The following is a 461373-nucleotide window of genomic DNA, read 5'->3' on the forward strand; positions in this document are numbered from 1 at the left end:
AACCCAGACCGCCAGCTAAGGTCCCAAATATCAGTTAAGTGGGAAACGATGTGGGAAGGCCCAGACAGCTAGGAGGTTGGCTTAGAAGCAGCCATCCTTTAAAGAAAGCGTAATAGCTCACTAGTCGAGTCGGCCTGCGCGGAAGATATACCGGGGCTCAAACTGATAACCGAAGCTGCGGATGCTCTTAGGAGCATGGTAGAGGAGCGTTGTGTAAGCCGTTGAAGGTGGATCGGGAGGTCTGCTGGAGGTATCACAAGTGCGAATGCTGACATGAGTAACGATAAGGGAGGTGAAAAACCTCCCCGCCGGAAGACCAAGGGTTCCTGTCCAACGCTAATCGGGACAGGGTTAGTCGACCCCTAAGGCGAGGGCGAAAGCCGTAGTCGATGGGAAACAGGTTAATATTCCTGTACTCGCTATTACTGCGACGGAGTGACGGAGAAGGCTAGGCCGGCATGGCGATTGGTTGTCCATGTTTAAGGTTGTAGGCTGGGGACTTAGGCAAATCCGGGTCCCTAAGGCTGAGAACTGATGACGAAGCCCACTTAGTGGGTGAAGTGGTTGATGCCCTGCTTCCAGGAAAAACTTCTAAGCTTCAGGTAATAGTGAATCGTACTCTAAACCGACACAGGTGGTCAGGTAGAGAATACCAAGGCGCTTGAGAGAACTCTGGTGAAGGAACTAGGCAAAATGGTACCGTAACTTCGGGAGAAGGTACGCCGGTTTTGGTGATGGGACTTGCTCCCTAAGCTGAGGCCGGTCGAAGTGACCAGGTGGCTGCGACTGTTTATTAAAAACATAGCACTCTGCAAACTCGTAAGAGGACGTATAGGGTGTGACGCCTGCCCGGTGCCGGAAGGTTAATTGATGGGGTTAGCTTCGGCGAAGCTCTTGATCGAAGCCCCGGTAAACGGCGGCCGTAACTATAACGGTCCTAAGGTAGCGAAATTCCTTGTCGGGTAAGTTCCGACCTGCACGAATGGCGTAACGATGGCCACGCTGTCTCCACCAGAGACTCAGTGAAATTGAAATCGCTGTTAAGATGCAGTGTACCCGCGGCTAGACGGAAAGACCCCGTGAACCTTTACTACAGCTTTGCACTGAACTTTGAGCCTATTTGTGTAGGATAGGTGGGAGGCTTTGAAGCAGCGACGCTAGTTGTTGTGGAGCCGTCCTTGAAATACCACCCTGGTATGTTTGAGGTTCTAACTCTGGTCCGTTATCCGGATCGAGGACAGTGTATGGTGGGTAGTTTGACTGGGGCGGTCTCCTCCCAAAGAGTAACGGAGGAGTACGAAGGTGCACTCAGCATGGTCGGAAATCATGCAATGAGCATAATGGTATAAGTGCGCTTGACTGCGAGACAGACATGTCGAGCAGGTACGAAAGTAGGTCATAGTGATCCGGTGGTTCTGTATGGAAGGGCCATCGCTCAACGGATAAAAGGTACTCCGGGGATAACAGGCTGATACCGCCCAAGAGTTCACATCGACGGCGGTGTTTGGCACCTCGATGTCGGCTCATCACATCCTGGGGCTGAAGCCGGTCCCAAGGGTATGGCTGTTCGCCATTTAAAGTGGTACGCGAGCTGGGTTTAGAACGTCGTGAGACAGTTCGGTCCCTATCTGCCGTGGGCGTTGGAGATTTGAGAAGAGTTGCTCCTAGTACGAGAGGACCGGAGTGAACGAACCTCTGGTGTTCCGGTTGTCACGCCAGTGGCATTGCCGGGTAGCTATGTTCGGACGGGATAACCGCTGAAAGCATCTAAGCGGGAAGCCTCCTTCAAGATAAGATCTCCCTGAGGCCTTGAGCCTCCTGAAGGGCCGTGGAAGACTACCACGTTGATAGGCTGGGTGTGGAAGCGTTGTGAGGCGTTGAGCTAACCAGTACTAATTGCCCGTGCGGCTTGACCATACAACAGAGATGGTTACTAACGACTAGCTAAGCTAGCGGATTGTGAGTTAGAGACATACGATCGCTTGCGGTGTATTACTACAGATTGTTTTACCGACTTATTTGGGGTTATCGCCGGTCAACAACATGACCGAGGCAAACAGCGATAACGCGGCAGGCCAAGCACTTTGCTTATAAGACCAACGCCAACCCAAGCCAGTTTGCCTGACGACAATAGAGTTGTGGAACCACCTGATCCCTTGCCGAACTCAGAAGTGAAACGCAACATCGCCGATGGTAGTGTGGGGCTTCCCCATGTGAGAGTAGGTCATCGTCAGGCTTCTAATCCGAAAAGGGCCACCCAACAGGGTGGCCCTTTTTTTATGGCTGAAAATATTTAAAAAAACAAAAACAAAAGCTAAAAAAATAAGAGAGAGAAAGCAGAAAATACTTAGTAAAAATTAAATAGAAAAAATAAAAGTAATTCTGAAAAACTTTAATGCTCCACTTTCTCTTAAAAAGTCAGTCAGTAAATAAAAAAGAAAAAGCTAAAATTACCTGAGTACCTTAAACAGACGCTCTCCTAAAAAGCCTATAAAAATAGGTCTTTACCGACCTCCGTAGCAAACGCCTTTGCGTTCACTCAAAAAATAATCCAACAAAAATAACCCTCGTAAATACCAGAAAAGTACCCATACCACTCCCGCCAAAAATTAAAATTAGCCCATAAAAATATCGGTGATTTTTTAGTCTCTGCAGTAATCCCCTGTAACCACGGGGCCTGTAGCCCGTTTATTAAAGTTATGCACAACTCTATCCAGACTTTCTGTTAGTAACGTTCTGATCCTACTTTTAGTGGATAACCTGACACTTTTTCCGTTGGTTTTTTAATCGAATTATTTCATTGCACGAAATTAAAGGCTTCCAGACCTCTATCCAAAAGTTATGCACAGTACTATCCAAGAATTCTGTTAGTAACATCCCTGTAATGAAGAAAACATCTAAAAAGTTCCATTTTTACGATCTATTATCCAGTGTTGCAGTGGATAACCAGGACTGACTTTGCAGTTCTAAAAAGCTCGCTGGGGTATGCTGTTAAGGAAGCATTCTATTAACGACAAATTCCTCCGGGAGGCTTGCTAATGAGAGTTCTACTTTTAATTTCCATGTCATTAGTACTTTTAGCCGCTGGATCGCTAAGGGCGCAGACGTTGGTAGTAGGAAATAAATATGAGGGCACAGTGAGTTTTATTGACCTAGCTTCCGGCCAAGAGGTTAAGAAACCGGAAACTGGAGGTTCGCCCCATGAATTAATAGTGTCGCCGGATAAATCTAAAGTGGTGGTAGTTTCTTACCTTGAAGATGGCTACGTGGGAGAAGAGCTGAATGTATTCGATATCGCGAGCGGTAAGCGCCTGAAAAGAATTGATATCAGTCCGCACAAAGGCCCTCACGGTATCGCTTGGCTGGGCGATAGCAATAATGTGATTGTTACAACAGAAGAAACCAGCGACGTGATAAAGGTGGATGTGACTGAAGGAAAAGTATTGGGTGTTGCCCGTACTGATCAAGTAGGTAGCCATATGCTTGCACTATCCCCTGATCTGAAGACCGCCTACGTTACTAGCCGGGGGTCGGATACGTTTAGTGTAATTGATACAGAGACTATGGAGTTGAAATCTACAATACCGGCAGGGGATGGGCCGGAGGCGGTGTGGGTAAGCCCCGATAATAGCGAGCTATGGATAGGAAATAATCAGTCAGAAAACATCTTTATTTTCGATACTGAAACGTTAAAGCAAAAAGAAACGATAGATGTTGGTTTTCTGCCTATCCGAATCAGGTTTCACCCCGAAGGCGAAGTGGTAGCTGTAGCAGACTTAAATGGTAATCGTATACTCGTGTATGACGCCAAGACCCGTAAACAGTTACATGAGATTGATGTCGGCAGCGCAGGGGCCAGACAGCCAGCATCGCTATTTTTCTCTCCGGACGGAAAGTTTTTGTTTGCCGGTTCTCAGAGAGACGGAAAAGTTGTTGAAATAGATACCGCAACTTGGAAAGTTAAGCGTATATTTAATGCGGGACAAGGGTCAGATGGTATTGAGTGGAGCCCAGTAAATATTCAGCAATAAATATTCCTGAGCTCCACAGTTAAAATAATTAATCAGGTAGGAACTGTGTAGATTTTTAAGTCCTGAAATATTCCATCAATCGAATAATAATTTGGAATAGTTTCACTATGCACTCCACCTACGCGTTCTGCTACAGCTATGCTGGCACTGTTTTCAGATAAGCAGTGAATTTTCAACGCTTGAATATCGTGCAGATCTTTCAAGTAGCTAGATATTTTATTTACGATTCGAGTCACGATTCCATTGCCATGGCAGCTTTTACATAACCAATATCCTATTTCTGCATTTTGTTTTTTAAGGTCAATTTCCTTGATACCAAAGATCCCGACTACCTTTTCTGAATAGTGGATCTTGTACCAGGATGCTCCGAAACTATTGCTGAATATTCTGTCGTTAATGTATTTTTTTGTGGTTGGGAGGTCGATAACGAGCTTTGCCCAATAGAGATATTTCTCTAGCAGTGGTCTGTTATGTTCAATTAGGGCAAAGATGATTTCTGTGTCGCTATCCAAAAGTGGATCGAGTTTGATATCACTGTTTACTACTATAGGCTTTTTAGTCATCCTTTTGCCTCTCCATTTTTAGCGATATTTTTTAGTCATTGGCAGCCTAACCAACGGGTAGAGTTTTCCTGATTAGGTGAAACAACAGAAAGAGCCTGTGGAAGGTCTCTAGGTTTCCAGCATAAAAGTTACCGGGCCGTCATTGACTAGTGAAACCTGCATATCCGCTGCAAATATTCCAGCGGCCACTGGCGTAAATTGGGCTTTGGAACTTTTAACGAAATAGTTGTAGAGCTCCTCCGCGTATTCTGGTGATGCGCCGCGACTAAAGCTTGGGCGTAAACCTCTATCGGTTTCGGCAACTAGTGTGAACTGACTGACAATCAGGAGCCCACCTCCCGCCTTTTGGAGGTTGAGATTCATACGCCCTTTATCATCGGGAAAAATACGGTAATTCAGGACTTTGTGCAGAAGCTTATCTGCACTATCGGTAGTGTCCTGGGCTTCGATACCTAGCAGCAGGAGGATACCTTTATCTATGGCCCCAACGGCCTCTCCCGCTACATTAACCTGGGCATGGCTTACCCTTTGGATCAATCCTTTCATCTCACTTCTCTCTGCTGCTCTGGAACCGATCGTCTAAATCGCCTAGATTAGCGGACTGTTACCAGTAGAGAAACCGAGAATAACGGTATGAAGAGACAGCTAGTGGCACTGGTTGCCGGTGCACTTGCTGCGGTGAGTGTTCACGCAGCTGATAGCTATCCGGATAGTAAGCCGGGTGCTCAAATTGATGAATATTTTGGTCAAAATGTGGCTGACCCCTATCGCTGGATGGAAAAAATGTCCAGTGATGAGGTAAAGAGTTGGGTGGCCAAACAGAATGACCACTCATTACCGCGTTTGAAGGACCTTCCCGGGTGGCAGAAAATCAATGACCGGCTTGCAGAACTATGGCGCTACGAGCGCTACGGTGTTCCGTACAAGAAGGGCGATAGCTATTACTACAGCTACAACACCGGTTATTGGGATCAGAATGTTTTCTATAAGGCCTCTAGCCTGTCCGCTGAGGGCGATACGGTTTTAGATCCACGCACCCTAAGTGAAGATGGCACTATTGCTGCCAAGCGCCTCAAAGTCAGTCCAAAGGGCCGCTATCTGGCTTACGGTATCTCGGATGGTGGCACTGACTGGACCGACTATCGTATTCGCGACCTAAAGGTAGGCAAGGATCTGAAGGAACAGCTGACCGGTATCAAGTTTAGTGATGCCAGTTGGGCGCCGGATGAGTCCGGTTTTTACTATAGCCGGTACCCGTTTAACAGAGATGGCACGGCGGATGATAGCAAACAGGTAGCCGTATATTTTCACCGACTGGGAGATGCCCAGGAAAGTGATCAACTGGTCTATGAAATTACTGATCATCCCACCCGCAATCCAGGCGCGACGGTGAGTGACGATGGCAACTATCTCCTGTTTGGCATCTTCGACGGCTATGACTCGAACGGCTTTTACTATCGCGATTTACGGGATGAAAGCGGCAAGGTAGTTAAGCTTCTGGATGACTGGGATGGCCTATACCAGTATCTCGGAAATAAAGGGAGCACCTTTTACTTTGAGACCAGTGCGGGGGCGCCGCTGGGCCGTGTAATCGCTATTGATCTGAATAAGCCGCAACGCAAACACTGGCGCGATCTGGTGCCGGAGACGACTAGTGCCCTGCAGAGTGCCAGTTATATCGGTGATCGCTTTGTGCTTCACTACCTGGAGGATGCGAAATCGCGAGTGCTGGTGACCGATACTAACGGTAAGAAACAGTACGAGCTGAAGCTGCCAGGGGTGGGCTCAGTGAAGGGGTTTTATGGTGAGCCGAATGAAGTTGAGACCTTCTACGCTTTCTCTAATTTTATTACCCCGCCGAGTATCTACCACCTGAATGTACAGACTGGTGAAACCAAACTGTTCAAGCAGCCAAAATATGCAGCAGACTTTTCCGATCTGACTGTGAGTCAGCATTTCTATAAGAGTAAGGACGGTACCCGGGTGCCTCTATTCCTCGTGCATAAGAAGGGAATGAAGCGAGATGGCTCCAACCCCACGCTGCTTTATGGATATGGTGGTTTTAACTCCGCTCAGTTACCGCGATTCTACAACCGCTTTGTCGGTTGGTTGGATATGGGCGGCACCCTGGCACTGGCCAACTTGCGCGGTGGTAGCGAGTACGGCAATGCTTGGCACCAGGCGGGTACCAAGACGCAAAAGCAAAATGTCTTCGATGATTTTATCGCTGCAGCTGAGTGGCTGATCGAGGAGAAAGTCACTTCTCCTGAAAAGCTTGCTATCAGTGGTCGCTCCAATGGTGGACTATTGGCGGGGGCAACGCTGGTACAACGACCGGATTTGTTTGCGGCGGCATTACCGGTAGTCGGTGTCCTGGATATGCTGCGGTATCATACCGCTTCCGCTAATGCCCGGCAGTGGTCGAGCGATTATGGGCTTAGTGAAAATCGCGATGAGTTCAAAGCGCTGTATGCCTATTCTCCGGTCCACAACACCCGTGAGGGCACCTGCTATCCGGCCACGCTGATCACCACTGCCGATCGCGATGATCGAGTGGTTCCCTGGCACAGCTACAAATTTGCGGCAGCCCTACAAAAAGATCAGGGCTGTGACAAACCAGTCTGGCTTGCCGTAGAGACTCGGGCTGGGCACGGTGCAGGCAAGCCGGTATGGATGCAGGTGGAAGACTTCGCCAATCAGTGGAGCTTCCTTGCCTACCAGCTGGGCATGAAAATCGAGTAGCCTTTCCAACTAACCCAACAAAAGTAATAGCGGGATCAATCAATAAAACTCCCGGTAGGACGATTGCAAAGGGGTTTAGTTTTGCGGCGGTGTCACTAATGAAGTTAGTGTGCCGCCCACTCTGTCGGAGTGGTGGTATCACCAACCGGTCTGCCCTTCCGGAAGGAGGTGGCTTCGATAGAGCTAATCACTGGGTATGAATAACGATAACAACTCATCCGGTGGATTTATGAAACACGCATTTGTAACCGGGGGAACCGGTTTTCTCGGCGCTAATTTGGTAGAGCAATTGGTTGGTGATGGATGGAAAGTTACCGCCATGCATCGGCGCACCTCCAATACCGATATGTTGCGCTCTCTGGGCGTCAATCTGGTTGAGGCCTCTCTGAATGACCCTCAGTCCCTTCAAGCTGCAATTCCAAATAATGTCGATGCGCTTTTCCATATGGCGGCTAATACCAGTATGTGGCGCGGCGGTAATGCCCAGCAGTGGAAAGATAATGTTGAGGGGGCGGCGAATATTGCCAAAGTTGCCAGGGAGAAAAATGTAGGGCGGATGGTGGTGACCAGCTCAATTTCTGCTTATGGCTACCATAAGGAAAGAATTACTGAAGAAAGTGATAAGCTGGCAGATGACCCTCATCATCACTATCTGTACACGAAAAAAAGAGAGGAAATTTCCGTTCGCAAGGAAATTGAGCAGGGCCTGGATGCGGTATTTCTAAACCCTTGCGCTATTGTGGGTAAATACGATACCACCAGCTGGGCGCAGACCTTTTTTCTGATTGATAAAAATCAATTACCAGGTGTTCCACCGGGCTGGGGTTCTTTTTGCCATGCCGGTGCAGTAGCGCGAGCCCACATCGATGCGGTTGAAAAGGGGCGGTGTGGTGAAAATTATATCTTGGCCGGAACGGATGCCAGTTTTTTAGAATTTTTTGGAAAGATCGCTGAGTTATTGCATAAACCTGTACCAAAACGCACCACACCGGCATTTCTAATTCAATCTATCGCCTGGTTTTCCGATCTCTGGTCTCGTGTGAGTGGGCAAGAGCCGGTTATTACTCCTGAAAAGGCCACGTTGGTAACGCGGAGAGTCGTTGCTAGTAGTGCTAAGGCTGAACGTGAACTCGGTTATCAATCGGGGGTGGCTTTGGATACTATGTTATGCGAATGTCGCGATTGGTTAGTACAGAACAATTTGTTGGAGTCGAAGTGAATCGTAATAATATTATTTTTGGGTTAGTTGCCTTGCTTTTGGTTTTACAGCTTATTCAGTATTACTTTTTCTCCGGCGCAAGCTAGTCATAAAAAGGAAGTAATGATGGCGGAAAAGCGCTGTGACTGGTGCCTGTCTACACCACTTTATCAAAATTACCATGATGAGGAGTGGGGTAGGCCGGTTACCGATGACCAGATCCTGTTTGAGTTTTTGTTGCTGGAGGGGGCCCAGGCGGGCTTATCCTGGATTACAGTGCTCAATAAGCGGGAGAATTATCGTAAACTGTTTAATAATTTCGATGCTGAAAAAATTGCTCGGTACACCCCTAAAAAGGTAGAGAAATTACTTCTCAACCCGGGAATTATTCGCAACCGGCTCAAGGTTGAATCGGCCATCAAGAATGCACGGGCAACCCTCGAATTGCGCGATCGCGGTATATCCTTAAGGGATTTTCTCTGGCAGTTCACCGGTGGAAGAGTGATTGTTAATCGCCCCCGCTCCATGAAACAGGTGCCGGCCACTACAGCAGAATCTGATGCGATGAGTAAGGCGTTAAAGAAAGCGGGTTTTAGTTTTGTGGGATCAACCATTATGTACGCGCATATGCAGGCAACTGGAATGGTCAATGATCACTTGGAAACTTGTCCGGCTCATCAGCGTTGTGTCGATGAGGCGCAGAATTTAGGTTTGGCTTGAATTTAAAATAGGGATTTATTTTCGGGGATCGATGAATATTAATAGCTTACTCAATGAGTATTGGCCCCAAGTAACTGCATTATCCCTAAAGTTGGCGGCCGCACTACTGATAGTTTTGGTGACGCTGTTTGTGGCCCATCTTGCCCGCCGAGCGGTTGATCGTCTGCCGGACCGGTTTGATGTTATCTTGCGCCCAGTACTGCGCAGTATTTCGAGCTGGGCGGTTTATATTGTTGGCGCACTGCTGGTATTGGATGTATTTGGTATTAACACTACCAGCTTAATTGCTCTACTCGGCGCTACTGGTGTGGCAGTAGCCTTAGCGTTGAAAGATACCCTGCAAAATATTGCTTCGGGGTTTCTACTACTGGGATTGCGGCCGTTCCGCGTTGGGGATGTGATTCAGTTCGGTAACATAATGGGCACTGTTCGCGAGGTAGGGCTATTTACTACGTAGCTGGATACCACGGATGGGCTGCGTATTATCGCACCCAACAGTGCTATCTGGGGGCAAGTGCTCACCAACTTCAGTCGCAATAAGACTCGCCGTATCGAGATTGTGGCGGGTATCGCCTATGGCGATGACATTGATCGCGGTCTAACAGTATTACGTCGCTTGGTAGAACAGGAACCCCGTATTCTCGCTGAGCCAGAGCCAAGTTTCGCTGTTAAGGCGCTTGCTGACAGCGCGGTAAATTTACAGTTGCGGGCCTGGGCTGCCAATGATCAGTACTGGGATGTTTATTGGTCCCTGATGCAAAAGCTTAAGCCTGCACTGGAGGCAGAAGGCTTGACGGTACCCTTTCCCCAGCGAGAGCTACATATCGTGGACCGGGTCACAAGCCGGCGTTAGTCTATTACCGCAGGGTCACTTGTGGCAATATCCTGCTCCAGGTATTGGGTCCACCTAGTCCAAAATCTCCGATTTGCCTCAACTCAACGCAAACATATGGCGTTCTGGGGGGCATGAATCGACACCTCACCGAATTCGTGTCAAAGTTAGCGGCGTTTTTTTGTACAACTTTTGATCGAGATAGGAAGATGCCGATAAAGCTGAACAACCCACTGATCCCCAGCCTGCTGGCTGTCGCTATCCTTGCGGGCTGTCAGGGTGACAAGAGTACCCAGACTGTAGCTAACGCAGATAAGCCCCAAAATGCGGTTGCCGAGGCCTCAGTAACTGTAGATGCGGTTGCCGAAACCAAGCGCCTGACTGAGTGGCTGGATGAGCGTTATGAGGAACAGCTGCAGTTCAGTCCGATTCAGCTGTCCTACCTGGGCCGCAAAGACCACTACGACCAAATCGACGATATGAGTGAAGCCGCAGAGGCTCGCCGCTTGGTTTGGCAAGAGAAAAGTGTTGAAGAGCTCAAGAAGAATTTCGACTACAGCAAGCTGACCCAGGAAGGGAAAACTTCCTACGATATCTGGATTTATCAGTTTGAACAGGCCAAGGCCGCTGCGCCGTTTATCCGTCACGGCTACATCTTTGAGCAGATGGGAGGTGCACAATCGCAGTTGCCCAACTTCCTGCTGAACTTCCACAAGGTCGACAACATTGAAGATATGCAGGCGTATATCACCCGTATCGGTGGTATCTCCCGCGCGATCAACCAGCTGCTTGACCGCGCCAAGCTGTCGTCCAAAGAAGGTATCCGCCCCCCGCGCTTTGCCTATGAAGGTGCGATTGATCAGTCCAGTAAATTGATTGAAGGCGCGCCGTTTACCGATGGTGAAGATGCACCTCTGTGGGCCGGTGCCAAAGGAAAGATCGCTGAGCTGCTCGAAGCCGGTACTATTGATCAGAAGCAGGCAGACAAGCTGACTGCGGAAGCACGCAAGGCATTAGAGACTGAGTTCTTCCCCGCATATCAAGGGCTGGTTACCTGGCTCAAAGCGGATATGCAGAAGGCCTCAGTAGAGCCTCAAGGTGCTAGTAGCTTGCCCAATGGTATGGCCTACTACAATCAGCGCCTGGCCAATACCACAACTACGGACCTAACTGCCGACCAGATCCACAATATCGGCCTGGAAGAAGTGGCGCGTATCCGTGGTGAGATGGAAACTATCAAGAAGCAGGTTGGTTTCGAAGGTAGCCTGCAGGATTTCTTCAAGTTTATTCGCGAAGATGGTCAATTCTACTATCCGAATACCGATGAAGGACGCCAGGGCTACCTGAATGACTCAACCGCGTTCCTAGACAACATTACCAAGAAATTGCCGGAATACTTTGGCCTTCTGCCGAAAGCTGAGTTGGTAGTAAAGCGGGTTGAGTCTTTCCGCGAACAGGATGGCGGTGCCCAGCATTACTACCCCGGCACTCCCGACGGTTCCCGCCCGGGTATTTACTATGCGCACCTGTCCGATATGAGTGCCTATTCCACGACTGATATGGAAACTGTGGCCTACCACGAGGGCAACCCCGGTCACCATATGCAGATCTCAATTGCTCAGGAATTGGAAGGTATCCCGCAGTTCCGCACTCAAGCTCACTTTACTGTCTATGTAGAGGGCTGGGCGCTGTACTCTGAGAAGCTTGCTAAAGAAATGGGGGCCTTCGAAGATCCCTATAACCTGTTTGGCCACCTGACGGCTGAAATGTGGCGAGCCATTCGCCTCGTTGTTGATACCGGCCTGCACGCCAAAGGCTGGAGTGAAGAGCAAGCGGTGGAGTACTTCCTGCAAAACTCCGCAATCCCCGAGACTGCAGTTCGTTCCGAAGTACGTCGTTACCTGGCGTGGCCGGGCCAGGCGACCGCTTACAAGATCGGTATGCTGAAGATTCAGGAGCTGCGCAAGCAGGCTGAAGATCAGTTGGGTGATAAATTCGATATTCGCGGATTCCACGATACCGTGCTGGGTGGCGGTGCTTTGCCAGTGCCCGTATTGGAGAGCCGCGTAGCCTCTTGGGTAGAGTCAGTTAAACAGTCTTGAGTAGTTCCGTTAATTTTTTTAAATAAGCCGGGCATAGCCCGGCTTATTTTTTTACTTTTTCTTTCTAGGAATAGTGGTGGTCGTGAAAATCTGATCGTCTTCTTTTGGGAGAATGGTAGGCAATAGAATTTATATTACACCTACTTTAAATCATTCAGATGTCTAATTATTTTCTCTAGGCTCCTCTCGTTGCCCTTAATGAGTTTATTGGAGTAACTTTTAAGGTGATGTAATAAATCGTGGTCAAATATCCCGACAAAAGGTTTATTGATATCAACGTTTAGGAAGTCGTATTCAATCCGCCCCGATTCTGAAATGATTTTCGCAACTTCTAGCATGTAAAGTTGATTTTTATCCATTGATCTCTGAATGTTTGCCCAAGCATCACGGGCCCAGTGAATACGTCCCCATTTTCTTAGGGAGTGATACTTCATGTTTGAGCTCAATAGTCTGGGATAACCTGAGCACAAGACCAGAACGTAATATTTTTTATCGGGAAAATCGCGGATAATGTCCCTTAGTATCAAACTAGTTGGATTGTTTAGGGCTATTGCTGCATCAGCAAACACACTACCAGAACTATTTTCTTGTGACGTCGCAAAATTCAAATGGGAAGATTTAAAGTTGGCGTTCATTCCTTCAAAGGCCACAGGGGGAAATGCGGTTTCTGCACTGGCTGCTGCGGTCATTAACTGATACAGGCTATTAGTCGGTAAATTGTATACAGTTTCCCCTCTATTTTTGAATAGACATACCTCACCGCTTTCAATATTGAGAGCGGGGATGATCACATAGTTATCCAAATCAGTAAAATCTAATTCCTTTGTATAGTATTTTTCCATAATCTCATGTAGGCGTTTTCCAAAATAAGAGGGAGAGAAAAGCCCCGCACCTGTAAGTGCTATGTGGTACCACGGAGACTTAAACAGGTAGCCAGTTACGCTCTTATATACATTTATCAGGTAGTCTAAATGAGATATTTTTTCACCAAAATGATTTGGGATGGCGTTACCTGGTATATTAATTCCGGTTACAATAACTGCTCCTGTAGAAACGCCTGCGAAAATATCAAAGACCTCATTAATCGGTTTTTTAGATTGTTTCTCAATATGCTTAAGAACATAGAGGGGGATGAGACCGCGAACACCACCTCCAGTTACAATTAGAATTTTTATCGTATCTTTGTCTTTCAGGTAGTCTAAATTTTTAATTGATTTTCTTGAAACAGGATTCCTGCTGAAGGTTACTGATTGAGGAAATTGGGTGTTGTATATATAGGACATTAGGGCGTAGGCACCAGATACTGCGGCCAGAGTTAAAACCATTTTCTTCGTCAGTTTGGTGGCCAGTTTCAGCATGCTTACTGCCTTGATTACTTATCTGACATATTGTGACTGATGATTTATTCCTACGTCTGAATTGTAATGTGAGATATGAAAACAACTTGCTTTAATTTTTTTCAGGTGAAGGGAAGAGAAAGCTCCTCTAAGAAATTAAAAAACTATAGAGTTGCATTTGCGAGGTTGAGAGAATTATAGTTATTTTCAAAATTATTTAAACTTAGCAGAAATATAAATGAAAAATATAGCTTTGTATCTGTGTCTATTAGTTGTGCAAATAATCACAATGCCGTTTTGCGCTAAAGCTCTCTCTGAGGGGATGCCTACGGATATAACTATCCGCGCCAAGGCCATGGATGCCAAATTTATTGGTTCTTCCATCGGTGGTGCCATGGTTATTATTCGCGATGCAGATTCTGGGGAAATCCTTGCCAAGGGGCTTACCCAAGGGAGTACCGGTGACACCGCCAGAATTATGAAAACGCCTCGAGAGAGGTTTCAATCTATCGCCGATGGCGCCGCACATTTTACCGCTACACTGAATATCAGTGAGCCGGTGTTTCTGACGGTGGAAGTTCTTGCGCCGTATATCAAAAAGCAGGCCCGAGTGGCGGCGCAGACACAGACTTGGCTGGTTCCGGGAAAGCCTATTTCTGGTGATGGGCTGATTGTGGAAATTCCGGGAATGTTGGTAGATTTACTCAGCCCACAGACCCATCTCTATTCAGGTTTGGACCAGAGTCCCTTTGATATTCGCGCTAATGTGGTAATGATGTGCGGATGTTCACTTACCGATGGTGGGCTTTGGGACGGCAGTAAGATAGAAGTTGTGGCATTGGTTAAAAGAGATGGCAAATCATTTGCTCGAGTGCCGCTAGAGATACAGGAGACTATGAATACCTTTAGTGCACCTTTTGCGACGGATTTGCCAGGTGTTTATGAAATTGTGCTATATGCCTATGATCCCAAGACTGGAAATACCGGTGTAGATCGGGGGAGCTTCATTGTGCGCTAGGCAAGTGCGGCAAGCTGTCTGAGATATGGATTTCTATGGATATTCGGCAGGCTACAGAGTATGACCTCGAAGGCATGTGGAGCCTCTTTAGTGTTGTGCGAAACAGAGGGGATCTGCCTTTCTCGCATAAGATCAGTCGAGAAGTGTTTTCTGCTCAATGGCTTAATGACGACTTACAGACTTATGTTGCCGAAGAGTTACCTCACCTGCTGGGGGTGTATAAATTAGGGGTTAATTTCCCTGGTATTCATAGCCATGTCGCGACAGCCAACTTTCTCGTGCACACGGATGTGCGCGATCGCGGTGTAGATCGTGCACTGGTCCAGCATGCAATCGCCAGGGCCCAGGACGCCGGCTATTTGGAAATGCAGTTCAACTACGTTCCCAGCGACAATGAGCCCGCAATAACCCTTTATACCGAGCTGGGCTTCACTATTATCAAAACGCTAGATAGAGCATTTACCGATCCTTTGGGAAGGTTACAAGATGCTTATGTTATGCAGCGGTTTTTACAGTAGTTCGTCGGGTTATGGACCGGCAAAACCCAAAACACCAACAGGAAAGCCGGGAAGCGCTAATTGAGGAGCATCGACCGGAGCGTATTGAGGCGCGCTTGCGAAGTCGTCCACAGTCACAGTGGCTCTCTGATTTTGTTTTGGGAGCGATAGATGGCTGCGTAACTACCTTTGCCATTGTTGCAGGCGCTTTTGGTGCAGGCTTCTCCGAAGCGGTTGTGCTTGTGATGGGCTTTGCCAATCTTATCGCTGATGGTTTCAGCATGGCGGTAAGCAATTATGAAGCTGCCAGTGTGGAGCGTGAGCAACGAGCCGCGGCTATGCGTACAGAGCGTCAGCATATTGCTTTAATTCCCGAGGGAGAGCGGGAAGAGATCAGGCAGATTTTCTATCGAAAGGGATTTCGAGGTGAAGTTCTCGACAATATTGTTGACACTATCACCGCGAATCAAAAGCTGTGGATAGAGACAATGCTGGCGGAAGAGTACGGTATAAGCCGCTTAGAGCATAAGCCTCTGGGGGCGGCACTGATAACCTTCGCCGCTTTTTTGTGTGTAGGTGCTATCCCCCTGTTGCCCTACCTTTTCCACAGCCTTAATCCCGCCGAACAATTTTATGCGAGCGTCGTTCTTTCGGTCTGCGCTTTTTTTGCTATTGGCTTGTGCAAAGGATTGGTGTTTTCCCACCACCTGCTGGTGGCGGGCTTAAAAACTCTGTTTTTTGGCAGTAGCGCAGCGGCCCTGGCACTCGCCGTTGGCTATCTACTGCGTCACTTGGTGACTTAATATTTATGCGGCTACCACTTTGTTGCGCCCGCCATTCTTGGCTCGATACATACGTTTATCTGCTTCGGCCAATAGCTGATTGAGTGGCTTGCCATTGGTGCTGCCTTCGACGACTCCGAGACTGATTGAGATTTTTACCGGGCGTGTATAGCGGCGACTGAGGGTGGATACTCTGCGACGAAGTTTTTCTGCAAGGACACTGCCGCCTTTCAAGTCAGTATTCGGCAATAGCAATAAAAATTCTTCGCCGCCCCAGCGTGCCACAATATCCTCAGACCGGGTGTTACTTTTCAATATCTTGGCAACATCTTGTAATACGCGGTCGCCAAAGGAGTGCCCGTAGGTATCGTTGATCGTCTTGAAGTTATCTAAGTCACCAATAAGGATGACATATTGATCTTTCAGCTCAGCATTCCGGCGCTCTAATTCATGAATGGCGCGAAATGCTTCTCTGCGATTCGCTAATCCGGTCAATGTGTCCGTGGCAGCATAAGTCTCCAATTCACCTGTTAATCGCTGGAGGAGCTGTTGGGTTTGGTGACGGCTACTGTCAAGTAATGCAGTTAGAGCCGTGAGTGCACCAAATACTGCAATAAAACGCGCACGATAGGCCGTATCATATTTGGCCGTGAGCCCTGGGAAATCCGGATAAAACAGGATTGCTGCCGTAGCGAGACCTATGCCGAGCAGTGCAGTGGTGCCGGTTTTATAGCCGTAAAGGTTGATAAATCCGGGGACCAGCATAACTGCCCACATCAATCCGGTATTGTTTACACCACCAGTCATTAGTAAGTAGAAATACAGCGCCAATAAAAGAATTCCCACCAATAATGGCGTTTTCTCGGTAGGACCGATGATATTGACAGTGATATACGCAAATAAAATAACCACCGCGACGATAAAAAGTGTCGATGCCTGCAGGATATTAGTTGCAGTAAGGGCGATGATCGCCATGGCTCCGGTGATAGCCATAGCGAATATCAGCATATAAGAGGAGGCCAATATCCGTCTGCGCAGATCTATGCGCTGCACTTCATCAATAGAGGTGGATATCGCGGGGTTTTGATTGTTATACCCTGAGCTCATAGTCATTCCCGTTGCTATACCGACTGCAACCTTCCGCTTGCTCGGGACCGTCCTGCATCATACAACTATGCTGGTAGCCACTGCCGGAGTGAAGCAATGGTGAGTATAGGGGGAATCTGTCACCGACCAAAGTAGCAAGCTACAGTATCGGTAACTCAAACTTTAGAACTGAGAAATCGTGACACAAATTCAACTGACTTCTGGCGATATCTTGACGATGCGTGGAGATGCTCTGGTGTGTCCGGCACACAAGCATCTTATTCGGGGGCGGGGGCTTTCAGCGCAGATTTATGCCCAGTGCGGGACTCGGTTACCCCCCCAATGTGCCAATCAAAGAGCATGCCCAGTTGGTGAAGCTCGCGTGACTCGAGCCTATGATTTACCGGTCGATTACTTATTGCATACTGTTACGCCCCAGTGGAGCAGTGGCGATCAATGGGGGAGCCAGGCCATAGTTCTGTTGAGGCACTGCTATGAAAGTGTTTTAGAGTTGGCGATAGAGCGCGGCTGCAAAACGATACTGTTTCCGGCATTGGGAGCTGGCACTAACCGCTTCCCTCACGAGATTGCAGCACATCAGGGGTTGGCCGTTTTACGCGCTTATGCCTCAAGGTTCGAGAGACTCACAGTTTGTTTGCACTCACAAACTGCATTGGCGCAGTGGCAGAAAGTTGAGCAGCGCTTTTATGGCCATCATTGATGTGTCACGGGTAATTGAATGGGATACAACTTATTGTGTTAATTATTTAGTTAAGCACTATTGATTCCATGCAGTTAATGGTTCCTTCAATAACCTAATGTGGCGTATATACAGTAGTTCTGCGGTGCAGGCAGATCGAACCACGGCATGCCAGTCTAACAAGCAATAACTTACCAAGTCGTCTTCTGATCTCATGAATTGAGAGTTATTCAGGTGCTATACAGTCTTTTCTAACTCTTCCGTTGATTATTAAGTGCTATGGCTCCATCTAACTATTTAGTTCTAACGTGCTAAATATTGAAATCGTTAGTTGTAATGAGTCATCTATTCGCTAAAGATAGTTGTCAATAATTTAATAAATATGCATTATTTTTATATGTATTTTTTAAGCCTAAAAATTTTAGTAACTATGGACCACTGCAAAGTCTGCATACAAGAACAAAATATCTATGAAGGCATAGGGCATAGATGTGCTTTGTGTCGGGGGTGAGTGCCCCCTAAAATGAAAAGAAATCCTCTTTTTTTACAGTTTCCCATGCCGCCTATGAATAGCCAGCGCGTTATTATTCACTGTAAGTAGGACTGGATTGTCATTCTGCTTACCACTTTCATTAGTGGCTCTTATAGTTACTTCTTATTTTAAATTTTTAGTATCTCAGCGAGAACAGTCTTTATCTGAGAACGCTATCTTGGCAGGCCTTACTACTGAGGGATATATTTTATCAATGCGGTCAGTAATGTTTGTTTCTATAATATTGTTTGCGACCTTCTTTAAGCTGCTTACACACTTAATCCCTAAGCCAAAATAGAACTTGATAAAGAGTTAAGTCTAAGATATTGGGGACTATAGGTTGAGGCAATCAATTCGTAAAAATTTTAGAATCCTATCGTTTTTTTATCTTTGATAGTCTTGGGGATAAATAGTTATTTTGTTGCCAGCTCCAATGGAGTGAAATTTAACTCATTATTTTCCCTTTTTCCTAAAGAGTATAATTGGAGTCAAATTCAGGCGGTTGAAACAGCTACTGGCACTGGTCCGGCACCTAGCCGCTGGGTTCCAAAATACATTTTAAGAATGGATGATAAAAAATTAGTTTAATTGATTACAAGCTGCAGAGATTTATTGCCTCTTACACCAGGCTCAGAATTTATCTTCGAGATCAAAATCAAATTAAGTATGAGCAAAATCTGACAAATGATGGAATTCGTTGGTTGAGAAATAATTTGCCAAAGGATGGCTTTGGTGAAGTGATGCATATCTTACAAGGTGCGCCGTAATAATTATTTTAAGCGCGGACTAAATAATAAATAGAAAGGGCCCGATAAGGGCCCTTCTATTAGAACAAACATTGAGCCACCTTCCCTGAGAAGGCGGCCAAAGTGTATCCAGGTTACTGGCAGGAACTCGCTTCCCAGTACTGGGGAGCGTTAGCCGGGGACCACCAGTTGGGTCCAAAGGTAGACACGTAAACCTGGCCTTCGAAGGTTACTAGGTCGCCAACTTGATAGCCTTCGTCACCAGCATATGGCTGCTGGAATTCGGGGCAGGAAGCGGTCTCACCTGAACCTTGATCGCTGTCGGTGTTGTCATCGGAACCGTTATCGGCGTTGTCGTCAGAACCGCTATCGGAGCCATTGTCGTTGCTATCGCCAGAGCCGCTGTCGGAACCATTGTCGGAGCCTTCGCCCTCAGTTTGACAGGTGGTTTCGGTCCACAGCGATGGCGCGGAACCTGGAGACCACCAGTTTGGCTCGTGGGTGGACTCGTAGGCGACTCCTTCAAAGACAACAACGTCACCGACTGAATAACCTGGGTCGCCGGCATAGGGCTGCTCAAACGCGACGCAGGCGCTGCTTCCGCCATTATTATTGCCACCGCCACTTCCGGTGTCTCCAGTGTCTCCGGTGTCTCCAGTGTCTCCAGTGTCTCCAGTGTCTCCGGTGTCTCCAGTGTCTCCGGTGTCTCCGGTGTCTCCGGTATCGCCAGTGTCTCCGGTATCGCTATCACTGGAGCCACCCTGTCCGAAAACTTCGAGTGCGGCATCGAGTAGTGGATACTGGTATTCATTGTTCTCCAATAGCATTCCACCGCGTAGCTGCCAGATCATCACGCCACCAAGGCCCTGGTCGAGCACATATTGGGCGCGTGCGGCGATAGAAGTCGTATCTTCGAAAGAGATAAAACCGCCATCCTCAAACCAACCATAGTGGGTGACGGCCTCGGGATCGTAAGCGGTCTGGAATGAAGAGTCGCTCTGCATTTTCTCAACGATCTGGTAGTAGCGCGTCTCGGTGTCAGAGCCCCAGTGAGCGACGTCTTGTCCGGAGGCGGCTTCACCGATTGCGGTGGCGCTAGCTACGCTGCGGCCGTAGTGGGACATACCCAGGGTGATCTTCTCAGCAGGAATATTGCCCTCAGTCATCCACATATTGCGGCAGCTGTCTGCGTCGAAGCCTTCGTTGACCTGGCCTTCATAGGGGTACAGCGGCGAGGTATGCTGGGCTACGGTATCCCAGTCGCCACCAAAGTCATAAGTCATCAGGTTGACATAGTCGAGGACTTCGCCCACAGCAGCAAAATCATAACCCTCTTCTGCAATCGAGGGGCCACAGGCCACGGCAGCGGTCAGTTCCAGATTTTTGCCGGTCTCCGCTTCAACCTCATCAAAGCGCGCGCGCAGCTCTTGCAGCAGGGTGGTGAAGTTTTCTTTGTCGATCGAGCGTCCGCCGTTCGGTGCATAGCCGGGGTATTCGAAATCGAGATCGAGACCATCGAAATCCCAGTCAGTAAGCAGTGTCACTGCATTTTCGATAAAGGCTGCACGTGCGGTGTCGCTCTCCATCATCTCAGAGACTTTGTGGGAGAGGGTCCAGCCGCCCATAGACAGGATCGCCTTGGCACCGTCGTCATGTACCGATTTTACAAAACCTGATTCGTGGTCATTCCAGCCCTGGCAGACCGCGGGCTGAATACTGGAATCGTATTGGCTGTAGGGGTGCCAGAATTGCGGCGAGCATTTTACGGGACCATCACCGGCGCCGCCGGAAAATGATTGGGCGCCCAGGCCGTAGAAAACGTAGGGGTCTGTAAAGTAGATGTTGCCGTCTTCGTCATTCCAGGCAAAGGCGTACTGAACGTGAGTGAGCTTGGAGAAATCCACGTTGTCATGGGTGAAGGATGAGTCGGCCCAGTATTCCCAGTCGGCCCAATAGGCAGATACACGTTTTTCAGTTTCTTGCGCGTTAACATTACCGCTTATTGCGATTGCACCAATAAGAGCCGCAAGTGTTTTGAATTTAAATCTAGGCGCAAGCCTGTGCTCACTACAGTTTTTTTTTGAAACCCTTGTTCGGTCCTTAGGTGGCAGGAGAGAAAACATTCGATTGACCTCCCATAGGTCTTATTTATTTATAAAAAATTAATTGTTGTAACTGGAAAGTTGGAATAAAGGAGCCTATAAAAGTTCCGTTTGAAAAATAGAGAGACAGCGCACACAACAATTTTTTCTGGAGATAATTTCCCTGTTGACGCTTTAAAACGTGATGCAGGTGGGGTTTATTAAATTAATTTAAGGGGAATCTTAGCGGAAATGAGCGATTGAACTGTTCTAGGGTAAAGTGGATTCACTGAACTGGCGACAGTGAAATTTGGAAATTAAAGTTCGACTTTTTCTTTATTGTTGAATTTTGTTTTATTTAACTGTCGAATAAAAGGATAAGTTTGTTTCTGGTGGTAGGGGCAAATTTCCAGTTGTGGGCACTGTCAGAGGTTCGGTGAGTTGCATCACTGTATATTTGCCAACTGGGTAAGTTTTCTGATGGTAAACTACAGATTGATACCGGTTTTTTTTAGTGGGTCATAACGATGAGTCTCTGTCATGATATGGCAAAAATAAAAAAGGGCCCAAAGGGCCCTTTTTAAAGTTGAAGAAAATACTAATTATTTCTTCGCGCGCTTGCGCATATTTTCCTGCAAGATTTTCTTGCGCAGGCGGATAAAGTTAGGAGTCACTTCTACCAACTCATCGTCTTCGATAAATTCCAGAGCCTGCTCAAGGGTGTGACGAATGGGTGGTGACAGAGTGAGTGCATCGTCAGTACCTGACGCGCGCACGTTGGTGAGCTGTTTGGCCTTGGTAGGGTTCACCACCAGGTCGTTGCCACGGGAGTGAATACCGACGATTTGGCCTTCGTAGACCTCTTCGCCGTGGCCCAGGAACAGGCGACCACGATCTTGTAGTGCGAACAGACCATAGGCGAGGGTTTTGCCCTTGACCATGGAAACCAGTACACCGTTGATGCGCTTGGCCACCTCACCCTGCTTCACCGGACCGTAGTGGTCGAAGATACTGGTCATAATGCCAGAACCACTGGTGATGGTAAGGAATTGGGAGCGGAAGCCGATCATGCCGCGCGAGGGCACGATAAAGGTTAGGCGCACGCGACCTTTGCCATCGGGCTCCATATTGGTGAGATCGGCCTTGCGCAGGCCCAGCTCTTCCATAATGGGCCCCTGATGAGGTTCCTCAACATCGATAACCACTTCTTCATAAGGCTCGTGGATCTCTCCGTCGACCTCTCTCTGCACCACTTCGGGGCGGGAAACGCCCAGCTCGAAACCTTCTCGGCGCATGGATTCGATCAGGACAGACAAGTGCAATTCGCCTCGGCCGGAAACCTTGAACTTATCAGGAGAGTCGCCTTGCTCTACACGCAGGGCCACGTTGTGAATCAGCTCCTGGTCAAGACGCTCTTTGATGTTGCGCGAGGTAACGAACTTGCCGTCCTGGCCAGCAAAGGGGGAGTCGTTGACCTGGAAGGTCATGCTTACGGTGGGCTCGTCCACGCTCAGGGCGGGCAGGGCTTCTGGAGTATCCAGATCGCACAGGGTATCGGAGATATTTAGCTCACCCACACCGGTGATACACACGATATCGCCAGCACTGGCTTGCTCCACTTCTACACGCTCCAGGCCGAGGTAACCCATAACCTGCAGGACCTTGGCTTTGCGCGAGTTGCCCTCGCGATCGAGAACTACCACTTGCTGGTTCGGCTTCAGGGTACCGCGAGTGATACGGCCAACGCCGATTACGCCTACGTAGCTGGAGTAGTCCAGAGCGGAAACCTGCATCTGGAAGGCGCCGGTGGGGTCAACCTTCGGGGGCTCAACCTTGTCCACAATCATCTGGAACAGCGGCGTCATATCGTCGGCCAGGTCGGTGTCGTCGAGACCGGCGATGCCGTTCAGGGCGGAGGCGTAGACAACCGGGAAGTCCAACTGCTCGTCGGTGGCGCCGAGGCTGTCGAACAGGTCGAATACCTGGTCCATCACCCAGTCGGGGCGAGCGCCGGGGCGGTCGATCTTGTTAATCACCACGATCGGGTTGAGGCCCTGCTCAAACGCCTTCTGGGTTACGAAGCGAGTCTGCGGCATGGGGCCATCTACTGCGTCTACGAGCAGCAGAACTGAATCCACCATGGACAGTACGCGCTCTACCTCGCCGCCGAAGTCGGCGTGCCCTGGGGTGTCGACAATATTGATGCGGTAGTCATTCCAGCGGATAGCGGTGTTTTTCGCCAGGATGGTGATGCCACGCTCACGCTCTTGATCGTTGGAGTCCATGACGCGCTCGGCGCCTTCGTCGCGGCGGTCGAGAGTGCCGGACTGGGACAACAGCTTGTCCACAAGGGTGGTTTTGCCATGGTCTACGTGGGCGATAATCGCAATATTGCGCAGATTCTCTATCACTGGGGGCCTCTGGGCGTTAAATCTTGGTAAGTCGGGGCGGGGGCCTGCGGGGTTTCTACAGCAGCATTCCGGCCAAAGGCGGCGATTATAGGGGGGCCGCATGACAATTGGGAGTGATTTTGAGTAAAAAATCACCGCCCCGGGGCGCTGATCGCTTTAAAACCCGCGCGGGCGGTAATTGCCCGCGCCTTGAGCAGAAGTTACTTCTTAATGGTTTCCGGTCTGTGGGGAATCAGCGGGCGCAGCACGCCCACATTGCGAAAACCTTCGTCCAACAGGTGTGAGGCGTGCAGGCGGCTCATAACGCCTTTGGAGCAATACAGGAGGTACTCACGCTCTTGGTCCAGGTGGGCAAAGCTGTTGTTGAGACGGTAGAAAGGAATAGTCTGCACCTCACAGCCAAGCTCCAGTGGATCCAGCTCCTCCTCATCCGGGTGGCGGATATCGATAACCACAGCGCTGCCCGGCTCTTCGCGGATCTCCACATCCGGTGCTTCGCCATCGACTTCTTCGATCACCTGATCAATATTTTGCATCACCCGATTGCTGATAGCGCGATCGAGGACGGTGAAATCGAAGCGGTTTTCCTCGGACTCCACTTTTTCAATCTTGGCGCGGGTGGTGGGTTTTACCGAGATAACGCCGCAGTATTCCGGCATATTGGCGGCGAACTCTTCAGTGCCGATGGCCCGGGAGGTGCGGATAATATCGGTCTTGTCGGTGGTGATCAGTGGGCGCAATACCAGGGTATTGGTAACACTGTCGATCACCGACAGATTTTTCAGGGTCTGGCTGGAAACCTGGGCGATGGCTTCACCGGTGACTACGGCGTCCACCTCCAGTTCCTTGGCGATCACATCGGCGGCGCGCAGCATCATGCGCTTCAAAATGACGCCCATATGGGAGTCGTCGACCCGCTCGAGAATCTCTGCCACGACTTCGTCAAACGGCACAGTGATAAAGCGCACCCGATGGGAAGCACCGTATTTGTTCCACAGGTAGTAGGCGACTTCTTTCACGCCCAACTCGTGCTGGCGTCCGCCCAGGTTGAAGAACAGGAAGTGGGTGCGGATACCGCGCTTCATGGTCATGTAACTGGCCACGGTAGAATCGAAGCCACCGGATACCAGCGACAAAACCGGGTCTTGCGTGCCCAGGGGGAAGCCGCCCAGGCCGGGATGCTGCTCTTCGATCACGTTGAGCTTATCGTGGCGGATCTCCAGCTTAACGGTGATGTCGGGGTTTTTCAGTTTGACTCCGGATGCCTCGGTGTTCTTGTTGAGGCCGCCGCCCACGTACTGCTCCACATCCAGGGATTGGAAGTCGTGTTTGCCGGTGCGCTTAACCCTGACGCAGAAAGTCTTGTCCTTCAGGGCGTCTCCCCATACCGACAGGGTTTTCTCGTACATGTCATGCAGGTCGCCCAGGGGGAACTGGCGCACGCGGGAGAAGTTGGCGATGCCGGGGGTGTGAGAGAGCACCTCTTCGATACGTCCACCCAGGTGGGACACAGCATCGGGCGCGATCACATCGATCTTTTCCCAATCCTTTCGCACCTGGATACGGTCGTCCAGCTGGCGCAGCAGGCGCTGCAGGTTGTCCTTGAGCTGGCGCGACATGCGCTTGCGCACAGGGTTGCTCTTGATGGTGATCTCTGGAAAAAACTTGACGACAAAGTGCATGGGAATCCGTGGGGTACCGCATGTTGATAGAAGGTGCGGCATTATAAACTAGCCGGAGCCAAGTTGGTTGTGCACTGTTTGCGGGCGAAGCGAGAGCAAGTATGTTCTATTTTGGTGCGTATTTATGTGGCTGCTCGGCCACAATACATCTATCCTGGCTGCGTCAGCACTTTGCTGGGGCTCGCACCGGCGCCAACCGGGACTATGAGGCGATTGCCCTAATTTGGCACACTCCTTGCTTTATTTCACGCCAGGTAGAGAGTGAATGCCGGCAGCGACAGCAAGGCATAGCGACCAATTACTTTTCAAGACCTGGAGGACTGCAATGTCAGCGAAAACGCTCGGTTTGATTAATGAAAGTGAAGCGAAATGGATAGACCTGCGCTTTACCGATACCAAGGGTAAAGAACAACACGTTTCCATCCCTGCGTCGGAAGTTGACGGTGAGTTCTTTGAAGAAGGCAAAATGTTCGATGGTTCTTCCATCGCCGGTTGGAAGGGCATCAACGAATCCGACATGATCCTGATGCCGGACGACGAGACCGCTTTCCTCGACCCCTTCACCGATGAGAGCACCGTTATCATTCGCTGTAACATCGTCGACCCAATTACTGGTCAGGGTTACGAGCGCGATCCTCGCTCCATCGCATTGCGCGCTGAGGAATACCTGAAGTCCACTGGCCTGGGTGACACCGCTCTGTTCGGTCCCGAGCCCGAGTTCTTCGTATTCGACGACATCACCTGGGGTGCCGAAATGGGCGGCGCCTTCTACAAGATCAACTCCGAAGAAGCAGCCTGGTCCTCAGGTCACAACTTTGCAGAAGGCAATATTGGTCACCGTCCCGGCGTTAAAGGCGGTTACTTCCCGGTTCCTCCGGTGGATTCCCTGCACGACGTTCGCGCCGCAATGTGTTCTGCGATGGAACAGATGGGCCTGCGCGTAGAAGTGCATCACCACGAAGTGGGTACTGCTGGCCAGTGTGAGATCGGCGTTGCCGCCAACACCCTGACTAAGAAAGCGGACGAAGTACAGATCCTCAAGTACGCTGTACACAACGTTGCCCACGCCTACGGCAAGACCGCGACCTTTATGCCCAAGCCGCTGGTTGGCGATAACGGTTCCGGTATGCACGTTCACCAGTCCTTTAGCAAGGATGGCGTAAACCAGTTTGCCGGTGACGCCTACGCTGGTCTGTCCGAAGCTGCTCTGTACTACATCGGCGGTATCGTTAAGCATGCTCGCGCCCTGAACGCGCTGTGCAACGCTTCCACCAACTCTTACAAGCGTCTGGTACCTGGCTTCGAAGCGCCGGTAATCCTGGCTTACTCTGCGCGTAACCGCTCTGCGTCTATCCGTATTCCTTTCGTGCCCTCCCCGAAAGGCAAGCGCATCGAGACTCGCTTCCCGGACCCGACCGCCAACCCATACCTGTCTTTCGCCGCACTGCTGATGGCGGGTCTCGACGGTATCAAGAACAAGATCCACCCTGGCGATGCTGCGGACAAGGACCTGTACGATCTGCCGCCGGAAGAGTTGGCTGAGTACCCGACTGTCGCTTCCAGCCTGGAAGGCGCCCTGGATGCTCTGGATCAGGATCGCGAGTTCCTGACAGCCGGTGGTGTATTCACTAACGATGCTATCGATGCCTACATCGAGCTGAAGCGTGAAGAAGTAGAGCGCCTGAACATGACCACTCACCCGGTTGAGTTCGATATGTACTACTCCGTGTAATGGCGACCGGCATCACGATGATGCCGTCGAGCTGTTCTCGAAAAGCCCGCGCCACCCTGGTGCGGGCTTTTTTATTGCGAGTACACTGTCAGTGGAAGTGAATTGAGTGCCGCTATGCGGAGGCTCAGGAATATCCCATTGGCCCGATCTGGGAAGAAAGGAGCGTCCGCCCTGCGGTCGAAAACACTATGGCAAGGTTTTGGCAATTAAAGGCCCTGTTACTCGCAATGCCTCTGGTGGCAGTTGCGGCTTCTCAAGAGAATGAAGAGGCTGGCGCGATCTACAAAGTGGTTGGGCCCGATGGCCAGGTCAGTTTTAGCGATACACCACCGGCAAATGGCAACTCAGAGAAAGTGGATTTAGCCCCAATCAATATTCAGCCAATTGCGCTGCCCCGCCAGCTGCCCACAAGAAAGCTGTCGCCCAAAAGTGATGATGGAGAGTTGGGGCCGGTATCGATTCGAATTGTGAGTCCAATTAATGAGGCGACTATTCCGCCAGGGCAGACACTGATAGCGCTTCAGGTGGATGTGGCCCCCAATTATCCAGAGGGCGCTAGCTTTTATGCGGTTATTGATGGGCAGCGCTGGCAGGGAAGTTCGGCTGGTAACTCCCTGGATATCTCCGCCCTGGTCCGCGGTACCCATACGCTCAAGGCGGTTCTGCTAGGGCCCAAAGGGCAAGTATTGGCCCAGTCGCAAACGATCACAATTCATGTCAAGCGCCCGATAGCTCGGGGGTGAATGTTTGAGGGAGTGCAAAGCTCCCGCTACCCCTTACTTCGCTCTAAAGTCCGCCTGCCTGTTTTTTGACCTATGCACCTTAATGGTGCATTCTCTCTGTGGTCGGCGGCATCCTATTTCTGAGACTGAATACTCGCAATGCCGTTGTTGCTAATCGCGCACTGATTGTGTCCGGTTGAAGCTGCTTCCGCCTACAAATGCCAGCTTATGCGCCATTTTGGTTTGCTTTTTGCACTGACTAGATACAGCGCTAGTTTGCTGGGGGTGACCAAAGGGAGTTTGGTCAGAGCCTCGGAATGAATCGGAAATTTTGTGAATGCTGAATGATCGCCAGTTGCGCCAATTACTCGATAGCCTGACTTCCGCAGTGTTGGTGCTGGATGAAAACTTATCGCTTTGCTATTTGAACAATGCTGCTGAGGACTTGTTTGCCGCCTCCAGTACCCGGGTTAAAGGCTCGAAGTTGGAGGAGGTGGTGCGAGAATCTCCCACTGCCTATGAGGCTATGCGGGAAGCATTGCGCAAAAATGAGAAGTATACAGTGCGCCGGGCCAGTTGGAGGTTGAACAATCTTGAAACCCGGACCGTGGATTACTCAGTCAGCCCGGTCCCCGAGTTTTCTGTGCTACTTGTGGAAGTGCAGCCGATGGATCGCCTGTTGCGAATTGCCAGGGAAGATGCGCTGCTCAGTGCCCAGGAAACGACACGAAACCTGGTTCGCGGTATGGCCCATGAGGTCAAGAACCCCCTCGGTGGTATCCGCGGGGCGGCACAACTATTGCAGCGCGAGTTGCCGGACCGGGAGTTAGACGAATATACACAGATTATCATCGAGGAAGTGGATCGCCTGCGCAATCTGGTTGACCGTTTATTGGGACCACGCCAGCCGGTAGTACTGGAGCCGGTTAATGTGCACGAGGTTCTGGAGCGGGTTGCCCAATTACTGGATGCAGAGTGTATCGGTGAGCTTCAAATTCGCAGGGACTACGATCCGTCTATTCCCGATGTTCCCGCCGATAGCGAACAATTGATTCAGGCGCTGCTTAATATTGCCCGCAACGCCATGCAAGCCATCGATGAAAGTATTGGCCTCAGTAGTGGGGAGATGGTATTGCGTACGCGTATCCAGCGCCAATTCACCATTGGCCGCCGCAACTGCCCATTGGTCTGCCGTATAGAAATTGAAGATAACGGCCCGGGCATACCGGAGGAAATTCGCGAGCGGATATTCTTCCCGATGATCTCCGGCCGCGCCGAGGGTTCAGGTCTTGGACTTTCGATTTCCCAGAACATTATCAATCAGCACAAGGGGTTGATTAAGTGTGACAGCCAACCCGGCCGTAGCATTTTCCAAATTTATCTGCCCCTGACTACCGAATTAGCTAATACAGGAACCTAGAGAATGAGTAATCGCGTTTGGATTATTGACGACGACAGATCAATCCGCTGGGTGCTGGAGAGAGCGCTATCGCGTGAGGGAATTGATACCCAGTGTTACGAGAGTGGCGACCGCGCCCTGGATGATTTCTATAGCGATTCACCGGATGTAGTAATCAGTGATATCCGCATGCCGGGCTCCGATGGCTTTAAATTGTTGCAGCGTTTCCAGGCTGAACGACCGAGTCTGCCGATAATTATTATGACTGCGCACTCGGACCTGGATAGCGCGGTAGCTGCTTACCAAGGGGGAGCCTTTGAATACCTGCCTAAGCCATTTGATATTGATGAGGCCGTAGCGGTAACCCGGCGCGCATTGATGCACGCCAGTGAACAGAGTGCTGAAGAACGGGTTGAGCCGGAAAATGGTCAGGGTAATAAAGAAATTATTGGAGAAGCGCCGGCGATGCAGGAGGTCTTCCGTGCGATTGGCCGTTTGTCTCACTCCAATATCACCGTTTTAATCAACGGTGAATCCGGCACCGGTAAGGAGTTAGTGGCGCAGGCTCTGCACAATCACAGTCCGCGCAGGGATAAGCCATTTATTGCATTGAATATGGCGGCTATACCCAAGGACCTGATGGAGTCTGAATTATTTGGCCATGAAAAAGGGGCCTTTACCGGTGCCAGCTCCCAGCGTGCCGGACGTTTTGAACAGGCCAATGGTGGCACCCTGTTTCTAGATGAAATTGGTGATATGCCCGCAGATACGCAAACCCGGTTATTGCGCGTGTTGGCTGATGGTGAATTTTACCGTGTCGGTGGCCACACCCCGGTCAAAGTGGATGTGCGTATTATTGCGGCGACTCACCAGGATCTGGAAGAGTTGGTATGTCAGCATAAATTTCGCGAGGACCTGTTTCACCGCCTGAATGTTATTCGCATCCATATTCCAAGACTCGCGGATCGCCGTGAGGATATTCCGCGATTGGTGAGGCATTTCTTTAATGCTGCGGCAAAAGATCTGGGGGTGGAGTCAAAGATCCTAACCAAGGAAACTGAGGAGTACCTCTCTGGGCTGGATTGGCCTGGTAATGTACGACAACTGGAAAATACCTGCCGCTGGATTACCGTGATGGCCTCTGGGCGCGAGGTGCATATTGAAGATTTGCCACAGGAGTTGCATCAGCAGGGCGCGACGACAGAAACACCGGCAGACTGGCAAAAAGCACTGCGCTTGTGGGCTGACCAGGCCCTATCCTCTGGGCAGCGCGAAATTTTAAATGAGGCTGTTCCCGCATTTGAAAAAGCGTTAATAGAAATTGCGCTTAAGCATACTGCTGGGCGTAAACGCGATGCAGCTGATCTATTGGGATGGGGTAGAAATACCTTGACACGGAAGCTAAAAGAATTGGAGATCGGTGGGGAATAAAGAGAGTTTGTGCTTGGGGAAAATTTTTCTCCAAGCACATTTTTCAATTAAAATAGATTGCAGCTGGTTTTAGATATCTACTTTTTTAAAGCGGCCAATGAAGCCGTTTTTATAATCTGTCTGGCCTTCTTCTAGTCTTGAAGAGAAGATTTCAAGGTAAGATTCAAGATAGTAGATATCCTCATCGGTATTGATAAGTCGTAATCGCCTTTTTTTCCATAGTATGCAGTCTTCAGATTGTCCCTCGCAGGATGGCAGGTAAGCAGCAGTGGAATTCTCCTCCGTTTCCAGATTTGGATCATAGTAGTGGTTCGAAACTATTGAGCCGTCTGCTGCTATCTCCCACGAGCCTTTGCGTTCATCCGTCATCCAGTCATAGTCAGAAAATGGATTGAATGGATCGAGAGGGTAGGTAAATTCTTGTTGAATAGTTCCATTATCGGAATAAACGACTGCCCAAATATTGGGAGTTGGAAATGAAGTGTGAGTCTCCACTCTTAATGGAGGAGCCTCAAGTAGTGTGTCATCTTCTTCAACCAAAAAACTAGAAAATATATCTGTTGTGCCATCGCTACCTGTGCTAACGGCAATGACCCTGGTCGCATTTCCGAATGTACTCATGGGAATGTAACGTGTTTGTTGGCCACTTTCGTAGTTTATGACTAATTCATTAGTTAGAACTGCTGAAAATGTTTCTTCTTCTTTTAGGTCCGGCCCAAATTTCTCTTTACCAGTATTCTCAGAGTCCATGCTGAACTTTCCAGAGAAGTATTTGCAGTTGCAGTTTTGGTGGAAATTTGGATGGTAAGTTTTAGTTGAAAAGTGACTGGGAATTGATTCCCAGGAGGCGGAATAACTTGTATTTATGGTGTTTAAGTATCTTTTTTCGCTGTATTCATATTGCTCCCCGCTCTGGCTTGTACAAGTGCTATTGAGGTTGATCTCCAGTACCTGGCTATATGGCGTCGAATAAATATGCCTTGTATTAAAGTTGCTGTTTCGAATATCTATACAGTTATGAAGGCTGAACCTGCCCCAGCTTACTCCGTCAGCTATTTGTCCATTAATGTCACCGTCCTCATCCAGTGACAGAGTGAACTCTCCAATTCCAATAAAATTAGCTGTGCCGGAATTTTGTAATTCTTCCTTGAGTTGTATGACCCCGGGTATTAAATTGTCGCTGCCTGAGCTTCCAGTCAAAAAGATTGTTTCTAAGGATTCATTCAGCCTGTAATTCTGTTGGTGAGAGTAATTATTGTCTAGGATTTTCAGTAGAAGCTCATCTGCATACTCTTGATTTGATTGAATTATGTCTTCTATATAGGCTTTTGAGAATGAATAATCTCTGATGAAGTCTGTCGTATTTGAATATCTATCTTCGAGAAAGAAAAAGTTCGTGTTGTCTGAGAACTCTTCATTAATTGCACCTTTTAGGAATATAGCTAAATTAATAGCATCCTCCATAGGCACTTCGAAAATATGTTTTTTTAGGCCTTCAGTGGTTGTGATTTCACTGTTGTTGTTTGATATCTCTGCAAGGTTGGAGATCGACGCTGATAAGCTGTTTAACACTAAACCCGGGTTATTGTTGAGGTAGCTTACTTCATTATTTATTGCTTGGCTCGAGAGTTCACTAAATGACCCAGCATAGGATTTAAAACTGTAACTCCAGTCATCTGAGACCGCACCCTGCGCAATTATGGTTACTAGCTCGTCGCTATGGTCGCCTTCTATTTCAACCGTGAATTCATTGTTGTTTGTTTGCTCGGCAGTAAAATGGCTTTCGCCAATGCTGACTGTTATTTCTGGAAACTCAGAGAAGCTTTCGTCAAAGACTCCATGCAGGGTAATTGATGACTCTTCTGGTGCCGGCTCTGGGCTAGATGAATTGCTTCCTCCTCCGCTACATGCACTAACAAGAATCGATGATGCTGCTAGTATTGTTAGGTGTCTGGTCAGTTCCTTCATAACCTCTCTCTATATTCAATATTAATTATTGGCCGTATAATACCTTTGTGAAGTTAAATTGCACGGCATAATAGTGGTACGCATGCATTAGGTTGCAAAGCTAAGTTTTCCTTTTATTTTTTTATGAACTTATAGGGTCGATTAACTCAGCTATTATTATTTTTATTAAATGCTTAATGTGAGTAATCCACAGGTGTTATATGACTCGAGATGAATTGAAAGTCGTTGATGACGTTCCATTCTTGTTTTGGGTAAAAGATAAAAGTGAGAAATATATTTGGGGTAATCAAAGGATATGCGAATTGGCCGGAGAGGATGTGGTTGGTAAAACTGATGTCCAATTGGCCTGGGCAGAGAATGCCAAAGCGTTACGTGAAGCTGACCAGCGTGTATTTTCCTCAGGGGAACCCGATTACCTTCTCGAGCATGTCGTTCAATCTAGCCTGGGTGAAGTTAATCTAAGTGTGTGTAAGTGGCTGGCGGATTTTGAAGGAGAGCAATGTTGTTTTGGAATTTCTTTTTCTATTAAGAAGTGATTTTGCAATACAAATAGCCCAAAATTTGAGCTATTTGATATTTATAGTAATTGATCTGGATTACCCTTCAGGTTGAAACTTTTTTAATTCCCAATTCACCAAGCGTTCGCGCTATATCCTCTGCGCTGGTTGTCGGTTTAATATCTTTGTCAATTTTTTTAATTCGTCCATCTTTACCGATATAAATGGTAACGCGACGGGCGATATTCATTACGGGAATAAGTACATCGTACGCTTTAGCCGTTTCACCGGTGGGGTCACTGAGTAACGGGAAGTCCGCTTCGCTCTCTTCAGCAAATCGGGTGTTATCGTCAAGATCATCTGTACTGGCCATAAAGTAGGTGACTTCATAATCTTTGATCAAGTGACCGTTTTGGGCGAGCGATTTACACTCTATGGTGCAGCCACGGGTGAATGCCTTGGGAAACCAGGCGATCACAACAGCGCTTTTGCCTTGGAGGTCCGCCAATGTGTGGGTTTGGCCATCAGACCCCTGTAGAGTGAAATTTGGCGCCATTTCACCAACTTCCAGAGCGAGGCTGGGAAGGCTGATAAACGCCGTAATTAAGAGGGTCAGCAGATATTTCACGAATATTTCCCTTGTAGTTTACCGATACGCCTATGCTACTGCCCTAAGGCCTAACTGGCCAATAGCTCTGCTATAACTGCTATGCTTAATGCGCCAAAGTAAGAATATTGGTGCGTCAATGCACCGTTATGGACTTGCCGTTTTGCAGGGGCTTAAATGCGCTTTGACAGCCTTTTCTATACTCTGCCCCTTCCACTGATCTATACCATTTCAGTTGCCGTAGTGCTTTGCGCTTTAGCTGTGGGGATTTATCTGGGGCAGCGGCGGGTAGTGAATGCCAGTATCAAGGAGGATTCTTCCCTGGGCAGTGCGGTAGCTGCCACTTTGGGCCTGGTCGCATTCGTTTTGGCATTTACCTAAGGAACCTCTGAATAACCCCGTAATGCCTCTGCGGGTCTTGAAGGCTGCAGATGTTAGGCGCAGCTCGCCGCGAATGGCTCAGTCCTTTGCAAGAGCTGCAACGCAGCAGCTGTGGCCTTCAAGGCCCGCCCTTCGGGGCTTGCAGAGCGATTCACACTCCGCGTTGCGACTTCTTGCAAGGTCTGGACATTCCTGCGAAGCCGCGCCTTGATTGTGAACCGCTCTGCATGCCAGAGGTATCACGGAGTTATTCAGAGATTCCTTGATATGACAGCCGACCGATTTAATGAACGCAAGGCATTGCTGTTGCAGGAGGTCAATACCATCCAGGCCGCATATTTAAATGCGAGCTTTCTGCAATTGGATAAGCAGGATAAGGCGCGAGACCTAATAGCTGAATATGCAAATCTTAGGGATATTGACCCATCAATCGCCGTCACTCCGGAAGATGTAGCTCGCAGTGAGGAAATTCACCAGGCTCTTTGGCGTATGATCGAGGCGCACATCGCACAGGATTACAACGCCGATTATTTACGCCAGTTTGCCGAGCAGGTTAACGGGATGGTAGATCTGCACCGCGCCAGGGTTGTGGTTGGGCTGCAATACCGTATACCGGGTCCACTCTGGCTCTCCCTGTACTTTATGACCATTTTGGCGATGCTGGCAATTGGATACCAGTTGGGTATAAGTCGCGGGGGATCTGCTCAAGTAGTTATAGCTTTGGCCCTGACTTTCTCAACAGTGATTTTACTGGTGGCGGATTTGGATCGGGCAAATGAGGGAGCACTGTTGGTTGATCAGTCGCCGATGAGCGATCTCAATTTGCAGCTGAAAGAGCTACAGGAGGCTGCCCCCTGAGCTGTTGTGCGAGTTGACTTTGCATATTAATAGGATGGGGCGGAATTAAGGATTTTCCGCCCCGGGGAACAGGTTAAAGATCTTCAGGTTTTTGTGGCATTAAGACATCTTCGGGATGCACAAACTCACGCATAAAAATCTCCCAGAAGGCGAGAAATAGTGCGGCGAGTAAGGGCCCTATCGCAAAGCCACTGATTCCAAACATAAACAGACCGCCGACAGTGGAGAATAGTACTAAATAGTCGGGGAGTTTTGTGTCTCGACCCACCAATATTGGGCGCAACAGGTTATCTACCAGGCTAATCACGGTGAAACCATAGGCGAGTAAAATCGTTGCCTTCATGGGTTCGCCAATAGCATAGAGGTAAATAGAAGCGGGGAACCAGATCAATGCGGCACCGACGGCGGGCAGCAATGACAACAGGGTCATTAAAACACCCCAAAGGACCGGTGCCGGTAGGCCCAGCACCCAGAAAATAATTCCGCCCAAGCCGCCCTGGGTAATAGCGACTACCAGATTTCCTTTGATGGTTGCGCGAGTGACTTCAGCGAACTTTGCCAACAAAAGGTGCTCGCGCTCATCACCCAGTGGCAGGGCGTGGATAATCAGGTTTACCAGTCTTTCACCATCGCGAATCAGAAAGAAGGTGAGGTAGAGCATTAAGCCCAACATAACGAAAAAGTTAACAGTATTCTGTCCGACCTCAATCGCATTTTTTGCGACGAAGCTACCGGCATTCATCACTCCACCCATCAGGCGCTGCTTGGCCTCCTCGACATCCACGCCAATACTCTCGAGCGTGCTGTTAACCCTGGGGAAAGCACTGCGAATCTGCTCAAAGGATTTAGAAACATCAATTTGTCCTTCCTGGATCCGGTGATACAGAGTTACCGCTTCATTAATAAAAGAGGTGGCCACTACCAATACGGGTATCACCAATAGAACGATACACATAAACAGGGTTAGCAGAGCCATTAAATTAGGCGAATTGGGAAAGCGCTGCATCAGCAGACGGTACACGGGGTAGAAAATCAGTGCGGTGGCACAAGCCCAAAAAATAGGGGTAAAGAAGGGTTTTATTAGGAGTAAAAAAGCTACGCTGACCAATAATAAGGTCAATATAAATGAGCGCCTTTCCAGTTTTTCTTGCACTGCGACTTCCTCTGCTTCTCTTTCGGCAGCCCAGTGGTAGGGCGCCTAATTTTTGCTCTATCTAAGCAGATGCGGTGGGGTTTTACCAGCGCCTATATCCGCACGTATCCACGTGAAATCGAATGCCCCGATAGATTCCGAGGCCCATTTGCCACTCGCGGCCGTTGCGCTTGTGGATATCCCTCAGTACGGGTACCAATTGCTCTCGGGAGAACTTCTTTTTCGGAACTATATCCAGCCCGCAGAAATGCAGATGTTTACTTCCCTTGGAACCCCCGGCCTTACGGTTGTAATCCACTGTGCGCCACCCGGAGACCACTGTTACTGGGCCGACGCGGGGCACTATTTCCCGCTCGATTACCCGCAGAGTATTTACGATGCCCCACCAGAGTTCCTTGGGAGGGATGGCGAATGCGGGTTCGTCCAAATCCTGCCAGTCACTGCCCTGACGCAATAGTTCATAGGGTTGCACAACCTGGTCAACCCGGTTGGAGCGCAGGAATTTTTTGAGTTGAGTAAAGCGTGCATGGTTATTGCCTTTGCTCAGGAAGCGGCTGAATGCCCTCTCGGAAGCTGCCGGATAGCCCTGTATATCGTAAACCTCCGGGATCATTAGCAGCGGTAGGATATCGATAGGGGATTTCACCCGGTCATCAGCCTCGCGCGCTCGTTCGTAAGTAAAAACAAATAGACCGGTGAGAATCGCCAGTGCGATTGCCCCAATGATGATGATCCGCCGGCGCAGTTGACGCTGGCCGATTTCTACGCACTCTTTGTTACTTTGCATAACCATCGGGCAGCTCCCTCAATTACCAGGTGCGATAGCCACAGGTATCGACATGAAACAGGACATCGTTAATCAGGCCCATCCCGACATTGCTATCGGGACCGAGGCGTGCGTCCAGTGTGCTTAGCTCTTCAGCGAGTTCGTTTTTACCGATATTGGAATTCGGAATTAAGTCCAGCCCGCAAAAGTCACGGTGGCGGGGCTGGTCTTCGGTCGCAAGTTTTCGGTTGTAGGCATCAGTGCGGTAAGCGGAAACCACAGTGACAGGGCCAATTAGCGGTATTACCTGATCTCGCACCAGGGTGAGGGTTTTCACAATATTGGACCACTGGTCCCTGGGCGGTATGGCGAATGGGGGTTCCCCCAGTTCCAGCCAGTCCCCTCCCTGTCGCAGAAGATCACGAATAGGAAAAACCTCGGCGACACCCCGGTCCCGAAGCAATTGATTGAGTGCTTGTACGCTGGAGCGGTTACTGCCCTCTCGCAGGAATTTGTTAAAGGTCTCCTCGTTGGCGAGGCGATAGCCACGCTGCTCGACATAGGACTTCTCTTGCGAGGAGAGGAATAGATAGAGCCAGAGGGTAAACAGGATGGCACTGAGTATTAAAGCGAGGGCACTGACGACCACCCGATTCACTCTTTGCCCGGGCGGCTTGTGTGGGAACAGAGTTTCGAAGCGAGTAAACGAGTTACCTGCGGACATAGTGCTCGCGATTGCTGCTGAGAGAGTTATTCCACCGACGCTAAAATCGTCGGCGCCTGTTTACTCACTATAGCCGCAAAAATCGACGGGCCGGGGGCTTGGGATCAGCCACAAAAAAAGCCGCTGCTCCTGAGGGAGCAGCGGCTTTTGGGTCACGGACAGCGCACTGTGCCCGACAACCTCTAATTAGGCTTTAGGGCCTGCATTTTTAACGTCTTCGCTGACATTGAACTTCTCAATGTTCTCGGCGAACAGCTTGGCCAGCTTGCCTGCCTGATCGTCGTAAGCAGCTTTGTCAGCCCAGGCTTCACGAGGGTTCAGGTAAGACTTGTCCACGCCGGGCACTTCCATCGGGATATCCAGGTTCAGGGCATCCAGGTGCTCAGTGGCAACGCCTTCCAGGGCGCCGCTCTGGATAGCGGCAACGACAGCGCGGGTTACCGGAATCGGGAAGCGCTTGCCGTTGTCGCCGGAGCCGCCGGTCCAACCGGTGTTTACCAGGTAGACCTTGGAACCGAACTCTTCGATGCGCTTCATCAGCAGGTCTGCGTATTCGCGCGGTGCACGGGGCATAAACGGCGCGCCAAAGCAGGTGGAGAAAGTCGGGTGGATACCGGCCTCTGCGCCCAGCTCGGTGGAGCCTACGCGGGCGGTGTAGCCAGACAGGAAGTGGTAAGCCGCAGCCTCTTTGGAGAGGATGGATACCGGTGGCAGTACGCCGGATACATCGCAAGTCAGGAAGATAACGTTCTTTGGCTCGCCGGCGCGGTTTTCCAGCTGACGCATTTCGACGTGTTCCAGCGGGTAGGAGCAGCGACCGTTTTCAGTCAGGCTGGTGTCGCAGTAGTCAGCAGTGCCGTGATCGTTGGTTACCACGTTTTCAACGATGGCACCGAAACGGATGGCATCCCAGATTACCGGCTCATTTTTCTGGCTCAGGTCGATGGTTTTCGCGTAGCAGCCACCTTCCATATTGAAGACGGCACCCTTGGTCCAGCCGTGCTCATCGTCACCGATCAGGTAGCGCTCGGGATCTGCGGACAGGGTGGTCTTGCCGGTACCGGACAGGCCGAAGAACAGGCAGGTATCGCCATCTTCGCCGACGTTAGCCGCGCAGTGCATGGGCATCACGTCTTTTTCCGGCAGCAGGAAGTTCTGTACGGAGAACATGGCCTTCTTCATTTCGCCGGCGTAGCGCATACCGGCCAACAGTACTTTGCGCTGGCCGAAATTGATAATTACGCAGCCTTCGGAGTTGGTGCCATCGCGCTCGGGCTCACAGACAAAGTGAGGAGCGTGCAGGATTTGCCACTCTTCCTTGGACTTGGGGTTGTACTTTTCGGCGCGGATAAACATGTTGCGGCCGAACAGGTTGTGCCATGCAGTTTGGGTGGTCACTACCACTGGCAGGTAGTGATCTTCATCCTGGCCCACATGCAGGTGCTGAACAAAAGTATCGTGACCGGCAACAAAAGCCTCTACACGATCCCACAGGGCGTCAAACTTATCCTGCGGGAAAGGACGGTTGACGTTGCCCCAGGCGATGCTGTCGGCAGTGGAGGGCTCTTCTACAACAAAGCGGTCAGCCGGGGAGCGACCGGTGCGTGCGCCGGTTTCAGTCACCAGAGCGCCTGTATCTGACAGCTTGCCCTCGCCGCGCGTCAGAGCCTGCTCTACCAATTGTGCCGGTGATAGGTTCTTGAAGACCATCGCGGAGTCGTCGATCTGTGCCATTCGTGGAATACCCGTGAAAGTTGGACAGTAAATAAAATGGGGCTGCCCAAGGTTTAGACAGCCGTAGAAAATTTTGGGGGCGCATTATTGCAAAATTCAAAATATGCGGATACCAACTATGGCTATTTTGTAGTCAATGACAGCGCTGTCATGGAAAATAATGTCGACTTAAATTTAGGCAATTTATGGCCGAGGCCTTGATTATTCTTTTTCTGAATTTAATAGGGGGAGTAGAGGGACAGGTGGCAGGGCTGCGCTGAGGATTCGGCGGTTGCGCAGCCCTGCGCGGATTAGTGAAGAGTGTGGGGGGGAGCGTTGAGCAGCGACTCAATTTGATCCCGGTCAAAGCGGTACTGGGTGTTACAGAATTGGCAGTCCGCGATAATCTCACCCTGCTGCTCTTCCAGCAGGCGGTAGACATCCTCTGCACCCAGGGAAACCAGCGCGCGGGCGCTGCGCTCTCTCGAGCAGCTGCACTTGAAGCGAATAGTGTCGGTACCCAGGGTCGCCGGCTCCAATTGGTGGAATAGGCGGTGAATCAGCTCTGGGTGGGGAACGGTAAATAACTCCTCGTCAGTTACGGTTTCTGCCAAGTGAATCGCTGTTTCCCAGGCGTCCTGATTTTCTTCTTCCGTGGCGGCATTATTGCCCGGCAGAATCTGCAACATAAGACCGGCGACGGTATTGTCACTGCTTTCCAGCCATACGCGGGTAGCCAGCTGTTCCGATTGCTTAAAGTAGTCTTCCAGGCAGCCGGCCAGGTTGTCCTGCTCCATGGGAACCACACCTTGATAGCGCTCACCGCGCTTTGGCTCAAGGGTAATGGCCAGGGCTCCACGGGGGCCGATCATATCGCGCAGGGTGGCGGTTTCGTCGATTTGTGCACCCTCGGCAACCCGGGCGATGCCGCGCAGGTCGCTGTGGTGAGTGCACTCCGCCATAATCATCGGCACATCGCCTTCGCCACGGGCCTGGAGGCTCAGGACACCTTCGAACTTCAGTGTGGTTGAAAGCAGGCTGGCTGCAGTGAGGAACTCCCCCAGCAGGCGGGCTACTGGCGTAGGCAGCGGGTTGTGTTCCAGTACATCGCGGTAGGAATCAGTAAGTGTCACCACCTGTCCGCGAATATCGTGTTTGGAGAAAATAAAGCGTTCCAGCTGATCGGACATAGGTCGGGGGCTCTCGGTATTAAAACCGCAGGATTTTAGAGGTGGATATGCCTAAATGGTAGCTGTCGCTGATCATTGCTGGTGCAGTAGAGGAAGAATGTAAAGCGCTACCCCTTTATCACAATGGGTCAGCGCTTATGGAGGAGGGTAATTAGCCGCAGTAGTATTTAATTTCCCGCTGAAGCTTTTCAGCTATTTGCTGCCTCTCCCGCTCGGTGCGACGAACCTCTTTGCCGTTATTGTCGAGAAACACAACCCGCCCTTGAATGGCTTCAAGGTCATTGCGAGCCTTGTCGCAGGCTTTCTTCATCTTTTGCTGCTTTTCCTGTTTCTCGCGCAATTGGCGCTCGCGGTATTCATCATCAACCTTTTGAGAAACTCTCGATCTCGTTGCGGTTGTTAAAATAGGCCGCCGACTGCCATTGGAGCCAATAGAATTGATCGGGGCCAGATCCCCCGAAACATCCTCGGCTTTGGCGTCAGTCGGGGGGCGATCGCCAAAGTGTACCCGGCCACTTTCATCGACCCAGCGGTACATCTCTGCGCTGCTTGCGGTTGCACTAGCGGCCAGTATAAGGCCGCCTATTACGGAACGTAGACACAGTAATTTCACGGCTACTCCATGCCCTTCTATATTTCTATTCTTCTTTATTGGCCAGCTGGCTGAATAACCCCTGCGAATGACGCTGGGGGATATGGTAGGTCTGCAGTATCAGAGGCTGCTGTTCCTGGGCCTCTGCCGAATCCAAGACCATCCGATATCCGGAGCGGTCGCGCAAATCTACAAAGTCCTGCTTGTTGCCTTCCATCAATTGAGCGAACTCGTCGAAGTCCTTGATGCTGTGGCCATTTACTGAGTCGATAATCCAGTTCTTCCAGTCGTGGTAACCGAGGTTCACATTGGCAGGCAGTACTTTCAGGGCGACGACCAGCTCGCGGCGTTCCTCGTCACTCCATTGATTGCGGGCATAGAGGTAGTCAATAGGCGCCTTGGAGTGCCAGTTTTTGCCCCAGCGTTTGATCAGGTTCATATTCAGGGGCACAAAGACAACACCGCCGTAGATATAGTAGCGGGGCTGGCGGTCAAATTGCTCTCCCAGCACCATAGCGCGTGAAGGAGGTGTTGCGGCCAGCGTGACCTCAGCGGTCTGCTCTTTACCATCGCGGGAGAAGCGCACCGGTAAACGTTCACCGACATGGTGGCGATCCACGGCGTAGTGGTAGTTGGTGCGCTGGTTTTCCCTCCACTCCACAGTCCGGTCAGCCGCTACTTTAAAGCCATCGACTTCAAGCAGGACATCGCCGGGATTAAACACTTCAGCTGCGGGGGAATTGTCGAACACTTTAACGACCATGGCGCCATCCTGGTCTTCCTCGAGACCGGCGGCCTTTTTCATCGATGGGCTTTCCAGACTCTGGGTTACCAGCCCCAGTTCGGGGAACCCTTGGTGCACATTGTCCTTGGCATCTTCTAAGACATGAGCGATCACGCTGGGGGGGACAAAATAACCCAGGTTTTCAGCGCTCTGGTTGGTTTGCATGGCCACGCCAACGATGCGGCCATTGGAGATAACCGGACCGCCGCTGTTGCCCGGGTTGATGGCCGCATCTATCTGGCCCGCCATCAGGTAACTTTCCGCATGGGCATAATACTGGTGCTCCACGCGGGAGAGTACTCCGCGGGTAATTGAAAGGGATTTGCCACCAATTGGGTAGCCGTAGACGGTGACCTCTTCCTGCAGGTCGGGCAATTTGCCCAGGGCCAAAGGGCGGGTATCGTTGAAAAAGCTTTCGTCATCGACGGTCAGCAGGGCGAGGTCGGCATCGTGGGAGACAAATTTCACTCGGGCGCGGAATTTCTTTGCATCGCCGTGGCGCTGTACCTGGATAAAGCTGCCGTTGGCCACCACGTGTGCGTTGGTCAGGATTTGCTGGTTGCGGATAACGGCACCGGAACCGGACAGCTGCTTGGGGTTGAGCAGGGCCCAGGGGTTGAAATAATCCGGGGCGGCGGCGGTGGTGTAAATCTTGATGATTGAGCGCTTGAGCTGCTCGTGTTCTCGGCTGTCTGCTAGGGCGGTTTGGGTACCGAGCAAAATCAGCAGGGAAATGGCGATCAGTCGTTTCATCATGGCTGTTTTCTATCCGGTTGGGTGGGGGCAGTTTAGCAGCTAAAGTGGGAAATGGCGGAAATTTCACCACTTTTGTCTGCCGAGTCTACTCTTGTTCCCGCAGGAAGCGGTGTATCTGGCGGCGTTGCTTTTTATTGGGTCGCTCCTGTTGTATCCCGGCATTGGCTGCCTGTCGCTCGGTTTTCTCTTTTTCCCGGCGGGCGATACTGTCTTCGGTCTCGCGGTATAAGGTGCGCGCAATCTCGGCGCCGCGCCGCTGATCCGATAGAGCGGTTACTTCAACTTCCAGCAGATCCCAGCCCTGGCGGATGCTCAGTTTGACACCGGCAGTGACTTCCTTGCTGGCTTTGACCCGCTGGCCATCGGCGTGGACTTTTCCACCTTCGATCGCCTGCTTGGCAATGCTGCGAGTCTTAAAGAAGCGCGCGGCCCAGAGCCACTTATCGATACGTACTTTTTCCATGGTTTCCTTGTGAAATCAAGCGGACCCGGTGTCCAGTCTGCTGCGGTTAAAAGCCATGATCTCATCAAAATGATGGATCGCCGGGAAGTTGGTGATTTCCCGTTTGGGCCCGCGGCTATCCGGTTGGCGAATACACAATAGGTGGGCGATACCGTAGTCCTGGGCCGCGCTCAGAACAGATTGGTTATCGTCGACAAACAGGGTGTTCTCCGGGTCAAATTCCAGGTTATCTCGCAGAGAGTCCCAGAAATTGGCACTCTCCTTGGCATGTCCATAATCATGGGAGGAGATGATGCCGTCAAACCAGCGGTCGATGCCGGTGATCTCCAGCTTGTGATCCAGCCCTTGACGGTGCGCATTGGTCACGAGGTAGGTGGGCTTTTGCAGTTGTTGCAGGCCGCTCAGAAACGCCTCAGTGTGAGGGCGCAGGGCGATGCGGGTCTCGATCTCGCGCAATATGCTGAGGATATCCAGCTCCAGTTTTTCCGCCCAGAAGTCCAGGCAGTACCACTCCAGCGTACCGCGGCGGGCATTGATCTCAGCCTCGAGCTTCTGCTGGGCTTCCTGCGGGTCAAAGCCGTGGACTTCAGCGTAACGCTTGGGCAGGTGCGTGAGCCAAAAATGATTGTCGTAATGCAAATCCAACAGGGTGCCGTCCATGTCCAGCAATACGGTATCAATACTTCGCCAATCGAGCATGGGAGCTATGTACCTCTTTGAAATGGGGCGGGAAGACAAGTTTAGTTGGCTTGCCACTGCCTTCCCGGATCGTTTGCATTATGCCTGGGCGCGGCGGATTCCGTACAGGATACACAGTTGCGCACTGTAGTAGGTGAGCATGATAGCGGCATCGGCTAGAGGTAGAGGGGTGATGAACTTGTTAATAGCAATCAATGTATCTGAAGTCATAAAGATGACAGCCCCGGCAAATAGCAGGGTGGCGTCACCCTTGTGCATTGCGGCTGCGACCGCCATGGCGAGGATAGCTAACAGGTACGCTAATACCGCCGGGGCTAAATCCCCAGCAGCAGGGAGGATAATTTGAGCCAAAAGCAGTGCGGCAATCACTATAGGCAGTATCCGAATAAGGTTGCGCCGATTGGGGGGCTCCGCAAAACGCAGGAAGCCCAGCGCGTAGATTAGCTGGGCAATAAGAAAAGCACCCAGTCCAAACACAAAGTGTTGGGGGAATTGCATTTCGAGGAGTACATCCCCGATGGCGGAGGAACTGAGGGCTAGAAAAGTGAAAAGCAGGGTTTTGCCCCGCAGCTCCAGTCTGGCAATCATCATTAGGCACAGTATCGGCAGCGCTTTTAGCGCGGGCATCCACAAGTTATCCAGCTTCCAGGTATCCAGAAAGATGAATAAAGTGGCACTGGCCAGGAACATCGGTACCAGGTAATTGCGAAAGTTGTGCTGGGGTGCGGAATTTTCTACGGACATAGGTACTTACCTTATTTTTATTTTGTATACCTCCCCATCAATTTAACGGTTTTCCTCCGCATCATCGATAGCTTGTACTCTCTAATTCCAATTGAGTTTTCTCCAGTGCCGGCCGCGGGACATTTCTGGGGTAATATGGAGCATCGAAAATACATGCCCGGCAGTTGTTTGCCTTGAGCACTAGTCATGGAGAGCCTCACTGATGAAAGCGGCCAATATTCTGGAAACAATCGGCAATACCCCTCACGTAAGAATCAATCACCTCTTTCGCCCCGATATAGAGGTTTGGATGAAGGTTGAACGCTTTAATCCGGGCAGCAGTATTAAGGACCGAATTGCCTTGGCGATGATTGAGGATGCAGAGCGTCGTGGAGCACTGCAGCCCGGTGGGGTAATAATCGAACCGACCTCTGGTAATACGGGTATTGGACTGGCGATGGTTGCTGCGGTGAAGGGTTATCGCCTGATCCTGACCATGCCGGAGTCTATGTCGGTAGAGCGTCGCCAGGTCATGAAGGCAATGGGCGCAGAATTGGTCCTTACACCTAAAGAGCGCGGTATGGGCGGGGCTATTGCTAAGGCGGAAGAGTTATTGGCCTCACATGCGAATAGCTGGATGCCCCAACAATTTAATAACCGCGCCAATGCTCAGGTGCACCGGGATGTTACCTCCAAGGAAATCTTGGCAGACTTTCCTGAAGGGCTGGATTATATGATTACCGGTGTGGGTACTGGCGGGCATATCACAGGCTGTGGCGAAGTCTTAAAAGAGCACTTTCCTAAATTACAGGTCTATGCGGTAGAGCCGGAGAAATCACCGGTGATTAGCGGTGGAGAAAAAGGCCTGCATCGTTTGCAGGGTATCGGCGCCGGCTTTGTACCCCAGGTACTCAATACGGAAGTACTCGACGGTACTGTATTGGTGAGTGAGGAAGACAGTTTTGAAATGGCGCGTCGTTGCGCATTAAAAGAGGGAATTTTTGTGGGTATCTCCTCCGGTGCCAGCCTTGCGGCCCTGAAAAAGCGCGAGGGGGAGATGGATGCGGGCAGCCGGGTACTGGTGTTCAGCTATGACACTGGTGAGCGCTATCTGTCCGTTCAGGACCTTTTCTCCGCCTAAGATTTTATAATGGTGAATTCAAAGAGTATGGAGTTGTAATGGATAAAGCACTTTTGGAGCAGGTGATAGAGATCTGCAAACGCGCGGGAGAGGCGATTCTCGAGGTTTATCACAACAGCGCTGAGTTGGAAGTCGAGACAAAGAAAGATGATTCCCCAGTAACTGCCGCAGATCTGGCCGCTCACAAAGTACTGGAACCGGCGTTAGCACAGCTTATCGAGGGAGTACCGGTTTTATCAGAAGAGCAGGAAATGCCCTCGTTCGAAGAGCGCAGTCAGTGGCAGCGTTACTGGATTGTCGATCCGCTCGATGGCACCAAAGAATTTATCCGACGCAACGGTGAATTTACCGTAAATGTCGCATTAATCGAAAATGGCGAGCCCGTTTTGGGGGTGGTTTACGTACCGGTACTGAATATCACTTATGCCGGCTGCAAGGGCGAAGGAGCCTTTAAGCGCGATGCCAATGGCGAAATTGACATTCGGGTGCGCCCACTGAAGCCGCGCCTGGATAATAGTGAAGTTGTTGAGCTTGTGGCCAGCCGCAGCCATGGAACTGGCACCGTCGACCAGTTGGTACAACGTATCGAGTCTGAACTGGGTGCTGTCGAGTGCAAAAATATGGGCTCGTCGCTGAAATTATGCCTGGTTGCTGAGGGTGCAGCAGATTTGTATCCGCGCCTCGCTCCTACTTGCGAGTGGGATACTGCGGCAGCTCAGGCTGTAGTTGAAGCAGCAGGTGGTATTGTTGTGGACGAAGAGTTTAATTTGTTGCGCTACAACACTAAAGACTCTCTGCTGAATCCCTTTTTCTATGTAATTGGCGATTCTTCTTTTGATTGGCAATCCCTACTGCTGGATAAGTCCGCTGCTTAGGGTGTGACACCAATAAACATATAGAGAGTATATTTGTGCCTCCACCACCACTGGTGGAGGCTTTAAAGGGGATCTGGATATTTCCAAATTCAGGAGGCTCACTGATGTCTGGACCCGATCTGCGCTTTAACCAGGATAAAGGTGAAATTCGCTGTTTGCGTCGGGAACTGGAGGAGGAAATAAACTGGTTGCAGCGGCATTTTGAAGCCCTCTCCAATGCAGTCGATGCAAATGATATTGCGTTGCGGCGCACCTATAACAGCATGCTATTTTCCCGCCGGGCCCTATTAGGTAGAATGCCCCGTTAACTAAATTCCAAATATTTTCTTGTGTGAAAAACTGTAGTGCTGCAGGTTTTAATTTGAATACGGCAGTTCTTCCTACTCAGTGCTGTCACTTATAGTGTTGAATCTGTGCCAGCGCGAAATATTATTTCCCAGCTAATTAGCTAATTTCCTTGCCAAATTCCCCCGTAAAATGTAAAGCAGTCTACGCTTTGGAAAGCTAATACATAAGAGTATTTTTCAATGCGCTACCCGGTTGTGGTGCACAATATTGAATATGCCGGATTTGGTGCCATTGCACCGGATCTGCCGCATTGCCACTGCTATGCCGATACCCTTGAGGGGACCCTGCAAAAAATGGCTGAAACGATTTTTCAGCGGTTGGAAGAGCTCCGTCAGGCTGGACAGCCAATGCCGCAAGCAGGTGATGTAGACAACCTGAAGAAAAACCCGGCTTTTGTAGGAGGCGTCTGGGCCATTATTGATGTAGAAACAACTTGAAATAATTCACTGAGCTTGAACTTGATGACTGGCTTTTTGATGTGAGTGGCGATGATAAAGCTATCCGTCTACCTGCTTTCCTTTTTTATAGCTGCGTCCAGTTATGGATTCGAGGCGAATAATCCTTTTGATGGTGTCGCCACGGGAGAGTACCGGATTATCGGTACCGTTGGTTTTGGGAGTGGCGAGCAGCAGTTAAATAAGCAGCGGGATTCTTTTGGCTATGTCAGCCTTGGAATTACGCCGGCGGTAGGAGTCTGGCAAGTTGAGCTGCGGGCGTCACATTTTGATGATAATCATGTCACAGTAGATCAGGTAGGTTTAAATTTTAAAATTGATTTTACCCTGAATTGTCACGTTCAATGTCTCTATTGGATGGTGGGATATAATTATGCCGATGTGGATTTGAACAATGTTATAAGAAGAGGCTATTGGTATCGAGAATACCCACCATTTTATCCGGATGATCGATATATCTATATTATTGATGCCAGTGGCAGTGATACCTTTTGGAATGCCGGAGTGGGTTACCGAATTATGTGGACTCAGGATTTCGATACTTCATTAGAGTATAACTACAATAATATTGGCAAAATAGAACGTGTTAACCTCGGGCATCTGCGTACCCTGAGTTTGAATTTTTCCTACCGCTTTTAGTTTGCCTCCCACCTTTTACTACTGGGATGGAAGGAAAGAATACACCGCACTCGAGACACGCTGTGAATACATCCCTGTAAGCTCCTAATCGGCATCCATGCCTCATAGGGTCCCAAGCGCGGTGTATTCTTTTCTTCTCCCTTTTTAGTAACTTATTTTTCCCAATAATTTACTCGTAGAAATTTCTCAATTAACTACTGATTTTCTGGGGAGTGAAAAAGGGGGTCGGGGACCCCCAATAGCTTTTAAATTCGATAAATGGCTTTCAGCCAGAAGGTGCGTCCCGGTTCGTTAACCCGGGTCAACTGATCGAAACCAATAATATTGGCTCCAGAGCGACTGATATGTTCAGCGTAAGTCTCATCGAATAGGTTATCGATACCGGTAGTTACCAGTACACTTTTACTGGGTTTCCAGCCGGCATTGATGGAAACGACGTTGGCAGAGTCGGTTGCACCAATATCCTGACCAACAATATTGCCTTTGCCGATATCCACCCGGTCCTGGCTTGCGATAGCGCGCCATAAAACACCTGCTGACCACTGGGCCTGTTCATAGTAGAGTCCCAGGCGGCCCTCCAGAGGCGGCAGTTGTGCCAAGGTAGTGCCATCGGTTTCGTTGGCACCGCGAACAGATGTTACGGTGAATTCAGTGCGCCACTGCTCGTTGAGCTGATATGAGGAGTCAAACTCCAAACCCCAGGAGCGCGCCTGGATGTTTCTGACAATGGAGGTAGTGCGAATATCGGAGGAGTCCATACTATCCATATTCATACTACCCATAGAGTCCATGCTACTCATTACTGCCGCTTTTTCGTAATCCGTCTCAATCATCAGGTAGTCATCAATCTGATTGACGAATCCGGAGACACTGGCAGAGAGTTTTTCACCGCGATAGATATAGCCGATATCCAGCTGGGTGGTCTTTTCTGATTCGATATCCAGTGCGCTGTAGGAGTCTGCTGTCTCGTAGGAGAAAATTTCCCAATAATCGGGGAAGCGCTCAGTGTAGCCGAGCCCGGCAAAGAGTGTGGCAGAACTATTGGGGCCGCTCTCGAGACCATATTCATAGCGCAGGAAGCCGCTGCTCAATAGCTCTGAGCGAGTTTCTCCCGCAGTGGGGTTATCCACTGAGGACATCATGGATAGAGCAACTTCATCGCGAAGGTCTTTTACTTCCCAATCATCCACTCGTGCACCGGCGATCCAGCGTTGATTGGCTGCGACTTGCCAGCTGACCTCAGAAAATAACCCCAGCTGGCTAAATTCGGCATCGGCCTCTCGCTTCATATCCCGGTAGTCCATGGTGGACTGGTTCATGGTCGAACGCCCGGTGTGGCGATTTTCCCGGGCATCAATTCCACTGGTCAATTCCACATCGTCCATAGGCGTAAACACCAGAGCCATCTTGAAACCTGTGGTCTCACTATCGAGATTCATGACCATGGGGGTAGCGGTGCTGGATAGCTCGCGCAGGCTGTAGTTATCCATGATGTGGTCGATATAGTTGTAGTAGGCCTGGAGCTCAATTGAGTCGAGCCAGCTACTGATATTGCTGCGGACATATTTAGCTTTGTGGCTCTCACGGGCAAACTTGGAACCGTCGACTCCCCGATCTGCATAGGCAGCTTCCCCATCGCTAAATGCAGTATCGAACTCGACCCGTGTATCGTCGCTGGGAGTCCAGGCCAAATTGACCTGGCTGCTCCAGCGCTCATAACTGGAATTTACCTCATTGCCATCCCCGTCTTCGTAGTCGTCCGCAGATGCCGAGGTCGAGGAGCTGCGGATAGAAAACTGCGGCGAACTATAGGAGATATCGAATAGACCATCGCGGCGCTCGGCACTGGCGCCGAGCAGGCTCGCATGCATATTCCAGTCGCTTTCAGTGGGGCGCTCCTGCTGCTGGTTAAACACAACTACGCCGGCGGAATTTCCGGGGCCATAGAGGACGCTCTGTGGCCCTTTAATAACTTCAATTTCGTCCATTGCCTCGGGAAAAATATAGGCTGTAGGTGGGTCCATTCGGCTGGGACAACCACCCGCCAATGTTTCTCCATCCACTACCATTCCCAGGCGCGAGCCCCCCATTCCGCGAAGCATCGGATCGCCACTGGTGCCGCCTTTACGCACTACGGAAAATCCCGGAATTGTTTTCAGGTAGTCGGCGCCGTCATTGGCAGGTAATGGCTGACGGGGTTTTTTCGGGTCGGTAACCAGGTTGAGGGGGAGTTCAGTCTTTACCCCAGTAACCACCATTTGTTCCATTTCACTATCTTTTAATGGTTCTGGCTCTTCGGATTCTTCCGCTGCGAGATGTGCTGAAAAGGTACAGCAGGCAGCGAGTGCCAGGCTGAGAGGTTTTTTCAGAAAAATTTTTGCGTTGATGCTCTGATGCATGGTTTTCAATCCTTTTCGCTGGCGTTTCGAACACGCAGCAGTGAGCGCGCAGGCCTGAGTAATATTTGGCGCACGCGACATATCCCCACCTGAAAAAGTGGTCGTATTTTGGCAAGATCCAAAGCGCTGAAAATATTAAGACAGCAATGAGACTTGCGGTCCACAGCGAACTGCGGAGTGATGATGTTGGAATAAAAAAGGAATTAAACCGGGGGGGCGCGAATCAGTGGGCGGCTGTAAGCGTTAGAGATAACGTGGAAAAAAGCCGGATAAGAGGGCGGTTGAGTAAAACCGGTTAGGACTATTTCCAATTCTGTTGTTGGTGCGCTGGCAATACTGGCAGCGGCGGAAAAATTACAATGGTTATCGGCAAATGAGTGAGCGGTAAGCGTATCGTGGTTGTGGCTTGAAGAGTGGTCGCCGTGATGATCGCTGTGGGAATTCGCTTTGAGGGCATTGAGCAATAATGCGCTGCGGCTATCGCCATGGCAGAGCCCATAGGGCGTTCCCGCTGCAAAATCTGCCGGCATAAAACCGGCAGGAACCAGGCCTCGCGCGCTGAGAAATACCAGCAATAGCAATAGCGCCTGCCACTGGGACAGACGGGAACAGTATTGGATGGTGCGCTTACCGCTCATAAATAAGAAGGTCTGTACTTTGCCCGGGCCCATTTTAAATACCCGGAGATGAGTAACAAGAGGTTAACGGGTGATACAGCAAAGTGCCACTGCCCCAAGTTAACTTTTGCGAACTAATACGAGGTAAATTGAGCTTTATCAGGTTTTGTTGGAATTTAATTTCTTTTCTTCAGCGCATTCTAAAAATAAATCTAACTTTGCTGGAAGCTAAAGGTTCCAGGAGGTAGCGCGCTCAATAAGAGATTCCCGGGATTGGGTAGAGTTCCCGGACAGCCCTGGATTATTGCGGGTAGTGGGAAGGTTATAGGGAGGGTTTGCAGAGTGGGGGCTCGGAGAGTCCCCACTCGGTAAATTTGTCGATTCAGATTCTGCCGCTGCGCTTTAGGCGCCAATAGGCCTCTACCAGAGACTGGTGCAAAAGCTCCGGCCTCGAGTCTACCACTATGACATTGTGTGCCTGCAAATGCTGAAGTAATTGCTCCCTGCGGCGTAGGAAGTCCCTCGCTGCGGCGCTGTTTACTGCACTATCAAAGTTCTGAATCGGCTGTTGCAGCAATTTGTCCACAGAAGTCTCCCGCAGACTGGCAATCATCACCAGGTGATTGCGCGACAGCAATTTGACTGCTGCTAGGAGTTCATCACTATCTTCATCGCGCAAGTTGGTAATCAGGATTACCAGGGCACGGCGTTTGTGGTGGGCCATCAGCTGTTGTGCGGCGCTAGTGTAATCTGCGCTACTGGTGCCAGAGTGGAGGTCGTAGACATTATTCAACAGTAGATTGATTGCACTTTCGCCTTTTACTGGCGGCAGCTGTCCACCACTGCTCTCCTGTGCCGCAGCAAATGCCTGCAAGCCGACCGCGTCCCCCTGTTTGATGGCGACATAAGCTGAAAGTAGCAAGCCATTGAGTGCGTGGTCAAAGTGGCTCAACTCGCCGTCTTTAGCGCGCATCCTGCGGCCGCAATCCAGCATGTAAATAATTTCCTGGTCGCGCTCGTCCTGGTATTCACGGCTGATCAGTTTGCGCAGCCGTGAGCTCGCGCGCCAGTCCACCTGTCGCTGGCTGTCTCCCTGGCGGTATTCACGCAGCTGGCGGAAGTCCATTCCCTCACCGCGACGCTGCTGCTGGTGCAACCCCATCAGGCGCAGGCTCTGTTCGGTGGAGAGAGATTGTAGCGAGGAGATACCAAGAAAATTGGGGTAGACCTTGACGGTCTGCTCCTGTCCCAGCCATACCCTTGTCTGCCAGAGTCCCCAGGGAGAGTTGGCCAGCACCTCGATTCGTCCGAAAGAGGCACTGCCTCGGCGACGGGGTACCAGGTCGTACTCGATGGTGATTTCCTGGTCCGGGTTAAGTTGTGCGGAGCGCGGCAGCCCTGTCGATCCCAGTTGCTGTGGGATTGAGTCGGAAATCTGGAGTAATAGTGGGCGTGGGCCGGTATTGTGAAGTTTTAGCCGCGCAGTATTGCGTACGCCCAGGGCCAGGTTGCCTGGCAATCGCCGCAGCCCCTGCAGACCGGTTACACGGTAACCAGTGAGATAGTCCAGCAGGGTGGCGCTGATTAACAGGGCACTCGCTCCCCACCAAAGGTTGCCGATAAATGAGCTGGCTTGCGGAAACCAAATTCGCGCTGCTGTAATTGCCAGAGCTGCCAGGCACCAGTAGCCGAGCAGTTTGACCAGGCGCGGACTCGGGCCGGTGCGACCGCTTTGTGCTGGTGCTACCTGTTGCTCTGTTGCAGCTACAGTCTGTGTCACAGTCGCGGCGCCTCAACACTGTCGATAATCATTGCCAGCGCCGTATCAGCAGTTTCACCGTCAATTTCCATATCTGGAGATAGGCCGATACGGTGGCGCATTACCGGGATGGCCATGGCCTTGATATCATCCGGCAGTACAAATTCCCGTCCCTGTAACAGCGCATTGGCGCGGGCTGCCTGTAGCAGGCCGATACTGGCGCGTGGGCCGGCGGGGCTGCGCAGCTGCGGTGATTGACGGGTGGCGCGCACCAGCCGCACGGCGTAATTCAATACCTGTTCGTCCAAGCCCACCTGGGGCACCAGGGCCTGAAGTTGCTGCAATCCCTCGACAGTAATTTCTCCGGCCAGCTTTTCCTGCAGGCTGCGCTCAATTCGGCCACTGCTGGCGGCGGCGGCCAATTGCAGTTCCGCTTCGAGGCTGGGGTAATCGATGAGGACTTTCAGCAGGAATCGGTCCAGTTCCGCCTCTGGTAGCGGGTAGGTACCTTCCTGCTCGATGGGGTTTTGAGTGGCGAGTACCATAAATGGACTGGGTACTTTCAGTGCCTGGCCGTCGATAGTGACCTGCTTCTCCTGCATCACCTCCAGCAGGGCGGCCTGGGTTTTGGCGGGGGCGCGGTTGATTTCATCCGCCAGCAGCAGGTTGGTAAATACCGGCCCGCGACGCACTTCAAAGCGGCTCTCTCCCATGTTGTACATGGCGTGGCCGGTAACGTCGGCGGGCATCAAATCCGGGGTAAACTGGATGCGACGGAAATTGCCGCCAAAGCAGTTGGCCAGGGTGCGCACCAGAAGGGTTTTGCCGAGTCCGGGTACACCTTCGAGCAGTACGTGGCCAGAAGCCAATAGAGCTACGAGTACCTGGTCAACCACCTGCTCCTGGCCAATCAGCAACCGGTTGATATTGTTGCGCAGTATCTGAAGTTTGGCGGACGCAGCCTGCCAGTCAGGTGACGGGCCCGTGGTTTGTTGTTCTGGTTGAAGGGTGGTCTCGTTCATAGGACTGCCTCAATTCGCTGCAGATTACGCATGTGTTCAGTAAATGTTTCTTCGGTTGTTGGGGGCTTGCCCCACAAGGTTTCAACTATTAGCCGTTCATCCATACCGGTGGAGGCACAGAGCTTGTCGCACAGTTTGCGTTTTTTAGTGGCGTTGATATGGGTGGCGCCAAGGCGACGTAGAAGTTCTTCCCGATGGCCGCGCAGAAGGGTTTCCCCCTGGTCGTCCTGCCAGTAGTAATGGCCGCAGGCGGATATATGTTCTAGCAGAGAACGGCGGGACACTTCTGGCTCCGGCTGCAAGGGGCCGAAGCGGCGCCCGTGTAGTAATAGCCAAGCGAGTAAGGCCAGTGCGCCGGCGAGAAAAAACTCTGCAGCGTATTGACGAGCAACCTTAGAAAGGGTTTCAAAGCGGGGGCGGGTGAGAAAGACAAACTCTCCTTCGCCGGCCAGCAATTGTAAGAAATAGGCGTGATCGAAGTGGCCAATACGCTGGGACTGCCACAGGGTGCTGTCAGTCATCAGGGTAATCACACCATTGCCGCGCTCGAACTGCATAAACGGTACGCCGACATCGCCGCGTCGTACTTTTGCCCAGAAGACAGGTCCATCGGTGATAGTCTCGTCATTAAACGAAGGGTGGTAGAGCAGGTGGCTGGCATCGAGGTATAGCTGTATTTCGCTGCCGCCCTCAACAGGCAGGGTTACCAGATCCTCTTCTGACACATCGGGGTTGCGAGGTTCCTCTTGTTCCTTCGGCTCATCTTCCGTTTCGCCTTCGTCCAGTTTGCGATTGTGCTCCCGCATGGCATCAGCGGGGCTCTGCTCAGGCTCGAGTACGGCATCCTCCCCGAGCAGTTGCTCCAGGGTTTCTTGCAGTTCGAACTTACTGTGTCCCTCTTGGATAGAGACGTCCATGGACTCAAGTAGCCAATCGCGGTTTTCACTGCGCCCGGAGTCGCTGTCGAAGTTGCCGGTATAGGCTACAACGATGGCGTGGCCACCGCGCTCGACCCACTCTAGAAGTTCTTGGGCCTTGGTGGGGTTATAGACCTGGCTGGAGCTGTTGATAAACAGGGTGGCATCGGAGGAAAGGCCTTGGAGTACAGATATATTATCTGCCTGATGCGGCGCCAGTTGGATATCGGTGAGGTATCTTTCTGCTGCCAGGTAGGGATTTCGTCTGGCTTCCATGCTCCAGCCGCTGTCGATCTCCTTGGAGTAGCGCTCGTAGAAAGTGAGGAATAGCCATACAAGTGCCACGCCACTTATGACCAGGGCTGCCAACAGAATTCTCTTAGCGGTCATTGCCAAATTCCTCCTGCCATTGGCTACAAAGTGAGCTTACCTGAGCCTCTTTTGGCGGCCGGTGGGCATAGGCAAGCTGCTGCCAGTTTGCAGTAAGCTCTTGTACAAATTGACTCAGGGCGGGACTTACTGGGCGCTGTACTTCATTCGGCTCCTGTTGCCTTACTTGTACCAGCTGTGCGCATTCACTTTCGGTAAGGTGATCGCCAAAATAAAACTCGAAGTCTTCAATCAGGTGAGAGAGGGTGGCGCGGTACAATAGTCCCAAACTGGCTCGCTTGTCTCCCTCTGTCCACAGGCGCATGACCTCCGCGCAAACGTCATCGGGCAGACTCGATTGGCGTACATCCAGGCCGAATAGGGTTTCGGGGACGGGCTGCTTTTTCTTTGGCTTAGGCTGCCATTTCAAGCTCTGAAGAATTTTATCGTGATGTCTCCAAAGCAGATAGCCCAGGCCGAATACCAAGCCAATCCAAAGCAGCAGCTCCAGGATTTTCGCAATTGTTGGGCCCCATTTAACTTCATCGTCAACTTCAGGCGTATCTTTAGAGTTCTCAAAAAGCCATTCGATAAAGTTAATTAACCACTCGGGGAACTTTTCTTTGACGGCTTCTGTTTCAGATTTGTCTTTTTTGCGCCAACCACTGATCTCTTTCATTTGATGAAATTCATCGCCAGCGAGGATTTCGTCAATATGCTCTTGGGCCTGCTGCGGGGTTTCCAAAGATGCGGCGCTGGCGGGGGGCGCTGGAATTAATGAGCCAAAGGTGAGCCCGCAGATCAGGATTAGCGCAGCAGTGCTTGGTTTTCTTCTGCGGTGGGACTCCTGTTCACGCTGCTGGCGTTCCAGCAGGTCCCGAAACTGGATTTCTATATCCCAGCCTTCCAACTCAATACGACGGCCAATATAAAGGCAAAATCCGCTAACGATATAGAAGGGGGCTACTGCTGCCATAACAAACAGGTAGAGTCCGTTATATATCCATTCCAGCCATTGAGTATCCCCTTGGAGCAGAGGGATCCAATCGATCCCATCGGAATACTGTTCAGGGATAAACAGAAATGCCATCACACTTAATGCGGCAAGTAGAAATATCTCAATATGGTAAAGCGTTAGTGTTAGCCAGGTGGCGGCCCCAGAGTGTTTGCGGTGCAGTACCCCAAGGCGCGAGGTACGGGCCTTACCTGTGGATTGCTCCAGCACGGTGACTGGCATATCGAAAGAGCGTGTGGGGCTCAGCCGACGGAGGGTAAGCCACATAAACCAGTCGCGACGATTCTGGCTAAAGAAATGCTTCAATGCCTCACCAATGGATACCGGTGAGCCAAATAATGCGCGGCTGATCATAAACAGGGGCTGCCGATCAAATACGGGTTTCAGCCACCAAATAAATAAGATGGAGAGCGTTGGTGACTCTGGAAACAGCCAATAACACAAAGCAAATAGCGGTGCTGCAGGCAACAGGTAGACTATAAAAAGTTGCCACCAGTATTTTCGTGCCAGGGCGATACCGAGATCGACAGACTCCCAGGGAGAGCGCAAGCGGGCTCGCACTGCCAGATTCTTAATTTGCATGAGTTGCGCCCTCCCTGCGTCCCGCCAGGATAAAGTACGCAAAGACCAGTACCCAAAACAGGGCGCCTACCCCGAGCTTGATCGCAATCGGTGTGCTGGCACTGGAGGACCAGAAGGCTTCAAGGAAAGCGGCAATCACCAGCATCAGGAAAGTGCCGTACATAATCTTCATTGCTTCGACAGCGGCCAGGCGCAGTGCGACCGTGCGTCGGTGTTGGCCCGGATCCACTAGAGAGCGTCCCAATATCAGGCCCGCTGCTCCCGCCAGTACTATGGCGGTCAACTCAAAGGCGCCGTGGCCAATCACAAATGGGTAGAAGGTGGAGACAAAGCCCACCCGGGTGATATGCCCAAACGCTGCGCCAATATAGATGCCGTTAAACACCAGGAAGAAAATTGAGCCCAGGCCAAACAGTACACCGCCGGCAAAGGTGCGAAAGGCGATGCCAATATTGTTTTTGATATAAAAACCGAACATGAACAGGTCGGTATCAGAGCCGCGCTCGCGGCCCAGTACCCGGTTGCCCGGATCATACATGGATTCAAAACCCATAACCTGTTCCGGTGACATTACTGCGTACACCAGGGCATCGTTGTTGTAAGTGCCGACTCCCAGGATCAGGCCAGGTATTAAAAACAAAGCGGATGCCAGCAGTACTGCGCGGCTATTAGCGCGCACGGCTTGGGGAAAACCTGCCAACAAATAGTGCAACCATCCCTTGCGGCGCAAGGTTTCCTGGCGGTAGACACGGTGATGTGCCGCCATAACCAGCTGGTTGAGGTGGTCTATCAGGCGGTTGGTATATTGCCGCTCCTTTGCCATTGCCAGCTGCTGGCAAAGGTTGCGGTAGGCGACGGGTAGGTCCAGGGCCGCAACTTCGGACTTGTTCCGATCCGCTTTCAGCCAGGCTTCTAATTGCTCCCAGCTGTCGCGGTAGCGATTCTCAAAGTCTCTCTGCTTCATAGGTACCTCTGCCTATCCCCTGCCACCGAGTAGCCAACTGCCCACGGAGCGCAGGTAGCTCAAGGCATCGCTGTCCCTTTTCCGAGTAATCGGTTCGAGCAGATTGGCGAGCTCTTGCTGACGCGCTTCGCTTAAATCCTGGTGGCGCTCCAAAAGGCTAACCAGTGCCTGTTGGTCTTGCTGGCGAAGGTTTTGTGGTGGTGGGAGCGGGGTGGTATCCGGCAGGGCAACAGGTGCCTTTTCCTCTTCGCGATAGACCACCAGGGTGGCTGCTGCCAGGTCGCCAAGGCGCTGGAAGTGACGCCCCAGTGTCATGCTTATTACGCCAGTGGCGTAGGCAAATGGCATAAAATCCGCAAAGCGTAGCAGGTTGCGAACGATGGATGCTCCCCAGGATACCGGCGTAAGGTTGTCGTTGACCACCATTAGGCCAAAGGCCTTTTTGCCCGGTGTCTGGCCGTTCCGCAAAACTTCAAAAAACACCGGGTAAAACCACTCGAGAAGAAAGGCGCAGACGAGCCAGATACCCGCACCGGCAAAGCCGGCAAATAGCAACGCAAAGCCGATCGCAGCCAATATCAATGATCGATAAAACACATCCACTGCATACGCAAGGATACGTGGCACGGGCCCAGCGGCCCGCGCGCGCAAATCAATCCCCTCGGGTGTTTCGACGTTATAGGTGGTATCCAGCAAGCCACCGCTCCTGTTTGGTAGAACCGATTATGTGTTTTGAGTGGGGGCGCCGAAGACCTGACGGTAAGCAACGCCGTAAGTCGCAAAAATCCAGGGAAGGGCGAATATTAATCCTATGAGGAATAGAAGGCTGCCTGCAACGTAAATGACCATCATTACCAGCAAAAGGCCAAAAAAGGCGAACCAGTTTTTGGTGATGGCTTTACGTGAAGCCTCCATAGCCTGCCAGGGACCCAGGTTGTGATCTACGATAAGCGGCAGGGCCATCATATAGGCGACTGAAAGATAGATACCGGGAATAAGTAACAGGTAAAAGCCAATCGAAACGAGGAAATATAATAAAAACATTGCCAGGCCAAGGGGCACGATTTTATCGAAATAGGAGAATACCTCGGTGGCGCTGGTTTTTTCTCCTCTGGCAATCTTTATACTTACCATCATAGAACCTGCCATAAGAGGGGCAACGATCACTATTACGGCGATAGGCGCTAAGATGACTAGGAATAGCATGCCTGATAAACCAGCAGCCGATGATATAGAACCCCACATTAATGCCGCTAGGATGAGCATTATTGCGGATGCGCCCAGTGCGTAAAGAATAAAACTAAGCCATATAGTTCCCATATTGCTTAGTGATAATTGCCACCCTTCACTGAGGGCTTCACCGAGAGAAAACGAATAGTCCCCTGCAATCCCCTTCTCTACAGAGCCGAATTCCTCCATTTCCCGCGTACTTGCCAAATCGGCTTTTGGTGCCGTATAGATGTCACTCATCCTGTTAGCTGTCCTTATTGAGATTTAGATTATTAATGGGGTGCAGAGTCTTGGGAGGGAAATATCTCATAGGCAGGAGTGGCGAACAATGCCACGCCAATACATTGGCAAATTAGGTGATACATCTTTCTCAGCATAAAATCCCCGGGGAGTGACTAAGGAATAGAATTGATGAAAAAAATACTGTGGATGAGCGGCCTGGTTTTGGTGTTGATTACCGCTGGGTATGTCGCCTTGCCGTTTTATTCCATCGAGCAATTGCAGCGTGCGGCGAAAATGGCTAAATCCGATCAGCCGCAGGTTAGAGCTGAGAGTATCGACACGTTAGAGCGCTATGTCGATTTTCCTGTTTTACGTGACAATTTAAAGATCCGCTTACAGCAGCAACTTAGGAATTCTCTAAGTAACTCTATTCCTCAGGAATTTGATGAATTACTCAGTGCTGGTGCAAATTTCTTTATGGATCCACTTTTACAACAGTTTATTACTCCTGAGGGCATTGCCGACCTTCTTCGTGGGGGAGAGGATCTGGAGGCATTTCAGCGGGAAATTTATCGACAGGGTGGTGAAACACCGGATATTTCCGAGAATGAGACTTCTGCAGCGGAAGAGAATGAAGATTCCTGGCAGCGCATGGGCTGGCATTTTACCGACCTCAATCATCTGAGTGTTGAATATGGTGAGCATGGTCGGCCTGAATTGCGCATGTTGATGCAACGCAATGGTCTGCGCTGGCAGCTGGTGGACATTCAGCTAATTGGTGATAGAAGTGGAGAGAGTCAGGAATGGAGATAGAAAATTCAGTCAACGTCTTTGGTGATCCACTGGTGCCTTGTAGCCTGGACTCGAAGACAGGCTTCTTTCGCGATGGCTGCTGTAACACCTGTAAAGAGGATCTCGGTTCTCACACCGTCTGCGTTGCCGTGACTGATAAGTTCCTGGAGTTTTCCCGCAGTCGCGGCAATGATTTGAGCACACCGGTAGAGGAGTTTAATTTTCCCGGTTTAAAGGAAGGGGATCGTTGGTGTCTCTGTGCTGCGCGCTGGCTTGAAGCGGAGAAATTGGATATGGCACCCCGGGTATTTTTACAGAGTACACATGTGAAGGCGCTGGAAATTATTCCTATGCAAACATTGCGTCGCTATGCGCTGGATTTGCTTTAGTTGATTGGGTGGATCAGCTTCTTGCCCACCTATTAACGCCCTTCAAATGGCGGCACGTCCCTGTGTCGCCACGCTACAAACAAGATAGCTATCGGAACTTAAGAAGGCAGGAAGTCGATTGAGTAGTTCTTGGTAGTACTCTCAACGTTGGCAGAACCAAAATTGATCATGCGGATTCTCGCCAGCAACTTGCGTTCAAGTGCCGGGTTATTGAGCTCGCTCTCTACCAGTTTGATCGACGCGATAGCACCATTCGGTGCGATCACCAACTGTACGGTGAGTCTTCCCTGCAGAGTTGGGTCCCTGCGCAGCGCGCGATTATAGATTCCAATAATGGCCTCTTTATTGGCTTCCATAACACTGCGAATGGAATCGTCGGTACGTATGGATTTTTGCCCTCGGGCCTTGGCCACCGCTTCTTTGGCTGAACCCGTTGCCTGGGTACTTTGTACTCGGGTGTTCTCACGTCCGGCCAGTGAGACACCACCGGTATCCCGACTTACTCTACCGGCGGCAACGCCGCCACTGGAAGCTTTTGACTTATCCGCGATCATACTGCGTTCTATTTTAGTGGCAGTAGCATTCCCCGAGCTGAGCTGGCCCCGGCTAATATCCGATGTATTAAAACTCTCGCGCATATCCAGCAGATCATCGGCGAGTGCATTCAGACCGCTATTGGCCGCTTTCTCCCGGGCCTGCTGTACCTTGGCAACCGGGGGATTTTCAACCTTGCGCGGCTTCTCCACAGGCTTGGGCTTGTCGGGTGTTTCCGCTTTCTTTTTGGGTTTCTCTTCGGGCTTTTTCTTTTCCTCGGGCTTCTTTTGCTCTTTGGGTTTCGGCTTTGGCTTGGGTTTTGGCAATTCCTTTTTCTCCAGAATCACTTTGGCCAGCTGTGGTGGCACCCTTTCGGCCTGTTCCCGGGTGAGTTCGGGTACTGGCGCCAGTGCAACGGCAATGCCACTGATGGCCAGGGCTATCAGGCCACCGCGCAGCAATTTGATAAAGCGCTGATCCTCCTCTCTTGAGGCGGACCAGGGAAGCACTGTTTCCTGTAGTTGCCAGGGGGCGTAACTAATGGTTGCTGTACTCATATCAGGATTCCACCCCCGAGGGATCTTCCGGCGCTGTTTGTTCTACGGCGAAAGACATATCGCGGAAGTCTGCGGCTGCGCAGGTGTGCATGATCTGCTTCAGCAACTCATAGGGAACTTGTTCATCACCTAAAATAGTCACTGCTCGGCCCAGAGTTTTCTGGGCTTCGCTCAGCTCTCCCGCTCGTTCAGCACGGTATTTAAGCTCTGTTACCAGGGCTTCAATATTCTCTGCGCTGGGATCGATGTCATCGATGCTGGCGATAAATCGGTCCCCGACAAACAGCTGTTTATTGTTGACCCGCACTACAGTAGTCACCTCGGGTTTCTGTTGTGAGGTGGACTTGGGCAGTTTTATGGTTTTATCAGTCTGCAGAACCTGAACATCACTGGTTGAGTTCACCAGAAGGAAAAATACCAGGATGGTGAAGATATCCATCAGTGATACCAGGTTCAGTTTTGACTGCTGCTTTTTTTGCCTTTGCCTGCGCTCTTGCAGTTTTGCGGCTGCATTTATCTTCATAGTTTGGCCCCGCTATTTTGTCTGCTCCGGTGCATCGCCGAGAGATATCTGGGGGAACAGTTCTGCATCAACAACAGATGCGGCCACTACAGCCCGGTAGCTGCGTGCAGTATCCATGGCGGCGACCAGAGTTTTGTAAGGCGTTCCCTTTTCTGACAGGATCACCAGATCATCTTTGTCGATAGATTTTTCTCGCAACTGCCGTTTTATCTGCTGTAAAACGATAGATATCGTGGCGAAATCCGGTGAGTTTTCTTCGTGTGGGATGCGTTTAACCCGCTGCCCAGCGGGATAATTGATATCGACATACTGCGTACGCAAAACGAGTTCGAGCTGACGATTTTCCTCCACACTGCTGGAACTTCCATCGCTGATACCCGGCAGGTTCAGCTTGAGCACGGAGATATGGGAAAACACCATATTTAGCAGTAGCACAGGAACCAAAATGGTCATCAAACTCATAAACGAGGTGATATCGAGTTCCGCTTCCTCATATCCACGCCGGCGAATATTTATGTTCAGCATGGCGGTATCCCTTAGCTGTTAGCGGTGCGTTGTTCCGCTTTCTGTGGGCGTCCCATGGTCAGCAGATTAAGGAATTTAACCCCGGCCATTTGCAAACTATCGACAATCTCATTGGTTTTATTTTGCAGCATTGAGTTAAACAACAGCAGGGGAATGGCAGAAATCAAACCGAATGCTGTAGTGTTCATCGCTACGGAAATACTGGTGGAGAGCATGGTCGCTTTTTCAGATGGGTCGGCACTGGCTACTGCGGTAAATGCAGCAATCAGACCCATAATAGTACCGAGTAGGCCCAGCAGAGTGGCAATATTAGCGAGAGTGGCCAAGTAACTGGTGCGTTTTTCCAGGCGGGGAACCGCTTCGAGAATCCCTTCCTCAATAGCCAGGGCAATATTTTCCTCGCGCTTGGCAAATTGCAAAGTGTTGATGCCCGCTGCGGCGATACGCCCCATTGCTGCGTCGTTGTCTCGGGCCAGCTGCAAGACACTTTGATAGCTGCGTTTTTGCAACATGGGCAATACTTGTTGATACGCCTTTTTATTGGCATTCCGCGCGCGTGATAAAAATATCCAGCGCTCTGCTACCATTGCCAGCCCGATAACCAGGACCACCGCAATTGGGTACATGAAGGGTCCGCCATTTTGGAAAAAACGCAGCATCGCTTGAGTGAATTCCATGATTTAATTCTCCACAGATAAAGTTATAAATTTGTAGTGCAAAGGGAGAGCGATTGAGTTCCCACCCTTGGTGTATAAAGAGGGCCGCGGGACGTTGAAGCCTGCTGCGGCTGTTCCATGTCTTCGCTGTATAAATTCAGCAGCGCCGCTTCCATGCGCCGCAAAAAAATTATTTTTAATTTTGGTGGGTCGGCCTAATCGGTTTTTTCCTGTTCAGCTTGTAACAGCTTTATTTCCCGCCGAAATTCCGAATATTCCTGATGTTCAAATACAGAGGAGAAAGTTTGCGGCAGAACGCTGTCGAGCCTTTGTAAACTGTTGGCTTGCTTCCAGGGAATGATATATAAAACCTTAGGTTGTTCCTGACTGCCAATTACGGTGGACTCCAGCGTTGTTATTTCCTCTGCTGTTGCGCCGTATGCAAAGATAGACAGGCTCAGTATGAGGCTAGAAAATAATTTCATTGTTAAAGTCTCCGCTCCAGCTCGAGTATCCATGCACTGAGCAATTTATCCTGTTCAGTACCGGAATCTTGCGCTGCCATATAATGCTGAAGGGCACGCTCGGGTTGTTGCAGGTAAAGGTCGTAGAGGATTCCCAGGTTGCGGTGTGCATCGGCATAGTGTGGCCAACGCTCTATGGCGGCGTTGTAGTATTGCTCTGCATCTTCGAACCGCCCCCGGTCACGCATCAGGGCGGCAAGACGATTCCAGGCAAATACATTGTTATCGTTTACAGCAATAGCCTGGCGAAAGCTGCGCTCGGATTCCTCGTATTTCTCGCCGGACTGTTGCACGATTGCCAGGTTAAGCCAGGCTCCAGAGAGCTCCGGCCACTTTTCAGTAATTTGGAGCAGTTGCGATTCAGACGCAGGTAAATCATTTGCCTGAAAATTCTGGCGAGCCAGTTCCATTGCCGCACGGGCCTGTTGCGGTACTCTTTTACCATCCCGCAAGTAGGGGTTCTCTGTCAGTTGTTGCGCGGCGTCACTATCTGCGGGCGATGTCGTCTTTTGCAGGCCGCTACATGCAGAGAGTAGAAAAACCAATAGCGCAGTAGTGAATAACCGTGCGATTGAAGATAATTTATGGGCGCTAAATTCAGTGCAGTGCATCACTCCACTCCAGGGTTTTTTCTTCTTTTTTGTAGCGTGCGGGTAACAGCTCTCCCAGTGAGTGGAAGCTGCGTTTAACCCAGTCGTCGTAAATACCCTCAACCGTGCGCTGGATATTGGCCTCGTGAAGTTCTATGGACTTCTCCTCAAAGGGATAGGCCTGTTCCTCCAGTAGAATTTCGTATTGTTCCAATTCCAGCTCGTTTAGGTTTTTAGGGCGCTGTGAGTCCATCAGGTCACGGCTGAGCTGTCGGTACACTTCTGCGAGGCGATAGTTTGCTTGAGGGGTGAATTCTGCGATGCCAAATTCCAGGACTTTGCGGTAATCTGCCACGGTGGTTTGCATGGCCCGCTTTTTATTAGCGAGACTGGTCTTTAACGGCAAGCGCAGTGCCAGTTCAGCAAATTTCGCATAACTTTGTTCCGCCAGTTCACTTTGAGAATAAGCGGCCAGGTAACGCCCGCGGGGTGACTGCAGCGAGTTCTGTGCAAGTTGTTGTAGCCAGTAATTCCGCTTGGTGGGCTTTTTGGTCTGAGCGTAGATTTCGACCAGCTGAAATTGCGCTTCCAGACGTTGCTCAGCGGGCTCTGGCCACAATTTGCTGTAGTTGCGATAGCTTTCAATAGCCCTGTTGTACTCACCGGCTTTTTGCAGGTTTTCTGCTGCCATAAACAGGGATTGACGGCGAACTTCCCGATCCGGATCTGTAGCGGCTAATTGCAGTAATTCTGAGGCGGCGGCCGCTGGCATTTCCAGAGCTTCAAAGATAACGATGGCTTTGGCAGCCAGTGTCGGCGTCAAGGTGTGCGCGGGATAAAACTGGCGGAAATCAGCGAGTTCTGTGCTGGCGCGCTGCCACTGCCCTAATTGAATAAGAAAATTAATCGCATCGTATTGGGCGGTGGCCGCAACCTCTGTGCGCCCGCTATTGCGGATACGCAGCAGGTGATTGAGGGCTTCCTCACTGGGAGCGGCATCTTCATTCTCGCGCTGGGCCAAAATGATTTCTGCCTGGCGATAGATGGATAACTGCAATTGGCGCAATGCGTCTTTGCGCAGCTTATCGTCTGGCTGGTAGCCGAGCGCGCGGGTATAGGCAGCCTCTGCCTGGGGATATTGTTTCAGGGAAAAATGGCTGTGGGCCAGTATTATTGCAATACTTAGTTGCTGTTGCCTATTGGCTGGCGGTTGCCATTGATCGGCGTGCTCGGCAGCGGCGATGGCTTCGGCAAAACGCGATTGTTGTAACAACTTATCGGCAGCGGCCAGCTGTACTGGCAGAGCTCTCGGGTCTTGGGGCCAGCTCTGTGCAAATTTCAGGCTCGCTTCGATATTGCGATCGAGCCACAGGATTTTCTGTTCCGACTCTTGATCCGGAGTTTGTTCATGCACTCTGGCTGCACTGAGGATGGCTCCGTAGCCGGCTTCGGCAGCATACTTGGGATCTTGGTATTCCCAGGCGACCTGGCTGTAAGCGCGCCAGGCGGCGGGGTGATCTGCAGCCTGCTCAAGACACTCCGCCATCAGGAAAACCATGGATGGCGTGCGTGGATCTTGTGGAAAAGTCTGCGCGTATTCCTGATATAACGCGGCTGCGCTGCGATAGGCACCCAGTGATTGTGCGCTGACAAGGCGACGTTCTTTCACCTTATTCGCGGGTAGTTTTGTGACCTGCTGAGCCAATTCCTGAGCGCGGGCGTGGTCAAACTGGGCCAATTCATACAGCCATGGTTGCAGGGTTTTGGCCAACTCCTGTTGTTGAGTTTCACCTGCTGCTTGCCAGTAATCACTGTTCACACCATAGCGACGCACAAAGTCCCGCTTCGTGGGCAGAACTTCCTTATGTAGTCTCCCCGCTTGCAAGGTTGCAACGGCGAGAAGATGAAGCTGTGGGGCTTGCTGGGTTTGTGGGTAGTGATTGACGAATTGTAAAAAGGTATCGGCACTATTGCGGAACAACTCTTTTTCCCGATACCAGGTACCGAGTGCACTGTATAGCTGGTGCTGATAGGGACGTGGCTCTCCATTGAGGTTAAAAGACTCAATGGCTTCAGCACCTCCCAGGTAGCTGAAGTTTAATGCGAGCCCGCGCAGGCTGTCTTCACGCAGGCGTTGCCGCCCAACAGGGAGTTCCTCCCCCTGTTCCTCACTGTGCAAAATATCCAGCGACTGGAGAAAAATTTCTGTGGATGCGCGGTAATTGCTCGATTTAAATTCTGACCAAGCCAGCATATAGCGAGCATTATCCGTAAATGGACTCGGCCCCTGCTTGAGCAATGCACGGAAATCTCGGGCGGCACTGGGGTAGTCTTTGCGGTTGAATGCCGCCTCGCCACGGCGGAATAAGACTTCGCCGATAAACGGTGAGTCCGGTGCGCTACCGGCAATCTTTTCCAATGCCTGTAAGGCCGCAGGCATTTCCCCGTCCAGTGCCCGGGCGCGGGCTAAGCGATAGAGAATGTAATCATCTTTTGGGCGCTGTGCAGAGAGACTCTGGTAATAATCGACCGCGCTGGAGTAGTCGACAATAGTATCCGGATTGTCGGACTGTTTTTGCTCCAGTCGTTCCATTTCCAAGTCAGCCAGGCGCAGATGGATTTGTTGCCGAACCTTGGGATCGGTGTGGCTCTCCAGTGCCATGCGGTAACTTTGCACCAGGTTTTCCAACGCGATAACGGTTTGCACGGGCGGACTTTGCGGTGCCTCTTCCTGGGGGCTGGGTGGGTTGGCGCGGGGCAGGTCAGCCAGGGTTTGTACCGGTTGATTGCCGCAGGCTGTCAGGGCACAGCAAATACCAATAGCCAGGGAGCGCAGGGTAAACACAGCTGCCGGATGCGGGGCGTTATTCATTGTCTGCGGCCCCGGTATTATCCGTGTCACTGTCAGCCTGAGAGGTTGTGGGGATCGCCTGCATTTCAGCGTCTTGCAGACGTGCGATAGCCAGGCGTGTGTGGGCCATATAATTGTGAATTTGCTGCTGCTCCCTACCCAGCTGGGCGATAACTTCTCGGCGTAGGTCGGCTTCAATCAATTCGCTGGCTCGACCAATCGCCGCTTGCTGAGCTGGAATTTCGTCACCGGCGGTGACCACCCGATAGGCTAGTTGGCGCAGTTGTGGCCCCCGCTGTGCTTCGGTATCTGTTTTCTTGCGTTGTTCCCGCCCCCTGCGTAACTGATCTTCGAGCAGTTGTAGGGATTTTTGCTGCTGCCACAACTTCTCGTGATACTGTTCACTGGCTTGCCAAAGCAAAATCCCCCGGGCTTTCGCCAGGGTTTCTGCTTGTTGTTGGCTGGCTTTGCCGCTGTCCTGGATTTTTTTAAGACGTTCTTGAGCGCCGGTGAGAATTTCCAGTAATTCGAGGGTTTCACTTTGTTCATTTGGAGTGGCGGTGGTCGCCAATAAAGTGAGTGCGTCGCGCTCCTGTTCAATATGCTCGAGAGCTGCCCTCAAATGATCATATTGCTGTGTTGCCATCTGCAACTGCTGGTCAAACTGGGCGCTATTGTAGTTATCAATAATCGTTGTACGGCGCAGGTGACGCTCTTCGATAAGGTCAGCAAATTGGGGTAGTTTATCTTGCCAGGTCTGTAGGACCTGGGTGAGCTGCTGCAGATCGCGCAGTTTGGTGAGCCGCAATTGGAAGTGGTCACTTTGTAGGATTGGCCGCAGAAAGTGTTGGTTATCGCGCAATAGGGGAGAGGCCTGGGCTAGTTGTAACCAGCCATAGCGCCAAGCCTCGCGCTGAACAGGATCATAGGCCAGTGGTTCCGTCGCCAGGTCTTGTTGTAACTGGTGTAACTCAGTAAGTGTTTCCAGGTAATAAGCTTCAGCGCTTTGATATGCTCTGAGGGCTACAGAGCGATTTTCCAGTTTTTCGTAACCATAAGGCAGGGCTACCATCGCTTCCCGTGCGGCGGGACTGTAGCGGTGCTTATCCAGTAAAAACTGCAGTGCGTCTATGCCCGCCTGGTAGTCTTCACCATTGATAGAGGACCAAGCCATTCCCAGGAGTGCGCGAGTTGCCCAGGGCGTGTTGAGGCGAACCCTGGAAAAGGCTTCTTTAGCTGCGCTGTGTTGCTCTGCAAGTGCCAGGGCGTACCCCATACCAATATGGGCTTTATCAATGAGTATGGGAATTTCAGACGAAGGAATATCAATTGTTTCAGCAAAATCAACAGCGACTTGATATTCGTGAATTGCTGCAGGCAATTGGCCGGACCTGGCAAAGGCTGCGCCTAAGTTGATATGTCCCAATAACTTTTCCGCAGGGTATAAATCGCTGGTTTCCAGTAATTTTTGAGCCGTGGTGAGGTCTTTATTGCGCAGCGCTAAGTTGAGAGGTAGAGAGGACTCCTCGGCAACCCCTGACTTTTCCAAGTGTGCTGCAGCGCTGACAAAATCACCGTTCAGGTAATTTAATTCGGCCAGCTTTAACCAGGCAGTGCGGCGATATTTTGGCGCAGCCTCGACATTACTCTGCTCTTCAAATAGTTCAGCTGCTCGTCTATGTAAACCAAACCCTAGGCTGATCCCGCCCTCTATCAATGCGGCGTTATCCCTGTGAATTTGAATTGAATCCCGCTGTTGAGCAACCAGCAGTGTGCTCAGGGCATCAAAGTAATTCCCTTGAAAATACTCGTAAAGCGTAGCGCCATAAGCCAGGTCTTGAGCCCTTTGGTATTTTTGTGGGGCTCGCTGCTCATTGCTGGGACTGTTTGTTTCGGCAACAGTATCAGCTTCCTGAGCGCAAAGGTTACTTGCGGCAAGGGTGAGCGCCAGGGATAGGGTGCGGGTAAAAGATGGGTAGTGCATGGCTAATCAGGGCGTTGGCCACTGCACCAACTCAAACTCCGGCTGTTGTTTTCCGGAGTTGTCTGAGATAACCAGTTCAATAACGGCGGGCTCATCACTTTTATTCAATTCCAACTTGGCTGCCCGCTTGTATTCGCGCCCTTCGGGCCCAAGGCCAGTTATAAAAGCAGAAATAGTGTAATCACCGGATTTTAGGTTGCCTTTGTAAAGCGGTTGAATGCCACCGCGAATCAACGCTTCCCGCTGATGTTCCGTATATAGATGACTTGCACTTAACTTGTTATCGATGTGTAGCTTTACTGCATCCAAAGTAAAATAGTGGCCTACATCCATAGATACATAAAAGGCAATTTGGCTCTGTGCGGGATAGAGCAAATCTTCTTCAAGAATCAATAAATCCCTGTTTAATTTGAGTACATCGCGCTTTAATTCTTCCAATTTCTCCGCAGAGAAATCGCTTTCCTGAGCCTGCACAAGCACAGAGCCTAAAAGGCCGATAAATAAAATAAAGCACTGAAAGGGGCGTCTCATGGCAGACCTTTTGATAGGAATTGGCATTATTCTTTGGTCGGCGCAAATTATGTCAGGGGATCAACGATCTGATGTGATCTTGTTGGCAAATTTTCTATGAAGATAAAACGGATTACTCAAAGATTCTCCAAACCGCGACTGAAAAACAGCTTCCGGTTACTATCGATAACTACTGCTTCAAATTGGGGCAATCGATTAATAAGTGCCAAGCCTTTCTCTTTTCCCAGAACAAACACACTGGTAGAAAGGGGGTCGGTATCAAAGCCGCGGGGGCCAATAATGCTGACACTAATCAACTTATCAGTGTCTTTTGCAGAAGTTTCCGAGGGTTTTCCTGTGGATGGGTTAAAAATATGGTGCACTCTATCCTGCTGCTCATCAATAAAATAACGCTCGTAATCACCTGAGGTAGAGATAGCAATATCACGCAGGGGGATAACCGCAGCATTTTTACTTTTTTCACGGGGGTGGCGAATACCCACTAACCAGGGTTGCCCCTGTTTATCTCCCAGCATGCGTGCATCGCCACCGGCACTGACGCTGGCGCAGCAAATGTCTGCCTGCTTGAGGATCTCAATTGCCCGATCAACCGCATAGCCTTTGGCAATTCCCCCCAAATCTATTTTTGTGCTTTTGTGGCCAAAACGGAGTGTATTGGCCTTTTTATTCAGTTTTAAGTGGCGGTAATTCAACGCTTCTAACAACGAGTCCGTCAGCTGGGCGTCTGCCTGTCTTTGCTGGCGAAAATCATAGTGCTTGCCGAGGGTGGCATAGCTGATATCGAACGCACCATCAGTGAGCTGACTAAACCAAAGGGATTTATCAATCAGGTTGGTGAGTTCTTTGGATATATTGACGTTCCCCCGGCCAGCTGTGCGGTTGACGAGAGATAGTTCACTGTTTTCCTTATAGGGTGAGAGCTGATCGTCAAGGCGATGGAACTCTGTCATGACCTCTTCAATAAGGTGCTCGGCTTCATTGCCGTCCTCGTGCCAAAGTTGCAGGCGAACCTGAGTCCCCATAATTGCACGTTCAGCGTAGTGCCACTCGGCCACAGAAGGAATCGCGCAAAGTGTGGCACCGCACAGTAATAGTGATTTAAAAAAGCGGAACATCACTTATCCAACTTAAATAATGGGGGCGAAGGCAGTCATGCTGTCTTGTAAGTTACTATCGCCGAGGCCATGGTTGGGAAATAAGGTGGAGAAATTACCTTGCTCTCCGTGCAGGGCCATATAATTGAGCACTACAGTTTCCACCAATAAATTGACGTTGTTAGCGGCGGGGGTGGATGTTGTTTCTACGTCACCGGAGCTGCGCATATAGCCGAGTTGCTGGTGGATCGCCTGTTCGTCCGCCGTGCCACCGAGTAATTGTGGTCGGCCCGCCGGGTTGTATACCAGGAAAAATGAGGCGGCTGTCTGTTGATCATCGCCAGTCCAGACGCCTTTGCCACGGCCCTCTACCGAGTCGTCCAGCATTCCGTTGGAGAAAACGGAACCATCACTAAAAACGTAAATCATCAGGGGCTGGTTGCGGCGGGCGGCATACTCCAGGCAAGCGCCAATACAGCGCCCAGCGCGCAAATCGCGAATCTCTCCTGTGGCGCGGTCTCCGGTATGGTAGTCATAGCCACCCATGGTAATAGTGCCTGCACCGGCATATCCATTGACGACCAGCTTCATCACTGAGGCGGTCTTTTGGAACTCTCTGTCTCCACTTAATTCTGAGCTGGTAAATACACCGGATGGCCCGACGATATCAGGATCGGATTCGGGATTTAAATCGGCCGGGTTGCCAAAGCGATCAGCCAGGTCAGCACTTTTCATATAGCCGCAACGCACCAGGTCTTTAATAACTGCATCGGTGCTGACTTTAGTATTCACGTTGCTGAGTTTCGCTTCGGAGATACGGTACATGGACTCCATCACTGCGACAGTATCCTCCTGGCTGAGCAGCCCCACCAGGTCTCCTACATCTACAAGGCCGGTAACGTCGGAAGAGCGATCCACTTTGGTGGGGCGAACTTCGGGGTTGATCATGGCGGAAGGAGCCATGGAGTTGCCACCGGAATCACTGGAGCTGGAACCGATCAGGGCCAGCAGGGAACCGTTGGCTCCCGCCTGGTTAATACCGTACATGGGATTGTGTGGGTTGTTGCCGGTGTCATTTTCTGAGCGAGCGGGAATAACTGCACCGTTGGTCGCCGATGCTGTGCCAGCAGCGATTTTTTCCAGAATGCCTCGCAACATACCGCTGTCACTATGGAAGGCGAGACCCAGGTCAGTATTGATAAATTCATCGCCCAGGGAGGGAACCATATCCCCGGGGAGGCCTTGCTTGTTGTAGCCGGCTGTGCCGAGAAAATCCATTTGTCCGCCCTCTTTACCTACCAGCACATTGGAGCCTGCGATATTTGCACCGCCGGCGAGATCGAAACAAATAAAAGGAATTTTACCGGCACCGAATGCACTGACGTCACAGGGCCCGCCATTGGTTTTTCGCAGTGCTTCCAGGTCTGAGGAAAGGGCTGCATGGGCACTACGGGGATTGGCAAACAAGCTGAAGACAGAGCCGCCCAGCACTGTTCCCATACCCGCTCGGAAGCCTTGAGCGAGAAAGTCGCGGCGTGTTACCGGGCGGTGGTGGTCCGGGTGCCGTAGGGGCTGGTCCAGATCAAAGTGTTTTTTCTTGCTCATAATATTCCCGGATATAGTTTTCGGTGTGCCGGCTCTTTATTGTGGAGGGGCTCTACCGGCGAAAGTTTTGCCGACAAAGCCGCTAGTCTTTTTTATGCGATCAGTGAATCAGGATCATGGCACTGCCCATGGCGGCAGCACATACGGCTTTCACCGTAGTTTCTGTGCGACCTGAATCGCAGCTGCTGCCACAGGCGGTCATGGTGTCGATAAGCGTGTCCAGTTCTGTCTCTACAGAGGCCAGGTCCGGGGCGCTGGCAAGCTGCGAGACGCTGCCGTCATGCCAGTTCATCTCGTGGCCAAGCAAACCTTCCATGAGCGGATCAATTATCTGCGCGCGTTTGCTGGCGCTGTCGAAGGCGGTGTCTGCGGAAGCGCTGAAGTCAAATCCACTGAAGTAGCTGCTGCGCTCACTGGAGTCCACCAGGGTGCTGCAATACTTCACTGCCAGCTGGGTAATACCCATTTGCTGTGCAGCGAGGAATCCTTCAATGTCACTTTCAACCGGAAGCTGGCGTTTCACAGTTTCCCAGGTTTCATAAATATCCGGGTGGGACATGGAGACTCCGGTCGCCTGGGACAGGCTTGCATGGATTTGTTCAAATCGGCGCAGACCTATGCGCGATTGCGCTTCCAGATCAGCGGCATCCGCAGGTTCAGCTGGAGTGGCCTCAACCCGGTTATAGGTTTCGCTGCCGATTTTTTCGAAGGTCAGGAAAAATTCATCATCGAGGGGGCCCTTATCCAGAGTGATAATGGTCCCGAGCCTGGAAAGCTGCTGGCCCTCACCTGCTACGTAGCTATTGTCGACTGCAGTGGATAACTTGGACCAGGCCTGGCCCACCTCCGCTTCGCGGCCATTAATACCGATACGCATTCCCTCAATGGCGATTCCAGATGGATCGACACTGTCGTCGAGGCTGACAAAGGTGGGTTCACTAAACAGATAGGCATAATTATCAAATTGCTGCACAGTAAACATGACATAGCTTTCGGCAATGCCTGTGTGCTCTTCAACTTTGAATAACAGCAGATATTTTTCACCGACGCCGACTTCGTAGTTGGTAGCAATATCCTCTTCCGATAGGGCGCGGGAGTGAATTGCCAAAAGGCGAATGGAGCCTTCCCAACTGTTGCCGTTACTGACTTCGCTGCCTACTGCGAGAGCAAAGGTATCGTCCCAGGTAGAGAGTAAACCGGATTCACTTGGGTCTGGCTCCCCGGTATTTGCACCGTTAACGTAAAGCTTGCGTCCGTTAATTGGATCGTAAGTGGCCACCACATGCTGGAGACTGGCTTGTACAACCTGGTCGGCATCATCGGTTGCCAGGGCAGGCATACCGTCCGCATCGGTGTTGTCATTGCGGTTTTGCACGGTGTAACTGTATTGATCCTGGCCGAGAGTGAAGTTGCGAATATCATCGCCACCGGAATAGGTGACGATACGCGCGGGCCCATCCTGTGAGACGTTGGCGGGTGCCGCCCAGATTTCAATTGAGTATTCACCGGTGGCTGTGAGGGTATCGTAAAGTTTGCTGCTGGTTGCAGTAGCCCCCTGTGCTTTACCCCCCTTCAATTGCAGCCCCCAGGAGTCGATCCACTCCACATCGCCAGATAGGGCGAGATCAATTGCAGGGTTAACTCCGGAGGTATCGTAGGCAGTGGTGCCGCTGCCAGTTTTAAATTCATAGAGAGCAATTGCATTGCTCTCTATACGGCCGCCACTACTCGCAACAATGCCATCTGTGAGGCGCAGTGCCTTACTGATAACCCAGTCGGGGTCTACCTCGGTGACACTGATAGTGTCGGCAAAGGCTTGGATCGCATCAGTCATTTCCGCTTCGTTATCTGAGCAGTCATCCCAGCAGTTGTGAAATTCACTGCCCAGGCGCACAGAGAAACGGGAGTCGGCCGGAGAATCCAGGTTAATTTTACTGACCGCAGATGCGTAGGCGAGATCGACATCAGAGCTGGCAAAGTAGGGGGTTTGTGCCGTTGTCGCATCTTCACTGTGACAGTTGACACAATAGCTGCGCAACAGAGGGTAAACTGTAGTGCTAAAGCTGCCGCTGGATTCGGGGAAACTTTTACTGGCACCCACCTCACGCTCGACAGGTGCGACAAGGGTGATTGTATTGCTTAGGCCGCCGCTAGCCCGAGCCCATTCCTCGATATAGTTGGTAATAATTTCCGCACAGGCATCATCGCTGGAAAGCCAACAATTGTGCCCACCACCAACCTTGGTTACCAAACGGGATTCATCGGGAACTGATAAGTTAATTAACTCACGCCCGGCATCGTAGGCAGCATTGATATCATCGCCGCGGACAAAATGTGGGCTCTGGTTATTTTCAATATGACAGCTGCCGCATCGATTTGTCGCCGCCAGGTTATCCCAGATGTACTGTTTATATTGATTGACATCATCGGTTTCAGGATCCGGTCCGGAATAGGCAGCGGTGCCATCGTTGTCGCTGGTATCCGGTTGGCTTTCGGTGCCCTCTCCACTGCCACCACTACAGGCACTGATTGCCAGGGCAGCACAAAACAGTGAAGCGATACGAAGCGTGCGAGCTGTCAGTGTATTTTCTATCACTGGGAGACTTTTATAGGTTTTCATTTTTTAATCTCCCGCGCAGTAAACCGCAGTATCTGCGTATACCTGCTTAAGTTTGTAGCCGGTATTGCTGAAGTCATCGGTAATAGTTTCGATACGGTTGCGGTCGGTAGAATCTTCCGGCTCGCGCAGACAAACTTGGCGAAACACCTTAGTTACTTGGCATTTGGCAAAAGCTCGGCTGTTAGACAACTCCTCTCCCAGGGATTTGATGCCGTTGCCGTTGCCGGACAAGGTGTCGCTCCAGCCCAGATGCATATTTATGCCCTCGCGCCAGTAGTTAACCCAGCTGTCGTCGGGAATAATAAAACCGTGGGGGAAATTGCCGCTGTTGATCAGGTTTTTGGCCTTAACACGGCTGCCGGTTTCTGGATCTATATCACCGGCTGCGTTGTAATCCAGGGCTCCCTCTTCACCATCGGGATCATTGTCTGCATCGTATACATAGTCGTAGTAAGCGAATGCCTGTGCCATGGGGTCCATGCCGCTGTGGCAACCGATACAGTTATTTTGGAATACCCGACTGTCGCCCCCAGGGCTGCGGCTTACATCCTGGCGAATACGATCCGGTGAGCGGGAAGTATCCTGCACCTGCTCCATGTCGTTACACAGGTGATTGAGCATGGTAAAGCGAAACATGGCGCGATTGGTTCCCGCACTAAAAAAAGCCTTGGCGGCGGCGCGGCTGGTAAGAATGCCGGCGGTGGCATCTGCGGGGAGACCATTGAGAGAGGATTGGGCTTCCTGCACCAGATTGTCCTGCAGGGAATAACCCCCGGCTTCCAGTGTCTCGTAGTGGTCGTTATTTCCCGTGTTGTAGGAGGGCAGGCCAGAAATATCACCGGTGTAGAGAATATTTGCCGAGAGCAGTTGGCGGAAGTCCATATCGTCCCGAACCATGCCGATTACCGTCGCAGTGTAGTCATTTAATGGTTCAAATACGTCCTGCTCCTCATTGGTCCAGGGAGTGGCCAGATTTTTTAGAGTGACATTATAGAAGGCGTCATTCTCCATTGCCGTATACGCCGCAGCGGTGGGATCACCGTTTTCTATATCCTCTGCCATATCCAGCAATACGCTCTCGCTGGGAATGGTTCCGGTGATACGGCTGTGAATTTGGAGAGCCTGGTCCTGCGATGCTGACAGGGCAGAATTACTCCACAAACCTACTCCGAGCAGTGCGGTTACCGTGGTGAGCCGGAGTACACGCGCTCGAGACGAATTATTTTTCATTGGACTATTTTTGTCGGTGAGATCACTGGGATGTGGCAAAGCAGTCTAAAAGCAGATTTCAACAATGTCAGAATGACTTTTAATATTTGCGTCCCAGTTGGCAAACTTTTTGTGCGCAACTTGCGAGAATTAGCCTCAGCGGTCAAAGCCGTATAAAAAAGTTCTTAGGCTAAGAGCACAAAAAAGGCGTGTGCTGCTCGTGCCAAACCCGGGTGGATAACAAAAATGAAATGTTTGCGTGCGCTACCGCTTTTATTATTGGTGGCGGCCTGTAGTGGCGGTGGCAGTTCCAGTGGTGGTGAAGACCAAGCCGAAGATCCCGTGGTGGAAGACTATCCTGTTGCTTTTGTACTTCGTCAATTAAGTAGTGACGATGATGGCAGCCTCCTTCAGGATAATATTTATGAGCCCGCGGAATTTTTTGCCGGAGCCCAACTGATTTTAAAAGACCGTGCAACCGCCAGTGCTGCAGAAACTGTCATTACTGCAAATATATTTGACGGTGATTACGATGTAAAAGACCTGAATACTTCAGCAGATGGCAGCCAGCTTATATTTGCGATGCGGGCACCTGAAATAGAAGACGCTGATGACGATGAGCAGCCTACCTGGAATATTTGGGTATACAACACCGAAACAGAAGAACTCAATCGGGTAATTGAGTCAGATTTAACTGCTGAAGAAGGCCAGGATATCGCTCCCGCTTTTTTACCCGATGGACGCATAATTTTTTCTTCTACCCGCCAGCGGCGCTCCAGAGCTCTTCTACTGGATGACGGTAAACCGCAATTCTCAGCCCTGACTGAAAATCGAGAGGAGCCGGCATTTGTACTCCATGTAATGGAAGCGGACGGGACCGATATCACTCAGATATCGTTTAATCAGAGCCATGATTTAAATCCAGTTGTACTGAGCGATGGACGGATCCTGTTTAATCGCTGGGACAATGCGGCAGGTATCGATAAATTAAGCTTATATACAGTAAATCCAGATGGTTCGGACCTGGCGGTTTATTACGGTTATCACAGTCAAAATACGGGTACAGAAGAGACTGAGGCCGCCTTCAATCGACCGCACGAAATGCCGGATGGCCGCCTTTTGGTAACGTTGCGCGCTCCCTCTGGGCTCACTTATGGTGGCGATCTCGTGACTATCGACGGCATTGTTTATAGCGAAGCCTACAGTGAGCCGGAGCAAAGTGGTGAAATGGTCGGGCAGGCTTCTATCACTGTCGGAGAAGTCACTACCGACGATACTATTTCTCCCCACGGTACTTTTGCTTCCGCATGGCCATTCTACGATGGGACAAGTCGTTTGCTGGTAACCTGGAGTGAATGCCGGGTTATCAATGAAGAAACCGAGCTGCTGGAGACCTGCCCGGATACTCTTGCCGAAGATGAAGAAGTTCAATTGGCGGACCCACTCTACGGCCTGTGGATTTACGATTATATCGCCGGCACCCAGCTTCCTATTGTGGTTGTGGAAGAGGGAGAAATGATATCCGAAGGGGTTACTCTGGAGCCTCGCACTGAACCCACCTATATTCCAGATCCCGTCCCGGGAGTCGATGTCGATGCGGATCTGGTGGAGGAATCTGTCGGAATCCTGGATATTCGCAGTGTTTATGATTTTGATGGTGAAGATATTGCCGGAATCGAAACCTTGGCGGATCCCGCCCAAACCACAGCAGATTTGCGGCCTGCACGATTCCTGAAAATTTCCAAGGCCGTGGGCATTCCCGACGATGATGTTCTGGACTTTGATGGGGCAGCATTTGGCCGCAATGGTAATCAGGGCATGCGTGAAATATTGGGTTATACCCCAATCCAGCCCGACGGCTCCGTAAGGGTAAAAGTTCCCGCAGATATGCCCCTGGCAATTTCCGTTGTCGATGCGGATGGAAAACGCATTTTCGATAGTCATAACAATTGGTTACAGCTACAAGCGGGTGAAGTGCGCAGTTGTAACGGTTGTCATACTAGCGATAGCGAAGCTCCTCATGGCCGCACGGATATGCAGCAGGAATCAGCTTGGGTTGGAGCGCCGACCTCGGCAGCACCATTTGCCAATACTGAGCCCGCGCTACTAGCGGAAATGGGCGAGACTATGGCTCAATTATTGGCCCGGTATATTGGTGAGGCTGAACTTGAAGGAGATCTGCACTTTACCGATTTATGGACTGATCCTGCGGTACGGACTAAGGATGATGAGTTATTGCTTTCATACGGTGATTTGAGTACGGATGCACCGGTGGAATCCACCTGTTTAACAGTGTGGGAAAGTAATTGTCGAATCGTCATTCACTATGAACAACATATTCAGCCGCTCTGGGATTTCCCCCGTGAAGTATTGGATAGTACAGGAGCAGTAATAGCTGATTATACCTGTACAGGCTGTCACTCTCCTGTTGATGCTGCTGGAGCAACTCAAATACCCGATGGGCAATTAGATCTCACAACCTCGGCTTCCTCTGTCAATGATGCTTGGTTTGTTTCCTATTCCGAGCTGGTGGCCGATCGCGCTGAATTGGAGTTATCCAGTGGGGTGCTAACACCGCGGCTTGTACAGGAATTTGATGATAATGGAAATCCTGTTTACGAGGTTGATGAGGATGGTGAATTAGTTCTCGACAGTAACGGTGATCCGATTCCGGTAATGGTTACCGTCAATATTTCCTCTCCCTTGACGAGCTCTGCTCTTGAGAGCTCGTTTTTTTCCATCTTTGAAAATGGTGGCGCACACCAAGGGTACTTAGAAGATGCCGAGTTGCGCTTGATTGCCGAGTGGTTTGATATTGGCGCTCAATACTATAACGATCCTTTTGCGGCGCCGGCAGATTAAAGCATGTTGAAGTTACACCAAAATTCTATTGGCAGTTTCGCGGCACTTGTATTGCTGCTACTTTTTTCTGGGCAGGCTTCTTCTGAACAAACTTTGATGGAATCTGATTCTTCAGATGATACCTCACAAGAAGAATTGGTTGAGACTGAGACTGAGACTGAGACTGAGACTGAGACTGAGACTGAGAAAAAATATAAAGGCCTTGAGGATGCAGAGCCGGTTACAGTCGGTAATGCATTTATTAATATTTACCGAGGCCCGGGGCGCGGTTACCCGATATTCTATGTCGCTGAGTATGGTGAACAAATTTGGCTGCTTAAACGCCGCACCGACTGGGTAAAAGTGCTTACTTCACGCAATAAAAGTGGCTGGGTAAAAGTTGACGACTTACGTGAAATCTACGGAGAAAATGGAGAAATTGTTCGAGTTCCCTTGCCGGATTTTTCTGATGTTGACGACGGTTACTTTTACCTAGGTTTGAATTACGGTGATTTTGCTGGAGCGGACTCCCTGGGAATTAGCCTGGGCTACCAATTTACTGCCAATCTAGCTACTGAAATACGTGCAACCCAGGCGGTAGGTTCCTATTCAGACAGCCAAGTCTATCAGGTGGCAATGGTCCACCAGCCATTTCCACGTTGGAAAATATCCCCTTATTTTGTTTTGGGAGCCGGGATAAATGTTACCTCTCCAAACGCAACTATCGTTGCCACCGAAGATCGGCAAGATACAACGATGTTGGCGGGCGTAGGGTTGCGTACTTACTTATCGCGCCGTTTTGCCATCAGGGCTGAATACACAAATCACTACTTGCTTACTACGCAGGAAAATAATCAGGAGATAGTCGAGTGGAAACTTGGTTTCGACGTATATCTGTAGGCTCTGCGGCGCTTTCCGCACTGGTGGGGACCCAGGTATGCAGTGCTCAGCAGGATGATGAAGTACTTGCGGATATTGTCGCACCTGAATTGGAGCGGCGAGAGATACGTGACGCCCTGATAGATAGTGAAAATATAGAAATTGGTTTGTTTGCTGGTGTTATCAATGTCGAGGATTTTGGCTCAAATTCCCTGTACGGTACTTCAGCGGCCTACCATATCAGCGAAGATTTTTTTATTGAGGCCACCTATGCCCAGACTGAGTTGGGAGAATCCAGCTTTGAAAGATTGAGCGGTGCAGCACCGCTGTTGACTGATGAGCAGCGTGAACTCAGTTATTACAATACCTCTGTGGGCTGGAATATTTTCCAGGGTGAGTACTTTGTATTTGATGACTGGGCTTTTAATGCCAATTTTTATGTTGCGGGAGGTGTGGGAAATACCTCGTTTGCTGACGAGGAGCACTTCACTTACAACTTTGGTGCAGGAGTGAGAATGCTTGCCAACGATTGGCTCGCAGTGCGCCTGGATGTTCGCGACCATGTTTTTGAACATGAATTATTTGGCGAGGCCCAAGTCACCAATAATCTGTCTGCCCAATTGGGACTTACTATCTTTTTTTAATTGATCATCAAAAAATAACAAGGACTCTTCCATGAAATACCTGGCTGCTTTCCTGACGCTGCTTTTATCGATGTCACAGGCTTCCGCCGCAGAGCCCTCTAAGGATTTTACCTTGAGTTCCAACCAGGGCGGAAATTTGAGGCTTGCAGAGCAGCGCGGCGATGTCATTATGCTGAATTTCTGGGCTTCCTGGTGTGGCCCTTGTCGTCAGGAAATGCCGCTGTTGGATCAGTTACATGCTCGCTATGAAGCCGCTGGCTTCCAGGTTTGGGGAGTCAATGTGGATGCACAGCGTAAGGATGCGGACTCGCTATTAGCGAAAATCCCAGTGGATTTTCCGATTCTTTTTGATAGCAAAGGGGAAGTGAGCAAAATGTATGGTGTTGCCGCTATGCCCAGCACTGTATTTATTGATCGTGATGGCAACGTTCGCTATATCCATAAAGGTTATCGTGATGGGGATGAAGCTGCCTATAAAAAAATGATTAAGGAATTGATTCGGGAGTAGTGTCATGCGTGCACTATTGCTAGTTTGCACTTTCTTGATGAGTACAGGTTGCACTGTTAATCCGTGGATTGCACCCTACGAACGGCAATTTCTTGCGGATCCTATTATGGGCTTTGAGCAGGATCCGGTAGCTGCTCGCTATATGAATCACGTGTATGAAGCTCGCGAAGCTGCGCGTGGAGCTGAAGGAGGCAGTGGAGGTGGATGTGGTTGTAACTAAGCTTCTATCTCGCTGGGGCGGGTTGGCATTTTTGGCACCGCTCGCTGCCGTGGCCGCAGTGCTTCCCGAAGAGCGGGCAGACAATATGTATCACGCCTATAGCGGTGGTGGAGTGACCATTGATGGGCCTTCAGTATTGATTCGCCAGAATGTTGGCAACAATGTTTCCCTGTCTGCCAATTACTATGTGGACATGATTTCCGGGGCCTCTATTGATGTGGAGGCCACGGCCAGTGAGTATTCGGAGCAACGGGATGAGTACTCTTTGGGCGCTGACTACCTGGTGGATAAAACTACGATCAGCGTGGGATACACCAACAGTTCTGAGAATGACTACGAGGCACAAACCGTTGCTTTCGGCATCAGTCAGGGTTTCTTTGGCGACCTAAGTACTATCGACCTGCGGGTTAGTTACGGAAGTGATGATGTGTTCCGCAATGGCGACGATAATTTTGCCGAGGAAGCGCAACACCGTCGCTACGCATTTAGTTGGAATCAGATTCTCACGCAAAAGCTGATTGCAGAGGTGAGTGTCGAAACTGTGTCGGATGAAGGGTATCTCAACAACCCTTATCGTAGTGTTAGGTATCTCGATGAAGCATCTGGAACAGGATTTAGCTATCAGGCCGAGGTTTACCCCAGAACTCGTAACAGTGATGCGGTTGCCCTAAGGGCCAAATATAGATTGCCCTATCGCGCAGCGATTAAAGGGGAGTATCGACACTATGCGGATAGTTGGGGAATCGTTGCAGACAATGTAGAGTTTCGCTATACCCATCCTTGGAAAGAGCAAGACGAGTGGGTTTTTGAAGGAAAGATCCGTTACTATCAGCAGAGTAGTGCAGATTTTTACAGCGACCTTTTTCCCTATCTCAACGCTACCAACTTTCGTGCTCGTGATAAGGAGTTGAGCAATTTCACAACCTTGGCCCTTGGCCTGGGAGTGTCCTATGAGTTGCCACGGCGCTGGTCTCTATTAAATCGCAGGAATACAATTAATCTTTACTGGGATCATATTCTATTTGACTACGATGACTTTCTCGATGTCACAGTACACGGTTCAGCTACATCTATCAGTCCCGGTGACGAACCCGCTTATAGTTTCTCTGCCAATGTAATTCGATTATTTTGGTCGGTCCGTTTTTAGGAATGGGGGCCTCTGCGTTCTGTTTTTCAGTAAAAGAACAAGATGCAGAGGCTTTATAGTTTGAGTCAAATTTGACTGTTGACTTATTGCATAGAATAATCCCGAAGAATTTTTCCAATCCTTATACGATAGTTATCAAATAGTTGTTTTTTGCCTAGGTGTTGTGCATCACAATGTGCCTTGTGATTTTTCCAACTCACTACAGATTCTTCATCCCGCCAAATAGAGAGTGACAATATTTTTTCTGGCTGATTGAGGCTTTGAAATCTCTCGACTGAGATAAATCCATCGAAGCTGGTTAGGTGTTCTTTTAGGTCGGCTGCAACGGCCAGATATTTGTCTTTTCCTGAAGGCTTTGGTGTAACTTCAAATATGACGGCGATCATCAGTGACTTTCCTGTGGGAACTTCAGGTAGGTTTCTGGCACAGCATTTAAAAAGCTTCGCTTCTCTTCAAGAATAAACTTCTCCCTCATCGCAAATTGAAAATTTTCACTGCCCTGAGGAGACTGCTTAAGCAGTTTTCTATATTGTTCATAGTGAGCCAAGCTATCGAAATTAATAATACCAAAGGCCTGAAAGTTGGTGCCCTCAGAAGGTAGAAAATATCCTAATAGTCGTCCGCCACAATTGGGAATGATCTTGCCCCAGTTCTCAGCATACTGCCGGAAAGCATCAAGCTTAAACGGATCGATCTTGTATTCAATAAAACAGGTTACAGTCATCTAAGTTGCCTCTATTCATAATTTGCTGGCATTCTAGATGGTTTAATTTTCTATACTTCGGTGTTCAGCGAACTGTTGCGAGGATAACCATGGAACCTGACATTTCGGTAATATCCAGTTTGATTGGGGATCGGGCGCGCTCAAAAATATTGATGGCGCTTATGAGTGGAAAAGCACTGACAGCAACAGAGTTAGCCTGTGAGGCTGATGTGACTGCTCAGACTGCAAGTAACCATCTTTTCAAGCTGGTAGATAGCAAGCTGCTGATAGTTCGCAAGCAGGGTAGGCACAAGTACTTTCAGCTGGCGAGTCATCAAGTTGCCGAAGCGCTAGAGGCACTGCTCAATCTGAGTAGCACCCTGGTACCTCAAAAAGTTACCACTGGGCCCGCAGATCCAGATTTAAGGAAGTCCCGCATCTGCTATGACCATTTAGCAGGAATGACTGGTGTTCTATTGTACGAGGCCCTCTTGGCTAGTGAGTTGCTCTCCGAGCAATCACAGCAAGTTTCCTTGACTAAAGAGGGTGAAATATTTTTTCAGGAGCGAGGGGCAGCCGTAGCTAGTTTTAAGCAGCGTAAGCGCCCTGTTTGCAAGTCATGCCTAGACTGGAGCGAACGAAAAAGCCACCTTGCAGGCAGCTTGGGTCAATGGATACTCGAAGATGCCTTGGCAAAGCAGTGGGCGGTAAGAAGAGCGGATTCCAGGGCGATTACTTTCTCCCAGAAGGGGCTTTTACTGTTCTCGAAGCGTTATCAGATTGATCACTCCAAGTTGCTATAAATTATTTGTCAGCTCGTTATCAGATTAAAGGAAAGCCCCGTTAACCATATCAACTGTGCTCCATAGCTGAGACGTTGGTGCAGACCGGGGTTGGTTTTTTCTTCGTAGGCTTTTTTTAAGGTAACAGTAAAATAGATAGAAGCGAGCAAGCAGGCTGTACTAAATAGCCTGAATTCTATTGAGAAGTAACTACTGAAAGTACTTAGCAATGGCGCAATGAGTAAAGACAACAACATAAGCATCCCCGCCCAAGAGTGTATCTGGCATTCAAGACTAGGGGTTTTTGTATAGGGATCTGCATCCATAGGAAAGTAACCCGCAATCCAGGTTCCAATACCGTGGATGATAATTAAAACTCCAATGATGGTAAGTACAACTGGGGCCTGTTCAATTTGAATTATATGCAGGCCAAATAAGAAGAATAATATGCCAAGTGGGTAGTTGTTAATGAGGGGGGAGAGCTTCTGGGTTGGGCTTCCAACGGCTCCTAGTTCGCTACAGAATTGTCTTGAATGGCTATAGCCAGAGTATTTTGCTCCTGCCAATGTAACACCTACAACCATCCATACCAGCGAGATAAACCCCAAGTAAGCAAACACTGTATATGCCCCGACTGGTTATGTTGGGGTAGAAGATAGCACCAGATAAAAAGTCCTTTCAAGTTAATCCTTGTCTTCGATCGTGCCAGGTTTATTGCTATTTCAACTTTATCTAAAAGCGATTCTTGCCATAAAGATAGGTGTTTTTGTCCTTATTGTTCGTATCGTTTTAATTATTTTTTTATTAGTTTAAGTCTAATAGAGTAATTAATTTTTTATACTAGATCAGGTACTGGAAAAGGAGTTGAGGGGTCGAAAATGGATAATAATGACAGCAATAATTTTTCTAATGCCATAGAAGTACTATCCCTCGCAGCGCGGTATGCTGAGGAATATGTTTCCGATATTCGCGATCGTCGCGTAAGTCCGTCCGCTTTTGATATTGATCAAATGCAATTTTTTAACAGTGACTTGGCCCGGGCTGGGGAACCGGCAGAGGCTGTTGTCGAGAGCCTGCATCGTTATGGTTCTCCGGCAACAGTTGCCAGTACCGGTGGGCGATTTTTCGGATTGGTGGTAGGTGGGGCTACGCCAGCTTCTATGGGCGCGGCGGTAATGAACGCCGTTTGGGACCAAGTGGCGGTTCTGGAGGCGTCGGCGCCTTCTGCAATTTATCTGGAGCGTATTGCGGCAAACTGGATATTGGAATTGTTAACCTTGCCGATGGAAAGTAGTGTGGGTTTCACCACAGGGTCATCTATGGCCAATATGGTGTGCTTGGCTGCTGCGCGAAATACACTTTATCAAAAATTAAATATCGACCTGGCAAAAAGCGGGCTAACCGGTGCGCCGCCACTGCGTATTGTTGTTTCTGAACAGTCCCATGTCACAGTTCACAAAGCGCTCTCTATTCTTGGATTTGGTATGGATCAGGTGATTAAAGCGCCCTGTGATGAACAGGGGAGGGTACGAGCAGATACTTTTCCCGAGGTTGATGAAACCACCATTATTTGCCTTCAGGCGGGCAACGTAAACTCCGGCAGTTTTGATCCGTTTGCAGACATAATTCCCGAAGCTAAATCCAAAGGTGCCTGGGTACATGTCGACGGTGCCTTTGGTTTGTGGGCAGCGGCATCTCCAGCGAAATCAGTGTTGACTACTGGAGTAGAACAAGCAGATTCCTGGGCTGTAGATGCTCATAAATGGCTAAATACGCCTTATGACTGCGGTTTGGCAATTTGTCGAAAGCCGAGGGCTGTACACAATGTGATGACAACCCAGGCGCCATACTTACAAGTGGGATCGCTGGTGCCCCCCAAGGATATGGTGCCAGAATTCTCACGTCGGGCCAGAGGGGTGGAAGTGTGGGCGGCGATTCAGGAGATGGGCCCGAAGGGAGTAGCGGCGATGATTGATCGCTGCTGTATCCATGCCCAGCATCTGTGCGAAGGCTTGGCAGAAATGGGCTATGAGATCCTTAACGATGTAGTGTTAAACCAGGTGGTGGCAACTATTGGCACTGCGGAAGACATTCAAGAGATAGTCAGGACCATACAGGAGGAGGGCGTTTGCTGGTTTGGAACGACTACCTGGAGAGGAAAAGCGGCCCTGCGTATTAGCGTCTCTTCCTGGGCGACTACCGATAATGATATTGCCCTCACCCTGGATGCTATTTGCCGGGCGACGGAGGCTCAGATGTCCAGATAACCCTTTGTGTGACTTGAAGTACTAGGGGCCTTCTAAAGTAAATAGCACTTAATGTTTACGTCTTTTAGGTCAGGCTGGGGTAGTTGGTGAATTATTTGGAGGCCCTCTTGTTTCCACCTTTGGCGGTAGCAGCCAGTTTCAGTTGCGAGCGCCGTCTATCCTTGTTGAATGGGCGCGGATCTGGGCCATTATTTTCAAGCTTTTGCTTGCGGTATTACTATTTCCGCCAACTCAGCCACTTTTTCAGCACATAAAGGTGAGGGGCTCGGGTAGAACGATGACTTTTTGGCTGGTTTTAATTCTTTTTTTAATTCTACTCTGGCTTCTGTGGATGGCGTTTTGTAGTCCCAGTTTAAGTCGCAATGAGCTACTGAAATTCTCTTTTAATCAACTTACGCTAGCCGGTGGTTTATCCGTTAATTATCGCGAGATGGGGCCAGTTGATGGCGTTAATATACTTTGCCTTCACGGTGGTGGTGATTCACTGAGCGCCTGGAATGCCTGGGCGACAAAATTGGCAGAAAAATATCATGTTATTTTGGTGGACTTACCTGGGCATGGATTGACCGACCCGTTACCAGGAGGCACTTATACACCTAAGCATTTTGCCGATTTTATTGCAGAATTTGTCGCAACCCTGAAACTTAGGGACTTTGTGATCGCTGGCCATTCATTTGGTGGAAATGGGGTCTTACGCTATTTAACAGGACATCCGAATATACCCAAGGCCGCTATTCTTGTCTCTCCCGGTGGTTATAAATGTGGCAAGGGACTGGAAATGCCTGCCGGTATTGCTCGATTTGCCACCAGCCATTCGGGGCGAAAAATGGTTGCGCACATTGGTAGTCGTGGATTATTGAGAAAAATGCTGGCTTCCAAATTTTTCTACAATCCGCAGGCTCTGCCGGGGGAAATGTTGGAACGAATCTATTTGCTTTCCCGCTATGAGAAGAATCGCGGTACAGCGATCAATTTGGTTGCTAATGCCACAATCAATTTCCAGCCGTTGCCGGACTTGGAGACTATTAAAATTCCAGTTTTATTTATCTGGGGGGCAGAAGATCAAATTATTCCCTTGTCCGTAGGAAAGTATTTCTCTGACAAGTTGCCTAATGGAGAGTTAATTGTGTATCAGAAGATGGGGCATATGTCCCATGTCGAAAATGCTGAACAAAGTGTCACCGACGCAATGGAGTTTTTGCAGCGTCAGGGGCTGTGACAATACTGTGGAAAATTTAAAAAAGAGGCCGCAGTGCGGCCGAGTTTGGGGGGATGAAAATCAAGAGCGCCTAATTGATGACAACCAGGCCGGCTTTCACTATGTCGTAGTGACTGAGTTCTGGTACCTGCTGATGTAGGTCGCTTTCCAGTCGATCGATGGATTCCAGTTGTGTACACAAGCGGTTTGCAGACTGCTCAATACTCTTACCGCGCTGTTCCAGTAAGCGCTCCGCCTCTTCAGTGGCCTGTTCTTCAATGCTTTCTCCGCCGGTAAAGGCAGCTTTGAAGGCATGCCAGGCAATAGTTCCCGCGGACTCCATAGCGAGGCGTTCGATACGGGGTTCAAACTCTTCAGAGATGGTTTTCTCTATATAGTTACCCATTTCCTCGTTTCCCAGCTGGTAGATCTCGCCCTCTCGATTGAGGCGGTCCTCAGTGCGCTGGATCAGGTCGGCGGAAAACTGTTGGAGTTCGAGGATATCCGGGTGGTCCGGCCCGGCGAGGGTGCTGATGGCAATGGATAGGCCATCCATTGCAATATCGACCGCCTCAAGGGTGAGTACCAGTGTGTCGCGACCGGCGATGTGTAGCTGTTGGCGGTATTCCTGAAGTAGTTGCTCCTGCTGAGAATTGAGGGACAGCAACTCACCATCCACTGATAGCTGGTTGGGTAGCTGAAATGTCACCAGTTTTCCGTCTTCCCCATCGACGGTAAAGAAGTCCGGGCCTACTTCAATAGCGTAATTCGTAGACACTGTGCAGGTGCTGGTATCGACATGAAAAGAATCGTGGGCCATTGCCTGGGTACTGATACCGAGGCCTATCAAGGTTGAAAGTGCGATTGGCTTCCACATATGCCGGTTTCCTATTGTGTGTCTTTTCAATGTGACGCGCCTGAGTAGCCGAACAGATGCAGGCAGCTAGAAATATTCTTCATTTTTTCCTGACGCAGGCCCGGGGAGTGATGGCCAGGCGTGGATGTTCCAGCGGGTATTCTGTATTTTTAGCCCATAACACTTAATAAATTGAGGGTATTCAATGTTCATAAGCAGGCACATTGCCGCACTGTGCTTCTTGATAGTCAGCACAATGGCACAGGCCGGGAGCATCGCGGAGTACACCGCAGGCATGCATAGGCACAGCGGCTTCCACGACTTTTACTGGGACGAGGCTAACGGCCGGGTGTTGTTGGAGATCGATGAGTTTGAGCGCGAGCTGCTCTTGCTCACCGGGCTGGCCCAGGGACTGGGTTCAAACCCGGTGGGCCTGGATCGCAACCAGGTGGGTGAGAGCCGCTTGGTGAAGTTCCAGCAGTCGGGTAACAAGGTATTACTGCATCAGGTGAACCTGAAATACCGTGCCCAATCAGCAAATGCGGCTGAGCGCCGCGCGGTTGAGGAAGCTTTCGCTTCGTCCGTACTCTGGGGCTTCAAGGTGCTTGCCCAGAGCGATAAGGCGGTACTGGTGGACTTTACGCCCTTCCTGTTGAGCGATCAGCACGGCATTGCTACACGTCTCAAGGGCGCAGAGCAGGGCAGTTACAGTGTGGATAAGAGCAAGTCGGCAGTTTATCTGCCCCGCACAAAAAACTTTCCCAAGAATAGTGAGTTTGAGGCCCAGCTAACTTTTGCTGGATCAGCTCCGGGAAACTATCTGCGCGAAGTGGTTCCGACCCCTACATTGGTGTCCCTGCGCCAGCATATCTCCCTGATTGAATTGCCAGATAACGACTATGAGCCCCGCCGTTTTCACAGCCGCAGTGGCTACTTCCCGTTCGCTTATCGAGATTACGCTACGGCGATTGAAGAGCCTCTGGACCAGCGTTATATCTACCGTCATCGACTGGAGAAGAAGTCGGGTAGCGATGAGGTTGTGGAGCCGATTGTTTACTACGTAGATTCCGGAGTGCCTGAGCCGGTGCGCAGCGCCCTGATCGAAGGGGCGAGCTGGTGGGACCAGGCATTCGCTGCAGCAGGATTTAAAAATGCGTTTCGCGTAGAGATTCTGCCGGAGGGCGTCGATCCTTTGGATGTTCGCTATAACGTGATCAATTGGGTACACCGCTCCACTCGCGGTTGGTCCTACGGTTATTCGGTTTACGATCCCCGCACCGGCGAAATTCTAAAAGGCAATGTTACCTTGGGGTCCCTGCGTGTTCGCCAGGACTTTCTGATTGCTCAAGGGCTTGTACAGCCCTACCGCGGCGACACCGTCAGTACTGAGCAGCTAAAGAATATAGCCCTGGCCCGTATCCGTCAGCTATCCGCTCACGAAGTAGGCCACACCCTGGGGCTGGCGCACAACTTTGCTGCCAGTAGCGAAGAGCGGGCTTCCGTTATGGATTACCCGGCTCCGCTGGTCTCTCTGCTGGGAGGTAAGTTGGACCTGACAGATGCCTACGCCACTGGCATCGGCAGTTGGGATAAGTTGGCGGTTCGCTATGGCTATGGCGAGAGCGATGATGAAAAAAGTTATCTCGACAGTGTTATCGCTGAGGCTGAGGAACTAGAGCTGCGTTTTATTTCAGACCCGGACTCCCGCACCATCAATAATGCTCACGCAGTCTCACACCTTTGGGACAACGGCACCGACCCATTGACGGAATTCCAGCGGATGGTCGACTTGAGGCGTCATGCCCTGGATAGCTTCTCTGCGGCGGCAGCGCCCTTATCCGCGCCCCGCTCTGACCTGGAAGAGACCCTGGTGCCTGTGTACTACGGTCATCGCTACCAGGCGGAGGCTGTGGGCAAATTGATTGGTGGCTTGGACTATGACTATGTCTACAACGGTACCGATCAAAATAGCTATACCCTGGTGCCCGCAGAGCGACAACAGCGGGCAATTGATGCACTGCTGGATACACTTTCGCCGCAGTTTCTCACCTTGCCGGAGCAGGTCTTGCAGCTGATTCCGCCCAAGTCCTATGGCTACGAACGTACTATCGAGAGCTTCCCCTCATATACGGGGGTAGCTTTTGATGGGGTGGCTCTGGCGGAAGCGGCTGCTGGGCATACGCTATCAATCCTGATGGACCCGCAGCGCGCGGCGCGAATGAATCAACAGAGTGCCCGCAGCAGTGAGGTACCGGGGTTTGCTAGCCTATTGCAGCGCTTGAGCGCACTGGCTCTGCAGGGTGAGGGTTATACCGGTCTGCAGGCGAGTGTGCACCAGCGGGTTAATCATGCCTATATCGAGCAGTTGATGTTACTGGCCAGTAATGCAAAGGCAGACGAATCAGTGCGGGCCAAAGCGCATTTGGAGCTGGCAAAACTTCTTCAGGAAATTGGTTCTATGCGGCTGTTTGGCGATGATCCTGAGGGCTATAGTGCGCACTATTACTATGAGGCACAGCGCATCGATGCCTTTAAGCAGGGTAAGCTGGAAGTAAAACCTGGTGCGGTTAAAGCATTGCCGCCAGGGTCTCCGATCTGATCTGAAATGGATAAAAGGGGGTGGCTGTAAACGCTCACCCCCTTTGGGCATTAACCGCGAATAAACTGGGATTTCTTTACCCAGTGATTGCCTCGGTATTGTCGAGTGGGTGTTGGGTTTTTCTTCGCCCAGAAAAAGTGGCGGTTAAACTGAAATTCAGCATCGTAACCCTCCGCCAGCGCTGCCAGGGGCATGGCTTGCCAGCTGGTCTGGCGACGTTTGCTGGTTGCCTCCAGCAGGTACTCTTGATCGTTCAAGATGGCCACTACCCAGGCGTGCCCCTGACCTTTATGGGTTCCGAGTGCCACCCGCGCATCAACTCCCAGTTCAATCAGCCAATCTGCCAGCAAAATAGCGTGGTCTTCACAGTCACCACGCTTTTGGTAATAGGCCTGCCGGGATGTTTGCCAAATGTCTGACAAGCCGGCGTATTGCAGGTGATCGTATTGGTACTCTTTATTCATAGCCAGTGTATAAAGAGGCACCCAAAGCTGTTGAGTCTTAAAGGGCTTGAACCCCACCAGGTAGCTATTGGCAAAGTGATGCTGCTGGTCCAGTCCCCGAGCGGAAGCTGTCGCCGCCTCAATTCCCTGCCAGTTCCACACTGAGACATGAGCGCTCTCTTCCAGTGAGCGTTTGTCGACTACTTGCTGGATGGTTTTTTCTTCCAGAGGATAGCGGGTACCCACTACTCGCACTACACCTTGTTGTGAGTCCACAATACTGGCTAACTGACTGCCGCTGCTACCAAAGCTCCATAAATTATCGGAAAGGGGGATTTCCGGTGTGCTTTTAGTTGGCGGCTCCTGTGTATTAGCTCGCCGTACAAGTTCAGGGGTGATCAGTGCGAGGGAAAGTATCAGTGTGATAGCCAGCCACTTGCGCATAGTGCTATCCCTTGAGGCCAAACGAAATAATGATGGCAACAAATATCAATATGGTTGATGCAAATATAGATACGGCGATATTGCCATTTTTTAGCTCGCCTTCGATATCTACAGAGCGAAGCAGTTTCTTATCAATGGTAATCAGTGCGGTGATACCAATAAATAACGCTAGCAGCGTATAAATTAGGTTAATGCCCAGGTTAAACAGGGTTGCCGTTAAAAATTCCAGTTCCATAAATCCTTCAGGCTAATTATGTTTATTAGTGACTGTTAATGGAATAATTTAAGCATAGGGCCTGATTGAGTGCAAAGGATGACCGACCCAGATAAACCGACAGCTTAATTTACAGGTGATTATCAACCTTAATTGGCAATCCGGACTTGTTGATTAGTATTTTATTTGGCTGGGTTGCAATTGGGGAATAGCTCTAGACGAAGAGTTGCTCCGTCGAAGGGCTTTTACGCTTAATTTACCGGGAAAGCCTTTTGAAGAAGTGTATTTATTAGCTCGGTGTTATCCAGGCGGGAACCTGGATAACACACCGAGTTTGATTAGTTATCAATCTCGGTCATTTCATTCAATACAAACTCTTCAACGGCGCCCTCGGTTGCTTTCATATAGTCTTCCAGGTGCTTATTGTTCATGTGGGTTTGCCACAGATCGCGAGTTTCCCAATTTTCATAAAACAGGAAGTGTGCAGGATTGTCATTGTCTTGATGAAGGTTGTAATTAATGCAACCAGCTTCTGCTCGTGTTGTATTAATGAGTTTTAACAATTCAGATTTCACCAGGTCAATTTTGTCGGCCTTGGCTTTAATGTTGGCAACGATAGTGAGCCTGCTCATGTGAACGCCTCTTTGTTTCAATATGTGTTGGATTAAGGTTTGTACTCTTTTCCTTGATCCTTTCAGAGGAGACCTAGTGAACAGCTTAGCTGCCTCCTGGGTAAGGACTGGGATGTCGAGCTGATGAAGTCATTCTAGATCTAGATTGCATCGCTAGAAACACTATAATCTTTGAATCTTTATCAAAAATATATTGAAAATATGCAGCTTGAAGACTTGAGGGTCATTCTTAAAGTGGCTGAGTTTCGCAGTATCACTGCGGCCGCCGCCAGTCTCGACTTACGCACTGCAACTGCCAGCGCAGCGATCAAGCGTGTGGAGAGCGCGCTGGGAGCGGACTTGTTTATTCGCACAACGCGGCAATTGCGGCTATCCAGTGCTGGGGAAAGGTTTATTCCCAAATGTGAGGAGGCCCTCCTGACTTTGGACCTCGCCCGGCAAAATCTCAAGGAAGACAGCGGTCAGATAGATGGCGAGCTTCGCATAGGTGCATCCTCGGACCTGGGAAGGAACCTCGTAACTCCTTGGTTAGATCAATTGTTGCAGGAGCACCCGGGGCTGAGTCTAAGAGTGAATATCAGTGATAGCCAAGTGGACTTTTACCGGGATCCTGTGGATATCGCGTTGCGCTACGGCCCCCCAGCGGATGCCAACCTGTATGGTTTTAAGATTTGTGACGTGCCCCGTTTATTGTGTGCAACCCCGGCCTACTTACAGGAAAAGGGTTCCCCGAAAACACCGGAGGATCTCTCCGCACATAATGGCCTTTTTTATCAGCTTCACGAGATTGTGCACAATAATTGGGAATTTTTTCGGGGCGAAGAGATATACAAGATACGTATGTCTGGGAACAGGTCGTCAAATGACGGTGACCTGGTGCGACGTTGGTGTACCTCTGGCTATGGACTTGCCATTAAGTCATGTCTGGATATGTCTGCGGATTTACTTTCCGGTCAGGTAGTGGCCACTATGCGAGACTATAAACCCAAGGCGACGGAGCTATGGTTGGTATCTCCGGGGAGGCAGTCAATAACACCGACGGTACGATTAGTGCGCGACACTTTGAGAGAACGGTGTTCGGGCGTTTTAAAGCAGCTGCTCGCTGAGGGATTACTCTCTGAGAGCGATTTCAGTACGGGGGTGGATATATCTTGAGTCCCAAATAGTTTCTTAACCCTGTGGCTATCTATAAAAACTCTCAACAGGTTTTTCTCGGTTCTGGCAAAGGAAAGGGGAGCTTTGCTCCCCTTTCTTGTTTAAGCCCTAGTTAATCCGAATGGGATCAGGAGCCGGAGCAGCCGTAGGTATCCAGGTAGTCATAGGCTGCTTTTGCCTGGACGAGGCCGTAGCCGTAAGCATTATCTCTTCCCGCATCACCGAGATCTTCCGCTGTGGCTGTAAGGGCGTTGCGGATCTCTGTATTGCTACAGTTGGGGAAGTGGCTCCATACCAATGCGGCAACACCGGCAACGTGTGGGGTAGCCATGGAAGTGCCATTGAAATATTCGTAGCTTGTAGCCTCATTTTCCAAATCTACGCTGGCACTCAGCTGCGTGAGTAGAGTTGCACCATCATTGTCAGAAATACCAACCGAGGGAATAGTGGTTACAGTATCGCTCAGGGTTGCGCTGGAGAGTAATCCCTCTTCATTGTTGTAAATAATCGCTCCGATACCACCACCGGACTCACAATTTAAAACTTTCTCCGCAAAGCTGATATTGCCTCGCGCAATCAGGCAAATCTTACCTGCCGCACTGGTGCAAGCGGATTCAGCCGTACCACAGTCTTCCATTGAACCGGTGATTGCACCAGCTGGGGTGCCTGATATTGGGGCTGATTCGATGTCAACACTGCCGACGGTTAAGCTAGAGATTCTGCCAGTATCAGTGGGAACAGAAGATAGAACCTGTACTCCGGGGGCGGAAAGTTCTACCTGGTCAGTCTGCTGAGAGGAGGACCAGATAGCTTTATCGCTATCGATAGCACCGACGGATACAACAGAGGAGTATGAGGCTGGGTAGGAGTGCGCAGTGTTACCGTCGTTTCCGGCTGCCGCGATGGACAGGATTCCCTGACGATTTAGGTTGTTAAAGGTTCGTCTTTCGAGGAAGTTGGCACTTTCACCGCCCAGACTCATATTGATGATGTTGGCACCATTGTCGGCACAAACCTCTGCGGCTGCCATCAGGGAGGAGGAGTAGGCCCAGCCGTCGCCATCAAACACTTTTACAATATGCAGGTTAATATTACTGCTGGGCATCACGCCAACGACACCAGTACCATTATTCATCGCAGCGATAGTGCCGGCCACATGGGTACCGTGACCGCTTTGATCTTCATACCAGTTACCTGCGCCGCTTGGGTCACTGGTACCAGTGACGGCGTTTCCGGATAAATCTTCGTGAACCAGGTCGTAGCCGGAATCAATAATACAGACTGTGCGGTTGCCGGCCTGAGTATCACCTAGTTGATCTGCCTGCACCATGGTGATCCCGTAGGGGGTTTCCTGGGACATCGGATACCGCTTAACGTCTTCTTCAATAAAAGCAACATCCGGGTTCGAGCGCATTTCTTTTAGGGTTGTTGCAGACATATGTGCTGCCATCGCATTCTGGCGGCGTATTTCAAGAGCCTGTCTTCCGCCTCTCTTCTTCATAAAAGACTTAACGGATTCGCCTTTTCCCTGCTTGAAAGTCACGATATAACGCTTGTCCTCAGCAGTGGCGTTGCCGGTCACGGCGAGCGCTAAAATGCTGGCTGCAAATACAGACAAGGATTTATTCATTGGATGCTCCTGAAGATTTCTATGTTTATTGTTGCTTTTGTCGACGTTCTAATTTCAAGTTTTTTAGTTGTTGATATTTACTTGAGCGTCGAAGAGGGGAATTTATCAGGCTTTTCTTGTCGTATGAATAATTATTTTTGACTGCTGTTGTTTTTGTTTTCTTATTGAATTTATATTTTGTTTTATTTTTATCTTTTTAAGGATGTTTTTAATTTTTTTTAAGTGTGGTCGTAGCTTTTATTTTTTGTTTGCTAGATTTTTAGGTTGTTTCTATTTCTGTGGGGAGTTATTGGGGTTTTAAAGTTGAAGCTCCGAGAGTCATCTTGATACCTAATAATGGAAATTGTGAGTTGGAGCAAAGAATTCTAGTTTGAATGCAGCATGTCAATTATTGTTGACTAGATGAGTAGCATTAAGGTGTGTTTCTATTTTTCATCGGTATTCATCCGTTTGGAACGATATAAGGCGGCCAGTCATACATGAGAGTACAGGCTGGCCGCTATCGCTAGCTTTTATCCCTCTTCAGTCGAAGTTGCGCCAGATAAATCCTTATCTACTTTGAGCTCGGTAACTGACCCCATACCAAGTTTACCAATTTTATCTTTTATCTTGGTTTTGTCTCCAACGATAATCCAGGTAAATTGATCAACCTTTAAAGTGTCTCGAGCAAGTGAATGGATCGAAGGTAGATCGACATTGCGAACTTCATTTGCATAACCTTCCATATAATTCAAAGGTCGATCGTAGGTAACCATTCCAGAAATAGCTCCTGATACAGCTCGAACTGTTTCAAAACGGCCGGGCAATTCATTGATTCGCTTGTCTTTAATTTTCTGCAGCTCGTCTTCTTTTGCTGGAGAATCGCCGACATAGGCTTGGAGTTCTTTATAAAGCTCTTTTAAAGATTCACTGGTCTTGTCCGTTTGAACTGGTGCATAGACTAAGAGCGGTTGCTGTCCTTTGGCCCCAGTCATAAATGAATAGGCTCCATAAGCCCAGTGCTTATCCTCCCGCAAATTCATATTAATTCGCGCGGTAAAAGTGCCTCCAAAGATATCATTCATCATATGTAAGGCTTCTCGCTGTGGCATCGTTTCCGACGGAGCCAGGAGGCCGCCAATAATTATGCTCTGTTCAGCTCCCGGTTTATCAATTAGATAAATTCTGGTTCTTTCTGGGTGCGCAACCTGTTGTAGATTCTTTGTAGGTAACGGCTCTTCGGGTGCTTTCCAATCTGCAAAGTGCTGCTCTAATTTTTTTGTCAGATCACCCATGCTGATATCTCCGACTGCAACCAGAGTGGCATTATCGGGGCGCATCCAGGTTTTGTGGTAATTTACCAGATCTTCACGGTTCAGGGAGCTGATAGAGCTTTCTGTTCCCGAACCGGTGAGAGGAACTGCATAAGCATGTCCTTCACCATATAAAAGAGGTGGCAAATTCCGCAACGCCATGTTTACCGGCTGGGTTTTTTCCTGCTGGATTCCTGCTATCCACCGAGCACGTTTCCGCTCAATCTCTTCATCGGAATAGGCTGGATGCATTACGATATCGGCAAACAAGGATATGGAGCTATCGAGATTGTTTTTTAATGCGTTGAGCCGTACAGAAGAAGTATCAATGTTCGAACCAGCCGAGATTCTGGCCCCTAACATTTCTGCTTTGGCATCAATCTCTAAGGCGCTTAATTTTTTAGTCCCTTCCTTTAGCATGGACATGGCATAGCTAGAGGTTCCCAATTTAGCACCCTGGTCTGCAGCGTAACCGGCATTAAACATAAGGCGAATATCGACTACTGGCGCAGAGTCGCGTTGGGCAAGTATCACTTTTAGACCGTTAGAGAGTTCCGTGGTCTGTAATTCTGGAAATGGGATGCTGGGGAATTCACCGGTATCGGGTAATTTAGACCTATCTGCACCAGTCTCGGAAGTAGTGTATTTGGGGAAAGGGTGTACTTCCAGATTATAATCACCACTGGAAAGCCATTTTACTGCGGCTTCTTTTACCTTTTGAGGGCTGGTGTTTTGCATTTTGGTTAACGCTTCCAGGTAAGCGTTGGGATTGTCGAGGTAGAGTTCACCCCGAGCCAAAATTACGCCCTTACCGCCCCAGCCACCTACCTGCTCGAGGTTGCGTGCTTGGGATGCATAGTGGCTCATATTAACCCTTGCAAGTTCCTCTTTGCTTGGCCCTTCCTTGAGAAAACGTTGTAGTTCTTCCTCAATGGCGGCCTCTACTGTTGCGAGTTCAACCCCGGGCTTTACATCGGCAACAATAGGGAAGATGGAAGACAATTCAAATTCATGCAGCCCAATATTAACTTTGGTAGCGATTTGATCTTCGTATACGAGGCGCTGGTAGAGCCGGGAGTTTTTTCCATCCCCCAAAACTGCTGCTGCCAGAGCAATAGCTCCAGCATCGTCGTGAGCTAGATTAGGGGTATTCCAGACTTTATAAAGACGCGATTGAGCAACTTGATCAAACATCTGCTCACGGCTGGACTGATCTCGCTTGGCAATCCACGCTTTTTTCTTGATAAGAGGAGGGCCGGAGGGAATGTCGCCAAAAAAATGGGCTGCTTTTTCTTTTGCTGTTTCTACATCAATATCACCGGCAAGTACTAGTACGGTATTAGCTGCGCCGTAATACTGTTTAAACCACTCGTGAACATCTTCAAGAGAAGCTGCATTCAGGTCTTCCATTGAGCCGATGGTGGTCCAGGAGTAGGGATGCCCAGCTGGATAAATTGCTTTCTGCATCCGCTCCCATACTTTCCCATAGGGCTGGTTCTGGCCCTGGCGCTTCTCATTCTGCACAACGCCACGTTGCTCATCGAGTTTTTCCTGAGTAATTGCGCCCAATAGATGACCCATTCGGTCAGACTCCATCCATAGAGCCATGTCTAAGGCATTGGAGGGTACTGTCTCGAAGTAATTTGTGCGATCCAGCCAGGTGGTGCCATTCATGCCCGTTGCACCAGCCAGTTCAAACGGTTTAAAAAACTCGTCATCGTAGTTTTCTGAACCATTGAACATCAGGTGCTCAAACAAGTGCGCAAACCCTGTTCTCCCAGGCTTTTCATCTTTTGAACCAACGTGATACCAGACACCCACGGAAACAATAGGAGCCTTGCGATCCTCGTGGACGATTACACGCAGGCCATTGGGCAGAGTAAATTTCTCATAATCTATTTTCAGGGACTCAAACTTATTTTCTAACTTCTCGGAGATAAACGGGTCTTTTTTGATCTCGGGATTTTTATTATTTTGGGGAGCGTCACTGCAAGCTGAGAGCGCAATAGCGAGCACTAATGGAGTACTGTACTTCCGTACCGTTTTCATAATGGTTTCCTTGTCCATTTTTCCTATAGGAGAGAGTTATCGTTCCATGGCTTTTTTTATAGTTCTAAACTGGCATTAGGTGATTTTCTTTGTGCTTCCATTAAATTAGATTTGGAGCACCAAACCAGCATTGGAAAACCCTGCATTGGTATAAGCAGAGAAAGCTGCCAGAAAGCCTGATAATAAATGGCTGGTTTGGGGCTTAGCAAATTTAAGTTGTAATTTTTTGGGCGTACGACTCAGTAGGCTTGGCGTATGATTTCAATACCCGGAAGGATCGCTCGATTCCAAGCAGCGTCAACTTCTGGTGAGTATTCCTCGTCGTGCTGTCTAATGGTGGCGAGCAGGGCGTCGAGCCAGAGGCGATACCATTCTGGGCGAATATTATAGCCATTGCGATCGTGACTTTTACCCAGAGCGCGCAGCTTGGTGTCTGGCATGCCGCGTGAATAAAGCACTAGCTGCATAATGCCGTTACGCAAAAGATGGCGCTGGGCTTTCATATCTGTATTGGCAAAGAGCTGGCGAATATCTGTAGAACTTCCCATAAAGCGATCATAAAAATCCACAAAAAACTGTTCTTTATTGCAACAGCGTCCATAGCTTTGAAAAACGATATCACTATCCGTTGGTTGCATCGTTTTGGTTACCTCTTATGTTGGCCACCCTCAGTTTTACTTTTAAGTGGCCTGTGTGACTAATATGCATTTGGAAGGGGGGCGGCGATTCTATCGATCGAACTTGGGTGCGGGAAGAGTAATTTGACTGTAAATGCGTGTTATCTGGCGTAATTAAAAAGTAGTTCTCAACCGGTGAATTACTAAATCGCCATTGTCACTTTGGGCTCCAATCAGCTTTCTCCTCATCGCTAGATGCCGATCGTGAGCCCCACAGCATATGTATGGACTCTTATAGCTACTTAAATAGCGGAGCGATTGCGGCAGTATCGTGAGAAAATCTAAAGTTGCTATAAGGCTGTTTGAAAATTGGCTCCAGGTGCCATCTTGAATGGAGGTGATTGCTCGCTTACAGCGCAAGTCAAGGGCGATAAGCATCGACTACAACTGATTATATGACCCAGAAGACAGTAACAACTGCGCTAATAATGCGTAGATTGGCTGTTATAACAACGTATTCCCCTGTTTTTAATATCGGCATCAATAGGTTCCAGTTGATATAATCGCCGCCCACATTTTTCAGTTAATCGAAGTAGAAGAGGATTGGCTAATGGCGGTCAAACTGATGGCAGATCTCGATCTCGCTGGTAAGCGCTTACTTATCCGTGAGGACCTGAATGTACCGGTTAAGGACGGTCGTGTAACTTCCGATGCACGTATTCGCGCGGCACTACCGACGATAAAAGCCGCCATCGAAGCCGGGGCTAAAGTGCTGTTGATGTCCCATCTGGGGCGCCCCACAGAGGGGGAGTACGCGGAAGAATTCTCCCTGGCCCCTGTTGCTGCACACCTGGGTGAGCTGTTGGGTCGTGATGTGGCGCTGGTCAAAGAGTGGCGCGATGGCGTTGAACTGGCCGATGGGGAAGTTGCCCTGCTGGAAAATGTACGTTTCAACAGCGGTGAAAAAAAGGACGATGAGTCTCTGGCAAAGGCCTATGCCCAGTTGTGCGATATCTTCGTGATGGATGCCTTTGGTACTGCCCACCGGGCCCAGGCTTCCACCCATGGTGTGGCTAAATTTGCACCGGTTGCTTGCGCCGGCCCTCTGTTGGCTGCTGAGCTGGACGCATTGGAGAAAGCCCTGGCTGAACCGGCGCGCCCGCTGGTTGCTATTGTTGGTGGTTCCAAAGTTTCTACAAAATTGACGGTACTCGAAAGCCTGGCTGACAAAGTCGATCAACTGATTGTTGGTGGTGGTATTGCCAATACCTTCCTGGCAGCCAGCGGCAAGCCAGTGGGCAAGTCCCTTTGCGAGCACGATCTGGTAGATACCGCCAAGGCCCTGATGCAGAAGTGTGATATCCCTGTGCCAACTGATGTAGTCACAGGTAAAGAATTCAGTGAATCCGCCGCAGCGGAAACCAAAAGTGCCGATGCTGTGGTTGAAGACGATATGATTTTTGATATCGGTCCGAAATCCTCCGAGCAACTGGAAGAAATTCTCAGCAGTGCGAAAACCATTATCTGGAATGGTCCTGTAGGTGTGTTTGAATTTGACCAGTTTGGCAACGGTACCGAGCACCTCTCTAAAGCCATTGCCGAGAGCGCAGCGTTTTCTATAGCTGGTGGCGGCGACACCCTGGCAGCTGTGGATAAGTATGGCATTGCCGACAAGGTTTCCTATATCTCCACGGGTGGCGGTGCCTTCCTTGAATATGTTGAAGGTAAGAAGCTTCCAGCGGTCGCTATACTGGAAAGCCGCGCACAAGACTAAATAACGAAAAGTAAGGCCTGTCGCAATTTGCAGGCAGGTCATAAAAGCAAAAATACAAATACTACGAGTAGACGAGAAAGGAATTAATTATGGCTCTTATCAGCCTGCGCCAAATGTTGGACCATGCCGCAGAGCATGGCTACGGTGTACCTGCATTTAATGTAAACAATCTAGAGCAGATGCGTGCGATTATGGAAGCGGCCAAAGAGACCGATTCTCCAGTAATCGTTCAAGCCTCTGCGGGCGCCCGCAAGTATGCCGGCGCTCCCTTCCTGCGCCACCTTATTCTTGCGGCTATTGAGGAGTTCCCTGAGATCCCGGTAGTTATGCACCAGGATCACGGCACCAGCCCCGCCGTTTGCCAGCGCTCTATCCAACTGGGCTTTAGCTCAGTGATGATGGATGGTTCCCTTGAGGAGGACGGCAAGACCCCGGCTTCTTACGAGTACAACGTAGATGTCACTAAGCGCGCGGTGGATATGGCCCACGCCTGTGGTGTTTCTGTTGAAGGTGAGTTGGGCTGCCTGGGTTCCCTGGAAACAGGTATGGCGGGAGAGGAAGATGGTGTTGGCGCTGAGGGCAAGTTGTCCCACGATCAGCTGCTGACCGATCCGGAAGAGGCTGCTGACTTTGTACAGAAAACCAAGGTGGATGCCCTGGCAATTGCCTGTGGTACCAGCCACGGTGCTTACAAGTTTACTCGTCCGCCCACAGGGGACATCCTGGCCATCGACCGTATCAAAGAGATTCACGCTCGTATTCCAGGCACCCACCTGGTAATGCACGGTTCCTCTTCTGTACCCCAGGAGTGGCTGGCTGTAATCAATGAGTTTGGTGGTGAGATCCCGGAAACCTACGGCGTACCTGTTGAGCAGATCTGTGAAGGTATCAAGTACGGTGTGCGCAAGGTCAATATCGATACCGACCTGCGCTTGGCCTCGACTGGTGCCACACGTCGCTTCCTGGCTCAGAACCCATCCGAGTTTGACCCGCGCAAGTTCTACAAAGCCGCTATGCAGGCGATGAAGGAAATCTGTATCGCTCGTTATGAGGCGTTTGGCACTGCTGGTAATGCCAGCAAGATTCGCCCTGTTAGCCTCGATGTTATGAGCGAACGCTACGCTGCCGGTGAGCTGGAGCCGCAAATCAAGTAACAGTCTTCCACTGTTGCGAAGAGGTGGGCTCTATGCCCACCTTTTTTCTTTTCAGGTTGTCTTTCCCGCTACGATATCACTACCCCTACCGCCAAAATGCAGTACCATTGCACTAATGGATACTTTGCAAGACCTCAGCACCTACGATAATAGCCCGGTAATAAAGCGACCGGACTACTCTGCATTGCGTCAGAAGTTGCCTGAACTGGATTTTGGCGCTGACGAAACCCCTCTGTGCAAAGAACTGCGGGATTATCGTAATTTTTACGATTTGCATTTTCCCCGAGCCCATAAGACCGGAGTTGGCACTTTTAAAGTTGCCGGATTTGAACTGGTTTCACAGTATTGGATGGTCGAGAATCCCAAGGGCACCTTGTTTATTTGCCATGGCTATTTTGATCATACGGGTATTTATGGTCCGGCAATCCGCTTTGGCCTGGAGCGGGACCTCAATGTAGTGATTTTTGATTTCCCCGGACATGGTTTATCCAGTGGTGAGCGTGTAGCTATCCATACTTTCCTGCAATACCGCCAGGCGTTTGATGGACTGTTGGAAGTTGCGCGAAATAAGTTGCCCGGGCCTTGGCATGCAATGGGCCAGAGCACCGGTGGCGCTGCACTACTGGCCCATCTGCAATACAGCCGCTGGCAGCCACTGGATAAGGTCTTTTTGTTGGCTCCCTTGGTAAGGCCGTCAAACTGGGCCTGGCTAAATCGCTGGAAATATTATGTGGGCCGCCTGTTTATCCGCGAACCCGGCCGGGCCTTTACGATTAATACCCACGATGTGGAGTTTTCTCGACGTCAGGCACTCAGGGACCCCCTTCAATCTCAATCAATCTCTATGAGCTGGCTCAGGGCGATGGTGGATTGGTTGCAGACATTTCCCCGCACGGCACGCAACCCGCGCCCGATCCTTTTGGTTCAGGGAACGGATGATAAAACCGTTGATTGGCGTTATGGTCTTCATGCTGTTCGGAATCGTTTTCCCAATTGCCACCGGGTATTGATACGCGGTGCCCGGCACCAGATGATTAACGAAACCCAACCTTATCGCCATCAAATATTAGCGGCGATGGATGAGTGGTTAACCAAATAGGCTGTGAGCGATAACTTGTATCGCTCAACTCGCAGAGTTTTGACCTGCACTTTTCACTCGGAAAGCCTTAGCGAATCTACTTAGTTAGAAGAAATGAACGCTCTGTAAATTTCCCCGATAAGGTCGAAGACGCCATCCATGCCTTATGCGGCGGTGCCCAAGTACAATATGTCCTTTCCTTCTCCTTTGGTCAAAAACTCTATTAATACTCCTCATGAGGCCAGCGCCAAGCCAGCCAAATAATAGCTAATTTGAGAATAATCTCGATAAATCCCAGATAGAAGTAGAAATACCAGGTGGACATTAAAAATGTTACAAATAAGAAAATAATGAAAGCTGAGGATGTAATAATATTTATCCAGCGAGAGATAGATGGTTTAAGTAATAAAGTAAGGGCAACCATAATACAGGGGAGTGACACAATGATTGATACAGTAAGTAGTGACTCTTGTGTGACCGCTCCAAATGGCCCGAACCCCTCAATTATTCTATCTATTTTTCCTGTCCTAAATAGCCCAAAGAAATCCCCATAGATGTAAAGTAGTACTACTGAAGCCCATAGCCCGGCTATTTTAATCTTAACATCTAAATGACTGTCAGTGAGCTTGGTCGATGTGCTCTTTAAGTTGTCTTTATCGTTCATGACATTCCCTCGATCTTACTGGTAGATAACTTTTGATTTGATTCGGTAATAGTTGGTGGAGTTCTAATGCCCATAATTAGTAACCATAGACAGGTTCCGATCTCCCCTAGAGAGGCGGGTACTCTAATAAAAGCGGGGATTTGATATTCAGGGAAAAGTAAATTTGCGCAGAACCTTACTAAATAGCTAAGGCATCCTGCCATTAACAGTATGCCCAGTATTTTTGGTAGTAAGTTTGATTTGTAGACCAGGTATCCGAAAGGAAGTAACCATAATCCCCAGAGAACATGGATTATTTGGATTCCGTTACTATACGATTTTAATAACAATAATACCTGGGTATAAATTTGTTCTTTTTCAAAAGTTAGGAGATATTCTGCTCCGCTAAGAAGTGTGAGAGCATCAACTTTGTTAACTATATTGAGTAGAGTAAATGGAATACTGGTGAGAGCAAAAATAACCATTAACAACGCACATCCTCTATTTACAGGTGCAAGTGTGCGATATAAAGCTAGTGGCAGTATTGAAAATAGTATATAGAGAAGTATCCCGCCTAAAATTCCTAATCTATATAGAAATTCATATTCCAGGATGTTTTGCGCTGTTAATGATGCATTTTCCCACGCTGTGGGAATTTTAGAAGGCACATATACTAAAGAAAATATTCCCAACAATATAGTAAGTAAATAAATAAGCCCAGAAAGTCTGGCATATTCTTTTTGAGTCATTTTATATCCTTGTAAAATCAAATTGACAGATAGAGAGCCAATAGTCGGTTAGGTCCTAGTCGCTGTAGCTATATAAAGGGTGCTACGGTGAAATTCCAACCACGGTAATCAGCTGGAATTTCATAAGAAGAATATGGTCAGCAAAGACGTACTTATGGTGTTGCTCCGTTGTGAATAGAGGTAAAGATTCTGTATCGCTAACGGTACTGAGACTATTGGGTGTGGGGTACTAGCTATTGACGCCATGGTGGTCTCTTTAGAGTCACTGTATGCAAAGAAACCTATTGGAATATTGAGTTGTGTGCTACCCAGCTAGGCATAGGCTGCGGAAAGCGTGGTTTGAAGTGCGGAATAGTGAGATAAGTGATTTGGAATGGTATGGCCATCCAGAAGCTTTGTGAGCCACCAACCGTATGCGGCTCACACTGTTTAGCCTGCTGTTAATCGGTTTGTTGACTGGCTTTCTTGGATTCGGAGGGACTCGGTGTGGAGGCTGGCTTCTTGCGGGGTTTATCACTTTTCTCCGAAGTCTGTTTTGCACTTGTGGGAACTCTGTTAGTAGGGTATTCAACCTTACAGGTACCCTGTCCATTGTCCGATAGCACAACTTCATCCAGGTCATCCATTACCCGAATTGGGCCCGAATAGAATTTACGCATTCCCTTAATAAAGCCGATCTTGTCAGCTTCAGTAACGGGGGGTGGTATTAGGTGTGTTAAGGCAACCGATTTTACTCCCGCTTTGGTTGCCATCTTGGCAATGTCCAGAGTATTGGAATGGTAGTGGATAATTTGATTTGCCTTCTCATATCGCAAACGAGCGCGGCGGTTATCCCCGGTTTGCTTCAGCTTGCTGATGTATTGGGCATAGCTGAGAGCCTCAGAAATCAGTAGATCGGCATCCCGTTCAATTGGCTCTAGCGCATCGAAAACATGGGTATCACCAGTAATGATGACTTTACAGGGGCCAAAACGTATCTCGTAACCAAATGCGGGAAAAACCGGTTCGTGATGTACGGCAAACACAGAGACATAGGTATCCCTGTGGTGCCACACATCTTGTACGACCTCGCTTTGATCCCCGGCAATATTCACTAGGTGGGGAGTGGCGACCGCTAGGACTGGATCGAGAATTCCCTGCCTATTTGCCGATCGAAAAAGGATGTCCGGCCCAAAACTCTTGTTAATTCCATCCAAAATGCGATGGATGCCGTAGGGTCCGTAGACATTAATAGGTGAGTCGGCACCAACAAACCAGGACTCGTTGATCACCATGGCCAAACCACCAAAGTGATCCGAGTGCCAGTGGGTAATAAAAATGGGGTCCAGCTGGGCGAGATTAAGGCCGAGCTGGCCAATTCTTGCTGTAGCTCCTTCGCCGGCATCCACGAGGAATAGTTTCCCACTGCTGCGAATAGCAACACAGGCGGGATGGCGCAAGTATTGATAGCCCGGATCTGGCGTGCCAGTTCCACAAAAGTAGATGTGCATTTTGCCATCATCTTCCACATAAGGTGGGTAACGCTTCAGAGATTCAGGCTGCTCGGCCAGGCTTGAAATCGCGAAAAACACCCCGAGGGCAAGAGTGGCAAATATATCAACGATCAGTCGCATGGTTTTATAGATTCCAGTCGGTGCGGAAAATACATACCAAGGATATGCAGACATTTTTAAACGTACAAAAAAATGATGAACAATTTTGGTCAAGTCTGTAGATGACGTGGACTCATGCCTTGTAAAGGATCAGGATTTAGGCTGCTATTAACTTAGTTTGTCATCAGGATTTTTATAGATGGTGGTTGGCTGTCCTTCCAGGCCGGAGTAAAAGAGAATAATAGTTACCGGAGTATCATCATCATTGCGCCCATAATGCCATTTGTCGGTAACTTCGATAAATGCCTTACCTGCCCCCAGAGTAAGCGTTTCCTTCTGTCCTGGGAGTACAATGGTTAAAGTGCCCTCTGCTACATAGACACCATTGAGCACTGGATGCTTGTGTACGGGCATCTGTTCGCCCACCGGGATAGTAACGCTAACAATCGTTAATTCCGGTTGCCCCGGTTTCATTTTTGGTAGGGAATGTCCTTCCCAGTCCTTTGTAGAGGAAACTAGAGTTTCAAACTTTACGTCTTTGGTTTTGTCCTGGCCAAATATATTTTCCGAGATAAATGCAAGTGTCAGAATGGCAAGGAAAAGCAGGTGGCGGCTCATTGAACTTTCCGGCAATCTTATGGAGATTTATGTAATTCTCATTCAAGAATTAATGCTGTCCAATAAATTCGGGATAATCTCTACGGACCTACGCCGGAGAAAAAATTGGCTTTTAAATGCCCCCTGCTAAAAAACTGATTACATTTGGCGGAATAGATGCAGGTAACGCCGGCTTACCGGGAGTATTTCTTCCCTATTTAGCAGGGTAATTTGAGCGGTATCTCCGTCCCTTATTACATGGCGAACGGCCTTTAAATTGACGACAACAGAGCGATGAACCTGGGCAAAGAGTTCGGGGTCAAGTTGGTGGGTTAGATCCTTTAATGGCGTGCGAATACAGGCCTCCAGATTGTTATTGCCGGATTCGCTCCAGGCTACCAGGGTATACTTCTCATCTGAACGCAAATAGTGCACATCTTCTACCGGTATCATCCGCAATTGCTGGCCTATGGAAGCGCGAATCCAGCGCAGGTATGGTTTGTCTCCCTTGGATTGAAGCTGTCTCGCTAATTGCTCGAGTAACTCCTGTTGATGATTGACGGGTTTGCAACTGCTGAGCCTTTCCCTAAGCCGCTCGGCGGTATCGGCGAGCCGCTCAATCTCTACCGGTTTTACCAGGTAGTCCAGTGCACCCTGGCTAAAAGCTTCCACGGCGTAGTTGTCGTATGCGGTAACGAAAACTAAATGGGCCCGACGCCCGATACTCTGGGCTGCCTCAATACCGGACTTGCCCGGCATATGGATATCCAGAAAACAGATATCGGGCTGCTTTTCTTCAAATAGTTCTACGGCTTCACGACCATTGCGGGCCTCAGCAACAACCTTCAGCTCCGGCCAAACACTTTTGAGTTTGCGGACCAAAGACTGGCGCAGCAGTGGTTCGTCGTCAGCTACTAAGGCGGTGGTGGGCGTGGCACTCATATTTGCTCCTCGGCGGGGAATAGCAATTCGGCACAAAGACCTGTGGGCTGTTGGTCGATCAAACGCAAGCCTGCACTATCGCCATAGGTGAGTTGCAGTCGCTCTCTCAAAGTTGCCAACCCTGTCCCGAGACTGTTGGAATTGTCCTGGATGCCGATACCGCTATCGGTGACGGTGGCAATACAGAGGCCCTGTTCCAGCTTTATTTCAATATCAATACGTCCCCCTTCCTCACTGGGGTCTATGCCATGGCGGACGGCATTTTCAACCAGTGACATCAGAGACATGGGCAGGCAAGACTGACTTCGCACCTCGTCATCAGCGTTGATAGAAAATTCCAGGCGATCCGGCATACGCATTTGCATCAGGCCCAGGTAAGCCTGCACCAGAGTTAGCTCTTGCTCGAGGGTACTTTGCTCCGACTCAAGTTTCGGTACTGCGGCGCGCAGGTAGGCAATCAGGTTGTTCAGTAGTGCGGGTGCCTGAGGGGATGAAGACTCTACCAGCTCTTGTACATTGGCGAGTGTATTAAATAAGAAGTGTGGGGCCACCTGGGATTGCAATAAACGCAGCCGCGCATTGAGCGCCTGGTGCTCCAGGGCACCCCGCTGCCGTTCAAAAAGTTGCGCCTGCTCTCGTACAGCAATATCCCGCTGGCGCAACAGCGCAGACATAGCGAGCCAGGGCCCGAATAACATGCCGGTCACCGCTATCAGGAGAAAACTCCAGTGTCGGCTGTGGTCCTGCCAAAGTGGAAGTGCCCCCGGTTCTGTCAAGGCAGGAGACAGGATTAGCAGCGATAGTGGAATAGAGATTGCCACACCCACCACCTGTATTACCCAGCGAGGTAATCGTTGAGGCAAGTTGCGCGGCCATTGCTCGAACAGGCAAAAAGTAACCAATGCTGATATGGCAGCTGTACTGGTTTGCAGTAGGAGCTCTGTATAAGTACCTTTCCAGCCGAAGCTGAGTAGCAGGGTCCAAAGCAGAGTAGCGAGCAAAACAGTCAGCGACCGCTGCCTGCTGGGTAGCAGTCGCACTTGAGGTGGGTTGGCTGTCGGCGAGTAATTCATGATGGCCGCCTTCGGTTAATTTAGGCGGCCATTCTTACACAGGTTTTACCGTTAAAGCGCTGCCTTACCTTGTAGATGCAGCTTTCTCCGCTGTGCCAACGCATCGACAGAGTAGAGCGCTAGACCCAGCCAAACAAACATAAAGGTGGTGAGTTTTTCTTCGCTGAAAGACTCACCCAATACCTGGGTGGCTACCACCAGCATCAGTGTGGGGCCGATGTATTGCAGGAAGCCCAATGTGGATAAGTTGAGCCTGCGTGCGGCGATCGTGAACAGCAGCAGGGGAACCAGGGTAATGGGGCCGGCAAAGAGCAGTAAGCTGTTTAACTCCAGGTTGTTGTTCAGCAAGTTGCTGGTGGGGCTGTCGCTCCAAAACAGGTAGATTACGGCCACTGGCAATATAAAGAGAGTTTCTACCGCGAGGCCGGTAAGGCTTTCCACAGGGGCCTGCTTGCGGGCCAAACCGTATAGCGCAAAGGAGCAGGCCAGGAACAGGGCAATCATCGGTATGCGACCAAACTGCCAAAGCTCATAGGCAATGCCGGTAGCGGCCAGCGCTACAGCGATCCATTGCAGTCGCCGCAGTTTCTCACCCAGGAACAGGACCCCCAGCAAAATATTGATCAGAGGATTGATGTAGTAACCCAGGCTGCCCTCGAGCAAATGGCCGTTATTGATCGCCCAGATAAACACCAGCCAGTTACCGCCGATCAATACCGTGGTCAGGGCCAGCATCCGCATCTTCTTGCCGTCGCGTAGGGTCGCCAGAAAATCCGGCATCTTGCGTACAATCAGCAGAATACCAATAGCGAGTACCAGCGACCAGATACTGCGGTGGGCAAGGATTTCCGCAGCGGGAATATCCTGTAATTTATTGAAGTACAGTGGCGCCAGCCCCCAAATGAGGAAGGCGGAAATCCCGGCGAGAAGGCCGGTTGAGGCGGAATCATTACTACGCAAGGGAGCACCTGCTGTGGATAACTCTGGCTTTGGTTCAGGGGTGGCACGTGGATGTGGTCACCTGGGCCTGAAGCAAAAGAATAGGTCTGGCCATTGTAGAAGCGGTGGCCGGGGGGGATCAATCTTTTTTACCGCGAGGAAGGCTCCGATTGGCGTGTCATTGGCGGGTATTTGTGGGTACCCGCCAACGACCAAAAGGCTTAGAAAAGCACGCGGCAGCGCAGGGTGCCGGGGATACTCTTCAATTTTTCCAGTGCCAGATCAGAATACTCTGCGTCCACATCGATCACTACATAGCCCACTGTTTCATTGGTTTGCAGGAACTGTGCGGAGATATTGATGGCATTTTCTGAGAACACCTGGTTGATAGCGCTCAGTACACCGGGCACATTCTTGTGAATATGCAGCAGGCGGTGGGTATCCAGGTGACCGGGCAGTGCCACTTCCGGGAAGTTCACAGAGCTGGTGGTGGTGCCGTTATCGGAGTAGTGAGCGAGTTTCTCCGATACTTCTGTACCGATATTCTCCTGGGCCTCCACAGTGGAGCCACCTACGTGAGGGGTCAGCAGCGCCTTATCGATTCCGCGTAGGGGAGAAACGAATTCGTCGCTGTTGCCACGGGGCTCAACCGGGAAGACATCGATCGCCGCACCGGCCAGGTGATTGCTCTTTAGTGCTTCTGCCAGGGCATCAATATCTACCACAGTGCCGCGAGAGGCGTTGAGGAGAATACTGCCGGGCTTCATCTGCGCGATCTGCTCGGGGCCCATCATCATTTTGGTGGAAGGCAACTCTGGTACATGCAGGGAGACCACATCGGATTCCGCCAACAATTCCGGAAGTGAGTTTACTTGGGTGGCATTGCCCAGCGGCAACTTGGTAATCACATCGTAGAATCTGACTCGCATCCCGATAGCTTCGGCCATAACAGAAACCTGGGAGCCGATAGCACCGTAGCCGATAATGCCCAGGGTTTTGCCACGGGCCTCGTATGAGCCCACCGCTGACTTCTGCCAGCCGCCGCGATGACACACAGCATTTTTCTCTGGAATACCGCGCAGCATAAAAATAGTTTCGGCAATAATCAGCTCGGCAACGCTGCGAGTGTTGGAGTAGGGCGCATTAAATACCGCGATACCCAGTTCCGTCGCCGCCTGTAAATCCACCTGATTGGTGCCGATGCAAAAACAGCCTACGGCTACCAGTTTGGACGCATGTTCCAACACTTTGCGGGTTAACTGGGTACGCGAGCGAATACCGATAAAGTGCGCATCGGCAATTTTCTCGATCAATTGATCTTCAGGCAGGGAGGTCTTGAGGTACTCCACATTGGTGTAGCCTCGGGAGCTGAGTAAGTCGACGGCGGACTGGTGTACGCCTTCCAGCAACAGGATGCGGATTTTATCTTTTTGCAGGGACTTCTTTTGATCGGAACTGTGCGGAGCCATAAACTATCTCTTCACTGAGTGCGAATAACAGGTGCAAAGTGCTTAGATCACTTCTTCGGGGGTGCCGCAATTTTGGCGAAGGCGCGATCATAGCACATGCAGCCTCCAAGGCTTTATTCGAAATTTCTATCCTAACTATCTTATTTATCTATGTACCAACATCAATTTACCTGTGGCAGTGAAGTACCGTTTGGTTTGGGGAAGGTTGTCTGTGTGGGGCGCAATTACGCAGACCACGCGGCGGAGTTAAATAATCCGGTGCCAGAAGAACCCCTGCTATTTATCAAGCCGGCAACAGCAGCGGTACCTATGGCAGACACCATCCATTTACCAGCGGGGCGCGGCAGTTGTCACTTTGAAGGGGAGCTTGCCCTGTTGATTGGTAAGCGCTTGAGTAATGCCAACGTGGCAGAAGTCCCTGGGGCCATTGCTGGCTTGGGCCTCTCCCTGGATTTAACTTTGCGCGACCTCCAAACGAAGCTGAAAAAAGCGGGCCATCCTTGGGAAAAGGCCAAGGGGTTTGATAAGTCATGCCCTCTTTCTCCCTTTGTGAAACTCGATTGGTTGCCGGACTGGGACAAGCTCAGCTATTCCCTATGGCTGAACGGTGAACTGCGCCAGCAGGGTAAAACCGAAAATATGCTGACACCAATTCTCGATCTGGTGGCTTATGTCAGCAGTTACTTTACGCTCGAACCCGGCGATGTGGTTTTGACGGGCACACCGGCGGGAGTGGGCGAATTACACCACGGCGATAATCTGGCGATGCAGTTGGAAGATGATTGGCTGCGTGTGGAAACGCAGGTAGCTTAGTTTAGAATGACTTCAGCCCTTTGATTTGTGATCACATTTTCGATATAACCGGGAAAACTATCTCCAAGTTAAATGAGGTGTGTCATGTCAGCGAAAAATAATATCCCCCAAAACCTGCAGGAATGGCAGGCTCTGGCGGCCTCACTGAAGATCGAGGGTCGTGCCTTTATCAATGGCAGCTATGTCGATGCCCTTTCCGGTGAAACTCGCACCACTTTTAATCCCGCAAATGGTGAAGAGCTGGCGCAAGTTGCCAGCTGCGGTCCAAGTGACGCGGATTTGGTGGTAAAGGTGGCTCGGGAAACCTTCGAGTCTGGTGTTTGGTCGAAAATGCCGCCAATGCAGCGCAAAAAAATTATGGTGCGCTTTGCAGAGCTGATTGAAGAGAATCTGGTGGAAATTGCCCTGCTCGAGAGCCTCGATGCGGGTAAGCCGATTGGCGATACCATGGCCGTGGATGTCCCTGGAGCGGCCACTACGATTCGCTGGAGCGGTGAAGCAATCGACAAGATTTACGATGAAGTGGCCCCGACCGGCCCCGGTGAGCTGGGCTTGGTTACCCGTATGCCTCTGGGGGTGGTGGCCGCCATTGTGCCCTGGAACTTCCCTTTATCCACCACCGCCTGGAAACTGGGGCCGGCCCTGGCCACCGGCAACAGCGTTATCCTGAAGCCCGCGTCTAACACACCGCTGACAGCGATTAAGCTGGCGGGCCTGGCTAAGGAAGCGGGCCTGCCGGATGGCGTATTAAATGTGCTACCGGGACCGGGAAGTAGCTTGGGTAAAGCCTTGGGCCTGCATATGGATATCGATTGCCTGACCTTTACAGGTTCCACCGAAGTAGGCAAAACCCTGACCGAGTACTCAGGTCAGTCCAACCTCAAGCGTACTTTCCTTGAGCTCGGCGGTAAAAGCCCGAATATTGTATTTGCCGATGCAGATCTGGATAAGGCGGCAGAAGCAGCGGCCCTGGCCATTTTCTACAACCAGGGGGAGACCTGCACCGCCGGATCGCGTCTGCTGGTTGAAAAATCTATTGCCGATGAATTTATTCAAAAGGTGGCTAAAGCGGCAGAGTGCTTTAAGCCCGGGCATCCTCAAAACCCAAATACCCGTATGGGTGCCCTGATCGACCGCAGCCAGTTTGATACGGTTGAATTTTACGTGGCCAAGGGCCTGGAGCAGGGTGCCCAATTGGTTTGCGGCGGCAAACCGGTAGATGAAGTAGCAGGCGGTTACTACTATGAGCCAACGGTATTTCGCGGTGTCACCGGTGACATGACGATCGCCCGTGAAGAAATCTTTGGCCCGGTACTGTCTGTTATCGAGTTCGAGACAGAGGAAGAAGCACTCGCCATTGCCAATGACTCAATCTACGGCCTGGCGGCGGGTATCTGGACCAATAACTTAGGTCGCGCCCACCGCATGGCCCGGGATATATACGCCGGCTCTGTTTGGGTAAATAACTATTTTGGCGGTGATATCACCGTACCATTTGGCGGTTTTAAGCAGTCTGGAAATGGCCGCGATAAGTCGCTACACGCGCTGGATAAGTACTGTGAACTCAAGTCCACCTGGATTGATTTGAGTTAGCTTCTCAGATTTGAGGGCCGGATTCCCGGTCCTCATGCATTTTTCCCACTCACCCCGGAATTGCCACTAGACATACAGGGCTCCGGTGTAGTCAGTGTTTATCTCCCTCTATCTTCATACCAGCTGCCGGATCGACGCGCAGTGGATTTTCTGGCGTGAATTATCTAGTCAGCTATACCTAACTTATTGCCCTGAGAAAAGTTTGGGGCGACATTTTCAGGATATGAGTATTCCAGTTCACGAGTTTTATAGCGTGTAGGGGTGCTGATTTGAACAAAACTACCGTTCTATTCGTGGCTTTAAGTGCCATTGGTGCGACCTATGCCCATGCTGAAAAAGCGCCAATTTTTGGTGAAATAGCAGGGCTTGTTAGCGCAGAAAAAATTTATACGAGTATGTCTCACAATAACAATCTCAAGCAGAGGCAAAGAGAGTGGATCAGGCTATTTGTCAATCGTGGTGATCAAGTCAGAAAAGGGCAGAAAATTGCTGAGCATCGCAATAGAAAAGGAAAAGTTGTCCTTGAATATATTGCCAATCGCTCAGGCAGAATTCTATTGAACAGCCGTTCAGCAGTTGACTCCGTAGAGTCTATTCTGGAGATCATTACGGTTGGAGAAGAGAAATACTGTGAATATGAAAATTGTGGTTTGATCGGTGTACGCTGAGAATTTTCAGGAATTGCCTGCTTGGCAGAAGCAGGGTTTGTTTGCAGATTAATAGCTGTGTAATCTGGGGATTCCTGATATTTGTGCGGCCCAATTATGAAACTTATTTATACCCATGAAAACCGTTTGTTGGTTGAGTTGGCAAAGAGTCGACTTGAAGTTGCGGGAATAAAAACACAATTAAAAAATGAATATGCCCAGGGGGCTACTGGTGAATTAGCCCCCAACCAGGTTTGGCCAGAATTATGGTTAGAGCGTGACCGCGATTTGGAGCGAGCCCGACAGGTCCTGGCTGAGGCTGAGGTGGATTCGAATAGCTGGTTCTGCCAGGCATGTGGGGAAGATAACGGTGCAGCTTTTGATTACTGCTGGCAATGTGGAGAACCCAAGCCAGCAGGAGCTGACTAAAGCGGAGTTTTGTGGGTCGCATATCACAATGCAAGTACTTCTCAACATTGATGTCGATGACTTAAACCGGGCGATCAATTTTTATCGAGATGCATTTGGCCTCTACGAAGGTCGCCGCCTGGGAACGGATATGATTGAGATGCTCGGTGGCACTGTGCCTATATTTCTACAGCAAAGGGATTCGGGGATCTGGCCGATAAACAGTAAAAAAAATATAGGTAGCTATGATCGGCACTGGACGCCGGTAAATATGGATATTGTTGTAGAGGATTTTCTTCTGGTAATAGAGCAGGTGGTCGATGCTGGTGGACAGATACAGGGTGAAATCCAGCAAAAAGAATGGGGAGTTAAGTCTTCATTAACTGACCCCTTTGGAAATGAGTTCTGTCTGGTACAGTTTGATGGCAGTGGTTCTGATACTATCAGCTTGTAAGAGAGTAGCTATTCAAATACTTAAACCTATCACCTTTCAATTAATATGATCTTTTTATCTTAACTCATGAATTCATGGCTTTTTCGATGATTTAAGTATGGATTATGTAGTGATAATTGGTAAAAGATTTACAGGTGTCTTATGACTGTTACGTCCCATGGTGTGTCTATCGGTTTGGAACAGAAATCCGATTATATTTTCCTTACTGTGAAGGCCCGTGGTAAGTTGACCCATGATGATTACGAAACCATGGTACCAATGTTGACCGCAGCAATAGAAAAAGTTGAGCACCCAAAGATAAACGTATTTATGGATGCTCGAGAATTGGAGGGGTGGGAGCCTCGGGCGGCTTGGGATGATTTTAAGTTGGGTATTGAATACGGCCGGGAGTTTAACCGGGTTGCCGTACTTTCAGATAAACGCTGGCTAAAAGTCGCCGGAAAAGTAGGTAGCTGGTTTATTGGTGGTGAATATCGAACATTTGAATCAGAAACTGAGGCGAAAGCTTGGCTGGAGGAAGCTACCTAGATTTTGAAGTGATAAAGCCAGAATAGGAAAATAAAGTATTTGTCCATTAAAGGCTTATTAAATAATAAATTATATAAGGATTAGACCGTATGTTTGAGTGGATAGCCAACCCTGAGGCCTGGATAGCATTGGCCACGTTGGCGGCGCTGGAGATAGTGCTGGGCATCGATAATATTATCTTTATCTCCATTTTGGTTGGACGGTTGCCTCCAAAACAGAGAGAGCCCGCGCGCTTTATTGGTCTTACCCTGGCAATGGTGACCCGGTTGGCTCTGCTTTTCTCTATTGTATGGATTATGGGCTTAGTCGAGCCACTATTTAGCATCTATGGCATGGAAATTTCAGGGCGCGATATTATTTTGGTTGGCGGAGGACTGTTCCTAATCGCTAAAGCTACCCATGAAATCCACAATAGTCTCGAGGGTGAAGAGGAGAGTGCATCCTCGCTCGGCAGTGCGGGATTTTGGATGGTGCTACTACAAATTGCACTATTGGATATTGTCTTTTCCTTGGATTCTGTAATTACCGCTGTCGGATTGGTCGACGAGATCTCAATCATGGCAATAGCGATTATTCTGGCGGTAATCGTCATGTTGGTAGCGGCTAAACCGATAGGGGATTTTGTTGATCGGCATCCTACCGTGAAAATGCTGGCACTATCCTTCTTAATTATGGTGGGCTTAACTCTGGTGGTTGAAGGGTTTGATGTCCATGTGCCTAAGGGATATATCTACTTTGCCATGGCGTTTTCAATGGCTGTGGAGTTCCTCAATTTGCGTATGCGCAGCAAGAAAGTCCGTAAGACCCCACCGGTAAGGTTACATCACGCTCTACGTGAGGATAGTTAAAATAGTGAGAGGGTGAAGGTGTTCCTCCACCCTGGATTACTGTCTGGTTTGCAATAGTACCCTTAGTTACTATTTTTAAGCTTCAATATTAAGTAAGTAAGGCCCAGCGCGAGAGTGGCAGTAGATAATCCCAAAAGTTCGCCAGCATTGACCTTATCCAGATCTAAAATAATAAATTTTCTGGATAAAGCCAAAATAGCAATAAGTACGACAACTTTGGTTTGAATAATACTCTGTTGACGTGTAACTACATATTGAAGTGTATGGCTAAATTCCAGTGCAATCAGTAAAGTAATAATCTCGCCAAATATTGTTTGAAATACCTTGTGGTCCAGAGGGTCCTGCATGCCCACCAGTAACATATTGTATACAGAGTATCCCAATCGGCTGATCGCGACTATTACGATTACAACAATAATAAAAGTCAAAATTAAGGCAATCAGGCTTTCAAATTTTCGATAGTAGTTGTGAATTGCCTTATCTGTAATCGAAGTTTTTTCTTCTGGGCTGTCCATGCCTTACTTCTCGTTAAACTCATAAAATTAAAGCTAGTTTCTGTCAGTGAGCTTCTTAATCCAATCCTGATTTAATTTCCTGTTTTAGTAATGAAATTACCTTGCTACTTAGCGGCATCATTCGATGTAGTATCACTGGAACTTCGTAGGATGTTCCCAAGCCCAGGATAGCACTACTATGGGGCATAATGGTTATGTCATAGGGTGTCCAGATTGAAGCCGGTTCGGTAACCTCCAATTTTTGAATGCCTAAGTTCAACGCGCGTAAAAAATCACTGCCGATCCGCAATTGTTTCCCACCTTTGTAAGGAAGAAAGTTTGCCCAGTAACTACCATGGTGGGGAGAGGAAATTGATATAAATTTATGCACCCGCTCCAAACCATTAAGGGCTTGTAAATAATACCGAGCGATTATCCCTCCCATGCTGAATCCCACCAGGGTACAGGTAGTTTCTTTATCTACGATGTGCTCCAATTTTGCGAGAAGCTGGGACGAAAGGTGTTCCATACCATGCCAGCCGGAGTTATAGCGTAGGTGGATATAGTGTACGTCATAATTTTCGGCAGCTAATTCGTGCTGCATTCTAAGTAAGGAGGTTCCTCGATCAAAAATTCCAGGTATTAAAAGAACAGTTCGGCTTTTACGTTTCATTCTTGTCGCAGGAGAAGTGATGCGTTAGGAAAAGCTTCAATCGCAATAGTTATTTGTCTGCCAAAAACTATTAGGAGCTTGATAGAGAAGTGTAGTTGCAGAACTATTGTTGGATGCCACAAAGTAGCAAAGTAGTCTTAAGGGATAAGTTGGAATGCCGGCAACTATGTCTTTTATTTATATAGACGCCGGCATCTGAAATAAAAAAGTAATTCAAGCGTCTGTTTGAGGGTTTCCAAATAGAAATATTAATATTTCATCGAGTCTAGAATTCCATGATTTCTCATCATGGGCATGACCCTCAAATACTTGGGTTTGCCAACTTGAAGAGGAATACCCTTTCTGGCGCATGATTTTATCCACAGTCCGTTGCAGAGGTGGGTAATAAGCATCCAGGGTTTCTGTACCATGGTCAAAATAAAATCGGTGACTTCCAGGCTTAGGTAAATTTGCCTCTAGATAGTCGCGAATAGCCTCAGCTATCGGTAGTTTGTCGTCGGGGTTAATCCCTGGCCAATGGGTGGATATAGCTGCAGCCGTAGAGAACACTTCGGGGTACTCTGTGACCGCATAGAGTGATATTAATCCCCCCATACTCGCGCCGGCAATAAAGGTGTCGATGGGATCACCACTCACAGCGTAATGACTATCAATATAGGGTTTCACCTTGGTCACCAAAAATTGTAAGTAAAGATCTCCACGCAATTCGACTTGGTTAAATGGATGTTGGACCTGTGAAGCTTCTTTAGGTAAAAAACTCCGAGCTTTCTGGGGGAAGTAGTCACCGTGGCGAAGTGTCTCAATGTTATCGATAGCGACAACTATGAAGGGACGTACCTTCTTTTCTGCTATTAACCGAGAGGCGACTTCATCCATGCCCCACTCCTGACCATTCCAGGTGGTTTTACTGTCGAACAGCATCTGTCCATCGTGCATATAAAGGACGGCATAGGGTTTCTGTGTAGGATATTGATCAGGCAGCCATACATGAATTGGGCGCTCAGCAAGTCCTTCCAGTGTCAGGGAGGGCAGTGTTTCAAGCTTTCCTGCCGATACCTGTACTTCTTTAGGGGATTCTTCAGCTGTACACGGTGGTATTAGACTGAAAAGAATACCGAATAATAAGGTCTTATAGATATCCATAGCGCCCTGCCTTTGGGGTGTAGATAAAGTTCTACTCTATCTATAAAACCAGTGGCAGGGCTCCTCCCCCTAAGGGGCTGACTTTGGTGTTGAGCCTTCTTTAGAAATAACTGCGGACATCCCAGGTTTTACGTTTATCATCCAATTCGAGCATCGGTCTCATTATAGAGCTATGCCCCTGTCCACCTAGAACGAAAACTTTGGTACCCGGTTGGGCGACGGCTTGGATATTGGCATACATACGGAAGTTTCTGGACCACCATTTGGAGGATAGATCGGCCCCTATAAAGTTATCACCTTGGCCAACGTCATTGAGCATTATATAGGAGCCTACGTTCATTTTATCCTCAGCGGGGTCATTGTGCTTGTCCAAAATTTCCTCCAATGACAGTGAGGCATGCATCTCATTAAATCGAATGCCCCAAGCCTTCAAAAATTCATCAGTTATTTTTTTTCGCTCGGGCGAATTACTTTCTAGATAGGATAAAAGTTCGCCATAGGGGAGATCTTGGCTAGTATCATAGCAGATGACTTTAGGCAGGCCGGCCTTCTTGGCTACCCTGAATCCCAGCTGTTCGCTTTCTCCTCTATTTAGCTTGTGTTCACCCTTAACATATTTGGCAAAGCGCTGATTCATTTTACTTTCGTCATTGGTGTGACATTCCAGAAGAACATGTGTTGGCGAGTCGGCGGCAATCCGTGAGGATAGGTCCTCCAAATACCTTTGACTTTCTTCGGTATAAACATCAATAACTTGTGTTTTCACCACATCTTTACTGGGTTTGCTGAAGTGGCTAAAGTGAAAGCTACCAAAAAGCATAACCTGTGCGGGTTCTGTACTTTCTACTGGCTCTGCATAGACACTTAGACCAACAAGTCCCAAAGAAAGCATAATTGAGCCAGTGATTTGTCTTGTTAGGTTTTTCATTTAATATCCTTATTTTATTATTTAGCTTCTATAGTTTGGCTAAGTACTACACGAAATGAATAAGTTTGAATTTGACAGCGATAAAACAGCTTAAAATTTAATGCTTTAAATTGGTAATGCCTGCTTATAACAAGATAAATAAAGTGATTTTTCTGATCTGAAAAATTTTTTATTAATTTATTGCGGTGGGACTTGAGAACTCAGGGCTATTTTAGTAATAGCCCCAAGTTGGTACGGTATCATTGTTAATGTATGTTTACTTAAGTACCACTTCTTAATCTGGTCACTTCAACATCTGCATTACGCATTTTAGCTGAATGGGCTACTTCCTTACTGACAATAGTCTTTCCTATCGGAGAGAGTGAAATTGCCGCAAGCTTAAGGTGCTGCAAACCAAAAGGTATACCAATAATGGTAATAAAACAGGCAATAGCATGCAGAAGGTGGCCAATAGCAAGCCAGATACCAGCCAATAGGAACCAGATAATATTTCCGACTAGACCAAAGCCACTTGTCCCAATATCACCGCGCAGGGTGAGTTCTTCTCGGGAAATTGCCTCCTTACCGAAAGGGAAAAAGGAAAATTTGCCGATTACAAAGCAGGCTCTTCCCCAGGGAATACCAATAATACTGATAAAGGCAATCAGCGAGCAAAACCACCAGCAGAGTCCCATAATGACACCGCCAAGGATAAACCAGAGGAAATTTCCAAGTGTTCGCATAACTACCCCTACCAATTCGGTAAAATATATTAGTGAAAACGGTAATCTATTGATGTTACCGCAAATCCTAATCGCTATATCATTTATTTAAATTACAGTAGTTAGACGCAAGTCCTCACGTTTTAGATTCAGTTATGGATACTTTCCTCAGTCTGAGCGTGACCAGTTGGTCAGTCTGGGCGTTGGCTTGGATTTTGCCCTTTGGGTATGAAGGTTACGGTATCAGCTCATTTGCCGGAGCATTACTATTTAGTAAACGATGACATTGACTACTTCCTGTTACCGGTAGACCTGACTGCAATATACCCAATTGATCCAAGACAGTCGCTTGGTCCCAGTAAATATGCTCAGAGCTGATTTTTCTATTGGAGAAGCTAATAATTCCCACATGGGGGACTGATAGCTTCTTCCCTGTTGCTTCGATACCAGGTGCGAACCAATCCATACGAATAGAATGGGTAAAGTGAAGAATAAACTCATCCACTAAGCTGTCTTTGCCCACGGTGCGGGAAAGAAGCTGTAAATTTATATCCGCTGGCATTTGAGGAATAAATATATCCCTATAAAATTTTCGTAAGGGTTCTTTTCCCGTTGCGCCGGTATTAACCGGTACATGAATTAATACGGGATTTTCTGTCATGGTAGCAATTGCGGCGTCGGCATCTTTTAGATCGAATTCGGCCTCGGTATGGGTTTCCCAAAGTTGAGTTAAGTACTTTTCATCGTCATTGTATTCCATCTCATTCACCTTCCCATCTGAGGCGCAATATTACTGATCGTTGAGTTAATCTATCTTGTGCCAAAGACAGTATCGCAATGTTTATAAATATCAATAAGGTCGAGAGCGTCAACAGTGAATATGACGATCTTGCAGCTACCTATAGTGATGGCTAATTTTTAGTACAGAATCAGAGTGTTTGTAGTACTAAAAGACCATAAATTATTGAGGAGGAGATGAAGGGAAGTTGTTTGAATGTTTGCAGATCTAGAATGCGTTACCCGTTCTACAAAGATAACGCATTCTTAACCCTTTAGCCGCGCCAGTAATTATTGGCTGCTGCAACGGTTTGGAAGTTAATGGCAACAACCTGAGAGGAGGCGATCAGGCTGTCTGCATTTTCCTCATAGGCGGACCTCAGCTTACCCCGTACTTCATCTGAAGGCTGGGTGTATTTTACTCCCATTCTGGATAGTTTCATTGCAAGTTCAAAGCCTTGTTGTGCATTTTCAGTAATTAGGCTTTCTAACCAGATTTGCGACATGGACATCCCTCTCTACTATCGGGTTGATTAATAAAGTTGTGGGGGCTGCTGAGCCCCAGTTATTTTGTATATTTACTAAGGGTTGATATCAGTCCAATATGTATTGGCTAATATATTTGTTGAACTGAATAAGATCGAAAGAACCTCTTATTTCGAACCTTACCTTACCGATCTCGCTTAAATAAACTTCTATTTCACAGTCCAGATCAAAAGTGCCAGCGGTCTCAACAGAGAATGCCTGGATCTTGCTGAAAGGCAAAGAGGTGTAGTCTACTTTTGAGCCCGTGATACCCTGAACATTGGCGGCAATAATGCGTTTGTTGGTGAAAACTACCTGATCGCGAATAGTTTTAAAACCTGCAAAAATAAACTCCCCCTCGATCAGGAACTTATTAAAGTCATCCCTGGATTCAGAGATATCTATAGGCTTGAGTTTAAATACTGGTGAGTTTTTAAAATCTATCACGGGTTATCCCTGTAATTCTATTGGAGGAGGAGATTACCACTGTGGCGCATTAAGTTACAGATGATTTGCTTTTTGGTTGTGTTTTTATGTTTAAATTTATTTAATTATTATGACAATTTCCACAATAGAGGATCGATCATAAGTAATAGGTAATTTTTGAAATGCTTATCTCTCTATTTATTGGATTCTTGACTCGATTATTTCAGTATCACTAGGGATAAATAGCAGTGACTATATCTGTCTATTGATTTGCAAGGCTCCCAAAAAAAGCTGCACAGCGGGATGAGTTGCTGCACTTTTCTTGAAGGTGACAGCATTTTGTATTTGGTAGTGAAACTTCTCCGGCAGCAGCGGGAGCAGGGTTCCTTCCCCGACATATCTGCGGGCCAGGTATTCCGGTAGGAAACCCACAAAGCACCCAGAAAGTATCATCGCCAACCTGGCCGCCATATGGTTGGCTGTGGATCGCTTGGGAAACAATCGATACAGGTGCGCCGCGCCAGAGAGAACAGTGTGGCTGGGCGCAGCTAACTCCTGCTGGGTGAGTAGCTCCTCATCAATAGCTGACACCTGGGCACAGGGGTGGCTGTTACTGCAATAGAGAATCGATTGGTGATAAAACAGGGGTTGGTACTCCAGCCCCGGTCGGCGTGAGTGCAGGGGGTTGATACCGATATCGGCGCGGCCTGCGAGGATTTCCAACTCGAGTTCCTGAGGGGCGGCCAGTTGTACTTCCAGGTGGAGTTGCGGGGCCTTCTCACGCAGTTGGGTGATAGTTCCGGGCAAGTTCAGTTGCGGTATTTCCAATACATCGTCGGGCATTACCAGGCGCAGGGTACCGGTGAGTTGGGATTGGATCGCATTGACCTGGCTTTTGAAGGTATCCAGGTGTCCATCGAGCTCCAAAATAGCCCGATACAAGGCCTCCCCCTCCGGGGTCAGTTTGAAGTCGGCCCTGCCTCGGGAGCGCAAGCACAATTGCATACCCAGCCGTGTCTCCAGGTCGGAGATATGCACACTGATCGTGGAGCGGCTGATATTCAGGGTGACTTCGGCAGGGGTGATGCCTCCGGCGTGCACAACCTCGCGGAAGACGCGCAGCAGGCGCAAATCCATATCGCTGAGGCGGCCTCCCAGGGCGTTTTTGGTTTTGCTCATAGCTGCACTTCCAGGTTGTTTCCGGCGCTGCGGGCTGCGGATTTGATTAAAGTTTGATAAATATAAACTTTAGTTGGAAAAATACTACTATTCTCCTCAGTCAGCTGCGGCCAGAATCGCCGCATACTACTAATAACATCTATTTACTAGGAATTTCCCTGTGAAACTTGCAAATTCGGACCTGTTGAAATTTCAGAACTATATAGCGGGCGAATGGCGTGACGCTGCCGCCACTGTAGATGTATGTGACCCGGCAAATGGCGAGTTGCTGGGCCGTGTGGCCGACGGTACCGCAGAGGATGCCGAGGCGGCAGTGGCGGCTGCCAGTGAAGCCTTCCCGGCATGGAGCCGCCGTACAGCTGGTGAGAGAGCTGCGGTGCTCAAGCGCTGGTACCAGCTGATCGTGGATAACAGCGATGACCTGGCAATGATCCTTAGCCTGGAGCAGGGCAAGCCGGTAGCGGAAGCGAAAGGTGAGATTATCTACGGGGCTTCCTTTATTGAGTGGTTCGCGGAAGAGTGCCGCCGGGCCTACGGCCAGACAATCCCGACCCACAACCCGGCCATGCGCCTGAATACCATCCGCCAGCCGGTGGGTGTTGTGTCCTGTATTACCCCCTGGAACTTCCCCAATGCCATGATCACCCGGAAGGCGGGTCCGGCACTGGCGGCGGGCTGTACTGTGGTGATCAAACCGGCCCTGGAGACGCCACTATCTGCGCTGGCGCTGTGCCAATTGGCGGAAGAAGCGGGCCTGCCAAAGGGGACTATCAATGTAGTTACCGGCAGTGATTCTCCGGGAATTGGCAAGGTTTTGACCCAAGATCCCCGTGTGGCCAAATTCACCTTCACCGGCTCCACTGCTGTGGGCAAGCTGTTGATGTCCCAGTGCGCCAGCACCGTGAAAAAAATGTCCATGGAACTCGGCGGCAACGCGCCGTTTATCGTATTTGACGATGCGGATATGGATACCGCAGTCAGCGCCTGTATGGCGACCAAATTCCGCAATGCGGGCCAGGTGTGCGTGGCCACCAACCGTATTTACGTGCACGAATCCGTGCACGATGAGTTTGTGGAAAAGCTGCGCGAGCAGGTTGCCGTCCTGAAGATCGGCCACGCTACCGATGAAGGGGTCAATATGGGCCCGATGATCTTCCGCAGGGCTGTGGACCGGGTTCAGGGGCTGGTACAGGACGCGGTTGCGGCCGGCGCAAAAATTGAAATTGGCGGTGAGCAGCTGGCCAATGGCGATAACTTTTTTGCGCCAACCATCCTCACTGGAGTTACCGATACCATGCGTATCGCCCAGGAGGAAATTTTTGGCCCTCTGGCGGCGGTACAGAAGTTCTCCGATGAGGAAGATGTGGTTCGCCGTGCCAATGAAACGCCCTACGGCTTGGCGGCGTACGTGATGAGTGAAAACATTCGCCGTGCCAATCGTGTGGTAGAGGCGCTCGACTACGGCATGATTGCCTGTAACACCGGAGTGTTCTCCACCACTGTGGCACCTTTCGGTGGTGTTAAAGAGTCCGGCATTGGCCGCGAGGGCGGCGTCGAGGGTATGGCCGAATTTTACGAGACCAAATATTGCTGTTTCGGGGCCTGAGCCCCGGTCTGAACACAACTGGCCTGCGCTTGTCCTAGGTGACAAGCGCCCGAACAGATTTTCGGGAGCCTTTGGCTCCCCTACTTAAGAGTTTGAAACTTCAGGGAACTTGCGGAGATTAATACTATGTCTGAGATGCAAACCGATGCTTTCTGGATGCCGTTTACCCCCAACCGCACCTTTAAGTCTGCACCGAGAATTGTAGAGCACGCCGAGGGGATTTATCTCACGGAGAAAGGCGGTCGCCAGGTTATTGATGCGACTGCGGGTTTGTGGTGCAGCAATGCGGGTCACTGCCGTTCTGAAATTGCAGAGGCAATTTACCAACAGGCAAAAACACTCGACTACAGCTCTATTTTTAATTTTGGTCACGAGTTGGGTTTTGAGTATTCCGAGCGTCTGGTAAAGCATACTCCCGATGGCCTGGACCATGTGTTCTTCGGTAATTCCGGTTCCGAGGCAGTTGAGAGCGCCCTGAAAATTGCCCTGCAATACCAGCGTGTACGCGGCAAGGGCACTCGCACTATGTTTATCGGCCGTGAGAAGGGTTATCACGGAGTAAACTTCGGCGGTATTTCTGTGGGCGGTATTCCTCCCAACTACCAGGGGTTTGGCCAGCCGGTGAAAGCCAACCATATGCGTCACACCCTGGATATCGAACGCAATGCATTCAGCCGTGGCCTGCCGGAACACGGTATTGAGTTGGCTGAAGACCTGGAGAGACTGGTAGCTTTCCACGGTGCCGACCAGATTGCCGCTGTGATTGTTGAGCCGTTTGCCGGTGCCGGCGGTGTGGTACTGCCTCCCAAAGGCTACCTGCAACGCCTGCGGGAAATTTGTGATAAGCACGACCTGCTGCTGATTTTTGATGAAGTCATCTCCGGCTGGGGTCGTACCGGTTCTGCATTTGCCTCCACGGAGTTCGGCGTAACCCCGGATATGATCACCTCCGCGAAGGGGATTACCAATGCCACAGTGCCCCTGAGTGCGGTATTTGTCAGCGACGAAATTTATAAAACCGTGATGAATGCGGCTCCCGATGGTGCGGTGGAATTCTTCCACGGTTATACCTACTCAGCACATCCGGTTGCCTGTGCTGCGGGTATGGCGACTCTGGATATTTACGAGCGCGAAGGCCTGTTGACCCGCGCTGCCGGTGAAATTGGCCAGCACTGGGAAAATGCCCTGCACAGCCTGGCTGACCTGGACAATGTGATCGATGTGCGCAATTACGGTTTGGTCGGCGCTATTGAGTTGCGCGCGCCGCAGGATCTGAAAGGGAAATACGGAGCTAAAGTCTCTGGTATGGCCTGGGAAGCTGGAGTGATGGCCCGTGGTATTGGCGATGCCCTGTGTATGTCCCCACCGTTGATTATCGAGAAGCACGAGATCGATGCTGTTGTGGATAAACTGCGTGGCGTGATCGGCGCTCTGGCCTGATTATGCTATTGCGGCAGCCCGTTTGGGCTGCCGTTCTCTCCAAATTACTCTTGTGCCAGAAGGAAAGAATACACTTCTCTCGAGACGCGCTGTGTATTCTCTCCTTCCTGCCTTATTAGTTTTCTCCCTTCCTCTCCTTTCATGACCCGCAGGGCAGTTTGCATAACTTCCCTATTGTCGTTTAGAGCTACACTGAAAATAGTGGCCTGCGGCGCGGTCACAGTCTTTGCAGAGTCGACTGCCTGGCCGCGCTCGTAGGCTGCCTTTAAAAACCGCCGGGGAAAAATTCAATTCCCTGATGGTAAGGGACTCTTCAATATGGAAAGTTACTCAACCTGGGGACTTTTCTATGCCCGCTGACACTCCTCCCCTGGCGACCGGACCTATTTTGCAGGTGTTGTCTGCAAACTGGTGGCTACTCCTGCTGCGCGGTATTGTCGCGGTGATTTTTGGCGTGCTGACTTTTGTCTGGCCGGGATTGTCCCTGTTGACCCTGGTGCTGCTTTTTGGGGTTTACGCTTTCCTGGATGGTATTTTTTCCCTGGTTGCAGCGGTGATGGGGCGGCATAAATCCACTCCACTGTGGTGGTTGATTGTCTCGGGGCTGATCAGTTTGGCCGCGGGAATTGTGACTTTTATTTTCCCGCAGGTTACCGCTTTAGTGTTGGTGATTTTTATCGGTGCCTGGGCCCTGGTGCGGGGTATCTTTGAAATTGTCGGTGCTGTTCGCCTGCGCAAGGAAATTGATAACGAGTGGCTGCTGATCGCCATTGGTGTTCTCTCGGTGATTTTCGGAATTGCAATTTTAGTCAGCCCCGGGGCCGGTGCTCTGGCGTTGCTCTGGGTAATCGGTGCCTATGCGATTATTTTGGGGCTGCCATTGATCTGGTTATCTTTCCGACTGCGCAAGCATAATAAATCCGCTTCTTCATAACCGTTTAACTCAAATACGCTCAGTAATAAAAAAGGCCGGTATTACTTAGTAATACCGGCCTTTTCGAATTGCTATTTAAATAACAACTTCTGTTTTTTATTGCTTAGCGGCGAGATTGACTGCCTTCGGCAATGCCCCCATTAACGCTTTGCCTTTTTTCTCCAGTGCCATACACAGCTGGATTCGCTCCTCGGCTTGCGCGAGGCTGCGCTGGTACCCGGGGGCTAAATCACCTTGCTGGGCAAAGAGTTGTTGCAGTTCGCCCAGGTGCTGTTTATCGCAGAAGGCAGCGGCAAGTGATGGGGTGCGGCGGCGGATCTGGGCCGGAATCTTATCTACCACCTTGTCAAAGTTCTGTTGCAGCCACTCCCAGTGCTGTTCCTGAACCCTGGGTTGGGCCAGGGCGTAATGGATCAGGCCAAATGATTCTCTCGGCCCCATTTCGTTGCTGAGCGCTAATGCTTGAATGGTTTCCACTTGCTTGGGATTGTTGCTGGTGCCGATGGCATTGGCACTGGCATTTTCAAAGCGGGGATCATCCAGCTCGGCGCGGACTTTGATCAGGTGTGCGAGGAAATCTTCCCCTGCATCCTGTACTGCCACACTCAGGGCTGCCTGGTATAGGTCAGAGCTTAACGCCTTCGCATCCCGTTCCTGTTTAAAGCCGGTAAAGGCGGTTGCCATTTCCTGTAACTGCTTGCGCGAGTCAGGATCTTCTGCAACTTGCGCCATAAAGGTTAGCAGGTCGCTGTGCAGCATCTGCTGGTCGCTATCACTGCTATTGGCGCTGCGATTTAGTATCGGCAGGTACAGGTTCTGGGCAAAATTCAGGAATGCAGAGCGCTGGGATTCAACCAGGTAGTTATCCCGGTACTTCTGCAGGTAGCGCAGTGGCATGGTGATCACCTGGCGCTTGTCCGCCACTGCGGATTTGCGCACTACTTCCAGCAGTGGTGCCGCAGTGAGATTGCCGGCCTCGAAAGCTGAGAAGGCGCTGTCGATAATGGACAGCTGCTCAGTGGCAGAGAACTGGGCAAATTGTTTAATCAGTGCCTGCCACTGCGCCTTGGGAAGGTTCCAGCGGTAGTAGCCGCTGCCCTGCGCATTGGGCATTACCCAATTTGGGCAGGCACCGCCGGTAATCTCCAGGGTTTCCCTTGGCTCAGTCAGGATCTGGCACTGCTGCACGCCGCTATCGGTGCTGAAGCAGAAGGGGATGCTCCATTTATCGCTGGCGTCGGCGATAGGGGAGCCGAGTGGCTTGTAACGGCTCTGCTGAACCACTAGCGAGGCCATGCCGTCGCTATTGCAGTCCATGGAGATATCCAGTTGTGGAACCCCTTTTTGCTCGACAAAACTGCGGAAAGTCTCGGTCAGTTCCGGGGTGTTGGTTTCCTGGCCGATCACTTTGTAGAAGGGTGGTGAGTCGGCCACGCTGTCGGAGAAGGTTTCCAGGTAACGTCCCAGTGCCGGGCGGAAGTTTTCCGCTCCGAAATAGGTGTCCACCATGTGGATAACGCCCAGGCTCTTCGAGTAGGTGATCGAATCGTAGGCGTTGCGAATATTGTTGTTGTCCGCGATGGGCTCACGAATGGCGCGGGTGCTGGCCAGGGAGTCCAGCTGCATGGCGCCGATCGCATAAGTCGCTGCGTTGAGGTCGTGCCCCTCTTCAGGTTCCATAATGGTGAGGGCCAGCGCCTCCCCCCAGGTAGCAAAACCTTCCTTCAGCCACAGGTCGTCCCACCAGGGAGGGGTGACCTGATTGCCAAACCACATATGGGCAATTTCGTGCGCATGAACTTCTACGAGAGCCAGGCGGGTGCCGGGAGCCGGGTTGTCGCCCACCAGGATACGCTGTTCGCGATAGGTAATTGCCGCGGACAATTCAGTAGCGCCACTGGGCCACTGGGGGGCGGCAATAATGTCCAGCTTCTTGAATGGGTAGGGGCGTTGCAGCTGGGTCTCGAAGGTCTCCACCATTTTGGGGGTGATATCGAGGATGTAGTTCATATCCTCACCGCGACCTTTACGGGCGAAGCCGCGCAGGGGAATGGGGTCTTTGCGGTATTTACTCGGCGGAATGGCTGGGCGCTCAACCTGGTCAAAGGGGCCCACTGACAGGGACAGCAAATAGGTGGACATCGGTGGTGTGGTGGCGAAAGTGACTTTCTCCATGCCGTCACCTGCCGCTTCGCGCTTCAGCTCGGGCCCATTGCTAATCGCTGCGTAGCCTTCGGGTATTGTCAGGCTGACGGTAAAGGGCGCTTTCAGGCCTGGCTCGTCGAAACCGGGTAAATACTTGCGGGCCTGGATCGATTCGGATTTTGCCAGGGCATAGGCATCGCCCTGTTCCTCGACCTTAAAAAGCCCGGCCAGGTTGCGATCAAATGCAGCACTGTAGTCGATATGCAGTTTGAAAGTGCCCGCATCGATCTTCTCCGCAAACTCTACTGCGGCAACACCACTGTCCAGTACTTCCCGGTATTCGGCCGGAATCTGGCGGCCGTCATCGAGCTGTGCGTAGACTTCGCGCACATCCAGGTTTTTGCCATGCAGCCAAATATGTCGGGCACCTTCCGCCAGCTGGATATCGATATCCACCTTGCCGGTGAAGGTGTCTTTGCGCGGGTCCAGCACCAGTTCCAGCTGGTAATCCAAGGGGGTAGTGCCCTCGGGCAGGCGCCCTTCGGGAGCCTTATCAAAATCGAGGCCTTTAGCCTCGACTTCTTGGGCAGTATTGGTTTTTGCTGGTTCCGATGCTTTTTCTGCGGGGTTACAACCTGCTACTGAGAGCAGGGCCGCAGTTAGCAGGGCGAGCGGGATGTTCTTTTTCATGGTAGGGGGAGCACTCAGCCAAAAGGCTGATTGTACCGCTTTGGAGAAAAATTACGCGATGCAAATAGTTGGGCTGAGGGGAAGGTGGGAGGAAACCCGGCAGTGGATGCCGGGTTTCTGTGGGGAGACCTACAGGTGCGGTACGGTCAGGCTAGAGACCTTGCTGCTGCTGTAGGGCACTGTGATGGTGTAATTGGTATTTTCCGGCTTCTGGTAGATATAACCCTGAGTATCGATGGCCAATACTACACGGTGGCCAACCGGGACATCGTAGCTGGTGGTGAAAAAGTCCACTTCGAACTTTTGTTTTTGCCCAGACTTGTCTGAATGCAGGGTAATGGGGGCGTGAGTTATCAGACGCCCCAATCCCAACGGACCCACATCGTAGAGGTGCACGTTGAGTTGCACTTCTTTTTTGCTGGGTTCCACCCACATTTCGAGTTTGGGTTCGCCGCGAATCTTCAGGGTTTCCCACTGAATCGGTGATTTGTACTCGATGGCGTAGTAGCCGTTGATAGCGATCATGGGCGCGTAAACGGGGATACCGAAGCCTTCCAGTGCATCGGAAACCAGCGGGATACCGGTGCCTGCAAAGGTATCTGAGCCGCCGTGGAATTCATTACTCCAGCTCCAACCGTCGTACTTGTCGCTCTCCATTTTTGCATTGTTAAACATGGTAAAGCGTGGCTGCAGGTACCAGGTGGTGCTTTCGTCTGTTACCGGGTAGTCCTCGAATTGCTCCAGCTCATTGCTGATACGCACAGTCATATCGACCTTGGGTTCGGTGTCGATCCCGTTGTCCTCGCCTTTAAGGTGGTGGTCGAACCAGCGGAAACTGGTGGACCAGATATGGCCATTGTTACCGGTAAGAGTCTCGGTAATCGCGTGGGTGCCGGGGTTTAGCATGAGTTTCTTGGGCCCTTCGAGCAGGGAGTAGAAATCGGTCATGCTATTCGGCTTAAACAGGTAGTCGGCGAAATTGTTTGAGAGCAACACCGCTGTGCCGTTTTGATTGATTTCGTCCACGTAACTCATTGCGGAGCGCTCAGCACCGAAATTAATTACCTGTTCCATATTTTCGCCGTCGCGCAGGTTGCTCCATACCTGCTCGAGTTCGGCCTCTTTCTGGAAGGCCGTAGTAACAAGCAGCGTGCCCCATACCAGGTTGACGGTTTCATTGGGGTACAAAGCTTCTACTACATCTGCCCAACCGGATAGCGCAGCTACTGCATCGACGCGAGGGTGCTTGGCAGCACTCAGTAGTGAAATTCCACCGCCGTAGGAAATTCCGGCCATACCCAGCTTGCCCACCGGGTAATTGGTTTCCAGCCAGTCGATCAGGACTCCCACATCGTTAAGGCTGTTATCCCCTGCGACGTCAACAAGTCCTCCCGAGTGCCCAAATCCCCGGGTGGAGTAGCTGAGCACCAGGTAGCCGTTTTCTGCCAGCTCTTTGGCCTGGAAGTGGTACTGGTGCTTCTCCAGCCCCCAGCTGTTGGTAAAAATAACGGTGGGGTAACCGTCTGCTGGTGCGGGCGTTTCCGGGATAAATAAGTTCGCATCCAGGACCGTACCGTCAAAAGAAGTAATATCCACGTCGGCGATATATTCCGGTGCCGACCAGGCATGAGCAGACATTAGGGCGCCGCCAAGCAGCGCCAGTAGTGGCTTGGTATTCATTAGTTTTCTCTCATCTGATGAAATCATTATTATTTTTTTGACCAGGATTCCCTCCTTGGTCGACCCCGTACTATAGGAGTTCATCCTAGTTTTGTACGTAAACAGGGCTAAATTTGAGACGTTTGTCTCGCTTCATGTCGCAATCTGCTGCAGAAAACTGTTTGTGAACAGCTATCTATTTTGTGTCTTTCCAGTCACACAAAAACAGGCGAAAAGCTGTTTTGTGATCAAATTGATCTTTTTTTGATCAGTAAAAACCGGTACTGTGTCGTCTTCGCTAATCAGCTAGGGAGGGCTTCAGCAACAATGACTCGGTGGCCCGAACTATGGTTTCTCGTTCAGTTGTTCTATTAGTACTTTGTTTCGGATTTATCGCTTCAGCCTACGCCGCGCCGCGCAGCTTGGGGGAGGTGACCTGGTATGAAGTCGACAGTGATAATTTTCGCGTGATTACCGACGGTGATCCCAACGCAGTCAAAAGTCTGGTAGCAGACCTGGAGCGCTATCGCGCAGTGGCCTTGGAGTTACTCGATGCAGATCCAAAAAGCGAGCGATTAACTATTTATGCGGCCGCAGACCGGGACACCTATGCAAACCTGGTGGGTGTTGAGCTGGCGGATATGACCAACGGTTTGTTCGATACCTCTGCGGAGGGTAACTATGCCCTGGTAAACCTGGATGGTCGCAGCGTTGAGAGGCAGCTCAAAGCGCGCGAATTCCTGTTCCACGAATACACCCATTTTCTGAGCTATAACGGCAACACCACCCACTACCCCTATTGGTATAGCGAGGGGTTTGCTGAATTTATGGCAACCATGTCATTCCCGGAAAAAGGCACCTACGAAATTGGCTCCATTCCCAGCGAACGGGCCATGACCCTGATGTATACCGGGCTTATGCCGCTGGAAGACCTGTTGCGCGCGACGGTGTACAACACCGATGCGGACGAAAAGGCGGATGTCTATGCCGGAGGTTGGATTCTGTCTCACTGGTTGATGATGAAAAGCGGCAAGCAGGATAATTTCGATAATTTCGTCAAAGCCTATAACGATGGTGCCGACCCAGTACTCGCCCTGGAAGAGGCGCTGGGGATGTCGGTGAAAGAAATCGAAAAGGCCTATGTCGCCACTTATAAGGCGGATAGCTTTGAACATTTTAGTGGCGCTATCCCCGCGGACTTTAAAGAGGCCAGCCCTAGGGTTAAACGTCTCAGCAAAAGAGAGTCGGTGAGCATCCTGGCTGGATTTATCGCCCAGTCCGGTTACAACCTGCTGGCTTTGGATGAGTTGATTGAATATGCCTACAGCATGGGTATTTACAGTACTGAGCTGGCTGCGATTAAAGCGAGTGCCGATCTGCGATTGGGTAATTTCCCCCAGGCCAGCCACCTTTTGGCCAGTGTCCCCACTAAGGACCGAGGCCAGCTCTGGTACTTGAGTGCCCATGCTTGGTTAACGGTTAATCAGCAGGCGGTGGCGCCCGGTAGTAAGCGGGATCTTCGCAGCTTGAAAATGGCGCGGGAGGAGTTCGACTTCCTGGTGAAGGAAGAACCGAAAAATGCATCTCACTGGTTTGGCCTGGCGATGGCTATGGAGATGCTGGATTACCCCCGAGAGGAATATCTGGAAAAGCTGGAGCAGGCTTACAAGCGTGCCCCCCGTGAGCTGCATATTGCCCAGTGGCTGGCAGAAGAGCTCTACCAAAAGAAAGATGCGGAGTATTTTGCCCGAGTGGCGAAGCCGCTGATGTTCGAGCTCCCAGACGAGGAGCAGAACAAAGAAATAAAAATGAGGTTGGCAGAGCTGAAGGGCAAACCCAAGTCATCATAGCAACCATAAGAGCGCTCACTGAATAAAAAAGGCTTGTCACTCTGTGTAAGAGACATCCGACATTCGCCAACGTATATTTGCCCGGCAATTGACTTTGCCGGGCTTTTTTTTAGGGGATAATTTCCCAGCAAACTGGTACGATTTCTGTAACAGCGGCAATTCCATATTGTGAAGCATAGCGTGCGCGTTAAGGGTAATGCTTCTCATAGAATAAGAAAGGGTGCACTGTGAGCAGAAAACGGTTTTTCGTTATATTTCCGCTATTTGTCTTAATATTGCTGCTTGCCGCATGCGAAAGTAATAGAGATCCTGTTGTAGAAAACTCAAAGGTTTTAACGGAATCTCCCCAACAACCGATACCAACGCCGCAGAATAAACAGCCCGCAAAGCCGCAGTTTGAAAATTATGTAGAGCAAGGAGATTTGCCAGCCCTGTTAGAGCGAGGTGTATTGCGCCTGTTGGCCCCAAGGGGCCCCCAGGAGAGCGCCTTACCACGAGAAGGACTACCTGCAACAGAGTGGCGAAAACTTGCGGAAAATTTTGCTCGTAGCCGCGGATTAAAGCCTCAGTGGGTTTACGTAGATAACTTTTCCGATTTAATTCCAGCGGTTGTTGATGGACGTGGGGATGTAATTGCCACCAATTTTTCTCGCACCGAAGAACGCAAATTATCACTGGGTTTTACCCGCCCATTACAATATGTTGATGAGTTGCTAATTACTCATAGAGAGTTCGAGGTGGAAGAGGCTGTGCCCCTGCAAGTCGTGCTGCGGCGGGGCAGTGCATTTGCTGAAACCCTGGAGCAGCGAGCCGATAGGGAAAATTACAGGATCACTTACCTCGATAAGCCGGTTGCAGCCAGCGAGCTTATTGCGACTGTAGCAGCCGGCGAATACCCCGCGACAATTATTGATAGTAATTTGGCCGATGTACTTCTAACTGATTACCCGCAACTCACAGCCACCACAGAGCTCGATTCCCGCAGGCCTATAGCCTGGGCTGTACGCAAAAATGCTATCGCTTTGAGGCGTGAGTTGAATGAGTTCTTTACCGCAGAATTGGTATTGGCCAGTCAGAACCGAGAGCAGCCACTGAGAGATTGGCAGGCAATAAAGGAGAGCGGAACTTTAAGGGTGCTCACTCGCAATCACCCCGCTTCCTACTTTATCTGGCGCGGTGAGTTGATGGGGTTTGATTACGATCTGCTAAGGAAGTTTGCCCGTGACCACAAATTACGCCTGAGCATGGTTGTGCCCGATAAAGATCAGGATTTGGTCGAGGCATTGAATGATGGAATGGGGGACATGATTGCTGCATCCCTTACTGTTACCGAGGCCCGCCGCCAGCAGGGATTGGCATTTTCCAAGCCTTATATGACAGTTACGGAACAGGTAGTAGCCGCAAAATCAAAGGTGCCTGATAAAGAGTTACCCCTTCCAGAGAACCTGCTTTCTGGGCAAACAGTAGTGGTTAATCCCACCACGAGCTATCACGAGAGTCTGGTCAAAATAATGGAAAAGCAGCACGGGCAAGATATGGTGCCGCTACAGATCCATCGTCTAAAAGGCGCTACCAGTGAGTTTCTTATTGATGCAGTAGCCAGGGGTATTTTTCCCTATACCGTAGTTGACTCACACTTGGCCGCCATTGAGAGTACTTACCGGGATGACTTTACTGTAGTGGGGGAGTTGCCAGGGGAGCGAGATATCGCCTGGGCCGTTCGAACTGGCCAACCGGAATTACTGGAACAACTGAATAACTTTCTGAACAAGCACAATCGAGACCTGTTCTTTAACGTTACTTACAATAAATATTTCAAGGAGCAAAAGCGTATCCTCCGACATCAAGGGCAGCGCCTGCGCAGCACTGATGAGCTATCGCCCTTTGATCCCATAGTAAAGAAATATACTGAGGCTACCGATCGGGATTGGCGTATGGTGGTTGCGCAGATGTACCAGGAGAGTCAATTTAACCCCCAAGCGCGCTCCTTTGCCGGTGCTCAGGGCTTGATGCAGGTATTACCGCGGACAGCACGACAGTTGGGAATTAAGAATTTGTATGATCCTGAAAACGGTATCCGCGCAGGTGTATCTTATTTGGGGTGGTTGGATAAACGTTTTCCTGAAAATATACCCCTAGAGCAGAAGATCTATTTTACCCTGGCTGCATATAATGCGGGTCATGGCCATGTCAGGGATGCCAGGGCGTTAGCCCGACGACTGGAGTGGGACCCTAACCAGTGGTTTGGCCATGTTGAAGAGGCCATGTTGCTGCTGTCCCAGCCTGAATACTATCGCGATAGTCGTTTTGGTTACGTGCGCGGCAGGGAGCCAGTTAACTATGTGCGTGAGATACGGGATAGGTATATTGGATATTTAGGAGTTGAGCGCCATCAGAGTTATACAGATATTGATGGCAGCATTGCTCCCAATTAATTAATGTATCCCATCAGTGGGCCTCTGCAAGCCAGAGGCATTGTGGGTTTGCTCAAGGGCACTTTATTGATTGCCCCTTAGCTCCAGTGCAGCTGTATTGCGGAAGCGAGAGTTTCTTGCGGTCCAACTTTAGAGGCTCCACCAATCAAGTAGAGGTTTTCTCCTAGGGCTACTGCTCCGTGACCGTGCCGTGCCTGGGGCAACTGACCCTGATTGTTCCAATCATCTGTGACTGGATCGTAAATCCAAATATTGTTAAATGCTGTACCAGTCTTCCAGTTGCCATTGGGGCCAAATGCCTCACCGCCGGTAACTATTAATTTATTATTTAATGGGGTTACTGTGAGTCCGGCAGCAGCCTGGGGTAGGGGGCGGATCTTTTCCCATTTATCCAGGCTGGGGTCATAAACTTCGGCATAAGTTAGATTCCTGGCCTTGCTACCATTGTCGCTAACCTGGCGGCCACCAACAACATAAACTCTGTTATTTAAAGTTGCCCCACCTGCGGAGTTTCGCTTGATACTGGCTGGCGCTACTTGCTCCCAATGATCCCCTCTTGTAAGCACATAATGAGAATTGGTATCTCTATTTTTAGACTGTTCGTTGGGGGCCTTGCCGCCAATGACATGGATGTTTTCCCCAATGTTGGTGTAAATAGATTCAGCCAAGGGCCGGGGGAGAGGGCTGGTTTCTATCCAATGCTTATATTCGCCGGAAAGTTTATAAACTGTATTTCGGGCTTGCCAAGCGCTATCCGAATCGCCAAAAAACCCACCGATGCCATATAGACTGTTGGAGTTACTGGCCATACCGAGGTGATGCCTTACCTCAGGTAAATTGGGCCCATGCCTCCAGTTTTGTTCCCTTGGAGAAAAGATATGTGTTTGTTTAGTTGGAGAGAGACCGAAGAAAACTGCCGTATCCGATGGGATAAATCCCCCTGCTACATAGATCTCACCAGAAAATACTGCGGGGTAAATCTCCTGTAAAGGCATTTCCAGGCTGGGAAGATTTGATATAGATAGACTGGAATTAGCCTCTTTAGCGGTTAGATTGACTCCACCGAAAGTAAGGGAAGCTAAGCTGGAATATTTAATAAAGGATCTTCTGGATAGCGCCATGGTAACAAACACTCTCATACTGACTGATAAGGGATACCTATTGACTATAATTTTTTACCTAAAAATAGGCTAAAAGGGTCATTTTTATAGTGACTGAAAGGGGCGCAATCGTCAAATCCATAACGGCGATAGAGAGCGATTGCGGGAGCAAAAGCTTCAGCGCGACCTGTCTCCAGCTTTATCTCTTTATATTTACGCTGCTTTGCCTCCTCCAATATTCTTTCTATCAAGGCGCGGGCAACGCCTTTGCGCAGGAATAGAGAATGAGTTTTCATGGATTTTATTTCGCCCAAATCAGGGTTGATCTCTTTTAGGGCACCACAGCCGGCCAAAACTCCATCAATTCTCGCTCCCCAAAAGGTAATCATGGGGTCATTTAACTCATCAGGATTTAGTGCGTGAACGCTTCCAGGTGGGGAATGTCGGTACATTTCCCGTAGATGAGCTTCAAGAAGATTGTTAATGGAGCCATCGGACAGGTCGTCTAATTTTACTGATATATACATCTTTATTTGATTGTCTTTCTTTTTAAAACAATGGTTTAAGTAGGAACGCCCGTTAATTTTTTGGGCTTTGAAATGTCACTGTAACAAGATTTTTAGAGAAGAATAAGTATAAGTTAGCTGGTGCAATAGATATGCTTTATTAGGGGGCATTTAGATAAAATATGCACCATTTTATTACGCGTAATACCCGGCCAAAATCCTGGTAAGGGAAACTAAGGGCTGGATATTGCCCTTAGTTCAACATTAATAGCTAGTTTAAAGAAGATCTAGAGTAATCGCTTCCCGATATTGATACAGCGTTCACCGGAATAGCGATGATTTTTTAGTGCTTTTACCAATATGGGCTTAAGTTGTGGTTTTTCTTTTAGTGACTTAGTAATCTCATTTACATTTTCTCTAGAACACATTAGCGGTAGGGCGTAAGCATAAGCAGTAAGCAATTCCTGAGATTCATCTTCATTGACCTGAGCCAGTGAGTCAAAAATCGGTTGGCCGTGGATGTTAAATAGCTCTATTTGCTCTGGTGCAAAAAGGGACTCTGTAATTTTTCGAATTTCACTTAACTTGAATTTGTCTCGATTAGATATAAGGTTATCTACCCACTTTGATTTGTTTTCGGATTGGGGGCGAATAACTTCAGCAGATAGTGCGTTGAGTTTAGATCTGTCGGAGTTATCTTTTGCCAATTCTCTTGTGATTGCCTGCTCATAATCTGAGAATAGATAACGATTCTGCAACTTGATAAGTTTCCAGCGCATATCAGGATCGAGTTCCAGCCCTTTAATGGCAAACTCTCCCATTAACAGGTCTCTAGCATGACTTAATGCTGGTGTGGAGTGGGCGATATTGGTAAAAACACCAAACCAGACTTTTTGTTGATCACTATCTTCAGCCGCCTCTAGTAGTTGACCCCAGATAAAGCTCTCAACAGTCTGAGTAAGTTCGTTACGGCGCTTTGTACTTAGGGGGATTTGAGTCAGAAAATCGTAAGTGAATTCAATATATCTGGCATTCAAACGAATAATATTGATGTCCTTTTCGTCGGCGCCATTATTCACTATAAAACTAATATACTCATCCAGGGGCAGTTTTGCGTCATAGGTGCTATCAAATAGGCTTTGCCAGAACATTAGTCGTGCAAACGGTTCTTCAATATCATTGATATGCTGAGCCATATTCTTGATGGTAACTTCATCCAGATTTACCTTCACATAGGCCCAATCTTCTTCATTGGGGTATAGCCCCTCTGGGCAGGGTAGCCCCACGGCTTCTTTTACTTCGGTTCTGGCACCACTATAAAGCACTGGAAGGGTTGCAACCCGTTTCATACTTCCAGCTTTCCTTTGGTAAACCCCCAGCTGTGTGCGCTGTTCCCTTAATATCGGGTATTCCTCTGGTGCTGTTTGCTGAATTACCAGATGATTGATTTTGTCATCATCGCACTGGAAGCTGGCTTCAATTGTGTTGAGGCCGGCCTGGTAAAGCCACTGTTGCTGCCAGGAATTAAGATCTTTATCCGCAGCTTTGCCCAGGTGGTTGATAAAGTCATTGAGGGTTGAATTGTCATAAGATAAGGCCTTTAAGTAATTACTGACGCCTTTGCGAAATTCTTCTTTGCCCAAATAGTAGGGCAATTGCTTGAGTACTGAGCCGCCTTTGCCATAAGTAATTCCATCAAAATTGGCAAAGGCTTCGTCAGTATTGTTGACTGGTAGTTGAATAGCGTGGGTAGTGGGGCGTTGATCAGTGTGGTAGGCCCATTGCTTGGCGCCTAAGTAATAGTTCTCCCAAGCGGTAGTGAATTCGCTATTTTCGGCTAGAGCCAGATTGGCCATGTAAGTGGCAAAGCTCTCATTGAGCCAAAGGTCATCCCACCAATTCATGGTGACCAAATTACCAAACCATTGATGGGCCAGCTCATGGGCAATAACATTGGCGAGACGCATCCGCTGGGCCTGGGTCTTCTTTCCTCGGGATATGTAAGAATCGTTAAATGTTACAGCCCCAATATTTTCCATAGCGCCGGCGTTAAAATCAGGTACTAGTATTTGATCATATTTTTTAAATGGATAATCAATTTCAAAGTAGGGCTGAAAGAACTCAAAGGATTGTTTGGTGAAGGTAAACCAGTCTTCTGTTTTTACGTAATTTGCCAGGCTCTGTCTTGCCATTAAGCGAAGGGGAATATCTCCTGCCTTGTCTTCCCAGATGTGGTAAGGACCTGCATGTAAAGAGAATATGTAAGATGAGAATTTCTTGGTTTGAGGGAAAAACCAGTGGTTTGATTTTCTTTTCTCTTCTACTCTCTCCTCTCTTTCCGCGCTAACTACTACCCAGTCTTTTGGAGCCCTTACATCCAGGGTGTAACGCGCTTTCAAATTGGGTTGGTCAAAATGTGGGAATAGGCGATTGGCATCATAAGGTTCAAAGTCCGTATATAAATAGACCTTTTCGTCTTTGGGGTCTTTAAAGCGATGTAATCCTGAGCCATTGTTAGAGTATGGGTGTTGATAATTCACCGTAATCGTGTGGGATTTTTCCGGTAGATTTTGATAATCAATAGAAATAAAGTAGTTGTTGTACTCAAATGGAACAGATCTTCCATCGACCTGGATTGAATCAACCGCACCACCGGAAAAATCGATAGTGAGCGGTTGTTCAAGTATCTTTCTAAAATTAATATCTGCGTGCACAATTCCGGAGAAGTTCTTAGCTTGATTATCCAGATTGATGCTCAGCCGATAGTCCACTTCAGCAATTTGCTGACGGCGAATATCAGCATAAGATTCTGAAAGTCCTGGGGCTGTGGTTCTAATAGGAGATGAAATTTTCTTTGCTGGTGAGCTTATTTCTTGTTTAGTAGCTCTTTGCTCGCAGGAACTTAATAAAATACCACATAGAATCACTATAACCACTTTGTACTTTAGTAATACCTTTGTAAGGCGAATATATTTGTTCATGGCGCTATTTTTAATATAGAGTTATTGAATTACTATTTGCGATTTACTTTGTATCATTAAAGATAGCTAGGCGGCGATATAAATTTTCCGTATCAGTAGGGGGAATCTTTTATATAGAGTGAGAAGGAGTAGGTTCTGGCTACTGGCCGTTTGCGACCTCAGTAATTGATTCCGCTAATGCGTTGATAACTCCGTCAATCTCCTCTATCTGTGCTATAAATGGGACGCCGATTTGCAATGTGTCGCCGCCGTAGCGAATATAAAAGCCTTTTTCCCACATCTTCATAGCAATTAAGTAAGGCCTGAGTAATGGCTCATCTAGAGCTGATTCGATTGTCAGGCCTGCGGCGAGTCCACAATTACGAATATCTTCTATTAACGGTAATCCATTGAGTTGATGGATATGGTCTTCCAGGATATGGGCAAGCTCCGCAGATCTCTCAAATAAATTTTCTTTCTTTAAAATATCCAGTGTCGCCAATGCCGCTGCGCAGGCTAGTGGGTGCCCAGAGTAGGTATAGCCGTGGGGAAGCTCCAGTTGGTATTGAGGTCCTCCATTTTCCATGAATATCTCGTAGATATCTTGACGCACAGCCACAGCGCCCATGGGAACAGCGCCATTTGTAAGCTGTTTGGCTGTATTGAGCATATCCGGGGTCACTCCAAAAAACTCTGCTCCGGTGGCTTTCCCCATGCGTCCGAAAGCGGTAATGACTTCATCAAATATCAACAATATGTCGTATTGAGTACATATTTCCCTAAGGCGATGGAGATAGCCTTTTGGTGGGGGCAATACTCCCGCAGACCCCGCTACGGGCTCGACAATAACAGCTGCAATGTTTTCAGAACCGTGCAGTTTGATAAGTTCCAGCAGTTCGTCTGCCAGGAAACTTCCCTGTTCAGGTTGTCCTTTAGCAAAACGGTTCTGGGGTAAAAGGGTATGGCGAAGGTGATCGGAATCTAAAGATGAACCAAAGATTGCTCGATTAGTGCTAATACCCCCCACACTAAGACCGCCAAAATTAACTCCGTGATAGCCTTTCACGCGTCCGATGAATTTTGTTTTCCCTGGAGCGCCGATCTTCTGCCAGTAGGCTCTAGCTATTTTTAGAGAGGTTTCTGCGGATTCAGAGCCGGAGTTTGTAAAGAAAATACGATTGAGCCCCATGGGCATCATCTGGCTGACACGCTCCGCTAGTTGGAAGGCTCCCGGGTGGCCATATTGGAAAGCGGGGGCATAATCCAGAAGGGCTGCTTGTCGGGTAATGGAGTCAATTATCTCCGGGCGGTTGTGTCCAGCACCACAGGTCCATAAGCCAGAGAGACTATCGAATATGGGGCGGCCATCAGCACTACGGTAATAGCAGCCGTCGGCTGAGGTAATAATACGGGGATCTCTTTTGAATTGACGATTCCCGGTAAAAGGCATCCAGTAAGCATCGAGCTGCGATTTACTAAGTCCCGCTGATTTGTCGTTCATTTTTATTTTCCGACATTTGGCCTTATCGCATTAATTTTGGACCAACTTTTCTACTTTATAAATTGATTCTCACTAACTTTAGTTTCATAAGTGGGGTTTATTAATAGAGTATTGAAGTATTGCCTATGGCAGGAGTTGAGTGCCGGGGGAGGGTTTGCCGGAATGGCCTAAGGGAGAGAGGGAGATGAGAGGAGAAGAGAACCGGGGGCATTAGCCCCCGGTAATATTGCTGATTAAACAGCAGTGGCGATTCTGTCCACATAGGGGGCGAGTTCTGGTTTGTTCTCCAGAATCTCCTGCCGGGATAGACCGTCGATCTCGTGGGGGAATACCAACCACTCTTCGGTCTTGTGGATAAAGTAATCCGGCTCGCGCTTGGCCTTGTTGTTCTTCGGCTTGTAGTAAGGGGTCGCGATACGAATCTCCGGCGTGTTCTTCTTACAGGCAGCGCGCAGGTCTTCGATAGTTTGCTCAATACTCAGGCCAGAGTCGTGCACATCGTCCACGATCAACAGGGAGTCGTGGGACTCCAGGCGCTTGATCAGGTAGTTCAGGCCATGCACGCGCACTTTCTTATCGCGCTCACCGATACCGAGATAGGAGGAAGTGCGGATAGCGATATGGTCTGCATCCACTCCCATCACGTGCAGCAGCTCTTGTACAGCGATGCCCACAGGAGCGCCACCGCGCCAAACACCGACAATATAGTTTGGGCGAAAGCCGTCCTTATAGATTTGCTCGGCGAGAGCATAAGAGTCTATCAGGAGCTGCTGTGCGCTAATAAAGTGCTTTTTCATCAATGTACCCCTCAGAAAAAGGCAAACTTGGCAACAAAGAGTGCCGCTAACACGTAGACACTGATGCTGACGTCTTTGCTACGTCCGCTCAGCGTTTTAATAACTGCGTAGGAAATAAAGCCCAGGGCGATTCCGTGCGCGATCGAGAACGACAAAGGCATCATCACTGCGGCGATTACTGCCGGTGCGGCCTCGGTAATGTCATCCCAATCAATAGATGACATACCGGAAGTCATCAGGACGCCAACATACAGCAGAGCACCTGCGGTTGCATAGGCCGGAATCATACCGATTAGGGGCGAGAAGAAGGTCGCCAACAGGAATAGCCCGGCGCAAACCACAGCGGTCAGGCCTGTGCGACCACCGGCGGTTATACCTGCAGTACTCTCTACATAACAGGTAGTAGTGGAGGAGCCCAGCACAGAACCAACGACAGATGCGGAGCTGTCGGCCATCAGGGCCTTGCCCATTCCAGGCAACTTGCCATCTTTATCCAGCAGTTTGGCGCGGTCGGAGACACTCAACAGGGTGCCTGCGGTGTCGAACAGGTCGACAAACAGGAAGGCAAAGATCACGCTGATCATGCCTACTTCGAAGGCGCCAGCGATATCCAGCTCCAGGTAAGTCGGTGCCAAGCTGGGAGGCGCGGATATCAGACCGGTGAACTCTACCTTACCAATTGCCAGGGCGATGACGGTTACCGCAAGGATACCGATCATCACTGAGCCCAGCATACGGCGATAGGACAGGGCCACAATAATAAAGAAGCCCAGTGCTGCCAGGATCGCCTCAATTGACTTGAGGTCGCCCAGGGTTACCAGCGTTGCGGGGCTGGCCACAACGATACCGGCACTCTTCAGGGCAATGATCGCCAGGAACAGGCCAATACCCGCTGCTAGGGATTGTCGCAGGGAGAGAGGAATACTATCGATAATCCACTCTCGCAGCTTGAAGATACTGAGCAGCAGGAAGATTACCCCTGATATAAACACCGCACCCAGGGCTACTTGCCAGCTGTAGCCCATTTCACCGACGACAACGTAGGCGAAGAAGGCATTGAGGCCCATACCTGGCGCCAATGCGATGGGGTAGTTGGCGTAGAGCCCCATAATTAGGCAGCCAATAGCGGCTGCAAGGCAGGTCGCCATAAACACAGCGCCCTTATCCATACCCGCTGCAGCCAGGATATTGGGGTTCACAAAGATGATGTAGGCCATCGTCAGGAATGTGGTAACGCCGGCAATCACTTCCCGGCGAACATTCGTCTGGCGCTCTGAGAGCTTGAACAACTTCTCCAGGAATGAGGCATTGCCTCCCACCTGCGGGATGTCGGACCCAGGGGTCGCCGATGTTTGGATATCAGTGGGTTTCATATCAGAAGTGGTACTTTACTAGCAGGTTAACGTTGCGCTCGTTGGAATCGACACCATAAGTGCCATCTTTGATTCCGAACTTGTCGTTCCAGTGTACGTACTCAATACCCGCGTACAGGGTCTTGGGTTCACCCCAGGTGGCGCCGGCATCCCATTTCAGCTGGGAGGTAAAGTTAGTGCTCGGGTGTGAATCTTCAGAAGCACTGGTCCAATCGATAAATCCGTCGTAGACAAAGCTGGCATCACCCAGGGTAAAAGGCATGGCCCAAACCAGGGTCAGCTGCTCGTTGCTGGCCTTGTCATCGTTATCGCGGTGGTAAACATTCGCCTGTACAAAGGAGAAACCGGGAACCGCGAGATCAAAGCCCACACCTGTCAGGTAATTGGTGAAGTGGGGGCCTGTGGCCGTCAGGTGATCCGGGTCATCCATATTGCCTATCTCCACAGTTGTGGCGACAAGCACATCGGTAACCGGTCCGAAAGCCAGCTCACTGCCGCTGAGCTTGCCTAAGCTCAGGCGGGGAGAAATCTCACTATACAGCTCATTGGAGCCATCTTCCGAGTCCAGGTAGTCGGCAAAAATAAAGAGGTCACCCCAGCTGTGGCCACTGGCGTGCTCGAAAGTTACTACGGATCTTTCAGAGTCATCCGTGTTGAGGCTGTAGTTAACCTCGTAATCGTGGCCGTAAAGAAGGCTCAGGCTGTTGTCACTCCAGGTCATCTCAGCTTGGGCAGCTACGCACAACAGGCTAGAGGCCAGCAGTAGCAGGGGCTTGGTTGGTTTCATTCTATTACCTCTGTTACAGCGACAGGCGAATTTCGCACTGGCGGCCGATGAGAAAATCGGCAGTTGGTTAAAAAATAGTCGCGGAATGTACCAGAACTTAACCCCTGTTTTCCAGTGTTTTTTCTCGGCATTTACGCTTTTTTCCGAGCTTTTTAAGTAACTCTGCACCAAAAAATCACGCTTGGGGAAAACGAGATACTCATTTATTGGTTAGCGATGGGGCGGTGTAGCAAAAAAGTATTGTTTAATTGGTTTGATAGTAGGGAATCGCTACATTGCAGGGGCAAATTAGGTAAATAGTCCAGAAAGTCGGCATCTGCTCCCCAGTGGTGCTTGCACAGGCAACATGAATACTTTTGGTGCTTTTAGGGTTCGCGATAGATGTTGTTTAATTTTGATGACACTGGAAGTCATCCGCTTGGTAGCAGAACAAGGGTGATTGAAATGTATCTTATGAGCGCCTTCCTTATATAGACAGGCATCGGCCTGAGGTCGATGGTTATGGTTATAGTTGGGAAAAGTAAATCGATTTTTAACCTGTATAAAAATTATTTGGCTGTTTGGTTTTTTTGCTAGTTCGTAGGAAATTGGCCCAGGAGGGAGTCTGGATGGGATTGCAGTAGCGGGGGGCGACTTTAGGGGGCTCAGGTGATACCTACCGAGCCCCGTATTATCTGGTGGTGATTGGTTACACTTTCCAGCTTTTGAGACCTGGAGCGAGTATTGTTATCGCCCCAATATGTCTTTTCCGGTTCGAGTTTGGAATCAGGCTACCTGCTGTCCTGTACCTGACTGGTGCGCCAGGTATTCCTCGTAAGTGCCTTGAAAATCGATCAGTGCTTGATCTTTGATTTCAATAACTCGGGTTGCCAGAGATGAGACAAACTGACGATCGTGACTCACAAAAATAAGTGTGCCCTCATATTTCTCCAGTGCCTTGTTTAGGGCTTCGATGGCTTCCATGTCCAAGTGGTTGGTTGGCTCATCCATGATGAGCACATTGGTGTCCATCATCATTAGCTTGCCAAACAGCAGGCGATTTTTCTCGCCGCCAGAGCAGACCTTTGCCTTTTTATTGGCATCATCTGCGGTAAATAATAGTCGGCCCAGAATACCCCGCACGGCCAGATCATCGTGCTTGGGGGTGCGCCACTGGGACATCCACTCAAATATCGTCAGGTCACCATCAAAATCTGCACTGCTGTCTTGCGGGCAGTAGCCGATAGCGGCATTTTCTGACCACTTGACGACTCCGCTGTTTGATTGGATCTCATTGACAAGACAGCGCAGGAAGGTTGTTTTACCAACGCCGTTCTCACCGATAATTGCCAGGCGCGCACCGGCTTCCAGCAGCATTTCGCCACCTTGAAATAGCGTTTCACTATTAAAACCATGGGTAAGCCCCTCAAGAGTCAGCGCCTGGCGGTGCAATTTTTTACACTGGTTAAACGTAATATAAGGGCTGACCCGACTGGAGGGTTTGATTTCGTCCAGCTTGATTTTTTCCATCTTCTTCGCGCGGGAGCTGGCTTGCTTGGCTTTGGATGCATTGGCAGAAAAGCGGTTCACAAAGCTCTGCAACTCGTCCAGTTCGGCACTTTTCTTGGCATTCTCTGCGTGAAGTTGTTCTTGTATTAGCGTGGAGGCCGCAACAAAGTCCTCATAATTGCCGGGGAAAACCCGCAATTCACCATAATCTATGTCGGCCATATGGGTGCAGACAGAGTTCAGGAAGTGGCGATCGTGGGAAATGATGACCATGGTGCTTTTGCGTTGATTCAGTACATCTGCCAACCACTTGATGGTGTGGATGTCCAGGTTATTGGTCGGCTCATCCAACAATAAAATATCCGGGTCGGCAAATAGCGCTTGGGCGAGTAATACACGCAATTTCCAGCCGGGAGCTACCTGTTTCATCAGGCCAAAATGCAGGGATTCATCGATGCCAGCTTCAAGCAGGATTTCTCCCGCACGGCTCTCTGCGCTATAGCCATCCAGCTCAGCAAATTGGACTTCAAGCTCGGCTACGCGCATGCCGTCTTCTTCGCTCATTTCCGGTAGCGAGTATATACGGTCACGTTCCTGTTTAATTTCCCACAGGCGGACATCTCCCATGATGACCGCATCGACGACGGTGTACTCTTCAAATGCAAACTGGTCCTGGCTCAAAGTACCCAAGGTGCATCCAGGCTCAATGGATACGTTGCCGGCCGAGGGCGCCAAGGCACCACTCAGGATCTTCATAAAGGTTGACTTTCCACATCCATTGGCCCCGATAAGGCCATATCGGTTGCCATTGCCGAACTTTACAGAAATGTTTTCAAACAGTGGTTGGGCACCAAACTGCATGGTGATATTCGCGGTGGAGATCAAGAGCGTATTCCTGAGGATTACAAATGGGCTCTGGTAAGCCAGTTTCGCCAAAATAGGAGGCGTGATGTGGGGGCCGCACTATAAGGATTTGGCGCTGAAGTGTCGAGGAGTACGTTCAATAACTAAGCAGTTTCTCCGCGGGTTCGATATTAGAGATTGAAATATATATGTTAAAGTATACTCCTAGGCTAGGAGGATATTCCATTTCGGGGTGGGGTGCGATGATATGCATCTGTATACTCCCTGAGTTCGGGCTCTTTAGCTAAAGCTATGGGCCCTAATATTAGGAATATTCCCGGTATAAGTTGCCAGCGCGTAAAGCGGCCACTTTTATTTAAATAATTAACGGGATCACTTGATCTTATTTGTATCCTTTGGGTGGCTCCGACGGCAAAGTAAATGTTAATGCTGTCAGGGGGGGGGAGGGTTGAAGGGCTAATGACTAGCAGATGTCAGTCAATCAATTTTTGATCTCTATGAGGAGCTAGCAAAGGTTGGAGGCTATATGAAATCGAATTGTTTGCACCTTGCGATTCCGGCAGGGGACCTGGAAACCGCCAAGAAATTCTATTGCGATGTCTTAGGCTGCAAGACCGGCAACAGTGAAGAAGGTCGCTGGGTAGATATCGACTTTTGGGGTAACGAACTCACCCTGCACCAGAGTGAGGAGAAGCTCCCCAATGTTCGCCACAAGGTGGATATGGGAGAAGTGGCTGTTCCTCATTTTGGCATTCACCTGCCGGAAGATGAGTTTCAGGCACTGAAAGGCCGTATCGAAGCTGCTGGGCTGGAATACCTGGACAAACCCTACCGTCGCTTTGTCGGCAATGAATATGAACAGGAAACTTTCTTTATCGAAGATCCAAATGGCAACGTTCTGGAAATGAAAACGATGGTTAATCCTGAACTGATGTTCAAGTAATCGTCTGGGCCCTGCAGATAATTGAATCTGTGGGGCTGGGTTTCTCCCGCTATTCCCTGTCCTCGTTTATCCTTGCTAAGAATGAGATGCCTTAATCTGGGGTTGAGTTCTGATTGCCTGAATAATACCTCCGATAACTATCAGTAAGCTGCCGGCATAAGTATTCCAGGTTGGTAGTGTGCTATAAACAAACCAATCCAATATGCCGGAGAAAATCAGGCTTGTATATAAATAGGGAGATAAGCTGGCAGGTCTGTTTACCCGACGATAGGCTTTAGTGCGTAAGGATTGATTGCTGATTGTCGCCAGGCTAAAAGCAATAATCACAATCACAAAACTTACCGAGTCCGATAGAGATACCGCGACTTTCGCAAGCTCCCCAAGATTTCCTTCAATCAATAAAATGGCAAGCATATAGAGGCTGGATAGGCCGAACATCTTGGTGGTTGAAGATATTGTATTTTGCTTCTTTGAAGAGTGGTGCATTACAAACTGTGAACAAGCTCCAAAGAAGCCCGATAGCAGGCCCACTATCATATAGCTATCAAAGCCAGCAGTTGGCTTCAATATAAAAGCAACGCCGATAAAGCTGATTAAACAGGCCGCTAATGTCTTCTTTTTTATCGGATCCTTTTTGGCAAACCGGGTAATAAAAGGGAGAAATAAACCTGACGTTGAAAATAGAAGGGCGGCGACAAGTAAAGAGCCTTTGGACAAATAATAAAACAGGCAATACTGAGCGAGACAAGTGAATAACGCCCTTGCACCATCAATCCTGTCTATTCGATGAGTTACAGGGTTTTCATCGAAAACAACGAGGCAAATCCAGGTTAGGAGTAAAAATGGGGCAAAGAAACGAATAAAGACCACCAGGGATAAGGAGCTAAAAGTAGTTAGTTCTTTACCAAATAGCCCGGTTAGCGACATACAGCTGGCCGCCAGAATTGCGGTAATGACACTTAGGGCAAATTCTCTATTGGAAATGCGGGTATTCATGATTTACTAGCACCTTCACTAGCAATAATCTCACCGACAGTTTTTACACTGCCTATCTTTGTGAGGAAGTTCAGGCTATTCTGTTTATTGTTTTCCGTGTCAGATTCACAGGCATCTGAGGCAATGAATACTGAAAAGTCTCTATCGTGAGCTTCCCTGGCCGTCAGTTCGACTGTATTTTGTGTTGATACCCCACAGAGAATAATCCTTTCTATATTGTGGCTAGTAATAAGTACTGGGAGTTCGGTCCCATAGAAGCCACTGACACGCCTCTTATAAATAGATATATCGCTATCAGTAATATTGAGTTCATCAACAAAAGCAGTGCCCCAGCTTTTCTGACGGAGGGCGCCTATATCTTTGATATAGCTGAAGAGAGGAGAGTTAGAGGAAGCTTCCCTGTAGTCGGTGGAAAAAGCGACCCTGATATGGCAAATAAGATGACGTCGTGCTCTTCCCCACGTAAGGAGTTTATTGGTGTTCTCAATAACTCTATTCTTATAGACTCTTGGGGCCGCTGCTGATATTTTTCCCTTTGGGTGACAAATATCGTTGATAAAATCGAGGGTAATGATTGCAGTCTTCATGACCAGAGTCTATTGAGGCGAGTATTGGCTTAGTTTAGTAATGATTAAGGAAGCCTTCGATAAAGGATTTTATGATCTATATAGAGATTACGATTTCTTTGTCATAAATTGCTTTGCCCTTTTTTTTATTGCTGTCACTTCACTCTTCTCAAGCTTATCCAAAAGGCTGAACATCATTGTCATTCTATGATTGCCCTCTAGCATTTTTCTTTTTTCAATTAAGAAATTCCAGTAGAGGCTGTTAAATGGGCAGGCCTTCTCTCCAGTTCGTTGTTTGACGTCATAAATACAGTCGCTGCAATAGTTGCTCATTTTGTTGATATAGGAGCCACTACTAATATAGGGCTTTGTTGCAACCAATCCACCATCGGCGAACTGGCTCATTCCCCGGGTGTTAGGCATTTCAACCCACTGAATAGCATCTATGTAAATACCGAGATACCAACTTTCCACCTGGTCAGGGTCAGTTTGTGTTAATAGCGCAAAATTACCGGTAATCATAAGCCTTTGGATATGGTGAGCATAGGCATTTTCCAAGCTATTCCTGATGGTGTTGTGAAGGCAGTTCATGGACGTTTTGGCATCCCAGAAAAAATCTGGCAAATTATTTTTATTCTTCAACTTATTCTGATGCTCATAACTGGGCATAGACATCCAGTAGACACCGCGCATATATTCTCGCCAGCCCAATATTTGGCGTACAAAACCTTCAATCTGGTTTAGTCCTATTGGAATTTTTCCATCTTCCCAAGATTTTATCGCTGTATCGATAACCTCTTTTGGAGATATGAGTTTACTATTTAGGGAGAAGCTAATTCGGCTGTGATAAAGAAAGGCTTCATCTGGATCCATTGCGTCCTGAAAATCGCCAAAATGAGCAAGTAGATATTTACAAAAATGACGAAGTAGTTTTATAGATTCCTCCCTGCTGGTTGGCCATATAAAATTCTCTGGATCAATCTCTCCAATACTATTAACTCCAGAATTTTTTATACGGGATAAAGTTGAAGTGACATTACTTGTTATTTTTCCCTGCTTGGGTTTGCCCAGCTTTCCATTCCATTTCTTTCTATTGCTTTGGTCGAAATTCCACTTTCCCCCTTCAGGTTTTCCATTGTTCATCAGAATGTCATGCTTCTTCCGCATATAGTGGTAGAAGCTTTCCATAAGTAGCGATTTTTTCCCCTGGAAGAAGTCTGCCAGCTCTTTTCGGGTGGTTAAAAAGTGCTCAGTATCGTAGGCTTGAAATTCTATCGATAGTCTCTTTTCTAGTTGTAGCAGCTGCTGATCTAGTCGGTACTCATCGGGAAGTTGGTACTCAAATTTTTCAATTTTGTGTTTTCTAATAATATCTTCGATATTTTTTGTAAGGTTTTGTTTGTTGTTTTTATCATCTATTCGATAGTAGATGACATTGCAGCCCCTATTTTTAAGCCACTCTGAGAAAATCTGCATAGCTTCAAAAAAGGCAACGATTTTTTGGATGTGGTGAACAACGTAATCAGTCTCTTGGCGCATTTCAGCCATAAAGTAGATCTTATCCTCCTGGTTACCTCTAAACCAGGAGTGTTTTTGGTTCAATTGATCTCCTAATAGCAAGCGCAGCGTTTTCACATCTCACTTCCTTTATTTACGTCTTAATATGCCTATAGATAGACCCTTCTATTCACTCCCACATTTTCTACAAAAGTAGAGTCATGGGAGATCAATAAAAATGTTCCGGGATATTCTATCAGCGCAGCTTCCAGCGCTATACGCGACTCCAGATCCAAGTGATTGTCCGGTTCGTCCAGTAGTAGCAGGTCTGGTGCCTCAGTGCCACGAGTAGCGGCAAGTAAAGCAACCTTTAGTCGCTCCCCTCCACTTAAAGTATTGGTAGAGCGAAGTGCAGAATCACCTCGAATATTCATTGTGGCCAGGGCTGTGCGCCAGAAGTTGGTATCTTTATCAGGGTGCAGGCGGGATAAAGTTTCCAAGGCAGATAGATTTCCATTTAGTTGACTTAGGTTCTGATCCAGATAAAAACAGCTGCCAAAAGTTTTACACAAACCGCTGCGAGGTTTAACTCGACCAGCAATGATCTTTAGTAGCGTTGTCTTTCCGCTACCATTGGCGCCACAAATATGCCAGCGATCGCCACTGTGCATGGTAAGTGATATGGGATCACTCTGAATACCGTAGGGCAGTTTGAGATCCTCAACATGCAGACGAATACCACCCGTTAGCCCTGTTTTGCTAAGTTGCATATTTGGGAGCTTATGACTCTTATAGTCCTTTTGGCAACTTTCTAAATCTAGCTTTAACTTATGGTGCTGACGATCCAGGTTTCTAGTCAGCTTGCCTAAACTTTGCCCTGCACGATCTTTTTTCGCATCTAGTAGCGATTTACATTGGGAACCTTTTAATTTCTTACCCTGGTTTTTTCTGGTTGTAGTTTTTTCAGCAGAACTATGCTTAAGTTTGTTTAGGCTTTTTATATTCTTTTTGGTACTTTCAATTTTCTTTTCTACAGACTGTCTCTGTATCTCTTTTTCTTTCTTGTAGTGTGAATAGTTACCACCATATGTGCGTAGTTTTCCTGAATCTAGTTCCACTATCGTGTCAGCTTGTTGGAGTAAGCTTCGATCATGACTGACCATTAGAATTCCGGCAGAATGGTTTCTAATTTTCTGCTGTAACCATTTTCTACCGTCTGAATCTAGGTGGTTACTAGGCTCATCTAGTAGTAGGTAGTGCTTTTTATGAGAGAAGGCATTGATTAAAGCCAGTCGGACTCTTTCACCACCGCTAAGATTGCCGATAGGAGTGTCTAACGTGAGATTTATTCCGGTGCTGTATAAATGCTGTTGCCAAATTATAGGTAGCTCCCATGAATCTGAGACACGCATCAGATCTTCCTCACTATGATTGCCAGATTCAATACGTGAAAAACAGTCATAGAGGCCCGTAGGGTCGAATATATCTACAATTCTCTTGTTGGAATTGCTGCTCACTTGATCCACTTTAAGGTAGTCCGTATACCAAGTAATACTTCCCTGTTCAGGCTTTAGTTTCCCAATTAAAGCCTCTAAAAAAGTCGATTTCCCACTGCCATTATTTCCCACTAAGCCAGTAAATCCCGGAGGGAAGTCAAGATGGATCCCCTTAAATAGAGATTTCTCAGGGACGTTTAAGTAAAGATTTTTTATAGAACAAATGCTCTGCATGTCACCCTCCGGTAGTCGGAATAGGTGGCGCAATACCATGATCTTGAGAGAAAGTTGTAGAGAATGGAGTACGCCACTTGCACGGGAATTGATGGCCTCTTAAGAAACCGGTTTATCTCCAGTGTGTGCAAGGCTTAATTCATTGGCGTAGATAGCTCCAAAAAGAAAAGTTGTTAAGTGTTAGCTTAATAAAGATTCAAAAATACTTCAAGCCCCAACCTAAAAGCGCTCACTTGGTACTCTCAAATCTTAAAATAGAGTGGTATAAGAGTATTATTGATATTACATTGAGATGATGAATTTTTACGATTTGATTTAGAGTAATAAGTGATTATAAGCGGGGGTTACTATGGTATCTGAAGGTTTTATAGCAATTTGTCTATTGATCGTAAGTACTATGCTTTTTTTCTTTTACCGAAAATCACAACGGGAACGATTTTTAAGAGACTATCAATTCCATCCGTCTCTCAAACAAAGAGTGAAGAACAAATACCCTCATCTCAGCAACAAGCAGCTGGGTATGGTACTCGATGGGTTAAGGGAATATTTTATTATCTGCCAAACGGCTGGTAGACAAATGGTCGCTATGCCATCTCAAGTGATTGATGTCGCTTGGCATGAATTTATATTAAGCACACAGATGTATCGCAATTTTTGTAATAAATCTTTTGGACACTTTCTGCACCACACACCCAATGAAGTTATGCCAGATAAGGATACAGCTAGTGAGGGGATTAAGAGAGTGTGGCGAATTGCTTGTGTTCGTAGTGGTATAAGTCCTTCCAAGCCAAAATGGTTACCTCTGATTTTCTCAATTGATAAAAAGTTGGGGATTAAAGATGGATTTCATTATTCGCTAAACTGTCGTTCGAGAAATAGTCCCGCTGCGGATCACTGTGCCAGTCATATTGGTTGTGCCGCGAGCTGTCAAGGCGGAACTTCCGGCAGTGCCTTCTCTGGAATTTGGGGTGGCGGCTCCTCTTCAGATTCTGGAAGCAGTTGTGGTGGGGGCTGTGGCGGGGGTGGCAGCTAGAGGCAGCTATCACTGCTCTAGCAACCCTGTTCAAGGTGATTAATGAGTGACACCCTGAACTTCGCAAAGCTCTTCAATTTCTTCAGCGCTAAAGCCGAGCTCACCCAGCACAGCGTGATTGTGCTCTCCCAGAGCTGCCCCTCGGTTAAATAAGTGGGGCTTTTGGCCGTTAAATCTAAAGGGTGTGTTGATCTGTTTAATGTCTCCATTCACAGAACAGATCATCTCTCTGGATTGGATAAGATCGCTATCAGCAGCTTCTGTAAAATTAAGTACGGGTTCAATACACGCATCAATATCCTGAAATATATCAATCCATTCTTTCTGGCTTTTTGTGGCAATAATTTCTGCAATATCTTTCTTAAGTGTTTCTTGTTGCCCGTCTTGGACAATGCGAGTCAACCACTCCTTTCGACCTATCTTTGTAAAAAATTGCTCAGCAAATTGTGGCTCTAAACTTCCCACAGAAAGATAGCGGTTATCTGCCGTGCGATAGTAATCATAATAACTTCCACCGTTTAGCAGCTCGGATTCCAGCTTGGGATCGGTATTTAAAGCCAGTGCATTGGCCCCACTAATTGCGTTTAACGCGAAACTACAGTCCGTCATACTGATATCGATATAACTGCCTTCCCCGGTTCTCTGGCGATGATATACCGCAGCCAGTATCGACATAACCGCATGGTGTGAACCGCCGGCGATGTCTGCTATCTGTGTGCCACTCAGGCAGGGACCATGGTCACGGTTGCCGGAATAGCTGGCCAGACCAGATAGTGCGAGATAATTGATATCGTGCCCAGCACGTTGCTTTAATGGTCCAGTCTGGCCATATCCGGTAATCGAACAGTAAATAATGTCTGCGCGCTGTTGGCTTAAGCTTTGGTGGCCAAGGCCCAGCCTATCCATCACTCCGGGGCGGAATTGCTCGATAACAATATCGTATTGCTGAAGCAATCGTTGAATCACCACTTTTGCCTTTGGATTTTTTAGATCGATCGCCAGGGAGCGTTTGTTGCGGTTAATGGTTGCGTGGGCGGCGGATAGGGAAGCCGTGTCATCGACTAAAGGCGGAAAGCCCCGTAGTAAATCTGGGCGTGTGGGAGACTCGATTCTTAGTACTTCGGCGCCCAAGTCCGCCAATAGCATAGTGGCATAGGGACCGGGAAGTAGGGTAGAAAAGTCGAGTACTTTAAGCCCCTCAAGAGGGGCGCAATGATTCTTCGTTTGCTGTTTCACTTTTTATTTCATTATTTTAATTGAGAACAGGAATTTCAATCTAGCACTTTAATTTAGTCATCGCGCAGGAGGTCCCGGGAAATAATTAATTTCATAATTTCATTGGTTCCGGCATAAATACGTGCTACACGAGCATCGGCCCAAGACCGGGCGATGGGGTATTCCCACATATAGCCATAGCCGCCATGTAACTGAACACATTCATCCAAAAGTTTGCATTGGAAATCTGTACTCAATAACTTGGCTTTCGCTGCAGTTGCAACGTCGAGTTCCTTTTTATAGTGAAGCTCCAAGCAGCGATCGATAAATACCCGAAGAGCGGTTAACTCACTGTCCAGTTCAGCCAGTTTGAATTGCGTATTTTGAAAGGCAGCAATAGGTTTACCGAAAGCCTTGCGGTCCCGCACATAATCAATAGTCCATTGCAGGGCTGCTTCTGCATTAGCTATTGCATAAATTGCTACACTCAATCGTTCCTGGGGCAATTCCTGCATTAAATAAATAAATCCTTGCCCCTCTCCTCCGAGAAGGTTATCCACAGGAACTCTGACATCATCAAAAAATAGCTCTGAAGTATCCTGTGCCTTCATGCCTATTTTTTCCAGATTACTACCTTTCTTGAATCCTGGGCTAGCTGCCTCTACAAGGAATAAACTGACTCCAGAGGCCCCTTCGTGAGGGTCAGTTTTGGCTACTACGATAACCAGATCTGCTTGTTGCCCATTGGTAATAAAAATCTTGGAACCATTTAACAGGTAATGATCTCCCTTGCGTACGGCTGTAGTTCTCACCCCCTGGAGATCCGACCCGGCACCGGGTTCCGACATAGCAATCGCGGTAATCATTTCCCCGCTAATGCATTTAGGTAGGTATTTTTTCTTCTGTTCTTCTGTACCGTAATTAATAATGTAGGGCACGGCGATATTGGAGTGCAGGCCCCAGCCAATACCGGAAAGTCCCGCTCGGGCCACCTCCTCATCAATAATGGAGTTGTAGCCATAGTCCAGCCCCAAGCCACCATACTTTTCGTCAACTTGCGGACACAGAAAGCCCATTTCTCCAGCTTTATTCCACAGTTTACGATCTATCTGACCATCTTTTTCCCACTGATGGTGGTAGGGTACAGCTTCATTTTCTAAAAATTTACGTAAAGTTTCTCGAAACTGTTCGTGATCTTCGTTGTAAACAGTTCTTGGTACCATCCTTACACCACCGCATTTTATTACTGAAAAATTGAACCAGTGTTTTGATTGGCGATGTAAACAGCAAGACTTTAAAAGCCTGTTTACATCGCTCAAACCCCTGGGTTAAGGGTTGTCCGCCAGAGCTTTTCCTGACTCTGCCAGATCCAGCAAAATTGCTGGCGGGGCAAATCGATCTCCATAGGCATCAGCCAGTTGCTGGGCGCGTTGGGTAAACGCTTTCAGGCCAAACTGGCTGATGTATTGCAATGCACCACCGGTCCAGGGTGGGAAGCCGATACCGAAGATAGAGCCAATATTGGCATCGCGTACGCTGCGTAGCACATCCTCTTGATAACAGCGAAGTGTCTCCAGAGCCATAATAAACAGCAGCCGTTCCTTCACATCTTCTATCGGCAGTGCCTCTTTGGCGGGGAACTCCTTCTCAAGGCCACTCCATAAGTGCTTTTTCCCGCCCTCAGGGTAAGTATAGAAGCCGCCACCTGCGGCCTTACCAGCGCGACCAACTTCAAGCATTCGGTCGATCACTCCGTCGGCGGGATGCGTGGGGGCGGGTTTACCCTCTTTTTGCAGGTCATTGATGGTCTGCTGGCGTATCCGGCTCATCAGCGTTAGGGAGACCTCGTCACTAACAGCTAGAGGGCCGACTGGGAAGCCAGCTAGGGCTGCGGCATTTTCAATGGTGGCGGGATTAACCCCTTCGCTGAGCATGCCGATACCTTCATTGGTAAAGCAGCCGAATACCCTTGAGGTGAAGAAGCCACGGCTGTCGTTAACAACGATAGGAGTCTTGCCAATCTGCAATACAAAGGCGAAGGCTTGGGCGAGAGTCTCATCACTGGTTTGCTCCCCACAGATAATTTCCACCAGTGGCATCTTGTCGGCAGGGGAGAAGAAATGTAGACCGATAAATTGCTGGGGACGGTCGGAAGCTTGAGCGAGCCCAGTGATCGGCAGTGTCGAAGTGTTGGAGGCAAATACTGCATTTTTCGGCAGCTGTGCTTCGGCTTCCTGGGTAACTTTACGCTTGAGTTCCCGGTCTTCGAAAACTGCTTCTATCACCAACTCACAATCAGCCAGGTCGGTATTGCTGTCTGTGGGCGTGATACGGGAGAGGATCTGATTGACCTTGTCCTCGGTAATGCGACCCCGCTGTAAGCGTTTTTGCAGGGATTTCTCTGCATATTGTTTGCCGGCTAAGGCACCTTCCATGGATACATCTTTTAATACGACATCAACACCTTTACTGGCACAGGCGTAGGCAATGGCTGAGCCCATCATGCCGGCGCCGAGTATGCCAATTTTTTGCATGGGCGACGTTTTATGATCGCGGGCGGCGGCGGGCAGTGATGCTCCGGCTTTGACCTCATTGAGTGCAAACCAGAAAGTACCGATCATGTTTTTGGCAACCTGCCCGCAAGCGAGGCCTACAAAATGTCGGGATTCAATTCGCGTAGCAGTTTCGAAGTCGACCCGGGACCCTTCGACAACGGTTGCCATTATCGACTCTGGCGCCGGCAGACATCCCTTGGTTTTTTTCTCCAGCATTGCTGGGGCGATCATCAGTAACTGCGCATTTTTAGGGTTCTTTGCGTCCCCTCCCGGCATCCGGTAATCCGGTTGATCCCAAGGCTGAGCAACAGGTTGCTCACTATTCTCTCGAATATAAGTGACAGCCTTCTCTAGTAATTCATTTTCACTGGTAACGAGCTGATGTACCAGACCGGCTTTGAGAGCCTGTTGCGGCCTCACCTGTTTTCCTTCCAGTAAGTAGGGTAGAGACTCCTGGATGCCTAAAAGGCGGGGCATACGTACACAGCCGCCACCACCAGGTAGTAAGCCTAATGTGACTTCAGGCAATCCCAGTTTTATTGCGGTGCTATCGATAACAATACGCTGATGGCAGCTGAGGGCAATTTCCCAGCCACCGCCCAAAGCTGTGCCATTAATCGCAGCAACGACGGGTTTACCCTGGGTTTCCAACCAGCGCAGGTTGGCTTTCATTGATTCGCAAGATTCGAAGAAAGGTTTAGCTTCTTCAATTTTTGCCGCAAATAAAGATTTGAGGTCGCCGCCGGCAAAAAAGGTATTTTTTGTGGAGCGAACAATAATTCCAGAAAATTCTTGCTGCTTGAGTTGTTCAACCGCTGCGCTCAGTGACTCGGTAAAATCCCGGTCCATCACATTGGCTGAGGCATTGGGGTTGTCCATGATCAGGTGGACAATATTGTGATCGTCTTTTTCCAGGCGAATGGATTTCATAGTCTGCCCCCTAAACTCTTTCGATAATGGTTGCTACACCCATACCGCCGCCCACACATAGTGTGACCAGGCCGTAGCGAAGTTGCCGTTGTTCCAGCTCATCCAGTACTGTGCCGATCAGCATTGCACCGGTCGCGCCGAGGGGGTGGCCCATAGCGATTGAGCCGCCGTTAACGTTGAGTTTTTGTGGGTCCACGTCTAACTCGTGTTGGAAACGCATCACCACTGCCGCGAAGGCTTCATTCACCTCAAAGAGGTCAATATCCTGCACCGTCAGGCCTGCGGCCTTCAGGGCTTTGCGAGTGGCGGGCGCGGGGCCTGTGAGCATGATAGTAGGCTCAGTGCCCACTACCGCAGCGGAGACAATACGGGCGCGGGGGCTGAGCCCCAGATCCCGCCCGGCCTGTTCACTGCCGATCAGCAGGGCGGCTGCGCCATCGACGATGCCTGAGGAATTTCCCGCAGTGTGAACATGGTTGATTGATTCGACCTGTGGGTAACGGGATATGGCAATGCTGTCGAAGCACAGGTCACCCATCCCGGCAAAGGACGGCTTGAGTTGTGCCAGGGCCTCTATGGACGCATCTGGGCGCACCAGCTGGTCGTGATCGAGAATGGTCAGGCCATTTTGGTCGCGTACGGGAATCACAGATTTTTCGAAAGCACCGCGCTTCCAGGCGGCTGCCGCTTTGTGCTGAGAGTCCAGCGCAAAGTTATCCACATCCTCGCGGGAAAATCCGCCGAGTGTAGCGATCAAGTCCGCGCCAATGCCCTGGGGTGCAAATCCAGTATCTATTGCTGTACGTGGGTCCATCGCCCAGGCGCCGCCGTCGCTGCCCATGGGCACCCGCGACATGGACTCTACGCCTCCGGCCACTACCAGATGCTCCCACCCGGAGCGAACTTTGGTAGCGGCGAGATTGACCGCTTCGGCACCGGAGGCACAGAAGCGATTTAGAGTTACGCCACCGATATCCCAGTCCCAATCGGCAGCTAAAGCTGCAACTTTTGCGATATCGGCACCCTGATCTCCGATCGGTGTAACACAGCCCATAACGATATCGTCCACTTTGGCAGTGTCGAATCTATTGCGGGTCTGTAATTCTTTCAGGAGATCTGAAAGCAGGGTGATAGGTTTGACTTCGTGAAGGGCACCGCTGGATTTGCCTCTGCCCCGCGGGGTGCGGATAGCATCGTAGATGTAGGCTTCGGTTGGCACGGTTTTAGCCTCTTTTTATTTTATGGTTTCGCTTATTACCATAGTGCGGTGCAGCTTGGGTTCAATGATAAAAATTGCCACGGAAGATGACTCAGCTTCCAGGTACTACCGAAAAATTCCTAGTCAAATATCTTTCTATTTATTCCAAATTAACCTAACCATGTGGAGGTACTGCCGTACACTCAAGTAAGGCGCCTAAATCTATTGAAATTTTGGCACGGTAAATTGGCACTTAAATTATCTTTGCGACTGGAGGAATTCCATGTCAGGCAGGGTTATGGGTGATTCAGGGCAGCTGAGAAAAATTTGAATGGGTAACACACGGGTGACCCCGGACAAATAAATGTACTTTGACGGTCCCTGAGGTGGTGAGCGAGGTTTGGCTATGGCGGATAATGTTTTGGATATGGCTACCGGCCAATTGGGCTCCGGGGGTATTGATGCGCTGACAAAGGCTTTGAATTTGCCGGCAGGGCAAGGTGAAGCTGCACTCTGTTCAGGCGTTGCTTACATACTGGCTGGTATGTTGAACAGGGCCAGTAGTAAAACAGGAATGGGTTATTTATTTAATTTAATTTCTGAAAGTGAAGCGCTGGATTTGTCTAAATTCGCCACCGCTATCTCCTCACCAGAAAAGTTGAAGTCAATTACAGATATCGGTGAGAAAATGCTGGAAAAAATTTTCAGCAGTCGTAAAAAAGAGGTCCTGGAAGTTGCAGCGAATAATCTGGGTAAAGAGGGCGGAGATCTATTGAGTGTATCCGCACCGATAGTTACTTCGTTGATGCAAAGCCAGGCCAAAGCTCAAAAAATGGATGTTTCCGACTTGGCTTCATTCCTGATTGGGCAGCGGGAGCATTTACAGGGGTATATACCGGATAACCTTCTTCAAGCAATCGACGTTCCAGATTTTGGAAAGTTGGGAGACGCTCTGGTTACCCATGGCCACGCCAAACCCCAGGAGCCTCGGGCTACAGCAATTCAAGGGCCCGAAGAAAAACGTAAACCGGTTAGTTTCAGTAGCTGGTTTTTTCCTTTGCTGTTGGTACTTGTGGTTCTCTACGCATTGAATATGTGTATGTTGAAAGGGAAAAAGGAAAATTCAGTAAGCAATCCTTCCATGACCTCCCAGGAAGCGAGCTTTATGGAGTCCGCTTCACAGCCGGTAGGGGATTCCCCCCTTGAAAAAGCGGAAGAGGAAGCGCAGCTGGGTCCCGATAACTTTTCCAGTAATTTGCGTGATTATCTCAAGAGCTTTTCAGACAATCCCGACCGGGAATTCCCCATGCGGGTGAACTTTGAAAAGGGAACCGCAAAAATCACTAACCCTGCAGCTGAGGATATCGATGCTCTGGCAAAAATCATGCAAGACAACCCCAACTTAACCATTGCGATTGAAGGGCATGTTAAAGGTGAGGGCAATGAAATTGCAGAGCAGGAAATTTCCCAAGAACGCGCGGATGTAGTGAAAGAACTTCTATTGAAGAAGGGGATAGCGGCAAATCGTATCACTGCAACAGGAATGGGCTCGGCTAAGCTTGTCCCGGAAGACATGTCAGAGAAGAGGGACCAAAAAGCCCTTAATGTTGAGCGAGTTAGTATCCGGGTAGTGACAAACTCTCAGGAGTAGCCGGGATACGGGAATCCCTTTGAAGGATATTTTCCAAGGTAGATTTCATTTATAAAAAATCCCGGTCTTTTGACCGGGATTTTTAGTGTCGCCTTAACTACGGAATTTATCCCTGTAAGCTCCGGGGGCTAGCCCCGTCCACTTTTTAAATGCGCGATTAAAAGCGCTGGGTTCGGAAAAGCCCAGGCGCTCGGCAATTTCAGCTACAGCAGTTTCCTGCTGCTTCAACTGGTAAACCGCCATATCCCGCCGAACAGAGTCTTTAATATCCTGCCAGCTGTTGCCCTCCTCTTTGAGGCGGCGGCGCAGCGTCTGTGGAGATGTGTATAAACGTGCGGCGACATCATCCAGTGACAGATTTTCGATACTGTTTTGCTGTTGCAGCATACGGCGAATACGACCGGTGAAACTGTGGTCGGATTTGTATTGGGTCAACAGGCACTCGGGGGCGCGGGACAGAAAGTCTGCCAGCTGTTGCTCATCGCGTACCAGGGGCATTTGCAAATAGCGAGTGTTAAATACCAGGCAGGTTTCACCTTGGTTAAAGTAGTGCCTGCAAGGGAACATATCGCTGTAGTCTTCGTTGTAGTCGGGCGGGGGAAACGCCAGAAGAACGCGCTCTAATAAAATGGTACGGTCGATCAGCCAGCTAAAAAAGCGCAACCAGATTACCGCGATAGATTCGACGAAAATTTGGTTGGGCAATTTTTTTTCATTGGTGTGGTGAATGATCAGTCGAGCTTCTTCACCGTCCTCGACCAGCTTGATGTGCAAGTCGTCACTCACCATGCTGATAAAGCGGCTAGAGCGAAGCAGAGCTCGGCGCAGGTTGGGACAGGTGATACAAGCGTGCCCCATCATGGCAAAAGTGCCCGGCAGCCAAGGGCGCGCCAGGAATCCTCCTGACTCATCGTTCAGAAAATCCCACTCAAGGCGTAACAAGTTGGCCATCTGCTCCCGGCCAACGCGGCTATCGGGATCATCTAGCTGGGCGGGGGCGATTCCGCTATCGATGAGTAGTTGTTGGCAATCCAGTCCGGTCGCTTGTGCACCAACCAGATGGGCCTTTACCGCAGCGGCGGGAATACCTAGCCCCGCTTCGCGGAGTTTGGGGTTTTCATTGTCCACTCTTTCAGCCTCACAATTATTTTCTGTCTGCTGCTGTATTACGGTATGGATTATGCGCAAACAGAGAGAGAAAGTCAGGCTTCTGCTTAATTTATATGCAACTGCCTGTGCTTTTATTAGTGGTGACAGTTTCGAACTTGATGGGCTTATGGAATAAAAGTTGTCTATTTCTGTCTTTTAATGTGTATTTTTTGCGTTAACGACTGAAAATCCCAGTTTTGCTCTCAACAATTTTCTATGCTTGTTCCTCTGTGGACTGACAGTTCTTTTAAAGTTTGATAGCGATAGTGAATCACTATTTCCTCGACCTGTAAGTCATATTCGTCAACAATAGGAAAAATTCCGTTAGTGAAGGACTGGTCAAATGTCACCGACGTCTGTTGCAAGTCTGTTAAACCCGACCATCTGCCGGCGAATGTTGATTGCTTACCTGATCGAGCATATTCCGCGTCCCAATAATCCTACTTTGGAGGAGGCAACTGGATGGCCTCGCCGTACGGTGCAGGACATTATTGCGAAAGGATTGCCGGGGCATGGCACAGTTGTAGAGTTCATTCAGGAGGGCGTGCGCCACAATGACGGCTACTACCTGCTGCGTGATTGGGGGTCTTTTGACAAGAATTGGGTGAAAACCAATTTGCCGATTATTTGCCAGGTGTTAGATGTAAAGCTGGATTTGAGTGACGCAATGAGCTGATCAGAGCGCCACTCACAAAGTTGGATTACTGCTGTGGCGCATGGCTTTGCTGAAGAATTTTGTTCACTTTCTCCAGTAGGGCGGGATTCGATTTAATGCTGTTGGCAATTTCCTGGTATTTGGTTTTGGAAAGGCCGGCTTTTTCAATTGCGGCGATCATTTTTCCCTGTGCTTCTTTGTTGATCGCTTCCGCTTCCTTGATATCGGCAGCCGCTTTCAGTTTGGGAGCGTATTCTCGACTCAGCATCACGATAGAGCGATAGGCGTTGGCAAATTGCTTGAGCTGCGGTTCGCTAAACGAAGCTTTGGGGGCGGTTGTTTGGCTGGTAGCAGGTTGTGCGAAGGTCATCGGCACGCTGAGTGATATTGCCAATACAGCCAGGTATTTCAAAAAGAGCTTCATCGGGCACTCCAAAAAGTATAAGGACGCTTTTGCTTCTCAGAGGGAGCACCCAGCGTCACGTTGGGGCTGTAAATTTATGCTTGTGGCGGAGCTTTAGTGACCTGTACCAAGTCTAAAGCGGGTAGCTATTAGTCTTCAGCGTAGTCAGTTTCTGGCGCCTTGTAGCGCCTTTTTCCGCCAGCAAGGAGAATTTTTCCTGGAGTGGTTGTGAGGTCATAAAATTTAGCGAGCGGCTGTCGCCGCTCATAATGCAGGAAAACTGCACCGGATTTAAACCGAGGTGGGCCTTGCGACTAACGGTCGTTGTGATCAGCTAGAAAATCCAGAGAAATTTCTTGCGTTTTTTCAGCGACTGTTCGCAGCTATTGAGTTGTTGCTGATATTTTTGCGCCCTGGCAGATACCTTGTGGGATACATTCTTTAGCCAGGCTTTATTCTGGAAAGTGCGCCGATTAAAACCACCGTGCCCCTCGTGGTAGGCGAGGTAAAGGCTGTAGGTGTCATTGGCGCGTATCTGGCACTGGCGTGCACTGGTGTTGTTATACCAGCCGATAAAATCGATGGCGTCGCCAAAATCATCCCGATCGGCACCGTAGTTAAAGGAAGACCTTTGGTAGTGGCGCCAAGTGGTCCCCAGAGCCTGGGGATAACCGTAGGCATCGGAAGGCCTCGGGCCGGGGATAAAGCCCAGGATCTTGGTGCGCGGGGGCTTGGCATCATGCACAAAACGGGATTCCTGGTGCATGATTGCCATCATCACTGCAATTGGAGAGCCCCATTTTTCCTCCGCGTCTTTTGCTTCGCCGTACCACTTCTTTTTTTCCTGGAAAATAGAGCAGACGTTGTCGAGGTTACTTGGAGGTGCGGTTGCACAGCCGCTGCTCAGTGCAACAGCACTGAGCAAAACCAGCAGTCCGCATTTTTTATTTTTTTTGTGCATAACTATTTACGACATGTTTAAACGGTAATGGTCTTCACTCCGGCACTGGTGCCAAGCAGTAAAATATCGGCGGAGCGCTTGGCAAAGATACCGTTGGTCACCACACCGGTAATGTTATTGATGGTTTCTTCAAGGACAGTGGGGTGTTCGATACGCAGATTGTATACATCGAGAATGGCATTGCCATTATCTGTGATCACACCTTGACGATAAACCGGATCACCGCCCAGTTTAACCAGCTCCCGGGCAACCAGCGAGCGTGCCATGGGGATAACTTCAACCGGTAGGGGAAACTCTCCCAGGACTTTTACCCACTTGCTCTCATCGGCAATGCAGATAAATTCTTCAGAGCAGGCCGCCACGATTTTTTCTCTAGTCAATGCAGCACCACCACCTTTGATCATTTCAAGGGCCGGATTCACTTCATCGGCACCATCCACATAGAACTGGATGCTGTCGACGGCATTAAGCTCATAAACGGGAATGCCGTGGGATTTGAGTCGCTGTGCGGAGGCTTCAGAACTGGCCACAGTACCGTCAAAGGTACCTTTGATCTCCGCCAGGTAATCGATAAAGAAGTTAGCTGTGGAACCGGTACCTACGCCGACAATGGAATTGTCCTCCAGGCGCGGGGCGATATAGTCGATAGCAGCGCGAGCTGTCGCCTGTTTCAATTCATCCTGGGTCATACTCTGGATAGTTTCCTTTGCAATTATTTCGCCTTAATTTGTATCTGACGATAAAAAAAAGCGCGTCTGGTTGTTTTTTGTGGCAAATGTGCCTCTCAAGGCTTAGACTGTCATGCCGGTGCTGCGCTTCACACAGGGCCTTTGTAACCCTGCTATTAGTCTACGCTGAGTCGCGCACAGTAATTAACCGCTACGGCCGTCAAACACGTCATGCCCAAGTCCTATATCAAGCGCATTTTAGACGCACGTATTTACGATGTCGCTACCGAGACGCCATTGGAGCAAATGCGCCAACTCTCCCATCGGTTTAACAACCGGATTCTGTTGAAGCGCGAAGATCTGCAGCCGGTGTTTTCCTTCAAGATTCGAGGGGCATACAACAAGCTCCTGCAGTTGCCCGCCGAGGAGCGGGCCCGGGGAGTGATTGCTGCATCGGCGGGTAACCATGCCCAGGGGCTTGCCCTGAGCGCTGCCCAAATGGGAGTGCGCGCCACTATAGTGATGCCCAAAACCACCCCGCAAATTAAGGTGAGTGCTGTGCGCATGCGCGGTGCCGAAGTCGTGCTACATGGGGATACTTTTGATGAAGCGGCGGCGAGGGCTCGCGAGCTGGTTGAAGAGCGGGGGCTGGTATTTATCCACCCCTACGATGACCCCGATGTAATCGCCGGCCAGGGCACCGTGGCTATGGAGATGCTGCGACAGCACTCGGGTAACCTGGACGCGGTGTTTATTCCGGTCGGAGGGGGTGGTTTAGCTGCGGGTATGGCCGCCTATATCAAATATGTACGTCCGGAAACCAAAGTCTACGGTGTAGAGCCGCAGGATGCTGCCTGTCTGGAGGCCGCGCTGAAAGCCGGCGAGCGCGCTCGGCTAGCGGAGGTGGGCTTGTTTGCCGATGGTGTTGCCGTTGCACAAATCGGTGAGGAGACCTTCCGGGTTCTGCGCGAAACCGTGGATGGGGTTATCACTGTTAGTACCGATGAAATCTGTGCGGCCATTAAGGATATATTCGAGGATACACGCTCTATCGCTGAGCCGGCCGGGGCCGTCGGTTTGGCGGGGCTGAAGAAATATCTGGAGCAAAACGACAATCGCAATGGCACCTTCGCCACAGTGTGCAGTGGAGCCAATATTAATTTTGATCGCCTGCGCTACATTAGTGAGCGCACTGAGATCGGTGAAAAGCGCGAGGCGGTCCTCGCAGTAAAAATTGCTGAGCAACCGGGAAGTTACCTGCAGTTCTGCCGGGATTTAGGGGACCGCTCAATTACTGAGTTTAACTATCGTTTTGCCAGTGATAACGAAGCGCATATCTTTGTGGGTTTGCAGGTGGTATCTGAGGAAGACCGCAGCCAATTGGTCAGTCAGCTTGAGTCCAAAGATTATCAGGTTACCGATCTTACCGATAACGAAATGGCGAAACTGCATATTCGCCATTTAGTGGGAGGTAGAGTGCCGGGCTTGCCCGACGAAGTTATTTACCGCTTTGAATTTCCCGAGCGCCCGGGGGCCTTGCGCAAGTTCCTCGAGCATCTCGCCGGGCGTTGGAATATAACGCTGTTTCACTATCGCAATCACGGGGCAGCTTATGGGCGTGTTCTTGTGGGATTGCAGGTGGAGCCGGCAGCGAGGGACGAACTACAGACACTATTACACCAGCTTCAATTTCGTTTTTGGGATGAAACACAGAATCCGGCTTATCGGTTATTTTTGGGCGCTTAAACCATCGCTTCCCGATACCTGAGAAAGACGTCTCATTTATCGAAACGTGTATAGACTGCAAATCCTGTTTTGTCGAACTTGCTTGTCTAATTTTGAGACAAAAAACTCATAAAATATCCAATAAACGGTTACTATTACGCCGCTTCTTGAGTATTGTCTATTCGCGTGGAACTTTTGCTGTGGCTCTGGTCATAAGCGGGGCGAAACGCATATAAAAACAAAATTATCGTACAGGATGGTCCCAATGAAAGCCGATGCGCTGACAATCGCTGTGGTTGTCTTTGTCGCGGGCGTTCTGTTGAGTACCAGTGGTTTATCTGAGGTATTTTCTTCCGAAGCTGAACCGCCGGCTGCTCTGCAACAGGGAGTGGTTACCCGTTAGGCTGATGCCGGGGGGGCGCTCTGCCCACGAGCAAACACAAAAAAAGCCGGACACTGAGGTGTCCGGCTTTTTTTGTGCTCCACTACCCACTTTTTAGCGGCAGCGGTAAATCCTTTGCTCTGTAACCACCATATCCAGTGGAATATCCCAATTGTCTGTGGGCAGGTTATCCACACATTGTAGATGGTGCGCCGCGCCGATAAGTTGTGGTCCAGTGCCTGGTAATAACTGTTTGCGCTCAAAAGTCCGATCGTAGAAACCGGCCCCCATACCCAAGCGCGCTCCGCTGGGGTCGAAGGCGACCAGAGGAACCAAAACAAGATCCAGGAGCTTGGGAGCGCGGTAAGTTGTGCGCACAGGCTCCGGAATGCGATAGCGATTGCGAAAAGCCAAGGGTTCGCCTTGCCAACGCCTGAACCGGAGGTGGGGGTGTGGTTCTGCCGGCAGCTGTGGCAAATAAAAATGTTTTTGTGGAAAACGTTGCAGCAGATAGCGGACATCGAGCTCGCCATCAGTCGGCCAATAGATACCGACATGCACTGCTCGATTCATTTGTGGGATACGGCTCAGGAGAGTGATGGCTGCACGGCCATGCAAACGCTGTTGATAGGCGCTGAGTTCCCGTCGCCCCGCGCGCATACGGCGGCGCAGTTGCGTTTTGGTTTCAGTCATTGTGGGAAGAGAAGAGCGTGAAGAAATAGGGTACCCCGAGTGTGCGGCTGTAGACGGAGCCTTGAACCGTAAGGTTCAAGGTGGTGGGATCCGGAGTACATAAGGCTTTCCGCTACAAGGCGGACTTGCTCACCAGCACCCGCTGGAAACCACCGGGGTAAGATTATCGGCTCAAGGACATAGTCTGCTGGCCAACACCCCAGGGTATGAACCAATTATAACTTGTAGAGCGGGGGGCTGTTAACCAGAAATTTAAATGAAGTGACCGGTAGCAGAAAGTGGCTTCTTGTCACCTTACTCCTGAAGTTTTTCTTCCGAGTCTATTTCGCCCAATGCACTTTGCACCTTATCAGTAAGTCGCTCCAACATTTCCTCTTGCAGGGGGATGGAGCTGAGCTCAGCTTTCGCCTGGATAAGCTCGTGGGCAATATTAAGCGCTGCCATTACGGCGATACGCTCTAAGCCGATGACAGTACCTGTTGCGCGGATGCGGGACATGCGTTCGTGTAGCAGGTGTGCCGAAGCCTGTAGTCCGGCACGCTCGCTTTCCGCGCAGGCGACACGGTACTCTTTATCGAGAATAGAAACAGTTACAGTTTCGGAGGGTGATGCGGTTTCAGACATCAGGTATCTTGCGTTAGCCCCTTAAGACGGTTAATCATAGCTTCTACCCGCGAGCGGGCGGCCTCGTTATTTTTTATCAGGCGCTGGCGTTCACGCAGCCAGTCGGCTTCCTGCCGGCGTAATTCACGATTGTCATCCGCCAATTGTTGACAGCGGGCAATGAGTGAATCCACGGTGCTTTCTAGCGCTTGCAGCTTATCCATATTTCCTGCATTTGAGGTCGACGTCTGAGTTCGCAACACGACAGACTGCGAGGGATTCCGCTACTATATTGCCGGCGTATTGGTGGGTCAATCGCTGCACCTGCGCGGACAATCACAAAATTGTCTCTTAATGCCTCAAATTCCCGGTTTGGCACCAGTGTGACGGCCGGATTGAAAAGCCTAATTTACAAAAAGCTGTACGGTAACCATGACTTCTGAAGCTAGCCGATTTGAACTCCTCGCCAACGCCATTCTCTCAGCTGGGGGGCAGGCAGACCCCAGTGAATTGCACGGTTTTATCTGTGGCATTTTGGCGGCGGGCGAGCGACCGGACAAACAGCGTTGGCAGAATGAGCTGGCCGGATTGCTCGATGTGGAGGCGGTGCCGGCAGATCTCAATCGGGATTTTTTCCAGCTGACTGAGGAAAGCCACAAGCAGCTCGACGGCTCTAACTTCGATTTTCAGTTGGTGCTGTGCGATGACGAAGATGTTGTCTCCCGCGCTCTGGCGCTGGGTCATTGGTGCGATGGATTCCTGCACGGCTTTGGTGTCGGCGGGGCCCGGGAAAAATTGATGCCCACCAGTGACGAAGCTTTAAAAGATATTAGTGCCATCGCCCAATTGGATGCCGAACATGTTGAAGAGGGTGAGGAGACTGAGCTGCAACTGGTGGAACTGCAGGAATACGTGCGCGTAGCCGTACTCAATATATTTACTGAGGTAAAGGGTAAGGACTCCAATAGCGAGCCCACCATTCACTGATGTCTAAGACCCCGAAAACCACAGCGGGAATCAGTCGATCTGAGTACGCCCGCCGACGCAACCGCCTGATGGCAGATTTGCCCGCAGGTAGTTTGGCAATCGTGTCATCTGCTGGGGAGCAACTGCGTTCCCGGGATACTTATTTTCCGTTTCGCCAGGACAGTGATTTTTTGTATCTCACTGGGTTTGATGAACCGGAAGCGCTGCTGGTTTTGGTACCGGGACGAACACAGGGAGAAACCCTGCTGTTCTGTCGCGAGCGCGATGCGGAAAAAGAAAAGTGGGATGGCCCGCGCCTGGGGCCGGAGCGCGCGATGCAGCAGTGCGGCTTGAACGATGCATTTCCCATAGGTGATCTCGATGATATTTTGCCGGGGCTGCTAGAAGGGCGCGAGCTGCTCTATTTCCCCATGGGCCGCTACGCCCATTTGGATAAGCGAATCCGCAATTACCTGGAGCGGATTACCGCAGCGCCGGATACCGGGGGTGCACCGGAAATGGTCGACCTCGATTACCAGTTGCGGGAAATGCGACTGATTAAATCGGCCCAGGAAATTCGCTTAATGGAGCAGGCGGCCAAAATCAGTGCCGAGGCACACAGCCGGGCTATGACCCGATGCCAGCCGGGCCTTTACGAATACCAGCTGGAGGCTGCCCTCCTGCATACCTTTGTCGACTCCGGAGCCCGGGAAACAGCCTATCCCACTATCGTTGGGGGTGGTGGCAATGCGTTGGTGATGCACTATTGCAGTAATAATGCCCAGTTGCGCGATGGGGACTTGGTGCTGGTGGATGCGGGCTGTGAGTACCGTGGTTATGTGGCCGATATTACTCGCACCTATCCTGTTAATGGTTCATTTAGCGGACCGCAGCGCGCACTTTATGAGATCGTTTTGGCGGCACAGCAAGCGGCGATTGAACAGGTTTCAGTGGGCAATCACTGGGATCATCCCCACGCTGCCAGTGTTGAGATAATCACTCAGGGGTTGGTCGATTTAGGACTGTTGCGAGGCGACACCCAGGGGTTGATAGAGTCTGGCGCTTATCGGCAGTTTTATATGCACCGAGTTGGCCATTGGCTGGGCATGGATGTGCACGATGTGGGTGATTATCGCATTCATGGAGCCTGGCGCCAGCTGGAAGCCGGAATGGTAATGACGGTCGAACCCGGAATTTATGTCCCGGAGGACGATGAGAGTATTCCCGTAGAATTTCGCGGGATCGGGATTCGAATTGAAGATGATGTCGCACTTACCAATAGAGGGCCTCAGATCCTCTCAGCAGCGGCTCCAAAAGCGATTGAAGATATTGAATACACCATGCTTCACGGGCGGGACTTACTGACCCGTTAGAAGTGATTGTTGGATTGTTCGGCCAATAATATTTCAATGCCGAATAATCAAAGGGGGAATTGGGATGGGTGAGTCGGCGCGTAAAGTAGATGTGGCCATTGTCGGTGGCGGTATGGCGGGAGCCAGCCTGGCATTGATGTTGTCACATTTTTGTCCTCAACTCAGTGTGGCGCTCCTGGAGCAGAAAGCACTGCCGGATGCCGCTGCCAGTATTCAGTTGCCGAGTTTCGACACGCGAGCCACGGCCATTGCCGCAGGCAGCTTGCAGTTGTTTGCGGAGCTTGGACTCTGGCCTGCTCTGCAAGCCTATAGCGCTCCGATTGATCGTATTCATGTGAGTGATCGGGGGCATGCATTTGGCGCCGCCCTCTCGACCCGGGAGGGACAGGGAGTCAACTTTGAGGGCATTCTGGGCGCAGTAATAGAAAATGCAGCGCTGGGCCCGATTCTCCACAGCGCACTGACTAGCACTTCCACCCAATTATTAGCGCCGGCGCAGGTTACTGACATTACCATGACCTCTGCGGGCGCAAACCTGTTGTGGCGATCCGAGGATAATTCCCCCGATCAGGCACTGTCCTGCGGATTGGTGGTCGTTGCCGATGGGGTGAACTCTCCCCTTTGCCGCCAGCTGGGAATAGAAATCAGCTCGGTTAAGTACCCTCAGAGAGCGCTGGTCGCTACGGTCGCTCTGCAACAGCCTCACCAAGGTGTGGCTTACGAGCGCTTCACCCGAATGGGGCCCATGGCACTTTTACCGCTGCCAGATAGAGAAGGGCAGCACCGCGCGGCACTTGTGTGGGCTTGCGAGGAAGCAGAAGCTGAGCGTGTCGGTGTAATGCCTGAGGCTGAACGCCTGAAAAAACTGCAGCAGGTATTTGGCTGGCGTGCCGGACGTTTTATTAAGGTTGGAGCCGTTCAGGGGTATCCACTGAGTTTATCGATCGCCCAGGAACAGTGGCGCCGGAATGTGGTGTTGATGGGCAATTGCGCCCACTTTCTGCACCCAGTAGCAGGGCAGGGTTTTAACCTGACTCTGCGGGACTGTTATGGATTGGCGCAAGCCCTGTCGACAGTGACGTCGGATACATTGCCAGGGCGGCTCGATTTCCTGCAGAAATACGGAGAAATGCGCCAGCTGGACCAGCAATTGACGATTGGATTCAGTGACCGTATTCCCACATTGTTTTCCTCTTCCGGTTGGCTGCAACAGGGAATTCGTCAGTTGGGAATGCTCGGCCTTACAATGGTCCCGCCGCTGCGCCGGGAATTTGTCAGTCAAGCGGCGGGGTTTGGGCTTTAAAAGGTGCAGGGTCGGGGACGGCTGCTGCCACTTCAGCGGAATTGGCTTTTATGAACAGACATCGTTTGGATTTTGCCATTGTGGGTGCGGGCATGGTGGGCATGGCCCAGGCAGCGCTGCTGGCAGTTCGGCACCCGGGCATGCGTCTGGCCTTGCTGGAGGCATCCCCGGAAACAACGCCGCAATTGTCACCGCAGTATGAACCTCGCGTGGTGGCCCTGACACAGGCCTCCCGCGAGCTGCTCGAAGAGGTGGGAGCCTGGGATGATATTGCCAGCCGCCGCGCCTGCCCCTATGTGGAAATGCGGGTTTGGGATGCAGATGGAACCGGCTCAGTAAGCTTTAACAGCCGCGATGTGCAGCTGCCGAATCTCGGTCATATCGTCGAGAATAATGTCATTGTCGCCGCGTTAAGAGCACGGCTGGAAACCCTACCCAACGTGGAGTTAGTCAATGGTTTTCGCCTGGAGAGCTGGTGGCGCGACTGCGGACTCTGGCATTTACAGCCTCGCGGTGAAGATCGCTTAAATGAAGAGGATGGCCTCCGTGAGCAACCAGAGGTAGTGCGCACCCGCCTGTTAATCGGTGCCGATGGCGCCCGCTCTAAAGTGCGAGACTTACTGCATATCCGCTCCCAGGATACCGATTACCATCAAACTGCGTTGGTGTGTGTCGCGCGCAGTGAGAAATCTCACCGTCACACCGCTTGGCAGCGTTTTTTACAAACGGGCCCACTGGCATTTTTACCTCTCGCGGGATTGGGAGATGACAATCACTGCGCTGTGGTTTGGTCTGCGGATGAAGCGCTGGCGCAAGAGCTATTGATGCTGGATGACCAGGCCTTTGCCCTGAACCTGGAAAAAGCCTTTGAGAGCCGTTTGGGCAAAGTGGAATCCGTCAGTGAGCGCTTTTCCTTCCCCTTGCGCGCGCGCCATGCGGAACGCTATCGCGGCCCTGGCGCTGTATTGGTGGGAGACGCCGCCCACAGTATCCACCCCCTCGCGGGCCAGGGTGTAAATCTTGGGCTGCAGGATGTACGGGTGCTGGCAGATGAAATTGACCGCGCTATGGCACGCGGCCTGGAGCCCTCTCACTCTTCAGTGTTGGCCCGCTACGAACGCCGCCGTCGCGGCGACAACGCCGCCACTATGAAAGCGATGAGCGCCTTTAAGTCTTTGTTCGGTGCTGGCGATGTGCACTGGCGCTGGCTGCGTAACACTGGGTTGAGCATGGTAGATGCAAGCCCCATGTTAAAGAAGCGGATTATTATGCGGGCTATGGCGGTTTAAATTTGCTATTCCCGCAAAAATGGATCGGGAGAAAGTGCTCAGTGGGGGTGTCAGAGAAGTTGCTGGTGTTTACCTATCTACTAAGTGGCTTTTCCCTGAGGCAGAGGGGAATTAAAAGCCTTGCTGTCGGTAAAAAAGGTTAATTTCAATTGAGTCACTGGATTACTGTTTACTCATTTCCTATATCAAAGGATCTCAGCGCGCTTTTTCGCTTAATACAGCGTTACCAATTGCCATTGAGAATTGCTGAGGAAGAAAATCAGCAGGCGTTGCTGACGACAGATTCAGGTATAGCTGAATTGCTGAAGCCGCTTTTGCAAGATTGGGAGCGGGGATTAGTTGATCTGGACAGAGTTCAGCTAACAAAGGCGGAACCAGAGGACGGCGGCCATTTACCGGGTGAAGAAGGACTAGCACCAAAGGAGAAAGCACCTGTAAGCCCCTCATTTTTACCGACTTTCCCAATGGATAAAACACCGATTAGTTTACTGCTTATCGGCCTGTGTTTTTTTGGTTGGTTTTTACATTCCAATAATCTGTCTGCCCCGCTTTTAATATATCCAGATACCAGTGGTGGTCCACTTTTCTCACAGTCGTCTTTAATGTGGCACTTGGAGAGAGGGGAGTTTTGGCGATTGTGGACCCCTGCAATCATCAACTTGTCTTTTCAGCATGCCCTGTTCAATGCTCTGGCTATCTGGATACTTGGGCGTCCACTGGAAGCACGCGGAGGGCCATTTATTTATGGCCTTCTGGTGTTGCTCGGCGGGATTGCAGCTAATTTATCCCAATATACCTGGAAGCCCGAGGTGATATTCGCTGGAATGTCGGGTGTTGTATACACGCTGGTCGGATTTGCTGTGGTGATGCAGCGTTGGCAACCGGCATGGAGAGATATACCCCCGGGTATTATTACCCTGGCGATTGTGTGGATGATATTGTGCGTTCTTGGAGTGATTACCTATTTTACTGGGATCGGTATCGCCAATGCTGCGCATTTAGGAGGCTTTTTTGCCGGCTTTTTGATTGCGCTGGTTTACTGCGTTGCTGGTGGTGCGCGAAAATTTAACTCTTATCCCGCTTCAACCTGAATTATATGATTTTACTGATAACCTACGTTTTTATTGCCCTTGGCTTTTCTTTCCTGTGCTCGATAGCAGAGTCAGTTATTCTCAGCGTAACTACCCCATACGTGCGCCTGATGGAGCGGGAGGGGCATAAAGCGGGGTCTTTGCTGCGCAAATTAAAATCCGATATTAATGCCCCCCTGGCCGCAATCCTCACTCTGAATACCGTCGCGCACACAGCGGGTGCTGCAGGTGCCGGTGCCCAGGCAGCAGCGGTTTTTGGCAATGAGTACCTGGGTATCGCCTCAGCGATCCTGACCCTGCTGATCCTGGTTTTTTCTGAAATTATCCCTAAAACCCTGGGAGCCGTGTACTGGCGCCAATTGGCCCCAAGCACCGCTTATGTATTGCGCGGCCTGGTTTGGTTACTCCACCCGTTTGTAAAAATGTCCGAGTGGTTGACCAAAGGCCTGTCCCACGGCCCAACCCTGACGGGCTTTAGCCGCGATGAGTTCGCCATTATGGCGGAAATTGGCGAGGCCGAAGGGCAGCTAGAGCAGCGGGAGTCCAGCATCCTGCGCAACCTATTCTTCACCCTGCGGGACCACTCCGTACGCGAGGTGATGACTCCCCGCACGGTGGTCTTCTCCCTGCCGCAGGACATCACTGTGGAAGAGGCCTACGAGGATGCAGAGAAAGGGCGTTTCTCCCGTATCCCAGTCTATGAAAATCGCGACCCGGATTGTGTGGTGGGTTTTGTATTGCGACAGGAGCTATTGCTGGCCTACGCGAAAGGTGAGCACCAGAAAACTCTGGCGGATTATCGCCGTGAAATGTTGATCCTGCCGGAAACAGCCACTATCTACCAAGCGTTCCAGAAAATGCTGTCCCGCCGCGTGCAGATTAGTGCGGTTATGGATGAATATGGCAGTCTCGAGGGCTTGGTGACCCTGGAGGATCTACTGGAGACCCTGCTAGGGGAAGAAATTGTCGACGAGGCAGATAAAACACCCGACCGCCAGGAGTTGGCTAAGCGTTTGTGGCGCTGGAGATCGAAGAAGTACGGCCTCAAAGTCGACGAATCCGCAAACACAGAAGAGAACGCGGAAGAGGCTGGTCAAGGGCGCGATCGAGGCAGCGACTGATTAAGAATTTATCTGATCAAAAAGTGATCATTTCTGCACTAGCCCAATACAGCGGGTATTGGGTATTGCCCGATTCCCAAACGCGGGCGAATGCAGGATAGAGCGCCAGCGGAATCTTTGACGGCCTCTGTGAACCTGGACAGGTTTTACTACCAATGCCTGCTAGGCTTGCAGAGCATATATATTGCCGCGCCTGCCCCGCTGGAAAGGCCGGTACCCAAGCCGCTAGAATACGCCGCTTCGGAACCTGACGGACTGAGATTTTAAAAATGGGAAATAGAACTCCTCTGTATGACACGCATGTCGCTATGGGCGGCAAAATGGTGGATTTCGGTGGATGGGACATGCCGCTGCACTACGGTTCGCAGCTGGATGAGCACAACAAGGTGCGCACCGATGCGGGGATGTTCGATGTCTCCCATATGACCGTGGTCGACGTAGATGGCGCCCAAGCTCGCGACTACCTGCGCTACCTGCTGGCCAATGATGTGGCCAAGCTGGATGGCAACCCGGGTAAGGCCCTTTACACCGGCATGCTCAATGACAAAGGCGGTGTGATTGACGACCTGATCGTCTACCTGCGCGATCCCGGCTACCGAGTGGTTGTTAACTGTGCAACTCGCGAGAAAGACCTGGCGTGGATGCGCAAGCAGGCAGAGTCCTTCGATGTGACCCTGACAGAGTGCCCGGATGTAGCGATGGTCGCTATCCAGGGCCCCAATGCCATCGAGAAAACCAAAGAGGTTTTGGGCATTGATTGGACTTCCGCGATTGATGCACTAAAAGTTTTCCAAAGCGTTGCCCGGGGTGGCTGGTTCGTAGCGCGCACCGGTTACACCGGTGAAGATGGCCTGGAAATTATGTTGCCGGGTGAAGACGCCAGTGGTTTCTGGCGCGCCCTGGCCGAAGCGGGCGTTTCCCCTTGTGGACTGGGTGCACGCGACACCCTGCGCCTGGAAGCGGGTATGAACCTGTACGGGCATGAGATGGACGATGAGACCTCTCCGCTGGTTGCCAACATGGCCTGGACGGTTGCCTGGGCACCGGAGAGCCGCAACTTTATCGGCCGTGGTGTTCTGGAGCAGGAAAAAGCCGATGGCGTTAAGCACAAGCTTGTAGGCCTGGTGCTTGAAGAGCGCGGTGTATTGCGCGCAGGTCAACCGGTAGTGGTAGACGGTAGTGATGACCGGGGTATCATTACCAGCGGCACTTTCTCCCCCACACTGGGTTACTCTATCGCCTTGGCGCGAGTTCCGGTGAGTGTTGGTGATACCGCACAGGTGGAAATCCGCAAGAAACTGCAGCCAGTCAAGGTGGTTAAGCCCTGCTTCGTACGCAACGGCAAGTCAGTTATTTAAGCGTCGCCCAGAGGTGTACGCGTCACTAAGACAATAAACTTAGATGCTTAATCAAGGGATAACAGCATGAGCGAAATCCGCAATGAATTGAAATACCTCTCCAGCCACGAGTGGGCACGCCTGGAAGAGGACGGCACCGTAACCATCGGCATCAGCGATCACGCTCAAGATGCCCTGGGTGATGTGGTTTACGTTGAGACTCCAGAAGTGGGCACCAACCTGGCTGCTGGTGACGAGGCAGGTGTAGTTGAATCCGTTAAAGCTGCCAGCGATATCTACTCCCCGGTTTCCGGTGAAGTAGTTGCTGTCAATGAAGCTCTGGAAGACGCTCCGGAAACTGTAAACTCCTCTCCTTACGACGATGGCTGGTTCTTCCGCATCAAGCCCTCCGACGTGAGCGAGCTGGACAATATGCTGGATGCAGACACATATCGTTCAGAGTCTGAAGACTAATAGAGCGAATGTGCTGAAAAGCATATTAAAAAAAGGCTGTGGCTAATCCCCACAGCCTTTTTTATTTGTCATGAGCTTTTTAAAGTTTGCTATCTTCTGAACTTGTATACCTAGAGTATGAGATAAATCCCTAATTAAAGGTTTAGAAAAATGCAATGTCAAAATGAATATCTTTTTAATTCCTGTGCATTTATTTCTTCAATTTAAATTAAATTTCCTACTTTCATTATCAAAAACCAATGATGAACGATTTAATTTCAGCCATTCTTTAAGCTCACCGGGCTGTAAATTTTGATCTGTAAGATAATTGAAAAAATCTATATTACTTCTGTAAGGGTTGTCGTATGTGCTTCCATTTTCGTTATTTGCAAGATAATCTAAAACAGGTATAAATCCTGTGATGCCCAATGGGTATGCCAAATACGCGAGTTCTAGTTTATTGACATCAGGTGACTGCCATAGCTTTTCTAATGAGGGGGTTAGAGTCAGCCATTCTAATTTTTCTATTCTTGAATAAAATATATGGCGATTTGCGCCACTATTAAAGAACGATTTCAGTATTAGATCCTCTGTGGCTGGATCATTTATCTGGGAAAATGCTGTCGCGAAGTGATAGTTAACATGACCATTCTTGTTTTCAACAAACTGTATTATTTCTTCTTTGAAATCTTTGCTCCAGCCATTTCTAGTTATGGCTTCGATAAGCCAAGGATATTTAGAAAAGTGTTTTTTCACAAAGTCTTTCATGCCCCTATCGGATATCATGGAAATGTAAGCATCGGATATATAAGAGTTCGGTGAATGCCAGTTAGATTTTGCCATTGGTAAGAAGTCTTCTTCATTACCTTTTAAAGCACGAGAAATCATGCTGACTTGCGGGTCGGTTTCTGTGTAGCTACGCTGGTTGCTTGATAGATAGAGTATTGTTTCAATGAAATCTTGTTTTTGGCAAAGAGAAGCATTCGCGGGTAAGTGTACTTTTTTCAATAAAGTAAAATCTGGTTTTCGATCTTTGACGGAAATTCTCTTGATAAGTTCTTGATCAGACATCCCATAATTTATTTGGAGACAATTCACCTCTTCATTACCAAGAATAATTTCCCGATTCTCTGGGTTCTCCGTGCATCCAAATAAAAGCAGTGATAATGTAGTTAGTTTTATGTTTTTTTTCATTTTTTCACCTCTAGATTTTCACAATAACCAACATGGTTGACGATAAAGAATGAGGTAAGCTGCTAATTGGTTGGTTAGCCTCCAAAGAACAAGCCAGTAATCCCATGGGATCGCATACCAACCAGCTGACCACGAAAGAACGATACCAGATCGAATCCTTCAATGAACAGAAATATTCATCTTGAGTCATTGAGTTACTACTTAATTTTCCCAGCAAAAACAGCTTTGTAGACCTCAATAGATTTATCTTTACTGTATAGAGAATTATCACAGCAAAGCATTACGAAGACAGCATGGGCTTTGTAATTAATCTAAGTTCGAATTCACTATGAAGATATAATGCGACTATTGGCTAAAAACGTAAAACCCGTACCAATTGTGGGTTAAATGAAGCTTGGCAGATGTTAAAAAATAGTAATTTGCGAAAATTTATCGCTGGATAGGTAAGCTCAATAGGAGATTGCGGCTACCAAGGAAGGCAAAGCTGATCGAAACCGTTTAGGCCTTCTTAGTAGAAGGTAATCTAATTCCAGAGAGCAATGAAATTATAGAAGGAACGATGATTTTCGATGAAAACACCAAACTTGGCAACAGGAAGGGAGATACAGTTTGTGGTCAAGGTAGCTATCTTGTTGCATTAGTTGATCGAGTTTCTAAATTATTGCTTACTTGGGGAGTGCTAAATAAGAGTAAGAAGACAGTAAATGGTACGATTTAGTAGTTACTGAAGCCGAATCAGGCAATATGTAAGACAACAACCTTTGGTATTGGAAATTCGAGTTAAACGAAAATGCCAATGTCCGACTGAGGCTTTCCCTAAAGACATGGAAATTGGAAGATACTTAAAAGTCAAATTGATGATGCAGTATTTCGAATTAATAATTGGTAAAAGGAATTTTTAAACTACTTGAGTACACTAGGAATTCTAGTGGATAGGCGTGTGCCAATTGTTTTGGTATTATAGAGTCTGGAGTCGAGTGATAAAATACAATTAACTGTTAATCAGTCAATTTTTTTAATATGGTTACATTTTCAGATTGCACCGTTCACGCGCTTCACCATAACCTATTATTAAATAGGTACATACCACAAGAACTAGAAGTTTGAGTTTTACAAATTTACGTAACAATTAAGTTTGGACCCTATTGCTAATAAAAATACATCTATTGACAAATTCTCAGTGCCGGTTGAACTAGTATCTAAGACGCTATTTACACTTACTTCTGATTTTTAAAAATTAAATACAAGGTCATAAACATTTCCATTAAACTCTCTAAAAGCTATCAATGGGTTAAGCTTAGCATCTTCAATAGTGGCTTCAATACGACCAATCAAGCATTCGGAGAGTTCTGCACGAATAAAAGTTTCTAGTAACACACCCATTGTTAGTCCTTTTCGCTAATTAGGTTCCACCTCTGTATTAAACCAAGCGAATAGGTTAAGCCGAGAATTAAACATATGCCAGAGCTGGTTAGCCAAAAAGTTAGCGAATTATCTGGGAAGGCTGGCATTATGAAATAAAAACCCAGCGCACGAGCCAAAAATATCGTTGAGATTAGTATCAGGCCAAGCCGAATCAGCGGTAACCTCATAATTAAACCCGCACCAGAAAAAGCGTAGCTAGCCCAAAGCAGTAGAACGGCTGAAATTACGCTAGTTACAATAGTTGGGTAGGGGTGGCCACTTTCAGCTAGTTGAGCCATATGCTCACCGGCACCGAGAAATCGATACCAATCACCGCCAAATACTATACACCCGATATGAACTAAAGCAGCTAACACTGTGAGTATCCCTGCTACCTGCAAATAATTAATTCTCTGACTGACCATTTATTCTCCTTGACTGGTCTATTCGTATAATCGAAAGTGGACGAAATCATATCACTTATCAGCATGCCCAGAGAATGGAAAACGACTCAAATCAGGGAAAGACATCCACTAGTATACCAACCAGTATCGATTGAAGAATATTCCAGTGGCATATCACGTGTACAGTATATCCGCCTCGCCTCCTTTGGAAATGGAAAAAATGTTATAAATTAACTAGTTAGGATGCATGCTGCAGTATTTTAAATATCAGAATGTATGATAAGTAGCACCCAGCCAAAATATACGGCTTGAGAAGAGTAATTAATGAGCTTTCAGGGACATTGAACTTTTAAATAGGTACGATCATGCAGGATATCTCTCCAAAATTATTGGCTGAAAATCAGAGTGCGAATGCCAATGGGTAAGTCACATAAAACCCATGGCAATATATCCAATACTTAGAAGATGCTTAGCCTTTTTCTTTTGAAATGAGGAGTACGTTTACTTAGTTATTTTTGATTGTCTTGTGCCTTGAGGTTCTAACGTAAAGGCTATTAAAGATTGCCAATTTTCTATATGCTCCGATATTTTCCAAGGCGATAACTTACAAAAAATAGGCACAAAAATGATCTTATTGAAATTTATTAAGTTTGTTTCAGTGTCAAATCTGCGTAAAATCGATAGATATTTATTGGTATTTTTGTCGTAAATGAGGCACTTTTTGAAGGCCGATGACCAAAGAGATTCAATAGAACAAGATTTCTCTAAAAGAACCACTCTCTCAAAGGAGAACGATAGCGTGACGTAAGAGTAAGTAAAAGGCGCTGACCCAAGGTGCGGGAACACCAGGGGCCAGCTAACCAAATTGATACCTTAACTATCAAAATGGCTATATGGATCATACGCTAGAAACCCGCTCGTCTCCAATAAATTGGAGTACATCCAGCGGCTTGGAGAGATTCTCTAAGCTCTGGGAGCGTTGCGTCCGCCTTTTCTTCTTCCATGCCTACCGTTCTCGCGCTCCCCCTGCATTCTTCAACAGATTAGTTTCTCAGCCGTCCATCAATAAAAGTCTACCCATGGCTTGAATATCAGAGAATAGAAATATGTTGATCTTAAAGCGTAGAACTGGTGAAAACCTAAGGATCGGAGCCAATGTCTCAATCACAGTATTGGAAGTTAAGGGAAATCAGGTAAAGATAGGAATACAAGCTCCCAGATCACTTCCAGTTCACCGTGAAGAAATTTACATACGTGTCCAGAAGGGAAGGGTGCAGGGGAATAGAAACTGTTGAGAACTTGGCCCTAATTATGGAACATCCAAAGCATCGGCATCAAAACCTTAGCAGAGCTTCGGTCTTGGTGCCAGGTACCGTTGCTAGTTACGTCTATTCACCTGATGGTACCACTTGATAAATACCGGCCTCATCTAAAAAAACGCCATTGGACATCATATAAACAAAAACTAACACAGATAAGATAACTACTGCTAAATGAACCTTCGTTGCTGAATTGGCGTACTTAGAAAGATAGTCCAGGCCATTCTTTTGGCCTGAAGTGGATGCAATGGCGAATGGTAATAATACAACTATTGCTAGTCCAGCTAAGAAGAAGTATGAAAGATATTCCTCATAATAATAAGGGAACCATGACTCATAGAAAACTGTAAAAGTAAGGTAATATGCAGCAAGTGCAAGTAGGAGTGTAATGGTAAAAATAAATAGTTTCTTCAAATCAAATACCAAGACTTTCAATAGAGCGTAGGCTCCTGTAGTTAACAAGTTTTACAGTGAAGGGTTCTTCTTCAGAAGAATAATAACAAAAGATGGGTGCTAAAGCTCACCCTATCAATGAGCTTGTTGCAAACTCTCTTCATTATCTATCACAGAGATTGTTCTCTCTATGAATCTTTTGTAAGCCTTTTCAGGTATAAATGTGGTTTTATCGCTCGCGTTGAATTTCTGTAAAATGCTCTTTAATTGTGTATCCGCTATTATTTTCTCTAAATCTGATTCTTTATGATAAAGTTCTCGAACTCTATCTATCCATGCAAAAGTATTCTCTCTAAATTCAATTAGATATGATTTATTGGCAGTAACACCATGCCCGGGTATGATTAAGCTTTGATCATCACCCATGTTTAAAATAGTATCAACTGCGTTGCCGAAGCTTTTAATTCCACCGGCATAAAATGTGGGGTGCCAGCTAGTATCGAAAATATCACCAACAAATATTGCATTACTCCCCTTGTGATAAAATATATTGTCAACCGGTGAATGAGACTTAACTCTAATGTGAGTAAATCCTTCTGGAGGAATGTCACCTTCTAGAAGCTTTCCACCTTTACTCTCAAAATACTTATTGCCTCCAGTGTGATCAGAGTGAGCATGTGTATTTAAGATAAAAATAACAGGCTTGTCGTAGATCGACTGAATCACTTGGTCTAATTCACTCAGATGATTATTTCCCGGCATAGGGTCAATTAATATCAAGCCATTTTCTACAGCTATTAAACCGATATTAGTACCATATTCCTTTCCACTTAAGATATATAGTTGTTCAGATATTTTCATCTTAACTATGCTTGATGAAGCAGTGGAGCTGATGAGTATGAATATTATTGAAAGAAGAATTTTGAAAATATTTAAAGCAAATCCTTTTGCATTTTAGTTAAATTTCATCGATATGTAGTGGTCTAATCCTTCCGGACACTTCGCTAAGATGGTAAAACTACCAAGCGAGGTGAAGTATGACAACAAAAGGTACACGCCGGTATTTCAAGCCGGAATTTAAGAAAGACGCCGTAGCGCTAGTCTCTGAGCAAGGGTATTCAATTTCTAAAGCAGCAGAGGCTGTAGGAACAACAGCCAATAACCTGCGACGCTGGATAAAGGAACTGAAGCAGGAAGAAGACGGTGTAAGGTTGGATGTAGGTGAGCGCGCAGAATTAGAGCGATTACGACGTGAAAATAAGCAGTTGCGGATGGAGAAAGAAATCCTAAAAAAGGCCAGCGCCTTCTTTGCGAAAGAAATGAAATAAAGTACAGCTTTATTGAAAAACAGCAAGGCAGCTTTCCTGTTAGGGTGCTCTGCCGGGTAATGCAGGTAAGTAAGACTGGCTATTACGATTGGTGTTGCCGTGGTAATAGCTCAATAGATGCTCAAACATGGCAACTATGCCATCGTTTGAAGGCCCTATTTGCAGAATCTAGACAGAGCCTCGGAAGTCGTCGGTTAATGAAGCTGTTACGTAAAGAAGGTTTTGAAGTCGGGCGCTATCGAGTCCGCAAGCTCATGAAAAAGCTAGGCTTGGCAGTAAAGCGTAAGAAGCGATTTACAATAACGACAGACAGTAAACATCACCTACCGGTCGCAGAGAACCTTCTGAATAGGGAGTTCTCACCGAGTGCTAAAAATCAAGTTTGGACGACTGATATTACATATATTTGGACTTCGCAGGGCTGGTTGTACTTGGCGGTAGTGATTGATCTCTATTCGCGCCGGATTATTGGTTGGCATCTAGATCGGAAGATGGAAACGGCCCTGGTAACTCGTGCGTTGATGATGGCTGTCAATTTGCGTTCGCCCCCAAAAGGTCTCCTGCATCACTCTGATCGTGGCAGTCAGTATGCCAGCCATACCTACCAAACGTTATTGAGTCAGCATGGGATGGTGTGTTCAATGAGCCGTAAGGGAAATTGTTGGGACAACGCACCGACTGAACGTTTCTTCAGCAGCCTGAAGCGGGAGTGGGTAACAGGAAACCTTTATCCGACAAGGGAGGATGCGGTAGCGGATGTAAGAGCCTATATTGCTTATTACAACTCACGCAGAATACACACAACACTGGGAGACCTAGCCCCTATCGAATTTGAGAAATGTGCTTGAAGAAGTGTCCGGTTGGAGTTGACCACAACAATATGTTAAACACCGTAAGACATGGTAATCAACATGTCGTGAGCTTTGATTCCTAAGTTTTGCTTACCTTACGTAATTTAGATACACCTCTGTGTCAGGGCTAAATCTAACTTTACAGGGTGTCTACTAAACGTGATTAAAAGCCCACTGTGAAGACTGGAAGTTCGTCAGCACCGGAGTTAAGCTCGTGGGGAGTCGTTGACAGTATTGTTATGGTTTTGGTGACTTTGTACGGAAATCACCATGTTAAACACCAGCCTTGATCATAGACTTGATTTTTTCTGCCTTTTCAAAGTGATCAAGTTGGTGTGTTTCTATCCACCATCTCGCAGCCTCCATTAGAATTTCTGGTTGATCATTCTTGTTTTTAAAAAATGCATAGAAAGATACACCTACGTTGCTGCCTTTCTTTTCTATCTTTTGATTACAAACATCAATGATCTTTTTTCTAAGCTCTGTCCTCATCAAATTTTTTCCTTATTTTCTCTTACTCCACTCAAAATGGTAGGCGTCTACTCAACGGGGGAAGGTTTCCTTTTTGCGCTGGCGATATTGCCTACCCTTGTTAACTGTTTGGCCATAATAACTTCTCTACTTGATCATATTTCTCAGCTACTTTAAGAAATGGCTCGGCCCAGCCGCTACTTAAGCTAACTTCTTGCAATGGTCCAGTTGGTGCAAATAGAACAGAAGCTTCGACTTTTTCTGGTAAAGCATACGACTTTACCATATTAAGTAGTTTCTGGATTTCTTTAGTTGCCTCTTCAGAGTCATTCCATGAAGACCAACAAAAGTCATTATCTGGAATCTGTACCAGCTCTATCGCAGATTCCAGTACATGAACTAAAGCTTCATAAGGCTCTGTCTCATTGATTGTGCCGTGTATTAATTCTTTTGTACGATCTAATTTCATAGAGACAGTTGACGCCTCGCATCAGGCGCAGCCTTTTGGAGGTCGCTCTGCATGCATGTGTTATAAGGCATTTTTATCCTATCTGCTTCCAAATTACTGCAGATCCAAGACTGACTAGTCCAATTACGAATGCAAGATATTGAAACCCACTTACCCAGCCTATAGAGATTTTATTTACTAGGGGCCAATCGGCTATGGGGGCCTGTTGAACTGAAGAAGGCATTGATTTTCGACTAAGGACCCATGGCACTGCACCAAGTACAATCCCAGCACATACTATTGAAAGCCCAAATGCAGTAATCGCGACTTTAATAAGAAAGCTACCAAGTTTCAATTGCCCCGAATTAAGAAGCGTAATCAGAAAACCAAAAATTGCAGTTTGAACACCAACCATCCAGGCGCTTGACTCGCGAAGTAGTTTTAATGATTCGAGAGTACGTTCGTCCTCTGTCATTAGATGATTCCTCTGAGGTTAATGCCTTATAATGTCGCGTTCACCGGCCCGTCCGGTACAACGCTTTGTTATGCCATTCTTCACTTGACTTTGGATGACGCGCCTTACCCTTTCTCTGCCACTTAACCTCTATATATCTGTGAGTAAGGCTCGATATAAATATCACCAAACCTAAAATCACCAGGACAATCAAACTATTAACAAACCCATTCCCCAATGTTAAATATCTATCTCCATTTAACATTGGGGCTAATTCCACACCTGAGATTTTTTGTAAGATTAATAGTGTAGAAGTAAAGCAAAATAAAATGGCAGCATGAGTCATGTATATAGAGTATGATAGCTTACCTAGTTCTTGGAATGGCTTCCGCTTTAATAGGCTAGAAACAACTCCAGACTCGAAAGAAAAAACTAATATTGCAAAATAGAAAAGTATGGTGGCAACAATGTTCTGATACTTGATTTCATACTGAACAATCACAACAATACATGCCACAACAAAAACCTCAGCTATAGTGCCAAGTGATTTCGTGATTCGAATATTAGCTACTCGCATATAGAAAAGGTATATTAATGCCCCTCCGAAAAAGCACGACAACCCCCTCAGTATTTGGCTAGTTAATAGCTCAGATTCGGATGCTATTAAATAAAGCGCGACAACAGCCGTAGAGCACCAAATTATGCTTTTGAAATTTTTAAAAACAACTATAGATATGAATAGTAATAAATATAGATAGAATTCAATGCTAATACTCCAGGATGGATAATTAAAGCTTAAAGCTTCAAATGTTGGTGACAAGGACTGAATTAACAGTAGATTTGGTATAGTTTCAGAAATAGCTGTCCTCCCGGTGAAGGGGAGAGTATTAAAAGTAAAACCACCATATTTATACGCTGCTAGTTTGCCGACCTCCAGCAATAGGAAGACAAAAAACATAAAAAGGTGGAGCGGGTATAAGCGAAAAAACCTTGATTTCATAAACTCCCCTAAAATCAGATTTTTTCTAGCCCCATAGCCATGAGCTAAAACAAAGCCACTCAATACAAAGAAGAACTCTACAAATATTGAACTTCCTCTAAAAAAATCGAGCTCAGTTATACTTCCTATTAGACGCATGTGGAAAATGACTACACAAAGGGCTGCAATCCCTCGAAAAGCATCTAGAGCTTCAAATCTTTTATTCATATTCTTCCTTAATGAGCACAAAAATAACGACTAAGTAGGTAAATCATCTAAGGTATAACGCTTCGATAATCGGCATGCGAAGCGCAGCGTAGCATGTCCGGTGGAGCCCTGTAAGGACGGAGCGAAATTCATCGACTTGGTACGCCCAGCATGGGCGTGAACTAATGGGGTGAAAGTCCCCTGTAGAAAGATCACCGTTTAATGGACTTCATTAAATGCCAACTACTAGCGAATGGCAACTGCAATACCGTGAGGTCTTGTGGGGAGGAAGCCGCTAGCAAAACTACGAGCTGACGAACAGAAACATCATATAAGGCTTAGCCTGGAGGCGAGGTAGCCAAGGATACCAAAGCCATGTGGTCTAACGGGTAGAGTAAATGATGCAGTTGTGTAGTGAAAGTTCACGTTCTTATCTGGGGAGATCTGTTTAGCTTGCTGCTGTGAAGCTGTCAGCGTGGCCGCTGACTCATAAGTAGGCCCAGCCCGCTAGCCACCATCGTGGGGTAGACAAAAATGGTGGGACACAGCGGCGCCTTGGTCAGTAATGATCGAGGTGATTAAACAGAAGTCAGCCGACGGCATAGTAGCCAAATGCCAAGATTAATACCTTGGACAGGGTGAAGGCCTGAACCCAAAATCCACGAGTTAAAAGACAGGGCTAGCCTACCGATATGTTGCCAGCCGGATATAAAATTGACGTAGCGCACTGCCATGACACTCAACTCAAATGAAAATCTACTCGACGCTATCCTCAGCAAAGAAAACCTCAATGCTGCATGGAAGCACGTTCGAGCCAATAAAGGTGCCGCAGGTATCGATGGGATTTCCGTTGATTATTTTGTGCAGCACTTCAAGGCAGTTGGGGATGAAATTATCGAAGCCATTCGGCAAGGTCATTACCAGCCGCTGCCTGTTAGACGCATCTACATTCGCAAGTCAGACGGTGGTCAGCGAGGTCTAGGGATACCTACGATTTTTGATCGTGTTATTCAGCAAGCAATCGCGCAAATCATCAACCCTATTTTCGATGTGACTTTTTCAGAGTTTAGCTATGGCTTCCGGCCAAAGCGATCACAGCATCACGCGGTGAAAAAGCTACAAAAGTATATCGAGGGTGGCAAGCGAATAGCGGTGGATGTCGATCTATCCAAGTTCTTCGATCGAGTGAATCATGACTTTCTCATGAGCTTACTCGGCCAAAGAATTAACGATAAGCGTTTACTCAAACTGATCGCAAGCTACTTGCGCGTAGGCTGGGTAGAAGATGGATGTTGGCAAGCGTGTTATGAGGGGGTGCCGCAAGGTGGCCCTTTATCGCCGCTGCTGTCCAATATTGTACTCGATCTGCTCGACAAAGAGCTGGAAAAACGCCAACACCTTTTTGTCCGCTATGCGGATGATTTTGTGATTGTTGTTTCCTCTAAGCGTTCCGGCGAACGGGTTATGGCTAGCATCAAACGCTTTGTTGAGCGCAAGCTTAAACTCAAAGTTAACGATGCAAAAAGCCAAGTAGTCCCGGTTAGTCGTTGTAAGTTTCTGGGTTTTTCTTTCCGTGGAGCAAAGCTTGTCTGGCATGATAAGTCACTGCGCCAATTTAAATACTGCGTCCGCCAGATTACAGGGCGATCTCGTGGTATTTCGATGGAAAAGAAACTGAAAGAACTTACCGTATACCTCCGTGGTTGGATCAACTATTTTAGGATAGCGCAAGGCTATCAAAAATGTATCGATCTTGACTGCTGGATACGACGGCGATTAAGAATGAGCTATTGGAAGAATTGGCGCAGAGTGAGAACGAAAGTTCGAAATTTACTGCGTATGGGTGTGAGTGAGTCGCTGGCAGTTACCTGCGGCTCGTCCGGTAAAAGTTACTGGCGAAGCGCAAAAACTGAGGGTATTCATATTGCGCTCAATAATGAGTTCTTCGAAGAGATGGGTTTGATTTCATTACGAGATCGTTGGGTAGAGATTCATTACGGATAGGGAACCGCCCATTGCGGACCCGCACGATGGGTGGTGTGGGGGCCGGTAGCTAGAAACTACCGGCTACCCGATTTAGATTTGTGCTCTTCAATAAGATTAATAAACTTAGTAAATACTTCATCGTCGTAGCTATTTCGACCTTTTTCAAAAACACTAGTATTTTGTGATAGCAATACTTCCTTATTGGCATTTAATACCCAAAAGTGAGGTGCTCCTTTAGACTCTGGTAACTGAGAAAAAAATTCATCATTGTAATTTTTATCTCCCAGATATACCTTCATTAGAACAAAGCTATTTTTCAAGTCATTGTATATTTTTTTATTTGAGCTTAAGTAATCGTCAAGCACATGGCACCAACGACACCAATCTCCACCTGAAATAACCAAAATATATTTATTTTCCTTTTTTGCTTGTATTGCAGACTCATCTATCTGTTGGAAGGGATCTGCTAGTGGATCATACCCAATATCTTTCGCTATGCATGAGCATGAAAATAATAAAAAACAAAAAAACGCTAACTTCTTCATAAATCACTCTAATTAATCTAACGTTTAAAGCACCTGCGACAAAACCAAAGCGAAGCGGCGGTTTTGACGTCGGGTGCCTTTACTTGGTACGCCCAGCATGGGCGTGAACTAATGGGGTGAAAGTCCCCTGTAGGAAGATCACCGTTTAATGGACTTCATTAAATGCTAACTACTAGCGAATGGCAACTGCAATACCGTGAGGTCTTGTGGGGAGGAAGCCGCTAGCAAAGCTACGAGCTGACGAACAGAAACATAATATAAGGCTTAGCCTGGAGGCGAGGTAGCCAAGGATACCAAAGCCATGTGATCTAACGGGTAGAGTAAATGATGCAGTTGTGTAGTGAAAGTTCACGTTCTTATCTGGGGAGATCAGTTTAACTTGCTACTGTGAAGCTGTCAGCGTGGCCGCTGACTCATAAGTAGGCCCAGCCCGCTAGCCACCATCGCGGGGATAGAAAAAAATGGTGGAACACAGCAGCGCTCCGCTCAGTAATGAGTAGGGTGATTAAACAGAAGTCAGCAGACGGCATAGTAGCCAAATGCCAAGATTAATACCTTGGACAGGGTGTGGGCGTGAACTAATGGGGTGAAAGTCCCCTGTAGGGAGATCACCATTTAATGGGTTCCATTAAATGCTAACTACTAGCGAATGGCAACTGCAATACCGTGAGGTCTGGTGGGGAGGAAGCCGCTAGCAAAATTACGAGCTGACGGACAGAAACATCATATAAGGCTTAGCCTGGAGGCGAGGTGGCCAAGGACACCGAAGCCATGTGATCTAACGGGTAGAGTAAATGATGCAGTTGTGTAGTGAAAGTTCACGTTCTTATCTGGGGAGATCTGTTTAACTTGCTACTGTGAAGCTCTCAGCATGGCCGCTGACTCATAAATAGGCCCAGCCCGCTAGCCACCATCGCAGGGATCGACAAAACGGTGGGAAATAGCAGCGCCTCGGTCAGTAATGGCCAAGGTGATTAAACAGAAGTCAGCAGACGGCATAGTAGCCAAATGCCAAGATTATTACCTTGGACAGGGTGAAGGCCTGAACCTAAATCCACGAGTTGAAGGACAGGTCTAGCCTACTGATATGTTTCCAGTCGGTTAAAGTTGATGTAGCGCACTGCCATGACACTCCACTCAAATGAAGATCTGCTCGACACTATCGTTGGGTAGAGATTCATTACGGATAGGAACCGCCCATTGCGGACCCGCATGATGGGTGGTGTGGGGGCCGGTAGCTAAAAACTACCGGCTACCCAGTTTATGCATTTATGGTAACTTTTTCAATGCGAAGTGACTATTGCTTGGATATTTAGAAAATAGAGTTTCAAGCCTGGTGGTTCGTTAAACACATTTTTATGAGAAATGTACACCGATTCTATTTTTTCCTTTATTAGAAATATCTACTCCATTTATGCGAATTTCACAATTACATTTATAAAAAGATTCCAAACACATTTTTATAGCTGAATTATGAACTTCATGAATATATTCTTGTAGTAATTTTCTACCATCCCTGTCAAGGAATTCCAGCTTTTCTATTAACTTATCACGTATTCTATTTGCTAAATATTGATCAGTTTCTAGCTCATGAATCGGGGTGCTATCAAATAGTATAGGTGGGCCTTGTTTTTTTATAATTTCAACTAGCTTTTCGTAATAGTGTTCTTCGGGATTTTTTGGAATAGATTCGAGGTTAATATTATGCTTACGAATATTTTCAAATGTTTCTTCTAGACTGTTGGCCCCCTCATCTAGAATTTTATTGTCAGTATTTTGATCTTCTCCAAAGCTATAGACCAAACTAAACTCCCCTCCAAAATAATTATAAAATTCTGGAGTAAAATCAGCACCTGAGTAATAGTAAGCCAGGATTCCTTTCTCTGCACCAAAGGATGATAAGAACCTTCCTAAATTATTGAGTTCTTCCTCTTCCGTCAGCTCAAAAGTTGCATTAATCGCTATTTTTACAAGATTTCCTTCGTTAACACACATCTCGAATTGACAATATTCAGGGTGGCCTTCTTCAAAAATTGATGGAATTGAAGAGTGTCGTCGTTTTTCAGGAGGTACATTTTTGTATAATTTTGATATGTTTTCGTAATCTACAATGTCACAGAGTTTTTGAGCTCTTTCTTGGCTTTCAAGATGTATTTCCCCATAGAAATAATGACTAGACATAACTCCGTCCTTTCTTTGTTGTGTGTATCTGCATAACATTTATATAGTATTCATTCTGACCACTTTTATCATGATTACTGTTTCGGAATCAATTTTCCTGCTAAAACGGAAATTTAAACTTAAAATCATAGGGTTAGGTGTAATTGTTACTAAAGTGCAAGCTATAAAAATGTTCATTCTGACTACTATCCCGTTTTTTCAACTCAACTTATAACTGGCTGACTTGTAAAGTATTTTTATATATTCTATGCCAGGCTCAAAAATAACGGTCAAAATGATCATAGTTGCCTGAGGTGGCACTTACTAACTTGTCAGAATTATCGGAAATTTAGAAGTGTGATGAGGCCAAGGCTTCAGGATTGAGTGTTGTGAAGGGTTAGATATTTTTTTGGTTTGCGTGCACTAATTGAGTATCACGCGTATTTAATTGTTATTTGTTTTTTTCTTTGGGTTGGGGATATTCTGCTATTCCATTGGCACACTTAAAAATAAAGTGAGCTTGCCATTTCTGAAAAGCAGCTTAAGGGTTAGGAAACATTGGGAAGCTATTTATTGGCTCAGAATAATGTTGAGTGATATAGCTCTTCATTAGTCGCTTGGGTAGATATCTTGCTGTTGCGAGGGACTAACGGTTTGGTTGTTAGATTTTAAATTCAGGATTTATAAAATCGGGTAAATTTAGAATTTTAATGCCTCATTATTTACGGCTGTAAAGAGACCTTCAATCCTGCCTCATTAAGAAATCCCTTCACGGTACTTTCAATTTGCTCGGGGCTATTCATCTGCAAAACCTGTTTCAGGAGCAGCTCAATATCAGCTCGGCTAACGGCGCGTAGCGTAGCTTTTATGCGCGGTAAGTTAGTGGCGTTCATCGATAGCATATCGTAGCCCATGGCTACTAATAACAATGCACCGCTAGGTTCTCCTGCTAGTTCTCCGCAAATCCCCACCTTGGTGCCAACGGCATGGGCTGCCGTTACGATTTCCTGCAAAGCGCGTAGTACCGCAGGGTGCAGGGCGTGGTAAATATTGGCTACGCGGCTGTTATTACGATCCACCGCCAGGAGATATTGGGTGAGGTCATTACTGCCTACTGATATAAAGTCTGCATGTACGGCGAGTTCCCGCACTTGGTAGACGGCGGAGGGTACCTCTACCATTACCCCGAGTGGGGGCATAACAATTTCGTAACCTTCTTCAAGCAGCTCCCGGTAGGCTCTTTCCACCAGTTTGCGCGCTGCTTCGAGCTCGTTCAGGCCGCTGATCATGGGGAGCATAATTCGCAGGTTATTTAGCCCCAGGCTGGCTTTCATCATGGCGCGCACTTGCGCCAGGAATATTTCCGGGTGGTCGAGAGTTACGCGAATGCCGCGCCATCCCAGAAAGGGATTGGTTTCCTCGATCGGGAAATAGGCCAGTGCTTTATCGCCGCCGATATCCAAGGTGCGCATGGTGACGGGCAGGGGGGCAAAGGCTTCCAGTTGCTCCCGGTAAATTTCCCGCTGCTCTTCCTCGGAGGGGAAACGGTCTCGTAATAGGAAAGGTACTTCGGTGCGGAAAAGTCCTACTCCTTCAGCGCCGCGTTCCAGGGAGCGAACAACATCGGCCATCAGCCCAGTATTTACCATCAGGCGAATGCGATGGCCGTCGGAGGTGATTGCCGGGAGTTGAGCCAGGTGGTCCAGGTTGCGCGCCAGTTGCTCCTCCTCTTTGACAATATCGTCGTAGCGGCGTTTGAGTTCTGCACCGGGGTGAATATGTAAATCGCCTCGGTAGCCATCCACCACCATATCGACACCGTCGATGGTCTCGTAGGGTAGGTCCTGGACTCCCATTACAGCGGGCAGTCCCATGGCTCGGGCAATAATAGCCACATGGCTGTTGGAGGAGCCTTTAACTGATACGGCTCCGATCAACTTTTCCCTGGGCACTTCTGCCAATACTGCTGCGGTTAGCTCTTCGCCGATCAGGATGGTGTTATCGGGGAAGTCTCGGTCGCTCTGTTGCTGTTGTCGCAGGTGCATCAGCACTCGAGCGCCCAGGTCACGAACATCGGCGGCCCTATCGCGAAAGTAGGAGTCGGACATGGCTTCAAAGCGCCGCACATGTTCCAACATAACTTCAGCCCAGGCCCGCTGGGCACTGAGCTGTTGTTGGATGCGATCGCACACTTCGACGGCGAGGGAGCTGTCATCCAACATGCTGATGTAAGCATCGAATAGCGCCCGTTCCTCGGGGCTGAGGTCGCTCTTCAGGCGCTCACCGACTTCGCGAATTTCTTCTTGGGCGGCTGTCAGGGCCTGTTGAAACAGGGCCAGTTCAGTGTCCACATCCTCGCATTCGGAGTAGGGCACTGTGCCGAGATTCGCATGCGGGGTGACAATATGTACCCGCCCGATAGCCACACCGGGGGACGCGGCAATGCCAGAGAAGTGAGTTTCCCGTTGTTGCTTGCCAATACAGGCCAGAAGACCGGTAGCCTCGGCGTGGGCGATAACGCCGGCGAGCTGCGCCGAAAGTGTGACCAGGAAAGCTTCCTCCCACTCGTCGAAGCGGCGCTTCTCTTCTTGCTGCACAACCAGGACACCCAGTACGGCGCGGTGGTGAATGATCGGTGTGCCGAGAAAGGCGCTGAAGCGCTCTTCTCCTGTAGAGGGGAAATATTGGAAGGCGGGGTGGGCTTCGGCCCTTTCCAGATTAATCGGCTCTTCGCGGGTAACTACATTGCCCACCAGCCCCTCGCCGGGGGCCAGGTGGACCTGGCCAACCGCTTTGGGGTTGAGGCCATCGGTGGCCATCAGGACATAGTTACCGTGTTGCTTGTCGCGCAGGTATACGGAGCAGACGCGGGTGTGCATGATTTCCCGCACGCGATGCACAATGATTTCCAGCACCGCGGTGAGGTTCCGGGCGGCATTTACTTCCTGAACGATACTGCGCAGAGATCCGAGCAATGGCCTGTCCTCGCCAATCAACGGAGAAATTCGATGGCCCCGGTAAGTAGAATTTCGATGCTGATCGGGGCCATTTTGTGAAGATACGCTGCTAACTACCCTGTGCGGTCAGCTGTCCTGTCCGCGCAGCCAGCGTCTCTCCAGCTGTATTTGTTGTGGGGCCAGCTCGGTCAGTGCGCGCCGATACACTTCACGCTTAAAGGTCACCACTTTACTCAGCGGGTGCCAGTAGCTTACCCAGCGCCAGTGGTCGAATTCGGGTTTGTAACCATTGTCGAAGCTGATAGAGGCCTCATCTGCCTCGAGCCTCAGCAGGTACCACTTTTGTTTTTGCCCGATGCACAGTGGTTGGGAGCGACGTCGAATCAGTCTTTGAGGCAGGCGATAACGCAGCCAGCCGCGGGTACAGGCAATCATACTGACTTGATCGCGAGTAAGGCCTACTTCCTCGTACAGTTCCCTATATAGCGCCTGTTCAGGGATTTCGCCCGGATTAATACCACCCTGGGGAAATTGCCAGGCGTCCTTGCCACCTACCCGCCGCGCCCACAGTGCCTGACCGCGGGCGTTGAGCACGATAATACCGACATTGGGGCGGAACCCCTCGGCATCGATATTGCTGCTGCTCTCGCCACTCGTGCCCCGGTTCTTGTTACCGGCCGGAGCTTTATCATTGCGATTCGAATGCTTGGCGGGCTTACGGCGGTTCTTTCGTCCGGCCTGTGCCGGCTTGCCGTCGCCCAAAATACCATCCTCAATACTGTTGTGTGCGGCCGTGCGCTGCACTTACTTGTTCTGCATTGTTCCACAGCGGGGGGTTTACAGCAATTCAGTGACGCAGTCCGTGTGCTGTCGTGCGGCGCAAGGTAAAATTAGCGGCCGCGCAGGGGACGTTTCCGGCTTCCTGGCGGTCAAATGCTTATGGGGAACCTATAGTTATGGGAGAGTCGACGGTGCACTTGGCAATCTTTGATCTGGATAACACGCTGATAGGGGGTGATAGCGATCATGCCTGGGGCGAATTTCTGGTGGAGCGTGAACATGTCGACGGGACCCGTTACCGCTCGGCTAACGATCGCTTTTATCAAGATTACCAGCGCGGTGAATTGGATATTTTTGCCTACCTGGAATTTGCCTTGGAGCCCCTGGCGCAGCTTTCCCGTGGTCAATTGGATAACTTGCAAAGCGAGTTTATGCAGGAAGTTATCAGTGAATTGTGGCTGCCTCGGGCCCAGGAGCTGATCGGCGAACACCGCCGTAAAGGCCACCACATCATGATTATCACTGCGACCAATCGCTTTGTGGTTGAGCCTATTGCCTCGCGCCTCGGTGTCGATACCCTGCTGGCCACTGAGCCTGAGGAGGATGAGGGGCGGTTCACCGGAAAGGTCGTTGGTGAACCCTGTTACCAGGGGGGAAAAGTTGTCCGGTTGCGCCAATGGCTGGCCCACAACCCGGAATATGCCAACAGTGAAAAGTGGTTCTACAGTGACTCCATCAATGATCTGCCCTTGCTGGGCGAAGTTGAGCACCCAATTGCGGTGGACCCAGATGATCGCCTGCGCGCAGAAGCTGAGGCTCGCGGCTGGCCGGTGATCAGTTTGCGGGAAGAGAGTGAGTAGGTGCTTGCCAGTATTTGTGAAATGCATAAGATGGGGAATTGAGTGAACGGATCTATTATCCAGTACCGGGCCCTGGCTGTTTTAATCGGGGCCCTGGCCGGACTTTCTGCCTGTGAACAAAAAGCGGTAGAAAAACCGCAGCAGGTATCGCAACAAAGTATTGCGCCGCAACCTGTGAATGAAAAGGCTGCGACCGAGTTATCCCTGGCAATTTGGCAGGCGGGTGAGGCCCAGGTTATCCACGCCCATGCCGCTGTTGAAACGTTGCAGCGTGAAGTGGATGGGCTCCTGGCTCAGCCGAATGAAAATAAGCTGGAAAATGCCAGGCTCGCCTGGCTGGATGCCCACAGGGAATTTGCTGCTGCACTGCCTTATATCCAGTTGGCTTTTTCTTCAGGAGAGTTGCGCAGCCAGGGTAGAAAATTACTGTTATCAGTAGATAGTTGGCCGGCCCAGGCGGGCTACCTGGATACAGTGCCGGGTTATTCTGAGAGCGGTATCGTTAACGATACGGCCATTGATCTGACTTTAACGAACCTGCGCAAGCAGCACCGCCTGACGGCACATGAAGAGGCCAGCACCGGTTTTCACGCCCTGGAAATCATGCTCTGGGGGCCCACCAGCGAGCGGGTTGCGGAGCAGTTTTTGGCTAAGTCCGATGGGGAAAAACCCGAGGCCCTGGCCGTCAATCGGCGCCGTGAACTAACCCGCTTGATCGTTAAAGGTGTGGAAGAGGATATGGCAGGCTTGGCCCGCCGTTGGCCGACGGCAGCCAACAGCCTGTCGCGGCCCTATTTATCCCTTGGACCGGTTGCCCGATTGCAGCAAATCCGTGCATCGCACACCCGGGTGATTGATGAGCAGCTGTTGCGCAGGTTGCCGGAGAGTTCCGAGAGCGATGTGGAAAGTAGCCGCGCTGCCGATTCAAAGCAGGCGATATTGGCAATTATGGCAACTCTCCAGTCAAACTGGATTCCCACCGGTGGGGGCGGCTTGGCGGAGCTGTTGCTGGATCGACATCAGGTGACGGCTTTAGAGCAGGCTTTTGTGGATTTCGAGAGCTTGTTGTTGCAAATGGAAGACCCGATTGAACTGGCGGAGCTGACCCAATTGGCGCAGGCACGCAAACTTCTCGAGCGTATCGCCGGGTTGATGGCAGGTACTACCCAAGTGCCAGTATCCGATCAGGATGTGATGCCGGTTAGCTTGCCGGTTGATGGTGAATAAATCTTGCTCTCACAGGCATAACAAAAAACCCGGCGACTGCCGGGTTTTTTGTATCTGTTGGGTGGGGATTACCAGCGACGTACAGGGCCAGTATCCACGTGTACGAAGTTACTCTTCGGGTAGTATCCGACACCGCCCGCTTTCAGGTTGAGTGCTGCCTGGCGCAACTTCGACAGGGACACACCCGGCATACGGATATCCAAGGCCATACCACGTGTGTGGTAACTGCGTTTCGCTACGCCTCGGCCAGCTGCACGCAGCTTGGCATTGGTTTTAGGTGAACGGTATCCAGAGATAATCTCAATGGTGCCGTTGTAATTGAACTTCTCCTTCAGCTTGTAGACGATATCTAGAAGCTTGGGGTCCATTCGGGTCACTTCGTTGGCGCGGTGGTCACGAAGCAATTTGTTGAACTGCTTCAGGCCTCCGCTGCTGTAATCTCCGTTAGTCCAGTAGGCGGCCTCCAGCTTCTCCCCGGTGTGCAGGTTGCGCATTTTCAGGGTGCGGGAGCTACCTACTTTTGCGAAAGTCGGTCCGGCGCTGACGGCCGCCGCAGTTGCGCAGGTCACTGCCAGGAATCGACGTCTGGATGGATTCTTCATAATTCCGCCTCGTCGTTTAATCTCTCGTCGGTTTGCCTTAGTTGGCGCAACCGGGTACGGCGGAAAATGTACAAAAAATAACCAGTTGTTACAAACCTGAAGCTGCTAATTCGGAAATAATTAGATAGCCTGGGTGGTATATTTTTTCTTTTCTGCCACCTGAAATTGGAATTTTTATTGCTGATCAGTCGATAGTGCTGAATAGATTGGAGACAGCGTTGTCATTGCACGCTAATCACTAAAAAATTATTTTTCTGCGACTTATAAGTTTTACCGGGCGGTTTCGTCAGTGTACTTGGGAGCTATCCGATCACCTCTTCGGTCATGAGCTCGATAGCCTTCTTTATTAGTAGCTGGTTTACCCATCTATATACAGAGGACAACCTAGATATATAGAAGATAAGAATTTGTATGTACATGTATATACATGCAGATTGGATTCTGCCAGCGTAGTATTTCTCCGGACATACAGCTGTTTAGGTTATCTGGCAGACTCTGGACCGCCCTATATTTGGGGGGCGTATTGATCTCGATTTCCTGGAGCCCGCCAGTAGCAGCGGGCGATAAAAAGAAACCTGGAAAAATTAGATCCGGCCAGTATTGCTACCACGGTTGTGAATATGGCAAATCTCTAATTTTTTAATGACAAGGATGTAGTTTCCAAATCAAGGCCAGGGTTTAAATAGGAATGTGAGTAGTGCTTTGAAAAATTAAATCAAACTTGCTTAGGTGGTTATTCTGATCGGTGTCTTTCAAGTTCTATTGTTTGGAGAACTTTAGCGTTATAGAGCACTGCCAGCGAAAATGAGAACAGGCAAAGCCCTTTATCGATACTTAGTATTTTTCACTTGCCGATAAGCTCCCTAATTTGGATAAGGCAGCTCTTTGTCTCGATGATAAATATCAGGGCGGAATTGGGGGCGCCCATCCCTATCTATCCAGGCGGTCATATAAACGATGTAAATACGGGGTGATCCCTTCACCTTTACATTCAGAGCATCGTGCCCATTGGCTGCCTGCGCTACCCGAGTTCTGTCCCACCCCTGGTCACGAAGAAGAAAGTACGCTAATTCTTCTGGTGCTTGTAGCCTTACGCATCCGTGACTTAATGCCCGCTGGCGAAGTTTAAACAGGCTTTGAGCTTGGGTGTCATGGAGAAAAATAGCCTGCTTATTGGGGATAACAAATTTCACTTTCCCCAGAGTATTCTCAGGGCCACTCAATTGCCTCAAAGTAGCGTGCCCACCAGCTGCCTTGGCAATAGTCTCCTCTGTAATAGGGGACGATTTACCGCTGCGATATTGCACTACTCGATAACCCCGCTTGTGCATGGCTGTTGGGTTGTGTCGTGCCTTGGGCAAAAGCTCGGTGACAAGAATACTTCGGGGGACTGTCCAGGTTGGGCTGAAAACAATATTGGTTATCCGCGTGCGTAAATTTGGTGTGCGCGTACTGCTTTTTCCCACGACGGTTTTCATATTGAGAGCGACCGAACCATCTTCAATAAGCTGCAATCGATAGTCGGGCACGTTGACGATTACGTAGCGATCATCCTCTGGGAGCTTTAGCTGCTCCCATCGGGATGCATTTAATTCCATTTGCTTAGCGCGTTCCATTGGCGATATAGCCAAGGCTGCAAGTGTGTCTTCATCGGCGATACCGGTAACTTTCAATCCGTGGCGTTCCTGAAAGCGCTCCACTGCAGCTTGGAGCGCACTGTCAAATCTTCGGGGGTCTTTTTGCGGAGCGGAAAGCGGCCCGGGCTGACCGTGATAATCCTTATACATTGCCAGTAAATTACGTAGTTGTAGGACACGAGGGCCTTTGTCTCCGGGCTGTAAAGTTTTTCCCTGGGTAATCGGTCGCCAGTTTTTCGCTAACACTCGGTAGGCCTGAGCGGTATCGCGTAATTGCTGGGTCGAACTGATTGGCTCAATAATGATATCGGTCCGCCCAGTGAATGAAGCATTCAAAGGGCTGGCCGAGGCAATTACGAGGCTTATCAGTGCGGCGATGCCGAGCTGGAATGGGCCATTTGCCATACTGATAACTCAGTAGTCCCTATAGCTCTTTATCCGCTTCACTCCGCTATCTCCTATTACTGATCCCGGTTATAGATATCCGGCCGAAACTGAAGCTGCCCATTTTCATCGATCCAGGCAGTCCAGTAAGCGATATAAACCGGTAGGGGATTTTTAAGGGCAACGCCATGGGTGCGACCACTTCCCAGCGCGCGATTGATACGGGCATCACTCCACTTGTTTTGCTGGGCTAACATCATGCGAGCAAACTGCAATGGTTTTTCCAGGCGAATACAACCGTGGCTAAAGGCTCTTTGGGATTTTTTGAATAAATGCTTGCTATTTGTGTCGTGGAGAAAAATGGCCTGCCGATTGGGGATAACAAATTTCACTCTTCCCAAAGCATTTCCCGGCCCGCCTTTTTGTTGCAGTGAAACTTGTCCTCTACGCACTGCAGCCACATTTCCACGAGTAAAAGGCACCGATCTGCCCCGATGATTCATTAGGCGATAACCCTTAGCTCTCAGTGCGGAGCTGCCCTTGGGTAAAAGTTCACGCAGCGCAATACTGGGCGGGACACGCCATACAGGATTAAATTCCAGTCGCGTCATACGGGTAGCGATTTGCGGTGTTTTGTGTTTTGGTTTTCCCACAACCACACGCATACGGAACTGCTCTTTATCGCCTTCAATTAGGCGCAAATTAAATTCCGGGACATTCACGATGATATAGCGAGGCCCTAAATCCTTGGGAAGTTGTTTCCAGCGTTCAATATTCGCTGCCAGAATTTTGGCAACTTTATCTGGCGGGGTATTGAGTCGACTCCGGGTTCCCTCATCAACCAGTGCCGTTTGCTTTAATCCGTGACGTTTCTGAAACCGTTTAACGGCCTGCTGCAGTTTTTTGTCGTAGACATCTGCTTTAGAAGTATCTGCTCCGTACTCTTCGGGGTGGTGATCACCATAGAGCATTAGCAGGCTTCTCAATTGCGCAACCCGGGGACTGCGACTGCCCGGTGCGATAGGTTGTCCAGCACTGAGCGGTTTCCAGTAATTACCTTGTGCCAGGGTTTGATAGCGTGCTAACGCTTCGCTGAGTAGGGAAAATTGCCTGCCCTGAGGTAAAAAAGGATCGCGACTGCCGATCAAGTCAGGTTCGACGGTATCTTGAGCTTCGGCGAGTATTTGTGGTGAGTGAATGCCTAGCGATATTGCTATGGCAATCGCAGCGGCACTCGCCCTGAGGGAGGTTAGTTGGTTGCGTGGCAAAAAAGCGCAAAGTGAATTGTTGGCAGCACCCATAAGTCACCCCTGCAAGCACTGAGAAATCAGTGAGATTTATCACTGTGCTCACATTGATAACTTGTGACTGATAGTCTTTAAATAATTTTCAGGAATGGCGCTGCGGGAGAAAGGCTAATTAATGGAATAACACGCTCAATAATTCCCTGGTTATAACCGGGGCGACGAATAGCCGCCCCGGTTTCTTTTAAAATTGATTATCGGTCAGTCCGTCTTTGCCATAAATATCCGGGCGGAAGTTCAGGTTGCCCTGACCATCGACCCAGGCGGTCCAGTAGGTGATATAAACCTTCACCAGTTGGGACATATCCACTTCCGTGGTTTCCTCTCCTGTGGTCAACTGATCGATACGCCACTGATCCCAATCCCCTTGGGGACGAAGTAGAGCTTCGGCCAAGTGGCGGGGTTTTTCCAGGCGGATACAGCCATGGCTATAGCCCCGTGTGGTCAGTGAAAAAAGTTTGCGCGCGCGCGTATCGTGCAGGTACACGTCGTGAATATTGGGGATTTCAAATTTGACACGTCCCAATATGTTTTCCTCACCGCCCATTTGGCGCATCAGGTAGGAGCCCGCACCCGCCGCAGATAGATTTTGCGGAGTCAGGGGTAGTTTTTCACCCCTACCGCTAATCACCCGGTATCCCATTTTTTCCATACCCGCAGGGTTTTTACGTGCTTTGGGGAGTATCTCATTCACCAGGATACTGCGCGGTACTGTCCAAGTGGGGTTAAAGACTACCTTGCTGACACGGGTGGTTATTTCAGGCGTTGCGTGTTTTTTCTTACCGACGACCACGTTCATCGCCAGTTTAACCTGGTCGTTTTCCACGTACTTGAGACGGTACGCGGGAATATTGACCTGGATAAAACGGCTGCCCAATTGTTCCGGCAACTCTTCGCGACGCTTGATATTCATTTCCACAATGCGGGCGCGCGCAGTTGGGGATAAGTTCAGGCGCTTGCGAGTTGAGCGACCGACAATGCCATCTGCTCTCAGGCCGTGACGTTTCTGGAAGCGCACTACCGCTTGGTGCAGGCCCCGATCGAAGCGATTGCGATCAGTGCCGCCGTAGCTGTAGTAAGACTGGTAATCACCGTATAGGGAGAGCAGGTTGCGCAGGACGCCCACATGAGGGTGGCGTGCACCCATGGTCATGGCGGGACCCGCCGGGATCGGACGCCAGCGACCGCTGGAAGAAATCTTGCGCAGCCGTTGCAGCTCACCGCGCAGCGCTCTTACATCGTTGCCATAGGGCCGGTTTTCCTCGTAGTAAGGCCCCTCACTGTTTTCAGATCTCACCGGTGGGGCGGCAGTATTTGACCGCCCCTGGTTGTAATAAACGCGACTGCCGGAACCTGAGCCACTATTGTTGTCCCGGTAGGAACGATATCGATTGCGCTCATAGGTGCGAGTGCTACCGGAATAATTGCGTCCAGAGTAGTTGCCGGAAGTATCCGCATTGTATTCCCGCGAGTAATAGCGGCTGCGTACATTGCTGCCGAGATTGGCTGCGCGATCATATCCGCGGAAGTACTTGCGCCCGCTGGGTTCACTGGAAGCCTGCTGTTGAGCGGTACTGGTAGCAACCAAGCGGAAACCTTCGCTATCCCGCAGAACCGGTGTGACACCCCGGCGCGGGCGGGTTTTGGGCTTGAGCCTGTCCAACTGGGTATCTTGCGCGTAGGACACAAAGGCATCGGTCAGTAAGATATCCAATACTGCAGCCATCTGAAGTCGTTGAGGCGTATCGCGCAGGGTGCGATCGAAGTATCCCAGGTGGTAGCGGTAGTCGACCATGCTGCTCGGATTGCCGGAGCTGGCAGCTGTGAGTTGTTTCAGCAGGTCATTGGCACTATCACTTAGGCTGTAGTTATCGAACCAAAGCAAGCGGTAATCCGTGCGCTGGTAGATCTTGCGCACAGCGGCGGGGTTAAAAATGGGGTCCTGGGCTGGCCAGGCATCGGGGTTTTCCTCCAGCCAGTGCACTAAATGAGGGCGAACAGCGTTCTCCGGTAAAACGGGTACGGTCTTCTGGTTTGCTGCGAAAGCGTAATAAAGAATGAAGACACAGAGGCTACCCAGTGTCAGCAGTGGAAGTACAGATTTGCGTCTACGATGCTCGGGGTTGAAATACGACATGGTACCTCAGCGATTCTGCGGGGGCCCGGTGCGATATTTTGGAAAATGCCGGGCGCCAGATCGTTCATACCTTCCCAACCTGTGGCGAGCCCATCCAGATACTCAGGGATATTATCGGTGACTCGCACGTGTCATGCGTCCCGCGCGACTTCCTTTTATTAAGACTGCTGTCGGCGTCCTGCTTGCGCGAAACTCAACCAACTTCAGTCTGTGAAAGTAAGTATGGCAATAAATGCAAAATTTGCTTGGCGCTTCATTCTTTTTAGAGTAGGGATTTGCGAATGATGAGTTTTACGTCAAATTTTTCGCTCCTGGGTGAAAAAGGGGCGTGTTTACTGGGGCTTATTTGAATATGGTGCAGAGGCTTGCACAAAAAGTTATGCACAATTTCTCTGCCATTAACATTGAGCTCGCTTAATTGGGCGACTGGGTAGTGAAGTAGCGCAGGGGTCCATTTTCATTGCCCTGTATAAAAGTCTGCTCCCAAAGTTGGCCACACCCCCTCTGGTCGATGGTGATCACGGTACTCGCGCGGGTGCCGTAACCTCCATTGCGAAGCATTGGTTCTGTCGCCGAGCTATCGGCATCAATTTGAATGAATATAGGAGAGAGCGCCCGCTCAATCTCCAGTGGTAGCCCGGTATGGGGGAGTTGTTGGTCCGGCGCGCGGGTGCGATCTTTGAGCAGTGCCAGTGCTGGCTCCACAAAGCTCTCGATTGTTACCAGTTGGTCGGCCGCAGGTATTATTTCTGCCAGCCCCGCTTTGCCCCTCTCCACCTTTGGCCAGGGTTCGTCCGGTGCGCCGTTGGAGATACCGTGAATACCCGGTTCAAACGTAAATGGCTTGTGCCGGTTTCCGGCACAGTAGAGAGTGTTTTGATTCTCAGCATCAAACAGCAGGGCGTTAAAGCCCCGGTACTGCTGGGATTCCAGGTAGTGGATGAAATGCTCAGGGCTAATTTGTTGGCTTAGGAATTTCTGCGGTATTTCCCCTCGGGAAAACGCTCCTACAGGTTCCGGTGTCCCAGGCTCCCGGATATTGGTTACAGCGGCGACCCGGCCGGGGGATACGCCGGCCCAGGTTCCCTGAGCTTCGAGGTCTCTACCCGCAATTAGCCCGGTCCCTGGCCAGCGCTCCGCTGCTGCGGTTGGCCTTTGATAGAACTCATCCCGATTGGCGATCAACAGTAGCGGGTATTTCGGGTGGCATTGATAGGCGAATAGCAGTAGACACATGGGGATCTTCCCTAGGGGCAAGCTGCCCTTCCACAGCGGGGGGCTTTACGACCATAATACGCCCTTTATTAGCAATCGCGATTCCCCCATGCTGACCTATCCCGAAATTGACCCGGTAGCCTTTGCAATAGGCCCCTTAAAAGTGCACTGGTATGGGCTGATGTACTTGGCTGGCTTTGTCGCGGCCTGGTGGTTGGCATTGCGCCGAAGTGCCAAACCCTGGTCACCGGTTATTAAATCTGAAGTTGAGGACTTGATTCTCTACTGTGCCATTGGTGTCGTTATCGGTGGCCGCTTGGGGTACATGTTCTTTTATAACTTCCCCCAGTTGCTCGAAGACCCGATATCACTGATCCGGCTGTGGGAAGGAGGGATGAGCTTCCACGGCGGGCTGATAGGGGTAATGTTGGCCACGGCACTCTACGCACGCAAAATTGGTACAACCTTCCCGGCTCTAATTGATTTCGTTGCTCCCCTGGTGCCCATAGGTCTTGGGCTTGGGCGGATCGGTAATTTTATTGGCCAGGAGCTTTGGGGGCGTGAAACTGAAGGCCCTTGGGGCATGGTCTTTCCAAAGGACCCGGACCTTCTGGTCCGGCACCCATCCCAGCTGTATCAAGCCTTCCTTGAGGGGCTGGTTCTCTTTGCGCTGCTCTGGTGGTTCTCCAGTAAGCCGCGCCCTCGACTCGCGGTGGGTGGTATGTTCGTGACGCTCTACGGTGTATTCCGCTTCCTGGTGGAATTTGTCCGGGAGCCCGATGGGCATATTGGTTTTGATTTATTTGGATGGATGACACGTGGGCAGCTTTTGAGCCTGCCGATGATTATTGCCGGCATCGCATTGCTGGTGTGGAGTTATAAAACTCAGCCGCTTCCCGAGGGGAGAACTGAGCAGAAAGGTAAGAAAGCAGGGTCTTCCCGAGTTAAAGGCGGAGCATAGCAGTAGATGAAGCAGTATCTCGATCTAATGCGCCATGTGCGCGATAACGGCACCGTTAAAGGTGACCGCACCGGCACTGGTACTCTCAGTGTGTTTGGCTATCAAATGCGCTTTAATTTGGCGGAGGGTTTTCCGCTGATCACCACTAAAAAGTGCCATTTGCGCTCGATTATTCACGAACTTCTGTGGTTTTTGCAGGGGGATACCAATATCCGCTACCTCCAGGACAATAAGGTGCGGATTTGGGATGAGTGGGCGACAGAGGACGGTGATCTGGGCCCTGTATATGGCCATCAATGGCGCTCCTGGCCCACTTCGGATGGCCGCCAGATCGACCAGATTGAGCAGTTGGTACATCAGTTGAAAACCCGCCCGGACTCCCGGCGCCTGATGGTTAGCGCCTGGAACCCTGCGGATCTGCCAGATGAAGGTGTTTCACCTGTTGATAATGCCCGTGAAGGGCGCATGGCCCTGGCTCCCTGCCACGCCCTGTTCCAGTTTTATGTCGCTGACGGCAAGTTGTCCTGTCAGCTGTACCAGCGAAGCGCAGATATTTTCCTGGGGGTGCCTTTTAATATCGCCTCATACAGCCTGTTGACCCTTATGCTGGCACAGGTATGCGGTTTGAAGCCCGGCGATTTTATCCACACCTTTGGTGATGCTCACCTCTACTCCAACCATATGGAGCAGGTCGAACTGCAATTGCAGCGCGACCCTCTGCCTCTGCCACAAATGCACTTGAATCCAGATGTGAAAGATCTGTTTTCTTTCCGTTTCGAGGACTTTGAACTCAAAGGTTACGAGGCCTATCCACATATTCCGGCACCTGTAGCGGTTTAAGGAGCGGTAATGACGGTTTCAATTGCTTTGATTGCGGCGGTTGCCCGCAATGGTGCTATCGGCAAGGACAATGAGCTCCCCTGGCGTATCTCCGGCGATCTGCAGTTTTTTAAGCGGACGACTATGGGAAAGCCAGTAGTAATGGGACGAAAGACCTTTGAGTCTATTGGTCGCCCACTTCCGGGGCGCGTAAATATTGTCATTACGCGTAATGCTGACTGGGTTGCAGATGGCGTTGAGGTGGTCCAGTCTCTGGATAAAGCCTTGAGTCTGGCTCAAGAAAGCGCTAAAGACAGTGGGGCAAGCGAGGTGATGGTCATTGGTGGAGCACAAATTTACCGCCAGGCACTGCCACTGGCTGCCCGCTTATATGTCACCGAAGTTGACGCAAATATCGACGGGGATGCATACTTTCCCGACATGGATGACTCTTGGGTCGAATCGGCACGAGAGTGTTACCCGGCCTCGGACAGGAATGATTACAACTACTCATTAGTCCAATATGACAGATTTAAATAAAAACAATTTGATCAAAAGTTGATCGATCTGTTAAATTCTCCAACAGCCTACACAAGGAAAGTCGCCGCTAATGTGTGCAAGTAACCCGGGAATGTTACCCAAGTGTTACTTTGCTACCCAAGCGGGCCGATGCTGGCAATCGGCATTTGAATAATCAAATCGGCTGTTTACAATGTGCGGCTCTTAGCTGTCTTCTAACCAATGTTTTTAAAACAAAAGGACACCGCGTTGTGGCAGCTATCTCATCGCGACCATGTTGTGAAATATTGAACCCACTGGGGGGTCTAATGAAAACCAAGCGATTCATGGCTGTGGCGCTGACCACTGCGCTGTCTGCTGGCGCGCTCTACGGCAGCGTAGCCACTGCGGATACTCTCGATAACGTACTCGCCGTCGGCCAGCAGAAAACCACTGCGGCCCAGGCATCGCAAAAGCGCATCGACAAGATTGCCGACGAAACTAGCAGCCTGCTGCAGGACTTCAAGGTGGTTAATAAAGAAATCGATGGTCTGCGCGTATACAACCGTCAGCTGGAAAAGCAGCTGGCCAACCAGCTCGAAGTTATCAACGATCTGGACGAGTCTATTGCCAACGTTACTGTTATCGAGCGTCAGATTCAGCCGCTGATCCTGCGTATGCTGGATGGCCTGGAACAGTTTATTGAGCTGGACGCTCCGTTCAAGCTCGAAGAGCGTATCGCGAACCTCAACGGTGTTAAGAGCACCATGGATCGTTCCGATGTCAGTGTTGCGGAAAAATTCCGTCAGGTACTGGAGCTGTACAACTTTGAAGCGGAATATGCTCGTAAGATCGACTCTTACCGCGATACCCTGACTGTTGCCGGCCAGGAGCGTGAAGTGAGCGTTCTGCAAATCGGCCGTATCGCCCTGTTGGCTCAAACTACAGATGCTGAAATTTCCCTCGCTTACGACAAAGCGCAAAAAGCGTGGGTTGAGATCGATGCTGGTGAATACCGCCGCGCTCTCATGAACGGTCTGAAAATTGCCAAAAAGCAGGCCACCATCGACATCATGACCATGCCGATCCCGGCTCCGGAGGCAGCGCAATGAAAACCTCTTTCGCCAAACGCATTTTAGTGGCGGCAGCAGCTGGCCTGATCAGTTTCTCCGCAGTTGCACAGGAGAAGGCCTCTTCTCTGGATGACCTGCTGAAAATGGTTCAGCAATCCAAAGTTGCCGAGTCCAAAGAACACAAGCAGCGTGAAGCTGAGTTCCGCCGCCAGAAGGCCAACCAGAATGCTCTGCTGAATCAAGCTAAAAACACTCGTACCGCTGAAGAAAAGCGCTCTGCTGAACTGGAAAAGAAATACCAGGAGCAGGAAGTGGCTGTAGACCAGAAACGTCAACAGCTGGATGAGCGTATGGGCTCGCTGAAAGAGCTGTTCGGTCATATGTCTTCTACCGCAGCTGACCTGCGCGCCAACATTGGCTCCTCTCTGGTTTCTGCCCAATACCCCGGTCGTACAGAGTTCATCGACGGTCTTCTGGCCAAGATGAATACTGCTACCAAACTGCCGACTATCGAGGAAATCGAGCGTCTGTGGTTTGAAATTCAGCGTGAAACTGTTGAATCCGGCAAAATCGTTAAGTTTAACGCAACCGTGATCAAGCCAAATGGTGAACAGGTTGATCAGGAAGTGGTTCGCGTAGGTAACTTCAACCTGGTTTCCAATGGTAAATACCTGGAAATGAACAATGCCTACAAAATGGCTGAGCTGATCCGTCAGCCGGACGCCAAGTTCCAGGGCATGGCTGAAGCTCTGCAAACCTCTACCGGTGGTTTCAGTGCCTTCGGTGTAGACCCGACTGGTCCTACCGGTGGCTCCTACCTGAAAGCTATGATCAACAGCCCGGACATCGTAGAGCGTTGGCACCAGGGTGACATCGTGGGTTACATCATCACTGCTGTTGGTGTTTTCGCGATGCTGCTGGCTATCTTCCGTCTGATCGTTCTGACTGGCGTCGGTGCTAAAGTAAATGCTCAGCTGCGTTCCTCTACTCCGAACACCAATAACCCACTGGGTCGTGTACTGGCTGTTGCGGAAGAGAACAAAGGTGTAGACGGCGAAACTCTCGAGCTGAAGATGGAAGAAGCAGTACTGAAAGAGCGTCCGGCAATCGAATCCGGCCTCAACCTGCTGAAGATCATCGCGATGGTTGCTCCTCTGCTAGGTCTGCTGGGTACTGTTACCGGTATGATCGTAACCTTCCAGGCGATCACTATCTTTGGTGCGGGCGATCCCAAGGCAATGGCCGGCGGTATTTCCTCAGCCCTGATCACCACCGTTCTCGGCCTGTGTGTTGCTATTCCGACAGTATTGATGCACACCATTGTAAATGCCCGTGCCAAGCGTGTTCTGCATATTCTTGAAGAGCAGAGCGCCGGTATCGTGGCAGAAAACGCCGAGCGCAAATAAGAGGAGGCGGCAACATGCACGCATTAATCGACGCATGGGCCGCCGTCAACGCCTTTATGGCGTCGGGCGGGCCAGTACTGTTCCTGATCGCCGGCCTGACCTTCTTTATGTGGACGCTGATTTTTGAACGTGTTTTCTACTTTAACAAAGGGTTGAAAAGTGACGTTCAAGGTGCGGTAGATCAATGGGAGGGGCGCGGTGAGCGCAAATCCTGGGCTTCGCACCAGATCCGTTATGCAATGATTTCCCGGGTATCCGAGAAAATTCAGGACAATATGGACATGATCCAAGCTTGTGTCGCCCTGGCCCCTTTGTTTGGGCTGTTGGGTACGGTTTGGGGCATGATCAACGTGTTCGATGTTCTCGCGATTACAGGTGGTGGTGACGCCAAGCAGATGGCCAGTGGTGTATCCATGGCAACTATCCCAACAATGGCGGGTATGGTTGCGGCCCTGTCAGGCGTATTTGCCAACACTTATCTAGCCCGTAAAGCTGAGCGTGAAACCCAGCTGCTGGAAGATCATCTGACAATGGATCACTAAGCATACACCAGCGAATAACTTCGTTTATTTGCTGTGAAGGTTTAGCCAAGCCAGATACTTTTGCCGGGGGCTCCCTGAGTCCCCGCTGGAAAAGTTCGCTAAGAGAGTTGCTATGAGCAAAAGACAAAATACGGCAGAAGAAGAAGCCGGCGCAATTGACCTCACGCCTATGCTGGACGTGGTGTTTATCATGCTGATCTTCTTTATCGTCACCGCGACCTTTATTAAGGAGCCAGGTGCTGATGTTGAGAAGCCGGAAGCGACAACCGCTGAACTCAAGGCCGCCTCTATCCTGGTAGCGATCAACGACAGTGACGAGGTTTGGATTGCTAAAGAGAAGGTTGATGAGCGCCAGGTAAGAATTGTCCTGGAGCGTCTCTACTCGGAAAACCCGAAAGGGTGGTTGGTAATTCAGCCCGATAAGGGAGCAAGCATTGAGAAGATTGCCCTGATTGCAGAAGCAGCCAGGAAGATTGGTATCAAGAAAGTTTCCGTCGCTACAGAGAAGAGTTAACAGCTATGAATCCGGTAAGACTTCTTGGGGCAGGTACATTGGCGGTAGCCACGACCTTTGGCCTCATCTTCACCATGCATCAGCTGATTGCAGCAAACATGAAAGCTCCTGAGGAAAAGGAAACTTTCAAAGTTGCCGATGTGGTGATGCCTGATACGAAGATTGAAACACAGTACGACACCGCCAAGCCGGTAAAACCAGACGAGCCAGACACTCCGCCGCCGGAGATGCCGGAGCCTGACTTCGAGGAACCGAATATTGATGGCAACATCAGTATTGCTGCTCCCAAAGCGGGTGGTGATGTTAAGCTGTCTGGCTTCAGTTTTGGCGAGGGTGATTACCTGCCGATCGTTAAAGTACAACCGCAATATCCTCGTCGCGCTCAGCAGCGTGGTATAGAAGGCTATGTAATCGTTGAATACACCGTAACGACTAATGGCTCTGTACGTGATCCGATAGTGATTGAGGCGTTTACGCTGAAGGGTAAACCCACAACTGTTTTCAATCGCGCAGCTTTGAAGTCCGCGTTGAAGTACAAGTACAAGCCGCGGGTAGTCGATGGCAAGCCGACCGAAGTTCCTAATGTTAGAACTAAGATCAGCTTTAACATGGCTAAGGACTAAAAGGGGGAAGCACTATGAAGTTGACGACCATCACTAAAGGTTTGTCCAAGTTCGCTCTGCGCACGTCAGTAGCGCTACCCTTGGTTCTGGCACCGACGGTCAGCGTTACCGTGCTCGACGCGGTAGGAGTGTCTGCTCCTTTCGCTTCTGTACAAGCGCAGGAACAGAAAAAGCCGAGCAAGCAAAAGACTCGTAAAGTTCCGGCAATGCGTGAAGCTGCGTATAAGAAGCTGGAGAAAGCCCAGGAAGCTGCTGATGCGGAGGATTGGCCGGCTGCACTTGTAGCGCTGAAAGAAATGGATGAGGCTAAGAAGCGCTTCAACGGTTATGAAGTTGCCCAGATGTATAACTTCTTCGGTGTTGTTTACTACAGCACTGAGCGTTACAAAGAGGCGATTCCCTATTTTAAAAAGGTGCTAGACCAGGGTGAAAAAAACCTGCCGGTTGCCTTGGAAGTAGGAACTTTATTTACACTGGCTCAGCTCTATTTTGTCACTGAGGATTACAAGCAGGCGATTAACTACCTGAACCAATGGTTTAAGGTCTCCGATCGTATTACTGCTGATTCCTACGCTTTACGTGCCCAGGCTTATAACCAGGTTGGCAACCAGGCTAAGGCTCTCTCGGATATCAATATAGCGGTATCCATGTATGAAAAAGAGGGTAAGACACCTAAAGAAGCATGGTATGGATTGCAGCAATATGTTTATTTCGAGCGAAGCGACTACAAAAATGTAGCCGGTGTCTTGGAAAAACTGGTGCAGTACTATCCAAAGCCTGTGTACTACAAAACACTGGCGGCGATGTATGGCGAGTTGAAGCGTGACAAGGACCAGCTGCATATGATGGAAGCAGCTTACCTTGCCGGTGCTTTGGAAAAGGATAGAGACCTTTTGAATATGGGTTATCTCTTTATGGGGCATGAAATGCCTTATAAAGGGGCCAAGGTGATAGCTAAGGGTATTCAAGAGAAGAAGATCCCACGTACAGCTAAAAACCTGGAAACCCTAGCTCAGGCCTACCAGATGGCACAAGAACTTCAGAAAGCTATCCCGCAGCTGGAAGCAGCAGCCCAGCTTTCTGATAAAGGTGAGATTTACTCGCGCCTGGCTGGTATCTACTTAGATTTGGATCAGAACGAAAAAGCCATCGCTATGGGCAAAAAAGCCATGGCCAAAGGCGGTGTTAAGCGTATTGATCAACTGCAAATTGTTATGGGTATGGCCAATGCCAACCTGAAGCGCTATGACTCAGCTTTGAAGAGCTTCAAGCTTGCACTGAAAAGTGAGAGATCTGAGAAAATGGCTAGGCAGTGGATTACCTTTATCGAAGGTGAACAGAAACGTGAGAAGCAGTTGGCAATTTAAAGCTAATTAACTTTTTAAGTTTCAAAAAAGCCGCGCAGTAATGTGCGGCTTTTTTTATGCTTCTTTCTCTTCTCACGGCAATGCAAAATTTTGAGATAACCTGTATTAACAGACTATTTGCATTTTTTTGTAAATTGACTAATGATTAAGTCAGCTGATCAGCTTTTCCATTTTCGGCACAAGAATGCCGCTTATTGCACCCTAAAAATAATAGGAGAGGTGTTATGGATAGAGCTTGTCAGTCAATTCCCAACCCCGTGTTTTTCCCCCAGCATTTACTTGCAGGCTACGTGAAGGGCCTGGGATATGCTGCCGTGACAACAGTGGGGCTGCTCTTTTTGATGAGTCAGCTGGTGGCAACTGATATTGAAGAGCCAGCAGTTGAGTTGTTGCCACAGATTAAATCGGTACATATGCCGAAAAAGGTGATTGTTACCGAAAATTATGAGGCACCTACACCACCACAAACAGTCATTGAACAGCCGAATATGCGAGTTGAGCAGACTGAGGTCTTGCCGCTTAAGCTGAATATTCAAATAGGCTCTCCAACACCAGTCTCTGAAACTGGGATGAAGGTATCGCAAGATCCTTTGCCTGTGTACAAAGCTGCACCACGATATCCTAGTGCCGCTTTGCGCAGGGGAATTGAAGGATATGTTGTTGTAGAGTTTACAGTGACAAAAACAGGGGCAGTGCGAGATGCCCGTGTTGTTGGTGGTTATGACTCTAATGGTAACCCAACCCGTGTATTCGATCGTTCTGCGATAGCTGCGGCAGAAAGATTTAAGTATCGGCCTCAAATGGAAGCTGGCCAACCAGTGGAACGCTACGGGGTACGCAATCGAATCAGTTACAAAATAGCGGAATAAAAAAACGGCCCTTTGGGGCCGTTTTGTTTAGAACAGTTTTAATCAGTCAATTTCCCTCACCGCCCCGCGATCTGCACTTGTGGCAAGCATGGCATAGGCTTTCAGTGCTTTGCTGACTTTACGAGGGCGCTTTTCGATGGGCTTCCATCCATTGGGGTTTTCTTCCATTTCTTGGCGCCGCTTATCGAGTTCACTTTCCTCAATAGCGATTTCAATTTTCCTCGCTGGAATATTAATACGTATTAGATCGCCATTGCGCACGAGAGCGATGTTACCTCCAGACGCCGCCTCCGGTGAAACATGTCCAATTGAGAGGCCTGAAGTTCCTCCTGAGAAGCGGCCATCGGTAATCAATGCGCAGTGCTCACCGAGTCCTTTGGACTTTAAATAACTGGTGGGGTAAAGCATCTCTTGCATTCCAGGTCCACCTTTAGGACCCTCATAGCGAACGATAACAGCCTCCCCTTTACTGACCTTCCCTTCGAGGATATTGGAAACCGCCTCTTCCTGGCTTTCTACTACATGGGCGGGGCCTTCGAACTTCCACAGCGACTCATCGACGCCGGAAGTCTTCACTACACAGCCATTGGGGGCCAGGTTGCCAAAGAGAACGGCGAGCCCTCCCTCAGAGGAGTAGGCGTACTCAGGAGAACGGATACAGCCACGCTGGCGGTCTGCATCTAAAGTGGACCAGCGGCATTCCTGGCTGAAAGCTGTTTGGGTGGGAATGCCTGCGGGGCCCGCGCGATAGAATTCCAGTACAGATTGGTCGTCCGTGCGGCAAATATCCCAGCGCGCAAGGGCATCGGCGAGCGAACCACCGTAGGCGGTTGGCAGCGAGGAGTCGATAAGACCTGCGGCCTCCAACTCCCCAAGGATAGCCATTACACCACCAGCGCGGTGTACATCTTCTATATGGTATTTCTCGGTATTGGGGGCAACTTTGCACAGCTGTGGAACCTCACGGGAGAGGCTGTCGATATCTTCCAGGGTGAAGTCAATCTCACCTTCCTGAGCGGTTGCCAGCAGGTGCAGGATGGTATTAGTGGAGCCTCCCATGGCGATATCGAGTGCCATGGCATTGCGGAAGGCTGTACGGTTGGCGATGTTGCGCGGCAGGGCAGTTTCGTCATCCTGCTCATAGTAGCGTTTGGTCAGGGTTACGATCTCGCGGCCAGCGCGGAGGAATAGCTCCTTGCGGTCGGCGTGAGTCGCTAGCATGGTGCCGTTACCCGGGAGTGAAAGCCCCAGGGCCTCGGTCAGGCAGTTCATGGAGTTCGCTGTAAACATACCTGAGCAGGAGCCACAGGTCGGGCAGGCAGAGCGCTCATACTCAGCAACTTCCTCGTCGGAGGCCGTATCTGTAGCGGCGATCACCATAGCATCTACTAAGTCGAGCTTGCGGTCAGCCAGTTTGGTTTTGCCGGCCTCCATCGGGCCACCGGAGACAAAGATAACTGGAATGTTCAGGCGCATGGCTGCCATCATCATTCCCGGTGTGATCTTGTCACAGTTGGAGATACAAACCAGGGCGTCGGCACAGTGGGCATTGACCATGTACTCCACTGAGTCAGCGATAATTTCGCGGCTGGGCAGGCTATAGAGCATGCCGTCGTGACCCATTGCGATACCGTCATCCACAGCGATCGTATTGAACTCCTTGGCCACGCCGCCGGCGCGTTCAATCTCCCTTGCGACAAGCTGACCCATATCTTTTAGGTGTACGTGTCCAGGGACAAACTGGGTAAAAGAGTTTGCGATGGCAATGATTGGCTTATGGAAGTCCTCGTCCGTCATACCGGTGGCACGCCACAAGGCGCGGGCTCCGGCCATATTGCGACCGGCGGTAGAGGTGCGGGAGCGGTATTGGGGCATAGTCACAGATTCCAGCTGGCAACAATGAATGCGCCAGCTTAGCAAAAAACGGACTTTCCTGGGATGTTTTTGCGCTCAAACTACCCATTAAAGGAGTATTAAGGATGGATATTTCAAATTTCTATGACTAAGTGGACTGACTTTTCCCCAGGCGTTTACGCAGGATTCTCGAATTGCGCTGAATGTTGTACAGGGACTTTCGCGCGGTAGGCAGCTCACTGATACCGACTTGCTCAAAGCCCTGCTCGATAAACCAGTGCTCTGTCTGGGTGGTGAGGACGTAGAGCTCATCAACCTGGACTGTTTGCGCCTGTCTCTCAAGGTGGCGCATCAGCTTGGCACCACGCCCTCCACCGCGAAATTCCGGGTGGCTTGCAAGGCAGGCAACTTCGGCTGCTGTGGTAGTACCCTTATCATCCTTAATGGGATACAGAGCTGCACAGGCAACTGGAGTACCATCCACTTCCACAAGCGTGAAGTGTTCAATTTCTGCCTCGAGCTTCTCGCGGGAGCGCCGTACCAAAACGCCATCTTTCTCTAACGGGCGGATCAGTCCAAGAATGCCGCCCACATCGGTAATTCGCGCTCTGCGCACAACTTCGTAGCTGTCCCGGTAAATCATGGTACCGGCCCCTTCACGGCGGAACAGCTCCTGAATTAAGGCGCCGTTTTTACAAAAGCTAAGTAGGTGTGTACGGGCGATCCCTGCATTACAGGCTCGAATGGCGCAGCGCAGGGTTGCGCTTTGCACTTTGGGTGAAACCTGCTCTGCCTGCAAAATACTTAACTCGTGTACCGGATTTCCGTCCACTTGAAGTTGCTCAGGTTCGCGGAATAGCACTAGTTTCTCGGCGCGCAAAACTCTGGAAGCCTCAGCGGCCAGATCCAGGTAATTGATATTGAAAAGCTCCCCGGTCAGGGATGTGCCCAGGGGAGAAAGGAGCACCAGGGAACCCTGATCCAGGTTTTGCTCCAGAGTGCTGGTGTCCATGCGCCGTACGGTGCCGGTCCAGCCCAGGTCCACGCCATCGAGCACGCCACTGGGGCGGGCGGTAACAAAATTGCCTGAGACCACCTTGAGGGCCGAACGCGCCATCGGTGAGTCTGGCAGTCCCTGGGAAAAAGCAGCTTCAATATCGAAGCGCAGTTTGCCCACGACGGACTTAACAATTTCCAATGTCTCTCGATTGGTAATACGCTGGTTCTCGTGAAACCGATTTTCTATGCCGCGCTCATCCAGGGCTCGATTAATTTGTTCCCGCGCGCCGTGCACAACAACCAAGCGAACCCCAAGGCTGGCGAGCAGCGCCATATCGTGTACTAGATTGCGGAAATTGGCGTGCTCTAAAGCGTCGCCGGGGATACCAATTACTAAAGTGCGACCGCGGAGGTCGTTGATGTAAGGTGCCGCGTGGCGAAACCAGTTCAGGGAGGCGTTATCGTCGCTCACTAATTCTTACCGTGTGCAAGTCTTGTGGTGTTAAAGCCCCGGAGGCTGTCGCAGGCAGATTAAAGGCAAAAGCGGCCAATCAAGTCGCGCAGAATGTTGACCATAGGGTTGATACGATCCAGGGCGAGAAATTCATCCGGCTGATGAGCTTGGTCAATATCGCCGGGGCCGAGCACGATAGTGTCAATATTCAAACTCTTCAAGTAGGGTGCTTCAGTACCAAAGGCAACACTTTCAGCGGGATGGCCACAAAGTTGTTCTGCAACTTTTACTAACTCTGAATGGGCATCCTGTTCAAAGGGCGCAGTGCCAGGGAATAAAGAGGCCACTTCCACCTGAATTTTATTGTCTTGTGGAATGGTAAGGATACGTTTGTTTAGTTCTTCCCGCAGGTCCGTAAGCTGCATTCCTGGCAACGGGCGAATATCAAACTGGAGTTCTGTGTGGCCGCAGATCCGATTGGGATTGTCACCCCCATGGATACAGCCTAAGTTCATCGTGGGTACTGGAACGGCGAATCCGGGGTTGTTGTATTTTTGCTGCCACTTTTTTCGCAGTGTTAATAGCTCACCGATAACTTTATGCATGGCCTCGAGCGCGTTGGCCCCCAAACTGGGATCTGATGAGTGGCCGGATTGCCCGGTAATACGCACAGCTTCCATCATAACGCCTTTGTGCATACGTATCGGGCGAAGCCCGGTGGGCTCACCAATTACCGCATAGCGCGCTTGGGGTTTGCCAGCCTGCACCAGGGCGCGGGCACCACTCATACTTGTTTCTTCATCGGCTGTTGCCAAAACAATCAGTGGTTTTTGTAGAGGCTTGTCGAGAAAAGTCTGCACAGCCTCAATAACCAGAGGGAAAAAACCCTTCATATCACTGGTGCCGAGACCGTATAAGCGGTTGTCGCGCTCTAAAACCTTAAAGGGGTCCGATTGCCAGCGCCCCGCATCAAAGGGGACTGTATCAGTATGTCCGGATAGAACGAGCCCGCCTTTATCACCACTTTTACCGCCGAGAGTAGCAATCATATTGGCTTTGTTGGGAGAGCCCTTTAAAGGCATTATCTCTACATTGAAACCAAGTCCTTCCAACCATTCACCCAGTAGTTCAACCACCGGGCGGTTACCCATATCCAGGGAAGGATCGGTTGCACTGACACTGGGGCAGGCAATCAGTTGATGTAATTGGGTCTTCAGGTCAGGTACTGCGATACTCGCCATGGTGACTTTCCCTACTCTTGTTGCGCCATTCATTCAAGATAACAGCGGCTCCGATCAGTCCTCCCCCAAGGGCGAGACGGGTTAGATCGGCATCCCGATTCCAGATTAACAGATTTACCAACAAGCCAACGGGAATCAGTGCATTATTCATTGCGGCCAGGGTACCAGTAGAGACCTGCGTAGCACCCTTGTTCCACAAAAAGTATCCCAGACCTGATGCCACCAATCCCAACCAGAGTAGAACACCCCATTGCTGTGAGCCCTGTGGGTACTGCGGTTTCCCAAGCAGGAGCCAGGCAATAACAGTGATCAAGCTGGCGCCGATAAAAAACCACGCGAAGGTTTGTCTCGGGAAGGGGCCTTGCTCTCTGGACATCAGGCGCTTGTATGCCACCTGCCCCACGGCAAAACATAGGTTGGCACCCTGGACAACTGCAAACCCAATCCAAAAGTCGTTACTGGGAGAGCCCCAGCGAATAGTGGCGGCTCCCAATACGGCTACGGCTGCGATAGTGAGGTTCCAGACAGAAAAGTGCCTGTTAAGGACGTCCTCAAGGGCGGTGATATACAGGGGAGTGAAAATAGTAAATAACAATACTTCGGGGACACTGAGCAGTAAAAATGACTGGTAGTAAAACAAGTACATCAGCCCCAATTGTACCGCACCGATCACAATTAAACGTATTGCGGTACGGGGAGGGCAGCCCTTCCATTTCAGCATGGGTAGAAATACCGCTGTGGCAAGGAGCACCCGTGTCATTGCGGAAAAATAGCTATCCACCTGTCCGGCCAGGTAGGCGCCTATCAAACTGAAGGAAAAGGCCCACAGAAGAGTGACAAACAACAGTAATGGCATCTGGATAAATTCGCAGGCAGCAGTAAATTGGTGGGGCAGGCCCAAGTTATGACTCCGAATACTACTGTTGCTTGTAATAAATAGATATGGATTTGGAGTTCCAAATCTATTTTTAGAGTTAGCTTGGTTTTTCAAGCAAGGTGAGGGAATAATTAAACACTGCGGCTTGGGCGGCTATTGTTCCTAGCTACCTGGTTTCCCCATCTAAGCAAATTTACGTTGCAATCATTGCGATCGATAATTACTTCTATCAGGCAAAGTCCATCGTGCTTTAGGGCATCTTTTATTGCTTTATCCAGCTCCCCCTCAGTGGTGACTTTACAACCCCAGGCGCGACCCTCTCCTGCACTGAAAACCTCGACTAACTGCGCGTACTCCCAGTTTTTAATATTGTTGTAGGGCCCATCGTGAATTTCTACTTCAATGGTGTAGCCACCGTTATTTATCAAAAAAATAATTGGATTAACGTTGTAGCGGATCATTGTGGAGATTTCCTGGGCAGTCAGTTGGAAAGACCCATCCCCAATACAGGCGATCATGCGCCCTTTTCCCATACCCAAGCTATAACCGAGAGTTGCTCCTACAGACCAGCCGATACTCCCATATTGCATTTGTATTTCGAAGCGGGCTCCATCTGGTAGCGATAGTTCCATACCGTTAAACCAGGAGTCCCCGGTTTCCACTAGCAGGGCGGTATCGCTTTCAAGCACTTTTTGGATTCGGGCAAACAGTTGTCGAATCGTTAAAGCATCGCCTCGCTTGCCTGGTTGTGGGATATGTTTTGGACTACTGACCCGGCGGTAGGCTTTTACTGCACCGTTATTGGGGTTGAGCTTATTGACCAGGGCTTCCAATAAGTCATTCATATGGACATTGCTGTAACAGGTATCTCCCAGTTGTACAGATGCTGGTAATGCAATAACGGTCTTGCTTTTGTCGAAGCATAGTTGGTGCCCGGTAGTGGTGTAATCGGTAAATATTGGGCCGGCAAAGAGCAGTGCATCGGCGGTATCAACAATTTCACTGCACCCCGGTGTACTGACTGGTCCCCAGTACATACCCATAAAATTGTCGTGAGTCTCTGAAAGCAGTCCCTTGGCATCGGCCATACAGGCTACACCGTAGCTGCTGCTCGCAGCTAGTTCCCGCAGGGATTCCTCAGCAGAGGCTGCACGTACTTTTCCCCCGGCAATCAACACTGGCCGCTCGGCAGTATTGAGGAATGCGGCAATATGATCTACCGCAGCAGCGAGTGAGTCCGGGTCGCTCGTGGCACTCCGAGCAAATCCCCGGGGGATAGGAGCTGACGTAGGAGCGCTGGCAATATTGGCTGCAATTTCGATATAGACCGGCTTACGCCGTAGCATCGCAGTATCAATTGCTCTGTCTATTGCCGCAGGAGCGAGGGATGGGTGGTGGATAATTACAGTCTCGGCTGTGACCCGTGAATAAATTTCGCTCTGATAACTGTAATCGACCTTGCCTAAAGTGTGGTGTAAATATTCCCACTCAGCCTCAGAGTTAGTATTTGGCCCTCCTGAGATAGCGATCAAAGGGAGGTCTTCCGCAAAGGCACCGGCTACCGCATTGATCATGCTCAGGCCGCCTACAGAAAAAGTGACCACAGCCGCTGAGGGCCCACCTGTAGCTCGTGCATAGCCGTCGGCGGCGTAGCCTGCGTTCAGCTCGTTACAACAACTGATCATTTTTAGGTCTGGGTGGAGTAGCAATTGATCCAGTAGCACTAAGTTGTAATCGCCAGGTAAGGCGAAGTAGTGCTTTATACCGGCGTCTTTTAATCTCTGTGCCAGGTAGGTTCCCACTGTCCAGTTGCAAGTAGTCATGTGATTTACACGAATGAAGTGAGGGGAAGGCGAAGTTGGTGTGCGCCAGATATCTGTTCAGCTATTGGCACAGCTTAGTTGAGATTGGTATAAGTGAGAGGAACAAAAAAGGGGGCCTAGGCCCCCTTTTTATTGCTCAATGCTACTGCAGCTTTAGCCGAACAGGCCCTTGAAGAAGTAAAAGAACAGGATCGCAATACCTGCACCCGCTGGGAGGGTGACCACCCAAGATGCGGCGATAGTGGTGATCATACGCAGGTTCAGGGCGCCAATACCCCGCGCCAGGCCAACACCCAATACCGCGCCCACCAGAGTGTGAGTCGTGGAGATTGGCAGGCCGGTACCAGAAGCCAGTACGACGGTGGAGGCCGCACCCAGCTCGGCAGCGAAGCCACGGCTCGGGGTCAGCTCGGTGATTTTCTTACCGATAGTGGCCATTACCTTAAAGCCGTATGTCGCCAGGCCCACCACGATACCGATACCGCCGAGCAGCAATATCCAGGAAGGCATAGTGGATTTAACGGTGATAGCACCGCTCTGGATGGTGTTAACTACGGCAGCCAGAGGACCAACGGCGTTGGCGACATCGTTGGAGCCGTGAGCGAAGGCCATGGCACAGGCGGTGAAGACCATCAGGATTGCAAATACGCGCTCGACGTTGGCGAAACGGTTTTCAGCTTCAGCTGCCGGGTCGCGCTGGACGCGCTTGAGCATGGTGACTCCGATACCGGCGACAGCAAGGCCCACCAGGGCGGCGATACCGGCATCCTGGATAAAGCTGAGCTGGATATTGGCATCTTTAAGAACGTGCTTGAGGCCCTTGGTAAGGGTCACCATGGCAATCATCCAGCCCACTGCAAACATGTAGAAGGGGATGTAGCGCTTAGCATTGTTGAAGGGGTCTTCCGTGTCTAGGATCAGGCGCTGGACACTGCGGAATAACAGGAAAGACAGGGTGCCCGCGAGAACCGGGGAGACCACCCAGCTAGCCACGATGCTGCCCACTTTACCCCAGGCCACTGCATCTGGGGATATACCTACCGCAGAGAAGCCGACAATTGCGCCGACAATAGAGTGGGTGGTGGACACCGGCCAGCCGAGAATACTGGCAACCAGCAGCCAGGTGCCCGCCGCCAGCAGTGCCGAAAGCATACCGTATACCAACAGCTGCGGTTGGGCGGCGAAGACTTCAGAATCGATAATGCCTTTGCGGATAGTTGCGGTAACCTCTCCGCCTGCCAAATAGGCGCCGGCAAACTCAAAGATCATGGCGATAACAATCGCCTGCTTGATAGTCAGTGCACGGGAACCTACGGAGGTACCCATGGCGTTGGCTACGTCGTTGGCACCGACGCCCCAGGCCATAAAGAAGCCTGCTACACAGGCCAAAATCAATAATATATGGCCGTATTGACTAATAATTTCCACGCCAAACCCCCTAACGTGCTAACAACAACTGCAATCGGTTGCCCACGCTGTGGGCGCGATCGGCGAGTTCACCGATCCATTCAATAACCCGGTAGAGGAACATAACGTCCACCGGAGGTAAGTCTTTCTCAATAGCAAACAACGACGCGCGAATTTCGACTTCAAGCTTGTCTGACTTGCGCTCCAGTTCATCCAGCTCTTCGGTCATGCGTTTGGCGATATCCACCTCGCGCCCGGCAAAGCCGCTTTCCAGCAACTCGTCCAGTTCGTTGATCGCGCGCAGTGCCTGTGCAGAGGTGGCGACAGCGCTCTCCACAAAGGTGGTCATCAAGGATTGGAGAGGTGCGGGAATCTGCATCTTCCTGCCTACAGCCAGACCAGCGATATCCTGGGCAGTGTTGGCTACCTCATCCTGGGCATGCAGCAATTCCAGCAAGTCGGTCCTGGACACTGGCATAAACAGGCTGTCCGGCAGATGCAGGCGCAGGTCTCTCTTGATATCGTCAGCGCGGTTCTCCGAGGCGGAGATGCGCAGTTGGATCTGTTCTGCCTCTTTGAGGTCACCTTTGATCAGTGCTTCAAAGAAGGGGATCAGGTCAGCCGATGCCTCGTGGGCCGTAGCCATATGCTTCTCGATTGGCTTAATCGGAGAGCGGCCAAATAAGTTGGCAATATTCGACAGGGCCATGGTTAGCTCCATTGCTCAGAATGCGAAAACGGCGGCATGGTACCCCAATCGGGGCAACTTCGTAACAGTGCGTTAACAGCGCACTTTCACAGCTTGATGATAGGGCTACAATGCGACGTCGCCATATGAGAATAAAGGGGTTACCAATGGCAGAGAGTAGAGTTGCAGACCGCATACTGGAACTGCGCGGATTACTGGAAGATTTGGTGGGGCAGGGCTTTGTTAGCCGAGAGGATGCCAACCGTATTGTCGGGACCCCGCGGACAGCAGAGCAGGCCCAGATGCACCCGCTCAGCTATATCGCCAGTTGTGACCTGGCCAACCGCAAGCAACCGGGTAGTCTGCTCAATAGTGAAATCCTTAGCGCCTGGTTAGCGGAGAGCTCCTCCCACCCCTTGTATCATATTGATCCTCTGAAGGTTAATGTGAGCGCTGTCACCGAGGTGATGAGCTTCCAATTTGCCAAGCGACACCAAATTCTCTGTGTTGAGGCGAGTACCGAAGAACTTCTGGTGGCGACAGCTCAACCGTTTAACCATGGTTGGGAGGAGCAGCTGGAACATACCACTGGCCGCAGAGTACGCCGTGTGGTGGCTGATCCGGCCGATATCAAACGACACTGCGTCGAGTTTTACTCCCTTTCCAATTCAATCTCTGGTGCAAGCGGCCTTCAGGGAACCTCAGCGGCAAATAATTTTGAACAGTTGCTGGAGTTGGGCGCCTTAAAGGACCCTGAAGCTAACGATCAACACATCGTCAATATCGTCGATTGGTTGTTGCAGCACGCCTTTGATCAGCGTGCCAGTGATATCCATATTGAACCGCGCCGGGAAGTGGGACGTATTCGCTTTCGTATTGATGGTGTACTGCATCCAATCCATGAGTTACCAGATCAAGTGAATGCTGCGGTTACCAGTCGCCTGAAAATTCTAGGGCGCATGAATGTGGCGGAGAAGCGCAAACCCCAGGATGGCCGCATCAAGACAAAAAGGCCCGACGGCAGCGAAGTGGAGTTGCGCCTCTCCACTCTTCCCACAGCCTTTGGCGAGAAGCTGGTAATGCGGATCTTCGATCCAGAGGTTCTCGCGCGATCTTATTCCGATCTGGGACTGGGTGGTGATGACTTGGCTCGCTGGCAGGCGATGCTGTCACGACCCAATGGTATCGTACTGGTCACCGGCCCTACCGGTTCGGGTAAAACCACCACTTTGTATACTGGTCTTAAGCAGTTGGCCACCAGTGCAGTGAATGTTTCCACGGTTGAAGATCCTATCGAAATGGTGGAAGAGAGCTTTAACCAAACCCAGGTTCACCACTCGATTGGCTTTGATTTTGCTGCAGGTATCAGAACCCTGATGCGTCAGGACCCCGATATCATCATGGTTGGTGAAATTCGTGACCTGGAAACCGCTCAGATGGCGGTTCAAGCGGCACTGACAGGCCACCTGGTTATCTCAACCCTGCATACTAATGACGCTCCAACAGCGGTTACCCGCTTATTGGATCTGGGCTTGCCGCATTATTTATTGAAGTCCACCATTCTCGGGGTGATGGCCCAGCGCTTGGTACGGACACTATGTCCCAGTTGCAAGCAGGAGGACAAAATTGAAGAGGCCGATTGGCAGTCTCTGGTGAAACCCTGGAGAGCGCCGTTGCCGGAGAAAGTCTACCGGCCGGAAGGTTGCCTGGAATGTCGTAATACGGGCTATCGTGGGCGTCAGGGAATTTATGAAATCCTGCCATTTAGCGAGTCGGTACAAGCTATTGTCACCTCCGATTGTGATCTACAGCAACTGCGGCGCCAGGCGATGCGCGAAGGTATGAATAGCCTGAGGCTTTCCGGCGCGAAAAAAGTAGCGGCGGGTTTGACCACTGTGGCAGAGGTATTGAGGGTGGCCCCACCGCCGGATATCGCTTTCTAGCTTGGGTGGCCTCTCTGAGATAACTGTTTGAAGATGTAGAGGCCAGTGAAGTGACGCGAGGGGCGGGCTTGCTCGGCCACTCATCATTATCCGATACCATCGATAGCTATCGGAATGCCGATAGCTAGGCAGAATTGCCCGCTGATATTCGCACCAAGGATCGACCCTCATGTTTGACAACATTCAGTGCCCAAAACCCATCCGCGCTCAACTTCAGTCACTTTGGCATGACTGGTGTGAACTGGCGGAGGCCGCGCTTGTTGTTGAGGTGGAGAGCTTGCTGGCAGAGCCATTGCTTGCGCAAGGAGTGGCTCGGAGCTTAATTGGTTCAGAATTTTTTTATCAACAGTGCTGTCGCCGCCCAGAGCTTTTACGGGATTTGTTACTTAAACAAGATCTTGGACTCTTCCTCCCGACCATAGAAAGTGATGAGGAGTTAGACCTTCAATTGCGCTTATTGCGCAACCGGGCAACAGCTGAGGTCATATTTCGCGATTTTGCCGGACAGTGGGATATTCCCCAGGCATGTCTGCGCCTTAGTGAATTGGCAGAACTATCCATTCGCACGGCGATGCAATGGCACCATGAAAAGTTAGTGGATCGCTATGGGGAGCCTCGTAGTAGAGCTGGCGATAGTCAGTCGATGGTGGTGTTGGGGATGGGCAAATTGGGAGCCCGGGAACTCAATCTCTCATCGGATATTGACCTGATTTTTGCCTACCCTGAGCCCGGTTATACCGATGGCGAAAAGAGTATAGAAAATCAGCAGTTTTTCCAAAAACTCGGCCAGCGCTTGATTAAATCGTTGGATGGAATCAATGCGGATGGTTTTGTTTTTCGTGTAGATATGCGTTTGCGTCCCTACGGTGACAGTGGTCCCCTGGTAAGCCATTTCGCTGCTCTGGAGGACTATTACCAGACTCAGGGGCGTGAATGGGAGCGCTACGCCATGGTCAAAGCTCGCCCTGTTGCTGGCAGGGAGGAGTTTACTGAAGAGTTGATGGAGCTGTTGCGCCCATTTACTTATCGCCGCTATATCGATTTCAGTGCTATTGATGCCTTGCGCGAAATGAAAGCCCTGATACAGCGGCAAGTACGCGCTCGCGGTTTAACAGACAATATCAAACTTGGGCGGGGTGGCATTCGCGAGTTGGAATTTATTGCCCAGGCATTCCAGTTAATTCGCGGAGGGCGCGAACCCGCGTTGCGCGAGCGCAGTTTGCTCAAATTACTGCCCCTATTGGAAAGTGATGGTCATGTTGAACCGGGTGTTGCCAGTGAACTGACCAGTTGTTACTTGTTGTTGCGGAGAGTTGAACACGCTCTTCAGGCATACCGGGATCAACAGACACAGGCGCTCCCAGCTGAGGAGGAAGAAAGGGAAAAATTGGCATTTGCCCTGGGCCGCGATAATTGGGAGCAATTGGAGAGTGAGCTGGTCGATGTTCGTTCCTTAGTTGAGCGGGAGTTCGATACTGTAATCGCTCCACCAGAGGAAATGGCCGCCCCCAGTGTGGCTGAAGAGTGGCAGGGGCTCTGGGCAAGTTGCGCCGATGAAACTGCCAATGAAGAGAATTTGCAGATTTTGGAAAGTGCCGGGTTTCTTCCGCCACCGCAGGCACTCGAGCACTTAAAGGAGCTGTGCCAGTCAACAATGGTTGCGGCACTACCCGCTTCTTCCCGTGCGCGCCTGGACCAATTTATGCCTACGCTACTGGCCGTAGCAGGGATACAGGCTGATCCCTTGTTAGTACTAACCCGTGTTTTACCTCTAGTGCGTTCAGTACTGCGTCGCAGTGCTTATCTCGTCCTGATCAATGAAAATCCCCCCGTGCTCAATCAGCTGGTGCGCCTCTGTAGTGCCAGTCCGTGGATTGCTGAGCAACTTACGCGCCATCCGATTTTGCTGGATGAGTTGCTGGATTCCCGCAGGTTACTGGCCCCTTCTACCGCCGCAGATATTGCCAATGAGTTGCGTCTCGAATTGTTGCGGATCGATCCAGAGGATTTGGAATTGCAAATGGAGGCGCTTCGTTATTTTAAACAGAGCCAAAGCCTGCGCATTGCAGCACAAGAGGTTAATGGCGCTCTACCACTGATGAGGGTTAGTGACTCTCTCACTTGGTTGGCAGAGGCGATATTGCAGCAGTCATTGCAACTTGCCTGGGCGCAGATGGCGGATAAATACGGTATGCCTGCGGGGGCCTCGGCAGAGGATATGCACTTTGCCATTATCGCCTACGGAAAGCTGGGGGGATTGGAGCTTGGCCACGGTTCTGACTTGGATATTGTTTTTGTGCATGACGCGGATGCGATGCAGGCTACAGACGGTAAAACCAGTATTGATAACTTGAGTTTTTTTACCCGATTGGCACAGCGACTTATCCACATATTGCAAACCCGCACATTGAGCGGGCCTCTTTACGAGGTAGACACAAGACTGCGCCCCTCGGGCAATTCAGGGCTCTTGGTGACGTCACTGGCTGCCTTTGAAAAATACCAGAGGGAGAGTGCCTGGACTTGGGAGCACCAGGCGCTGGTGAGGGCTCGATCTGTCGCCGGTAGTGTCCGCCTGAGTGAGTCGTTTCAACAGTTGCGTACGAAATTGCTTTGCCAGTCGCGAAAGAGCGATAAATTGCGTGATGAGGTGGTGGAAATGCGCAATAAAATGCGTGCGAACCTCGATAAGAGCAACGATAAAAAGTTTGATCTCAAGCATGGCGAGGGCGGTATTGTCGATATTGAATTTATGGTTCAATATGCTGCTCTGGCCTGGGCAAAAACTTCGCCCTCGATCGTGCGGTATACCGATAATATTCGCATTCTCGAAAGTCTAATTGACGCAGGCCTGATGCCGGCCCAACAAGCCGGACATCTGATCGACGCCTACAAAGCCTACCGATCTGAAGGTCATCGCCTGGCACTACAACAACTGCCAGGGATTGTGAGCGATGACCAATTCACAGCGGAAAGAAAGACCGTTCAAACAAACTGGCAGCAATTACTCGGTTAATACCGGGTTTCTTCCTGTTGCCCGATTAAACTGTTTTTCAGGATTTGTAGGAGTTACCCATGTCTTTTGCCGACCGCGACGGCGTTATCTGGTTTGATGGTGAATTGGTTCCCTGGCGCGATGCCCGGGTGCATGTTCTCACTCATACCCTGCACTATGGAATGGGGGTGTTTGAAGGCGTACGGGCTTATGAAACCGGTAACGGCACCAGTATCTTTCGTTTGCAAGAGCACACCCGTCGGTTGTTTCGCTCTGCAAAAATAATGAATATCCCAATGCCCTATAGCACTGATGAGCTGAATGAAGCTCAGCGGCTTGTGGTGCGCGAAAATAACTTGCGCCAAGCTTACTTGAGACCAATGGTATTTTACGGGTCAGAGGGAATGGGGTTGCGCGCAGAAAATCTTTCAACCCATGTGATTGTCGCTTCCTGGGAGTGGCCCAGCTACATGAGCCCCGAGGCACTGGAACAGGGGATTAAGGTGAATACCTCCTCATATACCCGACACCATGTGAATATCAGCATGTGTAAGGCGAAAGCCAATGGTAACTATATAAACTCGATGCTGGCGTTACAGGAGGCAGTGCGCAATGGTTGCGAGGAGGCGCTATTACTGGACCCCGAGGGTTATGTTGCTGAGGGTAGTGGAGAAAATGTCTTCATTGTTCGCGATGGGACTATTTATACCCCGGAGCTGACGTCGTGCCTGGATGGAATTACCCGAGATACAGTTATTGAACTGGCACGGGAGTGCGGCTATAGGGTGCTAGAGAAGCGTATCACTCGGGATGAAGTCTATATCGCTGACGAAGCGTTTTTTACTGGCACAGCGGCGGAAGTATTGCCCATTAGTGAATTGGATGGGCGTTCTATCGGCAGTGGTCGTCGCGGCCCTATCACAGGGCGTTTGCAAAACCTTTATTTTGATGTGGTACATGGGCGTAGTGCCGCGCATCGGGGCTGGCTCAGTGATGTGGCGGGCCAGGCGGAAGTAAAAATGCGAATAGCATGACGGAAAATAAAAACCCGGCAGATGCCGGGTTTTTATTTTAAGTAAGGTTTACTTAGTAAGAGCTGGTGGTGTCCGGGCGCCCTACGCAGTAATAATCAAAGCCTGCCTCGCGCATTTCCTCTGGTTCGTACTGGTTGCGTCCGTCAAACACAACCGGGGCACTGAGAGCGCTGCTTACTTCATCGATATCAAGAGATTTGAACTGTTGCCATTCGGTCGCGACAATCAGGGCGTCGGCACCCTGTAAAGCCTCTGTCTTGGAGTCGCAAAGGGTCAGGTCTTCGCGATCGCCAAAAATTCGCTGACACTCCTCCATGGCCTCAGGGTCAAATGCCCGCACCTTCGCACCCTGCTCCCACAATCGAGCTAACAGCACACGGCTTGGGGCTTCGCGCATATCATCTGTATTCGGTTTGAATGACAGGCCCCAGAGCGCAAAAGTTTTGCCCTGAATATCTCCGTTAAAATGACGTTGTATTTTTTCGGCGAGATAGTGTTTCTGGCGCTCGTTGCGGGATTCCACTGCGGCGAGAATATCTGCAGCAATGCCCAGCTGTTGTGCCGAGGAAATCAGGGCTTTCACATCTTTAGGAAAACAGGAGCCACCGTAGCCGATACCTGCGTAGATAAACTGGTAACCAACTCGCGGATCTGAACCTATGCCTGCCCGAACTGCCTCAATATCAGCGCCCACTTTATCGGCAATATTTGCCATTTCATTCATAAAGCTGATCTTGGTTGCCAGCATACAGTTGGCGGCATACTTGGTGAGTTCCGCACTTTTAACGTCCATCACGAGGATCTTTTCGTGATTGCGGTTGAATGGCGCATAGAGGTGGCGAAGCTTCTGTTCTGATTCTGCTTCGGAGGTGCCGATAATAATTCGGTCTGGCCGCATACAGTCATTCAGTGCCGAACCTTCCTTGAGGAATTCAGGGTTGGAAATAACATCGAATGGCATGTCGGACTTATCCCGCTCGGTCAATTCTTCCTCAACAGCAGCTCGTACTTTGTCGGCCGTACCCACAGGTACTGTGGATTTGTTGATGATGTATTTCTTGCACTCCATGTGCTTGGCAATGGTTCTTGCAACAGTCAACACATGTCGAAGGTCTGCTGAGCCGTCCTCATCTGGAGGAGTGCCCACGGCGATAAAAATCAGCTCACCGTGTTCTACACCAAAGGCCGCATCAGTTGAAAAAGATAGATTGCCAGTGGTGATACTGTTCTTCACCATAGGCTCCAGGCCTGGCTCATAAATAGGGATAATACCCTGCTTGAGGCGGTTGATCTTGTCCGCGTCTATATCGATACAAACTACTTTATTGCCAGCTTCAGCTAAGACTGCTGCTTGCACCAGGCCCACATAGCCGGTGCCAAATACGGTTACATTCATCAGTGTGACTCTATCTCTCAGCGGTTACTGTTTTTGAGGGTTACTTTCCCGGATAGTTTTATATTGACTCAAACCCCGGTCTTCAATGCTGCTTCGCGCCAGCAGGATAGCCAGGGGGATCCAGTAAAAGAACCAAATATAATTGGGCTTAGCCAAAGGTTGCTGGGCGTATATCAGCATTGCCAGTACACCGAACAGGAACCAAGTGAAATACAAACCAGGAATCCAACTCAAAAGTCTTTCTTTGGATCTCACGGTCCACAGAGTTGCAAGCCCTTGCCAGACACAGGCTGCCAGCCCCAATAGCCCGCTAAAACGCGCGATATCCAGAAGAAAATTGTGTGGATGGGGCACCATCCTGTTTAGTGCAATAAATTTCTTATGCACTAATCCCTGGCCAAATAGTGGGGCTTGCAGGAACTCCTCAAAGGCTTTTTGCCAGAGTGTCAGACGTATAGAGTAAGCGCTACCCCGGTGTAGGAGGGGCAAGTCACCATACAAGGCAAAATAGGTCAATGGCAAAACACAGACGATAGCCACAACAACTAAAATTTTCAGCAGGCGCGAAAGGTTGCCGAATACAACCAAGAAAATTGAAAAGCCCGCCATAACAATTGGGACTTTGGTTTGTGACAAAACTATGTAGATACAGGAGGTGAGTAAGCCTGCTCCTGATAACCAGCGCCAAATACGGGGCTTTTGGTAGAGACCATAGCAACAAAAAAGAGCGTGGAAACCAAATAGCATTCCTGTTTTATCAATATTGCCCTCAAGAGATATACCGCCAATCCGGCGGAGATCCTGGAGACCGCCATCAAGGGAATAAGCAATTAGCGAGGCAATACCGGATAGCAGTCCAATCACAATAAGCGAGAGTAATAGCTTATGGAGGATGTTGTCGCCGTACTGCTCCAACAGGAAGAAAACAGCGCAGTAAAATAGAGCTAGGTATAATACCAATTTCCAGTAGTAATCAGATTGCCTATAAACATCTGCGGTATCCGGAGAGGCCCACAGTGTTGAAAGCGCTAGAATGATAGGCAGGCTGCAAAAGGTTAGGAACTGCCAGGAAATCAGGAAGTGATAGCTCTTTCGCCACGCCAGCAGTAGAAGGGCTGTGGGCACTAAAGTTAGGTAGAAGCTGGTTTGTACTCCCGATACTTTGGGGGAAACATAGTAGCCACATACCAGTATATATAACCCAAGAAAGGCCCATTTGAGCAGACCTGAAATCCACAGTGAGCTTTGCTGGCGATAAACGGGCTGGGAAAGCTTGTTTAGAGTACTTCCAAGTTCAGGCATAGGTGCAACTGTCGGCCATTCAGAAAATTTTGTATTTAGATGCGCGGAAATAGGCTGTATAGGTGAGTACTATATAAAAGTCTGTTGTCCATGAACGCTCTAATTTTGCTTTTTAGTGATAATTGTGGGGCTTTACACAAAGTAGTAGCGGATGCCTGTTTGGCTGAGCGCTTTAACGGGGTCTCCTGAGAGGCATGGATTCACCGGGGGCACCCTTTGGAGCTCCCTGGAAGGAGTATACTGGATGTTTTGGGGCTCCCATAGCCTTGTTACAGTAGCTCCACTGGAATGCGCTAGGTACACTGCCTTGTATTCCGGTGTTTCAGTAGTTTAGGGTCCTATCTTGCAACTTATTATTTGGCGTTTTTTAGATGGCAACCGGGCTCATGAAAAGCAGAGTGTAGCTCTGATTGAAGGGGTGCGCAGGAGTTATATCGGGGAGGTGCAGGTTTTTGATATATCACCAGAATATACAGCCAGCCGTATTCTCCTGAAAACGGGAGAGGAGCTGGAAGAGTTGCCAGCCCCCGACTTTTTGATCGGCACAGGTCGCCGCAGCCGACTTCCCATGCTGTCTGCCCGTTGCCGGTTTGGTGGTCGCGCGGTGGCAATTAACCGCCCTTTGTTACCCTACAGCTGGTTTGATTTTGCGGTCGTACCCGAACACGACCGTCCGCCCCCTCTACCTAATGTGATTGTGAGCCAGGGCGCATTGACTGAACCGCTTGAGAGCGATGTACTGCAGCCTGGAAGGGGGCTTATTTTATTGGGTGGACCCAGCAAGCATTACAGTTGGGATACCCTCTCAATCCGGGAGCAAGTTGAGAAATTATTGGCCCAACCCTTGAGTTGGTGTATCTCTGACAGTCGGAGAACACCGGCGGGTACCATGGAGCAGCTGGAGAAAAGCAGTGTTGAGTTGGTTGACTGGCGCTCTTGTCCGGCGGGCTGGCTTCAGAAGCAGTTGTCGGAAGCGGAGACAATCTGGGTCACTGAGGACAGTATCTCTATGCTATTCGAGTCGTTACAAAGTCGGGCCCAGGTCGGTGTAATTCGGGTTCCGAGTCGCAGCAAGTCTAATAAGGTGCGTTCAGCGGTATTACGACTTTTGGATCAAGGTTTGGTTAGTGAAAAGCTTGAGGTGAAGGCAGGAGGCCAGCGTGACCCCCTGGATCAATACCTATTGTGTGCTCAAGCATTGTTGCGTCGATCAGGGTTGCCAAGCCGTTAGCGCTTGAGTCCCTCAGCTTCATATTTTCGCCAGGGGGTTTCCTTATCGGAAATTTCCCACTCGACTCTCAGCCACATGCGCTCGATACGGCGATGGATATAGCGTTTCGCAAAGTAGCTAGAAATTTTTGGCAGAGGCAGGAAAGAGGAACAACCCAGCCCATCAATCAGGTAAGTTTGTAGTTTCCCCTGCTCTTTTCGCAGGACCAGATTGTGGGCAATCAGATTTTTGGTGAGTACTTCATACTCAAGCAGCCACTCAGAAAAGTGCTGTAAAGATTCGCGCACCTCGGTATTGAGTCCATATTTGTTTAGGTATTGGCGAAGAGTAGGTGCCGGATTGCCATCAGCGTCAAGAATCATATCAGTGACGGCAGCGGGGCCTAAGCTGGTCTCCTGTATCCCAAACCATCGAGGCAGATGTTGCCAAAGCCCATCTCGATTAGTTGCAATGGCCCGCTGGCTATAACCTTCCTGTTCGCGAAGATTGTCATCAAAATATGATTCCCCTCGCCAGGTTTTGTACCAGGGAGCTCGCCCCAATAGCTCCGCTGTTCGGCCGGGTCGCATCACCTTGACACAGAGTTCAGACCGCTCCGGGTGTCGGTAGCAAAAGCGATTGCCTCCGCTGGCAAACGGCTCGCTCTGGCTCAAATTAATCACGCGGGTTCGCTCCGGTACGCTCTGTGAGTAGGCTCTTGTAGATTTCAATAGTGTGTTCGGCCTGCCTTCCCAATGTGAAATCGGTAGATAAATGAGGCTTTTGCCCAGGGCTGTCGAGCAATTCCTGAGTACGCGTGAATAAGGCTTCTGGATCATTGATATCAACTAGCCCTTGAGGAAAACAGGCATTAAGCGACTCTGCCGGTCCCCCAATGTTATAACCAATAATAGGTGTGCCAATCGCAGCGGACTCTATAACGGTTCTGCCAAATGGCTCGGGTCGACGTGATAGGTTATACACCAAACTGGACGCACTATACCAGTGGCGTATATCACTACGATGACCAACTAGAGTAAGGTGGTTCTCAAGCTTCATTGAGCAAATTTTTTGTTCCAATTCATCGGCGTAGTGCTGCTTGTTCTTCTCCGCTCCGCCGAGAATGATGCCGTGAACATCAGAACGGTTTTCGACTAGTTGATGGATTAGATCGATAAAGTCTTCTTGTCCCTTCCAGCGGGTCAGCCGGCCGGGTAAGAGGAGCCAGCGCTTGCCGGCAAGCTGGGGGAAATCCTGGTGTACTTTTTGGTACCAGGACTCCGATGGCTGGACATCGAGATTGAACTCATCTGTATCTACACCCCGGTAAACGATTTGTGGGGGACGCTTTAGATCGTTTGCATAATTCTCCAGTAAGTAGCTATTCACACACTCTGATATTGCGATTACCTGTTCGGTTTTCGCCATAATCGCACTATATCGATTTATGGAGTAAAGGCCATGAGCAGTGCTTACAAGGCGGGGGCGCTCAGTTGGGTCAAGATTTCGCCAGGCAAGATAGGCTAGCCAAGCCGGAACCCTGGAACGCACATGGATGATGTCAGGTTTCTCACGAGAGATAACCTTTCGAAGTGGTCTGACCTGTAACAGGCTAAAGAGAGACTTCTTATGGATTGGAAGTTCAATATGGGCAGAGCCTTCAGCTTTTAGTTGCTCGACCATGCTCCCCCCACTGGAAACAACGATTGACTGATGACCACCTGCTACCAGGTAGCGGGCAAGATCAACGGTCCCCCTCTCAACCCCCCCAGAGTTCAGGGCGGGCAAAAGCTGCATAATTTTCATGGGGAGATATACCAGGGCTTATAAGAATAGTTTTTTGAATTAACTTGACTAATGGGTTGCGTTTTAGCAAGGAAGGTCGGGCACAAGCATATAATATGGAGCATAGATGCCCTGATAAAGCGTTTGGCAAAAGTGGTATTATAGACAGGTCATTCTTAAGGGTATAGGCTGATTCTTTTTTAACCCAGCTCAGATAGCTTATATCCGATTTGTCCTTGGCCGTAATCTGGAGTTTACATTGCACCCCTTGTTAGTGATCTGTATTTGTACTTATCAGCGACCGGAGCGGCTTCGCAGTTCTCTGCAAAGCCTGGCCAAGCTACAGCTACCCACGGGCTTAAATGTGGCTGCACTGGTCGTCGATAACGATTCGGACACTCAGGCTGGTAGGGAAGTTGTGGGGGAGTTGTCGGGAAGTTTTCCCTTTCCTCTCAACTGTGCTGTTGAAGAGCGGCGGGGAATCCCTTGTGCACGTAATCGCTGTATCGATGAACTGGATAATATGGGAGCTGACTACCTAGTTTTCATTGATGATGATGAGTGGGTAGAGCCCGATTGGTTAATCCAGCTATATGATTACTCACAAAAGCTGGGGGGCAGTAGCGTGGTTTGTGGCAGTGTTGTTCGGCGTTGGCCGGATTCTGTGCCTGCCTATTACTCACGTATTTTTTATCGGCAGAAACGAAAGACTGGAGAACAGCTCAACTACTGTGCGACCAGCAATGTATTAATACCGATGAGCAGTATCCGCTCGCTAGGCCTGAGGTTTAATGAGCAGGACCCTCTAGGTGCCGGTACAGATGTGATTTTTTTCACAGAGTTTAAGGCCAAGGGCGGAAAGATTGTTTACTGCCTGGAGGCGAGGGTTTACGAGGCTGTACCAGAGAGTCGCGCCAATATGCGTTGGTTGTCGCGTAGAAAATTCTCCGCTGGTATCACTCTGGCAAAGCATAAACTTGCCAAAGGTCGCGGTCATACCAGCATCTTTGTATCAGCTCTGGGACAGCTGTTGATCTCCAGCATAGGCTGTATTTTAGGGTTGATTTTCGGTGGAAAGCGCTTGGGTTCTGGGCCTTGGCTCCGCGCTTGCCGTTCAGCCGGCATGGCTTGTGGTGTTTTTGGGGTGCGCTCTGAGTTTTACCGGGTGGTCGATCACTAATGGCCTGAGGCCTTCCTTACGGGGGTGTTTTACCTGGAAGAGATAACCGTCATTATTGCACTTTCTTTGGTGGCAATATTGATCTTTAGGTGATCCCTGCTTCATGCAAATATTTTATTCCTGGCTCTTCCGCCTGTTTTTACCTGTTGTCCTTTTGCGTCTCTGGTGGAGAGGGCGTAGCCAGCCGGCCTATCGGTTGCGTTTAAGAGAGCGTCTGGGTCAGGTTCCAAAAAGGCACAGCCGGGCACCGTTAATCTGGGTCCATTCTGTATCTGTTGGGGAGACCCTAGCCGCCGTGCCAGTTATCTCTAAATTGGCTGCGCGACATACAGACTGGCAGTGGCTGGTAACGACTACAACTCCAACCGGGTCTGAGCGGGTGAAGGAAGCCCTGCAGCCAATTCTTGGTGGCCGCTTACTTCACTATTACCTTCCCTATGATCTCCCTGAATGCCTGGTGCCATTTCTCAATGCGCTTAGCCCGTGTGCATTGGTGATTATAGAGACTGAGCTTTGGCCCAACCTACTCAAGCTCTGCTCGAGTAGGAAGATCCCAATTTTATTGGCCAATGCACGGCTCAGTGAAAAATCTGCGCGAGGTTACGGGCGTTTTCCCTCTTTGAGTCGAACGATGTTGAGCAACCTGGATCGTGTTGTTGCGCAATACCCTGCGGATATGCAGCGGTTTATCGATCTGGGATTACCAGCGGAGAGAGCAGTAGCCAACGGCAATATCAAGTTTGACCTCAGTATTGATATGGGACTGGCTAGTGAAGCCCAGGCGCTGGCGCACCAGTGGCGGGGGGAGTCTTCCAGGCCTATATGGCTGGCGGCTAGTACCCATGTGGGTGAGGACGAGGTGATCTTGGATGCCTTCTCTATTTTAAAGAAAGAATATAGAGATCTATTACTCGTGCTGGTGCCCAGGCACCCACAGCGTTTTGATAGTGTTGCTCGCTTGTGTCGGGAGCGTGGCTTTGCCTTGGCCCGAAGGAGTGAAGGCGCAGCCGTTAAAGCTAGTGATGAGGTTATTCTGGGAGACACGATGGGGGAGTTGCTGCGCTTCTATGGGGCCAGTGATATTGCTTTTGTGGGAGGTAGCCTGGTTTCTGTTGGTGGTCACAATATGATTGAACCCGCTGCCTGGGGGGTACCAGTTATTTCTGGCCCCCACCTGCATAACTTCGCCACTGTATCCAGTTTGTTGCAGGAGGCTGGAGCCATGGTTGTAGTCGAAGACAGTGAATCGATGGCTTCACAAGTTCAGGCTTGGCTGGAAGATGTGGGGCAAAGAAAAGCCGCCGGTCAGAGAGGGAAAAAAGTAGCTTCAGAAAATAGTGGTGCTTTGCAGCGCTTACTGAGCGAGGTGGAGCGGTTGGCTACACAAAATGAAGACCAGAGAGAGAATAAAAATCCTGCTCTCTGGTAGATGCGTATACGCAGTTACTTCGAAGGTGCTGGAAGGCTGGTGCCTCCAGTTTCCTCTACGCGAGAGACATTATTTGCAGGATTCAGCATCATATCCAGATCCTGAAGATCTTTAGGGGATAAGAGTCCTGCAGCTTGCTTCAAGCTCAGTGAATTTAGAATGTAGTCGTACAGTGAGTTGGCGTAGTCAGTTTGTGAATCGAACAGGGTCCGCTGAGCCAGGAGCACATCTACAATATTTCGGGTGCCTACTTCGTATCCCGCCTGAGTCGCATCCAATGCACTCTTGGCAGAAACGACGGCTTGCTCACGTGCTGCTACTCTCGATACATCGGTGACAACAGCGCGGTGCAGGGTGCGCGTGGTTTGTATAGTATCTCTCTCTGCAAGAACACTAAGGTCCTGGGCCTGGAAGGCTTGGTTTCTAGCCTGGCGACGGTTGGCACTGAGAAGGCCACCAGTAAAAATGGGCACGTTTACAGTTACCCCTGCACTTGTTCCCCATTGGTCAATATCTTGCGGGTAACGTACAAATTGGCTGCCCGTTATGTCGCTGAATCTATTTTTCTCGTTACCATCTTGAGTGAGTTTATTATAAGAAAGCGAGCCAGTGACGGTGGGTAGGTGTTCACTGGCTTCCGCTCGCGCGTTATAGCGGGCGGCATCGGCGCCAAGTCGTGCAGCTTTAAGGACAAAATTGTTGGCGAGGGCAAACTCAACCCAATCGGCGCGATCTGAAGGCACTGGCGGAGCTACCTGGAAATCATCTACCAGAGGAGCTACTTGATCATGGTAGCCTCCGGTCAATACTGATAGGGCATCAAAGTTACTGAGGAGGTTGTCTTGAGCTGTTAAACGCCGGGCAACGGAACTGTCATAGGCAGCCTGGGAGTCGTAGACATCAGTAATTGCTGTTAGACCGACTTCAAAGCGTTGTTGCGTCTGTTCCAGCTGTTTAGCTAGGGCTTGTTCTTCGGCAGCAGCTGCCTCTAGCACGTCGTAAGCACGTAATACGTCAAAGTAGGCGGTGGCGACACGAATCATCATTTCTTGCTGGTTAGCACTGAATTCTGCTGTCGCCTGCTCTGTTAATCTCTTGCCCTGTTGATAATCGAACCAGGCTGGTGCGTCAAAAATAGCCTGGGTCAGGTTGGCACTATAGGTTCTTTCCTGTAAGGAATTGCTAGTTTGGCTTCTAAAGTCCACTAGTTCGACATCACTGTCGTCGTCATTATCAGTCAAATCCAGTAACTGAGCAGAATTTTGGCTCCTATCAGAGTGAGTCCTAGCGGCTTCGAAGGTAGCATTTACCTGAGGAAGCAGGAATGCACGAAACTGGTACTTAGCCTCGATATCCGCGTGGTAAGCAGCGCGATCAGCTGCTAATTGAGGATCATTCTCCAGGGCCTGTGTATAGATATCCCACAGGGTGTCGGCTTGCGCCTGCATGGCGCCCAGGCCCAGCAGCGTAGCGGCGATTAGTTTTTTCAGCGGACGCAACTTGCGGCCTTGCGGCTCTGTGCGGTTACTTCTTTTCATCTGTTTCGACTTCCTGTGGAGGGTACGGTCTTCAAGCTTTTGCAAGTTATTTGGAGCTGGTGTCATGTAGTGGGGATATGGAGGGCTCCAGCTTGCGATTATTACTAATATTGCCAGTCTCCCCAATAGCAGTCGCGAGAGTTTACCCGGGGTCAAACCGACCGTCGAGACGGCTTTCGGCTTTTTGCTATATCTTCGTTAAACCGACACCTATGTGCGTTTATTGGTAACTTTTTGGCAATAACACTGGCCCATTGAATAAGGTTGAGGGCCTATATTTCAATAGACGCGCCTCATAAGCATTTGGATGCGGCAAAAATTGTGCAGAATAAGGCAAGGACTGACTGTCCATGAATGAGGAGCGCAGCGCGGCGCTGGCCGATTGGCAGAGGGTCTGTCACGAATGCGATCTACTTTTAACCGGCGGCTTGGCGCCTCCGGGACAAAAGTTAATTTGCCCACGATGTCGCTGTACTTTGCATCGCAATGGCAATCATAGTATTTACTACACACTGGCTCTAAGTCTAACCGGCCTATTACTGTTTATTCCCTCTGTCAGCTTGCCATTGCTCGACTTTTCCCTGTTCTCATTTGGTGCAGAAAGTACCTTGCTTAATGGCGTTTACTCTCTTTTCAAGGCGGGGTTTATTTGGCTCTCGGCGCTGGTGCTTTTCTGTAGCGTTCTGGCTCCGGTAGGTAAATTTGCCCTGTTGTTATTTATTTGTTGGGGCAGTGCTTGGGCCTGGCTTGACCGGCCGGTATCCAATGCTGTTCGTTTTTACCAGCACTTAAAAGAGTGGGGCATGCTCGATGTTTATATGCTCGGAATTTTGGTGGCCCTGATTAAATTACGGGATTTGGGCAAGATGGAGGTAGAACCGGGGCTGTACTGTTTTGGTGCCATGATGCTACTGGCAAATCTCTCTTCCCTGAGTTTTGACCAAACAGCAATTTGGCACCGCTTAGCACAGCGTCGTGCGCTTAAGGGACAAGCTTGTGAATAGCGTACCAAATAAAGGTTTAAAAAAAGGCTTAACCAGCTGCCTGTGCTGTCATCAATTAATTATTCTTCCCCAAAATGGTCGTTGCCGATGTCCGCGCTGTGGAGCGAGAGTACACAGCAGAATCGAAGGAAGCTTGATGTTAACTTGGGCTCTGACGATTACTGGCACTTTATTGCTTTTACCTGCCAATGTGTTACCGATAATGACAGTAGTTTATTTAGGTGCCGGTGATCCCAGCACTATCATTAGCGGGGTCATGCAACTCTATAACTCGGGAATGTGGGGAATAGCTTTAATTGTCTTTGTTGCCAGTATTGCAGTTCCTGTGATGAAGCTACTGGGATTGGGATTGCTCCTGATCCAAATTCAGTTGCGTCTGTCCTTCGACCCCATTCAGTCCATGAAAATATATCGAGTAGTTTCCGGCATCGGGCGCTGGTCACTCTTAGACTTATTTATGATTTCAATTTTGGTGTCGCTAGTGGATATGGGATTTATTTCCCAGGTAACTGCTGGAGCTGGTGCGACAGCTTTTGCCTCTGTGGTAGTGGTAACCATGTTGGCGGCACGAACTTTCGATTCCCGTTTAATTTGGGATGCCTATGACGGAGATTTATATGAGTCTGCAGTAGAGCCAGAAACGGCTCATAGGAGCGCCGCAGAAAATGGCTGATGAGCTGCCCCCGCAGGATACGAGTGATGCGTCTCGCTTGGATGGAGGCGCTCAGCGGGGAGTAGTGCGCGCAAGCAGGGGGTTACCCCTAGTGTGGATTTTACCTTTGATCGCGGGGCTGATTGCTCTCTGGTTGCTCTATCAGGATTTGTCAGAGGGAGACGTTAAAGCCACTATTTTATTTCATTCTGGCGACGGCCTGGTAAAAGGAAAAACGGTGGTCAAATATTCTGGGGTCGATATTGGTATGGTCCAGGATGTACGCCTTGTACCTAATGCGAAAGAGCTGAATGGAGCCGATGGCGTTCTGGCCGAAGTTAGTTTAAATCGCAGTGCAGAATATTTATTGGTAGAGGGCACTGAGTTTTGGGTAGTAAAACCCGAGTTATCTATTACCGGTATTAGCGGTTTGGAAACTCTACTTTCAGGCAATTACATTGCCGTTGAATCAGGTAGTGGAAAGCGCAAGCGCAACTTTGTTGCCCTGGATCAGCCTCCTGCATTTATCCGTGGGGATGGTTTGCGTGTTGTTTTGCAGTCCCGTCGTTTGGGCTCTTTAAGTCGAGGATCGCCAGTATATTATCGTCAGTTGCGAGTCGGTCAGGTAGCGGATTACCGTTTGGATCGAAACGGAACTGAAGTCAGTATCGAATTATTTATTCGTCGGGAATATGCCTATCTGGTTCATCGGGGCAGCCGCTTTTGGAATAGTTCAGGGATCTCTATCGAAGGCGGTATTAGCGGTATCAGTGTCAATTTAGAATCCCTGGCAGCACTTTTTGCCGGAGGCGTAAGTTTTTATACCCCGGAAAATCAACGTCAGTCTCCGCTCGCTGTAAATGGTAGTGAGTTTGAGTTATATAAAAATTTTGCCGCAGCAGATGCGGGAATTCCAGTGATATTAAATTTCGATCAGGGGGTGAATGTTACTCCGGATTCTACAAAGGTTTACTACCAGGGCATCCAGGTAGGGGAAGTCAGTGGGACCAAGGCAAACCGCCGTTTGAATGGTATGGAAGTCAAAGTTCTGATGGATCCGACAACGGATGAATTGCTCACCGAAAATACCCGTTTTTGGCTAGCCCCTCCGAGCTTCGATTTTACTGGCGGACTAAACGATTTAATCCAAGGTAATCGCATAGAAGTAGATTTGCGCAAAGGACAGCGCTCCCAGCGCAATTTCACTGCGCGAACCTCTGCGCCACCGATGGATCCCCGTGTGCCGGGGCTGCATTTACGCCTCACTTCACGCAATCCCGGGTCTTTGCAGCGGGGCGCGCCGGTTTACTTTCGCCGTATAGAGGTAGGAAAAGTGCAGGGAATGGAATTGCGTAGGGATGGCGAGGGGGTAGAAGTTTATGTGGTGATAGAGCCCCGCTATGCCCACTTTGTGCAGGAAGGCGTTCGGTTCTGGAATGTGAGCGGATTGCGGGCTACAGCAAGCTTGACCGAGGGGGTGGAAGTGGAGGCTGATTCGCTGATGTCACTTCTGCGCGGCGGTATCGCCTTTGGTATACGCCGGGAAGACCTTGGAAAAGGCGGGCAGGCAAAAAATGGAGACCAGTTCCCTCTTTTCAGCAGTCGGGAAGCGGCTATGGAGGGAGGGATACAAATTCAAGTCAGCCTTGTTAGTGCCGAGGGGCTGAGAGTTGGAGCACCGTTGCGCTACCGCGGGGTACAAGTTGGAGAGATTACTCGCCTGAGACTCGATCGCTCTTTGGGCGAGGTGTGGGCCAGGGCTAAGCTTTATCACCGCGGAGAGCAGTTTGCTCGGGAGGGCACACGTATATGGGTGGTTTCCCCGCAAATTAGCATCGATAAGATTGCCCATCTGGATACCCTAATTACAGGGCGCTACCTGGCGCTCGAGCCTGGCTTAGGAGATCCACAGACAAAGTTTTACGCTTTGGAACAGGCACCGGAAGAGGATCTTGCAGAAACTTTTACCCGCCCTGGACTGGGAATTATCCTGGATGCTGCGAGGCGAGGATCTCTGGTAGCAGGGAGTCCGGTTTATTATCGCCAGGTAAAAGTGGGAGAGGTTACAGGTTTTTCCTTGGGGGAGTATGCTGATCGAGTGTATATCTACGTTCATATCGAACCCCAATACCAGCCCCTGGTGCGAGAGCACACGGTGTTTTGGAATGCCAGTGGCGTCGATGTGAATTTCGGTCTGAAAAGTGGGCTTAATATCAACACGGAATCGGCTCAGGCCCTGTTGCAGGGGGGAATCGCATTTGCCACGCCAGAAGCCCCTTTTATGGGATATGAAGTGGAGTCGGGCAGCCATTTCCCTCTTTACCCGAAAGCTGAACCCAAGTGGTATACCTGGAGTCCTAAGATAGAACTTTACGGCACGGTCGAACCAGTAAAATAAGTACGGAAATGTAGGAGTTTTTATGCGCTATTTATTAACAGGCTTGCTGAGTATCTTGGTATTGGCGGGTTGCCAGGAGATACAGGTTGAAAAAGCCGCTACCGGGGAGCCACCGGTTGCCTTTGCCACGTATAAATGGGGGGTAGCGCCGTTGAGTGGCTCAGAAGATGCCTCTGCCCAGCTGGTGGAGTTGGATGAAGAAATGCGCGATACCGTTGCCGCAGAGTTACAGCAACGAGGATATCGCCAAGTTTCCCAGGACCAGGATGCGGATATGGTGGTGGATTACCAGGTTGCGGTAGTCGATGAGTTTTTCTCCGGTGATACCCGGGATCCCAGCTGGGACAAACAGTTTGATAGCAATGCTCCACAGGATGTGGTGGAACTACCGCCCCTGACAGATGCTCCCTTGGTGATTATGAGTGTGGGTATTGGGCGCCCGGGCGGGGCTGTGATTTGGGGGGGGAGAGCCAGCGAATTGTTAACACGCCCCGATAGTATTGAGCAGCGTCAACGACTGATCGCCAATGGGGTTAGCGCTCTTTTGCGGGATTTGCCCCCAGCCTATCAATAAGTACGATTTGGCACGAAACGAAAAATACGATTTAGCAGCCACCGGGTATTCGGTGGCTGCCATTCACCGCTAGCGCCCTTTCTTCATCAGGTTTTCGTATAGATCGATATAGGAGTCGACGATAACCTGTTTCGCATAAGTCGTTGCGTACTCCTCGGCCGCATTTTCGATCAGGCTTTGGCGTAACTCCGGCGACTCGATAACGGACTTCATGGCTTTGGCCAGTTCATCGGCATTATCGATAGGGGTAATCAGACCGGTTTTGCCATCGGTAATTACTTCTCCAGGGCCCTGAGAGTCCGTCGCCACTATAGGGCAGCGATGGGCCCAGGACTCCATCACAATAGAGCCCAGGCCCTCATGTCGAGAAGGGCACACGAACATATCCGCAGTGCGCATTAACGTGGTGACATCGTTGCGCCAACCCAGGAAGCGCACTCTCTCCTCCAGGCCAAGCTGGTGACACAGAGATTTCAATTTACTCTCTTCGGGACCGCTACCGGCGAGCCACAAAGTGGCATTGGGAATCTGGGTGAGTGAATGCAGGAGGGTGTCGAACCCTTTATTGATATGCAGGCGGCCTGCAGCCAGGATCAGGGGCCGGTCTTCCGGAGTATTGAAGCTGTTTCTAGGCAGCGGATTAACTGGTGTCTCATCGGCAAAATTGGGGATATGGAAAATTTTATCCTTGGGGATGCCTCCGTCCCTTAAATGCTGGCAGATACCTTTGCTGATGCCGATCCAATAATCTGCGTGACGGTAATACTTCAGGTTGTAATAGTGCCCTAGGCGGCTTACCAACCGGTATTTTTCAGAGTTGGGGGTGATTGAAGTGGCACGCCCCATCCAAGTCATCACGATATCCGGTTGCCATTGGTTCAGGGCATCGCGGTATTTTTTTCGGCCGAGAAAATCCAGCTTGCCACCAAATTTAAAACCTTCGGTTTCAACATTGTTGCTACGCAGTGCCTGTACCCGGTGATCGTGGTTTCGAATAAACGCTTTTTCTGTAATTTCGCTGCGGGGATTTAATCCACTGACGAGACGCACAAAGAAATTCTCAGCACCACCGTGCTCAGCACCGGCGAGTATTTGTGCGACTCGAATTGGGTTATTACTCATAATCTATTGCATCTGATCGAATAGGGTGGGTGCAACACTACCTGAGAGTGCCATCCAGATTGATATCTTGAGCCCAAGCATAGTCGTGGCTAAAAGGCTGTAGGCTTGTGGCTTCGACAATGTACTGAGCGTAGAGCTTCGAGTTCATTTCATTGTGGAAAAACTCTCTGGCCCGTGCGGCCCAGGCGCGTCGCTTGGCATCGTCACCGTTAAATTCGCGGATTTTTTCCAGTAGGTCCTGCTCATCGGAGAAATAAACGACGCTCTCAGCAGGCAACAAGTCATCAAAATGTAATTTATCACTGGTGAACTGCAAAATACCGTTGCCTGCCAACTGCGCCATACGTGCTGAGGAATACCAGTAGTGGGTATCCTGGCGATTGAAATTCAATCCCATTTTGGTTTGAGATAGGGCGTGGTCGTAGTCGCGGCCCCAAACGGGAGCCTCGCCGAAGCTGCCATAGGTTTTAAAGTTCAGCGAATCCCCCAAGGCATCTTTCAGGTTTTTAACCATTTGCAGACGCTTGGTGAAATTATTGCTGTTACTGCAGAAAAGCAGGTCGATGGCTAAATCCGTGCGTTCAGCGTTATTGAGGTTTTCAATCGAGGGTTCAACCGGGTTCGGCATGTGATAAACACGAGCACCAAAGCCCTCAAATATTTTCAGTTCTCTTCGCCCGGTGGATACAAAAACTGCATCGGCGACTTCCGCGCGGTATTTGATTCGCTCGACATTGCTGGGAACAAAGAGGGGATCATTATTGCAGTGAGCGATAAAGCAATTGGGCAGGCGTTGCTTAATGGCCTTCAGAGTGTCGTTAGTGATCATATCGCAGTGGCCTGCGATGATCAGGTCTGGCTCAAAGGCCTCGACAGTTTCCATCAAGCGTCGGTTCGCCTTTTTTACACCCAGGTCGCGAATACCAAAGGGTGCCTCAAATGCGGCGATATCGCGGTCGCTGAACACTTGGGTGTAGTGGTCATTTTTAATCAGGCCGAAGGTGAGCTTTTGTGCCCAGCTAACCCTTGTCTTGCCATAGCGCCGTAGCTGCTGATAGGCGATATTCAGCACTCTCATGTTGTGTACTCTCGAAATTCAACACGGAAACCCGGATAGCCTCTGCAGTCAGCGGCTGGTACGGTGGGCGCAGAGTATAACAGCTGGTACCCCGGTCTTGTCGCGGAAGCAGCGCAGCAAAACCGAAACCTAGGGAAAGACGAACCATGCCACAAGATAACAGTCGAACTGATTTAAACCCGGAGTTCACCGCTGATTCGGTAGACATAATTTCCAGGGAAACCGTGTTTAAGGGATTTTTCACTATGGTGCGCCTGCGATTGCGCCACCGCTTGTTTCGCGGGGGTTGGAGCAATGAAATAGAGCGGGAACTGTTTCAGCGCGGAGAGGCCGTTGGAGTCTTACTTTACGATCCTGTCAGGGACCTGTTGGCACTTACCGAGCAATTCCGCACTGGTGCCCTAGGGCGCCCAGCAGGGCCTTGGTGTCTTGAAGTGGTAGCCGGTATGGTGGAGAAAGGGGAGAGTCTGGAGGATGTAGCGCACAGAGAGGTATTGGAAGAGTCTGGATGTACTGTGGACGACCTGCATTTTATCCACAGTTATATCCCCAGCCCCGGGGGCAGCTCGGAGCGGATACATCTGTATTGTGCCCTGGTAGATTTGGAGCAGGCCGAGGGCGTATTCGGCCTGGCTGAGGAAAATGAGGATATCCGTTTGCGGGTATTCCCGAGGCAGAACGTCGTAGATGCGATGCGGAGGGATTACGCCCCGGGAGAAAACCCGATAGACAATGCCACAACACTGATTTCGGTGCAGTGGCTAGAGTTAAATCGGAAACAGTTTACTCATATGACGTCACCCGCCTGAGCGGTCACAGCCTTTTGCGCTACTTTACCCGGACAAAAGGCAAACTGAGATGTAAATCACGGCGGCAATTGAATTGGAGTGTTGATAATGGCTCTAGTGCGTGAGGTAGGTGCGCGTCAGCGCAGGCAGACGAAAATGTCGCCAAATGGCAACGGTAAAGCAGTATATCGCGTCGATTTACCGTCTTATCATGCCGACTGCGACGCTAACTACCTACGTCTACTGAGGCTGTTACCTGAGCTTTCAGAGAGAGAGCAATGGTGCTATCAAATCCCTGGTGGCAGCTTAAAGCTGAGAGTGGTAGCGCGATCCAGGTACACCACAGAAGTGTCACTGGACGCAGAGGTAAATCTCAGTGAAAGCCACTGGCTAGTATCTCCCAACCTGACCGCTCGTCTCTATCACGATGCGCGGATGGCAGAGGTGATAGCAGTTAATGGCTGTGGGCCGGTAGGTGGTAAAGGAGTGGATATCGCTTACCCAAATCCCCGTATGCAGCGCGCAGATGAGAGGCCTCAGGCCAACCGTTTTCTCGGTGAGTGGCTTGAGTACTGTCTTGCAAATGGTCGCGCAGAATTTCAATTAGTGCTGGATGGCCGAAAAATTTAATTCTGCGGTAGAACACATGGATGTGATTACAAGGTGAGCAAGTGATTCGCGAGCACAATAAGCCTAGCAGGTCCGATAAGACCAATTCATATCGTCTGATCCAAATAACAGACCCACACATTGGCAGCCGGCCGGATTATCAATTACTGGGTTTGGATACCGGTCATACTTTGGATGAGGTACTGTCCGCAATCGTTTCCAGACAGCAGGCAGCGCAACTGCTGGTGGCGACAGGAGATATTAGCGCGAATGGGGCCGAGGCCTCTTACCGCCGGTTTCTTCAGAAAATGCGCAGGGTGCAGAAACCTTGGTACTGGCTACCGGGGAATCACGACTTAAGCTCTCGTATGAAACAGCTGGCCCCACAACGCTGTACAGAAGTGGTTGCCCTAGGAAATTGGCGCCTCTTGCTTCTTGATACCAGTGTTGAAAACCAGATATGTGGCGGTCTTAGCGAAGCTCAGCTTGAGCGTTTGCAGCTGCTGCTTTGGGAAACCCGGGAACACCCGGTAATGATCATGATGCACCACCAACCGGTACAGGTGGGTAGTAAGTGGATTGATGGCCATATGTTGCGAGATGGACGTGAGCAACTCTTGCAAATGGTATCCAAAGCGCCCCAAGTCAAAGCGCTCGTGTGGGGCCATGTACATCAGCAGTTTGATAATCATGAGGGTCGGGTCGGCTTACATGCGACACCTTCTACGTCTGTACAATTTACTCCGGGTAGTGGGCCTTTTGCTGTAGACGACGAGATGCCGGGATATCGTTGGTTCGATTTATATGATGACGGTAGCTATAAATCCGGGGTCGAAAGGGTTGAGGTTTCAAAATACTCTGTCGATTTTGCGTCTTCCGGCTACTGAGTCACCTCTCCTTGAAATGTGCCTACTTTTTTGAAGTCCCACTTTGTGGGATTTCTATCGTTTTATTTGAGAGTTTCTAGCTCGTCTTTATTTGTAAAGCCTCCCTTTACGAACTTACCATTATCTTTTTTGTCTTCTGACCGTACAATGAAATTTCCCCAGACTTATGATCATTGATGATATTTGTTTAATGGGGCATACCAGAATCAATAGTAGTATTTGACAGTTGATAAAATACGCTAATAGGTACTGGGGTTTTATTTGCGCTACTGCCCCTCATTTCATGCGTATTTTGCAGCTACTCCGTCCGCTAAGTGGATAACATCGGGAAGTGAGGAATAATAATGAACAGAATATTTGTTTTACCGCTCATTGGCTTGGCGTTATTAGTCGGTGCCTGTGCTCATGATCCCAGTAAGGTGGGGGACTCAAAGTTGGCAGTGCAGGAGGATAGCCAAGGTTTGGTTCCCAGATCCAGCTCGCTGGATGAAGTTGCCGCGGCTTTTGCTTTTGATATGAGCGGCTCCAAAGTGTTTATTGCCCCTGTGCAAATTGATTACACCAAGCGCTTTTCTTCGGTGCCGCGCACCCGCTACAGAGAGAAAGATTACGAGCTGGATGATAGGGACCTACAGCAGATGAATGCACTGTTGGTCAAAACGTTTGCCGAGAAGTTTCTCGAACCCCGTAACAGCGTGATAGCAGAGGAGCAGGAAGAGGCAGATTATACATTGTCCTTATCCCTGGAGAAATTTTCGGTAGCTGCGCCACTGGACCCCTCTCCCTGGACCTGGCGCGTCTACACCGAGCAGAGTGCCTATGGTGTACTGGTTGGAACTCTTTATGATCGAGAGGGCAATGCAGTGATGCGCTTCCGGGATCGCCGCGATATCGGTGAGAACTTTGGTGCCTATGGCCCGGGTGGACGCTTGGAGCGCTTTACCAGTGTTACTTTCTGGTCTGATATGCGTGTAGATATGGGGCGGGCCTTTGCCAGTTTGAATCGCACATTGCTGTGATTCCCACACGGTTTGAGGCTTCTGGTTACATAGCGCCCCCGATTGACGATATGGGCGCTATAATCACCGCCTATGCAAACTAATGATCTTCAGGGAAGGCCGGTGCTGATATATCTGCACGGCTTCCTTTCATCACCACAGTCCTTCAAATGCCAGTTGATGCGGGAACGGCTCCAGGCCCAATACCCGCATGTTACCTTCTGTGCACCGCAGATTCCTCCCTATACAGAGGAGGCGCAGAAATCTTTGGTGGCTCTTGTGGAGGATCTCCTTCGGCAGTCTGATAGGGGGCCCATTGGACTGGTAGGGAGTTCTATGGGGGGCTTTTGGTGCACTTACCTTGGTGAGCGCTTCCGATTGCCCGCTGTACTGATAAATCCTGCAGTGCGCCCCGCGCGCTTTATTCCAGCCTATGTGGGGAAGGTTTTAAAACCCTATAGCGGTGAAGAAGAGGAATTCCGTCTTACCCAGGTTGATGTAGATGCCATGCAGCGGGTACAGGCTGAATTGGAGAAGCCATTACAGAGTCGCTACTGGTTACTCGCCCAGCGCGGGGATGAAGTTCTGGATTATCGCGATGCGCAGGATTTCTACCAAGGGCAACGCCAGACCATTGAAGACGGTGGCGATCATAGTTTCCAGGAGTTCGCACGCTATTGCGACCCTATCACCGAATTTCTATTTAACGAGCAGTAATCAATAAGAATTATGGCTAATTATTCCGCCGAAGATATTGAGGTACTCACGGGACTAGATCCGGTGCGTAAGCGCCCCGGGATGTATACCGATACCGCACGCCCAAATCACCTGGCTCAGGAGGTAATCGACAACAGTGTCGACGAAGCCCTGGCCGGACATGCCAAGAAAATTGAAGTGGTGTTACACAAGGACCACTCGCTTTCTGTCAGCGACAACGGCCGCGGTATGCCTGTCGATATCCACCCTGAGCAGGGACGGCCTGGTGTAGAGGTTATCCTCTCCACTCTGCACGCCGGCGGTAAGTTTTCCAATGATAATTACCAATTCTCCGGCGGCCTTCACGGCGTCGGTGTTTCGGTGGTTAATGCCCTCTCAAAAGTGCTGGAGGTTACTATCCAGCGAGATGGCAAGGTTCATCGCATTGGCTTTAAGGATGGTGAAAAGGCCTCCGACCTGGAAGTAGTAGGTGAGTGCGGCAAGCGCACAACAGGCACCAGTGTTCGCTTCTTGCCAGATCCCCAATATTTTGATTCCGCTAAATTTTCAGTGGTGCGCCTACGACACCTTCTGCGTGCCAAGGCGGTTCTCTGCCCGGGTCTCACGGTTACGTTTATCAATGAGCAGGATGGCGAGTCCGATGAGTGGTATTACGAAGATGGCCTCAAGGACTATTTGGCCGCTGCAAATCAGGGCTGGGAAGTACTGCCAGCAGAACCATTTGTAGGCAGTTTTGCAGCTACTACTGAGGCGGCAGACTGGGCGGTCCAATGGTTACCAGAGGGCGGAGAGGTCACCGCTGAATCCTACGTAAACTTGATTCCTACCGCTCAGGGCGGTACCCATGTCAACGGTTTGCGGGCTGGTCTGCTGGAAGCAATGCGCGAATACTGTGAAATCCGCAATCTGCTACCGCGCGGAATTAAATTGGGACCAGAAGATATTTGGAGCCAATGTTCTTACGTTCTCTCTGCCAAACTGGCTGATCCCCAATTCTCGGGCCAGACAAAAGAAAGACTTTCCTCCCGTGAAGCGACTGCATTTATTTCCGGTGTCGCCAAAGATGCATTCAGCTTGTGGCTGAATCAGCATACGGAAGAGGGCGATAAACTGGCGGAACTGTGTATTGGCAATGCACAGAAGCGCATGCGCTCCGCGAAAAAAGTTGCACGTAAAAAAGTTACTCAGGGACCGGCCTTACCTGGCAAACTGGCAGACTGCTCCAGTGGCGATACCACGCGCTCCGAACTCTTTCTGGTGGAGGGGGATTCAGCTGGTGGCTCCGCCAAGCAGGCGCGAGACCGGGAGTTCCAGGCTATCATGCCTCTGCGCGGTAAAATCCTGAATACCTGGGAAGTTGACTCAGGGGAAATTCTCGCTAGCCAGGAGGTACATGATATTGCTGTAGCCCTCGGTGTGGACCCGGGCAGCGATAACCTGGAAGGCTTGCGTTACAACAAAATCTGTATCCTCGCCGATGCCGACTCGGACGGCCTACATATTGCTACGCTGTTATGCGCGCTTTTCTTACGTCATTTCCGTCCGTTGGTTACTAACGGTCATGTCTATGTGGCCATGCCCCCACTGTTCCGAATTGATATCGGTAAAGACGTTTATTATGCGTTGGATGAATCTGAGAAACAGGGCATCCTTGATCGTATCAGTGCAGAAAAGAAAAAGGGCAAGATTCAGGTAACCCGATTTAAGGGATTGGGAGAAATGAATCCTATGCAATTGCGTGAAACTACGATGGATCCCAATACCCGACGTCTCGTACAGCTTTACATAGATTCAGGAGATGACAGTAATCAACTACTAGATATGCTCCTGGCTAAAAAGCGTGCTGGAGACCGCAAGCAGTGGCTGGAAAGTAAAGGGAATCTGGCTGAAGTGGGTTAAACTCTTAGCTTTCTAACATAGATATTGGTGTTGCCTTAGTGTACTAAGGCAACAGATCAATGCATATGATTAATATGGAGCGCTCTTCCTTTTGAGGGGCTCTATCTCTCTTTCAGAAGTTGTATCAGTTATTCAGCTTAATGGATGCCATTTCAGCTGGATATTATTTAATTCCTTTAGTTTAAATTTCTTGTTTTAGAATTATACTTATTTAAAATAGGCAACTTCATTGATGCGAAAATATATAGCCTTAGCATCTATGTGATATTTTCGATAAAAAAGAAGTGCACAAATCAATCCATTCTATTGGTTTTACTATTTTGTCATTTTCTAATTACCTATAGTCTAAATTATTTTAAAAGATGAAATAAGTACCATGTGACAAGTGCCTATATAATATCTTGACAGTGAGACTAGTAGTTTCGGGTATTTTCAAAGTCTAAAGTGATAGTGTCAAAAATTATATAATTTACGCCTTGCTTGACGAGATTGAATTTTGAGTATGCTATGGGATACATTAAGTGCCGTTGGTGAGCTTGTGGTGCCTTTGCGGTTGTCGCATCTTTAGTCTATCTTGCCGCTTTAATAAGAGTTCAGAATAAAGAATCAAAGATTGCTTCTATGCATGAGATATCCATTGCTCATCGAGAAGCTGTGGCAGCAATTTGTGACGGACCAATGGCAGACATCTTTGCCAAAGCAATGAAGGATTTTGATTCTTTGTCGAGTGCCGATACTTTAAGGATCATTGGTTTTGTATATCGTTTTTTTAAAATCTGGGAAGAGGCCTATTTCCAATATAAGGCAAACAGGTTGGATTTTACTATTTGGGATTCAATGACTCGTCAATATACTGCATATTTATCAATGAGCCCTTTTAAAAGGATATGGGAGTTGCGTTCTGAATATGTGGCTCCTGAATTCCGTGATTATGTTAATTCAAGAAAACCAGTAGATTTGGTTTTACCAAATTCAATTAGTAATAGGAGTGATTCCAAAGGTTAATATTAAATCATGCCTTAATAGGGCGGTAATTTATCTAGCTGTTGTAATAGGAGTAGTCATATTAAATTTGGCTGCTGGTAGCATTACACTCAACAAGATCAATAATGATCAAGTTGTGAAAGAGGTGTTTTCTCTCTCCAAGTGCCAACAGGAGCTTGTATAACCGATAGTCAACCCAAAATATATAATGAATGAATATTGTGAGGCCATGGGAGTTATTCAGAGATTCCTTAGTAAATCCAGGATGAGGCTGTGGATTCGAAAATTACGTGCAGAGCGAGCTGGAAGAGTAGTTGAGTATCTAATAGCTTGAGCTCCAAATAAATATTGGAATACTCACAGATTTTTTTTACAAGAAATGACTACCACACGTTTTTAAACTGCTTTCATATATAAAAAGTATGAGATACGATAATAATATTACTCTATTATCTAAATGGGTGGAAGCTCACATCTCTTAATTTTGATGTCCGAAAATTGTTAAGCTGTCATCTCATCATCGATTTATTTTGTGTAATTGTATGGGGTATCTGGCTTAAAATTTCTAAAAGCTATTCGTATTTTTGTTTGCTAAGAAATTTTTAGTCACATTTCTTTATGAAAACGTACCCTCAAGTTCGGACAGATGTCTAGCCATTAAAGACTTTTAGTTGGGCCTGTTGTTCTAATTTGGAGGGTAAAAATATATTTATTAAAAAAAGTTCACTCTGTCAGTTGAATCTTGTAGGCTGCTTAAAAGTATCAGAATGTTTAGGTGGCAGTTTCATTATGAGTGCCTTGTAAAGTCTCGGCTGTAATGTGAAGGGTGATAGTTTATAGGTTAAATTAATAGGTTATGTTTATAGGCATTGCTATTGATTTTGTATTGGTCGGCCGCTCCATTTGGTGTGCAGGATAATTAGCGCAAATCCAATAATAAAAGATAAATAGTATAGGCGTTGAAGAGAGTTTTACACTTTGTTGAGTGGTTATTACTGTCGGCTGCCGAACAAATAAAATATATATAATAATTTCTGCTCGTCTGAGTATTTGCTTTATATGTTTTTTATGCTGGTTATTTCGGCCTTAAAATTCATATTAGCTATTGTGAGTTCAAGAAGTGAATTTCTAAGTCTTAATTGGAAAATTAATAGAGCAGTCTGAGCCCTTAATCCTGTCAAGGCTCTAAAAGAGAATCAAACCTAAGTCTATAAAAGGGAGTTGTTTATTTGCGAATATATTCGAAGTTTATTCTAATTTTACTTCTCGCAGTGGTTCTTGTTGGAGATATTTTAGTGTTAAGGCGATGCGAGAATAGTCTGTATTTTCGTGTTGACAATAAAAATTATATCTAATTAAGAACTAAGGATAAGAGAGTTTTGAAAAATAATACGATGACCTATAAGGAAAGCATATAGTGAAATTTAATATTAACCTAGCAATCTTGATGTTCAGTGTATATCTTTCAGGTTGTAATGGATCTTCGAGCGGGGGAGATGATCCAGACACAGGTGGAGAGCTTACAGCTGCTACCATGGAGCTCCACTATGAGAAACCTAAAACGCTAACCTTTCGCTGGAGTGATGTTTCTGGGGCAACTTATTATCAGTTATTTGAAAATGCTGATGGGCACTCTGGGTTTGAACCCGTTGGAGATCCAATTGCGCCAAAAACAGAATACACTGAATTAGTGGTACCTTTATATAAGAGGCTTAATGCCCGATACCTATTACAAACTTGTGATGATGAGAGATGTGTTGATTCTGAAGCAGTAGTGATTGATCAGCAAGTGATAGGTAGTGTCGGCTATTTTAAACCCAGTAATACGGATGCTGACGATCAATTTGGTTGGAATCTAGCAATTAGCGATGATGGCAACCTGCTTGCAGTAGGTGCTCCTCGCGAAGATAGCGGTGGTGACCAAGAGGATAACCTGACACCTGATTCAGGTGCAGTTTATATTTTTAGTCGGGAAGATGGCGAATGGACACAGCAAGCCTATCTTAAGTCTCCAGATCCTCAAGAATCTGCAGAGTTTGGAACTGCATTGAGCCTTAGCGATGATGGTTATACGCTTGCAGTAGGGGCATTCAAGGAGAATGGGGAAAATGATAATTTTTCTGCGGGCGCTGTTCATATTTTTTCCCGAAGTAATGAAGGTTGGGTCCATAGCGCCCGACTTCAAGCGGACAATCAAGGAAATAATGACCTATTTGGTTATGCCCTTAGCCTTAGTGGGAATGGTTCTACTTTAGCAGTAACCGCACCCAGTGAAGATGGTGGTCTTGATGGCGATTCTATTGAAGATTCTGGAGCGGTATATGTGTTCCTTAATGAGGAGGGAAGTTGGTCACAGTATGCCTATATTAAGGCTGCTGATAGTTCTGAGGGGTTAGGTTTTGGTTCTTCGATAAGCCTTGATGATGCCGGGGCTTCATTCGCAGTTGGGGCTTATGCTGACAATACAGAGGCAGGTTCCGTTTATCTATACCAGTTGGATGGTGAATCCTGGGTAGAAGATAGCAAGATATCGGCTAGTAATCCTGTCGCTGGTGATTGGTTTGGATTTGCGCTCAATTTAAGTGGTAATGGGCAAACTCTAGCAGTTGGCGCCCCATTACAAAGTGGATCTAACAGTGGTGCTGTCTACATTTTTTCTCGAAAAGAAAACGCTTGGGAGCAAACTGCCTATTTGAAAGCTTCCAATCCTCATGTATCGGCTTACTTTGGAGAGGCGGTAAACCTGAGTGATGATGGCAGTTTTATAGCCGTGGGAGCATGGGGAGAGAAAAGCTATAGCCAAGGATTGTTCGGAGATAGTACAGACGAATCTTCAAATAAAGCAGGAGCAGTTTATACCTATATATTTAATGGCGTAGACTGGTCTAGTGAAGCTTATATTAAAGCGAGCAACACAGACTCGAGAGACCATTTTGGTGGCTCTGTTGCGCTAAGTGGAGATGGAGCTAGTTTAGCAGTAGGGGCGAACACTGAAGATGGAGCGGATAGCGGTTTGTTCGCAAACCCTGAGAGCAATGAAGCTGAAAATTCAGGGGCGGTCTATATTTATTAATTGGGCTGTATAATTTGTATTTACGTATAAATTTAGTTGCTTGAGTTTAAATGGTATTTTTATCGTCAATCTAAATCGAGCGGAATACGTACAATGTAAATTTGAGAGATCTTTATTCTAAGCATAGATTTTAGGCTGCTCAGGTAAATCAAAAGATTTTCCTAGAGCAGCAATATATCTAGAGTTCTAGCTAAAGCTTAGCTGGATAGTGAAAGAAAATACGATTTTTTAAATTTATAGCTCTCTTGAAGTCTGAGCTTGTAACCAAGTTCTGGTAGTAGGGTATCTACAAGAGAGCTACTCTGCTCAATAGTTTTGCGAGTTTTTAAAAGTTTCCATAGAAGCTTATTTTTGGTTTGATGCCAGATAAACCGAAAAGCAAGGAAAGTAAAAATACACTTGCTCGCTGTAATATATATGCCATAAGTTTGATGGGGTACATTAAGTTAAATGTTGGAGTTCGGATGTGAGGAATATTCTATGAATATTCCCGCGAAAATGTTTAAATTTGTTTCTAGAGTGTTTAAAGGTCCGGTTTCTATGTAAAGTGAAAATTCTGAATTTAACAATCTGGAACTCAAGAATGCACTGTATATTTATCGGCGACCCATTTTGAAAGGGTATGGGAGCTTCGATCTGAATATATGGCTCCAGTGTTTTATGGTTATGTAAATCCAAATGAACTTGTTAGTTCAGCTGGTCAAGCTCGTCTAGTGAAGTGTAAATTCGGCCCTGAATATCAACCTCATATCTTTATTTAATACAATTCCTTAATGCAGAGTCATTTGTCCTCTTTTTCGTGAGAATGGCGCGAAGTTCCTTTTTGCTAACCTGAGACAATCCTTTTATCGATACTGGGGAGGCAGTCAAATGTGTGGGCTGCTAGGGGTATTCTCTAACGCTGTTAAGTATAACCGGGAACAGATCTCTCGTGCACTACAGACCCTTTCCCATCGAGGACCAGACGGTGAGGGATTCTGGTCATCAGGAGATGGCCGAGCCTGGCTGGCGCATAAAAGGCTCAGTATTATTGACTTAGAGGGTGGTCAGCAGCCTCTGTTGAGCAGTGACGGGGAAATAATTTGTATTGTTAATGGTGAGTTTTATGATTATGTGAAAATAAAAAATGATCTTATTCGACGAGGATATAGTTTTCTCACGCAGTCGGATAGTGAAATTCTGATTGCTCTATATCAAGAGTATGGTGTTTATTGCCTGGACTATCTTCGAGGAGAGTTTTCTTTCGTACTTTACGATAGAGGGAAGAAACTAATATTTTCTGCTCGAGACAGGTTTGGAATAAAACCTCTTTTTTATTACTGGGCAGATGGATGTTTGAGTTTTTCATCAGAGGTTAAGGCCTTAAAAGCCCTTGGCTTGCCGGTAGAGTGGAACCCGCATACTTACTGGCAGGAAATTAGTTTCTTGCATGCTCCTGCATCTAGCTCATTTAGTAATATTTTTGAATTGCCTCCTGGTCATTACGGTATTGCCTATTTGGATGACTTAAAATTTTCGACCCATCTTTATTGGGATCTCTATTTCCCTACTATTGTTGAGCAAAGAAAGACTCAGTTTAGAGAAGAAGAAGTTATAAGCGAAGTGCGACAAAGGTTTACTGAGGCGATTAGGTTAAGACTCAAAGCTGATGTACCAGTTGCTTGCTACTTGAGTGGAGGATTAGATGCATCCTCTGTTTTAGGAATTGCTCAGAGCATGCTTGACAAGCCGATAGATGCATTCACCTTGTCTTTTGACCACCCGACTTATGATGAATCATCCGATGCCAGGTCCATGACCGAATATGCGGGGAGTAATTATCATCCAGTTGAAATTAATGGCGATATATTGGTTTCCTGTTTTGAAGAAACGGCCTACATCGGTGAAAAAATGTTCTTCAATGGGAACGCTATTACTAAATATGTGCTTAGTCGGGCTGTCCGAGATCGAGGGTATAAAGTCGTAATAACTGGGGATGGGGCTGATGAGGTTTTTGCTGGTTACGGTTGGTTTAGGCAAGACTTTATCGAGAATTACTTAGAAGATCTTCCCCAGGAAGAAAAAGAATTAATTCTAAAAGCTTTGGAGAGTGGCGACCCTGTTTCTGATGGAGTTTTTATGTCCTCTGCGAGACTACATCAGTCAAGGGTAGTGAAGTCTGCCCTTGGTTTCTTTCCAAATTGGATGCAGAGTTTTATGGATATGGGTATAAAAATATTTCCATTATTTTGTAAAGATTATGCTGATTATATAAAGAACAATCAGATTGCAGATACTCTCATGGAAAATTTAGGTGGCATGTCTGTATTAAAAAATAGACCTGTTTTATCTAAAAGCTTGTATACCTTTACCAAGTCTATGTTTCCTCATTTTGTCTTAACAATGATGGGTGATAGAACAGAAATGGCTCACTCGATTGAAGGTCGCCAACCATTTCTTGACCACCACTTAGTAGACTATCTATCAGTATTGCCAGAAAAATATAAAATTCGAGGATTAACTGAGAAATATGTATTGCGAGAGGCTATGAAGTCGGTGTTAACAGACAGGGCCTACAAGAAGCAAAAACAACCGCTATGGACTCCGCCTCTTACAGATAAGAAAAACAAGAAACTTCATGAGTATATGAAGGATATTGTCCATAGCCGTGAGACTCTAGATATGCCATTTCTAGATCAAAAAAAGCTCATTAGATTTTTTGAAAAAGATGAGGGGCACTCGCAGGCAGACCAGAATGTCGTTGATGCTATTAAATTTCTTACCGTTAGTAGTATATTAATACATAAACGATTGGTGATGTGCTAGAAGTTAATTGTCTACTCTAGGCGGTTTTGATGGTTTACTCTGGATATTAAAATAAAATTTCTTTAGCAGGAGTTGCAGTGCAGGAATTTCTCGAAATTGAGCCCGAATAAAATACTTCTATCCGGGCTTTTTGGTATTCTAGTTTCTCCCAGCAATTACCCCGCCATCAGCGTCCCAAATGACTCCAGTTACCCAACTTGCTTTGTCGCTTAAAAGAAAGTCTACGACATCAGCGATGTCCTTGGGGGTACCAACTCTGCCAATAGGGTGAAAGCTATCGAAGGAGGCAAGTACTTGGTCTATTTCCCCTGGATCGATAAAGGATTCATAAATAGGCGTCTTAACCACCGCAGGGGATACTGCATTAACCCGAATATTGTGATCGGCCAGCTCCATCGCCATATGTTGGGTGAGCGAATGTAAACCGGCTTTGGCCATTGAATAGGCAGAGGAGGGTGTCGCCTTTACGGATTGCTTGGCCCACATGGAGCCAATATTCACTACACTCCCTCCGCCGTTGTCTACCATGTTTCTTGTTACGGCCTGGCTAATAAAGAAGGTGGCACGGTTGAGGTCGAGATAAGTGTCGTAGTCTTCCCGAGTATGTTCAAGAAATGCAGTAGGATTAAAATATCCAGCGGCGTTTACCAGGTATTTAAAATGATGATTGCTGGATTTTATATATTCGATAATATTGCTGATATCAGCCTGTTGATAGAGGTCTGCCTGAAGTGCTTCTGCAGAGCCCATCTGAGTTAATTCGTTGTGGGCTCTTTCAAGTTTGTTGAGATTATTGCCAATAATAACTGTGTGAATTCCCTGTTTCACCAGCAGGTTTGCAATGGCGAGCCCCATACCACTGGAACCACCAACGATTAAGGCAACTTCTTTTTGTTCAGCAGAATCTGGTCTTTTAGTGGAGTCACTCATATTATTTCCTCACTGAGATATGCTCATTACGTGAGTGGAGTTTAGAAAAGAACCGGACAGGTTGAAAAGTAAGCACAAAATGGTGTACTAGTTACTTTTTGGTAAGTATTGATGAAATCAGAGAAAAATATGCTCACGCGAAAGCGCCCGCCCAAGAGAAGTTCCAGAATGGTTGAGACTATCTATGGCTGTAAATGGTCCCTTACTGTCTATCAGCTTCTGGCTAGAGGGGTAAATCGACCGGGGGAGATGGTTCGCAGCGTTGAGGGTTTGACTACCAAGGTCCTGAATGAATGTTTACGAAGAAATATGGAGTTCGGGATACTGGAGCGGATTAGCTATGCAGAGATTCCTCCTCGGGTGGAATATAACGTTACAGAATTTGGACAGAAATTCCTGAGAATTCTGGACGACTTGGAAAAGCTACAAGAGGAAATTGACAGCTCAGAATTACCTGAAAGTAAATAACTTTATCCCACCAATACCTTCGAGTTACACTAAGTGTCTAAATGATATTTGTCTATCCTTATGAATGAAAAAGACTACATAGCTCGCTATGAGAAGCGTAATTTTGACGCTCCTTTAGTTACTGTGGATGCAGTTCTATTTACCTATCACGAAGGGCTACTCAAGGTGCTCTTGGTGCAGCGCTCTGCTCACCCAGAGAAAGGGAAGTGGGCTTTGCCTGGAGGATTTGTCTCTGAAACCGAAGATAATAGTCTGGAGGCGACAGCTAACCGAAAGCTAAAAGAAAAGACATCAGTTATACCGCCCTATTTAGAGCAGCTTTATACTTTTGGAGGGCCCAGCAGGGATAAACGGGGGTGGTCGGTAACGGTTGCCTATACTGCCTTGATTGCCCACCAATGCTGTGCAAGTGCAATCGATACTGTGTCGAGTGTGGGCTGGTTGCCTTACTCTCAGATATCTCAATTATCTCTGGCTTTTGATCATCAGGAAATTATTAGTCGTGCCCATGAGCGTTTGGTTCAAAAAGCGCTATATACTATTGTGCCTGCATTTGCATTACCGGAAACTTTTACCTTGCCAGAGTTGCAGCAAGTACATGAGGCAATAATTGGGAAACCAATACAGAAAAAATCATTTCGCAGGCGAATTGAGCAGGCAAATCTGTTAGTGGATACTGGTGAAAAACGTTCTGAAAAAGGTCGGCCTGCAGCGCTCTATCGTTTGAGTGAAAGCTCCGCTGATCATAAATTTATAAGAAATTTAGAGCTTTAACTGAAAAATATTTTAGCTTCTTAAGATAAAAAATTATTAACTAATTTTTTATCTAGCTCAATCAAGTATTGGTATCCATAAGTACTATTTTCCAGGCCAGAGAGTAAACTGAAAGGAAGTTCCGAATCGTACTCTCTGGTAAGTGCTGCAAGCCCGCAGGCAATTGCGGCGACACTATCAGTATCACCACCAAAATCTATACAGGTCTTCAATAGTCCAAGGAAGTCACGATTACTTTGTAGTGCTGTATTTACCGCAGCCAAGGTTTCTAAGGCATCACAGTTGACCTTGTCAGACCAGCTTCCTATTAATTTTAGGTTGAGCTTTTTCTCAATAAGCTTGGGCAACTCAATTAGAGCTGATTTTTGGTAGATTAATAGATGTGCCATTAGGGCAACTGCTTGAGCAGATAAGATCCCCTCTTCGGTATTGTGCGTAACGCTAGCTTGGCATTTAGCCACTTTTAGTAGTTGATCAATATCGGGAATGAGCCCAAGGGGTACTGAGCGCATTGCAGCACCGTTACGTTTGCTGTGAGGCCTTATCTTGCGAGTTAAATCCTTTCCAGTTTCACAGCTATCGAGAAGGCTTTGAAAGCCTGATGCATATCCAAGGCGAGGATCACGCTTATAAGTGTGGATAAAAGCTTGTGCAAAGTCCGACTCTTGGGGATTCGAATTCTCAAGAAGGAGCTCAGCAATAGCCAAGCTCATCTGAGTATCGTCGCTCTATCAGCAGGATATGGCCAGATTGGACCACTACAGCATCGACAGTCACGTGAGTTGGCGGATAGGGAGCGGTGGCCCAGGAGGATCTGTAGCGCTGGATAAATGCCATTTCTTCGCGCATCTCGCCGTAGGCTGGATTGGTCTCCACAAACTCTCTTAAAGCGCCAACAGTGCCCTCTGGCAATTGCATTTCCTGACTGAGTGAATTCAACAAGCTATCGGCGCTGTCGGTAAATAGTGCCTCCCTAAAGGGGGTTGCACTGATTTCGTTGTGATTCTCCACCCCAAGGGATCCCCACTGGGGGAAGAGGTTGAGGTAAAAACCGCTCTGGTCTTTCTGGTGCCCGATTAATGCAATTTGAGGTGGCTTGTGGGGAATGGTGTGATGAGCGGTCACTATGCCGTTAACGGAGTTTTGTACATTGCGTACCCACAGCTCATCGTTATAGGGCACATCCATTAAAGGTAGGCAGGTCAGGCGCTTGTTGTCACTCTGGCTTAAGCTTTTCCTGATAAATTGTTCCCGCTCGCGATGAGTCCAGGGGTTGCGAGGGTTGCGGGGCTGGTTGGCGGAGCCAATCAGGATAATCAGGTGCTGGGCCTGAGCTAATCCGCACTGGACTACTTTTAGATGTCCGGAATGAAATGGCTGGAATCGACCGATGAAAACGGCAAAATCGTAGTGCTGGGCCATAGCAGCAAGCTCCTTGCTGTGAATAAACCCCGGTCTCTCCAGGGCTTGAATAATAGGTCTTGAAATATTATGTGTCTAATAGACACTAATGGCAAGTGGGCTCAAATTCAATTTTTAGCGATTTATCGAAGAGGTGGGGTTATATTCCAGTGTTCGAGCCGATTTACTTTTTTCGAGTGTGTGAGTAGAACTGATGTGCCGCTGGTTATTGTTCATTTCCTTATTGAGTTTGGAAGCCTTTGCGCAGGAAATAGAACCATTTACTACTGATGGTTGTAGCGCATTTCCCGATGGAACTTTTGATCAACAGGAGTTGTGGCTCGACTGCTGTATTGCCCATGATTATGCCTACTGGAAAGGGGGCACATACGATGAACGCGAGCAGGCGGATAAAGATCTGGAAGTCTGTGTAGCTGGAACCGGGGAAGAAGAAGTTGCACTAATGATGTTACTTGGAGTTCGGGTTGGCGGTACGCCTTTTTTACCCACCCCATTTCGCTGGGGGTATGGCTGGCCCTATTTGCGTGGTTACAAGGCTTTGTCACCGGTGGAATTACAGGCAATTAAAAAATCAGAAGGTGAACTTTGACGGTAATTAGGAAAAGCTAGTCACAGAGACAAATTGTTCGCGTTTATTTGAGGTACTTTATTCAATAGGACTAACAGTTAAAGCCTGTAAATAAATATCTGCAAAACCCTCCTTGAGCCACTGCATCAAATTGCGCACCCGTAATAATTGGTGGCGTAGGGGCGGGCATACCATCGAGAGCTCGGTAGACTCAGACCAGCCGGGCAGAATTTCAACCAGGCGTCCACTGGCAATATCTGCCTGGACATAGATATCTGCCAGCCGGGTAATTCCAAGTCCCTCAATTGCAGCGCGGTGCATTACCCTTCCGCTAATCAATTTAGTGCTGTTTTCAACTTGCACAACCTGTTGGTTCTTACCTCGTGTCAGCAGCCATTGATCCACACTGCCGGAAATTAGCGGTACAGATGCTAAGTCAGCAGGTTTTTCTATAGGCCCATATTCTTGAAGGAACTTTGGGCTGGCTACGTATCGGGTTTTGATAGTGTGAAGTTTACGCACGATTAGAGAGGAGTCCGGCAAGCTGCCCATACGAATAACCAAATCGTACTGGTCTTGAATCAAATCTACTCGGGTGCTGGAAAAGTCTAGATGAACTCTAACTCCTGGATTGGCCTGCTGAAACTTGATCACCAGCGGAGCAATTAAGCTCTCTCCGATAACGCCACCAACAGCGTTGATGCGGATGTTTCCCTCCAGTCCTCCCTTTGATTCACTGGCCCACTCGGCGGCTGAATCCAACTGCTGCATCGCTTGCTTGCAACGCAAATAGTAACCCTCACCAATCTCGGTAAGACGCAGTTGTCTTGTCGTGCGGTAGAGAAGCTGTATATCCAGGGTTGTTTCCAGCTCTGTGACCAGTTGGCTCAAATTGGCCTTGGAAAAGCCGCTGTCCCGCGCTGCAGCGGTGAAGCTTCCGGCATCGGCCACCTGAATAAATGCACGAATAGCGCGCCATGAGATATTGTTCATAAAAACCAAACAATGTTTTCCGATTGGTTGGGCTAATCATATTAGTCGGAATTCCTATACTGGGTCTACTTAAACAAAACTATCCGCCGGGATAACTCATTGAAGGAGAGAGAGCCCATGTCCAAACCACTCGTTGTTATTACAGGAGCCAGTTCAGGTATTGGTGCTGCCATTGCCCAACATATGTCTGCTGGCGGGCATCCTTTATTATTGTTGGCAAGGCGTGTGGACAAACTGGAAGCTTTAAATCTGCCAAATACTCTTTGCAGGAAAGTGGATGTGACTGATATGGCAGCCTTGCGTGGGGCAATTCGTGAGGCTGAGACTCAGTTCGGTCCGGTTGACTGTCTGATTAACAATGCCGGCAAAATGTTACTGGGCAATATTGAAACCCAGAACCCCGATGAGTGGCGGCAAATGTTCGATGTGAATGTATTGGCCTTGCTTAACGGTATGCAGGCAGTTTTGGAAGATATGAAAACTCGCCATTCCGGGACCATTATCAATATCAGTTCTATTGCTGGAGTAAAAACATTTATCAATCATGCTGCGTACTGTGGTACCAAATATGCTGTCTCTGCTATTGGTGAAACCGTGCGCGAGGAAGTGGCGCCTACCGGGGTACGTGTAATGACCATATGCCCCGGCGCGGTGGAAACAGAGCTGCTAAGCCACACTACCTCAGCAGAAATTATTGAGGCCTATCAACAATGGAAAGAATCTATTGGTGGTGCAATTAATGCAGAGGATATTGCTCGCACAGCAATGTTCATGTACTCCCAGCCCCAGCATGTAAATATTCGCGAGGTTCAAATTGCAGCAACAGGGCAGGGACAGTAATTCTGATTTTGTACCGCCCAAGTACTAATCGTTTTTCCAAGTAATATTTCTTTTGCTAATATTTCCAACCTAATCCAGCTAATCGGATCTGGCTTAGGTTGGAATGAATTGTAAAAGATATGGAGATACCAGCGCGAATAACGATTTTATTTGCCCGTCTTATTTTATGTTCCTCTGTGTTTGCACGAAAAAATACTGATAAGTAGGAGTGTAGCGTAGGGAAAGCGGCAGAATCAGTGATGTCTAGTATCGTCAAGTTTGGCAAAAAACCATTATGGATGGTGACAGAGAAGGCGTCCATGATGGGCGTAAATCAGGGTAGAGTACAATTGGTGCTGCTCTCATCAATACTCTGGAAGCTGATGTTATCGTAGTATTCCTTATTAATCAGGGTGGCTATGCAACCAACTTGTTTAGGGGTAAAGGAAACCCTGAAGAACTGACGATTCCCAGTAATGCTGGACGCAAACAAAAGTTCTACTTTGCTATAGAGTGGGATCAAGTGCGTGAAATCCGAATTCTCGGTAAAGTCATGCAACCATAGCTAGTAACTGGCGCTGGAGAGAAGTGGAGTTGCGGCTGGGGTTGTGGATACCCAGCCTGCTACGCAGCTAATCCACTTCTTGAAATAGCTTTTGAATAGATGAGAAGTCCAAATCACTACCTCCGCGCAAATTGAGAATTCCATAGAGATTGCGCGCCATTGAGCCGAGAGGCGTATAGCTCTTACTCTGAGTGGCGGCTTCCTGAGCTAACCCCAGGTCCTTACACATAAGTCTTACCATAAAACCACCGCTATAGTTTTTACTCGCTGGAACTTCGGGCATTACTCCGGGATAGGGATTGTAATTTTGTAGGGACCAGTTGGCTCCTGAACTTTTTAACATAATGTCGGAGAGCACATTGGGGTCGAGTCCATTATCTATTCCCATTTGCAGGGCTTCAGCGGTACCAATCATATGAATAGCCAGCAGCATATTGTTACAAATCTTTGCTGTTTGGCCAGCTCCCGCTGCTCCGGCATAGAAAATATTGCTACCCATTGGCTCTAGAACTTCCCGGGCCCTGTCGACATCACCGGCCTCTCCCCCACACATAAAACTCAAAGTTCCTTTGCTAGCACCCGCTACTCCCCCGGAAACAGGGGCTTCAATGGCTTGCAGGCCTTTGATTCTGGCTTCACGAATAAGGCGCTTAGAACTGTTGGAAGAAATAGTGGAGCAGTCGATAATCAAACAGTCGCGAGAAATACTGTCGAGCAGTTTATCGGTATCAATATACAGGCACTCAACCGCTGCGCTATTAGGCAGCATGCTTACCACAAAATCTGCTTCCTCAACGGACTCTTGGGGAGAGGAACACTTTTTGATACCGCTTTCTACAGCGGTATCCAGTATTTCAGTGACCGGATCAAATCCTTTAACTTCAAAGCCCGCCTTGACCAGGTTGGTGGCCATAGGCAGTCCCATATGGCCCAACCCTAAAAATGCGACTGTTTTAGTCATGCTGCTCTCCGGTTAACATTATTTGAGCTGTATGGTTAAGTTGGTGTGCTCTGCATGCTCTATATCACTGTCAAACCAGCGTGCCGTAACAGTTTTGGTTTCGGTATAAAACCGTACAGCTTGTTTTCCATAAGCGTGTTGGTCACCATAAAATGACGCTCGCCAGCCGGTAAAGCTAAAGAAAGGTAACGGCACTGGAATAGGCATGTTAATACCGACTTGTCCCACTAATATTTCGTGTTGGAACTTACGTGCGGCAGCGCCACTAGCCGTAAATATTGAGGTGCCATTGCCATAGGGGCAGTTATTGATTAATTGGATTGCGTCTTCCAGGGAGTCGGCATTTACCAGGCAAAGTACGGGACCAAAAATCTCGTCGGTATAGATCGACATGTCCGAGGTAACATCGGCAAATAGGGTGGGACCAACCCAGTTCCCATTGGGAAACCCTTCGACAGTAATTTCAGAGCCATCTAACACACAGCGGGCGCCTTCCTTTTTGCCCTGGGCGATATACCCAAGCACCCTCTCACGGGCAGCGGGTGATATTAGTGGACCGAAGCCCGCTTGCGTATCCTTCCAATGACCGGGCTTGATAGCTGACATAGCGTCTTTAATGTCGTCTACCCATTGTTGTGTCTCTCCAACAAGTACAGCGACGGAAATCGCCATGCAGCGTTGCCCGGCAGCTCCGATGGATGATCCAACAATATTATTAATAGCCGCAGCCTTATTGGCATCGGGCATTACGACCATATGATTTTTAGCACCGGCAAAAGCTTGAACACGTTTTAGGTGCTGGGTACCCGTCTGGTAAATATGCCGCCCCACGGGGACTGAACCAACGAATGAAATGGCCTGAATGTCGGGATGTGTTAGAAGAAAATCCACCTGCTCCCTGCCGCCATGTACTACCTGTAAAACACCTGCTGGAGCCCCCGCTTCAGCAAATAATTCGGCCAGTTTGCAAGGCGTGACAGGGTCCTGTTCAGAAGGTTTCAGAATAAAAGTATTCCCACAGGCAATCGCAATTGGAAACATCCACAGTGGAATCATTGCGGGGAAATTAAATGGTGTGATCCCCGCACAAACTCCAATAGGTTGTAGATAGGAGTAACAGTCGATGGTGTTGGCAACATTCTCTACGGTTTCACCCATCATTAGTGAAGCGATATTGGCTGCATGCTCAACAACCTCAATACCGCGCCAGACGTCCCCTTTGGCATCCTCAAAAGTTTTACCTGTTTCCTCACTGAGGATTTCAGCCAGCAGTTCCTGATTTTCTTTCAGAAGCGCCTGGTACCTCAACATAATCCGTGCTCTTGCGGTAACCGGCGTATTTCGCCATTGATCAAATGTTTCTTTGGCGGAAATTACTGCATTCTCCAGCTCAATCTTGGTAGACAATGGCGCCTGTGTAAGAACATCGCCGGTAGCGGGGTTGGTTACATCCAGCCACTCAGTACTTTTGGACTGAATCCACTCACCACCAATCAATATTGGTAACTTGGAAGGAATATTCTTATTCATGTTAATTAAAGCGCCGAGAGGAGGGAATTTTATCCAACAGTTTAGGTGTTTATTCGCGATTAAAGAGGAATATCACGCTGCTTTTATGACTATCCACTTTTATTGAGTAGAAGGTTGATTGACCAAAAAATTAAAATAAATGTATTTGATTATCTTTGTAGAATAGATCGCAAATAATTAATACCCATAAGAAATGAAAAAATAATCTTGCACTGTACGGCTAGTATCTTGTGGCTGGCAATTCGGCTTTGGATTAATGCTCAGCTTAAACGTTGTTGTCGTAATGTAACTACTGAAGAGTAAAAGAGGATTATTCAATGTATTTTATGATAAAAAGAATACTGACTGTAATCGGATTAATGATATCTCCCATATTTGTTGGTGCTACCACTCTAAGTGACTTAAGTGCACATGAGCCTAGCTCTGATGAAACCTGGGCTGAGCAATGGTTCTATAACATTGCAATTCCCGATGTGGGATATTTCAAAGTTAGCTTACAAACCTATATTGCACCTGACTTTGCAGTTGCCAAGCCTAAAGCCTATATCCATTTAGCTTTTTCTTCAGAGACCGGAGCTACCACGAAGTATGATCTCTTTTTTGATGAATTGATCTTGAAGCACCCTGAAGGTATTGATGAGTTCTACTATGAAGTACCGGGAGTAGTTGTGGCCGATGAGCAGGGTGTACAGGTCTTACACCCAGATTTCCTGTTCAATATGGAGTGGGCTGGTGAACACCACCATTACTGGCATGGGTTAAACCCCGGTCAAACCCCTTTTGGATTTATTCCTGAGATACCTGGGGTAGGAGGAAAGTGGTTCCTATATACGGTCGGTACCCCAGTCAATTACAGTTATTTTGATGGTTCTATGTCTCTAGCCGGTGCTGGCTATGCGCAATTGGATAAGGGCTGGTATGACAAAGAATCCAGTGCCGGTATGATCTATTCAATGGGGCTAACAGATGACCTCTACTATATGATTACCGGAGCTAAACTGGGTGACTCAGAGATTGAAATGTGGGCGGGGCGATATGTTTCTGAAGAGTATGATCTGATTTTTTTACCGGCTTTTAATGGTTTCTCTGTTAAGCGGGAAGCAGATGCCTGTTCAGGTTATCTACAAGTTGAACTTAACAAAATTTCATACAAGTTAGTTGTCGAAGCAAAAGCAGACATTGCCAGCTTTTATCCACTGGAGTTTCCCTCTGTAATTATTTTTGGTGGTGAGCAGAGTTATATGAAATCCATGCAGGCAGATGTCAACTTCTATCTGTATCAATTTGGACAGCTGAAGGAGCAAGTTCAAATGCCTCAGGCCTTGCTCGAATTTAGTGGGCCATTGGCGTGTGATGATTTTTTTGACTAAAGAAGAGTGGTATAAAAGAAGAAATTATTGGGTTTGCAGGAGTTATATTAACTCCTGCAAATACTTTATTGTATCTGATGGAGAGTATATTGTATCCATGCAAAGAAAATAGGTTTGTGAAATTTGTGTGAGCAATTGCAAAGCCTTGAGGCATTTTAGTTGTACATAGTTCTTTATGAAAAAGCTTAAATTCAATGTTTTTGGTAGGGAAGTCTTGATCGAAAGGCAGTCGAATAGCTGGGCCACATTCTATCAGGGCAATGAAGGTAAGCGTCGCAGTGCTGGGATATCAATGCCTTCAGAAATTAGTGAGAAAGATTTAGCCCAATACTTGGCAGATATCTGCCAAGAATGGGCAAGTGAGCGGTACCCTGCTGTGGAGCGTATAAATACAAAATAAGTATATAAAAATTTGGCGGGCGGTGGTGATCCAAATTTTCTTGAGGTCGTATTATAAAAGACCAATAACTGTAAGAAATTTGAGGTCGCCAAGGCTGTATTAGGAAAACGATGTACAGTTAAGTAGAAAATAGGTGAAGCAAGTACCAAGGGCACCTGCTTCATATAGATAAATAAATATAAATATGGACTTAAATTCTTAAATTACTCACTTACTCCAAATTTATTCGGGAAACTTCCTCTTTGTGACTAAAGCCATTAGTCTCAAGATTAATTTTCAATTCTAGTGTATAGGTGAGCAGGGTATAGTCTTTGGCATCGGCTTTACAGGTAAAGCCCATGGATTTTGCGAAACTGTCCACTCGTCTATTTTGTGCTGACTCAATCGAATAGATTCGTTCAAGCCCCTGATCCTGAGCGCAGTTGATGAGTCGCTTTAACATTAAGCGTCCCAAACCTAACCCCTGCCAGTCATCGCTCACCACAACGGCACACTCACAAGCGCGTCCGTCAACGTCAAGTGCGTAGTGTGCTATAGCAACGGCTCTCTGTGCTCTGTCGCTACTGCAGAGTGCAATAAAAGCTTCATGTACATGGTGGTCGTTATCTGTGAGTAACTCCAATAGCTTTTGGCTGGCTTTACAGCTTCCGCCAATAAAGCGATCGCGGCGAGTTTCTGGAGACAACTGTTCAATTAGTTCTTTCTCAAGCTGGCCATCACTGCGACAGATGGGGCGTATTGAGACTTTGCGTCCATTGCCGAGGGTGATCAGCTCAACTTGGTGTTCAGTATTCACACTGTTGTTGGGTGACATAACGGTTCCTATCCTGGCTGCTTTGAGCAGCTTTGTTTTACAAGTTCGCAACGGGATGGGGTACCTCAAAGATAGACGCTCGCGCTGCGAACGTGAAACTATGTTACGGTCCTGAAGACGACCTCCCCAACAACTGCTCTGTATAAATCTATAAAGGAAAGGAGTTTGGCTGGGTGAAACTATACAGTCAGCCTTTGTGTGGTATAGTACCGCCGCTGATTTTACTCAGCTGCGTCATTTGTAGGCCGGTGATCCGCCGGTAGCCCCTCCGGAACTTTTCAAAAATTCTTCCAGGAAATTTCTACTGAATGCCGCGCGCCGGTTACGAGGACTGGCGATTAGACGGCTGTACACGCTGGGAGCAATATAGGCTCCCGATGTCGACTCCGATTTCTCTCTTCATTCCCTCAGGGGGAGTGAGTGTGTTTGATTGCGCCTGCGGCGCAGTTCGAGGTTTTTTTATGTTGTTTGAAGATCTGGGCCTTGCCCAGGAGATTGCCCGTGCCGTTGCTGAGCAGGGATACACTGCGCCTACGCCAATCCAGGCACAAGCTATTCCAGCGGTAATGAAGGGCAGCGATATTATGGCCGCAGCCCAAACTGGTACCGGTAAGACGGCTGGCTTCACTTTGCCGCTGTTGCATCGTCTTAGCCAGGGGGAGCGCGCTAGAAAAGGGCAAGTACGCGCACTGGTACTCACTCCAACCCGTGAATTGGCGGCTCAGGTTTTCGATAATGTGCAGGGGTACAGCCAGTACCTGCCTATGCGCCATGCGGTGGTGTTTGGTGGTGTGAAGATCAACCCCCAGATTTCTCGTCTGCGAGGCGGAGCGGATATTTTGGTAGCTACCCCTGGGCGCTTGCTGGATCTGCACAATCAAGGGGCAATTCGCTTCGATCGCTTAGAAGCCCTGGTACTTGATGAAGCAGACCGCATGCTAGATATGGGCTTCATTCACGATATCAAACGAGTATTGAGGATTTTACCGGCTAAGCGCCAGAACCTTCTATTCTCCGCAACTTTTTCACCAGATATTCGTCAGCTGGCGAAAGGCTTGGTAAAAGATCCGCTAGAAATTGATGTCAGTCCACGCAACTCCACTACTAAAACGGTGCGACAGAAACTCCATCCTGTGGATAAAGCTCGAAAAACGAAACTGCTTAGTCATTTGATTAGGGAGAATAACTGGCACCAAGCCTTGGTCTTTAGTCGAACTAAACATGGTGCCAACAGGCTGGTGAAGCAGCTCGAAGGTGACGGCATCCTGGCAGCAGCCATTCATGGTAATAAAAGTCAAAATGCACGAACTCGTGCCCTGGCGGACTTTAAGGCTGGCAAGGTTCAGATTCTTGTGGCGACTGATATCGCGGCCCGAGGCATCGACATTGACCAACTGCCCCAGGTAGTAAATTTTGATTTGCCCAATGTGCCTGAGGACTATGTCCACCGTATTGGCCGTACAGGGCGTGCGGGCGCTCAGGGGCAAGCGGTATCTCTTGTTAGCGCTGATGAGATTAAGCAGCTTCGCGATATTGAGCGCTTGATCGGCAAGCCAATTCCGCGCGAGGAAATCGAAGAGTTTGAACCGGACCACCAGGTGCCCGCATCCGGAAATCCAAAGCGGGGTGGGTTGCAAAAGCCCGGCTCCAGCAAGCGCCCAGCGGGTAACTCTCAGAAGAGTGAAGGGCGGCGTGAAGCGCGCGGCAATAGCGAGGAACGTCGGGGCAACCGCGGCAATGGACGCGGTAAGCCTGAGGGGCGTGGAAATTCTAGCAGCCGCAGCGGTAACGCCTCTGCGGGTAAAGGGGCCCCAGCCAAGCGCGCGGGCGGTAACGGTAAAGGGCGCGGTGCTGAGGCTGGTCGCAGTGATGGACAGAAACCACAACGAGCTCCGAGACGGCGTCCTACTACTAGAGGGCGCTCTGAAAGTGCCTAGTATTTTGCTGGACTCTTAATGCCGATAATAAGGTATTCACCTGCGAAGGTGTTGTAATCTTTAATATCGAGTTATAAGAGTGACAAGCATCTAAAAAAGAGCCTCAAAATGAGGCTCTTTTTACAATTACTGTTTTTTATAGTTCGCCATATAATCCAAAGTTAACAGAGTCAGCGCTTCAGTACCCTTGCGCAAAGCGTCCTCATCCACATAGAAAAGCGGTGAGTGGTTGCTTGGAGCTTGGCTGGCATCCTGATCCCTAGGAGTTACTCCCAGGAAGTAGAAAAAGCCAGGGACCTCATTGGCGTAGTAGGAAAAATCTTCTGCCCCCGTGATTTTGGGTACTTCTACAACATTCTTGTCGCCGACAGCAGATCTCAGAATAGGCAGGGCCATTTCTGTCAGCTCGGCATTATTTATTGTTACCGGATAGCCCTCCAGAATCTCCACAGCTGCGCTTGCCCCGGAGCTTTCAGCAATTAACTCCGCAGTGGTTTTTAAGCGTTTGAAAATTTCTGCACGGTTATCCATATCAAAATTACGGATGGTGCCATTCAGATAGACACTATCGGGAATGATATTGTTGCGGACACCACCGTCAATACGTCCGAAGGAAACGACTGCGGGCTCTTTGGTGATGTCGATCTGGCGGCTGACAATGGCTTGGGTGCCCATTACGACCTGTGCCGCGGCGACAATAGGGTCCACTCCACCCCAGGGGCGTGAGCCATGGGTTTGGCGGCCATTGATGGTAATACGGAATTCATCGGCAGCGGCCATAAGCGGGCCCGAGCGATAGCCGATGACGCCGGTGGGTAGTGATGAAGTGACATGCTGGCCAAAGGCCACATCCGGCTTGTACTTCTTGAAGATCCCTTCTTTGAGCATCAACTCCGCGCCACCTTCTTCATTGTCCGGTGCGCCTTCTTCTGCGGGCTGGAATATAAACAAGACGTTTCCAGCCAGCTCATCGCGAAGGCCTGCCAGGACCTCAGCAGTGCCCATCAGCATGGCCACATGGGTATCGTGGCCACAGGCATGCATAACGCCAACATCTTTACCTTGGTAAGTGGTTCTCGCTTTGGAAGCGAAGGGCACATCGGTTCTCTCGGTGACTGGCAGAGCGTCCATGTCCGCGCGCAAGGCAACAGTTGGTCCCGGTTTTCCGCCCCTCAAAAAGCCCACAAGGCCGGTATGGGCGATACCGGTTTCCACTTCAAGGCCCAGTGCACGTAAGTGTTTTTCAATATATTTGGCTGTTTCAAATTCGCGATTGCCCAGTTCTGGGTTCTGGTGCAGGTGGCGGCGCCACTCAATCACTTTGGACTCAGTATTTTCCAGCAATTGCTGAGGCTTAGGGTCGCTTGCAGAAGCATGGGTAGCTAGCAGCGATGCACCGATTGCGATGGGCAGGAGCAGTTTTTTCACAGCACAATTCCTTCATTCTCATTATCGTCGCCCGATTCTACCCCAGATTTTGCGTAACCGACTCCCTCGAGCTGGCTTGCCTTTATATATTTTCAGTTTCCGCTGTTGACATGATGAACCGAACGGTTCAAGATGTTCTGTATAGATTGTGGAAAGAGCTATAACCACAGAACAATGATGGCTGCAGGAGGTTCTCAAGGTTTTCACGAGACTGGGTGATACAGAAAGTGATACTGGTTGGTCATAGGTTGGGCAAGCTGTTGTACTGCTGTTTTAGTGGGCACAATAGAGTGCCCAGAAGTAGCTACGGTGTCCAAGGCTATTGGTATTGCTGACCAATCACTTTGGGCCTAAATACGTGATTAAAGTAATGGTTGGAAACAATTAGAGATGTTTAACTTGTCGAGCCCCCTAATTATTTCTTAAAGGATAATTAACGAGTTAATTTATAGTGATAATAATAGGCAGGTTACTAATATATCTGTATGTATCAGGCATATATTAATAATTATTATATTTATTGTTAGATTTACGATATTTTAAATTAGGTATTCTCTTAACTCTACGGCTCTCTTGTGGTCGCCCCTGTGTTGGAGAAAGGTAAGCTTTGCCTGATTATTGGCTACCATTAATTACAAAGAAGTGGTTTTAATAACGCCTAAAGCGATAACTCTTTATTGATGTCTCGGCCACATTTACGGTTTGGCTGATGGCATTAGTGTGCCTTTTTATCAAATTTTGTAGCTGATCTTATATTGGCTATTACGAGATTCTGTGGCCGTAAGTAAATACCCATTTGCTTAGGTTGTTGATTAATTATTTCTCTATTAAGTTGTTTGAAGGAGCTGATTTAATGTCATCCCCCCAATTACCTTCGAATTGGGTCAGCCGTTATGCGGATTGGCTTATTCGATATCGATGGCTGGTAGCCATTGGCGCACTACTGTTAGCCTTCTTTGCGGTAAGCGGAGCAAGATTCCTGGGTTTCAACAATGACTACCGGGCATTCTTTAGTGAAGCTAATCCTCAACTACAAGCTTATGAGCAAATCCAGCGCACTTACACCAAGAATGACAATATTCTGTTTGCGGTAGTGCCTAAAGATGGCAATGCCTTTTCCAATGATGCCCTGGCAGCTGTAGAGGAGATGACCGAGAATTCCTGGTTGTTACCCTATGCGCTGCGGGTGGATTCAATCACCAACTTCCAGCACACCATTGCCGAGGAAGATGACCTCCTGGTACAGGACTTGGTGGAAAATGCCAGCAATTTAGATGCAAAAACCCTGGCCTCTATCAAGGCTGTAGCGCTGGCAGATCCCACCTTGAAGGAGCGCCTGGTAAATAGTGATGGTTCCGTTACAGGGATAAATATCACCTTCCAGCTTCCACAAAAATCCATGCATGAAACCCCGGAAGCGGCTGAAGCTGCACAGGCATTGATGGAAGAGATTGAGGCAAAATACGATGTAGAGGTCTATGCGACCGGTATTATTTTACTGAGTAATGCATTTTTTGAAGCCTCTCAGTCAGATATGAGCACCTTAGTTCCGCTCATGTACCTGGTGATTATTGCAGTTGTATTTTTGTTGGTGCGGAGCTTCAGTGCGACTTTTGCAGCGCTGCTGGTTATCGTTTTCTCCATGGCCGCAGGAATGGGTTTGGCCGGTTTTATAGGTGTTAAATTGACACCGCCCTCCGCTTCTGCGCCCACCATTATTATGACTCTCGCAGTGGCGGATTCGATACATATATTGGTGAGCCTGTTTGCTGCAATGCGCCGTGGACTCAGCAAGCACGATGCAATTAAAGAGAGCTTGCAGCTCAACATGGGGCCTGTGTTCTTAACTTCGATCACTACCGCCATTGGCTTCCTGTCGATGAACTTTTCCGATGCGCCTCCTTTCCACGATCTGGGTAATATTACCGCGATGGGTGTGATGGTGGCTTTCTTCTTATCGGTTACCTTACTGCCTGCATTGATGGCGATACTGCCAGCCAAGAGTCGCGCCAGTGAGTCCAAAATTGGACGCTCCATGGATACTCTGGGAGATTTTGTGATTCGCCGTCAGCGCCCGATATTACTCGCGGGAGTCATTGTCTCGTTGGGATTACTGGCAATGATTCCAAACAATGAGATTAATGATGACTTTGTTGGTTACTTTGATGAATCTGTGGAGTTCCGAACCGATTCAGATTATATCAATGACAACCTCTCTGGTATTTACCAGCTGATTTACTCGATCGAATCCGGTGGCAACAATGGTGTTAGCAATCCGGAATTTCTTGTCAATCTGGAGCGTTTCACTGAGTGGATGCAGGCCCAGCCCGGGGTGCGCCATGTCAATACCATTGGCGATACTTTCAAGCGCTTGAACAAAAATCTGCATGCTGACGATCCGGCTTACTACAGGTTGCCAGAAGACCAGGAATTGGCAGCCCAGTATTTATTACTGTACGAGCTGTCTCTCCCCTATGGCTTGGATTTAAATAATCAGCTGAATGTGGCTAAGTCGTCGACGCAGATTATTGTAACTCTCGATAATCTCAAGTCGAAAGAACTCAAAGTGGTAGCTGATGCCGGCAGTAATTGGCTGGAGAAAAACATTGGTGTAACTGCCTATGGTGTAGGTCCGGCGATCATGTTTGCCAATATTGCCGAGCGCAATATGGAGGGCATGTTGGTGGGCACTCTGGTTGCGCTGGTGTTAATTTCTGCACTGATTGGTATTGCCCTGCGCAGTGTTAAACTCGGTTTCTTAAGCTTAATTCCCAATTTGTTGCCGGCCGGCCTGGCATTTGGCCTCTGGGGTGCACTGGTAGCTGAAGTCAATGTGGCTGTCACTATGGTGACCGGTATGGCACTGGGTATTGTGGTAGATGACACAGTGCACTTCCTCAGTAAATACCTGCGCCAGCGCCGTGCAGGCTACAACGTGGAGGACGGACTGCGTTACGCCTTCTCTTCAGTGGGTGTAGCGATAGTTGTGACCTCAATCATTCTAATTGCCGGATTTATGGTGTTGGCCCAGTCCTCCTTCGGTATGAATTCCTCCATGGCACTTCTGACCGCAATTTGCATTTTGATGGCCTTGCTGGCGGATTTCCTACTTCTTCCGATTCTCTTGATGAAGCTCGATGCCAAGGCATACGACCCTGCTATTACCTCTATTGAAAATAAGGAGCAAAACTATGCAACCCAGCCGCTCTAAAAAACAGTTTTTGACACGGGCCCTAGCAGGTGCCCTGGCTCTGGCAGCTTTATCTGTTTCTGCCAGTGAACTGGATCTGTCCGCAGAAAAAGGTCTGGAAATTGCCAAGGAGGCGGACCGCCGCGACTTGGGATTCGGCGATCTCAGCAACAGCCTTACAATGACCCTGCGTAATAAATATGGTGAGGAGAGTGTGCGGGCTATGCGCACCAAAACTCTGGAGCAGGAAAATGACGGAGATAAATCCCTGGTGATTTTTGACAACCCTCGGGATGTAAAGGGCACAGCATTTTTGTCCTTTACTCATAAAGTGGGCTCCGATGACCAGTGGCTCTATTTGCCTGCCTTAAAGCGAGTAAAGCGTATTTCCTCCAGCAACAAGTCTGGACCATTTATGGGTAGTGAATTCTCCTATGAAGATATCGCCTCACAGGAGGTGGAGAAGTACACCTACAAATATTTGCGCAACGAGTCTTTCGATGGCCGCGATCACTTTGTTCTGGAGTTGGATCCGGTTGATCCTAAATCTGGTTATTCCATTCAACACCTTTGGGTTGATACAGAGGAGTACCGCGCATGGAGAACGGATTACTATGACCGAAAAGGGGACCTGATGAAGACCCTCACGATTTCCGACTACAACCAGTACGCCGATCAATACTGGCGAGCCAATAAAATGGAAATGGTTAATCACCAGACTGGTAAATCCACAGAGTTGTTGTACGGCGACTGGGTATTTGGCAATGGTTTTACCGATCGCGACTTCACCAAAAATAGTCTCTCCAGGGCGAAATAGGGATTGCGCCCATGGTTAACCGAAAAATACTCACTTTGTTGCCACTATTGGCGGCGTTGAATCATACGGCTGGAGCAAATGAGTTGAGCGGTTATGCGGGCCTGGAGGCCCGCGCATTCACCGCAGACCCTTTGGATTCAGCACAAAGTGATGCCGGTCTTTCTGCGTCTTTAAATCTCGAGTACTACCGGGATTTTGACGATGGAAACCAGCGTGTTGTGGCCAATGTCTTTGGGCGCTGGGACAGTGAGGATAACGATCGCAATCACGCGGATCTCGGCGAGCTTTACTGGTGGAAAGCTTACGATAATTTCGAGCTTTACGCTGGGGTGCGCAAAGTATTTTGGGGAGTTACTGAAACCGTGCATTTGGTGGATGTGATTAACCAGGATGATGCATTGGAAAATATCGACGGTGAAGACAAGCTGGGCCAACCCATGATAAACCTCCTGATGGAGCGTGACTGGGGAACACTGGAAGTGTACGGTTTACTGGGTTTTCGCGAGCGTCAGTTTGTTGGCCGGGAAGGGCGATTGCGTGCGCCGCTGCCGGTGGATGAGGATGCTGCGGTCTATCAATCTGACCGGGAGGAGAAGCATATAGATTGGGCCTTGCGTTACAGCCATGTACTTGGAGATTGGGACCTGGGCCTCAGCCATTTTTCCGGCACTAATCGGGATCCATTATTATTGCTTACGGAAGATGGCTTGCTTGCGCCTTACTATGCACAGATCGATCAGACGGGTGTGGACATCCAAACTACCCGTGGAGATTGGTTGTGGAAGTTTGAAGCTATTTCATTTAAACCTCGCGGTGAAGGTCGCCAGACAGCGGCTGTCGGCGGTTTCGAATATACATTTTATGGTATTGGCGAAACGGTCTCAGATCTTGGGGTATTAATGGAGTATCAATTTGATGATCGTACCGGACCTTGGTCTACGGCCAGTCAAAATGACATTGCAATAGGTGCGCGATACGCCCTAAATAATACACAGGATACGGAGCTTTTATTTGCCGTAAGTACCGATTTGGATAACGGTAGTCGTTTTTCCAATCTGGAACTGACCCACCGACTAAATGACCGTTGGTTAATGGAAGCGGAAGCGCGTTTTTTCGGTAATGCCGATGAAGAAGATCCTACCTACAATTTGCGCAACGACGACTATTTTCAGTTGGAATTACGTCGCTATTTTTAAAAGTTAATTCTCACAGGAATACCCCTATTCCCACCCCAAAGAGGCAAGAAGTTTTGGGGTGGGCTTTTTTTAGGGAAGTGTATACTGGTCCAGAATTGTGGATAGCTGTTGGTAACTGTTTTTGCCTGCTGTGGTACTGCCCGTGCCTTTATTCAGGGCCACTACGCCTCGGCTTACCGCCATAACCATCGCGGCGAGGGCGGCACAATCGACACCGGCTTGCAATTGGCCATCGTCAATAGCCTTCTGCATACGGGTTTCGATCCGGTTCAGCATATCATTGGTACCCTTTGCTACCAGATCAGCGAGAAATCCTTCACTGGCACCCACCTCCATTGCTGCCATAGTAGCGATACAGCCTTCAGGAGTTTCAGAGTTCTCCATACCAGACTGAAGCATTTCCAGGAAGCCGCCCATGGCTGTGCGAAAGTCCGGGTGGTTCAAGGTATCCATAGCATCGCAGGCGTATTGGGTGTGGAAATGTTCCAGACAGCGGCCATACAGCCCTTCCTTGCTTTGGAAGGTGTTGTAGATACTGGATTTATTCAGTCCCATGGCCGATTCAAGATCCGACAAGGAAGTTGCTTTGTAGCCTTTTTCCCAGAAAACGCGCATGGCCTTGTCTAGTACTTGTGACTCATCGAACTGCTTGCGCCCACTCATTTATCGTTACCAAACCTCAAAAAAATGATAGTGACACATCAATCTGGGGTGGGCAAGACGAGAGGGGGAGAGTCTCGAAATTATAGGGGTAAATAGGTTTTGGCATGAATAATCCAGCGGATTTTCCGCTTCATGAATAGGTGGTCAGCTTATTTTGTACAAAGGCCTGGTGCTGACTAATGGGCCCCTTTTAACTGGGTACTCTTAAGTGACCAGCTCGTCTTAACCTTTGATTGTTGTTGCCCCGAGGTGGAGTCAGGGCTACCTGCTTGCGGTTCCTAAAAATAGATATTTAACCTATGATTTCGGCCGCGAATGAATAGAGAAGGAATAGGAAATTATGGGTATTTTTGATAAAGCCAAGGAACTCGGTGAAAGGGTCAATGAGTCCGTAACCGCTTTTAGCAGTGATGAAGTAATAGCCAATACAGTTATCAAAGCGGTTGAGAAGCAGGAGAAGGTGAATGCCATTCTCAAAGCCAGGGGATGCAATTATCGTGTTGCGGACATCGATCTGGGGATGGGCATTCCACCAACGGTGACTTTTGGGGTGAGGCGAGTTGATGAGCTGGCAGAAAAAAAGGCTGATGAAAATGGTGTTATGACTTCCCCTGCGCCTGAAGAATCCGCCTTATAGTTACCGACTCTCTAAATGATGGTTCCGGAAACTTTATAAAGCGATATTGGAATAAACATTATGAAAATAGTGCGTAGCAGAGATTTTACCGGTAGTAAGCCCTGGGAATCGCAACTTATCGCAAATATGAACGGGATTACCACTAAACTGCATTGGACTAATAAACCTTATATTTGGCATATCAATGATGGCCAGGAAGTCTTCGCTGTTCTCGATGGTCATGTAGAAATGTTTTACAAAGTGGCAGGTAGAACCGAATCGGAACTTCTTGGACCTGGTGATATATTCCACGCTTCTGAGGGCACGGAACATGTAGCTCATCCTGTTGGTGAGGCTCGTATTCTGGTTGTGGAATCTGAGGGAAGTGTCTAAGTGGGTTTTCCTTTCTTAGAAATTAATTAATGTGGTTATCTTATCAAGAGATAGTCATCAATTTGATGGATTGGGTAAGCATTTTGCAATGTTGATTTTGTAACAGTTGAGCATGTCGGAATTTGTCGATTTACTGTCATTTTAATACCACTATTGGAGAGAGTAAGTCGTTAATATAAAAAGCTATTTAATCTTCCATATATAAAGCTTATACAGATTTTATGTAGTCATTTTTTGTTGGGATAACTTCCTTTGTGTAGGGAGGTTGAGCGAGAAATTAAGACTAATAAACTTCAAAAAATTATTTAGCGAACAAGGAGGGAACTGGGATGCTGGAGTTAAGGCCGAACTGTGAGAATTGCGATAAAGATCTACCGCCAAACTCGGAAGAGGCGATGATTTGTACTTACGAATGTACTTTCTGCCAGCCCTGCGTCGAGACATTACTCAGTAACGTCTGCCCTAACTGTGGCGGTAATTTTTGCCCCCGCCCCATTCGACCCCAGGTTGCATGGCGTAGCGGTGTGGGTATTAGCTATCAACCAGCCTCACAGAAGCGAGTCAATACTCGATTTAGTAAAGATGAAATCTGCTCGTTTACCGATAGCGTGAAAAATATCCCCCCCGCTGATCGCTAAAATAAAGTGACTGAAAGTTGCAGTTTGGTTTTCTGTTGCGAGGTTTACCGAGCTTATCTGGGTCATGCATGGGGTTATGCGGTTTCTTTATAGGGTGAGTTGTCCTCTGTAGTAAGCTTTGGGGCTGGCAATATTTTGTCTGACGCCTTAAGTTATATCGCCTTTTTTAGGGGGAAGTTAGAAGGATAACTATGACGAGTATCGTAGCGGATATCGGTGGGACCAACGCCCGATTTGCCATCGCCAAGCCTGTAGCAGAGGGTTACCAGCTGGAAGAACTGAAAGTCGTTGATTGCCAACGCTTCGAGGGATTTGATGCAGCACTACAGCACTGGCTCGATGGGTTAAACCAGCCGCGCCCAGAAAAGGCGTGTATTGCAGCAGCCGGTCCGCTGGAGATGACTCCAACAGGTGGAAAGGTTTATATGACCAATTTGGGCTGGACTATTGACGCCGGGGAGCTGGCGCAAGAGTTTAGCTTTCCCCACCTAGAGCTGATTAATGATTTTGCCGCCTTGGCTCAGTCTCTGCCCCGTCTGGCCGAATCAGATTACCAGGTACTGCGCGATACTCCCCGGCAGGCAGGTGCCCCTATGGCGGTGCTCGGTCCCGGAACTGGGCTCGGTGTTGCTGGACTGGCTGAAGCTGATGGTCGATACCATGTGCTGGCGGGAGAGGGCGGGCATGCCAACCTGACAGTCTCCACTGAGCGTGAATTGCAGTTGCTGCAAATCCTGATGAAAACCCAGTTACCCGTTTTCAATGAATGGGTTTTATCGGGCAATGGGCTGGTTAATCTCTATCGCGCAGTTTGCGAGCTGAACGGAGAGATTGCTGAGGACCTGACGCCCCCCGATATCAGCGCCCGTGGCCTTGAAGGTTCAGATCCGCTGTGCCGTGAAGCTCTGATAGATTTCCTCAATTTCCTAGGCAGTGCGGCCGGGGATGCGGCTTTGTATATGGGCGCGCGTGGCGGGGTATTTTTGGGTGGTGGTATACTGCCCAGGATCGCTGAATTGCTACCTGAGAGTGAGTTTGAGCAGCGTTTCCTGACGAAAGGGCGTGTCGCTCAATGGATGGAGGCCGTTCCGGTATACGCGTTGAATGCGGGTTATCAGGCCTTGATTGGCGCTGCAGTACAGCTTGAGGGGTAATTGCCCGGTACTTTTGTTGGGTTATGGCCTGACAAACGTGTATTAAATTACACCTGTGATTGATCTCACACTTTTTCCCGTCTCCTCCCCCCTCGGGGGAGGATGTTATGGATTAGGGGCCGCCCTAGGATGCAGGGTCTCAACATAACGATAAGTCCAGGGAGAAGATGATGAGTCTATCCAATAAAGGTAAAGGGGCGCTCAGACCCACTTTGCTATCTGCTGCCATTGCGGCCTCCGTGTCCGGGGCCTATGCGCAGGAGCAGGAAACACTGGAAGAAGTAACAGTTACCGGTATTCGCACCAGCGTTTTGGACTCCGTTGAAGCCAAGCGCGCCGCCGATGTTGTGGCCGATGTGGTAGATGCGGGCGCTCTGTCATCTCTTCCCGACCAATCAATCGCCGATGCCTTGGGTCGTCTGCCCGGCGTAACCACCGTGCGATCCAACGGTCAGTCCTCACAGCTAAATATCCGCGGTATGAACGGCGACTTCCTGCAAACCACCCTGAATGGTCGTGAGCAGGCCTCTACCAGTGGTTATACCGAAAGTACTCGCTGGATGTCTTTTGACCAGTACCCTGCTGAGCTGATTAATCAGGCGGCGGTTTACAAGACTCCGAAAGCCTCTCATATTGAAGGTGGTGTAGCGGGCTCTGTAGAGCTGAAAACAGCCAATCCTCTCGACGCCGACAAAGAACACAACTTTAATGCCAATGTGCGTATGTCGTATAACGACGCAGCAGACGACGTCGGTGCCGACGAATTCGGTGAGCGCGTCACGCTGTCGTACATGGGTAAATTTATGGATGACAAGGTGGGCGTAGCCCTGGGTTATTCTCACCTTGAGCAGCCGAACAGCTTTGTAAAGTCCCGCACGGGTGCAGACGGCCAAATCGGTTATGAGCCGGGGAACGATTTCGATGGTGATGGCAGTGAAGATGCTTTACCGCGAGCGTTCCAGTGGCAATCCGGTGATGGTACCGATACTCGCAATGGTTACCTGGCCAGCGTCGTTTTCGAGCCTACCGATAGCTTCAAGGCCCAGTTAGATTATTTTAAGTCTGACTTTGAGCGTGTTGATACTCGCCACGGTATTACGGTTGGTGGCCTGGCCAATACAAACTTTTACACCCTTTCCGATACCGAAGTGAATGGCGGTGTGGTTACCGATGGTACGGTAATTATTACCGACCCTAAGACAACTGATGATTCCAGCCCCTGGTTTGAATCCCGCTCTGAGGATCAATCCACCCAGGCTGACAGCGATAGTATTGGTCTGAACCTGGAGTGGAATTTAGGTGATCGCCACACCCTGGCCGTTGACTACTCCTACAGTAAGGGCACCAAGACGCGCAAGGACCAGATTGTGTCCATGCACGCTTACGACCTGACCTACGATGACGATGGTAACTTAGATACCTGGGAGGAAGCTGCTGGGCAGAGCTTTGCCTATTCCCTTAATGGCGACGGTATTCCCTCAGGCGTTTTCTCCGGTGTAGATTTCACCGATCTGGATACCATGCGTTTGTCGCGCTACGAAGAATACCCCCACGAGTACACTGATAAGGTTGAAGCCTTCAAGTTCGATTACAAGTTCGATTTGGAGTGGCGAGCCATTGCCTCTATTGAGGCAGGATTCCGTGTCTCTGAGCGCACTTTTGACTCTGAGCGTGGAGCCTTCCTTTACGGTAGCCGCGATGGCCAATTCAATGGCTACTGTGCGGATAACCTGTCCGACATCGATTGTGAGCCGCAACTACTGGACGGCTATGTCAGTGTTGAATCCACCAGCGGGATACCACAGTTCGTAGTCAACGATATGGATGCCCTGGCTTCCAGTATTTTTGGAGCCGGTAACTACGAAGGTAAAAAGGTATTTAGCCAGGACTGGACTTTCGTTGAGTCCGGGACGATGAAAGAGGAAGTTTTTGCCTACTACTTGATGGCCAATATCGATACTCAGCTGGGGAGCATTCCAGTAACTGGTAATTTCGGTGTACGGGTTGTTGAAACCGATGTGAAGTCCAGTGGTATCCAAAATGTGGGTGCTGGCAATGGTATCGAAATTACTGATGACGTGGGTGTAACTTCAGATAGCTTCGACTATGTTGAGTACGGCCCCGAATACACAGACACCCTGCCTTCCCTTAACTTGAACTTTGAGCTGACCGAGCAGGACTACATTCGCTTTGCTGCAGCTAAAGTGATGGGTCGTCCACCGGTTGGGCAGCTGAAAGGCGGCGCTGGTTCCTGGAACAGCGTTAATAACGAAACGAACGATACTGAATACAATGTATGGACCAAAGGTTCTCCCTACCTCGATCCTTTCCGTGCAAACCAGTTTGACCTGGCTTATGAGCACTATTTTGAAGATGGCGGTGCGGTAACTGCAGCTATTTTCTGGAAAGATATCGAAAGCCTGGTAGAAAAGCAGTATATCTACCTGGATAGCCAGGCAGATCGAACGGCGCTGTTTGATTCCCTGGGCATTGAAATTCCCGTTGGTCTGGAAGCCGGCGCTTTCGAAACTTACGTGAACAACGACAAGGGTGGTTATATTCGAGGCATTGAGCTTGCGGGTACCAAAACCTTTGATCAGCTGCCGGGTATTTGGGCTGGCTTGGGTATGACCGCCAGCTATTCATATACTGAGAGTGAAACCGAAGTGAGTGGCGGTAACCTCTATGGTGAAAACCTGCCGTTGCCGGGCCTCTCTGAAAATGTCTGGAGTACTACAGTATTTTGGGACATCGGTAATTTCAGCTCCCACGTCAATGTTCGCTATCGGGATGAATTTATCCTGATTATGCCGATACCGGGAGGCTCTACTCCGGCCTTAGCTGAGGCGTACACTACCGTTGATGCTCAGATATCCTATGCATTTGATAATGGTATCGATGTGGTTTTCTCAGCGAACAATCTTACTGATGAGGCTGATGTGAAATCATATGGAGTAGATGGTGTCCTCGGTGAATATACTGAGTTTGGGCGTCAATTCTACCTCGGCTTGAACTATAGCTACTAAGTATCGCTGGTTCTTTCGGTGTAAAACTGAAGGTGTGATAAGAAACCGCCCGCTGAGCTACGCTTGCCGGGCGGTTTTTTTTTAAAATATTAAAGGGGCCGGCAATAAGTGCGGTGCCGAATTTTTGAGAGTCGCCATGAGCAATCAACGCAAAAAAATAATTATTCTTGGCGGGGGTACCGCTGGCTGGATAACCGCCAATCTGATGGCGACCCATTGGCAGAATAAAGGGTTTGAAATCACCCTGGTGGAATCACCGGATATTGGAATTATCGGTGTGGGGGAGGGATCAACTCCGCCGCTAAAAGGTTTTATGGAAACTATAGGGGTTAGCGAATCGGAGTGGATGCCAGCTTGTAACGCTACTTACAAGGTCGGTATTACCTTTAGGGATTGGTCGGTCAAACCGGGCTTTACCGAGTATGTTCATCCCTTTGTTGGCCAGCCTGACCAATTTACTATCCCGGCATTTTTTCATAATAGTTACCTGCGCAGGAAGGGCGTTGACTTGGAGGGGCACCCGGACCACTTCTTTCTGGCCACTGAGATGATTCGGCAAAAATTATCCCCGGTCGCACCAGAAAACTTCCCTTTTGAAATTGCCTATGGCTACCATTTTGATTCTGGTTTATTGGGCCAGTTCCTGCGGGGTGTTGCCGAAAAAAAAGGGGTTCGCTATAAGGTGGCGACAGTGGCTGGTGCTATGCTCGATGCACAGGGGAATATTGATCACCTGAAAACTACTGACGGTGAGGTTCTCAAAGCTGATCTGTATGTGGACAGTTCCGGCTTCCGTGGAAGTCTTATACAACAATCCTTGAAAGTTCCATTTATTAGTAGCGCTGAGAGTCTGTATAACGACTCTGCGGTTGTATTTGCTACGGACCAGGAAAGGGAGTATGCACCGCACACTATTTCTACTGCGATGAAATATGGCTGGGCCTGGAAAATCCCCCTGACTAATCGCAATGGCAACGGCTACGTTTACAGCTCTCGCTTTGTCGATGATGACAAGGCAGAAACGGAATTTCGCGCTCACTTGGGTTTGCTGGACAGTGATGTCGAGGCGCGTAGATTAAAGTTCAAGGTGGGACGGGTTGCCCAACACTGGGCCAAGAACTGCCTGGCGGTGGGGCTCTCCCAAGGCTTTATTGAGCCTTTGGAGGCAACGGCGCTTGATATGGTTCAGGAGACTGTAGTGCGCTTTATAGAGGCCTATAACAATGGTGATCATACTGATAAATATAGGGATGACTTTAATAATCGTATCAGCGCTCGTTTTGATGCGGTGCGGGACTATATCGTCTGTCACTATCGTATTAGTTCGAGAACAGATACGGATTATTGGATTGCCAATGGCACTAATGAAAAGATATCTCCCTCCTTGCGTTCAATCTTGATGTCCTGGATGGCAGGCAAGAATATTACTGATGAACTATTGGATCAAAAACTGGATGTCTATTTCCCGAATGTATCTTGGAATTGCCTGTTGACTGGCAAGGGGATTTACCCGGGACAGGAACAGTTACGTCCAGGTAATGAGTTTGCTCACAAATATAAACTGGAAGAAATCAAGGATTTTAACCGCCGCTGTGCTCTGAACTTTATGCCGCACATGGATCAGTTAAATCAATTAAGGGTGGGGTAGAAGAAAATCTGGAATAGTGCTCGGATTATCTCTGAGCACTATTCCACTTTAATCAGATAGGGAGGTGAATCGTTTTTAATTAATAAATGACTATTCGCTATCCTTTACTTCTATTTTCTCTGATTCTTTTATACGTAGTATGTGCTTTTCTCCACGCTCACCACGAATTTTAACCCGATCTCCAGATTTCATACCTTTGAGCTTGGCCTCATCGGCATCCAGGAAGAAGTAGCGGCCAGTCTGCTCATCTTTCAGGGAAAACTTACGCTCGGATTTTCCCGTTTCAAAATCTTCAGAGATAATTTCCTCCAAGGTGCCAGTTACAATCTCCTCTGCTTGCACAAATAGGGAGAAGCTCAATGCAAACGCTATTAGAATGAACTTTTTCATAGTATTTATCCTGCGGTAACGGATTTATAGCCTAATCACTGTAACTGACTAAGATAGTGGCCGACTGTTTGTCTGCGGCCATAGATTGAAACTCAATGGTTAAGCCAATATTTGAGTCGGTAAAACTATCTCCTGGTTCCTTGAGTTCTGCTACATGGTTAAAGAGTCTATTATCGAGATAATGAATGGATACTGAATTTTCCATATGAGACGATGGGTTCAGTATGTCATGGCCTACATGGTAGTTCACGTAGTAGTAGTCTTCTCCATTCTGACTACCCGCACTCTCAACTTTCAGCTGCTGGGGCAGGTTTCCTGAGAGCTCTCCCGCAGTCAGCTCAATAGCCTCAATCTCCACCTCTTCGGTGCTGCCGGCGGTCTGGGTTACCGTTTGGGTATATTCGGGGAATAAATCATACCAGCCCATATACTCTCGGTGACCACTGCCAAATAAGCGCGAAGTCCAGGCATTCCCCATAAAGCTCCCATCTGTTCCATACTCGCTTTCGCCACTATCGAAGGTATCGCCATCATTGTTGTCATCATTGCCGGCATGGCTGAGTCCAATATTGTGGCCAAGTTCATGGCCCATTATTATCTGGTCTGTATAAGCGGTAACGATGCTCCACTTACCACCAACAGAGGCGACACCAGCCCCAACCAGCCCAGCACTCTTGGCCTTTGGTGGGTAGATGTAAACACGGTGGCGCCAGTCGCTTAGGTTGATAGGGTTGTTATTGTTATCAACTAAATTGGTTTCCGCCCATTCTGTTGCATTGTCACGCCAAGTGTATCCTCCGTCTGTATATTCTCCTCCCTGGCTGGAGCGGGCTGCCGCATCGTCAACACTTAGAGTGCCACCGTCTTGGTTATCCGGAATGTTGTAACTGATACAGTCGATGGAGCTATCTTCATTGCTACCTTCTCCATAGCAGTAATGTTCCAGGGAGCTGTCGCTGATGCGATGGCGCAGGAATTTTAGTTGTCCCAATGAATTCTTTAGGTAGGTATTATCGAGAGAGTCTTCATCGTTAAAGACCATATCTGCAATATCAGAGATATCAGTGGTATCTGTAGGTACAGCATCAGAGAAGTTCATGAAAATGAATACGATACTGCTTTCATCAGGCTCTAAAGTGACGACAGAGAAGGTAATCGATTGAGTAGTGCCATCGCTAAGTTGGAATGAAATGGTATCTTCTGTCGTTTCACCATTTTTTAAACTGTCTGCAGAATCATTCAGGCTGTATTCCCAATCTCCGTTGCTGTATAACTTGAAATCGCCGTAGGATCCGTTAAGAGTTTCCTCGACAAACTCCGGAGTATTGCCATCGACATCCTCCAAAAGGAATGTTCCTGAAGAAAATTCCTTACCTTCAACAATCAAAGTGGCCAGTGGGCTGGCGGGGTTGAACGTGTAGGCATCGTCGTAACCGGTTATGGAAATGGATATAGTGGCTTCTGAATCACTGGAGCCGATACCTAAATTAAATGCGTCGGTCACTAACTCTGAGCCAGCAATTGGATCGGATAGTTCACTGTCCAGAGTATAGGTCCAGCTGCCATCGCTGGATATTTCCAGCTCTCCATAGGTCCCTTGGAAATTTCCGGATTCAAAGGTTTGATTTCTGTTTGAGTTATCGACTAGTTGCCCTGAAACTGTTGTCTCGACATCTTCGCTGACGCTGCCGCTGTCCCCGCTTATGCTGGGGGAATCATCGTTGTCAGAGTCGTCGTCATCCGAATCTGAATTGTCATTATCATCAGAACTGGAGCTGTCATCATCAGAGCCAGTATTGCCATCACCATCATCACCATCATCGCCGTCAGTGTTTGCTCCTGAATCGCTATCGCTACTTACTGGAGTGTCGTCAGGCTCGTTGTCATCGGAGCTTCCGCCCCCACCGCAAGCACTAAGAAATACAGATAAACTGATAGCCGTGAGTAACTTCAGTGAATAGGTCATATCGCCTCGATAGATCCGTTAAATCAAATAGAATTGGCGCGGAGTATAAAGAGCTGTGAATCATATTCTGTGATGGCTGGCTTGCTTTTGAGGCCGGTTTTTTACTTGAATAAGAAATAGTGCTATCGATCGCACCTTGGAATTTTTTGCCAATAAAGATAGGAGAAATAGGCTGGGAAATAGTTGGAGGTTTATTAGGTGGGGAAAAGGATAATTTGGGAGCCTGTTGGCAAAGCAAAGTTGAAAGCGGTCAACTATTCACTGTGAATAGTTAACCGCATAAGGAATCTTACTCTGCAGGGAGTCCACTCAGGAACTGTTTTAAGTGTGAAACATTACAATCTCTTGTGTCGGCGCAGTTTTCCAGGATTTGTTTCAACTGCTGGTCGTCACTTTGTTCTGTAGCCAATTTCAAATAGTAAAGTATCTGATCCAGATTTTTATCTGGAGATTCGCCTTGGCTATAGGCCTCAGCAATTTTTAGTGAAGCTATACCATGCCCTCTCTTTGAGGCTTCCTCGTAAAGTGACATTGCGCGATCTAGATTAACGTCTACACCAAGCCCCTGTTCATACATGCGGGCTTGATTAAAGTATCCACACTTTGAATTTTGATTCGCTGCCTGTTCGAACCAATGAAGAGCCTCGGAATAGTCCTTGATAGAATCACTACTGGAGTCCAAATATATGAGCCCCAGCTTATTCATAGCGCTAGCTAACCCTCTCTCTGCTGCTTGAGAGTAATAATAGATCGCCTGTTTCAGGTCCTTTTCTACTCCGCTGCCTGTTTCATAGAGTCCGGCCAACCTGGCACTGGAGTTGGCTGAACCTTCCGCAGCTGCGAGCCTATAAAGTTGTGCTGCATGGGTCGGATTTTGTTCCACTCCATAACCATTTTCGGCGGAGTAACCCATATTGGTAATACACTCCAGGTGGCCGGCCCGTCCACACAATAAATACCAGGCATAGGCAATATCGGCGTTGGCATCTGCAATAATATTCTTGGAGTGCAGGATCCCCATTTTTAATTGTGCAGGAAGATGATTACGATATGCCGCAGCTTGATAGTCCCTGATAGATTGATTGATATTAACCGGTTGGCCATGGGCGCCTAGTTGTGTGATACGCCCTCTCTCAAAGAGTGCGGCGGGGTTGCCTGCAATAGCGGCCTCATTGAGAAGTGCCATGCCCTCACTGGCTTCTTTTTTCTCCTCCAGCAGGTAGCTCGCATAAAAAAACTGGGCTGGTGAAAAGCCGTTATCGGAAGCTTTTTGAATAAGCTGTTCAAATTGATAGTAATTATTCTGCTCAAGGTAACCAATAGCCTGGGTAAAGTGGGCTATGGGGTAACCTTTATTAGCGCTGGCTTGCAAGAATTGTGCAGCACCGGATTCATTAGTTGAGTTAAATTCCTCTGACGCAAAAAGGGAGTAGAGTTCATACTCCGCCTGGCCTTTCTTCAAATGTTGTTCGGCACTGGAGAGTAGTGAAGTTGCTAACTCTTTGTCCGGATCAATTCCCAGGCCCATAAAGGCTATATAGGCTAGGTAAACCTTCGCCTCTTCGAGGCCCAGATCCGCAGCAGCAACAAATAATTGTGCGCACTCGTTAACTGCGAATTTTTCAGTTTTGCCACTGAGACACAGCCGCCCTAAACTGATATTGGCGGAAATGGATCCCATAATAATAGCGTCCAGATAAGCCTGTTCAGCCTGTGGATACTGCCCCTCCGCATGAAACACAATGCCTTCGGCGTGTCGAGCGGCATAATCTGTAGAGGCTAGTACCTGGATCACATCTGTATAGAGCTGATCTGATGTGCCGGCAAATGGATACCGGATCGCGATCAGTCGATGTAGAAAGCGGGCATTATCGAAGTAGATTTTCGATACCTGATAACCGCCTACTTCCTTTACGTTATATACGCGGTATATAGCATTGCGACTATTTGCAAATTCAAAATAGCTATCAATAATTTCATAGCCGGATATGGTGAGCAGGTCTTCTGCATCTGCCCAGCTCCCGACCTCAAAGGCACTGTAGCTATACTCACCACTGCGTCCGGAGAGGATACCAGTAGCAATAAATTCAAACAGGTTTTTATGGTAGTTGGCGGCTTCTAACTGTCCCACAGACTCATAGCATTCTGCAGCGCTGAGATGGGGCGTCAGTGACAGGATGTTGTTGTTTGTTACGGCCTTCCAGTCCACGGCTTCACAAGACTTATCCCCAGATTCAATCGCGGATAGCTCCGCCTGGTAGCGCTCTCTGGCCGCGATATTATTCAGGGGTTGCTGAGACTCAAGATAGGCAACCCAGAAATCCTCATAAGCAACTTTATCTGGAGCGCTAGCAATTTGTTCGGTTAGCCGCCTTATTTCACTATCGCCGGGTTCGATGGAAGTGTGGGCCGCACAAGAGGCCAGTAAGTAAATAACGGGGGCAAAAAGGAATTTTTTCATTATTTACTTCCTGATCAGTGACTTAACCAGGTTTTTCATTGCCTTGCTGGTCTCCTGGGTATTCGAATTATCGCCCTTGGCCCAGAACTGATATTGAAGTGCTTCATCCAGTTTATCGAGTTGCTCCATATACTCGGCAATATCCGTATTGCGGACATGGTCCGCTTTGGATTTAAAGGCGTAGTTCACCGAGATGTTATTGCCAATATGATTGGAGGTTCTGGAGAAGGTGAACCAGGGATTGTCTATCTGTAGATCCTGGGATTCCTCTCTCCACAAAACCTCTCCAGTAATTTTGGCTACTGCTTTGTGGTTGATATCCACAGGATGTGCCAGCGCTAATGGGCTCTGGCGAATACGCTTCTGGGGGCTGGTGATATAAGAGGCGATACTGGAGCCATACAGTGAGAAAATCTTCCGGGCAGAGTTCAACTCGGCAAAATCACTGATCTCATATAGCTCCGATACCTGAAGTACATTTTCACCCCGATTGTCCTGGTGCTTGATATTGGATGTGATTTCAATACCGGGGTAGTAAGTTGCCATAAAGTTTGCGTAATTACTCTTTATGTATTCAGAGTCTGCTGACTGGAAAAATTGACGCATCTGCTCCGCTTTGAGAGCGCTGTAGGTGGACTCAACAGTTAGCCCTGCGGTATTGGCACCGGCATTGATTTCAAAATTTTCGGTGACATCCAGTTGCAGAGTGCCGTTGGCGGGATAAATCGTGGTTACTTGTTTTAATGCTCGGGTTCCCTTTCGAATGGGGAGTGCCAATTCATAATCAAAGAAGCCTTTGCTCTTGATATTGGAGCCCTGTCCGGAAGCGGTGCCGTCAACCCAATAATCTTGTCCATTGAGCTCAATGACGCTGATTACATGATCAAATGAACTGGGAGAGGGGATATCATTGGCAAGGTCACGACCGCGTCCTGAAGACACTAAAGCGGGGTAAGAGTTAACCCCCAGGTGAGACAACATGGCGGTTATTAATATGGCCTTGTCTTTACAGTCGCCATAGCGCTTATCCAAAGTCTCTCTCGGCGTTCGCGGTTGGTGTGAGTTGATTCCAAACTCGATCCCAAAGTAGCGAATGTCCTCCTGAACGTAGGCAATAGCCTGGCTGACCGCTCCCTCAAGGCCTTCCTCTGCGCGCCATTGATCCAATTGCCGGGTGAGTTCCTGTGGCAGGGAGAGGTCAATATCGTAGAGTGTCATTGCCCAGTCGTTTACTTCAGCCCAGCTGTTATAGCCTGAATATTGGATGTAGTTGAATGGGTCATGCCAGTGAGGATATTCCCCCTCCTGAAGGATCGGAGATACCTGCTTCAGGTCCAGCGTGTACTGGTAAGTGCTGTTATTGCGGGTAACGTTCACCGGTACTTTTTCATTGTTAAAACGGTAGTTGAGCTTGTTGTCACTGGTAATTTTTACATAGCGCCTGTCGATGGCATCCGGCCATGACAAGTAGAAAGTACCAAAATCCCCGCGTTCAAAAATAGGATTGTTTCCCTCGAGTGTATAAGCGTAGGAGATTTTGTCACCGGGTCGGATATCCTCAAGAATGTAAAGCGCATTCCACATTTCAGAGTAGAGTTTGCTGGACAGCTCCTGCTCAGACTGGAATAACTTGAAGTCCTGTTTGTCCAGGCGATCAATCACTTGATCATTGCGGGAGACGGTAATTTCGTGAACGACCAGCTGCTGGAATGCGGGGTAAAAACTAATGTTCAGTTCCGACACCTGTTTAACCCCCTGCTGATTGAGGGGCTCCATCACCAACTGAAAATAGTATTGGTGTTGTTCGTTCGTATGGGATATCTGGGAGTTGCTCAGGTGATACCTAACACTGCCTTCGGGTGCAGTGACACTACTCGAGAGATCGACGGCATCCACCCAAGTGGGTGTTGGGGCTATGTTAATTTCAGGGGTAGCCTGGGCCAGCGATACAGCAAATAAGAGAGTCACAGCCAGAATTTGGCCGAAGGAACGATATTTCAAAATGAGCCTCGATTGTTATCTACAGCCTATACCGGCGGAGACAGAATAGATCTTGGGTGGGGAGTAAGCAGAAGGGGGCACGCAGGGCACCCTACGATTGATTCGCTCCTGTTGAACCCTGGATCTTTCCCTATAGGGCAGTGCCTGTTGCCGTTTGGCAGCGGCGCTCCGTTACCGCTTGGTGTTGGGATCGTTTAGTGAACAGCCGGTAATATACCCCAATGGCTATGGGCTGAGTATCGGATGGCTATGATCGCTGGCGTTTTGAATAAGTTTTTCGGCGGTTCAAATTGATGAAGGTAGGGTTTGTTGTGTCTGGGCGATAAAACGGTTAAAAAATAACCGAATCTTGAAGGTGGGAGGCCACCCAGCTTGTAAGCTGAGTGACCTGAGATCTGCTTATTGGGTTTGCTCCTGAACGGGCATTTCTTCGAGCTTAGCCTTTATCTCTTTCAGCTTTTCCTTAACTCGGGCTGCATTGTCGGGGCCCATGCGGATCATCAGCTTTTGTATTCCAGGGAGTTTTTCCAGTTTTGGGTCGGCAAATTTGTAATACACCGACGGGCGTATCAATTGAATCGGGCCTTCAACATCTGGCGCTGCCAGCACATTGTCGATTGCTCCAATCACCACCTGGTGGAATGACTTGTTGCGAATCCCCAGCTCGCCGTAGGCCTGGGCTAAACGGGGGTACCAGTATTGATACAAGGTGATGATTGCATCAGTGTTAGCCAGTGCGAACAATCGTACTGGTTGGTCGTAACGGCGATAGTTCTCCGGGGACAGCTGGTAGCCCTCAGCGGATGACCCGGTAACGGTGATGGGGCCGCGAATGGTTTTCAGCGGGCGATGCTTGTGAATCAGCTCACCACGGGATGCTGCGTTGGCAGCGGCCACCCATTTACGTATTACTTCGTCGGGTACCAGCCAGCGGGACAGGGCGCCGTCGGGTGCCAAGGACATTAATTCGTCATATGCGGCCTTGTCGCTCTCGTTCAGGGGGGGAGGCGGCTCTCTACCAGGCTCCTCTTCAATGACCGGCTCCTCGGGCGGCTGGGCTGGTTCCTGACTCTCAGGTTGTGCCAGGGCTTCCGGCTCGGGAGCAGTTTGGGGTTCTTCGACAACACCGATGGTGGGAATTTCTTTTTTCTTTTCCTCGCCGGTCCAGAGCCAATAGGCTGCTGCAGCGACAACGACCACCACAATAATGCCGATGATCCACCCTTGCCTAGATTGTTGTTCCGACATTCCCTGCCTCCTTTGACTGCTAACAGAATGTGACGCTTGGACCACGACAAAGCGCTGCGGTTTCTCGCGATCTGCTGGTTTTACATTACTCTGCAAAAGCGCCGCTCGCAAAATAGTTTTACTATGGGGTAATTGCACAACCTTATCGCCGGTCTTGAACCCTGCGCAGTGCCTACGCCCCCGCGCGGGAGGATGTTTGATTTACTGGGCCTATTAGAGTGGCCTGGGGAGCTTCTGAATAATTCTGAGCGGCGAATAAAAGAGAGAACAATGGGAAAATTCACCAGCTTATTGATTGGCCTGATGCTGGGTGGTGTACAAGCTGCCGTGGCTGCAGAGCCGGTAGACCCTTTTTGGCGCAATGCGACAGTCTATTTTATGTTGCCGGACCGTTTTAATAACGGCGATCGCAGCAATGACTTCCCCTACGGCCGCAAAGACGATGCGGCATACCTGCGTGGCTTTGAGGGAGGGGATCTGCGCGGCGTTATCGAGAAAATTGAAGCGGGGTATTTTAATGATCTCGGAGTCGATGCTATCTGGATGGCCCCGGTGATTGAGAACATCCATGGCTACAATGAGTCCGATAAACGCACCTACGCTTTCCATGGCTACTGGCCTAAGGACTGGACTGCCGTAGATGCCAACTTTGGCACTGAAGCAGACCTGGCGGAATTGATTGAGGTAGCTCACAGCCAGGGGATTCGCGTATTGCTGGATGTAATTCTCAATCACACCGGGCCAGTCACTGAACAGGACTCCAGATGGCCCTCGAGTTGGCTGCGCAATAGCCAGCAATGCGATTGGTCCGACTATGCCGGCAATGTTGAGTGTGCAATTCACGCGAACCTGACGGATATCCTCACGGAGAGCGAGAAAGATGTCGAGTTGCCGCCGCAACTGGTGGCAAAGTGGAAAAAAGAAGGCCGCCTGCAGCAAGAGCAGCGTGAACTGGATGCCTTTTTCGAGCGCACTGGCTATCCCCGCGCCCCCAAATATTACCTGATCAAGTGGTTAACCGACTGGGTGCGTGAATACGGTGTCGATGGTTTTCGTGTGGACACCGTCAAACACGTAGAGCCACAAGCCTGGGCAATACTGAAAAACGAAGCGGATATAGCCCTGGCGGAGTGGAAGGCTGAGAACCCGAAGAAGAAATTGGACGATCGCAATTTCTTTATGGTGGGTGAGGTTTACCATTTCGGCGTTAACAACTTTGGTCCCAGTGTTGGTCGCTCTTACGATTATAGCGATCGGAAAGTGGACTATTATCAGTACGGTTTTGACAGCCTGATTAACTTCGATTTTGCCCAGGTTGCGGGCAAGCCAGCGGAGGATATTTTCTCCAGCTATTCCTCCTCCTTGAACAGTGGTGAACTAAAAGGGCTCGGTGTCCTAAATTATCTAGGCTCCCACGATGACCATCACTCATTTGACCGCGAGCGCCAGCACACACTGAGTGCCGCAAGTAAACTGATGTTGGCGCCCGGTGCAGTGCAGATATATTACGGTGATGAACTGGCGCGCCCCATGATTGATGATCGCGCATTCGGCGACGCCTCTATGCGCACCAATATGAACTGGGATGACTTGGAAAAGCCGGAAACCCGTGCATTGCTGGCTCATTGGCAGAAGCTGGGGCAGTTTCGTCGATCGCACCCGGCAGTTGGAGCTGGTGTACACCAGAAGCTGGAGGATAAGCCTTATACATTCTCCCGCACCTTATCTGGTGAGCAGCCGGTAGTTGTGGCGATGGAACTGTCCGCGGGTGAGAAGAGCGTATCAGTTAAAGGTGTGTTTGCCGATGGTATCGAACTGACCGATTACTACTCGGGCAAGCGAGCCAAAGTTGAGGATGGCAGGGTGAATTTCGATACAGAGGGAACTCTGCTACTGCTATCTGCTAAATCGCAGTAAATCCAAAAAAGAAAGCCCCTGCAGATAGCACTGCTGGGGCTTTCAGCATCCTTGAAAATGGGATGACTTAATCGTTGTTCATTGTTGTTGTGGTGAACTGGTTACATACCATCACATCAACGTCCAACTGGCCAATTACACGCTCGGCAGTATTGCCACGCAGGAATGAGCCGGTCTCGCCGTACTGATTCATGGTTCCCATCACGACCAAGTCTGCATCGATCTCACGGGCCACCTCCTCAACAACATCACTGGTATAGCCGCGCTTTACGTGAATGCGATGGGTGGGGACACCGGTTTTATCGGCAAGCTTGGCCAAAGCACCGCGATCTGGGTAGAGCATGGAATCCAGGAAAGCGTTTACGAGGTGTAGCTCTGCTCCGTAATGACCTGCGATATAGGTCGCGCGTTCGCTGATCTGGCGATTGAGCTCGCGCTGCTCGAGGGTTTTTGCCTGGTAGTTAACGGTAGCCAATACAACTTTGCGCTCGTCCTTGGCGCCGGGGCGAATCAATACTACTGGGCAGCGCGCTGTTTTCAGGACTCGCCATTTGGATTCGGCGAAGGTAAAGCGACGGCTGCTCTTCGCGTGTACTGGTAGGTAGATCATTTCTGCGTTGCAACGCTTTGATTCCTGCACGATGGCCGCCTGCCAATCACTGGACCAGCAAACAGTGATCTCACAGGAAAGACCAGCTTCTGAGATGGGTTCACGAATTTGTTCACGGAACCACGACTCATCGCGAAATAGGTGGTCGTTAACTGCACGGGTATCCACCGCTTCACCATCAACTGCGACGAATACAGCCAGTCGCGGCTGAGGATTGCGTCCACGTGAAGTGATCAGGGCTCGCTCCAGAGCTACATGCTTCTCATCGTTAGGGTCCACTACAACGAATACGGTGCTTTGCTGCTCCATTTTTTCTCCTCAACTAAGCGTGTTACTGGCCAGTGCGACCTGCAGTTGACCAAGAGGTCTAATCTACCATGATGGGGTTGTCAGCCCGAGTACCTGACTGTCCCATTTGTCGAATTTGGCGCCTATCTCATCGAATAATTTTGTTGCGCATAATGGCGTAGTTGGGGGTGGGGGTATTGAGGTAGATCAAGATTCTCAGATGTATGTCTGAGCTTGCTGTTATAGAAGTGAAGATGACTGGGTAGCGAGGTATATTCTCGTTACTAGCTTTACCGATGGTACTGAGGCCATGTTACTTTTTAGGAAATATAAACGTTGAGTAGATATTTCAGTTTCTTGTCAGGCCTTGCCTAGACTCTACTTATAAACGATGATACCCAAGATTGGTTTTTTATTTAGCTCAAACCTTTTCTCCACCTAAAGGGCCCCATACATTTTTGAAGCGTTAGAATCTGTATTACATCTTTTGTATACATCGCAGGATTTTGGGATTAACTTGATTTTCTCTGATTCTTTAGTCGGTACCATACTACTCATCTATATAATGGTTCCGTACAGTTATGGCAGTAGTTACTGACGTAAATCTCTCCTATCCGTTGAGGTTATTACAAGAGTGCCCCTGCGCTAACAATAAAATTGTCCCATTCTTTAAATTATTCCAAATTTTTATAAACTTCATTTTACACAAGGTAGATATTGTTACTAATAAAGTAGTAAGGGATAACTTCTTCGTTGGTTTAATAAATAGCTTTTCACAAAGCTACTATAGTTTTACCTTGTGTATTTTGTTGCTGGGTGTATAGCGTCTATAGGCTTATCTACAGTGTCTGAGGGAGTTGGCTCGTCTACTATTCTTACTAGTAATTTTATAAATTAGTTTGTCGGACTTAGTGATGAAATTTAATGGCCACTAAGCACTTCCTCTTATTTAAGCAGTTCTACATTGCTTAATTTTTAGCCTTTCAAACTAAGTCATGCCGAAGATCAATATTTCAAGCACAAATTTCTACTACGCCCCCTACAGGGAGGATGTGCTCTCAAGCACTGATTATTAGCCTTCCAAAAGCCCGAAAGTTGTGATTTTGGGGTTGCAGTAGCACAGGAGGTGCATATTACCGCTGTTGTTCGGTATTTGTTCACATATTACCGGTTTATTGATGCCTTTGGTGGTCTGTGGATATCTCAGGATGAGTGATCAATTGGTCGGGTATAGCAATCCAAAAGTTTAGATACTGTTAGTTTGGTTCCTAAATGTCCGGCTTGAATTGCAAAAAATAATAAATGGTCACCTGTGATGATAAGCCTAAACTTTTCTTCGCCGCTTGCGGTGCTTCTTACAAATTCTTTTCTTGAGCGAATGTCTATTGGTTGTGTCGCCTGAGGAGAATATTTCTAGCTCCTACTGTGGGGCGAATGCAATCCAAGTATTTGCAAGCGCCTGGGAAAAGGCGTGCTTATAGGTTGACCCTACTTATGTAGAAATGGAGAGCCATTAATCATTGGTGGGCAACTGCCCCTGGGGTTCTCCTTATACAAAAAAATAACGGCTACAGATGAGAGAAAAAGGAAAGCTAAAATGAAAAAACAATTTCCGTTAAAAGGACTTCTGGGAGGTGCGAGTATCGTACTCGGAGCCATATCCAGCACCCATGCCAGTGCAGGCACAGCCTTTGTGCATATGTTCGAATGGAGCTGGAATGATATTGCCAATGAGTGTGAGAATTTCCTGGGTCCAAAAGGTTTTGACGCAGTACAGATCTCTCCTCCCCAAGAGCACATTTCTTACCATACCTGGTGGGCGCGCTACCAACCGGTAACCTATACCAACCTCACTAGCCGTAGTGGTACTGAGGGAGAGTTGCAGGATATGATTAATCGCTGTCATGCGGCAGGGGTTAAAGTTTATGCGGATGCAGTGATCAACCATACTGCAGTCTGGGACGGGAGTGGCACAGGTTGGGGAGGAACTGATTGGTCCGAGGCTAACCATCCGGAATTTTCCTCATGGGATTATCATGATAACTGTACAATTGACGGCTATGGTGATGCTAATACTGTTTGGAATTGCAGATTGGAAGGCATGCCAGACCTAAACACAGGCAATGACTATGTCCAGCAAACAATAGCGGATTATCTGAATAAATTGCAGGGTATGGGTGTTGATGGCTTCCGTGTGGATGGTGTTAAACATATGTCCCCCAGCGACATGTACGGAATAATGAGCAAGGCCGGCAATCCGTGGATTTTTTCTGAGGTAATCGGCGCAGCTGGCGAAGCTTCTGAGATCCAGCCGTACAATTACACTTTCCTGGGCCATGTGACTGAATTTAAGTATGGCACTGATGTGGCCAGTAATTTTAATGGACAGATAAAGAATCTCTTCAGTTTCGGTGAAAGTTGGGGGCTGCTTAACTCTGGCGAGGCCGTTACTTTTATTGATAATCATGATCGTGAGCGCGGTCATGGTGGTGGGGGCAACCTTACTTATAAGGACGGGGCGAAATACAATTTGGCTAATGTATTTATGTTGGCACACCCTTACGGCTATCCCAAAGTGATGTCTGGTTACGAATTTACCGATGAAAATGCCGGGCCACCGAGTAATGGTCCTGATAGTTGTGAAAATGATGAGTGGGTCTGCCAACACCGATGGGGCAATATTGCCAATATGGTGGGTTTCCGTAACTATACCGATGGCACCAGTATGGAAAATTGGTGGGATAACGGAGATAACCAGATTGCCTTTGGACGCGGTGATAAAGGCTATGTCGTTATCAATAACGAGGGTAATTCTTTCAGCCAGACACTGTATACAGGCCTTCCTGCAGGGGACTACTGCAATGTCCTGGCGGGAGATGATGAGTGCAGTGGCGATGTTATTTCCGTAGGCAGCAATGGCTATGCCACCTTCAATGTCGCAGCTTATTCCGCTGCTGCCATTCACGGTGGGCAGCTATCTGGTTCCTGTGGTGAAGAATGTTCTGGGACGGGTTTCCCCAGCCTTTATTTCCGTGGCACAGCTAATAATTGGGAAGCAACAGCTTTTGAATTGGTAGCAGATAATACCTGGCAATTGGTGGTTAATTTTGATGGCCAGGCAGACCAACGCTTTAAGTTGGATATCTATGGTGACTGGGCCGAAAATTACGGTGACGATGGTGCTGATGGCACGTTGGATCAAACCGGAGAAGATATTTATACCTCTGTAACCGGTAACTACCTCATTGAAGTAAATGATGAGACTCTGGCCTATTCGATCACCGAGGTCTCTTCCCAGCAGGCACCCACTGCAACTGTGACTCCAGTATCCAGCACAGTAGAAGTCAATCAGAGTGTCACCCTGGATGCCAGCAGCTCTACTGATAGCGACGGTAGTGTGATTTCCTATAGCTGGAGCAGTGGTGGTAGTTCTTCCTCGACGACTTTGAGCTTCGCCAGTGCGGGCACTTATACCGAGACAGTCACTGTTACTGACAATGATGGCCTGACCGATAGTGTTACGGCAACCATTACCGTGACTGATCCCAATACTGGTTATGCTCAAAACTTTACGGCATTAAATTTCCGCGGTACGCCCAATAGCTGGGGCACCCAGGCGATGACCCTGGTTGCAGACAATACCTGGCGTGCCACTGTGGTGTTTGATGGCAGCAGTAACCAGCGCTTTAAGTTTGATGTCAGCAGTGACTGGGCTGAAAACTACGGGGATAACAATGCGGACGGCTCTCTGGAGGAGGGTGGGGATGATATCTACACCGATGTATCAGGTACCTATATTGTTGAGGTAAATGATGAAACCCTGAGCTACAGCCTGACCTGTGCAGACTGCGGTAGTTACGCATCCAACTTTTCCTCACTTTATTTCCGTGGCACACCAAATAGTTGGGGTGCTGAGGCTATGGAATTAGTTGCCGACAATACCTGGGAAATCCAGGTAAATTTTGATGGTCAATCTCAGCAGCGTTTCAAGTTTGATGTTAATGCTGACTGGAGTGAAAACTATGGCAATAACGACTCCGATGGCGACTTGGAGCAGGGTGGATCTGATATCTACACTTCTGTAAGCGGAAGCTACAAGGTGCAGGTGAATGATCAAACTATGATGTACACACTGATCACTTTATAGCTTCTGGAGCCAAGCAGGTTGGAATTGCGACCTGCTTGGCTTGTGGTATTTAAAGTGAGGAGGCTGGTTAATTAAGAAGTAGAATTCTATCGTGTGATATTTATCGAGCCCTCTTCAGTGAGCCAGCCTAACTCATAAATACCATCATTGTTGCTATCGACAAATCTTAAGCTATTTTCGATCATCATAGGGCCTAGTTCCGGCGATGTGGAAATTATTTTTCCGGTCCATGGGTCCATTTCGACAATATGATGCCTCTCGTTATTTTCGATATTCAGAATTATATTTCGGTGTGAAACTCCGTAATTTTGTACGGCAATAGAACGAACTTCATATCCGTCTAGGTAAGTTAGTCTCATAAACTCCAGTTTATTATTGAGTAACATAATCCATGTCTCGGATCTATATGATATTACGGCAAAAATTTCATCGATGAAATCTCCATCTAAATCCCCTGTGCTTATTTTAGTAATACCCGCATATTCACTAAGGGGGGGGGCTTGATTTTCAGGAATGTCAGTAAAAATATTGAACTGTGCAGAAATTGATTGGTAATCATCATTGCTAGTGAGGAGGCTGAGAATTTCCTCATCAGCCACTACAATGTCTAAATACCCATTGTTGCTAGCATCAAATAGCTTTATATCGACACCACCACCAGACTCATGATTCCAGAGTAATTCGTAGTTTTCCATATCGTAAGCGTAGATATGAGCGTCTTTAGTGGTTGCTATCATACTGGTATTTTCATTGCTACCAAGCTTGCCTGCTGTGAGAGCAACTATTTTTTCACTCATGGGGCTGCCGGACCAAATAATAGATTCCGAAAAAATGTCATAAAGCCCGGGGGTTTTCTCATTAACAAAAGCAATTTCTTTAGTGTTGTCCTTTTGAAGGTCTAGCATAATACCTGCTGTTGTTTCATTTTCAATCTCCGGTATTGCAGCGCTAAAAGTGATAACATTTGTTTTGGGGTTTAAAGACATTATGTGAGAGTTTTCCCAAGGGATCATCCCTAAACTTAAAGAAGATATTTCAGAGTTATCTGCGGATGTTGATTGTATATCAACAAGTTCATCTTCGAGGAATCTGGGATTAATTCCAATTTCCCACTCTAGTTCTAAATTATCGTCACCAGATAGATTTGAATAGATTTTTAATTCATGGCGATTGTTAAAAAAATATTCTAGTTCCGGATCATTGTCCAGATTGGCCACTCTCATATTGTCCCCCCAAGCTGAGGGCGATGAAGTCCAGTTAGGGATAAGTTTATTGGAACCCATATCAAAAGAATAGAGTTGCGGTCTACTAGCACTATTCTCCGTTGCAAGAATCCTTGGAGTTGCATCATCTGGAGATAAAAAAGTCGTGAAGTAATAAGAATTGACTTCATTTTCAATTTTAATTGTCTGAGTATTGGCGTCGAAAAGAGTTAAGAAACCTGAGGTTGGGTGGACGCTGATTATTTCACCGATCCCATCCATGTCGATATCTACAATATCAAGATTTGGATTGTCCTTATTAGCATCTGTAAATCCATCTTCATAGCGCCAGCTTAAAGCGTAATTGCCATCGATGTAGTCAAACACATAACCGCCGCCAAGTACAATTTCTAACTCGCTGTCACTATCTAGATTACCAACAGCAAATATTTGGCCTAACTCGAGAATTTCAGATTGCCATTCTACCGAATAGTTATCAGTGTTAAGAATAACCAGTTGCATTTTATCTTTCATTACATTGTACATTCTAATTAGGACAATAACTTCTAGATCCTGATCGTTATCTATATCTGTAACGAATATTTGTTCTACTCCATTACCTGTGAGAGTAGCTACTCTTTTTGGTTTTAAGTTATCATCAAATAGAAATAGCCCTGTCGTATCATGGGCGGTATAATTGTCTCCAATAAGGCCAGCAAAAAGATCATCTTTCCCGTCGTTATTCATGTCTGCAAGGGTTAGGCTAGATATATATAAATTATTATCATCTTCTTCTGAGTTAGTGCTTTCACCATTAATTAAAACATAGGGGTGCTCCCACTTAATGGAATATTCGCTCCCATTATAGCCAAAGGCAAACAATCTACGTTTACTATTAGTAGCTACAATTTCCTTGACTCCATCGCCATCAATGTCTCCAAGTGCCACATGCTGTGGTCTGGCCGTGGTTATAATATAACCATTTGATAAAGGTATTTTTCGTTCTTCATCTACGACTTTTAATGTTCTACTTTCATTGTGAATGTAATCATTTTGTGACAATGAAATTTCCCAATGAACGTCCATTTCTGTATCAAACATCGGCCCAGTAGGCGTCCAATCAACATTACCCTCTTCATCAATTTCCATGCCATTTGGACGAGCTAGAAACTCTAGGTTATAGGGATCGTTATCGAAGTCCTCTACTATCACCTGAAAGGCTGTTGGAATTCCATACTGGACAACGTCCGGCATATTGACAATAGACATTACAGGTAGTGTATCTTGAATCTCTGTACTAGTCGTTGCTTCACTTGTAAGCTCTCCATCCGAAACAATCACTTTTACTGCTACTTCATTATTCTTCAAGAAATGAGTAGAGGGTAAAAGATTAGTTGTGATATCAGAAACTTCCTCATTGTTGACAGTCCAATGATATTCAATATTTAAGGGGTCGTTATCTATATCTGAAATACTGATTATGGCTTCAATATCAGTATTCGTGAAAACAGGTAAGTCTGAAAAACTTAAACTTTCAATTATGGGGGCTCTATTTTGAATAATGATGGAAGTAGTTTGCGAAACAGAATCTTCACCGTCAGTGATATAAGCTTCTATACTAATTGTATCCCCGTGATTAAAATGGGATGCAGCTAGTTTAGATTCTGTTGCTTCACTGATAGTTTGATTGTTATTTTTCCAGGTATATGTAACTTCCAGTTGATCTCCGTCTTCGTCTGAGGCGTCAAGTTGAACAGATAGAACACTATCGTTATAGGCTGGGTTTGGAGTGATAGATAAACTATTTATAACCGGAGGTGCATTACTAGCTCCACCGCCTTGTCCCGATCCTCCACTATTTGAATCACTACTGGATGATCCTCCGCCTCCACATGCGGTAAGTATGGAAGAAATTAGCATGATGCCTACGGTGTTAGTAATAAGTTTATCATGAAAAATACACACATCACTCTCCATATGTAAGTGTCAAGTTTAGTTCTTTGAGCTGATAAAGAATTGGTATTTTAGTTCCGGTCCTGATGGGCTTGGAAGAACACATTATGAACAGATAACAATTTAATTTATATGCGTGTTGATTGGATAATTGTGGGGCTTGTCACACTTTATTAATGAGTTTAACTTTGGGGAATGTTTATTGGTACATTTGCCTTATTAAATTTGCGTAGTGAATAAAACTAATTTGAGCGTAATCTGGATAAATTAAGTGATTGATTTTTGCCTAAGTGTTGCTTTTTAATAATTGTTCTGTGTTTTTTCTAAATCGTTAAACTCATCAGTCTTATTTATTATTAGCTGCCTCATTTAGATGTGTAACTCTATAAGTATTGAAGCTGCCCGGAAGTATATTTGGCGGAATGATATTCTTGAGTTTGTGGCGGCAACACTAAGGATTGATGGATTGAGGTTAGCGGTTAATATCAGCAGAAGTTTAAATCTGAAATGGGTTATGACTGAAATTAAACTATTGTGATAAGGACGCCGACGCTGACTTAAACTAGGGCTTGATATCTGCGCTTTTATAAGTATGAATTGCAAAGTGTAGGTGGATGATTCAACCATCTATTAATTATCTAGCTTGTTCTGAAGTTAAGCAGACCTGAATTATGATCTGCTTGGCTTTTGAAATGTATAGAATTTTATTGGTTCAGCAATTGCATTCTACCGCGTTATAGTTACCGAACCTTCTTCCGTCAACCAGCCTAATTCATATTGTCCATCGTTGTTGCTGTCGATAAAGCGTAAACTATCAGGAACCATTCTGGGGCCTAGCTCAGGTGAGGTCGAAATTATTTTTCCGGTCCATGGATCAATTTCTATAATATAGCGCCGGCCATCATTTTCAGAACTGAATAGTATATTTCGATGTTTGGTGCCGTAATTTTGCACTACAAAAGAGCGAACATCATGCTCTCCTAGATAAATTAGATTCTCGAACTTTAGGCTGCCGTCTAGCACCATAAGCCATGACTTGTAAACTCTTTTTATTAAAACAATAATTTCATCTACAGAATCTCCATCTAAATCAGCTATGTTTATTTGGGAATTCTTTGAGAATTCATAAATGGGTGTTTCTTGACCTTCAGGGATATCGTTGAAAATGTTGAACTTTGTTGAAAATGATTGATAATTATCATCGCTGGTTAGCAGCCTGATGTTTTCATTGTCAGCCGCGACTACATTGAATTGTTCTGTGTTTTTTGTGTCAATTAGTTTTATATCGACACCGCCACCAGTATTATGGCTCCAGAGTAATTCGTAGTTATCAATGTCATAAGCATATATGCCATTATCTTTAGTAGTTGCAATCATGCTGGTTTTTCTATCATTGCCGAGTTGGCCAGCGGTGAGGGAAACTATTTCTTCATTTATAGGGTTGCCAGACCAAATAATAGACTCTGAAAAAATATCGTAAAGGCCTGGGGTTTTTCCGGTTACAAAAGCAACTTCATTAGTGTTATCTTTTTGAAGGTCCAATAAAACAGCAGCTGTTGTCTCATTTGTAATTCCCGGTATTGTGGGGCTGAAAGAAAAGCTATTCGTAACAGGATTAAAGGCCATTAAATGCGAGTTGCCCGAGGAAATTGTTGCTAGACCTAAGGCGTATAAGCTGGAAGTGTTTGTAAGTGTAGATTTCACATCAACAAGTGTGTCTTTCAAATTTGTTGTATGTTGTTTAGGTTGCCACTCTATTTCTAGCTCACCATCATCTGAAGAGTTTGAGTAAATTATAACGTCGTTTCTATTGGTAAAGTAAAATTCCAGTTCTGGATCAGAATCCAGATTGCCCACTCTCATATTCTCACTAAAGACCGAAGGTGATGAAATCCATTTAGGGATAAATTTTTGTGAGTCTATGTCAAATGAGTAGAGCTGTAACTTTATAGGAAGGGTATCTACGAGGATTCTTGGTGTTGCATCCTCAGGAGAAAGAAAAGTTACAAAATTATTATGTTTAACTTCATTCTCAAGTTTAATTTCTTGAGTGTTTGCATTGTAAAAAGTCAAAAATTTGGAGGTTGGATGAGTGCCGATGATTTCACCGATTCCATCCATGTCGATATCTACGATATCAAGACTTGCACTATCATTATTTGGTGTGAAGCCTTCTTCATAATGCCAGCTTAAAGTATAATTACCATTGATATAGTCAAATACGTAACCTCCGCCAAGTACAATCTCAAGTTCACTGTCGCTATCGAGATTTCCGACAGTAAATGTTGTGCCTAATTGAAGAATTTCGGATTGCCACTCTACTGAGTAGTTATCAGCACTTAAGATAACCAGTTGCATTTGATCTTTAAAGTCATCTGGCTCTTCCCCTCGAAAAGAACTATATAAATCAACAAGGGCAATAATTTCTAGAGTCTGATCGTTATCTAGATCTGTCACATAAATTTGTTGAACTTCGTTGCCTGTGAGAGTAGCTACTCTTTTGGGTCTTAAGTTATCATCGAATAAAAATATACCTGTCGTATCATGCGACCATATAGCGTGTCCTTGCAATCCTGCTAAGATCTCTTCCCTTCCATCATCGTTGAGATCTATGAGGGTTAGGCAGGAGTAATATAAATCGTTGTAATCATGATAGGTGGGGCCTTCGCCCTCAACTAATGCATAGGGGTGCTCCCACTTAATAGCATATTCATCACCGTCAGAGCCTAGTGCAAATAATCTACGTCGACCATTGGTAGCCACAATCTCCTTGATTCCGTCTCCATCAATGTCTCCAACAGCTAAATCTGGAGAGTTAAACGTAGTTTCAATATATCCATTTGATAAAGGCACTTTTCGCTCTTCATCCAAGACTTTTATCATCCTACTTTCGCTATGTGAGTAGTCCTCTTGTAACAGTGAAAGCTCCCATTGGACATTCATCTCTTTTTCGAACATTGGTCCAGTCGGTGTCCAACTGATATTATCATCTTCATCAATCTTCATACCATTTGGGCGGGCTAGAAACTCTAGGTGATAGGGATCGTTATCTGGATCTTCTACTACTACCTGGAATCCTACAGGTTCACCATACTGAACAGTGTCTGGCATGTTAATGACAGACATTACTGGTAGTGTATCCTGGATATGAGTGCTAGTCGTTACCTCAACGGTTAAATCTCCATCTGAAACGACTGCTTTTACAGCCACTTCATCTCCTTTCAAAAAATGATTGGAGGGTAAAATATTAGTTATGACATCGGAAACTGACTCTTGATTTACAGTCCAATGATACTCAATTGTTAGGGGGTCATTATCTACGTTTGAAATATCGATAGTGGCTTCGATATCGGCAGTGGTAAATATAGGTAAATTTAGAAAGGTTAGGCTCTCAATAATGGGGGCTCTATTTTGAATTGTAATAGATGTGCTTTGTGATATAGAGTCTTTACCGTCTGTGATGGCTACTTCTACACTGATTGAATCCCCATGATTAAAATAGGATGGGGCTAGATAAGGTTCTGTTACTTCATTGATCACTTGGTCATTGTTTTTCCAGGTATATGTAACTTCTAGCAGATCTCCGTCTTCGTCTGAGACATCCAGTAGAACAGATAGAGTGCTGTCATTATGGGCTTGGTCTGGTGTGATGGATAAATTATTAATAACTGGGAGAGTATTATTGTTAGTGCTTCCTTGACCTGGCTCGCCACTAGAAGGAGTTTCGGTGCTTGAGTCATCGCTGGAGGAACCCCCGCCCCCACAGGCAACTAATATCAAAGAAATTAGTATAATGCAAAGGTTATTCACTATACTCTTATCATAAGAAATAGACACATCACTCTCCATATGTAGGTGCCAATTTTAGATTTTTTCACCTATTAATAGGTGGTAAATGGGTACCAATTCTTTTGGTGTTAATTCTCTCTATTATGGATAGGTAAAAATATAAATCATATGGAAAGCAACTAGGTATTTGCGGGGTTTATCACATTTTTTAATAATTTTTACTTATTTGTAAATGTTGGTACGATCGCTTTGTGAGTATTCTGATAGGGCTGTGTCGTTTAAATCTACGGAGGGATATTGGCCGATAGGATTAATAGTATGGTCTTTAAGTGTATAATTTTTAAAAAGCTACTAACCAGTTGGTTGGGTAGCTTTGTTGGTAAGAGCTCTTTCTAATTCACGTTAATGGTTTGAATTATTTTTCAATAATATTGAATAAGCAAGTTGTAACCTTAGGTTACTTACTCTTCTCTTGTTTAAATTTTACTAAATGAATTTTATGGATAAATTACTTGCTCGCTTTATCCTTAGCTATCAGTGCTTGTTGTAGCGCCTGCAATTTTGCAATCTCTTCTTGATTTAACTTTGGGTTCGATTCACAACGAGGATCGGTTTTTTGCAGCAAGGCCAGTATTTCTTTTGTTAATGGTATGGGTTCACAGCCGTGTCCGGTCTCGCAAATTAAATCCCACTGAGGTTTGGCCTGGACATGACAGGCAAAGCAGTTACCTCCAAAACGGTTAACTACATCAACAAAGCCTCGCTTACGGATTTTGCTGCCTTCCTCAGAAATATCCAGTTCAAAAAACTCCCAATCTTTAGTGGCGGGGTTAAAGCCTTTTTGGTGTTTGATCATCACTTCCCCGGGTACTAACTGGACCACTGATCCAGGAGGATAAACACCTCCACTGCTGGAGTTTGCGACCTCTAGAGTCCCATCCAGATCTCCCAGTAAATTATCCACATAAAACCCCCGCACCTTGGTCATATCTCGGATGCAGTTAAAAGTCTCGTCTGTTACCTGGATAGGTGCTTCGCCCTGTTCAGCCTTGTTAGTTTCAGCCATTGTAGGAAGTGCTACTGATGCTAAAAGTGCAGCCAAAATTAGGTTTAGTGGTGAAAAATAGCGGCTATGTTGTCGGTTCATAATGTCCCCTTGCATATCAATTTCGGCTTTTATTTAAGTTGTGAACAATATAATTGTGAGCAACATACATGGAGTAGTGTTTATGTCAAGCGAGTTACCTGATGAGTATGGTTAGGGATTGTCGGGAATATGTTGTGAGAAAGGGGATAAGGTGGGTATAAATTGCTGTGCTTAAGCGTTCTTGGAGGGGAGTAATCCCCTCCAAGGCTGAGTGGCTATTTCTGGGGAACAGCGGATATTGCAAAGATATGGCTTTCGTAGGGTGCCAACTGGATCTTTGTGGAGGCTTGGTCTTTTTCCAAGATAAGGTTTGCCACCTTATTGGATATCTGGCTTTCAGCCAGGTAGCTGCCCGGTTGTAGTTTCCAGGCCTCTAGAAGTGCTGTAGGCAACTGAAAATCAAACTCCACTGCCCTGTTATCGAAGTTGGCGATTACCAACAATTTTTCATGTTCGCTCCAGCGAGCAAAGGAAAATTGTTTTTCACCATAGCCAGAGTTTTGCTTGCGGTTGTAGCTGTGCAAGTCCAGGTAATCGCCAAGTAAGGCCGGGCTCTGTTTGGAGAAATTAAGCAGGCTCTGGTAGAAGCTGCGCAGCTCTTTTTCTTCTTTTGTCAGCAGTGCAGTGTCAAAAGCGCCCTCATTGTTCCAGCGGCGCACACTGGGTACTGACCAGTAGTCGAAAATGGTGGTGCGGCTGGCTTTGCCGAAGCCGGTATCTTTGTTGGCGGGTTCTCCTAACTCCTGGCCAAAGTAAACCAAGGTAGGGGCTGGAGAGAGCATGGCAGACACCAGCATTGCAGGTTTGCCTGCCTCTGGGTTGCCAGAAAATTGTGCGCTGGCAATACGCTGCTCGTCGTGGTTCTCCATAAAGCGCAACATATGAGAGGAAATATCTACCAGGCTTGCCTGTACCTCTGCGATTTTATCTGCGCTGCCCTTGTTCTCCATGACCGCACGAATAGCGTCGTAAGTACCGACTTTATCGTAGAGATAATCCATTTTGCCCAGATGCAGATAATCCCGATAGCGCTCTGGAGTATAGATTTCGGCAAGTAACAGTGTGTTGGGGTTGCGCATTTTGATGGAGGAATTCAGGTAGCTCCAGAATTCTACCGGCACCATACCGGCCATATCATAGCGGAATCCGTCCACGCCAAAGTCCAGCCAGTAGTGGGCGATATCGCGGAATTTTTTCCAGGTATCCGGGACTTTCTTGTCTGCCCAAAACTGGGCGTGGGCCCGGTAGTCGCGCTCGGCATACTCCTGGGGTAGCTCAGAAAAGTTCTTGCTGTTATCGGGGCGAACGCCAAAATTAATTTTGACGGTTTCATACCAGTCGTGCATGGCAGGTTGTGCACTGCGCGCGCCATTACCGGTCCATTTAGCTGGACTCTCTACAAACTGCCCATCGACAAGATCATTGGCTTCGCCATTGAGTGGCTGATAACTGTCTTCTGCAACGGGCACGCGGAAGTCTTCGCCCACCACATAGTAGAAATTGTTGTTGCGGGCGTAGGTGACCTGGGTGTTGTCGCCAGCTCCAAAATCCTGCACGCCTTGGGGTTTATCGAGAGAATGATAGGCGCGGGCTACATGGTTGGGCACTATATCGATAATTACTTTCAGGCCGGCCGCGTGGCTGCGTTCCACCAGTGCGCGGAATTCCTGTAATCGCTCTGCTGGGTTACTGGCCAGGTCTGGGTTTACGCTGTAGTAATCCTTGATGGCATAGGGAGAGCCGGCGCGGCCTTTGACCACATCTGGATCATCGTTACTGATACCGTATTCCGTATAGTCGCCAACGAGCGCGTGGTGCAGGGCGCCGGTGTACCAGATATGGGTGGCGCCCAGCGCGTGGATTTCATTCAGTGCTTTTGGGGTAAAGTCGGAGAACTTGCCCACACCATTCTCTTCGAGTGTGCCCCAGGGTTTGTTGGTACTGTTAGTGTTGCCAAATAAGCGCGGTAGCACTTGGTAGATAACGGCTTTTTTCTCCGCAACTTTTTCAGCGGGCTGTATTTTTTCCGGGCTGCTCTCCTGGCTGCAGCCGGCAGTGCCGAATAGAGCAGCGCCCAGTAGGGAAGCCGAAAGGAGTTTGGCAATAAACAGGGAATGTAACTTCTTCATTGTTTCCTGATGACTTTAAATTTTTTGTCAGTGAACAGCGGTTTGCTGAATTATTGATTTTTGAGCACTAAATTCAGCGGTTCTTTGTGCCAGTCAAATTTAACCAGCAGTTGCTGCTTGCGCTTGTTGTACCAGGCCCCACGGGGTGCCTGAGCAAAGTCTTTTTCACTGTCGAAAATAGGCAGGGATTCGCCGCTAATGTCGAGCTGCACAGGCACTTGTTGCCAATTGTGGATCTTTAAATTGACCTTGCGGGATTCCGGCATACCGGTATAACCGTCGCCTTTGCGATTAAAGGCGAAGGCTAAACCTTGCTGTTTGTTTTCAGCTGAGAAATGCAACTTCTCGTATTTGCCTTTTTCAAAAGCCTGCGCGGTAACGCCATCATCCTCATAAACATAGCGCTCGGACTTTACTGCTGATGGGTGCGCGTAGTAGTCCAGGGTCAGGTTTTTACTGGAGTAATCACGACTGCTGTGGACATCGTCAATGGTGGGAATAATGGCTCCGGCCCGCACCAGTACAGGAATCGTTTTCAGGTTCACTTTTACCAGGGCCTGATCGCCAGAATATTGTTCATCAGTCCAGTAATCGAACCAGGTGCCGCCGGGCAGTTTTACCGCGACCTCATCCACATCTTCTTCCACGACCGGGGCAACGAGGAAGTCCTGCCCCCAAAGGTAGGCATCCTTGTAGTCCAGGAGAGATAGGTCACTTTCGTTTTCGAAAAACAGCGGGCGCATCAGTGGCATGCCGGTCTGGCTGTTTTCGAAGGCGAGGGTGTAGTTGTAGGGCAGCAGGCGATAGCGCAGTTTTACATATTCGCGCAGGATATCGCGGGTGCGGCGATCGTGGAAAACCGGTTCGGAAGCAATATGCTCCTGGGCGTGCGGGCGGTAAACCGGTTGGAATACGCCGTACTGTAACCAGCGGATATAGAGTTCGCGGTCAAATTTCTCACCGCCGGCAAAGCCACCCAGGTCTGAATGGGTGTAGCCAAAGCCCAGCAAACCCATACTCAGAGCCAATTCCACCTGGGGCTGTAAGCCACCCCATTCCCGAGCGACGTCGCCGGTCCAGGGGATCATGCCGTAGCGCTGGGAGCCGGCAAAACCGGCGCGCATCATTATAAAGGGGCGGCGCTCTGGATATTTTGCCGTTTGGCGTTCGTGCAGTAATTGCGCCCAGGCGTGGCCGAAGGCGTTGTGGATTTCATCGGCCATACCGATTGCGTGAACGGTATCGGAGGGGTGAACTTCCGGCTCACCCAGGTCGCCCCACCAGCCGGCTACGCCCTGCTCCAATAATCCGTCGTAAATATTCCAGAACCAGTCGCCGCCATCTTCAGCGAAGACATCGATCAGGCCGGTATTGCCGAAGTAGAAATCAAAACGCTTGGGTTCTCCGGCCAGGTTTTTGGCCAGGGCATTATTCGCCACAGCTTCCTGCCAGCGTTCGGAGGTGGAGAGGACAAAAGGCTCGGTCACCAGGATGGTATTGATGCCGCGTTCTTTAAGGTCGGCCATCATCTTTTCTGGTTCGGGAAAGGCTTCCTTGTCCCAGGCAAGATTGCCCATATGACCTTTTATATCCGGGCCAAACCAGTAGAGGTCCAACACCAGGGCGTCCAGGGGGAAATCTTCTTCGGCAAACTTATCCACGGTTGCGCGGACTTCAGCTTCGCTGTGATAGCCAAAGCGCGAGGCGAAGTTACCCAGGGCCCAACGGGGTGGCAGGGGCTGTTTGCCGGTGGTGGATACATAATTTTCCAGCAACTGTGGATAAGTATCACCGGCTACCACGATGTAAGCGGTGCGCCCGGCTACAGCTTCAAATTGCAGGATATCTTCTTCGTTTGCGCCCAGATCCAGGGTGCCAGTGGCAGAGTTGTCGAACAGCAGAATGTATTTGTTGCTGGACAGTACTGCTGGCAGGGAAAAATACATCTGGTTGGATTCGGTGGTGTATCCGTAATGGGCACGGTTATACAGAGGGAGGCGTTGACCGCGACGGTCCATCCCCATAACCCGCTCTCCGCCGCCCAGCAGTTTTTCATCTGGCGACAGTGCGAAACGGAATCCGCGCATCGTCTCGGTGGCAAAGAAGCCACTCTCTTCACTCAGGATTTGTTCGCTGCCGCGCAAGTACTCGATTCGGAAGGGAGACTTGTGGATGACTGCAGTAAGCGAGCCAGTGCGGTAAACGAGCTTGTCCCCTTGTTGCTCCAGCGTCGCCTCGGATCGGCCGGCAGAATTGGTGGCCAACGCGAATGAGGGCAACTGCTTCAGGCCTTCGCGGCGATAGTGCACCGATAGCGCTGACGGACCAACCGGGGTGAGGGTGACCTCGCCCTCACTCGTCTGTACAGTTAGTGAGTCTTCGCTCATGGTGTGATCGCGGTAGTTGCGCTGTTCAGCGGCCAGGGATTGAGCGCTCAGGCAGAGTGTAGCTGCGAGACACACCAGGCGCAGGAGTGGGAGTTTTAGGATCATCGCGCGGGACTTCAGTTGCTTGATTAGGATTCACAGTTTCGTGTTGGCCCGGCGTATACGCATGGGCCTGAGTTTATCCTAAAGCGAAGGATCTGGCCCGCATCCTCCCCTATGGGGGAGGATGGATGCTCCGGGAGTGCGTGTGAGAATGGCAGAATAAGCATAACTAGTGATGCGGTGACCTCTATGACCCAATCAGCAAGCAGCGCCGTTGCGCCGCAAGCCCAGCAACCGCGCTTGCCCTTTTGGCAGGTGTGGAATGTCAGTCTCGGTTTTCTCGGGGTGCAATTTGGCTTTTCTCTGCAAAATGCCAATGCCAGTAGAATCTTGTCTGATCTGGGGGCGGACCTTCACTCCCTGTCTCTATTCTGGATAGTGGCGCCGCTCATGGGACTGATCGTACAGCCGATCGTGGGTTCGGCTTCGGACCGGACCTGGAGTCGCTTCGGTCGCCGCAACCCCTTTATCCTTTTTGGTGCCATCGCCGCAGCCCTGGGGATGGCGTTTATGCCCAATGCCGGGATTGTGGTGGCGATAGTGGCCCCCATTATCTTTGGCGGCGTTATGTTGGCCCTGATGGACGCGGCCTTTAACGTGACCATGCAGCCTTTCCGCGCCCTGGTATCCGACATGGTGCCATCAGAGCAGCGCACCCTGGGTTACTCGATACAGTCTTTGCTGATTAACATTGGCGCCATCTTCGGTTCCATGTTGCCATTCATCCTGACTAATGTGATTGGTCTGGAAAATACTGCCCGTGCGGGAGAGGTGGCGCCCTCCGTTATATGGGCTTTCTATATCGGCGCCACAGTGCTGCTGGGTAGTGTGTTGTGGACTGTGCTGCGCACCAAGGAGTATCCGCCGGAGCAGTACAATGCCTATAAAGGTCTCGACTCCGCGCAACTTGAGCGGGAGAGACAGCAAAAAGCCCCACTGGCAAAGCGCTTGATCGGTTTTTTCCAGCTGCTAATTAAAATGCCGCGCACTATGCGCCAGCTGGCCCTGGTGCAATTCTTCTCCTGGTTTGCCCTGTTTATTATGTGGGTTTACACCACGCCTGCGATCACTCAGCATATTTGGGGAGTGGAAGCCAAGTGGTTTGATCCCGCCTATCTGGAAAGCGTCAAAGAAATTCCCGCACATATCGCTGCCGCCAAGGGTGCTGCTGGTGACTGGGTAGGAATTATTTTTGCTGCTTACTCCCTGTTCGCAGCGATCTTCTCTATTGTCCTGGCCCGTTTGTCTCAGGTGCTGGGGCGTAAGCTCACTTATTCCCTATCGCTGGCACTGGGCGGTTTGGGATACATCAGCTTCCTGTTCTTCCAGGGGGGCGATCCCACACAGGTGAATCTGTTGATTACAGAAGTTTCCGTACCCAGTGGCGCCCTGGGATTATTGCTACCGATGGTGGGTGTGGGCATTGCCTGGGCCGCTATTCTGGCGATGCCCTATGCGATCCTCTCCGACTCGCTGCCGGCGGATAAGACTGGTGTTTATATGGGGATTTTTAATTTCACTATCGCAGCCCCGCAGATTGTTTCCGCCCTGGTAGCTGGCTTGATATTGAAAACAGTTTTCGAAAACCAGGCAATTTACATCATTGTTTTGGCGGGGGTGTGTATGTTGCTTGGCGCTATATCGGTGGCGCTTGTGAGGGAGAGTTCAGAACCCGAGCCCGCATTAAAGGTAACTACTACAGCTTGATAAAAAGTTGTAAAAGATCGTTAAAAAAGCCCCTATTTGGGGCTTTTTTATTGCCGGGATTCCAGGTTTTCCTAAATTTTTCGCATTTATGAGGCTGCGGAGTTTTATGGCGGCATTTTGACAGTCTGGTGTGAGCGTACCTAGACTGGGCGAATCTCACCGGAAATGAATTAAATTATGTCTATATTCCCTGCAATTGATCAGGCATTAGAGGCTTTTGCCAGTTTTGTCTGGGGTCCTCCCTTATTAGTGCTACTCGTTGGTGGAGGCCTCGCGCTATTAATCTATTCTCGTGGCCGTCCCTACCGCCATCTTGGGCACAGTATTGGGCTTTTAAGTGGCCGATATGATGACCCCAATGACCCTGGCCAAGTAAATCACAGTCAAGCGCTATCCACAGCGCTGTCGGGAACCCTGGGACTTGGCAATATTTCCGGGGTTGCTATCGCAATTACGATTGGTGGGCCTGGGGCGATTTTCTGGATGTGGGTAACCGCCCTGGTGGGGGTCGCTACCAAGTTCTATACAGCGACGCTGGCGGTGATGTTTCGCGGTCGCGATGCCTCCGGGGAACTGCAAGGTGGCCCCATGTATGTTATTCGCGAGGGGTTGGGCCGACGCTGGATGCCGCTCGCAGTACTGTTTGCCGTGGCGGGACTCTGCGGTATGTTGCCGGTATTTCAGTCCAATCAAACCACGCAGTTACTGCGGGAGTCTTTTGCTGAGCCCTTGGGTTGGATAGCGCCCGGAGGTTCACTCACTTTTGATTTTGTTATTGGTTTATTAATTGCTGTTGCATCGGCTTACGTTATTGCCGGTCGTATCCAGCGTATCGGTAAATTCTCCGCAAGAGTAGTGCCGGGCATGGTGCTGTTTTATCTGGGCATGACCCTTGTGGTGATTGCCAACTTTTGGGAGCAGGTACCGGCAGCATTTGCGCTAATTTTCTCGGATGCTTTCAGCGGTCAAGCTATTGCTGGAGGTACTCTGGGTTCGGTCATCACAGTAGGGGTAAGCCGGGGCGCATTTTCCAATGAGGCGGGTATAGGCACAGAGTCTTTGGCCCATGGTGCAGCGAAAACTCGTGAGCCCGTTCGAGAAGGCGTGGTTGCCATGCTGGGCCCTATTGTAGATACACTGGTTATCTGCACTTGCACTGCCCTGGTGATACTACTGACTGGCGCTTGGCAGCAGGAAGGGGATATTGCCGGCGTTACCCTGACTGCACAGGCATTTTCTCAGGTGTTTGGGCAGTTCGGCCCAATTTTGCTACTGCTAATGGTCCTTCCACTGGCTTTCAGCACTATCGTTACCTGCTGGTATTACGGCATGAAGTGCTATATTTTTCTTTTCGGTGGCCGCTGGCAGGGTCTGTATACCGGACTCTACATGGTGCTGATTATATTGGGTGCGGTGGCCTCTTTAAGTGCGGTAAACAGCATCATCATCGGGATGTATGCGGTAATGGCGATTCCAACAATGGTGTCTACTTTATTGCTGGCAAGGCATGTTAATCGAGCGGCTCAAGATTATTTTACCCGTATGGATTTAACAAAGAGAAAGGAGGCCGAGGCTTCCTAATTAAAAAAGGCGGACTATTTAGTCCGCCTTTTTTATGGTCGGTAAAAATTTACCTGTTACTTCTAACTCAAGGCACCACGGACACCTTGGTACCAACCTTGGCGTGGGCATAAAAAATCTTAGCCATATGCCAGGGGATACGAATACAGCCATGAGAGGCGGGGTATCCCGGGACGTGGCCGGCATGCATGGTAACGGGGCCATTGATACGCATCATGTAATCCATAGATGCCCCGCGGAATCGAGAACCCGCAGGTTTGCGGTGGCGACGCACATCCACATTGCTGCGCATTACATAGCCCCGTGGGCTGATGTAGTGACCGTACAGATTTGAGCGATGGCTGTATTTCTTCTGTGAAATACGGAAGTTACCGGTAGGTGTGCGGTGTCCGGCTTTGCCAGTAGATACTGGGGACATACCGGCCAGACGCCCGCCCTTATAGAAGTATGCCATTTGATCACTGAGGTCGATCACAATACGCGGTGTTCCCTGAATATTGGATTTAAACCACATATGGCGGCTATGCCGTGGATTCGCCGCGTATCTGGAATGTGTTCCGTATCTGGAGTGAGACCGATAATTCCTGTTGTATCGGGAATGCGCCCTGTAATTCCTGTTGTATCGGGAATGCGCCCTGTAATTTCTGTTGTATCGGGGGTGTGCTCTGTAGTCCCGGTTGTGCCTTGAGTGCGATCTGTAATTCCTGCTATGCCGTGAATTTGCTCGGTAGTCCCTGCTATACCTGGAGTGTGCTCCGTAGTTTCCATGTCCATGTTGAGCGCTGTATCTCGAGTTATAGCGGGAATTGGAATAATCCACGGCATAGGTCAGTGGGGCAAGAATTGCAGATCCCACAATCACTACGGCAGCGGCGAATGATGATTTTTTGCGTAGAGATCCCTTCTGTTTCGTGGAAATGGATTGATGATTTTGCAGCGAAGATCGGCTATGCATTACACACCTCTCTACTACCAGTGGGCCGTGTAAACAACCGTGGATTTTGAATCCAGCTACAGTTTGTCTTAGGGCAAGTATTTCTGCCCTTCTACAGGGACAAGTCCATAGCTGGTGATTTCCCCAAAGCAGATAACCGTATACTCGGCCTCGGCTGCGGGTTGGTACTGCGGCGGTATGAACCACTACAAGTCCAAGGGATGGTAAGGTGGGTCTTAAGGGCTGGTGACAACAAAAAGGAATATACTGAGGTTCTCTTAGAGGATGCTCTTCTAGTTGTTAGTGATTTTGAGGAATTTTGTCTTAGTTGCTAAGGTTTTATGAGTTATCTACCGTAACTTGCAAGTCAATTTCCAGCGTTCTTGAATCACACCAGAATAATAGAAATAGCTTTCAAAAAGTTATTGTTATTTATTTCATCTTAGTAAGTGTCGCAACTAAACCGTTATCCACATTTATCCCATTTCTCATATTTGTTGTGAAGGCCTTTGCGCATTAGAAAATTTAATAAGGAAATTTTCTTTTCGGGATCGCTCAAAATATTTCTTTCTGGTGTGAAAACCAAGTAAACGAATCCACCCTTTTTGCGTTATGTGATAGCTGATTATTGGAAGCTCCCCTGAAAATGAAATACCAGGGTAGGGATGATTACTTTTAATATTTATTAAATAGGATTTGGCTATGACTGGAAGATCGACGTTACCCATATTTTTTCTAGTATTTATTGTAATGCTTTACAGCAATCCGGGCGTGAGTGTTGAGGTAGAGCAAGCGAATGAAACTCTGCTTATTTTGGATGACGAAGTAGAATTAACCCTTTCGATGCATCCACTAAATAGTTTAATGGTTAATGCACAAGTATCGACTAGCAGTGAGTCGCGAGTGGCGATCAGGATCAATTCGGCGGTAACCGACCGTCGGCGAACAAATTATACCGATTGGGGCACAGAGCATGATATGACCCTAGTAGGTTTAAGGGCCGATACCACTTACCGTTTTACTGCACTGGCAATGCTGGAAAGTGGAGACGTTGTGCAGAGCTCGACTATTTCTTTCAAGACTGGTTCGATACCTGAAGGCGCCCCCCCAGTTGAGGTAACTACATTTACAGAGCAAAGCGAAGGAGGTGTAACTATTTTTGCACCTTCAGGTGACAGGGATAATACCTTTTGGGGATTCGATGAAGAGGGTGAGGTTGTTTGGTACCTCCACGGAGACATTCCTCTCACCGGAGCACCGGTAGTGCGCAATTTACAGGATGGTAATTTAATGTTGCTGTTGGATCAGGAAGCAAGGATTATCTCCTTTGCTGGTGAAACGCTGCAATCATTTGAGCTGCCAGCCTATCACCACGATGCAATTCTTCTTGAAAATGGAAACTTACTGGTATTAACAAACGACTATGAATCAATTGATGGTCAATTGATAAAAGGAGATGCGATTCTTGAAGTGGATGGGCAGGGCAATACTCTATGGGAATGGTCTGCATTCGATCATCTCGATACTCAGCGTTTCCCCGGTGAGTTAGCCAGTCGAGAAGCGAGCAATGGTGCGCTGGATTGGACTCACTCTAACTCATTACACTATATTTCTGAGGATAATTCGATTCTACTGTCAAGTCGCTCTCAAAGCTGGGTGGTCAATATTGATCATGATAGTGGCGAAGTAAACTGGATTATGGGTAGGGATTTGGATGCTTCCGAGGGATTTCTTGAGAAATTATTTTCATTGCAAGCTGGCACCTGGATGGCTTCTCAGCATGCAGCTATGCTTGCTTCAGACGGAGACATTCTGATTTACGATAATAGGAACGAGTCCGAATACAGTGGTGAAATCTATAATAGCCGCGCTGTGAAATTCTCTTTAAACACAGAGGAAATGGTTGCAGCGCAGACTTGGGAGTACGTTGCACCAAAGTACACCAATTCTTTAGGGGATGTAGATGAACTTTCCGGAGGGAATTTTCTACTTTGCGCGGGCGGCCCATCCAGTGCTAGTACCGGCAACAATAGAGATGCATATATTGTTGAAGTCGCCGACGATCAGACTGCAGAGATGGTTTGGGAGATGATAGTCAATGATACGAGTGTATATCGTGCTGAGCGTTTTACTTGGAATGATATATCAGTGGTAAGTGATTTATCACTTTAGATCCTCTAAATAGTTAGGCGCCAGTAACATACTTTGTTGCTGGCAATTCTTATTAAAGGACTTCTAACCAGATTTGGTAATCAGTGCTCTATAGCATTGATTATGTTTCTAAAGCGGTATTCCCCCAGTAACTGTTGAATATCACTAGATAGGGCTTGAAGTGTTTTAATTAAATATGGCTTTAGCGTGATAATGTTAGGCTTTTTTTGGGAAAGTGTATGATTTGATGGAAACAGTTCTTTACCTCCTTCGAGGAACTCATCATTTATTTTTTTATTTTCCTGTGAATATCGATCTAAAAAATTAGCTCTATCTTCATCGGAGTTCCATAGGTGTGGTGATCTTGGTAGTGTTCTTTTGATTATATTTTGTGTGTTGCTAGATTTTATCCATTTCAATAGTTTTGCATTTTCAGCTTTTGAGTGTATTTGCTGGTTTAGTATCTGCTTTAAAGTGGTCTCTTCATTTGAAAGGCTCTCTCTTATAATTTTGTTCGAGTTTGGTAGACCAGAGATACCTAAGGTGCGAAAAAAATTAACTGGCAGATCGCCATTGCAGAGTTGCTCGTAAATGAGTATTTGTATATTGGGGAAGAATTTTTTGAATGCTGCTATATTTTTATAAAAGTTCAGGTTTCTCCCTTCTATCTTTGATAGGAACTCCTTAAATGACAGTTTCGCTAGTGGAGATACTCCTTTCATAATATGTTCTTTGTAGAGAGACTGGGCAAAATTATCTTGTCTGCGCAAGGTTAAGATGATTTTGGTTTGCTCTGGGGGTATTGTGTTGGAGAGTTGTTCTAAATAATGGTGCCGAGCCTCAATCCAGGAGCAATCTTTTGTTTTGTAAGTATGTCGACAAATAGGCTCTGCACTAATTAATAGATCAAGGTTATTTTTCTGCGACTTTGACTTCCAATCATATGCGAGCAACTTTCCTTTGGATATAGGCGGGCTCTCAGGGTGATCGGAAAATGAGTGTGCAAAAAGATGGTGGCCCTTATCTATGCTAATTAAATTTCGATGAATAATGGGATATAAAATACCTTTACTTCTTAATAGCTTTCTATATTTATAGGCGTAACATTGTATTGCTGTGGTGCCTGTTTTATGTAGCCCTGAATGTAAATATATAGTCATTATATGTTCTTTGTGTTTTATAGATCGTGATCTGGTATCTGCTGCTTTTTAATAGGTGCTCATATCTATTTCGAATGATCTATTTTATATTTTATGTGAGTGTTGTGTTTTTGGGGGCGTCAAAGAGCCAATATTGAAGGTTTAGTAAAAGATATTCTATTTTCTGGTCTCGGGCGCATTTTGATTTCGGTTGGCGCATGTTTTTCTATATTAATCCCAATTGTAGAGTCTATTGATTTTAGTATAGTTGTATTTTTGTAAATTGTTTTTTCATGCCGATTTAATGTTAGGGGAGACTATGGGTAATTTTTTCACTCAACTACCAGGTGATCACTCTAAGGAGCATTTTGAGAATTTACTAGAGGGGAAAAGCTGCAGGATTGAGCGGATTATATCTTACGGGCAGTCCTCGCCTGAAACAGGGTGGTATGATCAAGATGAGCATGAGTGGGTGTTAGTACTTTCCGGTTATGGTGTTATAGAAATGGAAAATGGTGAGAGGCACCACCTGGGGAAGGGGGATAACTTGTTGATTAGGGCAAATCAGAGGCATCGGGTGGTGGAGACAGCTGAAGATGAGGCCACTATATGGTTGGCAGTTTTCTTTCAGTGAAGTAGTTACCTTTTAAGATATAAATCTTATGAGCTCTTATCGAGAGTTCTTTATCTATCAAGGTAAATCGGATCTAAAGTCCACTGACGTGTTGGTATCGTTAGTTTTAAGAGCAGGTACACCGCTGACTAGCAGGTCAGCCTATGCATATCTCCATATACCGTAGAGGTCTGTTAAAATTTTCGGCGCTTTGCTTAAATTGAACAGCTTTAATTTGGTCTGATCGTTTGATACCAAGTCAAATCCTTTTCTACCAGGTAGTGTATGCTGCCTGGTTTTTTCTTATAGTGTTATCTTAAGTAATACTGCCCGAAAATAATTAATCAAATTTTTAGCTTTCTATAACTAGGTCAGCGGCTGGGTAATCTGGTGGTTATACCCTGTGTATGTTTATTCTAGAGGTTTTCTTTTTTGAATGAGACTTCTGGAAAAGTTAGCTTGTAAAAGCTTCACTATTCATAAAGAATCTCTACGCTCTTCTTACTTAGTCCTGGTAAATGTAATTTAAAATATTTTATATGTCGGTGAAGTAAATCCTAGATTTATTATTTTAGATAATATATTTGTAGTAGATTATGTTGTTCATTTTAATGGTGAGTCAATTAAGAATTGACAGTTCCCTGGATGTGATCGCGTTTATGTTGAAATTAGTGATCTGAAGTTAATTTCTTCGTGCCAGGAGAAAACTCTTTCATTAAAAGCCAAATATGATTGTTGGGCATTAGTACTAATTGGAAGAATTTACTTAAATTTGCGCCAATTCCCGCCATAAAACGCGTTACTTCTGACAATCGATATAAATTGCTTGTTCTCGTGTCATTTCTTTGTGAGAAATAAATTAGCATGGTCCTGTGTTGATAAGTAACCATTTTCTTGGGGAAGAAATGAAAGTTCAGTTTTTAAAAGCAACTCTTTGCCTTGCTATTGTCTCATCGCTATACGGTTGTAACGGAGGATCAGGTGGAGGAAAATCTCCTGAAGAGACTGGTGATATTACTGCACCAAGTTTGACCCTTATTCCTGCAGGTGGTAGTACTATCGAAGAAGGTGATAGGGTATTACTGACTTTTGATGAGCCAGTAGAGCTAGGTGATATCTCACTGTCTGGTTCTATGCAGGAACTCGGGGAGCTATACCAAGTTAGTGAAGATTCATTAGAGCTGAGGCCGAACGATATTTGGGGGGAAGGGGAAGAGCTATCCCTAGTAATCAATGCTCAGGACGGCGCTGGTAATCAAATGACGGAGATTGCCGTCAAGTATCAAGTTGAGAGCATTGCCCCTACTGTAAATAGTATACTTCCACAGAATATTCGCCTGGAAAAGAATGATTCTTTCGAAGTGCAATTTTCTGAGACTATGGATATAGATAGTCTTCAGTTAGGTGGGATATTACTTGAAGATGACTATAAGGTTGTTTGGTCTGCTACCGCCGTTGAAAATGATACGCTAACTATTACTCCAAAAGAATACTGGATCGCCGGGCAGAAACGCACAATCAATGTAGATGTAATGGATTTAGTAGGAAATCCCATTCCTACAGTGAACAGCAGTTTTACTGTGCCGATGTATTTCGAGAACTTTGCTCCGGCGTCAGTGGTGATTGGCCAGGATAATTTTTCAGATATAGACGCAGGGCTAAGTGCTAAAAATATTGGAGACTTTCCTATTGGTAGTCCTGCCGTTAGTTCTGATGGAAAACTATTTATAACGGATCGAGAAAACAATCGTGTCTTGGTCTTTAATGAAATACCTTCCTCGAACGGGGCTTCTGCTGATTTTGCTCTAGGTGTCGATAGCCTGGATAGCTCCGATTCATCTAATGATAGAAAGACGCTTCAATGGCCAGTTCAAGCTAGTATTAATGACGGTAAGTTAGTTGTTTCTCAGATAAAGGGGGAAAGACGGATTTCGCTTTATAATCAAATCCCTATGGAGGGGGCGGCAGCCCCTGAAGTGGTTTTAGGACCATGGGGCGAGGGAGACGATGGGTGTAATAGCTTTAACACACCAGTATCTGCCATTTTAGTTGACGGGAAAATTATAGCGGTAGATGAAGTTAACTCTCGCGCGTTGGTTTGGAATAGTATTCCCACAGAGGATAATACAATTGCAAGCTTAGTTATTGGTCAGCCTACAATGGAGAGCTGCTCTGCTAATAACAGTTTGGATGGTAATAGTGGGGGGGCAACAGCTCAAACTCTTGCTTACCCTAGTGCAGTTTGGAGTGATGGAGATAAGCTTGCAATTTTAGACTCTGAAAACAATCGAATTTTGCTCTGGAATGAATTCCCCACAGAAAACTATGTTGCGGCAGATGTTGTACTCGGGCAGGAAAATTTTGGTGCTGAAGAATGGCCGGATGATGCAACGGAGAAAGATTTACGTTATCCATGGTTTGGAATTTGGTCAAATGGAATTCAGCTATTCGTAACTGATACAGATAATAACCGAGTGTTAATTTGGAATCAGTGGCCTGAAGAAAATTATGCTGCTGCGGATTCTGTCTTGGGGCAAAGTGATTTTGTGAAATCTGCTTATAATGATTCTAACCAAAATGGAGTTAATGATACCGATGAACTACCCAGTGCGTCTACTTTAGGTTCTCCAACAGGAATCTTTGGTTATAAAGATAATCTGTTTATTACTGACTCAAGGAACAATAGGGTGTTGGTATTTAAGTCGCAGTAGTGCTTTCTAGATTGACTTGACTAGATTGAAACTATAGCTAAGGGAGATGGTAAATAAATTTATCATCTCCCTTGCTTTTTAGGGTTTTAGTTTATTGCGAATTCTTAAGTTGATGATACTTCGTTTTTATCTCTTCCAGGTTAACAGTGGGGGCAGGAAACTGGGGGTTTAATTTCTTTAATGCTTCAGAAATAATTGAAGCTACGGCCAAGTCCCGGAACCATTTGTGGTTTGCGGGGATAACAAACCAGGGTGCGGATTCGGTGCTACATTGATTTAGCATATCTTCAAAAGCACAGATATACTCATCCCAATATTTTGCCTCAGTATAATCACTTTCGCTGATTTTCCACTGTTTGGCGGGATCGTCAATACGCTGCTTGAATCTCTCTAACTGCTCATCCTGGCTGATATAAAGAAAAAATTTCAGTATTATTGTGTTGCTTTCAGAGAGTAATTTTTCAAAGTTGTTAATTTGTTCATAGCGTTCACTCCAAATGTCCATTGGAACCAGGCTATGCACTCGTTCAATCAGTACGCCCTCATACTGAGAGCGGTTAAAGATTGATATATGCCCTCGCGCAGGGGTTACTTTGTGATATCGCCATAAGAAATCATGCTCGCTCTCTTCTTTTGAAGGTTCCTTAAAGGAAATCGCTCTACACATTTGTGGATTTGTTGCGCCTAATACATGCTTGATGGTGCCATCTTTCCCCGAGGCATCTATTCCCTGCAAGCAGATAAGTAGCGATGTTTTACGCTCAGCGTAAAGCTTGTAAGTGAATGAACGTATCTGCTCATCTATACGCTGGGTATCTGGGAGTGCCTCTTCACGACTTTCGTAACAATGTTTGAAGCCCGGATCTATATCGGAGAGCTTTATCTTGCTGTCAGGCTTTACCCTGAAATCTTCGAAACAATTCATAGTTCGATTGCCTACCTTTTTAGGCTTTTGTAGATGGCTCAGATATCACTTAATCTTCGATAAAGAAGTTTCTTGACCAGGTCCAGGAAAAACATCCAGATAATCATGTATAGCCATACCAGACCGATTATAGTCCAGGGTATTGCTGGCACCAGCCAGCCGAATCCACACATCAGAACGGTAAATGCTTGGGTGCCAACAATTGCGATAAACAAAGGGAAAGCGGGTAGTGGTTTGGAAAAGAAAGCTGTACGAGAGCGCACAACGAATAACAGTAGATGTCCACCCGCTACGATCTGTAAAAATACGATAGTTTGAATTTGCTCTTTATTTAATGCGATCCAGGATTGCCAGTTGGTGTTATTGAGCCATTCCATTCCAATAAAGAGAATACCCATTGTTTGAGCAATAGAAAAAAGGCCGATAATGCTGGAGCCCAGTAATAGGTCTCGCATTTGCCAATGCACAGGTTCCTTAGGAAGCAGAGTGTTATCGTAGGCAATGGTCATAATGGGGATGTCATCAAGAAGAGCCACTAGTACGATCATAACCGGGGTTAGGGGCGAGAAGCCGAACATTATGGTAGCAAAGACAACCACCACCATAATATCTAGAGTCATGGATACCCGGAAAAGTACGTAGTTAATAATGCGTTCAAATATTTTTCGGGCTTCATCGATGGCATCGACGATGGTAGATAGTCCGGGAGAGGTCAGGATAATGGCTGCAGCCGCGCGTGCGGCGTCGGTTGCTCCGCTAACGGCGATACCGCAGTCAGCTTGCTTAAGGGCTGGCGCATCGTTCACACCATCGCCAGTCATGGCAACCTGGTGACCTCTGCCTTGCAATGCTTTCACAATGGCATATTTATGTTCGGGAAAAACCCGCCCAAACCCATCTGCACGTTCAACGGTGTCGACGATAGTAGATGGCAGGTGGTCCATATCCTGGGACTTTGTAAACACACTACTGGCAGCGAAAATATTTGTTCCAATACCGACTTGGGTGGCGATTTCCTTGCCGATAGCCACATCGTCGCCCGTAATCATTTTTACTTGAAGCCCGTGTTCCCGTGCGCGCTGAATAGTGTCTTTGGAGTCATCCCGAGGTGGGTCTTCAAGAGACAGAATACCCAGGAATTGCCACGGTGAGCCGTTTGCCTTTTGCGCAACACCCAGGGAGCGTAGCCCCCTGGAGGCCTGTTGTTGCACACAAGCAGTGGCTTTGTCGGCCTCGGCACCACTCAAGCTACATAAGTAGACAATAGCCTGGGGGGCCCCTTTGCTGAAATATAGGGTTTGCCCATCCTGATTCTGTACCTTGACTTCAGTGCGTTTGCTCACCGGATCAAAGGGAGTGAATTCCTCAACCTTATATTTCTTCAGTTCTTCCTTATTTTTCAGGCCGGCAAAAATTGCTTGATCAATTGGATCACTGGCGCCTGCTTCAGATGCGATAGCGGCGGCAAGAATTAACTGGTCGTTGTTTTCCGCACTGAATAAGGTAGGTTCTTCGAGGCACAATTGGTTCTTGGTGAGGGTTCCAGTTTTATCTGAGCAGAGGATATCAACACCGGCCAATTCTTCGATGGATTCCAGCCGCGAGACGATCGCTTTTTTACGGGATAGTGCCAGGGCACCGAGAGCATTGGTCACTGTGATGACCGAAGGCATGGCAACGGGAATTGATGCGATCAGCAACACCAGTACAGTGCGAAGAATATTGATGATATCTGACCAGTGCCATGTTTCCGCGACCACGATATCGCGGTATAGCTCTGTGCCTACCAGAATAACGGCCAGCACCAAACACAGCACGATGAGGAAGTCACCGATATGGGTGACGGCTTTCTGCGAATGTGAGGCACTTTGCCCTGCGCCGGCAACAAGTTGGGCGGTGCGCCCAAAGAATGTATTGTGCCCGGTACCAATGACAACAGCGGTCATCTCCCCGCGTTTGGCGATACTGCTGGAATAGCCAATATCACCGATGCTCTTACTGACGGGTAGAGATTCCCCGGTAAGGGCGGCCTGATCAATACTGATGGATTTCCCTTCGGTAAAGCGCACATCAGCAGGCACGACTTGCCCTAGCTTGATTCGCACTATATCGCCTGGGACCACCATTGCCGCATCGATAGATTGATACTCCCCATCCCTTAATACATTGGCTTTGGGGGCCATGCTGGCCTTCAGTGCTGCCAGCGCATTGGCAGCTTTGTGTTCCTGCCAAAACTCGGCAATCGCGTTGTACAACAGCAGGGCCATAATGATGGCGAAATCGGGCCAGTGGCCAATTAATGCAGAGAGCAATGCGGCCGCTTCAATCATCCAGGGAATGGGGCCCCAGAAAAATCGCAAAAACTTAGCGAGTGCGCTTTGCTCCTTCTCCTGAATGGCATTGGGACCATATTTTTGCAGGCGGGCGCTGGCTTCATTTTTGGTGAGGCCGGCGGGTGATGTGTTTAGTTCAGTATAAACTGCATCAATATCAGCGTTCTGCAAATCCAGCGATTGCTGGTCGCTGTTGTTTTGATTATTTGGCGATGATTCTTGACCTTGCACTTTGGGTTTCCCAATGACAAAGGTTTACCTGTGGAGTCTTTTCCTGCATTGGATAATTCAATCTAGCAGTTTGCGCCACTCGCTATGTGGATATTGGTGACGGTGGTAAGGGAAATTTGAAGGTGTAGAATTAAAGGTAAAATAGCCGGCATTAAGCTGGCGTGAAAAACCATTATTCCTGCGGGCTATTGAAAGGGATATATCCGTGACAACTGATTAAGCCGCAGGGGCAGCCTATCTTGATAACGTCGCGGTTTTTCTACGGGGTTTCGAATAGCAATCCATGCTGTAGCCCTTGGCCAACAGGCCTCAGGTATAGACTACATGAGGGTGCTTTCCGGATATTCCTTAGTTCTCGTCAGCTTATAGTGGATTTTATAACTATATAGGGTACCTACTAAACGTGGATAGGTCGTGGGTATAACGCCCGCGGTATGGACTAAATTGAAGCGCAACGGACATTTAGTCCTGCGTACCTGCGTTTGTTAAAAAGATCCATCGAGATATGACTGAAACCAGAAATGGGACAACAAGTATAGCTATCATGGTAGATATTTGATTTAGCGCAAGAATCCAAACCTTCACGATAGGTAGATAATAAAAAGTTACTCCGAAGACAATAGCGAGCGAATAAATAAGAGATAGACACCAGTTCCTCATATTCATTTTGCAGTTAAGTGTATATGTCAACAATGAAGCAATTAAAACGCAACTTAAAAAGGCAGTTAAGTCAAGAATCTTGCTCCATTCTGAGAAATTTAAACCCATAGGGAATTGATGATTCATTAAGATCTCTAGGTGCCTGGGAACACGTGGATCATACAACTTTCCATCGATTATTAACGAATTAAATAAGTCGATGTAGGAAGAGAGTCCAAGAAGTAATGAAAGAATCGCTGGGTAAATAAATCCGACCCCTATAGAGAATATAAGTTGGGAATGAAAGTCTTTGAATTTACCGATTTTCATGATTAATAATATTTTTTATGACCTGATCTGCGAAGTAGTGACGGCCCGATGAAACCCTAGTGCTGAGATGAATAGCATTAATTTGCTAAATACCTACCTCTTAAGAGAAACATTAAACCAATGATACCACGCACCAATCTCTGCTGCTTGAGCTACTGGCCGTTAAGTGAGGACTCATAGCGATGACGGTGAACACTTAGATTGTCACGTAGCGCCTAATTTTTCTAGAGTTGTTATCATACCACTTGGTCTATCCGTGAGAATTGATCTAGATAGAGATGTATCAAGGGTCTGATACTATTTTAATAACAGCGCGGCCCTCCATGAGGCCGCCTTTGAATCTGCAAACCGATGATTCAGAAATTGTAGCTAAGAGCTAATGCAGCGAAAGAAGGGGTTTCGTTATCCATCTTATAGATTGTGTGTTCCAGGCTTATTGCCCAACTCTGATAATTCCAACCTGCTGATATCCCATAGTACCAATCGTAACCATCGTTACGCCATTTGCTTGATTCTGAGTATTCAACAGGTCCCCCACTACCTAGAGCACCAATAACAGTTGGGGCCGCAAGGTACTCCAAATACTCCCCTTTGAATTTACATTTAACATCCCAGCGCTGATATCCAAATCGAAGCCCTGTATATAATGCTTTTTTCGTATCAGTAGAAATAGATAAGCCTAGTGTTTTTAACTTAATCTCTGAACTGAGGTTTTCTGTAATGCTAAAGTTAGTATCTGTGCTTGGAAAGTGGTACATTCCACTAGATTCCCCTAAATCGCTAAATCCACCTTCTAAAGCGAGGTATCTATTGATCCGGTAACCGGCTGAAAAGCTCCAGCCTTCTGAATCTGACAGTGAAAAATCATAACTATCTATAACTTTTTGGGCTTCAATATCTGTGTCAACGCTGCCATAAGATATTCTTAAGTAATAATTATCTTCCTGAGCGATGGTATTGCTTGTGACAAATATACTGAATAAAAATAAGATTGTTTTTTTCAAGAGTTCCTCCGTAAGTAACGCTTCGCAAAAAGACAGCCAAATAATCGTAGCGTTTTGACTGCTTTTGAGATCAAAGAGAGCGATTGCTGCGACTTGTATGGTTGTTCTTGATCGATTCTGATTTTGAAAGTCCTTTTCGCTAATGGGTAAATTGAGATCCACCTTCGGCGGCCACCGAAGGCCTTGTTTGTCACAGTTCGTTACTGCGCCGGTTTATAAAGACTGTTAGCAAGTAGGAACGTGACAGACACTCACTGGGCATAACTCGAATAGTCATGTGGGCCTCGAGCCCGGATAGCAAGGCGGAGATAGCTTATCTTATGGAACCTCAAGAGATCAATATTGGTATCGATACCCCTAGCAAACAACTGAATATTTGTGTGAGATCTACTGATTAATTCTTTAGTTTTACCAGCGATAAAAATGGCATTAAGGATACCATTAAACAACTACAAACTCTTCGCCATACAATATGATCCCATACTAAAGCCGATGTATAAGCGATTAGTCGACTCTGGCAAACCTAAAAAGGTGGCTCTGATTTTCTGCATGAGAAAGCAGATTACGACCCTGAATATGATGGTAAAAAATAACACCTATTGGAATGAAAGTATGGCTTAAAAGCTTGATGAGCGACCATAGTCACTTATTATGAGCTACTGTACTCTCGGCTAAAATTTATACCTCCGCGTAATTTGTAATTCAAAGCTTTCCTACTCTGTAAAATTGGTGCTTTACGAACGTACATTTTGAAACCAGTGGCGCTTATTTTAAATTCCCCTTCCTGGCAGTCAAAACGAAAATCGTGCTCATCGAAGCGACCATTCTTTGTTTTTCTCTCATTCACCATATGCAAGTCGGCGACTTCTAGCTCACCTTGCCTGGATTCAATGTCAAGTAAAATATCGTAAGCATTTTCAAATACCATCGTAACGGGAGCAACCCAGAACTTAAAATATGTTTCCCCTTTTCTTGGATGAATCCATTGAAAAATGTAATCGAGATCTATCATAAACTCGAAATTCTCCGTATCAGCCAGGAAACCCCATATTTTGGAATCGTGCCACCCCATTATGGAGAAGTCATTCTCAGACCAAATCTTCTTTTTAAGTTCGTAGGTATGCATTCATAAGCCTCATACTCCCCGCAATATGCAGGGCTTTAAAATGAAGACGAAGCCGAAATGAAAAAGTCGTCGCGTTGCCTGTGATTGTTATGTGGCTGCCTCCCTATCAGCTTGTAACCTTGGTAAGATTTGGAGTTGTCATCACTAACTATTGTCTGAACTTTTCGATTTATCATAAATCAGCCCCAAATAAGCTACCGGCCAAACGAGGGGGCCAACAATGTATCCTTTCAAAATGAGCGAGTAGTTGGTTTTTTTCTTTATCCAATCACCAAATAGGGCAAAGAGCATCGCAATTGCCATAACACTTAAAAAATACATCAGGAAGGCTTTTACTACTGGATGTACCGATTTAATTTGCATCGAAAGCCCTTAGATAGTTAACATTCACCAAATGGCGAAGGTCCAGCAAATATGTGGTACTTGCAATTCTGCCTACGCTTATCATATTTGATTATGATTAGCTTTATTCATGACAAAATGAATAAAGCTACGTGCAAATACTACGATAGCAAAGGCCAAAATTGAAATACCTAAAGTAGCACTATCGCCAACTATACCTACATCATAAATTGGGTTACTTTCACACTCAGTTTGCAAGAAAAAGATAAGCCATAACAAAAACCATACGGCAGTACAATAAATCAGTAGTTTTTGACCCCAAGGCAATACTAATGGGAAAAATACTGTCACCGAAAGAATGCCCAATATGAAAAATGCCATAAAATCCTTTTACACATTACGCCTGTATAAACTGTGCCGAAGCGATAGTGTAGGCATCAATTTGATACATTTGCTCTGTGTTGATCTAGTTTGCAATAATAATTATAAGCTGGACCAGGATTAATTGGATTCCAGCCTTCGTTTATTGCACTCTTAATACATGACCCAATTAACTTTGGCATCACAGAGTTTGGATAGCTAGTTATTGCAACATCTGGACGCAGCCACTTGAATTCAACCGATAACGTAGAACCTTTTTGGCTATCTAATTCAATAGCAGCAAGCATTTTCCCACCTTGAAAAGCTTGTGTGTAAGTCGGCCGGTCTCGTACGATCCAACGGTACGAATTTCCTTCTACTACAATTTTTCTACTTCCCTTTTTAGGTATACTCACGATAACTCCTTTGACACAGAACGTTCCACTTAGCGGGAGTAGACAGCCCGGCTAAAATTGCGAGGCACGTGCAGAGCCGGGCTGGCTGAAATCCGCCTACAGTGCCTTGTTATCTTTCGCCTGCGCTGGGTAAGAAGAACTCAACTTTGCCGCAGGATGCACAAGCAAACATATCGAGCACTTGTTTATCTACAAACAACTCCCCGAGATTTCCAATTGCGCCCCATCGAGTGCCCTCGTGAAACTCTTTGGAACCTAGCTCTAGCATCGCCGAATCACAGCGAAGGCATTTAAGGGCCTGGGTCTTCGATTCAGGTGGCTTTGCTTGCCCTCTCTCACAGCCGCAATTCCAGCAAACTTCAAAGCTGGATTCTTCGATCTCTGTACTACAGTTTTGGCATTTCCAAGCCACAGAACCTCCTAGAAAAATAACGCTCGTTAAGTATTTGGCACATTGTTTAGTCACTATCTCCATCGCCGCTACAATTGTCTGATGAACACTCACCGGACTCTTTGTCTGCATAAGCATCACTTTCGGTACTAAACATTTCAGGAAACGAGAATAGAACGAGTGGTATACCGGCACCAAACCCTAAGAAAATTATAGGTACTCGCCACCTGACTTCTTCTCCTGCTTTGAATTGCTCTGCAACGTCTATTACTCCAAAGATAAAGAGAATAAATGCCAATATGAAAAATATTCCTCTAGTTACAGATTGCATGTTCATCTCCTTTGAACGTTGCCAGCAAGGGCAGCTGAAGCGAAGCGTAGGCTGTCCAGTCCAGCCCTCGGCTGGGCGATCTTGCCTGGCTTGGTTATAAACTGAATTACGCACTTGCTTGGCTACTATTACTAATGTCTCGTTTGAACATCAAGACCACCACATACACAAGTCCGAACACGGGAACAATTGAGAATACAGCGCCGAGAAACGCTGCAAGTATTGGAGTTTTCGTCTTCCTGCGGCCAAGGTAGTAACTGATAATGCCGATAAAAATTGCAAAGATAGTAATAAACTGACCGATCAATGAATTATTAATGTTCATTCAGGTAATTCCCTTTAGGTTTACAATGCCAAGCTCACCTGCGGAGGCGCGATAGCGCCGGAGTCGGGTGCAGCGCCTTGGTACGCCCAGCATGGGCGTGAACTAATGGGGTGAAAGTCCCCTGTAGAAAGATCACCGTTTAATGGACTTCATTAAATGCCAACTACTAGCGAATGGCAACTGCAATACCGTGAGGTCTTGTGGGGAGGAAGCCGCTAGCAAAACTACGAGCTGACGAACAGAAACATCATATAAGGCTTAGCCTGGAGGCGAGGTAGCCAAGGATACCAAAGCCATGTGGTCTAACGGGTAGAGTAAATGATGCAGTTGTGTAGTGAAAGTTCACGTTCTTATCTGGGGAGATCTGTTTAGCTTGCTGCTGTGAAGCTGTCAGCGTGGCCGCTGACTCATAAGTAGGCCCAGCCCGCTAGCCACCATCGTGGGGTAGACAAAAATGGTGGGACACAGCGGCGCCTTGGTCAGTAATGATCGAGGTGATTAAACAGAAGTCAGCCGACGGCATAGTAGCCAAATGCCAAGATTAATACCTTGGACAGGGTGAAGGCCTGAACCCAAAATCCACGAGTTAAAAGACAGGGCTAGCCTACCGATATGTTGCCAGCCGGATATAAAATTGACGTAGCGCACTGCCATGACACTCAACTCAAATGAAAATCTACTCGACGCTATCCTCAGCAAAGAAAACCTCAATGCTGCATGGAAGCACGTTCGAGCCAATAAAGGTGCCGCAGGTATCGATGGGATTTCCGTTGATTATTTTGTGCAGCACTTCAAGGCAGTTGGGGATGAAATTATCGAAGCCATTCGGCAAGGTCATTACCAGCCGCTGCCTGTTAGACGCATCTACATTCGCAAGTCAGACGGTGGTCAGCGAGGTCTAGGGATACCTACGATTTTTGATCGTGTTATTCAGCAAGCAATCGCGCAAATCATCAACCCTATTTTCGATGTGACTTTTTCAGAGTTTAGCTATGGCTTCCGGCCAAAGCGATCACAGCATCACGCGGTGAAAAAGCTACAAAAGTATATCGAGGGTGGCAAGCGAATAGCGGTGGATGTCGATCTATCCAAGTTCTTCGATCGAGTGAATCATGACTTTCTCATGAGCTTACTCGGCCAAAGAATTAACGATAAGCGTTTACTCAAACTGATCGCAAGCTACTTGCGCGTAGGCTGGGTAGAAGATGGATGTTGGCAAGCGTGTTATGAGGGGGTGCCGCAAGGTGGCCCTTTATCGCCGCTGCTGTCCAATATTGTACTCGATCTGCTCGACAAAGAGCTGGAAAAACGCCAACACCTTTTTGTCCGCTATGCGGATGATTTTGTGATTGTTGTTTCCTCTAAGCGTTCCGGCGAACGGGTTATGGCTAGCATCAAACGCTTTGTTGAGCGCAAGCTTAAACTCAAAGTTAACGATGCAAAAAGCCAAGTAGTCCCGGTTAGTCGTTGTAAGTTTCTGGGTTTTTCTTTCCGTGGAGCAAAGCTTGTCTGGCATGATAAGTCACTGCGCCAATTTAAATACTGCGTCCGCCAGATTACAGGGCGATCTCGTGGTATTTCGATGGAAAAGAAACTGAAAGAACTTACCGTATACCTCCGTGGTTGGATCAACTATTTTAGGATAGCGCAAGGCTATCAAAAATGTATCGATCTTGACTGCTGGATACGACGGCGATTAAGAATGAGCTATTGGAAGAATTGGCGCAGAGTGAGAACGAAAGTTCGAAATTTACTGCGTATGGGTGTGAGTGAGTCGCTGGCAGTTACCTGCGGCTCGTCCGGTAAAAGTTACTGGCGAAGCGCAAAAACTGAGGGTATTCATATTGCGCTCAATAATGAGTTCTTCGAAGAGATGGGTTTGATTTCATTACGAGATCGTTGGGTAGAGATTCATTACGGATAGGGAACCGCCCATTGCGGACCCGCACGATGGGTGGTGTGGGGGCCGGTAGCTAGAAACTACCGGCTACCCGATTTAAAACGCGCCCTCCGCAGCCTTACGAAAGAACAGCCAACTTGCGTTAGCAAAATAGCCGACCAAACAGCTCCACAAAAATAAAATTGAAGCAAGACCTAAATACCGGTGATCTCTGAATCCAGATTCTGCAAACATGCGAAATGCTGTAAGGTCATAGCCGAAAATCTGAAATTTTAAGACTAAAAGGATTGGAACAAACGCAAATGTCAGCATTGCCATAAAGAACCAAACTAATCTAGGTACGCGCATTGCCAACCAACGAAGTCTTGCTGTGATATTTCGGCTATAAACCGCCTTAATTTTTTCGATCAAACCTCAGGTTCCTTTTGAGTTTTAACGCCGGCCACACAGGCGAGCGCTTTTCGCGAGTCCAGCCAAATGCGTTTTTCGCATTTGGCGATTGTGCTGGCCCTTGTATGGTTGTTCTTGCCCGATTCTGATGTTGAAAATCCTTTTCGTTAACGGGTAAATTGAGACCCACCTTCGGCGGCCACCGAAGGCCTTGTTTATCACAGTTCGCTGCTTGGCTGGTTCGTAAAAGACCGATAACAAGTATGAACGTGATAAGCACTCACTAGGCATAACTCGGATAGTCATGTGGGCCTCGAGCCCGAATAGCAAGGCGGAGATAGCTTATCTTATGGAACCTCAAGAGATCAATGTCGGTATCGATACCAGCAGTAAACAACTCGATATTTATGTGAGACCTACTGGCCAGTTCTTTAGTGTTGCCAATGATAAAAATGGCATTAAAGATGCCATTAAACAACTACAACCTCTTAAACCTCAAAGAGTATTAATAGAGTCTACGGGAAGGCTCGAGTTAGAGTTTGTTTGCGCCGCCGACAAAGCCGGATTACCTATTGTTGTTTGCAATCCGTCGCAGATAAGGAGCTTCGCTAAATCCGCAGGGCGCCTCGCCAAAACTGACAAGCTAGATGCAATGGATATTGCACATTTTGGTGAGGCCATGAAGCCAGGGCTGTCGGTGCCAAAACCAGAAAAACTTAGGGAGATCAGTGACTTACTGGCGGTAAGAAGTCAGTGTTTAGAGATGAGTACAATGCAAAAGAATCGGCTTCAGAGAATGCCGAAATCAGTACACAAACCTATACAGACCATTCTAAACACCATCAAGAAAGAGCTACAAGGTATCGACAAGCAACTGGATAAACTGGTTAACAGTGTGTCCGAGTGGCGGCAAAGGCGTGACCTATTGTTGAGTGCCAAAGGGGTCGGAAATGTATTGGCCTATACGTTAATGAGTGAACTTCCTGAGCTAGGACAATTGAACCGTAAAGAAATCGCTGCACTTGTCGGTATCGCCCCGATGAACCGTGATAGCGGCAACTTCCAGGGCAAACGATATATTCGAGGTGGAAGGCATCGCGTACGCACGGTTCTTTTTGTTTCCATCATGTCGGCCATACAACATCATCCCAAACTAAAGCCCATGTATAAGCGATTAGTCGACGCTGGCAAACCTAAAAAGGTTGCTCTGGTTGCCTGCATGAGAAAGCAGATTACGATCCTGAATACAATGGTGAAAAACAACACCTACTGGGATGAAAGTATGGCTTAAAAACTTGACGAGTAACCATAGTCACTTGTTATGCCTATTCAGGATTTATAATTTTTTAGTAACTCGTATGCTTTAGGACTTATATTCCTAATGTCTCTAGAGCCGTTAGTGATATCTGTAAAATATTTTCCGCAATACTGTCTTTTAATTTCGGCTGTCATCGGCAAAAACATTGCGGCTATGCTTTTATCCTCGGCAACATCCAACTTTGCGAAGACTTCCGGCAATTCCATACGAGCCTTAGCCATCAATCCCTCAGCAACGGATATAACGTCTATATTCCTATCTCTCCAACCGGATTGCGCAGTAAGAATTTTCGTTTCACCCTCTGGAATAAACTCTATGCACCTTTCAACCATTTTATTCAAATGGCTCGACAGCTGGGAAGTAAGTCCAGCTGCTCCCATTGCTGTATCCGGTTCATTTGAGCTTACCGCACTTGAGTTCAGTATCAAGACACCCAAAATTGCAATTCTTAATTTCATAAACTACTCCTACTTAATTCTTATTAGTGGCATAACGAAAATAGATATGCGGAACCGTTAAGAAAGTTGGCAGTGCCTTTGCGCAAGCAAAGGGAATGACAACTTTTAGGTTTCCGCATAATCGGGTTGTTATTTGTTGCTCGTGGCACTGTGTACAAATTCACTACAAATATCTTTCTTTTGTTTTCTACCACGATTCGGAGAGAGAAACTAGCAGCACTAGGTTCGCGGCCTTGCTTCGAAGCGGCTGCGCCGTCCGCATTAACTTCGTTATGCGAGCGTCGCTGAAGCTTCGAAGCTTACATGAAGGTCGAACCGTTGACTATGGGCTTTCCCGCCAATACTGTTTTTTTATACAGCAAACTAATAATTACCTGCTATCCTTTATTGAACCCCCGCAAAACTGGAGCGAGTGACCAATAACAGTTAATTCAAAAGAAGCGTCTTTATATCACCCTTCTATATATTTCTGCTGCAGTCATCCAATATTACCCAAAAAACATGGCAATATCAGTAGGTTAGAGGCTCTGGCGCAATCCTCAACAGGTAGATATATAGCTGCGGCTATATATCTACCTGCTTTTCTTGCTCGTGACAATAGTGCCCCCCCTTTAAAGTCAATGACTTAGCTCGCTCTATCCAGAAATAGGAGAAGCTTCTCTTGAATTCTGACATTGAAAGTAGAACAAGATATGAAATGCTGTATATCAGACAGCTTGAAGAGCAATGTTATGGAAGATATTCGCGGTTGAGTACCAAGTAAGACTGAATGCTTCACGGGAGTCTCCTGGTAGCATATTTGAAGTTAAGTACGGTTGTATTAGGAAGGAGAGGTAAACTTATACTCACTGGGAGAAGCAATTCATGTATTTTGTTAAGGAAAATAGTCTCATTGATAGGGTGGGGAGGTTGCGAGAGGCCTCTCTCACCTTGTACTTCAAGGAAGGACTGTCCCATTTCGAAATAGCTAAAATACAAGTCCTATTATCGGTTTTATATAAACGTTCTGCATTTTTCAATTTGTTATTTGAAAAATTATCTGGTTTTTTATATTGCAGGCTATAGATGATGAAGTGCTGGAGTTAAGCAGAAAAAAGCCGGCATTGTGCCGGCGGGAAAGCAGACGTCGAAAGGAGGAGACGTTGCAGAGAGACTGTAATTCTTACTCGATGCCCAGACTCGAAAATGAGATGGGCATCTTTTAAATATTGCTAATCAATCAGGCTTTTCTACGCAGTAGCACACAGGCATCTGCGGCAGCTAGCTCTAAGCTATTTCCTTCCGCATTGCCGGAAAATAGTGCCGGGGTAATATTGTCCGCACCGGAGAACTCGGCAGGTAATTCCAGGGTGCCATTGGTTTGCCCAAGGTTGAGAACAACCAGCATTTCTTCGCTGTCACTGCGCCGTACAAAAGCAAATAAATCACTGCCGGTGTCGATCACTTCCTGCTCGGCTGTCGCGAGCGACTGGGGTAGTTCCCGGTGCCATTCGATCAGTGCGCGGAAGCGGTTGAGCATGGAGCGCTGGGCGTCCTGCTGAACCTCTACCGCCCGTTGTTGGTGCTCCCCTGAGATGGGTAGCCAGGGTTTTGCTGTGGAAAAGCCGGCGTTGTCGTCGCTGGTATTGGTCCAGGGCATCGGTGTGCGGCAGCCGTCGCGGCCTTTGAATTCCGGCCACAGATTAATGCCGTAGGGGTCTACCAGGTCTTCATAGGCAATTTCTGCTTCCGGCAGGCCCAGTTCTTCCCCTTGGTAGAGGCAGACACTGCCGCGCAGTGCCAATTGCATCAGCAGGAACAGCGGGGCTCTGGCATCGGCTTGATCGTCGTTAAAGCCTTTGTTCCAGCGGGTTATTGAGCGGGGTACATCGTGATTGCTGATCGACCAGCAGGGCCAGCCCTTGTCGATTACGTCGCGGTTTTTTTCCAGGGTTTCGCGCAGGAAGCCCGCACTGCAATCCTCGGTCAATAGATCGAAGGAATAAGCCATGTGCAGGCGTTTTTCCGTGGTGTACTCAGCCATGATCTTGTGGGTGTTGTCGTCGCCCACTTCACCCATGGTTACAGTGCCGGGATATTGATCCATTAACTGTCGTACCCGCTGGAGAAACACCAGGTTTTCCGGCTGGGATTTATCATTCTGGTGCCACTGGTAATCGTAGTGATTGACTGGTGGCAGGCCTTTCTCATCGAGCTTGAGCGGGCGCGCCGGGTTATTGCCCAGGGCCTGCTGATGGAAAATAAAGTTGACCGCATCCAGTCGGAAACCATCTACACCCCGATCGAGCCAGAACTTCATATCGGCGAGCAGCTGCTCCTGGACTTCCGGGTTGTGCACATTCAGGTCCGGCTGCTCTTTGAGGAAGTTGGCCAAATAGTATTGGCGGCGGCGGGTACACCAGCGCCAGGAGCCTCCTCCGAATACGGAAACCCAATTGTTGGGAGGGGTGCCATCTTCTTGGGGATCAACCCAGACATACCAGTCCGCTTTGGGGTTGTCGCGGTTGGCGCGGCTCTCCTGGAACCAGGGGTGCTGGTCTGAGGTGTGGCTGAGGATTTGGTCGATAATCACTTTCAGGCCGCGTTCATGGGCCGCTTCGATCATCCGGTCGAAATCTTCCAGGTTGCCAAAAATAGGGTCTACATCGCGGTAGTCGGCAACGTCATAGCCAAAATCCACCATCGGCGATTTAAAAAAGGGTGAGATCCAGATGGCGTCTACGCCGAGGGATTTTACATAATCCAGTTTTTGCGTAATTCCGGGAATATCACCGATGCCATCTCCGTTGGCGTCGCAGAAGCTGCGTGGGTAAATCTGATAAATAACGCTATTGCGCCACCACTCATAGCTGTTGCCGCTCATGGATTACTGCCTTGTTTCATTATTTGAAATGTGGAGATAGTCCACCTTTAAAGGATGAGGTGAGTATGGAGCAGTCATTGGCGGGCTTCCTCCTCCCCGGCGAGGGGGGAGAGGGGGGTAAAGGGTGACCGGCCTGGGGTGGCTTGGTATTGGCGGGCGGGGGATGAGGAGCATAGTGGGCACGTCCCTGTGCCGCTGGAGCAGGACTGTTTAAGGCTTGTCCTGGACCGAGCGAAGCATTTGCTCGGCCAGGGCGATGGCCTCCTGGCGATCCTTGACGTCCAGCTTTTGGTAGAGGCTGCGAATATGGGTCTTGATGGTGCTCGGCGCCACCTTAAAGTGACGGGCGATTTTCTCGTTCGACAGCCCCGAATGAATCGCATTGAGTACCTGCCATTCCCTTGGGGTGAGGGGGGAGTGGCGCAGGAAGTCCGGCACGGCATCGCTGGCCAGTATCTCGCGGATAATGGTGTCATCCAGTTCGATGCGAATACCACCGTCCAGCTCTGGCTGCTGTTGTGCTGCTTTGATCAGTTGTTGGGCTTTGCTGGACTCCGCCTCTCCCAGGCCATTTTCCAGGGCGGCTTTCAGGATAACGATTAAAGGTTTGCCGATCTGCAGGAAGCTGGCGCGAAAATCCCGTTCGTGGGAGAGAAGCAGGGCTTCACTAATAGCCTCTACAGACTGGGGGTATTGCTCGCGCAGCCACAGCAGGTGAGATTCCAGCACCCGGTTACGCAGGCGATCTGTTTCCAGGCCGCACTCGTTGGCGACTTGCTTCAGGCGGCTCAACAGGCGATTGGCATCGGACCAGTGGTGCAGCTCAATCATCGCGCGCACATGGTTGCGCCCGTGGCACTGTTCAAAGTGATTGCTGGGCCTGTCGGCGACGGGAGTAGCCTGTTCCAACCAGCTTGCGATGGCCTGCTGATTGCCCAGGGCGCGCCAGGTGCGGATGCGGGTGGCATCGGCGTTGGCGATCCAGTCTCGGTGGTAGCGTCCGTCAGTGAGCAGGCGCTCGATACGCTCCAGCCACTCCAGGGACTCCTCTTTCTCTCCTCGGGCCTGGGCGATTTTTAACAGCAGGGTGTACTCCGGCAGCAGCCAGTGCTCGCCGACCCGGCGGTTGATTTGCATACCTCGGCGAGCGGATTGCTCGGCACCTTCCAGATCGCCGGACTCCCATTGCAGCTGGCCGCGCAGCCGGCACACAAATTCCGAGATGGGCAGTGTGGACAGGTGATTTTTCTGCACCAGGGTCTGCACCTTCTCCTGCAGCGTGGACGCTTTCTTCAGCAGGCCCTGGGCAAAGGCGATCTCTGTCTGTTGGCAGATGGCCCAGGCGGCGCTGGGGATATCCCGTTCGGCGATCGCCAGGGCTTCAACTTCCTGCATATAGCGGTTGGCCTCTTGCAAGGCACCCAGGCAGAAGCTGGTCTCACCGGTGACCAGCAGAGCGGAGATTCTTTCGCCTAGCTGGTCTGCGCGGAGTAGGGCCAAAGCTTCTTCGGCATACTCCTTGGCTTGCAGTGTCTGCCCTCGGGCAATGGCCACCTGGGCGCGCATGGTGGCAAAGGCGCCCTCAAAGTCGCGCCACTGTGCCGGGTCCTCCCGCTGCAGCCAGCTTTCGGAGGCCGCCAGGTTTTTCTCGCACAGGTCGTATTCAAAATTCTCCCGCGCCATTTTGGCGGACAGGAGGGTAAAGCGGGCGCTGTGTTGCAGGGCTTCGTCACCGAGCCAGTCGAGGCAGTCCCGCAGCAGGCGCGATTGCCCCGCGCGCAGAAGCTGTTCCCCCCGATCGTTGAGCAGTTGCTTTAACCGCTCGCGGTCGCCCCCGGCCAGAGCGTGGCGCAGGGCCTCCACTGGCTGGTCTAATTCTTGCCAGGTATCACAGGCAGTGCTGTGCAGTTGCAGCAAGTGTTTGCGGTCATTGATTTGCCGCTGCAGGAAGCGGGCGAAGACTGGGTGGAAGCGGAACCACTGGCGACTTGAATCCTGCGCCTGCAGGAATAACCCGCGGCGCGCGGCTTCTTCCAGCAACTGTTGACCATCTTGCCGACCGGTAAGGCGCTCCGCCAGCTGGGCGTTAACCCGGGTGAGGATGGATGTGCAGGAGAGGAGCTGGCGCAGTTGGGGCTCCAGCCGTTCCAGCACTTCCTCAGCCAGGTAGTCGAGAATATGACTGTGGCCCTGCTCCAGTTCTGCCAGATAGCGATCCACTTCGTTGCTGTCGCGCACAGATAAAGTAAATAGCTGTACGGCGGGGGGCCAGCCCTCACTGAGGTGATGCAGTTGGGCTGCGCGGTCGCCGTCGAGATTAAACGGTAGGCGCTGCTTGAGCAGGGTGGCGATTTCCTCAATGTTGAGGGCCAGCTCATTACTGCCCAATTCCAGTAATCGCCCTTGAACTCGCAGGGTGGCCAGACCCAGGGGCGGTTGGCTGCGACTGGTGAGAACAATACCGACACCGGCGGGGGCGTGGCGCAACAAAAAGCGGGTAGTGTCATGCACCTGCTGGTTGTCGATCTGGTGGTAGTCATCCAGCACGATGCGCAGTTCGCTGGGCAGGCCCCGCAGTTCCGACAGCAGGTGGCTCACCAGGGTTGAGGGGTCCGGGCGCTGGGGCGCGGACAACAACTGGTGAGTCTGGGGGACACCATTGCCGGTCGCCCTGTGCACACTTTCCACCAGGTAGCGGCAAAATTGACTCGGTTCATTATCACTGGCATCCAGCGTATACCAGGCGACCGGGTTGTCCTGCTGTGAGGCCCAGGAGGTAACCAGCGTGGTCTTGCCGTATCCCGCAGGAGCCGTCACCAACAGCAGTTGATCGCTGTGGCATTGGTTCAGAACCGACAGCAGGCGCGGGCGCGATAGGGCGTGCTCGGGGCAATCCGGCAGGCTGTATTTGGAAGTTAAAAGCATCGCTGCGGGAGGGATTGTTATAAATGTTTGATTTTTGTACAGCCACTATTATGCACCAGGACCCGGGTATTGTTACAGCACTGTAATAGGCCAGCTTTCTGGTGATTCCGCCTCTTGGGTGGCAAATTGGAGTGGCGCCGGTTTAGCTTTGGGCAGTATATTACTATTCGGGTTAAATCGGTCATCTCAACCCGTCGCAATGCAGTTTCTGCGGCTCACTAGTGGGTACGTTAGTTCATATTTACTGTGATGTATCCACACCGGCTCGTAAAGGGATGCATGACTGTGCAGCTTCCCCTCGCGCCATTTTCAGTATTTTTTCGATTTTTCTTTGGCAGTGAGAATGCCCCTTGTGCGGGTTTTCATCAATGTTCATTCATTTAAAAAAGCCGAGCGCTGCGAAGGCGCCGATAGAATAATAAGAAGAGGAAGCCATGGCGGATATCGTAATCCTTGCTGCTGCGGGTATGGGGGCTGTGGATAACACGTTTGCAAAGCCACTGTTTTCGGCATTGGAAACCGAGCTTGGGGAGGAGTGGTCGCGTCTCTACTGCGCTGAATTACCCGGCCTGGAGCACTTCCAGAGCAATATCGAACGCACCTTTGAGAGTATGCAGAAGCGCGAGCTGGACTTCCTGCGTGCACGAAAATATTTACTCCTGGGAATGTCGCAGACGGCGGCGCAGTCCGGCAATGTGGATCGCCGGGATAGCAACTACGAAAAGACCCAGCGCGAGATCTATGCGGCGCTGGCCAAGGCCGCTGATCAAGTTGATGAGCGGGCCCCGGTGATATTGATCAGCCATTCGGTGGGTTGTATCAACCTATCTAATTACCTCTGGGATGCCCAACGCCCCAATGTCAGTTGCGGTGTTTGGCGTGATGGTGGTCCGGCAGGGGTACACAAAGGGTCGGCGCGTGAGAGGTTTTTGCGCCTCAAGACCCTGAGCCATTGGTACACCCTGGGGCCGACAATGCCCCTGTGGTGTTCCGATCGACCCCGGGAGCAAATTCAGGCGGTCACCTCCAATACCCGGGGATACAATTTTCGCTGGAAGAATTTTTATCACCCCAATGACCTGTTTGGCTGGCCCCTCAAACCCCTGAGCCCCTCCTATAACCAGGCGGTGTGCCGTGATTATGAGACTTGTTCGCTGAGTGATCACGGCGCTTTGAGTTCAGTGGCTTTTCCCTCGCCCCCTGAGGATTACTGGCGGAACCCGATAGTTGTTGAGCAGCTGATAGAGGATGTGCGCTCCCTGCTCAAGACGGTGAATAAGCCCGCTCATCGGCACCCACAACCCTCTCAGCAGGCTCTCGCGGTATAATCCCCAATTACCTCAACAGTCTCCTGTAAAAGATGAAGGGCCGCTTTCTTATGTCGCTGCAATATCACCTGGTTCCGGTTACTCCTTTCCAGCAAAACTGCTCGCTGCTGTGGTGTGAAGACAGTAAGTGCGCGGCTGTTGTCGACCCCGGTGGCGATCTCGATAAGATTCTGGCGGCGGTGGAGGAGCGCGGTCTCAAGCTGGAGAAAATCTTGCTGACCCACGGCCACCTGGACCATGTAGGCGGCACTGCGGCGTTGTCCAAGCAGCTCCAGCTGCCGATAGAAGGGCCGCATAAAGGCGATGATTTCTGGATTCAGCAGTTGCCCATGCAGGCGCAGATGTTTGGTTTCCCCGCTGTCGAAGTATTTACTCCAGACCGCTGGTTGGAGCAGGGAGATACGGTTACTGTAGGGGATCAGGAACTGGAGGTGCACCACTGCCCGGGCCATACCCCCGGCCATGTGATTTTCTTCCACCGCCCCAGCCAGTTGGCTCTGGTGGGAGATGTTTTGTTTGCCGGTTCGATCGGACGTACGGACTTCCCCCAGGGAGATCACGATACCCTAATTCGCTCTATCAAAGAGCGCCTATGGCCGCTGGGTGATGAGGTTCAATTTGTACCGGGGCATGGCCCCATGTCCACTTTTGGCCAGGAGCGCCAAACCAATCCTTTTGTCGCCGACAAGCGCTTTGGTTAAGTGATACCTGGATTCCAATAACAGGCGGGAAGTACAGCGCCGGGAGTCCCATTTTATGTTTGCAGGAAAAATACGTCTTTTTCTCGTTTTGCTGGTGCTGGGGTTAAGCGGCTGCGCAGTAATTTCCGAAGAGGAGTGCCGCGCGGGGCTCTGGTATGAGCGGGGCCTGCAAGACGGCGCTCGCGGTCGCTCACAGTCGCTGGTGTACGATATTGCCCAAGAGTGTGACAGCTACGACATGCATGTGGATAGCGATGCATGGCTGCAGGGCCATGAAGAGGGTATAGAGACTTACTGCACTGCGGAAAATGGCTATCACCAGGGGCGTAGGGGACGTAATTACCAAGGAGTTTGCACTGGCCCTACTGCTGATTTGTTTTTACAGAATTACGAGCGCGGTCTCGCCGAATACCGCATAGAGCAGCATTACCAGCGCCTTTTGTGGCGCCGGGATAATTTAGAGCGCGAGTTGCTCTCCCTGCATTACGCCTATCGGAACACTGATAGTGAAGCCCAGGCCCAGGCATTGTACTTGCAGCGCAGCCGCCTTCGCTGGGAGCTGCGGATGTTGGATATGGAGTTGTTTCGTTATGGCTTGTTTGGCCCCACTCATTTAACGCCCGGCTATTATCCCCCCGGATTTTTTTCTGCCAGATTATTTTATTGGTAAGTAAAAAATTTATTGGTCCTAGATTGAAGTAAAGAAGTCCGGGTTAATGCCCCGGTATCACACGCACAAGAGATTTATTGTAATGGCAATTTGGCATTTAGATCCTTCACTGGAAGAACTGAACCAGGGAATATCCCAATGCATGCCCGGCTACCTGGGAATGGAAATTACGGAAATTGGCGATGATTACCTGGAAGGGACCTTGCCCGTAGACCATCGCACTCGCCAGCCCTTCGGTATTTTGCATGGTGGTGCCAATGTCGTATTGTCGGAGACGCTGGGTTCCATAGGTGCCAACCTATTAGTGGATACCGATAAATTTTATTGTGTCGGTCAGGAGGTTAACGCCAATCACCTGCGCCCTGTCCCTGAGGGAGAGGTTCGCGGTCGTGCGAAACCCGTGCATATTGGGCGCAGCAGCCAGGTGTGGGAAATTCTGATCTATGCGCCCAATGGTAAACTCAGTTGTATTTCTCGCATTACCATGGCTGTTGTAGCTCATGGTGCCTAGTATTAGCTCCTGGGTTGCGAGTGGAGATCCCGCTTGAAACAGGCCCAGGATTTTATTTTTGAAGATATTCCCTATCGCTTGGTGCGTTCGAACCGGCGCAAGCGTCTGGGACTGGTACTGTCTTCCGGTGGTGTGGAAGTGCGAATCCCACAGCGTTGTGCAGCCCGTTATGGGCATGAATTCCTGCAGGAAAATATCCAGTGGGTGAGAGCGCAGTTACTCGCAGCCGACCGGCGCGCTGCGCAGGTGCCGCAATATCAGTACGCTTTTGGTGAGAGTTTTCCCTGGCTGGGACAGCAGCTTCCCTTACAGCGTGCGACAAGCAGTAAAAGTGCCGGTATTGGCGATGGTGCTATCGGGCTTTATACCCGCTATCTCCAGCCCGATGACACGCAGCTGCAAACTGCTTTACAACGCCTTTACCAGCGGGAAGCATTGGCATTGTTAACGCAAAAATCCCATGTGTTGGCCGAGCAGCTGGGGTTAAGTATTTCATCAGTAAAAGTTCGTCGTACCAAAAGCAAGTGGGGTCACTGTAGTATTCGCGGTGAGCTGCAGTTTAACTGGCTTGTTTGTCTCGCTCCTGAGCCGGTGGTGGATTACCTGGTGGCCCATGAGGTCTGCCATTTGCAACACCATAACCACAGCCGCGCTTTTTGGGATTTAGTCCAAAGTGTGTGCCCCAGATTTAAAGAATTGCGCCGCTGGTTGCGTGATAACGGTCACCGCCTGACCCTGTAACTTTTTTCTATTCTTTAGTTGTACTGAATTCTCCCAATTAATTATGAGTAAGAAGCCCCGTTTTATTACTGGCCGCAAGCCGGTTAAAAAAAACTTGCCGAGCCGCGCTGAAGCGACAATAGAAAAATTTAGTCACGATATGCGCGGTATTGCCCGGGTAGGTGGCAAGACGGTGTTTATTGATAGTGCCTTACCGGGAGAGCAGGTTAAATTCCTCTATACCGCACGGCGCGGCCGCTTTGATGAGGGAATTGTTGAGGACGTCATATCGCCTTCAACGGATCGGTGCGCACCGCAGTGCGCCTATGTGGATTCATGCGGAGGCTGTTCGGTACAGCACCTGGAGCCATCGGCACAAATTATTGAAAAGCAAAAAATTCTTTTGGATCAGTTGTCGCGCTTCGGTGGAATTGAACCCGAAGAAATACTGCCGCCGTTAACCGCTGATCCCTATGGTTATCGGCGCAAGGCCCGTATCGGCATTCGCAAATTAAAAAAGTCCCAGGGTGGTGAGCTGCTTTTTGGTTTTCGAAAAAAGCACAGCAATGATTTGGTAGATATTGATGAGTGCCCGGTACTGCATACAAAAATTGCCGAACATTTAGGGTCGCTTAAAAAACTTGTTGGTGAAAGTGAAGGCCGGGCAAACTTTTCTCATCTGGAAGTGGCGGTTGGAGATGATGTGACAGCTCTGGTGCTCCGCCATTTAAAGCCCCTGTCAGATAAGGACTTGGCGCTCTGGTTAGCATTTGCTAAAAGCACTGGTATACACCTGTATATACAAGGTGGCAGTGATGCTTCACTGGAGAGAATCTGGCCGATAGAAGGGGCCGCTTATCTAAGTTATCAGTTGCCGGAATTTGACCTGACGCTGAGATTTAAACCGCAGGATTTTGTGCAGGTTAATTTTGCGATAAATCGGCAGATGGTGAGTCGAGCCGTTGAGTTGCTCGATCCGCAACCCTCTGAGCGCGTATTGGATTTATTTTGTGGGCTGGGGAATTTTACCCTGCCATTGGCGCGTCGTGCAGCGGAAGTGATCGGAGTCGAAGGTGTCGGTGCTTTAACTCAACGGGGCGAAGATAATGCCGCTTTGAACCAATTACACAATGTGCACTTTTATTCTGCCGACCTAAACGAAAAAATGGCAGGTGCGCCTTGGGCTGAAGCAGGTTTCGATAAAATCCTGTTGGACCCACCGAGGGACGGCGCTCTGGAGGCTGTGCGCGGATTGGCGCGATTTTCTGCCAGCAGGATCGTCTACGTCTCCTGTAACCCGGCCACCCTGGCCCGGGATGCCGGTGAATTGGTGAAGTTGGGGTACCGCTTGAGTAAGGCGGGTGTCATGGATATGTTTCCCCATACCGATCATGTTGAGTCGATGGCAGTATTCGACAGAATTTAGGGCCTATTGAGACCGGGAAAACTAACGTAAACTGCGGTAAAACCGTTTAAGCGAAGTTGTTATGCAAAGCGAAACCCTAACCGATAATTTTGAAGATAATTGCGCGCGCTTTTTGCCTGAAGCTGTAGGCCAGGGCTGCGTCTGGGCCCTGCAGGGTGAGGAGGGCTTTGCACTTTGTGAGTCTGAAAAGCGGGCCGATACCGAGGTTATGCCCTTTTGGTCGCAAAGAGAATTTGCACAAGACCACTGCGAAGGAGACTGGGCTGACTATGAGGCAGTGGCAATTGACCTGGAAGAATTTATGGATGACTGGCTCACCGGCATGCATGAAGATGTCTTATTGGTGGGGATAAACTGGAACGCCGAACTGGAAGGGGTTGAGGTGGAGCCCCTGGACCTACTGGAGCAGTTGGAGCAAGAGCTGCAATAAACTGCGCCATAGTGCCCCACCCAGTGGATAAAAATTACTCAACGGGGTGTCTCAAATGGGGCAGATTCTTGGCTTGCGCAAAACAGTCTACGGAGTTGCCAACATTACCGAGGCTGTGGCTTGGTATACGCAGGTACTCGAACAGAAACCCAGCTATGAAAGCGATAGCTATGCGGCATTTAGTATTGGTGATTGCGAGCTCGGATTAAATGCCGATGCGCGCAGTGCGATCAGCCGGGCCGATGGTGTAGTTGCTTACTGGCAGGTTTTGGATTTGGCCGCGCAGATTGAGCGACTCGGTACTATGGGGGTGCGGCAGCACACGGATATAGAGGAAGTTTCTGGACGTGTGCTGATGGCGAGCTTTCTCGACCCCTATGGCAATGTTTTCGGATTGATTGAGTACCTGCAAACGCCCATTGAGAGATAGGACCATTAAACGGAGCAGTTCCTGTGGATAAGCCGCCCATTTCCAGATTTCGTTCCCCCAATCGAAGTTTTGCTGCGGAAAGCCTTGCGCAAATTGGGCGGGGTTATGTGGTTCCGGATCGAGTGGCTTTAATTACCGGCTGCTCAAGCGGTATTGGGCGGGAGCTGGCTTTGGCGCTACATCGCCGGGGAACCATAGTGATTGCCACGGCGCGCCGCCCGGAAAGTTTACAAGAGCTGGCGGACCTGGGAATTGCCACAGAGGCCTTGGATGTGAATTCCCAGGCGGATATCAATCGAGTGGTTCACGCAGTAAAAGCGGCATACGGGCGGCTCGATATTTTGGTCAATAACGCCGGTTACGGTCAGATGGGGCCGCTGCTGGAACTGGACACGCGAGCACTGGAAAAGCAGTTCCGAACCAATGTATTTGCCCCTCTCGCTTTGATTAGAGCCTGTGTACCTTTAATGCGTTCGGAGCAGGGCGGAATTGTGTGTAATATCGGCTCGGTTTCCGGGGTAATGCCTACACCTTTCTCCGGTGCCTATTGTGCTTCTAAAGCGGCCCTACACTCCATTTCTGATGTTTTGCGACTTGAACTAAAACCCTTTGGCATTCGGGTAATGACGGTGCAACCCGGTGCGATCGCATCGGAATTTGGTCGCCACGCTGAGACATCCCTGCGCGGTCTTTTGCCGCCGGACTCCCTGTATAAACGTCAGGAAGAGGCGGTTAGGGCCCGAGCCCAGGAGTCCCAACAGAATGCTACATTGGCAAGCACGCTGGCTAAAAAATTGGTGCGTGAGCTGCTGCGAAAACGCGCTCGTCCTTTGGTGCGTATTGGCAACCGCAGCAGCCTGTTGCCCTGGATGGCCCGCTGGCTGCCGCGCAGTTTTAGGGACTGGTTTTTAATGCGGAGATTTAAATTAAATCGCCTCGCTCACAAAAGCTGAGAATTGTTATTCTGGTTTTTGCAGTGAGTGGTTGGACTCCTTCAACCACTGTTGTACTTCGTTGTAGTTGCCTCGATACAGAACTTTCTGTTCCGATTTCTTCATAAGATGGTCGTAGCTGCCGTCATAGTATTCCCGCAACAGTGACACCACGATAGGGATGTACACATCACTATTATTCGTTCTCAGTAATTCTTGGTTAGCTGAAGCTAAGGCTTCGTTGAGCTGCTTGTAGCGCAGCCCTCCCAGGCGTTTACTGATTTTATTGAGATTGAGATGTAATTCTTCCCCCAAAGATTCAGCTGCTGATTTTTCTCTGCTTTTAAAGCGCTCTAAGCCCTCGTGAACATAATTTTGCACAATGCGCTGTGCCCGTGTTTCCAATGGCTCCTCGACAAGAACCCGGGGAGCGGCCTTCATGGCGGTTTGCAATACTGGAGGAAGTGCGCATCGTCCAATTAGACGGCTTTCATCTTCAATAGCAATAGCACCTGTCTGCTGGGAAAGCTTCAGCAGGTCGATACTGATCTGATTTTCAAAATCGACTTGTGAAGGTTGGCTACTACTGGTGCGGCCAAAGCTAGAACCTCGATGTTTTGCGATCCCCTCAAGGTCGATATACCGCCGCGCAGCCTGGATTAATTCCGTTTTGCCACTGCCGGTGTGACCAGCAACAACGATAAAAGGCAGTTGGGTACAATGCTTTTCCAGCTCGTTTAACAGGAACTGCCGCATGGCTTTATAGCCACCCTCTACTATCGGGTATTCAATATTATTCGAGCGCAGCAGTTTTTGTGTCATTCGGGAGCGTAAACCGCCTCGGAAACAGTAGAGGTAACCTTGGGGTTGTTTACGTATAAATGCGCTCCATTGTGAAAGACATAAGCTTCGCACTTCATCTGTTGCTAAACGCCAGCCAAGGTCAATTGCTGCTTGCTGGCCTTTGTTCTTGTACTCAGTCCCGATCAGTTCACGTTGGTGATTGTCAAGCAGGGGGTGATTTCTTGCGGAAGGGAAAGCGCCGCGAACAAACTCAACTGGGGCGCGTACGTCCATCAGCGGAATATCATTCAGGAAGATGTCCGTGTAATTTGCAGTATCGGTCCGCAAGGTAGCACTCCTGCTTATTTAGGAAATAGGTGGTATTTGATTGTATCTCCATTTTCTTTCCAGGCCTATGGCAACTGAAGAAGCTACTTGTATATGCAATATATGATGTGCTTAGCGTTAGATGACAGTTTGATATTTACACCGGAAATTAATGCTCAGTATGAGAGAATACATTTTTAATTTATTGCTCGATAGCTCAGTGTTTACATTTACTTTTTGAACCTAATGCGATTCCAGGTCACAGAAGGTAAATCTTAGCTTCCCTGAATTATTGCAGCTGATTTAAAAATCCTGGAAGCATTTGGATTACATAATGGGCGGGTTGCTCCTGCATGTATAGAGGATAAAAACGTGGCTAAAAAATATATCTATATCCCGATAAATAGTGATGAAATGCAGGAATATGCGGAGGGGTTGGCGAAAGCCTGGGGCATACCGGTGAATCAAATCCTGGCCAATAAAGTAACCTCCGGTTTTGGAAAAGCCATGTATCGGTGGGTGAACCAGTGTTTGAGTAAGCTGAACCCTGCCGATACCCTTTACATCGTAACCCATGGCACGGGTGCCGGGGATGGACAATTTATTGGTGCTGAGCGCTCCACGAGTAACAACAAGCAGAAAAAAGTATATGTAAACGGCATGCCTAACTGGCAAGGAGGAGAGTGGAAAACCTACACGCCTCGACAGCTAGCAGATACCTTGGTTAAAGAGGGGCTTCCTGCTAATTTCGTTAATTTACATGTTTGTGCCTGTGGTTCCGGCTACGATGGAGAAAAGTTAAGACCTTGGGCTCAACGCTTGCGCCAGGCGATGGTTGGCACCTATAGAAATATTCAGGTCACTGGATATAGAGGTTGGTTCTCCTGCAGTACTGCCAGAGTTTGTATTAAAGTAGGTACTCAGTTTTATCCATTGGAAGAGCGGGCAGTTACTTTCTCCTGAATTTTGTACCCCTAATGTAGCTGGGGTTATGGCGTAGAAGTGCGCTCCATGTAGTTTCCCGGGTATACCCTGAATAGATAGCTGAACAGAAATCTGAGCAGCTTTTATATTCAGGGATATCTTTCTCCATGACTGTTGACCAGTTACTAATCCTGATTATTTTAAGTGTCACTATAACCCTGTTTATATGGGGGCGGTGGCGCCACGATATGGTTGCTATAGCAGCCTTATTGACTTGTGTCTTTACCGGTCTGATTCCCCCGGAAAATGCTTTTATTGGTTTTGGCCATCCAGCGGTCGTGACTGTAGCTTGTGTGTTAATCCTGAGTCGCGGCTTACAAAATACCGGCGCAATGGATGCACTTGCACAACGAGTTGTCCGCAAAAGCGGGAGTATCTCAGTATCCATATTGTTACTCATTGGGCTCGGCGCGTTTTTATCGAGCTTTATGAATAATGTCGGCGCGTTGGCTTTATTAATGCCCGTGGCTGTGGATATGGCCGAGAAACAGAAAGTGGCACTGGGGAGGGTTTTAATGCCCCTGTCTTTTGCAACGATTCTGGGGGGAATGACCACACTGATAGGTACACCGCCAAACTTGGTCGTTTCCGGTTTTCGGGCGGATTCTGGCGCCGGTAGCTACGGTATGTTTGATTTCACCCCGGTGGGTCTGGCAGTTGCGATAGCCGGAGTTTTGTTTATTGCATTTGTTGGGTGGCGCTTGGTGCCTACACGCAACCGAACGGGGGCCTCCTCCTTTGAAACTGGCACATATTTAACAGAAGCACTTGTTGAGGAAAAAAGTGTAGCTGCCGGTAAGAATCTACGTGAAATTTCCAAGATGCTGGGAACAGAAGATGCCCAAGTTGTGGGTGTCGTACACAATGACGCCAGGGTCTCTCCCGCGACTCCCTGGCATAAAGTAAATAGCGGTGACATTTTGGTCATTGAGGCGGAGCCAGAGAGCCTTGCTACCTGCTTGTCCAATCTCAGTTTGAAAACAGTGGGAGCCCTTGGGGCAGATTCATCGGGTAAGGCTCGACAATCGGGTAGCAATAACACCGAGAGTGATTCTCAGAATAAGACCCCAATAAAAGCACTGGCGGATCGTACCGAAATGCAGCTGCGGGAGTTGGTTGTCATGCCTGATTCCCCCTTAGTGGGACGCCCTATGAGGTTTTCACGCCTCGCAGCGAGATACCAGATTCACTTGCTAGCACTCTCGCGCCAGGGGCGCCGCTCGGTGCGCCGGTTGCGTTCAACACCATTACTGGCCGGTGATGCTCTGTTAATGATGGGGGCCGATGAAAACCTAAACAGCTTTGCTAGGGAAAAGGGCTGTGTGCCTTTGGCCTCAAGGGATATTAGCATCCCCAACAAGGAAAAGGCGGCTATTGCCCTATTGGCTATGGTGCTTGGTGTCGCCGGTGCAGCGTTCGGCCTATTGCCGGCAGCAATCTCGTTCGCCACTTGTGTATTGGCTTTTATGGCGTTGAAGATAGTGCCGTTGCGAAATGTTTATGACTCTATCGACGGGTCCGTAGTCGTGCTATTGGGGACTTTGATTGCTGTTGCTGATGTGATGGAGTCAACAGGAGCTGCAGACTTGGTCGCTCAGGTTTTGTTGGATGTCCTGGCTCAGGGCAGCGCTGTTTTGGCCCTGGGGCTGATCCTGGTGGTTACCATGACGCTGTCTGATTTTATGAATAATGTCGCCACTGCGGCTGTGATGTGTTCAATTGCCATGAGTACTGCAGAACAGCTGGCGGTGAATCCAGATAGCTTCCTGATGGCTGTCGCAATTGGAGCCTCTTGCGCATTTCTAACACCGGTTGGGCACCAAAATAACACCCTAATTCTGGGGCCGGGAGGGTTTGAATTTGGTGATTACTGGAAAATGGGGCTGCCACTAGAATTGTTGGTACTCGTTGTGAGTATCCCCATGTTGCTTTGGGTTTGGCCCCTGTAATCGCAGTGAGTTCAAGCAATAGAATCGTCTACCGGCTGGGCCAACTCCGCCATAAACCTGCTGCAAAAGCGCAAAATATCAGTCACAGTTACAATTCCAACCAGCTCGCCTTCCCGCATAACCAGTACCGAACCAATACTGGTATCTGCCATAGCTAAGAGAATTTTATCTAACGGGTCGTGGATATCTGCAATAAAGGGACGTCTGGCACATAGGTCATGTACATAAAGTTGCTGCTCTTCTAAACGGTGTCCCGGTGCATTGGCTCTTTCGATATCCCCTCGGGAAATGACTGTCTCCAAGTCGCCTGCACGTGTTACCGGCAGGTGGCGTACTTTGTGCTCCTCCATCATTGCCAGAGCATCCTCTACCGTGGCATTGATATCGATATGGTAGGGAAATGGCGTCATCAGAGCGGCCAAAGTCGGTATATGGTGGATATTATTGTGAGTGGACATAGTATGATCTGGGTATCCAATTGTATTTGGCAATATGCTCGATTACCGTTACACAGCGACTAATTTGCAATTGACGACTGCAGCTACAATATAGCTAATTGCGCTCCCTAGGGATATCCTTTTAAGATTGCAGATATGGCCGCCTTTGTTACACTTTTTAGCCCTTATTTTGAATTATTCCTATTATATTCAAAGGTAGGGACACAAATGGTTGATATTTGCCGGTGAAAGATTATTATTCGCGACCTCAGTCGAAAAATATAATCAGTGATTCGGAGTGTTTGCCGAACCGAGCTGAAATCGGCTAGTTTTTAATAATGTATTTGCCGAATATACCTAACACCAGAACTACACGATGTGTAGTGGTATCTACTCATGTATATCAGGCAATTCATAATATGCCGGACTAAACATCACTAAATTGCTTGCCATTGGCCAGCCATGATGTTTGTTGATTTTTTACACGGTATATCCGAAATAACAATCTGTGTCGCCCAGCGCCACAGATATATCTCTGTGTTTTTTAATAACCGTCGTTGAGGTTTATTGAATGTTTCAGGAATACGAACAACTTGAACAACAAATCGCCGAACATCAGGCAAGAATCGAAGAGTTACAAGAGCAAATGGCTCAGGCTGAACGCAAGAAAGATGGCGTAATTGCCTATGATAAAGCACTGGTAAACCTTGCTGCTGAATACCACATGGATGAAGAGGAATTCTTCGTTGCCCGTGGCCAGCAAATCGTTGAGTGGTTGGTAGCACAGCTGGGTGATGAAGATCCTGCAGACTACGTACAAACCCTGAAGGCTCGCGTTGCCCGTCACCTCAAGAAGGAAGGTGACAGCCCCCGTCGCGGTCGTCGTGCAGCACCGGCAGCAAAGGCAGCAGAGCCCAAGCTGGAAACTGGTCACTATCGCAACCCGTATACCGGCGCTACTGTTGAAAAGAAAAAGCGTAATCCTAAGGCCCTGAGCCAGTGGATTGATGAGTACGGCCTGGATACCGTAAAAGAGTGGAAAATCTAATTCTGGATGACCACTAATTTGATGCCGGATATCCGGCATCAAATATTTTTTCAAAAATCGTTCGATTTTAATTCATCGCATTATTTGGCATTTTCGCCGCATCCTCTCTTTACTTACCTTATTATATTCAGCATATGTCTGCCCCGTTATTTACCTGGGAGTTTATACTGTGCTTTCAAGACTTAAGTCGTTTATTTTCTGTACACTTTTTGTTCTGGTTGGGGCTTCAAATTGGGTTTTAGCCGACTCTTCTGAGTCTCAGGTTATTTACTTAATACGCCATGCAGAAAAAGAGAAAGGGCCCGGGGTGGGTCGCGACCCTCATTTGACTGAGGCGGGCCAGCAGCGTGCTCGGCAACTCGCCTATATTCTTGGGGGAGTGGGTATAGATGCTATCTATAGCACTGACTACAACCGCACCCGGGAAACGGTTGAGCCTCTGTCAAAAGAGCTGGGGCTTGAAGTGGAAATTTATAACCCCAGAGATTTAAAAGAATTTGCTAACTCTTTGCAGCAGGCGGGAAATCGGATTTTAGTGGTTGGGCACAGCAATACCACTCCAAAACTGGCGGAATTGCTTGGCGGTGAAAAAGGGCGACCCATTCGAGAGGCCAGTGAGTTTGACCGACTCTATATCCTGGTGCGTGATAATGAGGGGGTAACCACTTTGATACAGCGCTATGGCCCGATGAAATCCTCGCAGACAGAAAATGCAGTTTCAGAGTCACCTTAATTAATAATTTCTTTTATAAAAGTATCGACTACCTGTGACGCCAGTCCGTGGCGGTGTTCCTTGAAGGCATCGCCGACACTACTGCGCTCCAGGTTCAACTCTATGGTGTGAGCTCCAGCCTGATTGGCACATTCGACAAATCCCGCTGCTGGGTAGACGTTTCCAGATGTGCCAATGCTGATAAATAGGTCGCAATCGGACAACGCCTGATAGATAGTTTCCATTTCCAGGGGCATTTCTCCAAACCAGACCACATGGGGGCGAAGGTTTCCCGCCTGCTGACAGCAACTACAGGTATCAGCTATCGAAAGATCCGAATTGAGGGGATATAGTTTCCCGCTCCGGCTGCATCGTGCTTTTAGTAGCTCTCCATGCATATGAATTAGCTGGTCACTGCCCGCGCGCTCATGCAGGTTGTCAATATTTTGAGTAACCAGTAAGTAATCCCCTTGGAATTTCTGTTCCAGTTCGGCCAGGGCGAGATGGGCAGGGTTGGGATGGATATCTGCAGATAGCAGCTGCTGGCGGCGTTCATTGTAAAATCTATGTACCAGTGCCGGATTGCGATCAAATGCCTCTGGCGTTGCGACATCTTCCAGGCGATGGTTTTCCCACAGGCCATCGGCACCGCGAAAAGTACCTATGCCAGATTCAGCTGAAATTCCTGCGCCGGTAAGTACAACGATTTTTTGATACTGTTTTTTCATTTTATATTTTCACACAAGGGCTTTGCCTGGATCTACAGGGGAGCTCGCATCCAGCTCAGAGGTCTTAATTGATGGGCTGGTGTGACTCATAATGTTACCGCCCTGGCACTTCCATGTGCAGGGTTTTATTGGTAGTGCTATTAGTTAGTTTTGCACTAACTGTCTAATATCCCCTTAGCTCCATGGGATCGATACTTTAGTGCATCTTTAGCTTCGGCTTCACAAACCGGTTCGCCTGTCCGATTAGGTAGAGCAGCATAGCTCTCGGCCAGCCGTGGATTGCCGCCAAGTGCATACGGTAGAGTGAGCGATAGGCAAGGCCAGCAAGGCGTCCTTCTACGGTAAGACTGCCTTTAACCAACGCCCCCATCAGGTTGCCAACGGCAGTGTATTGACTGAGGGATACCAGAGAGCCTCGATCGCGATAATAAAAATGGTGCAAAGGTCTATCTTCAAATAGGGCAATAATATTGTCGCCAACCAGGGTAGCCATTTGCTGTGCTGCCTGGGCGCGCGGAGGCACTCGCTGGTGATTGCCGTCAATGCAACTGGCGCAGTCCCCCATGGCAAAAATCTTTGCGTCAGTTTGGGTCTGCAAGGTAGTTTCCACTTCGATTTGATTGAGTCGGTTGGTACTGAGGCCATCCAGTTGAGTGAGAAATTTCGGAGCCTTGACGCCGGCAGCCCACACTCGGATTGCGGCTGGAATTTCCTTGCCACAAGACGTGGTGAGTCCGCTCTCTGTTGCAGCTGAAATATGATGGCCGGTAAGAATATTAACCCCCATCTTGGCCAGCTCGCGTTCAGCATTATTTCCAATTCGTTTTGGTAGTGCGGGGAGTAGGTGCTCACCTCCTTCTATTAGAGTGATTTCCATCGCATTGGGACGAATGCGTCCATAATTGCCAACCAACTTTACGGCATCCACTAGTTCTGCCGAGAGTTCTACACCCGTTGCCCCGCCACCAACGATCGCCACTTGCAATTTATCGTCAACACGGGTTTCTAAACGCAGGAAACGGTTGAGAAGGTTTTGGTGAAATTTTTGTGCTTCATAACTGCTATCCAGGAAAATACAATTTTCCCTGACGCCGGGAATATGAAAGTCGTTACTATGCCCGCCGATACACAGCACCAAATAATCGTATTCCAATTCCCTCGCGGGTACTAACTCGCTACCGTCTTCATCATTAACGGGTCCGAGCTCAACTACCTGTCGTTCACGATCCAGAGATTGCAGGCTACCCAACTGAAATTCATAGCCGTGAATGCGGGCGTGCACCTGATAATTCAGTGCATCCATATTGGCATCCAATGCGCCGGAGGCAACCTGGTGTAGCAGTGGTTTCCAGAGGTGGGTGCGATTTCGATCGACCAGAGTAACTTGTGCAGCGGGGGACTTGCGGCGGCGCTTAAAGAAAGGGGTAAAAGAAAAATATTGACCGAGCCGCGTAGCCAAATGCAGGCCGCTGGCACCGCCGCCAATAATGACGATCTTTTTCATAGGGGTCTTCCTGTCGATTGCTAAAAGCCGACTCCCCAATCTGTGAAGACCTTTTTTGGTATCGGGAAATATGTCACCGATGTTTTTTCTAGTGCCAGTATGTCGCGCTGAAAGACAGATGACAAGTTAATAAAGTCGGTGAAGGCCTCTCTCAATAGAAATCATACAAAGCTCATAACCGACTGTTGTTCCGGTTTCGCAAAATCCTTAAACCTGGCCTGGTACTGTCTCGTTGTCCTGTGAAATTAGCGCTCGCCAGTCTGCAGACTTGCGCAAGTGTACGCTTACTTCTGGATTCTGTGAGTCTGCTACCACACCGATAATTGACGCCTGGGTGTAACCGCGTTCTAGCAGTGCGCCCACGCAGGCTTCGGCTTGGTCAATAGGAACAGCAGCGAGGAGCCCCCCGCAAGTCTGTGGATCGGTAATCAATGACCACTGTGGCAATGGCTGCCACTCCTGGGGGTTTTCGACAAAGGCGTAGGCATTGGCATTTTGCGGTTGCAGGCTGGATAGCCATCCGCGCTCGATACAAGTGGCGGCGCCGGAGATTAGCGGTAGATTCTCAGCGATTAGTGTCGCGCTTAACCCTTCAGGGCCGAGCATTTCCAATAGGTGGCCCAGCAGCCCAAAGCCCGTGACATCCGTCAGCGCATTGGCGTTATGGCGGGCAAATATCTCTGCGGCGTCGGCATTGCTATGCAACATGGTTTCCAGCGCCTGCTGCAACCATAGGCCTTTAGCCTCTCCCGCGCCCTCTGCTGCCAGGATAGTGCCTACTCCCAATGGCTTGCTCAGGATCAAGCAGTCTCCCCCGCGGGCACCTGTTTTTTCCAGGAGTTGCTCCCGCTCGGAAAATCCATTGACGGTTAAGCCCATTAGCATTTCAGAACCTTCGGCGGTATGCCCGCCAGATAGGACACAGTGGTGTCGGTTCAGCTCGTGGATGGCTCCCGCAAGCAACTGCTGTAGGTCTCGCCGGGTAATTTCCTCTGCAGCCGTAGGCAGGGTTGCAAGGATTTGTGCGGTGGCGGGTCGAGCATTCATAGCAAATAGGTCGGATAGGGCGTGCAGGGCCGCCAGGCGACCAAATATCCAGGGATCATCTACAGGTGCGCGCAATTGGTCGGAGCTCTGCACTAATAAATGATTAGCCGGTAGATCCATAACTGCGGCATCATCACCGACGCCCTTTAACAGGTATTCCGAATGCTGATCCGGAAGGGTCGCCAGCGTGCGGCGCAGGATGTCGGCTCCAACTTTTGCGCCACAGCCATTACAGCGCATAGGAGATAGAGAAGAGCCTGAGCGCTGGTCGACGATGTCTTTGGTTTTGGCAGTGTGATCAGCCATGTCCATTGGCAGCTCACTGAAGCGTCGCATAAATGTGCGGTCGATAGAGTCTTTCCATCGCCACATCAGACCGCTTGCAGCGGCGAAGCCATTTCTTACTGCCACAGCCCGCTTGCCACCACAGGAGAGCAGGCTGAGAAAATCTTTTTGTGGCCGGTATTGTTTTAAGCGGCGTTCGGTCAGGGAGGCGCGCAGATTGTGAAATAGAACTGGCCCCTGGCGAACGGCGTAAACTCCGGCCTTGGGTAGAGGCTCTGGGGCGAAACTGGCCACATCACCAGCTGCAAAAACGTCTTCCCGCCCCTGGGCGCGAAGTGTTTGATCCACCACCACAAAGCCTTTGTCATCGAGGGACAGGCCCGAGTTGGCCAGCCAGGGGGGAGCACAGGCATTGGTGGTGAGTATTAGCTGATCGAGGGGCAGGCAGTCACCGCTCTCATTAACGACACCCTGTTCGGTAATTTCATTAACGGTCCAGTTATGGTGTAACTGAACCCCTAGCTCTTGCATCTCCTTTGAGACTAATTTGCGTGCTCTGACTGGATAGCCCTGGGGAATTGCTGCGGCACCATGAATCAGGTGAACCTCTACCTGCTTTTTCTTAACGGCACCTTGTAAAGCGTGAGCCATTGCCATCGACAGCTCGCAACCTCCGGCACCGCCGCCGACAACTCCTAAGCGGAAAGGTGAGGTGTTTTCACCAACCTGTTTTTGCAGCTTTTGCCAGAAACGGTAGAAATGCCCGATAGGTTTTACCGGGATTGCCAATTCGGAGCCCGGTAACTCGCGGGCGGGAGTCGCGCCGACATCCAAAGAGAGCAGGTCGTACTCTATGGGAGGTCTACCCAATAGGGATACGGTGCGATTATCGATGTCAATTTCGTGTGCACAGGCTTGTATAAAGCGGGCACCAGCGGCCCGGCAGAGTCTGGCAAGATCTATATGAGTGTCTTCCAGGGAGTAATGGCCTGCAACCATTCCGGGCAACATACCGGAGTAGGCGGTTTGCACTTGGGGAGAGACCAGGGTCAGACGCGCGCCTGGCAGAGGGTTCATGGCCCACATTTGCAGCACAATAGCATGGCTATGGCCGCCGCCGACCAAAAGGATGTCCTGGTAGTTTGGATGCTCCTGCATGTCTACTCACTGGCTGGGTAACAGAAAAAATGAGAGGCGGTAAACGATACTGGCTTCCCAAACTTCCGCGCCGCGCAAATACACCCCTGGATAAATAGTAGACAGTTCGCATTTGACTGCGAGCGAATGGACGACGCAGCTGCTTATTATCGCGAATAGCAGCGCCAAGGCAAAAAAATCCCCAGGTGCTGGTCTTTACTGTATGGGCCTAATTGCAGTTGTAATCTGCATAAAATTCATTTTCTGGCGCTTAATTCTAATGCCCCCAGAGCCCGCTTCTCAGAGTGCCTTTTTCCGCCGCTTAATCTGGTGGCTGCTAGCTGGGCTATTGCTGGTGGAAGTTCTTCACTGGTGGGCAGCAAACTGGGTGCGGGTAAAAGCTGGCGACTGGATGGAGGAGCGAGGCCTTGAATTCCATGTGGATCATTTGCGCGTATCGCTGCTGGATCTAAGTGTTATAGCGATTGATGTTAAAGCTGAGAATCGCGAAGGGCGGGGATTCTCTGCTCATGAGGTAATGCTCGATTACAGCTGGTGGCAATTGTTATGGGGGCGAGCTCATTTACCCAAGGCATCGGTGAGCGGTGCCTATATGGACCTGCAGTCTTACCCGGGTGAACTGTACCGGGAGTGGGAGGTGGGTGGCTGGAATCTTGGAGGCGGAGCGCGGCAGGATCGCGATTTCAGGCTGCTTATCGGTCGAGCCCAGATACGAGATAGCGAACTTTGCTACCTGCACAAGCCTATTTGGAGCCAAGCTACCTGCGCAGCCATCGGCAAACTCCAAACCGATAAATTCACGCTGGCATTATGGCGCAAAGGTGATGTTCCCCTGAATGTAGATATTGCTATTGGGGATTTACAGGTCGGTGACTTATTGGCCTGGGAGAGAGGTAAATCACGATACAACACTGTGATAGGCAGCTTGGAAGGAACCCAGGTTAATTTTTCCTGGCCGAGTCTCAATACAGATCTTAACAAGTTTGCTGCGCAATACTTTATAGGATGCCCGCCACAGCGTTGGGCCCATGCAATAGCAGGGCTGCAAAGCCTGATTGGACATTGCGCCTCCGCCCGCCGGCTTGCCGCAGAAGGCGATATGAAATTCGGGTTTGGCCGCAAAGCTCGTGCCCAGTGGCGGCAGCTCAATGGTGAGAGTGTTGTACTGAGGCACAGTGATCGCCTTTGGCAGGATTGGCGGGCCGGGGTTATTAGCATCAGTGAGTTTAATTTTGAGCGCCCGAAAAAGCGCTTGAGATGGAGGCGAGGTTTTGCACAGGCATTTGATTGGTGTCCACGACATCTGCGTAACGCCAATTCCCACCTGTGCCTGCGAGCGGCTAATTTAGACCTGCCGGAAAAAACGGTTTTTGACTGGAACGATCGCCTAAAAATAAATACAGGGGCCAGTTCAATTAATCGGGGCTACCTCTTGGATATGGCTCGATCTACCAGCCATCCCATCAGGGCTAATAATGGCGTATTTGGTCCTCTTCAGTTTTATGCCAAAACGCGAATATTATCTTTTGCCCACCTCGCGATTGAAACAGCCAATGGGTGTGTACCGGGTGGTCTGTGGCAGAAGCCCGATCACTGTGTCTCTATGGTTGGTCTTAAAAGTACAGAGGAGTTTGCCTTTCAGTTCGGCTCTGCTGAACACAATATTGATTGGGGGCTTTCCAGCGGTCCTCTGCAATTGGCTCAATTTTCAATAGGTGCCAGAGGTCGTCCCAGAGCTAAACTACAGGACCTACGCTGGCAGGCCATTGATACAATAGGTCGTAACGGCCCGCTATCTGCTCAGGACTTTTTTATCCAGTCACTATCAGGGTGTTTGCCGCAGGACTTTCTCCCCTCGGATTGGCAGCCTTTGTGCGCACGTTTAAACAGCTTCTCAGGGCGGGGACATTTTGCTTGGCAGGGAGGTGAAGATGGCTATGCCATTTTGGGGAAACTGCGCCTTCACCGCTTGCTTCTAAATGATTCAGCTGGTGCAGGAAATGGCTTACTGATACAGCAGTTTGAAAGTGGCGATAGCTTATTTAAAAGAAAGGTTACAAATAATCCCTGGCTGGTGACTAGTCAGTTACCGGGTATTCCTCAAGGAGTTGGTGATGATAATTACGGCACCGAAAAAGGAAGACTGGATCAACAGAATATTGATGCGGATAAAAACCCTGACGACTTAGGGCTGGCCACCATAGAAAACCCAAACCTGGAAATAAAAAACCTTGTTTTGAAGAAACTGGCTGGCTGTCTCACTGAAGGTTGGAAAAGGTTATTTTATCGCGCCAATAAAAACCACGAAAATCTGCCAGTTTGCTTTGATGTCCGCTCATTGGAGCAAGGAGAGCCGCTCTTTATATCTTGGCAGCAGGGGATAGATCTTTCTGTAAAAAAAATCTCCATGGTTAGTGCTGAAGCAAAGACAAAGGGGGGCAGGAAACTATTTGACTTAAAAAAGATAGAGCTACCCCTTGTCAGGCTAAGGCATAGACGTACACCAGACTCTGAATCTTATATCGCTTTGCCCGGTGCAAATGCTGAGCAGTTGAGTGGCTGCTTTCCTGGCGGTAGGCAAGTGAGTTCACTAAATATTCACTGTGTAGATGTTGAGCGCCTTTTACTGGGAGATTACTCCTTCGTTTATTTCAGCCAACGCAATCTGATTGCCAATATGGATGACTCAGCAATTCAATCCGTGCAGTTGAAAAACCTGTCTGGCGAGAATGTTTTTGACCTTGGGGGTGTACTTATACCAAAGCTAGAGTTGCTATGGTCCCGGGAAAAGCCTACTCAGTCAAAAATTGCATTGCAGGATGTTGCAGCTGACAGAGTAACGTTGTGTCTTCCCTGGCTAGCAGAGGCGTATAAATCGATACCGACCTGTGTATTTGGGCAAGATATCCATTCGGTAGGGCAAAGCGGTTGGTCGATCGAAGAAGTGGAATTAAAGGAGGACTTTGAAACTGTACCCATGTTGCAACTGGGGCGAGTATTCACGAAGAGAACGTCTTTTTCCTCCAATACTCTCGATTTTTATGGGCTCAATATCGATGATGTTCTGCTTTGTGGGTTGAGATCTTATTCTTCTGAAAATAATGAAGATATGGGTCTTGCCGATTGCATTGAGACCCCACAAATAAGCTTTGGTGATTCCTGGGTAAAATTGGGTATAGATTCAGGCGCCCCCCGCTTGGATTTAGGGCCGTTAAAGAGTAAGCCTATCGCTTTTTGGCAAAAGGGTAGCGACTATTTAGAAGCTGGTGTGCAGGGCTTGAGTTGGAGTCGATTTATCTGGGATAGCGGTGCAGAGTTCTCAGTGTCGAATCTAAGCTTGCAGAATATCCGGGTGTGTACGCGGGATACGGGGCTTGCAGTAACTGTGGATAAGCTGAGTCGGGCCAGGGCAGGTGACTCCCACCATTGTTTTGGGGTTGACAAATTATCCATGCCGGGATTACAGAAAATCAAATTGTCACACCCCTGGTCACTTCAAGGTTCTGTAGAATTGGTTGGGCTATCAATACCCAGGAAAAATTTGGGGCCACTGAAAATACCAAAATTTGAAATTGATAATATCTCCTTGCAAGGGGAATCTTTGGCGAAAGCCTCTGGTGCGAGGGGATGTATGCCAGGGGGACTATTAAAAGACGAAAAGATAGCGCCCTGTTATGAATTTGGGGCCTTTAGTATTGGCAAGGCAGAAGGTATTACTGGCACTGGCGGAAGGCAGCTTATCCTTTCTGGGATAAAAATAAGTAATGTACAGTTGCATGAGCAAAATTTTCCACAGGAATTGCCACTTAAACTTTTATCGGTATCCGGTATGGGGGCCGGGCAATTAAACATCAGTCGACAGGGAGTTGATTTCAAGGATTTACAGTTTAAGGAAATTGCAGGATGTTTTCCCAGTGGTTACTTGGATCAGGGAGATCATTGCTTCAGCTTCTCGAGTTTAATGCTGGAGGGGAACTACCGCCGTGGTCAGGGGGCAGAACTTGCTGTTGTGAGGGTCAATGGCATCACTTTACTTTCACCCTCTGGGGAAGAGTTAGTGCACGGTGAGAGCATAACCTTGTCGCATTTGCTCTTTACCGATACTGAATGGCGCTTTGCCAGTGGTGAGGCAATTCACTTTCATTTTTTTGAGAGAAACCCGGACAGTTTGGATTTTGATCGCCATAGATGGGTGGCTGATTTTAAGTCCCTGTGGGTTGAAGGTTTGAGCTACTACCGCCCTAAGAAAACACTCACTATTGGTTTTATCGACTTTCTGCGCCCTCGATTTATTCTCTTAAGGGATTTATCGGGGAAGTTTCCGGTGGCCCGAAAAATTAATGAACTGCGAGGCTTTGGTGGTATTGACACATTTGCTTTCAGGGAGAAGGGCAGCCCGCCGCTACTTTATCATCTCGGTGACCTCTACCTAAAACACGGCACTTTTAGTTGGGTAGACTATCAAGATGAATTCAGGGCCCGCTTACCGGTCCGGGATATCAACTTTAATCTCAGTGATTTAAGTAACTTGGCCGAACACCCCCCTGCGGTGATTGTTGTTAATGGAAGGCCTGGCGGATTTGGTGAGGTTCAGATAGGGGGAACTGTAGACTACTTGGGAGATAAAAAATGGAATGCTGATCTTACCGGATATCTCACCAGCGTAAATTTGATACCTGCTACGCCTTATATGGCCAAGTTGTTGGGTTACAAAATTCTCCAGGGGCAGGGGGATGCGGTAGTTAATATTCGGGTATTTGAAAATGAACTCGATGGCTTTGCCGATATACGACTGGAAAAACTAAAAGTTCGCCGGGTGCGGAAAGATGATCAGCTACCGGTGAAGTCCACGCTGATTCCCTTGAATATTGCTCTATGGTTGCTAAAAGACGGGCGGGGGGATATCAAGTTTGGCATGCCTGTTAGCGGCAATATTCGCGATCCCAAGTTCTCCTTTAGTTTTGTATTTAGTGAGTTGCTACAAAAGGCAATTATAGATGCCTTGATAAGCTATTTGACTCCCTATGGCGTTTATTTGTTGGCACGTTATGCCTGGGGGCGTTTCAGGGCGAAATCATTTGCGTCTATTGACTTTGAGCCTGGAAGTGCAAAATTAACTAATTTAGCACTGACACAACTACAGCGTATGGTCTTTGTTTTACTTAAGAACCCTGACGCACGGCCAGGAGTATGCGGCATCTCTAATGCCCGGGACTGGCAAGCCTTGTACCCCTATTCCATGGCAGGTATGAGCAGAAGCGGAAGATCCCAGGTTGCTTTTTACCAAAACCCATCTCTGGAACTTCGTGAAGAACTTGAAAATTTGGCAATGGAGCGAAGCCGAAATGTCGAAAAGTATTTGATTGATGCAGGAATAGAGGCTTCAGAATTAATCCCTTGCGCACCTGACTATATTGGTAAGGATTTTGGTGATCCAAGGGTGGAATTTTCGAATTAGAGTTTATTTAAAATAATTCAAGTATTGTCTGGTTACTGAGTGGGTTCTCTCGGGGAATATAGAAGTTGGCCTGAATCCCAGTAAATAAGCGTTAATGTTGCTTGATAAGGTGCACATATTTAGCTGTCTTGAAAAAAATCATAGGATTTTCATTAACTTTTTAGATGTTAGGATGAGTTTAGTGTGGTGAGATGAATAAGCAGTGATTTATTGTTTATTGGCTGTTTATTGCGGAGTGATTATTTCTTGGGAGGTTTGTGCACTATTTCACATTGCGATATGAAGCTTACAATATTACTGATTTTGATCAATGGCTGATTAGTTTTCTATGGTAGATTCCACTCCCGATTTTGATATTGATTTTCTGAAGTAAGAAATACTTAGGTAAAAAAATGACTCAAGTACACGGAAGTTGCCTCTGTGGTTCAGTGACAATTAGCGCATCTTTGCCCTCTTCAAATCTGGGGGTTTGCCACTGCGGTATGTGCAAAAAATGGGGCGGTGGTCCTCTGTTGGCGGTGGATTGTCAAACCAGTGTTGAGATTACCGGTGAGGAACATGTCAGTGTATTTGATTCATCAATTTGGGCTGAACGGGGTTTTTGTTCAAAGTGCGGTTCGCACCTCTTTTATCGCTTAAAGGAAACTTCCCAGTACTCAGTACCTGCGGGGATCTTTGATCTTCCGGCCGAGACAACAATGACCCATCAAATCTTTATCGATGAAAAGCCGGATTACTACGAATTTGCCAACGATACCCAGAAGATCACGGGGCTGGAGATAGTTACTGAGTACTCATGATAGTGAGTGCTCGCTATCTCTATGGGGATCTTTTAGTCAAGACGGAATATACGCCCGGGATTCACTTTAGGGTTACTATAGCGTCCTAGGGCTGTATCGCCGCTTCCCTCAATGGTGATTTCAGCTTAGATGGGTACCAAAAGGGTCATCTGTATGGGTTTCGCTCACTGCGGCGGCTCTTTTAGCATCTTTGCGTTGGTATCCGGATGTCTCGTTCTGGAAGCACCTAATCTTTTAAGGTGCCGAGAGCATTAAGATGTAATCGGAAGGTAATACGGACTGGCTAAATTCCATGACTGAAACCCAAATTGTAGAAATTTTCCTGGCCAATCAATGGTGGTCCATCCTGGCGTTGGTGGTAATTGTAATTGGCGTAACTTTATGCTGGTTTGGTGGCCTGATGGCTGCGTTGACGGCCTTGGGTAACAAGCGCTGGGTTTGGGGGATTGTAACGATCGTCCTCGGGCCGATTACCGGCATTCCCTATGCATTGCGTTACAAAGAGGCGGAATATGCCCGATCGCTGATGCTGCGGGGAGTATGGGCCTTGCTGGTAGGTCTGATTATCGCCGGGGCTATCTTATTCTTTGGCCGTTAAAGGTTAATAGAGCGCTGGTTCTCAGGTGTCCAGTGCTCTCCTTCCTTCGATCGAATCATCTCTCCACAGACTTTAGACATTTTTAATCAGGCGATCAGTGCGCAGGCGCTCCCGCTTATCAAAGAGCTGCCTTGAGGCCAGGGCAACGGCGAGAAAAGTGCCGAAACCGGTGCCTGATGCAATCGCAAAAAGAATCAGGATTTGATATTTGACGGCAATTGTAGGGGAGGTGCCTGAGAGAATCTGCCCTGTCATCATTCCCGGCAAAAATACTATCCCAGCGGCAGCCATGGAATTAATTGTCGGCATCAATCCTGCACGCATCGCATCCCGCCGAAACTCCAGGCTGGCTTGTTGCCAGGTATGCCCCAGCATCAAGCGATTCTCAATAATATCCCTGGAGCGGTGCATACTTTCTGTTAGACGGTCCAGGCTTAGGGCAACACCAGTCATTGTATTCCCCAGCAACATACCTAAAAGTGGAATGGAATACTGGGGTTGGTACCAGGGAGTAGGGCCAATCAGTACGGCCAAACTCAATATGGTGATACTGAAAGCGGACACCAGCATTGATAAAGTGCCTACGGCAAAACTCCAGCCACCGAGCAAGCGATACTTTTGTCGGGCTGCCACTTGCTGCCCAGCAAATAGCAGCATTGCCAAGGCCAGAAGTCCCACCCAAAGTAGGGTGCCAACTGCAAAAAGGGTTTCCAGTACCAGTCCTACCAGGGTGAGCTGAATAGCCGTGCGTAGAGCGGCAACAATTAACGATCTACTTAGTTTTAGTCGCGCTACATGAGTGCATACGGCTAGAGCCAATACCAACCCTGCTGCCAAAGACAACTGCCACCAGGATAGGTCGATTACACTCATCGACGGATCTCCTGTTCTTTCAGTTGATTATCAACAATGGCCAAGTGGCGGTGAGCTACCTTTCGAATCTGCTCCTGGCTATGAGCTACCCAAATCGTAGGCAGCTTGTGCTCCTCAATGAGCCCTGTCAGCCATTGCTCTACCTCCTGCGCTGATCTGGCGTCTAGGTTGGCCGTAGGCTCATCTAGAAGAAGCGCTTGAGGTTTGTAGGATATTGCGCGAATAAGAGCCAGGCGCTGCTTTTCTCCCGAAGAGAGTCGATTGACTTGCCACTTTACCGCGTCCTCAGGAAAGCCGAGAAGTTTAAGTGCATCATTCATGGGTGTTGCGAAGTGATCGCCGACAGTTTCTTCCCACCAAGCAGTCTGCGCGGGAACCAACATTACTTGGCTTCTCCATTTGTGTGCCGGGTAAGCATTTTGAGATTTACCACCCAGGAATATATCACCTTTGTGAGATTCCAGATCTGCTATGGCTCTAAGCAATCGGCTTTTGCCTGAACCAGATGGTCCAGATATGCAGGTAATTAGGCCGGGTTCCAGGGCAAAACTTGCGCCCTGCAAGGTGCCGATAGAAAGATCTTTGATTTTAAGGTCCGGCATGGATAGCCCTATAGATATTGGATACCAATAATTATCTTCGCATTGGTGGTCTGAGTGAAGTATTTATAGCTCTATTGAATATTTATAATATCTGCGTGGATAAAAAAGATTCATTTGGTTCTATCGTTTAAAAAATATCAATATAATAAATTGTATTTATTGCTTAATAAGAAGCCATGTTGAGAAAATTAATTATTTTTTTGACATTTGCCTATAGGGTTGTGACCAAAATATGATTATTTCTTATAGGCGCTACTTTGAGTTGTTTAATATTGCTGAATCGATAATTTTATGTTCTACGACTATCCATTATGGACCCTATGGGAATCATGTTTATAGTCAGGATAATGTAGGTTTTTCATTTTTTTAATGATGTCTTCCGGGGTATACGAGAGCCTTTCTGTAAATATATTTAACATGAATATTTGTCCCTGCTGTATGCAAATTTATTTAATTAATGAATTTGATAGTAATGCGGGTTGGTGGGAGATTTTTGTTGTTGAATTAAATTAATTGCCGTGTTAGAAAGCGTGCGAATTTTATCCTGTTGTATTTTTTTATTGCGGTGAACGTATGTGGATGGATGTGGCAGGCTAAAGGGATAAATTATAAGAATATAGGAAGGGAATAAATGAAATACTCGTCGAAATCGACAGCTGTTATGGGACTGGCACTAGTTGCTGGGCTGTCGTTGCACTCTCCTGCTAGAGGCGAATCTGGAGTCACAGATGAGTTGTCTGGCAGTGAATTGATAGTTGCATCAAAACTAGATGGAGCTAATGCACTGGAGTTTTCTACTGGAATTGGTACTCAAGTAGAAAGTCAGCTGCTAGTAGATGCTATTCGTAAGCAGCTTTATTATAACGAAGCTGATTCAGTAAGTGCTGAGGGAGAGGATCCGCAAGGTGGGGTTTATTCTCGCGATAATGCAGCATTCCGTTATTTAGATTTAATGTATAGCTTGGATGGTAAATCTGAAGGGGTCATTAATAGCTATCTTAGCAGTGTTTCTCCCAAAGAGTTTTCTGATTTATATGGCGATCCGGAGCGTGCACGTATTTCTATTGCTGAAACTCTGATTTATGAACAGTTAGAGTTATACCCCACGAATTTAGAGCTGCAACAGTCGTTGCTGGATCTTTATTACGATCGAGCGGTCGCAGAAATTGTTCACGCCAATATTGCTCTGAATAAGGCGCTGTCCAGTCGTTTGAATGGAGAGCTGGCTGCTATTGAAATTGAGCATGTTGGGAATGCCTTTACCCTGCTCAATAGTGCTTTCGTTGAGTATGTGGCTCTTGTAGAGAATACGCCCACTTATCTGCAGCAATTGACCAGTTCTCGGGGGCAAGTTAGCCCTCGATATTACGATTCCATAACAAATACCCAAAACGATGTCGCCCCAGCCGGTGTTTTGCCTGGCGAGTACAAAGATATCACCTTGCTGTACCAGTTAATGAGTAATCTCGCGGCTGTAAAAGTACAGCAGGCAGGTTTATTGATAGAGTCAGACCAGCTTAACTCTTCCCTGTCTACTCAAATGATCGATGAGATTTTATCTCTGCAGAATACTATGGTCGCCAAGGAAGCTGAGTTACGCACTCTATTCTCCGGCACTGATTTTACTGAAGTCTCTTCGCATTCCGGCTTACCTCAGGCGGTAGAGCAGTGGCATTTTCAACTTGATCAGCTGGAAAATGCTATGTCCTGGCTTGCCGGTGATACCAACTTCCTCGGTATGTCGAAGTTAGCTGTGCCACACGGCTTTAGCAGCGATACACATTTTGATGCTTTCAATATATTGAGTGAGTTCCTCGATAGGGAAGATACAGGCTTTATCGTGCGGGCAGAAAGCAACCTTGCTGCTGCCAAGTTGGATTATGATAACTACCTCCATAATGCCCAGGCATTAACGGACGCCTATATTGGGCGCCATGAACTGTCGTCTAATAAATTATACAGTTTGTTAGGTGCCAGATTCCCAAGTAGTTGCTATGAAAAAAGCTGTGTAGATATCACCAGTGAGGCTCGAGACAATAGTGAAGTAGCTGCTTGGTCGCGGAATGTAGAAAGTGTTCAAAATTCTATCACCCTAAGTCTTCAGCGGCTTGATAATCGCTTGGCAAAAATCGAGTTGGAAGTGGAGCGCTTAGCGCAAGATGCTGGTATTGCAGATGGCTTAGAGAAGATTGTTGTGGGTTATCATTCGCAGCAGAGCTCACTTGGCCAACAGATTAATCGCATTCGCCAGAAGCAAGAAGTGTTCAACTCCCACTCGGTATTATTCGAATCTCTATCTATAGCAGCTCAAAATTACATGAGTAGTAGCTGGGATGCCGTTGGTGAACTTTCAGATCGTTTGGTTGCGGTTAACAACTCTATTGACACCCTTGATGATTTTACTTTGCCCGAAGCTGCGAACGTGACTCTTGCAGCTGAGCACCGTGCGTCTCTGTATGATAGCAGCGGTAAAATTCTGCAAGCTGGTAGTCAGTACCGCCTGGAAAGCTTATGGCTCGAAGTGAATGCTATTGTTTTGGAACTCGCCCAGAGTGAAGCGACACTGGTGCAGGAAGCAAAACGTCTCTCTGTTATTTTGAATCAGGCCAAAAGCTTGATCGCGGTTGCAACCAGTGACGCCCCAATGGCCGCTCAGCGCTATTTTGCAGACTTGATTTATTCTCGTCGAATTACAGAGACGGCCTTAAAAGCGACTAGTGATTTTGATCGGGCACAACAGTGGCTTTTCTATACTGCTGAGGCCCTGGAGTACAAATGGCAAAAACCTTTCGCTATTCGTGATGTAGATATCAGCAAAGGCTCTGTATTCCATCTGCGCAGTGCTGGGGATATGTGGGATTTTTACGGCAAAATGATGGATTTTGACTCGCCGGGTATAGCTACTTCTCATCAGGAGAGAGATGTCTTTTCCATCAAAGAGGATGTATTCGGATACAGGGATAGTATTGACGGTAGAGAGCAAACCTATTTACACCCAGATCCGAATCAGCAAAACGGTCCCCGCTTAAGCGCCCGAGAGGCCTTCCAAGAACAGCTGAAATTACTGGCGCGCACTTTCGGGTCAGACACCTGGGTTACAATCGAGTTTAGTACGGTTAAAGAACCTGTTAGGAGTGATCTTTTCACTGGACCGATTATCAGTGAAGTGGATGGGGAGAGCTGTATCGCGGTTGCTGGTGCCTATGGGGATAAGATTGAAACAGTAGAGCTTAATATCCCCATTCTCTATAGCACTAGTGGTGAAGTTCAAACCCCGGCTTACCTTACCTATGGTGGTGCCAGTGTTGTGCGGGACTCTCTCCCTGGAAATGAAGTTATCACTGATGAAGGTGCTGCTGGGATTGAGGGAGAGTTCAACACTTACAGTGCGCTATTCTGGGATGCCGCAGGACTTTCTCAGCTGGCTGCTGTTCGCAATAGTTATCGTGTACCTATGAGTGCGGCTCTGGATGTATTTGGATCTGGAGCGGGTTCTATCAATACGGTTACGAATAAATTTAAAGAACGCAGTGTGGCAGCGACAGGTTGGCGTTTATCCTTCTTATTGGAGGATATCTACGGTTCAGTGGTGGATGTTGAAGCAATTAGGGATGTAGAACTGATTTTTGAGCATCGCTTTAAGGCCAGTAACTACTCCTCATGTGCTGGTGGCGACCCCTCTGGCCCTCTGTAAAAAGTAACAATGCTTTTGGTGATACATAACTTCAAAAAGGGATTGCGCAATTGCCGCAATCCCTTTTTTGCTTTAGTCACTGCGTTCCCGGCAGGAAAGGGGAGCCGGCACAAGGCCTTTTATTTACCTATTCCTTCCTAATGCAATAACTGAGTAGTACCATTTTGCATAGAACTAAAGCAGTTCGAGATTGAGGACTATGCCAATCCCCTTTGTCAGATAGTGCTTCATTACCAGCTCCCTTTGAACCTCCCGCCTCAGTCCGCCATAATCCGCCCCTTCCGAACAAAATAACGAGTGCTGTATGACCGACACCTCTGTTTATGAGGCCACAGAGCGCCTGCCGTTAAAGGAGTACACCGAAAAGGCGTACCTGGATTACTCCATGTATGTGATCCTGGACCGCGCCCTGCCGAATATCGGTGACGGCCTTAAGCCTGTACAGCGGCGTATCGTGTACGCCATGAGTGAGCTGGGCCTGAAGAATACTGCCAAGTATAAGAAGTCCGCGCGCACCGTTGGTGATGTGATCGGTAAGTACCACCCGCACGGCGATAGCGCGGTGTACGAGGCGATGGTACTGATGGCGCAACCGTTTAGTTATCGCTACCCCCTGATTGATGGCCAGGGCAACTGGGGCTCGCCGGATGATCCCAAGTCCTTTGCCGCGATGCGTTACACCGAGTCGCGCATGGGTAAATATTCGGAAGTGCTGCTGTCGGAGTTGGGTCAGGGCACTGTGGACTGGCAGCCCAACTTTGACGGCACCATGGATGAGCCCTGCGTACTGCCTGCGCGGGTGCCCAATATTCTATTGAACGGTACCACCGGTATTGCCGTGGGTATGGCTACGGATATTCCCCCGCATAACTTGCGCGAAGTGGTCAACGCGACTGTAGAGCTGCTGGAAAATCCCAAGGCCACAGTAGAAGAGCTGTGTGAGCATATTCTCGGCCCGGATATGCCCACTGAGGCAGAGATTATTACGCCGCGGGATGATATCCGTAAGATTTACACCTCCGGTCGCGGTTCTATCAAGATGCGCGCCCTGTGGAGTAAGGAAGATGGCGATATTGTCATTACTGCGCTGCCTCATCAGGTGAGCGGTGCCAAGGTGTTGGAGCAGATTGCCCAGCAGATGCAGGCGAAGAAGCTGCCCATGGTGAGCGACCTGCGCGATGAGTCGGATCACGAAAACCCGACGCGCTTGGTAATTGTGCCGAAATCCAATCGGGTGGATATGGAATCGGTGATGAATCACCTGTTTGCCACTACCGATCTTGAGCGCAACTACCGCGTCAATATGAATATGATCGGTATCGACGGGCGCCCGCAGGTGAAGTCCCTCGATAAAATCCTGCGGGAGTGGCTGACTTTCCGCGCCACTACCACCCGTCGTCGTCTGCAGTTCCGTTTGGATAAAGTTGAGAAGCGCCTGCACCTGTTGGCAGGTTTGCTGGTTGCCTTCCTCAATATTGATGAAGTGATCGAAATTATCCGTACCTGTGACGAGCCCAAGCAGGAGCTGATGGATCGCTTTGAGCTCACGGATATCCAAGCGGACTACATTCTCGATACCAAGCTGCGCCAGTTGGCACGCCTCGAAGAGATGAAGATTCGCGGCGAGCAGGCGGAGCTGGAAAAAGAGCGCGATACCCTCACCAAGACCCTGAATAGCGAGCGTCGCCTCAAGACCTTGATCAAGAAAGAGCTTCTGGCTGCAGCCAAAGAGTTTGGCGACGATCGCCGTTCCCCGATTGTGGCTCGTGAAGAGGCCAAGGCGTTTAGTGAATCCGAGCTGCTGTCTTCAGATCCCATCACCGTTATCGTTTCTGAAAAAGGTTGGATTCGCGCGGCCAAGGGCCATGAAATTGATGCGGCAGCACTCAGTTATAAGGCGGGGGACAGTCTCGGTTTTGCCGCGCGGGGCAAGAGTAACCAGCCCGCGTTATTACTCGATAGCACCGGTCGCAGTTACTCCATTGCCTCCCACACTTTGCCTTCAGCACGGGGGCAGGGCGAACCCCTCAGTGGGCGTATCAATCCGCCCTCCGGTGCCACCTTTGAGGGCTTGTTGATGGGCCCTGATGAGCAGCGAGTGTTACTGGCTTCCGATGCGGGTTATGGCTTTATCGCCAAGCTCTCTGATTTGCAGTCGCGCAATAAGGCGGGTAAAGCCATGCTGACCCTGCCCAAGGGGGCCCAGGTACTCCCACCTCAATTGCTGGAGAGTCTCGATGACGTCTTGCTGGCAGCGGTGACCACTGAAGGGCGCATGTTGGTATTCCCTGTGACTGAGTTGCCGGAATTGTCCAAAGGTAAGGGCAATAAGATTATCAATATCACTTCGGCCCGAGCTGCGGCCCGCGAAGAGGTGGTCATTGGTGTTGCTGTATTGAAGGGCAGGGACCAGCTGGTCGTTCACGCCGGTAAGCGCCATACCAAGATCAAGATCTCGGAGATGGATCACTATCGCGGCGAGCGTGGCCGGCGTGGCAACAAGCTGCCCCGGGGCTTCCAGAAGGTTGATAAGATCGAGGTTCTGGAGAAATAGGCCCATCCCGGATGCAGGTCGAAAGGGCGGTCCTAGTGACCGCCTTTTTTAATGAGGTTTTGGGATATTGATAACTCGCACATTGATGAAATAATAAGCAGGCTTATAATGAGCGGCCTTAGACAAGGAGAGCAGATATGTCCAGGGAAGATGCCGTTACTGAAATGAGTTTTGAACTACACAGTGCAGCACGGCTGCTGCGGCGAAACTTTGACCGCAGAGCCAAGGACCACGGGCTGAGTGGATCCCGCTGGCAGGTGCTTTGGCATCTACTGCGCGAGGAGGGCCTTAAACAGGCAGAGTTGGCCGAGCGCCTGGACCTAGCGCCGATCAGTCTGGCGCGCCAGCTGGATAACCTCCAGCAGGAGGGGCTGGTGGAGCGGAGGCCCGATCCCGAGGACCGGCGCTGTTTCCGTATTTATCTGACGGAGCAGGCAATGCCGGCCCTCGAGTTACTGGGCGGTGTAGCCCAGCAGACCCGCAGTGAGGCACTGGCGGGCTTTTCCGCCACAGAGATGGATCAATTGCAGTCGCTGCTATTGCGGTTGCGCAAGAATTTGACACGTGAAGAGATTGAATGTGACTGAAAAGCTGTCTATTAAGCTAGACCGCGCCGGACAAAGAGAGTTCGCACTCTCCTTTTTCCTGGTACTGGCCGTCCTGATAGGGGGATGGAACCTGTTGCGCGGTAGCGATATTGTCGAGACAGAGAACGCTTACGTGAAAGCGGACAAGATTTCCCTGGCGCCTGAGGTTAGTGGTGTTGTCACTCAGGTGCTGGTGAGTGCCAACCAGGTAGTGGAGAAAGGGCAATTATTGATTCAGATCGACCGCACGGCCTTCGAACTGGCGGTGACTGAGGCGGAGGCGCGCCTGGCCCAGGTGCGCAACGAATTGCTCGCTCGTCGTTCGGAATATGCTGAAGCAGATGCTGCGTTGCAGCAGGCACGCAAAGATGCGGACTTTTACCGCCGCCAATTGGAGCGCAATGAAAAACTGAGCAAGGTGGCGTTTTCCGAGGCGGAGCTGGACAGCGCCCGCCAGCAGCTGGAGCGCGCTCGTGCCCAGATCACGATTAATGCAGAGAAGCTCTCCAGCTTGCGCGCTGAATTGGGGGGCGACCCGAGCATTGCCCTGGAAGAGCAGGCAGATTTAAAAGTTGCTCAAGCGCAACTGGATACCGCCCGCTACCAATTATCGCGCACGCGCATTATTGCTCCAGTGGATGGCACTATTGCGAATACCGTACCTAAGGTGGGGGAGATGGCCACCTTGGGCATTAACCTGCTGCAAATGATTGGTTCCACTGGCCTTTGGGTGGAGGCCAACCTGAAAGAGACCGAGCTGGGCCGTGTGCGCACGGGCCAACAGGCGGAAGTGACCCTGGATGCCTACCCGGATTTTGAGTGGCAGGCCCAGGTGGACAGTATGAGTCCCGCCAGTGGCAGTGAGTTTGCTTCCACACCGCCGCAGAATGCCAGTGGCAAGTGGGAGAAAGTCGTGCAGCGGGTGCCAGTGCGCCTGCGTCTTTACCCTCTCAAGGATTCTCCGCCTCTGCGCGCAGGTATGAGCGCCAAGGTACGAATTGATACCAGTGAAGACGATAAAGTGGTGTCGGCCCGTGCAACGAGCGGTGAAAGCGGCAGGGTGGTGCTTTAACTGGGCTTGAGAGAGAGGTTTCTGGGCCCGAAAGAATTCGGGCCCGAGAGCTGCACCTAGTTGCTTATTGAACTCGGTGCCAAGTTTGGGTGCGGTAGAGGAAGCCCAGGTAGCCGCGCAGCTTAAGGGTGTTGTCATCCTCCAGCCAGACTTTCAGGTCGTAAACCTTGCCTTTTACCGGGTCGAGAATTTCCCCGTCCTCGTATTTTTTCCCTTTCTTTTCCAGCCCGCTGATGACATCCATGCCGACAATGGGCTTACCTTTCAGGTCGCCTGGGCACTTGTCGCAAACGGTGTCGTTAGGCTTCATCAGAAGATCCACTACCTTGCCGTAATACTTCCCATCCTTTTCATAGATGTTGACGATGGACTTTGTCTCTCCGGTCTCGTCATCGATAGTGCGCCAGTTGCCCAGGATATCTGCAGCACTGGCCTGCAGGGCGAACAGCAGGCCAAAGGTGGCCAGAAGCAGGTTTCTAATCATCACTTATTTTCCTATGTAAAGTAGGGTGACCCGGATATTACATCAAGTCACCTGCGAGGGCAGTGGGCTAGTCGTCATCAGGTAAAATCTAACAGTCAAAAAGTAGCATTTGGCCACATATCCCTGCCTTTTCTCTCTATTTGTCCCAATTTCGGGACCTTTGTGTGTTACCCAAAGGCACCTTTAAGAGGAACAGCTCAAGGGGATACGCTTGCCGGATTCTGGCGGTGCACTGGCCCAGACTTCTCGCTCCGGGTGCTCGGCGAAAGGGGATTGCAGTAACTGGCGCAGAGTCCGCAAAGGATGATAGTCGCCATCTTCAGCAGCCTCGATGACCTTCTGTGCCAAATAGTTGCGCAGAATGTATTTCGGGTTGACTGACAGCATGGCCAAATTGCGCTCTCGGGAGTTATTTGTTTCCCGGGTGAGGCGGCGATCATAGTGCTCAAGCCACTGATCCAGGGCGCTGTGGTGAGTGGGTTTGAGTAACTCGTGCAAAGCGCTGGCCGGACGCTCCCCCCGGTAGTGGGCCAGGGCGCGGAAAAACAGGCTGTAGTCGGCCTGGCCGTGTTGTAGCAGCTTCAGCAGTTCCGAGCAGAGGGCTTGGTCGCCGTCCTCTTCTTTTTCCAGGCCCAGTTTGGCCCGCATACGTTGCGCATAGGCCTCGCTTACCACCGGCTGGAATTGCTCCAGGCATTCGCGCAGGGCGTCTACACCGACAAAGGCCGACAGTGCATGGGCGAGAGCATTCAGGTTCCACAGTACGACACCGGGCTGTTGCTCAAAGGCGTAGCGGCCGGTGTGGTCGGAGTGATTGCAGATAAAAGTGGGGTCGTAGTCGTCCAGGAAGGCGTAGGGCCCGTAGTCAAAGGTGTCGCCAATAATCGACATGTTGTCGGTGTTGAGCACGCCGTGGGCAAAGCCTACGGACTGCCAGGCTGCAACTAGCTCTGCACTGCGGCGGGTGGTAAAGCGCAGCAGTGCTTCAGCTTGCTCTCCCACTGCCATACCCTCTGTACCCGGTATAAAGCGTCGGCAAATAACCCCGATCAACTCCTGTAGGGCCTCCAGTTGCTTGGTGTAAAACAGGTATTCAAAGTGACCGAAACGCACGTGGCTCTCCGCCACTCGGATCAGCATGGCCCCGGTTTCGATTTTCTCTCGGGTGACTGGTTCATCGCTTCCAACAATGCACAGTGCCCGGGTGCTGGGAATACCGAGGCCGTAGAGTGCCTCACTGGCGAGGTACTCCCGTATGGTGGAGCGCAATACTGCGCGGCCATCACCAAAGCGGGAGTAGGGCGTTTTTCCTGCACCCTTTAAATGCAGTTCCCAGCGCCGGCCTTCACTCTCGATTTCACCCAATAGCAGTGCTCGCCCATCCCCCAGGTCCGGGTTGTAGACCCCGAACTGGTGACCGGTGTATTTCATTGCAAATGGGCGGCTTCCCTTAAACAGGCGGGCGCCGCAGCCCAGCTCGGCCCAGGCGGGGTCAGATTTCTCGTTGGGATCTATTCCCAATAGTTGCAGCACAGAAGGGTTGGTATCGATTACCTTGGGGTGGCGGAAAGGAGTGGGTGCTATGGGGGTGCCAAAGGCTTCCCCCATATCCGCATAGTGGTGTTCGAGAGTGACTTCGCTCAGTTTCATAGCTTTTGATTGTAGGGTGAATATTTGCGTAAAACGCCAGTGTTCAGAGTGGCTCACAGGGGCCCCTGGCTCTTATACTGCCGTTATCTGTAGGGGCCGATTTTGTGAGCGCCAGTGTTGCTCTTCTTGCTCCAACAATTCTGCAATTGCCGGGCTATCCTCCAGCCACTGTTGATCGGCTTCCAGGTGATAGGCGTCTCCCTGGTCATATAGCTTTAAGCCGTCCAGGCTGCGTTCGGTGCGGTCCCGGTGAATAATACATCCGAGGCGCAGGCATAACAGAAGGTCTGGGCTGGGGTGGAAGCCATAGTGCTCCCGTGGCGGTTTGATTCTTCCCCGTTGGTTGTGCACCAGATAGGCCAGGTGCTCCTGTTCACTTTTGGCAAATCCGGCCATATCGGCGTGTTTAACCATATAGGCCCCCAGCTTGCGGAAGCTACTGTGGGTTAGGGCCAGGCCGGTTTCGTGCAACTGGATAGCCCAGTGCAGTCGCACCTTGCCTTCTGGTGGGTACTGGGGGCGCAACTGCTGCAGGAGCTTGAGTGAGGTGGAACTGACACGTTTAGCCTGGTTGGTATCTACCTGCCAGCGCTCTACCATGGCGGCAATCGTATCTGCACGTCGATCCCCGCCGTGCAAGCGCCCGGCCAAGTCGTGCACTATGCCCTCGCGGATTGCATAGGGGGAGACTTCCATACGCATAATGTCGAGTTCGCAGAATATTGCATGCAGTATCGCCAGGCCGGCAGCGAAGACTGGGCGACGCTCTTCATCCAGGTAGGGTAAATCCAGGTCCGCGATATGTTTGGCGGAGGAAACCCGGTGCGCAAGCTGATCGATATCCCCGCGCTTGATCGCCTTTACTTCGCCATCATTGCAAATCCTGGCAACCGCTTTGATAGTCCCGGAGCAACCGGTAACTTCCGCGCCTTCGGCAATATGCTGTAGCTCCTGCAATTCGGCCCGCGCCGCTCGCCGCGCGCGCTGGAAGTGGTTTACGGTATTGCGGCTGATCAGGCCATCAGCAAAGAAACGTTTACTGTAGGAAACACAGCCTATATCCAGGCTTTCCAGTTGCTGTGGAGTATCACCACCGCGAACCAGCTCCGTGGAGCCACCGCCAATATCAATAATGCAGCGCAAGCGAGGGGGGCCATTGGCGGCGGCGAGAACCCCGGTGAAGATCAGGCGGGCCTCCTCGATACCGCTGATAATTTCCACCGGCACTCCGAGTATTGATTCCACTTCTTCCAAAAAACCATCGGCATTGGCCGCAGCCATGCGCAGTGTATTTGTACCCACAACACGCACATGGTCGAGAGGCAGTTTATCCATCACAGGTTGAAAGCGCTGCAGAGCGGCCAGGGCCCGTTCGGTTACTGTCGGGTCCAAGTGGTGGTTAATATCCAGCCCCTCGGCCAAGCGCACCATGGCTCTGTCTGTGTGCAGGCGTACCATGCGCTGATCGCGAAATTCTGCCAGGAGCAGATGAAAACTGTTTGAGCCCAAATCTAGGGCGGCATAGCGTTCGTTTGGAGCTTGCATCAATATCCCGTTGAAAGCGCTAATGTATGGAGTCGGACGCTCTATTATTCATTTTGCCACTTTTCAGTCCAATAGTGGGTGCAGTCAATTTACAGCGCACCAAAAAGGCGCCACCTATAAAAGTGTTACAAAATTATTAAATATCTTTTATAAATAAAAGATATTTTTTATTTATTTGTGCCAATTTATGGACTGAAACAGTGTGGCAGAAAACTGTGAAGCCATACTAGATCGTTATATTGCTATAGGCGCTTGCTCACAGCCACATTTCAGTGGCATATTTCTTTACTTAATCTTGACCCTCAGCCCCGTGTTAAGGCTGCTTCCAGAATAATCTGGATTTTTAAACTGCCGTCAGATACTGGGTGCGTTTTATGGTTTTGCAATGTCTAACGATGTGCCTCTATTTCCCAAAGAGTTGAGCTGGCTTTCATTTAACGAGCGTGTTTTACAGGAGGTGGAAGATGAAAGTGTGCCTGTTATTGAGCGCGTACATTTTTTGGGAATCTTCTCTAATAACCTGGATGAGTTTTTCCGTGTGCATGTTGCAGCGGTACGTCGTTTAGCAGCATTTTCCGTTGGCGGAGAAAAGAAGGAATACTACAGTAATCTATTGCAATCGATTAACAATCGAGTGTTGAGGTTACAGTTGCGCTATGCGAAGGCCTATAACAAAGCTTTAAAGGATCTGGCAAAGCATGATATCCATGTGGTTAGGGAGACTTCGCTTAGCGATAACCAGCGCCAGTTTGTAGAAAGTTATTTTCATCGGGAAGTGCTGCCGGAGTTGGAGCCATTCTTTATCGATGGGCGCAAGCCCATGCCTTTGATTAATGAAACCAGTATCTATTTTGCGATAGCACTTGAATTGGATGATGGTACCGAGCGCTATGTGGCAATGGAGATTCCTACGGATACACTTCCCCGCTTTGTGGAGATTCCTCCACGGAAGGGGAAGCGGGAGAAAGTCTACATCGTTCTCGATAATATTATCCGGGGATGCCTTAAAGAAATATTTCGCCATGTGGTGCCTATCGCTAAAGCCAGCGCCTATACCTTTAAGATCAGTCGCGATGCTGAGTTGGAGTTAAGTGAAGAGGTAACCCAGAATATTCTCGACCGAATGGAGCGCTCACTAAAAAAGAGAAAACGCGCAGATCCGGTGCGTATGGCATACGATGGTGATATGCCTGAGGCTTTACTGGAGTTGGTAAAGAAGAAACTGAAAATGGGGCGTTATGATACCTATACCCCCGGTGGGCGTTATCACAATTCTAAAGATCTGATGAAATTTCCGGGAGAATCCGCCCGACTTCGCTATAAGCGCCTCACACCACTGCCAGCCTTACCGAAAAATGAAAGTGTATTTTCACAGCTATGCGCAGGGGATCGGCTTTATTATTATCCCTATTATGACTTCCATGCGATTGTCAATTTCCTGGCATCTGCCGCACTAGATCCTCAGGTAAAAGAAATTCGGATTAATCTCTACCGGGTAGCAAAGAACTCCCGAGTAGTTGCGGCTCTGGTAAATGCGGTTCGCAATAACAAAAAAGTGACTGCGGTGGTGGAGTTGCGGGCGCGCTTTGATGAAAAGGCCAATATCCATTGGTCCCATGAGTTGAGCGATGCCGGGGTGAATGTAGTGTATGGCATGCCCAATCTCAAAGTACATTGCAAGTTAATTTCTGTGCTTCGCCGCGAGGATGGCAAAGACCGTTTCTACAGCCATCTAGGCACCGGTAACTTTAATGAGAATACAGCGAAGGTCTATTGTGATTTTAGCTTATTGACCAATAACCAGGAGCTGGGTAGGGACGTGTACAATGTATTTGAGTTTATGCAGGCACCGCGTAAGCGCCCTTCTTTTAAACGTATTATCACTTCACCTTTTTTCTATCGGGATGCGATTACTGCAGCGATAGATCGTGAAATTGATGCCGCCCAGGCAGGGAAGGAAGCGGCGCTATTTTTCAAGTGTAATAACCTTGTGGATAGTCAGATTATTGAGCAGCTGTATCGTGCCAGTGCCGCAGGTGTAAAAATTCGTATTATCGTTCGTGGGATGTGTGCATTGGTTTGTGAAACTCCGGGCGTATCAGACAACATTCGTATTATCAGTTTGGTAGATAAGTACCTGGAGCATGCCCGGGTCTATATTTTTCACAATGGTGGTGATGAGCTGATGTGGTTGTCTTCGGCGGACCTGATGAAACGAAACCTGGATCAGCGAGTTGAAGTCACTTTCCCGCTTATGAATCCGGAGCACCAGGCTACAGTTCGCAAAATTATGGAATTGCAGTGGAGTGATAATCAGAAGGCGCGGCTGATTGATGCCAAGCAAACAAATTCCAAGTTGGCTAATGAGGGACGAAAAGGTTGTCGATCCCAGGATGCCATCTATCGCTTTTTAAAGCAGCGTGAGGCGGAGTAGTATAGATCGCCAATAATGGGCTGCAGACCTCCCCTAGATTAAAAGGTGACCCTTCAGTTTGTCTGTGGGGTCACAAATACCATTTGCACTGTTAACATCATTATTCTACCCAGTTTAGGCTTCACTCTTGATAGAGTGCATCTTTTCTCTATTTATTGATCCCGCTACCAAGATAGAAACTCTACTGTAGGTTTTAGAGCCGATATCACAAGGAGTTAATCCAAAAATACGCTGTCACCTTGTTCTATTATTTTATAGTTAGCCAGATTTTAAGCTCTGTACTAGTAGGGCGGATTTAGGGAGGCTGGCATCTGGATTTTGGTGATTAATAGTAGATGCGTTGGTGAAGTGCTCTATCTATGCTGAATGATATTCCTCTATTTCCCAGCGAATTAAGCTGGCTATCTTTTAATGAGCGAGTACTACAGGAAGCCGAGGATGAAACAGTCCCAGCTATCGAACGGGTACACTTTCTCGGAATTTTCTCCCAGAATATGGATGAATTTTTCCGCATTAAGGTGGCTGGTGTACGGAGGTTGGCGAGTGTTGATTCTGGTGTGGGGCAGAGGGAGCACTTTTCCCAGCTATTGAAAACTATTAATGATCGTATTTTGACACTTGAAAAGCGCTATGCCGAAGCTTATGTCAAAGTGTTATCGGGGTTGAAAAAACATAGTATTTATCTTGTTCGAGAAGATAGCTTAAATAGCCATCAGTTGGGATTTGTAAAAAATTATTTCCATAGCCTGGTTTTACCGGAGTTAGAGCCTTTTTTTATCGATGGCAGATCAGCAATGCCATTGCTGAGTGACAACAATATCTATTTCGCTATCACTTTGAATTTAAAAGGGGAGCCAAGCAGATATGCAGTTATGGAGATTCCCACTGCTATTCTTCCCCGCTTCCTGGAAATCCCATCGCGCCAAGGCAGGAAAGAGAAAGTTTACATCGTTCTGGATAATATTATTCGAGTGTGCCTGGAAGAAGTCTTCCGCAATGTTCTGCCTATTCTTTCTGCCAAGGCATATATGTTCAAGATAAGTCGGGATGCAGATATTGAACTGGGAGAGTATGTCAACCGGGATATTCTCGAACGTGTTGAACGGTCACTCAAACAGCGTAAGCGTGCAGAGCCGGTACGTCTTGCTTACGACATGGAAATGCCTAATACACTGTTGGAGCTGATTAAGAAAAAGCTGAAGATGGGGTCCAGGGATAGTTATACCCCTGGTGGGCGTTATCACAACTCCAAAGATCTTATGGGCTTTGCCCCGGACTCCAAAAGTTGTCGGTATAGAAGGCCGGCACCGCTCTTGTCTTTATCCACCAGTGAAAATATTTTTGACCAATTGCAAGACGATGATGGATTGTTCTGTTATCCGTACCATGACTTTTGGGCAATAACAAATTTCCTTGCTTCGGCCTCTATTGACCCGCAGGTAAAAGAGATACGTATTACCTTGTATCGAATGGCGAAAAACTCAAGGGTAATCGCGGCGTTAATTAATGCGGCTAGAAATAATAAAAAAGTAATTGCGGTTGTTGAATTGCGGGCGAGTTTTGATGAAAAAGCCAATATTTATTGGTCCCGTAAATTAATAGAAGCGGGAGTGTTGGTTGTTTACGGCGTTCCTGAAATGGAGGTTCATGCGAAGTTAATTTCTGTAGTCCGCCGTGAGCAGGGAAAGAATCGTTTTTATACCCAGTTGGGAACAGGAAATTTTAACGAGAGTACTGCTCGTGTCTACTGTGATTTCAGTGTGTTGACTAATGATCAGGGAGTGGGTCGCGACATCTATAACTTGTTTGAATTTATGCGATTCCCCAATACAAAACAGGTTTTCAAGCATATTATCGTTTCTCCTTTCTCATTGAGAAGTTCCTTTGAGCAAGCCATAGACAGGGAAATAGAGGCGGCCCTCGCTGGGCGTAAAGCTGGCATATTCTTTAAGTGCAACAGCCTGATAGACAGCAAACTGATTGCCCATCTTTATCGGGCGAGCGCTGCGGGAGTAGAGATTCGATTACTCGTTCGTGGTGAGTGCTCTTTGGTGTGCGACACCCCTGGATTATCCGACAATATTAAGGTGATCAGTTTGGTGGATAAGTTTCTTGAGCACGCAAGGATTTATGTGTTTCATAATGGTGGCGATGAACTGATGTGGATGTCCTCTGCAAACCTGAAAAACCGCTGTCTGGATCAGCGGATCGAAGTCACTTATCCGGTAACCAATTCTCGACACCTCCGAACCATTAAGAAGATCATGGAATTACAGTGGCATGATAATCAGAAGGCCCGCTTAATTGATGCCGGTCAAACCAACACCAGGTTGGCAAATGAAGGGAGTAGGGGCTGTCGGGCTCAGGACGCTATCTACCGCTACTTGAAGAAGCATTCCCAGAGGTACTAAAAAGGCAGAAGGGAATTGTACGGTGCCCAAGAGTGTATGGGCATAGATGCTTTACAGGCCTAACCGGGTAACTTCACCGCATGTCTCAAATACTGTCTATCACGCTAGAGGCAACTCTTTTCTTTAGTTGGGGCTAAATCCCACCAGTTGTCCATCACTAAATGAAAAACGATAGCCCTGCCCCACCTTCAGCCGCTGGCCGCAGGGGGATTGAATCGTAATACGGGGATATTGTGGTGTTGAGATCCAGGTCGCAAAGTCGCCTCTGGGTCCACGCCCCAGCAGCTGGTAATAATCTCCATAGTTACAGAAGGCTGCTGGCGTACACCTTTCCGCGCCCCAGACATAGGCAATCACGTCGAACTGTTGGGGGAGGCCGTATGACTCTACGAATGGTTGTCGCGGATTTTCGGTAAAAGTAAACACTTCATCAAAGGACAGGGTTGGAAACCCCCGGGCGGGGGTTGCGCAGCTAACCACGTGGGGTTTTCCTGTGATTCGTGCGTAAGGTGGTGGGCGCTTTGCCGGCGGAAGCTTACCGGGGATGGACATCTCGCTGGGGAAATAGCCGCAACCGCTGGTCGTCAGCAGGGAAACAGTTGCGGCAACTAGAGCCCAGCGAAAAATATGCACGGATTATCCGCTCCCTTGGAAAAGTCCTCCTACCAATATAGTCATAGATTGGTCGTCTACTTTTGTTGTGCACGGTTATGGGAGCGGCGCGGGAAACGCCACTTGCGTCGATAGGGGAAAGCACTCTCCACATGTCCGGCGCGAATACGATCTTGTAAGAGTTTCCAGAAGCGATAGTTGTATAAATCGCCGTGCTGCTTTTCGAATGCAGCGCGCGCGGTGGGATTGCCAGAGAAGAACAGGCGGAATTCTTCCGGGAAAACGTCGGCTTCTGCGACGGTATACCAGGGCTTGTCGGCTAGCTCCTGCTCAGAGGTGTGAGCTTCGGGAATCTTGCGGAAGTTACATTCCGTCAATGGGCAGAGCTCATCGTAATCGTAGAAGACTACCCGCCCGTGACGGGTAACCCCAAAGTTTTTCAGCAACATGTCGCCTGGGAAGATATTTGCGGCCGCCAGCTGTTTGATGGCATTGCCATATTCTTCCATGGCTTCTCTAGTTTGCTCTTCATTGGCGTGTTGCAGGTAGAGGTTAAGCGGTTCCATACGCCGCTCTACATATAGATGTTTGATGATGACCCGCTTCTCATCAATGATCAGTTTTGATGGCGCCACTTCTTGCAGTTCTTTGATCAACTCTTCACTGAAGCGATTGCGGTAGAAAATAAAGTAAGAGTACTCCTGGGTGTCAGCCATACGGCCGACCCGGTCAGAGCGGGATACGAACTTGTACTTTTCTTTTACGATCTTCTCGGTGACAGTTTTCGGCTGGTCGAACTCATCTTTAATGACTTTAAATACCACCGGGTAGGAGGGCAATGTGAATACGCTCATCACCATCCCTTTAATGCCTGGTGCAATAACAAACTTGTCGTTACTGACCTTCATATGGGCGAGGATATGGCGGTAGAACTCGGTCTTACCGTGTTTGTGGAAGCCGATAGAGTTGTAAAGCTCAGACTTCTCCTTGAGCGGCATAATAGTGGACAGGAAGCGCACAAAGCGGGAGGGGATTGGCGCATCCACCATAAAGTAGGAACGGGTAAAACTGAAAATGATACTGGCGGAGTCGTTATTGTAGATAAGGGTGTCCACAAAAATACCGCCGCGCCCGTTGTTTAGGCAGGGCAGGATCATGGGGATAACTTCGCCGTTCAGGATAATGCGCCCCACCAGATAGGCCGCTTTGTTACGGTAGAAAACAGACTCCAGCATATCCACCCGCAAGTGTTTCTCGTTGTCCACATTGGCCAGGGGGGCGCTGCGCAGGGATTCGCAGATATGGGCAATGTCGCGCTCCATATTCTCCCAGGGCGTGGAGAAGCTGAAATCCTTGAGAATATCTTCGATCATACACTCGAGGCCGTGGCGGCCGCTGTAACTGATGTAGATGCTGTAATCCCGTAGCGGCTTGTCTTCCGGTGCTCGGGACGGCTTGACGAAGATATTGCTGTCGTGAATGTTGGTGTGATGAAACTGGCTGCAAAACACCGAGTTAAAAAAGGTCTCGGCGATCTCATAATTGCTGTGATTGGCAATCAGCTGTGCATAAGTGGCGCGGGCATCACGCCACAGCTCCAGCTGGCTGGTGTCCTTGCTGGTTACCGAATGGACCAGGTCCACCACTTGGGTGACCTTGGTTTTGTACAGATCGATCCGGGCTTTATTGGCCTCGTGTGCCGCTTGCCAGGAGGCGGTTTCAAAACGGGCCTTGGCGCCCAAAGTGATGTTCTGATAGTCTGCGAAATAGGCGTCAAAACCATTGAGGATGGTTTTAGCGATGCGTCGGGCGGTCGGTGAGTGATTCGTCATGCACTAGACTTTTTTTCTAAGTTACAAGTTACGCTTGCGCCAGCAGTTACCGTAGATAACGGCGTTGGACCCCCTAAGCACACCTCGCTCCGGTCCTGCCCATACTGCCTGGGGCTCTTTAAGCGGATAGTAGCACGGCACGTCGGAGTCCCAATTGAACGATTGGATCAGTAGCTTTGTCTTTTTCTTTGCTGTGATTGACCCGGTGGGTACTCTGCCAGTGTTTATCGCCGTCACTTCACGACATGCAGAGTGGCAAAAGCGCAGGATAGCCTGGCTGGCAGTACTCGTCGCAACCGGGATCTTGTTGTTCTTTTTGGTCGCAGGGCAATTCTTCCTCGAGGCGATTGGCGTGCCCCTTTCTGCATTTCAGGTAGCTGGAGGCGTCGTCCTGTTCCTGTTTGCCTTAACCATGATATTTGGTGAGAGCAAGCCAGAGCAGGAGATAGAAATCATCCGTGAGGGGCATGAGACAGCGATTTTCCCTCTTGCGGTGCCCTCCATTGCCTCACCCGGAGCCATGCTCGCGGCTGTGGTTCTTACGGATAACCATCGATTTGATCTGATCCATCAGCTGAGTACGGCATCCGCCATGGTAGCGGTGTTAGCGATAGTGATAATACTGTTGTTGACCGCCAATTGGATATATCGATTTATTGGTGATGCCGGGGCCAGTATCGTAAGTCGAGTTATGGGGCTGATCCTGGCCTCAGTGGCAACAACCAATGTACTTGTCGGGATTCAGCAGTTCTTTTCAATTTAGCTCCTGGCATTTGGTTTTATACTGGTTGAGCTAAGGCTGCGTTTCTTCTAGTGAAGAGAGTGTTGGAATTGCGCCCAAGCCTGAATTTCTACTTTATTCACTGTGATTTTGATGACTTCTGAAGCGGTAAAATGATAGAGCTATTGCTGCTGATTTTTGGCGTCTTGATTTGGTATATCAGTACGCTTGCGGCCGGGGGCGGGGCACTGCTGCTTGTTCCAGTGATTAGCTTTATCGTTGGCCCACACCTGGTTGCACCAACGGTAACCATTGCCAAGTGCCTGGCTTCGCCCTACCGGGCACTGGTTTTCTGGTCCTATATTGATTGGCGGGTAGTACGCTGGCTTACTCCGGGAAGCTTAGTCGGGGCATTGCTAGGTGCATATTCCTATACACAGATGTCCCCAGAGTGGATACAAATAGTGGTTGGGCTTTTTTTAATGTCCACGATACTTCAGTATCGCTTTGGCCATAGGGAAAGATCTTTTCCCATGTCACTTCCCTATTTTTTACCTCTGGGATTGGTGACCGCTTTTGCTTCCGGTCTTATTGGGGCAATGGGTCCCCTTAAGAACCCTTTCTTGCTGAATTATGGTCTCGAGAAAGAATCCCTGATAGCCACTAAGGCCTTTAATGGGCTGTTAATGCAGCTTGTAAAGCTGGGAACTTATATTACATTCTCGGCGGTATCCCTAGAGTTGGCATTCTATGGTGTGGCGGCTGGGCTTGGGGGGATTATTGGTGTAACCCTCGCTAAAAGGAGATTGAATCAGGTCAGCTTTAAAAAATTTAGGAAATACACTCTATTGGTAATGTTTTTGTGTGGCTTGGTATTAGTGATAAAAGCGCTTTATGACATGGTTTAGATTTATAGGGATAGTATTTATAATTTATTGCTAGAACTAACCGTTTGGAAAGCAAAGAATTAAAATTCGCTCTCCTAATTACAATACTATCATCATAAGAATTAGGGAGCCTCTGAATAACTCCGTGATACCTCTGGCATGCAGAGCGGTTCTCAATCAAGGCGCGGCTTCGCAGGAATGTCTAGACCTTTGTAGTGGTCTAATCCTTCCGGACACTTCGCTAAGATGGTAAAACTACCAAGCGAGGTGAAGTATGACAACAAAAGGTACACGCCGGTATTTCAAGCCGGAATTTAAGAAAGACGCCGTAGCGCTAGTCTCTGAGCAAGGGTATTCAATTTCTAAAGCAGCAGAGGCTGTAGGAACAACAGCCAATAACCTGCGACGCTGGATAAAGGAACTGAAGCAGGAAGAAGACGGTGTAAGGTTGGATGTAGGTGAGCGCGCAGAATTAGAGCGATTACGACGTGAAAATAAGCAGTTGCGGATGGAGAAAGAAATCCTAAAAAAGGCCAGCGCCTTCTTTGCGAAAGAAATGAAATAAAGTACAGCTTTATTGAAAAACAGCAAGGCAGCTTTCCTGTTAGGGTGCTCTGCCGGGTAATGCAGGTAAGTAAGACTGGCTATTACGATTGGTGTTGCCGTGGTAATAGCTCAATAGATGCTCAAACATGGCAACTATGCCATCGTTTGAAGGCCCTATTTGCAGAATCTAGACAGAGCCTCGGAAGTCGTCGGTTAATGAAGCTGTTACGTAAAGAAGGTTTTGAAGTCGGGCGCTATCGAGTCCGCAAGCTCATGAAAAAGCTAGGCTTGGCAGTAAAGCGTAAGAAGCGATTTACAATAACGACAGACAGTAAACATCACCTACCGGTCGCAGAGAACCTTCTGAATAGGGAGTTCTCACCGAGTGCTAAAAATCAAGTTTGGACGACTGATATTACATATATTTGGACTTCGCAGGGCTGGTTGTACTTGGCGGTAGTGATTGATCTCTATTCGCGCCGGATTATTGGTTGGCATCTAGATCGGAAGATGGAAACGGCCCTGGTAACTCGTGCGTTGATGATGGCTGTCAATTTGCGTTCGCCCCCAAAAGGTCTCCTGCATCACTCTGATCGTGGCAGTCAGTATGCCAGCCATACCTACCAAACGTTATTGAGTCAGCATGGGATGGTGTGTTCAATGAGCCGTAAGGGAAATTGTTGGGACAACGCACCGACTGAACGTTTCTTCAGCAGCCTGAAGCGGGAGTGGGTAACAGGAAACCTTTATCCGACAAGGGAGGATGCGGTAGCGGATGTAAGAGCCTATATTGCTTATTACAACTCACGCAGAATACACACAACACTGGGAGACCTAGCCCCTATCGAATTTGAGAAATGTGCTTGAAGAAGTGTCCGGTTGGAGTTGACCACAACACTTTCAAGAAGTCGCAACGCGGAGTGTGAATCGCTCTGCAAGCCCCGAAGGGCGGGCCTTGAAGGCCACAGCTGCTGCGTTGCCGCTCTTGCAAAGGGCTTACGGCCATTCACGGCGAGTTGCGCCTAACACCTGCAGCCTTCAAGACCCGCAGAGGCATTACGGAGTTATTCAGAGGCTCCTTAGTACAATTTTTATATCCAGTTTATTAATGGCTGCGTTCGAATCCTGCATAGGTGTGATACTGCTGGGGGGTTAGGCCTGCATGGCGTGCCTGAAGATCCTTGGGAAGATCGCCTAAATAGATGACGCGAGTGGGTTCTGCCGTCTTGAGCCAGCGCTCTGAATAATTCTCCCAGGTGTCCACATGTTTATGTGCGGCACTTACATCCTTGAAATGCTCGTATACAATAATTTCTCCGCTATCAGAAATATAGTACTGATAATTCAATGTCCCCGCTTCTTGCTGCGAGACTACCTCTACCATTTCATCAACAATTGACCTAAAGGCCTGCTCCTGTCCGTTCTTTATTTTCGCCTCCACAAGCCAGCCAACATTATTAAACATAAGTATCTCCAATACAGTTCAAGAGGCTTTGACATAAGTGGTAGAGCAACAACTGTCCTGGAATTATGCTGACTGATAAGCAACCTGTCGCTAAATACCAGAGGGGGAGTAACTGCTCTACTCAGGAAGAAGATCAAGTGATGGTCCTAGATATTGTAGACGACATCGTGGCGTCTAGTTTGGTAGGGCTAGCTTTTGATAGCTTTTCAGTTGCACTGAACTTCACCGGGCTCCTTATATCAGTAACCTGCTTCAGGAGTGACTAATGGTTCATTGTTTGGTCTAAGGGAGGGTTCAATGCTTGTGTTGTGAGATAAGCCCAATTGTATTCAGCAGTTCTTTAGAGGCTCCTTAATATCTAAGAGTGGCATATTTTCCGTATGTACTGATTGGTAAACAACGATGAGATCCCCGGATCAGCAACAATTTCTAAATTTAGCGTTCTAGGGACAATATTTAAATTCGATGTGGGTAGTCAAATGTAATCGTTAACAGAAACTTTCTCTTTGGCGTATTTAAGATTTTGTATTCTTTGTCTCTCCTACTTAATACCTGATTTTAAGACTTAGTCCCAAGGTGTAAGACGGCGTAACAGCCTGTTTACCCTTATTTCAAGCTAAAAGGCATAAAACACATTACTTAAGCGCTTGATAAATGAAGAGTGAAACTGCCAAATAGGGGGAGTAGAAAAAAGTTGTACCTGATAATTTAAAGTCCTTATTAGTGTGTTTTTTGTACAGGTGCGGACTTATAGAATTCATACATAGCTATTTTATGTAAGTATGAATTGATGACTTTCTTGTATGGAAGCTATTTCTCTGAAATACAACAAGCATTATCAATTCACTTTGGAAGTCAGTATCCATTATGACTGATTTGGTCTTTATGAAGACGGAAATTGTTGCGTATCTACATAGTAAGAATGAAAAAAACAATTGGTGAATTTGAACTGTGGACTCAAAAGGGTGGCTCTAAATGGCACAACCGTTTGGTTTGTTGTGCAGTGCTGATGTTTGCCATACTTCTTTCTATGCCCAGCTACCCCCATACGGTTGTGGATGTCACCTCGTTGGATGGAGGAAGTAAACCGAGTGGCCTAAATGCAATTTGGCATGACCCAGCGGGGTTTGGAAACATTGTTGAAGCTGAAAAAGCTTACAAAAATAAACTTTTCCTTCCCTTGGGAACTGCCGGATCTACCGGGCTTAAATCCGGAGCCTTCTGGTCTCACTTCATATTAAAAAATTCCAGTAGAGAAACAGTTTATGTCTCAATTGAATATGTGGATAACCAGCTCGATGGGCTGACGGCCTTTTCTAGGATTCAGGGCGGCAGTCAGCCTTACACTGAACTGGCAAGTCTGTCTGCGAACCAGCCTTTTTCCAGTCGAAAAATCAAGCATCATCGTTTTGCGTTCCCACTTAAAATCCCCCCCTTCGCATCAAAGGAAATGATGGTTAAATTTGATGTTGGAGTTTTGGGTGTTGCCTTTCCCAGTATGCGTATTTGGAGACCTGAACAACTTGAAGAGAGGAGTAAGGCTGAGGCCATTTTAACGTCATTTCTTTTTGGTGGTTATTTTTTGATGGCCATTCTTGCGCTGATTGGTGCTATTGCTGCGCGTAAGAATATCCTATATTTATACTCTTTATATTCTGTAACGAAAATTTGGGTGTGGGGGTCTTTACTGGGATATACCCATCAATATTTGCTCCAAGAGCAATTTGATTGGCGCTATCAATCGATTAGTAGTGCTGTGGCGATCCTGACCGGAATTCTTTTTGCCCGATACTTTCTTGAAACGGCAAAGTACACGCCAAGACTGGATTACTTTTTAAAATTAATTTTACTCAACGGTTTATTCCTGGTTATTTGCGTTGTACTGCAGTGGGAGGCTCTGGGGCACATCTCTATGATGCTCGCTCTGTTTTTCTATCCTGGCGTTGTTGTTGTCGCACTGGTACGTTGGCGGCAGGGGGATACTTCTGCGGCCGTTTTTGCTTTAGCCTGGGGCGTTTTGGTGTTGGGGCTTTTGGTGCAGGCGATGAGGGATCTCGGTTATGTGGTGCACAATCCAATTAATTATTATTGGCCCCCGGTTGCCTCTTTTGTTGAGATGTTGGCAATAATGATAGCTATCGGATTACTGGTAAAACGTTTAAGGCAACAAAAAGAGACTGCAGAAAAAAGGTATCTACTACACCTGGAAGCCTCGAGAACCGAGCTGGAGCAACAGGTAAAACTTCGCACACAGGAATTGGAATACGCTAAATCCAAGGCTGAAGAAGAGGCGCGCACAGACCCGCTAACAGGTATTTTTAATCGCCGCTGCTTTTTCGAAGAGGCCAGTAATCTGGTGGCTGTGGCAATTAATAACCAAATGCCATTGTGTGTATTAATGCTGGATATCGACAATTTTAAATCTGTTAATGATATTCATGGCCACTTAATCGGCGATCAGGCACTCTGTGCGACTTCTCGAGTAATTTCTCAACACGTGCGGGATGTGGATATCTTCGGGCGTATTGGTGGGGAGGAATTCGCGCTAGTACTCAGCTCCAATGTCGAAGGAGCTATGAAGGTTGCCAATCGTATACACCGGGATATCGCTAAAATCGTGATTAAAAGTGCAGTTGGGCAAGCCCAGTTTACCGCAAGTATTGGCATCGCCCGCCTTCAGGGGCGAGAAAACATCCTGGAGCTAATGCGACGGGCAGACTCTGCGTTGTATCAGGCCAAACGCGCTGGACGTAATCGTATTGTGGAGTGCGCTGAAGCTACGTAAATTAGCGTACGTAGGTAACGGCATTGAGTACTTTTTGACGTATATTCTCCGGAAGGGGCACCAGGCCCAAGCTTCCGGCCTGGCTTTGGGATGCGTTGCTCAACATAAAGACCAGCATTTGCCGCAATGCTTGTGCTTTTTGATCATCCTGGTCTGCGTAGAGCAACAGCCAGGAAAAGCTGGTAATGGGATAGGCGGTTTCTCCCTTGGGGTCCCAGATCCAGGCAATAAGGTTGGGGGCACCGCTAATCGGTAGTGATGCTTTTGGAAACTCAACCTCTGATAGTGCCTCTGCCCCGCTCTTGGGGCCGGCGGCAATATAATTGCCCGCTCGGTTTTCCAGTAAAGCCACAGGCAGGTTTACCAGTTGGGCAAATCCGTGTTCGACATAGCCGATGGCCCCGACTTTCTTGCGGACCTTAGCGGCTACGCCTTGATTGCCCGGTGCTCTTTTAAATCTGGGCAACTTTGGCCAACTGGGAGTTCTGTCCAAACCAATTTTTTCGCGAAAATCTTGGCTCACGCTACTCATATGTCCAGAAAAGATATATGAGGTACCCGAGCTTTCAGAGCGGGTGACAACGGTAATCTCATCTCTGGGCAACTTGATATCGGGATTTGCAGCTGCGATCTTGGGGTCATCCCAGTGAGTTATTTCTCCGAGGAAAATCCCCACATAAGCTTCCCTGGACAGTTTGAGCTTGTCGATTCCAGGGAGGTTAAATACCAGTACGACTTCCCCAGCAGTAACCGGTAGTACCACGCCACCGCCTTTCAGCTTGCGTAACTCATCGATCTCAATAGCGGCATCTGAGGCGGCAAAGTCAACTGTATGACCGAGAAAGTCCCTGATGCCGTCACCGCTACTGCTCATCTCGTAGAAAATAAATATATTGTTTTCCCGATGGGTGAACTGTCGAAACCACTCGACATAGATTGGGTAGGGGAAACTGGCGCCGCTGCCCCGGAGATTTACAGGATTTTCTGGTACCTGGGCAGTTCCCGGTGTGGCGGCAAGGATAAAACTGGCGGTTGCCAGCACAGCGGTAAGGCGGCGTATAAGGGTTGCACACCTCGATATCATAGGGACCTCGGCTTATAGGCCTCTGACAACCTGCCTATAGGCGGGGGGAGAGGCCAAAAACTGCTTTAGATTAAAATTTTAGCAGGGTCCCCGGTTTGTCATATCAATTGCCTAGCTACCGACTATTTGGTCGTCCTCACGGTAAATGGCCAGTACTGATGGCCGAGGCGGTAACAGGGGATTATTATCTGGCCAGCGGTGCAGGGGTTGGTCATAAGTGGAGTTGCGCGAATCGGCCGGATGTTGCACGGCAATAAACAGGGTTTTTCCATCGGGAGTAAATTCCGGCCCGCATACTTCAGCCCCTTGCGGGCAGCCAAAGAAATGCTTGGGTGCCGCTCGCAAAGGCCCCTCAGTAGCCATTGCCCAAAGTCCATCGTGGAACCCAAAGCGCTCACAGCCATCGGTAGCAATCCACATATTGCCCCTGGGATCGAAAGCGACGTTATCGGGATTGGCAAACCAGCCGTGCTCAGAGATATCGTAAGGGGACTGCTGTCCATAGGCGCCCCTTTCAGCGGGGTTTTCAGCATTGGGATTTCCGCCAAGTAGAAATTGCTGCCACTGAAATTGTGCGCTTGTGTGGTCGCGGTTTCCCTTCTTCCCGGGGGGCGCTATTTCCAATACATGGCCGGCAGTATTGCGGGCGCGGGGGTTGGCGGCATCGGTATCGCTGCGCTTCTTGTTTTTGGTCAGCATTACATAGGTGCAATCATTGTGGGGGTTAGTCTCCACGTCCTCCGGCCGATCCATTGGCGTGGCTCCCAATAGCGCGGCTGCGCGGCGCGCATCAATCATTACATCTGCTTGATTGCGAAAACCATTCTCTGCGGTCAGTGGGCCCTGGCCATATATCAGCGGCAGCCATTCGCCACTGCCATCGTCGGCAAAGCGCGCGGCATAGAGCGTGCCATTAACGAGTAGCTTTCGGTTTGTATCGGGATCTTCGGGCTGATAGTTATCTTGGGATACATAGCGATAGACAAATTGATGTTCATCATCATCGCCGCCGTAAGCAACGATCGGTTGTCCCGGTTTACAGACCAGGGTAAAGCCTTCGTGCTCAAAACGCCCAAAACTGGTCAGTTTGCGCGGTTTTGATTGGGGGTTATAGGGGTCAAACTCCACCATCCAGCCGAATCGGTTGGGCTCATGGGGTTCTACCTGAATATCAAATCGGCGGTCGTGGTCACCCCAGTTGCGATTTTCCGGTTTTATACCAAAAAGTTGATGGTTTTCGATCTCCAGGGAATCTTCGAGCTTTTTTGGGTCTCCCTGAAAAGCGCCACCAAACCCCTCTTCAGCAATTAATACGGTTCCCCATGGGGTTTTTCCTCCTGCACAGTTACCTATGGTACCGAGGACCTGGGTTCCGCTGGGATCTTGGTGGGTCTTCAAACGTTCGTCGCCTGCGGCGGGGCCAGTGATTTCCATTGGCGTCGTAGAAGTTATCCGCCGGTTATAGGGACTGTCAGCCACTACTTTCCAGCCCTGTTTACTTCTTCGAATTTCCACGATGGAGTGTCCGCAGGCGGCCTGTTCAATGGCCACATGCTCGGCACTCACTCCTCTGGTGGCACTGTATTCGTCGTTATAACCGGGGAACATTAGATGGGGCTGGGTGTATTCGTGGTTGACACATAAAAGCCCGCGATCACTATTTTTGCTTTGTATATGCAGGTACCCCTGGGTAGAACTGGTCCCCACTGCCAAGGGCATAAAAGCAATAAAATCGTTGTTGTAACCGAATCGCTGTTCCTGGCCGCTGGCGCTAAGTTCTTCAGGCTGAAAAGATGTTTCCTCTTTATGTAGAGGGTCTCCCCACCTTAGCAGAACCGTGGATTTATAACCCTCTGGTAGATGGTGTTGGTAATCCAGGCCATGGGGAATTTCTTTAAAGGTGAGGGAGTTGTGTGTGGGCTTTTCACTCCCACTACAGCCGGGTAGTAAGCTGCTTACAGCACCGGTGGCGGTTACACCACCCAGGACTTTAAAAAGAGACCGGCGTGCTGGGTTTGTGGGGCTTTCGTTCATGACTGCTCCATATTTGGCTTCAGTATATGACGCTTTTTACTGTTAATTGCCTTGATGGTTCTTTTTAAGGCGATTGATATCTGTGTAAATAGCAGGGCTTACATCTATCGTCGCAGTACTAATTGACTATGTGATGACAAGCTTAAAAAAAATGTCACGTAAAGTTCATAGCGGCCTTCTAGTCTGCGTCCAATTCAATAAGCCACCGGCAAAGTGGGAGTGGGACGCAATGAAATACAGAACTTCAGGCTTGCGGTTACTGGGAATGCCATTGGCGGCTCTGGCGACTGCCATCATTAGCGCGAATACTGTCGCAGAGAATGACCAGGCTATGGAAACTGTGACAGTTACTGCTCAGGCGAGTAATGCGCGCAGCGATTTGGATCGGCAGCGCGATGCCAATAAAGTCGTAGCGGTGCAAACATCTGATGCGATCGGTGAACTCCCCGATGCCAATGTCACGGAAGCGTTACAGAGGATGCCGGGGGTATTTATTGCAAGGGATCAGGGCGAAGGTCGTTTTGTCGGGGTTCGGGGTATAGACCCAAATTTGAATGCGGCGACAATTAACGGAGTGAGCCTGCCGGCACCGGAAACAAACACTCGGGCGGTAGCCCTGGACGTTATTCCATCGGACTTATTGGCGAGTTTGGAGGTGTTTAAAACGCTTACGCCAGATATGAGCGCAGATTCTATTGGCGGTGCCATTGAGATCAAAAGTCTGAATGCCCTGGATTATGACAGCAATCGCTACAAGTTCAGCGTAGAGAATAGTTACAGTGAGCTGCAGGAAGAGTACAGCCCCAAAGTGGCTGCGACAATGACAAATATTTTTGAACTTGCTGGCGAGCGCCGTCTTGGGGTGGCCCTGGCATTAAGTCATCAGGAGCGGGATTTTGGCTCAGATAATATTGAGACTGACGGTAGCTGGGAAGAGCTGACGGCTGAAGATGGCTCTGTCGCTAAGGGCGCGACCGAAATAGAACATCGAGATTACAGCATTACCAGGGAGCGCACAGGCGTTGCTGCCAACTTCGACCTGGACCTGGGCAGTGACTCCAGTATCTATCTCCACAGCTTGTACTCCGATTTTTCTGATCAGGAAATTCGCCAGCGCAATTCCTGGAAACTCGATGATGAGCGCGATGAGCCGGAGACTATTTCAGCCAACTCGGCAGAATGGGAAGAGGCCGCGTTGGAGAAGTCCCTGAAGGACCGCCTGGAAGAACAGGAAATTATTTCTGCGGTATTTGGTGGCGAGCATAATTTTGAGCAATGGGGATTGTCCTATGCCTTGGGATATTCCCATGCAGAGGAATCTGAACCCAATCGACGCGATACCGATTTTGTCTTGGACTCCTTGCGTTTGGGGTATGTTGAAGCTGGTGATACTCCCCGTATGGCGGTGGGAAGTGAGGATGTTGAAGCAGTATTGGACCCGGCCAGTTATCAACTCGATGAGTTGGTCATTGAAGATAACTTTACTGAAGATGAAGAAATTAGCTTCCGTATTGATATCAGTAGAGAAATTGATTGGGCTGGCAATCCTTCAGTAGTTAAATTCGGATTACATGAGCGTCAGCGAGAAAAGGCTGGTGACTTAAATGCGACTGTATATGAAGGGTTTGGTGGGGATTACACTCTGGCGGACTTTTCTCGCAATAGTATCGATTATGGTTTGGATGCATTTGGACCTGGCGTCAATGTTGGAAGCCTGAATAGTTTTATCAATGCTAACCTCAGTGATTTTGACATAGATGAGACGGAGACCGCTTTGGCATCCGCCCGTGACTACGCAATGAATGAAGACATCACGGCCTTGTATGTGATGAATTCTATTGAGTTGGATCGCTCCCAGCTGGTTTTTGGGGTTCGCTATGAGCGCACCGAATTTACTGCTGAAGGAGTGAATGTGGCAGAGTCGGAAGAGCCCCTGCCGGGTGCCGATTTAATTTCAGAAGGGGTTTATGCCACTGAGGTTAACTACGAGCGGGACTACGACAATTTCTTCCCCAGTATTAATTACAAGTTTGATTACAACGATAATGTTGTTCTCCGTGCAGCTTATTCGGAGTCCTTATCGCGTCCATCATTTGGCTATTTGAACCCCTCTCCGGCCAAAATTGAATACGATGATGGGGAACTGGAGGTTGAAGCTGGAAATCCAGAATTAGACCCTTATGAATCCCGCAATATCGACCTATCTGCCGAATACTATGCGGACGACCTGGGTATGTTCTCTGTGGGACTTTTCCATAAGAGTATCGATAACTTTATTGTTATGTCTGAGGTTTCCAGTAATACCGATTTTACCCGTTTTGTAGGGAATTTAGCGGTTGATGATGCTGAAGTATGGCAACCGATTAACGGAGACAACGCCCGTATCAGCGGTGCCGAACTGGCCTGGACCCAAGGTTTTGAAAATGGGTTCTTACTCAGGGCTAATGCAACATTAACCGATTCAGAAGCTGATCTGGGTCTCAATAGCAGTGATCGCAGTGACAAAATATCTATGCCTTCCCAGGCGGATTTTGTCGGCAACTTTATTGTAGGCTATGAACGCGATGCCTTTAGTATGCGCCTGTCAGCAGCTTTCCGCAGTGAACGCCTGCTGGAAGTAGACCTTGAAAATGAGGTCAATGACCGCTACGAAGAAGACCATTTGCAATTGGATTTGTCGGCCCGCTACCGCTTTGATAATGGCCTTCAACTCACTTTTACTGGGGTTAACCTCACGGATGAGCCTTACTATGTTCACACGTCTGGGTTTAATGGTCAGTACGAAGAATACGGTCCGACTTATGCGATTGGGCTGAGCTATAGCACTTTCTAGAATTTACACTGGAATTTTTGGATTAGTGCAATTTTTTACCCTGATAAAGCCCCTGCAATATTGTGGGGGCTTTGTTTTTGTAAAAATAATATTTTCTGTCAGTTACCGGTAAGCCCTAAGCAGGTTTTATTATGCGTTTTTCAATAGTGGGTGTTTTGTCCTGCCTTATATTACTGGGATGCGATCTTGAAAAGGATAGTCAAAGATTATCTTCACAAAAGATCATCTCTTTAAAGGGTGTGATAGCTGAACAGATTCAGCTGGTCAGTTTCCCTGAGCAGCAATACTTGTTGCTATCCAGTAAAGATAAGGGGCTATTGCTTGTAGATGAGTCCGCAGAAATACAAGTTCAAAAGGATGGCAGAGTAGAGGCACTTGCCATTCAGCCAAGGGAAGATGGCAACTACCTGGTGGCCGCTTACGAAGAGCAGGAAGCGCAATTACATCTATATCAATTATTTACTGATCTAAACGATGATTTGCAGCTTCAACTTTTAGGAAAGCTTGAGAGTGCCAAGCCTGTGAGCGCACTCTGTTTTTCACTACAAGCAGGAAGAGATCACCTGTTTGCCATTGGAGAGGACGGACGGGGGTTTGAGTACCTGCTTTCTCCCAGTGATGAGCACTGGGACTTTACCGAGATACGCCCAATATATTTGGGGGAAGAGGTTAATAGTTGTAGCGTGGATAACCGTCGGGGGCGATTACTGGTATCACAGCCGCCTGTAGGGATATTGGCATTGAATGCCGACGCAGAGCGAGATGAGGAGCGTGAGCTTTTAATCTCGGCGAAACAGCTCGGTGATGATTTCGGCAGCTTGCGACTGGGTTATCAGCAGGACCAAATCTGGATTGCTGTGGAACAGGGAGTACAAGTTTTCGACTTGTCAGGAAGTGGTAGGTCCGACCAGTCTTTGACTTTGCTTGCAGAAAGCCCTGCCTCTATAGCAGTTTTTGGTGATAGGTTGGCCGTGTTAAATGATAATCAGAATGAAATAACCTATTTCCCGATAAATACCAAGCTGACTAGCGTTACAGATAGTCCGCTTGAGATTATTCCCACTGTTGCCGCCAGGGGACAAACTGACCCCGTTCACTCTTATGGGGATGCTGCCGATGATCCCGCTATTTGGGTGAACTCTCATTCGCCGGCAAACAGCCTGATTTTTGCTACAGATAAAAAAAAGGGGCTCAATATTTATCATCTATCAGGCGGCTTAAAACAGCACTTTCCGGTAGGCAGGGTTAATAATGTTGATATCCGTAAAATTTCCCACCCTAATATTGATGCGATTGCCGTTGCCTCTAATCGTACTAACCCCGGTTTGGATCTATTTACTATTAGTACAACGGGCGAGGTGGGGTATCTTGGATACCGGGGTATAGGGCTTCGTGATCCCTATGGCTTGTGCCTGCAACAGGACGATAGTGGACTTTATGCCTGGGTTTCTGACAAGGAGGCCAGCTTGCATCAGCTCAAAATCAATGTCTCTGAGTCCTCCAATGAGTTTGAGGTTGAGCAGGGTATCCAGTTTGATGACTATGGACAGGTTGAAGGCTGTGTTGTGGATGACCAGTTCGGAACCCTGTTTTTTGCTGAGGAAGACCGGGGGATTTGGCGGCTGGACCTAAAGTCCTTATCAGAGGCCTCTCCAGAGTTGGTGGCAGAAGTGGATGGTGAAAAGCTGGTGGCAGATATAGAGGGATTGGCACTTTATCAGGATGGCGATAAGGGCTATCTAGTGATATCCAGTCAAGGTAATGATAGCTATGCACTATTCAGCCGTAGTGGAAATGAATTTATTACCCATTTTCGGGTTGGTATGAATCCCCAGCTAGGTGTGGATGGCAGTTCGGAGACCGATGGTTTGGCCGTTACCAGTTCAGCTTTGGGTGCGGAATATCCTCAAGGTTTGTTAGTTGTTCAGGATGGGCGCAACCGAATGCCCAGCGCAGCCCAGAATTTTAAATTGGTTGATTGGAGGGATATCAATCGTCTGTTGTCTCACTAGCGGTATCGGGGTTTTCAGGCTGGCTTAAATTGTTAATGTTGCGGGCTCTCTGAACCAGGTAAACCAGAGAGCTCGCAAGTATCACTCCAACGATATCGGCGGCCAGATCAAGTAAGTCAAAAGTCCTTGAGAAATCTTGGCATAATACTTATTGATACAGTTTTGTTTAATCTTGTGAAGTCTAGATGTTGATTTTATCTATATCTTATGAGAGAGGAAAGAGAGGCCTTAAAAAGCTGTGAGTTAACCAGATTGTGATGGCTCAGTATCATTTATTTTTGACTTGCAGTCTTCACATAGATAGACGATTCCCCTCAGATCTTGCCACCTGCATCCGCTGGTATATTCACAGCGCCGCATCTTGTTATTGCAATTACTGCAGATAGGGGGGTTGTTAATTTTCTTCTGTTCCAGTTGCCAGTTAAGACCGTATAAAGTAAGTATAACCCCAAAGGTAATGGCCATTAAAAGTTCGTCATATCGTTGAGCGTAACCCGAAAGAAAAACTGAAATAATAAGTATTATAGTGAAAAATAATAGTGAAAGTGTTTTAACTAATTTATATTCATCTTTTAATCGATTTTCAAATTCTATTTTTGCCCTATAGTCTTCACTGTATTCTTTTATATCTTTTGCTTGTAGATTTTTTTTCTTATTTTTCATTTTTTATTGTTTGAATCGGTGAGCTGATAGCTGTTTTTCTAGGGATAATTAATGTTGAACCTTCCTTACTTTATCAAAAGTTAATACTCCACCCCATGGTGATAGCTTCACTATCTATTTCATCCAGAAACGTATCGCCCCCAATTTTTGAAAATTGTTCCCACTCTATCCGTAGGCTCCATTTGCCCCTGTAGCTATAGTTAATACCAGCACCATATGCCCAGTGGAATCCATTGCTGCTATCGTTTAATTCACCTCTGACTGGAGTTAATTGTTCTATTAAACTGCCATCTTCAAGCTGGTATAGGATAATAACTTCACCCTTCTGAATCTCATTGGTTTCCGCGTACCAGATGCCGGTGCCAAGTTTCCCGAATAAGCTAAATGATTCTCCTAGGGGAAGATACGCCAGGGAAAATATATTGAAAAGCTGGCTATCAAAATTAGAGAAATAGTTTAAATATTCACCACCCCCCCATATGAAATATGGGTATCCAACTGGTACTTATTGAAATTTTGATAGCTGGCTTCAATTGCCAGGTAAGGTGTCCATCGAATTCCTGCAAATAGTTTCCAGGCGTTATTTTTATCATCACACCGACTGAGATCTACTTGATCTAAGCTGTCGCTAATTTGTTGAGCTCGCTTTTCTGCTTCGCTACACAAGTTATTGGCATGCTGGTTACCGAAAGAAATACCAGCATATTTGTGTGAGTAGAAATCGGCGCAAGCAAGGGCTGGTAAGGAAAGTAGAAAAATAATGAATAGGGGGCTAAAGCGGTTCATAGCTTGACCTTGTTTAGCTTATATGGGAGACCGCTGAAGCTGATTTTAGAGTGAAATTTGATTAAGGCAACCACCAAAATAATAACGTCTTTTAGATTGGTCGAAGTTAGGACCTACTCTATTAACTGGATTTGGCGCCTAAAGGTAGAGTTCCCAGTAATAGTTTGTGGGAACTCTATTTAATTTGTATAAAGTTATAGGTGTCAATTAACAAAATTCAAAAAAGCCGCCCTAAACCCAGTGATAGTGTTTCTGCATTGAAGTCTACTCCAGTGGGCTCCAGTTTCTCCCACTCCAGTCTCCAAATCCAGTGATTCCTATAGACATAATTCATACCGACCCCAACTCCCCAGTGAGGGCCTTTGTGGTTTTGGGACTTGTCTTTATCGAACGTCTGAAGTTGTGCCGTGAATTGTCCATTGGATAATTGCTGGGGGAGATAAAATTGAGCGGATTGTTGCTCTGATAATTTCCCTCTCCAAGCTCCAGCTCCGACTCTGGCAAACATATTTATATTGGAGTTAACAGGATAAAAACCCAATAAAAAGGCGGTCAATAAATGTGTTTCAACCTGGTATGCGGCCTTTGCATACTCTCCATTTTCATTATTGGTATAAAAGCTGCTTTGCGCAGCTGAAGGTTTTAGATAGCTGATTTCAAGGGCGAGGTATCTGTTCCAGCGCAAGCCGCCATAAAACTTAATCGTACTGCCGCTACTATTGCAATGAAAGCGTCCGTCTGTAGATCCGTGAGGAATCTGTGATTTTATCCGGGGGTTTGCAGATGAGCAAAATTGAGGATAAGAGGTTTCACCGAGGGTAGCCCCAATATATTTCCTGTTGGCAAAGTCAGCGCTGGTATTTGTAGCGAAAGTGAATATAAGGCTGGAAAAAAAGCTTATATTTAAGGTGGTCTTAAAATTATTCATGATCTGTCCTGTGCTTTGTTTATTTTTATTTCAAGCACAGTAAAGCTAGATCAGGGCTTTTACTTCACAAGTCATTGGCGTGAGGGCCTTTAGGTATCAGGCCCTGTATTCAAAGTCAGAGTAAGCAGTTGGCTTTTAATTTCTAAATGCCAAGCTTTGCTCGCATCTCCGAGAGTCTTTTCGAATTTTCTTCCTTGGAAAGTGGTGAGCCGGGGTTTTCCTCCAGCTTTAATTGCTCTGGAGCGGTTAGTTTTTCTCCCCCCAGGACTCGTTCACATATTTTTCGATAGTGCTCAGCAAAGACTGGGTAGGCGATAGACTCGGGGTTATTGGCAAGAAAAAACCAGTTGGATTCCCGCCCTGCGTGATAGATTGCTAAGTGGCTCCAGTTGTAATTGGTTTTGGGGCTGGGGGCATTGCAGGCTTCGCGATAGGCGGCGCGTGCTTCCGGTAAACCATTCTCCCCAGCGGCGCACAGCTGCAGCATTTTATGTACGGTGGGCTGGTACTCGCTTTGCAGGATCGCTCGCTTGGCACCCTGCATAATATCCTGGGGAGCGAAAGCAAGCAGGGCCTCCAGCCAGAGGCGCTTAGCGTGGTGAAGGGTTTCAGTGTCTGGAAACGCTGCGCTGAACTGATTGTGATAATTCAGTTTAAACAGCGCAAATACTTCATTGATTGCGCGCTTCTTTTCGTTCAGCAGTTCCTGGCCCTGTTCACTACCAGTTTGTGTCTGTGAGTATGTCGCCGATTGACCGGTCGCGGGTGCGCTGGTTGGTGTTGTTGTGGGAGTCTTGTGGATTGCCATAAGAGTTTCCTATTGCCAGTTTGTTGCGCTCCGCCCACTGGTGGCGCGCGTGACGCACAAATACGGCGTCCCAGCTTTTACGTGCGGCATTTTGACCGCGCCAGTAAATAATAAATTCCGGAACCAGGGATAGAGCGAAGTCGCGATCTATCTCGCATTGGTTCATCAAATGACTCAGGCAGTCACCACTGGGCTGCCAGTTGCGGGAGATAGGTTTAGCCACCGGGTTTTTCTCAATACCCTGGCAGTAATAGGCCCACTCTTCCCGCGCATACTCGATAAACAGTTCACCCCAGCGGGCACTGTGGCCACCGCGCTCGGTCCATTTATAAATGAATTCCGGCAGCAATTCGGCAGCAAAGCGCGGATTGATGGCCAGGCGCTGCAACTGCTCCCAGGTGTGCTCGCTGGGCTGCCAGTCGCGGGACATAGCAGTGGGCTTGCGCTTTTCGATAAATGGCGTGTCCTGCTTTTCCCAGTCTTCCATAATCCAGTCATTGAATTCCAAATCCCAGGAAATGGACTGCTTGCCACTGGAGCGGTGGTAATCGAGAAAGCGCTGTAGGCCGCGACCGACAAAAGTGCTGGGGACTCCCTCGTCCGCCAGCTTGCGCAGGGTCTCATCGCTGGGTTGCCAGCCGTTGGGCAGTGGCTGTTTGCGCTGAGCCGTTGCTCGAAAAGCCTCCCATTTGCTTTTAACCTGGCGCAGGAACAGGGAGCCAAAGGAGTGGCGGGGCTCGGCGCGCTCGCGCCAGTAAGTGACAAACTCCGGCAATTGCTCCCTTACAAAGTGCTCGGGAATACCCAGTTGGGCGATACGGGCCATGGTTTCACTATCCGGCTGCCAACTGGGGGCAATAGTGTTGGCATTGCGGTTGGACGGGGTAGGGGGTGTTGCCACCGGGCGCTTGTACTCACCGGGCAGGGCGAACTTCAGAATCTCGCTACTGCCGAATGGTGCCGCCCCCAGCAGAAGGGCACCCTGGTTGCGCAAGCTGGTGGCTACCCGCTGGATATCCACTGCCTGCCAGAAGGGCAGCAGCAGATATAGCTGCTCGCCCTCGGCGGTATACCAATCCCGGCCTCCGTAGGGCTCCAGGGGAAGGAATGGAGCCAGGTCGCCAAGTGCAGTGAGCAGCACAGCTTCCTCCAGGCCGACAGTGGCAGCCAGAGAAGGAGAGATACTCAGGGGTCTTTCGGGAAGCAGGGGATGTGTCATGGCGCGATAATAACATTCCGTCGCATCGCATGCGCGATCATTGGCGAATCCTCAGCCTTTTCCTGCCCCTGGTGCCAACCACTAAGCTGAAGGATGAGTTGACTGCGAAATTTCGGCAGACGGTGCGCTGCCAACTGTTGCCTTCCCCTAGCGGTAAGGTTGTAACTTTGTCGCTGTAATTGGTGTTGCGGGAGAGCAAGATGACGAAGGAGCAACAGTCTGCGCCAACGGTGTTCCGTTTGAGTGGAGTCAATTGTGCCGGCTGTATTAACAAAATTGAGACTGCGGTTAAGGCCGTAGCCGGGGTGACTGATGCCCGGGTAAACCTGTCCGATAAAATCCTGTCGGTATACGGCCCGGCAGAGGCTGCATCCTGTATCGAAGCCGTCCGAGGCGCGGGCTACGGCGCTGAACTCTTGCGAAGTAGTGAACGAGAGCAGCGCGCGGAACAGCGGGAGCAGACACAGCGGCACTACCGCCAGCAGTTGTGGCGCTCGGCATTTGCTCTGGGCGTGGGCGTGCCAATGATGGCCTGGGGGCTGATCACCGACAAGGTATCGGTGAATACCCCTGCGGAGCAGCTGGCCTGGGGTGTCATGGGGCTGATTACCCTGGCGGTGCTGGTCTTCTGTGGCGGCAACTTCTTCAGTGGTGCCTGGAAGGCACTGCGTCACCACAATGCCACTATGGATACGCTGGTGGCCCTGGGCACGGGAACGGCCTGGCTCTTTTCCATGATCGTGGTATTGGTTCCCCATCTCTTACCGGAAGCGGCACGACATGTGTACTTCGAGGCCAGTGCCATGATTATTGGCCTGATCAGCCTCGGCCAGGCACTGGAAATTCGGGCGCGCGGGCGCACCAGTGCCGCAGTGGAGAAGCTGTTGGAGCTCCAGGATACATCCGCGCGGGTATTGAGAGACGGCCGAGAGGTGGATCTCCCTATCGAGCAGGTGCAGCAGGGAGACCAGCTGCGCGTCCGCCCCGGCGAGAAAATTCCGGTGGATGGCACTGTGCTTGAAGGGCGCAGCCTGGTAGATGAATCCATGCTCACTGGGGAACCAGTGCCGGTGAAAAAGGCGGAGGGTGACAGCCTCGCCGCCGGCACCCTGAATAAAAATGGCAGCCTGTTGTTTCGCGCAGATAAAGTGGGTTCCGACACCCGTCTCGCGCAGATTATCGAGATGGTAAAGAATGCCCAGAGCTCTCGGGTACCTATCGCGCGTTTGGCGGACAAGATTTCCGGCATCTTTGTGCCAGTGGTGATGATTATTGCCCTGGTGGCCGCACTGGTTTGGTTCAACTTGGGACCCGATCCTCGGGTTGCCCATATGCTGGTGGTACTGACTTCGGTGCTGATTATCGCCTGCCCCTGTGCCTTGGGTCTGGCGACTCCCATGTCCGTTATGGTGGGGGTGGGCAAAGGTGCCGAGTACGGTGTACTGGTGCGCAACGGCAAGGCCCTGCAACAATCCTGCACTCTGGATGTCCTGGTTGTGGATAAAACCGGGACTCTCACCGAGGGTTCTCCGCGTCTGACAGATATCGATAGTGATGGCGACAGCGATGAACTGCTGCGTTTAGTGGCGAGCCTGGAGCAGGGCTCAGAGCACCCCTTGGCTGAAGCCATAGTGACGGCCGCTCACGATAAAAACCTTGAATTGCAGTCTCCAGCTAACTTTGAAGCCATCACAGCTCACGGTGTGAGTGGTGATATCGGTGGCAGTCGCGTGCTGTTGGGGAATACCAAGTTAATGCAAAAGGAAGCCATTTCCCTGGATGCCTGGAGTGAGCGGGCAGCCAAATTGGCTGCGGCGGGGCGCACGGTGATGTACGCGGCCGTGGACGGCAAGTTGCGGGGGATTATTGCCGTAGCCGATCCGATTCGCGCAGATGCGCAAGCTGCAATCGAGCGACTGAGCAAACTGGGTTTACGCATTGAAATGCTTACCGGGGACAATCACGGTAGTGCCGAAGTGGTTGCCCGGCAACTGGGCATCGATCGAGTTCACGCAGAACTATTGCCTGAAGATAAAGAGGGGATCGTCGCTGAATTGCAAAAAAAAGGCGAGCGAGTGGGTATGGTGGGTGACGGGATTAACGATGCCCCGGCCCTGGCGCGGGCCGATGTGGGCTTTGCGATAGGTGCCGGTACCGATGTTGCTATTGAGAGCGCCGATGTCACCCTGATGCGTTCCTCCCTGCACGGGGTTGCTAATGCCGTGGAGTTGTCCCGGGCCACTTTGCACAACATCAAGCAAAACCTGTTTGGCGCATTTATTTATAACACTCTGGGTATTCCCATCGCCGCCGGTGCCCTCTACCCGATTACGGGTATGTTACTGAGCCCCATTGTTGCCGGTGGTGCTATGGCGCTTTCCTCCCTGACGGTGGTCAGTAATGCCAACCGCCTGCGCTTCTTTAAACCATCGGAGGCTCGCTAAATGGCTGAAGTTCTCGTAAATATCGTCGGTGTGCTGATGATTCTGGCTGTTATCTGGTGGTTTTGGTTGGGGCCAAAAAGAAGTGCCAGTAAGGCGACGCCGAGCACGGATAATTTACAGATTCTGGTTAAGGATGGAGTTTACGAACCGGATCTTATCCGCCTGCCCGCCGGTCGCACAGCGACTTTGCATTTTCACCGGGAGGACCCCAGTCCCTGCTCCGAGTGGGTATTGTTTCCAGACTTGGAAGTCAGCGCTCAGCTTTCCCTGAACCAGGATACCTTGGTGGAAATACCAAAAGCCGAGCCGGGTGAATACCCGTTCAACTGCCAGATGCAAATGTATCGGGGCACATTGATACTGGAGTAACAGTAAATGTGATTCTCTATGGGGGTGTAATAATTCCCCGGGCCAAGACGACATAGATTTAACCAATACCCCAGAGCCGCCTTTCACCTGTATGGAGACGGGGGCTCTGGTCAGGCTGGTGACTAAGCTCTAATTTGTTAAGAGGTCGTCAACAAATGTCATTTCTTCTTCGAAAACTTCCCTTCGCCCTGGTGGCCATCGCCTTTGCGCTTATTACGGTGGCGCTTTTTTCCGGCCAATGGGGTGGTATCAAGCGCGTATTTGAATTCTACGGTGTCACTAATGAGGAGGTGCTTTCCTCTATACGTTTAATGACCGCCATTATTTTTTCAGTCGCCGCTATTTTGGGGGCACTCGCCCTTCGCTTTGAGAGGGTTGTTAAGCCCCTGGCAATCCTTCTGATTTTAATATCGCTAGTGCCCCTACTGAGTCTTCTTGGCAGCAGCCATTGGATCGACTCCCTGGGCGGCTTTCCGGCAATTGGCTCAGGACAGGGGATAATTAAGTACTTTGCCCTGTTAACCTTGGGTATTACCTGGTTGTATAGGGATTCGTTGAGTCCACTAAAGCTGATATGGCTCAATTATTTCCCTGTCGGCTTGGTATTACTCTGGATTGGTGGGATGAAATTCACAGCGCTTGAGGCTGAGGGGATTGAAGGCCTGGTAAGCACTTCGCCACTGATGTCGTGGTTATACAGTCTATTTAGCGTGCAGGTGGCCTCAAATCTTATCGGTATATATGACTTGATTGCGCTGGCTATCCTCGCCTTGGGTATTTATATCCGGCAGCTGTTTTGGCCGGGACTATTGCTTTGTGCCGCAGTATTTATAACAACCCAGACCTTCCTCTACTCCTATCCAGGCAGTTGGGTAGCTCCCTGGCAACTTAGCTCCAGCGGTATTTTTATTATTAAAGATCAGTGGTTTATCGCAAACCTGATATTAATCTTGGGCTTTAGAAACTCCATGATTAAATCTTAAAACTGATGGGGTCAAAGAGTTGCTCTGAGGCCCCCAAAATGCCAGCTTTGATACATTGGGAATACTATTTGTAAGTTATCGAAAGGTGGCATTTTCTGTGGACTCAGGGATATCTGGCCGGTATGAATTCAGTGAAGTGAAAGCTTTAAAAAACTAATATTTTTAATTTTCATTGGAAAACCCTCTGCCCGATTAGTTATAGAAGAAGTATTGGCCGTTGTTTTCTAGGTTTTTCCTGTTTCTATTTTGTCGTGGGTGCACCGTGTTTTTTTGCCGGTAAGTGATAGGTGGAGTTAGTTAGGGTTTCATATTGAGTTTCGGGAGGGCTTAAGTGTGAAATTCATAGTTCTTCCATATTTTGTTTTTATATTTTTATAAGCGGTATATTTGGATTTATACCTGACTGCCCTTGCTGGAATAAAATACCACTAAATGTCGCTTTTATTGATGTTATGTTGCAGTAATTACCCGAAATTATGGTCTTATTTTTTGTTTTAGGTTGTCATTTTTCTATTTTGTAAGAAATTATTTTGTCATTATTTATGTTTTTATTTTTGTGTTTATATGGAACTTTTAATGGGATGGTATTTATTAAAAATTAGACTTATCTTTCGGTGACACGCTGAAAGTTGTTTGTTTAAATTATAAAAATAATAGGAACCGTGCCAATTAGTGGTGGTCCATAACTCTGTCGCTAGCGTTGCAGGATTTACATCCTCTAAAAGTAAAAATTTGTGTTCAGCTGGGGAAGGAAGTTGAGCGCAAAGTAATAAATGGGCAGAGATATGATTCTACGTAAGAAAAAATTAGCATCCGTATTTAAACAACCGATAGTCAATCGCACATTAATGGCAGTGGTATTAGCCGGTGCCAGTTCTAATGCTTTCAGTCATGGTTATGTTGAGGCCGCTGACGGTGGTGTAGCTTCTGCGCGTGGTACCCTGTGTAAATACGCATTAGATACCGGTGAAATGAACTTGAATTGCGGTGCAGTTCAGTGGGAACCACAGAGTATAGAGGGTCCTGAAGGCTTTCCCGATAGCGGCCCTGCCGATGGGCAAATTGCCAGTGGAGGAAGCAGTGCCTGGTCTGAGCTTAATGAACAGACATCTGATCGCTGGGTAAAAAATTATATTAGCTCCGGTTGGCAAACCTTCAAATGGTACTTCACCGCAAACCATGTAACTCGTGATTGGAAATACTATATTACTAAAGAAGATTGGAATCCGAATTCAGTCTTGACTCGCGATCAGTTTGATCTCGACCCATTCTGTGAGATAGATGGCAATTATGAACAGCCAAATGTAAATACAACTCATGAGTGTCAGGTGCCAGATCGCGAGGGCTATCATGTAATTCTGGCTGTTTGGGATGTGGGTGATACGGTTAACGCTTTCTACAATGTTATCGATGTGGAGTTCGATGGCGATAATGTCACTAATACCGAGTGGAGCGCTGCGGGTACCATCAATCCGACGCAGGACTTGAACGTTGGCGATAAAGTGTATACCCGTGTATTTGATGGCTCAGGTGAAAACTCATCTTACAGCACTGTTTTGGAAATTGCCTCCGAAGAGCAGGGCATCGCTGAAAACTGGTCACACGATTTGGCTGAGTTGATTAATGCAGAGCAGACCGATATCCGCGCCGGTGATTTCGATGGCGATAATAGTTTTGAGCCTCTTTACGGTATCAACCGCATTTATCTAAAAGATGGCAGTGGCCTGGAAAATGTCGAGATCGGTTACGAGTTGAGCGAAGAAGAGCCCAACTATGAAGTAACGGTAAGTGGCCTTGAAAGTGAATACACAATTACAGGCGGTGCTATTTCTCTAGACTTGGCTCTCAGTGCTACGGGAGATGTCAGCGTTGAGGTTACAGTGGTAAATCATGGCGGTGATACTCTAGCAAGCTATAGCAATAACATTGATGATGGTGATACTGCCAGTACTAGCTTGACTCTCTCAGAGACTGTAGCAGGGCACCATATGGTTGTAGTGGTGGTAAAAGACCGTGATGGCAACATGGTTGATCAAAACACTCTGAACTTCTACCTGGTTGAAGACACCTCTGGTGATGATGACTCCTCGAACGGCGACGACGATAGCTCGAACGGCGATGACGACGCTTCTAATGGTGACGACGATAGCTCCAACGGCGATGACGACACCTCTAATGATGACGACGATACTTCAAACGGAGACGATGATAGCTCCAATGACGATGACCAATCCTCGAGTGATCAGGATTATGATTATGTCTTCCCTAGAGGTCATAGAAACTATGCTGCGGGCACCAAAGTCCTGGGTCGTGACGGTAATGTCTACGAGTGTAAGGACTCTGCTTACTCCCACTACTGTAAGGAAGTAAAAAGAGGTGCAATACAGTTCGAGCCAGGTGTTGGTGGGAACTGGGAGATACTTTGGGAAAGACTGTAATTTATTCCCGATAAAATAAAAAAGGCCCCTTTTGGGGCCTTTTTTGTTGGTAAATTAGTAGGTGAAAAATGGCCTCTTAGGGCAGCGATTCAAGCCTGGTAATAACTTAAAAACATCGCAGCGGTGCGCTCGGCCAGCGCCTCTTGCTCAACGGAGCTCGGTGGACCGGAAAGTTGGAGTAACTGAGGCCAGTAGCAACCGCCTTTAATTAAGTTATGAATCTGCCCACTGGCGACCTCTATGTCGAGAGACTTTAGTCGGCCGTCAGCTACGGCAGATTTAATCCAGCGCTGCACCCCGGTTTCATGGGCCTTATATTTTTCCATTTCCTTCTGTAGTGCTTCCGGCTGGTGGAAGAAGTAGTCGAAGGCCATGCGGTTAAGCTCAATATACTGCGGGTTGCAGATCGTTTTTATTTCCTGCTCTAACAGTGTGCGGAGTTGTGATTGCATATCACTATCCGGGTTGTAGTCACAACCGGAGGGCTGGGTGGCCTGCTGCCAGAGTTCACCGATCAAATACATCACCAGGGCTTCTTTACTGGAGAAGTGGTTGTACACGGTGCGTTTTGATACCTGTGCTCGGGCTGCCAGCTCGTCCATACTCGTGCCCTGCACTCCCAGCTCCTGAAAAGCCTGCTTGGCGGCATCAATAATAGCTTGGCGTTTCAGCTCACTTCTGGTTGGTTTCTTTTCAGTCATGGGTATCTCTGTGAAATCTGGGCCGGGGGATTCCATTGCCGGCGAGTTACTTCTTACGCAAATTTTACACTATATAGTTTACTTTCATATAGTTAGTTTATACACTGCACTGTATAGTTTACATGGTAAGTGAAATGAAGAAGCGCTGGTGGATTCTGGCAGGAGTGATTGTTATGTCGGTAGGTCTCTTTGGTAGCTGTACAAATCAACCCGAGAAGTTCCGCAACAGTGATACGGACTACAAAGTCAGTAGTGGCGGTATAGTTGAGATGATCGGCGCCTACATTAAGGCGGATCGTGCAGCCCCCGCACCGGTGAAGCCTATTCCATTGCGACAGATTCCCGCTGCGGAGCTGGCTGCCCCAGTCGCTGAGAGTGCCGTATATCGCCTCGGGCACTCCACAGTACTGATTCGAATGGATGATCAGTATGTTTTGACAGATCCGGTATTTAGCAAGCGGGCATCCCCGGTTCAGTGGATGGGCCCGAAGCGCTTTCATCCATTGCCCATAGAGATTCGAGACTTGCCTTCGATTAAAGCGGTCGTTATCAGCCATGACCACTACGATCATTTGGACAAAAATAGTATTCGCGCACTCAAGGATAAAGTAGAGCAATTTATCGTTCCTACCGGGGTGGGAAGTCGTTTGCGTAACTGGGGAATTCCGGCCGAAAAAATTGAGGAGTTGGCCTGGTGGGAATCGTTTGCCTTGGGCAGTTTGCACTTTACCGCGACCCCGGCTCAACATTTTTCCGGGCGTGGACTAACGGATAAAGACTCAACATTGTGGGCCAGCTGGGTAATTGAAGGGCGCGAGGGCCGTATATTCTTTAGCGGTGACAGTGGCTATTTTAGTGGCTTTCGTGAAATTGGTGAGCGATTTGGTCCGTTCGACCTGACACTGATGGAAACGGGTGCTTATAACAAGCTTTGGAGTTCGGTTCATATGATGCCTGAAGAGAGTGTACAGGCACATCTCGATCTCAGAGGGCGAGCAATGTTACCTATCCACAACAGTACTTTTGATCTTGCCCTACACGATTGGTATGAACCTCTGGAGCGCGCACAGACGGCAGCCAAAGATCAGGGTGTCACTTTGGTGACGCCTATCATTGGAGAGGCTGTTCGCCTGCAATCTCCCACCACAACAAAGGCCTGGTGGAAAGATGAGATGGCTACGGATTTACGCCTGGTGAATGAGTAGAGAGGTTCTGTGAATTTGCTATTAGTAGCTGGGTGCTGCTGGATTTAGATATCGACATGTTTTCTGTGGGCGAGCTGGAAATTAAAGCCGGCTCGCTTTAGTGCATAGCATTTTTTATTCGGTAATAGCAGCTGCCATCCGTCTCTCAGGCTCAACTTCATGTAGAAAGCGGGTAAAAGTGTCTTTTGGCCTTTCCAGGCCTTTCGAAGATAACGTTCGCGATGCCATTCCTCGATGATTGCTGCCATGGGTCAATAAATGCACAAAAATTTCGTAAATTGACAGTTGCCCAGAATCCCCGTCCGTAAATTGAAAATTAATTACTCTCTCAAGATCGGATAAAGTTGCTGTTTGAGAGAAGTTGATTAGCCAGGAAACATTGTTATTCATTCTCTCTCTTAGTTCTGGAATCGTAGGTGTCTCAATTGTGTTATCTGAAGAAAACAGCTCCTGTGTTTCGGTAATGCGGCTGATAAACAGGCTGTCGACCACCGCAGTATGATTGAGTATACGGATAAAGAAGCTCGCATCTTCCTTGGGTAGAAGATGAAGCTGCTTTTCGCCAGCTGATAGTAGCTCTAAGTTGGCCCATTTTTTATATTGAAAAGCACTGGTGAAATCCATATATATTTATCTCCTTTTATTTTTAGTAAATACAATTTTTAACTGTATGCTAATTGAGTTTGAGTTCAGTTAATTGCCGATTTATCGCCGCCGTTTTACTATTATCTTGATTGCGAGAAATTTCTAGTGCTTTCTTCAAAATATCAGAAGCCTCTGAAATTTCGTCATTCTGTTGTAACGCCTGGGCCAAACTTTGGTGGGCATCAATAGAATTTGGTCGATATTCCACCCATCGCCTTGCAACACTGATAGCTTCTTGGATGCGACCATCCTTTAGTAACAAACTGGTGATATAGCTTAATTTGTTAACATTTCTCCAACGTGTAGCCCTGGGTAAAATAGGAAAACCGTATTTCTGTGAGAGTGATTCATAGAAATGATCGATATTTTGCAAGGCGTTACCAGGTTGGGATATCAATTCTCGATAATTTGCGGACCATTCTTCGTGGGGATAATTAAGCTCAATAGCCGTTAGCGCGGCTTTTATAAAGGCACCGTAGTGGTTTTCATTGTTAAGAACTTCTATTTTTAATTTGAGATTCTCTTTTACGTAAGGCGATAGTTTGGTATTAATTTGACTTAAGATTTTGTCATAGCGCTTATCTTTACGCATATCACTGTCGGCCATGGCGAAATAAAAAGCACTGATCTTGTTTGATGAGGTCTGCATACTTGTGGTTATTTCATCAATAAAAGTACTCTCTGAAGTGGGGCCCATACCAAATATATCGGCCGCAGATAAAAAGAAGTAAGACTGAAACAGCCCAGGTTTGCTAGTTAGGGCGTAGAGAGGAAAGATGCTGCTAGTTGAAACACCAATAATCATTCGATTGTTGAGTGCGCGGTAATTACTTTCTAAATATGGGAATAGTTCTTCAGTTAGAAATTTACTATAGGCCTCAGGGTCTCCCTGGGCGCTAAATTTCTCCTCTGTGGTATGTGTCCACATTCTATGTAGGTAGGTTTCCGGTTCATCACCACCATCATTAAGGCTGATTACAATACTTTCCGGCATACGTTCTACGCTACTTAGATGCTTTACTACCCCGGTTAAGGCGTGGAAAAATTCTTTGCCGTGAGTGCCATTAATAAAGATAACCGGGTATCTATGCTGCTTTGATGCTTGATGGAACGTTTGCGGTAAATATATGTTTATTGATATTTCACGACTCAAGATTCTGGATGAGAAAAGAATTTCATTGCCATAACTCAGGTGTTTGGTCGTGCTAACAGAAGAGTGGCTCTGTGGGCTTTCAGGTTCTGCTGATAGTCCCACACACAGTAAAGAAACTGCGATTAACAGTATTCGGGGAAAAATCATATCACCGGCATCCTTGCTGAATTTAAATTTTTTTAAAAAGGCGATTAAGATCTATTAGATGCTATGACAGATTGAGGGGGTGGTAAAGTTGGTTACAGCTGATGCGAAGTGGTACAACTTGTATAGATATAAAAGTTGGATTTTTTCAAAACCAAGCTCTAAACCCCAGTACCCATACGGTTGAGTCCACATCCTCACCTTCTTCACGGGCGAAATCAGCGGCATTGCCCACTTCCCGTTCATAGTGGACGCCAATATAGGGTGAGAACTTCCTGGTGACTTCATACATGAGCCGAAAGCCGACTTCCGCTTCCGATAAGCCGGAGCCACTACCTCGGGCCTCATCGTTCTGCCCAAAAAAGTTCAGCTCGATACGTGGGACCAGGTTCCAGTCTTGTGCCAACTTTATTTCATACTCGCCTTCCAGGCGAAATGCAGTACTGCCATGTTCTCCATAGAAAAATACCGCATCCATTTCAAATTTGTAGGGAGACTCTCCAGTAATACCCACAGCAACCCAATTCCGGCTGGTAGTCTCCAGATTAAAATCGTGGCGAATTCCAATTAGGAAATTCCAGTTTGCTGAAATTGCCCGGCTATAGAGCGCCCAGAGTTCATTTTTTTCAATTTCCCCACTGCTACGCTCATAGTCGACTTCGGCAACAAACTTATTTTGCTCTCCGCCATAACTGAAGTCTCCCTCGATTTCCCCGCCGTTATCACCTCGCAGTTCCACATAGTCGAGGCTGACTTCAGCCATGAGTTCTTCTTCGTTATCCTCGCCAGAGGACTGGTAGCTGTGGTGTTGATGCTGAGGTTCTGCCTGCCCATAGCTGGCCTGGGCAGCAAGTATCCATAGTGTTGCTGCTATCCCTGCAACATTTTTAAACAATGCGCACCTCCCGATACATACCGGGCCTCTGGTAAAGCATTTGACTGTGTAGAGCCCAGCGGCCATTGGTGTCGGCGCTGATTAAGTAACTGATGCTTGATCCGGGTTGCGCGATTACCGTGTGCTTGCGAGGTAAATACTCTCCGTCACCGGTTTCCAGCTCACTCCAAAAACCGTGTAAGTGCATGGGCTGTGGAAGCGTGGTGTCATTGACCAGGGTAATACGCAGGCGCTCCTGGTGCCGAAATAATAATGGGCTGGCATCGCGAAATTTTTCACCATTTATTGACCAGAGATAGCGCTCATAATTGCCGGTCAGGTGTAACTGTAATTCCCGCTGTGGCTCCCGTTGATCCTGGGTGGGTTCACTGCTGCGCAAGTCGCTGTAAGTTAGTACACGGCGGTTATAGCGATGTTTATGGTTTCTGAGTCCTACACCGGGGTCAGAGATGCCGTTTGCTGGCGTCAGCGCGCGGTGATCCACCCTGAATCCGGATTCACTTGGCTGGTGAATAATAGGGCTATTACTACCGAGCCCCGCTGCAGAGAGGTTTCCGTAAAACCATCCCCCCTCAGTTGCATCGGGCAAATCGGAATGTTTTTCGGTGTGAGCAGTCTGGGTTGTTTTAAAGTGTGTGTCTGTCTCTTCGGTTTTTCTCGCCAGTCCCAGATCTTGTAGGGTGAGCACTGGGCGGTGATCCATCGCGGGAACCTCTGCGCTCAGACGTATATCACTTGTCAGTGTGCCTCGCGCATAGCCACTGCGGTCCATGGACTGCGCAAATATACTGTAGGCTTGTTCACTCTCTGGCTCGACAATTACGTCATAGGTTTCGCCGCTGCCAATACGAATTTCATCGACGCTAATGGGCTCGACATTTTGTCCATCGGCCGCCACCACCTTCATTTTCAGGCCGGGGATACGCAGGTCGAATAAGGTCATCGAAGCTGCGTTAATTAATCGCAGGCGAACCTTCTCACCAGGTTTAAATAATGCAGTCCAATTGGTATCGGGTGTATGCCCGTTAATCAGGTAGGTGTAAGTCTCGCCTGTGACCTGGGAGATACTGCGGTCGGAAAGTTGTTTCCAGTTCCATTGATGCCGGTCCCGCCAGGTTCGTGCGACACCTTTTGTGCGCACCTCACGCCATAAATCTGTAGCCGTGCGCTGTTGCCGGTTGTAGTAGTCCGGGTCTCTTTTTAGATGGGTATAAATAGTTTGGGGAGATTCATCGCTCCAATCGGATAGGACAACAACATAATCCCGCTCGTAAGAAAATGGTTCTGGAGATATCGGATCAATGACTATTGCCCCAATTAGCCCCCGCTGTTGTTGAAACCCGGATTGGCTGTGATACCAATAAGTACCACTTTGGCGCACAGGGAATCGGTAGTGAAATGTTTGCCCAGGTTGAATGCCGTTAAAGCTCAACCCCGGTTCGCCGTCCATATCGCTGGGTACCCTAACACCGTGCCAGTGTAAGGAGGATTTGTCGGGTAATTGGTTGTGGACCTTCAGGGTGACAGTTTCCCCTTCCCGCCAGCGCAAAATGGGGCCCGGTAGACTGCCATTAATGGTCAGGGCTTGTCGTTCGCGCCCGGTAAGATTTACCTGGCGGTAACCGATGGATAAATCATAGTGGTTACCGCGCAGGGTTGTTGTCGAAGCTGTTGGCGAGTTTGGGCGCGAACTGTGGGGTAACCCCAGCAGCAGGGCTCCCGCTCCGAGACCTGTGACGAAAGTACGCCTCGATACGGCGTCGGTGCGGAAGCTCTCTGTCATCGATGTCCCTTCTAAAACTGCTCCTGTGCCGTATTGATTTCGGCGTAAGTTTCGCTGCTGCCGTCTTTGTTAAGCAGCATTACCTGATAGGGCGTAAAACGGTCGCCCACTTCCATACCGGGGCTGCCCAGGGGCATACCTGGCACTGCGAGACCAATGGCATCTTGCGGTGGATTCTGCAAGAAACGCTGTATCAGCTTTGCAGGTACATGCCCTTCAAAAACATAGCCCTGTTCTGACACTGTGGTGTGGCAGGATTGGTAGCGCGGAGAGATATGGTGCTGCTTTTTCACGCCGTTAAGGTCTTCGACATCCTTTGCTACGACGTCAAAGCCAGTTTGTTGGGCATGCTCAACCCAAATTTTGCAGCAGCCGCAGGTGGCGGATTTGTAAGTGGTCAGGCTCACAGATTCCTTTTGGGGGTCTGGAGATTCGGCACAGGCACTTAATGCCAGGGTTGTGAGTAGCGCAGCAATAGCGATCAAAATTGAACGGTTCATATGAACTCCGATGATGAGATTAAGGGCGCACACAGGCGCGCGAGTATTTATAAAAAATATTTGGAGTAAAACTGGGGGGGTGCGCGTATGCCTAGGCATACGGGGCCCGTTAAGTGCGGAATATGGGTGGGCGTAGTGCCATTTCCGGATCTGGAGAGGAATTAAATTCCCGGTAGGCAGTTACAAGTAGATTGCGGTTGTATACAAGGATTTTATATTGAGCGTTTACCGCAGAGCTGGTGCCTGGCCCTGCACAGCAGCTGCATTCAGCAGTGCAACTGGAGGGATGGCTGTCGCTGCAGTTCTCAAGGGTTGCCTCGTCGCAGTGGGTTTTTTCTTCTGCGGCGATAGATGCCGCTGGGGATTCGTGTGTTTCCGCACAGGATGACGCAACTGCCTGGCCGCCGAAGGCCAGTAGTAGTGTGAGCAAAAATAGGCGGAGGATCCCGGTGTGCATGGCGGTATTCAGAAAACAAGCCAGCCCGCAGTGTATGGGCTGGCCTCTGCCGGTGCAACTTTCCCGCTTGTGGGATGACGGATTAAGAGCGGCCCAGGGGTAGACGGAAGTCCTGGTGTCGCAACAGGTCCGGCCCACATTCGAGGCGCTCGAGCCAGCCCAGGAAGCGCTCTTTGACATCGCCTGAGGCAAAGTAACCGCCGTGTTGGGGCACAATCATTGCGGGGTTGAGTTCTCGAATCATCTTGGCCCAGAGACGACAGGTCCAGTTCCCGCCCATATAGCGGCGGTGGAACCCTTCCATAGACGGCAGGTGCTCGTCGAAATCTTTGACTTCGCCCTCCTCACCACCGAGGGAGGCACCGATATCACCGGAAAATAATATGCGGCTGACCGGGTCATAAAAACTGAAGTTGCCACAGGAGTGCATAAAGTGCGCTGGCAGCGCCCAGATCTCACTGTCGCTGAAGGGGATAATTTCTCCCTTGTCGTCCAGAGGCATGATGCGTTCCTGCCAGCGTTCAGCACCGGCACGCGAGGCGACAAAGCCGGAAACCAGGTGTGGCAAAAACCGCGACCACAGCTTCGACACTGCCACCTTACAGCGCGAATGCAGCATCCAGCGCGGCAGCGAGGCGATAATATCCGGATCCTGGTGAGAGGCCAGGATCAGGTCCAGTTCGCTCAGGTTCAAATGGCGGCTGAGCTCAATGGTGAGGTGTGTGTAAGTCAGATCGCCGCCGGGATCGATAAGCGCCCCTTTGGTGCCGCGGCGAATAACAAATTGATTGGCCTGTACCCCATCGCTGCCATTCTGCTCTTTAACCAAATCGCCGAACCGCGCAACCAGGTGGTGACCTTTTTCAAATAGGATGTCCACGCCGCGACTCCTCTTATTGGACTTGGCCGAGGTATTGAGTGAGCCTCTCCTTATTCATAGCAATACCGGCATTCATGCCTTCGGCATGCTTCTTGGCTTCTTCCAAGTTGGTTGCCTTACCTACCTGAATTACCCCAACCATACCCAGCGGCAGATGTGGGTCGCACTGGTATACGTAAACACCTTCCTGGTTCAAGGTGACAGTCACCTTTTCTCCCATGCTGCCATTCCAGGTAGCGCCCTCGGCAGGGGACAAAACTGAGTGAGTGTTGTGGGCTGCATCAGTGGGCAGGAAGGTGACAGAATCGCCCGGCGCTACTGCGAGAAATGCTGGTTCAAAAGTCATCATGCCGTCCTTGCCCTGGTTCAGCATCTTAACTTCGTGATCCGCAGCCAGGGCGGAGGTCGAGGCCATGGCGAGCGCCAGAATCGCGCCGCGAAGAGTAATAGACGACATACTTACTTCCTGTTCGATGGTTAGTCAGTGTTGTTCAGCGCCTCCCCATTAGTGGGTAGAGGCAGCGGCGGATGTTATCTCGGAGGGGGCTGGGTGAATTGATCTAGATCAATCGCGTAGATAGACCAATTAGAAGGAGAAGATGCCAATAGAAGGGATCCGTGTAGGAGAGTCATTTTAGACTGCTGAGCACCACCCGCCTCGGCCGGATAAGGGGTAAACTGTGCGCCGATCAATTCTGTGACTTTTCGGGAGAGTGCTTTGGCCACAAAACGTAAAACTGCCTACGTGTGTAATGAATGCGGCGCTGACTACACCAAATGGGCAGGGCAGTGTAGTGCTTGTGGCACTTGGAATAGCCTATCGGAAGTACGCCTGGGACCGGATCACAAGGACAGCCGCGCCGCGAATTTTACCGATGCACAAAGTGGTTACGCCGGTTCCGCTGGTGCTGGCAAAGTACAAAAACTATCGGAAATCGACCTCAGTGAATTGCCGCGTATTCCCACTACGGCCTCGGAACTGGATCGAGTGCTGGGCGGCGGGCTGGTGCCTGGCTCCGTCGTATTGATCGGCGGCCATCCTGGTGCGGGTAAATCCACTGTTTTACTCCAGACCCTGTGCCATCTCGCGACTTCAATGCCGGCGCTTTATATCACCGGCGAGGAATCTCTCCAGCAGGTTGCTATGCGCGCTAAGCGCTTGGGTCTGCCCACGGATTCCCTGCAATTGCTCAGCGAAACCGATGTGGAGCGTATTTGCCTGGCGGCCAAGGAAGTGAATCCTCGGGTAATGGTAGTGGACTCGATCCAGGTGATGCACATGAGCGATGTGCAATCGGCACCCGGCTCTGTGGCACAGGTGCGCGAGAGTGCGGCCTACCTGACCCGCTTTGCCAAACAGACTGGCACGGCGCTGATTCTGGTGGGGCATGTCACCAAAGATGGCAGTCTCGCGGGCCCCAAGGTGCTGGAACATATTATCGACTGCTCCATTCTCCTCGAAGGCACCCACGACTCCCGCTTCCGCACATTGCGGGCGCATAAAAATCGCTTTGGGGCCGTTAATGAACTCGGCGTGTTTGCCATGACAGAGCAGGGCCTGAAAGAGGTATCCAATCCCTCAGCCATTTTCCTGCAAAGGGCCGAGGAGATCGCGGCCGGTTCTGTGGTGACTTCGGTGTGGGAGGGCACCCGGCCGCTGTTAGTAGAGTTGCAGGCCCTGGTGGACGATAGCAGTCTTGGCAACCCCCGCCGGGTAGCGGTGGGCCTCGACCAGAACCGCTTGAACATGCTGCTCGCTGTGTTGCATCGCCACGGTGGGGTCTTGGTGGGGGACCAGGATGTCTTTATCAATGTGGTTGGCGGGGTAAAGGTGATGGAAACCAGCGCCGACCTGACACTCTTATTGGCGGTAGTCTCCAGTTTCCGCAACCGTGTCCTGCCTCGGGATCTGGTGGTATTCGGGGAGGTGGGGCTATCAGGCGAGATTCGCCCAGTGCCTTCGGGCCAGGAGCGTTTGCGCGAGGCGGCCAAACACGGTTTCCGCAAAGCCATTGTGCCTGCAGCCAACCGCCTGAAGAACGATATCGAGGGAATGGAAATGCATTCGGTCAAAACCCTGGCGGAAGCGCTGACGGTAATTGATATGAGCTGACACTCCAGCCGGGAACGGCTGTTTTGACAGGGGAATACCTTGCGGTATTCCTCTGGGGAGGTGAGCTTTCATAGCCTTCTGCGTTAGGGGCGCCTAGTTGCTCCCTTGCGCTGGTTGTTACCGGGGCCCCGACGAAAATCCTCTGACGGAGTGCCCTTGTAACAGCGCGGGATAATGGGCCAGTCCTCTGTTAGAAAATAGGCATAGGTGCCCTTGGGGAATTCCGGGGTGCGAACCATTCTGCCGTTGCACTCATCCAATGTGCCGGAGCCAGCCACATAGTGGTAATCATCCACAAAGGTACCATCGTAGTAGCCACCGGGTTCTTTACTGCCCTTGGGGCGTTTCCCGGATTTCACCTGATAACTTGAAGTCATTGCCGCAATCCCGGATTTCGGTTCCCAACCATCGGCATAGGCGTACAGGGCATAAATGGGGAATCCATCGGCAGCCCAGCCAATCAGTGGCGAATGCCTTTCCTTAGATACCCCCAGGCGCTGTAATAAACCGGTGGGAATTCCGTGATAGTGATAGGCACCATTGGGCTGAACATGGGCGTAGTTATCGTCTACACCCAGCTGAATCGCACCGGATAGGGCTTCGTAGCGCCAGCGTCCCCGATTGCCCAGGTACCATTCCGCAGCACTGGGGTCGAAAGGCACTCCGTTCAGTCCGATACCAAAATTCTGCAACGGAACCGGTGTAGATTGAGCGGCAATTTGGGGAATAGCCGGAACTCGGAAACGGTAGCGCTGCACCTCGATTTCATGGGGATTGCCGCGATTGGGGAAGGTACCAGTCTTATGCTCGGAAATACCATTGGCCTCAATAACGCGCCAGGGTCCCTGGATACTGATACTCACTTCACTAAAGGTAATCGGTGCTTCGGTAGCGGGAACAGTGTGCTGCAGACCATCGGATTGCACCACTGTGTGTTTGCGAGCGGTGTGGCGTCCACCAGTGGCGCCCCCTCCTGTAGAGCGCGCAGTCAGTTTGCGCTCGGGAACACAAGCTAGGCCATGTGATTGGGGGTGGTTGCGGCAGCGACCACTGACTCGGCCATTGGGCAGTTCCATTGAGCAGCTGGCGCCACTGGACAGGTTTCGACAAGCCTCCAGGGCGCTATCGGGTACGTGAGCCAGCGAGAGAGGCGCAATACTGCAAAGCCCCACAAATAACCACTTCTTCATAATGACATCTCAAGATTTACAGTACCGCTGGCCGGTTGCGATTAATTGGGAGTTACTGTTCTTCATCTTCCATGGGGCGAGGGCCGCCTTTGCCCTTGCCGCCGGCAGGTACACAGACCAGCTGCTCAATCTGCGGGGGCATACGGCAGGTGCCCTCCAATGTGCCTCTGGGTGTCTCGACAGTGCAGGCGTCTCCTTCTGCCAAGCCGCTGCAGGCATCAATCGCTTCCTGCGGAGGCTGGCGCGGCTGTGCAGATACATTTGTGGCCAGTAAGAGGGCTGCTACTGGGATAAATATTTTTTTCATCATGTTCTCCTGTCGTAGGCACTTTGAGGGGAGTCCCTGGAGCCTCAACTTTGCTCATTGGGTTTTGACAGAGGTTATTGCTGTCGCCCGAAACTATAGACTCGGGAAATGGCGATTACCGCTCAGCGAAGGGCTGGCTTCTCGAATTGGCCTGGGACTGCCATCGAAAATAGTCGAGGAATGAGTAAGTAATGTGGATCACTTGTAAAGAAGTGTGGGGCTGAAGAGCTCACTTTGCGACTAATGATCCAGAGATCTGACAGGCTCTAATTGATCAGTGGTGGAGGTGGGAATTAGGGGATGAGTAAGTAGGAAAGGCTGGGTATTTAATCAGTCGTGACACAAGCAAAAATCTGGCTTGTGTCACGACTGATTCTGTATTTTTCTGAAGGGGCTTTAACTTTCAGTTTCCAGTGCAGCTGTCGCCGCAGCTTCACTCAACAACCTGCGGCGAACTTTCATTGGAGTGGTACCAAACCAGCGGTCGCAGGCCCGGTTAAATGAGCTCTGCTCCCGATACCCCAGCATATTGGAAATCTGGGCCATAGGTGGCAACTTTCTACTGAGGTAATGTTCTGCGCGTTCGCGGCGAATACGGTCGAGAATATCCTCAAACACCAATTCCCGATCTCGCAACCTGCGCTGCAGAGTGCGCTTGTGCATCCCCAGCTGATTGGCGACTTCCTGCAAACTGCAGCGCTTTAGCGGCATCAGGCAATAGATCAGCTGTTCTACTTGGTGAATCAGGTTTGACTCACCTTGTTCCAGTACTTTGTCGATATAAGACTTTAACAGAGGCCTTAAAACCGGGTTGCACTTCTCGGTCGGTTGGGCCAACTGGCCGCTACTTAGAATCAAGGTGTCGCTATTTTGTGAAAACTGTACATTTGTACCAAAAAAGTTTTCATATTGGTCGTGGAGCGGCTGTTTGGACTTTAAATGAACCGCCTCCAGATTGAACTTTTCACCACATAATATTTGTAGTGCGACAACAGAAACCCCAAGGAGAAATTCCCGGAATAGCTCGAGAGGCAATGGAGAGTCCGAAGGTATATAACTTTCTAAATCATTTAAACAATGAAAAGTTATAAACGTTTGGAGCCCTTTAACTTCCAATTCAACTCGCAGGTTATAAGGAGGGGCGGCAAATTGCTTTACGGCAGCATTGAGGAATTCCCCGAGGGTCAACGACTGCAATACTGCTGCTCCAAGAGAACTGAGGGCGGCAGCCCCCTGGCTTTTTGCCAGTCTCAGTCCGAAATCCGCGCAATTGAGTTGTCGTGCGGCCTTTTCAACAAGGTCAGTCACTTTACTCAACGGGAGATACCCCTCGAGTTTTTCAACTTGCTCGGGGTTAATACCGGCGCTATTAAGCAGTGTTTCCGGGCAGCCATTTAGCTGGGATACTTGGTCATAAAAGCCGGTTAACAGCTTAGCTCTTATTTGTTGGGTCAATTTCTTCCAAATCCTTCCAAGAACCCAGCCTGATTTAATTATTAGGCGTGCCGGGTCGCAACTTCTATTTGAGCGGAAATATTCAACTGATAGGCGCGCCCGATAATTTTAGGAATCTACAAATAAATGCAAATTCCAGGATTACACATTCCTGGGCATTGTCTGACGGATTTGCAAAACCGTCATATTGGCGAATGCCTGTTTTATTTCGAATTCCTGATATGTATTGTGTGCTATGGATAACTGTTACTGCACTAACTACCACAAAGTGCACACGACTCATCCTGAGAAAATAATATATGAGATTAAAACAAGGCAGCCGAAACTGGCGCAATTCGCCAATCAGTCTCCGCTAAGTATTATTTCAAGGCCTATATTACTTGTTTTTTTTTGTGGATTCGAAGGGCTTTTGGCTTTTGCTCATAATCAAAATGTCACCTAATGAAAAAAAATACCAATTAAAGTTAATACATTGAAACTTTATTCCCTTATGACAGTAAAAAAAATTTTTTGTTTTATGGTGACTCCATATCTGGGAATAATAATTTTTTCTTAATTTATCCACTTTTTTACCCCTGCCTAAAGCTATCTTGAATGACTGGTGATTTCAGGAACGCTTTAACACTTTTTGGGTAGTTACCAGCGGATATAAATGACCAGTTCAAATGTACGGTCATTTTGGGGAGACAAAAAAGCCCGCATAAGCGGGCTCTAGGATTACTGATTAATCAGTGGATTAGCCACCATAGTAGGTAGCTGCACCGGGGCCGACGGGCAGTCCCAGGGCAAAAACCCAGATGAAGAACAGGGCTGTCCATCCAATAAAGAAGAAGATGGAATAGGGAATCATGGTGGCGATCAATGTACCCATGCCCAAGTCTTTCTTATAGCGCGCAGCAAAAGTAATGATCAGGCCAAAGTAACTCATCATCGGCGTGATAACGTTGGTCACAGAGTCACCGATACGGTAGGCCGCCTGGATTACTTCGGGGGCGTAGCCCAGCAGCATCAGCATGGGTACAAAGATGGGAGCTGTCACTGCCCACTGAGCAGAGGCACTGCCCAGCATTAAGTTCACAAAGCCACACATCATGATGAAGAACAGGAACAGTAGTGGCCCAGTGAGGCCGATGCTTTGTAGCGCATCAGCACCTAAAACGGCAAAAATGGTGCCCAGGTTGGTGATCTTAAAGAAGGCGACAAATTGTGCAGCAAAGAACACAAGGACAATGTACATCCCCATACTGTTCATGCTCTTGGCCATGGCATCAATGACATCTCGGTCATTCTTCATGGTGCCGACAACCTTACCGTAAACAAATCCCGGGATAGCGAAGAACACCAGGATCAGTGAGACGATACCTTTAAGGAACGGAGAGCCCGCGACCAAGCCTGTCTCGGGATTACGTAAAACACCCCACTCAGGCACCACCGTCAAAGCGAGTACTGCAGATACGCCCAAAACAGCCAAACCTGCGTACTTAAGGCCGCGCTTCTCGGCGTCGGTCAGGGTGCCAACTTTGTCTTGAGTCAGGTCGACAGATGCTTCACTGGGATCATATTTACCCAGCTTGGGTTCTACGATCTTCATGGTCACCCAGCTACCAACTCCGGTGATCAGGAAGGTACTGACAATCATAAAGAACCAGTTTACTTCCGGGCCCACGGAGTAGGTCGGGTCGATCATATGGGCTGCTGATTCTGTGATCCCCGATAGCAGCGGGTCCACCGTTCCCAGCAGCAAGTTAGCACTGTAGCCGCCAGAGACACCGGCAAACGCGGCGGCCAGGCCAGCGATAGGGTGTCGACCGAGGGAGTGGAAAATCATTGCGGCTAATGGGATCAGTACCACGTAGCCCAATTCAGAGGCGGTATTAGAGATGATACCGGCAAAAACCACTATGACAGTGACTGTGCGTTTGGAAGCCTGGAGTACCAGACCGCGAACAGCGGCACTTAACAGGCCGGAGTGCTCGGCAATCGCAACCCCCAGTAGAGCCACCAAAACTGTCCCCAGCGGAGCAAATCCGGTGAAATTCTTAACCAGACTGGTAACGATCATCCTGAGTCCATCACCACTCATAAGGTTAAAGACCTCAATGACACCATCTGGCGCTCGGCCAGCAGCCCCAACCGGGCGGGGGTCGGGGACAGACAGGCCAAAGTAAGAAGCGATACCACTAATGACTATCACGCTAACGGCGAATAGCGCGAACAGTGTTATTGGGTGGGGGAGAAGGTTGCCGAGCCATTCCACAGCATCTAGGAAGCGGATAAAGGCTGTCTTGCGCCCTGGGGGACTGTCCTGCCGATCACTCGGGGAGGTTGTTGTGGTCATTGTTGGTCCTCAGTCGTTACTGCAAGCGACCCTAATTGCCTCTGGGCCGCCTTGTAGCCGAAGGGTTGGCTGAAAAATGTGCTAAAGCCGAGATCATACACAAAACTACTTCAGCTAAGAATGCCCAGAGAGAAATGTTGCTCCTAGGCAGTGGGCCAAAGAGCTATCAGGCGACCCGGATAGGTAAAAGATCTATGATGAAAGATGTGTTGTTATGGCGCTTGTCATATCAGGGTAAATCTTTCTGATAGCGGTCTCTGATGACTGGATATGCCATAATCCCAATACTATGTAGTCAATTCAGCGGTGAAAATAATGAAGATTGGAATTTTAAAAACCGATGATGTGCGCAAAGAGCTTGTCGGCGAATTTGGGGAGTACCCGGAGATGTTTGCCGACTTGTTGCGCGACCAGGACTCCAATTTGGAGTTTAACACCTACGAAGTCCAGCACGGCCAGTATCCCGATCATATAGATGAAGTAGATGCTTATCTGATTACCGGTAGCAAGACAGGCGTTTATGACGACAAACCCTGGATTGCGCCCTTAATGGATTTTGTACGCAAGTTACATGGTGAGAAAAAGCCGACCATTGGTATTTGCTTTGGTCACCAGTTAATTGCCCAGGCACTGGGAGGCCGGGCCCGTAAGTCGGATAAGGGCTGGGGGCTGGGGGTGCACACCTACGAAATGCAGGAGACGCCTAGTTGGATGTCTGAACCCGCGCCCAACTTTAGTCTCTTAGTAACGCATCAGGATCAGGTGGATCAGCTGCCGCTTGGTGGGCGAGTACTGGCTTCCAGTGAGTTCTGCCCAATGGCAATGGTGCAGGTGGATGATCATATGCTTAGCTTCCAGGCGCACCCGGAATTTACTAAGCCCTACTCAAATAGCTTAATGGAGCTTCGGAGGCAGGCTTTTGGTGAAGCTGTGGTTGATAAAGGGCTGGAGTCTCTTAAGAACGATATCCATGAAAATGCAGTTGCCAGATGGATGTTGGAGTTTTTACGGCAGTAAATTTTCCCCATTAAAGAAAATTGAAAACCTCCATATAGCTATTTTCTATTCCTGATTCCAACAGTGTCTGACCTTTTGAAACCCCACTTATAAGTGGGGTTTACTCTCATACATGCATCAAATTGCACCGTTATTCACCTTTGTTCTATATGTCTTAAAGGGCATATAAATTTCTTATAGGTTGTATTTTTTAATTTTATTTGAATATAACGATTTAACTGACAAAATATAATTTTTTCCGGTAACTGGCAGTTATTTTTGCGCTCATGTTTATGTTTGTCACTATCTCTAGATTTATATGTCGATAATATGAACTTTTAAGGTTGTTTTAAAAAGTAGTGGGTGTTTAATATGGGGTTGTTCATTTAAAGGTTCTTGTTTAGGGCGGGTATTCAATTAAATAACATGCTTGTGCCAGTTTCATTTTTCTGGGGGCGTGTATGTATTCTAGTTGATTTAAATGGAGGTCTTGGGTGTTCGCAACTCGCTCAGGGAGGATGGATTAATAATTAACACAGTTTTTTAATCTAAAAAAATCTATAAATATTTCTATAAGCAAAAGGATAGGTTTATGAGTTTATTTAAAAGGGCAGTATTGGCCAGTGCCATTGGCTTGTCAGTAGCTAGCATTAATGTGCTTGCGGCTGGAAATGTAAACGGGGGAATTGATGGAAGGCTTATTGGAGCAGATGGTAGTGAGATTCCTAACGTAACCATTCTTATTGAAAATGAAGAAAATGGCTTCAAAAGGACCATCTCAACTGGTGACGATGGGGATTTCAAGGTCAAGTTACCCAGTGGAGTTTATAAAATAACCGCGCAGAAGTCAGGGTACCAACCGGCAGTAATCGAATCAGTACTAGTGTCTATCGGTAGCACAGGTAAATTAAGTATCCCTTTGAGCCAAGGCGATATGGAAGAGGTTCTGGTTGTAGCTGAGGCCTTACCACAAATACGTACAGGAACAGCTGAGTCTGCTCTCAATATCAGTTTAGAGGATATTGAGATGTTGCCTGTAGGAAGAAATATAGAATCTGTTGCCTTGCTTGCTCCGGGAACTGTATTGGGGGATAACACATTCAGAGAGGATAAAGATCTTATATCATTTGGCGGAGCCTCTGTCGGTGAAAATGCTTACTATATTGATGGCTTGAATGTTACCAATTTTCGCAATGGCTTAGGTGGTTCTTCTGTACCCTTTGAGTTTTATGATCAGTTTCAAATCAAAACTGGTGGATATAGTGCAGAGTTTGGGCGATCTTTAGGTGGCGTTTTAAATGCTGTTACAAAGCGTGGAACCAATGATTTTAAATATGGTGTAGTTACTTACTTTGAGCCTGGATCATTAAGGGAAACAAGCCCGGATACATTATCCACAGATGGAACGCTCTATGACCTCAATTCGGAGAATGAACAGTCTAGATATACTACGGACTACTATATAAGTGGTCCGATTGTACCGGACAAATTATTTTTCTATGCGCTCTATGAACAACAGGAAACTGTTGAAGAGTTTAACACTCTCCAGGCCCCAGATACCTTTAATAATAGGGAAGTGGCTGATGACTTTTGGGGAGTTAACTTAACTTGGAATGTGACCGATGATCACATCTTAAGTTATGTTCATTTTTCCGATGAGCGGACTCGAGAAAATAAACAGTCAAACTATGACTACTACAACATGGACAAGCTTGATTATAAAGGCACGATCAGTGATTATCGAGGAGGAGAGAACTGGTTGTTGCGCTACGATGGTCAACTAACTGATAATTTCAGTATGTCTTTGTTATATGGACAAAACGAATATGAGTTAACAACAATTGGAACCACCGATGTTGAATGCCCTTTTATTATTGATGCTAGTGATGGGGCGCTATCAGGAAATTCGTCTTATTATCCAGGCTGTAATACAAACTCCAGAATTCAAACCGGTGGTGATGAGCGCGAAGCAAGTCGAATAGATTTTGAGTGGGTGCTTGGAGATCATACTGTCCGCTTCGGATATGATCGTGAAGATAATTCTTCCTCTTCTGCTGAGACCTATGCGGGCACCGGATTAAGGGATGGAAAAGGGGTCTATTACCGCTATATATCTGCCCTTCCTGACTCCAAGCTTTCTAATGGAGGTATTGTTCCCGATGTGAATGGCGATGGTAGCACGGTTCACTTGGTGCGGTATCGAGTAAGCGATGTTTCAGGATCCTTTAAAGTTGAGTCTGAGGCTTTTTATATCGAGGATACGTGGGATATCACTGATAACTTAACCGTCAGTGCTGGGCTTAGGAGTGAGATTTTCTCCAATTACAACGGTGAGGGTGATGTATTTATAGAAATTGATGATCAATGGGCTCCTCGTCTCAGTTTTTCTTGGGACCCTAGTGGCGATGGAGAGACGCGCGTTTTTGGTAATTGGGGTAGGTACCATATGCCTGTTGCTGCTAATACTAACGTGCGTTTATCTGGAGGAGAATTGGGCTTGGAGCGTTACTTCATTTTTAATGGAAGCTATGATCCAGTAACTTATGTCCCCACAGATATTGATGCAGAAGGGATACCTACAACTGAAGAAATAGGTCCTGTTCAGATTAACTCTAGCGGAGAAGTTCCCGATAGCCGACAATTATCTGATCGGGATTTGAAGGCTATGTATCAGGATGAATATATTCTGGGCTATGAAAAGGTTCTCAATGAAAGTTGGAGTGTGGGTGTTAAAGCTACCTATCGTGATCTAAAGTCACATATTGACGATATCAGTATTAACCATGCGGTTGACGCATTAGGCTATGCTCATACTGGGGATGCTCATGGTTATGTTCTCGCTAACCCTGGAAGTGATGTAACAATTCCTTATGATAGGTATGGTACCGGTGAGTTGGAGATGACAACTTTCTCTGCTGAATTGCTCGGGTATCCAGAAGCTAAACGAACCTACAAAGAGCTAGAGTTTTCCGTTGATAAAGCCTTTGACGGCGTTTGGGGTCTAACAGCCAGTTACGTGTGGTCTGAAAGTAAAGGTAATACAGAGGGGTACGTTAAATCTGATAATGGTCAGGATGATGCGGGGATTACTCAAGACTTTGATTTCCCTGAAATTATGGACGGTGCCAATGGCTTTCTCCCTAATGATCGCACCCATAAGTTTAAGATATATGGAAGCTATCAGATAATGGAAAACTTACTATTAGGCGCCAATTTCCTTTTGCAATCAGGAAGACCGATAAACTCCTTTGGCAAAGGGCACCCAGATGGCACTCCCTACTATGGCGATACCTACTATTTGACTGATCCAGATGGTAATTTAGTGCGAACTGAGCGCGGTAGTCGTGGCCGGACGAGCTGGGTGAATCAGATTGACTTATCGTTAATTTATAATACTGAAATTGGTTTGGCTGATGTCGAGTTAAGGGCTGATGTCTTTAATTTATTAAATGCAGACGCTGAAACAGAAGTTGACGAATTTGCAGAGATTAGCCCCGGGTTATCTGACCCTGACTGGGGATTGAACCAATACTATCAAACGCCCAGATATTTTAGGCTAGGCGCCAGCGTACGTTTTTGATTTCAACTTTAATGGGCCGCCATTGTGGCGGCCTTAACTTTAATAAATATAACAGTAGAGGTAACTTGAGCTAACGATTCCTATTAAATGGAAGGCTAATTGACCCCATATACTGAATCTTCTTCGATCTGAATAACTCTTACCCGGATAGGGTCTTCAATCTGAAAATATTGTCTTGCGCTTTCGTCAAGTTGAATGGCCAAAGCTTGAAGTTTTTGGTGCGTTCGATCTGGTTTCTTTAAACAGGATACTTCAATATGGCACTCGCCTGGTGTTATTTGGAGGGTGTTAATGATTTCTACATTAGGGTCTTCTTCTGTATCTAACTCCTTAATGATTAGATCTTGGAATAGCTTAGAGGCTGAATCCGGAGCTAGCTTTAGTGAACTCAAAAAAATCTTGCAACTAACCATAAGGAAATTCCTATTGGAAACGTTAATAGCTATATCAATAGTCTTCAGATTACTTTGTAAAGGGGCTGGTGTGTAAGAGGGGTCTTAAATATCCCTTAGGTTGTCATATGTTGAACTGTGCAAAGATAATAGCAGAAGATTGTGTTTTTTTTAAGGTTGTCCTGCGTGATTATAACTTTTTGTAATTAATAGTACCTATTTTCTGAGTTTGAAGGTTTGGGTCAAGCTGATTAACTGTCTTTATGTGTTGGAAGGGAATTGTCCAAGTAGTTGGATCTTTATATTGGATAGACAAAAAGGAAAAATAAAATTGGCGGGTAAATTTTTTGATTCTAATGATTATTTGGCGATGATAGGGGATGTAAATTTTTATCGAGTGAGTTGGCTTCATTGGGGGGGAATATAGTTAAATACGATGTCAAGCTACTAATGTTCTCTTCCGGTGGGAAGCCAACTGATTTATCTAGATATTCACCTTTAGTATCGGAAGCATTATTTTTCTGGAGGTTTAGCTTTGCGGTATAAGTCAATAAAATTTGAATAGTACTTCTTTATAGATGGTTGTAGGGGCGGTAAGTCCACGTGGGTATATTTTACATAATGAAACATTGGTACCAACTAAGGGTGGGTTGGCGAGCACATGTAGTTGAGGCTAGAGGCACAGAAGTTTATAAATAGCCATAATTTGAATGGATTGAATTTCCTGCAGTGAGATTGGCAATATCTCATTAATCCAATGTTGAGAGTGGGCTTGGTTATACTAAGGTCGTGTCAATATTTATTGTTTTAATCTGGCCGAGTTTTTAACTTTTTTTTGCTGAGCTTGTTAATTTTTGATCCTAATATTTTGTCTTTTCGAGGGGGCTGTGGAAGTTAAATCACGTTAGTAAGAACTCTGAATATTCTTAGGGTATTTAGGCTCGGTTTACCCCGGACGAACTGGTACGATAGTTTCGTTAATGGTGTGAAAATTCAGTCTAACTTGATTTTATTAAGGGCTGGCTTAATGAAAATCGCACTAAGAGTTTATGAGTAGCATTAAGTTAGTTGAGGCTTCATCAATTCAGTTAAAAATATCGATAAGTATTTTACAAATGTCGATCGGTGTAGGATGAATATTACATTACAAGAGAACTAGTAGGCTGTAGTTAGGATGGATAGTCCTGAAGTGATGAGCCTACTGGGCTAAGATAGTTTTCGCTCAGTTCAGAGGTTTAATGCATGTATGTGGGTGTTTCTAGCGGTAGACAAAGATTTTTGTTGTGATCACTCACCCATAATTACCAGTCAATATTGGCATGTTGGGGCATAATCGAGTTAAGCTTTAGTTTGCTGGATAGAGGTTTCTATCTGGCAAACTATACGAACTAACTGAAAGGAAGGTGCGCTATGTACACTGAAACTGATATTAAAGCTGGGCCTGAGGCACAAGTAGAGCTGCCATGGGATGAAGATTAAGTAATCTTTTTCTTAACCCCCAAAGTTAGGTTGTTTAGAGTGTTTTTTTGTGCAGATTGATCTCAATAGATTTGAGGATAATTTCAATATTTTTTTGTTGAAAAACTTCAAATAATCTTGTAGGTTTTTGTGCTTGCACTTTAGGCATTGCTTTCCTTGGGGGCAACCCTGACTACCAGTCGATTTTATTCCATTATAGTTGGATAGTTGTTACTCATTCTATTTGTTTGACGCATCTATTTTTGCAAGAGTTCATTGATGAATTTCCATTATTCCTACATGACTCTTATCACGTGGACTTCTTTCTATAGGATAGTTTGGGGTTGCAGGCGCCAGTCGGAAAATGATGTCGATTGGTGCCTCTTTATTTTTGCTATAGAAAAATTTCTATTTGGTAATTTTTTAAATACTAGAATCAATCTAATTGAGCTTGCTCCCCTATACTTTTCAGATTTTGTCTGACAGTGAAAGGTCGTAATAATTTTTTGATGATAAAGCTTATATTTCAATATGATTGTTGATGTTTGACTCATAATTGAAGCCTGCCTTTATCGACTTTGACTTCACTAATAATTTATTGAGAATAAATCTCAATAATAGTTCCTGTTAAAAAATAGGTCGGAGAAGCCAAGTTTCAATTCGATAAAAAAGCTTGCTGCTAGTAGAATCTCCGAAGTATAGGTGCATTACTTAACTCGTAAGTGGTAGTTTTGTTGGAGATTTATTCAATCAGATAACTCCCTTAATCCATTTTAATTGTGTAGTTTAAGGTGGTGGTGATAAGTTTTTGTTGTAGAATAAAAGTTATGAGTGGTTTTTCTTTCGGGTTTTTGATAGTGCCGTCCGTGGATTTACATTGACCCGACTTGCTGCTCTTCTATAGAAATTTCTAGTAAAGATTTTTGCGCCACCTTTTGGGATTGAGCTCTATCATGTGTGTTGTTTTTGACATTTTGGAAGTAATATAAAGTATTAAGTAGGTCTTGAGTGTGTATTTATAGTAAGCTGAATTTACATTGTTAATTTTAACTCTTGTGCTTCATTCTTGGGGTTTTTTATCAAAAAGTTAGTCCATGTTTATATAGTATGGTGACTGCTTAGCTTAAATATGTAAAAAATGTGAAATTCTTATATCCCGACAAATACTTCGCTTTGTATCAAGGTTTTAGTGGCGGGAATAACTATCAATGAGCTAATCACTACGCGTATAGTTAGTTTGCGCTTACTTACAGTGTTGGGTGGATATGAATTAATAAAGTAAAGACGCGCCTCAAGTATAGATTGCTATTTACTTGTCAATGATTTTTGGTCGAAAGACTTCATCTGGACTGCTCTGGTGCTGGGGTTAAAAATCACCATATGAATCATAACCTAAGTTTAGGTGGGAGTTATGAACCACTATGTTAGAGTCAGGTAGGTGTAGATTCTAATTGACTCCATTACCTGAGAAATCTAAATTTGTATGTCCTGTATTTTCAGAAGAGAAATACAAAAAAATCGAATGAATAGAGTTAAATTTTACTCCTGTTCAATGCGATAACCATTTATAGGTTTCTCATATTGTCAACGCCTTTTTTTAACACTACCCGCGCTATTATTTCAGATTCTATCCGTGCCTTGGTTGTAGCTACTACTCTCGGTGTCCTGCTTCTGGCCGTTTGGGCTATATGGTTTTTTACAGTAGAAATTACAACATATAGCGTGAGTGAAGACGCTAGGTTGGAGCAGGAGCACAATACTGTTCATGTAAGTACCCAGCGCGTTGGACGTGTTGTTCAAATTGAGGCAGAGCTTGGTGATAGTTTAGAGCAGGACGATGTACTCATTCGTCTTGATACGTCCGTACTTGATTTGAGCCTACAGGGAGACAGCAAGATATCTGGCAGCTTGCGCGATCAACTTGAATCAGTTCAAAGGGAACGAGAGCTGCTGGATAAAAAATTTGGTGAAGATGAGAAGGCTCTCAGTGATCAATTGAAGCTGTTGGAGCAACAGTACCACCTTCAAGTCAGTAATCAGAAAATTCAAGCGGATGTTGCCGATCGTTATGAACGGCTGTTACAAAAACAGCAGAGTTCAGAGTTGGATTACCTTGCCGCAAAACGGACGTACCAACAAATGGCGATGGCAACCCTGAAAGTGCAGGCGGATATTCGCGCTTTGGAGGATCGTCGAGCACAGCTAATAAGTGAATATCAACTTGAAGTGAGCGCTTTAAAGCAGCGGCATCAAGGTATTGATGGAAAGATTGCAGAAGTTGATACCCGTATTCAGCAAAGCCACCTTGCTGTGAGCGAGCAGAACCTGCGTGCCCCAATTACCGGGGTGTTGGCTTCGCTGGCAAAAATACGGGAAGGCGAAGTGTTGGTTGCCGGGCAGCAAGTTGCAACGATTCAAGCAGAAGGTGTTATTTCTATACAGGCATTTTTCCCACCCGCATTAGCTTTGGGGCATATTCAGCCTGGGCAGAAGGCCCAAGTAAAGCTGGATGGATTTTCCTGGGCCCGTTATGGGCAATTGGAGGCCCGAGTAGAACGGGTCGCTAGTGCCGTCCAGCAAGGCAAAGTTCTTGTACAGCTATCCCTACAAGGTGAAGCACCGCCCCATCTCCCATTACTGCATGATTTACCGGCCAGGGTAGAAATTGCCACAGGCAAGAAAACACCATACCAACTGCTTCTACAAAGGACAGGTGAGATACTCTCGGCCAAAGCTCCCGCAGAGACCGTGGAAGAGGGAGCGTAACAGTGGAAAGCAAAAGACGCTGGTTAGTTCCAGAGGTAGTTCAGACCTCTAATATGGACTGTGGTCCGGCTTCCCTGAAGTGTTTGCTCGAAGGTTTTGGTGTAAATACACACTACGGCCATTTGCGCGATGCCTGCCAGACTGATGTAGATGGAACCTCGATAAATACCCTGGAAAAGATTGCGGTAGAGCTTGGGCTAGAAGCTGCCCAGATGGTGGTTCCCGTGGATCATCTCTTATTGAACTCCACCGGCTACTTGCCAGGATTGGTTGTGGTACGGCTACCAAACGGTAACACTCATTTTGTCGTGGCCTGGAAAAATCATCGCGGTATTGTGCAGGTGATGGATCCCGCCAGTGGTAGGCGTTGGCCTAGCGCACGTCGTTTTTTGGATGAGTTGCATGTCCACATCCTACGGGTGTCTCCTCAGGGCTGGAGAAGCTGGGCAGGTGGTGATGACTTTATTGCCCCGCTTAAAGAGCGTATTGCACACTTAAAGGTTGGCGATACTGTGGCCACCACGCTCTGTGACAAAGGGCTAAAAGATAAGAGTTGGCTGTCGCTGGCATTTCTCGATGCATCCGTTCGAATGCTCACCTCATTAGTTACGTCTGGGGCGATAAAGCGAGGAACTGAAGTCAGTGGTATGTTGCAGCGGCTGTTTGTTGAGTTTTCTACAGATACCAGCCAAGCATTTTCTCTAGTGCCAGAGAGTTACTGGTGCGCTAGGCCGTCCCGTCCCCGTGGAAGTGAGCCGGCAGAGACAATTGAACTGTCGCCAGAGCAGCTGGCATTTAGTGGTGCGGTGATCGTGAGCGTAAAAAGGGTCCGCGATGTCAGTGAAGTTAAACCGAAATCGGAAGCGCTATCCAGGGCTTTGCGAGAGCCACCGGTTCAACCTCTCAGGCAGCTCTGGGGGTTGATGCGCGAAGATGGATTGATTGCGCCACTCACTATATTTATTGCTATGCTCGGAGCGGTATTGGGGCTGATGTTCGAAGCCTTGCTTTTCCGTGGCCTGATTGATATCCACAGCGAGTTAGCCACAGAGATACAGCGAGCAGGCACGATTGCATTGCTGTTGATCTTTATGATCACATTAATGCTATTGCAGTTTCCCGCAGCAAAAGTCCAAATGGTGGTCGGGCGCCGTTTGGAAAATCGTTTCCGCATAAGGTTTTTAGCGGCCCTACCCAAAATACCTGATCATTTCTTTCAGAGCCGTCCCACCTCTGATACAGCCGAACGCTCACACCGCATTGCCGCCTTGAGAGGTTTGCCTGTTCTCGGAACGAGTCTCATTTTTAAAATTTTCTCCCTGTTCGCTACTGCACTCGGAATAATCTGGCTTGCTCCAGCTGCCGCTCCTTTGGTGCTAGTCATGTCGGTATTGCAAGTTGCTGTACCCTTGATGTTCCATCCAGTACTCACTGATTACAGTATGAGAGTACAAACTCATGCGGGAGCCCTGGCTCGCTTCTATATGGATGCGCTGCTGGGAGTTATTCCAATCCGTACGCACGGCGCCGGTGAGTCTGTACGGCGTGAGCATGAAAACCTGCTCACTGAATGGATAAGGGCTGGATACTCATCACTGAGTTTTCAGCTCAATAGCCAGGCGGTACAGCTGTTGATTAATTGTACCCTCAGTAGTGTATTGGTGATTTATTGTGTTAATGCACGAGGGGCAAGTCCCGATCTGCTTTTATTGATTTATTGGGTATTGGCATTGCCGCCGCTGGGTGAAGAAATTGCGGGACTGATGCGAAGTTATCCACGGCAACGGAATTTTTTACTGAGAGCCCTCGAACCGCTGCAAGCAGTCACTGAAACAGACACAGATAAAAATTCCGCTGATAGTGTGGAATTTTCCCCGGCAAAACCGGTGGGTATCAAGTTTGAGAATGTCACCGTTAATACCAGCGGTCGCACTATTCTCGACAGGGTAAATCTGGAAATTAACCCCGGTGAGCAAATTGCTGTGGTCGGAGCATCCGGCGCTGGCAAGTCGAGCCTTGCCGGATTATTGCTGGGGTGGCACAAACCCGCCAGTGGCCGTGTGATGCTCAATGGTAGAGAGTTGAAGGGAGAATTACTGCATCGTTTTCGCCTTCACTGTGCCTGGGTTGATCCCGCAATTCAGCTGTGGAATAGCAGCCTTCTGGAAAACTTGAGTTACGGCAATAAGCCCGGAGCTCCCCTTTACCCCATTTTACAGCAAGCGGATTTGCTCAAGCTGGTAGCAGCGCTACCGGAGGGGCTGCAAAGCCCGCTAGGCGAAAGTGGTGCCCTGGTCAGTGGTGGTGAAGGGCAGCGCGTACGTCTGGGGCGCGCACTTGGCCGCGAGGAAACTGCTTGTGTGATTCTGGATGAACCGTTCAGGGGGCTTGATCGCCAACAGCGGCAGCGCCTGATGAACCGGGTGCGGGAGGTTTGGCAGGGGGTCACCCTGATCTGTATTACCCACGATATCAGTGAAACCCGGGACTTTCCTCGTGTTTTGGTCGTGGACGAGGGTTGCATTATTGAAGATGGTAAGCCCAGTGAGCTTCAAGCCCAGGGCGACACGCGCTATGCGCAGCTACTGGCAGCTGAAAGCAGTCTCTGGCAAGAGTGTTGGCAGAGTAGCAGTTGGCGTCACTTGCGCATGGCCAGCGGTCAATTGACAGAAGTACAAGGAGTTCCTGGGGCGACACCGGCCTCCCGGTTTACGGAGGTTGCCAGTGAGCAGTAAAGAATTAATGCCCTATTGCTGGCCAGTGTCGCAGCTGGAGGCCGCCTTACAAGCGTTGGCAAAATACAGCGGCTTGGAGCCTGAAGTAGCGGAGCACAAATCCCTTGGAAGCACCCTGGAGTTGAATGCCAGGTTGCAGGCAGGTGCTGAAGCTTTGGACTTGCAAGTGGAGCAGGTGAGTTGTAGCTACCCAGAGCTGGAAATCATGCTGTTGGGAGCCGCCCCGGCGCTGTTGCGGGTTCGCTTTCCCGAGGGGGAATATTTTATCGCACTGTGTGGTGGCAGGGGGCATAAGTTACAGCTGCTCACACCGGCACTGCACCTGGAGAAAGTTTGCCTAGAGCTGGTTATTCAGCAGCTGGCTCGCGAGCTTGAAGGGCCCCAGCGCGAGCGTATCGAACAGTTGCTGGATAGTGCACACATTCAAGGGCGTCGGCGCAAGAAAGCCATGACCGCCCTGCTGCGGGAAAACCTTGCCGGCGTACGCCTGGATGATTTCTGGTTGTTGCGTCAATCCTCTCACCGGTCTTTCCGCCTACAACTTCGCCAGCGCGGGTTGTATTGGCGCTCTGCCGCCATGCTTGCCTGTCACAGTGCCCAGATGGCTATTTTTCTGTGTAGCTGGTGGGTGATAGGTAGGGCTGTGCTCGAGGGCCATATTGATACTGGCTGGCTATCTGCCTGGGTATTGTTATTGGTGACTCAGGTTCCCCTATCCCTGCTCACAGCCCGGCTGCGAGGTGTGGTCTCCGTTGAGACCGGTGCACTCCTGAAGCAGCGATTGCTTGCCAGCGCGCTGCGCGTTATTCCCAGTCGTATTCGCCATATGGGGTCGGGTCAGGTATTGGGCAGGGTTTACGATGCGGAGAATATAGAAGCCAGTGCGTTACAGGGTGCCTTTTTATTATTGCTCGGCGTTGTAGAACTGTTAATTGCAGCCTCAATTTTACTGATGGGAGCTGGTGGCCTTATCTACGCAGCAATTTTGCCCCTATTTTTAGCGGTTGCGTTTTTCCTGGGGCGGGCACAGTACTACGGCCGCAAAGAGTGGACGTCACAGCGCCTTTCAATGACCCACCGTTTGATTGAGAAAATGATCGGCCACCGCACCCGCCTCGCGCAGCAGGCACCTGGCGACTGGCACCGGGGCGAAGACAGTGAGTTAAATAACTACCTGGCGATTTCCTCTCACATGGATAACACCATGGCGCGTTTGCAGGCTTTTTTGCCGCGCCTCTGGTTACTTCTTGGGGTAGTGGGGTTGGCTCCAATATTTATCGCTAACAGTATTAGTAGTACCCAGCTCGCGATTGCCTTTGGAGGTATGTTGTTGGGGTATCGCGCGGTCTTGAAGTGTATGAGTGGCTTTACCAGTGCTTTGAATGCAGCAATTTCCTGGGAAAAAGTACGTGAATTATTTTTCTTGGAAGAGTGCATTGTAAAGGGAAGCGTGGGGTCGGCAATGGTTACGCCGTCGGGCCAGCAAAGTTCCTCGCAACCACTGTGTTATTTACGCGATATTGGCTTTACTTACAAAGGAAAAGATCAAGCGGTGTTGGCGGGTTGCAATCTCAGTATTTATCCTGGCGATCGGCTTTTACTACAGGGCGCTTCTGGTTCAGGTAAATCTACTTTAGCGAATATTCTCACCGGTATTCAGCGGCCGGATGAAGGTTTATTACTACTTAATGGCTACGACCGGGCGAGTATTGGTGCTGAGCCTTGGCGCAGGATGGTCGCATCAGCTCCCCAGTTTCATGAAAATCATGTGCTGGGAGATTCATTTCTTTTTAATTTATTAATGGGAGACCAGTGGCCACCTCACCAGGAGAGCCTGCGCAAGGCTTATGCAATTTGTGATGAGCTGGGGCTGACCCCGCTATTGAAAAAAATGCCGGCGGGGATTTTACAAACGGTTGGCGAGATGGGGTGGAGGTTGTCTCATGGCGAGATGAGCCGTTTATTTATCGCCCGTGCGCTTTTACAAAATGCTGAGTTAGTGGTGTTGGATGAGAGTTTTGCGGCACTCGATCCGGAGAACCTGCAGATGGCGGTAGCCTGTGCGCAGAAAAATGCAGATACCCTGATGGTGATTGCCCACCCCTAGAGCGCTAAGTTTATTTTTGGGGATTTTACTTAAGTAACCTATGGAAGGAGAGGTATTATGTACCTCGAATCTAATAAAAAAGCCCGCATAATGCGGGCTTTTTTATTATCAAAATCAAGTCTTTAGCTTCTTATAATGCATGCGATGGGGTGTTGCATCCTCACCTTTGCGCTGCACAAAGTCCTCGTGGTACTCGGTGTAGTTACCCTCGAAGAATACCGCTTCACTCTCACCCTCATAGGCGAGGATATGGGTGGCAACGCGGTCCAGGAACCAGCGATCGTGCGAGATTACCAGGGCACAGCCGGGGAAGTTGAGCAGGGCTTCTTCCAGGGCGCGCAGGGTTTCGATATCCAGATCGTTGGAGGGTTCGTCCAGCAGCAGTACGTTGGCGCCCTGCTTGAGGGTATAGGCCAGGTGCAGGCGCCCGCGTTCACCGCCGGAGAGTTCGCCTACGCGCTTCTGCTGGTCACTGCCCTTGAAGTTAAAGCGGCCAACATAGTTGCGCGAGCCCACTTCGTAGTTGTTGATCTTGAGCATATCGTGGCCGTCTGAGATGGCTTCCCATACGGTCTTGCTGTCATCCAGGTTTTCACGGCCCTGTTCAACGTAGGCGACCTTAACGGTTTCCCCCATCTTGATCTCACCGGAGTCCGGCTGCTCGGTGCCGCTGATCATACGGAACAGGGTGGACTTACCGGCACCGTTACCGCCGACGATACCTACAATTGCGCCCTTGGGCACGCGGAAAGACAGGTTGTCGATCAGCAGGCGCTCGCCGAAGCCTTTGCTCACACCTTTAAACTCAATCACATTGTCGCCGAGACGCTCGCCGGGCGGAATGTAGATTTCGTTGGTCTCGTTGCGGGCCTGGAAGTCCTGGGACTGCATTTCTTCCAGGCGGGACAAACGGGCCTTGTTTTTGGACTGACGGCCCTTGGGGTTTTGACGGGCCCACTCGAGTTCCTTTTGCATGGCTTTGGCGCGAGCCTGTTCGCCGCGCTGCTCTTGCTCCAGGCGTTTTTCTTTCTGTTCCAGCCAAGTGGTGTAGTTACCTTCCCAGGGGATGCCGTGGCCGCGGTCCAGTTCCAGAATCCAGCCGGCAACATTGTCGAGGAAGTAGCGATCGTGGGTGATGGCAACCACAGTGCCAGTGAAATCGTGCAGGAAGCGCTCCAGCCAGAATACGGATTCCGCATCCAGGTGGTTGGTGGGTTCGTCGAGAAGCAGCATATCCGGGCGGGACAGCAGCAGGCGGCAAAGGGCCACACGGCGCTTTTCACCGCCGGACAGATTGTTTACGTCCGCATCCCAGGGGGGCAGGCGCAGTGCGTCTGCGGCAACTTCCAGGCGGTGCTCCAGGTTGTGGGCGTCCCAGGCCTGGATAATGTCTTCGAACTGTTGCTGTTTCTTGGCCAGGGCATCGAAGTCTGCGTCGGGCTCGGCGTAATCGGCGTAGACCTGTTCCAGGCCGGCGAGGGCGTCGATGGCTTCGCGTACACCGTCCTCTACGTTGCCGCGCACGGTCTTGCTGGCATCGAGTTGCGGTTCCTGGGGCAGGTAGCCGACCTTGATGCCGGGCATTGCGCGGGCTTCGCCGTTAAAGTCCTGGTCGACCCCGGCCATGATGCGCAGCAGGGTGGATTTACCTGCGCCGTTTAGACCGAGTACGCCGATCTTGGCGCCGGGGAAGAAGGAGAGGGAGATGTCCTTGAGGATCTCGCGCTTGGGGGGCACTACTTTGCCCACCCGGTTCATGGTGTATACGTATTCGGCCATTTGGGGTTCCGTAATGGGTGTTGGAATCGGTCAGATTTTGCGCGCAACTTATCAGTTTGCGTAAAAAGTGCAACCGGGTATCTCTTAGGTAGCCCGCTGTACTCGCGTGTGGCTGACGTCAAATGTGATCTGTGTTTAACTGCGACACTATCTAGTACAAGAGCTATAAGACGAATAAAAATGGATCAGGATTCCCCGGTGTTGTTTTCCCGGCGCGGCGCCCTGGCGATCGCGACACTAAACCTCCCCAAGGCTCTCAATGCCTTAAATTCACCCATGATCGATCTGTTATCGGCCCAGCTAAACCGCTGGGCTGAAGACACTGAAGTTGCAGCAGTCTGGATCGATGGCAGTGGCGACAAGGCGCTGTGCGCTGGCGGCGATGTGGTGGCGCTGTATCGGGAGTCCGCCGCCTATGGTGAGACACCGGACTACGGCTTCACCACCGACTTCTTCTCCCGCGAATATCGCCTGGACTACCAGATTCACACTTACGCCAAGCCCGTCGTGGTGTGGGGCGGTGGCTTCGTGATGGGAGGCGGTATCGGCATTATGGCGGGAGCCAGCCACCGGATTGTGACCGAAACCACGCGTATGGCAATGCCGGAGATTACGATTGGTTTGTTTCCCGATGTGGGGGGCAGCTGGTTCCTGAATCGTATGCCCGGGCGCCTTGGACTTTTCCTGGGACTGACCGGTGCGCAGTTTAATGGCGCCGATGCCCTGTTTGCCGGTATGGCGGACCGCATAATCGGTCAGGGCCAGCGGGAGTCAGTCTTGTCTGCGTTAGCGGAGCTCAGTTTCGGTGAAAACCTGGAAGCCAATCACCAGTTAATTAGTAATTGCCTTAAATCCCAGGAGCTGCCCCTTCTGGAGCGGCCTGAGTCTGCTCTGCGAGAGCATTATGACCAAATCCAGCAGCTTACCGATTTTGCCACCTTGCCAGAGGTTTGTGCTGCCATCAGTGCATACCAGGGTGTGGATAAGTGGTTGCAGCGGGCAGCTGCCACTTTGGCAGGTGGCTCTCCGCTGACACCCTGGATTGTGTGGGAGCAATTACAGCGGGCTCGACACCTGTCCCTGGCGGATATCTACCGCATGGAGTTGGCACTCGCGGTAAACCTCTGTGCCAGTGGCCACTTTAAGGAAGGGGTGCGCGCGCTGTTGATTGATAAAGACCGCGAACCCCAGTGGCAACCTGACAGCTTGGAACAGATTACACCTGCGCAGGTGGAAAGCTGCTTTGAGGGACCCTGGGCTGGTGAGCACCCACTGGCCGACCTGTAGATATCGTATTTACCGAGCGTCCCGGGCTGTTAATCGCCAGGGATACCAACAACAAAATAGGGAGTGGCTTTTATGGAAAAGATAGCCTTTTTTGGTTTGGGTAATATGGGTGGCCCCATGGCTGCCAACTTGGCGAAGGTCGGCTATACCGTAGCGGCATTTGATTTGAGCCCTGTTGCTCTGGAACAGGCACAGCGAGATGGCTGCCTGCCCTGTGACAGTGCCCAACAGGCTGTTGAGGGCGCGGATATCGTAATTTCCATGTTGCCCAGTGGCGACGCGGTGAAAGAGCTCTACCTGGGAGAGGCTGGGTTGTTGCAGCAACTCCCGGCCGATACCCTGATTATCGACTGTTCGACTATCTCTGCAGAGGATGCCTGCCTGGTCAGCCAGGCTGCCGGGGAGCATGGGTTGAGAGCGATAGATGCTCCGGTATCCGGTGGTACAGCTGCGGCACAGGCGGGGACGCTTTGCTTTATGTGCGGCGGGGATGAAGCGGCATTTGATGCAGCGCGGGCCCCGCTGCAGGTGATGGGCAGTAAGATATTCCTCGCCGGTGCTGCCGGTGCCGGGCAGGTGGCAAAGATCTGCAACAATCTGTTGCTCGCGATCCATATGACCGGTACCGCAGAAGCTTTACAGCTGGGAGTGGATAAGGGGCTGGATGCCAAGGTACTGAGCGATATTATGCGGGAAAGTTCGGGTAATAATTGGTCCCTGGCTAACTACAATCCCTACCCGGGCACTATGGAGAGCGTGCCTTCGGCAAAGGGTTATGCCGGCGGTTTCAGTGTGGCATTGATGCTCAAGGACCTGGGACTGGCTATGGATGCCGCCTCAACCAGTGCATCCTCTACTCCGATGGGAGCCCTGGCGAAAAATCTTTTCCAACTGCATGGCGCTAGTGAGGAAAACCGGCAACTGGATTTCTCCAGTATTCAGAATATGTTCCGGCGCCCAGCGGGCAGCCTTACTTAGCGCTTGTTTAAAGGCCTTGCACCACAGTCTGGCAATGTCGGCAGTGGTGCAGTTTTGGCCTGGTTTGCTTGCCCTCAACTCTGTCATCTAAAGAAAAAATTTGCGGTAGTTCTCAATTTGGCAAGATCGTATCAAATACCATTGAGTGCTCGGTTCCCTCGGACTTTCTGAGCCGCTATCTTCCCCGCCCCTTCCCGGAAACGGGTCTCCCTTAAACAGCGCAATTATCTTGCTGCTGCACATTCCAATGGATTTTTTTCCAGGTAATTCGGCAGCTTGATTTGGATCAAGCAGCCTCAGGCAGTCAGCGAGTAACCTGTCCGCGACTTGTGATTGTGCCTGGAGGGGGGCCCTTCCTGAGTCGGGAAAAATGCCTAATCGCTTTATGGAGAAGTTAATGAATCGTATAACTGCTTGTGCGACAGCCGCTTTGACCGCCGTACTTTCTGCACCCGCACTGGCCTATGAACAAGGCAGTTTAATTCTGCGCGGTGGCATGGCCACTGTAGCACCCGATGCTAATTCCAGCGTACTTTCCTTGAATGGAACCGGCATCAACCAAACCGGTGTTGATGTGGATAACGGCTCCGCACTGGGCCTGACCGGCGTCTACATGTTCCGCGATCACTGGGGTTTGGAACTGGTTGCCGCAACGCCGTTCAGCCACGATATCGAAGTTGTTGGCGAGGGCTTGGGCAGCTTCGACCTGGGGGAAACCAAGCACCTGCCGCCGACTCTGTTGGTTCAATGGTATCCGATGGAGCCACAGTCCAACATTCAGCCGTATGTTGGCCTGGGTGTGAACTACACCGCTTTCTTTGATGAAGAAATCAGCAGCACCGCCGATAGCGCTTTCGAAAGCCTTGGCGCTACCGGTGATGCAGAACTGTCCCTGGACAATTCATTTGGCCTGGCAGCAGAAGCCGGTATCGATTTTACCTTCGGTGCCGATCAACGCTGGCTGTTCAATATGTCTGTGTTCTGGATGGACATTGAGACCGACGCCAAAGTCAAAGTACCTGGCCTGGGTGAAGTGACTGCCAATGTGGATATTGATCCGCTGGTTTACATGGCTGGTCTGGGCTACCGCTTCTAAAAGGTAGCAATAAATAGGTCTGGGGTAGAGCAGTCACTGTGGTTTTCTGGTCGAAGACCCGGTGGCTGCTTTTTTGTTTGTGTCGGATTTCCAAGCAAACTACCGAACGAGGTGTGAATGAATATGAAGCAAGAGATTAAAAGCCCCGTGGGAGGGTTGTCTGAAGAACTCTTATCCCGTTATAGCGGACCCTGCCCGCGCTACACCTCGTATCCTACCGCCGATCGTTTTCACACATTAAATGGAATTGAGCCCTGGGCAGCACTGCAGGATATTCGCAGCTTGTCCCTTTATGTTCATATTCCTTTTTGCCGTTCTCTCTGTTACTTCTGCGCTTGTAATAAAGTAATCACTCACCAGTATGGATTGGCTTCCAGTTATCTGGATCACTTGCTGCAGGAAGCCCAGTGGTACCGGGATAAGGTGGCTGATGTCCCCGTTACCCAATTGCACTTGGGCGGTGGTACGCCGACATTCTTGAGTGATAGTGATATGCGTCGCTTAATGGGAGGGCTGGCTGAAGTTTTTGATTTGCGCCCAGGCGACGGGGTTGAATACAGTATTGAGGCCGATCCACGTACCCTTGAGTTAGAGACCCTGGATACCCTGCGAGAACTGGGTTTTAACCGCTTGAGCCTGGGGGTGCAGGATTTCGATATCGAAGTTCAGCGTTCAATCAATCGTATCTGCAGTGCCGACCAAGTTACGGAGTTGACCGTAGCGGCGCGTGAGCGCGGGTTTGAGTCCATTTCCTACGACCTGATTTACGGACTACCCAAGCAGGGGCTGAGCAGCCTGCACCGCACTTTGGATAAAGTGCTGGAGCTGCAACCGGACCGCATCGCTCTTTATCACTATGCACACCTGCCACACCGATTTAAGGCCCAGCGCCTGATTGATACGGATTTAATCCCTTCTGCCGCAGAAAAAGTGGCGATGCAGCTGGCGGCTGTAGAGCACCTGGGTAAGGCGGGGTATGAATTTTTGGGGATGGATCACTTTGCCCGTCCTGGGGATGAACTGGCTAAGGCAGCCCATGCCGGTATGCTGCAGCGCAATTTCCAGGGTTACACCCTAATGCCGGCAGATGCTTTGGTCGGTCTGGGGGCATCGGCGATCAGCTACAGTCGCGATGGCTACTGGCAAAATTTACATCGCTTAAAAGAATATACTCAGGCGATTGGAGAAGGGAAATCTGCAGCCTGCCGCGGCTGGTTAATGGATGATGAAGATCGTTTGCGCCAGTGGATTATTAGTGAATTAATGTGTCGTTTGCGCCTGGATAAAAACCTTGTTGAACAGCGTATAGGTGCTTCCTTTGAGGAGTATTTCTCTGAGGAATTAGTGCGCTTACAGCCTATGTTTGACGATGGTCTAATTTATCAGGATAACGAAAATATTATTGTTACCGAGGAAGGCCGCTGGTTCGTGAGAAATGTTGCCGCTGCATTTGATATGTATTTGCACAGTCAAGAAACAGATGCGAAATATTCACGTGTTCTATAGCTACCGGTAGGAGACTAACGGCTCGACAGCCGTTACAATTGCGGCAAATTAGTTTACCGACCGGTTTAGTATGATGGATTCCTCTACAGCTGTTAGTTGCGGCAACTGTTCAGTCAGGCGTTTGTGCTTGCCAGCTGGTTTGTGTCAGTCTGATATTGATCGGCTAGAGCAGATCACGCGTCGAAAGAAAATAATTAAAGCGGGGGAGACCCTTTACCGAGCTGGCGATCCGTTTGCCAATCTCTATGCAATTCGCTCAGGCAGTTTTAAAACTGTGGTGATTGCTGCAGATGGTGACACTCAGGTCACCCACTTCGCTTTACCTGGGGAACTGCTCGGTCTGGATGCCTACAGTACTCGGGTACATCCGAGTTATGCGGAAGCATTGGAAGACAGCAGTGTTTGCCTGCTGCCTTTTACTCAACTGGAAATTTTGGCCCAGCAGGTGACAGCCCTGCAGCAGCAGATTTACAGCATTTTTTCTGAAGAGTTGCGCCAGGAAAACGATATTTTAATGTTGTTGGGCAAGCGCTCTGCCGATACTCGTTTGGCGGCTCTTCTGATTAATATTTCCAGCCGTTACGCTCGCCGTGGATACTCTCACAGTGCGTTTGTTTTATCGATGCCGCGCACTGATATCGCCAATTATTTGGGTTTGACAGCGGAAACTGTCAGCCGGCTTTTCTCGCGTTTTCAGCGAGAAAAATTAATTAAGGTGAGTGGTCGATCAGTTGAGATTATTAATTTAATTGAACTCAGTGAGCTAGCGGGTACTCACTGTGGTTATGATGAAGACTGAATTTTTAAATAGTGTCCTGGCTTTATAGTCAGTCAGGACACTACCCAATCCACTAAACTTCAGCAACCGTTTCGACTGCTGATATTGCCTCCGCCCACTTTTCTTTATCTGCCTCTGAAATGTAGCTCGCTTTAAAACTATTCAGGGCCAGTTTTTTCGCCTGCTCTTTAGTCATGCCCAGACTTTCGCTAAGGGCCAGATAATTTTTATTAACGTAACCGCCAAAGTAAGCGGGATCATCTGCATTAACAGTGACACACAGGCCGCGCTCGAGGAGTGACAAAATGGGGTGTTGGTTCATATTGTCGTAGACACAGAGTGCGGTATTGGAGAGCGGGCAAACGGTCAGGGGGATATTTTCCGCTTTCAGGCGCTCAATTAGTGCTTCGTCCTCAACGCAGCGAACCCCATGGTCGATACGGCTCACGTCCAGAAGATCGAGAGCCTCTACGATATAATCGGCAGGCCCCTCTTCACCAGCATGGGCAACTCTCTCAAGCCCTAGCTCTTTGGCCATAGCAAAAACGTTTTCAAATTTGCTGGGTGGATGACCCAGCTCAGAAGAGTCCAGCCCAACACCTTTTATTAAGTTGAGGTATGGTTTTGCCGCTTCCAAGGTGGCAATTGCTTCCTCTTCACTCAGGTGGCGTAAGAAGCACAAAATAAGGTGGCTACTTATTCCCCACTCATTTCTTGCATCATCAAGAGCGCTGTTAATGCCCTTGATAACCACACCGATATCAATGCCCCTCTCTGTATGGGTTTGGGGGTCAAAGAAGATCTCTGTGTGGACAACATTGTCTTCACGACAGCGCTTGAGATAAGCCATGGTCAGATCATAAAAATCCTGCTCATGGATCAGGACCGAAGCGCCTTGATAATAAATATCGAGGAAGGACTGTAAATTATGAAATTTATAGGCTGCTTTAATTTCCTCAATACTGGAAAAGGGAATTTCAATATTGTTGCGCTTGCTCAACTCGAACATTAGCTCCGGTTCCAGTGAACCCTCGATATGGAGATGAAGCTCGGCTTTTGGCAGTGCTTTCAAAAAGTTCAAATCGGCAATGGACATAGAAATACCTTGTTGCGGGACTACCTGTGAACGTGAATGCGCCGGAGGCTATCCAACATTCCGACTCACAGAAACTGTCTGGGCTATAAAAGGGCGCTAATGGTATCAGGTTACACCCTCTGAGAATAAAGCTGGCGGAGCTTATTTTGCGGCTTATTCTGACTCGCCAGCCCTATTGTTTAGCTGCAGCCAGATTCATTGCCAGAAAATACACCGACCGGTTTACTTACTGCTATTCATGTGTATACTGCACTGAGTAGTTTACATCTTGAGATTGATTAACTGATACTGAGGAGAGAGCAATGAGTAAGGTTGCCTTGATTACCGGGACTTCCACAGGGCTGGGGCAGAGTCTGGCGCTGCAAATGGCCAAGCAGGGGTTTAGGGTCTTTGCCACCATGAGAGATCTCTCCAAGGCCGACCAGCTGATAAATGCGGCTCCTCAGGGGGCGGCTCTCGAAGTGATGGAATTGGATGTAACAGATTCTGACAGTATTCAGAACTGCGTAGATACCATTATCCGGGATGCTGGGCGTATCGATTTATTGATCAACAATGCTGGCGCTGGTTTTGTAAAGACCACTGAACACGCCAGCGAAGAAGAGATACGTTGGGTGACGGATGTGAACTACCTCGGTGTAGTTCGCTGCACTAAAGCAGTTTTACCCCATATGCGCGAAGCTCGTAGTGGACACGTTATCAATATTTCGTCAGTGGGTGGGCTAGTTGGGCAGCCGTTCAATGAGCTGTATTGTGCGGCAAAATTTGCTGTTGAGGGTTATACAGAGGCCCTGGCAAGTTATATAACCCCTGCCTTTAATATTAATTTTACCGCTGTCGAGCCCGGTGGTATCCACTCAGAGTTTGCCAATAATGTGCTTTCGCAGTTGGAGCGGAGCCAGGGGTATCCCGAAGATGAATACCAGGGGGTCTTCAATCAGTATATTGGTGGTATGAGGTCGCGAAGCCCAGAGCAGACAGCTGAGATATACCAGACATCTGACCAAGTAGCCGACGTGGTTTTACAAGTGGTACAGGCTGAGGAGCCACCTATTCGGGTCAGAACATCCAAGTGGGCCAATAAACTTTGCAATTTTAAGAGCGGCTTGGATCAGGATGGCAAAAAACAGCAACGAATGGTAATCGAAAGCTTTTTACCTGAGTTTTAATCTTTTAACTTTACGAATTTAGCACATAGGGCAAGTTACTAACTACAATGTGTGTTGCTTAGTATTATGGAGTGTATTTACCAGGACAAGCCGGTTATGAAAGAGTCAAAAAGTTGATTCATGGCCGGCAATAGTATTACTGTCAGTAAAAGAATTTGGTTGCCTAGCTATGACCAAGTCAGCGCAGGCCGTAAGTTGTAGTAACTGTTCAGTCAAGCGTTTGTGCTTGCCTGCAGGGCTGGTGCAGGCGGATATTGACCGGCTTGAACGTGTTACCCGCAAGAAAAAGGTAATTAAAGCGGGTGAAACCTTGTATCGAGCAGGTGACCCTTTCCAAAATCTCTATGCGATTCGCTCTGGAAGTGTCAAAACAGTAGTCATTGGTGCAGATGGGAATATCCAGGTAACACATTTCGCCCTTCCTGGTGAGCTGTTGGGGCTCGATGCTTATAGTAGTCGGGTTCACCCCAGTTATGCGGAGGCACTGGAAGATAGCAGTGTGTGCTTGTTGCCATTTGACCAACTGGAAACCTTAGCTCAGGAAGTTCCAGCACTGCAGCAGCAAATCTATAGCATTTTTTCCGAAGAGTTGCGGCAGGAAAATGAAATCTTAATGTTGCTGGGAAAGCGTGCTGCTGATGCTCGCTTAGCGGCATTGTTGATTAATATTTCCAGTCGCTATGCATGTCGTGGTTACTCCCCCCGTGAATTTGTACTCTCTATGCCGAGAACGGACATCGCCAATTACTTGGGGTTAACAGCGGAGACGGTGAGCCGTTTATTTTCGCGTTTTCAGCGAGATGGACTGGTGAATGTTAGTGGTCGAATGGTTGAAATCCTTGACTTGTTGGCGTTGAGTGAATTGGCTGGAACCCATTGTGGCTACGACTGATAGCCGTACAGGTTTTCACTTTTCCAATTGATTTTCTGGAACCTAACGCTTCTTTTTTATAGCGGCTATTGAGCACGCTGGCGCATAAAGCCTCCTAATTTTAATTTTTATTCCTTGTCTATTTCGGCAGTATCTGGGTCATTTTAGCCAGAATAGCTGCGAATACTGCCGTCTTAAAAGGGTACGATGGTTCTAATTTGGTGTCACCATTTTGGAAGTGTTTTCTTTTCTCCTTTGTTTAAGAGGGTTTGGCTGTATAGCCTGGATATTTGTAGCTCTCTTGCCTGGTATTTTTTGTATTTCACACCTCTAGCAAATATCCAATAAGCCATAGTAGCCTTTGTCACAGAGCGCTAGTCAGTAAGCCTCAAAAAAATAAGAAGTGAGAGGAAGGGAAGTATGCCTGTCAGAGAATTTGATCTAGTTAAGATTTTTGCAGCGGAAGGAACACAAGTGGGAGATGCTCCCAACCTGGTAATTTCTGCTCACGGTGCAACAACCAAGCAAATTTTTTATCCCAAAGGACACGGAGGGGATAACCTCTTTTTCTTTTCTCCCCATGGTTACTCTCTAAATGATCCGGGTATTGGTAGCGTCTTGAGTGGCAATGCCAAATATCATGAGTGGGTTGGTAAGGGAAAGGTTTGTCATAACTATACCCTGAGCAAATTTCAGGGGTATCACGGGTCAACAACCGGTCAGATTCTAGGCCGCGTTACTCGCCATTTTATTAAAGGTGAGAGCTATGCCGATGTGCAAAAGGCTGTAGATAATGCCCATGAGCACAATGAGATGGTGCGAAATCTGGATCCCAATAATCCCATGCATCAACCTTATATTAAGAAAGGGGTTAAGCCGGTAATGTCGGCGGACTTATTGACTATTCGCAATAGAGTAAAAATGGATAACCCCACCTTAGTGGATGTTCTAAACATTCTGCATAGAAATAATCTTCACTATGAAAATATCTATTGTTCTTTTTGTCGAAGCGAAGTGAGTTTTAGCAATATCCTTATTGGAACTCCATCCTGGGACAGCAAAATGCAGCGACCAACCACCTAAACGGTGTCTTTTAACTTCGTATTCAATTCTTAAGTAGAGAAAAGATGGTGTCCGTTAAGCTAGAAATGTGAATGCATTTTTATTATGGGTCACCATCTACCAATTTGTTACGGCTCACTTCTTTGAGCTTGCCGAGCCTAAACTTTTTTCCTCAATTCCTCCTTATTTTTGTCATATTTATTTCATACCTCACTCATTTGACTAATACTTAGTCCAAAAAATTTTCCTCTTCGTGACTAATGTCAAAAATCATGCAATAAAACTTGAGTATGGATGATTGGTCATAGTAGGTTGTTAGTACGGTTGTTTTGTTTGGAGGGGTGACCCTCTTATTTCTGTACTCGACGTTAGATAGGTGTCATATGCCTGTTCGTGAATTGGATTTAGTCAAAATTTTTGCACCGGAAGGTACCAATGTTGGGGATGCGCCGTCCCTGGTGATTTCTGCCCACGGTGCCGCAACCAAGCAGGTTTTTTATAATAAAGGTCACGGTGGCGACAACCTGCTTTTCTTTGCACCTCACGGTTACACGTTGGAAGATCCTGGCCTACAAGATGTTGTAGATGGGAAAGCAAAAGTTCATGAGCATATTGGCAAGGGTAAGATATGCCGTAACTATATGTTAAAAAAATTTCAGGGGTACCACGGCAGTACAGCCGGACAGATTTTTGGTCGCCTATCGCGTCGATTTATTAATGATGGTGAGAGTTACGCTCAGATTCAGAATGTTGTGGATGAAGCCCATAATCACAATGTGAAAGCTATTCGGAATCAGGCAAGACTGCAGCAATATGACTTAAATGATCCCTTTCAAAAGTCTCTGTATGACGCAAAAGTTGGTGCTTCTTTGTACACCACAAAGATGGAAGCTAACTTCTTGACGATTCGAAATAGGCACAATCAAAAGAGTCCAACCCTGGCTGATGTGCTCAATATTCTGCATCGGAACAACTTACACTATGAGAATATTTACTGTTCTTTTTGCCGCAACGAGTTGAGCGTAGGTAATCTTATATTGGGAATGCCTTCCTGGGACAGTAAAAAGAGGAAGGTGAATACTTAGAAATAAGTAACTGAGTAATTTACGGGCAAAAAAAGGGGGGCGTAAACGCCCCCTTAATCCACTACTTATCAGGAGTGTGTGGAGAAAGCTAATTCCTTTTCAGATTCCTTGTGACCAATACCCGTCTTCCTTGTTTCCTGTAGCCAATCCATGGCCTCTTGTTGCTGTTTGAAATAGCGGACTTCACCGCTAACAAACCAGCTCCCGACTTTTGTGGCTATTTGCTGCCACTCCTCATCCCCAAGTACAGCGACATGCGAGAATTCATTGCCGTGCTTTAAGGCCAGCTTGAACTCATCCCAGATCGCGTGCATCCCCCAGCCCTCGAAATCCCGGAGATCAATCAGTAATTGAACCTGAGGTTTTTTTACCCCTACCAGAGCATATTCTAACAGTGGTGTTATATGCTCATAATCCTCATGGGTTAATTCACCAATTGCCTTTATGTAAAGGAAAAATTCATCATTTATGCGTTCCATGCCAATGGATATGCCGTGGCGTTTAAACTCCATTAACATTTCCTCCCTGCTGTTTAGGTGACCTAAGCTAATGCCTGCGCGGGCATTTGATGTTGTGTCAGATCTTCGTGCAGGGACTCGTAAATTTTTCTGGTTGCCCTGTCGAAATATCTGCAGCTTAATTCACTGATCTGTTTCTGAATATAAATCCAGTCGGTAGTCCCCAGGTACTGTTCGATCTGTGGGAAAATAGATTTATTTTCCAAGTCCATATGCTTGCGTTGCAGCTTCAGGTAGGTGTTGCAAGCTCCTTGCAGTACTCTCCGTTCAACGGTCGCATCATTGGCAATAGCGTAAAATAAAGCGCACATGTGTTTTGTCGCTGCGGCTATATTTTCATGCTGCATTTGCGCTTCGTAAATTGATTCCCTGTCATGTACTGGCTTAGTCAACAGCCGGGAAAATATTAAGTCCTCAACTGGGTGGTGATATCTATCCGGGTACGCCGATAAATAATCCAAAGCATCAAGGATCAGTGACAAGGTGTTTGGATCGCGGTCGCCGCAGCCAAAAAGATCCAGGAGTAATTGCTCAAAGGCGTTGAGCAACTCTTGCATATGTTTATGGTCACAGCACAGTTGTCGGTAGATGGCATTCATCCCAGACCTCCGCGATTTGTCGATGGGTCTATTGTTGCCATATGTACCAATCCAAAGTTGATTTGGATCAAGTGAGGGGGACTTAGTGGGACTCAAGGTGGAATTTACCGCTACCTACTCAGGGGAGGGCTGGGGTTATCAATAGGTATGAGGCTGACCATGCCGCTGAATTCCTTGGGTCAACTCTTATCTGTACCTCGTTGTATTTGACCACAAGATAAATTAAACCTATTTTCGAGTAGCCCTTTCTTCAGTTTTTTCCACAAGTACGCTCTTCTGTCGGACCTAGATAAGGGTGTGTCTGATCCTTCATATTTTAATAATTTCTAATGACGTGTTGTTGCACATTTAAGCATGCTGCGATGTTTCCCGTTGTTCAATAAATTTATTGGTGCTGAAGTCGTAGGTTGTCATCGAATTATTCCGCAGCGCTCTATTTATGTGTCACGACAAAGTTAATGAAACAGGATGGGAGTGTTAATGAAAATAGTTAAGGCTGGTATAGGTATGCTGGCACTCGTTGTTTCAGCGGGCGCAATTGCCGAGGGCGCCTACTGGGGGGGCGTGGCCGGAATAACAGATTTTGATTTCAAGGGGGTCGATAATCCACTGAATTTGGGACTGCGAGCAGGTTATGTGCGGGCCTCGGGTTTTGGGGTGGAAGGTGAATATACCAGTTCACTATTAAGTGGTGAGACTGAGGCTTATGGTCGGAATGTGGATGTAGACATACGCACTCTTGCTACTTATGCGACTTACAGAACAGAGGGGGACTGGTACCTGAAAGGACGCCTGGGCCTTCTCTATGAAGACGTTTCTGTTGGCAGCGCAAGTAGTGATGACTTGGGTGTCAGCTTAGGGGCTGGAATTGGTTATAGCCTGAATGAAATTTATCATCTGGAGCTTGAGTACACCGTATTAGAGAAGGATGTCAGTTATTGGTCAGGCGGGTTTAGCCTGAGATTTTAATTGCCCCTTTCCTAAGTTTGACTAATGGTGACACCTCTTTTTAAAAGCTCCCAGGTTACATACTGACCTGTCTAAGTGAACACTTGTGCCAGTTGATTGTGCCCCTATAATCCCTGCCCTTTGATCAGACTTCGAGATTTAAGGGGAAGATGGTGGGCTTTAATCTCAAGGCAATGGCTGCAGTTACCGCTCTGTTGTGTTCCGCTACCGCTTATGGGCAGGGTGCGTATATCGGTGGCGTTTTCGGTGTTTTGGATGTTGATGCCAGGGGGGAGAGTCCTTTAAATGGGGGGATTCGAGCCGGTTATACCTGGGGTTCTGGCTGGGGATTCGAGGCAGAAGTCACCGACTCTGTCATTGATGGTGAGTTCGACTACTACTGGTACGATTACAACTACTCCCTGGCAACACAAGCTGTTTATGCCACCTATCGCAGCCCGGGCAACATTTATCTGAAAGGTCGTATCGGCTACCTCCATGAGGAGTTGGAGATAGATAATTGGGAGAAAGAGTACTCGGATAACGGTGCATCTGCCGGGCTCGGGGCTGGTTTCAAACTGACCGACGAGGCGACCCTGGAACTGGATTACACCATCATTGAGTCAGATGTGAATTACTGGTCTGGCTCTGTGGTGTACAAATTCTGACCGTCTCTTTAAGGTGGACGGGTTGGTCCCGCCACGTCTCTGCATTTGCGCATTCATGCTGCCCTTGGTGTACAATGCGCGCCTTTCTAAAATGCCCAGAATGCATTGAGCAGTAGGGCCATCCCACGCTGGGAGCCTTTGGTCCTACTCATAAGTCTGGGCGCTGTGGTATCGAGTTTTACAAGCCTCTACTCAAGCCCGCTTTACCGAGGGAACACCATGTTTGATTCATCTGTCACTTTAGCTTCTTACGACCCGGAAATTTGGGAAGCCATCCAGGAGGAAGACTCTCGTCAGGAAGACCATATCGAGTTAATCGCCTCTGAGAACTACACCAGCCCAATGGTAATGGAAGCTCAGGGCAGCAGCCTGACTAACAAGTATGCCGAGGGCTATCCAGGCAAGCGTTATTACGGCGGTTGTGAGTACGTGGACAAAGTGGAAACCCTGGCCATTGAGCGGGCCAAGGAGCTGTTTGGTGCTGATTACGCCAATGTGCAACCGCACTCTGGGTCACAGGCTAATGCGGCTGTTTACCAGGCGCTCTGCGCCCCAGGTGACACTGTACTGGGCATGAGTCTGGCCCACGGTGGCCACCTTACCCACGGTGCCCGCGTTAACTTTTCCGGCAAGATCTACAATGCAGTGCAGTACGGTCTGAACCCGGAAACTGGCGAAGTGGATTACGAGGAAGTTGAACGCCTGGCGCTTGAGCACAAGCCGAAGATGATCGTGGCTGGTTTCTCTGCCTATAGCCGAGTGATGGATTGGGCGCGTTTCCGCGAGATCGCTGACAAAGTGGGTGCTTACCTGTTTGTGGATATGGCTCACATTGCAGGCCTGGTTGCCGCTGGTGAGTATCCCTCCCCAATCTCCCACGCCGATGTTGTGACTTCTACTACTCACAAAACCCTGCGTGGCCCCCGCGGCGGTATCATCCTGGCGCGCGCCAACGAAGAGATTGAGAAGAAGCTCAACTCCGCCGTATTCCCCGGTGGTCAGGGTGGCCCGCTGATGCATGTGATCGCGGCGAAAGCGGTTTCTTTCAAAGAGGCCATGACCCCTGAATACAAGGCCTACCAGAAGAAGGTTGTGGAAAATGCCCGCGCAATGGCGGAGACCTTCCTCGATCGCGGTATCAACATTGTATCCGGTGGGACCGATGATCACCTGATGCTGGTTGACCTGATTGGCAAAGAGTACACCGGTAAGGATGCGGATGAAGCCCTGGGTAACGCCAACATCACCGTTAATAAGAACGCGGTACCCAACGACCCGCGCTCTCCTTTCATTACCAGCGGCCTGCGTGTCGGTACCCCGGCAATCACCACTCGCGGCTTTGGTGTAAAGGAAACCCAACAGCTCACTCACTGGATCTGCGACGTGCTGGACGCACTGGAGAAAGGTGATGTTGAAGCCACTATCGCCGATGTGAAGCAGAAGGTTCTGGGTATTTGCGCAGAGTTTCCTGTGTATAAAAAAGGCTGATCAGCACTGCTGACAAAAAAGCGGCTCATAGAGCCGCTTTTTTTATGTGTCCCTGTTGAACTTGCGATGCACTGTGGCTGTGCGTGCCGCGGTCACACAGTGCAACGGCTGTGGTAAACTGCGGCCCATTTTCCATTCCGGGGATAATCCCACATGCACTGTCCGTTCTGCAGCGCAGAAGAAACAAAAGTAGTCGATTCCCGATTGGTGGCTGAGGGCGACCAAGTACGCCGCCGGCGCGAGTGCCTGGAGTGCCACGAGAGGTTTACCACATTTGAAACTGCGGAGCTGCTGCTGCCGCGAGTGATCAAGCAAAACGGCCAGCGCGAGCCGTTTAATGAAGACAAGTTGCGCGCGGGTATTCAGCGCGCTGTGGAAAAGCGCCCGGTGAGTATTGAGCGGGTGGAGTCGGCGGTATCTCAAATAAAACACGCCCTGCAGGCGACCGGAGAACGGGAGTTGCCGGCGCGTGCTATTGGTGAATTGGTGATGGAGCAACTGCGTGAGCTGGACCAGGTGGCC

General features: G+C 48.7%; 375 protein-coding genes, 2 rRNA genes, 1 other RNA gene and 1 pseudogene (2 of these 379 only partly in view). 178 read left to right on the forward strand and 201 right to left on the reverse strand.

Annotated features, from left to right (window positions below; genetic code table 11):
* From ACJJI5_RS02565 to ACJJI5_RS02575, 3 genes are all read left to right on the forward strand, one after another.
* Nucleotides 1-1917: ribosomal RNA gene (locus tag ACJJI5_RS02565) — 23S ribosomal RNA — on the forward strand (it extends 965 nt beyond the left edge of the window).
* A 203-nt stretch (nt 1918-2120) separates the two neighbouring features.
* A 5S ribosomal RNA gene (gene rrf / locus ACJJI5_RS02570) occupies nt 2121-2236 on the forward strand.
* A gap of 802 nt (nt 2237-3038) precedes the next feature.
* Entirely contained in the window at nt 3039-4031 is a 993-nt protein-coding gene (locus ACJJI5_RS02575) for a YncE family protein (protein WP_445355439.1), read from the forward strand.
* Nucleotides 4032-4063: 32 nt separating this feature from the next.
* On the opposite strand, the gene ACJJI5_RS02580 is transcribed toward ACJJI5_RS02575, so the two are convergent.
* The gene (locus ACJJI5_RS02580; RefSeq protein WP_445355440.1) at nt 4064-4594 is read right to left on the reverse strand and encodes a GNAT family N-acetyltransferase; all 531 of its coding nucleotides are present in this window, start codon (nt 4592-4594) and stop codon (nt 4064-4066) included.
* Between the two features lie 108 nt (nt 4595-4702).
* On the reverse strand, nt 4703-5140 hold the full coding sequence (gene dtd, locus ACJJI5_RS02585) for a D-aminoacyl-tRNA deacylase (RefSeq protein ID WP_445355441.1): 438 nt from the start codon (nt 5138-5140) through the stop codon (nt 4703-4705).
* 87 nt (nt 5141-5227) lie between these two features.
* On the opposite strand from dtd, the gene ACJJI5_RS02590 reads away from it, so the two are divergent.
* The 6 genes from ACJJI5_RS02590 to ACJJI5_RS02615 all read left to right on the forward strand — a co-directional run bounded on the left by ACJJI5_RS02590 (nt 5228) and on the right by ACJJI5_RS02615 (nt 12188).
* Nucleotides 5228-7336, forward strand: coding sequence for a prolyl oligopeptidase family serine peptidase (locus ACJJI5_RS02590; RefSeq protein WP_445355442.1), 2109 nt, complete (start codon nt 5228-5230; stop codon nt 7334-7336).
* 229 nt (nt 7337-7565) lie between these two features.
* Nucleotides 7566-8555 (forward strand): SDR family oxidoreductase, encoded by a 990-nt coding sequence (locus ACJJI5_RS02595; protein ID WP_445355443.1) that lies wholly within the window; start codon nt 7566-7568, stop codon nt 8553-8555.
* Between the two features lie 105 nt (nt 8556-8660).
* Nucleotides 8661-9254, forward strand: coding sequence for a DNA-3-methyladenine glycosylase I (locus ACJJI5_RS02600; RefSeq protein WP_413663727.1), 594 nt, complete (start codon nt 8661-8663; stop codon nt 9252-9254).
* Nucleotides 9255-9285: 31 nt separating this feature from the next.
* Nucleotides 9286-9711, forward strand: a complete 426-nt coding sequence (locus tag ACJJI5_RS02605) for a mechanosensitive ion channel family protein (protein ID WP_445355444.1) — start codon at nt 9286-9288, stop codon at nt 9709-9711.
* A gap of 57 nt (nt 9712-9768) precedes the next feature.
* Nucleotides 9769-10107, forward strand: coding sequence for a hypothetical protein (locus tag ACJJI5_RS02610; RefSeq protein ID WP_445355445.1), 339 nt, complete (start codon nt 9769-9771; stop codon nt 10105-10107).
* Between the two features lie 188 nt (nt 10108-10295).
* Nucleotides 10296-12188 (forward strand): DUF885 domain-containing protein, encoded by a 1893-nt coding sequence (locus ACJJI5_RS02615; RefSeq protein ID WP_444926211.1) that lies wholly within the window; start codon nt 10296-10298, stop codon nt 12186-12188.
* A gap of 140 nt (nt 12189-12328) precedes the next feature.
* Here the strand turns inward: ACJJI5_RS02615 and ACJJI5_RS02620 are convergent, their stop codons facing one another.
* Complete coding sequence (locus tag ACJJI5_RS02620; RefSeq protein WP_445355446.1) at nt 12329-13546, reverse strand: patatin-like phospholipase family protein; 1218 nt, start codon at nt 13544-13546, stop codon at nt 12329-12331.
* A gap of 217 nt (nt 13547-13763) precedes the next feature.
* On the opposite strand from ACJJI5_RS02620, the gene ACJJI5_RS02625 reads away from it, so the two are divergent.
* The 3 genes from ACJJI5_RS02625 to ACJJI5_RS02635 are packed head-to-tail and all read left to right on the forward strand — an operon-like array spanning nt 13764 to nt 15843.
* The gene (locus ACJJI5_RS02625; RefSeq protein ID WP_445355447.1) at nt 13764-14543 is read left to right on the forward strand and encodes a hypothetical protein; all 780 of its coding nucleotides are present in this window, start codon (nt 13764-13766) and stop codon (nt 14541-14543) included.
* A 35-nt stretch (nt 14544-14578) separates the two neighbouring features.
* Nucleotides 14579-15061, forward strand: a complete 483-nt coding sequence (locus ACJJI5_RS02630) for a GNAT family N-acetyltransferase (RefSeq protein ID WP_444906936.1) — start codon at nt 14579-14581, stop codon at nt 15059-15061.
* An 11-nt stretch (nt 15062-15072) separates the two neighbouring features.
* Entirely contained in the window at nt 15073-15843 is a 771-nt protein-coding gene (locus tag ACJJI5_RS02635; protein ID WP_445355448.1) for a VIT1/CCC1 transporter family protein, read from the forward strand.
* A 3-nt stretch (nt 15844-15846) separates the two neighbouring features.
* On the opposite strand, the gene ACJJI5_RS02640 is transcribed toward ACJJI5_RS02635, so the two are convergent.
* Nucleotides 15847-16929 (reverse strand): GGDEF domain-containing protein, encoded by a 1083-nt coding sequence (locus ACJJI5_RS02640; protein ID WP_445355449.1) that lies wholly within the window; start codon nt 16927-16929, stop codon nt 15847-15849.
* Between the two features lie 178 nt (nt 16930-17107).
* Between ACJJI5_RS02640 and ACJJI5_RS02645 the strand changes: the two genes are divergently transcribed.
* Nucleotides 17108-17629 (forward strand): macro domain-containing protein, encoded by a 522-nt coding sequence (locus ACJJI5_RS02645; protein WP_445355450.1) that lies wholly within the window; start codon nt 17108-17110, stop codon nt 17627-17629.
* 1391 nt (nt 17630-19020) lie between these two features.
* On the opposite strand, the gene ACJJI5_RS02650 is transcribed toward ACJJI5_RS02645, so the two are convergent.
* The 3 genes from ACJJI5_RS02650 to thiI all read right to left on the reverse strand — a co-directional run bounded on the left by ACJJI5_RS02650 (nt 19021) and on the right by thiI (nt 25060).
* A complete protein-coding gene (locus tag ACJJI5_RS02650; protein ID WP_445355451.1) occupies nt 19021-21009 on the reverse strand; it encodes a glycosyl hydrolase family 18 protein in 1989 nt (662 codons plus the stop codon).
* A 560-nt stretch (nt 21010-21569) separates the two neighbouring features.
* A complete protein-coding gene (gene typA, locus ACJJI5_RS02655; RefSeq protein ID WP_282930811.1) occupies nt 21570-23378 on the reverse strand; it encodes a translational GTPase TypA in 1809 nt (602 codons plus the stop codon).
* A gap of 200 nt (nt 23379-23578) precedes the next feature.
* The gene (gene thiI, locus ACJJI5_RS02660) at nt 23579-25060 is read right to left on the reverse strand and encodes a tRNA uracil 4-sulfurtransferase ThiI (RefSeq protein WP_413663717.1); all 1482 of its coding nucleotides are present in this window, start codon (nt 25058-25060) and stop codon (nt 23579-23581) included.
* 325 nt (nt 25061-25385) lie between these two features.
* Between thiI and glnA the strand changes: the two genes are divergently transcribed.
* The 4 genes from glnA to ntrC all read left to right on the forward strand — a co-directional run bounded on the left by glnA (nt 25386) and on the right by ntrC (nt 30344).
* Nucleotides 25386-26792, forward strand: coding sequence for a glutamate--ammonia ligase (gene glnA, locus ACJJI5_RS02665; protein WP_108734896.1), 1407 nt, complete (start codon nt 25386-25388; stop codon nt 26790-26792).
* Between the two features lie 188 nt (nt 26793-26980).
* On the forward strand, nt 26981-27535 hold the full coding sequence (locus tag ACJJI5_RS02670) for a DUF4124 domain-containing protein (RefSeq protein ID WP_444895769.1): 555 nt from the start codon (nt 26981-26983) through the stop codon (nt 27533-27535).
* 316 nt (nt 27536-27851) lie between these two features.
* On the forward strand, nt 27852-28934 hold the full coding sequence (gene glnL, locus ACJJI5_RS02675; RefSeq protein WP_444906938.1) for a nitrogen regulation protein NR(II): 1083 nt from the start codon (nt 27852-27854) through the stop codon (nt 28932-28934).
* A gap of 3 nt (nt 28935-28937) precedes the next feature.
* Nucleotides 28938-30344, forward strand: a complete 1407-nt coding sequence (gene ntrC, locus ACJJI5_RS02680) for a nitrogen regulation protein NR(I) (RefSeq protein WP_444906939.1) — start codon at nt 28938-28940, stop codon at nt 30342-30344.
* Between the two features lie 69 nt (nt 30345-30413).
* Here the strand turns inward: ntrC and ACJJI5_RS02685 are convergent, their stop codons facing one another.
* Nucleotides 30414-32312: a hypothetical protein gene (locus ACJJI5_RS02685; protein ID WP_445355452.1), complete on the reverse strand. Its 1899-nt coding sequence runs from the start codon at nt 32310-32312 to the stop codon at nt 30414-30416.
* 200 nt (nt 32313-32512) lie between these two features.
* On the opposite strand from ACJJI5_RS02685, the gene ACJJI5_RS02690 reads away from it, so the two are divergent.
* Entirely contained in the window at nt 32513-32848 is a 336-nt protein-coding gene (locus ACJJI5_RS02690; RefSeq protein WP_444906941.1) for a PAS domain-containing protein, read from the forward strand.
* 67 nt (nt 32849-32915) lie between these two features.
* On the opposite strand, the gene ACJJI5_RS02695 is transcribed toward ACJJI5_RS02690, so the two are convergent.
* Nucleotides 32916-33437 (reverse strand): peroxiredoxin family protein, encoded by a 522-nt coding sequence (locus ACJJI5_RS02695; protein WP_445355453.1) that lies wholly within the window; start codon nt 33435-33437, stop codon nt 32916-32918.
* Between the two features lie 156 nt (nt 33438-33593).
* Between ACJJI5_RS02695 and ACJJI5_RS02700 the strand changes: the two genes are divergently transcribed.
* Together ACJJI5_RS02700 and ACJJI5_RS02705 are read left to right on the forward strand one after the other, a co-directional pair.
* On the forward strand, nt 33594-33797 hold the full coding sequence (locus ACJJI5_RS02700) for a hypothetical protein (protein WP_444918516.1): 204 nt from the start codon (nt 33594-33596) through the stop codon (nt 33795-33797).
* Between the two features lie 267 nt (nt 33798-34064).
* Entirely contained in the window at nt 34065-34655 is a 591-nt protein-coding gene (locus tag ACJJI5_RS02705) for a bestrophin-like domain (RefSeq protein WP_445355454.1), read from the forward strand.
* A gap of 73 nt (nt 34656-34728) precedes the next feature.
* Here ACJJI5_RS02705 and ACJJI5_RS02710 read toward each other — a convergent pair whose 3' ends face one another.
* The 10 genes from ACJJI5_RS02710 to ACJJI5_RS02755 form a co-directional block, all read right to left on the reverse strand.
* Nucleotides 34729-35808, reverse strand: a complete 1080-nt coding sequence (locus tag ACJJI5_RS02710; RefSeq protein ID WP_413663709.1) for an AI-2E family transporter — start codon at nt 35806-35808, stop codon at nt 34729-34731.
* 82 nt (nt 35809-35890) lie between these two features.
* Nucleotides 35891-36601 (reverse strand): D-Ala-D-Ala carboxypeptidase family metallohydrolase, encoded by a 711-nt coding sequence (locus ACJJI5_RS02715; protein WP_444934425.1) that lies wholly within the window; start codon nt 36599-36601, stop codon nt 35891-35893.
* 16 nt (nt 36602-36617) lie between these two features.
* Complete coding sequence (locus ACJJI5_RS02720) at nt 36618-37298, reverse strand: hypothetical protein (protein WP_445355455.1); 681 nt, start codon at nt 37296-37298, stop codon at nt 36618-36620.
* Nucleotides 37299-37484: 186 nt separating this feature from the next.
* Nucleotides 37485-39032: a phosphoenolpyruvate carboxykinase gene (locus ACJJI5_RS02725; RefSeq protein WP_282930824.1), complete on the reverse strand. Its 1548-nt coding sequence runs from the start codon at nt 39030-39032 to the stop codon at nt 37485-37487.
* A 290-nt stretch (nt 39033-39322) separates the two neighbouring features.
* Nucleotides 39323-40201, reverse strand: coding sequence for an Hsp33 family molecular chaperone HslO (gene hslO / locus ACJJI5_RS02730; protein ID WP_445355456.1), 879 nt, complete (start codon nt 40199-40201; stop codon nt 39323-39325).
* Between the two features lie 151 nt (nt 40202-40352).
* Nucleotides 40353-40814: a DUF4124 domain-containing protein gene (locus ACJJI5_RS02735; RefSeq protein WP_445355457.1), complete on the reverse strand. Its 462-nt coding sequence runs from the start codon at nt 40812-40814 to the stop codon at nt 40353-40355.
* 25 nt (nt 40815-40839) lie between these two features.
* Nucleotides 40840-42333: a S1C family serine protease gene (locus ACJJI5_RS02740; RefSeq protein WP_445355458.1), complete on the reverse strand. Its 1494-nt coding sequence runs from the start codon at nt 42331-42333 to the stop codon at nt 40840-40842.
* An 85-nt stretch (nt 42334-42418) separates the two neighbouring features.
* Entirely contained in the window at nt 42419-42796 is a 378-nt protein-coding gene (locus ACJJI5_RS02745; RefSeq protein ID WP_445355459.1) for an Hsp15 family ribosome-associated heat shock protein, read from the reverse strand.
* 15 nt (nt 42797-42811) lie between these two features.
* A complete protein-coding gene (yrfG, locus tag ACJJI5_RS02750; RefSeq protein ID WP_444895781.1) occupies nt 42812-43495 on the reverse strand; it encodes a GMP/IMP nucleotidase in 684 nt (227 codons plus the stop codon).
* A gap of 78 nt (nt 43496-43573) precedes the next feature.
* Nucleotides 43574-44239, reverse strand: a complete 666-nt coding sequence (locus ACJJI5_RS02755) for a lysoplasmalogenase (protein ID WP_445355460.1) — start codon at nt 44237-44239, stop codon at nt 43574-43576.
* Between the two features lie 202 nt (nt 44240-44441).
* On the opposite strand from ACJJI5_RS02755, the gene cysK reads away from it, so the two are divergent.
* From cysK to ACJJI5_RS02780, 5 genes are all read left to right on the forward strand, one after another.
* A complete protein-coding gene (cysK, locus tag ACJJI5_RS02760) occupies nt 44442-45359 on the forward strand; it encodes a cysteine synthase A (protein ID WP_413663701.1) in 918 nt (305 codons plus the stop codon).
* A 38-nt stretch (nt 45360-45397) separates the two neighbouring features.
* Complete coding sequence (gene cysQ / locus ACJJI5_RS02765) at nt 45398-46234, forward strand: 3'(2'),5'-bisphosphate nucleotidase CysQ (RefSeq protein WP_413663700.1); 837 nt, start codon at nt 45398-45400, stop codon at nt 46232-46234.
* 104 nt (nt 46235-46338) lie between these two features.
* Nucleotides 46339-46542 carry a hypothetical protein gene (locus ACJJI5_RS02770; RefSeq protein ID WP_108734878.1) on the forward strand — a complete coding sequence of 68 codons (204 nt, stop codon included), beginning with the start codon at nt 46339-46341 and terminating at the stop codon, nt 46540-46542.
* A gap of 219 nt (nt 46543-46761) precedes the next feature.
* Nucleotides 46762-47019 (forward strand): type II toxin-antitoxin system HicB family antitoxin, encoded by a 258-nt coding sequence (locus ACJJI5_RS02775; RefSeq protein ID WP_108734877.1) that lies wholly within the window; start codon nt 46762-46764, stop codon nt 47017-47019.
* A gap of 51 nt (nt 47020-47070) precedes the next feature.
* Nucleotides 47071-47676: an outer membrane beta-barrel protein gene (locus tag ACJJI5_RS02780; protein WP_238152084.1), complete on the forward strand. Its 606-nt coding sequence runs from the start codon at nt 47071-47073 to the stop codon at nt 47674-47676.
* Between the two features lie 245 nt (nt 47677-47921).
* Here the strand turns inward: ACJJI5_RS02780 and ACJJI5_RS02785 are convergent, their stop codons facing one another.
* From ACJJI5_RS02785 to ACJJI5_RS02825, 9 genes are all read right to left on the reverse strand, one after another.
* Entirely contained in the window at nt 47922-50156 is a 2235-nt protein-coding gene (locus ACJJI5_RS02785) for a TonB-dependent copper receptor (protein ID WP_445355461.1), read from the reverse strand.
* Nucleotides 50157-50278: 122 nt separating this feature from the next.
* Nucleotides 50279-50746, reverse strand: coding sequence for a hypothetical protein (locus ACJJI5_RS02790; protein WP_413663697.1), 468 nt, complete (start codon nt 50744-50746; stop codon nt 50279-50281).
* A 328-nt stretch (nt 50747-51074) separates the two neighbouring features.
* Nucleotides 51075-52472 carry a DUF58 domain-containing protein gene (locus ACJJI5_RS02795; RefSeq protein ID WP_413663696.1) on the reverse strand — a complete coding sequence of 466 codons (1398 nt, stop codon included), beginning with the start codon at nt 52470-52472 and terminating at the stop codon, nt 51075-51077.
* On the reverse strand, nt 52469-53473 hold the full coding sequence (locus ACJJI5_RS02800; protein ID WP_413663695.1) for an AAA family ATPase: 1005 nt from the start codon (nt 53471-53473) through the stop codon (nt 52469-52471). Before ACJJI5_RS02800 ends, ACJJI5_RS02795 begins: the two co-directional genes overlap by 4 nt.
* On the reverse strand, nt 53470-54780 hold the full coding sequence (locus ACJJI5_RS02805) for a DUF4350 domain-containing protein (RefSeq protein WP_444915253.1): 1311 nt from the start codon (nt 54778-54780) through the stop codon (nt 53470-53472). The genes ACJJI5_RS02800 and ACJJI5_RS02805 overlap by 4 nt, the downstream gene beginning before the upstream one ends.
* Nucleotides 54770-56356, reverse strand: a complete 1587-nt coding sequence (locus ACJJI5_RS02810) for a DUF4129 domain-containing protein (RefSeq protein WP_445355462.1) — start codon at nt 56354-56356, stop codon at nt 54770-54772. Before ACJJI5_RS02810 ends, ACJJI5_RS02805 begins: the two co-directional genes overlap by 11 nt.
* A complete protein-coding gene (locus ACJJI5_RS02815) occupies nt 56346-57320 on the reverse strand; it encodes a stage II sporulation protein M (protein WP_413663692.1) in 975 nt (324 codons plus the stop codon). Before ACJJI5_RS02815 ends, ACJJI5_RS02810 begins: the two co-directional genes overlap by 11 nt.
* Before the next feature lie 12 nt (nt 57321-57332).
* Nucleotides 57333-58016, reverse strand: a complete 684-nt coding sequence (locus ACJJI5_RS02820; RefSeq protein ID WP_444895790.1) for an RDD family protein — start codon at nt 58014-58016, stop codon at nt 57333-57335.
* Between the two features lie 27 nt (nt 58017-58043).
* Complete coding sequence (locus tag ACJJI5_RS02825) at nt 58044-58790, reverse strand: DUF2189 domain-containing protein (RefSeq protein ID WP_413663690.1); 747 nt, start codon at nt 58788-58790, stop codon at nt 58044-58046.
* 171 nt (nt 58791-58961) lie between these two features.
* Between ACJJI5_RS02825 and ACJJI5_RS02830 the strand changes: the two genes are divergently transcribed.
* Nucleotides 58962-59585 (forward strand): DUF2939 domain-containing protein, encoded by a 624-nt coding sequence (locus ACJJI5_RS02830; protein ID WP_413663689.1) that lies wholly within the window; start codon nt 58962-58964, stop codon nt 59583-59585.
* A complete protein-coding gene (locus ACJJI5_RS02835; protein ID WP_445355463.1) occupies nt 59576-59953 on the forward strand; it encodes a DUF2237 family protein in 378 nt (125 codons plus the stop codon). The genes ACJJI5_RS02830 and ACJJI5_RS02835 overlap by 10 nt, the downstream gene beginning before the upstream one ends.
* A 98-nt stretch (nt 59954-60051) precedes the next feature.
* Here ACJJI5_RS02835 and ACJJI5_RS02840 read toward each other — a convergent pair whose 3' ends face one another.
* The 13 genes from ACJJI5_RS02840 to ACJJI5_RS02900 all read right to left on the reverse strand — a co-directional run bounded on the left by ACJJI5_RS02840 (nt 60052) and on the right by ACJJI5_RS02900 (nt 75777).
* The gene (locus ACJJI5_RS02840) at nt 60052-61044 is read right to left on the reverse strand and encodes an AgmX/PglI C-terminal domain-containing protein (protein WP_413663687.1); all 993 of its coding nucleotides are present in this window, start codon (nt 61042-61044) and stop codon (nt 60052-60054) included.
* Between the two features lies 1 nt (nt 61045).
* The gene (locus tag ACJJI5_RS02845; protein WP_413663686.1) at nt 61046-61567 is read right to left on the reverse strand and encodes an ExbD/TolR family protein; all 522 of its coding nucleotides are present in this window, start codon (nt 61565-61567) and stop codon (nt 61046-61048) included.
* Between the two features lie 12 nt (nt 61568-61579).
* Nucleotides 61580-62092, reverse strand: a complete 513-nt coding sequence (locus ACJJI5_RS02850; RefSeq protein WP_444958889.1) for a biopolymer transporter ExbD — start codon at nt 62090-62092, stop codon at nt 61580-61582.
* Between the two features lie 11 nt (nt 62093-62103).
* Nucleotides 62104-62769 (reverse strand): MotA/TolQ/ExbB proton channel family protein, encoded by a 666-nt coding sequence (locus ACJJI5_RS02855; RefSeq protein ID WP_445355464.1) that lies wholly within the window; start codon nt 62767-62769, stop codon nt 62104-62106.
* 194 nt (nt 62770-62963) lie between these two features.
* Entirely contained in the window at nt 62964-63233 is a 270-nt protein-coding gene (locus tag ACJJI5_RS02860) for a hypothetical protein (protein WP_445355465.1), read from the reverse strand.
* Nucleotides 63234-63235: 2 nt separating this feature from the next.
* Nucleotides 63236-63883, reverse strand: a complete 648-nt coding sequence (locus ACJJI5_RS02865) for a tetratricopeptide repeat protein (RefSeq protein ID WP_413663683.1) — start codon at nt 63881-63883, stop codon at nt 63236-63238.
* Complete coding sequence (locus ACJJI5_RS02870) at nt 63870-66734, reverse strand: tetratricopeptide repeat protein (RefSeq protein WP_445355466.1); 2865 nt, start codon at nt 66732-66734, stop codon at nt 63870-63872. Before ACJJI5_RS02870 ends, ACJJI5_RS02865 begins: the two co-directional genes overlap by 14 nt.
* The gene (locus tag ACJJI5_RS02875; RefSeq protein ID WP_445355467.1) at nt 66727-68697 is read right to left on the reverse strand and encodes a hypothetical protein; all 1971 of its coding nucleotides are present in this window, start codon (nt 68695-68697) and stop codon (nt 66727-66729) included. Before ACJJI5_RS02875 ends, ACJJI5_RS02870 begins: the two co-directional genes overlap by 8 nt.
* A 6-nt stretch (nt 68698-68703) precedes the next feature.
* Nucleotides 68704-69228 carry an AraC family transcriptional regulator gene (locus tag ACJJI5_RS02880; RefSeq protein WP_444918494.1) on the reverse strand — a complete coding sequence of 175 codons (525 nt, stop codon included), beginning with the start codon at nt 69226-69228 and terminating at the stop codon, nt 68704-68706.
* Between the two features lie 116 nt (nt 69229-69344).
* A complete protein-coding gene (locus ACJJI5_RS02885; RefSeq protein ID WP_444895799.1) occupies nt 69345-70343 on the reverse strand; it encodes an FAD:protein FMN transferase in 999 nt (332 codons plus the stop codon).
* 12 nt (nt 70344-70355) lie between these two features.
* Nucleotides 70356-71927 (reverse strand): hypothetical protein, encoded by a 1572-nt coding sequence (locus ACJJI5_RS02890; protein ID WP_413663678.1) that lies wholly within the window; start codon nt 71925-71927, stop codon nt 70356-70358.
* A 100-nt stretch (nt 71928-72027) separates the two neighbouring features.
* Entirely contained in the window at nt 72028-74547 is a 2520-nt protein-coding gene (locus ACJJI5_RS02895) for a LamG domain-containing protein (protein ID WP_445355468.1), read from the reverse strand.
* A gap of 3 nt (nt 74548-74550) precedes the next feature.
* Entirely contained in the window at nt 74551-75777 is a 1227-nt protein-coding gene (locus tag ACJJI5_RS02900) for a hypothetical protein (RefSeq protein ID WP_445355469.1), read from the reverse strand.
* A gap of 225 nt (nt 75778-76002) precedes the next feature.
* Between ACJJI5_RS02900 and ACJJI5_RS02905 the strand changes: the two genes are divergently transcribed.
* The 6 genes from ACJJI5_RS02905 to ACJJI5_RS02930 are packed head-to-tail and all read left to right on the forward strand — an operon-like array spanning nt 76003 to nt 81995.
* Nucleotides 76003-78618, forward strand: coding sequence for an HzsA-related protein (locus tag ACJJI5_RS02905; RefSeq protein WP_445355470.1), 2616 nt, complete (start codon nt 76003-76005; stop codon nt 78616-78618).
* A gap of 3 nt (nt 78619-78621) precedes the next feature.
* Nucleotides 78622-79497 carry an outer membrane beta-barrel protein gene (locus ACJJI5_RS02910; protein ID WP_445355471.1) on the forward strand — a complete coding sequence of 292 codons (876 nt, stop codon included), beginning with the start codon at nt 78622-78624 and terminating at the stop codon, nt 79495-79497.
* Nucleotides 79467-80120 carry an outer membrane beta-barrel domain-containing protein gene (locus tag ACJJI5_RS02915; RefSeq protein ID WP_413663673.1) on the forward strand — a complete coding sequence of 218 codons (654 nt, stop codon included), beginning with the start codon at nt 79467-79469 and terminating at the stop codon, nt 80118-80120. Before ACJJI5_RS02910 ends, ACJJI5_RS02915 begins: the two co-directional genes overlap by 31 nt.
* Before the next feature lie 31 nt (nt 80121-80151).
* Nucleotides 80152-80628, forward strand: coding sequence for a TlpA disulfide reductase family protein (locus ACJJI5_RS02920; protein WP_413663672.1), 477 nt, complete (start codon nt 80152-80154; stop codon nt 80626-80628).
* A 4-nt stretch (nt 80629-80632) separates the two neighbouring features.
* Nucleotides 80633-80848: a DUF4266 domain-containing protein gene (locus ACJJI5_RS02925; protein ID WP_413663671.1), complete on the forward strand. Its 216-nt coding sequence runs from the start codon at nt 80633-80635 to the stop codon at nt 80846-80848.
* Nucleotides 80784-81995 carry a DUF3570 domain-containing protein gene (locus tag ACJJI5_RS02930; protein WP_413663670.1) on the forward strand — a complete coding sequence of 404 codons (1212 nt, stop codon included), beginning with the start codon at nt 80784-80786 and terminating at the stop codon, nt 81993-81995. The genes ACJJI5_RS02925 and ACJJI5_RS02930 overlap by 65 nt, the downstream gene beginning before the upstream one ends.
* Nucleotides 81996-82078: 83 nt before the next feature.
* On the opposite strand, the gene ACJJI5_RS02935 is transcribed toward ACJJI5_RS02930, so the two are convergent.
* A complete protein-coding gene (locus ACJJI5_RS02935; protein WP_445355472.1) occupies nt 82079-82381 on the reverse strand; it encodes an antibiotic biosynthesis monooxygenase family protein in 303 nt (100 codons plus the stop codon).
* Entirely contained in the window at nt 82381-82719 is a 339-nt protein-coding gene (locus ACJJI5_RS02940) for an NIPSNAP family protein (RefSeq protein WP_445355473.1), read from the reverse strand. Before ACJJI5_RS02940 ends, ACJJI5_RS02935 begins: the two co-directional genes overlap by 1 nt.
* An 89-nt stretch (nt 82720-82808) precedes the next feature.
* Here ACJJI5_RS02940 and ACJJI5_RS02945 point away from each other — a divergent pair, with 89 nt between their 5' ends.
* A complete protein-coding gene (locus tag ACJJI5_RS02945; protein WP_445355474.1) occupies nt 82809-83501 on the forward strand; it encodes an ArsR/SmtB family transcription factor in 693 nt (230 codons plus the stop codon).
* A gap of 8 nt (nt 83502-83509) precedes the next feature.
* On the opposite strand, the gene ACJJI5_RS02950 is transcribed toward ACJJI5_RS02945, so the two are convergent.
* Nucleotides 83510-84100, reverse strand: coding sequence for a DUF998 domain-containing protein (locus tag ACJJI5_RS02950; RefSeq protein WP_444895807.1), 591 nt, complete (start codon nt 84098-84100; stop codon nt 83510-83512).
* A 258-nt stretch (nt 84101-84358) separates the two neighbouring features.
* Here ACJJI5_RS02950 and ACJJI5_RS02955 point away from each other — a divergent pair, with 258 nt between their 5' ends.
* Both ACJJI5_RS02955 and ACJJI5_RS02960 read left to right on the forward strand, forming a co-directional pair.
* Nucleotides 84359-85747 carry a pyridoxal phosphate-dependent decarboxylase family protein gene (locus ACJJI5_RS02955; RefSeq protein WP_444895808.1) on the forward strand — a complete coding sequence of 463 codons (1389 nt, stop codon included), beginning with the start codon at nt 84359-84361 and terminating at the stop codon, nt 85745-85747.
* Between the two features lie 331 nt (nt 85748-86078).
* Nucleotides 86079-86966 (forward strand): alpha/beta fold hydrolase, encoded by an 888-nt coding sequence (locus ACJJI5_RS02960; RefSeq protein ID WP_444895809.1) that lies wholly within the window; start codon nt 86079-86081, stop codon nt 86964-86966.
* Between the two features lie 70 nt (nt 86967-87036).
* Here ACJJI5_RS02960 and ACJJI5_RS02965 read toward each other — a convergent pair whose 3' ends face one another.
* Nucleotides 87037-87822, reverse strand: a complete 786-nt coding sequence (locus ACJJI5_RS02965) for a DUF2884 family protein (protein ID WP_413663664.1) — start codon at nt 87820-87822, stop codon at nt 87037-87039.
* 184 nt (nt 87823-88006) lie between these two features.
* On the opposite strand from ACJJI5_RS02965, the gene ACJJI5_RS02970 reads away from it, so the two are divergent.
* Nucleotides 88007-90400: a zinc-dependent metalloprotease gene (locus ACJJI5_RS02970; RefSeq protein WP_445355475.1), complete on the forward strand. Its 2394-nt coding sequence runs from the start codon at nt 88007-88009 to the stop codon at nt 90398-90400.
* Between the two features lie 50 nt (nt 90401-90450).
* Here the strand turns inward: ACJJI5_RS02970 and ACJJI5_RS02975 are convergent, their stop codons facing one another.
* From ACJJI5_RS02975 to ACJJI5_RS02985, 3 genes are all read right to left on the reverse strand, one after another.
* A complete protein-coding gene (locus ACJJI5_RS02975) occupies nt 90451-91287 on the reverse strand; it encodes a transglutaminase domain-containing protein (RefSeq protein ID WP_444911721.1) in 837 nt (278 codons plus the stop codon).
* Nucleotides 91288-91291: 4 nt separating this feature from the next.
* Complete coding sequence (locus ACJJI5_RS02980) at nt 91292-91522, reverse strand: DUF350 domain-containing protein (protein WP_108734840.1); 231 nt, start codon at nt 91520-91522, stop codon at nt 91292-91294.
* Nucleotides 91523-91839: 317 nt separating this feature from the next.
* On the reverse strand, nt 91840-92133 hold the full coding sequence (locus ACJJI5_RS02985; protein ID WP_282930872.1) for a putative quinol monooxygenase: 294 nt from the start codon (nt 92131-92133) through the stop codon (nt 91840-91842).
* 201 nt (nt 92134-92334) lie between these two features.
* Between ACJJI5_RS02985 and ACJJI5_RS02990 the strand changes: the two genes are divergently transcribed.
* Entirely contained in the window at nt 92335-93288 is a 954-nt protein-coding gene (locus tag ACJJI5_RS02990) for a LysR family transcriptional regulator (RefSeq protein WP_413663661.1), read from the forward strand.
* Between the two features lie 127 nt (nt 93289-93415).
* Here ACJJI5_RS02990 and ACJJI5_RS02995 read toward each other — a convergent pair whose 3' ends face one another.
* The 3 genes from ACJJI5_RS02995 to ACJJI5_RS03005 all read right to left on the reverse strand — a co-directional run bounded on the left by ACJJI5_RS02995 (nt 93416) and on the right by ACJJI5_RS03005 (nt 98897).
* Nucleotides 93416-94918, reverse strand: a complete 1503-nt coding sequence (locus tag ACJJI5_RS02995) for a S8 family serine peptidase (RefSeq protein ID WP_445355476.1) — start codon at nt 94916-94918, stop codon at nt 93416-93418.
* Nucleotides 94919-95430: 512 nt separating this feature from the next.
* The gene (locus tag ACJJI5_RS03000; protein ID WP_444895812.1) at nt 95431-98259 is read right to left on the reverse strand and encodes a M16 family metallopeptidase; all 2829 of its coding nucleotides are present in this window, start codon (nt 98257-98259) and stop codon (nt 95431-95433) included.
* A 239-nt stretch (nt 98260-98498) separates the two neighbouring features.
* Nucleotides 98499-98897: a globin gene (locus tag ACJJI5_RS03005; protein WP_413663658.1), complete on the reverse strand. Its 399-nt coding sequence runs from the start codon at nt 98895-98897 to the stop codon at nt 98499-98501.
* A gap of 589 nt (nt 98898-99486) precedes the next feature.
* Between ACJJI5_RS03005 and ACJJI5_RS03010 the strand changes: the two genes are divergently transcribed.
* The 3 genes from ACJJI5_RS03010 (at nt 99487) to ACJJI5_RS03020 (ending at nt 102903) form a co-directional block, all read left to right on the forward strand.
* Nucleotides 99487-100650 (forward strand): phosphoglycerate kinase, encoded by a 1164-nt coding sequence (locus ACJJI5_RS03010; RefSeq protein WP_445355477.1) that lies wholly within the window; start codon nt 99487-99489, stop codon nt 100648-100650.
* Between the two features lie 89 nt (nt 100651-100739).
* The gene (fba, locus tag ACJJI5_RS03015) at nt 100740-101804 is read left to right on the forward strand and encodes a class II fructose-bisphosphate aldolase (protein ID WP_282930878.1); all 1065 of its coding nucleotides are present in this window, start codon (nt 100740-100742) and stop codon (nt 101802-101804) included.
* Between the two features lie 115 nt (nt 101805-101919).
* Nucleotides 101920-102903: an alpha/beta hydrolase gene (locus ACJJI5_RS03020; RefSeq protein ID WP_444918474.1), complete on the forward strand. Its 984-nt coding sequence runs from the start codon at nt 101920-101922 to the stop codon at nt 102901-102903.
* Between the two features lie 202 nt (nt 102904-103105).
* Here ACJJI5_RS03020 and ACJJI5_RS03025 read toward each other — a convergent pair whose 3' ends face one another.
* The 8 genes from ACJJI5_RS03025 to serA form a co-directional block, all read right to left on the reverse strand.
* Nucleotides 103106-103546, reverse strand: coding sequence for a DUF6326 family protein (locus tag ACJJI5_RS03025; protein WP_445355478.1), 441 nt, complete (start codon nt 103544-103546; stop codon nt 103106-103108).
* A complete protein-coding gene (locus ACJJI5_RS03030; protein ID WP_444911719.1) occupies nt 103543-104274 on the reverse strand; it encodes a DUF4386 domain-containing protein in 732 nt (243 codons plus the stop codon). Before ACJJI5_RS03030 ends, ACJJI5_RS03025 begins: the two co-directional genes overlap by 4 nt.
* A 440-nt stretch (nt 104275-104714) precedes the next feature.
* The gene (locus tag ACJJI5_RS03035; protein ID WP_445355479.1) at nt 104715-105887 is read right to left on the reverse strand and encodes an MBL fold metallo-hydrolase; all 1173 of its coding nucleotides are present in this window, start codon (nt 105885-105887) and stop codon (nt 104715-104717) included.
* 147 nt (nt 105888-106034) lie between these two features.
* Complete coding sequence (locus ACJJI5_RS03040; protein WP_445355480.1) at nt 106035-106484, reverse strand: cupin domain-containing protein; 450 nt, start codon at nt 106482-106484, stop codon at nt 106035-106037.
* A gap of 138 nt (nt 106485-106622) precedes the next feature.
* On the reverse strand, nt 106623-107405 hold the full coding sequence (locus tag ACJJI5_RS03045) for a LytR/AlgR family response regulator transcription factor (RefSeq protein ID WP_444926159.1): 783 nt from the start codon (nt 107403-107405) through the stop codon (nt 106623-106625).
* Nucleotides 107402-108478 carry a sensor histidine kinase gene (locus ACJJI5_RS03050; RefSeq protein WP_445355481.1) on the reverse strand — a complete coding sequence of 359 codons (1077 nt, stop codon included), beginning with the start codon at nt 108476-108478 and terminating at the stop codon, nt 107402-107404. Before ACJJI5_RS03050 ends, ACJJI5_RS03045 begins: the two co-directional genes overlap by 4 nt.
* A 51-nt stretch (nt 108479-108529) precedes the next feature.
* Nucleotides 108530-109438 carry an EamA family transporter RarD gene (rarD, locus tag ACJJI5_RS03055; protein WP_444906985.1) on the reverse strand — a complete coding sequence of 303 codons (909 nt, stop codon included), beginning with the start codon at nt 109436-109438 and terminating at the stop codon, nt 108530-108532.
* 200 nt (nt 109439-109638) lie between these two features.
* The gene (serA, locus tag ACJJI5_RS03060; protein ID WP_445355482.1) at nt 109639-110886 is read right to left on the reverse strand and encodes a phosphoglycerate dehydrogenase; all 1248 of its coding nucleotides are present in this window, start codon (nt 110884-110886) and stop codon (nt 109639-109641) included.
* A 150-nt stretch (nt 110887-111036) separates the two neighbouring features.
* On the opposite strand from serA, the gene ACJJI5_RS03065 reads away from it, so the two are divergent.
* From ACJJI5_RS03065 to ACJJI5_RS03095, 7 genes are all read left to right on the forward strand, one after another.
* On the forward strand, nt 111037-111699 hold the full coding sequence (locus ACJJI5_RS03065; RefSeq protein ID WP_282930887.1) for a fumarylacetoacetate hydrolase family protein: 663 nt from the start codon (nt 111037-111039) through the stop codon (nt 111697-111699).
* 84 nt (nt 111700-111783) lie between these two features.
* Entirely contained in the window at nt 111784-113292 is a 1509-nt protein-coding gene (locus tag ACJJI5_RS03070) for an aldehyde dehydrogenase (protein WP_445355483.1), read from the forward strand.
* A 269-nt stretch (nt 113293-113561) separates the two neighbouring features.
* A complete protein-coding gene (locus ACJJI5_RS03075; protein ID WP_413663646.1) occupies nt 113562-113960 on the forward strand; it encodes a hypothetical protein in 399 nt (132 codons plus the stop codon).
* 96 nt (nt 113961-114056) lie between these two features.
* Nucleotides 114057-114368, forward strand: a complete 312-nt coding sequence (locus ACJJI5_RS03080; protein ID WP_282930890.1) for a putative signal transducing protein — start codon at nt 114057-114059, stop codon at nt 114366-114368.
* Nucleotides 114310-114801 carry a VOC family protein gene (locus ACJJI5_RS03085; protein ID WP_445355484.1) on the forward strand — a complete coding sequence of 164 codons (492 nt, stop codon included), beginning with the start codon at nt 114310-114312 and terminating at the stop codon, nt 114799-114801. Before ACJJI5_RS03080 ends, ACJJI5_RS03085 begins: the two co-directional genes overlap by 59 nt.
* Before the next feature lie 141 nt (nt 114802-114942).
* The gene (locus tag ACJJI5_RS03090) at nt 114943-115329 is read left to right on the forward strand and encodes a SpoIIAA family protein (protein WP_444937053.1); all 387 of its coding nucleotides are present in this window, start codon (nt 114943-114945) and stop codon (nt 115327-115329) included.
* 89 nt (nt 115330-115418) lie between these two features.
* The gene (locus ACJJI5_RS03095; RefSeq protein ID WP_282930893.1) at nt 115419-116177 is read left to right on the forward strand and encodes a TerC family protein; all 759 of its coding nucleotides are present in this window, start codon (nt 115419-115421) and stop codon (nt 116175-116177) included.
* 62 nt (nt 116178-116239) lie between these two features.
* On the opposite strand, the gene ACJJI5_RS03100 is transcribed toward ACJJI5_RS03095, so the two are convergent.
* The 9 genes from ACJJI5_RS03100 to ACJJI5_RS03140 form a co-directional block, all read right to left on the reverse strand.
* On the reverse strand, nt 116240-116692 hold the full coding sequence (locus ACJJI5_RS03100; protein WP_282930894.1) for a phosphate-starvation-inducible PsiE family protein: 453 nt from the start codon (nt 116690-116692) through the stop codon (nt 116240-116242).
* A 55-nt stretch (nt 116693-116747) separates the two neighbouring features.
* Nucleotides 116748-117344 (reverse strand): lipase family alpha/beta hydrolase, encoded by a 597-nt coding sequence (locus ACJJI5_RS03105; protein ID WP_444911710.1) that lies wholly within the window; start codon nt 117342-117344, stop codon nt 116748-116750.
* A 213-nt stretch (nt 117345-117557) separates the two neighbouring features.
* Nucleotides 117558-118487: an alpha/beta hydrolase gene (locus ACJJI5_RS03110; RefSeq protein WP_445355485.1), complete on the reverse strand. Its 930-nt coding sequence runs from the start codon at nt 118485-118487 to the stop codon at nt 117558-117560.
* A gap of 100 nt (nt 118488-118587) precedes the next feature.
* Complete coding sequence (locus tag ACJJI5_RS03115) at nt 118588-119415, reverse strand: DUF5694 domain-containing protein (RefSeq protein WP_445355486.1); 828 nt, start codon at nt 119413-119415, stop codon at nt 118588-118590.
* A gap of 260 nt (nt 119416-119675) precedes the next feature.
* Nucleotides 119676-120137 (reverse strand): YccF domain-containing protein, encoded by a 462-nt coding sequence (locus tag ACJJI5_RS03120; protein WP_282930898.1) that lies wholly within the window; start codon nt 120135-120137, stop codon nt 119676-119678.
* 214 nt (nt 120138-120351) lie between these two features.
* The gene (locus ACJJI5_RS03125; protein ID WP_445355487.1) at nt 120352-120876 is read right to left on the reverse strand and encodes a nuclear transport factor 2 family protein; all 525 of its coding nucleotides are present in this window, start codon (nt 120874-120876) and stop codon (nt 120352-120354) included.
* Nucleotides 120877-121168: 292 nt separating this feature from the next.
* Nucleotides 121169-121399, reverse strand: coding sequence for a hexameric tyrosine-coordinated heme protein (locus tag ACJJI5_RS03130; RefSeq protein WP_108734816.1), 231 nt, complete (start codon nt 121397-121399; stop codon nt 121169-121171).
* 88 nt (nt 121400-121487) lie between these two features.
* Nucleotides 121488-121865, reverse strand: a complete 378-nt coding sequence (locus ACJJI5_RS03135) for a PH domain-containing protein (RefSeq protein ID WP_282930901.1) — start codon at nt 121863-121865, stop codon at nt 121488-121490.
* Nucleotides 121866-122096: 231 nt separating this feature from the next.
* Nucleotides 122097-123023, reverse strand: a complete 927-nt coding sequence (locus ACJJI5_RS03140) for a LysR family transcriptional regulator (RefSeq protein WP_413663635.1) — start codon at nt 123021-123023, stop codon at nt 122097-122099.
* A gap of 160 nt (nt 123024-123183) precedes the next feature.
* Between ACJJI5_RS03140 and ACJJI5_RS03145 the strand changes: the two genes are divergently transcribed.
* The 3 genes from ACJJI5_RS03145 (at nt 123184) to ACJJI5_RS03155 (ending at nt 127003) form a co-directional block, all read left to right on the forward strand.
* Complete coding sequence (locus tag ACJJI5_RS03145) at nt 123184-124629, forward strand: NAD-dependent succinate-semialdehyde dehydrogenase (protein WP_445355488.1); 1446 nt, start codon at nt 123184-123186, stop codon at nt 124627-124629.
* A gap of 126 nt (nt 124630-124755) precedes the next feature.
* Nucleotides 124756-126069, forward strand: a complete 1314-nt coding sequence (aptA, locus tag ACJJI5_RS03150; protein WP_282930904.1) for an omega-aminotransferase AptA — start codon at nt 124756-124758, stop codon at nt 126067-126069.
* 349 nt (nt 126070-126418) lie between these two features.
* The gene (locus ACJJI5_RS03155) at nt 126419-127003 is read left to right on the forward strand and encodes an HdeD family acid-resistance protein (protein WP_444915288.1); all 585 of its coding nucleotides are present in this window, start codon (nt 126419-126421) and stop codon (nt 127001-127003) included.
* A 96-nt stretch (nt 127004-127099) separates the two neighbouring features.
* Here ACJJI5_RS03155 and ACJJI5_RS03160 read toward each other — a convergent pair whose 3' ends face one another.
* Together ACJJI5_RS03160 and ACJJI5_RS03165 are read right to left on the reverse strand one after the other, a co-directional pair.
* The gene (locus ACJJI5_RS03160; protein ID WP_445355489.1) at nt 127100-129838 is read right to left on the reverse strand and encodes a M1 family metallopeptidase; all 2739 of its coding nucleotides are present in this window, start codon (nt 129836-129838) and stop codon (nt 127100-127102) included.
* A gap of 129 nt (nt 129839-129967) precedes the next feature.
* Nucleotides 129968-131518 (reverse strand): CocE/NonD family hydrolase, encoded by a 1551-nt coding sequence (locus tag ACJJI5_RS03165; protein ID WP_282930907.1) that lies wholly within the window; start codon nt 131516-131518, stop codon nt 129968-129970.
* A 326-nt stretch (nt 131519-131844) separates the two neighbouring features.
* On the opposite strand from ACJJI5_RS03165, the gene ACJJI5_RS03170 reads away from it, so the two are divergent.
* Entirely contained in the window at nt 131845-133347 is a 1503-nt protein-coding gene (locus tag ACJJI5_RS03170) for a hypothetical protein (protein ID WP_445355490.1), read from the forward strand.
* A 227-nt stretch (nt 133348-133574) separates the two neighbouring features.
* Nucleotides 133575-135782: a transporter substrate-binding domain-containing protein gene (locus tag ACJJI5_RS03175; protein ID WP_445355491.1), complete on the forward strand. Its 2208-nt coding sequence runs from the start codon at nt 133575-133577 to the stop codon at nt 135780-135782.
* 77 nt (nt 135783-135859) lie between these two features.
* On the opposite strand, the gene ACJJI5_RS03180 is transcribed toward ACJJI5_RS03175, so the two are convergent.
* From ACJJI5_RS03180 to ACJJI5_RS03215, 8 genes are all read right to left on the reverse strand, one after another.
* Nucleotides 135860-136903: a Kelch repeat-containing protein gene (locus ACJJI5_RS03180; protein WP_445355492.1), complete on the reverse strand. Its 1044-nt coding sequence runs from the start codon at nt 136901-136903 to the stop codon at nt 135860-135862.
* Between the two features lie 44 nt (nt 136904-136947).
* A complete protein-coding gene (locus ACJJI5_RS03185) occupies nt 136948-137409 on the reverse strand; it encodes a GNAT family N-acetyltransferase (RefSeq protein ID WP_444907001.1) in 462 nt (153 codons plus the stop codon).
* Nucleotides 137410-137675: 266 nt separating this feature from the next.
* A complete protein-coding gene (pepN, locus tag ACJJI5_RS03190; protein WP_445355493.1) occupies nt 137676-140369 on the reverse strand; it encodes an aminopeptidase N in 2694 nt (897 codons plus the stop codon).
* 139 nt (nt 140370-140508) lie between these two features.
* Entirely contained in the window at nt 140509-141849 is a 1341-nt protein-coding gene (aptA, locus tag ACJJI5_RS03195) for an omega-aminotransferase AptA (protein ID WP_445355494.1), read from the reverse strand.
* 233 nt (nt 141850-142082) lie between these two features.
* Nucleotides 142083-142646: a phosphoribosyltransferase gene (locus ACJJI5_RS03200; protein ID WP_413663623.1), complete on the reverse strand. Its 564-nt coding sequence runs from the start codon at nt 142644-142646 to the stop codon at nt 142083-142085.
* Nucleotides 142647-142657: 11 nt separating this feature from the next.
* Nucleotides 142658-144019 carry an NCS2 family permease gene (locus ACJJI5_RS03205; protein ID WP_444895840.1) on the reverse strand — a complete coding sequence of 454 codons (1362 nt, stop codon included), beginning with the start codon at nt 144017-144019 and terminating at the stop codon, nt 142658-142660.
* A gap of 1 nt (nt 144020) precedes the next feature.
* Nucleotides 144021-144806: an outer membrane protein OmpK gene (locus ACJJI5_RS03210; protein ID WP_445355495.1), complete on the reverse strand. Its 786-nt coding sequence runs from the start codon at nt 144804-144806 to the stop codon at nt 144021-144023.
* A 765-nt stretch (nt 144807-145571) separates the two neighbouring features.
* Nucleotides 145572-147179 (reverse strand): ABC-F family ATPase, encoded by a 1608-nt coding sequence (locus tag ACJJI5_RS03215; protein ID WP_445355496.1) that lies wholly within the window; start codon nt 147177-147179, stop codon nt 145572-145574.
* A gap of 505 nt (nt 147180-147684) precedes the next feature.
* Here ACJJI5_RS03215 and ACJJI5_RS03220 point away from each other — a divergent pair.
* The gene (locus ACJJI5_RS03220; protein WP_282930918.1) at nt 147685-148101 is read left to right on the forward strand and encodes a VOC family protein; all 417 of its coding nucleotides are present in this window, start codon (nt 147685-147687) and stop codon (nt 148099-148101) included.
* Between the two features lie 75 nt (nt 148102-148176).
* Here ACJJI5_RS03220 and ACJJI5_RS03225 read toward each other — a convergent pair whose 3' ends face one another.
* From ACJJI5_RS03225 to ACJJI5_RS03240, 4 genes are all read right to left on the reverse strand, one after another.
* The gene (locus ACJJI5_RS03225; RefSeq protein ID WP_445355497.1) at nt 148177-149097 is read right to left on the reverse strand and encodes a DMT family transporter; all 921 of its coding nucleotides are present in this window, start codon (nt 149095-149097) and stop codon (nt 148177-148179) included.
* On the reverse strand, nt 149094-149684 hold the full coding sequence (locus tag ACJJI5_RS03230) for a cysteine hydrolase family protein (protein WP_445355498.1): 591 nt from the start codon (nt 149682-149684) through the stop codon (nt 149094-149096). The genes ACJJI5_RS03225 and ACJJI5_RS03230 overlap by 4 nt, the downstream gene beginning before the upstream one ends.
* Before the next feature lie 87 nt (nt 149685-149771).
* Entirely contained in the window at nt 149772-151298 is a 1527-nt protein-coding gene (locus ACJJI5_RS03235) for a cryptochrome/photolyase family protein (protein WP_445355499.1), read from the reverse strand.
* A 32-nt stretch (nt 151299-151330) separates the two neighbouring features.
* Complete coding sequence (locus ACJJI5_RS03240; RefSeq protein ID WP_445355500.1) at nt 151331-152890, reverse strand: ABC-F family ATP-binding cassette domain-containing protein; 1560 nt, start codon at nt 152888-152890, stop codon at nt 151331-151333.
* 349 nt (nt 152891-153239) lie between these two features.
* On the opposite strand from ACJJI5_RS03240, the gene ACJJI5_RS03245 reads away from it, so the two are divergent.
* The gene (locus ACJJI5_RS03245) at nt 153240-153923 is read left to right on the forward strand and encodes a glycine-rich domain-containing protein (protein WP_445355501.1); all 684 of its coding nucleotides are present in this window, start codon (nt 153240-153242) and stop codon (nt 153921-153923) included.
* Between the two features lie 39 nt (nt 153924-153962).
* On the opposite strand, the gene ACJJI5_RS03250 is transcribed toward ACJJI5_RS03245, so the two are convergent.
* The 4 genes from ACJJI5_RS03250 to ACJJI5_RS03265 all read right to left on the reverse strand — a co-directional run bounded on the left by ACJJI5_RS03250 (nt 153963) and on the right by ACJJI5_RS03265 (nt 159842).
* The gene (locus ACJJI5_RS03250) at nt 153963-155159 is read right to left on the reverse strand and encodes a CaiB/BaiF CoA transferase family protein (protein WP_445355502.1); all 1197 of its coding nucleotides are present in this window, start codon (nt 155157-155159) and stop codon (nt 153963-153965) included.
* 53 nt (nt 155160-155212) lie between these two features.
* On the reverse strand, nt 155213-156361 hold the full coding sequence (locus ACJJI5_RS03255; RefSeq protein WP_445355503.1) for an acyl-CoA dehydrogenase family protein: 1149 nt from the start codon (nt 156359-156361) through the stop codon (nt 155213-155215).
* 105 nt (nt 156362-156466) lie between these two features.
* Complete coding sequence (locus ACJJI5_RS03260) at nt 156467-158623, reverse strand: 3-hydroxyacyl-CoA dehydrogenase NAD-binding domain-containing protein (RefSeq protein WP_444907012.1); 2157 nt, start codon at nt 158621-158623, stop codon at nt 156467-156469.
* 10 nt (nt 158624-158633) lie between these two features.
* Entirely contained in the window at nt 158634-159842 is a 1209-nt protein-coding gene (locus ACJJI5_RS03265) for an acetyl-CoA C-acetyltransferase (protein WP_444915307.1), read from the reverse strand.
* 385 nt (nt 159843-160227) lie between these two features.
* Here ACJJI5_RS03265 and ACJJI5_RS03270 point away from each other — a divergent pair, with 385 nt between their 5' ends.
* On the forward strand, nt 160228-161472 hold the full coding sequence (locus ACJJI5_RS03270; RefSeq protein ID WP_445355504.1) for an OmpA family protein: 1245 nt from the start codon (nt 160228-160230) through the stop codon (nt 161470-161472).
* Between the two features lie 93 nt (nt 161473-161565).
* On the opposite strand, the gene ACJJI5_RS03275 is transcribed toward ACJJI5_RS03270, so the two are convergent.
* Complete coding sequence (locus ACJJI5_RS03275) at nt 161566-162600, reverse strand: AraC family transcriptional regulator (protein WP_282930930.1); 1035 nt, start codon at nt 162598-162600, stop codon at nt 161566-161568.
* A 364-nt stretch (nt 162601-162964) separates the two neighbouring features.
* On the opposite strand from ACJJI5_RS03275, the gene ACJJI5_RS03280 reads away from it, so the two are divergent.
* Nucleotides 162965-163297 carry a helix-turn-helix domain-containing protein gene (locus ACJJI5_RS03280; protein WP_413663608.1) on the forward strand — a complete coding sequence of 111 codons (333 nt, stop codon included), beginning with the start codon at nt 162965-162967 and terminating at the stop codon, nt 163295-163297.
* A gap of 25 nt (nt 163298-163322) precedes the next feature.
* Here the strand turns inward: ACJJI5_RS03280 and ACJJI5_RS03285 are convergent, their stop codons facing one another.
* From ACJJI5_RS03285 to rpiA, 3 genes are all read right to left on the reverse strand, one after another.
* Nucleotides 163323-163700 (reverse strand): DUF4168 domain-containing protein, encoded by a 378-nt coding sequence (locus ACJJI5_RS03285; protein WP_282930932.1) that lies wholly within the window; start codon nt 163698-163700, stop codon nt 163323-163325.
* 313 nt (nt 163701-164013) lie between these two features.
* On the reverse strand, nt 164014-164640 hold the full coding sequence (locus ACJJI5_RS03290; RefSeq protein ID WP_282930933.1) for a transglycosylase SLT domain-containing protein: 627 nt from the start codon (nt 164638-164640) through the stop codon (nt 164014-164016).
* Nucleotides 164641-164657: 17 nt separating this feature from the next.
* A complete protein-coding gene (gene rpiA, locus ACJJI5_RS03295) occupies nt 164658-165329 on the reverse strand; it encodes a ribose-5-phosphate isomerase RpiA (RefSeq protein ID WP_282930934.1) in 672 nt (223 codons plus the stop codon).
* Nucleotides 165330-165536: 207 nt separating this feature from the next.
* Between rpiA and ilvA the strand changes: the two are divergent.
* Nucleotides 165537-167054 (forward strand): annotated as a pseudogene (gene ilvA, locus ACJJI5_RS03300) (threonine ammonia-lyase, biosynthetic); the annotation flags it as partial.
* 244 nt (nt 167055-167298) lie between these two features.
* The gene (locus ACJJI5_RS03305) at nt 167299-167436 is read left to right on the forward strand and encodes a hypothetical protein (RefSeq protein ID WP_192879435.1); all 138 of its coding nucleotides are present in this window, start codon (nt 167299-167301) and stop codon (nt 167434-167436) included.
* 93 nt (nt 167437-167529) lie between these two features.
* On the opposite strand, the gene ACJJI5_RS03310 is transcribed toward ACJJI5_RS03305, so the two are convergent.
* The 4 genes from ACJJI5_RS03310 to ACJJI5_RS03325 all read right to left on the reverse strand — a co-directional run bounded on the left by ACJJI5_RS03310 (nt 167530) and on the right by ACJJI5_RS03325 (nt 168935).
* Nucleotides 167530-168108 (reverse strand): 5-formyltetrahydrofolate cyclo-ligase, encoded by a 579-nt coding sequence (locus ACJJI5_RS03310; protein ID WP_444915310.1) that lies wholly within the window; start codon nt 168106-168108, stop codon nt 167530-167532.
* A 28-nt stretch (nt 168109-168136) separates the two neighbouring features.
* Nucleotides 168137-168317, reverse strand: a non-coding RNA gene (gene ssrS / locus ACJJI5_RS03315) — 6S RNA.
* Between the two features lie 85 nt (nt 168318-168402).
* Nucleotides 168403-168732 carry a cell division protein ZapA gene (locus ACJJI5_RS03320; protein WP_413663605.1) on the reverse strand — a complete coding sequence of 110 codons (330 nt, stop codon included), beginning with the start codon at nt 168730-168732 and terminating at the stop codon, nt 168403-168405.
* Nucleotides 168732-168935, reverse strand: coding sequence for a TIGR02449 family protein (locus tag ACJJI5_RS03325; RefSeq protein ID WP_108734784.1), 204 nt, complete (start codon nt 168933-168935; stop codon nt 168732-168734). Before ACJJI5_RS03325 ends, ACJJI5_RS03320 begins: the two co-directional genes overlap by 1 nt.
* 208 nt (nt 168936-169143) lie before the next feature.
* Between ACJJI5_RS03325 and ACJJI5_RS03330 the strand changes: the two genes are divergently transcribed.
* The 8 genes from ACJJI5_RS03330 (at nt 169144) to gcvH (ending at nt 177665) form a co-directional block, all read left to right on the forward strand.
* Nucleotides 169144-169698 (forward strand): UPF0149 family protein, encoded by a 555-nt coding sequence (locus ACJJI5_RS03330; protein WP_413663604.1) that lies wholly within the window; start codon nt 169144-169146, stop codon nt 169696-169698.
* Nucleotides 169698-171050, forward strand: coding sequence for an aminopeptidase P N-terminal domain-containing protein (locus tag ACJJI5_RS03335; RefSeq protein WP_445355505.1), 1353 nt, complete (start codon nt 169698-169700; stop codon nt 171048-171050). Before ACJJI5_RS03330 ends, ACJJI5_RS03335 begins: the two co-directional genes overlap by 1 nt.
* A 64-nt stretch (nt 171051-171114) precedes the next feature.
* Nucleotides 171115-172353 (forward strand): FAD-dependent monooxygenase, encoded by a 1239-nt coding sequence (locus tag ACJJI5_RS03340; RefSeq protein ID WP_445355506.1) that lies wholly within the window; start codon nt 171115-171117, stop codon nt 172351-172353.
* Nucleotides 172354-172403: 50 nt separating this feature from the next.
* On the forward strand, nt 172404-173642 hold the full coding sequence (locus ACJJI5_RS03345; protein WP_445355507.1) for a UbiH/UbiF/VisC/COQ6 family ubiquinone biosynthesis hydroxylase: 1239 nt from the start codon (nt 172404-172406) through the stop codon (nt 173640-173642).
* Nucleotides 173643-173791: 149 nt separating this feature from the next.
* Nucleotides 173792-174733, forward strand: coding sequence for a rhomboid family intramembrane serine protease (locus ACJJI5_RS03350; protein ID WP_445355508.1), 942 nt, complete (start codon nt 173792-173794; stop codon nt 174731-174733).
* Nucleotides 174734-174738: 5 nt separating this feature from the next.
* Complete coding sequence (locus ACJJI5_RS03355) at nt 174739-175854, forward strand: CNNM domain-containing protein (protein WP_444907019.1); 1116 nt, start codon at nt 174739-174741, stop codon at nt 175852-175854.
* A 269-nt stretch (nt 175855-176123) separates the two neighbouring features.
* On the forward strand, nt 176124-177212 hold the full coding sequence (gene gcvT / locus ACJJI5_RS03360) for a glycine cleavage system aminomethyltransferase GcvT (protein ID WP_445355509.1): 1089 nt from the start codon (nt 176124-176126) through the stop codon (nt 177210-177212).
* 66 nt (nt 177213-177278) lie between these two features.
* Complete coding sequence (gcvH, locus tag ACJJI5_RS03365) at nt 177279-177665, forward strand: glycine cleavage system protein GcvH (RefSeq protein ID WP_444895858.1); 387 nt, start codon at nt 177279-177281, stop codon at nt 177663-177665.
* A gap of 198 nt (nt 177666-177863) precedes the next feature.
* On the opposite strand, the gene ACJJI5_RS03370 is transcribed toward gcvH, so the two are convergent.
* Together ACJJI5_RS03370 and ACJJI5_RS03375 are read right to left on the reverse strand one after the other, a co-directional pair.
* Nucleotides 177864-178838, reverse strand: coding sequence for a hypothetical protein (locus ACJJI5_RS03370; RefSeq protein ID WP_445355510.1), 975 nt, complete (start codon nt 178836-178838; stop codon nt 177864-177866).
* 1230 nt (nt 178839-180068) lie between these two features.
* Nucleotides 180069-180221 (reverse strand): hypothetical protein, encoded by a 153-nt coding sequence (locus ACJJI5_RS03375; RefSeq protein ID WP_445355511.1) that lies wholly within the window; start codon nt 180219-180221, stop codon nt 180069-180071.
* Nucleotides 180222-181752: 1531 nt separating this feature from the next.
* Between ACJJI5_RS03375 and csrA the strand changes: the two genes are divergently transcribed.
* Complete coding sequence (gene csrA, locus ACJJI5_RS03380) at nt 181753-181941, forward strand: carbon storage regulator CsrA (protein WP_444895861.1); 189 nt, start codon at nt 181753-181755, stop codon at nt 181939-181941.
* A 93-nt stretch (nt 181942-182034) separates the two neighbouring features.
* Here the strand turns inward: csrA and ACJJI5_RS03385 are convergent, their stop codons facing one another.
* Nucleotides 182035-182400, reverse strand: coding sequence for a hypothetical protein (locus tag ACJJI5_RS03385; protein ID WP_444895862.1), 366 nt, complete (start codon nt 182398-182400; stop codon nt 182035-182037).
* 93 nt (nt 182401-182493) lie between these two features.
* Nucleotides 182494-183219 carry an MBL fold metallo-hydrolase gene (locus ACJJI5_RS03390; RefSeq protein ID WP_445355512.1) on the reverse strand — a complete coding sequence of 242 codons (726 nt, stop codon included), beginning with the start codon at nt 183217-183219 and terminating at the stop codon, nt 182494-182496.
* Between the two features lie 176 nt (nt 183220-183395).
* Between ACJJI5_RS03390 and ACJJI5_RS03395 the strand changes: the two genes are divergently transcribed.
* Nucleotides 183396-184534, forward strand: a protein-coding gene (locus tag ACJJI5_RS03395; protein ID WP_445354143.1) for an IS3 family transposase whose coding sequence is annotated in 2 segments (ribosomal slippage) — nt 183396-183645 and nt 183645-184534 — 1140 coding nt in all. Because the reading frame shifts where the segments join, the coding sequence is not laid out codon by codon here.
* Nucleotides 184535-184810: 276 nt separating this feature from the next.
* Here ACJJI5_RS03395 and ACJJI5_RS03400 read toward each other — a convergent pair.
* The 4 genes from ACJJI5_RS03400 to ACJJI5_RS03415 all read right to left on the reverse strand — a co-directional run bounded on the left by ACJJI5_RS03400 (nt 184811) and on the right by ACJJI5_RS03415 (nt 187117).
* Nucleotides 184811-185029 (reverse strand): DUF6500 family protein, encoded by a 219-nt coding sequence (locus ACJJI5_RS03400; protein ID WP_444895864.1) that lies wholly within the window; start codon nt 185027-185029, stop codon nt 184811-184813.
* Between the two features lie 100 nt (nt 185030-185129).
* Nucleotides 185130-185477, reverse strand: a complete 348-nt coding sequence (locus ACJJI5_RS03405; protein ID WP_444895865.1) for a hypothetical protein — start codon at nt 185475-185477, stop codon at nt 185130-185132.
* A gap of 73 nt (nt 185478-185550) precedes the next feature.
* A complete protein-coding gene (locus ACJJI5_RS03410; protein WP_444895866.1) occupies nt 185551-185931 on the reverse strand; it encodes a hypothetical protein in 381 nt (126 codons plus the stop codon).
* 40 nt (nt 185932-185971) lie between these two features.
* A complete protein-coding gene (locus ACJJI5_RS03415; RefSeq protein WP_445355513.1) occupies nt 185972-187117 on the reverse strand; it encodes an acyltransferase family protein in 1146 nt (381 codons plus the stop codon).
* A 711-nt stretch (nt 187118-187828) separates the two neighbouring features.
* On the opposite strand from ACJJI5_RS03415, the gene ltrA (ACJJI5_RS03420) reads away from it, so the two are divergent.
* A complete protein-coding gene (ltrA, locus tag ACJJI5_RS03420) occupies nt 187829-189100 on the forward strand; it encodes a group II intron reverse transcriptase/maturase (protein ID WP_445354795.1) in 1272 nt (423 codons plus the stop codon).
* A 56-nt stretch (nt 189101-189156) separates the two neighbouring features.
* Here ltrA (ACJJI5_RS03420) and ACJJI5_RS03425 read toward each other — a convergent pair whose 3' ends face one another.
* From ACJJI5_RS03425 to ACJJI5_RS03440, 4 genes are all read right to left on the reverse strand, one after another.
* On the reverse strand, nt 189157-189627 hold the full coding sequence (locus ACJJI5_RS03425) for a thioredoxin family protein (RefSeq protein ID WP_413663582.1): 471 nt from the start codon (nt 189625-189627) through the stop codon (nt 189157-189159).
* 1356 nt (nt 189628-190983) lie between these two features.
* Nucleotides 190984-191808: a hypothetical protein gene (locus ACJJI5_RS03430; protein WP_413663581.1), complete on the reverse strand. Its 825-nt coding sequence runs from the start codon at nt 191806-191808 to the stop codon at nt 190984-190986.
* A gap of 701 nt (nt 191809-192509) precedes the next feature.
* Nucleotides 192510-194762, reverse strand: coding sequence for a phosphoenolpyruvate--protein phosphotransferase (gene ptsP, locus ACJJI5_RS03435; protein WP_445355514.1), 2253 nt, complete (start codon nt 194760-194762; stop codon nt 192510-192512).
* Between the two features lie 108 nt (nt 194763-194870).
* On the reverse strand, nt 194871-195377 hold the full coding sequence (locus tag ACJJI5_RS03440; protein WP_445356299.1) for an RNA pyrophosphohydrolase: 507 nt from the start codon (nt 195375-195377) through the stop codon (nt 194871-194873).
* A 338-nt stretch (nt 195378-195715) separates the two neighbouring features.
* Between ACJJI5_RS03440 and ACJJI5_RS03445 the strand changes: the two genes are divergently transcribed.
* Together ACJJI5_RS03445 and ACJJI5_RS03450 are read left to right on the forward strand one after the other, a co-directional pair.
* Nucleotides 195716-196384, forward strand: coding sequence for a histidinol-phosphatase (locus ACJJI5_RS03445; RefSeq protein WP_413665895.1), 669 nt, complete (start codon nt 195716-195718; stop codon nt 196382-196384).
* A 42-nt stretch (nt 196385-196426) separates the two neighbouring features.
* Entirely contained in the window at nt 196427-197611 is a 1185-nt protein-coding gene (locus ACJJI5_RS03450) for an imelysin family protein (RefSeq protein ID WP_413663580.1), read from the forward strand.
* Between the two features lie 68 nt (nt 197612-197679).
* Here the strand turns inward: ACJJI5_RS03450 and mepK are convergent, their stop codons facing one another.
* The 5 genes from mepK to ACJJI5_RS03475 form a co-directional block, all read right to left on the reverse strand.
* Entirely contained in the window at nt 197680-198213 is a 534-nt protein-coding gene (mepK, locus tag ACJJI5_RS03455; RefSeq protein WP_282930973.1) for a peptidoglycan L,D-endopeptidase MepK, read from the reverse strand.
* An 863-nt stretch (nt 198214-199076) separates the two neighbouring features.
* Nucleotides 199077-200255, reverse strand: coding sequence for a L,D-transpeptidase family protein (locus ACJJI5_RS03460; RefSeq protein WP_444926110.1), 1179 nt, complete (start codon nt 200253-200255; stop codon nt 199077-199079).
* Between the two features lie 56 nt (nt 200256-200311).
* Nucleotides 200312-201535 (reverse strand): L,D-transpeptidase family protein, encoded by a 1224-nt coding sequence (locus ACJJI5_RS03465; protein ID WP_444907055.1) that lies wholly within the window; start codon nt 201533-201535, stop codon nt 200312-200314.
* A 187-nt stretch (nt 201536-201722) separates the two neighbouring features.
* Complete coding sequence (locus ACJJI5_RS03470) at nt 201723-203675, reverse strand: L,D-transpeptidase family protein (RefSeq protein WP_445355515.1); 1953 nt, start codon at nt 203673-203675, stop codon at nt 201723-201725.
* 414 nt (nt 203676-204089) lie between these two features.
* Nucleotides 204090-204911, reverse strand: a complete 822-nt coding sequence (locus tag ACJJI5_RS03475; protein WP_445355516.1) for an NRDE family protein — start codon at nt 204909-204911, stop codon at nt 204090-204092.
* Nucleotides 204912-204999: 88 nt separating this feature from the next.
* On the opposite strand from ACJJI5_RS03475, the gene lgt reads away from it, so the two are divergent.
* The 10 genes from lgt (at nt 205000) to ACJJI5_RS03525 (ending at nt 213562) form a co-directional block, all read left to right on the forward strand.
* Complete coding sequence (gene lgt, locus ACJJI5_RS03480; RefSeq protein ID WP_413665894.1) at nt 205000-205851, forward strand: prolipoprotein diacylglyceryl transferase; 852 nt, start codon at nt 205000-205002, stop codon at nt 205849-205851.
* A gap of 6 nt (nt 205852-205857) precedes the next feature.
* Nucleotides 205858-206691 carry a thymidylate synthase gene (locus tag ACJJI5_RS03485; protein WP_444895885.1) on the forward strand — a complete coding sequence of 278 codons (834 nt, stop codon included), beginning with the start codon at nt 205858-205860 and terminating at the stop codon, nt 206689-206691.
* Between the two features lie 9 nt (nt 206692-206700).
* Nucleotides 206701-207210 carry a dihydrofolate reductase gene (locus ACJJI5_RS03490; protein ID WP_445355517.1) on the forward strand — a complete coding sequence of 170 codons (510 nt, stop codon included), beginning with the start codon at nt 206701-206703 and terminating at the stop codon, nt 207208-207210.
* A gap of 287 nt (nt 207211-207497) precedes the next feature.
* Nucleotides 207498-208280: a DUF3450 domain-containing protein gene (locus ACJJI5_RS03495; RefSeq protein ID WP_444895887.1), complete on the forward strand. Its 783-nt coding sequence runs from the start codon at nt 207498-207500 to the stop codon at nt 208278-208280.
* The gene (locus tag ACJJI5_RS03500; RefSeq protein ID WP_444895888.1) at nt 208277-209647 is read left to right on the forward strand and encodes a MotA/TolQ/ExbB proton channel family protein; all 1371 of its coding nucleotides are present in this window, start codon (nt 208277-208279) and stop codon (nt 209645-209647) included. The genes ACJJI5_RS03495 and ACJJI5_RS03500 overlap by 4 nt, the downstream gene beginning before the upstream one ends.
* A gap of 14 nt (nt 209648-209661) precedes the next feature.
* Complete coding sequence (locus ACJJI5_RS03505; protein ID WP_108734755.1) at nt 209662-210189, forward strand: MotA/TolQ/ExbB proton channel family protein; 528 nt, start codon at nt 209662-209664, stop codon at nt 210187-210189.
* Between the two features lie 112 nt (nt 210190-210301).
* Complete coding sequence (locus ACJJI5_RS03510; protein ID WP_108734754.1) at nt 210302-210703, forward strand: ExbD/TolR family protein; 402 nt, start codon at nt 210302-210304, stop codon at nt 210701-210703.
* 5 nt (nt 210704-210708) lie between these two features.
* Nucleotides 210709-211326 (forward strand): energy transducer TonB, encoded by a 618-nt coding sequence (locus ACJJI5_RS03515; RefSeq protein ID WP_444895889.1) that lies wholly within the window; start codon nt 210709-210711, stop codon nt 211324-211326.
* Between the two features lie 14 nt (nt 211327-211340).
* On the forward strand, nt 211341-212693 hold the full coding sequence (locus tag ACJJI5_RS03520; RefSeq protein WP_444895890.1) for a tetratricopeptide repeat protein: 1353 nt from the start codon (nt 211341-211343) through the stop codon (nt 212691-212693).
* Nucleotides 212694-212917: 224 nt separating this feature from the next.
* A complete protein-coding gene (locus ACJJI5_RS03525; protein WP_445355518.1) occupies nt 212918-213562 on the forward strand; it encodes a TonB family protein in 645 nt (214 codons plus the stop codon).
* Nucleotides 213563-213604: 42 nt separating this feature from the next.
* Here the strand turns inward: ACJJI5_RS03525 and ilvD are convergent, their stop codons facing one another.
* From ilvD to ACJJI5_RS03560, 7 genes are all read right to left on the reverse strand, one after another.
* Nucleotides 213605-215437, reverse strand: a complete 1833-nt coding sequence (gene ilvD, locus ACJJI5_RS03530) for a dihydroxy-acid dehydratase (RefSeq protein WP_444895892.1) — start codon at nt 215435-215437, stop codon at nt 213605-213607.
* Nucleotides 215438-215564: 127 nt separating this feature from the next.
* On the reverse strand, nt 215565-216887 hold the full coding sequence (gene argA / locus ACJJI5_RS03535; RefSeq protein WP_445355519.1) for an amino-acid N-acetyltransferase: 1323 nt from the start codon (nt 216885-216887) through the stop codon (nt 215565-215567).
* Nucleotides 216888-216946: 59 nt separating this feature from the next.
* Nucleotides 216947-218110: an acetylornithine deacetylase gene (argE, locus tag ACJJI5_RS03540; RefSeq protein WP_445355520.1), complete on the reverse strand. Its 1164-nt coding sequence runs from the start codon at nt 218108-218110 to the stop codon at nt 216947-216949.
* The gene (locus tag ACJJI5_RS03545) at nt 218088-219011 is read right to left on the reverse strand and encodes a carboxylate/amino acid/amine transporter (RefSeq protein ID WP_445355521.1); all 924 of its coding nucleotides are present in this window, start codon (nt 219009-219011) and stop codon (nt 218088-218090) included. Before ACJJI5_RS03545 ends, argE begins: the two co-directional genes overlap by 23 nt.
* A gap of 107 nt (nt 219012-219118) precedes the next feature.
* Nucleotides 219119-220810, reverse strand: coding sequence for a thiamine pyrophosphate-binding protein (locus tag ACJJI5_RS03550; protein ID WP_445355522.1), 1692 nt, complete (start codon nt 220808-220810; stop codon nt 219119-219121).
* Between the two features lie 153 nt (nt 220811-220963).
* Nucleotides 220964-222238, reverse strand: a complete 1275-nt coding sequence (locus tag ACJJI5_RS03555) for an inorganic phosphate transporter (protein WP_282930993.1) — start codon at nt 222236-222238, stop codon at nt 220964-220966.
* A 10-nt stretch (nt 222239-222248) separates the two neighbouring features.
* Complete coding sequence (locus tag ACJJI5_RS03560; protein ID WP_413663563.1) at nt 222249-222926, reverse strand: TIGR00153 family protein; 678 nt, start codon at nt 222924-222926, stop codon at nt 222249-222251.
* Between the two features lie 146 nt (nt 222927-223072).
* Here ACJJI5_RS03560 and tfpB point away from each other — a divergent pair, with 146 nt between their 5' ends.
* The 3 genes from tfpB (at nt 223073) to ACJJI5_RS03575 (ending at nt 228874) form a co-directional block, all read left to right on the forward strand.
* A complete protein-coding gene (tfpB, locus tag ACJJI5_RS03565; RefSeq protein ID WP_444934353.1) occupies nt 223073-224848 on the forward strand; it encodes a type IV pilus assembly ATPase TfpB in 1776 nt (591 codons plus the stop codon).
* Between the two features lie 169 nt (nt 224849-225017).
* Complete coding sequence (gene glnE, locus ACJJI5_RS03570; protein WP_445355523.1) at nt 225018-227861, forward strand: bifunctional [glutamate--ammonia ligase]-adenylyl-L-tyrosine phosphorylase/[glutamate--ammonia-ligase] adenylyltransferase; 2844 nt, start codon at nt 225018-225020, stop codon at nt 227859-227861.
* A gap of 59 nt (nt 227862-227920) precedes the next feature.
* Nucleotides 227921-228874, forward strand: coding sequence for a branched-chain amino acid transaminase (locus ACJJI5_RS03575; RefSeq protein WP_444895899.1), 954 nt, complete (start codon nt 227921-227923; stop codon nt 228872-228874).
* Between the two features lie 52 nt (nt 228875-228926).
* Here the strand turns inward: ACJJI5_RS03575 and ACJJI5_RS03580 are convergent, their stop codons facing one another.
* Nucleotides 228927-230270 carry a UDP-glucose dehydrogenase family protein gene (locus ACJJI5_RS03580; RefSeq protein WP_444895900.1) on the reverse strand — a complete coding sequence of 448 codons (1344 nt, stop codon included), beginning with the start codon at nt 230268-230270 and terminating at the stop codon, nt 228927-228929.
* 24 nt (nt 230271-230294) lie between these two features.
* On the reverse strand, nt 230295-231572 hold the full coding sequence (locus ACJJI5_RS03585; RefSeq protein ID WP_444895901.1) for an O-antigen ligase family protein: 1278 nt from the start codon (nt 231570-231572) through the stop codon (nt 230295-230297).
* 343 nt (nt 231573-231915) lie between these two features.
* On the opposite strand from ACJJI5_RS03585, the gene ACJJI5_RS03590 reads away from it, so the two are divergent.
* Nucleotides 231916-232803 carry an ELM1/GtrOC1 family putative glycosyltransferase gene (locus tag ACJJI5_RS03590; protein WP_444895902.1) on the forward strand — a complete coding sequence of 296 codons (888 nt, stop codon included), beginning with the start codon at nt 231916-231918 and terminating at the stop codon, nt 232801-232803.
* Here ACJJI5_RS03590 and ACJJI5_RS03595 read toward each other — a convergent pair.
* A complete protein-coding gene (locus ACJJI5_RS03595) occupies nt 232800-233465 on the reverse strand; it encodes a YrbL family protein (RefSeq protein WP_445355524.1) in 666 nt (221 codons plus the stop codon). The genes ACJJI5_RS03590 and ACJJI5_RS03595 overlap by 4 nt on opposite strands.
* Nucleotides 233458-234588, reverse strand: a complete 1131-nt coding sequence (locus tag ACJJI5_RS03600; RefSeq protein ID WP_444895903.1) for a glycosyltransferase family 4 protein — start codon at nt 234586-234588, stop codon at nt 233458-233460. Before ACJJI5_RS03600 ends, ACJJI5_RS03595 begins: the two co-directional genes overlap by 8 nt.
* A 238-nt stretch (nt 234589-234826) precedes the next feature.
* Between ACJJI5_RS03600 and ACJJI5_RS03605 the strand changes: the two genes are divergently transcribed.
* Nucleotides 234827-235747 carry a glycosyltransferase family 2 protein gene (locus ACJJI5_RS03605; protein ID WP_413663554.1) on the forward strand — a complete coding sequence of 307 codons (921 nt, stop codon included), beginning with the start codon at nt 234827-234829 and terminating at the stop codon, nt 235745-235747.
* 103 nt (nt 235748-235850) lie between these two features.
* Entirely contained in the window at nt 235851-237176 is a 1326-nt protein-coding gene (gene waaA / locus ACJJI5_RS03610; protein ID WP_445355525.1) for a lipid IV(A) 3-deoxy-D-manno-octulosonic acid transferase, read from the forward strand.
* A gap of 14 nt (nt 237177-237190) precedes the next feature.
* On the opposite strand, the gene ACJJI5_RS03615 is transcribed toward waaA, so the two are convergent.
* Nucleotides 237191-238714 (reverse strand): TolC family outer membrane protein, encoded by a 1524-nt coding sequence (locus ACJJI5_RS03615; RefSeq protein ID WP_444895905.1) that lies wholly within the window; start codon nt 238712-238714, stop codon nt 237191-237193.
* Nucleotides 238715-239064: 350 nt separating this feature from the next.
* On the opposite strand from ACJJI5_RS03615, the gene ACJJI5_RS03620 reads away from it, so the two are divergent.
* The 4 genes from ACJJI5_RS03620 (at nt 239065) to ACJJI5_RS03635 (ending at nt 243342) form a co-directional block, all read left to right on the forward strand.
* Complete coding sequence (locus tag ACJJI5_RS03620) at nt 239065-239718, forward strand: paraquat-inducible protein A (RefSeq protein WP_444895906.1); 654 nt, start codon at nt 239065-239067, stop codon at nt 239716-239718.
* Between the two features lie 136 nt (nt 239719-239854).
* The gene (locus tag ACJJI5_RS03625; RefSeq protein ID WP_413663550.1) at nt 239855-240391 is read left to right on the forward strand and encodes a paraquat-inducible protein A; all 537 of its coding nucleotides are present in this window, start codon (nt 239855-239857) and stop codon (nt 240389-240391) included.
* Nucleotides 240384-242768, forward strand: a complete 2385-nt coding sequence (locus ACJJI5_RS03630; RefSeq protein ID WP_445355526.1) for a PqiB family protein — start codon at nt 240384-240386, stop codon at nt 242766-242768. Before ACJJI5_RS03625 ends, ACJJI5_RS03630 begins: the two co-directional genes overlap by 8 nt.
* Before the next feature lie 22 nt (nt 242769-242790).
* Nucleotides 242791-243342 carry a DUF4136 domain-containing protein gene (locus ACJJI5_RS03635; RefSeq protein ID WP_413663548.1) on the forward strand — a complete coding sequence of 184 codons (552 nt, stop codon included), beginning with the start codon at nt 242791-242793 and terminating at the stop codon, nt 243340-243342.
* 69 nt (nt 243343-243411) lie between these two features.
* On the opposite strand, the gene ACJJI5_RS03640 is transcribed toward ACJJI5_RS03635, so the two are convergent.
* Both ACJJI5_RS03640 and ACJJI5_RS03645 read right to left on the reverse strand, forming a co-directional pair.
* Entirely contained in the window at nt 243412-244464 is a 1053-nt protein-coding gene (locus ACJJI5_RS03640) for a glycosyltransferase (RefSeq protein WP_445355527.1), read from the reverse strand.
* Nucleotides 244465-244501: 37 nt separating this feature from the next.
* The gene (locus tag ACJJI5_RS03645; protein ID WP_444892190.1) at nt 244502-245542 is read right to left on the reverse strand and encodes a glycosyltransferase family protein; all 1041 of its coding nucleotides are present in this window, start codon (nt 245540-245542) and stop codon (nt 244502-244504) included.
* Between the two features lie 146 nt (nt 245543-245688).
* On the opposite strand from ACJJI5_RS03645, the gene ACJJI5_RS03650 reads away from it, so the two are divergent.
* The 9 genes from ACJJI5_RS03650 (at nt 245689) to asnB (ending at nt 258302) form a co-directional block, all read left to right on the forward strand.
* Nucleotides 245689-246351: an NUDIX domain-containing protein gene (locus ACJJI5_RS03650; protein ID WP_445355528.1), complete on the forward strand. Its 663-nt coding sequence runs from the start codon at nt 245689-245691 to the stop codon at nt 246349-246351.
* 87 nt (nt 246352-246438) lie between these two features.
* Nucleotides 246439-246960: a DUF1249 domain-containing protein gene (locus ACJJI5_RS03655; protein ID WP_282931016.1), complete on the forward strand. Its 522-nt coding sequence runs from the start codon at nt 246439-246441 to the stop codon at nt 246958-246960.
* Between the two features lie 41 nt (nt 246961-247001).
* Nucleotides 247002-247826, forward strand: coding sequence for a 3',5'-cyclic-AMP phosphodiesterase (gene cpdA / locus ACJJI5_RS03660; protein ID WP_445355529.1), 825 nt, complete (start codon nt 247002-247004; stop codon nt 247824-247826).
* A 344-nt stretch (nt 247827-248170) separates the two neighbouring features.
* The gene (locus ACJJI5_RS03665) at nt 248171-248845 is read left to right on the forward strand and encodes a hypothetical protein (RefSeq protein WP_445355530.1); all 675 of its coding nucleotides are present in this window, start codon (nt 248171-248173) and stop codon (nt 248843-248845) included.
* Nucleotides 248846-248947: 102 nt separating this feature from the next.
* Nucleotides 248948-249541 (forward strand): YqiA/YcfP family alpha/beta fold hydrolase, encoded by a 594-nt coding sequence (locus ACJJI5_RS03670; protein WP_413663541.1) that lies wholly within the window; start codon nt 248948-248950, stop codon nt 249539-249541.
* 12 nt (nt 249542-249553) lie between these two features.
* Nucleotides 249554-251440, forward strand: coding sequence for a DNA topoisomerase IV subunit B (parE, locus tag ACJJI5_RS03675; protein ID WP_282931020.1), 1887 nt, complete (start codon nt 249554-249556; stop codon nt 251438-251440).
* A gap of 621 nt (nt 251441-252061) precedes the next feature.
* Nucleotides 252062-252445, forward strand: a complete 384-nt coding sequence (locus ACJJI5_RS03680) for a hypothetical protein (protein ID WP_445355531.1) — start codon at nt 252062-252064, stop codon at nt 252443-252445.
* 1396 nt (nt 252446-253841) lie between these two features.
* The gene (locus ACJJI5_RS03685; protein ID WP_445355532.1) at nt 253842-255497 is read left to right on the forward strand and encodes a hypothetical protein; all 1656 of its coding nucleotides are present in this window, start codon (nt 253842-253844) and stop codon (nt 255495-255497) included.
* An 870-nt stretch (nt 255498-256367) separates the two neighbouring features.
* The gene (gene asnB, locus ACJJI5_RS03690) at nt 256368-258302 is read left to right on the forward strand and encodes an asparagine synthase (glutamine-hydrolyzing) (RefSeq protein ID WP_445355533.1); all 1935 of its coding nucleotides are present in this window, start codon (nt 256368-256370) and stop codon (nt 258300-258302) included.
* Between the two features lie 138 nt (nt 258303-258440).
* Here asnB and ACJJI5_RS03695 read toward each other — a convergent pair whose 3' ends face one another.
* A complete protein-coding gene (locus tag ACJJI5_RS03695) occupies nt 258441-259232 on the reverse strand; it encodes an SDR family NAD(P)-dependent oxidoreductase (RefSeq protein WP_445355534.1) in 792 nt (263 codons plus the stop codon).
* A gap of 111 nt (nt 259233-259343) precedes the next feature.
* Between ACJJI5_RS03695 and ACJJI5_RS03700 the strand changes: the two genes are divergently transcribed.
* Complete coding sequence (locus ACJJI5_RS03700; RefSeq protein WP_444934330.1) at nt 259344-259700, forward strand: winged helix-turn-helix transcriptional regulator; 357 nt, start codon at nt 259344-259346, stop codon at nt 259698-259700.
* A 60-nt stretch (nt 259701-259760) separates the two neighbouring features.
* On the forward strand, nt 259761-260474 hold the full coding sequence (locus ACJJI5_RS03705) for an NUDIX hydrolase (protein WP_445355535.1): 714 nt from the start codon (nt 259761-259763) through the stop codon (nt 260472-260474).
* A 20-nt stretch (nt 260475-260494) separates the two neighbouring features.
* Here ACJJI5_RS03705 and ACJJI5_RS03710 read toward each other — a convergent pair whose 3' ends face one another.
* Nucleotides 260495-261187, reverse strand: coding sequence for an ADP-ribosylglycohydrolase family protein (locus ACJJI5_RS03710; protein WP_445355536.1), 693 nt, complete (start codon nt 261185-261187; stop codon nt 260495-260497).
* Nucleotides 261168-261896, reverse strand: a complete 729-nt coding sequence (locus ACJJI5_RS03715) for an adenylyltransferase/cytidyltransferase family protein (RefSeq protein ID WP_445355537.1) — start codon at nt 261894-261896, stop codon at nt 261168-261170. Before ACJJI5_RS03715 ends, ACJJI5_RS03710 begins: the two co-directional genes overlap by 20 nt.
* Nucleotides 261897-262089: 193 nt before the next feature.
* Here ACJJI5_RS03715 and ACJJI5_RS03720 point away from each other — a divergent pair, with 193 nt between their 5' ends.
* Nucleotides 262090-262485 (forward strand): hypothetical protein, encoded by a 396-nt coding sequence (locus ACJJI5_RS03720; protein WP_108734714.1) that lies wholly within the window; start codon nt 262090-262092, stop codon nt 262483-262485.
* Between the two features lie 57 nt (nt 262486-262542).
* On the opposite strand, the gene ACJJI5_RS03725 is transcribed toward ACJJI5_RS03720, so the two are convergent.
* Nucleotides 262543-263457 (reverse strand): LysR family transcriptional regulator, encoded by a 915-nt coding sequence (locus ACJJI5_RS03725; RefSeq protein ID WP_445355538.1) that lies wholly within the window; start codon nt 263455-263457, stop codon nt 262543-262545.
* 117 nt (nt 263458-263574) lie between these two features.
* On the opposite strand from ACJJI5_RS03725, the gene ACJJI5_RS03730 reads away from it, so the two are divergent.
* A complete protein-coding gene (locus ACJJI5_RS03730; protein WP_445355539.1) occupies nt 263575-264297 on the forward strand; it encodes an SDR family oxidoreductase in 723 nt (240 codons plus the stop codon).
* 611 nt (nt 264298-264908) lie between these two features.
* Here the strand turns inward: ACJJI5_RS03730 and mmsB (ACJJI5_RS03735) are convergent.
* Together mmsB (ACJJI5_RS03735) and ACJJI5_RS03740 are read right to left on the reverse strand one after the other, a co-directional pair.
* Nucleotides 264909-265802 carry a 3-hydroxyisobutyrate dehydrogenase gene (gene mmsB / locus ACJJI5_RS03735; RefSeq protein ID WP_445355540.1) on the reverse strand — a complete coding sequence of 298 codons (894 nt, stop codon included), beginning with the start codon at nt 265800-265802 and terminating at the stop codon, nt 264909-264911.
* Between the two features lie 18 nt (nt 265803-265820).
* Complete coding sequence (locus tag ACJJI5_RS03740) at nt 265821-267332, reverse strand: CoA-acylating methylmalonate-semialdehyde dehydrogenase (protein ID WP_445355541.1); 1512 nt, start codon at nt 267330-267332, stop codon at nt 265821-265823.
* A 317-nt stretch (nt 267333-267649) separates the two neighbouring features.
* Between ACJJI5_RS03740 and ACJJI5_RS03745 the strand changes: the two genes are divergently transcribed.
* Both ACJJI5_RS03745 and ACJJI5_RS03750 read left to right on the forward strand, forming a co-directional pair.
* Complete coding sequence (locus ACJJI5_RS03745; RefSeq protein WP_445355542.1) at nt 267650-268702, forward strand: hypothetical protein; 1053 nt, start codon at nt 267650-267652, stop codon at nt 268700-268702.
* A 175-nt stretch (nt 268703-268877) separates the two neighbouring features.
* Entirely contained in the window at nt 268878-269102 is a 225-nt protein-coding gene (locus ACJJI5_RS03750; RefSeq protein WP_445355543.1) for a DUF7661 family protein, read from the forward strand.
* Between the two features lie 211 nt (nt 269103-269313).
* Here ACJJI5_RS03750 and ACJJI5_RS03755 read toward each other — a convergent pair whose 3' ends face one another.
* Nucleotides 269314-269916, reverse strand: coding sequence for a GNAT family N-acetyltransferase (locus ACJJI5_RS03755; RefSeq protein ID WP_445355544.1), 603 nt, complete (start codon nt 269914-269916; stop codon nt 269314-269316).
* Between the two features lie 461 nt (nt 269917-270377).
* Here ACJJI5_RS03755 and ACJJI5_RS03760 point away from each other — a divergent pair, with 461 nt between their 5' ends.
* Nucleotides 270378-271853 carry a DEAD/DEAH box helicase gene (locus tag ACJJI5_RS03760; RefSeq protein WP_445356300.1) on the forward strand — a complete coding sequence of 492 codons (1476 nt, stop codon included), beginning with the start codon at nt 270378-270380 and terminating at the stop codon, nt 271851-271853.
* A 126-nt stretch (nt 271854-271979) separates the two neighbouring features.
* On the opposite strand, the gene ACJJI5_RS03765 is transcribed toward ACJJI5_RS03760, so the two are convergent.
* Nucleotides 271980-273281 carry an amidohydrolase gene (locus tag ACJJI5_RS03765; RefSeq protein ID WP_445355545.1) on the reverse strand — a complete coding sequence of 434 codons (1302 nt, stop codon included), beginning with the start codon at nt 273279-273281 and terminating at the stop codon, nt 271980-271982.
* 853 nt (nt 273282-274134) lie between these two features.
* On the opposite strand from ACJJI5_RS03765, the gene ACJJI5_RS03770 reads away from it, so the two are divergent.
* Genes ACJJI5_RS03770 through ACJJI5_RS03780 form a run of 3 tightly spaced genes read left to right on the forward strand, consistent with a single transcriptional unit; the run spans nt 274135 to nt 278484 of the window.
* Nucleotides 274135-276492, forward strand: coding sequence for an efflux RND transporter permease subunit (locus ACJJI5_RS03770; protein ID WP_445355546.1), 2358 nt, complete (start codon nt 274135-274137; stop codon nt 276490-276492).
* On the forward strand, nt 276473-277288 hold the full coding sequence (locus tag ACJJI5_RS03775) for an outer membrane lipoprotein-sorting protein (protein ID WP_445355547.1): 816 nt from the start codon (nt 276473-276475) through the stop codon (nt 277286-277288). The genes ACJJI5_RS03770 and ACJJI5_RS03775 overlap by 20 nt, the downstream gene beginning before the upstream one ends.
* A gap of 11 nt (nt 277289-277299) precedes the next feature.
* Complete coding sequence (locus tag ACJJI5_RS03780) at nt 277300-278484, forward strand: hypothetical protein (RefSeq protein ID WP_445355548.1); 1185 nt, start codon at nt 277300-277302, stop codon at nt 278482-278484.
* A 69-nt stretch (nt 278485-278553) separates the two neighbouring features.
* Here ACJJI5_RS03780 and ACJJI5_RS03785 read toward each other — a convergent pair whose 3' ends face one another.
* On the reverse strand, nt 278554-279147 hold the full coding sequence (locus ACJJI5_RS03785) for a TetR/AcrR family transcriptional regulator (protein ID WP_445355549.1): 594 nt from the start codon (nt 279145-279147) through the stop codon (nt 278554-278556).
* 340 nt (nt 279148-279487) lie between these two features.
* Here ACJJI5_RS03785 and ACJJI5_RS03790 point away from each other — a divergent pair, with 340 nt between their 5' ends.
* From ACJJI5_RS03790 to ACJJI5_RS03815, 6 genes are all read left to right on the forward strand, one after another.
* Complete coding sequence (locus ACJJI5_RS03790) at nt 279488-279784, forward strand: hypothetical protein (protein WP_413663518.1); 297 nt, start codon at nt 279488-279490, stop codon at nt 279782-279784.
* A gap of 60 nt (nt 279785-279844) precedes the next feature.
* Nucleotides 279845-280156 (forward strand): cupin domain-containing protein, encoded by a 312-nt coding sequence (locus tag ACJJI5_RS03795; protein WP_444911629.1) that lies wholly within the window; start codon nt 279845-279847, stop codon nt 280154-280156.
* A 329-nt stretch (nt 280157-280485) separates the two neighbouring features.
* Nucleotides 280486-280794 carry a DUF1272 domain-containing protein gene (locus tag ACJJI5_RS03800; RefSeq protein WP_444918362.1) on the forward strand — a complete coding sequence of 103 codons (309 nt, stop codon included), beginning with the start codon at nt 280486-280488 and terminating at the stop codon, nt 280792-280794.
* Between the two features lie 191 nt (nt 280795-280985).
* A complete protein-coding gene (glk, locus tag ACJJI5_RS03805; protein ID WP_282931051.1) occupies nt 280986-281948 on the forward strand; it encodes a glucokinase in 963 nt (320 codons plus the stop codon).
* A gap of 170 nt (nt 281949-282118) precedes the next feature.
* The gene (locus ACJJI5_RS03810; protein ID WP_445355550.1) at nt 282119-284974 is read left to right on the forward strand and encodes a TonB-dependent receptor; all 2856 of its coding nucleotides are present in this window, start codon (nt 282119-282121) and stop codon (nt 284972-284974) included.
* A gap of 136 nt (nt 284975-285110) precedes the next feature.
* Entirely contained in the window at nt 285111-286622 is a 1512-nt protein-coding gene (locus ACJJI5_RS03815) for a tryptophan halogenase family protein (RefSeq protein WP_445355551.1), read from the forward strand.
* A gap of 90 nt (nt 286623-286712) precedes the next feature.
* Here the strand turns inward: ACJJI5_RS03815 and ACJJI5_RS03820 are convergent, their stop codons facing one another.
* The 5 genes from ACJJI5_RS03820 to ACJJI5_RS03840 form a co-directional block, all read right to left on the reverse strand.
* Nucleotides 286713-287012, reverse strand: a complete 300-nt coding sequence (locus tag ACJJI5_RS03820) for a hypothetical protein (protein WP_444895935.1) — start codon at nt 287010-287012, stop codon at nt 286713-286715.
* A 31-nt stretch (nt 287013-287043) separates the two neighbouring features.
* Nucleotides 287044-288978: a VCBS domain-containing protein gene (locus tag ACJJI5_RS03825; protein ID WP_445355552.1), complete on the reverse strand. Its 1935-nt coding sequence runs from the start codon at nt 288976-288978 to the stop codon at nt 287044-287046.
* 289 nt (nt 288979-289267) lie between these two features.
* Complete coding sequence (locus tag ACJJI5_RS03830) at nt 289268-291439, reverse strand: tetratricopeptide repeat protein (protein ID WP_445355553.1); 2172 nt, start codon at nt 291437-291439, stop codon at nt 289268-289270.
* Nucleotides 291440-291442: 3 nt separating this feature from the next.
* Nucleotides 291443-293440 carry a DUF3857 domain-containing transglutaminase family protein gene (locus tag ACJJI5_RS03835; RefSeq protein ID WP_445355554.1) on the reverse strand — a complete coding sequence of 666 codons (1998 nt, stop codon included), beginning with the start codon at nt 293438-293440 and terminating at the stop codon, nt 291443-291445.
* A gap of 399 nt (nt 293441-293839) precedes the next feature.
* Nucleotides 293840-294688: a DUF3014 domain-containing protein gene (locus tag ACJJI5_RS03840; RefSeq protein WP_413663508.1), complete on the reverse strand. Its 849-nt coding sequence runs from the start codon at nt 294686-294688 to the stop codon at nt 293840-293842.
* Between the two features lie 270 nt (nt 294689-294958).
* On the opposite strand from ACJJI5_RS03840, the gene ACJJI5_RS03845 reads away from it, so the two are divergent.
* Entirely contained in the window at nt 294959-296605 is a 1647-nt protein-coding gene (locus ACJJI5_RS03845; RefSeq protein WP_444918353.1) for an alpha-amylase family glycosyl hydrolase, read from the forward strand.
* Nucleotides 296606-296672: 67 nt separating this feature from the next.
* On the opposite strand, the gene ACJJI5_RS03850 is transcribed toward ACJJI5_RS03845, so the two are convergent.
* Nucleotides 296673-297524 carry a universal stress protein gene (locus ACJJI5_RS03850; protein WP_413663505.1) on the reverse strand — a complete coding sequence of 284 codons (852 nt, stop codon included), beginning with the start codon at nt 297522-297524 and terminating at the stop codon, nt 296673-296675.
* Nucleotides 297525-299100: 1576 nt separating this feature from the next.
* On the opposite strand from ACJJI5_RS03850, the gene ACJJI5_RS03855 reads away from it, so the two are divergent.
* Nucleotides 299101-301650 carry an alpha amylase C-terminal domain-containing protein gene (locus ACJJI5_RS03855; RefSeq protein ID WP_445355555.1) on the forward strand — a complete coding sequence of 850 codons (2550 nt, stop codon included), beginning with the start codon at nt 299101-299103 and terminating at the stop codon, nt 301648-301650.
* An 86-nt stretch (nt 301651-301736) separates the two neighbouring features.
* Here the strand turns inward: ACJJI5_RS03855 and ACJJI5_RS03860 are convergent, their stop codons facing one another.
* From ACJJI5_RS03860 to ACJJI5_RS03880, 5 genes are all read right to left on the reverse strand, one after another.
* A complete protein-coding gene (locus tag ACJJI5_RS03860; protein ID WP_445355556.1) occupies nt 301737-304817 on the reverse strand; it encodes an FG-GAP repeat domain-containing protein in 3081 nt (1026 codons plus the stop codon).
* 714 nt (nt 304818-305531) lie between these two features.
* Entirely contained in the window at nt 305532-308642 is a 3111-nt protein-coding gene (locus ACJJI5_RS03865) for a PQQ-binding-like beta-propeller repeat protein (protein ID WP_445355557.1), read from the reverse strand.
* A gap of 460 nt (nt 308643-309102) precedes the next feature.
* A complete protein-coding gene (locus ACJJI5_RS03870; protein ID WP_445355558.1) occupies nt 309103-309741 on the reverse strand; it encodes a hypothetical protein in 639 nt (212 codons plus the stop codon).
* Nucleotides 309742-309956: 215 nt separating this feature from the next.
* Nucleotides 309957-311870 (reverse strand): alpha-amylase family glycosyl hydrolase, encoded by a 1914-nt coding sequence (locus ACJJI5_RS03875; RefSeq protein WP_445355559.1) that lies wholly within the window; start codon nt 311868-311870, stop codon nt 309957-309959.
* Between the two features lie 50 nt (nt 311871-311920).
* On the reverse strand, nt 311921-314362 hold the full coding sequence (locus tag ACJJI5_RS03880; RefSeq protein ID WP_445355560.1) for a glycoside hydrolase family 31 protein: 2442 nt from the start codon (nt 314360-314362) through the stop codon (nt 311921-311923).
* Between the two features lie 186 nt (nt 314363-314548).
* Between ACJJI5_RS03880 and ACJJI5_RS03885 the strand changes: the two genes are divergently transcribed.
* Complete coding sequence (locus ACJJI5_RS03885) at nt 314549-316066, forward strand: MFS transporter (protein ID WP_445355561.1); 1518 nt, start codon at nt 314549-314551, stop codon at nt 316064-316066.
* 177 nt (nt 316067-316243) lie between these two features.
* The gene (locus ACJJI5_RS03890) at nt 316244-317647 is read left to right on the forward strand and encodes an alanine/glycine:cation symporter family protein (protein WP_445355562.1); all 1404 of its coding nucleotides are present in this window, start codon (nt 316244-316246) and stop codon (nt 317645-317647) included.
* A gap of 67 nt (nt 317648-317714) precedes the next feature.
* On the opposite strand, the gene ACJJI5_RS03895 is transcribed toward ACJJI5_RS03890, so the two are convergent.
* Together ACJJI5_RS03895 and ACJJI5_RS03900 are read right to left on the reverse strand one after the other, a co-directional pair.
* Nucleotides 317715-318161 carry a L,D-transpeptidase family protein gene (locus ACJJI5_RS03895; protein ID WP_413663496.1) on the reverse strand — a complete coding sequence of 149 codons (447 nt, stop codon included), beginning with the start codon at nt 318159-318161 and terminating at the stop codon, nt 317715-317717.
* Nucleotides 318119-318421, reverse strand: a complete 303-nt coding sequence (locus ACJJI5_RS03900) for a hypothetical protein (protein WP_445355563.1) — start codon at nt 318419-318421, stop codon at nt 318119-318121. The genes ACJJI5_RS03895 and ACJJI5_RS03900 overlap by 43 nt, the downstream gene beginning before the upstream one ends.
* 862 nt (nt 318422-319283) lie before the next feature.
* Between ACJJI5_RS03900 and ACJJI5_RS03905 the strand changes: the two genes are divergently transcribed.
* Nucleotides 319284-320753, forward strand: a complete 1470-nt coding sequence (locus tag ACJJI5_RS03905) for an aryl-sulfate sulfotransferase (protein WP_445355564.1) — start codon at nt 319284-319286, stop codon at nt 320751-320753.
* A gap of 80 nt (nt 320754-320833) precedes the next feature.
* Here the strand turns inward: ACJJI5_RS03905 and ACJJI5_RS03910 are convergent, their stop codons facing one another.
* Entirely contained in the window at nt 320834-321892 is a 1059-nt protein-coding gene (locus ACJJI5_RS03910) for a hypothetical protein (RefSeq protein ID WP_445355565.1), read from the reverse strand.
* Nucleotides 321893-322190: 298 nt separating this feature from the next.
* On the opposite strand from ACJJI5_RS03910, the gene ACJJI5_RS03915 reads away from it, so the two are divergent.
* Together ACJJI5_RS03915 and ACJJI5_RS03920 are read left to right on the forward strand one after the other, a co-directional pair.
* On the forward strand, nt 322191-322505 hold the full coding sequence (locus ACJJI5_RS03915) for a cupin domain-containing protein (protein ID WP_445355566.1): 315 nt from the start codon (nt 322191-322193) through the stop codon (nt 322503-322505).
* 884 nt (nt 322506-323389) lie between these two features.
* Nucleotides 323390-325195, forward strand: coding sequence for an Ig-like domain-containing protein (locus ACJJI5_RS03920; RefSeq protein ID WP_445355567.1), 1806 nt, complete (start codon nt 323390-323392; stop codon nt 325193-325195).
* A 91-nt stretch (nt 325196-325286) separates the two neighbouring features.
* Here ACJJI5_RS03920 and ACJJI5_RS03925 read toward each other — a convergent pair whose 3' ends face one another.
* From ACJJI5_RS03925 to ACJJI5_RS03970, 10 genes are all read right to left on the reverse strand, one after another.
* The gene (locus ACJJI5_RS03925; RefSeq protein WP_445355568.1) at nt 325287-326120 is read right to left on the reverse strand and encodes a polyphosphate kinase 2 family protein; all 834 of its coding nucleotides are present in this window, start codon (nt 326118-326120) and stop codon (nt 325287-325289) included.
* Between the two features lie 38 nt (nt 326121-326158).
* Nucleotides 326159-328684, reverse strand: a complete 2526-nt coding sequence (locus tag ACJJI5_RS03930; RefSeq protein WP_445355569.1) for a plasma-membrane proton-efflux P-type ATPase — start codon at nt 328682-328684, stop codon at nt 326159-326161.
* A 1325-nt stretch (nt 328685-330009) separates the two neighbouring features.
* Nucleotides 330010-330819 (reverse strand): outer membrane beta-barrel protein, encoded by an 810-nt coding sequence (locus tag ACJJI5_RS03935; protein WP_444915407.1) that lies wholly within the window; start codon nt 330817-330819, stop codon nt 330010-330012.
* Nucleotides 330820-331306: 487 nt separating this feature from the next.
* Nucleotides 331307-331783, reverse strand: coding sequence for a hypothetical protein (locus tag ACJJI5_RS03940; RefSeq protein WP_444915408.1), 477 nt, complete (start codon nt 331781-331783; stop codon nt 331307-331309).
* Nucleotides 331784-331927: 144 nt separating this feature from the next.
* Entirely contained in the window at nt 331928-332146 is a 219-nt protein-coding gene (locus ACJJI5_RS03945) for a hypothetical protein (RefSeq protein ID WP_445355570.1), read from the reverse strand.
* A gap of 81 nt (nt 332147-332227) precedes the next feature.
* A complete protein-coding gene (locus ACJJI5_RS03950; protein ID WP_445355571.1) occupies nt 332228-332506 on the reverse strand; it encodes a hypothetical protein in 279 nt (92 codons plus the stop codon).
* A 56-nt stretch (nt 332507-332562) separates the two neighbouring features.
* Nucleotides 332563-332901: a hypothetical protein gene (locus ACJJI5_RS03955; RefSeq protein WP_445355572.1), complete on the reverse strand. Its 339-nt coding sequence runs from the start codon at nt 332899-332901 to the stop codon at nt 332563-332565.
* 109 nt (nt 332902-333010) lie between these two features.
* Nucleotides 333011-333313, reverse strand: coding sequence for a hypothetical protein (locus tag ACJJI5_RS03960; RefSeq protein ID WP_445355573.1), 303 nt, complete (start codon nt 333311-333313; stop codon nt 333011-333013).
* 46 nt (nt 333314-333359) lie between these two features.
* On the reverse strand, nt 333360-333623 hold the full coding sequence (locus tag ACJJI5_RS03965) for a hypothetical protein (RefSeq protein WP_445355574.1): 264 nt from the start codon (nt 333621-333623) through the stop codon (nt 333360-333362).
* A gap of 106 nt (nt 333624-333729) precedes the next feature.
* The gene (locus tag ACJJI5_RS03970; RefSeq protein WP_445355575.1) at nt 333730-333948 is read right to left on the reverse strand and encodes a hypothetical protein; all 219 of its coding nucleotides are present in this window, start codon (nt 333946-333948) and stop codon (nt 333730-333732) included.
* 652 nt (nt 333949-334600) lie between these two features.
* Here ACJJI5_RS03970 and ltrA (ACJJI5_RS03975) point away from each other — a divergent pair.
* On the forward strand, nt 334601-335872 hold the full coding sequence (gene ltrA / locus ACJJI5_RS03975; RefSeq protein ID WP_445354795.1) for a group II intron reverse transcriptase/maturase: 1272 nt from the start codon (nt 334601-334603) through the stop codon (nt 335870-335872).
* Nucleotides 335873-335944: 72 nt separating this feature from the next.
* Here the strand turns inward: ltrA (ACJJI5_RS03975) and ACJJI5_RS03980 are convergent, their stop codons facing one another.
* Entirely contained in the window at nt 335945-336259 is a 315-nt protein-coding gene (locus tag ACJJI5_RS03980) for a hypothetical protein (protein ID WP_444884123.1), read from the reverse strand.
* Nucleotides 336260-336587: 328 nt separating this feature from the next.
* Here ACJJI5_RS03980 and ACJJI5_RS03985 point away from each other — a divergent pair, with 328 nt between their 5' ends.
* Nucleotides 336588-337529, forward strand: coding sequence for an IS110 family RNA-guided transposase (locus tag ACJJI5_RS03985; protein ID WP_445354646.1), 942 nt, complete (start codon nt 336588-336590; stop codon nt 337527-337529).
* A 38-nt stretch (nt 337530-337567) separates the two neighbouring features.
* Here the strand turns inward: ACJJI5_RS03985 and ACJJI5_RS03990 are convergent, their stop codons facing one another.
* From ACJJI5_RS03990 to malT, 3 genes are all read right to left on the reverse strand, one after another.
* A complete protein-coding gene (locus ACJJI5_RS03990; RefSeq protein WP_445355576.1) occupies nt 337568-338014 on the reverse strand; it encodes a hypothetical protein in 447 nt (148 codons plus the stop codon).
* A gap of 1219 nt (nt 338015-339233) precedes the next feature.
* Entirely contained in the window at nt 339234-340877 is a 1644-nt protein-coding gene (locus tag ACJJI5_RS03995) for an alpha-amylase family glycosyl hydrolase (protein ID WP_445355577.1), read from the reverse strand.
* 210 nt (nt 340878-341087) lie between these two features.
* A complete protein-coding gene (gene malT / locus ACJJI5_RS04000; protein ID WP_445355578.1) occupies nt 341088-343802 on the reverse strand; it encodes an HTH-type transcriptional regulator MalT in 2715 nt (904 codons plus the stop codon).
* Nucleotides 343803-344236: 434 nt separating this feature from the next.
* Here malT and ACJJI5_RS04005 point away from each other — a divergent pair, with 434 nt between their 5' ends.
* From ACJJI5_RS04005 to ACJJI5_RS04045, 9 genes are all read left to right on the forward strand, one after another.
* Nucleotides 344237-345130 carry a hypothetical protein gene (locus tag ACJJI5_RS04005; RefSeq protein ID WP_444926024.1) on the forward strand — a complete coding sequence of 298 codons (894 nt, stop codon included), beginning with the start codon at nt 344237-344239 and terminating at the stop codon, nt 345128-345130.
* Nucleotides 345131-345180: 50 nt separating this feature from the next.
* A complete protein-coding gene (locus ACJJI5_RS04010) occupies nt 345181-345831 on the forward strand; it encodes an MBL fold metallo-hydrolase (protein WP_444926023.1) in 651 nt (216 codons plus the stop codon).
* Nucleotides 345832-345886: 55 nt separating this feature from the next.
* Nucleotides 345887-346501, forward strand: coding sequence for a DUF2799 domain-containing protein (locus ACJJI5_RS04015; protein ID WP_108734663.1), 615 nt, complete (start codon nt 345887-345889; stop codon nt 346499-346501).
* Between the two features lie 82 nt (nt 346502-346583).
* Nucleotides 346584-347012, forward strand: a complete 429-nt coding sequence (locus ACJJI5_RS04020) for a hotdog fold thioesterase (protein WP_444892114.1) — start codon at nt 346584-346586, stop codon at nt 347010-347012.
* A gap of 33 nt (nt 347013-347045) precedes the next feature.
* Nucleotides 347046-347753, forward strand: a complete 708-nt coding sequence (locus tag ACJJI5_RS04025; RefSeq protein WP_445355579.1) for a M48 family metallopeptidase — start codon at nt 347046-347048, stop codon at nt 347751-347753.
* 43 nt (nt 347754-347796) lie between these two features.
* Nucleotides 347797-349158: a 23S rRNA (uracil(1939)-C(5))-methyltransferase RlmD gene (gene rlmD, locus ACJJI5_RS04030; RefSeq protein WP_444926021.1), complete on the forward strand. Its 1362-nt coding sequence runs from the start codon at nt 347797-347799 to the stop codon at nt 349156-349158.
* Nucleotides 349159-349219: 61 nt separating this feature from the next.
* Entirely contained in the window at nt 349220-349588 is a 369-nt protein-coding gene (locus ACJJI5_RS04035; RefSeq protein WP_108734659.1) for a DUF2750 domain-containing protein, read from the forward strand.
* Between the two features lie 55 nt (nt 349589-349643).
* Nucleotides 349644-350018 (forward strand): VOC family protein, encoded by a 375-nt coding sequence (locus tag ACJJI5_RS04040; protein WP_108734658.1) that lies wholly within the window; start codon nt 349644-349646, stop codon nt 350016-350018.
* Nucleotides 350019-350041: 23 nt separating this feature from the next.
* On the forward strand, nt 350042-350971 hold the full coding sequence (locus ACJJI5_RS04045) for an SDR family oxidoreductase (protein WP_413663457.1): 930 nt from the start codon (nt 350042-350044) through the stop codon (nt 350969-350971).
* 6 nt (nt 350972-350977) lie between these two features.
* On the opposite strand, the gene mnmH is transcribed toward ACJJI5_RS04045, so the two are convergent.
* Entirely contained in the window at nt 350978-352081 is a 1104-nt protein-coding gene (mnmH, locus tag ACJJI5_RS04050; RefSeq protein WP_444926020.1) for a tRNA 2-selenouridine(34) synthase MnmH, read from the reverse strand.
* A 351-nt stretch (nt 352082-352432) separates the two neighbouring features.
* Here mnmH and ACJJI5_RS04055 point away from each other — a divergent pair, with 351 nt between their 5' ends.
* Together ACJJI5_RS04055 and ACJJI5_RS04060 are read left to right on the forward strand one after the other, a co-directional pair.
* Nucleotides 352433-353023 (forward strand): hypothetical protein, encoded by a 591-nt coding sequence (locus ACJJI5_RS04055; RefSeq protein WP_413663455.1) that lies wholly within the window; start codon nt 352433-352435, stop codon nt 353021-353023.
* Nucleotides 353024-353151: 128 nt separating this feature from the next.
* Nucleotides 353152-354993 carry an SLC13 family permease gene (locus ACJJI5_RS04060; RefSeq protein WP_445355580.1) on the forward strand — a complete coding sequence of 614 codons (1842 nt, stop codon included), beginning with the start codon at nt 353152-353154 and terminating at the stop codon, nt 354991-354993.
* 11 nt (nt 354994-355004) lie between these two features.
* On the opposite strand, the gene ACJJI5_RS04065 is transcribed toward ACJJI5_RS04060, so the two are convergent.
* Entirely contained in the window at nt 355005-355451 is a 447-nt protein-coding gene (locus tag ACJJI5_RS04065) for a CBS domain-containing protein (protein ID WP_444911605.1), read from the reverse strand.
* Between the two features lie 550 nt (nt 355452-356001).
* Between ACJJI5_RS04065 and ACJJI5_RS04070 the strand changes: the two genes are divergently transcribed.
* Complete coding sequence (locus ACJJI5_RS04070; RefSeq protein ID WP_282931121.1) at nt 356002-356478, forward strand: DNA binding protein; 477 nt, start codon at nt 356002-356004, stop codon at nt 356476-356478.
* 169 nt (nt 356479-356647) lie between these two features.
* Complete coding sequence (locus ACJJI5_RS04075; RefSeq protein WP_413663452.1) at nt 356648-357211, forward strand: SixA phosphatase family protein; 564 nt, start codon at nt 356648-356650, stop codon at nt 357209-357211.
* Here ACJJI5_RS04075 and cobB read toward each other — a convergent pair.
* From cobB to ACJJI5_RS04090, 3 genes are all read right to left on the reverse strand, one after another.
* Nucleotides 357208-357918, reverse strand: a complete 711-nt coding sequence (gene cobB / locus ACJJI5_RS04080) for a Sir2 family NAD+-dependent deacetylase (RefSeq protein WP_444926017.1) — start codon at nt 357916-357918, stop codon at nt 357208-357210. The two genes, ACJJI5_RS04075 and cobB, sit on opposite strands and share 4 nt — an antisense overlap.
* 196 nt (nt 357919-358114) lie before the next feature.
* Nucleotides 358115-359422: an NAD(P)/FAD-dependent oxidoreductase gene (locus ACJJI5_RS04085; protein ID WP_445355581.1), complete on the reverse strand. Its 1308-nt coding sequence runs from the start codon at nt 359420-359422 to the stop codon at nt 358115-358117.
* Between the two features lie 207 nt (nt 359423-359629).
* A complete protein-coding gene (locus ACJJI5_RS04090; protein ID WP_445355582.1) occupies nt 359630-361912 on the reverse strand; it encodes a slr1591 family oxidoreductase in 2283 nt (760 codons plus the stop codon).
* A 259-nt stretch (nt 361913-362171) separates the two neighbouring features.
* Here ACJJI5_RS04090 and ACJJI5_RS04095 point away from each other — a divergent pair, with 259 nt between their 5' ends.
* The 3 genes from ACJJI5_RS04095 (at nt 362172) to ACJJI5_RS04105 (ending at nt 368768) form a co-directional block, all read left to right on the forward strand.
* A complete protein-coding gene (locus tag ACJJI5_RS04095; protein ID WP_445355583.1) occupies nt 362172-367370 on the forward strand; it encodes a DUF748 domain-containing protein in 5199 nt (1732 codons plus the stop codon).
* Between the two features lie 392 nt (nt 367371-367762).
* Entirely contained in the window at nt 367763-368170 is a 408-nt protein-coding gene (locus ACJJI5_RS04100; RefSeq protein WP_413663447.1) for a GFA family protein, read from the forward strand.
* 292 nt (nt 368171-368462) lie between these two features.
* On the forward strand, nt 368463-368768 hold the full coding sequence (locus ACJJI5_RS04105; protein ID WP_282931129.1) for a hypothetical protein: 306 nt from the start codon (nt 368463-368465) through the stop codon (nt 368766-368768).
* A 72-nt stretch (nt 368769-368840) separates the two neighbouring features.
* Here the strand turns inward: ACJJI5_RS04105 and ACJJI5_RS04110 are convergent, their stop codons facing one another.
* Entirely contained in the window at nt 368841-369641 is an 801-nt protein-coding gene (locus tag ACJJI5_RS04110) for an ABC transporter permease (protein WP_444958728.1), read from the reverse strand.
* The gene (locus ACJJI5_RS04115) at nt 369638-370243 is read right to left on the reverse strand and encodes an ABC transporter ATP-binding protein (RefSeq protein ID WP_445355584.1); all 606 of its coding nucleotides are present in this window, start codon (nt 370241-370243) and stop codon (nt 369638-369640) included. The genes ACJJI5_RS04110 and ACJJI5_RS04115 overlap by 4 nt, the downstream gene beginning before the upstream one ends.
* A 631-nt stretch (nt 370244-370874) precedes the next feature.
* On the opposite strand from ACJJI5_RS04115, the gene ACJJI5_RS04120 reads away from it, so the two are divergent.
* From ACJJI5_RS04120 to ACJJI5_RS04135, 4 genes are all read left to right on the forward strand, one after another.
* A complete protein-coding gene (locus ACJJI5_RS04120) occupies nt 370875-373937 on the forward strand; it encodes a hypothetical protein (RefSeq protein WP_445355585.1) in 3063 nt (1020 codons plus the stop codon).
* Nucleotides 373938-374241: 304 nt separating this feature from the next.
* On the forward strand, nt 374242-376491 hold the full coding sequence (parC, locus tag ACJJI5_RS04125; RefSeq protein ID WP_445355586.1) for a DNA topoisomerase IV subunit A: 2250 nt from the start codon (nt 374242-374244) through the stop codon (nt 376489-376491).
* 137 nt (nt 376492-376628) lie between these two features.
* Entirely contained in the window at nt 376629-377078 is a 450-nt protein-coding gene (locus ACJJI5_RS04130) for a MarR family winged helix-turn-helix transcriptional regulator (protein ID WP_445355587.1), read from the forward strand.
* The gene (locus ACJJI5_RS04135; RefSeq protein WP_282931136.1) at nt 377071-378150 is read left to right on the forward strand and encodes an HlyD family secretion protein; all 1080 of its coding nucleotides are present in this window, start codon (nt 377071-377073) and stop codon (nt 378148-378150) included. The genes ACJJI5_RS04130 and ACJJI5_RS04135 overlap by 8 nt, the downstream gene beginning before the upstream one ends.
* A 64-nt stretch (nt 378151-378214) precedes the next feature.
* On the opposite strand, the gene ACJJI5_RS04140 is transcribed toward ACJJI5_RS04135, so the two are convergent.
* From ACJJI5_RS04140 to ACJJI5_RS04150, 3 genes are all read right to left on the reverse strand, one after another.
* Entirely contained in the window at nt 378215-378634 is a 420-nt protein-coding gene (locus tag ACJJI5_RS04140) for a DUF2147 domain-containing protein (RefSeq protein WP_108734638.1), read from the reverse strand.
* A 183-nt stretch (nt 378635-378817) separates the two neighbouring features.
* Nucleotides 378818-380341, reverse strand: coding sequence for a protein adenylyltransferase SelO (locus tag ACJJI5_RS04145; RefSeq protein WP_445355588.1), 1524 nt, complete (start codon nt 380339-380341; stop codon nt 378818-378820).
* Nucleotides 380342-380356: 15 nt separating this feature from the next.
* Nucleotides 380357-381829 (reverse strand): Ppx/GppA phosphatase family protein, encoded by a 1473-nt coding sequence (locus tag ACJJI5_RS04150; RefSeq protein ID WP_444926008.1) that lies wholly within the window; start codon nt 381827-381829, stop codon nt 380357-380359.
* A 385-nt stretch (nt 381830-382214) separates the two neighbouring features.
* On the opposite strand from ACJJI5_RS04150, the gene ppk1 (ACJJI5_RS04155) reads away from it, so the two are divergent.
* Both ppk1 (ACJJI5_RS04155) and ppk1 (ACJJI5_RS04160) read left to right on the forward strand, forming a co-directional pair.
* On the forward strand, nt 382215-384263 hold the full coding sequence (ppk1, locus tag ACJJI5_RS04155; RefSeq protein WP_445355589.1) for a polyphosphate kinase 1: 2049 nt from the start codon (nt 382215-382217) through the stop codon (nt 384261-384263).
* 359 nt (nt 384264-384622) lie between these two features.
* Complete coding sequence (gene ppk1, locus ACJJI5_RS04160; RefSeq protein WP_445355590.1) at nt 384623-386674, forward strand: polyphosphate kinase 1; 2052 nt, start codon at nt 384623-384625, stop codon at nt 386672-386674.
* Between the two features lie 123 nt (nt 386675-386797).
* Here ppk1 (ACJJI5_RS04160) and ACJJI5_RS04165 read toward each other — a convergent pair whose 3' ends face one another.
* The gene (locus tag ACJJI5_RS04165; RefSeq protein WP_444907179.1) at nt 386798-387307 is read right to left on the reverse strand and encodes a hypothetical protein; all 510 of its coding nucleotides are present in this window, start codon (nt 387305-387307) and stop codon (nt 386798-386800) included.
* Nucleotides 387308-387363: 56 nt separating this feature from the next.
* Nucleotides 387364-389118: a bifunctional isocitrate dehydrogenase kinase/phosphatase gene (gene aceK / locus ACJJI5_RS04170; RefSeq protein WP_444907180.1), complete on the reverse strand. Its 1755-nt coding sequence runs from the start codon at nt 389116-389118 to the stop codon at nt 387364-387366.
* A 154-nt stretch (nt 389119-389272) separates the two neighbouring features.
* Here aceK and ACJJI5_RS04175 point away from each other — a divergent pair, with 154 nt between their 5' ends.
* From ACJJI5_RS04175 to ACJJI5_RS04185, 3 genes are all read left to right on the forward strand, one after another.
* Nucleotides 389273-389881: a MarC family protein gene (locus ACJJI5_RS04175; protein WP_445355591.1), complete on the forward strand. Its 609-nt coding sequence runs from the start codon at nt 389273-389275 to the stop codon at nt 389879-389881.
* A 131-nt stretch (nt 389882-390012) separates the two neighbouring features.
* Complete coding sequence (locus ACJJI5_RS04180) at nt 390013-390747, forward strand: sulfite exporter TauE/SafE family protein (RefSeq protein ID WP_445355592.1); 735 nt, start codon at nt 390013-390015, stop codon at nt 390745-390747.
* Nucleotides 390748-391000: 253 nt separating this feature from the next.
* A protein-coding gene (locus tag ACJJI5_RS04185) for an IS3 family transposase (protein WP_445354143.1) occupies nt 391001-392139 on the forward strand; the annotation gives its coding sequence in 2 pieces (ribosomal slippage) (nt 391001-391250 and nt 391250-392139; 1140 coding nt in all).
* A 238-nt stretch (nt 392140-392377) separates the two neighbouring features.
* Here ACJJI5_RS04185 and ACJJI5_RS04190 read toward each other — a convergent pair.
* Nucleotides 392378-392737, reverse strand: a complete 360-nt coding sequence (locus ACJJI5_RS04190; protein WP_445355593.1) for a putative quinol monooxygenase — start codon at nt 392735-392737, stop codon at nt 392378-392380.
* A 922-nt stretch (nt 392738-393659) separates the two neighbouring features.
* Between ACJJI5_RS04190 and ACJJI5_RS04195 the strand changes: the two genes are divergently transcribed.
* The gene (locus tag ACJJI5_RS04195) at nt 393660-395522 is read left to right on the forward strand and encodes a diguanylate cyclase (RefSeq protein ID WP_445355594.1); all 1863 of its coding nucleotides are present in this window, start codon (nt 393660-393662) and stop codon (nt 395520-395522) included.
* 1 nt (nt 395523) lies between these two features.
* Here ACJJI5_RS04195 and pstS read toward each other — a convergent pair whose 3' ends face one another.
* Entirely contained in the window at nt 395524-396606 is a 1083-nt protein-coding gene (gene pstS, locus ACJJI5_RS04200) for a phosphate ABC transporter substrate-binding protein PstS (protein ID WP_445355595.1), read from the reverse strand.
* A gap of 111 nt (nt 396607-396717) precedes the next feature.
* Complete coding sequence (locus ACJJI5_RS04205) at nt 396718-398640, reverse strand: PhoX family protein (RefSeq protein ID WP_445355596.1); 1923 nt, start codon at nt 398638-398640, stop codon at nt 396718-396720.
* A gap of 229 nt (nt 398641-398869) precedes the next feature.
* On the opposite strand from ACJJI5_RS04205, the gene ACJJI5_RS04210 reads away from it, so the two are divergent.
* Nucleotides 398870-401473, forward strand: a complete 2604-nt coding sequence (locus ACJJI5_RS04210; protein WP_445355597.1) for a TonB-dependent receptor — start codon at nt 398870-398872, stop codon at nt 401471-401473.
* A gap of 131 nt (nt 401474-401604) precedes the next feature.
* Nucleotides 401605-403485, forward strand: a complete 1881-nt coding sequence (locus ACJJI5_RS04215; RefSeq protein ID WP_445355598.1) for a phytase — start codon at nt 401605-401607, stop codon at nt 403483-403485.
* Between the two features lie 243 nt (nt 403486-403728).
* Here the strand turns inward: ACJJI5_RS04215 and ACJJI5_RS04220 are convergent, their stop codons facing one another.
* The 6 genes from ACJJI5_RS04220 to ACJJI5_RS04245 form a co-directional block, all read right to left on the reverse strand.
* Nucleotides 403729-404148 carry a hypothetical protein gene (locus tag ACJJI5_RS04220; RefSeq protein WP_445355599.1) on the reverse strand — a complete coding sequence of 140 codons (420 nt, stop codon included), beginning with the start codon at nt 404146-404148 and terminating at the stop codon, nt 403729-403731.
* A gap of 73 nt (nt 404149-404221) precedes the next feature.
* On the reverse strand, nt 404222-404629 hold the full coding sequence (locus ACJJI5_RS04225; protein ID WP_445356301.1) for an outer membrane beta-barrel protein: 408 nt from the start codon (nt 404627-404629) through the stop codon (nt 404222-404224).
* Complete coding sequence (locus ACJJI5_RS04230; RefSeq protein ID WP_445355600.1) at nt 404605-404934, reverse strand: hypothetical protein; 330 nt, start codon at nt 404932-404934, stop codon at nt 404605-404607. Before ACJJI5_RS04230 ends, ACJJI5_RS04225 begins: the two co-directional genes overlap by 25 nt.
* Before the next feature lie 217 nt (nt 404935-405151).
* Nucleotides 405152-405862, reverse strand: coding sequence for an outer membrane beta-barrel protein (locus ACJJI5_RS04235; RefSeq protein ID WP_445355601.1), 711 nt, complete (start codon nt 405860-405862; stop codon nt 405152-405154).
* 142 nt (nt 405863-406004) lie between these two features.
* Nucleotides 406005-406670, reverse strand: a complete 666-nt coding sequence (locus ACJJI5_RS04240) for a replication protein P (protein ID WP_445355602.1) — start codon at nt 406668-406670, stop codon at nt 406005-406007.
* On the reverse strand, nt 406582-407889 hold the full coding sequence (locus tag ACJJI5_RS04245) for a DnaT-like ssDNA-binding domain-containing protein (RefSeq protein ID WP_445355603.1): 1308 nt from the start codon (nt 407887-407889) through the stop codon (nt 406582-406584). The genes ACJJI5_RS04240 and ACJJI5_RS04245 overlap by 89 nt, the downstream gene beginning before the upstream one ends.
* Before the next feature lie 200 nt (nt 407890-408089).
* Between ACJJI5_RS04245 and ACJJI5_RS04250 the strand changes: the two genes are divergently transcribed.
* From ACJJI5_RS04250 to gbpA, 4 genes are all read left to right on the forward strand, one after another.
* Nucleotides 408090-410333, forward strand: coding sequence for a heavy metal translocating P-type ATPase (locus ACJJI5_RS04250; protein ID WP_445355604.1), 2244 nt, complete (start codon nt 408090-408092; stop codon nt 410331-410333).
* The gene (locus tag ACJJI5_RS04255) at nt 410334-410702 is read left to right on the forward strand and encodes a cupredoxin domain-containing protein (protein WP_445355605.1); all 369 of its coding nucleotides are present in this window, start codon (nt 410334-410336) and stop codon (nt 410700-410702) included.
* 155 nt (nt 410703-410857) lie between these two features.
* Nucleotides 410858-411685: a DUF417 family protein gene (locus tag ACJJI5_RS04260; RefSeq protein ID WP_445355606.1), complete on the forward strand. Its 828-nt coding sequence runs from the start codon at nt 410858-410860 to the stop codon at nt 411683-411685.
* Between the two features lie 785 nt (nt 411686-412470).
* The gene (gbpA, locus tag ACJJI5_RS04265) at nt 412471-414123 is read left to right on the forward strand and encodes an N-acetylglucosamine-binding protein GbpA (protein ID WP_445355607.1); all 1653 of its coding nucleotides are present in this window, start codon (nt 412471-412473) and stop codon (nt 414121-414123) included.
* 89 nt (nt 414124-414212) lie between these two features.
* On the opposite strand, the gene ACJJI5_RS04270 is transcribed toward gbpA, so the two are convergent.
* Nucleotides 414213-414824, reverse strand: coding sequence for a TetR/AcrR family transcriptional regulator (locus ACJJI5_RS04270; protein ID WP_444896022.1), 612 nt, complete (start codon nt 414822-414824; stop codon nt 414213-414215).
* Between the two features lie 134 nt (nt 414825-414958).
* Between ACJJI5_RS04270 and ACJJI5_RS04275 the strand changes: the two genes are divergently transcribed.
* Nucleotides 414959-416029: an MBL fold metallo-hydrolase gene (locus tag ACJJI5_RS04275; protein ID WP_445355608.1), complete on the forward strand. Its 1071-nt coding sequence runs from the start codon at nt 414959-414961 to the stop codon at nt 416027-416029.
* A 114-nt stretch (nt 416030-416143) separates the two neighbouring features.
* Here ACJJI5_RS04275 and ACJJI5_RS04280 read toward each other — a convergent pair whose 3' ends face one another.
* The 8 genes from ACJJI5_RS04280 to ACJJI5_RS04315 form a co-directional block, all read right to left on the reverse strand.
* Nucleotides 416144-416653, reverse strand: a complete 510-nt coding sequence (locus ACJJI5_RS04280; protein WP_445355609.1) for a DinB family protein — start codon at nt 416651-416653, stop codon at nt 416144-416146.
* Between the two features lie 49 nt (nt 416654-416702).
* Entirely contained in the window at nt 416703-417974 is a 1272-nt protein-coding gene (locus tag ACJJI5_RS04285; protein WP_445355610.1) for an alpha/beta hydrolase, read from the reverse strand.
* 145 nt (nt 417975-418119) lie between these two features.
* Entirely contained in the window at nt 418120-418866 is a 747-nt protein-coding gene (locus ACJJI5_RS04290) for a copper resistance protein B (RefSeq protein WP_445355611.1), read from the reverse strand.
* The gene (locus ACJJI5_RS04295; protein WP_445355612.1) at nt 418859-420649 is read right to left on the reverse strand and encodes a copper resistance system multicopper oxidase; all 1791 of its coding nucleotides are present in this window, start codon (nt 420647-420649) and stop codon (nt 418859-418861) included. The genes ACJJI5_RS04290 and ACJJI5_RS04295 overlap by 8 nt, the downstream gene beginning before the upstream one ends.
* Before the next feature lie 11 nt (nt 420650-420660).
* Nucleotides 420661-421149, reverse strand: a complete 489-nt coding sequence (locus tag ACJJI5_RS04300) for a DUF411 domain-containing protein (RefSeq protein WP_445355613.1) — start codon at nt 421147-421149, stop codon at nt 420661-420663.
* Nucleotides 421150-421258: 109 nt separating this feature from the next.
* Nucleotides 421259-421606: a hypothetical protein gene (locus tag ACJJI5_RS04305; protein WP_445355614.1), complete on the reverse strand. Its 348-nt coding sequence runs from the start codon at nt 421604-421606 to the stop codon at nt 421259-421261.
* A gap of 82 nt (nt 421607-421688) precedes the next feature.
* Complete coding sequence (locus ACJJI5_RS04310; RefSeq protein WP_108734605.1) at nt 421689-422486, reverse strand: oxygen-binding di-iron domain-containing protein; 798 nt, start codon at nt 422484-422486, stop codon at nt 421689-421691.
* A gap of 13 nt (nt 422487-422499) precedes the next feature.
* Entirely contained in the window at nt 422500-422943 is a 444-nt protein-coding gene (locus ACJJI5_RS04315; protein ID WP_413663411.1) for a pseudoazurin, read from the reverse strand.
* 261 nt (nt 422944-423204) lie between these two features.
* Here ACJJI5_RS04315 and radA point away from each other — a divergent pair, with 261 nt between their 5' ends.
* A complete protein-coding gene (gene radA / locus ACJJI5_RS04320; protein WP_444907200.1) occupies nt 423205-424599 on the forward strand; it encodes a DNA repair protein RadA in 1395 nt (464 codons plus the stop codon).
* Between the two features lie 83 nt (nt 424600-424682).
* Here the strand turns inward: radA and ACJJI5_RS04325 are convergent, their stop codons facing one another.
* The 4 genes from ACJJI5_RS04325 to ACJJI5_RS04340 form a co-directional block, all read right to left on the reverse strand.
* On the reverse strand, nt 424683-425789 hold the full coding sequence (locus ACJJI5_RS04325) for a YHYH protein (protein WP_445355615.1): 1107 nt from the start codon (nt 425787-425789) through the stop codon (nt 424683-424685).
* A gap of 52 nt (nt 425790-425841) precedes the next feature.
* Nucleotides 425842-426096, reverse strand: coding sequence for a hypothetical protein (locus tag ACJJI5_RS04330; protein ID WP_445355616.1), 255 nt, complete (start codon nt 426094-426096; stop codon nt 425842-425844).
* 396 nt (nt 426097-426492) lie between these two features.
* On the reverse strand, nt 426493-427551 hold the full coding sequence (locus ACJJI5_RS04335) for an AraC family transcriptional regulator (protein WP_445355617.1): 1059 nt from the start codon (nt 427549-427551) through the stop codon (nt 426493-426495).
* A gap of 736 nt (nt 427552-428287) precedes the next feature.
* Complete coding sequence (locus tag ACJJI5_RS04340; protein ID WP_444896033.1) at nt 428288-429889, reverse strand: AbgT family transporter; 1602 nt, start codon at nt 429887-429889, stop codon at nt 428288-428290.
* A 315-nt stretch (nt 429890-430204) separates the two neighbouring features.
* On the opposite strand from ACJJI5_RS04340, the gene ACJJI5_RS04345 reads away from it, so the two are divergent.
* Both ACJJI5_RS04345 and ACJJI5_RS04350 read left to right on the forward strand, forming a co-directional pair.
* The gene (locus tag ACJJI5_RS04345) at nt 430205-430906 is read left to right on the forward strand and encodes a glutamine amidotransferase-related protein (RefSeq protein ID WP_444896034.1); all 702 of its coding nucleotides are present in this window, start codon (nt 430205-430207) and stop codon (nt 430904-430906) included.
* 571 nt (nt 430907-431477) lie between these two features.
* Nucleotides 431478-434465, forward strand: a complete 2988-nt coding sequence (locus ACJJI5_RS04350; protein ID WP_444896035.1) for a TonB-dependent receptor — start codon at nt 431478-431480, stop codon at nt 434463-434465.
* Between the two features lie 95 nt (nt 434466-434560).
* Here ACJJI5_RS04350 and ACJJI5_RS04355 read toward each other — a convergent pair whose 3' ends face one another.
* Entirely contained in the window at nt 434561-434878 is a 318-nt protein-coding gene (locus ACJJI5_RS04355; protein WP_444896036.1) for a hypothetical protein, read from the reverse strand.
* 3018 nt (nt 434879-437896) lie between these two features.
* Between ACJJI5_RS04355 and ACJJI5_RS04360 the strand changes: the two genes are divergently transcribed.
* Genes ACJJI5_RS04360 through ACJJI5_RS04370 form a run of 3 tightly spaced genes read left to right on the forward strand, consistent with a single transcriptional unit; the run spans nt 437897 to nt 443923 of the window.
* Nucleotides 437897-439081, forward strand: coding sequence for an HlyD family secretion protein (locus ACJJI5_RS04360; protein ID WP_444896037.1), 1185 nt, complete (start codon nt 437897-437899; stop codon nt 439079-439081).
* 2 nt (nt 439082-439083) lie between these two features.
* A complete protein-coding gene (locus ACJJI5_RS04365; protein WP_445355618.1) occupies nt 439084-441816 on the forward strand; it encodes an ATP-binding cassette domain-containing protein in 2733 nt (910 codons plus the stop codon).
* On the forward strand, nt 441806-443923 hold the full coding sequence (locus ACJJI5_RS04370) for an ATP-binding cassette domain-containing protein (protein ID WP_445355619.1): 2118 nt from the start codon (nt 441806-441808) through the stop codon (nt 443921-443923). The genes ACJJI5_RS04365 and ACJJI5_RS04370 overlap by 11 nt, the downstream gene beginning before the upstream one ends.
* Nucleotides 443924-444037: 114 nt before the next feature.
* Here the strand turns inward: ACJJI5_RS04370 and ettA are convergent, their stop codons facing one another.
* Complete coding sequence (gene ettA, locus ACJJI5_RS04375; protein ID WP_413663399.1) at nt 444038-445702, reverse strand: energy-dependent translational throttle protein EttA; 1665 nt, start codon at nt 445700-445702, stop codon at nt 444038-444040.
* Nucleotides 445703-445882: 180 nt separating this feature from the next.
* Here ettA and ACJJI5_RS04380 point away from each other — a divergent pair, with 180 nt between their 5' ends.
* The 5 genes from ACJJI5_RS04380 (at nt 445883) to fnr (ACJJI5_RS04400) (ending at nt 451368) form a co-directional block, all read left to right on the forward strand.
* Nucleotides 445883-446989, forward strand: coding sequence for an enoyl-CoA hydratase/isomerase family protein (locus ACJJI5_RS04380; RefSeq protein WP_445355620.1), 1107 nt, complete (start codon nt 445883-445885; stop codon nt 446987-446989).
* Between the two features lie 72 nt (nt 446990-447061).
* Nucleotides 447062-447967, forward strand: a complete 906-nt coding sequence (mmsB, locus tag ACJJI5_RS04385; protein WP_445355621.1) for a 3-hydroxyisobutyrate dehydrogenase — start codon at nt 447062-447064, stop codon at nt 447965-447967.
* A 397-nt stretch (nt 447968-448364) separates the two neighbouring features.
* A complete protein-coding gene (locus ACJJI5_RS04390) occupies nt 448365-449063 on the forward strand; it encodes an OmpW/AlkL family protein (protein ID WP_445355622.1) in 699 nt (232 codons plus the stop codon).
* Nucleotides 449064-449186: 123 nt separating this feature from the next.
* A complete protein-coding gene (hemN, locus tag ACJJI5_RS04395; RefSeq protein WP_445355623.1) occupies nt 449187-450569 on the forward strand; it encodes an oxygen-independent coproporphyrinogen III oxidase in 1383 nt (460 codons plus the stop codon).
* Nucleotides 450570-450642: 73 nt separating this feature from the next.
* Nucleotides 450643-451368 (forward strand): fumarate/nitrate reduction transcriptional regulator Fnr, encoded by a 726-nt coding sequence (gene fnr, locus ACJJI5_RS04400; protein ID WP_444916193.1) that lies wholly within the window; start codon nt 450643-450645, stop codon nt 451366-451368.
* A 52-nt stretch (nt 451369-451420) separates the two neighbouring features.
* Here fnr (ACJJI5_RS04400) and ACJJI5_RS04405 read toward each other — a convergent pair whose 3' ends face one another.
* On the reverse strand, nt 451421-452443 hold the full coding sequence (locus tag ACJJI5_RS04405) for an adenosine deaminase (protein WP_445355624.1): 1023 nt from the start codon (nt 452441-452443) through the stop codon (nt 451421-451423).
* Nucleotides 452444-452745: 302 nt separating this feature from the next.
* Here ACJJI5_RS04405 and ACJJI5_RS04410 point away from each other — a divergent pair, with 302 nt between their 5' ends.
* The 4 genes from ACJJI5_RS04410 (at nt 452746) to ACJJI5_RS04425 (ending at nt 456630) form a co-directional block, all read left to right on the forward strand.
* A complete protein-coding gene (locus tag ACJJI5_RS04410) occupies nt 452746-453612 on the forward strand; it encodes an SDR family oxidoreductase (RefSeq protein WP_444896045.1) in 867 nt (288 codons plus the stop codon).
* 169 nt (nt 453613-453781) lie between these two features.
* Nucleotides 453782-454504, forward strand: a complete 723-nt coding sequence (gene fnr, locus ACJJI5_RS04415) for a fumarate/nitrate reduction transcriptional regulator Fnr (protein ID WP_445355625.1) — start codon at nt 453782-453784, stop codon at nt 454502-454504.
* A gap of 399 nt (nt 454505-454903) precedes the next feature.
* Nucleotides 454904-455566, forward strand: a complete 663-nt coding sequence (locus ACJJI5_RS04420; RefSeq protein WP_444896047.1) for a putative adhesin — start codon at nt 454904-454906, stop codon at nt 455564-455566.
* 362 nt (nt 455567-455928) lie between these two features.
* Nucleotides 455929-456630, forward strand: a complete 702-nt coding sequence (locus tag ACJJI5_RS04425; protein ID WP_445355626.1) for a putative adhesin — start codon at nt 455929-455931, stop codon at nt 456628-456630.
* A 68-nt stretch (nt 456631-456698) separates the two neighbouring features.
* Here the strand turns inward: ACJJI5_RS04425 and ACJJI5_RS04430 are convergent, their stop codons facing one another.
* Nucleotides 456699-457142: a SpoIIAA family protein gene (locus ACJJI5_RS04430; protein ID WP_445355627.1), complete on the reverse strand. Its 444-nt coding sequence runs from the start codon at nt 457140-457142 to the stop codon at nt 456699-456701.
* A gap of 29 nt (nt 457143-457171) precedes the next feature.
* Complete coding sequence (locus ACJJI5_RS04435) at nt 457172-457747, reverse strand: hemerythrin domain-containing protein (RefSeq protein WP_445355628.1); 576 nt, start codon at nt 457745-457747, stop codon at nt 457172-457174.
* Between the two features lie 480 nt (nt 457748-458227).
* Between ACJJI5_RS04435 and ACJJI5_RS04440 the strand changes: the two genes are divergently transcribed.
* From ACJJI5_RS04440 to nrdR, 4 genes are all read left to right on the forward strand, one after another.
* On the forward strand, nt 458228-458716 hold the full coding sequence (locus ACJJI5_RS04440) for an outer membrane beta-barrel protein (protein ID WP_444896050.1): 489 nt from the start codon (nt 458228-458230) through the stop codon (nt 458714-458716).
* Nucleotides 458717-458868: 152 nt separating this feature from the next.
* Entirely contained in the window at nt 458869-459363 is a 495-nt protein-coding gene (locus ACJJI5_RS04445; protein WP_445355629.1) for a porin family protein, read from the forward strand.
* A 219-nt stretch (nt 459364-459582) separates the two neighbouring features.
* Nucleotides 459583-460851 (forward strand): serine hydroxymethyltransferase, encoded by a 1269-nt coding sequence (gene glyA / locus ACJJI5_RS04450; RefSeq protein WP_108734578.1) that lies wholly within the window; start codon nt 459583-459585, stop codon nt 460849-460851.
* 153 nt (nt 460852-461004) lie between these two features.
* Nucleotides 461005-461373: the 5' portion of a transcriptional regulator NrdR gene (nrdR, locus tag ACJJI5_RS04455; protein ID WP_108734577.1), read on the forward strand. The gene runs 99 nt beyond the window's last position; 369 of the gene's 468 nt are visible here — the first part of the coding sequence; its start codon is at nt 461005-461007; the stop codon falls past the right edge of the window.

It is taken from the genome of Microbulbifer maximicatervae (SeqCode) (assembly GCF_052467955.1).

Excerpts from the sequence above, each read along its gene's own strand:
- ACJJI5_RS04205 (WP_445355596.1), bottom strand. The coding sequence starts at position 398,640 with ATGAACGAAAGCCCCACAAACCCAGCACGCCGGTCTCTTTTTAAAGTC.
- ACJJI5_RS03790 (WP_413663518.1), top strand. The coding sequence starts at position 279,488 with ATGGGTATTTTTGATAAAGCCAAGGAACTCGGTGAAAGGGTCAATGAG.
- ACJJI5_RS03745 (WP_445355542.1), top strand. The coding sequence starts at position 267,650 with ATGTATTTTATGATAAAAAGAATACTGACTGTAATCGGATTAATGATA.
- ACJJI5_RS04190 (WP_445355593.1), bottom strand. The coding sequence starts at position 392,737 with ATGTTTAATAATGTTGGCTGGCTTGTGGAGGCGAAAATAAAGAACGGA.
- ACJJI5_RS04040 (WP_108734658.1), top strand. The coding sequence starts at position 349,644 with ATGGGGCAGATTCTTGGCTTGCGCAAAACAGTCTACGGAGTTGCCAAC.
- ACJJI5_RS04300 (WP_445355613.1), bottom strand. The coding sequence starts at position 421,149 with ATGAACCGTTCAATTTTGATCGCTATTGCTGCGCTACTCACAACCCTG.
- ACJJI5_RS03505 (WP_108734755.1), top strand. The coding sequence starts at position 209,662 with ATGCACGCATTAATCGACGCATGGGCCGCCGTCAACGCCTTTATGGCG.
- ACJJI5_RS04350 (WP_444896035.1), top strand. The coding sequence starts at position 431,478 with ATGAGTTTATTTAAAAGGGCAGTATTGGCCAGTGCCATTGGCTTGTCA.
- ACJJI5_RS03170 (WP_445355490.1), top strand. The coding sequence starts at position 131,845 with ATGGTTTCTCGTTCAGTTGTTCTATTAGTACTTTGTTTCGGATTTATC.
- ACJJI5_RS03985 (WP_445354646.1), top strand. The coding sequence starts at position 336,588 with ATGGAACCTCAAGAGATCAATGTCGGTATCGATACCAGCAGTAAACAA.
- argE (WP_445355520.1), bottom strand. The coding sequence starts at position 218,110 with ATGGCGAGTATCGCAGTACCTGACCTGAAGACCCAATTACATCAACTG.
- ACJJI5_RS03970 (WP_445355575.1), bottom strand. The coding sequence starts at position 333,948 with ATGAACATTAATAATTCATTGATCGGTCAGTTTATTACTATCTTTGCA.
- ACJJI5_RS02925 (WP_413663671.1), top strand. The coding sequence starts at position 80,633 with ATGCGTGCACTATTGCTAGTTTGCACTTTCTTGATGAGTACAGGTTGC.
- ACJJI5_RS02690 (WP_444906941.1), top strand. The coding sequence starts at position 32,513 with ATGACTCGAGATGAATTGAAAGTCGTTGATGACGTTCCATTCTTGTTT.
- ACJJI5_RS02635 (WP_445355448.1), top strand. The coding sequence starts at position 15,073 with ATGGACCGGCAAAACCCAAAACACCAACAGGAAAGCCGGGAAGCGCTA.
- ACJJI5_RS03070 (WP_445355483.1), top strand. The coding sequence starts at position 111,784 with ATGTCAGCGAAAAATAATATCCCCCAAAACCTGCAGGAATGGCAGGCT.
- ACJJI5_RS02780 (WP_238152084.1), top strand. The coding sequence starts at position 47,071 with ATGATAAAGCTATCCGTCTACCTGCTTTCCTTTTTTATAGCTGCGTCC.
- ACJJI5_RS02985 (WP_282930872.1), bottom strand. The coding sequence starts at position 92,133 with ATGAGCAGGCTCACTATCGTTGCCAACATTAAAGCCAAGGCCGACAAA.
- ACJJI5_RS04150 (WP_444926008.1), bottom strand. The coding sequence starts at position 381,829 with ATGCAAGCTCCAAACGAACGCTATGCCGCCCTAGATTTGGGCTCAAAC.
- ACJJI5_RS04270 (WP_444896022.1), bottom strand. The coding sequence starts at position 414,824 with ATGACTGAAAAGAAACCAACCAGAAGTGAGCTGAAACGCCAAGCTATT.
- ACJJI5_RS03850 (WP_413663505.1), bottom strand. The coding sequence starts at position 297,524 with ATGGAGCAGCAAAGCACCGTATTCGTTGTAGTGGACCCTAACGATGAG.
- ACJJI5_RS02890 (WP_413663678.1), bottom strand. The coding sequence starts at position 71,927 with ATGAGCAAGAAAAAACACTTTGATCTGGACCAGCCCCTACGGCACCCG.
- ACJJI5_RS03755 (WP_445355544.1), bottom strand. The coding sequence starts at position 269,916 with ATGTCACCCAACAACAGTGTGAATACTGAACACCAAGTTGAGCTGATC.
- ACJJI5_RS03120 (WP_282930898.1), bottom strand. The coding sequence starts at position 120,137 with ATGCGAACACTTGGAAATTTCCTCTGGTTTATCCTTGGCGGTGTCATT.
- ACJJI5_RS02885 (WP_444895799.1), bottom strand. The coding sequence starts at position 70,343 with ATGTTCCGCTTTTTTAAATCACTATTACTGTGCGGTGCCACACTTTGC.
- ACJJI5_RS02725 (WP_282930824.1), bottom strand. The coding sequence starts at position 39,032 with ATGGCACAGATCGACGACTCCGCGATGGTCTTCAAGAACCTATCACCG.
- gcvT (WP_445355509.1), top strand. The coding sequence starts at position 176,124 with ATGGGAAATAGAACTCCTCTGTATGACACGCATGTCGCTATGGGCGGC.
- ACJJI5_RS03770 (WP_445355546.1), top strand. The coding sequence starts at position 274,135 with ATGTCATCCCCCCAATTACCTTCGAATTGGGTCAGCCGTTATGCGGAT.
- ACJJI5_RS03895 (WP_413663496.1), bottom strand. The coding sequence starts at position 318,161 with ATGTGGTTTAAATCCAATATTCAGGGAACACCGCGTATTGTGATCGAC.
- ACJJI5_RS03880 (WP_445355560.1), bottom strand. The coding sequence starts at position 314,362 with ATGATCCTAAAACTCCCACTCCTGCGCCTGGTGTGTCTCGCAGCTACA.
- ACJJI5_RS03405 (WP_444895865.1), bottom strand. The coding sequence starts at position 185,477 with ATGAAATTAGATCGTACAAAAGAATTAATACACGGCACAATCAATGAG.
- ACJJI5_RS03580 (WP_444895900.1), bottom strand. The coding sequence starts at position 230,270 with ATGAATGTAACCGTATTTGGCACCGGCTATGTGGGCCTGGTGCAAGCA.
- ACJJI5_RS04345 (WP_444896034.1), top strand. The coding sequence starts at position 430,205 with ATGAAGATTGGAATTTTAAAAACCGATGATGTGCGCAAAGAGCTTGTC.
- pepN (WP_445355493.1), bottom strand. The coding sequence starts at position 140,369 with ATGAACAAATATATTCGCCTTACAAAGGTATTACTAAAGTACAAAGTG.
- ACJJI5_RS04060 (WP_445355580.1), top strand. The coding sequence starts at position 353,152 with ATGACTGTTGACCAGTTACTAATCCTGATTATTTTAAGTGTCACTATA.
- ACJJI5_RS02965 (WP_413663664.1), bottom strand. The coding sequence starts at position 87,822 with ATGTGGAAGCCAATCGCACTTTCAACCTTGATAGGCCTCGGTATCAGT.
- ACJJI5_RS03285 (WP_282930932.1), bottom strand. The coding sequence starts at position 163,700 with ATGAAGCTCTTTTTGAAATACCTGGCTGTATTGGCAATATCACTCAGC.
- ACJJI5_RS02875 (WP_445355467.1), bottom strand. The coding sequence starts at position 68,697 with ATGCACTACCCATCTTTTACCCGCACCCTATCCCTGGCGCTCACCCTT.
- ACJJI5_RS03340 (WP_445355506.1), top strand. The coding sequence starts at position 171,115 with ATGGGTGAGTCGGCGCGTAAAGTAGATGTGGCCATTGTCGGTGGCGGT.
- ACJJI5_RS03245 (WP_445355501.1), top strand. The coding sequence starts at position 153,240 with ATGGTATCTGAAGGTTTTATAGCAATTTGTCTATTGATCGTAAGTACT.
- ACJJI5_RS04420 (WP_444896047.1), top strand. The coding sequence starts at position 454,904 with ATGCCTGTCAGAGAATTTGATCTAGTTAAGATTTTTGCAGCGGAAGGA.
- ACJJI5_RS03160 (WP_445355489.1), bottom strand. The coding sequence starts at position 129,838 with ATGAAAAAGAACATCCCGCTCGCCCTGCTAACTGCGGCCCTGCTCTCA.
- glyA (WP_108734578.1), top strand. The coding sequence starts at position 459,583 with ATGTTTGATTCATCTGTCACTTTAGCTTCTTACGACCCGGAAATTTGG.
- ACJJI5_RS02575 (WP_445355439.1), top strand. The coding sequence starts at position 3,039 with ATGAGAGTTCTACTTTTAATTTCCATGTCATTAGTACTTTTAGCCGCT.
- ACJJI5_RS02670 (WP_444895769.1), top strand. The coding sequence starts at position 26,981 with ATGGCAAGGTTTTGGCAATTAAAGGCCCTGTTACTCGCAATGCCTCTG.
- ACJJI5_RS03780 (WP_445355548.1), top strand. The coding sequence starts at position 277,300 with ATGGTTAACCGAAAAATACTCACTTTGTTGCCACTATTGGCGGCGTTG.
- ACJJI5_RS02980 (WP_108734840.1), bottom strand. The coding sequence starts at position 91,522 with ATGGAACTGGAATTTTTAACGGCAACCCTGTTTAACCTGGGCATTAAC.
- ACJJI5_RS04120 (WP_445355585.1), top strand. The coding sequence starts at position 370,875 with ATGAAATACTCGTCGAAATCGACAGCTGTTATGGGACTGGCACTAGTT.
- ACJJI5_RS03080 (WP_282930890.1), top strand. The coding sequence starts at position 114,057 with ATGAAACTTATTTATACCCATGAAAACCGTTTGTTGGTTGAGTTGGCA.
- ACJJI5_RS02630 (WP_444906936.1), top strand. The coding sequence starts at position 14,579 with ATGGATATTCGGCAGGCTACAGAGTATGACCTCGAAGGCATGTGGAGC.
- ACJJI5_RS04275 (WP_445355608.1), top strand. The coding sequence starts at position 414,959 with ATGAAGAAGCGCTGGTGGATTCTGGCAGGAGTGATTGTTATGTCGGTA.
- ppk1 (WP_445355590.1), top strand. The coding sequence starts at position 384,623 with ATGCTGAATGATATTCCTCTATTTCCCAGCGAATTAAGCTGGCTATCT.
- ACJJI5_RS02800 (WP_413663695.1), bottom strand. The coding sequence starts at position 53,473 with ATGAACGAGACCACCCTTCAACCAGAACAACAAACCACGGGCCCGTCA.
- ACJJI5_RS02580 (WP_445355440.1), bottom strand. The coding sequence starts at position 4,594 with ATGACTAAAAAGCCTATAGTAGTAAACAGTGATATCAAACTCGATCCA.
- aptA (WP_282930904.1), top strand. The coding sequence starts at position 124,756 with ATGTCTGAGATGCAAACCGATGCTTTCTGGATGCCGTTTACCCCCAAC.
- ACJJI5_RS03465 (WP_444907055.1), bottom strand. The coding sequence starts at position 201,535 with ATGGGTGCTGCCAACAATTCACTTTGCGCTTTTTTGCCACGCAACCAA.
- ACJJI5_RS03230 (WP_445355498.1), bottom strand. The coding sequence starts at position 149,684 with ATGAAGACTGCAATCATTACCCTCGATTTTATCAACGATATTTGTCAC.
- ACJJI5_RS02930 (WP_413663670.1), top strand. The coding sequence starts at position 80,784 with ATGAAGCTCGCGAAGCTGCGCGTGGAGCTGAAGGAGGCAGTGGAGGTG.
- ACJJI5_RS03815 (WP_445355551.1), top strand. The coding sequence starts at position 285,111 with ATGAGCAATCAACGCAAAAAAATAATTATTCTTGGCGGGGGTACCGCT.
- ettA (WP_413663399.1), bottom strand. The coding sequence starts at position 445,702 with ATGGCCGAATACGTATACACCATGAACCGGGTGGGCAAAGTAGTGCCC.
- ACJJI5_RS03775 (WP_445355547.1), top strand. The coding sequence starts at position 276,473 with ATGCAACCCAGCCGCTCTAAAAAACAGTTTTTGACACGGGCCCTAGCA.
- ACJJI5_RS04010 (WP_444926023.1), top strand. The coding sequence starts at position 345,181 with ATGTCGCTGCAATATCACCTGGTTCCGGTTACTCCTTTCCAGCAAAAC.
- thiI (WP_413663717.1), bottom strand. The coding sequence starts at position 25,060 with ATGCACTTTGTCGTCAAGTTTTTTCCAGAGATCACCATCAAGAGCAAC.
- ACJJI5_RS03005 (WP_413663658.1), bottom strand. The coding sequence starts at position 98,897 with ATGCAACCAACGGATAGTGATATCGTTTTTCAAAGCTATGGACGCTGT.
- ACJJI5_RS03500 (WP_444895888.1), top strand. The coding sequence starts at position 208,277 with ATGAAAACCTCTTTCGCCAAACGCATTTTAGTGGCGGCAGCAGCTGGC.
- ACJJI5_RS03890 (WP_445355562.1), top strand. The coding sequence starts at position 316,244 with ATGTCTATATTCCCTGCAATTGATCAGGCATTAGAGGCTTTTGCCAGT.
- ACJJI5_RS04035 (WP_108734659.1), top strand. The coding sequence starts at position 349,220 with ATGCAAAGCGAAACCCTAACCGATAATTTTGAAGATAATTGCGCGCGC.
- ACJJI5_RS03375 (WP_445355511.1), bottom strand. The coding sequence starts at position 180,221 with ATGGGTGTGTTACTAGAAACTTTTATTCGTGCAGAACTCTCCGAATGC.
- aceK (WP_444907180.1), bottom strand. The coding sequence starts at position 389,118 with ATGACGAATCACTCACCGACCGCCCGACGCATCGCTAAAACCATCCTC.
- ACJJI5_RS03875 (WP_445355559.1), bottom strand. The coding sequence starts at position 311,870 with ATGAAGAAGTTACATTCCCTGTTTATTGCCAAACTCCTTTCGGCTTCC.
- ACJJI5_RS03260 (WP_444907012.1), bottom strand. The coding sequence starts at position 158,623 with ATGAAATCCATTCGCCTGGAAAAAGACGATCACAATATTGTCCACCTG.
- mmsB (WP_445355540.1), bottom strand. The coding sequence starts at position 265,802 with ATGACTAAAACAGTCGCATTTTTAGGGTTGGGCCATATGGGACTGCCT.
- fnr (WP_444916193.1), top strand. The coding sequence starts at position 450,643 with ATGGATTCCTCTACAGCTGTTAGTTGCGGCAACTGTTCAGTCAGGCGT.
- ACJJI5_RS03020 (WP_444918474.1), top strand. The coding sequence starts at position 101,920 with ATGGATACTTTGCAAGACCTCAGCACCTACGATAATAGCCCGGTAATA.
- aptA (WP_445355494.1), bottom strand. The coding sequence starts at position 141,849 with ATGAACGACAAATCAGCGGGACTTAGTAAATCGCAGCTCGATGCTTAC.
- ACJJI5_RS02720 (WP_445355455.1), bottom strand. The coding sequence starts at position 37,298 with ATGTCCGCAGGTAACTCGTTTACTCGCTTCGAAACTCTGTTCCCACAC.
- ACJJI5_RS03900 (WP_445355563.1), bottom strand. The coding sequence starts at position 318,421 with ATGGACATGGAAACTACGGAGCACACTCCAGGTATAGCAGGGACTACC.
- ACJJI5_RS03870 (WP_445355558.1), bottom strand. The coding sequence starts at position 309,741 with ATGAACCGACAACATAGCCGCTATTTTTCACCACTAAACCTAATTTTG.
- ACJJI5_RS03925 (WP_445355568.1), bottom strand. The coding sequence starts at position 326,120 with ATGAATTGTTTCGAAGATTTCAGGGTAAAGCCTGACAGCAAGATAAAG.
- ACJJI5_RS03415 (WP_445355513.1), bottom strand. The coding sequence starts at position 187,117 with ATGAATAAAAGATTTGAAGCTCTAGATGCTTTTCGAGGGATTGCAGCC.
- ACJJI5_RS02705 (WP_445355454.1), top strand. The coding sequence starts at position 34,065 with ATGACAGCCGACCGATTTAATGAACGCAAGGCATTGCTGTTGCAGGAG.
- ACJJI5_RS04325 (WP_445355615.1), bottom strand. The coding sequence starts at position 425,789 with ATGAAGAAGTGGTTATTTGTGGGGCTTTGCAGTATTGCGCCTCTCTCG.
- ACJJI5_RS02900 (WP_445355469.1), bottom strand. The coding sequence starts at position 75,777 with ATGAAAAATAATTCGTCTCGAGCGCGTGTACTCCGGCTCACCACGGTA.
- ACJJI5_RS03065 (WP_282930887.1), top strand. The coding sequence starts at position 111,037 with ATGTACCAACATCAATTTACCTGTGGCAGTGAAGTACCGTTTGGTTTG.
- ACJJI5_RS03105 (WP_444911710.1), bottom strand. The coding sequence starts at position 117,344 with ATGAAACGTAAAAGCCGAACTGTTCTTTTAATACCTGGAATTTTTGAT.
- ACJJI5_RS03915 (WP_445355566.1), top strand. The coding sequence starts at position 322,191 with ATGGGTAATTTTTTCACTCAACTACCAGGTGATCACTCTAAGGAGCAT.
- ACJJI5_RS03460 (WP_444926110.1), bottom strand. The coding sequence starts at position 200,255 with ATGGCAAATGGCCCATTCCAGCTCGGCATCGCCGCACTGATAAGCCTC.
- ntrC (WP_444906939.1), top strand. The coding sequence starts at position 28,938 with ATGAGTAATCGCGTTTGGATTATTGACGACGACAGATCAATCCGCTGG.
- ACJJI5_RS02960 (WP_444895809.1), top strand. The coding sequence starts at position 86,079 with ATGGCGTTTTGTAGTCCCAGTTTAAGTCGCAATGAGCTACTGAAATTC.
- ACJJI5_RS04095 (WP_445355583.1), top strand. The coding sequence starts at position 362,172 with ATGCCCCCAGAGCCCGCTTCTCAGAGTGCCTTTTTCCGCCGCTTAATC.
- ACJJI5_RS04105 (WP_282931129.1), top strand. The coding sequence starts at position 368,463 with ATGACTGAAACCCAAATTGTAGAAATTTTCCTGGCCAATCAATGGTGG.
- ACJJI5_RS02940 (WP_445355473.1), bottom strand. The coding sequence starts at position 82,719 with ATGACTGTAACCTGTTTTATTGAATACAAGATCGATCCGTTTAAGCTT.
- parC (WP_445355586.1), top strand. The coding sequence starts at position 374,242 with ATGACCGACACCTCTGTTTATGAGGCCACAGAGCGCCTGCCGTTAAAG.
- ACJJI5_RS03490 (WP_445355517.1), top strand. The coding sequence starts at position 206,701 with ATGACGGTTTCAATTGCTTTGATTGCGGCGGTTGCCCGCAATGGTGCT.
- mepK (WP_282930973.1), bottom strand. The coding sequence starts at position 198,213 with ATGAAGAATCCATCCAGACGTCGATTCCTGGCAGTGACCTGCGCAACT.
- ACJJI5_RS03725 (WP_445355538.1), bottom strand. The coding sequence starts at position 263,457 with ATGAACAATATCTCATGGCGCGCTATTCGTGCATTTATTCAGGTGGCC.
- mmsB (WP_445355621.1), top strand. The coding sequence starts at position 447,062 with ATGGAAAAGATAGCCTTTTTTGGTTTGGGTAATATGGGTGGCCCCATG.
- ACJJI5_RS04250 (WP_445355604.1), top strand. The coding sequence starts at position 408,090 with ATGACGAAGGAGCAACAGTCTGCGCCAACGGTGTTCCGTTTGAGTGGA.
- ACJJI5_RS03945 (WP_445355570.1), bottom strand. The coding sequence starts at position 332,146 with ATGCAAATTAAATCGGTACATCCAGTAGTAAAAGCCTTCCTGATGTAT.
- ACJJI5_RS02595 (WP_445355443.1), top strand. The coding sequence starts at position 7,566 with ATGAAACACGCATTTGTAACCGGGGGAACCGGTTTTCTCGGCGCTAAT.
- ACJJI5_RS02895 (WP_445355468.1), bottom strand. The coding sequence starts at position 74,547 with ATGAAAACCTATAAAAGTCTCCCAGTGATAGAAAATACACTGACAGCT.
- ACJJI5_RS03110 (WP_445355485.1), bottom strand. The coding sequence starts at position 118,487 with ATGGATATCTATAAGACCTTATTATTCGGTATTCTTTTCAGTCTAATA.
- ACJJI5_RS02855 (WP_445355464.1), bottom strand. The coding sequence starts at position 62,769 with ATGGAATTCACTCAAGCGATGCTGCGTTTTTTCCAAAATGGCGGACCC.
- ACJJI5_RS03760 (WP_445356300.1), top strand. The coding sequence starts at position 270,378 with ATGTTGTTTGAAGATCTGGGCCTTGCCCAGGAGATTGCCCGTGCCGTT.
- ACJJI5_RS03840 (WP_413663508.1), bottom strand. The coding sequence starts at position 294,688 with ATGTCGGAACAACAATCTAGGCAAGGGTGGATCATCGGCATTATTGTG.
- ACJJI5_RS03185 (WP_444907001.1), bottom strand. The coding sequence starts at position 137,409 with ATGTATATATCAGTAAAATTAGACGACCTGTCCGATGGCTCCATTAAC.
- ACJJI5_RS02650 (WP_445355451.1), bottom strand. The coding sequence starts at position 21,009 with ATGTTTTCTCTCCTGCCACCTAAGGACCGAACAAGGGTTTCAAAAAAA.
- ACJJI5_RS03140 (WP_413663635.1), bottom strand. The coding sequence starts at position 123,023 with ATGAGCAAAACCAAAAACGCCCTGGGAGGCCGCCTCAGCGATATGGAT.
- ACJJI5_RS03310 (WP_444915310.1), bottom strand. The coding sequence starts at position 168,108 with ATGACTGAAACCAAAACGCAACTGCGCCGCCGTATGCGCGCGGGGCGA.
- ACJJI5_RS02845 (WP_413663686.1), bottom strand. The coding sequence starts at position 61,567 with ATGAAGATAAATGCAGCCGCAAAACTGCAAGAGCGCAGGCAAAGGCAA.
- ACJJI5_RS02745 (WP_445355459.1), bottom strand. The coding sequence starts at position 42,796 with ATGGAAAAAGTACGTATCGATAAGTGGCTCTGGGCCGCGCGCTTCTTT.
- ACJJI5_RS04085 (WP_445355581.1), bottom strand. The coding sequence starts at position 359,422 with ATGAAAAAGATCGTCATTATTGGCGGCGGTGCCAGCGGCCTGCATTTG.
- ACJJI5_RS03125 (WP_445355487.1), bottom strand. The coding sequence starts at position 120,876 with ATGGAATACAATGACGATGAAAAGTACTTAACTCAACTTTGGGAAACC.
- ACJJI5_RS02615 (WP_444926211.1), top strand. The coding sequence starts at position 10,296 with ATGCCGATAAAGCTGAACAACCCACTGATCCCCAGCCTGCTGGCTGTC.
- ACJJI5_RS04430 (WP_445355627.1), bottom strand. The coding sequence starts at position 457,142 with ATGGAGTTTAAACGCCACGGCATATCCATTGGCATGGAACGCATAAAT.
- glnE (WP_445355523.1), top strand. The coding sequence starts at position 225,018 with ATGTTTGACAACATTCAGTGCCCAAAACCCATCCGCGCTCAACTTCAG.
- ACJJI5_RS03785 (WP_445355549.1), bottom strand. The coding sequence starts at position 279,147 with ATGAGTGGGCGCAAGCAGTTCGATGAGTCACAAGTACTAGACAAGGCC.
- ACJJI5_RS03885 (WP_445355561.1), top strand. The coding sequence starts at position 314,549 with ATGACCCAATCAGCAAGCAGCGCCGTTGCGCCGCAAGCCCAGCAACCG.
- ACJJI5_RS04315 (WP_413663411.1), bottom strand. The coding sequence starts at position 422,943 with ATGTCGTCTATTACTCTTCGCGGCGCGATTCTGGCGCTCGCCATGGCC.
- ACJJI5_RS02830 (WP_413663689.1), top strand. The coding sequence starts at position 58,962 with ATGAAAAAAATACTGTGGATGAGCGGCCTGGTTTTGGTGTTGATTACC.
- ACJJI5_RS04220 (WP_445355599.1), bottom strand. The coding sequence starts at position 404,148 with ATGAAAAATAAGAAAAAAAATCTACAAGCAAAAGATATAAAAGAATAC.
- ACJJI5_RS02995 (WP_445355476.1), bottom strand. The coding sequence starts at position 94,918 with ATGAATAAATCCTTGTCTGTATTTGCAGCCAGCATTTTAGCGCTCGCC.
- ACJJI5_RS03990 (WP_445355576.1), bottom strand. The coding sequence starts at position 338,014 with ATGAAATTAAGAATTGCAATTTTGGGTGTCTTGATACTGAACTCAAGT.
- ACJJI5_RS02700 (WP_444918516.1), top strand. The coding sequence starts at position 33,594 with ATGCGCTTTGACAGCCTTTTCTATACTCTGCCCCTTCCACTGATCTAT.
- ACJJI5_RS04255 (WP_445355605.1), top strand. The coding sequence starts at position 410,334 with ATGGCTGAAGTTCTCGTAAATATCGTCGGTGTGCTGATGATTCTGGCT.
- ACJJI5_RS03090 (WP_444937053.1), top strand. The coding sequence starts at position 114,943 with ATGACTGTTACGTCCCATGGTGTGTCTATCGGTTTGGAACAGAAATCC.
- ACJJI5_RS02805 (WP_444915253.1), bottom strand. The coding sequence starts at position 54,780 with ATGACCGCTAAGAGAATTCTGTTGGCAGCCCTGGTCATAAGTGGCGTG.
- ltrA (WP_445354795.1), top strand. The coding sequence starts at position 334,601 with ATGACACTCAACTCAAATGAAAATCTACTCGACGCTATCCTCAGCAAA.
- glk (WP_282931051.1), top strand. The coding sequence starts at position 280,986 with ATGACGAGTATCGTAGCGGATATCGGTGGGACCAACGCCCGATTTGCC.
- ACJJI5_RS03410 (WP_444895866.1), bottom strand. The coding sequence starts at position 185,931 with ATGACAGAGGACGAACGTACTCTCGAATCATTAAAACTACTTCGCGAG.
- ACJJI5_RS02755 (WP_445355460.1), bottom strand. The coding sequence starts at position 44,239 with ATGTCCGTAGAAAATTCCGCACCCCAGCACAACTTTCGCAATTACCTG.
- ACJJI5_RS03710 (WP_445355536.1), bottom strand. The coding sequence starts at position 261,187 with ATGAGCTTGGCTATTGCTGAGCTCCTTCTTGAGAATTCGAATCCCCAA.
- ACJJI5_RS03600 (WP_444895903.1), bottom strand. The coding sequence starts at position 234,588 with ATGAAAATTATGCAGCTTTTGCCCGCCCTGAACTCTGGGGGGGTTGAG.
- ACJJI5_RS04330 (WP_445355616.1), bottom strand. The coding sequence starts at position 426,096 with ATGAAAAAAATATTTATCCCAGTAGCAGCCCTCTTACTGGCCACAAAT.
- ACJJI5_RS03940 (WP_444915408.1), bottom strand. The coding sequence starts at position 331,783 with ATGCATACCTACGAACTTAAAAAGAAGATTTGGTCTGAGAATGACTTC.
- ACJJI5_RS02600 (WP_413663727.1), top strand. The coding sequence starts at position 8,661 with ATGGCGGAAAAGCGCTGTGACTGGTGCCTGTCTACACCACTTTATCAA.
- ACJJI5_RS03965 (WP_445355574.1), bottom strand. The coding sequence starts at position 333,623 with ATGCAATCTGTAACTAGAGGAATATTTTTCATATTGGCATTTATTCTC.
- ACJJI5_RS04245 (WP_445355603.1), bottom strand. The coding sequence starts at position 407,889 with ATGACACATCCCCTGCTTCCCGAAAGACCCCTGAGTATCTCTCCTTCT.
- ACJJI5_RS04285 (WP_445355610.1), bottom strand. The coding sequence starts at position 417,974 with ATGATTTTTCCCCGAATACTGTTAATCGCAGTTTCTTTACTGTGTGTG.
- ACJJI5_RS03645 (WP_444892190.1), bottom strand. The coding sequence starts at position 245,542 with ATGAGAGTGCTGAATATCGCCTATCAGCAGCTACGGCGCTATGGCAAG.
- cysK (WP_413663701.1), top strand. The coding sequence starts at position 44,442 with ATGAAAGCGGCCAATATTCTGGAAACAATCGGCAATACCCCTCACGTA.
- ACJJI5_RS03585 (WP_444895901.1), bottom strand. The coding sequence starts at position 231,572 with ATGCCTGAACTTGGAAGTACTCTAAACAAGCTTTCCCAGCCCGTTTAT.
- ACJJI5_RS03335 (WP_445355505.1), top strand. The coding sequence starts at position 169,698 with ATGTCTAAGACCCCGAAAACCACAGCGGGAATCAGTCGATCTGAGTAC.
- ACJJI5_RS04410 (WP_444896045.1), top strand. The coding sequence starts at position 452,746 with ATGAGTAAGGTTGCCTTGATTACCGGGACTTCCACAGGGCTGGGGCAG.
- ACJJI5_RS02815 (WP_413663692.1), bottom strand. The coding sequence starts at position 57,320 with ATGAAGCAGAGAGACTTTGAGAATCGCTACCGCGACAGCTGGGAGCAA.
- ACJJI5_RS02860 (WP_445355465.1), bottom strand. The coding sequence starts at position 63,233 with ATGAAATTATTTTCTAGCCTCATACTGAGCCTGTCTATCTTTGCATAC.
- gbpA (WP_445355607.1), top strand. The coding sequence starts at position 412,471 with ATGATTCTACGTAAGAAAAAATTAGCATCCGTATTTAAACAACCGATA.
- ACJJI5_RS02905 (WP_445355470.1), top strand. The coding sequence starts at position 76,003 with ATGAAATGTTTGCGTGCGCTACCGCTTTTATTATTGGTGGCGGCCTGT.
- ACJJI5_RS03720 (WP_108734714.1), top strand. The coding sequence starts at position 262,090 with ATGTGCCGCTGGTTATTGTTCATTTCCTTATTGAGTTTGGAAGCCTTT.
- ACJJI5_RS04340 (WP_444896033.1), bottom strand. The coding sequence starts at position 429,889 with ATGACCACAACAACCTCCCCGAGTGATCGGCAGGACAGTCCCCCAGGG.
- ACJJI5_RS04020 (WP_444892114.1), top strand. The coding sequence starts at position 346,584 with ATGGCAATTTGGCATTTAGATCCTTCACTGGAAGAACTGAACCAGGGA.
- ACJJI5_RS04295 (WP_445355612.1), bottom strand. The coding sequence starts at position 420,649 with ATGACAGAGAGCTTCCGCACCGACGCCGTATCGAGGCGTACTTTCGTC.
- ACJJI5_RS03270 (WP_445355504.1), top strand. The coding sequence starts at position 160,228 with ATGGCGGATAATGTTTTGGATATGGCTACCGGCCAATTGGGCTCCGGG.
- ACJJI5_RS04425 (WP_445355626.1), top strand. The coding sequence starts at position 455,929 with ATGCCTGTTCGTGAATTGGATTTAGTCAAAATTTTTGCACCGGAAGGT.
- ACJJI5_RS04015 (WP_108734663.1), top strand. The coding sequence starts at position 345,887 with ATGTTTGCAGGAAAAATACGTCTTTTTCTCGTTTTGCTGGTGCTGGGG.
- ACJJI5_RS03255 (WP_445355503.1), bottom strand. The coding sequence starts at position 156,361 with ATGGTACCAAGAACTGTTTACAACGAAGATCACGAACAGTTTCGAGAA.
- ACJJI5_RS04305 (WP_445355614.1), bottom strand. The coding sequence starts at position 421,606 with ATGCACACCGGGATCCTCCGCCTATTTTTGCTCACACTACTACTGGCC.
- ACJJI5_RS03830 (WP_445355553.1), bottom strand. The coding sequence starts at position 291,439 with ATGAAAAAATTCCTTTTTGCCCCCGTTATTTACTTACTGGCCTCTTGT.
- ACJJI5_RS02605 (WP_445355444.1), top strand. The coding sequence starts at position 9,286 with ATGAATATTAATAGCTTACTCAATGAGTATTGGCCCCAAGTAACTGCA.
- ACJJI5_RS03130 (WP_108734816.1), bottom strand. The coding sequence starts at position 121,399 with ATGTCGCAAATCTGGTTAGAAAGCCTAATTACTGAAAATGCACAACAA.
- ACJJI5_RS02740 (WP_445355458.1), bottom strand. The coding sequence starts at position 42,333 with ATGATGAAACGACTGATCGCCATTTCCCTGCTGATTTTGCTCGGTACC.
- ACJJI5_RS04140 (WP_108734638.1), bottom strand. The coding sequence starts at position 378,634 with ATGATTAGAAACCTGCTTCTGGCCACCTTTGGCCTGCTGTTCGCCCTG.
- ACJJI5_RS03715 (WP_445355537.1), bottom strand. The coding sequence starts at position 261,896 with ATGGCCCAGCACTACGATTTTGCCGTTTTCATCGGTCGATTCCAGCCA.
- ACJJI5_RS02625 (WP_445355447.1), top strand. The coding sequence starts at position 13,764 with ATGAAAAATATAGCTTTGTATCTGTGTCTATTAGTTGTGCAAATAATC.
- ACJJI5_RS03025 (WP_445355478.1), bottom strand. The coding sequence starts at position 103,546 with ATGAACGATAAAGACAACTTAAAGAGCACATCGACCAAGCTCACTGAC.
- ACJJI5_RS03750 (WP_445355543.1), top strand. The coding sequence starts at position 268,878 with ATGAAAAAGCTTAAATTCAATGTTTTTGGTAGGGAAGTCTTGATCGAA.
- ACJJI5_RS03845 (WP_444918353.1), top strand. The coding sequence starts at position 294,959 with ATGGGAAAATTCACCAGCTTATTGATTGGCCTGATGCTGGGTGGTGTA.
- ACJJI5_RS03620 (WP_444895906.1), top strand. The coding sequence starts at position 239,065 with ATGAATGAGGAGCGCAGCGCGGCGCTGGCCGATTGGCAGAGGGTCTGT.
- ACJJI5_RS02880 (WP_444918494.1), bottom strand. The coding sequence starts at position 69,228 with ATGAGACGCCCCTTTCAGTGCTTTATTTTATTTATCGGCCTTTTAGGC.
- serA (WP_445355482.1), bottom strand. The coding sequence starts at position 110,886 with ATGGCTCCGCACAGTTCCGATCAAAAGAAGTCCCTGCAAAAAGATAAA.
- ACJJI5_RS02620 (WP_445355446.1), bottom strand. The coding sequence starts at position 13,546 with ATGCTGAAACTGGCCACCAAACTGACGAAGAAAATGGTTTTAACTCTG.
- ACJJI5_RS03630 (WP_445355526.1), top strand. The coding sequence starts at position 240,384 with ATGGCTGATGAGCTGCCCCCGCAGGATACGAGTGATGCGTCTCGCTTG.
- ACJJI5_RS04215 (WP_445355598.1), top strand. The coding sequence starts at position 401,605 with ATGCGTTTTTCAATAGTGGGTGTTTTGTCCTGCCTTATATTACTGGGA.
- ACJJI5_RS03100 (WP_282930894.1), bottom strand. The coding sequence starts at position 116,692 with ATGGACAGCCCAGAAGAAAAAACTTCGATTACAGATAAGGCAATTCAC.
- ACJJI5_RS03325 (WP_108734784.1), bottom strand. The coding sequence starts at position 168,935 with ATGGATAAGCTGCAAGCGCTAGAAAGCACCGTGGATTCACTCATTGCC.
- ACJJI5_RS03695 (WP_445355534.1), bottom strand. The coding sequence starts at position 259,232 with ATGAGTGACTCCACTAAAAGACCAGATTCTGCTGAACAAAAAGAAGTT.
- ACJJI5_RS03010 (WP_445355477.1), top strand. The coding sequence starts at position 99,487 with ATGGCGGTCAAACTGATGGCAGATCTCGATCTCGCTGGTAAGCGCTTA.
- ACJJI5_RS02840 (WP_413663687.1), bottom strand. The coding sequence starts at position 61,044 with ATGAGTACAGCAACCATTAGTTACGCCCCCTGGCAACTACAGGAAACA.
- cysQ (WP_413663700.1), top strand. The coding sequence starts at position 45,398 with ATGGATAAAGCACTTTTGGAGCAGGTGATAGAGATCTGCAAACGCGCG.
- hemN (WP_445355623.1), top strand. The coding sequence starts at position 449,187 with ATGAAGCAAGAGATTAAAAGCCCCGTGGGAGGGTTGTCTGAAGAACTC.
- ACJJI5_RS03165 (WP_282930907.1), bottom strand. The coding sequence starts at position 131,518 with ATGAATACCAAGCCACTACTGGCGCTGCTTGGCGGCGCCCTAATGTCT.
- ACJJI5_RS02685 (WP_445355452.1), bottom strand. The coding sequence starts at position 32,312 with ATGAAGGAACTGACCAGACACCTAACAATACTAGCAGCATCATCGATT.
- ACJJI5_RS03705 (WP_445355535.1), top strand. The coding sequence starts at position 259,761 with ATGAATGAAAAAGACTACATAGCTCGCTATGAGAAGCGTAATTTTGAC.
- ACJJI5_RS02810 (WP_445355462.1), bottom strand. The coding sequence starts at position 56,356 with ATGCAAATTAAGAATCTGGCAGTGCGAGCCCGCTTGCGCTCTCCCTGG.
- ACJJI5_RS04210 (WP_445355597.1), top strand. The coding sequence starts at position 398,870 with ATGAAATACAGAACTTCAGGCTTGCGGTTACTGGGAATGCCATTGGCG.
- ACJJI5_RS04260 (WP_445355606.1), top strand. The coding sequence starts at position 410,858 with ATGTCATTTCTTCTTCGAAAACTTCCCTTCGCCCTGGTGGCCATCGCC.
- ACJJI5_RS03475 (WP_445355516.1), bottom strand. The coding sequence starts at position 204,911 with ATGTGTCTACTGCTATTCGCCTATCAATGCCACCCGAAATACCCGCTA.
- pstS (WP_445355595.1), bottom strand. The coding sequence starts at position 396,606 with ATGATATCGAGGTGTGCAACCCTTATACGCCGCCTTACCGCTGTGCTG.
- tfpB (WP_444934353.1), top strand. The coding sequence starts at position 223,073 with ATGGCAGAGAGTAGAGTTGCAGACCGCATACTGGAACTGCGCGGATTA.
- ACJJI5_RS03180 (WP_445355492.1), bottom strand. The coding sequence starts at position 136,903 with ATGGCGCTATCCAGAAGATCCTTTATTAAATATTCCAGCTTAGCTTCC.
- ACJJI5_RS02775 (WP_108734877.1), top strand. The coding sequence starts at position 46,762 with ATGCGCTACCCGGTTGTGGTGCACAATATTGAATATGCCGGATTTGGT.
- ACJJI5_RS02825 (WP_413663690.1), bottom strand. The coding sequence starts at position 58,790 with ATGAGTGACATCTATACGGCACCAAAAGCCGATTTGGCAAGTACGCGG.
- ACJJI5_RS03625 (WP_413663550.1), top strand. The coding sequence starts at position 239,855 with ATGTTAACTTGGGCTCTGACGATTACTGGCACTTTATTGCTTTTACCT.
- ACJJI5_RS03305 (WP_192879435.1), top strand. The coding sequence starts at position 167,299 with ATGAAAGCCGATGCGCTGACAATCGCTGTGGTTGTCTTTGTCGCGGGC.
- ACJJI5_RS03200 (WP_413663623.1), bottom strand. The coding sequence starts at position 142,646 with ATGAAAAAGCACTTTATTAGCGCACAGCAGCTCCTGATAGACTCTTAT.
- ACJJI5_RS03730 (WP_445355539.1), top strand. The coding sequence starts at position 263,575 with ATGTCCAAACCACTCGTTGTTATTACAGGAGCCAGTTCAGGTATTGGT.
- ACJJI5_RS03205 (WP_444895840.1), bottom strand. The coding sequence starts at position 144,019 with ATGAAACCCACTGATATCCAAACATCGGCGACCCCTGGGTCCGACATC.
- ACJJI5_RS03655 (WP_282931016.1), top strand. The coding sequence starts at position 246,439 with ATGGCTCTAGTGCGTGAGGTAGGTGCGCGTCAGCGCAGGCAGACGAAA.
- ACJJI5_RS04180 (WP_445355592.1), top strand. The coding sequence starts at position 390,013 with ATGATAGAGCTATTGCTGCTGATTTTTGGCGTCTTGATTTGGTATATC.
- ACJJI5_RS02970 (WP_445355475.1), top strand. The coding sequence starts at position 88,007 with ATGTTCATAAGCAGGCACATTGCCGCACTGTGCTTCTTGATAGTCAGC.
- ACJJI5_RS03510 (WP_108734754.1), top strand. The coding sequence starts at position 210,302 with ATGAGCAAAAGACAAAATACGGCAGAAGAAGAAGCCGGCGCAATTGAC.
- ACJJI5_RS03095 (WP_282930893.1), top strand. The coding sequence starts at position 115,419 with ATGTTTGAGTGGATAGCCAACCCTGAGGCCTGGATAGCATTGGCCACG.
- ACJJI5_RS03615 (WP_444895905.1), bottom strand. The coding sequence starts at position 238,714 with ATGAAAAGAAGTAACCGCACAGAGCCGCAAGGCCGCAAGTTGCGTCCG.
- ACJJI5_RS03030 (WP_444911719.1), bottom strand. The coding sequence starts at position 104,274 with ATGACTCAAAAAGAATATGCCAGACTTTCTGGGCTTATTTATTTACTT.
- ACJJI5_RS03220 (WP_282930918.1), top strand. The coding sequence starts at position 147,685 with ATGAAATCGAATTGTTTGCACCTTGCGATTCCGGCAGGGGACCTGGAA.
- cobB (WP_444926017.1), bottom strand. The coding sequence starts at position 357,918 with ATGAAAAAACAGTATCAAAAAATCGTTGTACTTACCGGCGCAGGAATT.
- ACJJI5_RS03035 (WP_445355479.1), bottom strand. The coding sequence starts at position 105,887 with ATGCGACTGATCGTTGATATATTTGCCACTCTTGCCCTCGGGGTGTTT.
- ACJJI5_RS03370 (WP_445355510.1), bottom strand. The coding sequence starts at position 178,838 with ATGAAAAAAAACATAAAACTAACTACATTATCACTGCTTTTATTTGGA.
- ACJJI5_RS02920 (WP_413663672.1), top strand. The coding sequence starts at position 80,152 with ATGAAATACCTGGCTGCTTTCCTGACGCTGCTTTTATCGATGTCACAG.
- ACJJI5_RS02770 (WP_108734878.1), top strand. The coding sequence starts at position 46,339 with ATGTCTGGACCCGATCTGCGCTTTAACCAGGATAAAGGTGAAATTCGC.
- ACJJI5_RS02945 (WP_445355474.1), top strand. The coding sequence starts at position 82,809 with ATGGAACCTGACATTTCGGTAATATCCAGTTTGATTGGGGATCGGGCG.
- ACJJI5_RS03800 (WP_444918362.1), top strand. The coding sequence starts at position 280,486 with ATGCTGGAGTTAAGGCCGAACTGTGAGAATTGCGATAAAGATCTACCG.
- ACJJI5_RS02975 (WP_444911721.1), bottom strand. The coding sequence starts at position 91,287 with ATGCGCAAGTGGCTGGCTATCACACTGATACTTTCCCTCGCACTGATC.
- ACJJI5_RS03680 (WP_445355531.1), top strand. The coding sequence starts at position 252,062 with ATGCATGAGATATCCATTGCTCATCGAGAAGCTGTGGCAGCAATTTGT.
- ACJJI5_RS03430 (WP_413663581.1), bottom strand. The coding sequence starts at position 191,808 with ATGTCTAGTCATTATTTCTATGGGGAAATACATCTTGAAAGCCAAGAA.
- ACJJI5_RS03920 (WP_445355567.1), top strand. The coding sequence starts at position 323,390 with ATGAAAGTTCAGTTTTTAAAAGCAACTCTTTGCCTTGCTATTGTCTCA.
- ACJJI5_RS03045 (WP_444926159.1), bottom strand. The coding sequence starts at position 107,405 with ATGAGTGCCACGCCCACCACCGCCTTAGTAGCTGACGACGAACCACTG.
- ACJJI5_RS03345 (WP_445355507.1), top strand. The coding sequence starts at position 172,404 with ATGAACAGACATCGTTTGGATTTTGCCATTGTGGGTGCGGGCATGGTG.
- ACJJI5_RS04065 (WP_444911605.1), bottom strand. The coding sequence starts at position 355,451 with ATGTCCACTCACAATAATATCCACCATATACCGACTTTGGCCGCTCTG.
- ACJJI5_RS02850 (WP_444958889.1), bottom strand. The coding sequence starts at position 62,092 with ATGCTGAACATAAATATTCGCCGGCGTGGATATGAGGAAGCGGAACTC.
- ACJJI5_RS03700 (WP_444934330.1), top strand. The coding sequence starts at position 259,344 with ATGAAATCAGAGAAAAATATGCTCACGCGAAAGCGCCCGCCCAAGAGA.
- ACJJI5_RS03740 (WP_445355541.1), bottom strand. The coding sequence starts at position 267,332 with ATGAATAAGAATATTCCTTCCAAGTTACCAATATTGATTGGTGGTGAG.
- fba (WP_282930878.1), top strand. The coding sequence starts at position 100,740 with ATGGCTCTTATCAGCCTGCGCCAAATGTTGGACCATGCCGCAGAGCAT.
- ACJJI5_RS03425 (WP_413663582.1), bottom strand. The coding sequence starts at position 189,627 with ATGAAGAAGTTAGCGTTTTTTTGTTTTTTATTATTTTCATGCTCATGC.
- ACJJI5_RS04115 (WP_445355584.1), bottom strand. The coding sequence starts at position 370,243 with ATGCCGGACCTTAAAATCAAAGATCTTTCTATCGGCACCTTGCAGGGC.
- ACJJI5_RS03575 (WP_444895899.1), top strand. The coding sequence starts at position 227,921 with ATGTCTTTTGCCGACCGCGACGGCGTTATCTGGTTTGATGGTGAATTG.
- ltrA (WP_445354795.1), top strand. The coding sequence starts at position 187,829 with ATGACACTCAACTCAAATGAAAATCTACTCGACGCTATCCTCAGCAAA.
- ACJJI5_RS02715 (WP_444934425.1), bottom strand. The coding sequence starts at position 36,601 with ATGGTTATGCAAAGTAACAAAGAGTGCGTAGAAATCGGCCAGCGTCAA.
- ACJJI5_RS03320 (WP_413663605.1), bottom strand. The coding sequence starts at position 168,732 with ATGTCTGAAACCGCATCACCCTCCGAAACTGTAACTGTTTCTATTCTC.
- ACJJI5_RS02990 (WP_413663661.1), top strand. The coding sequence starts at position 92,335 with ATGCAGCTTGAAGACTTGAGGGTCATTCTTAAAGTGGCTGAGTTTCGC.
- parE (WP_282931020.1), top strand. The coding sequence starts at position 249,554 with ATGGCTAATTATTCCGCCGAAGATATTGAGGTACTCACGGGACTAGAT.
- ACJJI5_RS03995 (WP_445355577.1), bottom strand. The coding sequence starts at position 340,877 with ATGAGCGGCAACAGCTATGAGTGGTGGCGCAATAGCGTTATTTATCAG.
- ACJJI5_RS04435 (WP_445355628.1), bottom strand. The coding sequence starts at position 457,747 with ATGAATGCCATCTACCGACAACTGTGCTGTGACCATAAACATATGCAA.
- ACJJI5_RS04380 (WP_445355620.1), top strand. The coding sequence starts at position 445,883 with ATGGATCAGGATTCCCCGGTGTTGTTTTCCCGGCGCGGCGCCCTGGCG.
- ACJJI5_RS02865 (WP_413663683.1), bottom strand. The coding sequence starts at position 63,883 with ATGCACTGCACTGAATTTAGCGCCCATAAATTATCTTCAATCGCACGG.
- ACJJI5_RS04230 (WP_445355600.1), bottom strand. The coding sequence starts at position 404,934 with ATGAACCGCTTTAGCCCCCTATTCATTATTTTTCTACTTTCCTTACCA.
- ACJJI5_RS03560 (WP_413663563.1), bottom strand. The coding sequence starts at position 222,926 with ATGGCCCTGTCGAATATTGCCAACTTATTTGGCCGCTCTCCGATTAAG.
- ilvD (WP_444895892.1), bottom strand. The coding sequence starts at position 215,437 with ATGCCCCAATACCGCTCCCGCACCTCTACCGCCGGTCGCAATATGGCC.
- ACJJI5_RS02870 (WP_445355466.1), bottom strand. The coding sequence starts at position 66,734 with ATGAATAACGCCCCGCATCCGGCAGCTGTGTTTACCCTGCGCTCCCTG.
- ACJJI5_RS03240 (WP_445355500.1), bottom strand. The coding sequence starts at position 152,890 with ATGCAGAGCATTTGTTCTATAAAAAATCTTTACTTAAACGTCCCTGAG.
- ACJJI5_RS04355 (WP_444896036.1), bottom strand. The coding sequence starts at position 434,878 with ATGGTTAGTTGCAAGATTTTTTTGAGTTCACTAAAGCTAGCTCCGGAT.
- ACJJI5_RS04130 (WP_445355587.1), top strand. The coding sequence starts at position 376,629 with ATGTCCAGGGAAGATGCCGTTACTGAAATGAGTTTTGAACTACACAGT.
- csrA (WP_444895861.1), top strand. The coding sequence starts at position 181,753 with ATGTTGATCTTAAAGCGTAGAACTGGTGAAAACCTAAGGATCGGAGCC.
- ACJJI5_RS04110 (WP_444958728.1), bottom strand. The coding sequence starts at position 369,641 with ATGAGTGTAATCGACCTATCCTGGTGGCAGTTGTCTTTGGCAGCAGGG.
- ACJJI5_RS03650 (WP_445355528.1), top strand. The coding sequence starts at position 245,689 with ATGCCACAAGATAACAGTCGAACTGATTTAAACCCGGAGTTCACCGCT.
- ACJJI5_RS03050 (WP_445355481.1), bottom strand. The coding sequence starts at position 108,478 with ATGAATTACTCGCCGACAGCCAACCCACCTCAAGTGCGACTGCTACCC.
- ACJJI5_RS03795 (WP_444911629.1), top strand. The coding sequence starts at position 279,845 with ATGAAAATAGTGCGTAGCAGAGATTTTACCGGTAGTAAGCCCTGGGAA.
- yrfG (WP_444895781.1), bottom strand. The coding sequence starts at position 43,495 with ATGCTCGATTGGCGAAGTATTGATACCGTATTGCTGGACATGGACGGC.
- hslO (WP_445355456.1), bottom strand. The coding sequence starts at position 40,201 with ATGTCCGATCAGCTGGAACGCTTTATTTTCTCCAAACACGATATTCGC.
- ACJJI5_RS04235 (WP_445355601.1), bottom strand. The coding sequence starts at position 405,862 with ATGAATAATTTTAAGACCACCTTAAATATAAGCTTTTTTTCCAGCCTT.
- ACJJI5_RS03355 (WP_444907019.1), top strand. The coding sequence starts at position 174,739 with ATGATTTTACTGATAACCTACGTTTTTATTGCCCTTGGCTTTTCTTTC.
- glnL (WP_444906938.1), top strand. The coding sequence starts at position 27,852 with ATGCTGAATGATCGCCAGTTGCGCCAATTACTCGATAGCCTGACTTCC.
- ACJJI5_RS03280 (WP_413663608.1), top strand. The coding sequence starts at position 162,965 with ATGTCACCGACGTCTGTTGCAAGTCTGTTAAACCCGACCATCTGCCGG.
- rpiA (WP_282930934.1), bottom strand. The coding sequence starts at position 165,329 with ATGACCCAGGATGAATTGAAACAGGCGACAGCTCGCGCTGCTATCGAC.
- ACJJI5_RS03550 (WP_445355522.1), bottom strand. The coding sequence starts at position 220,810 with ATGACTACTTGCAACTGGACAGTGGGAACCTACCTGGCACAGAGATTA.
- ACJJI5_RS03400 (WP_444895864.1), bottom strand. The coding sequence starts at position 185,029 with ATGAGGACAGAGCTTAGAAAAAAGATCATTGATGTTTGTAATCAAAAG.
- fnr (WP_445355625.1), top strand. The coding sequence starts at position 453,782 with ATGACCAAGTCAGCGCAGGCCGTAAGTTGTAGTAACTGTTCAGTCAAG.
- ACJJI5_RS03290 (WP_282930933.1), bottom strand. The coding sequence starts at position 164,640 with ATGCACAAAAAAAATAAAAAATGCGGACTGCTGGTTTTGCTCAGTGCT.
- ACJJI5_RS03390 (WP_445355512.1), bottom strand. The coding sequence starts at position 183,219 with ATGAAAATATCTGAACAACTATATATCTTAAGTGGAAAGGAATATGGT.
- asnB (WP_445355533.1), top strand. The coding sequence starts at position 256,368 with ATGTGTGGGCTGCTAGGGGTATTCTCTAACGCTGTTAAGTATAACCGG.
- ACJJI5_RS02955 (WP_444895808.1), top strand. The coding sequence starts at position 84,359 with ATGGATAATAATGACAGCAATAATTTTTCTAATGCCATAGAAGTACTA.
- ACJJI5_RS03495 (WP_444895887.1), top strand. The coding sequence starts at position 207,498 with ATGAAAACCAAGCGATTCATGGCTGTGGCGCTGACCACTGCGCTGTCT.
- waaA (WP_445355525.1), top strand. The coding sequence starts at position 235,851 with ATGCAAATATTTTATTCCTGGCTCTTCCGCCTGTTTTTACCTGTTGTC.
- ACJJI5_RS02785 (WP_445355461.1), bottom strand. The coding sequence starts at position 50,156 with ATGTCGCGTGCGCCAAATATTACTCAGGCCTGCGCGCTCACTGCTGCG.
- ACJJI5_RS04090 (WP_445355582.1), bottom strand. The coding sequence starts at position 361,912 with ATGCAGGAGCATCCAAACTACCAGGACATCCTTTTGGTCGGCGGCGGC.
- glnA (WP_108734896.1), top strand. The coding sequence starts at position 25,386 with ATGTCAGCGAAAACGCTCGGTTTGATTAATGAAAGTGAAGCGAAATGG.
- ACJJI5_RS03665 (WP_445355530.1), top strand. The coding sequence starts at position 248,171 with ATGAACAGAATATTTGTTTTACCGCTCATTGGCTTGGCGTTATTAGTC.
- gcvH (WP_444895858.1), top strand. The coding sequence starts at position 177,279 with ATGAGCGAAATCCGCAATGAATTGAAATACCTCTCCAGCCACGAGTGG.
- ACJJI5_RS04240 (WP_445355602.1), bottom strand. The coding sequence starts at position 406,670 with ATGGCAATCCACAAGACTCCCACAACAACACCAACCAGCGCACCCGCG.
- ACJJI5_RS03640 (WP_445355527.1), bottom strand. The coding sequence starts at position 244,464 with ATGAGTAATAACCCAATTCGAGTCGCACAAATACTCGCCGGTGCTGAG.
- ACJJI5_RS04195 (WP_445355594.1), top strand. The coding sequence starts at position 393,660 with ATGAAAAAAACAATTGGTGAATTTGAACTGTGGACTCAAAAGGGTGGC.
- ACJJI5_RS03820 (WP_444895935.1), bottom strand. The coding sequence starts at position 287,012 with ATGAAAAAGTTCATTCTAATAGCGTTTGCATTGAGCTTCTCCCTATTT.
- ACJJI5_RS03525 (WP_445355518.1), top strand. The coding sequence starts at position 212,918 with ATGGATAGAGCTTGTCAGTCAATTCCCAACCCCGTGTTTTTCCCCCAG.
- ACJJI5_RS02935 (WP_445355472.1), bottom strand. The coding sequence starts at position 82,381 with ATGATCGCCGTCATATTTGAAGTTACACCAAAGCCTTCAGGAAAAGAC.
- ACJJI5_RS04005 (WP_444926024.1), top strand. The coding sequence starts at position 344,237 with ATGGCGGATATCGTAATCCTTGCTGCTGCGGGTATGGGGGCTGTGGAT.
- dtd (WP_445355441.1), bottom strand. The coding sequence starts at position 5,140 with ATGAAAGGATTGATCCAAAGGGTAAGCCATGCCCAGGTTAATGTAGCG.
- ACJJI5_RS02910 (WP_445355471.1), top strand. The coding sequence starts at position 78,622 with ATGTTGAAGTTACACCAAAATTCTATTGGCAGTTTCGCGGCACTTGTA.
- ACJJI5_RS02640 (WP_445355449.1), bottom strand. The coding sequence starts at position 16,929 with ATGAGCTCAGGGTATAACAATCAAAACCCCGCGATATCCACCTCTATT.
- ACJJI5_RS03485 (WP_444895885.1), top strand. The coding sequence starts at position 205,858 with ATGAAGCAGTATCTCGATCTAATGCGCCATGTGCGCGATAACGGCACC.
- ACJJI5_RS03855 (WP_445355555.1), top strand. The coding sequence starts at position 299,101 with ATGAAAAAACAATTTCCGTTAAAAGGACTTCTGGGAGGTGCGAGTATC.
- ACJJI5_RS03825 (WP_445355552.1), bottom strand. The coding sequence starts at position 288,978 with ATGACCTATTCACTGAAGTTACTCACGGCTATCAGTTTATCTGTATTT.
- ACJJI5_RS02590 (WP_445355442.1), top strand. The coding sequence starts at position 5,228 with ATGAAGAGACAGCTAGTGGCACTGGTTGCCGGTGCACTTGCTGCGGTG.
- ACJJI5_RS03635 (WP_413663548.1), top strand. The coding sequence starts at position 242,791 with ATGCGCTATTTATTAACAGGCTTGCTGAGTATCTTGGTATTGGCGGGT.
- ACJJI5_RS04405 (WP_445355624.1), bottom strand. The coding sequence starts at position 452,443 with ATGTCCATTGCCGATTTGAACTTTTTGAAAGCACTGCCAAAAGCCGAG.
- rlmD (WP_444926021.1), top strand. The coding sequence starts at position 347,797 with ATGAGTAAGAAGCCCCGTTTTATTACTGGCCGCAAGCCGGTTAAAAAA.
- ACJJI5_RS03470 (WP_445355515.1), bottom strand. The coding sequence starts at position 203,675 with ATGTCGTATTTCAACCCCGAGCATCGTAGACGCAAATCTGTACTTCCA.
- ACJJI5_RS04100 (WP_413663447.1), top strand. The coding sequence starts at position 367,763 with ATGACTCAAGTACACGGAAGTTGCCTCTGTGGTTCAGTGACAATTAGC.
- ACJJI5_RS03000 (WP_444895812.1), bottom strand. The coding sequence starts at position 98,259 with ATGAAAACGGTACGGAAGTACAGTACTCCATTAGTGCTCGCTATTGCG.
- lgt (WP_413665894.1), top strand. The coding sequence starts at position 205,000 with ATGCTGACCTATCCCGAAATTGACCCGGTAGCCTTTGCAATAGGCCCC.
- ACJJI5_RS03210 (WP_445355495.1), bottom strand. The coding sequence starts at position 144,806 with ATGAAACCAACCAAGCCCCTGCTACTGCTGGCCTCTAGCCTGTTGTGC.
- ACJJI5_RS03520 (WP_444895890.1), top strand. The coding sequence starts at position 211,341 with ATGAAGTTGACGACCATCACTAAAGGTTTGTCCAAGTTCGCTCTGCGC.
- ACJJI5_RS04440 (WP_444896050.1), top strand. The coding sequence starts at position 458,228 with ATGAAAATAGTTAAGGCTGGTATAGGTATGCTGGCACTCGTTGTTTCA.
- ACJJI5_RS03910 (WP_445355565.1), bottom strand. The coding sequence starts at position 321,892 with ATGACTATATATTTACATTCAGGGCTACATAAAACAGGCACCACAGCA.
- ACJJI5_RS03155 (WP_444915288.1), top strand. The coding sequence starts at position 126,419 with ATGCCCGCTGACACTCCTCCCCTGGCGACCGGACCTATTTTGCAGGTG.
- ACJJI5_RS03905 (WP_445355564.1), top strand. The coding sequence starts at position 319,284 with ATGACTGGAAGATCGACGTTACCCATATTTTTTCTAGTATTTATTGTA.
- ACJJI5_RS03225 (WP_445355497.1), bottom strand. The coding sequence starts at position 149,097 with ATGAATACCCGCATTTCCAATAGAGAATTTGCCCTAAGTGTCATTACC.
- ACJJI5_RS02790 (WP_413663697.1), bottom strand. The coding sequence starts at position 50,746 with ATGGGCCCGGGCAAAGTACAGACCTTCTTATTTATGAGCGGTAAGCGC.
- ppk1 (WP_445355589.1), top strand. The coding sequence starts at position 382,215 with ATGTCTAACGATGTGCCTCTATTTCCCAAAGAGTTGAGCTGGCTTTCA.
- ACJJI5_RS03810 (WP_445355550.1), top strand. The coding sequence starts at position 282,119 with ATGAGTCTATCCAATAAAGGTAAAGGGGCGCTCAGACCCACTTTGCTA.
- ACJJI5_RS04070 (WP_282931121.1), top strand. The coding sequence starts at position 356,002 with ATGTTTCAGGAATACGAACAACTTGAACAACAAATCGCCGAACATCAG.
- ACJJI5_RS03330 (WP_413663604.1), top strand. The coding sequence starts at position 169,144 with ATGACTTCTGAAGCTAGCCGATTTGAACTCCTCGCCAACGCCATTCTC.
- ACJJI5_RS03515 (WP_444895889.1), top strand. The coding sequence starts at position 210,709 with ATGAATCCGGTAAGACTTCTTGGGGCAGGTACATTGGCGGTAGCCACG.
- malT (WP_445355578.1), bottom strand. The coding sequence starts at position 343,802 with ATGCTTTTAACTTCCAAATACAGCCTGCCGGATTGCCCCGAGCACGCC.
- ACJJI5_RS02835 (WP_445355463.1), top strand. The coding sequence starts at position 59,576 with ATGGAGATAGAAAATTCAGTCAACGTCTTTGGTGATCCACTGGTGCCT.
- ACJJI5_RS04280 (WP_445355609.1), bottom strand. The coding sequence starts at position 416,653 with ATGGATTTCACCAGTGCTTTTCAATATAAAAAATGGGCCAACTTAGAG.
- ACJJI5_RS03950 (WP_445355571.1), bottom strand. The coding sequence starts at position 332,506 with ATGGCATTTTTCATATTGGGCATTCTTTCGGTGACAGTATTTTTCCCA.
- ACJJI5_RS04390 (WP_445355622.1), top strand. The coding sequence starts at position 448,365 with ATGAATCGTATAACTGCTTGTGCGACAGCCGCTTTGACCGCCGTACTT.
- ACJJI5_RS03040 (WP_445355480.1), bottom strand. The coding sequence starts at position 106,484 with ATGAGCCGCCACCTGCTTTTCCTTGCCATTCTGACACTTGCATTTATC.
- ACJJI5_RS03115 (WP_445355486.1), bottom strand. The coding sequence starts at position 119,415 with ATGAAAAACCTAACAAGACAAATCACTGGCTCAATTATGCTTTCTTTG.